This is a genomic window from Roseinatronobacter monicus (assembly GCF_006716865.1).
Classification (GTDB): Bacteria; Pseudomonadota; Alphaproteobacteria; order Rhodobacterales; family Rhodobacteraceae; genus Roseinatronobacter; species Roseinatronobacter monicus.
The window spans coordinates 896992-1352431 of the sequence record NZ_VFPT01000001.1 but is presented as its reverse complement, the minus strand read 5'-3'; the positions used below and the strand labels follow the sequence as shown (position 1 = coordinate 1352431).

The 455440-nt window shown below is 58.0% G+C and carries 443 protein-coding genes, 7 tRNA genes, 2 other RNA genes, 12 pseudogenes and 1 riboswitch (2 of these 465 running past the window's edge); of the genes and pseudogenes, 217 read left to right on the top strand and 247 right to left on the bottom strand.

What is annotated here, in order from left to right:
- On the bottom strand, nt 1-420 hold the 5' portion of the coding sequence (locus BD293_RS06330; RefSeq protein WP_142080353.1) for an ABC transporter ATP-binding protein. The gene continues 354 nt to the left of window position 1, outside the view; the window shows 420 of its 774 coding nt (coding positions 1-420); the start codon lies at nt 418-420; the stop codon falls past the left edge of the window.
- A gap of 176 nt (nt 421-596) precedes the next feature.
- Here BD293_RS06330 and ettA point away from each other — a divergent pair, with 176 nt between their 5' ends.
- The 7 genes and pseudogenes from ettA to BD293_RS06295 all read left to right on the top strand — a co-directional run.
- Nucleotides 597-2252 carry an energy-dependent translational throttle protein EttA gene (ettA, locus tag BD293_RS06325; RefSeq protein ID WP_142080352.1) on the top strand — a complete coding sequence of 552 codons (1656 nt, stop codon included), beginning with the start codon at nt 597-599 and terminating at the stop codon, nt 2250-2252.
- Between the two features lie 113 nt (nt 2253-2365).
- Complete coding sequence (locus BD293_RS06320; RefSeq protein WP_142080351.1) at nt 2366-2878, top strand: helix-turn-helix domain-containing protein; 513 nt, start codon at nt 2366-2368, stop codon at nt 2876-2878.
- Nucleotides 2879-3003: 125 nt separating this feature from the next.
- Complete coding sequence (gene tnpA, locus BD293_RS06315) at nt 3004-3381, top strand: IS66-like element accessory protein TnpA (RefSeq protein WP_142080137.1); 378 nt, start codon at nt 3004-3006, stop codon at nt 3379-3381.
- The gene (gene tnpB, locus BD293_RS06310; RefSeq protein WP_142080138.1) at nt 3378-3725 is read left to right on the top strand and encodes an IS66 family insertion sequence element accessory protein TnpB; all 348 of its coding nucleotides are present in this window, start codon (nt 3378-3380) and stop codon (nt 3723-3725) included. Before tnpA (BD293_RS06315) ends, tnpB (BD293_RS06310) begins: the two co-directional genes overlap by 4 nt.
- A 63-nt stretch (nt 3726-3788) precedes the next feature.
- Nucleotides 3789-5402, top strand: a complete 1614-nt coding sequence (gene tnpC, locus BD293_RS06305) for an IS66 family transposase (protein WP_142080153.1) — start codon at nt 3789-3791, stop codon at nt 5400-5402.
- A gap of 9 nt (nt 5403-5411) precedes the next feature.
- Nucleotides 5412-5708, top strand: coding sequence for a hypothetical protein (locus tag BD293_RS06300; RefSeq protein ID WP_142080139.1), 297 nt, complete (start codon nt 5412-5414; stop codon nt 5706-5708).
- Nucleotides 5709-5730: 22 nt separating this feature from the next.
- A pseudogene (locus tag BD293_RS06295) lies at nt 5731-6255 on the top strand (IS630 family transposase); the annotation flags it as partial.
- Here the strand turns inward: BD293_RS06295 and BD293_RS06290 are convergent.
- Nucleotides 6243-6869, bottom strand: a complete 627-nt coding sequence (locus BD293_RS06290) for a Swt1 family HEPN domain-containing protein (RefSeq protein WP_142080349.1) — start codon at nt 6867-6869, stop codon at nt 6243-6245. The pseudogene BD293_RS06295 and the gene BD293_RS06290 sit on opposite strands and share 13 nt — an antisense overlap.
- A gap of 233 nt (nt 6870-7102) precedes the next feature.
- Here BD293_RS06290 and BD293_RS06285 point away from each other — a divergent pair, with 233 nt between their 5' ends.
- From BD293_RS06285 to BD293_RS06275, 3 genes are all read left to right on the top strand, one after another.
- Complete coding sequence (locus BD293_RS06285) at nt 7103-7639, top strand: helix-turn-helix domain-containing protein (RefSeq protein ID WP_246086232.1); 537 nt, start codon at nt 7103-7105, stop codon at nt 7637-7639.
- A 79-nt stretch (nt 7640-7718) separates the two neighbouring features.
- Nucleotides 7719-8782, top strand: a protein-coding gene (locus BD293_RS06280) for an IS630 family transposase (protein ID WP_142079576.1) whose coding sequence is annotated in 2 segments (ribosomal slippage) — nt 7719-8204 and nt 8207-8782 — 1062 coding nt in all. Because the reading frame shifts where the segments join, the coding sequence is not laid out codon by codon here.
- Complete coding sequence (locus tag BD293_RS06275) at nt 8698-9543, top strand: ISL3 family transposase (protein WP_342781390.1); 846 nt, start codon at nt 8698-8700, stop codon at nt 9541-9543. The genes BD293_RS06280 and BD293_RS06275 overlap by 85 nt, the downstream gene beginning before the upstream one ends.
- On the opposite strand, the gene BD293_RS06270 is transcribed toward BD293_RS06275, so the two are convergent.
- The gene (locus tag BD293_RS06270) at nt 9505-9942 is read right to left on the bottom strand and encodes a DUF5343 domain-containing protein (protein WP_142080348.1); all 438 of its coding nucleotides are present in this window, start codon (nt 9940-9942) and stop codon (nt 9505-9507) included. The two genes, BD293_RS06275 and BD293_RS06270, sit on opposite strands and share 39 nt — an antisense overlap.
- A gap of 144 nt (nt 9943-10086) precedes the next feature.
- Here BD293_RS06270 and BD293_RS22655 point away from each other — a divergent pair, with 144 nt between their 5' ends.
- Nucleotides 10087-10251 (top strand): CopG family antitoxin, encoded by a 165-nt coding sequence (locus tag BD293_RS22655; RefSeq protein ID WP_170207077.1) that lies wholly within the window; start codon nt 10087-10089, stop codon nt 10249-10251.
- Nucleotides 10252-10363: 112 nt separating this feature from the next.
- Nucleotides 10364-10777, top strand: coding sequence for a BLUF domain-containing protein (locus tag BD293_RS06265; protein ID WP_142080347.1), 414 nt, complete (start codon nt 10364-10366; stop codon nt 10775-10777).
- A 249-nt stretch (nt 10778-11026) separates the two neighbouring features.
- Here BD293_RS06265 and BD293_RS06260 read toward each other — a convergent pair.
- Nucleotides 11027-11362, bottom strand: a pseudogene (locus BD293_RS06260) (IS1634 family transposase); the annotation flags it as partial.
- A gap of 69 nt (nt 11363-11431) precedes the next feature.
- On the opposite strand from BD293_RS06260, the gene BD293_RS23060 reads away from it, so the two are divergent.
- Together BD293_RS23060 and BD293_RS06255 are read left to right on the top strand one after the other, a co-directional pair.
- Nucleotides 11432-11680 (top strand): hypothetical protein, encoded by a 249-nt coding sequence (locus BD293_RS23060; RefSeq protein WP_170207012.1) that lies wholly within the window; start codon nt 11432-11434, stop codon nt 11678-11680.
- Nucleotides 11562-13715 carry a recombinase family protein gene (locus tag BD293_RS06255; protein WP_142084381.1) on the top strand — a complete coding sequence of 718 codons (2154 nt, stop codon included), beginning with the start codon at nt 11562-11564 and terminating at the stop codon, nt 13713-13715. The genes BD293_RS23060 and BD293_RS06255 overlap by 119 nt, the downstream gene beginning before the upstream one ends.
- Here the strand turns inward: BD293_RS06255 and BD293_RS06250 are convergent.
- Nucleotides 13674-15089, bottom strand: a pseudogene (locus tag BD293_RS06250) (IS1634 family transposase); the annotation flags it as partial. The gene BD293_RS06255 and the pseudogene BD293_RS06250 overlap by 42 nt on opposite strands.
- A gap of 201 nt (nt 15090-15290) precedes the next feature.
- Here BD293_RS06250 and BD293_RS06245 point away from each other — a divergent pair.
- Nucleotides 15291-16250, top strand: coding sequence for a hypothetical protein (locus BD293_RS06245; RefSeq protein WP_142080346.1), 960 nt, complete (start codon nt 15291-15293; stop codon nt 16248-16250).
- A 77-nt stretch (nt 16251-16327) separates the two neighbouring features.
- A complete protein-coding gene (locus tag BD293_RS06240) occupies nt 16328-17020 on the top strand; it encodes a DUF2259 domain-containing protein (protein WP_170207076.1) in 693 nt (230 codons plus the stop codon).
- 88 nt (nt 17021-17108) lie between these two features.
- Here the strand turns inward: BD293_RS06240 and BD293_RS06235 are convergent, their stop codons facing one another.
- A complete protein-coding gene (locus tag BD293_RS06235) occupies nt 17109-17627 on the bottom strand; it encodes a D-galactarate dehydratase (RefSeq protein WP_142080344.1) in 519 nt (172 codons plus the stop codon).
- 83 nt (nt 17628-17710) lie between these two features.
- Here BD293_RS06235 and moaA point away from each other — a divergent pair, with 83 nt between their 5' ends.
- Complete coding sequence (gene moaA, locus BD293_RS06230) at nt 17711-18715, top strand: GTP 3',8-cyclase MoaA (protein ID WP_142080343.1); 1005 nt, start codon at nt 17711-17713, stop codon at nt 18713-18715.
- A 21-nt stretch (nt 18716-18736) separates the two neighbouring features.
- Here moaA and BD293_RS06225 read toward each other — a convergent pair whose 3' ends face one another.
- From BD293_RS06225 to dapD, 6 genes are all read right to left on the bottom strand, one after another.
- On the bottom strand, nt 18737-19837 hold the full coding sequence (locus tag BD293_RS06225; protein WP_142080342.1) for a pyridoxal phosphate-dependent aminotransferase: 1101 nt from the start codon (nt 19835-19837) through the stop codon (nt 18737-18739).
- A gap of 45 nt (nt 19838-19882) precedes the next feature.
- Nucleotides 19883-21409: a cryptochrome/photolyase family protein gene (locus BD293_RS06220; RefSeq protein ID WP_142080341.1), complete on the bottom strand. Its 1527-nt coding sequence runs from the start codon at nt 21407-21409 to the stop codon at nt 19883-19885.
- Nucleotides 21403-22068 carry an SDR family oxidoreductase gene (locus BD293_RS06215; protein ID WP_142080340.1) on the bottom strand — a complete coding sequence of 222 codons (666 nt, stop codon included), beginning with the start codon at nt 22066-22068 and terminating at the stop codon, nt 21403-21405. The genes BD293_RS06220 and BD293_RS06215 overlap by 7 nt, the downstream gene beginning before the upstream one ends.
- 67 nt (nt 22069-22135) lie before the next feature.
- Complete coding sequence (locus tag BD293_RS06210; protein ID WP_142080339.1) at nt 22136-22351, bottom strand: DUF2798 domain-containing protein; 216 nt, start codon at nt 22349-22351, stop codon at nt 22136-22138.
- Between the two features lie 75 nt (nt 22352-22426).
- On the bottom strand, nt 22427-25354 hold the full coding sequence (gene ileS, locus BD293_RS06205) for an isoleucine--tRNA ligase (RefSeq protein WP_142080338.1): 2928 nt from the start codon (nt 25352-25354) through the stop codon (nt 22427-22429).
- Between the two features lie 196 nt (nt 25355-25550).
- On the bottom strand, nt 25551-26381 hold the full coding sequence (dapD, locus tag BD293_RS06200; RefSeq protein ID WP_142080337.1) for a 2,3,4,5-tetrahydropyridine-2,6-dicarboxylate N-succinyltransferase: 831 nt from the start codon (nt 26379-26381) through the stop codon (nt 25551-25553).
- A gap of 138 nt (nt 26382-26519) precedes the next feature.
- On the opposite strand from dapD, the gene BD293_RS06195 reads away from it, so the two are divergent.
- The 4 genes from BD293_RS06195 (at nt 26520) to BD293_RS06180 (ending at nt 28707) form a co-directional block, all read left to right on the top strand.
- Entirely contained in the window at nt 26520-27290 is a 771-nt protein-coding gene (locus tag BD293_RS06195; protein ID WP_246086351.1) for an LOG family protein, read from the top strand.
- A 124-nt stretch (nt 27291-27414) separates the two neighbouring features.
- Nucleotides 27415-27490, top strand: a tRNA-Thr gene (locus BD293_RS06190).
- A 200-nt stretch (nt 27491-27690) separates the two neighbouring features.
- The gene (locus tag BD293_RS06185) at nt 27691-28575 is read left to right on the top strand and encodes an MBL fold metallo-hydrolase (protein WP_142084376.1); all 885 of its coding nucleotides are present in this window, start codon (nt 27691-27693) and stop codon (nt 28573-28575) included.
- Between the two features lie 57 nt (nt 28576-28632).
- Nucleotides 28633-28707 (top strand) — tRNA-Asn (locus BD293_RS06180).
- Nucleotides 28708-29085: 378 nt separating this feature from the next.
- Here the strand turns inward: BD293_RS06180 and BD293_RS06175 are convergent.
- Nucleotides 29086-29865, bottom strand: a complete 780-nt coding sequence (locus BD293_RS06175) for a LytTR family DNA-binding domain-containing protein (protein ID WP_142080336.1) — start codon at nt 29863-29865, stop codon at nt 29086-29088.
- A 31-nt stretch (nt 29866-29896) separates the two neighbouring features.
- Nucleotides 29897-30960 (bottom strand): IS630 family transposase gene (locus BD293_RS06170; protein WP_142079576.1). Its coding sequence is split into 2 segments (ribosomal slippage): nt 29897-30472 and nt 30475-30960, totalling 1062 coding nucleotides; the frame shifts between segments, so codons are not numbered across the junction.
- A 213-nt stretch (nt 30961-31173) separates the two neighbouring features.
- On the opposite strand from BD293_RS06170, the gene BD293_RS06165 reads away from it, so the two are divergent.
- Both BD293_RS06165 and BD293_RS06160 read left to right on the top strand, forming a co-directional pair.
- The gene (locus BD293_RS06165) at nt 31174-31818 is read left to right on the top strand and encodes a DUF2306 domain-containing protein (RefSeq protein ID WP_142080335.1); all 645 of its coding nucleotides are present in this window, start codon (nt 31174-31176) and stop codon (nt 31816-31818) included.
- Nucleotides 31819-32013: 195 nt separating this feature from the next.
- Nucleotides 32014-32682 carry a gamma-glutamylcyclotransferase family protein gene (locus tag BD293_RS06160; protein WP_170207075.1) on the top strand — a complete coding sequence of 223 codons (669 nt, stop codon included), beginning with the start codon at nt 32014-32016 and terminating at the stop codon, nt 32680-32682.
- 48 nt (nt 32683-32730) lie between these two features.
- Here BD293_RS06160 and BD293_RS06155 read toward each other — a convergent pair whose 3' ends face one another.
- Entirely contained in the window at nt 32731-33636 is a 906-nt protein-coding gene (locus BD293_RS06155) for a LysR substrate-binding domain-containing protein (RefSeq protein WP_170207074.1), read from the bottom strand.
- Nucleotides 33637-33799: 163 nt separating this feature from the next.
- Here BD293_RS06155 and BD293_RS06150 point away from each other — a divergent pair, with 163 nt between their 5' ends.
- Both BD293_RS06150 and BD293_RS06145 read left to right on the top strand, forming a co-directional pair.
- On the top strand, nt 33800-35389 hold the full coding sequence (locus tag BD293_RS06150) for a GMC family oxidoreductase (protein WP_142080332.1): 1590 nt from the start codon (nt 33800-33802) through the stop codon (nt 35387-35389).
- Nucleotides 35386-36816: an aldehyde dehydrogenase family protein gene (locus tag BD293_RS06145; RefSeq protein WP_142080331.1), complete on the top strand. Its 1431-nt coding sequence runs from the start codon at nt 35386-35388 to the stop codon at nt 36814-36816. Before BD293_RS06150 ends, BD293_RS06145 begins: the two co-directional genes overlap by 4 nt.
- A gap of 43 nt (nt 36817-36859) precedes the next feature.
- On the opposite strand, the gene BD293_RS06140 is transcribed toward BD293_RS06145, so the two are convergent.
- Genes BD293_RS06140 through BD293_RS06130 form a run of 3 tightly spaced genes read right to left on the bottom strand, consistent with a single transcriptional unit; the run spans nt 36860 to nt 39735 of the window.
- Nucleotides 36860-38002 (bottom strand): TauD/TfdA family dioxygenase, encoded by a 1143-nt coding sequence (locus BD293_RS06140; protein ID WP_142080330.1) that lies wholly within the window; start codon nt 38000-38002, stop codon nt 36860-36862.
- Between the two features lie 12 nt (nt 38003-38014).
- On the bottom strand, nt 38015-38761 hold the full coding sequence (locus tag BD293_RS06135; protein ID WP_142080329.1) for a class II aldolase and adducin N-terminal domain-containing protein: 747 nt from the start codon (nt 38759-38761) through the stop codon (nt 38015-38017).
- A gap of 5 nt (nt 38762-38766) precedes the next feature.
- Nucleotides 38767-39735 carry an NAD(P)-dependent oxidoreductase gene (locus BD293_RS06130; RefSeq protein ID WP_142080328.1) on the bottom strand — a complete coding sequence of 323 codons (969 nt, stop codon included), beginning with the start codon at nt 39733-39735 and terminating at the stop codon, nt 38767-38769.
- 261 nt (nt 39736-39996) lie between these two features.
- Here BD293_RS06130 and BD293_RS06125 point away from each other — a divergent pair.
- From BD293_RS06125 to BD293_RS06115, 3 genes and pseudogenes are all read left to right on the top strand, one after another.
- A pseudogene (locus tag BD293_RS06125) lies at nt 39997-40452 on the top strand (VOC family protein); the annotation flags it as partial.
- Nucleotides 40453-40554: 102 nt separating this feature from the next.
- Nucleotides 40555-41618, top strand: a protein-coding gene (locus BD293_RS06120) for an IS630 family transposase (RefSeq protein ID WP_142079576.1) whose coding sequence is annotated in 2 segments (ribosomal slippage) — nt 40555-41040 and nt 41043-41618 — 1062 coding nt in all. Because the reading frame shifts where the segments join, the coding sequence is not laid out codon by codon here.
- 3 nt (nt 41619-41621) lie between these two features.
- On the top strand, nt 41622-42713 hold the full coding sequence (locus BD293_RS06115; protein WP_142080326.1) for a hypothetical protein: 1092 nt from the start codon (nt 41622-41624) through the stop codon (nt 42711-42713).
- 57 nt (nt 42714-42770) lie between these two features.
- Here the strand turns inward: BD293_RS06115 and BD293_RS06110 are convergent, their stop codons facing one another.
- The 3 genes from BD293_RS06110 to BD293_RS06100 form a co-directional block, all read right to left on the bottom strand.
- Entirely contained in the window at nt 42771-43313 is a 543-nt protein-coding gene (locus BD293_RS06110) for an NADPH-dependent FMN reductase (protein WP_142080325.1), read from the bottom strand.
- A gap of 306 nt (nt 43314-43619) precedes the next feature.
- Nucleotides 43620-44767, bottom strand: a protein-coding gene (locus BD293_RS06105; protein ID WP_142084373.1) for an IS630 family transposase whose coding sequence is annotated in 2 segments (ribosomal slippage) — nt 43620-44320 and nt 44320-44767 — 1149 coding nt in all. Because the reading frame shifts where the segments join, the coding sequence is not laid out codon by codon here.
- A 38-nt stretch (nt 44768-44805) separates the two neighbouring features.
- On the bottom strand, nt 44806-45741 hold the full coding sequence (locus tag BD293_RS06100) for a ring-cleaving dioxygenase (protein WP_142080324.1): 936 nt from the start codon (nt 45739-45741) through the stop codon (nt 44806-44808).
- 117 nt (nt 45742-45858) lie between these two features.
- Here BD293_RS06100 and BD293_RS06095 point away from each other — a divergent pair, with 117 nt between their 5' ends.
- The 5 genes from BD293_RS06095 (at nt 45859) to BD293_RS06075 (ending at nt 50427) form a co-directional block, all read left to right on the top strand.
- Nucleotides 45859-46782 carry a LysR family transcriptional regulator gene (locus BD293_RS06095; protein ID WP_142080323.1) on the top strand — a complete coding sequence of 308 codons (924 nt, stop codon included), beginning with the start codon at nt 45859-45861 and terminating at the stop codon, nt 46780-46782.
- A 223-nt stretch (nt 46783-47005) separates the two neighbouring features.
- Nucleotides 47006-48604, top strand: coding sequence for a flavin monoamine oxidase family protein (locus tag BD293_RS06090; RefSeq protein ID WP_170207073.1), 1599 nt, complete (start codon nt 47006-47008; stop codon nt 48602-48604).
- A gap of 9 nt (nt 48605-48613) precedes the next feature.
- Nucleotides 48614-49009 (top strand): c-type cytochrome, encoded by a 396-nt coding sequence (locus tag BD293_RS06085; protein ID WP_142080322.1) that lies wholly within the window; start codon nt 48614-48616, stop codon nt 49007-49009.
- Nucleotides 49010-49102: 93 nt separating this feature from the next.
- A complete protein-coding gene (locus BD293_RS06080) occupies nt 49103-49591 on the top strand; it encodes a RidA family protein (protein ID WP_142080321.1) in 489 nt (162 codons plus the stop codon).
- A 299-nt stretch (nt 49592-49890) separates the two neighbouring features.
- Nucleotides 49891-50427, top strand: coding sequence for a hypothetical protein (locus tag BD293_RS06075; RefSeq protein ID WP_142080320.1), 537 nt, complete (start codon nt 49891-49893; stop codon nt 50425-50427).
- 475 nt (nt 50428-50902) lie between these two features.
- Here BD293_RS06075 and BD293_RS06070 read toward each other — a convergent pair.
- Nucleotides 50903-50987, bottom strand: a tRNA-Leu gene (locus BD293_RS06070).
- Nucleotides 50988-51189: 202 nt separating this feature from the next.
- Here BD293_RS06070 and BD293_RS06065 point away from each other — a divergent pair.
- A complete protein-coding gene (locus tag BD293_RS06065) occupies nt 51190-51696 on the top strand; it encodes a Hint domain-containing protein (protein WP_170207072.1) in 507 nt (168 codons plus the stop codon).
- Here BD293_RS06065 and BD293_RS06060 read toward each other — a convergent pair.
- Entirely contained in the window at nt 51685-53187 is a 1503-nt protein-coding gene (locus BD293_RS06060) for an NAD(P)H-hydrate dehydratase (protein WP_142080318.1), read from the bottom strand. The genes BD293_RS06065 and BD293_RS06060 overlap by 12 nt on opposite strands.
- Before the next feature lie 185 nt (nt 53188-53372).
- On the opposite strand from BD293_RS06060, the gene BD293_RS06055 reads away from it, so the two are divergent.
- The 4 genes from BD293_RS06055 to BD293_RS22930 all read left to right on the top strand — a co-directional run bounded on the left by BD293_RS06055 (nt 53373) and on the right by BD293_RS22930 (nt 56665).
- On the top strand, nt 53373-53711 hold the full coding sequence (locus BD293_RS06055; RefSeq protein ID WP_142080317.1) for a P-II family nitrogen regulator: 339 nt from the start codon (nt 53373-53375) through the stop codon (nt 53709-53711).
- 66 nt (nt 53712-53777) lie between these two features.
- The gene (gene glnA / locus BD293_RS06050) at nt 53778-55184 is read left to right on the top strand and encodes a type I glutamate--ammonia ligase (RefSeq protein WP_142080316.1); all 1407 of its coding nucleotides are present in this window, start codon (nt 53778-53780) and stop codon (nt 55182-55184) included.
- A gap of 219 nt (nt 55185-55403) precedes the next feature.
- Complete coding sequence (locus BD293_RS23055; protein ID WP_246086230.1) at nt 55404-56126, top strand: hypothetical protein; 723 nt, start codon at nt 55404-55406, stop codon at nt 56124-56126.
- Nucleotides 56063-56665 carry a transposase gene (locus tag BD293_RS22930; RefSeq protein WP_246086350.1) on the top strand — a complete coding sequence of 201 codons (603 nt, stop codon included), beginning with the start codon at nt 56063-56065 and terminating at the stop codon, nt 56663-56665. The genes BD293_RS23055 and BD293_RS22930 overlap by 64 nt, the downstream gene beginning before the upstream one ends.
- 158 nt (nt 56666-56823) lie before the next feature.
- Here BD293_RS22930 and pheS read toward each other — a convergent pair whose 3' ends face one another.
- The 3 genes from pheS to BD293_RS06030 all read right to left on the bottom strand — a co-directional run bounded on the left by pheS (nt 56824) and on the right by BD293_RS06030 (nt 61179).
- Nucleotides 56824-57906, bottom strand: a complete 1083-nt coding sequence (gene pheS / locus BD293_RS06040; RefSeq protein ID WP_142080315.1) for a phenylalanine--tRNA ligase subunit alpha — start codon at nt 57904-57906, stop codon at nt 56824-56826.
- A 69-nt stretch (nt 57907-57975) separates the two neighbouring features.
- Nucleotides 57976-59379 (bottom strand): magnesium transporter, encoded by a 1404-nt coding sequence (gene mgtE, locus BD293_RS06035; protein WP_142080314.1) that lies wholly within the window; start codon nt 59377-59379, stop codon nt 57976-57978.
- A gap of 324 nt (nt 59380-59703) precedes the next feature.
- Nucleotides 59704-61179 carry a bifunctional diguanylate cyclase/phosphodiesterase gene (locus BD293_RS06030; RefSeq protein WP_142080313.1) on the bottom strand — a complete coding sequence of 492 codons (1476 nt, stop codon included), beginning with the start codon at nt 61177-61179 and terminating at the stop codon, nt 59704-59706.
- 222 nt (nt 61180-61401) lie between these two features.
- On the opposite strand from BD293_RS06030, the gene BD293_RS06025 reads away from it, so the two are divergent.
- Nucleotides 61402-62883: an NAD-dependent succinate-semialdehyde dehydrogenase gene (locus BD293_RS06025; RefSeq protein WP_142080312.1), complete on the top strand. Its 1482-nt coding sequence runs from the start codon at nt 61402-61404 to the stop codon at nt 62881-62883.
- 267 nt (nt 62884-63150) lie between these two features.
- On the opposite strand, the gene BD293_RS06020 is transcribed toward BD293_RS06025, so the two are convergent.
- Nucleotides 63151-63828, bottom strand: coding sequence for an SDR family oxidoreductase (locus tag BD293_RS06020; RefSeq protein WP_142080311.1), 678 nt, complete (start codon nt 63826-63828; stop codon nt 63151-63153).
- Between the two features lie 135 nt (nt 63829-63963).
- Here BD293_RS06020 and ybgC point away from each other — a divergent pair, with 135 nt between their 5' ends.
- The 9 genes from ybgC to ftsH all read left to right on the top strand — a co-directional run bounded on the left by ybgC (nt 63964) and on the right by ftsH (nt 72881).
- Nucleotides 63964-64380, top strand: a complete 417-nt coding sequence (gene ybgC / locus BD293_RS06015; protein WP_142080310.1) for a tol-pal system-associated acyl-CoA thioesterase — start codon at nt 63964-63966, stop codon at nt 64378-64380.
- An 87-nt stretch (nt 64381-64467) separates the two neighbouring features.
- On the top strand, nt 64468-65166 hold the full coding sequence (gene tolQ / locus BD293_RS06010; protein WP_142080309.1) for a protein TolQ: 699 nt from the start codon (nt 64468-64470) through the stop codon (nt 65164-65166).
- A 3-nt stretch (nt 65167-65169) separates the two neighbouring features.
- Nucleotides 65170-65640 (top strand): protein TolR, encoded by a 471-nt coding sequence (gene tolR / locus BD293_RS06005; protein WP_142080308.1) that lies wholly within the window; start codon nt 65170-65172, stop codon nt 65638-65640.
- Nucleotides 65641-65701: 61 nt separating this feature from the next.
- Nucleotides 65702-66922, top strand: a complete 1221-nt coding sequence (locus BD293_RS06000; RefSeq protein WP_142080307.1) for a hypothetical protein — start codon at nt 65702-65704, stop codon at nt 66920-66922.
- A complete protein-coding gene (gene tolB, locus BD293_RS05995) occupies nt 66919-68244 on the top strand; it encodes a Tol-Pal system beta propeller repeat protein TolB (RefSeq protein WP_142080306.1) in 1326 nt (441 codons plus the stop codon). The genes BD293_RS06000 and tolB overlap by 4 nt, the downstream gene beginning before the upstream one ends.
- A 40-nt stretch (nt 68245-68284) precedes the next feature.
- Nucleotides 68285-68830 carry a peptidoglycan-associated lipoprotein Pal gene (gene pal, locus BD293_RS05990; RefSeq protein ID WP_142080305.1) on the top strand — a complete coding sequence of 182 codons (546 nt, stop codon included), beginning with the start codon at nt 68285-68287 and terminating at the stop codon, nt 68828-68830.
- A gap of 4 nt (nt 68831-68834) precedes the next feature.
- A complete protein-coding gene (locus BD293_RS05985; protein ID WP_142080304.1) occupies nt 68835-69632 on the top strand; it encodes a tetratricopeptide repeat protein in 798 nt (265 codons plus the stop codon).
- The gene (tilS, locus tag BD293_RS05980; RefSeq protein WP_142080303.1) at nt 69629-70882 is read left to right on the top strand and encodes a tRNA lysidine(34) synthetase TilS; all 1254 of its coding nucleotides are present in this window, start codon (nt 69629-69631) and stop codon (nt 70880-70882) included. The genes BD293_RS05985 and tilS overlap by 4 nt, the downstream gene beginning before the upstream one ends.
- Nucleotides 70883-70961: 79 nt before the next feature.
- The gene (ftsH, locus tag BD293_RS05975) at nt 70962-72881 is read left to right on the top strand and encodes an ATP-dependent zinc metalloprotease FtsH (RefSeq protein ID WP_142080302.1); all 1920 of its coding nucleotides are present in this window, start codon (nt 70962-70964) and stop codon (nt 72879-72881) included.
- A gap of 153 nt (nt 72882-73034) precedes the next feature.
- Here ftsH and BD293_RS05970 read toward each other — a convergent pair whose 3' ends face one another.
- Nucleotides 73035-73457 carry a hypothetical protein gene (locus BD293_RS05970; RefSeq protein WP_142080301.1) on the bottom strand — a complete coding sequence of 141 codons (423 nt, stop codon included), beginning with the start codon at nt 73455-73457 and terminating at the stop codon, nt 73035-73037.
- Here BD293_RS05970 and BD293_RS05965 point away from each other — a divergent pair.
- Nucleotides 73449-74018, top strand: coding sequence for a hypothetical protein (locus BD293_RS05965; protein WP_142080300.1), 570 nt, complete (start codon nt 73449-73451; stop codon nt 74016-74018). The genes BD293_RS05970 and BD293_RS05965 overlap by 9 nt on opposite strands.
- Nucleotides 74019-74096: 78 nt before the next feature.
- On the opposite strand, the gene mfd is transcribed toward BD293_RS05965, so the two are convergent.
- Both mfd and BD293_RS05955 read right to left on the bottom strand, forming a co-directional pair.
- Nucleotides 74097-77537 (bottom strand): transcription-repair coupling factor, encoded by a 3441-nt coding sequence (gene mfd, locus BD293_RS05960; protein ID WP_142080299.1) that lies wholly within the window; start codon nt 77535-77537, stop codon nt 74097-74099.
- Between the two features lie 33 nt (nt 77538-77570).
- Nucleotides 77571-78098 (bottom strand): component of SufBCD complex, encoded by a 528-nt coding sequence (locus tag BD293_RS05955; RefSeq protein WP_246086229.1) that lies wholly within the window; start codon nt 78096-78098, stop codon nt 77571-77573.
- Nucleotides 78099-78318: 220 nt separating this feature from the next.
- Between BD293_RS05955 and gap (BD293_RS05950) the strand changes: the two genes are divergently transcribed.
- The 4 genes from gap (BD293_RS05950) to BD293_RS22645 all read left to right on the top strand — a co-directional run bounded on the left by gap (BD293_RS05950) (nt 78319) and on the right by BD293_RS22645 (nt 81342).
- Nucleotides 78319-79323, top strand: coding sequence for a type I glyceraldehyde-3-phosphate dehydrogenase (gene gap, locus BD293_RS05950; RefSeq protein ID WP_142080298.1), 1005 nt, complete (start codon nt 78319-78321; stop codon nt 79321-79323).
- Nucleotides 79324-79456: 133 nt separating this feature from the next.
- Nucleotides 79457-79870, top strand: a complete 414-nt coding sequence (locus tag BD293_RS05945; RefSeq protein WP_142080297.1) for a rhodanese-like domain-containing protein — start codon at nt 79457-79459, stop codon at nt 79868-79870.
- A gap of 86 nt (nt 79871-79956) precedes the next feature.
- Entirely contained in the window at nt 79957-80958 is a 1002-nt protein-coding gene (gap, locus tag BD293_RS05940; protein WP_142080296.1) for a type I glyceraldehyde-3-phosphate dehydrogenase, read from the top strand.
- 219 nt (nt 80959-81177) lie between these two features.
- A complete protein-coding gene (locus BD293_RS22645; RefSeq protein WP_170207071.1) occupies nt 81178-81342 on the top strand; it encodes a hypothetical protein in 165 nt (54 codons plus the stop codon).
- A 3-nt stretch (nt 81343-81345) separates the two neighbouring features.
- Here BD293_RS22645 and coaD read toward each other — a convergent pair whose 3' ends face one another.
- The 4 genes from coaD to BD293_RS05920 all read right to left on the bottom strand — a co-directional run bounded on the left by coaD (nt 81346) and on the right by BD293_RS05920 (nt 83833).
- On the bottom strand, nt 81346-81837 hold the full coding sequence (coaD, locus tag BD293_RS05935; RefSeq protein WP_142080295.1) for a pantetheine-phosphate adenylyltransferase: 492 nt from the start codon (nt 81835-81837) through the stop codon (nt 81346-81348).
- An 85-nt stretch (nt 81838-81922) separates the two neighbouring features.
- Nucleotides 81923-82357: a CBS domain-containing protein gene (locus BD293_RS05930; RefSeq protein WP_142080294.1), complete on the bottom strand. Its 435-nt coding sequence runs from the start codon at nt 82355-82357 to the stop codon at nt 81923-81925.
- An 84-nt stretch (nt 82358-82441) separates the two neighbouring features.
- Nucleotides 82442-82630, bottom strand: a complete 189-nt coding sequence (locus BD293_RS05925; protein WP_142080293.1) for a hypothetical protein — start codon at nt 82628-82630, stop codon at nt 82442-82444.
- A 9-nt stretch (nt 82631-82639) separates the two neighbouring features.
- A complete protein-coding gene (locus BD293_RS05920) occupies nt 82640-83833 on the bottom strand; it encodes a deoxyguanosinetriphosphate triphosphohydrolase (protein WP_142080292.1) in 1194 nt (397 codons plus the stop codon).
- Nucleotides 83834-83913: 80 nt separating this feature from the next.
- Here BD293_RS05920 and BD293_RS05915 point away from each other — a divergent pair, with 80 nt between their 5' ends.
- The 4 genes from BD293_RS05915 (at nt 83914) to BD293_RS05900 (ending at nt 88369) form a co-directional block, all read left to right on the top strand.
- Entirely contained in the window at nt 83914-84246 is a 333-nt protein-coding gene (locus BD293_RS05915) for a HesB/IscA family protein (protein ID WP_142080291.1), read from the top strand.
- A gap of 113 nt (nt 84247-84359) precedes the next feature.
- Nucleotides 84360-84977 (top strand): class I SAM-dependent methyltransferase, encoded by a 618-nt coding sequence (locus BD293_RS05910; RefSeq protein ID WP_142080290.1) that lies wholly within the window; start codon nt 84360-84362, stop codon nt 84975-84977.
- 284 nt (nt 84978-85261) lie between these two features.
- Nucleotides 85262-87049 carry an ABC transporter transmembrane domain-containing protein gene (locus BD293_RS05905; RefSeq protein WP_142080289.1) on the top strand — a complete coding sequence of 596 codons (1788 nt, stop codon included), beginning with the start codon at nt 85262-85264 and terminating at the stop codon, nt 87047-87049.
- A gap of 84 nt (nt 87050-87133) precedes the next feature.
- On the top strand, nt 87134-88369 hold the full coding sequence (locus BD293_RS05900; RefSeq protein WP_142080288.1) for an NAD(P)/FAD-dependent oxidoreductase: 1236 nt from the start codon (nt 87134-87136) through the stop codon (nt 88367-88369).
- Here the strand turns inward: BD293_RS05900 and BD293_RS05895 are convergent.
- Genes BD293_RS05895 through BD293_RS05885 form a run of 3 tightly spaced genes read right to left on the bottom strand, consistent with a single transcriptional unit; the run spans nt 88348 to nt 90396 of the window.
- Nucleotides 88348-89151: a metal ABC transporter permease gene (locus BD293_RS05895; protein ID WP_142084366.1), complete on the bottom strand. Its 804-nt coding sequence runs from the start codon at nt 89149-89151 to the stop codon at nt 88348-88350. The genes BD293_RS05900 and BD293_RS05895 overlap by 22 nt on opposite strands.
- Nucleotides 89141-89902 carry a metal ABC transporter ATP-binding protein gene (locus tag BD293_RS05890; protein WP_142080287.1) on the bottom strand — a complete coding sequence of 254 codons (762 nt, stop codon included), beginning with the start codon at nt 89900-89902 and terminating at the stop codon, nt 89141-89143. The genes BD293_RS05895 and BD293_RS05890 overlap by 11 nt, the downstream gene beginning before the upstream one ends.
- A complete protein-coding gene (locus BD293_RS05885) occupies nt 89899-90396 on the bottom strand; it encodes a transcriptional repressor (RefSeq protein WP_142080286.1) in 498 nt (165 codons plus the stop codon). The genes BD293_RS05890 and BD293_RS05885 overlap by 4 nt, the downstream gene beginning before the upstream one ends.
- Before the next feature lie 70 nt (nt 90397-90466).
- Here BD293_RS05885 and BD293_RS05880 point away from each other — a divergent pair, with 70 nt between their 5' ends.
- From BD293_RS05880 to BD293_RS05855, 6 genes are all read left to right on the top strand, one after another.
- The gene (locus tag BD293_RS05880) at nt 90467-91729 is read left to right on the top strand and encodes a zinc ABC transporter substrate-binding protein (RefSeq protein WP_142080285.1); all 1263 of its coding nucleotides are present in this window, start codon (nt 90467-90469) and stop codon (nt 91727-91729) included.
- A 70-nt stretch (nt 91730-91799) separates the two neighbouring features.
- A complete protein-coding gene (gene ispH, locus BD293_RS05875) occupies nt 91800-92753 on the top strand; it encodes a 4-hydroxy-3-methylbut-2-enyl diphosphate reductase (RefSeq protein ID WP_142080284.1) in 954 nt (317 codons plus the stop codon).
- Entirely contained in the window at nt 92750-93196 is a 447-nt protein-coding gene (locus BD293_RS05870; RefSeq protein WP_142080283.1) for a DUF3429 domain-containing protein, read from the top strand. The genes ispH and BD293_RS05870 overlap by 4 nt, the downstream gene beginning before the upstream one ends.
- Nucleotides 93197-93223: 27 nt before the next feature.
- Nucleotides 93224-93841, top strand: coding sequence for a glutathione S-transferase family protein (locus BD293_RS05865; RefSeq protein WP_246086228.1), 618 nt, complete (start codon nt 93224-93226; stop codon nt 93839-93841).
- A complete protein-coding gene (gene rnhA, locus BD293_RS05860) occupies nt 93841-94308 on the top strand; it encodes a ribonuclease HI (protein WP_142080282.1) in 468 nt (155 codons plus the stop codon). Before BD293_RS05865 ends, rnhA begins: the two co-directional genes overlap by 1 nt.
- On the top strand, nt 94305-94928 hold the full coding sequence (locus BD293_RS05855) for a trimeric intracellular cation channel family protein (RefSeq protein ID WP_142080281.1): 624 nt from the start codon (nt 94305-94307) through the stop codon (nt 94926-94928). The genes rnhA and BD293_RS05855 overlap by 4 nt, the downstream gene beginning before the upstream one ends.
- Nucleotides 94929-94936: 8 nt before the next feature.
- Here the strand turns inward: BD293_RS05855 and BD293_RS05850 are convergent, their stop codons facing one another.
- The 3 genes from BD293_RS05850 to BD293_RS05840 form a co-directional block, all read right to left on the bottom strand.
- Complete coding sequence (locus BD293_RS05850; RefSeq protein WP_142080280.1) at nt 94937-95176, bottom strand: GlsB/YeaQ/YmgE family stress response membrane protein; 240 nt, start codon at nt 95174-95176, stop codon at nt 94937-94939.
- Nucleotides 95177-95179: 3 nt separating this feature from the next.
- Nucleotides 95180-96358 (bottom strand): dual-specificity RNA methyltransferase RlmN, encoded by a 1179-nt coding sequence (gene rlmN / locus BD293_RS05845; protein ID WP_142080279.1) that lies wholly within the window; start codon nt 96356-96358, stop codon nt 95180-95182.
- Between the two features lie 94 nt (nt 96359-96452).
- Nucleotides 96453-96992: an invasion associated locus B family protein gene (locus BD293_RS05840; protein ID WP_142080278.1), complete on the bottom strand. Its 540-nt coding sequence runs from the start codon at nt 96990-96992 to the stop codon at nt 96453-96455.
- Nucleotides 96993-97167: 175 nt separating this feature from the next.
- Here BD293_RS05840 and BD293_RS05835 point away from each other — a divergent pair, with 175 nt between their 5' ends.
- Together BD293_RS05835 and BD293_RS05830 are read left to right on the top strand one after the other, a co-directional pair.
- Nucleotides 97168-98187, top strand: coding sequence for an asparaginase (locus BD293_RS05835; RefSeq protein WP_246086227.1), 1020 nt, complete (start codon nt 97168-97170; stop codon nt 98185-98187).
- A gap of 101 nt (nt 98188-98288) precedes the next feature.
- Complete coding sequence (locus BD293_RS05830) at nt 98289-98522, top strand: hypothetical protein (protein WP_142080277.1); 234 nt, start codon at nt 98289-98291, stop codon at nt 98520-98522.
- 97 nt (nt 98523-98619) lie between these two features.
- Here BD293_RS05830 and rpsI read toward each other — a convergent pair whose 3' ends face one another.
- The 3 genes from rpsI to BD293_RS05815 form a co-directional block, all read right to left on the bottom strand.
- Entirely contained in the window at nt 98620-99099 is a 480-nt protein-coding gene (gene rpsI, locus BD293_RS05825) for a 30S ribosomal protein S9 (RefSeq protein ID WP_142080276.1), read from the bottom strand.
- Complete coding sequence (gene rplM / locus BD293_RS05820; protein ID WP_142080275.1) at nt 99092-99562, bottom strand: 50S ribosomal protein L13; 471 nt, start codon at nt 99560-99562, stop codon at nt 99092-99094. Before rplM ends, rpsI begins: the two co-directional genes overlap by 8 nt.
- Before the next feature lie 177 nt (nt 99563-99739).
- Nucleotides 99740-100525 (bottom strand): SseB family protein, encoded by a 786-nt coding sequence (locus BD293_RS05815; RefSeq protein WP_142080274.1) that lies wholly within the window; start codon nt 100523-100525, stop codon nt 99740-99742.
- A 128-nt stretch (nt 100526-100653) separates the two neighbouring features.
- On the opposite strand from BD293_RS05815, the gene BD293_RS05810 reads away from it, so the two are divergent.
- From BD293_RS05810 to BD293_RS05795, 5 genes are all read left to right on the top strand, one after another.
- Nucleotides 100654-101580, top strand: a complete 927-nt coding sequence (locus BD293_RS05810) for a DMT family transporter (protein WP_142080273.1) — start codon at nt 100654-100656, stop codon at nt 101578-101580.
- Nucleotides 101581-101827: 247 nt separating this feature from the next.
- Complete coding sequence (locus BD293_RS05805) at nt 101828-102760, top strand: sulfurtransferase (RefSeq protein ID WP_170207070.1); 933 nt, start codon at nt 101828-101830, stop codon at nt 102758-102760.
- Between the two features lie 87 nt (nt 102761-102847).
- Complete coding sequence (locus BD293_RS05800; RefSeq protein WP_142080271.1) at nt 102848-103963, top strand: YeeE/YedE family protein; 1116 nt, start codon at nt 102848-102850, stop codon at nt 103961-103963.
- Nucleotides 103960-104133, top strand: a complete 174-nt coding sequence (locus BD293_RS22640; RefSeq protein ID WP_170207013.1) for a hypothetical protein — start codon at nt 103960-103962, stop codon at nt 104131-104133. The genes BD293_RS05800 and BD293_RS22640 overlap by 4 nt, the downstream gene beginning before the upstream one ends.
- A 79-nt stretch (nt 104134-104212) precedes the next feature.
- Nucleotides 104213-104791 (top strand): hypothetical protein, encoded by a 579-nt coding sequence (locus BD293_RS05795; RefSeq protein WP_142080270.1) that lies wholly within the window; start codon nt 104213-104215, stop codon nt 104789-104791.
- A 55-nt stretch (nt 104792-104846) separates the two neighbouring features.
- Here BD293_RS05795 and pgi read toward each other — a convergent pair whose 3' ends face one another.
- The 6 genes from pgi to BD293_RS05765 all read right to left on the bottom strand — a co-directional run bounded on the left by pgi (nt 104847) and on the right by BD293_RS05765 (nt 110880).
- Complete coding sequence (gene pgi, locus BD293_RS05790; RefSeq protein ID WP_142080269.1) at nt 104847-106457, bottom strand: glucose-6-phosphate isomerase; 1611 nt, start codon at nt 106455-106457, stop codon at nt 104847-104849.
- A 66-nt stretch (nt 106458-106523) separates the two neighbouring features.
- Entirely contained in the window at nt 106524-107195 is a 672-nt protein-coding gene (gene pgl, locus BD293_RS05785; protein WP_142080268.1) for a 6-phosphogluconolactonase, read from the bottom strand.
- On the bottom strand, nt 107195-108640 hold the full coding sequence (zwf, locus tag BD293_RS05780) for a glucose-6-phosphate dehydrogenase (RefSeq protein WP_142080267.1): 1446 nt from the start codon (nt 108638-108640) through the stop codon (nt 107195-107197). The genes pgl and zwf overlap by 1 nt, the downstream gene beginning before the upstream one ends.
- Nucleotides 108641-108745: 105 nt before the next feature.
- On the bottom strand, nt 108746-109330 hold the full coding sequence (locus tag BD293_RS05775) for an HNH endonuclease (protein ID WP_142080266.1): 585 nt from the start codon (nt 109328-109330) through the stop codon (nt 108746-108748).
- Nucleotides 109331-109537: 207 nt separating this feature from the next.
- Nucleotides 109538-110203 (bottom strand): alpha/beta hydrolase, encoded by a 666-nt coding sequence (locus BD293_RS05770; RefSeq protein WP_142080265.1) that lies wholly within the window; start codon nt 110201-110203, stop codon nt 109538-109540.
- Nucleotides 110200-110880 (bottom strand): DNA-3-methyladenine glycosylase family protein, encoded by a 681-nt coding sequence (locus BD293_RS05765; RefSeq protein ID WP_246086226.1) that lies wholly within the window; start codon nt 110878-110880, stop codon nt 110200-110202. The genes BD293_RS05770 and BD293_RS05765 overlap by 4 nt, the downstream gene beginning before the upstream one ends.
- Nucleotides 110881-110903: 23 nt before the next feature.
- Between BD293_RS05765 and BD293_RS05760 the strand changes: the two genes are divergently transcribed.
- Together BD293_RS05760 and BD293_RS05755 are read left to right on the top strand one after the other, a co-directional pair.
- The gene (locus BD293_RS05760; protein WP_142080264.1) at nt 110904-112121 is read left to right on the top strand and encodes an MFS transporter; all 1218 of its coding nucleotides are present in this window, start codon (nt 110904-110906) and stop codon (nt 112119-112121) included.
- A 117-nt stretch (nt 112122-112238) separates the two neighbouring features.
- Nucleotides 112239-114122, top strand: coding sequence for an acyl-CoA synthetase (locus tag BD293_RS05755; protein WP_142080263.1), 1884 nt, complete (start codon nt 112239-112241; stop codon nt 114120-114122).
- A gap of 29 nt (nt 114123-114151) precedes the next feature.
- On the opposite strand, the gene BD293_RS05750 is transcribed toward BD293_RS05755, so the two are convergent.
- The 4 genes from BD293_RS05750 to BD293_RS05735 all read right to left on the bottom strand — a co-directional run bounded on the left by BD293_RS05750 (nt 114152) and on the right by BD293_RS05735 (nt 119144).
- Entirely contained in the window at nt 114152-115408 is a 1257-nt protein-coding gene (locus BD293_RS05750) for a glutamate-5-semialdehyde dehydrogenase (protein WP_142080262.1), read from the bottom strand.
- On the bottom strand, nt 115405-116520 hold the full coding sequence (proB, locus tag BD293_RS05745; RefSeq protein WP_142080261.1) for a glutamate 5-kinase: 1116 nt from the start codon (nt 116518-116520) through the stop codon (nt 115405-115407). Before proB ends, BD293_RS05750 begins: the two co-directional genes overlap by 4 nt.
- The gene (gene obgE / locus BD293_RS05740) at nt 116508-117533 is read right to left on the bottom strand and encodes a GTPase ObgE (RefSeq protein WP_142080260.1); all 1026 of its coding nucleotides are present in this window, start codon (nt 117531-117533) and stop codon (nt 116508-116510) included. Before obgE ends, proB begins: the two co-directional genes overlap by 13 nt.
- Before the next feature lie 66 nt (nt 117534-117599).
- Nucleotides 117600-119144, bottom strand: a complete 1545-nt coding sequence (locus BD293_RS05735; RefSeq protein ID WP_142080259.1) for a helicase HerA-like domain-containing protein — start codon at nt 119142-119144, stop codon at nt 117600-117602.
- 570 nt (nt 119145-119714) lie between these two features.
- On the opposite strand from BD293_RS05735, the gene BD293_RS05730 reads away from it, so the two are divergent.
- On the top strand, nt 119715-120314 hold the full coding sequence (locus BD293_RS05730) for an invasion associated locus B family protein (RefSeq protein WP_142080258.1): 600 nt from the start codon (nt 119715-119717) through the stop codon (nt 120312-120314).
- An 86-nt stretch (nt 120315-120400) separates the two neighbouring features.
- On the opposite strand, the gene BD293_RS05725 is transcribed toward BD293_RS05730, so the two are convergent.
- The 6 genes from BD293_RS05725 to pdxH form a co-directional block, all read right to left on the bottom strand.
- Nucleotides 120401-120865 carry an MmcB family DNA repair protein gene (locus BD293_RS05725; RefSeq protein ID WP_211840997.1) on the bottom strand — a complete coding sequence of 155 codons (465 nt, stop codon included), beginning with the start codon at nt 120863-120865 and terminating at the stop codon, nt 120401-120403.
- 249 nt (nt 120866-121114) lie between these two features.
- Nucleotides 121115-121435 carry a hypothetical protein gene (locus BD293_RS05720; protein WP_142080257.1) on the bottom strand — a complete coding sequence of 107 codons (321 nt, stop codon included), beginning with the start codon at nt 121433-121435 and terminating at the stop codon, nt 121115-121117.
- A gap of 108 nt (nt 121436-121543) precedes the next feature.
- Nucleotides 121544-121620: transfer RNA gene (locus tag BD293_RS05715), tRNA-Pro, on the bottom strand.
- Between the two features lie 72 nt (nt 121621-121692).
- Nucleotides 121693-122169 (bottom strand): DUF192 domain-containing protein, encoded by a 477-nt coding sequence (locus BD293_RS05710; RefSeq protein WP_142080256.1) that lies wholly within the window; start codon nt 122167-122169, stop codon nt 121693-121695.
- On the bottom strand, nt 122166-122720 hold the full coding sequence (locus BD293_RS05705) for a cold-shock protein (RefSeq protein ID WP_142080255.1): 555 nt from the start codon (nt 122718-122720) through the stop codon (nt 122166-122168). The genes BD293_RS05710 and BD293_RS05705 overlap by 4 nt, the downstream gene beginning before the upstream one ends.
- A gap of 108 nt (nt 122721-122828) precedes the next feature.
- On the bottom strand, nt 122829-123434 hold the full coding sequence (pdxH, locus tag BD293_RS05700) for a pyridoxamine 5'-phosphate oxidase (protein ID WP_142080254.1): 606 nt from the start codon (nt 123432-123434) through the stop codon (nt 122829-122831).
- Nucleotides 123435-123693: 259 nt separating this feature from the next.
- Here pdxH and fabI point away from each other — a divergent pair, with 259 nt between their 5' ends.
- Nucleotides 123694-124515, top strand: coding sequence for an enoyl-ACP reductase FabI (fabI, locus tag BD293_RS05695; RefSeq protein ID WP_142080253.1), 822 nt, complete (start codon nt 123694-123696; stop codon nt 124513-124515).
- Between the two features lie 2 nt (nt 124516-124517).
- Entirely contained in the window at nt 124518-125021 is a 504-nt protein-coding gene (gene gpt, locus BD293_RS05690; RefSeq protein WP_142080252.1) for a xanthine phosphoribosyltransferase, read from the top strand.
- A 7-nt stretch (nt 125022-125028) separates the two neighbouring features.
- On the opposite strand, the gene BD293_RS05685 is transcribed toward gpt, so the two are convergent.
- Nucleotides 125029-125619, bottom strand: a complete 591-nt coding sequence (locus BD293_RS05685; protein ID WP_142084355.1) for a (d)CMP kinase — start codon at nt 125617-125619, stop codon at nt 125029-125031.
- A gap of 170 nt (nt 125620-125789) precedes the next feature.
- Between BD293_RS05685 and BD293_RS05680 the strand changes: the two genes are divergently transcribed.
- The 4 genes from BD293_RS05680 to BD293_RS05665 all read left to right on the top strand — a co-directional run bounded on the left by BD293_RS05680 (nt 125790) and on the right by BD293_RS05665 (nt 129120).
- Nucleotides 125790-126566, top strand: coding sequence for a MipA/OmpV family protein (locus BD293_RS05680; protein ID WP_142080251.1), 777 nt, complete (start codon nt 125790-125792; stop codon nt 126564-126566).
- 101 nt (nt 126567-126667) lie between these two features.
- Nucleotides 126668-128131: a leucyl aminopeptidase gene (locus tag BD293_RS05675; RefSeq protein ID WP_142080250.1), complete on the top strand. Its 1464-nt coding sequence runs from the start codon at nt 126668-126670 to the stop codon at nt 128129-128131.
- 7 nt (nt 128132-128138) lie between these two features.
- Nucleotides 128139-128609, top strand: coding sequence for a DNA polymerase III subunit chi (locus tag BD293_RS05670; RefSeq protein ID WP_142080249.1), 471 nt, complete (start codon nt 128139-128141; stop codon nt 128607-128609).
- Nucleotides 128610-128727: 118 nt separating this feature from the next.
- On the top strand, nt 128728-129120 hold the full coding sequence (locus tag BD293_RS05665) for a DoxX family protein (RefSeq protein ID WP_142080248.1): 393 nt from the start codon (nt 128728-128730) through the stop codon (nt 129118-129120).
- A gap of 61 nt (nt 129121-129181) precedes the next feature.
- Here BD293_RS05665 and scpA read toward each other — a convergent pair whose 3' ends face one another.
- A complete protein-coding gene (gene scpA / locus BD293_RS05660) occupies nt 129182-131314 on the bottom strand; it encodes a methylmalonyl-CoA mutase (RefSeq protein WP_142080247.1) in 2133 nt (710 codons plus the stop codon).
- Between the two features lie 96 nt (nt 131315-131410).
- Here scpA and BD293_RS05655 point away from each other — a divergent pair, with 96 nt between their 5' ends.
- The gene (locus BD293_RS05655; RefSeq protein ID WP_142080246.1) at nt 131411-131938 is read left to right on the top strand and encodes a DUF4174 domain-containing protein; all 528 of its coding nucleotides are present in this window, start codon (nt 131411-131413) and stop codon (nt 131936-131938) included.
- 82 nt (nt 131939-132020) lie between these two features.
- On the opposite strand, the gene BD293_RS05650 is transcribed toward BD293_RS05655, so the two are convergent.
- From BD293_RS05650 to BD293_RS05630, 7 genes are all read right to left on the bottom strand, one after another.
- Entirely contained in the window at nt 132021-132404 is a 384-nt protein-coding gene (locus BD293_RS05650; protein ID WP_142080245.1) for a hypothetical protein, read from the bottom strand.
- Nucleotides 132401-134398, bottom strand: coding sequence for an acetyl-CoA carboxylase biotin carboxylase subunit (locus BD293_RS05645; RefSeq protein ID WP_142080244.1), 1998 nt, complete (start codon nt 134396-134398; stop codon nt 132401-132403). The genes BD293_RS05650 and BD293_RS05645 overlap by 4 nt, the downstream gene beginning before the upstream one ends.
- A 49-nt stretch (nt 134399-134447) precedes the next feature.
- Nucleotides 134448-134828: a hypothetical protein gene (locus BD293_RS05640; protein WP_142080243.1), complete on the bottom strand. Its 381-nt coding sequence runs from the start codon at nt 134826-134828 to the stop codon at nt 134448-134450.
- 81 nt (nt 134829-134909) lie between these two features.
- Nucleotides 134910-135044: a hypothetical protein gene (locus tag BD293_RS23345; protein WP_281286622.1), complete on the bottom strand. Its 135-nt coding sequence runs from the start codon at nt 135042-135044 to the stop codon at nt 134910-134912.
- A gap of 240 nt (nt 135045-135284) precedes the next feature.
- Nucleotides 135285-135434 carry a hypothetical protein gene (locus tag BD293_RS22635; RefSeq protein ID WP_170207069.1) on the bottom strand — a complete coding sequence of 50 codons (150 nt, stop codon included), beginning with the start codon at nt 135432-135434 and terminating at the stop codon, nt 135285-135287.
- A gap of 189 nt (nt 135435-135623) precedes the next feature.
- Complete coding sequence (locus BD293_RS05635) at nt 135624-136055, bottom strand: DUF6497 family protein (protein WP_142080242.1); 432 nt, start codon at nt 136053-136055, stop codon at nt 135624-135626.
- A 42-nt stretch (nt 136056-136097) separates the two neighbouring features.
- Nucleotides 136098-137630: an acyl-CoA carboxylase subunit beta gene (locus BD293_RS05630; RefSeq protein WP_142080241.1), complete on the bottom strand. Its 1533-nt coding sequence runs from the start codon at nt 137628-137630 to the stop codon at nt 136098-136100.
- A gap of 195 nt (nt 137631-137825) precedes the next feature.
- Here BD293_RS05630 and BD293_RS05625 point away from each other — a divergent pair, with 195 nt between their 5' ends.
- Nucleotides 137826-139073 (top strand): multidrug effflux MFS transporter, encoded by a 1248-nt coding sequence (locus BD293_RS05625; RefSeq protein WP_246086225.1) that lies wholly within the window; start codon nt 137826-137828, stop codon nt 139071-139073.
- Between the two features lie 58 nt (nt 139074-139131).
- Nucleotides 139132-140523, top strand: a complete 1392-nt coding sequence (locus tag BD293_RS05620; RefSeq protein WP_142080240.1) for a helix-turn-helix domain-containing protein — start codon at nt 139132-139134, stop codon at nt 140521-140523.
- 27 nt (nt 140524-140550) lie between these two features.
- Here BD293_RS05620 and BD293_RS05615 read toward each other — a convergent pair whose 3' ends face one another.
- Nucleotides 140551-141054 carry an SH3 domain-containing protein gene (locus BD293_RS05615; RefSeq protein ID WP_142080239.1) on the bottom strand — a complete coding sequence of 168 codons (504 nt, stop codon included), beginning with the start codon at nt 141052-141054 and terminating at the stop codon, nt 140551-140553.
- 154 nt (nt 141055-141208) lie between these two features.
- Between BD293_RS05615 and BD293_RS05610 the strand changes: the two genes are divergently transcribed.
- The gene (locus BD293_RS05610) at nt 141209-142195 is read left to right on the top strand and encodes a 2-hydroxyacid dehydrogenase (RefSeq protein ID WP_142080238.1); all 987 of its coding nucleotides are present in this window, start codon (nt 141209-141211) and stop codon (nt 142193-142195) included.
- 6 nt (nt 142196-142201) lie between these two features.
- On the opposite strand, the gene BD293_RS05605 is transcribed toward BD293_RS05610, so the two are convergent.
- From BD293_RS05605 to BD293_RS05560, 10 genes are all read right to left on the bottom strand, one after another.
- Nucleotides 142202-142969: a creatininase family protein gene (locus BD293_RS05605; protein WP_142080237.1), complete on the bottom strand. Its 768-nt coding sequence runs from the start codon at nt 142967-142969 to the stop codon at nt 142202-142204.
- A gap of 10 nt (nt 142970-142979) precedes the next feature.
- Nucleotides 142980-143891 carry an isopenicillin N synthase family dioxygenase gene (locus tag BD293_RS05600; RefSeq protein WP_142080236.1) on the bottom strand — a complete coding sequence of 304 codons (912 nt, stop codon included), beginning with the start codon at nt 143889-143891 and terminating at the stop codon, nt 142980-142982.
- On the bottom strand, nt 143888-144514 hold the full coding sequence (locus tag BD293_RS05595; protein ID WP_142080235.1) for an NAD(P)H-dependent oxidoreductase: 627 nt from the start codon (nt 144512-144514) through the stop codon (nt 143888-143890). Before BD293_RS05595 ends, BD293_RS05600 begins: the two co-directional genes overlap by 4 nt.
- Nucleotides 144514-145095: an NAD(P)H-dependent oxidoreductase gene (locus BD293_RS05590; protein ID WP_142080234.1), complete on the bottom strand. Its 582-nt coding sequence runs from the start codon at nt 145093-145095 to the stop codon at nt 144514-144516. The genes BD293_RS05595 and BD293_RS05590 overlap by 1 nt, the downstream gene beginning before the upstream one ends.
- Nucleotides 145092-146492, bottom strand: a complete 1401-nt coding sequence (locus BD293_RS05585; RefSeq protein ID WP_142080233.1) for an FAD-binding oxidoreductase — start codon at nt 146490-146492, stop codon at nt 145092-145094. The genes BD293_RS05590 and BD293_RS05585 overlap by 4 nt, the downstream gene beginning before the upstream one ends.
- Nucleotides 146489-147763 (bottom strand): cytosine deaminase, encoded by a 1275-nt coding sequence (locus BD293_RS05580; RefSeq protein ID WP_142080232.1) that lies wholly within the window; start codon nt 147761-147763, stop codon nt 146489-146491. Before BD293_RS05580 ends, BD293_RS05585 begins: the two co-directional genes overlap by 4 nt.
- A complete protein-coding gene (locus tag BD293_RS05575) occupies nt 147760-148608 on the bottom strand; it encodes an ABC transporter permease (RefSeq protein ID WP_142080231.1) in 849 nt (282 codons plus the stop codon). Before BD293_RS05575 ends, BD293_RS05580 begins: the two co-directional genes overlap by 4 nt.
- A complete protein-coding gene (locus BD293_RS05570; RefSeq protein ID WP_246086224.1) occupies nt 148605-149384 on the bottom strand; it encodes an ABC transporter ATP-binding protein in 780 nt (259 codons plus the stop codon). Before BD293_RS05570 ends, BD293_RS05575 begins: the two co-directional genes overlap by 4 nt.
- A gap of 26 nt (nt 149385-149410) precedes the next feature.
- Complete coding sequence (locus BD293_RS05565) at nt 149411-150403, bottom strand: ABC transporter substrate-binding protein (RefSeq protein WP_142080230.1); 993 nt, start codon at nt 150401-150403, stop codon at nt 149411-149413.
- Between the two features lie 146 nt (nt 150404-150549).
- Nucleotides 150550-151613, bottom strand: a protein-coding gene (locus BD293_RS05560; protein WP_142079576.1) for an IS630 family transposase whose coding sequence is annotated in 2 segments (ribosomal slippage) — nt 150550-151125 and nt 151128-151613 — 1062 coding nt in all. Because the reading frame shifts where the segments join, the coding sequence is not laid out codon by codon here.
- Between the two features lie 206 nt (nt 151614-151819).
- On the opposite strand from BD293_RS05560, the gene BD293_RS05555 reads away from it, so the two are divergent.
- Nucleotides 151820-152215, top strand: a complete 396-nt coding sequence (locus tag BD293_RS05555; protein WP_342781389.1) for a RidA family protein — start codon at nt 151820-151822, stop codon at nt 152213-152215.
- Nucleotides 152216-152290: 75 nt separating this feature from the next.
- Here BD293_RS05555 and BD293_RS05550 read toward each other — a convergent pair whose 3' ends face one another.
- On the bottom strand, nt 152291-153070 hold the full coding sequence (locus tag BD293_RS05550) for an SDR family oxidoreductase (protein WP_142080229.1): 780 nt from the start codon (nt 153068-153070) through the stop codon (nt 152291-152293).
- A gap of 379 nt (nt 153071-153449) precedes the next feature.
- On the opposite strand from BD293_RS05550, the gene BD293_RS05545 reads away from it, so the two are divergent.
- The 7 genes from BD293_RS05545 to BD293_RS05515 all read left to right on the top strand — a co-directional run bounded on the left by BD293_RS05545 (nt 153450) and on the right by BD293_RS05515 (nt 161528).
- A complete protein-coding gene (locus BD293_RS05545; RefSeq protein WP_142080228.1) occupies nt 153450-155129 on the top strand; it encodes a BCCT family transporter in 1680 nt (559 codons plus the stop codon).
- A gap of 156 nt (nt 155130-155285) precedes the next feature.
- Entirely contained in the window at nt 155286-155678 is a 393-nt protein-coding gene (locus BD293_RS05540) for a DUF2147 domain-containing protein (protein ID WP_142080227.1), read from the top strand.
- Nucleotides 155679-155798: 120 nt separating this feature from the next.
- Entirely contained in the window at nt 155799-156782 is a 984-nt protein-coding gene (locus tag BD293_RS05535) for a Hint domain-containing protein (protein ID WP_142080226.1), read from the top strand.
- 62 nt (nt 156783-156844) lie between these two features.
- Nucleotides 156845-157684 carry a universal stress protein gene (locus tag BD293_RS05530; RefSeq protein ID WP_170207068.1) on the top strand — a complete coding sequence of 280 codons (840 nt, stop codon included), beginning with the start codon at nt 156845-156847 and terminating at the stop codon, nt 157682-157684.
- A 126-nt stretch (nt 157685-157810) separates the two neighbouring features.
- A complete protein-coding gene (gene pdhA / locus BD293_RS05525) occupies nt 157811-158800 on the top strand; it encodes a pyruvate dehydrogenase (acetyl-transferring) E1 component subunit alpha (RefSeq protein ID WP_142080224.1) in 990 nt (329 codons plus the stop codon).
- A gap of 22 nt (nt 158801-158822) precedes the next feature.
- Nucleotides 158823-160202, top strand: coding sequence for a pyruvate dehydrogenase complex E1 component subunit beta (locus tag BD293_RS05520; RefSeq protein WP_142080223.1), 1380 nt, complete (start codon nt 158823-158825; stop codon nt 160200-160202).
- Nucleotides 160203-160217: 15 nt separating this feature from the next.
- Nucleotides 160218-161528 (top strand): pyruvate dehydrogenase complex dihydrolipoamide acetyltransferase, encoded by a 1311-nt coding sequence (locus BD293_RS05515; protein ID WP_142080222.1) that lies wholly within the window; start codon nt 160218-160220, stop codon nt 161526-161528.
- A gap of 88 nt (nt 161529-161616) precedes the next feature.
- On the opposite strand, the gene cysE is transcribed toward BD293_RS05515, so the two are convergent.
- The 3 genes from cysE to BD293_RS05500 all read right to left on the bottom strand — a co-directional run bounded on the left by cysE (nt 161617) and on the right by BD293_RS05500 (nt 163861).
- Nucleotides 161617-162447 (bottom strand): serine O-acetyltransferase, encoded by an 831-nt coding sequence (gene cysE / locus BD293_RS05510; protein ID WP_170207067.1) that lies wholly within the window; start codon nt 162445-162447, stop codon nt 161617-161619.
- An 87-nt stretch (nt 162448-162534) separates the two neighbouring features.
- Nucleotides 162535-163332: a GNAT family N-acetyltransferase gene (locus BD293_RS05505; protein ID WP_142080221.1), complete on the bottom strand. Its 798-nt coding sequence runs from the start codon at nt 163330-163332 to the stop codon at nt 162535-162537.
- Between the two features lie 76 nt (nt 163333-163408).
- A complete protein-coding gene (locus BD293_RS05500) occupies nt 163409-163861 on the bottom strand; it encodes an outer membrane protein assembly factor BamE (protein WP_142080220.1) in 453 nt (150 codons plus the stop codon).
- Between the two features lie 174 nt (nt 163862-164035).
- On the opposite strand from BD293_RS05500, the gene BD293_RS05495 reads away from it, so the two are divergent.
- The 7 genes from BD293_RS05495 to BD293_RS05465 all read left to right on the top strand — a co-directional run bounded on the left by BD293_RS05495 (nt 164036) and on the right by BD293_RS05465 (nt 168505).
- Nucleotides 164036-164653 carry a YceD family protein gene (locus BD293_RS05495; RefSeq protein WP_246086223.1) on the top strand — a complete coding sequence of 206 codons (618 nt, stop codon included), beginning with the start codon at nt 164036-164038 and terminating at the stop codon, nt 164651-164653.
- Between the two features lie 167 nt (nt 164654-164820).
- Nucleotides 164821-165027: a 50S ribosomal protein L32 gene (gene rpmF / locus BD293_RS05490; protein ID WP_142080219.1), complete on the top strand. Its 207-nt coding sequence runs from the start codon at nt 164821-164823 to the stop codon at nt 165025-165027.
- A 29-nt stretch (nt 165028-165056) separates the two neighbouring features.
- Nucleotides 165057-166202, top strand: coding sequence for a phosphate acyltransferase PlsX (plsX, locus tag BD293_RS05485; RefSeq protein WP_142080218.1), 1146 nt, complete (start codon nt 165057-165059; stop codon nt 166200-166202).
- A 2-nt stretch (nt 166203-166204) separates the two neighbouring features.
- Nucleotides 166205-167176 carry a beta-ketoacyl-ACP synthase III gene (locus BD293_RS05480; RefSeq protein ID WP_211841061.1) on the top strand — a complete coding sequence of 324 codons (972 nt, stop codon included), beginning with the start codon at nt 166205-166207 and terminating at the stop codon, nt 167174-167176.
- 94 nt (nt 167177-167270) lie between these two features.
- Nucleotides 167271-167579: an integration host factor subunit alpha gene (gene ihfA, locus BD293_RS05475; protein WP_142080216.1), complete on the top strand. Its 309-nt coding sequence runs from the start codon at nt 167271-167273 to the stop codon at nt 167577-167579.
- A gap of 3 nt (nt 167580-167582) precedes the next feature.
- On the top strand, nt 167583-168344 hold the full coding sequence (locus tag BD293_RS05470; protein WP_142080215.1) for a MerR family transcriptional regulator: 762 nt from the start codon (nt 167583-167585) through the stop codon (nt 168342-168344).
- Nucleotides 168345-168428: 84 nt separating this feature from the next.
- Nucleotides 168429-168505, top strand: a tRNA-Pro gene (locus tag BD293_RS05465).
- 49 nt (nt 168506-168554) lie between these two features.
- Here the strand turns inward: BD293_RS05465 and BD293_RS05460 are convergent.
- Complete coding sequence (locus BD293_RS05460) at nt 168555-168833, bottom strand: sll1863 family stress response protein (RefSeq protein WP_142080214.1); 279 nt, start codon at nt 168831-168833, stop codon at nt 168555-168557.
- Nucleotides 168834-168989: 156 nt separating this feature from the next.
- On the opposite strand from BD293_RS05460, the gene BD293_RS05455 reads away from it, so the two are divergent.
- Together BD293_RS05455 and BD293_RS05450 are read left to right on the top strand one after the other, a co-directional pair.
- Nucleotides 168990-170072: a 2'-deoxycytidine 5'-triphosphate deaminase gene (locus BD293_RS05455; RefSeq protein ID WP_142080213.1), complete on the top strand. Its 1083-nt coding sequence runs from the start codon at nt 168990-168992 to the stop codon at nt 170070-170072.
- Nucleotides 170073-170106: 34 nt separating this feature from the next.
- On the top strand, nt 170107-170736 hold the full coding sequence (locus tag BD293_RS05450; RefSeq protein ID WP_142084341.1) for a MarC family protein: 630 nt from the start codon (nt 170107-170109) through the stop codon (nt 170734-170736).
- A gap of 34 nt (nt 170737-170770) precedes the next feature.
- On the opposite strand, the gene BD293_RS05445 is transcribed toward BD293_RS05450, so the two are convergent.
- The 3 genes from BD293_RS05445 to prfA all read right to left on the bottom strand — a co-directional run bounded on the left by BD293_RS05445 (nt 170771) and on the right by prfA (nt 173670).
- A complete protein-coding gene (locus BD293_RS05445) occupies nt 170771-171553 on the bottom strand; it encodes a DUF4167 domain-containing protein (RefSeq protein WP_142080212.1) in 783 nt (260 codons plus the stop codon).
- Between the two features lie 222 nt (nt 171554-171775).
- A complete protein-coding gene (gene prmC / locus BD293_RS05440) occupies nt 171776-172615 on the bottom strand; it encodes a peptide chain release factor N(5)-glutamine methyltransferase (RefSeq protein ID WP_425467944.1) in 840 nt (279 codons plus the stop codon).
- The gene (prfA, locus tag BD293_RS05435) at nt 172615-173670 is read right to left on the bottom strand and encodes a peptide chain release factor 1 (RefSeq protein ID WP_142080210.1); all 1056 of its coding nucleotides are present in this window, start codon (nt 173668-173670) and stop codon (nt 172615-172617) included. Before prfA ends, prmC begins: the two co-directional genes overlap by 1 nt.
- Before the next feature lie 127 nt (nt 173671-173797).
- Between prfA and BD293_RS05430 the strand changes: the two genes are divergently transcribed.
- Nucleotides 173798-175132 (top strand): HlyC/CorC family transporter, encoded by a 1335-nt coding sequence (locus BD293_RS05430; RefSeq protein ID WP_142080209.1) that lies wholly within the window; start codon nt 173798-173800, stop codon nt 175130-175132.
- Between the two features lie 23 nt (nt 175133-175155).
- Here the strand turns inward: BD293_RS05430 and BD293_RS05425 are convergent, their stop codons facing one another.
- A complete protein-coding gene (locus BD293_RS05425) occupies nt 175156-176091 on the bottom strand; it encodes an ABC transporter ATP-binding protein (RefSeq protein WP_142080208.1) in 936 nt (311 codons plus the stop codon).
- Nucleotides 176092-176194: 103 nt separating this feature from the next.
- Here BD293_RS05425 and BD293_RS05420 point away from each other — a divergent pair, with 103 nt between their 5' ends.
- Complete coding sequence (locus tag BD293_RS05420) at nt 176195-176392, top strand: zinc-finger domain-containing protein (RefSeq protein ID WP_142080207.1); 198 nt, start codon at nt 176195-176197, stop codon at nt 176390-176392.
- Between the two features lie 33 nt (nt 176393-176425).
- Entirely contained in the window at nt 176426-179251 is a 2826-nt protein-coding gene (gene polA / locus BD293_RS05415) for a DNA polymerase I (protein WP_142080206.1), read from the top strand.
- A 63-nt stretch (nt 179252-179314) separates the two neighbouring features.
- Here polA and ade read toward each other — a convergent pair whose 3' ends face one another.
- From ade to BD293_RS05395, 4 genes are all read right to left on the bottom strand, one after another.
- Entirely contained in the window at nt 179315-181003 is a 1689-nt protein-coding gene (gene ade, locus BD293_RS05410) for an adenine deaminase (RefSeq protein WP_142080205.1), read from the bottom strand.
- 63 nt (nt 181004-181066) lie between these two features.
- Nucleotides 181067-181675, bottom strand: coding sequence for a gamma-glutamyl kinase (locus tag BD293_RS05405; RefSeq protein WP_142080204.1), 609 nt, complete (start codon nt 181673-181675; stop codon nt 181067-181069).
- 71 nt (nt 181676-181746) lie between these two features.
- Complete coding sequence (locus BD293_RS05400) at nt 181747-183687, bottom strand: glycosyltransferase (RefSeq protein ID WP_170207066.1); 1941 nt, start codon at nt 183685-183687, stop codon at nt 181747-181749.
- Between the two features lie 119 nt (nt 183688-183806).
- Entirely contained in the window at nt 183807-184415 is a 609-nt protein-coding gene (locus tag BD293_RS05395) for a CDP-alcohol phosphatidyltransferase family protein (protein ID WP_142080202.1), read from the bottom strand.
- Between the two features lie 348 nt (nt 184416-184763).
- Here BD293_RS05395 and BD293_RS05390 point away from each other — a divergent pair, with 348 nt between their 5' ends.
- Nucleotides 184764-186575, top strand: coding sequence for an aminopeptidase P family protein (locus BD293_RS05390; protein WP_142080201.1), 1812 nt, complete (start codon nt 184764-184766; stop codon nt 186573-186575).
- A gap of 91 nt (nt 186576-186666) precedes the next feature.
- Nucleotides 186667-187005 carry a DUF427 domain-containing protein gene (locus BD293_RS05385; RefSeq protein WP_142080200.1) on the top strand — a complete coding sequence of 113 codons (339 nt, stop codon included), beginning with the start codon at nt 186667-186669 and terminating at the stop codon, nt 187003-187005.
- Between the two features lie 76 nt (nt 187006-187081).
- Here the strand turns inward: BD293_RS05385 and aroB are convergent, their stop codons facing one another.
- Entirely contained in the window at nt 187082-188203 is a 1122-nt protein-coding gene (aroB, locus tag BD293_RS05380; protein ID WP_142080199.1) for a 3-dehydroquinate synthase, read from the bottom strand.
- Complete coding sequence (locus BD293_RS05375) at nt 188200-188772, bottom strand: shikimate kinase (RefSeq protein WP_281286620.1); 573 nt, start codon at nt 188770-188772, stop codon at nt 188200-188202. Before BD293_RS05375 ends, aroB begins: the two co-directional genes overlap by 4 nt.
- A 119-nt stretch (nt 188773-188891) precedes the next feature.
- On the opposite strand from BD293_RS05375, the gene BD293_RS23340 reads away from it, so the two are divergent.
- The 3 genes from BD293_RS23340 to BD293_RS05365 are packed head-to-tail and all read left to right on the top strand — an operon-like array spanning nt 188892 to nt 191538.
- Nucleotides 188892-189026, top strand: a complete 135-nt coding sequence (locus BD293_RS23340) for a hypothetical protein (protein WP_281286619.1) — start codon at nt 188892-188894, stop codon at nt 189024-189026.
- Nucleotides 189027-189058: 32 nt separating this feature from the next.
- Nucleotides 189059-190597, top strand: coding sequence for a hypothetical protein (locus BD293_RS05370; RefSeq protein ID WP_142080197.1), 1539 nt, complete (start codon nt 189059-189061; stop codon nt 190595-190597).
- On the top strand, nt 190594-191538 hold the full coding sequence (locus BD293_RS05365; RefSeq protein WP_142080196.1) for a site-specific tyrosine recombinase XerD: 945 nt from the start codon (nt 190594-190596) through the stop codon (nt 191536-191538). Before BD293_RS05370 ends, BD293_RS05365 begins: the two co-directional genes overlap by 4 nt.
- Here the strand turns inward: BD293_RS05365 and lpxB are convergent.
- From lpxB to pyrH, 13 genes are all read right to left on the bottom strand, one after another.
- Nucleotides 191495-192655, bottom strand: a complete 1161-nt coding sequence (lpxB, locus tag BD293_RS05360; protein ID WP_142080195.1) for a lipid-A-disaccharide synthase — start codon at nt 192653-192655, stop codon at nt 191495-191497. The two genes, BD293_RS05365 and lpxB, sit on opposite strands and share 44 nt — an antisense overlap.
- Nucleotides 192652-193479, bottom strand: coding sequence for an LpxI family protein (locus BD293_RS05355; RefSeq protein WP_142080194.1), 828 nt, complete (start codon nt 193477-193479; stop codon nt 192652-192654). The genes lpxB and BD293_RS05355 overlap by 4 nt, the downstream gene beginning before the upstream one ends.
- A complete protein-coding gene (lpxA, locus tag BD293_RS05350; RefSeq protein WP_142080193.1) occupies nt 193476-194270 on the bottom strand; it encodes an acyl-ACP--UDP-N-acetylglucosamine O-acyltransferase in 795 nt (264 codons plus the stop codon). The genes BD293_RS05355 and lpxA overlap by 4 nt, the downstream gene beginning before the upstream one ends.
- Nucleotides 194271-194278: 8 nt before the next feature.
- Nucleotides 194279-194749, bottom strand: coding sequence for a 3-hydroxyacyl-ACP dehydratase FabZ (gene fabZ / locus BD293_RS05345; protein WP_142080192.1), 471 nt, complete (start codon nt 194747-194749; stop codon nt 194279-194281).
- 132 nt (nt 194750-194881) lie between these two features.
- Nucleotides 194882-195490 (bottom strand): OmpH/Skp family outer membrane protein, encoded by a 609-nt coding sequence (locus BD293_RS05340; RefSeq protein ID WP_142080191.1) that lies wholly within the window; start codon nt 195488-195490, stop codon nt 194882-194884.
- Nucleotides 195490-197766: an outer membrane protein assembly factor BamA gene (gene bamA, locus BD293_RS05335; RefSeq protein ID WP_246086222.1), complete on the bottom strand. Its 2277-nt coding sequence runs from the start codon at nt 197764-197766 to the stop codon at nt 195490-195492. Before bamA ends, BD293_RS05340 begins: the two co-directional genes overlap by 1 nt.
- Before the next feature lie 280 nt (nt 197767-198046).
- Nucleotides 198047-198211, bottom strand: coding sequence for a hypothetical protein (locus BD293_RS22630; RefSeq protein WP_170207065.1), 165 nt, complete (start codon nt 198209-198211; stop codon nt 198047-198049).
- Nucleotides 198212-198288: 77 nt separating this feature from the next.
- The gene (rseP, locus tag BD293_RS05330; RefSeq protein WP_142080190.1) at nt 198289-199623 is read right to left on the bottom strand and encodes an RIP metalloprotease RseP; all 1335 of its coding nucleotides are present in this window, start codon (nt 199621-199623) and stop codon (nt 198289-198291) included.
- Nucleotides 199624-199641: 18 nt separating this feature from the next.
- Complete coding sequence (gene dxr / locus BD293_RS05325) at nt 199642-200817, bottom strand: 1-deoxy-D-xylulose-5-phosphate reductoisomerase (RefSeq protein WP_142080189.1); 1176 nt, start codon at nt 200815-200817, stop codon at nt 199642-199644.
- Between the two features lie 10 nt (nt 200818-200827).
- Nucleotides 200828-201628 (bottom strand): phosphatidate cytidylyltransferase, encoded by an 801-nt coding sequence (locus BD293_RS05320; protein WP_142080188.1) that lies wholly within the window; start codon nt 201626-201628, stop codon nt 200828-200830.
- Entirely contained in the window at nt 201625-202368 is a 744-nt protein-coding gene (gene uppS / locus BD293_RS05315; protein ID WP_142080187.1) for a polyprenyl diphosphate synthase, read from the bottom strand. The genes BD293_RS05320 and uppS overlap by 4 nt, the downstream gene beginning before the upstream one ends.
- Before the next feature lie 24 nt (nt 202369-202392).
- Complete coding sequence (frr, locus tag BD293_RS05310; protein ID WP_142080186.1) at nt 202393-202956, bottom strand: ribosome recycling factor; 564 nt, start codon at nt 202954-202956, stop codon at nt 202393-202395.
- Nucleotides 202957-203051: 95 nt separating this feature from the next.
- Nucleotides 203052-203777: a UMP kinase gene (gene pyrH / locus BD293_RS05305; RefSeq protein WP_142080185.1), complete on the bottom strand. Its 726-nt coding sequence runs from the start codon at nt 203775-203777 to the stop codon at nt 203052-203054.
- Between the two features lie 112 nt (nt 203778-203889).
- Between pyrH and miaA the strand changes: the two genes are divergently transcribed.
- Complete coding sequence (gene miaA, locus BD293_RS05300; RefSeq protein ID WP_142080184.1) at nt 203890-204798, top strand: tRNA (adenosine(37)-N6)-dimethylallyltransferase MiaA; 909 nt, start codon at nt 203890-203892, stop codon at nt 204796-204798.
- A gap of 123 nt (nt 204799-204921) precedes the next feature.
- Nucleotides 204922-205758 carry a helix-turn-helix transcriptional regulator gene (locus BD293_RS05295; protein ID WP_142080183.1) on the top strand — a complete coding sequence of 279 codons (837 nt, stop codon included), beginning with the start codon at nt 204922-204924 and terminating at the stop codon, nt 205756-205758.
- 3 nt (nt 205759-205761) lie between these two features.
- Here the strand turns inward: BD293_RS05295 and BD293_RS05290 are convergent, their stop codons facing one another.
- Nucleotides 205762-205923: a DUF2256 domain-containing protein gene (locus tag BD293_RS05290; RefSeq protein ID WP_142080182.1), complete on the bottom strand. Its 162-nt coding sequence runs from the start codon at nt 205921-205923 to the stop codon at nt 205762-205764.
- A gap of 35 nt (nt 205924-205958) precedes the next feature.
- Nucleotides 205959-207371: an MORN repeat-containing protein gene (locus BD293_RS05285; protein ID WP_142080181.1), complete on the bottom strand. Its 1413-nt coding sequence runs from the start codon at nt 207369-207371 to the stop codon at nt 205959-205961.
- 220 nt (nt 207372-207591) lie between these two features.
- On the opposite strand from BD293_RS05285, the gene BD293_RS05280 reads away from it, so the two are divergent.
- The 10 genes from BD293_RS05280 (at nt 207592) to BD293_RS05235 (ending at nt 217714) form a co-directional block, all read left to right on the top strand.
- Nucleotides 207592-209250, top strand: a complete 1659-nt coding sequence (locus BD293_RS05280; protein WP_142080180.1) for an NAD+ synthase — start codon at nt 207592-207594, stop codon at nt 209248-209250.
- Between the two features lie 189 nt (nt 209251-209439).
- The gene (locus tag BD293_RS05275; protein WP_142080179.1) at nt 209440-210459 is read left to right on the top strand and encodes an SPOR domain-containing protein; all 1020 of its coding nucleotides are present in this window, start codon (nt 209440-209442) and stop codon (nt 210457-210459) included.
- A 28-nt stretch (nt 210460-210487) separates the two neighbouring features.
- Nucleotides 210488-211672, top strand: coding sequence for a D-alanyl-D-alanine carboxypeptidase family protein (locus BD293_RS05270; RefSeq protein ID WP_142080178.1), 1185 nt, complete (start codon nt 210488-210490; stop codon nt 211670-211672).
- Between the two features lie 2 nt (nt 211673-211674).
- On the top strand, nt 211675-212322 hold the full coding sequence (gene tmk / locus BD293_RS05265; protein ID WP_142080177.1) for a dTMP kinase: 648 nt from the start codon (nt 211675-211677) through the stop codon (nt 212320-212322).
- Nucleotides 212319-213428: a DNA polymerase III subunit delta' gene (locus BD293_RS05260; protein WP_142080176.1), complete on the top strand. Its 1110-nt coding sequence runs from the start codon at nt 212319-212321 to the stop codon at nt 213426-213428. Before tmk ends, BD293_RS05260 begins: the two co-directional genes overlap by 4 nt.
- 21 nt (nt 213429-213449) lie before the next feature.
- Entirely contained in the window at nt 213450-214235 is a 786-nt protein-coding gene (locus BD293_RS05255) for a TatD family hydrolase (protein ID WP_142080175.1), read from the top strand.
- Nucleotides 214235-215032 carry an MBL fold metallo-hydrolase gene (locus tag BD293_RS05250; protein ID WP_142080174.1) on the top strand — a complete coding sequence of 266 codons (798 nt, stop codon included), beginning with the start codon at nt 214235-214237 and terminating at the stop codon, nt 215030-215032. The genes BD293_RS05255 and BD293_RS05250 overlap by 1 nt, the downstream gene beginning before the upstream one ends.
- Nucleotide 215033: 1 nt before the next feature.
- Nucleotides 215034-215963, top strand: a complete 930-nt coding sequence (locus tag BD293_RS05245) for an AEC family transporter (protein WP_142080173.1) — start codon at nt 215034-215036, stop codon at nt 215961-215963.
- Nucleotides 215964-216036: 73 nt separating this feature from the next.
- Entirely contained in the window at nt 216037-217035 is a 999-nt protein-coding gene (gene hemB, locus BD293_RS05240) for a porphobilinogen synthase (protein WP_142080172.1), read from the top strand.
- A 118-nt stretch (nt 217036-217153) separates the two neighbouring features.
- The gene (locus BD293_RS05235; RefSeq protein WP_142080171.1) at nt 217154-217714 is read left to right on the top strand and encodes a lipid-binding SYLF domain-containing protein; all 561 of its coding nucleotides are present in this window, start codon (nt 217154-217156) and stop codon (nt 217712-217714) included.
- Between the two features lie 72 nt (nt 217715-217786).
- Here BD293_RS05235 and fabD read toward each other — a convergent pair whose 3' ends face one another.
- The 3 genes from fabD to BD293_RS05220 form a co-directional block, all read right to left on the bottom strand.
- The gene (gene fabD, locus BD293_RS05230; protein ID WP_142080170.1) at nt 217787-218716 is read right to left on the bottom strand and encodes an ACP S-malonyltransferase; all 930 of its coding nucleotides are present in this window, start codon (nt 218714-218716) and stop codon (nt 217787-217789) included.
- An 85-nt stretch (nt 218717-218801) separates the two neighbouring features.
- Entirely contained in the window at nt 218802-219620 is an 819-nt protein-coding gene (locus BD293_RS05225; protein ID WP_142080169.1) for a sulfite exporter TauE/SafE family protein, read from the bottom strand.
- Nucleotides 219617-220045 carry a SufE family protein gene (locus tag BD293_RS05220; protein WP_142084337.1) on the bottom strand — a complete coding sequence of 143 codons (429 nt, stop codon included), beginning with the start codon at nt 220043-220045 and terminating at the stop codon, nt 219617-219619. Before BD293_RS05220 ends, BD293_RS05225 begins: the two co-directional genes overlap by 4 nt.
- A 281-nt stretch (nt 220046-220326) precedes the next feature.
- On the opposite strand from BD293_RS05220, the gene BD293_RS05215 reads away from it, so the two are divergent.
- The gene (locus BD293_RS05215) at nt 220327-220794 is read left to right on the top strand and encodes a hypothetical protein (protein WP_142080168.1); all 468 of its coding nucleotides are present in this window, start codon (nt 220327-220329) and stop codon (nt 220792-220794) included.
- Between the two features lies 1 nt (nt 220795).
- Here the strand turns inward: BD293_RS05215 and BD293_RS05210 are convergent, their stop codons facing one another.
- On the bottom strand, nt 220796-221746 hold the full coding sequence (locus BD293_RS05210) for a Gfo/Idh/MocA family protein (RefSeq protein ID WP_246086221.1): 951 nt from the start codon (nt 221744-221746) through the stop codon (nt 220796-220798).
- Nucleotides 221747-221872: 126 nt separating this feature from the next.
- Here BD293_RS05210 and argS point away from each other — a divergent pair, with 126 nt between their 5' ends.
- The 5 genes from argS (at nt 221873) to BD293_RS05185 (ending at nt 227081) form a co-directional block, all read left to right on the top strand.
- The gene (gene argS, locus BD293_RS05205; RefSeq protein ID WP_142080166.1) at nt 221873-223618 is read left to right on the top strand and encodes an arginine--tRNA ligase; all 1746 of its coding nucleotides are present in this window, start codon (nt 221873-221875) and stop codon (nt 223616-223618) included.
- 177 nt (nt 223619-223795) lie between these two features.
- A complete protein-coding gene (locus BD293_RS05200; protein WP_142080165.1) occupies nt 223796-224977 on the top strand; it encodes an SPOR domain-containing protein in 1182 nt (393 codons plus the stop codon).
- Nucleotides 224974-225972, top strand: a complete 999-nt coding sequence (gene nagZ, locus BD293_RS05195) for a beta-N-acetylhexosaminidase (protein ID WP_142080164.1) — start codon at nt 224974-224976, stop codon at nt 225970-225972. The genes BD293_RS05200 and nagZ overlap by 4 nt, the downstream gene beginning before the upstream one ends.
- Before the next feature lie 43 nt (nt 225973-226015).
- Nucleotides 226016-226900: a LysR family transcriptional regulator gene (locus tag BD293_RS05190; protein WP_142080163.1), complete on the top strand. Its 885-nt coding sequence runs from the start codon at nt 226016-226018 to the stop codon at nt 226898-226900.
- A gap of 91 nt (nt 226901-226991) precedes the next feature.
- Nucleotides 226992-227081, top strand: a tRNA-Ser gene (locus BD293_RS05185).
- A gap of 121 nt (nt 227082-227202) precedes the next feature.
- Here the strand turns inward: BD293_RS05185 and BD293_RS05180 are convergent.
- Together BD293_RS05180 and hsdR (BD293_RS05175) are read right to left on the bottom strand one after the other, a co-directional pair.
- On the bottom strand, nt 227203-227658 hold the full coding sequence (locus BD293_RS05180; RefSeq protein WP_142080162.1) for a hypothetical protein: 456 nt from the start codon (nt 227656-227658) through the stop codon (nt 227203-227205).
- 53 nt (nt 227659-227711) lie between these two features.
- Nucleotides 227712-230027, bottom strand: coding sequence for an EcoAI/FtnUII family type I restriction enzme subunit R (gene hsdR, locus BD293_RS05175; protein ID WP_142080161.1), 2316 nt, complete (start codon nt 230025-230027; stop codon nt 227712-227714).
- 335 nt (nt 230028-230362) lie between these two features.
- Here hsdR (BD293_RS05175) and BD293_RS05170 point away from each other — a divergent pair, with 335 nt between their 5' ends.
- The gene (locus BD293_RS05170) at nt 230363-231457 is read left to right on the top strand and encodes an IS4 family transposase (RefSeq protein WP_170207064.1); all 1095 of its coding nucleotides are present in this window, start codon (nt 230363-230365) and stop codon (nt 231455-231457) included.
- Between the two features lie 325 nt (nt 231458-231782).
- Here BD293_RS05170 and BD293_RS05165 read toward each other — a convergent pair whose 3' ends face one another.
- The 3 genes from BD293_RS05165 to BD293_RS05155 form a co-directional block, all read right to left on the bottom strand.
- The gene (locus BD293_RS05165) at nt 231783-232985 is read right to left on the bottom strand and encodes a restriction endonuclease subunit S (protein ID WP_142080159.1); all 1203 of its coding nucleotides are present in this window, start codon (nt 232983-232985) and stop codon (nt 231783-231785) included.
- Nucleotides 232982-234430 (bottom strand): class I SAM-dependent DNA methyltransferase, encoded by a 1449-nt coding sequence (locus BD293_RS05160; RefSeq protein WP_142080158.1) that lies wholly within the window; start codon nt 234428-234430, stop codon nt 232982-232984. The genes BD293_RS05165 and BD293_RS05160 overlap by 4 nt, the downstream gene beginning before the upstream one ends.
- Before the next feature lie 105 nt (nt 234431-234535).
- On the bottom strand, nt 234536-235789 hold the full coding sequence (locus BD293_RS05155) for a trypsin-like peptidase domain-containing protein (RefSeq protein WP_142080157.1): 1254 nt from the start codon (nt 235787-235789) through the stop codon (nt 234536-234538).
- A gap of 361 nt (nt 235790-236150) precedes the next feature.
- Between BD293_RS05155 and BD293_RS05150 the strand changes: the two are divergent.
- A pseudogene (locus BD293_RS05150) lies at nt 236151-236411 on the top strand (transposase); the annotation flags it as partial.
- A gap of 94 nt (nt 236412-236505) precedes the next feature.
- Nucleotides 236506-237534 (top strand): IS110 family RNA-guided transposase, encoded by a 1029-nt coding sequence (locus BD293_RS05145; RefSeq protein WP_142080156.1) that lies wholly within the window; start codon nt 236506-236508, stop codon nt 237532-237534.
- A 344-nt stretch (nt 237535-237878) separates the two neighbouring features.
- Here the strand turns inward: BD293_RS05145 and BD293_RS05140 are convergent.
- From BD293_RS05140 to BD293_RS05130, 3 genes and pseudogenes are all read right to left on the bottom strand, one after another.
- Nucleotides 237879-239138: pseudogene (locus BD293_RS05140) on the bottom strand (IS1634 family transposase); the annotation flags it as partial.
- A 74-nt stretch (nt 239139-239212) separates the two neighbouring features.
- Complete coding sequence (locus tag BD293_RS05135) at nt 239213-240901, bottom strand: IS1634 family transposase (protein ID WP_142080154.1); 1689 nt, start codon at nt 240899-240901, stop codon at nt 239213-239215.
- A gap of 161 nt (nt 240902-241062) precedes the next feature.
- Nucleotides 241063-241494 (bottom strand): annotated as a pseudogene (locus BD293_RS05130) (IS1634 family transposase); the annotation flags it as partial.
- A gap of 252 nt (nt 241495-241746) precedes the next feature.
- Between BD293_RS05130 and tnpA (BD293_RS05125) the strand changes: the two are divergent.
- The 4 genes from tnpA (BD293_RS05125) (at nt 241747) to BD293_RS05110 (ending at nt 244451) form a co-directional block, all read left to right on the top strand.
- Nucleotides 241747-242124, top strand: coding sequence for an IS66-like element accessory protein TnpA (tnpA, locus tag BD293_RS05125; RefSeq protein WP_142080137.1), 378 nt, complete (start codon nt 241747-241749; stop codon nt 242122-242124).
- Nucleotides 242121-242468: an IS66 family insertion sequence element accessory protein TnpB gene (gene tnpB / locus BD293_RS05120; RefSeq protein WP_142080138.1), complete on the top strand. Its 348-nt coding sequence runs from the start codon at nt 242121-242123 to the stop codon at nt 242466-242468. The genes tnpA (BD293_RS05125) and tnpB (BD293_RS05120) overlap by 4 nt, the downstream gene beginning before the upstream one ends.
- Nucleotides 242469-242531: 63 nt before the next feature.
- Entirely contained in the window at nt 242532-244145 is a 1614-nt protein-coding gene (gene tnpC, locus BD293_RS05115; RefSeq protein ID WP_142080153.1) for an IS66 family transposase, read from the top strand.
- A gap of 9 nt (nt 244146-244154) precedes the next feature.
- A complete protein-coding gene (locus BD293_RS05110; protein ID WP_142080139.1) occupies nt 244155-244451 on the top strand; it encodes a hypothetical protein in 297 nt (98 codons plus the stop codon).
- Between the two features lie 157 nt (nt 244452-244608).
- Here BD293_RS05110 and BD293_RS05105 read toward each other — a convergent pair whose 3' ends face one another.
- The 8 genes from BD293_RS05105 to BD293_RS05070 form a co-directional block, all read right to left on the bottom strand.
- On the bottom strand, nt 244609-245409 hold the full coding sequence (locus BD293_RS05105) for a DUF3226 domain-containing protein (RefSeq protein WP_142080152.1): 801 nt from the start codon (nt 245407-245409) through the stop codon (nt 244609-244611).
- Between the two features lies 1 nt (nt 245410).
- Nucleotides 245411-246583 carry an AAA family ATPase gene (locus BD293_RS05100; protein WP_142080151.1) on the bottom strand — a complete coding sequence of 391 codons (1173 nt, stop codon included), beginning with the start codon at nt 246581-246583 and terminating at the stop codon, nt 245411-245413.
- A 366-nt stretch (nt 246584-246949) separates the two neighbouring features.
- Nucleotides 246950-247207, bottom strand: a complete 258-nt coding sequence (locus BD293_RS23540) for an HGGxSTG domain-containing protein (RefSeq protein ID WP_142084335.1) — start codon at nt 247205-247207, stop codon at nt 246950-246952.
- 253 nt (nt 247208-247460) lie between these two features.
- Nucleotides 247461-247727 (bottom strand): hypothetical protein, encoded by a 267-nt coding sequence (locus BD293_RS05090; RefSeq protein ID WP_142080150.1) that lies wholly within the window; start codon nt 247725-247727, stop codon nt 247461-247463.
- A gap of 54 nt (nt 247728-247781) precedes the next feature.
- Nucleotides 247782-249290, bottom strand: coding sequence for a DUF3631 domain-containing protein (locus BD293_RS05085; RefSeq protein ID WP_142080149.1), 1509 nt, complete (start codon nt 249288-249290; stop codon nt 247782-247784).
- Nucleotides 249283-249759: a hypothetical protein gene (locus tag BD293_RS05080; RefSeq protein ID WP_142080148.1), complete on the bottom strand. Its 477-nt coding sequence runs from the start codon at nt 249757-249759 to the stop codon at nt 249283-249285. Before BD293_RS05080 ends, BD293_RS05085 begins: the two co-directional genes overlap by 8 nt.
- Nucleotides 249760-249869: 110 nt before the next feature.
- On the bottom strand, nt 249870-250055 hold the full coding sequence (locus tag BD293_RS05075; protein WP_142080147.1) for a helix-turn-helix transcriptional regulator: 186 nt from the start codon (nt 250053-250055) through the stop codon (nt 249870-249872).
- A 195-nt stretch (nt 250056-250250) separates the two neighbouring features.
- Nucleotides 250251-250664: a hypothetical protein gene (locus BD293_RS05070; RefSeq protein WP_142080146.1), complete on the bottom strand. Its 414-nt coding sequence runs from the start codon at nt 250662-250664 to the stop codon at nt 250251-250253.
- Nucleotides 250665-250735: 71 nt separating this feature from the next.
- Between BD293_RS05070 and BD293_RS05065 the strand changes: the two genes are divergently transcribed.
- Entirely contained in the window at nt 250736-251800 is a 1065-nt protein-coding gene (locus BD293_RS05065) for an IS630 family transposase (RefSeq protein WP_142079384.1), read from the top strand.
- A 346-nt stretch (nt 251801-252146) separates the two neighbouring features.
- Here BD293_RS05065 and BD293_RS05060 read toward each other — a convergent pair whose 3' ends face one another.
- Nucleotides 252147-253436: a tyrosine-type recombinase/integrase gene (locus BD293_RS05060; protein WP_142080145.1), complete on the bottom strand. Its 1290-nt coding sequence runs from the start codon at nt 253434-253436 to the stop codon at nt 252147-252149.
- 334 nt (nt 253437-253770) lie between these two features.
- Here BD293_RS05060 and BD293_RS05055 point away from each other — a divergent pair, with 334 nt between their 5' ends.
- On the top strand, nt 253771-255039 hold the full coding sequence (locus BD293_RS05055; protein WP_142080144.1) for a DUF6538 domain-containing protein: 1269 nt from the start codon (nt 253771-253773) through the stop codon (nt 255037-255039).
- On the opposite strand, the gene BD293_RS05050 is transcribed toward BD293_RS05055, so the two are convergent.
- The 12 genes and pseudogenes from BD293_RS05050 to BD293_RS04990 form a co-directional block, all read right to left on the bottom strand.
- Nucleotides 255021-255251 carry a hypothetical protein gene (locus BD293_RS05050; RefSeq protein WP_142080143.1) on the bottom strand — a complete coding sequence of 77 codons (231 nt, stop codon included), beginning with the start codon at nt 255249-255251 and terminating at the stop codon, nt 255021-255023. The two genes, BD293_RS05055 and BD293_RS05050, sit on opposite strands and share 19 nt — an antisense overlap.
- Nucleotides 255252-255432: 181 nt before the next feature.
- A complete protein-coding gene (locus BD293_RS05045; RefSeq protein ID WP_142080142.1) occupies nt 255433-257097 on the bottom strand; it encodes a DUF927 domain-containing protein in 1665 nt (554 codons plus the stop codon).
- Between the two features lie 168 nt (nt 257098-257265).
- Nucleotides 257266-257769, bottom strand: a complete 504-nt coding sequence (locus BD293_RS05040; protein WP_142080141.1) for a hypothetical protein — start codon at nt 257767-257769, stop codon at nt 257266-257268.
- Nucleotides 257770-258248: 479 nt separating this feature from the next.
- A pseudogene (locus tag BD293_RS05035) lies at nt 258249-258419 on the bottom strand (IS5/IS1182 family transposase); the annotation flags it as partial.
- Between the two features lie 298 nt (nt 258420-258717).
- A complete protein-coding gene (locus BD293_RS05025) occupies nt 258718-259014 on the bottom strand; it encodes a hypothetical protein (protein WP_142080139.1) in 297 nt (98 codons plus the stop codon).
- Between the two features lie 9 nt (nt 259015-259023).
- A pseudogene (gene tnpC, locus BD293_RS05020) lies at nt 259024-259764 on the bottom strand (IS66 family transposase); the annotation flags it as partial.
- Nucleotides 259765-259860: 96 nt separating this feature from the next.
- Nucleotides 259861-260619, bottom strand: coding sequence for an IS21-like element helper ATPase IstB (gene istB / locus BD293_RS05015; RefSeq protein ID WP_142079313.1), 759 nt, complete (start codon nt 260617-260619; stop codon nt 259861-259863).
- 10 nt (nt 260620-260629) lie between these two features.
- Nucleotides 260630-262159 (bottom strand): IS21 family transposase, encoded by a 1530-nt coding sequence (istA, locus tag BD293_RS05010; RefSeq protein ID WP_142079314.1) that lies wholly within the window; start codon nt 262157-262159, stop codon nt 260630-260632.
- Nucleotides 262160-262325: 166 nt separating this feature from the next.
- Nucleotides 262326-263216 (bottom strand): annotated as a pseudogene (locus tag BD293_RS05005) (transposase); the annotation flags it as partial.
- Nucleotides 263217-263279: 63 nt separating this feature from the next.
- Nucleotides 263280-263627 (bottom strand): IS66 family insertion sequence element accessory protein TnpB, encoded by a 348-nt coding sequence (gene tnpB / locus BD293_RS05000; protein WP_142080138.1) that lies wholly within the window; start codon nt 263625-263627, stop codon nt 263280-263282.
- A complete protein-coding gene (gene tnpA, locus BD293_RS04995) occupies nt 263624-264001 on the bottom strand; it encodes an IS66-like element accessory protein TnpA (protein WP_142080137.1) in 378 nt (125 codons plus the stop codon). The genes tnpB (BD293_RS05000) and tnpA (BD293_RS04995) overlap by 4 nt, the downstream gene beginning before the upstream one ends.
- 259 nt (nt 264002-264260) lie before the next feature.
- Complete coding sequence (locus BD293_RS04990; protein WP_142080136.1) at nt 264261-265232, bottom strand: hypothetical protein; 972 nt, start codon at nt 265230-265232, stop codon at nt 264261-264263.
- Nucleotides 265233-266024: 792 nt separating this feature from the next.
- Between BD293_RS04990 and BD293_RS04985 the strand changes: the two genes are divergently transcribed.
- The 4 genes from BD293_RS04985 to BD293_RS04970 all read left to right on the top strand — a co-directional run bounded on the left by BD293_RS04985 (nt 266025) and on the right by BD293_RS04970 (nt 269089).
- Complete coding sequence (locus tag BD293_RS04985) at nt 266025-266606, top strand: tyrosine-type recombinase/integrase (RefSeq protein WP_142080135.1); 582 nt, start codon at nt 266025-266027, stop codon at nt 266604-266606.
- Between the two features lie 40 nt (nt 266607-266646).
- Nucleotides 266647-267030 carry a DUF3768 domain-containing protein gene (locus tag BD293_RS04980; protein WP_246086220.1) on the top strand — a complete coding sequence of 128 codons (384 nt, stop codon included), beginning with the start codon at nt 266647-266649 and terminating at the stop codon, nt 267028-267030.
- 1 nt (nt 267031) lies between these two features.
- Nucleotides 267032-267613 (top strand): hypothetical protein, encoded by a 582-nt coding sequence (locus BD293_RS04975; RefSeq protein ID WP_142080134.1) that lies wholly within the window; start codon nt 267032-267034, stop codon nt 267611-267613.
- A gap of 219 nt (nt 267614-267832) precedes the next feature.
- Nucleotides 267833-269089: an ISL3 family transposase gene (locus BD293_RS04970; RefSeq protein WP_142079999.1), complete on the top strand. Its 1257-nt coding sequence runs from the start codon at nt 267833-267835 to the stop codon at nt 269087-269089.
- 504 nt (nt 269090-269593) lie between these two features.
- Here the strand turns inward: BD293_RS04970 and BD293_RS04965 are convergent.
- Entirely contained in the window at nt 269594-270769 is a 1176-nt protein-coding gene (locus BD293_RS04965) for a hypothetical protein (RefSeq protein WP_142080133.1), read from the bottom strand.
- A 266-nt stretch (nt 270770-271035) separates the two neighbouring features.
- Nucleotides 271036-271575 (bottom strand): GIY-YIG nuclease family protein, encoded by a 540-nt coding sequence (locus tag BD293_RS04960; RefSeq protein WP_142080132.1) that lies wholly within the window; start codon nt 271573-271575, stop codon nt 271036-271038.
- Between the two features lie 169 nt (nt 271576-271744).
- Here BD293_RS04960 and BD293_RS04955 point away from each other — a divergent pair, with 169 nt between their 5' ends.
- Entirely contained in the window at nt 271745-271927 is a 183-nt protein-coding gene (locus BD293_RS04955; RefSeq protein WP_246086219.1) for a helix-turn-helix domain-containing protein, read from the top strand.
- Nucleotides 271928-271962: 35 nt separating this feature from the next.
- Here BD293_RS04955 and BD293_RS22625 read toward each other — a convergent pair whose 3' ends face one another.
- Complete coding sequence (locus BD293_RS22625; RefSeq protein ID WP_170207063.1) at nt 271963-272109, bottom strand: hypothetical protein; 147 nt, start codon at nt 272107-272109, stop codon at nt 271963-271965.
- A 75-nt stretch (nt 272110-272184) separates the two neighbouring features.
- The gene (locus BD293_RS04950) at nt 272185-272658 is read right to left on the bottom strand and encodes a glycine-rich domain-containing protein (RefSeq protein ID WP_142080130.1); all 474 of its coding nucleotides are present in this window, start codon (nt 272656-272658) and stop codon (nt 272185-272187) included.
- A 216-nt stretch (nt 272659-272874) separates the two neighbouring features.
- Between BD293_RS04950 and BD293_RS04945 the strand changes: the two genes are divergently transcribed.
- From BD293_RS04945 to BD293_RS04935, 3 genes are all read left to right on the top strand, one after another.
- Nucleotides 272875-273957, top strand: coding sequence for a hypothetical protein (locus BD293_RS04945; protein ID WP_142080129.1), 1083 nt, complete (start codon nt 272875-272877; stop codon nt 273955-273957).
- Complete coding sequence (locus BD293_RS04940) at nt 273932-276538, top strand: RelA/SpoT family protein (RefSeq protein ID WP_246086218.1); 2607 nt, start codon at nt 273932-273934, stop codon at nt 276536-276538. The genes BD293_RS04945 and BD293_RS04940 overlap by 26 nt, the downstream gene beginning before the upstream one ends.
- Nucleotides 276539-277103: 565 nt before the next feature.
- A complete protein-coding gene (locus tag BD293_RS04935; protein WP_142079999.1) occupies nt 277104-278360 on the top strand; it encodes an ISL3 family transposase in 1257 nt (418 codons plus the stop codon).
- Here BD293_RS04935 and BD293_RS04930 read toward each other — a convergent pair.
- The 3 genes from BD293_RS04930 to BD293_RS04920 form a co-directional block, all read right to left on the bottom strand.
- Complete coding sequence (locus BD293_RS04930; RefSeq protein ID WP_142080128.1) at nt 278327-279133, bottom strand: hypothetical protein; 807 nt, start codon at nt 279131-279133, stop codon at nt 278327-278329. The genes BD293_RS04935 and BD293_RS04930 overlap by 34 nt on opposite strands.
- 267 nt (nt 279134-279400) lie before the next feature.
- Complete coding sequence (locus tag BD293_RS04925; RefSeq protein ID WP_142080127.1) at nt 279401-279592, bottom strand: hypothetical protein; 192 nt, start codon at nt 279590-279592, stop codon at nt 279401-279403.
- Nucleotides 279593-279631: 39 nt separating this feature from the next.
- The gene (locus tag BD293_RS04920) at nt 279632-280168 is read right to left on the bottom strand and encodes a hypothetical protein (RefSeq protein ID WP_142080126.1); all 537 of its coding nucleotides are present in this window, start codon (nt 280166-280168) and stop codon (nt 279632-279634) included.
- 254 nt (nt 280169-280422) lie between these two features.
- Here BD293_RS04920 and BD293_RS04915 point away from each other — a divergent pair, with 254 nt between their 5' ends.
- The 4 genes from BD293_RS04915 (at nt 280423) to BD293_RS04900 (ending at nt 284460) form a co-directional block, all read left to right on the top strand.
- A complete protein-coding gene (locus BD293_RS04915) occupies nt 280423-281376 on the top strand; it encodes an anti-phage phospholipase (protein WP_170207062.1) in 954 nt (317 codons plus the stop codon).
- Nucleotides 281376-282266: an anti-phage nucleotidyltransferase gene (locus tag BD293_RS04910; RefSeq protein WP_211840995.1), complete on the top strand. Its 891-nt coding sequence runs from the start codon at nt 281376-281378 to the stop codon at nt 282264-282266. Before BD293_RS04915 ends, BD293_RS04910 begins: the two co-directional genes overlap by 1 nt.
- 653 nt (nt 282267-282919) lie before the next feature.
- Nucleotides 282920-283180, top strand: coding sequence for a hypothetical protein (locus BD293_RS04905; protein ID WP_142080125.1), 261 nt, complete (start codon nt 282920-282922; stop codon nt 283178-283180).
- Between the two features lie 23 nt (nt 283181-283203).
- Nucleotides 283204-284460, top strand: a complete 1257-nt coding sequence (locus BD293_RS04900; RefSeq protein ID WP_246086217.1) for a tyrosine-type recombinase/integrase — start codon at nt 283204-283206, stop codon at nt 284458-284460.
- 92 nt (nt 284461-284552) lie between these two features.
- Here BD293_RS04900 and BD293_RS04895 read toward each other — a convergent pair whose 3' ends face one another.
- Complete coding sequence (locus tag BD293_RS04895; protein WP_142080124.1) at nt 284553-286115, bottom strand: AAA family ATPase; 1563 nt, start codon at nt 286113-286115, stop codon at nt 284553-284555.
- 278 nt (nt 286116-286393) lie between these two features.
- Entirely contained in the window at nt 286394-286960 is a 567-nt protein-coding gene (locus BD293_RS04890) for a tyrosine-type recombinase/integrase (protein WP_142080123.1), read from the bottom strand.
- A gap of 251 nt (nt 286961-287211) precedes the next feature.
- Between BD293_RS04890 and BD293_RS04885 the strand changes: the two genes are divergently transcribed.
- Complete coding sequence (locus tag BD293_RS04885) at nt 287212-287526, top strand: H-NS histone family protein (RefSeq protein ID WP_246086216.1); 315 nt, start codon at nt 287212-287214, stop codon at nt 287524-287526.
- 115 nt (nt 287527-287641) lie between these two features.
- Here the strand turns inward: BD293_RS04885 and BD293_RS04880 are convergent, their stop codons facing one another.
- Nucleotides 287642-288373: a COG3904 family protein gene (locus BD293_RS04880; protein WP_170207061.1), complete on the bottom strand. Its 732-nt coding sequence runs from the start codon at nt 288371-288373 to the stop codon at nt 287642-287644.
- A gap of 234 nt (nt 288374-288607) precedes the next feature.
- On the opposite strand from BD293_RS04880, the gene BD293_RS04875 reads away from it, so the two are divergent.
- From BD293_RS04875 to BD293_RS04860, 4 genes are all read left to right on the top strand, one after another.
- Nucleotides 288608-289204 carry a helix-turn-helix domain-containing protein gene (locus BD293_RS04875; protein ID WP_246086215.1) on the top strand — a complete coding sequence of 199 codons (597 nt, stop codon included), beginning with the start codon at nt 288608-288610 and terminating at the stop codon, nt 289202-289204.
- A gap of 136 nt (nt 289205-289340) precedes the next feature.
- Nucleotides 289341-290870 (top strand): IS21 family transposase, encoded by a 1530-nt coding sequence (gene istA, locus BD293_RS04870; RefSeq protein WP_142079314.1) that lies wholly within the window; start codon nt 289341-289343, stop codon nt 290868-290870.
- 10 nt (nt 290871-290880) lie between these two features.
- Nucleotides 290881-291639 (top strand): IS21-like element helper ATPase IstB, encoded by a 759-nt coding sequence (gene istB, locus BD293_RS04865; protein ID WP_142079313.1) that lies wholly within the window; start codon nt 290881-290883, stop codon nt 291637-291639.
- 59 nt (nt 291640-291698) lie between these two features.
- Nucleotides 291699-292442 (top strand): ISL3 family transposase, encoded by a 744-nt coding sequence (locus BD293_RS04860; RefSeq protein ID WP_281286616.1) that lies wholly within the window; start codon nt 291699-291701, stop codon nt 292440-292442.
- Between the two features lie 326 nt (nt 292443-292768).
- On the opposite strand, the gene BD293_RS04855 is transcribed toward BD293_RS04860, so the two are convergent.
- The 3 genes from BD293_RS04855 to BD293_RS04845 all read right to left on the bottom strand — a co-directional run bounded on the left by BD293_RS04855 (nt 292769) and on the right by BD293_RS04845 (nt 294925).
- Nucleotides 292769-294025 carry an ISL3 family transposase gene (locus tag BD293_RS04855; protein ID WP_142079999.1) on the bottom strand — a complete coding sequence of 419 codons (1257 nt, stop codon included), beginning with the start codon at nt 294023-294025 and terminating at the stop codon, nt 292769-292771.
- 342 nt (nt 294026-294367) lie between these two features.
- A complete protein-coding gene (locus BD293_RS04850) occupies nt 294368-294607 on the bottom strand; it encodes a CDGSH iron-sulfur domain-containing protein (protein WP_142080120.1) in 240 nt (79 codons plus the stop codon).
- Between the two features lie 66 nt (nt 294608-294673).
- A complete protein-coding gene (locus BD293_RS04845; protein ID WP_142080119.1) occupies nt 294674-294925 on the bottom strand; it encodes a hypothetical protein in 252 nt (83 codons plus the stop codon).
- Nucleotides 294926-295054: 129 nt separating this feature from the next.
- Here BD293_RS04845 and BD293_RS04840 point away from each other — a divergent pair.
- The 10 genes and pseudogenes from BD293_RS04840 to BD293_RS04800 all read left to right on the top strand — a co-directional run.
- Nucleotides 295055-295471, top strand: a pseudogene (locus BD293_RS04840) (IS110 family transposase); the annotation flags it as partial.
- A 498-nt stretch (nt 295472-295969) separates the two neighbouring features.
- Nucleotides 295970-298486: an AAA family ATPase gene (locus BD293_RS04835; protein WP_142080118.1), complete on the top strand. Its 2517-nt coding sequence runs from the start codon at nt 295970-295972 to the stop codon at nt 298484-298486.
- 22 nt (nt 298487-298508) lie between these two features.
- The gene (locus tag BD293_RS04830; protein ID WP_142080117.1) at nt 298509-299858 is read left to right on the top strand and encodes an McrC family protein; all 1350 of its coding nucleotides are present in this window, start codon (nt 298509-298511) and stop codon (nt 299856-299858) included.
- Nucleotides 299859-299920: 62 nt separating this feature from the next.
- Nucleotides 299921-300415: pseudogene (locus BD293_RS23050) on the top strand (transposase); the annotation flags it as partial.
- A gap of 231 nt (nt 300416-300646) precedes the next feature.
- Nucleotides 300647-300814, top strand: coding sequence for a hypothetical protein (locus BD293_RS22620; RefSeq protein WP_170207060.1), 168 nt, complete (start codon nt 300647-300649; stop codon nt 300812-300814).
- Nucleotides 300815-300827: 13 nt separating this feature from the next.
- On the top strand, nt 300828-303263 hold the full coding sequence (hsdR, locus tag BD293_RS04820; protein WP_142084324.1) for an EcoAI/FtnUII family type I restriction enzme subunit R: 2436 nt from the start codon (nt 300828-300830) through the stop codon (nt 303261-303263).
- 35 nt (nt 303264-303298) lie between these two features.
- Complete coding sequence (locus tag BD293_RS04815) at nt 303299-305056, top strand: class I SAM-dependent DNA methyltransferase (RefSeq protein ID WP_246086212.1); 1758 nt, start codon at nt 303299-303301, stop codon at nt 305054-305056.
- Between the two features lie 119 nt (nt 305057-305175).
- The gene (locus BD293_RS04810; protein ID WP_142079999.1) at nt 305176-306432 is read left to right on the top strand and encodes an ISL3 family transposase; all 1257 of its coding nucleotides are present in this window, start codon (nt 305176-305178) and stop codon (nt 306430-306432) included.
- A 140-nt stretch (nt 306433-306572) separates the two neighbouring features.
- Complete coding sequence (locus BD293_RS04805) at nt 306573-308498, top strand: restriction endonuclease subunit S (RefSeq protein ID WP_142080116.1); 1926 nt, start codon at nt 306573-306575, stop codon at nt 308496-308498.
- A 1-nt stretch (nt 308499) separates the two neighbouring features.
- Nucleotides 308500-309741: an OLD family protein gene (locus BD293_RS04800; RefSeq protein ID WP_211840994.1), complete on the top strand. Its 1242-nt coding sequence runs from the start codon at nt 308500-308502 to the stop codon at nt 309739-309741.
- A 30-nt stretch (nt 309742-309771) separates the two neighbouring features.
- Here the strand turns inward: BD293_RS04800 and istB (BD293_RS04795) are convergent, their stop codons facing one another.
- Both istB (BD293_RS04795) and istA (BD293_RS04790) read right to left on the bottom strand, forming a co-directional pair.
- Nucleotides 309772-310554 (bottom strand): IS21-like element helper ATPase IstB, encoded by a 783-nt coding sequence (gene istB, locus BD293_RS04795; RefSeq protein ID WP_246086342.1) that lies wholly within the window; start codon nt 310552-310554, stop codon nt 309772-309774.
- 35 nt (nt 310555-310589) lie between these two features.
- Nucleotides 310590-312098, bottom strand: a complete 1509-nt coding sequence (gene istA, locus BD293_RS04790; protein ID WP_425467918.1) for an IS21 family transposase — start codon at nt 312096-312098, stop codon at nt 310590-310592.
- A gap of 207 nt (nt 312099-312305) precedes the next feature.
- Here istA (BD293_RS04790) and BD293_RS04785 point away from each other — a divergent pair, with 207 nt between their 5' ends.
- The 4 genes from BD293_RS04785 (at nt 312306) to BD293_RS04770 (ending at nt 315941) form a co-directional block, all read left to right on the top strand.
- Entirely contained in the window at nt 312306-312884 is a 579-nt protein-coding gene (locus tag BD293_RS04785; RefSeq protein ID WP_211840993.1) for a hypothetical protein, read from the top strand.
- Nucleotides 312881-313738: an HNH endonuclease family protein gene (locus BD293_RS04780; RefSeq protein ID WP_142080115.1), complete on the top strand. Its 858-nt coding sequence runs from the start codon at nt 312881-312883 to the stop codon at nt 313736-313738. The genes BD293_RS04785 and BD293_RS04780 overlap by 4 nt, the downstream gene beginning before the upstream one ends.
- Nucleotides 313739-314177: 439 nt before the next feature.
- Nucleotides 314178-314528, top strand: a complete 351-nt coding sequence (locus BD293_RS04775; protein WP_142080114.1) for a DUF2513 domain-containing protein — start codon at nt 314178-314180, stop codon at nt 314526-314528.
- 534 nt (nt 314529-315062) lie between these two features.
- Complete coding sequence (locus BD293_RS04770) at nt 315063-315941, top strand: RNA polymerase factor sigma-32 (protein WP_142080113.1); 879 nt, start codon at nt 315063-315065, stop codon at nt 315939-315941.
- 73 nt (nt 315942-316014) lie between these two features.
- On the opposite strand, the gene queF is transcribed toward BD293_RS04770, so the two are convergent.
- The 5 genes from queF to BD293_RS22615 form a co-directional block, all read right to left on the bottom strand.
- Nucleotides 316015-316479 carry a preQ(1) synthase gene (gene queF / locus BD293_RS04765; RefSeq protein WP_142080112.1) on the bottom strand — a complete coding sequence of 155 codons (465 nt, stop codon included), beginning with the start codon at nt 316477-316479 and terminating at the stop codon, nt 316015-316017.
- 24 nt (nt 316480-316503) lie between these two features.
- Nucleotides 316504-317211, bottom strand: coding sequence for a 7-carboxy-7-deazaguanine synthase QueE (gene queE, locus BD293_RS04760; RefSeq protein ID WP_142080111.1), 708 nt, complete (start codon nt 317209-317211; stop codon nt 316504-316506).
- A complete protein-coding gene (gene queD, locus BD293_RS04755) occupies nt 317208-317561 on the bottom strand; it encodes a 6-carboxytetrahydropterin synthase QueD (protein WP_142080110.1) in 354 nt (117 codons plus the stop codon). Before queD ends, queE begins: the two co-directional genes overlap by 4 nt.
- Nucleotides 317561-318262 carry a 7-cyano-7-deazaguanine synthase QueC gene (gene queC / locus BD293_RS04750; protein WP_142080109.1) on the bottom strand — a complete coding sequence of 234 codons (702 nt, stop codon included), beginning with the start codon at nt 318260-318262 and terminating at the stop codon, nt 317561-317563. The genes queD and queC overlap by 1 nt, the downstream gene beginning before the upstream one ends.
- 80 nt (nt 318263-318342) lie before the next feature.
- Nucleotides 318343-318900, bottom strand: coding sequence for a YcbK family protein (locus tag BD293_RS22615; RefSeq protein ID WP_170207059.1), 558 nt, complete (start codon nt 318898-318900; stop codon nt 318343-318345).
- A 316-nt stretch (nt 318901-319216) separates the two neighbouring features.
- Between BD293_RS22615 and BD293_RS04740 the strand changes: the two genes are divergently transcribed.
- The 7 genes from BD293_RS04740 to BD293_RS04710 all read left to right on the top strand — a co-directional run bounded on the left by BD293_RS04740 (nt 319217) and on the right by BD293_RS04710 (nt 327251).
- On the top strand, nt 319217-320428 hold the full coding sequence (locus BD293_RS04740; protein WP_142080107.1) for an ABC transporter substrate-binding protein: 1212 nt from the start codon (nt 319217-319219) through the stop codon (nt 320426-320428).
- Between the two features lies 1 nt (nt 320429).
- On the top strand, nt 320430-322100 hold the full coding sequence (locus BD293_RS04735; RefSeq protein WP_142080106.1) for an ABC transporter permease: 1671 nt from the start codon (nt 320430-320432) through the stop codon (nt 322098-322100).
- Nucleotides 322097-322735, top strand: coding sequence for an ATP-binding cassette domain-containing protein (locus tag BD293_RS04730; protein ID WP_142080105.1), 639 nt, complete (start codon nt 322097-322099; stop codon nt 322733-322735). Before BD293_RS04735 ends, BD293_RS04730 begins: the two co-directional genes overlap by 4 nt.
- Before the next feature lie 205 nt (nt 322736-322940).
- Nucleotides 322941-323924, top strand: a complete 984-nt coding sequence (locus BD293_RS04725; RefSeq protein WP_142080104.1) for a TAXI family TRAP transporter solute-binding subunit — start codon at nt 322941-322943, stop codon at nt 323922-323924.
- Complete coding sequence (locus BD293_RS04720) at nt 323921-324379, top strand: DUF1850 domain-containing protein (RefSeq protein ID WP_142080103.1); 459 nt, start codon at nt 323921-323923, stop codon at nt 324377-324379. Before BD293_RS04725 ends, BD293_RS04720 begins: the two co-directional genes overlap by 4 nt.
- Before the next feature lie 13 nt (nt 324380-324392).
- The gene (locus tag BD293_RS04715) at nt 324393-326423 is read left to right on the top strand and encodes a TRAP transporter permease (protein WP_142080102.1); all 2031 of its coding nucleotides are present in this window, start codon (nt 324393-324395) and stop codon (nt 326421-326423) included.
- Nucleotides 326424-326624: 201 nt separating this feature from the next.
- Nucleotides 326625-327251 carry a hypothetical protein gene (locus BD293_RS04710; protein ID WP_142080101.1) on the top strand — a complete coding sequence of 209 codons (627 nt, stop codon included), beginning with the start codon at nt 326625-326627 and terminating at the stop codon, nt 327249-327251.
- A 3-nt stretch (nt 327252-327254) separates the two neighbouring features.
- Here BD293_RS04710 and BD293_RS04705 read toward each other — a convergent pair whose 3' ends face one another.
- The 6 genes from BD293_RS04705 to BD293_RS04680 all read right to left on the bottom strand — a co-directional run bounded on the left by BD293_RS04705 (nt 327255) and on the right by BD293_RS04680 (nt 331466).
- Nucleotides 327255-327701: a YqaA family protein gene (locus BD293_RS04705; protein ID WP_142080100.1), complete on the bottom strand. Its 447-nt coding sequence runs from the start codon at nt 327699-327701 to the stop codon at nt 327255-327257.
- A 59-nt stretch (nt 327702-327760) separates the two neighbouring features.
- Entirely contained in the window at nt 327761-328633 is an 873-nt protein-coding gene (locus tag BD293_RS04700; protein ID WP_142080099.1) for an ATP-binding protein, read from the bottom strand.
- A complete protein-coding gene (gene tatC / locus BD293_RS04695) occupies nt 328630-329511 on the bottom strand; it encodes a twin-arginine translocase subunit TatC (protein ID WP_142080098.1) in 882 nt (293 codons plus the stop codon). The genes BD293_RS04700 and tatC overlap by 4 nt, the downstream gene beginning before the upstream one ends.
- The gene (tatB, locus tag BD293_RS04690; protein WP_142080097.1) at nt 329508-330182 is read right to left on the bottom strand and encodes a Sec-independent protein translocase protein TatB; all 675 of its coding nucleotides are present in this window, start codon (nt 330180-330182) and stop codon (nt 329508-329510) included. Before tatB ends, tatC begins: the two co-directional genes overlap by 4 nt.
- Before the next feature lie 91 nt (nt 330183-330273).
- A complete protein-coding gene (locus BD293_RS04685) occupies nt 330274-330501 on the bottom strand; it encodes a twin-arginine translocase TatA/TatE family subunit (RefSeq protein ID WP_142080096.1) in 228 nt (75 codons plus the stop codon).
- Between the two features lie 131 nt (nt 330502-330632).
- Entirely contained in the window at nt 330633-331466 is an 834-nt protein-coding gene (locus BD293_RS04680; protein WP_142080095.1) for a GGDEF domain-containing protein, read from the bottom strand.
- Nucleotides 331467-331695: 229 nt separating this feature from the next.
- Here BD293_RS04680 and BD293_RS04675 point away from each other — a divergent pair, with 229 nt between their 5' ends.
- Entirely contained in the window at nt 331696-332952 is a 1257-nt protein-coding gene (locus BD293_RS04675; protein ID WP_142079999.1) for an ISL3 family transposase, read from the top strand.
- Nucleotides 332953-333199: 247 nt separating this feature from the next.
- Here BD293_RS04675 and hflX read toward each other — a convergent pair whose 3' ends face one another.
- The 9 genes from hflX to dusB all read right to left on the bottom strand — a co-directional run bounded on the left by hflX (nt 333200) and on the right by dusB (nt 345227).
- The gene (gene hflX / locus BD293_RS04670; protein WP_142080094.1) at nt 333200-334510 is read right to left on the bottom strand and encodes a GTPase HflX; all 1311 of its coding nucleotides are present in this window, start codon (nt 334508-334510) and stop codon (nt 333200-333202) included.
- An 8-nt stretch (nt 334511-334518) separates the two neighbouring features.
- Nucleotides 334519-334752 carry an RNA chaperone Hfq gene (gene hfq / locus BD293_RS04665; RefSeq protein ID WP_142080093.1) on the bottom strand — a complete coding sequence of 78 codons (234 nt, stop codon included), beginning with the start codon at nt 334750-334752 and terminating at the stop codon, nt 334519-334521.
- Between the two features lie 158 nt (nt 334753-334910).
- Nucleotides 334911-336419, bottom strand: coding sequence for a TrkH family potassium uptake protein (locus BD293_RS04660; protein ID WP_142080092.1), 1509 nt, complete (start codon nt 336417-336419; stop codon nt 334911-334913).
- A 35-nt stretch (nt 336420-336454) separates the two neighbouring features.
- Complete coding sequence (trkA, locus tag BD293_RS04655; RefSeq protein ID WP_142080091.1) at nt 336455-337831, bottom strand: Trk system potassium transporter TrkA; 1377 nt, start codon at nt 337829-337831, stop codon at nt 336455-336457.
- A gap of 92 nt (nt 337832-337923) precedes the next feature.
- Nucleotides 337924-339309: a nitrogen assimilation response regulator NtrX gene (gene ntrX, locus BD293_RS04650; RefSeq protein WP_142080090.1), complete on the bottom strand. Its 1386-nt coding sequence runs from the start codon at nt 339307-339309 to the stop codon at nt 337924-337926.
- The gene (locus BD293_RS04645) at nt 339306-341546 is read right to left on the bottom strand and encodes a sensor histidine kinase NtrY-like (RefSeq protein WP_246086211.1); all 2241 of its coding nucleotides are present in this window, start codon (nt 341544-341546) and stop codon (nt 339306-339308) included. The genes ntrX and BD293_RS04645 overlap by 4 nt, the downstream gene beginning before the upstream one ends.
- A 170-nt stretch (nt 341547-341716) precedes the next feature.
- Nucleotides 341717-343108, bottom strand: a complete 1392-nt coding sequence (locus tag BD293_RS04640) for a response regulator (RefSeq protein WP_142080089.1) — start codon at nt 343106-343108, stop codon at nt 341717-341719.
- The gene (locus BD293_RS04635; protein WP_142080088.1) at nt 343108-344202 is read right to left on the bottom strand and encodes a two-component system sensor histidine kinase NtrB; all 1095 of its coding nucleotides are present in this window, start codon (nt 344200-344202) and stop codon (nt 343108-343110) included. The genes BD293_RS04640 and BD293_RS04635 overlap by 1 nt, the downstream gene beginning before the upstream one ends.
- A complete protein-coding gene (gene dusB, locus BD293_RS04630) occupies nt 344199-345227 on the bottom strand; it encodes a tRNA dihydrouridine synthase DusB (RefSeq protein WP_142080087.1) in 1029 nt (342 codons plus the stop codon). The genes BD293_RS04635 and dusB overlap by 4 nt, the downstream gene beginning before the upstream one ends.
- A gap of 191 nt (nt 345228-345418) precedes the next feature.
- Between dusB and BD293_RS04625 the strand changes: the two genes are divergently transcribed.
- Nucleotides 345419-346570, top strand: coding sequence for a bifunctional 2-C-methyl-D-erythritol 4-phosphate cytidylyltransferase/2-C-methyl-D-erythritol 2,4-cyclodiphosphate synthase (locus BD293_RS04625; RefSeq protein ID WP_142080086.1), 1152 nt, complete (start codon nt 345419-345421; stop codon nt 346568-346570).
- Nucleotides 346571-346666: 96 nt separating this feature from the next.
- Here the strand turns inward: BD293_RS04625 and BD293_RS04620 are convergent, their stop codons facing one another.
- The 15 genes from BD293_RS04620 to BD293_RS04550 all read right to left on the bottom strand — a co-directional run bounded on the left by BD293_RS04620 (nt 346667) and on the right by BD293_RS04550 (nt 362202).
- A complete protein-coding gene (locus BD293_RS04620; protein WP_142080085.1) occupies nt 346667-347176 on the bottom strand; it encodes a MarR family winged helix-turn-helix transcriptional regulator in 510 nt (169 codons plus the stop codon).
- A gap of 137 nt (nt 347177-347313) precedes the next feature.
- Complete coding sequence (locus BD293_RS04615) at nt 347314-347730, bottom strand: DUF934 domain-containing protein (protein WP_142080084.1); 417 nt, start codon at nt 347728-347730, stop codon at nt 347314-347316.
- Nucleotides 347727-348458 (bottom strand): phosphoadenylyl-sulfate reductase, encoded by a 732-nt coding sequence (locus BD293_RS04610; RefSeq protein ID WP_142080083.1) that lies wholly within the window; start codon nt 348456-348458, stop codon nt 347727-347729. The genes BD293_RS04615 and BD293_RS04610 overlap by 4 nt, the downstream gene beginning before the upstream one ends.
- Nucleotides 348448-350109 carry a nitrite/sulfite reductase gene (locus BD293_RS04605; RefSeq protein WP_142080082.1) on the bottom strand — a complete coding sequence of 554 codons (1662 nt, stop codon included), beginning with the start codon at nt 350107-350109 and terminating at the stop codon, nt 348448-348450. The genes BD293_RS04610 and BD293_RS04605 overlap by 11 nt, the downstream gene beginning before the upstream one ends.
- Nucleotides 350110-350158: 49 nt before the next feature.
- Entirely contained in the window at nt 350159-350464 is a 306-nt protein-coding gene (locus tag BD293_RS04600; protein WP_142080081.1) for a DUF2849 domain-containing protein, read from the bottom strand.
- The gene (cysG, locus tag BD293_RS04595) at nt 350461-351840 is read right to left on the bottom strand and encodes a siroheme synthase CysG (RefSeq protein ID WP_142080080.1); all 1380 of its coding nucleotides are present in this window, start codon (nt 351838-351840) and stop codon (nt 350461-350463) included. Before cysG ends, BD293_RS04600 begins: the two co-directional genes overlap by 4 nt.
- 278 nt (nt 351841-352118) lie before the next feature.
- Complete coding sequence (locus tag BD293_RS04590; RefSeq protein WP_142080079.1) at nt 352119-352892, bottom strand: ABC transporter permease; 774 nt, start codon at nt 352890-352892, stop codon at nt 352119-352121.
- A complete protein-coding gene (locus BD293_RS04585) occupies nt 352889-353686 on the bottom strand; it encodes an ABC transporter ATP-binding protein (protein ID WP_142080078.1) in 798 nt (265 codons plus the stop codon). The genes BD293_RS04590 and BD293_RS04585 overlap by 4 nt, the downstream gene beginning before the upstream one ends.
- A gap of 53 nt (nt 353687-353739) precedes the next feature.
- Complete coding sequence (locus BD293_RS04580) at nt 353740-354744, bottom strand: ABC transporter substrate-binding protein (protein ID WP_142080077.1); 1005 nt, start codon at nt 354742-354744, stop codon at nt 353740-353742.
- A gap of 167 nt (nt 354745-354911) precedes the next feature.
- Nucleotides 354912-355193 (bottom strand): hypothetical protein, encoded by a 282-nt coding sequence (locus BD293_RS04575; RefSeq protein ID WP_142080076.1) that lies wholly within the window; start codon nt 355191-355193, stop codon nt 354912-354914.
- Nucleotides 355193-356605 carry a UDP-N-acetylmuramate--L-alanine ligase gene (murC, locus tag BD293_RS04570; RefSeq protein WP_142080075.1) on the bottom strand — a complete coding sequence of 471 codons (1413 nt, stop codon included), beginning with the start codon at nt 356603-356605 and terminating at the stop codon, nt 355193-355195. The genes BD293_RS04575 and murC overlap by 1 nt, the downstream gene beginning before the upstream one ends.
- Entirely contained in the window at nt 356602-357702 is a 1101-nt protein-coding gene (locus tag BD293_RS04565) for a UDP-N-acetylglucosamine--N-acetylmuramyl-(pentapeptide) pyrophosphoryl-undecaprenol N-acetylglucosamine transferase (protein WP_142080074.1), read from the bottom strand. Before BD293_RS04565 ends, murC begins: the two co-directional genes overlap by 4 nt.
- A 10-nt stretch (nt 357703-357712) precedes the next feature.
- A complete protein-coding gene (locus tag BD293_RS04560; RefSeq protein WP_142080073.1) occupies nt 357713-358882 on the bottom strand; it encodes an FtsW/RodA/SpoVE family cell cycle protein in 1170 nt (389 codons plus the stop codon).
- Nucleotides 358883-359059: 177 nt separating this feature from the next.
- The gene (pdeM, locus tag BD293_RS04555) at nt 359060-359764 is read right to left on the bottom strand and encodes a ligase-associated DNA damage response endonuclease PdeM (RefSeq protein ID WP_142080072.1); all 705 of its coding nucleotides are present in this window, start codon (nt 359762-359764) and stop codon (nt 359060-359062) included.
- Nucleotides 359761-362202 (bottom strand): ligase-associated DNA damage response DEXH box helicase, encoded by a 2442-nt coding sequence (locus BD293_RS04550; protein WP_142080071.1) that lies wholly within the window; start codon nt 362200-362202, stop codon nt 359761-359763. Before BD293_RS04550 ends, pdeM begins: the two co-directional genes overlap by 4 nt.
- Before the next feature lie 230 nt (nt 362203-362432).
- Here BD293_RS04550 and BD293_RS04545 point away from each other — a divergent pair, with 230 nt between their 5' ends.
- Nucleotides 362433-363032 carry a methyltransferase gene (locus BD293_RS04545; RefSeq protein ID WP_142080070.1) on the top strand — a complete coding sequence of 200 codons (600 nt, stop codon included), beginning with the start codon at nt 362433-362435 and terminating at the stop codon, nt 363030-363032.
- Nucleotides 363033-363074: 42 nt separating this feature from the next.
- Nucleotides 363075-363518 (top strand): YcgN family cysteine cluster protein, encoded by a 444-nt coding sequence (locus tag BD293_RS04540; RefSeq protein WP_142080069.1) that lies wholly within the window; start codon nt 363075-363077, stop codon nt 363516-363518.
- A gap of 4 nt (nt 363519-363522) precedes the next feature.
- Here BD293_RS04540 and BD293_RS04535 read toward each other — a convergent pair whose 3' ends face one another.
- The 3 genes from BD293_RS04535 to BD293_RS04525 form a co-directional block, all read right to left on the bottom strand.
- Nucleotides 363523-364212, bottom strand: coding sequence for a hypothetical protein (locus BD293_RS04535; RefSeq protein WP_142080068.1), 690 nt, complete (start codon nt 364210-364212; stop codon nt 363523-363525).
- Between the two features lie 183 nt (nt 364213-364395).
- A complete protein-coding gene (locus tag BD293_RS04530; protein WP_211840992.1) occupies nt 364396-365763 on the bottom strand; it encodes a TolC family outer membrane protein in 1368 nt (455 codons plus the stop codon).
- Between the two features lie 58 nt (nt 365764-365821).
- Entirely contained in the window at nt 365822-366475 is a 654-nt protein-coding gene (locus tag BD293_RS04525) for a protein-L-isoaspartate O-methyltransferase family protein (RefSeq protein ID WP_142080067.1), read from the bottom strand.
- A 144-nt stretch (nt 366476-366619) separates the two neighbouring features.
- Here BD293_RS04525 and BD293_RS04520 point away from each other — a divergent pair, with 144 nt between their 5' ends.
- The gene (locus BD293_RS04520) at nt 366620-367078 is read left to right on the top strand and encodes a YtoQ family protein (protein WP_142080066.1); all 459 of its coding nucleotides are present in this window, start codon (nt 366620-366622) and stop codon (nt 367076-367078) included.
- A 94-nt stretch (nt 367079-367172) separates the two neighbouring features.
- Entirely contained in the window at nt 367173-367559 is a 387-nt protein-coding gene (gene mscL / locus BD293_RS04515) for a large conductance mechanosensitive channel protein MscL (RefSeq protein WP_142080065.1), read from the top strand.
- Nucleotides 367560-367605: 46 nt separating this feature from the next.
- Here mscL and BD293_RS04510 read toward each other — a convergent pair whose 3' ends face one another.
- Nucleotides 367606-368064, bottom strand: coding sequence for an Lrp/AsnC family transcriptional regulator (locus BD293_RS04510; RefSeq protein WP_142080064.1), 459 nt, complete (start codon nt 368062-368064; stop codon nt 367606-367608).
- A 136-nt stretch (nt 368065-368200) separates the two neighbouring features.
- Here BD293_RS04510 and ald point away from each other — a divergent pair, with 136 nt between their 5' ends.
- From ald to BD293_RS04485, 5 genes are all read left to right on the top strand, one after another.
- A complete protein-coding gene (gene ald, locus BD293_RS04505) occupies nt 368201-369319 on the top strand; it encodes an alanine dehydrogenase (protein ID WP_142080063.1) in 1119 nt (372 codons plus the stop codon).
- Between the two features lie 162 nt (nt 369320-369481).
- A complete protein-coding gene (locus tag BD293_RS04500) occupies nt 369482-370345 on the top strand; it encodes an MBL fold metallo-hydrolase (protein ID WP_142080062.1) in 864 nt (287 codons plus the stop codon).
- Between the two features lie 73 nt (nt 370346-370418).
- Nucleotides 370419-370847: a YeeE/YedE family protein gene (locus BD293_RS04495; protein ID WP_211841058.1), complete on the top strand. Its 429-nt coding sequence runs from the start codon at nt 370419-370421 to the stop codon at nt 370845-370847.
- Nucleotides 370847-371281, top strand: a complete 435-nt coding sequence (locus BD293_RS04490) for a DUF6691 family protein (RefSeq protein ID WP_142080060.1) — start codon at nt 370847-370849, stop codon at nt 371279-371281. The genes BD293_RS04495 and BD293_RS04490 overlap by 1 nt, the downstream gene beginning before the upstream one ends.
- Nucleotides 371282-371293: 12 nt before the next feature.
- Nucleotides 371294-371719 carry a protein tyrosine phosphatase family protein gene (locus BD293_RS04485; RefSeq protein ID WP_142080059.1) on the top strand — a complete coding sequence of 142 codons (426 nt, stop codon included), beginning with the start codon at nt 371294-371296 and terminating at the stop codon, nt 371717-371719.
- Nucleotides 371720-371776: 57 nt separating this feature from the next.
- Here BD293_RS04485 and BD293_RS04480 read toward each other — a convergent pair whose 3' ends face one another.
- Together BD293_RS04480 and BD293_RS04475 are read right to left on the bottom strand one after the other, a co-directional pair.
- Nucleotides 371777-372898, bottom strand: a complete 1122-nt coding sequence (locus BD293_RS04480; RefSeq protein ID WP_142080058.1) for a FliM/FliN family flagellar motor switch protein — start codon at nt 372896-372898, stop codon at nt 371777-371779.
- A gap of 93 nt (nt 372899-372991) precedes the next feature.
- Nucleotides 372992-373609: a lysozyme family protein gene (locus BD293_RS04475; RefSeq protein ID WP_142080057.1), complete on the bottom strand. Its 618-nt coding sequence runs from the start codon at nt 373607-373609 to the stop codon at nt 372992-372994.
- Between the two features lie 193 nt (nt 373610-373802).
- On the opposite strand from BD293_RS04475, the gene gatB reads away from it, so the two are divergent.
- Complete coding sequence (gene gatB / locus BD293_RS04470; RefSeq protein ID WP_142080056.1) at nt 373803-375317, top strand: Asp-tRNA(Asn)/Glu-tRNA(Gln) amidotransferase subunit GatB; 1515 nt, start codon at nt 373803-373805, stop codon at nt 375315-375317.
- Between the two features lie 206 nt (nt 375318-375523).
- Here gatB and rpmG read toward each other — a convergent pair whose 3' ends face one another.
- Both rpmG and rnpB read right to left on the bottom strand, forming a co-directional pair.
- Nucleotides 375524-375691: a 50S ribosomal protein L33 gene (gene rpmG, locus BD293_RS04465; protein WP_071470751.1), complete on the bottom strand. Its 168-nt coding sequence runs from the start codon at nt 375689-375691 to the stop codon at nt 375524-375526.
- 149 nt (nt 375692-375840) lie between these two features.
- Nucleotides 375841-376244: RNase P RNA component class A (gene rnpB / locus BD293_RS04460), an RNA gene on the bottom strand.
- A gap of 180 nt (nt 376245-376424) precedes the next feature.
- On the opposite strand from rnpB, the gene surE reads away from it, so the two are divergent.
- From surE to BD293_RS04435, 5 genes are all read left to right on the top strand, one after another.
- Nucleotides 376425-377210, top strand: coding sequence for a 5'/3'-nucleotidase SurE (gene surE, locus BD293_RS04455; RefSeq protein WP_142080055.1), 786 nt, complete (start codon nt 376425-376427; stop codon nt 377208-377210).
- Complete coding sequence (locus tag BD293_RS04450) at nt 377207-377866, top strand: protein-L-isoaspartate(D-aspartate) O-methyltransferase (RefSeq protein ID WP_142080054.1); 660 nt, start codon at nt 377207-377209, stop codon at nt 377864-377866. Before surE ends, BD293_RS04450 begins: the two co-directional genes overlap by 4 nt.
- 68 nt (nt 377867-377934) lie before the next feature.
- Nucleotides 377935-379122, top strand: a complete 1188-nt coding sequence (locus BD293_RS04445; RefSeq protein ID WP_142080053.1) for a peptidoglycan DD-metalloendopeptidase family protein — start codon at nt 377935-377937, stop codon at nt 379120-379122.
- A 99-nt stretch (nt 379123-379221) separates the two neighbouring features.
- Nucleotides 379222-379863, top strand: coding sequence for a bifunctional 4-hydroxy-2-oxoglutarate aldolase/2-dehydro-3-deoxy-phosphogluconate aldolase (gene eda, locus BD293_RS04440; protein ID WP_142080052.1), 642 nt, complete (start codon nt 379222-379224; stop codon nt 379861-379863).
- Nucleotides 379864-380034: 171 nt separating this feature from the next.
- Nucleotides 380035-380670, top strand: a complete 636-nt coding sequence (locus tag BD293_RS04435; protein WP_246086210.1) for a L,D-transpeptidase — start codon at nt 380035-380037, stop codon at nt 380668-380670.
- Nucleotides 380671-380679: 9 nt separating this feature from the next.
- Here BD293_RS04435 and BD293_RS04430 read toward each other — a convergent pair whose 3' ends face one another.
- From BD293_RS04430 to BD293_RS04405, 6 genes are all read right to left on the bottom strand, one after another.
- Nucleotides 380680-381063 (bottom strand): c-type cytochrome, encoded by a 384-nt coding sequence (locus BD293_RS04430; RefSeq protein WP_246086209.1) that lies wholly within the window; start codon nt 381061-381063, stop codon nt 380680-380682.
- An 11-nt stretch (nt 381064-381074) separates the two neighbouring features.
- Entirely contained in the window at nt 381075-381848 is a 774-nt protein-coding gene (locus BD293_RS04425) for a gamma-glutamyl-gamma-aminobutyrate hydrolase family protein (RefSeq protein ID WP_142080050.1), read from the bottom strand.
- Between the two features lie 93 nt (nt 381849-381941).
- Nucleotides 381942-382493: a GNAT family N-acetyltransferase gene (locus tag BD293_RS04420; RefSeq protein ID WP_170207058.1), complete on the bottom strand. Its 552-nt coding sequence runs from the start codon at nt 382491-382493 to the stop codon at nt 381942-381944.
- Between the two features lie 16 nt (nt 382494-382509).
- The gene (locus BD293_RS04415; RefSeq protein ID WP_142080048.1) at nt 382510-383058 is read right to left on the bottom strand and encodes a GNAT family N-acetyltransferase; all 549 of its coding nucleotides are present in this window, start codon (nt 383056-383058) and stop codon (nt 382510-382512) included.
- A 153-nt stretch (nt 383059-383211) separates the two neighbouring features.
- Entirely contained in the window at nt 383212-383481 is a 270-nt protein-coding gene (rpmA, locus tag BD293_RS04410) for a 50S ribosomal protein L27 (protein WP_142080047.1), read from the bottom strand.
- Between the two features lie 6 nt (nt 383482-383487).
- Entirely contained in the window at nt 383488-384204 is a 717-nt protein-coding gene (locus BD293_RS04405) for a 50S ribosomal protein L21 (RefSeq protein ID WP_142080046.1), read from the bottom strand.
- Nucleotides 384205-384506: 302 nt separating this feature from the next.
- Between BD293_RS04405 and ssrA the strand changes: the two genes are divergently transcribed.
- The 4 genes from ssrA to BD293_RS04385 all read left to right on the top strand — a co-directional run bounded on the left by ssrA (nt 384507) and on the right by BD293_RS04385 (nt 387586).
- Nucleotides 384507-384856: a transfer-messenger RNA gene (gene ssrA, locus BD293_RS04400) on the top strand.
- A gap of 117 nt (nt 384857-384973) precedes the next feature.
- Nucleotides 384974-385435, top strand: a complete 462-nt coding sequence (locus BD293_RS04395; protein ID WP_142080045.1) for an SspB family protein — start codon at nt 384974-384976, stop codon at nt 385433-385435.
- Between the two features lie 103 nt (nt 385436-385538).
- A complete protein-coding gene (gene fumC, locus BD293_RS04390; protein ID WP_142080044.1) occupies nt 385539-386933 on the top strand; it encodes a class II fumarate hydratase in 1395 nt (464 codons plus the stop codon).
- Nucleotides 386934-387289: 356 nt separating this feature from the next.
- A complete protein-coding gene (locus BD293_RS04385; RefSeq protein ID WP_142080043.1) occupies nt 387290-387586 on the top strand; it encodes a hypothetical protein in 297 nt (98 codons plus the stop codon).
- Between the two features lie 252 nt (nt 387587-387838).
- Here the strand turns inward: BD293_RS04385 and BD293_RS04380 are convergent, their stop codons facing one another.
- Entirely contained in the window at nt 387839-389512 is a 1674-nt protein-coding gene (locus BD293_RS04380; protein ID WP_142080042.1) for an ABC transporter permease, read from the bottom strand.
- A 72-nt stretch (nt 389513-389584) separates the two neighbouring features.
- Nucleotides 389585-390004: an extracellular solute-binding protein gene (locus BD293_RS04375; protein WP_281286614.1), complete on the bottom strand. Its 420-nt coding sequence runs from the start codon at nt 390002-390004 to the stop codon at nt 389585-389587.
- Between the two features lie 88 nt (nt 390005-390092).
- Between BD293_RS04375 and BD293_RS04370 the strand changes: the two genes are divergently transcribed.
- The 4 genes from BD293_RS04370 (at nt 390093) to BD293_RS04355 (ending at nt 395335) form a co-directional block, all read left to right on the top strand.
- Nucleotides 390093-391240 (top strand): IS630 family transposase gene (locus BD293_RS04370; protein WP_142084307.1). Its coding sequence is split into 2 segments (ribosomal slippage): nt 390093-390540 and nt 390540-391240, totalling 1149 coding nucleotides; the frame shifts between segments, so codons are not numbered across the junction.
- 15 nt (nt 391241-391255) lie between these two features.
- Nucleotides 391256-392611: an ATP-binding protein gene (locus BD293_RS04365; protein WP_142080040.1), complete on the top strand. Its 1356-nt coding sequence runs from the start codon at nt 391256-391258 to the stop codon at nt 392609-392611.
- Between the two features lie 211 nt (nt 392612-392822).
- The gene (pip, locus tag BD293_RS04360) at nt 392823-393770 is read left to right on the top strand and encodes a prolyl aminopeptidase (RefSeq protein ID WP_142080039.1); all 948 of its coding nucleotides are present in this window, start codon (nt 392823-392825) and stop codon (nt 393768-393770) included.
- Between the two features lie 743 nt (nt 393771-394513).
- Nucleotides 394514-395335 (top strand): lytic murein transglycosylase, encoded by an 822-nt coding sequence (locus tag BD293_RS04355; protein WP_142080038.1) that lies wholly within the window; start codon nt 394514-394516, stop codon nt 395333-395335.
- A 695-nt stretch (nt 395336-396030) separates the two neighbouring features.
- On the opposite strand, the gene BD293_RS04350 is transcribed toward BD293_RS04355, so the two are convergent.
- Nucleotides 396031-396106, bottom strand: a tRNA-Val gene (locus BD293_RS04350).
- A gap of 194 nt (nt 396107-396300) precedes the next feature.
- Between BD293_RS04350 and BD293_RS04345 the strand changes: the two genes are divergently transcribed.
- From BD293_RS04345 to BD293_RS04335, 3 genes are all read left to right on the top strand, one after another.
- Nucleotides 396301-396504 carry a hypothetical protein gene (locus BD293_RS04345; protein ID WP_142080037.1) on the top strand — a complete coding sequence of 68 codons (204 nt, stop codon included), beginning with the start codon at nt 396301-396303 and terminating at the stop codon, nt 396502-396504.
- A 19-nt stretch (nt 396505-396523) separates the two neighbouring features.
- Nucleotides 396524-397659 (top strand): IS3 family transposase gene (locus tag BD293_RS04340; protein WP_246086208.1). Its coding sequence is split into 2 segments (ribosomal slippage): nt 396524-396791 and nt 396791-397659, totalling 1137 coding nucleotides; the frame shifts between segments, so codons are not numbered across the junction.
- A 210-nt stretch (nt 397660-397869) separates the two neighbouring features.
- Entirely contained in the window at nt 397870-398052 is a 183-nt protein-coding gene (locus tag BD293_RS04335; RefSeq protein WP_142080035.1) for a CTP synthetase, read from the top strand.
- Between the two features lie 9 nt (nt 398053-398061).
- Here BD293_RS04335 and BD293_RS04330 read toward each other — a convergent pair whose 3' ends face one another.
- On the bottom strand, nt 398062-398823 hold the full coding sequence (locus BD293_RS04330; RefSeq protein ID WP_142084312.1) for an alpha/beta fold hydrolase: 762 nt from the start codon (nt 398821-398823) through the stop codon (nt 398062-398064).
- A gap of 171 nt (nt 398824-398994) precedes the next feature.
- A complete protein-coding gene (gene glyA / locus BD293_RS04325) occupies nt 398995-400290 on the bottom strand; it encodes a serine hydroxymethyltransferase (protein ID WP_142080034.1) in 1296 nt (431 codons plus the stop codon).
- 207 nt (nt 400291-400497) lie between these two features.
- Between glyA and BD293_RS04320 the strand changes: the two genes are divergently transcribed.
- On the top strand, nt 400498-401259 hold the full coding sequence (locus tag BD293_RS04320) for an NAD kinase (RefSeq protein ID WP_142080033.1): 762 nt from the start codon (nt 400498-400500) through the stop codon (nt 401257-401259).
- A 13-nt stretch (nt 401260-401272) separates the two neighbouring features.
- On the opposite strand, the gene BD293_RS04315 is transcribed toward BD293_RS04320, so the two are convergent.
- From BD293_RS04315 to BD293_RS04300, 4 genes are all read right to left on the bottom strand, one after another.
- Nucleotides 401273-401644 (bottom strand): thiol-disulfide oxidoreductase DCC family protein, encoded by a 372-nt coding sequence (locus BD293_RS04315; RefSeq protein WP_142080032.1) that lies wholly within the window; start codon nt 401642-401644, stop codon nt 401273-401275.
- A gap of 30 nt (nt 401645-401674) precedes the next feature.
- The gene (locus tag BD293_RS04310) at nt 401675-402790 is read right to left on the bottom strand and encodes an alkane 1-monooxygenase (protein ID WP_142084310.1); all 1116 of its coding nucleotides are present in this window, start codon (nt 402788-402790) and stop codon (nt 401675-401677) included.
- A 108-nt stretch (nt 402791-402898) separates the two neighbouring features.
- Nucleotides 402899-403399: a lactoylglutathione lyase gene (gloA, locus tag BD293_RS04305; protein WP_142080031.1), complete on the bottom strand. Its 501-nt coding sequence runs from the start codon at nt 403397-403399 to the stop codon at nt 402899-402901.
- Nucleotides 403396-404451, bottom strand: a complete 1056-nt coding sequence (locus BD293_RS04300; RefSeq protein ID WP_142080030.1) for an A/G-specific adenine glycosylase — start codon at nt 404449-404451, stop codon at nt 403396-403398. Before BD293_RS04300 ends, gloA begins: the two co-directional genes overlap by 4 nt.
- Nucleotides 404452-404552: 101 nt before the next feature.
- Here BD293_RS04300 and BD293_RS04295 point away from each other — a divergent pair, with 101 nt between their 5' ends.
- The 3 genes from BD293_RS04295 to BD293_RS04285 are packed head-to-tail and all read left to right on the top strand — an operon-like array spanning nt 404553 to nt 406869.
- Nucleotides 404553-405098: a DUF721 domain-containing protein gene (locus BD293_RS04295; protein ID WP_142080029.1), complete on the top strand. Its 546-nt coding sequence runs from the start codon at nt 404553-404555 to the stop codon at nt 405096-405098.
- Nucleotides 405095-405751: a DsbA family protein gene (locus BD293_RS04290; RefSeq protein WP_142080028.1), complete on the top strand. Its 657-nt coding sequence runs from the start codon at nt 405095-405097 to the stop codon at nt 405749-405751. Before BD293_RS04295 ends, BD293_RS04290 begins: the two co-directional genes overlap by 4 nt.
- A gap of 5 nt (nt 405752-405756) precedes the next feature.
- On the top strand, nt 405757-406869 hold the full coding sequence (locus BD293_RS04285) for a CaiB/BaiF CoA transferase family protein (RefSeq protein ID WP_142080027.1): 1113 nt from the start codon (nt 405757-405759) through the stop codon (nt 406867-406869).
- A 118-nt stretch (nt 406870-406987) separates the two neighbouring features.
- Here the strand turns inward: BD293_RS04285 and BD293_RS04280 are convergent, their stop codons facing one another.
- From BD293_RS04280 to BD293_RS04245, 8 genes are all read right to left on the bottom strand, one after another.
- Nucleotides 406988-407719 (bottom strand): outer membrane beta-barrel protein, encoded by a 732-nt coding sequence (locus BD293_RS04280; protein WP_142080026.1) that lies wholly within the window; start codon nt 407717-407719, stop codon nt 406988-406990.
- 13 nt (nt 407720-407732) lie between these two features.
- Nucleotides 407733-408880, bottom strand: a protein-coding gene (locus BD293_RS04275; protein ID WP_142084307.1) for an IS630 family transposase whose coding sequence is annotated in 2 segments (ribosomal slippage) — nt 407733-408433 and nt 408433-408880 — 1149 coding nt in all. Because the reading frame shifts where the segments join, the coding sequence is not laid out codon by codon here.
- 196 nt (nt 408881-409076) lie between these two features.
- A complete protein-coding gene (locus tag BD293_RS04270; protein WP_142080025.1) occupies nt 409077-409346 on the bottom strand; it encodes an HPr family phosphocarrier protein in 270 nt (89 codons plus the stop codon).
- A gap of 27 nt (nt 409347-409373) precedes the next feature.
- On the bottom strand, nt 409374-409763 hold the full coding sequence (locus tag BD293_RS04265) for a PTS sugar transporter subunit IIA (protein ID WP_142080024.1): 390 nt from the start codon (nt 409761-409763) through the stop codon (nt 409374-409376).
- Between the two features lie 9 nt (nt 409764-409772).
- Nucleotides 409773-410681 carry an RNase adapter RapZ gene (rapZ, locus tag BD293_RS04260; protein WP_142080023.1) on the bottom strand — a complete coding sequence of 303 codons (909 nt, stop codon included), beginning with the start codon at nt 410679-410681 and terminating at the stop codon, nt 409773-409775.
- Nucleotides 410681-411142, bottom strand: a complete 462-nt coding sequence (locus tag BD293_RS04255; RefSeq protein WP_246086207.1) for an HPr kinase/phosphorylase — start codon at nt 411140-411142, stop codon at nt 410681-410683. Before BD293_RS04255 ends, rapZ begins: the two co-directional genes overlap by 1 nt.
- Complete coding sequence (locus BD293_RS04250) at nt 411139-412764, bottom strand: sensor histidine kinase (RefSeq protein ID WP_425467943.1); 1626 nt, start codon at nt 412762-412764, stop codon at nt 411139-411141. The genes BD293_RS04255 and BD293_RS04250 overlap by 4 nt, the downstream gene beginning before the upstream one ends.
- A gap of 86 nt (nt 412765-412850) precedes the next feature.
- Nucleotides 412851-413549, bottom strand: coding sequence for a response regulator transcription factor (locus BD293_RS04245; protein ID WP_142080022.1), 699 nt, complete (start codon nt 413547-413549; stop codon nt 412851-412853).
- Nucleotides 413550-413896: 347 nt separating this feature from the next.
- Between BD293_RS04245 and BD293_RS04240 the strand changes: the two genes are divergently transcribed.
- Entirely contained in the window at nt 413897-415495 is a 1599-nt protein-coding gene (locus tag BD293_RS04240) for a phosphoenolpyruvate carboxykinase (RefSeq protein WP_142080021.1), read from the top strand.
- 127 nt (nt 415496-415622) lie between these two features.
- Here the strand turns inward: BD293_RS04240 and BD293_RS04235 are convergent, their stop codons facing one another.
- The gene (locus BD293_RS04235) at nt 415623-416852 is read right to left on the bottom strand and encodes a urate hydroxylase PuuD (protein WP_142080020.1); all 1230 of its coding nucleotides are present in this window, start codon (nt 416850-416852) and stop codon (nt 415623-415625) included.
- Between the two features lie 108 nt (nt 416853-416960).
- On the opposite strand from BD293_RS04235, the gene BD293_RS04230 reads away from it, so the two are divergent.
- A complete protein-coding gene (locus tag BD293_RS04230) occupies nt 416961-417896 on the top strand; it encodes a LysR family transcriptional regulator (protein ID WP_142084301.1) in 936 nt (311 codons plus the stop codon).
- On the opposite strand, the gene uraH is transcribed toward BD293_RS04230, so the two are convergent.
- Nucleotides 417881-418237 (bottom strand): hydroxyisourate hydrolase, encoded by a 357-nt coding sequence (uraH, locus tag BD293_RS04225; RefSeq protein WP_142080019.1) that lies wholly within the window; start codon nt 418235-418237, stop codon nt 417881-417883. The genes BD293_RS04230 and uraH overlap by 16 nt on opposite strands.
- A gap of 165 nt (nt 418238-418402) precedes the next feature.
- On the opposite strand from uraH, the gene puuE reads away from it, so the two are divergent.
- The 3 genes from puuE to BD293_RS04210 all read left to right on the top strand — a co-directional run bounded on the left by puuE (nt 418403) and on the right by BD293_RS04210 (nt 421878).
- Nucleotides 418403-419818 carry an allantoinase PuuE gene (puuE, locus tag BD293_RS04220; RefSeq protein ID WP_142080018.1) on the top strand — a complete coding sequence of 472 codons (1416 nt, stop codon included), beginning with the start codon at nt 418403-418405 and terminating at the stop codon, nt 419816-419818.
- A 61-nt stretch (nt 419819-419879) separates the two neighbouring features.
- Complete coding sequence (locus BD293_RS04215; protein ID WP_142080017.1) at nt 419880-420371, top strand: ureidoglycolate lyase; 492 nt, start codon at nt 419880-419882, stop codon at nt 420369-420371.
- Nucleotides 420372-420459: 88 nt separating this feature from the next.
- Nucleotides 420460-421878 carry a uracil-xanthine permease family protein gene (locus BD293_RS04210; RefSeq protein WP_142080016.1) on the top strand — a complete coding sequence of 473 codons (1419 nt, stop codon included), beginning with the start codon at nt 420460-420462 and terminating at the stop codon, nt 421876-421878.
- A 53-nt stretch (nt 421879-421931) separates the two neighbouring features.
- On the opposite strand, the gene glmM is transcribed toward BD293_RS04210, so the two are convergent.
- The 8 genes from glmM to BD293_RS04170 form a co-directional block, all read right to left on the bottom strand.
- A complete protein-coding gene (glmM, locus tag BD293_RS04205; protein WP_142080015.1) occupies nt 421932-423275 on the bottom strand; it encodes a phosphoglucosamine mutase in 1344 nt (447 codons plus the stop codon).
- Entirely contained in the window at nt 423272-424288 is a 1017-nt protein-coding gene (gene folP, locus BD293_RS04200) for a dihydropteroate synthase (RefSeq protein ID WP_142080014.1), read from the bottom strand. The genes glmM and folP overlap by 4 nt, the downstream gene beginning before the upstream one ends.
- A gap of 38 nt (nt 424289-424326) precedes the next feature.
- Nucleotides 424327-425247, bottom strand: coding sequence for a dihydroneopterin aldolase (locus BD293_RS04195; protein ID WP_142080013.1), 921 nt, complete (start codon nt 425245-425247; stop codon nt 424327-424329).
- 101 nt (nt 425248-425348) lie between these two features.
- Entirely contained in the window at nt 425349-426347 is a 999-nt protein-coding gene (locus BD293_RS23045; RefSeq protein WP_246086205.1) for a cell wall hydrolase, read from the bottom strand.
- A gap of 237 nt (nt 426348-426584) precedes the next feature.
- A complete protein-coding gene (locus BD293_RS04185; RefSeq protein ID WP_142080012.1) occupies nt 426585-429125 on the bottom strand; it encodes a putative PEP-binding protein in 2541 nt (846 codons plus the stop codon).
- An 81-nt stretch (nt 429126-429206) separates the two neighbouring features.
- Complete coding sequence (glyS, locus tag BD293_RS04180; protein ID WP_142080011.1) at nt 429207-431363, bottom strand: glycine--tRNA ligase subunit beta; 2157 nt, start codon at nt 431361-431363, stop codon at nt 429207-429209.
- 3 nt (nt 431364-431366) lie between these two features.
- Nucleotides 431367-431876 (bottom strand): DUF6446 family protein, encoded by a 510-nt coding sequence (locus BD293_RS04175; RefSeq protein ID WP_142080010.1) that lies wholly within the window; start codon nt 431874-431876, stop codon nt 431367-431369.
- A complete protein-coding gene (locus tag BD293_RS04170) occupies nt 431873-432814 on the bottom strand; it encodes a glycine--tRNA ligase subunit alpha (protein WP_142080009.1) in 942 nt (313 codons plus the stop codon). The genes BD293_RS04175 and BD293_RS04170 overlap by 4 nt, the downstream gene beginning before the upstream one ends.
- A gap of 138 nt (nt 432815-432952) precedes the next feature.
- Between BD293_RS04170 and BD293_RS04165 the strand changes: the two genes are divergently transcribed.
- Both BD293_RS04165 and BD293_RS04160 read left to right on the top strand, forming a co-directional pair.
- Nucleotides 432953-434761 carry a trypsin-like peptidase domain-containing protein gene (locus tag BD293_RS04165; RefSeq protein WP_170207057.1) on the top strand — a complete coding sequence of 603 codons (1809 nt, stop codon included), beginning with the start codon at nt 432953-432955 and terminating at the stop codon, nt 434759-434761.
- A gap of 271 nt (nt 434762-435032) precedes the next feature.
- Nucleotides 435033-435287, top strand: coding sequence for a hypothetical protein (locus BD293_RS04160; RefSeq protein WP_142080007.1), 255 nt, complete (start codon nt 435033-435035; stop codon nt 435285-435287).
- 111 nt (nt 435288-435398) lie between these two features.
- Here the strand turns inward: BD293_RS04160 and BD293_RS04155 are convergent, their stop codons facing one another.
- From BD293_RS04155 to metF, 6 genes are all read right to left on the bottom strand, one after another.
- Nucleotides 435399-436139: a glutamine amidotransferase gene (locus BD293_RS04155; RefSeq protein ID WP_142080006.1), complete on the bottom strand. Its 741-nt coding sequence runs from the start codon at nt 436137-436139 to the stop codon at nt 435399-435401.
- Nucleotides 436140-436204: 65 nt separating this feature from the next.
- On the bottom strand, nt 436205-437653 hold the full coding sequence (locus BD293_RS04150) for a TrkH family potassium uptake protein (RefSeq protein WP_142080005.1): 1449 nt from the start codon (nt 437651-437653) through the stop codon (nt 436205-436207).
- Between the two features lie 33 nt (nt 437654-437686).
- Nucleotides 437687-438643 carry a 1-phosphofructokinase family hexose kinase gene (locus tag BD293_RS04145; protein ID WP_142080004.1) on the bottom strand — a complete coding sequence of 319 codons (957 nt, stop codon included), beginning with the start codon at nt 438641-438643 and terminating at the stop codon, nt 437687-437689.
- 36 nt (nt 438644-438679) lie between these two features.
- On the bottom strand, nt 438680-439771 hold the full coding sequence (folE2, locus tag BD293_RS04140) for a GTP cyclohydrolase FolE2 (RefSeq protein WP_142080003.1): 1092 nt from the start codon (nt 439769-439771) through the stop codon (nt 438680-438682).
- Nucleotides 439772-439853: 82 nt separating this feature from the next.
- Complete coding sequence (gene metZ, locus BD293_RS04135) at nt 439854-441050, bottom strand: O-succinylhomoserine sulfhydrylase (protein WP_142080002.1); 1197 nt, start codon at nt 441048-441050, stop codon at nt 439854-439856.
- 59 nt (nt 441051-441109) lie between these two features.
- Nucleotides 441110-441187: riboswitch (SAM riboswitch) on the bottom strand.
- A 56-nt stretch (nt 441188-441243) separates the two neighbouring features.
- On the bottom strand, nt 441244-442110 hold the full coding sequence (gene metF, locus BD293_RS04130) for a methylenetetrahydrofolate reductase [NAD(P)H] (RefSeq protein ID WP_142080001.1): 867 nt from the start codon (nt 442108-442110) through the stop codon (nt 441244-441246).
- Nucleotides 442111-442197: 87 nt separating this feature from the next.
- Between metF and BD293_RS04125 the strand changes: the two genes are divergently transcribed.
- Entirely contained in the window at nt 442198-443103 is a 906-nt protein-coding gene (locus BD293_RS04125; protein ID WP_142080000.1) for a LysR family transcriptional regulator, read from the top strand.
- An 8-nt stretch (nt 443104-443111) separates the two neighbouring features.
- On the opposite strand, the gene BD293_RS23040 is transcribed toward BD293_RS04125, so the two are convergent.
- Complete coding sequence (locus BD293_RS23040; RefSeq protein ID WP_246086204.1) at nt 443112-443771, bottom strand: hypothetical protein; 660 nt, start codon at nt 443769-443771, stop codon at nt 443112-443114.
- Nucleotides 443772-444055: 284 nt separating this feature from the next.
- On the opposite strand from BD293_RS23040, the gene BD293_RS04115 reads away from it, so the two are divergent.
- Nucleotides 444056-445312 carry an ISL3 family transposase gene (locus BD293_RS04115; RefSeq protein WP_142079999.1) on the top strand — a complete coding sequence of 419 codons (1257 nt, stop codon included), beginning with the start codon at nt 444056-444058 and terminating at the stop codon, nt 445310-445312.
- Here the strand turns inward: BD293_RS04115 and BD293_RS04110 are convergent.
- A complete protein-coding gene (locus tag BD293_RS04110; protein WP_142079998.1) occupies nt 445257-445721 on the bottom strand; it encodes a hypothetical protein in 465 nt (154 codons plus the stop codon). The genes BD293_RS04115 and BD293_RS04110 overlap by 56 nt on opposite strands.
- 210 nt (nt 445722-445931) lie before the next feature.
- Between BD293_RS04110 and BD293_RS04105 the strand changes: the two genes are divergently transcribed.
- Nucleotides 445932-446726 carry an inositol monophosphatase family protein gene (locus BD293_RS04105; protein WP_142079997.1) on the top strand — a complete coding sequence of 265 codons (795 nt, stop codon included), beginning with the start codon at nt 445932-445934 and terminating at the stop codon, nt 446724-446726.
- Nucleotides 446727-446759: 33 nt separating this feature from the next.
- On the opposite strand, the gene BD293_RS22610 is transcribed toward BD293_RS04105, so the two are convergent.
- The 6 genes from BD293_RS22610 to BD293_RS04080 form a co-directional block, all read right to left on the bottom strand.
- Nucleotides 446760-447098 (bottom strand): SPOR domain-containing protein, encoded by a 339-nt coding sequence (locus BD293_RS22610; protein WP_170207056.1) that lies wholly within the window; start codon nt 447096-447098, stop codon nt 446760-446762.
- A gap of 31 nt (nt 447099-447129) precedes the next feature.
- Complete coding sequence (locus tag BD293_RS22605) at nt 447130-447627, bottom strand: hypothetical protein (protein WP_170207055.1); 498 nt, start codon at nt 447625-447627, stop codon at nt 447130-447132.
- 79 nt (nt 447628-447706) lie between these two features.
- Nucleotides 447707-448342 carry a uracil phosphoribosyltransferase gene (gene upp, locus BD293_RS04095; protein WP_142079995.1) on the bottom strand — a complete coding sequence of 212 codons (636 nt, stop codon included), beginning with the start codon at nt 448340-448342 and terminating at the stop codon, nt 447707-447709.
- Nucleotides 448339-449328, bottom strand: coding sequence for an adenosine deaminase (locus BD293_RS04090; protein ID WP_142079994.1), 990 nt, complete (start codon nt 449326-449328; stop codon nt 448339-448341). Before BD293_RS04090 ends, upp begins: the two co-directional genes overlap by 4 nt.
- Nucleotides 449325-450527, bottom strand: a complete 1203-nt coding sequence (locus tag BD293_RS04085; RefSeq protein ID WP_142079993.1) for a phosphopentomutase — start codon at nt 450525-450527, stop codon at nt 449325-449327. Before BD293_RS04085 ends, BD293_RS04090 begins: the two co-directional genes overlap by 4 nt.
- Complete coding sequence (locus BD293_RS04080; protein ID WP_170207054.1) at nt 450527-450919, bottom strand: cytidine deaminase; 393 nt, start codon at nt 450917-450919, stop codon at nt 450527-450529. The genes BD293_RS04085 and BD293_RS04080 overlap by 1 nt, the downstream gene beginning before the upstream one ends.
- 163 nt (nt 450920-451082) lie before the next feature.
- Between BD293_RS04080 and BD293_RS04075 the strand changes: the two genes are divergently transcribed.
- Together BD293_RS04075 and BD293_RS04070 are read left to right on the top strand one after the other, a co-directional pair.
- Nucleotides 451083-453362 carry an NADP-dependent malic enzyme gene (locus BD293_RS04075; protein ID WP_142079991.1) on the top strand — a complete coding sequence of 760 codons (2280 nt, stop codon included), beginning with the start codon at nt 451083-451085 and terminating at the stop codon, nt 453360-453362.
- 207 nt (nt 453363-453569) lie between these two features.
- On the top strand, nt 453570-455440 hold the 5' portion of the coding sequence (locus BD293_RS04070; RefSeq protein WP_142079990.1) for a propionyl-CoA synthetase. It continues 22 nt past the right edge of the window; only the first 1871 of its 1893 coding nucleotides appear in the window; the start codon lies at nt 453570-453572; the stop codon falls past the right edge of the window.

Here is a 455440-nt window from a genome sequence, read left to right as displayed (position 1 = left end):
ACCCACCTTGTCCAGCAGTGCACGTGCGCGCGCCTCGACCTCGGCGCGGTCTTGTTTCAGCACATGCACAGGCGCTTCCATGACATTTTGCAAAACACTCAGATGCGCCCAGAGGTTGAAGCTTTGGAACACCATCGACAGGTTGGTGCGAATGCGTGTGACTTGTGCGCGGTCAGCGGGCTGGCGGTTCAGGCCCTTGCCTTTCCAGTGCACCGGCTCGCCATTGAACAGGATCTCGCCTTGCTGGCTGTCTTCGAGCAAGTTGCAGCAGCGCAGCAGCGTCGATTTGCCCGACCCGGACGACCCGATCAACGAAATCACATCCCCCTTTTGCGCGTTGATGCTGACGCCTTTCAGCACTTCCAACGTGCCATAGGACTTGTGCAGATCCCGTATCTCGATGACTGGCAGCGCTGGCATGGCGATCCTTTTTGATCAAGTTGCAATCATTAGCACCGACTGAAACCCGTTTGACAAGCCTTGGCGTGTACAAAAGCGATATTTCCGTAAGGGAACCTGACAACTGCGCAAGCCTTGCGCGATACCGCTACCCCTTGTAGGGAACACAAAACCCAATTCGCAGCGGAGAAGCAACCATGGCGTCCTATCAATATGTCTACCACATGGATGGTGTGTCCAAGACCTATCCCGGCGGCAAGAAATGCTTTGAGAATATCCGCCTGAGCTTTCTGCCCGGTGTCAAAATCGGCGTGGTCGGCGTCAACGGTGCGGGCAAATCGACGCTTTTGCGCATCATGGCAGGCACGGACAAGGATTTCACCGGCGAGGCATGGGCCGCAAAGGGCGCGAAAGTGGGGTATCTGCCGCAAGAACCGCATCTTGACGAAACTCTTGATGTGCGCGGCAATGTCATGCTGGGCGTGGCCGAGAAGCAGGCCAAGCTGGACCGCTACAATGAACTGGCCATGAACTACTCGGACGAGACGGCCGATGAAATGTCCGCGCTACAAGACCAGATCGACGCAGAGAATCTGTGGGATCTGGACAGCCAGATTGATGTCGCTATGGAAGCGCTGCGCTGCCCACCGGATACCGCCTCGGTCGAAACCCTGTCGGGGGGCGAGAAACGCCGCGTGGCCCTGTGCAAGCTGCTGCTAGAAGCGCCCGACATGCTGCTGCTGGACGAACCGACCAACCATCTGGACGCCGAAACCATCGCTTGGCTGCAAAAGCACCTCATTGAGTATAAGGGCACGATCCTGATCGTCACCCATGACCGCTATTTCCTTGATGACATCACAAGCTGGATTCTGGAGTTGGACCGGGGCCGCGGCATCCCATACGAGGGCAACTATTCCGCATGGCTCGAACAAAAGGCCAAGCGTCTGGCCCAGGAATCGCGCGAAGACAAGGCCCGCCAGAAATCGCTGGAGCGTGAATTGGAATGGATCAGGGCCGGTGCGAAAGCGCGGCAGACCAAATCCAAGGCCCGCATTCAGGCTTATGAGGAGAAGGCCGGGCAATCCGAGCGGGAAAAGGTGGGCCGCGCCCAGATCATCATTCCCAACGGCCCGCGTCTGGGGGCCAAGGTGATCGAGGTCGAGAACCTGCGCAAAGGCTATGGCGACCAGTTGCTGATCGAAGACCTGAGCTTCGCCCTGCCCCCCGGCGGGATTGTCGGCGTGATCGGCCCCAATGGGGCAGGCAAATCGACCCTGTTTCGGATGCTGACAGGGCAGGAACAGCCCGATGCAGGCACGGTGGAATTTGGCGACACTGTGAAACTCTCTTACGTCGACCAGTCGCGCGATGCGCTGGATGCAAAGAAAACCGTGTGGGAAGAAATCTCGGACGGGCTGGATGTGATCGTGCTGGGCGATGCGGAAGTGAACAGCCGCGTCTATGTGGGCGCGTTCAACTTCAAGGGCGGCGACCAGCAAAAGAAAGTGGGCCTGCTGTCGGGGGGCGAACGCAACCGCGTGCATATGGCCAAACTGCTGCGCGCAGGCGGCAATGTGCTGCTGCTCGATGAACCGACCAACGATCTGGACGTGGAAACATTGCAGGCGCTGGAAGCGGCATTGGAAGATTTCGCAGGCTGCGCAGTGATCATCTCGCACGACCGCTTCTTCCTCGACCGGCTGTGCACGCATATTCTTGCCTTTGAAGGCGAGGCGCATGTAGAGTGGTTCGAGGGCAATTTTGCGGCCTATGAGGACGATAAGAAGCGGCGTTTGGGGCCGGATGCTTTGGAGCCGAAGCGGGTGAAGTATAAGAAATTTACGAGGTAGCATGTTAACTTATACCAAGTCTCGCGAAATCTGACTCTTCTGAGGGTTTTGGGATTCCCAAATCTATGAAGATCTGACTCAATGGCGTCAGATTTTCTGGGGAGGGCCTCTCTATGGGCGCAGCGCTCGCGTTACGGACAGACTACGACGGCATGAAGTTGAGAGAACTTGCGCGAAAGACAAAGGATGCCAACCAAGCCCGCAGGCTTTTGGCGCTGGCGGAGATCTATGATGGCGGTCGGCGCAGCGATGCTGCTCGGATTGGTGGTGTTGGCCTACAAATTGTCCGTGACTGGGTGGAGCGGTTTAATGCCCGCGGGCCTGACGGCTTGATCAACGGCAAAGCTCCTGGTCAGCAGTCTAAGCTTAACGATGAGCAGCGCAGGGCGCTTGCTGCAATTGTTGAGAGCGGTCCGACCTTATCGGTCCATGGGGTCGTCCGCTGGCGCCTGAGTGATCTGAGGAAATGGATTGCAGACACATTTGGGATTTCACTTCACGAGACGTCGATAAGCCGGGAACTCAGGGCGCTTGGTTATGTCAAACTCACAGCACGCCCGCGCCATCACGCGCAAGATACAGCCGCACTGGAGGACTTTAAAAAAAAGGGTTTGCAGCCGCAGTAGCAAAGCTCCGCGCACGGCTCCTGCAAGGTAACCACCCGATTTGAACCGCCTGCTTCTGGGCGCTTCGCGATGTTATGAGATGTCTTTAACGACGTCGTTAACGACGTCCCTTATTGGAGGCATTGATGCGCGGAGAAATACTTGGGGCTGAACGGCGGCGACGTTGGAGTGATGAGGAGAAGGTGGCAATCGTACGGTCAGTTGGAGTCGGTGGGGCGACAGTGACCCAGATTGCCCAGCGTCATGATGTGACGCGGCAGCAGATCTATAGCTGGCGATACGATCTGAAGAGGAAGGGCCTTTTGCCATACGACCCTGAAACGGTGTTTTTGCCGGTCGAGTTTTTGGAAATGGACCCTGAGGCATCGAGACCTTGTGCGGTTAGTGATGAGCAAGACGGGCGGGTTGAGGTTGTTCTGCGCAATGGCCGGAGTTTGCGCATTGATACAGATGTCGATGCGTCTGCCTTGACCCGGCTGATAAAGGCGGTGGAAGCGGCATGATTGGTCCGGGCACTGGGGTTAGGGTCTATCTGGCTTGCGGCTACACTGATATGCGTAAGGGGATTGCCGGCCTGTCGGCGATTGCACAGGATGTGCTACGCCAGCGCCCTGCGAGCGGCGCAGTCTTTGCATTCCGTGGGCGTCGGGGAGATAGGATAAAGCTGCTGTTTTGGGACGGACAGGGATTTTGTCTGTATTATAAAGTTCTCTCGAAGGGGCGTTTCCCATGGCCTTCGGCCTCTGACGGAAGCGCGCGTTTGACCTCTGCGCAGCTGGCCATGCTGTGGGAAGGAATGGAGTGGCGAAGGCCGGATTGGGGCGCGCCGCCAGCCCGTGTCGGATGATTTATCTTGCTGTAATTGCTTGTTTTTAGTGGATATAAGGCTTGGGATATGGTATAAATTTCCATGTCCCAAGCAGCGATTTCTCTCCCCAACGATCCGGCCGCTCTGAAGGTGATGATCACCTCTTTGCAGGCAGAGAACCAGAAAATCCTGGCCACCTTGCGCGCGCATGACTTGCTCGTTCAAGCCCTGCGCATCCGGATTGCCAAACTGAAGAAACAGAAGTTCGGTTCCAGCTCGGAAAAGATCGAGCGTGAGATCGAACAATTGGAACTCGCGCTGGAAGACCTGAATGTCGCTGTTGCCGAGGCACAAGACACGTCGCCAGATGAGAGTGAGGACGCTGACACGGACGCAGACGCGCGTAATACCACAGCAGATGCGCCAGAAAAGAAGCAACGCCGTCGTCCTAAAGTGTCGCCTGATACCCCCCGCGAACGCCGTGAGCTTGATCCTGGTGACACATGCCCCGACTGCGGTGGCAATCTGCGGGTGGTAGGTGAGGATGTCAGCGAGTTGCTTGATATGATCGCAGCGCAGATGAAAATCATCGAAATCGCGCGCATCAAGAAATCTTGCCGGTGCTGCGAGAAGATCGTTCAGCCACCCGCCCCCAGCAGACCAATCCCGCGCAGCATGGCGGGCCCAAACCTGTTGGCATTCATCCTGGTCTCGAAATACGATGATCAGCTGACTTTGTATCGCCTCAATGAAATCTTCGCCCGGATGGGAGCAGATATTTCCGATACAACGATGGCCGACTGGTGCGGCGGGGCAATGAAAGCACTGGCGCCACTGATCAAGATGATCGAGGACGCAATCATGGCCAGCGATCTGCTACATGCAGATGATACACCTATCCGGGTCCTTGATCGAAGTCGACGAGACAGAGGGCTTGGAAAAGGTGTGAAAAAAGGCCGCCTGTGGGCCTATGTTCGCGACCAGCGCCCTTGGGCGGGAGGAGCCCCGCCGGGGGCTGTCTACCAGTTCGCCCCTGACTGGAAAGAAGAGCATGTCCTGACCCACCTCGCCAAATCCAGCGGCATTTTGCAGGCCGATGGCTACAAAGGGTATACCAAGCTCTATGCTCCTGATCTCAACGGCAAGAGCCAGTTCCGAGAGGCTGCATGTTGGGCCCACCTGAGGCGCGACTTCCATGATGTTTGGATTGTGACGAAATCTGAAATCGCGCGCGAAGCGCTCGACCGGATCGGCGCGCTTTATGATATCGAGCGCCAGATCAACGGTCAGCCCGCAGACATACGCAAAGCAGTGCGCCAGGAAAAAACCAAACCCAAGGTCGAGGCCTTCCGGGTCTGGGCAGAGCAGCAATTAACACGCATCCCCGGCAAAAGCGATCTGGCCAAAGCGTTCCGGTATGGGCTGAGCCGCTGGAAGGCACTTACGCTGTTTCTCGATGACGGGCGCGTGGCCATCGATAACAATGCTGCTGAGCGGGCGCTCAGGCCGATCGGAGTCGGGAGACGGAACTGGTTATTCGCAGGCTCAGATGCTGGGGGCGAAACTCTTGCGCGTGCCATGACCATTATCGAGTCAGCAAAGATGAGCGGTCTTGATCCACAAGCCTATCTGGCAGATGTTCTGGATCGCATCCATGATCATATGAACCCCCGCCTTGGGGAACTGCTGCCCTGGAACTGGAAGCCAAAAACCTGAAGCCGCAGGATGACCACCGTGACTAATCTCTGCACCCTCGAATATGTCGCGGAAATGCTCGGCGAGGACCTCGAGATGTTGGAGGCTGTCATTTGGAATGATGACAACCTCAGTTATGGTGCGATCGTCAGCGTCCACACTGGAGCGGACGAATCCATCACGACCTTAACCGACGATGGTATCGAAGAGCTCAAAGACATGCTCAGCGATGCGCGCATATCACAGGATACATGGCATGCATTCCTCGAAGACTTCGTCGATGACCCCGAAATAATCGCACGCGTCAAGGATAAATGGCCGCGGTAGAAATCGGGCGGTTACCCTGCAAGGCACTGTGATCGAAGTCTGGTTCCAAGATGAAGCGCGTGTCGGCCAGAAAAACAAGATCACGCGCCGATGGGCGAAGCGCGGTACGCGACCTTCCGCCCCACATGATCAGCGCACGAGTTCAAGCTACATCTTTGGAGCGATTTGCCCAGCCCTCGGGAAAGCTGCAGGTCTTGTGCTGCCAGCGTGCAATACCGAAGCGATGGCCCTGCATCTTGCTGAAATCTCCCAAACTGTCGCACCCAAAGCACATGGGGCTGTGCTCGTGGATCAAGCCGCATGGCACATGACTGACAAGCTGGTCATTCCGGACAACATCACCATCATCCCGATCCCCGCAAAATGCCCAGAACTCAATCCAGTCGAAAACATCTGGCAATTCATGCGAGACAACTGGCTATCAAACCTCATCTTCGAAACCTATGAAGACATCGTAGATCATTGCTGCACGGCTTGGAACAAATTGGTCAGCATGCCCGACACAATCACCTCCATTGGAACCCGCGACTGGGCTCAAGAGTTCTGATCAATGCTGATTGGTATTAGTAATCGAAACCAATCTCGAACAGCTTGCTCAAGGCGACCTCGCTCGTCAGGGGCGAGCATACTGCAATGCGCGATTGGCCCACGAAGTAGATTGAGTTGATTCAACACCCGGCCTACCGCTGGCTTTGAGTCAAACACTGGCTCAAATAAATCAAAATTATCCGTTATCAGCTGTGATAATTGACCGAAGGTGGTGTAATCAAGTGGATCGTCTGATCTCGATGTGATGGCGGAGTCTCGTTCGCGAGTTCGATTTCTCTTTACTTCTTCCCGAATGCCAACCGCAACATTCGCGCGATCCCACCATGCTAAGCCATATATTGAAACAAAGGTATCCCTTATTAGACGTCTAATAGACATTTCAAGACAATAAAAAATTGCATTGAAGACTTCAATGTCTGTTGTCTCGGGCAGGTTGAGGTTAATTTTATATCCAATATTCAATTTAGATACTGAGTCGCCAATTCTATTTTTTATTTCCGGCAGTGGAGCGTTAGCAGTTTCTTCACTGTCTGTTCCATAATCGGCTCTAGTGTTTTTGATCAATCTAGTCTCATCAGCTTCGAAGTCTGCAAGCGAAAGCAGGTTTCGCATAGTATTAACTATAAGGGTGAGTGGACGAGCGTTTGAGGGTCCCTTCGCGATTTGTGTGGGTTGCTGGTGGGCGGCGGATTGAATCTTCTACCAGATATTGTGGTCACAACATAAGGCGCGTCTGTCGCGGAGACCTCAAATATCGCAGCGTCAGACGCGCCGAGCCTGTTGAGCTGCGGCAGTTTTTTTGGATAGGGTGAAGCTTCCTGAAACCAGCGGATGAGGAGGTATTCATGGGTCCCGAGACAAGTTTGTTCACGACAGCTCTTGGCCTGCAGGCTCCGTGGAGTGTCACGGACGTACGTTTTGACGCCAAACTCAAAGAGATCCACTTTGACGTCCGCTTCAAGGCGGGAAGTCGATTTGCTTGTCCCTCCTGTGGCGCGCCCGATCAGCCCGTCCATGACACGCGATCCAGGATCTGGGAACACCTGCGTTTTTTCGAGCACAAGGCTTTCATCCATGCCGATGTGCCACGTGTTGCTTGCAGCCAATGTAGCAAGACCGGACAGGTTCCGGTCCCCTGGGCGCGCAGTGGCAGCGGTTTCAGTCAGTTGTTTGAAGCCTTTGTGATTGCGCTGGTGCGACAGATGCCGGTGAAGGCTGTTGCTGATATGCTTGATGTTGGTGACGATCGCCTCTGGCGGGTTCTTGACCATTACGTGTCGTCAGCGCGAGATCGCGAAGACTTCAGCGCCGTGACCGCCCTTGGGATTGACGAGACAGCTGCGCGCCGCGGGCATAATTATACCAAGTCTCGCGAAATCTGACTCTTCTGAGGGTTTTGGGATTCCCAAATCTATGAAGATCTGACTCAATGGCGTCAGATTTTCTGGGGAGGGCCTCTCTATGGGCGCAGCGCTCGCGTTACGGACAGACTACGACGGCATGAAGTTGAGAGAACTTGCGCGAAAGACAAAGGATGCCAACCAAGCCCGCAGGCTTTTGGCGCTGGCGGAGATCTATGATGGCGGTCGGCGCAGCGATGCTGCTCGGATTGGTGGTGTTGGCCTACAAATTGTCCGTGACTGGGTGGAGCGGTTTAATGCCCGCGGGCCTGACGGCTTGATCAACGGCAAAGCTCCTGGTCAGCAGTCTAAGCTTAACGATGAGCAGCGCAGGGCGCTTGCTGCAATTGTTGAGAGCGGTCCGACCTTATCGGTCCATGGGGTCGTCCGCTGGCGCCTGAGTGATCTGAGGAAATGGATTGCAGACACATTTGGGATTTCACTTCACGAGACGTCGATAAGCCGGGAACTCAGGGCGCTTGGTTATGTCAAACTCACAGCACGCCCGCGCCATCACGCGCAAGATACAGCCGCACTGGAGGACTTTAAAAAAAAGGGTTTGCAGCCGCAGTAGCAAAGCTCCGCGCACGGCTCCTGCAAGGCACTGTGATCGAAGTCTGGTTCCAAGATGAAGCGCGTGTCGGCCAGAAAAACAAGATCACGCGCCGATGGGCGAAGCGCGGTACGCGACCTTCCGCCCCACATGATCAGCGCACGAGTTCAAGCTACATCTTTGGAGCGATTTGCCCAGCCCTCGGGAAAGCTGCAGGTCTTGTGCTGCCAGCGTGCAATACCGAAGCGATGGCCCTGCATCTTGCTGAAATCTCCCAAACTGTCGCACCCAAAGCACATGGGGCTGTGCTCGTGGATCAAGCCGCATGGCACATGACTGACAAGCTGGTCATTCCGGACAACATCACCATCATCCCGATCCCCGCAAAATGCCCAGAACTCAATCCAGTCGAAAACATCTGGCAATTCATGCGAGACAACTGGCTATCAAACCTCATCTTCGAAACCTATGAAGACATCGTAGATCATTGCTGCAAGGCTTGGAACAAATTGGTCAGCATGCCCGACACAATCACCTCCATTGGAACCCGCGACTGGGCTCAAGAGTTCTGATCAATGCTGATTGGTATTACATCACCCTATTTCACGACCTTCTGGCCGGCAGGCTTCTCTTTGCCTGTGAAGGACGTGATGCAAAGACTGTGGCGGCTTTCGGTGAAGATCTGCGCGCCCATGGCGGTGATCCCGATGCCATCTCCGCTGCCTGTATCGATATGAGTAGGGCCTACATTTCTGGCGTCGCAAAGCATCTGCCGAACGCGGATGTTACCTTCGACCCATTCCATGTCATCCAACTGGCCAATGTGGCGCTTGAAGAGGTTCGCCGCGCCGAAGTACGCAGCAGACCTGAGTTGAAACACAGCCGCTGGATGTGGCTCAAGGACAAGAAGAGATGGACGAAGCGGCAGATCACACAGCATCATGATCTATCTCGGATGCACCTGAAAACAGGACGCGCGTTTCGCTTGAAAGAGGCTTTGCGCGACATCTTTGCTGAAGCCGAGTCCAAGGCAGAGGCCGAAGAACGGCTTACCGCCTGGTTTCAATGGGCGCGCCGCAGCAGGCTGCCAGCATTCAAGAAACTCGCTCTGACACTCAAGGCGCACTGGGATGGTATACTTAACGGTTTTGACAGCGATCTGAGCAACGGCGCTGTCGAAGCCATCAACGGCCTCATTCAGGCCGCAAAGGCTCGGGCGCGCGGGTATCGCAAAACCCGCAACCTCATCAACATGTCATACCTCATCGCAGGCAATCTCACCCACTTACCAGCGTCACCCTACCGCACAACATCTTGTGCCACAGGCAAATGAACGGAAACCAAGCCACCCACACAAACCGCGAAATAGCCCGTTTGAGTCTAGGCCGGTGTGTCTAATAACGAGATCTTTAATTTCAGAATCATCGCAATCATGTAAGTATTCATTGTATTCATACAGAGGTCCGTACGCAACTCTGAAAGCCTGTGCAGCCGCCCAACCTCCTTTGTCACTGGTCCGATAAGCTCTATAAAGTTCAGTGGGGGTGCCATCGGATTCGGCAAAACCAATTCTTTTGAGAAAGCTGGTTATCTGATCTCCAGAACTACCAGTAATACCAAGTTTAGTTTTAACGAAATCCTGTGAGACGCGCGGTGGTGTTGCTACAACTTTAATTTTAGACAATGCTTTAGAGACGTTTCCAGGGGATGCTAAATAGGGAACTTTGCTCATCGAATCGCCTTTTTTACGAGTTTTCGTGTTATGCCGCACCATATTTGGTAAGTTGCGCTAGTCTACACTTCTAGGTTTTTGTTCAAGACGACAGGCTCTGATACTTTGTGCACAAGGTCAACTTAAACATTGAAAGAGCAGATCATGTCAAACCCTTCCCAGACTTCCGTCCCCGTTTTCACCACTGACAAGGACGCCGAAGACTTCCTCGATCAAGACCTCTCCACGCTCGATGTCTCTCAATTCAAGCCGACGCGCTTTGAAGAGCAGCCGAAACCTGCCCAGCCAATCAAACGCACGCGGCGCTGAACAAACAGCCGAAAACACGCGCCCCCCACCCCTCGCACAAACCCCACATTTCTCCGTGCATCCTTTCCCCATTTGCCGCAAGATGCCCCAAACCGAAGGGAGCATTGCCGCCATGTCACTTTACCGCATCATCTATTCCTCGCGCCCGTTTGGCTATGACAGCAGCATGCTCAATGGCATCCTCATGCAAGCGCGCCGCGCCAATGCGCGCGATGACATCACCGGCGCGCTGATCTGCCGCGAAGATGTGTTTTTGCAACTGCTCGAAGGCCCCGAAGACAAGGTCAAACAGACAGTCGAGCGGATCAAGCGCGATGACCGCCATATCGAGGTGCGGATGCATGTCGAGAAAGAGGTGCCAGAGCGCATGTTCGGCGAATGGGCCATGCTCCATGACCCCGCTGTGTCGTGGATCTGGACGCAGGCGGAAATTGACGATGACGCGGTCGAGCGCGCGCCTGCAGCCGAAGTGGAAGGGTTTTTCATCCGTCTGCGCGATCAGGCCGACGCGCCCGATGCTGTCTGAGGCGTAACATCCGCGCCTTTCCCTGATTTATCACTGAATCCGCCCCTCCCCCCTGTTCAGAGGGGGCGCGCGCGGCGCTGTGCATCTAGGTTGGCCCAAACCTCAGGCTCTACGCTGGCCCCTTGGATGCGTTCGCGCAAATGCGCCCATATGGCCGCCAAGCCTGTTTTCCCAAGTTCATCAGCAAAATCGATAAGTGTTTGATTTCATTTAGGCCGAATGGCCAAAAATGTTACAACAAGGGCGCTGTCAGGTGGGTTTTGGCAGGTTGAGTGTTTCGAAGAGGTCCAGTTGCTCCGGTGTGGTGTTGCTTATTCCGTGGAAGCTGCGGTTTCCGGCGTATGCCGTATGTTTCTGAATGCGCGACAGGATGTCGAGGGCGAGCTGAGGACTTGCGTGATGGCCTTTGGCCTTCAGGCGCATGCGCATGACTCGGTGCAGGGTGAGGGCCAGAAAGCAGATCAGCGCATGGGCGCGGATACGGTCTGGCAGCCGGTGGTGAACCGGCGCAATCTCGATGTCGGATTTCAACACGCGAAAGCCACGCTCGATATACCATAGAGCCTGCCTCTTATAACTTGACAGAGCATGATGATCCCCCCAGAATCGGATTTGAAGCGCTTCGCGCGCTCGCACGCTGGATGGGATCACGCGATGAGCGAAGTACCGTCAGTTCCAGAATTTCAGATGCTGCCGTTGGATCGACGGCAGGAGGCCATCGCACTGTTGGGGCGGATGGCGCTGCGCCAGATCCGCAGCGCGATCGAGACCAAGGAGAGCGATGATGACGTCAGAATCGATCATGGTCCCGCGCGCCCAGAGTTTACCCGAGAAAGTCTGCGGACAGCATCGCGATCGCCAAGCGATCGTTTATATTCGCCAATCAACGCTGCAGCAGGTTGAGCGCAATCAGGAATCGACACGGCTGCAATACGCTCTGGTTGACCGGGCTTTCGCACTTGGCTGGCCGCGGGAAGCGATCGTCGTGGTCGACGATGATCTGGGACGCTCGGGCGCCTCGATCGAGGGACGGCTTGGCTTTCAGCGGCTGGTAGCAGAAGTCGGACTGGGTCGTGTCGGATTGGTCCTTGGGGTCGAGATGTCACGGCTTGCGCGCTCGTGCCGGGACTGGCACCAGTTGTTGGAGATTTGCTCCCTATTCGATACATTGATTGCGGATGCCGATGGCGTTTACGACCCATCGAATTTCAACGATAGGCTCCTGTTAGGCTTAAAGGGGACAATGAGCGAGGCCGAACTGCATATTATCAAGGCAAGAATGCTGGAGGGGCGACGTGCGAAGGCCCGGCGCGGCGAACTCGCAAAGAGTTTGCCAGCGGGTTATGTAGCGCGCCCGTCGGGGGAGGTCATCTTCGAACCTGATGAACAGGCCCAGGGCGTCATCCGTCTTATCTTTGATTTGTTTGAGCGGCTGCGGTCGGTTGGAGGTGTGCTGCGGTATCTGAACGAGCACAATATACAGATGCCGATACGCAGGAAAGATGGCCCGACCAAGGGTGATCTTGAGTGGCGCCGCCCAAGCCGAGCCACGCTGCATAACCTGTTCAACAATCCTATTTATGCCGGTGTGTATGCCTGGGGTGCGCGGCCCGTCGACAGGCGGCGCCAGAAGCCGGGGCGTCCTGGAACCGGGCGCTGCGTGAAGGCGCCGGACAATGTCGAGGTGTTTCTGCCAGACCGGTTGCCGGCCTATATCAGCTTGGAGCAATTCGAGAGCATCCAAGCGCAGATTAGGGCCAACCTGCCGAGCGCGCAGGGGCCGGTCCGGGCTGGAAGCGCTTTGCTATCGGGCATGGTGATTTGTGGCGCGTGCGGCTTGAGGATGCAGCCAACCTATAACAACAATGGTCAAGTCGCGCGCTACATCTGCAATGGCATGCACATGGCCTACGCAGAACCAATCTGTCAGTCGCTTAAAGCGGCCCCGGTTGATGAGGCTGTGTCGCGCGCTATCCTGCGATCGCTGGAACCAGCCGCGCTCGAGATCAGTCTTGCGGTCGCCAGCGACCTTGAAGCGGAACGCAAATCTCTCGATCGTCAATGGCAGCAGCGTCTTGAGCGCGCCCAATTCGAGGTTGATCGCGCCCGGCGGAGTTATGCCAGCGTCGAGCCAGAGAACCGACTGGTTGCGCGTAGTCTCGAGAAGAGTTGGGAAGAGGCGCTGGCGAGCCAAGCGCGCCTCATGGTTGATTATGACCGCTTCCAGCGCGAACGTCTGCAAGCACCGAGCCGCACTGAACTGGAGGCGATCCGTACCCTTACCCAAGATCTCCCCGCGCTTTGGCAGGCGGCAACAACCACACAAAGAGAACGACAGGAAATTGTACGGCTGCTGCTCGAAAGGGTTATCATCAAGATGGTTGATGACACCGAGCATGTGGAGGTCACGTGTCATTGGCATGGCGGCAATCAAACGATGCACAAGGTGATCCGTCCTGTCGCGCGGATCACCGCGCTCAGCAGCTATCCGGCACTGATTGCGCGCATGAAGGAACTCTACGAAGCTGGCCACAGTAGCCGCTGCATTGCCAATATTCTCAACGAAGAAGGCTTTGTCCCCCCCAAGCGTCGTAACACCTATACCCCCGAAATGGTCCGCCACCGCCTGGTTGCGGCGGGCATCGCCAAACCACAGCGCAAAAAACCCAGCGCCTCAGCGATGATTGTGCGCGAACCCGACGAGTGGACAATCCGAGAATTAGCCGAAGCCATCGGCATGCCTCAAGCGACCCTGTATTATTGGGTCGCCAACGGCCGCCTAAGCAGCCGCCTGGTTAAACATGACCGCAAACCGGTGAAGCTGGTGACTGCTGACGCGACAATGATCGAGGATCTTAAAGCGATCCGCGCGAGCCCGCCCCACCTGAGGCGCCTGCCGCCCCGGCAAAGCGCAGAACAACTTAAACTTATCACTTGAGAGTCGAAATGTCTGGTCGATATCGATGTCGGCCAATGCCTTATAGCGCGCGACGGCGTCAGCCGGTGTGATCTCGGGGACATTGGTCAGCAGGACGAGCTTGCCATCAAACAGGGCCGCTCGGGCGATGGCGTCTTCATCGACTTCCCAACTGAACCGGTCTGCCGTCAGATCCGCCTTGATGAAGCGCGTCAGTTCCGCGTCTGAAATGGCGCGGACAAACCGGCTATAGGCCCCCCGATCTGAGGCGCGACGGCCTTTCTCGCTTTTTCCTTCGTCCTGGAGATCAAGCTTTGCGACCATGGCATTGCCCATGGCATCGAGCTCATCAATTCTTGCACGGCGCGCCGCACCCTGTTCCTTTGCGCGCCCGGAATCATGCGCCACAATCAGGCGGTGCCCTTCAAAGCTGGCCTCGCGCAACCCGTCACCGTCGCTGAAGTCGAAATTCTGGAAGGTTTCCAGCAGGTCGCTGTAGCGACGCGCAGGCACGGCCAGAATGAACTCCAGCTTGCGTCCGTCCTGATCGGCCATCTCGGTCAGATGATGGATGTTATCGAGGCTCAGCAGGCCGCGATCTGCGACAAGGATGATGCGCAGGATGGGGAAGCGCTGCATTACTTTCGAGAGCATGCCCTGAAGGGTCTTGGTCTCGGACACATTTCCTGGATGCACCGTGTGCATGAGGGGCAGGCCATCGGCGGTCTGCACCACGCCCAACACGAACTGGCGCGCGATGCCGCCTGTTTCCTTGTTCATGCCAAAGGCGCGAACATCATCTTCCAGCCGGGCCTCGCCATGAATCCGCACGGTCGTCAGGTCGTAGAAGACCATTGTGAGATCGTGATCCACGAGTGGCCTGATCTGGCGGGCCAAAGCCTCCTCGACACCCTCAGCGTTGTCCATCAACGCGTCCATGGCGCGAAGCAAATGCTGATGGGTAACGGTCTCGGGCATGGCGGGCATGGCAACAGTTTCCAACCAACGCAGGCAGCCCAGCTTGCTTGTGGCATCGCACAGCCTGTTGAACACCATGGCTCGAACAAGCGCTTCCGCATCAATGCTGCGCTTGCCGGAACGCAGCGCCCGGTTGAGGGCCCGGTCGAACCCAAGGTCTTTCCACAACTCATGCAGGGCAAAGACCGTGCCATAGGTGCGGGCGGGATCGTGTGTAATCTCGTGCGCTGTGTTCTCAAGGCGCCCAACGGCTCTGTTCAACCCATTGATCAGGGGATCAAGCTTATCCGGCGACAGCCTGTCCAGCCGGCCGAGGTTGGCGACCACCTTGATCCTGACCTTTCCTTCCGCGTCGCGATGCCCCTCCACCAGCTGGAGATAGCTTCGACCGCCTGATTTTGAGATGCGCGTATACATTGGACTAACGTTAAGTCCGAATACGTCAAACATGCAAGCCAATTATCAATGAAACGTGTTACAACAAGGCTTTGCCAAAGCAGGAGCCTTTGGGACGGTAACTCATTGAAAAATATAGCATTGGAAAACCGTAGCTAGAGAATTTACCCAATTTGCTGTCGAACTTCGGTGTTTTGAGCGAGCACTCAGAAAGGACAGACTATGTGGGACTTTTCATTTCGGCGCGCGATTGGTTTGATGATGCAAACCCTGCCCTTCGTGTTGCTGCGCATGGCGGTCTATTTCGGCGCAGCGCTGGCCTATGTGTTGGTGACAGGCACAGGCGCGGGGATCGGCTGGGGCATCGGCGCGATGGGGGATGACGGGTTTCGGGCATCAGCCACGTTCTTTGGCGGGCTGACCGGGTTCGGGATTGTCCTGATCGTCATGTACTGGCTGCGTGAATACATCCTTTATATGGTCAAGGCGGGCCATATTGCAGTGATGGTCGAGTTGATCGACAACCGCCCCATGCCGCAGGGCCGCAGCCAGATTGGCCATGCACAGGCCATGGTGCGCGAGCGCTTTGGCGAGGCCAGTGTGCTGTTCGTGATTGACCAGTTGATCAAGGGGGTCTTGCGCGCGATCACCGGCCTGATCCGCGGGGTGTTCACCTTGCTGCCCATCCCCGGTGTGCGCCAGCTTATCACCATTCTGCGCGCCTTTTTGCGCGTGGCGGTGGGCTTCATCGACGAAGTAATCCTTGCTTACGGCATGCGCACGCGTTCGACCGACCCTTACGCCTCGGCGCGTGCGGCACTGGTGCTTTATGCGCAGAACTACAAGCCCATGCTGAAGAATGCAGCATGGATCACGCTGTTTGTGTATGGGCTGATGGCGGTGCTGTTTTTCGTCATGCTGGCCCCCGCTGCGCTGATCAGCAATCTGTATCCCGGTGGCATGTCGGCGATGGGCGTGGTGATTGCCTTTATCCTTGCATGGTCCGTCAAGCAGGCGGTGCTGGAGCCGCTGGCGGTGGCCTGTCTGCTTCAGGCCTATTTCCGCACGATTGAGGGGCAGGTTCCAAACCCTGAATGGGATGCGAAACTGGATGGAATGTCGGGCAAGTTCCAGAAACTGAAGTCCCGCATTGGCCCCGAGAGCCGCGCGGTGGCGGAATGATCCGGCACCTGCTTGCGGGTTTGTGCTGCCTGCTGGCCTCGGCGGTCGGGGCGACACAATAGACCCATGACCGTATCTTGGGCTTTTCCGAGGATGGGCGTTACTTCGCCTTCAAGACTTACGGGCTTCAGCGCGGCTCTGGCCTGCCATATGTCAATGTCTACGTCGTCGATCTGGTGCGCGATGCATGGGTCGAGGGCACGCCCATCCGCGCCCGCCTTGGGGAAGCGGCAATGGCCGAAGTCGAAGCGGCCCCTTTCGCAGCGCTTGAGGACAAACGCGCAGAGGCGATGCAAGCCGCCGCCCCGATCTTGCACGAGTTGCGCATCCGCCGCCCCGCAACAGTGCTTTTTGCGGCAGGCATCGGGCAAGCGCATCTGGACCGCGATGTGACAGAGATTGTCATTCCAAACCCTGATGACCCGACACGCGACCCTTGGGGGCAAATGACACTTGCACTGACCAGCATATCGCGCCCCAGTACATTGGAATATTGCGACGATCCGCGCGGTTTTCGACTGGAACAGCTTTCAGCAGATGCCGCACCATTGGTGCTGCATGAAGACCAGCGCGTTCCGGCCTCGCGGGGATGCGCGCAGGCGTACCGTCTGGATGCTGTGGTTGCCGCCGGGTATCCGAGCACCGAGACACCGCTTGTTGCCCTGATTTCAGTCTGGCAACAGGGGTTTGAGGGGCTTGCGCGCGATGTGATTGCGCTGCCGGTGCCAGTTGCCCAATCCCATTTCGTGCGCCCGATGGCAGCGCCCTAATGGTCGGAGCAGGACATGGGCTGCTTGACGTAGTGGGGCAAGGTTTCGGAGTTTTTGGACCACGCGGATCGGGGTGCGAAGTGGCGCCTTATTCAGCGTAGACCCGCAGCCGCACCAGTTGCGTCAAGGACAAGCCAAGGCTGTTGAACGCTGACAGTGACAATTGGCTGCCAGATCCCGGCTCTGCCCCCGATGGGCGCAATTCAACGCCAAGCGATGCGCCGCCATCTTTCACTTCCACACGTCCACGCCTCTCGGTTGTGACAAGGCCAGTCTTCAACCATAGCCCGGACTGCGTGGGGCTGCCCAATGCCGCGAGGGTTTCGCCCAAAAGCTGCGCGCTTGCCCCGGATGGGGCAAGCGCAGCGGCGCGTTCTTCTGCGCTGGTCTGATCCAGCGATTCAGGGCGCAGCCCAGTTTGCCCAAGGCTGCCCACCAGTGTTTCGCTGGGCCGCGTTTCTGGCCGGGCTGTTTCGCTGTCAGGTGCTTGCACCGCAACATCACCCGTATCTGGCTGTGCGCCGCGCCCGAAACCGGGCAATTGCTGACACGCGGCCAGCAACGGTAGCGCGAAGATAATGGCAAGAACAGGTGATCTATGTGTCATGCGCTGAACATAATGCGAAAGGACACGCACAGCAATGCTCTTGCCCCTTGCCGTGCGCACTTGTGATAGCTAGTTTCCTAAATATGAATGCACCCCTTATAGACCCGTTTGCCCGCCCGATTTCATACCTGCGCGTCTCTGTGACGGACCGCTGCGATTTTCGCTGCGTCTATTGCATGGCCGAGAACATGACCTTTCTGCCAAAGAAAGAACTTCTGACGCTGGAGGAGTTGGACCGCATCAGCACCACCTTCATCCGGATGGGTGTTGAAAAGCTGCGCATAACGGGGGGAGAGCCGTTGGTGCGCAAGGGGATCATGACCTATTTTCAGGCCATGGCCCGACATCTGGACTCAGGCGCCCTGAAGGAGTTGACCCTGACCACCAATGGCAGCCAGCTGCGCCGCTTCGCGCGCGATCTGGCGGATTGCGGGGTGCGTCGGGTCAACATTTCGCTTGATACGCTGGACGACAAGAAATTCGCTGACATCACCCGCTGGGGCAGACTGGCGCAGGTGCTGGACGGCATTGATGCCGCACAGGAAGCGGGCTTGCGCGTCAAGATAAATGCTGTGGCCCTAAAGGGTTTTAACGAGGAAGAGTTGTTCACGCTTCAGACATGGTGCGCCGAGCGTGGCATGGACCTGACCTTTATCGAAGTTATGCCAATGGGCGATCTGGGCAACGAAGACCGGCTGGACCAGTATTGGTCGCTCAAAGACCTGCGCGCAACGCTGGCCGAGCAATTCAGCCTGACCGATCTGACCGAGCGCTCGGGTGGACCTGCGCGCTATGTCCGGCTGGAAGAAACGGGCCAGAAAATCGGTTTCATCACACCCATGACCCATAATTTCTGCGAAAGCTGCAACCGCGTGCGCCTGACCTGCACGGGCGAGTTGTATATGTGTCTGGGGCAGGAAGATATGGCCGACCTGCGCGCGCCCTTGCGCGCAGCGCCCGATGATACCGTGCTCGAAGCGGCCATTCGCAGCGCCATCCTGCGCAAACCCAAGGGCCATGATTTCGACTATTCGCGCCAAAAGGTCGATGGGCAAGTATCGCGCCACATGAGCCACACTGGCGGCTAGGCCGCTTAGTCTTGCGCGCGATCAGATATTGCGCAGCGCCTGCGGCAAGGTTTCGGCAAAGACAGCCAGTTCAGCGGGCGGCCCGGCAGAAACACGGATGCAGCGGTCATGTGGTGCGACAAAAGGCATTCGCACAAACACATCGCGTGACATAAGTTCCTTCACCAGCTTGCGGGCATAATCGCCATCATGGCCACAATCCATCGTCACGAAATTCGTGGCAGATGGCAAGGCGTGCAGACCGTTATTGGCGGCAATCTCGCTCAGCCCATGACGCGCGGCGGCAAGCTCAGTTTGCACCTTTGCAAGCCACGCCTGATCGTGCAGCGCCGCCAGCGCGCCCGCTTGCGCCACGCGCCCCACGCCAAAATGATTGCGGATACGGTCAAACATGGCAATCAACGGGGCCGCACCGATTGCATAGCCGATTCGCAATCCGGCCAGTCCATACAGCTTGGAGAAGGTGCGCAGGCGGATCACGCGGGTATCTTGCGGGTCAAGTGGCGGGGCTGTGCCATCGGGGGCGGCGTCGATATACGCCTCGTCCAGCGCCAGCAACGTGCCTTCGGGCACCGCATCAATCATGCGCTGGACAATCCGCGCGCTGTGCCAACTGCCCATCGGATTGTCGGGGTTGCAGAAATACAAAAGCTTGGCCCCAACCTGTTCAGCGCGCACCAGCAGCGCTGCCGGGTCTTCGTGGTCGTCGCGGTAGGGCACCTTGTGCAGCGCACCCCCAAATCCCGCAACATGGTAATTGAACGTCGGATAGGCCCCGTCCGATGTAACCACAGCGTCGCCGGGTGCCACCAGCAGACGGACCAGATTGCCCAGAATGCCGTCGATCCCCTCGCCCACCAGAATATTCTCTGGCGCGATCTGGTGATGCTCGGCCAACGCCATGCGCAGATCAAAGCACTCACTGTCGCCATACATCCATGCCTGCGGCGCGGCGGCCTGCATGGCGGCAATCGCTTGGGGTGACGGGCCAAAGCCGCTTTCATTCGCCCCCAGCCGCGCCCGAAATGCGCGGCCCGAGGCACGCATATGCGCTTCTGGCCCCACAAACGGGACCGTTGCAGGCAGATTTTCGACCAATTCTGTAAAGCGTGCGTTACTCATGACCCTAGGGATAGGCGAGAGGCAAAGCCGGGGCAAGCCAGAGTTTCACACAAGCGTACCCTTGCTCATCCGGTCAAGAAACGCATCCGCATCGGCCAGCACTGTCTTGCGGCGCCCCTCGTCCATCCGGTCAAAGGTGCGGTACATTTGCGCCATACGCGGGTTGCCTTCAAAGCGGTCGCGGTGCCGGATCAGGAAATGCCAATAGAGCAGATTAAACGGGCACGCACTCTCGCCCGTCTTGTCCTTGACCTTGTAATGGCAAGATTTGCAGTAATCCGACATACGGTCGATATAGGCGCCCGAACTGACATAGGGTTTGGACCCCACAACGCCCCCATCGGCAAATTGCGACATGCCCACGACATTCGGAGCCTCGACCCATTCATAGGCATCAGCATAGACGGCCAGATACCATTCATGCACCTGCGCGGGGTTGACCCCCGCCAGCAGCGCAAAATTGCCCGTGACCATCAGCCGTTGAATATGGTGGGCGTAGGCCAGATCCCGTGTCTGACCAACAGCTTGCGAGATGCAGTTCATGCGTGTCTCGGCCCCCCAATAGAAGGCGGGCAGTTTTCGCTGGTGGTTCAGCGCATTGCGGCGCGGATAATCCGGCCCTTCCAGAAAATACACACCCCGCACAAATTCCCGCCAGCCGATGATCTGGCGAATGAACCCCTCGACCGAGTTCAGGGGCGCTTGCCCGTCCAGATACGCTTGCTCAACCCGCTTGCACACCTCCAGCGGCGTCAGCAACCCTGCATTCAGATAGAGGCCAATCACCGCGTGATACAGATACGGGTCACCCTCGACCATGGCATCCTGATAGGTGCCAAAATCGGGCAGAGATTGCGTGACGAAATGTTCCAGCGCATCCAGGGCCCCTGCCCTGTCAGTCTGAAACTGGAATGGGTGCAGTGTACCGAAATTGTCAGGAAATCGTGCCGCGACCAGCTCAAGCACCTCTGCCAGAATCGGGTCCACCTCAATCTTGGGCGGGCCTGCGCGAAACATATCGGGTTTGGCGGGCTTGCGGTTGTCGTGGTCAAAATTCCACTTGCCGCCAGCGGGTTTGTCCCCGTCCATCAGCAGGCCCGTTTTGCGGCGCATATCGCGGTAGAAATACTCCATCCGCAGCGCCTTGCGCCCCTCGGCCCAATCTTCAAATTCCTTATGGGTCGCCAGAAAGCGGTCATCTGGCAGCAGCGTCATGGTCAGCGGAACGTCCTGCAAAGCATGGATCAGGCGCCACTCTCCCGGCTCTGTCGCCAGAACAGATCGCGCGCCGCAATCTTGCGCGCGGCGCAGCAATTCCGCCGGGATGGAGCCTGCATTCTCAGGGTCATCCAGTTTGGTATAGGCAACCTGCCAGCCCTCTGCGCGCAGATGGGCGGCAAATTTGCGCATTGCGGCGAACAGAAAGGCAATCTTCTTGGGATGGTGCGGCACATACTCCGCCTCGGCCGCGACCTCTGCCATGACCACGACATCGGTGTGCTTATCAGCCTGTTGCAGCGCCGAAAGGCTGTCGGTCAACTGGTCGCCCAGCACAAGAACCAGCCTCACCACGCCACTTCCTTTCCTGCCCAATCAAAGAACTGTCCGGACTCCTCTGGCCCCAAGCGGTCAATCACCTGCAACAGGTTGGCCGCTGCTTCTGGTGCGGGGACTGCGGGGTGGCGGCCAAGGTATTTCTCGGTAAAGGACGTGGCAACAGTGCCGGGGTGCAGCGCCACGCAGACCGCTTGCTTGTGGCTGCGCCCCAATTCTATCGCGGCACCCCGGATGATCTGGTTCAGTGCGGCCTTGGCGGCGCGGTAGCTGTGCCAGCCCCCTGCCCGATTATCCCCGATGGAGCCGACCCGCGCAGATAGGGCGGCCATCACGCAAGGTGCATCGCGCGGCAGCAATGCTGCCGCATGTTTCATCACCAGCGCCGGACCAATAGTGTTAAGCGCAAATTGCAGCGCCATGCCTTCACCAGTCAGGTGTTTTAATGCCTTCTCAGGCGCATACCCGGCGATCTCCAGCGCACCTGTGGCGATGATGATGCGCTGGAATGGCCCGTTTAGTCCGCCCAAATGATGTACGATTGAAGCTTCATCCGTCACATCCAGCCCATGCGTGCTGCGTGACAGCCCTGTAACCTGCCAGCCTTGCGCTGTCAGTTCGCTGCATAACGCGCTGCCAATTCCGCCCGATGCACCAATGATCAAAGCCTGTTTCATGCCGCCTCCTTGTTGACGCACAAGCTAGGGGGCGCGCGTGGCCTGTCCAGTGGCGTCAGGGGCCAAGTTACTTGGCGGCGCTCAGCGCCTCGGCCCAGCGGCGCGCGATCGGCGACAAGATAACGGCCATGGGCACCGCAATGCACCATGCGACAAACCACGCTTGCACCCAGCGCAACGGGAATCCTGCATCCATGCCAGTATTGATAAAGGTGATAATGCCAGAGATCACAACCGACATCATTGTGCCCATCAACAGCCCTGTAAGTATGCGCAATTTCATTTTGTGCCTTTCATTTGCCCACAACACAATCATAGTCATGAATGTGTTGTGGGCAAGGAAATTGGCCTGTGCGATTTAGCCCAAGGCGCTGTTACATCTTGCACAGGTGCCGGGGTGGCTATGGGTGCCGACATCGGGACTGATCTTCCAGCAGCGTTGGCATTTCTGGCCCTCGGCACGTTCAAAGATTACGCCGATGCCCTGCACTTCGGGCAAGCGGAATGCCTCTGCCGGGATCGGGTCTGCGGTCAACGAGATGTCAGAGGTGATGCAGATATCCGCGAAATCCAGCGATTTCAGCGCCGCCATGACCTGCTCATCACGCACATGCACCACAGGTGCTGCCTCGAGTGAGGCACCGATCACCTTGTCACGGCGCTGGATTTCCAGTGCGGCGGTCACCACACGGCGCGCCTGACGCACCCCGGCCCATTTCTGCGCCAACGGCATGTTCAGCCAATCGGCGGGCGTGTCGGGGAAATCCTGCAAATGCACAGAAGCATCCTCGCAAGGAAAGCGCGACAGCCAGACATCTTCCATCGTGAACACCAGAATCGGCGCAAGCCATGTTGTCAGACGGTGGAACAGAGTATCCAGCACAGTCCGTGCGGCACGGCGGCGCTGGCTGCCCTGCGCATCGCAATACAGCGCGTCCTTGCGGATGTCGAAATAGAAGGCCGACAGATCCGTCGTCGCAAAGGTAAACAGCTTCTGGAACACGCCCTGAAAATCATAGGCCGCATAGCCCTTGCGCACCTCGATATCCAGTTCCGCCAGACGGTGCAGAACCCATTGCTCCAGCTCTGGCATATCTGCGGGGTTCACGCGCTCGGCGTCGTTGAACCCGTCCAGATTGCCCAACAGGAAACGCAATGTGTTGCGCAGGCGGCGGTAACTATCGGCGACCCCTTTCAGGATTTCCTTACCAATGCGCAAGTCAGCCGTGTAGTCGCTTTGCGCAACCCACAGGCGCAGGATATCTGCGCCATATTCATCAATCACCGCTTGGGGGGCGATGGTGTTGCCAAGCGATTTGGACATCTTCATGCCCTTCTCGTCCAGCGTGAACCCATGCGTCAGCACCCCGTGATAGGGCGCGCGGCCCTTGGTGGCGCAGGCTTGCAGCATGGAGGAATGGAACCAGCCCCGGTGCTGGTCGGTCCCTTCCAGATACAGGTCCGCAATCCCGTCGGGCGCACCGTCGTCGCGGTCGCGCAAAACAAACGCGTGGGTTGAGCCGGAATCGAACCACACATCCAGCACGTCGAACACCTGGGTATAGGCGCCGGGGTCGTGCAAGCCGTCCAGCATGCGGTCTTTGAACCCGTCCGTATACCAGATATCCGCACCATGTTCTTCAAACGCGGCCTTGATGCGCGCATTCACCGCCGCATCACGCAGCAGGAAACCTTCGTCATCGGGTTTCGCGCCGGTTTTGACAAAACAGGTCAGCGGTACGCCCCACGCACGCTGGCGCGACAGCACCCAGTCAGGCCGCGCCTCAATCATGGAATACAGGCGGTTGCGCCCTGTCTGCGGTGTCCATTTCACAAGTTGGTCGATGGATTCCAGTGCGCGCGCACGGATCGTGTCGCCATGCGTGCCCATGCCATCCTCGAGCGGCTTGTCGATGGCCGCAAACCATTGCGCGGTGTTGCGATAGATCAGCGGCGCTTTGGACCGCCAGCTATGCGGATAGCTGTGGCGCAGCTTGCCCTTGGCAAACAGCGCGCCTGCATAGGCCAGTTGCTTGATGACAGCGACATTCGCGCCGCCTTCCTTGCCATCGGGCTTGACGATCACCTCGCCCCCAAACAGCGGCAGATCAGCGCGGTAGCTGCCATCTTCCAGCACGTTATAGGTCATGGGCAGGCCATGTCTCAACCCGATCTGATAGTCGTCATCGCCGTGGCTTGGGGCCGTATGCACGAACCCTGTGCCCGCCTCATCGGTCACATGATCGCCGGGCAGCATGGGGACATCGAAATCCCATTCGCCAGTCGCGCCCTGGACGCTGCGGAAGGGGTGGGCAAGGGTCAGTGCGGCCAGTTCCTCGGCGCTGACGGTGCGCAGGCGGGTGGCGTTCACCTTGGCAGCCGACAACGCGCTTTCGGCCAATGCATCGGCAAGAATGACCTGTGCGCCAAGGTCTTCTTTCGCGCCGTCCAGAAGTTCGGACACTTCATATAGGCCATACTCGATATCAGGGCCGAAACACACCGCGCGGTTTTGCGGGATGGTCCAAGGCGTCGTTGTCCAAATTACAACCGACACACCCATTTTCTTGCCAGAAATACTCAAATCCGACGCTTGCGGACCATAATCAGCGACGGGAAATTTCACCCAGATCGTATGCGAGGTGTGCTCGTGATACTCCACCTCTGCCTCGGCCAGCGCGGTTTTTTCCACCGGCGACCACATCACGGGCTTGGACCCCTGATAGAGCGAACCGTTCATCAGCAGCTTCATGAACTCATCCGCGATCACGGCCTCGGCGTGGTAGTCCATCGTCAGGTAGGGGTCATCCCATTTGCCAGTGATACCAAGGCGTTTGAATTCCTCGCGCTGGATGTCGATCCAGCCTTCCGCGAAGCGGCGGCATTCCTGACGGAAATCGACGATGCCAACCTTGTCCTTATCCAGCCCTGCCGCGCGGTACTGCTCTTCGATCTTCCATTCAATCGGCAGGCCGTGGCAATCCCAGCCCGGCACATAGCGCGCGTCACGCCCCAGCATTTGCTGCGAGCGCGTAATAAAATCCTTCAGCACCTTGTTGAGCGCGTGGCCGATATGCAGATGGCCATTCGCGTAAGGGGGGCCATCATGCAGGATGAAAGGTTTGCGCCCCTCGGCGCTGGCGCGCAACCGGTCATATACGCCCAGCCGTTCCCAGCGCGCCAGCCATTCAGGCTCTCGTGCAGGCAGGCCAGCGCGCATCGGAAACTCGGTCTGCGGCAGGGTCAGCGTGTCTTTATAATCGGGATAGTCGGTGGTGTCAGTCATGGTCGGATACCTTGCGAATTAGGAAAAACATGCAAGCGCCAAAGGGAACCCGGCACTCTGGGCGCGTCAGAGTGCCGGGAGCCTAATTCGCTGAATGATCCGTATTCCGAACATGGGGTGCGTTATAGGAGGCAAGTTGCAAAGGGTCCAGAGGGCGCGCGCTTGCGCGGGCATTACGCACGCCCCGCATGGCCATTCAGTCGCGCAACAACTCGTTAATGCCGGTTTTCGAGCGGGTCTGTGCATCCACCCGTTTGACGATCACCGCGCAATACAGATGAATGCCTTTCTTTGACGGCATGGAGCCTGCAACCACCACCGAATAGGGCGGCACCTCGCCAAAAGTCACAGCGCCGGTTTCGCGGTCCACAATTTTGGTTGATTTGCCGATAAAGACACCCATCCCAAGCACCGAACCTTCGCGGATAATGCAGCCCTCAACCACTTCCGAGCGCGCGCCGATAAAGCAATTATCCTCAATAATTGTGGGCCCTGCCTGCATCGGTTCCAGCACGCCGCCAATGCCGACACCGCCCGACAGATGCACATTCTTGCCGATCTGCGCGCAAGACCCGACTGTGGCCCATGTATCCACCATCGTGCCGCTGCCGACATGCGCACCAAGGTTCACAAAGGACGGCATCAGCACCACACCGGGCGCGATATAGGCAGATTTGCGCACCACCGCGTTGGGCACAGCGCGAAACCCTGCGGCTTTCCACTGTGCGGCGTCCCAGCCCTTGAACTTGCTGTCAACTTTGTCCCACCAGCCGCCGCCCTGTGGGCCGCCCGACTGTGGTTCCATATCCTTGATGCGAAAACCCAGCAACACAGCCTTCTTGGCCCATTGATTGACATGCCAGTCGCCCGACTCGCTGCGTTCAGCCACGCGCAATGCGCCCGAATCCAATGCCTCCAGCGTGGCCTCGATGGCGTCGCGTGTGGCGCCTGTTGTCGCTGGAGTGATCGCATCGCGCTTCTCCCATGCGGCCTCGATTGCGGTTTCCAGCGCAGCGTTATCTGTCATAGCAAGCTCCATGGGTCTGGTCATCTGTTGGGCTTCGCTATAGCGTCGCACGGATCAAACCGCAATTGGCCCACGCGACCGGAGGCTTATTTGACCGACCAGACCAAGAAGCGCCCCTTTCCCGATGCAAGCGAAGACATCCGCTACTGGGACGAGGCCCCTGACACAGCGCAAACGCGCCATCCTGCCTACAAGCTGGCCTTCGCCGACAGCGATTTCATGCTGCGCGACGAATTGCGCCCCGTCCGGCTGCAACTGGAGCTGCTCAAGCCGGAACTTCTGATGAATGAACGCGGCATTCAATCCACGATCGTCATGTTCGGCGGCGCGCGCATTCCCAGACCAGAACATGCCGAGGGCGCAAAGACCAAGACCCTGTCCGAGCTGTCACGCTTCTATGATGTGGCGCGTGAATTTGCGCGCCTGATGACGTTGCGCTCGGTACAAAGCTACGGGCGCGAGGATGTCATTGTGACAGGTGGCGGCCCGGGTGTGATGGAAGCGGGGAACCGTGGTGCGAAAGATGCAGGGGGCGTCTCGATCGGTCTGAATATCGTGTTGCCGCACGAGCAGGCCCCAAATACCTATGTCACCCCTGAACTCTGCTTCAACTTCCATTACTTCGCCATCCGCAAGATGCATTTCCTGATGCGCGCGAAGGCGATAACTGTATTCCCCGGCGGATTTGGAACTCTGGATGAGATGTTCGAGACCCTGACCCTGATCCAGACCGAGCGTATGCACAAAATGCCCTTCATCCTGTTCGGACGCGAATTCTGGACCCGAATCATCAATTGGGACGCGTTGGCAGAGGCTGGGACAATTGCGCGCGAAGATCTGGACCTGTTCCATTTCGCGGAAACGGCCGAAGAAGCCATCGCAATCATTGATGGGTTCAACGCCGCGTAGCCACCCCTGCCTTTCACTTATGGGACGCAGGAGGCGCGATTGGAAAAATGTCGATTCCAACACACATAAATCGAGATTTTGACCTTTACTCAGGCCAAATTTCCCCCTAAACGCTGCGTCCAAGGCCCCTATAGCTCAGCTGGTAGAGCAACTGATTTGTAATCAGTAGGTCCGCGGTTCGAGTCCGTGTGGGGGCACCATACTCTAAGTAGCTTTCGCCAAATCAGCGCTGCTGACAGAATGTACTTTGACGTGTTGCGATGCAAAAACACTTCACTACCTTTGGCGATACACCATCCATACCAAGGTGCAGGATGCCCGCGTCCCTGCGGCAAGCTGATTGCCTGACAGGTGAATTTGCGCCATCCTTCGATCACCCTGCAAATGGTCCCTTGCCTTGATGCACTGTCTTGAGCCTGAACTGCATGTGCTGCGTGCGCCCAACCCCTCGCCCATGACGGGCGATGGCACCAATACCTATATCGTTGGAAGAAATGATCTGTGCATCATAGACCCCGGTCCCGATGATGAAGCACATTGTGCAACATTGCTGCACCTCCTGCGTCAAGGCCGTCGATTGCGCAAAATTCTTGTCACGCATTCACATCTCGATCATTCCCCGCTGGCGCGCAAGCTTGCCGATCATACAGGGGCAGAGGTTCTTGCTTTTGGTGATAGCCTCGCGGGGCGCTCCGCGCATATGAATGCGCTTGCGCAGACAGGGGATGCGGGTGGTGGTGAAGGCGTTGATGTTGCGTTCCGTCCGGATCAAACGCTGCGGGATGGCGATACAATTCAGATCGAAGGCGATATGATCCGCGCGATCTGGACACCGGGCCATTTCGGGAATCACTTGTGTTTTGAATGGCGCGGGGCCGTGTTTAGCGGAGATCATGTGATGGGCTGGTCGAGCACATTTGTATCGCCGCCCGATGGCGATATCGGGGCCTATATGCGCTCTCTCGACCGATTGACGAAGGAATCGCCCCGGCGCCTCTATCCGGGCCATGGCGCACCGGTTGATGCCCCGCTCCAACGGATTGCCGAATTGCGCGCACATCGCCTCGCCCGCGAAGAGGCTATCCTTGCGCGGCTTGCACATGGTGCACGCACACTCCCACAGCTTGTCGCCGAGATTTACACCGACACGCCAACTGCGCTTCACCCCGCTGCCGGGAGGAATGTCTTTGCGCATTTGATAAACCTGCACGAACGCGGACAGGTAAAATGCCATCCCACCCTTGCGCCAGAGGCGATTTTCGCACGAGTTGAAAGAGAATGCTAAATTGACAAGGAATCGCTCTGGACGCGCCAAAGAACACTTGTTATAGCGCTCACGTGGTCCGGCGTAGCTCAGCGGTAGAGCAGTTGACTGTTAATCAATTGGTCGTAGGTTCGATCCCTACCGCCGGAGCCAAAATCCTGTAAGCTACTGAAAACACGTCCAAAGTTATAAGTTGCTTCGGATGTGTCAATTCAAACTGTACCGCTATGGCGGTGTTTTCTCGTACAGTATTCCAAGATGGGACGCGCAGTCAGGTTCTGGCTGGGTCTGGTCGCATCGGGAACACGCGCGCCATGTCGCTAATCTCCCTGCCTTCGTCCTTGTAGTTACAAAGCACGGCTGCACGGCGAGACGGCGAAGGAACCTGAGCACGCAGAATTAAGCCGGTTTGACCTTACTTCACCTCTCGATTGAGGAAGAAAACCCCGAACGCGTCGCCGCACACCGACCACATAGCAAGCACAGAATCGGACCTGACATCAGCACCTGCCATGTGCTGATACTGTGCGCCTAAAGCCAGCCCGCCTGTTTCAGATCTGGCCGGAAGGACCGTCCCACAGGAACAGACCGCCCGTCGATAAGCCGCAGAAAATGGCGTTGGCCATTGCGCGCAGAAGCCTCGACAGCGTCTTCGGCAACCCACCAAGAGCGGTGGACCCGGCGGCCGATCCCGCCCAGTTCGCGCGCTGCGTCCTCCATGCGGCACAGGATCACCTCGGTTCCGCCGGTTGTGTGAACGGCAAGATAATGATCCTGCATCTCAAGGCACAGCAACCGTCCCTTGAGTGGGCCGGGCAGTCGGGCAAGAAACAGAGCAAGGCCAGTCACATCTGCACGCTCTGGGGTTGTGGGGGTGCCTCCTTTGGCTACTGACGGCGCCTTGGTCGCGGCGTCACGCATGTCAACCCAAGCGTAAACCGGCAATGAAATCGCTGCGAGCAGGACGAGAACCTGCCAATAGAGGGTCAGCACAGATTGGGGCCAGCCAATTCCCGACAGCCCGTTCGCCAGCACCACGACCCCGGTGGCCGGGACCGAGACGACCAGCGCCCCCAGTATCGGCACGGTAAACCGCGGCGCAGGCAGGCGGTCGCTTGCCAACGCCTCGACACGACGAATGCCTGCATCGGCCAGCACCCAGTTGAATGAGACAACCGTCAGCCAATACCCCAGCCGGGGCAAGAGCGTCAGCAGATCATAGGTGCCGAACGGACCAATCAGCCCCAGCACGCCCCCGACCCCCATCGGCGCGACAAGGCGCGGGGCGACATTCCTGATCCATTCACGCATCGTGAACACATCTCATACCAATCAGCATTGATCAGAACTCTTGAGCCCAGTCGCGGGTTCCAATGGAGGTGATTGTGTCGGGCATGCTGACCAATTTGTTCCAAGCCTTGCAGCAATGATCTACGATGTCTTCATAGGTTTCGAAGATGAGGTTTGATAGCCAGTTGTCTCGCATGAATTGCCAGATGTTTTCGACTGGATTGAGTTCTGGGCATTTTGCGGGGATCGGGATGATGGTGATGTTGTCCGGAATGACCAGCTTGTCAGTCATGTGCCATGCGGCTTGATCCACGAGCACAGCCCCATGTGCTTTGGGTGCGACAGTTTGGGAGATTTCAGCAAGATGCAGGGCCATCGCTTCGGTATTGCACGCTGGCAGCACAAGACCTGCAGCTTTCCCGAGGGCTGGGCAAATCGCTCCAAAGATGTAGCTTGAACTCGTGCGCTGATCATGTGGGGCGGAAGGTCGCGTACCGCGCTTCGCCCATCGGCGCGTGATCTTGTTTTTCTGGCCGACACGCGCTTCATCTTGGAACCAGACTTCGATCACAGTGCCTTGCAGGAGCCGTGCGCGGAGCTTTGCTACTGCGGCTGCAAACCCTTTTTTTTAAAGTCCTCCAGTGCGGCTGTATCTTGCGCGTGATGGCGCGGGCGTGCTGTGAGTTTGACATAACCAAGCGCCCTGAGTTCCCGGCTTATCGACGTCTCGTGAAGTGAAATCCCAAATGTGTCTGCAATCCATTTCCTCAGATCACTCAGGCGCCAGCGGACGACCCCATGGACCGATAAGGTCGGACCGCTCTCAACAATTGCAGCAAGCGCCCTGCGCTGCTCATCGTTAAGCTTAGACTGCTGACCAGGAGCTTTGCCGTTGATCAAGCCGTCAGGCCCGCGGGCATTAAACCGCTCCACCCAGTCACGGACAATTTGTAGGCCAACACCACCAATCCGAGCAGCATCGCTGCGCCGACCGCCATCATAGATCTCCGCCAGCGCCAAAAGCCTGCGGGCTTGGTTGGCATCCTTTGTCTTTCGCGCAAGTTCTCTCAACTTCATGCCGTCGTAGTCTGTCCGTAACGCGAGCGCTGCGCCCATAGAGAGGCCCTCCCCAGAAAATCTGACGCCATTGAGTCAGATCTTCATAGATTTGGGAATCCCAAAACCCTCAGAAGAGTCAGATTTCGCGAGACTTGGTATTATGATGTCGTTCGCGTATTTTCTCAACCGTTTCCGTAGCTTCTCTGGCCAACTTGCAGCGCCCCAGATTAACGCTTTGTCAAGACACCACATCAGACGGGAGTTTTCGACATGACCACCGCCATTTTGATCGTGCACATCCTCGCGGGCGCGCTCGCCTTGGGAATGGCCGGAACCGCCATAGGGACGACCAAAGGCGAGATCTGGCATCGCCGTGCGGGCAATACCTATGTGCTCTCGATGCTGGTGGTCACCCTGACCACATTCGCGCTGGTGGCGATCCGGCCCAACCTGTTCTTGTTGGTGATCGGCATCTTCAGCTTTTATCTGGTGTTCACGGGCTGGCGGGCTGCCCTTCTGCGCGATGGCTGTCCCCGCTGGCCGGACCATTTGGGCGGGTTGGCGATGGCTGTGACAGGGCTGCTCATGATGGGGCTTGGTCTGCGCGGGCTCGCAGGCGGCGGTGGCGCGCAGCCGGTCATCCTGCTGGTCTTTGGCTCTATCGGGTTGACCATGGCCCTGTCGGACTGGCGTGACAGGCGTGACTGGCGCGCCGGGCCGGTTGCGGGCAAGGCACGGGTCGCACGGCACCTGACGCGGATGCTGGCCGGAACCATTGCCACGATCACCGCCGCGGTTGTTGTCAATTTCACCTTCCTGCCCGCGCTCGTCACTTGGCTGGGTCCGACGGCGCTGATAACGCCGCTTATCTTCTGGTGGAGTGCCCGTATCATGCGCGGCAGCGTGTCGGTATGATTTCCAAAATTGATGTCGAAGAGATGTGACGCTGTTCGCCCAGCCTGTTACCCCTTTCCACAACGGTGTCACCCCCGTCCATTCTGCTTTGCCGGTCAAGCTGTTTGCATCCCGCAATCCGTCCTTTATCGGGACCCAGCAATGTACGCCATCCGAATGTCCTGCCCTGAAGTCGGTGATGGCCTGCAATCCGCTATGCCCAGAATCTGGCGGCACGCTCACGACCTCGAAGTTCAATATCTAAATCATTCTGATTGGTCGTTTTCAGATTTTGCATTATGCGCACGCTCGTGGCTTCAACACCTATGGAGAACGCACCTGATGACGTTTCATTATTTTGCATATGGCTCGAATATGCTGCCTGCGCGGTTTATCAACCGGTGCCGCTCGGCCAAACTGATTGGGACCGGAATTGCGCGTGACTTTCGTCTTGATTTTACCAAGCAGAGCAAAGACGGATCGGGCAAAGCAGCGCTGCGCGCCGCGCCGGGTGCGCATGTTCCGGGCGTTATCTTCGAAGTTGACCTTGCAGAGCGCTCAACCTTGGACCAGCACGAGGGCTTCGGCTATCGCCGCGAGGACGCCTTTGTGGTCGAAGACAGTGTTCCCGGCAGCACTCGCATGACGAATACCTATCTGGCGACGCTGTCTGACCCGCAGGTCAAACCGTTCGATTGGTACCTTGCGACGGTCATTGCTGGAGCGATGTTTCATAAAATGGACGACGCACATGTTGCCGCGCTCAGGGGCATCGCCTTCATTGAAGATACTGACAAGGAGCGGAAAACGCGCGCTGCCGCAATTGCCGCAATGCACGCGCATGGTATAGACGACTATCGCACATTGCTTGAGTGGCCAAGGTAACTATGGCGCAGGCGCGACCTTACGCCCGCTGACGAAGGACGAAGTGCGTCAGGCACCGTCTTGCCCGCGACCTGCTAGGTCGCCGCCCACCAACCAGTCCCGAAACTCTGCCACCTCGGAGCGGTTGAGCGCGTCGCTGTCGATAATCATGAAATAGGCTTCGCGGATTGGCAGCCGAAACGAGAAGGGGCTGACCAACAGACCCTTATCCAGATAGGGCGTGGCAAAACTTTCGTGTATGATACCTGCACATCCGCCGCCCAAAAGCATCTGCAACGCCATAAGCGAGGAATCTGCTTTCGCGCTATGTTGTGCCTGCCCAAGCCCGAGTTGGTAATGTGACGAAAGCCTTTGCCATTCGACCTCTGACCCCATCACCAAAACGAGGCGATCGGCTGCCATAGACGCAATATCCGGGGGGTCGCCAAACCCTGCCGCGTGGTCGCGGGTGCAGATAACCATGCCGGTTTCATGTGACAATTGCCACATATGCGGCTCTGTCCAGTTGCCGGTGCCATAGCGAATGTCGATATCGATGCGCCTGTCGTCCAGCCGGTCGGACCAGACTGCGGTGGTCATATGCAGCTCCACATCCGGGTGCAGCGCAGAAAAATTCGAGATTTGCGGTGCCAGCACCAGCGCCCCATAGGTGACAGAGGTTCGGATATGCAGATGCCGCTTTCTGCGTCGTGCGAACAGGCCAGAGGTCGCATCCTGCATTTCGCTAAAGGCTTTGCGGATGGGCAATGCATAAGCCTGCCCCATATCTGTTAACGCAACACCATGTGGCAGCCGCGTGAACAGATTGACACCAAGGTGTTGTTCCAAAAGGCGGATATGTTGACTCACAGCAGCCGGTGTCAGGTTCAGATCTTCCGCCGCGGCCGAAAAGCTGCTGTGCCGGGCGGCAGCTTCAAATGCACGCAGCCAGGTGACATGGGGCAATCTTGACATAGGCGTCGCTCCTGTAAGGCTGACGCAGTATGTACCGCAAACTGATATCATGAAAATGGTGCCTTTGGGTGTGCGCTTGAAAATTTAGCGCCCCTGAGCCGGAAGAGCCGTTGTTTGCAGCGCAAACATGCGCGGGCCAGACATACCCGAAACCCTATAGGGGATGCCGGTGACGGAATATGACTACATCATTGTTGGGGCCGGGGCGGCGGGCTGTGTTCTTGCAGATCGGTTGAGCGCGGACACGCGCACGCGCGTTCTTGTCCTAGAGGCGGGCGGGTCAGACAAGCGTTTCTGGGTCAAGGTGCCGTTGGGCTATGCTTTCGCCCATACTGATCCGCGAATATCGGTTCAATGCGCGACACAGAGTGACGCGGGGTTGGCGGGCCGGCGCAATTCATGGCCACGCGGTCGGGTCGTGGGGGGGTGCAGTTCCATCAACGCGATGGCCTATATGCGTGGCCTTCCTGTCGATTTTGACGATTGGGCAAACTCGGGCGCACATGGGTGGGGCTGGCAAACAGTTCGCGCCACGTATGACAGCCTAGAAGCGGCAGGCGACGCGCCCGCAGCCGGTCCTGTCCGGGTCAGTGACCTGTCACGACATATGCACCCATTTTCCAAGACCTTTCTGGACGCCGCAGCCGAGATCGGATGGCCCCTGCTCGACGATCTGAATGTGGGGGCTGAAGGGCTTGGCCGCTATCGCAGCACCGTGTGGAAGGGGCGGCGCTGGTCGGCAGCAGATGCGTTTCTGCGCCCCGCTTTGAAACGCGGTGGTGTGCGGCTTGAAATGCACGCAAAAGTGCAGCGGATCGAGATAGAGGGGGGTGCAGCGCAAAGCGTCCTCTATCGCCAGCATGGCGCGATCCGCAAGGCAACGGCACGCCGCGAAATCATCATCTCTGCCGGTGCGGTGCATTCGCCGCAAATCCTTCAGTTGTCCGGCATCGGTCCGGGGGCTTTGCTCCAATCACAAGGGCTTGCCGTCCACAACGCGTTGGCAGAGGTTGGACGCGGTCTGCAAGACCATCTTGCCGTCACCTACAGCTTCGCGGCCCACACCAAAACGCTCAACGCCACTCTTGGCACGCCGCAGGGGCGGATTCTCAGTGGGTTGCGCTATCTTGCGACGCGCGGTGGCCCACTTTCGGTGCCGGTCAATCAAGTGGGCGGGTATGTTGCCTCGGGCCGCGGGGTTGCGCCGGATACACAGATCTACTGTAATCCGATGGTTCATTCCTATGGCGCAAGCGGGCCGAAGGTAACGCGTGCGTCTGGCTATATCTTGTCGGCACAACCCTGTCGCCCCACCAGCCGCGGCGAAATTCGCATCACATCACCCTCGCCGGACGATCAACCGGGGATCTGGCCCAACTCGTTGGCTACCCAAGATGACTGTGAAAGCGCCATTCGTGCGGGGCGGCTGCTTCAACGCCTCGCTCAAAGTGAAACCTTGTCACGGGCAAGGCGCGCGGCCATCGGCCCCGACCTGCTGGCGCTTGATGACGACGCGCTGCTTGATGACTTTCGCGCGCGCGCCTCGACCGTGTTCCACCCAAGTTGCACGTGCCGCATGGGGGATGACCCCGCGCGTTCCGTTCTGGATGCACGGTTGCGGGTGCATGGCACGGGTCGTTTGCGCGTGGTTGACGCATCGGCCTTTCCCAACATCACCTCGGGCAATACAAATGCCCCAACCATGATGCTGGCCGCCCGCGCGGCCGCGCTGATCCTGGAGGATAACCGATGACCGACATCAATCGCTTCTATATCAACGGGGCATGGGTCGCACCGCAAGGCACGCAAACCATGCCGATCCTCAACCCGGCGACAAACCGCCAGATCGGGATGCTGATGCTAGGGGATGCGGCAGATGTGGACCGCGCCGTTGCCGCCGCAAAAGCTGCGTTCGAGAGTTGGGGGTTCACACCAAAGGCCGAACGCCGCGCATTTCTGGCGCGCCTGCTGGCAATCAGCGAGGCGCGCGAGGAAGAGATGGCGCAGGCGATCACCGCCGAGATGGGCGCGCCCATCACGCTTTCGCGCGAACAGCAGGCCGCCTCTGGCACCGGACATCTGCGCGCCTTTCTGGATGCGTTCGATGCGATGGACGAAGAAGAAACCCTGCCTAATGGCGACATTATATCGTACGAGCCGATTGGTGTTTGCGGATTGATCACCCCTTGGAACTGGCCGATCAACCAGATCGCCCTCAAGGTTATTCCGGCACTTGCCACCGGCAATACCTGCGTATTGAAACCATCCGAACACACACCTCTTTCGGCGCGGCTTTATGCAGAGATGATCCATGAAGCGGGGTTCCCCAAGGGCGTCTTCAACCTTGTGTTCGGGGATGGCCCGACTGTTGGATCAGCGCTGTCGAAACACCCTGATGTGGCGATGATGTCTTTCACCGGCTCCACCCGTGCTGGTATCTCTGTTACCAGAAATGCCGCCGAAAGCATCAAGCGCGTGGCGCTGGAACTGGGGGGCAAATCGCCCAACATCATCTTTGCGGATGCCGACCTCGAAGCGCGCGTGCCCGAAGGTGTGTTCGAGTGTTTCTCGAACACCGGCCAGTCCTGCAATGCACCCACACGGATGCTGGTAGAGCGCAGCGTGTATGACCGCGCCGTGACCTTGGCGGCACAAGCAGCACGTTCGCAGGCGGTGGGCGATCCGCTGAAGGAGGGCGACCATATCGGCCCGCTTTTCGACCAGATTCAATATGACCGCGTGCAGGCCATGATCCAAAAGGGGCTTGATGAGGGCGCGCGGCTGGTTGTCGGCGGTACAGGCAAGCCTGATGGGTTCGAGACAGGCTGGTATGTCAAACCCACCCTGTTTGCCGATGTGACCAACGACATGGACATTGCCCAGCAGGAAATCTTTGGCCCCGTCTTGGTGATGATCCCTTTTGATAGCGAAGACGACGCGATAGCAATCGCCAATGACACGCCCTTCGGGCTGGATGCCTATGTCTCGACCGCAGATGAGGCCCGCGCGTTGCGCGTGGTGCGGCGCCTGCGCGCGGGGGGCATTCATATCAACGGGCGGGCGACAGACTACGGATCGCCCTTTGGCGGGTTCAAGCAATCCGGCAATGGCCGCGAAGGTGGCGCACACGGGTTGACTGAGTTTTACGAGGTGAAGGTCCGCCCGCCCTTTCAGGCGTGATCCGAAAACAGCAAGGGCCGGACCGCGAAGTCCGGCCCCATATTCAGGCGGTTTCACGCGCTGGTAGGGCCATGCCGTCAAACCCTTGCTTTGCCAACACGCGATACGTGCTGCGCAGCGCGCCACGGTCACAATAGCACCCGCGCAGATGCCGCTTGCCACTGTCGGCCACATATCCTTCGCGCCCATGCACGATGCGGTGGTTGTCGAACACGACACAATTGCCTGCTTGCGAGCGGAATCGCACAAGAAAGCGGTCCTCCTGCATCAAGCGTATGAATTTGATGAATGCCGGGTAGTAGTCGTCCAGCATGTCCTGTGGCAGATCCAGCGTGTCTTGCAAGTGTTGAGAAATCGTCACCCCGGTCACATTGCCCTGCTGGTCTGTCTCGATCACCCGTTGATGGGCGCGGTAATCGAGCGTGTCATGCCGATAGAAAAAGGGGATGTCATATGTGGCCAGAAGCCGGAACGCCTCCGGGTCTTGCGCGCGCAAAGCTTCCGCCACGGCGGCACCATCCAGAAACAGCGACATGCCGCCTTCGACAGTGTTCTCAAGACAATGCAGAAATTGCAGACCCGGCGCTGCCTCTTCTCCGGGAAGGTCGGTGTGCATTTCTAGCGGTCCGGCAGTGAAGGCAAGATTGGTCGGTGCAATCTCGACACGCACCTCGAAGAAATACCCTTCGGCAGACGGGGTGATGCTGCCCAAGCTTTCGACCAGCGCGGTCAGGCTTTCCTTGCCCGGCTCCATCCCCGTGACAACAGCGATGCCATCCTCGATCAGCGCCCGACAGAAACGCGCGCGCCCGTCATCGCTGTCGAGTACGGCAGATTGCGGGATGCGGGCGATGCGCGACTCAAAGTCGCACAGCCACAGATTGCGCGGCAAATCGGCAGGGTCATGTGGCCGTCCCTGCTTGGCCATATCGTGCAGCAGTGCCATCGGGACACAAGAGATCACCGCCTCCTCCGCCCAAGAGATGCGCAAGCCGCCATCTTCAATCCATGCGGCTGTGGCCCGTGGCGGGTTTGCCAGCGCCGAACTGTCGAAAATACGCTCGCGGGTTTGCGGATCAATGCAACTGATGCAAGCATCGCGCAGCCAGTAATAGTTGAAATACTGCGACACAGCCCCGACTTCTAGCGTCAGGCCGCGTTCAGAAAGTGAGATGGAATCGGTCATGGCGCGCCTTTCTCAATTGGCGTAATCGGGGTCTTCGCGGTCAAGGATGCGGCGGATCTGGGTCAGATGTGCCTGCGCCTGACCGGGGTAGTCTTCAAGCTCGCGCGCGGTCTTTTCCGCAATCTCATCAGACAGCAGGCGCAAGGGTTGGCCGGTCTGTAGCGCGCGGATGTAAGTCTCGGCGGCGCGCTCGAAATAATAGAGGCGGTTGAATGTGTCAGCCACATTGCTCCCGATCACCAACACGCCGTGATTGCCCATGATCATCACCTTTATGGCCGGATCAGAAAGCAGTGCCGCACAGCGCAATCCTTCTTCCTCAAAGGCCAAACCGCCAAACTGGTCGTCAATCACGTAGCGGTTGAAGAATGTGGCCGTGTTCTGGTCGATAGGTGGCAAACGGCTGTCTGCGAGCGAGGCCAGAACTGTGCAAAAGATCGAATGTGTGTGCATGACGCAGCGCGCATGCGGGCACGCCCGATGAACCGCGCCGTGCAGCCCCCATGCCGTGGGGTCCGGCGCGTCTGGCTGGTCCAGTGTTGCAGGGTCATTCGCATCAATCACCAAAAGATCAGAGGCGCGGATCAGGCTGAAATGTACCTGATTGGGGTTCATCAGAAAGCGCGTTCCATCCGCGTTCACAGACAGGCTGAAATGGTTGGCGACGGCCTCATGCATCCCCAGCCGCGCGGCCCAGCGGAACGCCGCCGCAAGGTCGCAGCGTTCCTCCCAATGATCCAAATTCGGACGCATGTTCATGCCACCTACTCCGCCGCAAGCGCGGTGGCGCGACCTGTTGGCACGACCTCATACCCCTGCTCTTCGGGTTCTTCATCGGTCAACTGCGCTGGAAAGCCCGGCGCAAGAATGCTTAGACCCGTGGCCTGCTCAAGGCGTTTGATGATGTTGGGCGACAATTCTCGCGGGCCGAATTTGGCAATCGCATCGTCGAAAATCGACACCATCAAGCGGCTGATTTCCAGCGGCACGCCCGCATCCTCGGCGATTTGCTGGAACAGGCCAATATCCTTTTTCACCAGATCCATCGTAAAGGAAATGTCACGCGACCCGTTCAGGATGACCTGACTTTCGGTTTCATGCACAAAGGATGTCCCAGAGGAGATTTTGATCGCCTCATAGGTGGTATTCATGTCCATGCCAGCGGCTTTCATTGTCACAAGCGCTTCGCTGATGCTCAGCAGGTTCGCCGTGGCAAGGTAATTGGTCATCACCTTCAACACAGATGCCGTGCCAATTTCACCTGTGTGCAAAACGCGGCGGCCCAATGTCGTCAGCAAGGGCAGAACGCGCTCGAAACTTGCCCGGTCACAGCCCGCGAAGATCGAGATATTGCCCGTGTCGGCCCTGTGACACCCGCCCGAGACCGGGCATTCCACCACTGAACCGCCTGCTGCCTGCACCTTTTGCGCCAGTGTTTTCATGACGCGCACATCGGTGGTGGACATCTCCATCCACGTCTTGCCACTCCTCACCTCGGGCAGCATTTCCGCTACCGTGGCGCGACAGACTTCTGGGGATGGCAGACAGGTGATCACAACATCATTGTCACGCATAAGGGCAGCCGCGTCGTGTGCGCGCCGAGCGCCCAATGCGACAAATTCTTCCACCTTCAGCGCATCGAGGTCAAAAACCGTCAGTTCATGGGCATTGCGCAGCAAACTTCCTGCCAATTTGGACCCAACATTCCCCAACCCGACAAAGCCTACATTCATGTCCCATCCCTTTCACATCTTTGTTGAAAGGGTGCAAAACCTTGGGCCAAAAGTGAAACGACCTATCATGCGGCACAGGGGTCGTTTTTGTAGCAGCACGCCGCATATACAGCCTCAGGTGGCATGTCTGTCGGTGGGTGGGTCCTTTGTTCGCCTGCGCCGAACACGGCATTCGCCCGCCCATTGGTCGCCAGCTGTGTCAGAATCCATATATAGGGCCGAACCAACGGCGCGGTTGCGCCCCAGCACGGAGGATTTCCCATGCCATCCGGACTTCATCACCTGACCGCCATCACAACGCGGGTGCAGGCAAATGTGGATTTCTATGCAGGTTTTCTGGGCTTGCGGCTGATCAAACAGACCGCCGGGTTTGCCGATGGCGCGCAGTTGCATCTGTTTTATGGCGACGCGGCAGGCAGCCCCGGAAGCCTGATCAGCTTCCTTGTGTGGGAAGGGGGCGCGCGCGGACGTGCCGGGCATGGTCAGGTATTTGAAATCGCCCTTGCCGTGCCGCCCGCAAGCATTGGCGACTGGCTGGCCCGTGCCCTGCAAGCCCAGATCCCGGTTGAAGGGCCTATGCGTGAATTTGGCGAACCGGTCCTTCGGCTGCGTGACCCTGACGGGATTATTGTCAAGCTGGTGGGGGTCGATCTGCCTGCTGCGGCCCCCCTGCCCGACCCCATTGCGCCAACGCGTCTGCGTGCCGTCACCCTGCTAATACCAAGTCTCGCGAAATCTGACTCTTCTGAGGGTTTTGGGATTCCCAAATCTATGAAGATCTGACTCAATGGCGTCAGATTTTCTGGGGAGGGCCTCTCTATGGGCGCAGCGCTCGCGTTACGGACAGACTACGACGGCATGAAGTTGAGAGAACTTGCGCGAAAGACAAAGGATGCCAACCAAGCCCGCAGGCTTTTGGCGCTGGCGGAGATCTATGATGGCGGTCGGCGCAGCGATGCTGCTCGGATTGGTGGTGTTGGCCTACAAATTGTCCGTGACTGGGTGGAGCGGTTTAATGCCCGCGGGCCTGACGGCTTGATCAACGGCAAAGCTCCTGGTCAGCAGTCTAAGCTTAACGATGAGCAGCGCAGGGCGCTTGCTGCAATTGTTGAGAGCGGTCCGACCTTATCGGTCCATGGGGTCGTCCGCTGGCGCCTGAGTGATCTGAGGAAATGGATTGCAGACACATTTGGGATTTCACTTCACGAGACGTCGATAAGCCGGGAACTCAGGGCGCTTGGTTATGTCAAACTCACAGCACGCCCGCGCCATCACGCGCAAGATACAGCCGCACTGGAGGACTTTAAAAAAAAGGGTTTGCAGCCGCAGTAGCAAAGCTCCGCGCACGGCTCCTGCAAGGCACTGTGATCGAAGTCTGGTTCCAAGATGAAGCGCGTGTCGGCCAGAAAAACAAGATCACGCGCCGATGGGCGAAGCGCGGTACGCGACCTTCCGCCCCACATGATCAGCGCACGAGTTCAAGCTACATCTTTGGAGCGATTTGCCCAGCCCTCGGGAAAGCTGCAGGTCTTGTGCTGCCAGCGTGCAATACCGAAGCGATGGCCCTGCATCTTGCTGAAATCTCCCAAACTGTCGCACCCAAAGCACATGGGGCTGTGCTCGTGGATCAAGCCGCATGGCACATGACTGACAAGCTGGTCATTCCGGACAACATCACCATCATCCCGATCCCCGCAAAATGCCCAGAACTCAATCCAGTCGAAAACATCTGGCAATTCATGCGAGACAACTGGCTATCAAACCTCATCTTCGAAACCTATGAAGACATCGTAGATCATTGCTGCAAGGCTTGGAACAAATTGGTCAGCATGCCCGACACAATCACCTCCATTGGAACCCGCGACTGGGCTCAAGAGTTCTGATCAATGCTGATTGGTATAAGTGACAAGCCAACGGCCAGCGCCGAGTTCCTTGCGCGCTTTGGTTACAGCAAAGGCCCGGCAGAGGGCACAGTGCAGCGCTTGGTGTCACAGAGTGATGTGATTGATCTGCGCGACGGCAGCGGGTTTGTGCCTGCGATCCCCGGCACCGGGATGATTGACCATGTTGCTTTCCGTGCCACTGACGCAAACGCCGTGCGCGCCATGCGGCGCGACCTTGGCACCGCTCAGGGCCTGACCGAGGTGCATGACCGGCGCTATTTCCTGTCGCTGTATGTCCGCGACCCCGCGGGGCATTTGATTGAACATGCAACCGATGGTCCGGGCTTTGCTGTGGATGAGCCGCCAGAGGCCCTTGGCCAAACTCTGTTTATCCCCCCACATGAGGCCGAGCGCGCGCAAGACCTGCGCGTGATGCTGCCACAATTCGCCCTCCCGGGCGAGGAAAGGATACCTATGCGCGATCTACCCTTTATCCACCGCTTTCACACACCGGATGACCCTGATGGATCAGTCATCGTGCTGCTGCATGGCACCGGCGGGAATGAGGCTGATCTCATGCCGCTTGCCCATCGCATCGCACCAAACGCCACGCTGCTGGGCGTGCGCGGGCGATCGAATGAGGAAGGTATAAACCGCTGGTTCCGCCGCTATGATGCTGTGAGCTATGATCAGGCCGACATCCGGTCAGAGGCAGAGGCGTTCAAGGGCTTCATGGACGGTGCGATCCAAAGCTACGGGCTGGATGCGGCGCGCATCAGCTATCTGGGCTATTCCAATGGGGCGAATATTCTGGGGGCCGTTATGCTGCTGCATCCGGGTCTGGTGCAGCGCGCGATCCTGTTGCGCGGCATCAACGTGCTGGAAGATGCACCAACGCCCGATCTGACCGGGACAGATGTGCTGCTGCTTTCAGGCACGCAGGACCCCTTCGCCCGCTTGGCCCCTGCGCTTGAAGCGGCTTTGCGCGGCTCCGGTGCCACGCTTGATGCGCGCACCCTGCCCGCAGGCCATGACCTAAGCGCCACGGATCTGGACGCGGCCAAAGCATGGCTGGACCAGCACGAAGCCAGTTAAAGCGCACAGTGAAACGGCCCCCGCCCAACAATCCGGGCGGGGGTCATCCAATTCCCGTCAGATGACTTTCGCAAATCCGTCCATGAAAGCCGCCAGCCGCTCGCGGCTGTCGGTATCGGTCAGATTTCCATCCTCATCGAACAAGTCACCCGCCCGCGACACCATCAACCGCCCCTCTGCCCAGAAGTCGGCCTTGAGCGTGCGCAGCACAGGCAGCCAGTGATTCTGCGCCATGATCGTGCCAAACCCGCCGGGCGATGCGCCGATCAGCGCAACCGGCTTGCCGGCCCACATTTGCAATCCCGGCCCGCGCGACATCCAGTCGATGACATTTTTGAACACACCGGGAATGCCGTTATTGTACTCCGGCGTCACCAACAGCACCCCGTCTGCGGCCTGTAATTGGGCTTGCAGCACCTCGACAGCAGGTGGCAAGCCAGAGGCTTTTTCCAGATCACCATTATAAAGCGGCACCTCGTGGATCGCGCCGATCTCGAGTTTCACACCATCGGGCACCACTTCGGCTGCGGCACGCAGCAAGCCTGCGTTGAACGATGCGCGGCGCAAACTGCCGCTAAGACCAAGAATCGTTTTTGTCATCTCAAGTTTCCTTTCGATAAGCGTGTGCCAAAGGTGGGCATCCTGCCTTGCCTCGACAGGATATCACCCTTCACCTGTTCGGTCAGGCGCGGCACCAAGGTAAGCATTGCGTCCCGTATTGAGAACCGCCACCGAGCAAACAACTTGCCCCTTGGCAACCGAAACGCCCATGCGCAGCACGCGCCCTTCGTTTCTCAAGCGGCGATACCAGCCGCCGGGACATCCCGGCGGCTGGTGATGGGTCTCTCATTCCAGCGGCTTTAATCCCGCCTCGATTGCCGCGCGGCGCGGCTCTAGTCCTGCGATTCACTCGATTTGCGGATAAAGCCGGATAAGCTTTGTGCGCGCGTCTTGAGTTGTGAACTGCCAGTTGGTTTTGGCGCGTTGGGAGTTGCGATTTGTTGTCCATGCATCGACTTCGGCCTTCAGCATAGTTTTGTCCGGGATGCGCCGGGCCAGACATTGGCGAGCGAGGACGCTGAGTTCACATTCAGCGATGTTGAGCCAAGACCCATGTTTTGGCGTGTAGTGCCATTCGAACCGTTGTGCGATGCGGCGCGCTTGGGCAGGCGGGAAAGCCTCGTACAGCGATGCAGGGTTGTGGGTGTTCAGATTATCCTGCACGAGATCGATCTTTTCGGCATAGGGAAAGTGGAGATCAGCCAGATCGCGCAGGATATGGGCATAATCGATGGCAGTGCGTCGATCGCGTATCTCGACGTGGCGCCAGCCCTCCAGAGGAGCGAATAACATGAACAGGCTGGCGACACCTGCGCGTTCATATTCGTAGTCATGGCGCGCCTCGCGCCCTGGCTGCATGGGAATGGGTGTGCGGGTCTCACGGGTCAATTGTTTGCTGGTCTCGTCCAGACAAACCAGCGGACGGTTTTGATCGTGTGGACGGGTGTAGACGTCCAGCACATTCTCCATGGCCGCCACGAAACCAGCGTTGGCTTTGGGTGGGATTACCCAGTACCGGTTCCGGTGCGGTTTGAGCGCGTTTTTTTAAGCGTGCGTTGGATTGTGGTATCACTGGCCTGCTCAACAATGCCCAGTTCGACAACCCGCTTTTCCAACAACCTGAGTGTCCAGTGCGTATATTCTTCGGGTGGTTCGGAACAGGCAAGCGCGATCAGCTTGGCCTCGGCTTGCCCATCGAAGATCCGAGGTTGTGAAAGCGACGCTGGAACTTTGCGCGCTAAAGTCGCCTCAAGCCCTTCCTCCACAAGTTGGCGCCGGGTGCGGAAAACAGTCGAGAGACTGGTCTCTAATGCCTCGGCAATGCGCGCATCTTCCCATCCCGGGCCATCAGAGGACACATCCGCCTTCAGCAAAATCCGCGCCTTCAGCAGTCTGTAGGCGGCTTGCCGACCCGTTCTGATCATCCCTTCAAGGTGTTCACGCTCCTCTGTCGTCAGTCGAACTACATACTTCGGCTTGCACCCTCTTGTCATCATCTCACCCCCAGAAAGCTGCTACGCTCCACAGAGATTCAGAAAAAATCAAAGCTGTCAAATACCCCGAAGCGAGGCACTAGGAACGGGGGCAGTGACAGCGCCTCGCCCATCGTCTCGAATGGCTCGTCCACTGCGAATCCCGGCCCGTCGGTGGCCAGCTCGAACAGGTTGCCACCCGGTTCACGGAAGTACAGGCTGCGGAAATAGTAGCGCTCCACCTCGCCCGAACTGGGCATACGCTGGGCGTTCAGCCGCGCGGCCCAGTCGCTGAGTGCCGCCTTGTCGGGAACACGAAATGCGACATGATGCACCGCGCCCGCACCTTGTTGCGCCACGGGCAGGCCCGGTTGCACGATCACATGCACCTCCGCCGCAGGCCCGCCCGCGCCCATCTCGAACACATGAACATGGCCGATCCCATCCGGGCTGACATAATCGCGCACAGCGCGCATGTTCATCAGGCGGGTGAGCACGACCTCGGTCGGGACCAGTTGCGGCACGGAAATGGTGATTGGCCCCAAACCGCGGATCTGATGTTCGGGCGGCACAGGGCTGCGCTCCCACGGATGTGCCGCGCCGGGTGCGTCTGCCGTCAGGCGGAAGCGCTGGCCTTCAGGGTCTTCGAAATCAAGCGTGGCGCGGGTATCGAGCTGCGTAATCTCGCCAGTGTTCAACCCGGCATCGCGCAAGCGGTCTGCCCAGTAGTCTAGGCTGTCCTCAGCGACACGCAGCCCGGTGCGGGTGATCGCATGCGTGCCGCGCCGCTCGCGCCCGACAGGCCAGTCAAAGAAGGTCAGATCGGTGCCGGGACTGCCCGCACCATCGGCAAAGAACAGATGATAAGCGGATGTGTCGTCTTGATTGACGGTTTTCTTGACGCGTCGCAGCCCGAGGGTTTCCGTGTAGAAACGATTGTTACCGGGCGCGTCGGCGGTGATCGCCGTCAGGTGATGAATGCCAGTCAGGTCCATGAGGGGCCTCCTTTCCTTATCCTCTATATGGCAGGTGGCAGGCGATTTTGCAGTACTCCATGAACCAACCCGGTGTTCGTGATTGCCGAACAACGAGGGGCGGTTTATCACTGTGAGATGCGCTACACATTGGATGAAATCGAGACCTTCCTGACAGTGATGGAACTTGGCACCGTCACCGCCGCAGCGGCGCATCTGAACCTGTCGAAATCTGTTGTCAGCAAGCGCATCTCCGATCTGGAACGCGCACTTCAGACGGCCTTATTCCTGCGCAATGCAGGACGCGTCACCCCGACCGAGGCAGCCTTGCGGCTGGCCGAACAATTGCGCCCTGCCCTGAGCGCCCTGACGGCAGCGACCGAAAGCGCATCTTGGGGCATGGATGGGGCCGCGCCCTTGCGCGGTCGGCTGTCCATCACCGCGCCCATGAGTTTCGGCACATTGTTTCTCAGCCCGATCCTTGCACGGTTTGCGCGCGCACACCCCGCGCTGGAGTTGCGGATCGACTATGACGACCGTGCCCGCGATCTGATCCGCGACGGGTTTGATCTGGCCGTTCGGATTGGCGACGCCCGCGACAGCGCTTTGATCAGCCGCACGCTATGTACTGACCGGATGATCGCCTGCGGCAGCCCTGACTATCTGGCGCGCCACGGTCACCCCAAGACGCCCGCCGATCTGGCGGGGCATCAGGTGCTCAGCTACAGCCACTTGCCTGACGGGCAGATGTGGCAGTTCGAAGTGGACGGGAAGCTTGTGGCCGCACCCGTTCGCAGTTGCCTGACCCTGAACAACGGCGAGGCGATGCGCGATTTTGCACTGGCAGGACTGGGGCTGGCGATGTTGCCGGGCTTCATTGTTGCAAACCCAATCTCGGCAGGCAGGCTGCACCCTGTGCTGCAAGGTCACCCGTCCCGAAAAATGCCGGTGCTTGCATTATGGCCCCCGATTTCGCCCATGCCCGGCAAACTGCGCGCCCTTGTCGATCATCTGGCGCATGAACTGGCGGGCGGGCGCCCTTGGGCGGAACCGCCGAGTTGATTTTTGCGCAATTCTTTTGGCCCCAAGGGTCATAGGCGCTGCGATCCTGGCAGATCATTGTCTGTCACAGACGGGATGATACAGACACAACCGCATCGTTGACGCCAAACACAACAGTCGAAATTTTCAACCTTTGCGCGAATTTCGCTCGTTGACGGGGTTGACAAGATGTCGCACCAAGCCGAAAATCATTTCACAAGTGTAAGAATAAAGGGAGGCCATTTTGGCTGAAGAATCAAACACAACGACATCGCGGCGCGAGTTTTTGACGATGGTAGGTGCCGCTGGTGGCGCGGCAGCAATGTATCAGGCGATGGGTATGATGGGTGTGGCGCATGCATCAACTTATGACGGCCCCATTCAACTAGAGCGTGCGCCCGAGGGCACGAAGGTTCTTGTGTTGGGGGCGGGTATCGCCGGCATGATCGCCGCGATGGAGCTGCGCGATGCGGGTTATGAGATTGAGGTGCTTGAGTTCCGCGATGTCGCGGGCGGGCGCTGCTGGACGATGCGCGCGGGCGACACCTATGAAGAATTGGGTGGCTTCACCCAGACTGTGGATTTCGCCGAAGGTAACTACTTTAACCCCGGTCCATGGCGTGTGCCCTACAACCATTACGGCATTCTGGACTATTGCCGCAGGCTGGGGGTCGAACTGGAACCGCTGATCCAGATCAACAACCATGCCTATGTACATTCGGTCGACGCATTTGACGGAAAGCCCGTGCGCTACCGCGAGATCAACTCCGATTTCCGCGGCCATATTTCCGACCTGCTGTCCAAGGTCACCGATCAAGGTGCGCTGGACGAGATGCTGACTGAGGAAGACAAGGAAAACCTGTTGGCAGGTCTGCGCACCTTTGGCGCGCTGAACGACGACAACGACTATGTATCCGGCAATGCCGCCAGTTCGCGCCGTGGGTATGAGCGTCCGCCCGGTGGGGGTGTCGATGGCGCACCGATCGCCAATGAAATTCTGGACCTGTCCACCTTGCTCGATTCCGGCCTATGGTCGCGCCTTGCCACCAGCGAAGCGTTGAACGGCTCCATGCCCATCTTCCAGCCCAAGGGCGGGATGGACATGATTGCACGCGCGATGGCCGACAATCTTGGCGATCTGGTCAAATATCGCAAACGCGTAACCCAAATCCGTCAGGATGAGGACGGCGTCAGTGTCACCTATGAGGATCTGGAGAACGATGGCGCGGAAGCGACGACCAGCGCGGATTATTGCGTCTGCACGATCCCCTTCTCGATCCTCAGCCAGATTGACCATGATTTTTCCGGCCCGCTGACGAATGTCATCCAGACGATGCACTATGCAGCGTCGATCAAGGTCGGGCTGGAATTCAACCGCCGCTTCTGGGAAGAAGACGAGCATATCTACGGTGGGACCACTTACACCGACCTGCCCATCTCGCAAATCTCGTATCCGTCGAATGACTATCTGTCGGACAAACCGGGCGTTGTTCTGGGGGCATATTCTTGGGGGGCGCTGGCGTATCAGTATTCCTCGATCGAGCCTGAAGACCGCGTGCGCCGCACGGTTGAATGGGGCAGCCAGATTCACCCGCAAATGCCTGACGAGTTCAAGGCAGGGGTTTCTGTGGCATGGCACCGTGTGCCGTGGACGTTGGGCTGCTATGGCATCTGGCAGGACAAAGAGGCGCAGTATGAGGATGCCGTGGCGATGGACCGGCGCATTGTCTGCGCCGGCGAGCATCTGTCCTATCTTCCTGCATGGATGGAAGGGGCGGTTCTGTCGTCGCTGGACGCCATCCGCCGCCTGAATGAAACCGCAATCACCGCAGCAGGAGAGTAACCGATGCGCATGCACCAACTATTCACCCCCGCCCTGTTCGCAGCAAGCATCGTAGCGGCCCCCGCCCTCGCGGACGACTCTGCCGCGTGGTTCGAAAGCCGCAGTGTGCTGACACAGGAAACCGGCGAAGGCATCTACAACGCAGTTTGCGCAAGTTGCCACATGCCCGATGGCCAAGGGGCAACCGGCGCGGCCAGCTATCCCGCACTGGCAGACAACCCGACGCTGGAATTTCCGGAATATGCGGTCATGCTGACCCTGCACGGTCAGGCGGCAATGCCACCCTTGGGCGGCATCCTGAATGACGAGCAGGTTGCAGAAGTGGTGAACTATATCCGGACGCATCTCGGAAACGACTATCCTGATGACCCTGCAACCGCCGACATGGTTTCTCAGACGCGCTGACACACCGCTATTCTTGCGGCCACACTCCCCTCTGGCGGTCAGTCCTATCCCGTTGGCCGCCGAGGGGCTTCTTTTACCATAAAGGACCTACAAATGATAAGCAGAACGCTCCTCTCAGCTTTGGCTGCTACTATTGTTCTGGGCAATGCTGCGCAGGCTGAAGTCCTGCGCCACGCCATCCCCGGCTCTGACTTCCCGATCTCGCGCGCGGTCGAAATTCCGGCCGATGCAACGCTGGTCTATCTCAGCGGTGTGGTTCCCGGTGTCACGAACACAGATGCCGAACCCAACACCGCAGAGGCGTTTGGCGATACCGAAGCCCAGACCATTTCTGTTCTAGAGCGGATCTCCGACACATTGACCGATCTTGATCTGTCGATGTCAGACGTCGTGAAGATGCAAGTCTATCTGGTGGCCGACGAGAGTGGCCAGATGGATTTTGGCGGCTTCATGAGCGGATATGTCCAGTATTTCGGAACCGAAGAGCAGCCGGAACTGCCGACGCGTTCTGTGTTCGAAGTTGCCGGATTGGCGAACCCAAACTGGCTGGTTGAGATCGAGGTCGTTGCCGTCCGTCCGTGAATAAACTGGCTCATTCCGTTTGTCCAAAAGACACAGGCGGGATGAGCCGCGCTTATCGTCTCGGCGCTCTCGCGTCTTCAAGACCGCACAGGCAAAATCTGCTTTCGCGTAAGATATAGTGCATCACAGACCCCAAGGGCGCTTGTCGAATTACCCGCATAGTCACTTGGCCCGGGCGGCGGGCCCTTTTAGCAAGTTTCCGCCGACGTTTAGGGTCGCCGGGAAACTCTGTCAGCATTGCCGCGTTTCGTTCGTGATGGGGTGGCGAAACCCCTGAAACTAGAGAAGGAGAGCCGCAAATGACAACCTTGTCCAAATTCATGGCAACAACCGCAATCTGCACTTTCATCGCGGGCACAGCCGCTGCGCAGGGCTTGGGCGCCGAGGTAGGCGCGGATGTTGGCGTGTCGGCTGACACGAGCACATCCGCTGCGCCAGAAGCCTCAACCGGGCTGGATATTGAGTCCAGCACCAGTGCAAATGTGGGCGCTGAAGCAGATGTCGGAACACCTGATACCCCGACAATGACAGCTACGGTCGACTCTGGCACAGCCGCAGCAATCAATGCAGTCACAGAAGCGATGGCGAGTGGCCAAGCAGCAGCGGTGCTGAGTGCCGATGGCCAAATCCTAGGTCAGGCAGAGACCGCGAGCCAGGACGCGCGTGGCGCGGCAGAGTTGTCGATCAACCTTGATCCAGCCCTCGAAACCACCGCAGATCGTGTCACCTACAGCGGCACAGCGGATGTCGACGCCGAGGGCCGTGTCATCCTACCGTTGGCTCAGGCCGATTTCATCGCCCGCATCATGGCGCAATCCGACGGTTCAGCCGGGTAACATACCGGCATTTCCCAAATGGCCCGGAGCTACGCGCTCCGGGCCATCACAACGGAGCCCCCCATCGGCCTTAAGAATATCCATTATTGCATTGATTTTATTACATTCCTGCACAGACCCATTTACTCCTTTGAGGCTTTCAGCTTATCCGCAGACACGTCGCATCTCAAGGCACGGCCAAGATCAGGAAATATCAGCCTGGAAGGCCTGCCACCCAAACAAAGATTGACCTACAGGGAACCGGACGACGGCAGCCTGCCCGATGCGCGGCACAAGGCTAAACCTCAATTGGACAGTCAACTAGGTTTGAACGCGTTAGAGCTGCGCCATTGCTTCGCAAAGATCAATATCTTGGCCCCGATATGCTTATCGGCACACAGGAACGAACCCGAAACGATTCGTGAAAATACGAAGCTTTACCCAAGCGGAGCGTCGACAACAAAAACCCCTAGAATAAAATCTATTGTTTTCAATATGGTGCGGGTGGAGGGACTTGAACCCCCACGCCTTGCGGCGCCAGAACCTAAATCTGGTGCGTCTGCCAATTTCGCCACACCCGCATCTGAGCGCTGACTAGCAAATGCTGTACCCGGATGCGAGCGGAAAAACGCGGTGGGCGTGTCGATTTATACGCACATTTCTGCCCTGATTTCACCAAATTTGCCCAGCATTATCCAGAATAAGGAAACAGTAAAGAAATTCACGCGTATTTACCTTGTCGTTACATTTCTGCGGCAAGGTATGTTCAAGGAGATTCGAGCCATGTTTGCAGACAGTATTTCACTTGCCCCGCCCCTGAAAAAACAGCCCAAGGTCCAGCGCGACCTAACAGGTGCGGGGGTGCAAGGCTTTGCTGGCGGCACCATCGTGCGCACGATTATCGGCCTGCGCCCTGTTGAACGGCTGATGGCGGGGGATTTGCTGCTGGATACGCGCAACCGCATGGTGGAATTGCGCAGCATACGGACACATCACGCCACAGCCAACGAGGTTATACGCGTCGAACCCTCTGCCTTTGGGCTGGGGCTTGCGCCGGGCCGGATGGACCGCGCGCTGGTGGTCGGCGCTGGCCAAAGGCTGGGTGTCTGTGACTGGCGCACGGAAATTCTATTCTCGGCACCGGCGCTCAGCCCTGCATCGCGGCTGGTTGATGGCGTCAATCTGCACAATGCAGACACCCCTGCCACTCTGTATGAGTTGGGTTTTGAGCATGACACCATCATTACCGCAGATGGCATGACGACACTTATCAGCGGCTCACGCGCCTAGCCGCCTCAGCACGTCGGGCACAATGTCGGGCAGATCATCTGCCACAAGACCTGGCCCAAACAGGCAAGCCGCCTCGGCATGAAGCCAAGTGCCGATAGACGCGGCCTCACTCGGGGGGATGCCGCGCGCCAGCAAGCCTGTGATCAGACCTGCCAACACATCGCCAGCGCCAGCAGTCGCCAGCCACGGGACTGCACGTTCGCGCAGGGCTGCATGAATCTTGGGAAACCCATCAGGGCGCGCAATCACTGTGTCCGCCCCCTTTAACAGCACAACACCGCCAATGTCTTCTGCCGCGCGCAGGGTTGCATCAAGCTTTGAGAGTGACGTATGGCCAAGTTCGGGCCACAGGCGGGCAAATTCGCCTGCATGAGGGGTCAGCACGCACGCCTCATGGACCAAGGCCCGCAAGCCGCGATCTTGTGCGATCAATGTCAATGCGTCGGCATCCAGCACGATGGGCCGCTTGCTGTGCAAGGCCGCAGCAACAAGGGCACTCTCGCGCGCGCCAAGGCCCAAACCCGGCCCGATGCACAGCGCAGTGACCCGCGGGTCATCCAACGCACGCACCAACGCCCCGGCATCCGCAACGCGGCGCAGCATAACCGCGTCCAGCCGCGCAGCATTCTCGATCAATGCGGCGGGCGGGCAGCACAGGGTCACCAGCCCTGCCCCGATGCGCAACGCCGCGCGCGCGGCCAACCGTGCGCCCCCCCCGCGCCCGACACCCCCAGACAGCACGAGTGCATGACCGTAATCGAACTTGTGCCCGGACTGCTTGGCCAATTGCGCGACAGGTGGCCGCGCAACAGCATGGGCGACATGTGCGCCAGAGGGGCCGCGACACAAGTCGCCCAGCGGCTCCTCCAACCCGATATCCACAATACGCAAGGCGCCTGTCATCGCCCCGCCCGGCAACAGCACATGGCCAAGTTTCGCGGCCTGAAATGTAATCGTCAGATCAGCGCCGCGCGACAGATACCCCCCCTCGGACCGGATCTGTCCGGTATCAGCACATATTCCTGACAAGATATCTATGGCGACAATCGGTGCTTTGGCCTGCTGCGCAAACTCAAGCGCCTTCCAGAACTGTGCGCCGACAGGGCGCGTCAGGCCAGTACCAAATAACGCATCAACCACAAGACTGCCTGACAGGCAGGCTGGGTCAAGCTCTGCCTCGGTGCGCCCAAGGGCTGCCCAACGCTGTGCATTGGCGACGGCATCTGGCGTTGTCGGCGCAATCGGGGCCCAAAGCCTGACCTTCCAGCCCAACTCTGTAAGCATCCGTGCAACGACATAGCCATCACCACCGTTATTGCCCGGTCCGCACAAAATGACAGCACGCAAGGGCGAATCCGGCCAATGCGCGCGCAGGGAATCGACCACGCCCCGCCCTGCGCGCTCCATCAATTCCAGTCCCGACACGGCCCCCGACTCGATCTGCGCCGCTTCAATGGCGCGCATTTGTGCAGATGACAGGATTTCAGTCATTTCAGATTACTCGCAGTTTTCTTTTCGCTTATTTTTTATACTTTTTGCACCTTTTTTATGCTATTTGACGTTTTACCCGGCGCAGGGCCACTGACAGACACCCTATCAGATTGTGGCCCCAAGCTGAAAATGATCTGAACGCTTCAGACCGGCGACGCAGTCGGCAGTAATGCAGGAGCGAGGGCATGAAGAAGATCGAGGCCATCATCAAGCCTTTCAAGCTGGATGAGGTAAAAGAGGCGCTGCAAGATATTGGCGTTCAGGGATTGTCTGTCATCGAAGTCAAGGGCTTTGGTCGGCAGAAGGGTCACACTGAATTGTATCGCGGCGCTGAATATGTTGTCGATTTCTTGCCCAAGGTGAAGGTCGAAGTCGTGTTGCCTGATGAACAGGTTGACGACGCCATCGAAGCCATCGTTGCTGCTGCGCGCACTGACAAGATTGGCGATGGCAAGATCTTTGTCTCGACCGTAGAGCAAGCCATCCGTATTCGCACAGGCGAAAGCGGCGACGACGCTCTGTAATCATCGAAAATTCCAGGGCGACACCTGCCCTGAAAGCACTGTTTCAAAACCAAAAGGGAAAAGGACATGAGTTCAGCTGACGTTCTCAAGCTAATGACAGACGAAGATGTCGCCTATCTGGACATCCGTTTTGTCGATCCACGTGGCCGTATGCTGCATGTGACGATCATCAATGATCTGGTCGATGAGGATTTTCTTGAAGAAGGCTTTATGTTTGACGGCTCTTCCGTTCCGGGTTGGAAAGGGATTGAAGCATCTGATATGAAACTGGTTTTCGATCTGGACTCGGTCTATATTGACCCGTTCTACGCAGAGAAAACGCTTGCCATTCACGCCTCGATTGTCGAGCCAGACACGAATGAGCCATACGAGCGCGACCCGCGCGGCACGGCAGAGAAAGCCGAAGCTTATCTGAAATCGACCGGGATCGGCGATGTGTCCTATTTCGGGCCAGAAGCTGAATTCTTTGTCTTTGACAGCGTTAAATTCAGCGACAAGATCAACAAAGTCAGCTTCGAGGTTGATGCCGAAGAAGCCGCTTGGAACACTGATACCGATTACGACACGGGCAACACGGGCCACCGCCCTGGTGTCAAGGGTCACTACTTCGCCATGAACCCGATTGACGCCAATCAGGACATGCGCTCGGAAATGTTGTCGACCATGAAAGACATGGGCATGAAAGTGGACAAGCACCATACTGAGGTGGCGTCCGCGCAGCATGAACTTGGCCTGATCTTCAGCTCGCTGACCAAGCAGGCAGACGAGATCATGAAATACAAATATGTCATCCGCAACGTTGCAGACGCATATGGCAAGACCGCAACCTTCATGCCCAAACCTGTCAAGGGTGACAACGGCACCGGCATGCATGTCAACATGTCGATCTGGAAAGATGGCAAGCCACTGTTTGCAGGCGATAAATATGCCGATCTGAGCCAGGAAGCGCTGTGGTTCATCGGCGGCATTCTGAAGCACGCAAAGACGCTGAATGCCTTTACCAACCCGTCGACTAACAGCTACAAGCGCCTGATCCCCGGCTTTGAAGCACCGGTGCTGCGCGCCTATTCGGCCCGCAACCGTTCTGGCTGCATTCGCATCCCTTGGACAGAAAGCCCCAAGGCCAAGCGCGTCGAGGCCCGTTTCCCTGACCCCGCAGCCAACCCTTATCTGGCGTTCTCGGCACTGCTGATGGCAGGCCTTGACGGGATCAAGAACAAGATCGACCCCGGCCCCGCTTCGGACAAGGATCTGTATGATCTGCCACCCGAAGAGTTGGAAGGCATCCCCACTGTCTGCGCAAGCCTGCGTGAAGCGCTGGACTCTCTGGCCGCAGATCACGACTTCTTGCTGGCTGGCGACGTGTTCACCAAAGACCAGATCATGGCCTATATCGATCTGAAATGGGAAGAAGTTTATGCCTATGAGCATACACCGCACCCTGTGGAATACGCGATGTATTACAGCTGCTAAGCGCGAACCCTTATGATAAAAAAAGCCCCCATTTTTGCTAAGGGATGCACACATCTTTGGCTGTGCGCTCCGGTTTTCGGCACTTGACCGTTTTTGTTGCGCATGATTCGATCGCTCTACCTAAAGTGGGAGGGCGTCTGTGGTGACTTCGGAAGGCTGGAGGCTGGGTGATTTCGGAGACGAACGCCTGGCAAAAAGGGGGGTCTGCTGCTCGCAGCAATGGTGGCGCGCACGAGCACCTGTCTTCGGCGTCTGGCGGGTGGCCGCCGCAGTGGGATTGTCGGATTTTCGCGCTTTCTGGCCAATCCGCGCGTGACGGCTGAGGCGGTGATTGAAGGCTGGGGAGCGGAGCTTTCGCAAGCCTGCGCGGGGCGGCATATTCTTGCGATTCAGGACAGCAGCGACTTCAATTTCTCGACAACCAAAGAGCGCAGTCGCGGACTGGGTGCAATCGGCAAGGGGTCTGGGCGCGGTGTTTTGCTCCACGCGATGCTGGGTGTGGATGCCGAGACGGGTGGCATTCTGGGTTTGGCCGCGGGCCGGATATGGACACGCGATGGCCGCGTAAGTGTTCCCCACCGGGCCCGCCCCCTGTCCGAGAAGGAATCGCATCGGTGGCTGAGCACGGCAGAGGCTGCCAAGACAGTTCTGGCCCAGGCGCATATGGTGACTGAAATCGGCGATCGCGAGAGCGATATCTATGAGAAATGGGCACGATTGCCGGAGCCGGGCTTTCACATCCTGACCCGTGCCATGACGGATCGCTCAATCCTGGAAGGTGGCGGCAAGCTGTCCTCTGCCCCGCTGAAATTGGCAGGTACGGCACAAGTGGCGATGCGCGCACCGCCAGACTTGAGGCCCGATTTGGCCCCGTTACGATCAAGCGTCCTGCCAATCTGGCCAGACAGCCGGGGCTGGCCGAGACGGTGGAGGTCAGCCTGATCGAAGTCAGCGAGGTGAATGCGCCACCGGGCGCCGAGCCCATCTCATGGCGGCTTTTGACCACTCACAAGGTCGAGGATGCGGACATGGCCTGGCGCGCGGTAAGCTGGTACCGGCAACGCTGGCATATCGAACAATTCTTCCGCACCCTGAAGCAACAGGGGTTGCAACTGGAGGACAGCCAACTGGAAAATGCCGAGCGGTTGATCAAGCTGACCGCGATTGCCGCCCGCGCGGCCTGCACCATCATGCAACTCGTTCAGGCGCGCGATGGCAAGTCCGGGCAAGACGCCAAAATCGCCTTCTCATCCTCCGAAATCCAGACCCTTCATGCTCTCCTGCCCGAACTCGAAGGCAAGACCGCGCTCCAGAAAAACCCTCACCCGCCGGAAACACTTGCCTGGGCCGCGTGGATCATCGCCAAGCTCGGCGGATGGGACGGCTACCCAAAATCCAAACCGCCAGGTCCAATTACATTCCGACATGGCCTACAATACTTCAAATCCGTCTCACACGGATGGAAACTCAGAAATGTGTGAATCGCCTAGCCCATTTTTGGGGGCTTTTTTCATATCTGGAGACAGCGGCAGTTGACCAGACTTGAAGGGCTGCCGCCCTCCAAACCACCTGCTTCAAGGGGGGCACGCCCCCCTTGAAAATCCCCGTGAGTATTTTTAGCAAGAAAATGACGGCTGGATCAGCGGCTGAGGCCCGCAGCAAGGGCCGGTTGATCAAGTGCCGCAAAGCCATAATGGCGCAGCCAGCGCAGGTCGGATTCGAAAAAGGCGCGCAAATCGGGAATGCCGTATTTCAGCATTGCGATCCGGTCGATGCCCATGCCAAAGGCAAAGCCCTGCCATTTGTCAGGATCGATGCCACCGGCTTGCAGCACCTTTGGATGCACCATGCCCGAGCCCAAGATTTCAAGCCAGTCCTTGCCTTCGCCAATCTTCAACTGCCCCCCCTCCCATGAACAGCGGATATCCACCTCGGCGGAGGGTTCGGTGAAGGGGAAATGAGACGCGCGGAAGCGCAACTCGACCTCATCCACCTCGAAAAAGGCGCGGCAGAATTCTTCCAGTGTCCATTTGAGCTGCGCCATCGAAATGTCGCGGTCAATCGCCAGCCCTTCGACCTGATGGAACATGGGTGTATGGGTCTGGTCCATGTCCATGCGGTAAACACGGCCCGGTGCGATGACACGGATCGGAGCGCCCTGGTTTTGCATGGCGCGGATCTGCACCGGGCTGGTATGGGTGCGCAGCACATGGGGAGGGCGGTTGTCACCGGCGCTGCGGTGCATGAAGAACGTATCATGTTCCTGCCGCGCGGGGTGTTCGGGTGCGATGTTCAGCGCGTCGAAATTATACCAGTCGGATTCGATTTGCGGGCCTTCGGCGACAGCGAACCCCATATCGGCAAAGATTGCCGTCAGTTCATCCATCACCTGACTGATCGGATGGATCGTGCCCGCAGCGCGCGGGCGGCCCGGCAGCGTGACGTCCAGCCATTCTGCCTGAAGTCGCGCATCGAGCACGGCATCTTCCAGCCCTGCCCGGCGGGCCTTGAGGGCCGCATCAATTTCGGCTTTCACGCCGTTCAGGGCGGGGCCGACGCGTTGGCGCTGCTCGGCATCCATCTGGCCAAGCTCGCGCATTTTCAGGCTTATCTCGCCCTTCTTGCCCAATGCGGCCAGACGGACAGATTCCAGTGCCTCGATATCTGCGACACTGGCAATCTGGTCCAGAAACTTGCCGCGCAGTTCCGCGATATCATCCATGCCGTGCCTCTTGTGCCGCCTGCGAGTGAGGGCCTCAGTTAGCCAATCCCTCATGGGAATGCAAGCCGATCAGAGTTCCAGCAACCGCGCCGCGATGGTGAAATAAATGAGTACCCCCAGCACATCGGCAATCGATGTCACCAAAGGCCCCGAAGCGGCAGCTGGGTCACGGTTGATCTTGGCAAAGATGAAAGGCAGGCACATGCCAATCAACGCCCCCATCAGCACGATTGTGACCATTGCCAGGGCAACGACCAGCGCAATCTCCGGGCCACCCCGCCAGACCCCGATCATCGACACCGCCAAGGCCATTGTCAGGCCCAGTGCAAGTGCGATGACCACCTCGCGTGTTAGCAAGCGCCCGAAATCGGCAGGCCGCACATCGCCTGTTGCAAGGGCGCGGACCATCAATGTAGCCGATTGCGTGCCCGCATTGCCGCCCGAGGCGATCAACAGCGGCAGGAAGAACAGAAGCGACAGATGCGCGGCAATTGTATCTTCGAAATAGGCGATACCCGCCCCAGAAAAGATATTGCCAAATACCAGAAGCACGAGCCAGAAAATGCGCGCGCGGTACAGCAGCGCAATCGAGGCATCGGCCACGGACATTTCCAGCGGCTGCACGATCGAGCTTTTGTAGAAATCCTCTGTCACCTCTTCTTCGGTGACATCCATCGCGTCATCAGCCGTAACGATCCCGACAAGGCGGTCATTATTGTCCAACACCGGCAAGGCGAGCAAGTCATAGCGGGCCACAAGGCGCGCGGCTTCTTCTTGTTCATCATCCGCGCGCACCCAGACGGGTTCGGTATCCATAATCTCTCCGACGCGTTGACGGGGTCGCGCGGTCAACAAATCGCGCAGGCTGATAACACCAATCAGGGCGCGGGATTCATTCACGATGTATGAATCGTAAATCGTCTCAGCCTCGATCGCTTGCGCGCGCAACGCCTCGATCGCCTGACTGGTGGTCATGTCAGGGTTCAGCACTGCATAATCGGAGGTCATGACAGACCCCACAGTCCATTCTTCATAGGCGGCAAGGCGGCGGAGATCCTCGCGCTCGGCCTTGGACAAGGCGGGCAGGATTGCCTCCTGCGCTTCTTCATCCAGTTGTTTGAACAGATCGGCGCGTTCGTCATGGCTCATGGCGGTCATGAGCGCCACCAGTTCACGGCGCGGGATGCGCGTTGCCAGATCCACCTGCGCGCGCGGGCGCAGATAGCCCAGCATTTCGGCCTGATCATGCAAAGGCAAAAGCCGCAGCACGCCCAGATCATCACCGTCATCCAATTCGTCAATCAGGGCGGCAACATCGGCAAGTTCCTGACTTTCCAGAAACTCGCGAATCGCGCCTTCTTGCCCTTCATGCAACAGGCGCGCGACTTCGACTGCGATGAATCCGGCATCAATGCCACCGGCGTCAAATTCGGGGTCGAAGCGAATATCACTGAGCGTTGTCTGTTTAGTCATGGCCAACCCCTAATGCCTTGGCACGAGGGGCACACCTGTCGAGGCTATCCTCGACCAGCGGCTCGCGCCTCGCGCTGCTTTTGTCTTGTCTTATGTGTCAAACGCTGCGGGAGCGCCCAACTGGAACCGCCGTCCATTTTTGTGCCGTTTCGTTGCGTCGACCAACCTTGCCGACAAGGCTGCTGATAGGAGCAATTGAAAACGAAGTCAATTTATAGCGGGTGGTGCTGCGAGGGATAGGTCAGTTCAAAACCGCACCTCATAGGGCGGATGCCTGTTCCTTGTGCGTGTCCCGAAACGCAGCGTTGGTTGCGCGCCACGCGGTCAGCTGGCTCCGATGGTCACTTCCGGAGATAAGCGTTCTATAACGCGGTTGCGGCCTTCGGCCTTGGCACGGTAGAGGGCAAGATCGGCGGCCTTCATGATGTCTTCCAGCGCGGTTCCGTCACGCCCAAGCACGCCCAAACCTGCCGACACGGTAATGGCGGGAAGTGGTTGGCCCGATACAGTCAATGCAATCTTGGATATTGCGACGCGCACGCGTTCGGCCTGTTCGTATGCGGCCCCTTCATCATGATCGACGCAAAGCAGGATAAATTCTTCCCCGCCCAGCCTGCATGGGGCAACATTGTCACCCGCATCACGGGTCAGGACATGCCCCACCTCTTTCAGGACCATATCGCCGGTTTCATGGCCGAACCTGTCATTGAATTGCTTAAAGTGATCGACATCGACCGAGATCAGGGCAAGATCGCGCGCATCACGTTGGGCCATGGTCAATTCGCGCAATGCATGCTCCATGAACCACCGGCGGTTCCAAAGCCCGGTCAGCGGGTCGCGGACTGATTTGTCATGCAATTCCTGACGCAAACGGACATTGGCCACGGCAAGGCTGATCTGCTCGGCACAGATCAAGGAGATGTCCCAGCGGTTGCGCAACACCTCGTTGCGCATATGGCGCATAAGCCCCCCCTCCTCAAACCCGTCGAAGACAATATGCATCAGGCCGATCGTCTCGCCATGCGCGACAACCGGCAGGCAGAAATAAGGCATACCGGGCTTGTCGACATGATCGCACACAAACTCGATAGGTTTCAGCCCGTAAGCATATGCGCGGCCACGCCGCAGCGCCCAACAGTCATCCGGCAGGATATGCGTGGCAAAGGCAGGCAGCGTGCCCCAAGAGATCGCCAGTTCCAGAACCGTGCGAGGGGCATCGTAAATGTATAATGCACCATCTGCCTCGGGGATGAGGGTGTGCATCGCGCGTTTTATCACCATCAGCAATTCATCAAAGGATTTCGAGGAATACAGCCACTCGCTGGTCAGCGCCAATAACTGCCGCTCGGATTGGCGCAACGCCTCGGCATGGCGCATCTCTTCGTTCTGATCCTCAAGCATCTTGCGTTCGGTAATGTCGCGCATGGTCGAGATGAAATGCGTGTGCCGCCCTGTTGCGTCATAGACTGGGGTCACTTTCAAATCGACCCAGAAGGCGGCACCGCTTTTGGTGTAGTTTAGAATATCGACACGGATTTCATGGCGTTGTCGGCACGCGACGTCTATCTGGGCACCGGTTTCGGCGTCCGTATCACGGCCTTGCAGCACAGTGCCCGGATCGCGCCCTGTTATATCGTCGATTGCATAGCCAGTTTGCGACGTGAAAGCAGGATTAACCCAAAGCGCCTTGCGCTGCGGGTCCGAAATTATGACCGCATCAGAGGAATGGTGCATCACCAGATCAGCGTAGAACCGCTGTGTGTCAGAAGCAGTGTCTGCACCCACGTCATCGGCAGGCATATCGCGCCCTTTCACCTGTCATGTCATTGGATTGCAGATTGGCAGCAAGAAGTTAAGATCTGCTTGAAGGGTGCACCGGATATCCGCCCTCGTGACATGCCCTGCAAAAACCGGTACGCAGGGGTAGAAGAATTGGCGCGTGATGCACATGTCTTCCTCATGCCCCAACACATGGCTCTGTGCACCACACCGCGCAGACACTGAAACAACCAAGGAGCACCTATGCTTGACCACCAATCAACGGACCTGAAATCGCTTTTGTCGGACCCCACTTTGCTGGAAATGCGCGCCTTTGTGGGCGGTGAGTGGGTCAATGCCGATGACGGCGCAACATTCGAGGTACGCAACCCTGCGCGCGGCGATTTGATCGCGCAAGTGGCGGATCTGGGCCGGGCCGAGACTGCGCGGGCCATTGATGCTGCGGAGAATGCGCGCCACGCATGGGCTGCGCGCACAGGCAAGGAACGCGCAAACATCCTGCGCAAGTGGTTTGATCTGATGATGGCAAATCAAGAGGATCTGGCCCTGATCCTGACCGCCGAGATGGGCAAACCACTGGCAGAAGCGCGCGGCGAGATTGCCTATGGCGCCAGCTTCGTCGAGTGGTTCGCCGAAGAAGCCAAGCGCGTATATGGTGAAACCATCCCCGGTCACCAACCTGACAAGCGTATCACTGTGATCCGCCAGCCCATCGGGGTTGCGGCCTCGATCACGCCGTGGAACTTTCCCAATGCAATGATCGCGCGCAAAGTGGCCCCGGCGCTGGCTGTCGGCTGCGGTTTTGTCGCGCGCCCTGCCGCCGAGACGCCGCTCTCTGCGCTGGCCATGGCTGTTTTGGCCGAACGCGCAGGCGTGCCCAAGGGCGTGCTGTCGGTCATCCCGTCAAGCCGCGCGTCAGATATCGGCAAAGAGTTCTGCGAAAACCCGATCGTGCGCAAACTGACATTTACAGGCAGCACAGAAGTGGGCCGCATCCTGCTGCGCCAATCGGCAGATCAGGTGATGAAATGCTCGATGGAGTTGGGCGGCAACGCGCCGTTCATTGTCTTTGACGACGCGGATCTGGACGCAGCCGTACAAGGTACGCTGATGTCGAAATATCGCAATAACGGCCAGACCTGCGTATGTGCCAACCGCATTTATGTGCAGGCAGGCGTATATGACGCCTTTGCCGAGAAACTGAAAACTGCGGTCGAGAAATTGCGCGTCGGTGATGGCCTGAGCGATGACAGCGAACTTGGCCCCTTGATCAACGAAGAGGCGGTGACCAAGGTCGAAGACCATATCAGCGACATCGTCGCCCATGGCGGCAAAGTGCTGACCGGTGGGCGCAGACATGGCAATGGCGGCACATTTTTCGAGCCGACAATTGTAACGGGCGTCACCCAGAAAATGAAAGTGGCGCAGGAAGAAACCTTCGGCCCGCTTGCGCCGCTGTTCAAATTCGACACGGAAGAACAGGTCATTGGCTACGCCAATGATACGATCTTTGGACTGGCGGCCTATTTCTATGCCCGCGACATTGGCCGCATCACCCGCGTGCAAGAAGCGCTGGAATACGGCATTGTCGGCGTCAACACAGGCATCATCTCGACCGAGGTGGCGCCCTTTGGTGGCGTCAAGCAATCGGGTTTAGGGCGCGAAGGGTCCAGTCACGGGACCGATGATTACCTTGAGATGAAGTATATCTGCCTGAGCGTCTGAAGCTCATGCTATCGCAGGGGCGTGCGCGCCCCTGCACCTTTCCAGTGGTCCGCTTCTGGCTTTCAGCGGCATGATGGGCTTGGCGGACCGGCCCAACAGATGCCGGGACTGAACAAATAAGCAAAGGCCGATTAATGGTTAAGCTATTGCAACACCCTAGCAATGACGAAACCACAATTCTGAGCCGGCCACGTCGCTGCATCCATGACCGGCTCAGACCCCGTTGCAGTTTACTTTGGTGTCGCTGAAAGACCCAATTTACCTCACCTAGCCCATCGGCATGACCACGATCTCGGGGATTGCGGCGCGCGGGGGCTGCGACAACGCGAAGACCACAGCGTTCGCTATGTCTTCTGCTTGCAATTTCTCGGGCTTCGGCTCTGAGAAAAAGGGCGTGTCGACCATGCCCGGCGCGATCAGGGTGCAGCGCCCGCCCCATTCGCGCATTTCCTGCGCCATATTGCCTGCATAGCCATGCACAAACCATTTCGTCGCGCCATAGATCGACCCCGCGATATGCACCTTGCCCGCGACCGATCCTGTCAAAACAAGCTGACCCTTCGTCTTGCGCAATTCGGGCAAGGCGGCGCGCGTCGTGTAGAGCAGTGCCATGATGTTCAGATCAATCATCCGCCGCCACTCTTCCGGGTCGCCCGCTTCAGTGCCCGGTGTCTCGACGCCCATGCCAGCATTGGCAAAGGCCGCATCAAGCCCGCCATAATGTGCTGCAACACGCGCAATCGCATCTTCCTGCGCTACAAGGTCCGTGGCGTCGCCCGCCACAGCCAGACTGGCTGACCCAAGCTCTTGCACAAGCTGGTCCAGCTTGTCGGCACTGCGCGCCATCAGCCCCACATTCCAGCCTGCGGCGACCGCCGCGCGCGCGGTGGCCTCCCCGATCCCGCTGGATGCGCCTGTGATAAAGAGTGTCTTTCTTTCGGCCATTTCGGACCTCCTGTTACAAACCTGTTGGGTCAGCAGGTAAGTTGTAACCGGGATGGAACAAGCCAGCGCCCCCCGATAGATTGCACCTACACGACAGCCAATCTACATATTGGCCCCCAGCACGAAGGCCGCATCATGACCCATTCCCACCCGATCCGCGTCTATTACGAGGACACAGACCTTGCAGGGATCGTCTATTATGCCAACTACCTGAAATTCATCGAACGCGGGCGCAGCGAGTGGGTGCGCAGCCTTGGTCTGGATCAGGCCGCGATGAAGGCGCAAGGCGCAGGTGTCTTTGCTGTGCGCCGTGTGGTGGCAGATTATCTTGCCCCTGCCCATTTCGATGATCTGCTGGATATTACGACCGCATATATGCGCCATTCCGGTGCGCGACTGGTGTTGCGTCAAAGCGTCTTGCGCGGGGACAAAATGTTGTTTCTGGCCGAGGTCACACTGGTCTGTCTGGGCGATACAGGCCGCCCTCAGCCCCTGCCCGACGCTTTGATCGAAAAAATCGGCGAAAACACTCCTCATAAACCCAAAGTATAACGCGCTTGTGTTGGTGTTGCGCTTGTCTTGTTGTATGGTCTGCGTCAAAGCCGCCCTAAGAGCGGCACATCTAACGCGAGCAGATTCATGGACCAGACCACCCTGACAGCGGCGCAGGAGATTGATTTCTCACTGCTGGCTCTTTTTGCGCGAGCAACCATCACAGTGCAATTGGTGATGATCAGCCTGATCATTGCTTCTTTCTGGTCTTGGGCCATCATCATCCAGAAGCACATTCTCTACCGGCGCGCGCGCAATGAGGCTGAAGATTTTGATGCGGCTTTCTGGTCGGGAGAGCCGCTGGATGAGCTGTATGACCAGATCGGGCCTGCGCCTGCGACGTCCCCTCAACGGGTCTTCGCGGCGGGCATGACCGAATGGCGGCGCTCGCACCGCGCTGATGGGCGGCTGATACCCGGTGCAGTGGCACGGATCGACCGTTCGATGGATGTGGCCATCACCAAAGAGACGCGGTTGCTGACAGGGGGGCTGACCTTTCTGGCGTCGGTCGGGTCTGCTTCGCCCTTTGTCGGGCTTTTTGGTACGGTCTGGGGGATCAAGCACGCATTTGAAGAAATTGCGCTGGCGCAATCCACCAATCTGGCCGTTGTTGCCCCCGGCATTGCCGAGGCGCTTCTGGCGACAGGGCTTGGCCTGCTGGCAGCCATTCCCGCCACTATCTTCTATAACAAGCTGACCGATGACAGCGATGCGATCATCTCGGGCTATGAGGGCTTCGCGGATGAGTTCAACACGATCCTGTCGCGCCAGTTGGATGCGGCCTGACCCATGGGTGCTCAATTTGCCAAAAAGGGCGGAGGGACGGGTCGGCGCAGGCGGCGCGGCGGGGCTGCGCGCATGTCCGAGATCAACGTTACGCCCTTTGTCGATGTGATGCTGGTGCTTCTGATCATCTTCATGGTGGCAGCGCCCATGCTGACTGTGGGCGTGCCGGTGGAATTGCCGCGCACCTCAGCAGGCGCATTGCCTGCCGAACAGGAAGAGCCCCTTTCGATTACCCTGACCGCAGATGGAACAGTACTGATCATGTCTACCGAGATTGACCCGAGTGATCTTATTCCACAGCTTCGCGCGGTGGCCGCCGAGCGGCGCGACAACAAGGTTTTCCTGCGTGCCGACGGAACAATTCCGTATGAGCGCGTTGTGCAGGTGATGGGAGCGCTGAATTCGGGTGGCTTCAACAATATCGGTCTGGTGACCGAGCAAGGCGGCCCGCGCTTCGACGGCGCGGGCAACTGAGTGCATCTGGTGTAAAGGCCAGCAGTAGCAAATGGCAGGCGCAAGAGACATATGGAATAGCATGGACACGGGGCAGAAAGTCTCGGGTGTTGCGCATATTGGTCTGATTGTCTGGGTGATGGTCTTCGACATCTTTCAGGCGCCTGACAGCAGTGCGGCGGTCCCTGCAACGGATGTCTCGCTGATTTCGAGCGAAGATTTCGCGGCACTCAGCGGGCCGCGCCCCGAGGCGGCACCGGCCCCCCAGCCTGCACCGGAACCCGAACCAGAGCCGGAGCCTTCTGCCCCGCAAGCACCCGCCCCCGAACCTGAACCCGAACCCGAAATCCGCGCGCCGGACCCTGTTGCGCCAGAGCCACCCCAACCCGTTGAGGAGCCTGCGCCACAGCCCGCACCAGAGCCGGAGCCAGAGCCAGAACCCTCTGCGCCCTCGACCGGGGTAATCTTCTCGCCGCAGCCTGCGCCGGGAGTCAGCCAGCGCCCGCGCCCCCGTCCTGTCGACCGTGTGGCCCCGACCCCGAGCGATGCCCCCCCCGAGGGCGCGCAGTCTGATATTGCCGCCCAACCTGCCGCGCAACCCGATGCAGAGGCCGACACCCCGGAGCCAGAGCAGGAACAGGCCGAGACTGCACCGCCAGAGGCAACGACCGAAATCGTGACCGAGGCGACCGAAACCGAAGACGGCACCACGGAACGCGCTGCGATGGCACCCACCATCAGCTCGCGCCCGCGTATGCGGCCAGATCGCCCCACTCCGCCCCCCGCCACAGAGGCGCCAACGCAAACGACCGAAGCCCCCACCCCGCCACAACCCACTCCAACACCCACACCGACACCGGAGCCAACTCCAGAACCGACCCCAGAGCCGGAACCGCAGGCGGCCCCGTCAGATGCCATCGCCGAAGCGCTTGCTGCGGCCATGGCCGATCAGCAGACCCAGACATCTGCGCCAGCCAGCGGCGGGCTGAGTTCATCCGAAGCCGATGGCTTGCGTCTTGCCATTCAGCAATGCTGGAATATCGGCGTTCTCTCGACCGACGCGCAGCAAGTCACAGTGACGGTCGGCTTCTCGATGACGCCATCTGCGCGGCATGAACAAGGCTCTATCAGGATCGTCTCTGCCTCTGGTGGGACCGAGACTGCGATACAACAGGCATTTGACGCCGCGCGCCGTGCGATTATACGCTGCGAAGGTGATGGCTATGGACTACCTGCTGACAAATACGACGCTTGGCGCGATATAGAAATCACGTTCAACCCCGAAGGGATGAGGCTCAGATGACCCGGCTTTTCCATTTCCTGCCCGCACTTGTTCTGGTTTGGCTGGCGGCTTTTGTCGCTGCCCTGCCTGCACAGGCACAGCCATTGCGTTTGCAGATCACCGAAGGCGTGATCGAGCCGATGCCCTTTGCGATGCCCGCTTTCGTGCCAGAGAACAGCGCTGGCAGCCAGTATTCCGAATCTCTGGCGCGCGTTGTCTCGGCCAACCTTACGAATACGGGGCTGTTTCGGGAAATTCCGCGCTCGGCCCATCTTGGGCGCATTTCCAGCTTTGATGCCAGTGTCAACTACTCGGACTGGCGCGCGATCAATACGCAGGCGCTGATTACCGGCGCTGTGTCCGTGTCGGGCAACCGCATGAACGTAAAGTTCCGCCTGTTCGATGTGCTGTCAGGCCAGCAAATCGGTGAAGGTCTGCAATTTGGCGGCAGCACTGAGAACTGGCGGCGCATGGCGCATAAAGTCTCGGATGCCGTGTATAGCCGGATCACTGGTGAAAGCGGGTATTTTGACAGCCGCGTGGTGTTTATCTCGGAATCCGGCTCTCGCGGGAACCGCACCAAGCGGCTGGCGATCATGGATCAGGATGGCGAGAATATGCAATACCTGACAGATGGTCGCGCCTTGGTGCTTGGGCCGCGCATGTCGGCAACCGGCGAGCAGATCATCTACACAACATACGAGACGGGAACCCCGCGCATCGCGCTGATGAACACCCAAACAGGGCAGCGTCAGCTTGTCGGGGATATTCCCGGCGCGATGACCTTTTCGCCGCGCTTTTCACCTGACGGGCGCTCACTGGTGTTTTCGGCGGCACGGGGCGGCAATACGGACCTTTACCGGTTGGAAATCGGGTCTGGTCAAATCCAACAGCTCACCTCGTCGCCCTCGATTGCGACAGCCCCCAGCTTTTCGCCCGATGGACGGCAGATCACATTTGAATCCGACCGCTCCGGCACCAGCCAGATTTATGTGATGCCCGCCAATGGTGGCGAAGCGCGGCGCATCAGCTTCGGTCAGGGCCGCTATTCCACCCCTGTCTGGTCGCCACGCGGCGATATGATCGCCTTTACCAAGTCAAATGCGGGGCGTTTTCACATCGGGGTCATGCGCACAAATGGTAGCGAAGAACGCCTGCTCACGGCCTCGTTTCTTGACGAAGGCCCGACATGGTCACCAAATGGCCGCGTGGTGAAATTCACGCGAGAGGCGCAAGGCGGGGACCCGGCACTGTTCTCGGTCGATATTTCGGGGCGCAACCTGCGCCGCGTTCCAACACCAGGGCCTGCATCTGACCCGGCCTGGGGCCCCCTTCTACCGTGACTTCAACAAACAAACACAAACCTTCTGAGGGATCAAATTCATGACTTTGACGTCAAAAATACTCCTCGTACTCGCAACGCTTGCGCTTGCGGCCTGTAACAACCCGCGCGGCGGCGGCACATTCGGTGGCGGTGGCGCTGATGGCTTTGGCGGAAACGGCGGCGGCTTCAATGATGGCGGCATTCAGACCGGCAATCTGGGCGATCCGAATGACCCCAACTCCATCGCGCATTTCCAGCAGCGCATCGGTGACCGCGTGTTCTTTACAGTGGACAGCTCCAGCCTGAATGAGGAGGCACGCTCGACCCTTAACGGGCAGGCGCGCTGGCTGACATCGAACCCACAATATACAATCGTGATCGAAGGCCATGCCGATGAGCGTGGCACGCGCGAATATAACGTCGCCTTGGGCGAACGTCGCGCCAATGCCGTGATGCAGTATCTGGTCAGCCAAGGTATCAGCGCAAACCGTCTGCGGACTGTCAGCTACGGCAAGGAACGCCCGGTCGAAGCTTGTGCCGCACAGCGCTGCTGGGATGTGAACCGCCGCTCCGTGACGGCAGTGTCCGGCGCACGGACAAGCTAAGCCCATGCGCCTGATCCGCACCATTGCATTTGCAATACTTGTGTCGGGGCCAGCACTGGCCCCGGCGCAAGCCGAAACCGTGGCTGATTTGCGCGCGGAGTTGACTGCGCTGAGCAGTGTGGTCGCGGATCTGGCGCGCGAGTTGTCCTCTGGGTCAGCAGCAGAGCAACCCGGTTTCGACGGCGCATTGATCGACCGGGTCGAGCGCATCCGCGAGGAACTTGCGCGCTTGACCGGCCGCACCGAAGAGTTGGAGTTCCGCATCCGGCGCACAATCGACGAGGCCTCTAACCGACTGGGTGATCTTGAATTTCGCATGACCGAGCTGGAAGGTGGCGACACCACAGAACTGGCAACCCCGCGCCCGCTTGATCGCGGCGAAACCACCGCCGTTGGCGACAGCGACGCGCCAGAGCTTGCCGCAAGCGAGCGGACAGCCTTCGACTCCGCCCGCGATTTGGCCGAGAGTGGCGACTATGATGCCGCAGCAGAGGCTTTGCAGCAGTTTCTTGAATTCTATCCCGGCAGCCCGCTAGGTGCGGACGCCAGCATGTTGTTGGGCGACATGCACCGCGCGCGCGGGTCCGAACCTGACGCGGCACGGGCCTATCTCAATCTCTATCTGGCGGATTCCGACGGGGCCGATGCGCCGCGTGCCCTGCTTGCCTTGGGCGAAAGCCTTGGCCGGTTGGAGCAACGCGAGGAAGCCTGCGTCATGTTTGATGAATTGCTTGACCGCTTCGCATCAAGCCCACAAGCGACCGAGGCCAGCGACGCACGCGCGCGGCTGGAGTGTCCTTGATCGCGGGTAACAGCGATTTGACGGCGCGCTTCGCGCAGGCCATGGGCCACTTGGCACCCGAGCGGCCCACTAGGCTGGGGATTGCGGTATCGGGGGGCGGCGATTCAATGGCGCTGATGCATCTGGCGCATCAGTGGTGCGGGGCTGAATTGCATGTTGCGACAGTCAATCACGGCCTGCGCCCGGAAGCGGGCGATGAGGCACAGTTTGTTGCCCAAGCTGCACAGGCTTTGGGGCTAAAGCATACAACGCTGCATTGGCAGGGCTGGGACAGACGCGGTAATTTGCAAGATGCCGCGCGCAACGCCCGACGCCACTTGCTGACAGATTGGGCGCAGGGCGAGGGGCTTCAGGGCGTGCTTCTGGGCCATACGCAAGACGATCAGGCCGAAACCTTTCTGATGCGTCTGGCGCGCGGGTCAGGGGTGGATGGGCTGGCGGCGATGGCCCCGGCACAAATGGCCGATGGCCTGCACTGGCTACGTCCGTTACTCGACTTCACACGCAGAGAGTTGCGCGACTGGCTGCGCGCAAGTCAGATCGCATGGGTCGATGATCCAAGCAATGATGACACAGGTTTCGACCGGATCAAGGCGCGCCAAGCCCTCGACACACTGGCGTCAATGGGTCTGACCCGCGCACGCCTGTCGGAGACCGCCGCGCGCATGGCCGATGCGCGCACAGTGCTGGACGCGGCGGCGGCAAATGCCGCGCATGACATCTGCCGCTTCGAGCATGGCGATTTCGTGTTTGACACAGCCCGCCTGGACGCCCTGCCCCAAGACACGCGGTATCGGCTGCTCGCGCGCGCTGTGTGCGAAATCTCGTCCAACGCCTATCGCCCGCGTCTGTCTGCCCTGCGCAAGGCGATGACCTGCGCCTCTGCCACGGTGCACGGATGCCTGATCACACGTGGCGCGCGCGACCTGCGGATCACCCGCGAAGCAAACGCTGTGCGCGACCTGCGCGCGCCGCTGGGCGAATGGTGGGATAGGCGATGGCAAGTGCTGCGGCCAGACGACCAGCACACGGCACCGCATCTGAGCATCGGCCCATTGGGCGAGGCCGGATTGCAGCATTGCAATGATCGCACGGGCTGGCGTTTGCCGCGCGCCTCGCTTGTGGCCAGTCCGGCGGTATGGGATGGCACGCGGCTGATTGCCGCGCCATTGGCAGGATTTGCGCCCGAATGGCGCATTTGCGTACGAGAACCGCGTGAGTCTTTGCCCAGCGGGCGGTATTCGCATTGATCGCGCGGCTATAATTGCTATGTATAAACGGAAGCTATGGTGCACCCGCGCCAGGCACAGATGACAAGAGGAGACGCCCGTGGGTAACGCACGGAATTTTGCTTTCTGGATCGTGCTGTTTCTGCTGATGATCATGCTCTTCAACATGTTCAGCACAGGGCAGAACTCATCCGCGGCACGAAGTGTCAATTATTCTGAATTCATTGACCGCGTTGACGCCAGTGAAGTCAGCCGCGTCACCATTGACGGTGAACGCATCGTCTTTGTTGGCAGTGATGGGCAACAGTATTCGACAGTTCGCCCCGATGATACAGGCCTGACACAGCGCTTGCTGGATGCCGGTATCCCTGTTGAGGCACGCCCGCAGCAGCAATCGGGCTTCTTGTCCACGCTGATGCTGTGGTTGCCATTCCTGTTGCTTATCGGCGTGTGGATTTATTTCATGAACCGTATGCAAGGTGGCGGCAAAGGCGGCGCAATGGGGTTTGGCAAATCCAAAGCCAAACTGCTGACCGAGAAAAGTGGTCGCGTCACCTTTGACGATGTCGCTGGCATTGACGAGGCCAAGGACGAGTTGGAAGAGATCGTAGAATTTCTGCGCAACCCGCAGAAATTCTCGCGCCTCGGCGGCAAGATCCCGAAAGGGGCGCTTCTGGTCGGCCCTCCGGGTACGGGTAAAACGCTTCTTGCACGCGCCATTGCAGGTGAGGCAGGCGTGCCCTTCTTCACCATCTCTGGCTCTGACTTTGTCGAGATGTTCGTGGGTGTCGGTGCAAGCCGCGTGCGCGACATGTTCGAGCAGGCCAAGAAGAATGCACCCTGTATCGTTTTCATCGACGAGATTGACGCAGTCGGTCGCTCACGTGGCGTCGGCTACGGTGGCGGCAATGACGAACGTGAGCAGACATTGAACCAGCTTCTGGTTGAAATGGACGGGTTCGAGGCCAATGAGGGCATTATCATCGTCGCGGCCACCAACCGCCCCGATGTGCTTGACCCTGCCCTGCTGCGCCCCGGTCGTTTCGACCGTCAGGTTCAGGTTCCCAATCCCGACATCAAAGGGCGCGAGCGTATTCTGGGCGTGCATGCGCGCAAAGTGCCGCTTGGCCCGAATGTCGACCTGCGCATCATCGCGCGCGGGACACCCGGGTTCTCTGGTGCCGATCTGGCCAACCTCGTCAATGAGGCAGCGCTTATGGCGGCGCGGTCCAACCGACGTTTTGTAGTGATGGATGATTTCGAGAGCGCCAAAGACAAAGTCATGATGGGCGCAGAACGCCGCTCGATGGTGATGTCTGAGGATGAGAAGAAACTGACCGCTTATCACGAAGCGGGTCACGCAGTGGTCGGGCTGCATGTTCCCGAACATGACCCCATCCACAAGGCAACCATCATCCCGCGCGGGCGGGCTTTGGGGCTGGTTTTGTCCCTGCCGGAACGCGACCAGTTGTCTGTCAGCTATCGCAAATACAAATCCAAGATCGCCATGGCGATGGGCGGACGCGTGGCCGAGCAACTGGTGTTTGGCGAAGATGCTGTCACTTCGGGGGCCGCAAGCGACATTCAGCAGGTCACCAAGATTGCGCGCGCGATGGTCACGCAGTTCGGCTTTGACGAAGAGTTGGGGTATGTAGACTACGCCAATGAACAGCAAAGTTACTTGGGCAACTATGGCGGTGGGTCAAACCATTCCGGCATCACTCAGAAAATGATCGATGACAAAGTGCGTCAACTGGTCAATGAGGGATATGAAACCGCCAAAAAAATTCTGACCGAGCACCGGGATGAGTTGGAGAACCTGGCGAAGGGTTTGCTGGAATACGAAACACTGACCGGCCCGGAAATCGCCCGTGTGATGCGCGGTGAGGCACTGGATCGTGGCGATGATGATGAAGATACGCCAACCAGTGGCCCCCCTTCTGTCGCCGCCGTGCCAAAAACACGCGGGCGCAAGCGCGGGGATGAAGATGGCGGGCTAGAGCCAGAGCCAAGTGCCTGATCCGACAGTGATCTGAAGTAGAGAAAAGCCCCGGTTTTCACCGGGGCTTTTTGTTATCGAACTTCCTGAGGGCCTTTGGATTCCTGCGTTTCGCATGAACGATCGTGCATTCGCCGTGGATCACGTCGGACCCATATCTACGCACAGGGCATCCTAACCCCATGATTTAACCGTTTTTCGAAACCGATTGTTTCGCAGTTTCCTGCCATTCTCTAGCTTGTTGACTCTCGAAACCGTGATAATGCGGCATTGTATTGTTAATTTTGCGGAGATTTTACGATGTCCTTTTTTAAGAAGCTGGCAGCGACGAAGCTGAACAAGGCGGTAGAGCTCTAGAAAGACCTTGCAGAGAAAGCTCTGGCAAAGAAGCACGTTCTTGTTGAGAAGAAGGTCGCCAAGAAATACGACATTCTGGAAAAGAAAGCCGAGAAACTCTGCGCGAAATTTGAGAAGAAAGTTGCCAAATATGAAGATAAGGCAGACTCGATCCGGGACAAATATCAGCACAAGGCAGATGCGATCCGGGACAAGTATCAGGCCAAGGCTGACAAGCTCGAAGAGCGCGGCTTGAGCCATCTTGCTTCCAAGGTTGAGCGGACAGGCGAACTCAAGGCCGCAAAGATTGAGAAAATCGGCGAAAAGAAAGCATTCAAACTCGAATGCAAGGCCGATAAGTATCAGTCAAAACTCGACAAGTTGTATGACAAGATTTGCAAATGCACTCTTAAGGACGACGATATTGTCGACGATGACTGCGACGACGATGACGACGACGAAGACACCACAACATTGCTGGAATTTCATGTCGTCTGCGAAGAAGCCGACGTTGACCTGTCCATCACAATTGAAGCCCCAGAAGGTTTCGACCCAAACAATCCCGATTTCGATGACGTCTTTGACGAAGTTATGGCCGAACTCAAGGAGCTTGAAGAGGAGCTCCCAGAGTTGGGTTTGATTGACCCGATCGGCTCTATCACCAAGGTTGTCATCACCAAGCCTGAGGATGATGACTTCGAAGAGATTGTGATCGACTTTCCCTTCGCGGATGATGAGACGATTGCCAATCTGTGCTGCTGTCTGTTGTCAGATGACGCGCCCTGCGTTGACGACGACGAAGATGACGTTGTCACCCCCTGATCGCACACAATTTGCGCATCAGTGCGCGATATTTGAAAGTCAGAATAGCACCCGGCCTAGCGCCGGGTGCTTTCCAATTCAGAGTGCAGCCTGCACTGCCAGATCGCGCGCAATGGCAAAGGCACCGCGCACACGGTCTTTCTCGGTTGCCCAATCGCGGCGCACCACGATCTTGTTGTCACGTATCTTCGCCAGCCCGTTTTGGTCCTGTACAAAGACCACCAGCCCGGCGGGGTTGGCAAATTTATCATTGTGGAACTGGATCGTGACACCCTTCGGCCCGGCATCAAACTTGGCAATACCTGCCCGCTTGCATTCCGCCTTGATCCGCATGACCGCCAGAAGCGTGTTCACCTCGCGCGGCAGTTTTCCAAAGCGGTCAATCAATTCTGCCGCAAACCCTTCCAGATCGACCTTGGTTGTCAGCCCCGACAGACGACGGTAAAGGCCAAGGCGCACATCAAGATCAGGCACATAGGCTTCGGGGATCAGCACAGGCACACCCAGATTGATGGTGGGCGCCCATTGCCCGTCAAGATCAGTGACATCCGCGATCTCGCCGGAGCGAATCTTGGCAATCGTCTCTTCCAGCATCTGCTGGTACAACTCATAGCCCACTTCTTTGATATGGCCGGATTGTTCTTCGCCCAAGATATTGCCAGCACCGCGCAGGTCCATATCATGGCTGGCAAGGTTGAACCCCGCCCCCAAACTGTCGAGCGAGGCCAGCAATTTCAGGCGCTTTTGCGCTTGCGGGGTCAGCGGCGCCCGGGGTTTTGTCGTCAGAAAGCAATAAGCGCGCGTTTTGGCACGGCCCACACGACCCCGGATTTGATAGAGTTGCGACAGCCCGAACATGTCGGCGCGGTGCACGATCATCGTATTGGCGCGCGGAATATCAAGGCCGGATTCGACAATCGACGTGGCCAGCAACACATCATATTTGCCGTCGTAAAAGGCGTTCATGCGCGTATCCAACTCGCCCGCGGGCATCTGCCCATTGGCGATGACATAGCTCAGCTCTGGCAGATGGGTGCGCAGAAACTCTTCAATCTCTGACAAGTCGGAGATGCGCGGCACCACAAAGAACGACTGCCCGCCACGGTAATGCTCGCGCAGCAACCCTTCGCGTAAGGTGAGCGTATCAAACTCGCTGACATAAGTGCGGATCGCCAACCGGTCCACGGGCGGGGTTTGGATGATCGACAGATCACGCACACCCGTCAGCGACAGTTGCAAAGTGCGCGGGATGGGTGTGGCGGTCAAGGTAAGCACATGAATGTCGCTGCGCAACTCTTTCAGCCGCTCCTTATGGCCGACCCCAAAATGCTGTTCCTCGTCAATCACCAGCAGCCCCAGATTGGCAAATTTTACACCTTTTGCCAGCAAGGCATGGGTGCCAATACAAATATCGACAGCACCCTTGGCCAAGCCCTCGCGCGTCGTGCTGGCATCTTTGGCGCTGACAAAGCGCGACAAAGGCCGCACATTGATCGGAAACCCCCGGAAGCGGTCGGCGAACGTCTTGTAGTGCTGGCGTGCCAACAATGTGGTGGGGGCAATCACGGCGACTTGTACCCCTGACATGGCCGCGATAAAGGCCGCGCGCATCGCCACCTCGGTCTTGCCAAAGCCGACATCGCCCACCACCAGCCGGTCCATTGGGCGACCAGAGTCGAAATCATCCAGCACATCCTCAATGGCGCGCAACTGGTCTTCGGTTTCGGCGTAGGGGAAGCGGGCCAGAAATTCCTCCCACATGCCATCGGGGGCAGTGAAATGGGGCGCTTTGCGCAACTGGCGCTCGGCGGCAATGCGGATCAGCTTGTCGGCAATCTCGCGGATGCGTTGCTTCAGCTTTGCCTTTTTGGCCTGCCACGCGCCCCCGCCCAAGCGGTCCAGCAAGCCTTCCTCATGGCCATAGCGCGACAGCAGCTCGATATTCTCGACCGGCAGAAACAACCTGTCGCCGCCCGCATATTCGAGCGCGATGCACTCATGCGGCGCGCCCATCGCGGTGATCGTCTCCAGCCCCTTGTAGCGCCCGACACCATGATCGACATGCACAATCAGATCACCGGGCGAAAGGGTCTGCGCCTCGGTCAGGAAGTTTTCGGCCCGCTTGCGCCGTTTGGTGCGGCTGACCAACCGGTCGCCCAACACATCCTGTTCCGAAATAACCGTCAGGCCCGGCGCTTCAAAACCAGCATCCAGCGGCCAGATCGCAAGGTACAGCGCGCCCTGCCCGTCTTTCATGTCGCGCGCCGATCCGATCATCTGCGCGCCACTGGCCCCATGATCTTCCAGCAGGCCCGACAGCCGGTCGCGCGCGCCCTCGGAATGGCTGGCGATCACCACCTGCGACAGTTTGCGCCGCGCGGCCAGATGGGTGGCCAAGGCGTCAAACACATTCTCTCCGGCCAGCCGTTCGGGGGCGAAACTGCGCCCCGCGCGCCCGCCTGCATCCAGCACACCCGGCCCCGGCGCTGTCTTCATCGGGTTCAACTGCATCACGCGCCGGCCCGCAAGTGCGCCTTGCCAGCCAGTGTCATCCAGATACAGCAACCCCGGTGGACAAGGTTTATAGACTGTGTCCAGCCGCCCCTTAGCGCTCATCGCCTCGCGCCGCGCATCATACTGATCGGCAATCCCTTCCCACCGCGACGCGCGCGCCGCTTCCAACTGGTCATCGAGCATCACGGCCGCACCGGGCAGATAGTCAAAGATCGTCTCCATCCGGTCATGGAAGAAGGGCAGCCAATGCTCCATGCCCTGATGCTTGCGCCCTGCGCTGACCGCTTCATAGAGCGGGTCATCACTTCCGGCGGTGCCAAATTCGATCCGGTAATTCTGCCGAAACCGCGTGATCGCAGCTTCGTCCAGAATAATCTCAGAGACAGGTGCAAACTCGACCACTTGCAGCTTTTCAAGGCTGCGCTGGGTAGCGGGATCAAACCGGCGCGCGCCGTCCAGCACATCGCCGAACAGGTCCAGCCGCACAGGCCCGCTTTCGCCCGGTGGATAGATGTCGAAAATACCACCCCGAATGGCAAAATCACCCGGTTCAGTAACCGTAGGCGATTGCGAAAAGCCCATGCGCACCAGCCAGTTGCGCAGTGCCGCTTCATCAATACGCCGCCCCACCTCGGCGCGAAAGGACGCACGCGCAACAACGTCGCGCGCAGGTACGCGTTGTTGTGCCGCCGAGAGGGTGGTCAGCAAGATGAATGGACCCGGCACCCCCTGCGCCAGTGCCGCCAGCGTCGCCATCCGGTTTGACGCAATCTCCGGGTTGGGCGAGACACGGTCATACGCCAGACAATCCCACGCAGGAAAACGCAGCACGCTGGTATTCGGCGCGCAGAATGCCAAGGCTTGTGCCATTGCCTCGGCGCGTTTGTCATCACGCGCGACATGGATCACGCTGCTGGATGCCCGCTCAAGCTCGCGCGCAAGCAGTTGCGCGTCATAGCCTTCGGGCGCGCCACCCAGAATGACCGTCTCAGTCGCCACTGTCATGATGATGAAGTCCTTTTTCCGCAGATGCCGCGCTTACATACTCAACGCAGAGCGCGACAGCACATGCAGCATGCCCCAGACCGCTGTGGCAAAAATAGTAACAACCCCAAGGCACTGCACCCAGAAGCGATGCCGCAGCAGCGCGCGACATAATTGCAAACCCTGCATCGACTCGCGCTCAATCCGAAAGGACAGACGCAATTCCAGCAACCGCACCAAGGTCAGCGGGAAGATCAGCAGAAACACGGCCTGTGCAAATTCCAAGCGGTACGCAAAGGCCAGCATCAGCACCAATGTCAGAACCGCCGCCGCAAAGCCAACAATCCAATGCCCTGCCCGCCGCATCAGGGACAATTTGCGCCGGACATGTATTTCGACAAGCGTTTGCAGATCTTCCATATTCTGCAACCCGTCGCGCCGTGCACGTGTGATCAGATCAAAAGACGCGCCCAGCACAAACTGGCTGGCGGCTGACCAAAACAGCGCCACAACTATCCAGAACCAGACCGACGAGAAGGATCGCATGTCGATCAGGCTGAATATGTTTTCCAGAAAAGCCACTATGCCTGCGCTCCGCTGCTGTCTGCCCCGCCCCTACATGCAACGCAGCGCGCAGTAGCGCAAGTCGACAAAACCCGAAGACGGGGCCAAACCAGTCACAAACGGTGGCGCTATCATCCGAAGATTGCGCTAACGACATTATTCGTGTCGGCTTTCGCCCTTTTTTCGACGCCTTGTGCTGGCTATACCCGACGCAACGGCACAGCGCGGAGTTACAGTCATGACCATCACCATTGGGATCAACGGGTTCGGACGCATCGGACGGTGCACCTTGGCCCATATCGCCGAGAGTGCACGCAACGATGTCGAGGTTGTGAGGATCAACGCCACTGGCCCGATTGAGACAAATGCCCATCTGTTGAAATACGACTCGGTGCATGGGCGGTTTCCCGGCACCATTCGTGTTGACGGCGACACGCTTGATCTGGGCCGTGGGCCGATCAAGGTCATGTCGACCTATGAGCCGGAAGACCTGGACTGGGATGGCATAGACGTCGTTCTGGAATGCACCGGCAAGTTTAATGAACGCGACAAGGCGGCGGTTCATCTGACACGCGGGGCTAGCCGCGTGCTGGTATCGGCACCCGCAAAGAACGCAGATGCCACGATTGTTTACGGCGTGAACCATCGTTTACTGCGGCCAGAGCATCTGGTTGTTTCAAACGGCTCTTGCACGACAAACTGTCTGGCCCCGCTGGCCAAGGTTCTGAACGATGCCATCGGCATTGAATCGGGCATCATGACGACAGTTCACAGCTATACCGGCGACCAACCGACGTTGGATCGCCGCCACAAGGATCTTTACCGTGCCCGCGCCGCCGCGATGGCGATGATCCCCACCTCGACCGGGGCAGCAAAAGCGCTTGGCGAGGTTCTGCCAGAATTGGCAGGCAAGCTGGATGGAACAGCCCTGCGGGTGCCAACCCCCAATGTCAGCGCCGTAGATCTGACCTTTCAGGCAGGCCGCGATGTGACAGTGGCCGATGTCAACGAGATCGTGCGCGAGGCAGCCGCCGGGGCGATGGGGGCCGTTCTGTCCTATGACCCGGAGCCGAAAGTCTCGATTGATTTTAATCACACACCCTATTCTTCGATTTTCGCACCGGACCAGACCAAGGTTGTCGGGCGTCGCATGGTGCGGGTACTGGCATGGTATGACAACGAATGGGGGTTTTCGTGCCGCATGGCCGATGTGGCCGCTGCGATGGGCCGCCTGATCCACTGACCCTGCCCCACAGATTTGCGCAGAATGAAAAGACCCGTCAGCCCGCTGGCGGGTCTTCTCATTGTGATGTTTTGTCACCTTTTGCGTGCACGAGAAGCACGTTACACATTCATTAAATCAAAGAGGTCTATTCATGAAACGTATTGCCCTGTCTCTGCTTGCCGCTTTTATGTTTATCGCACCCGCGACAGCACAACAGGTCTATACGGCAGAGCCTTCGGCACAACAGCTGGAGGAGGTTCCGGTCTTGCTGGTTGATATTCGCCAGCCACAGGAATGGGTTGAAACCGGTGTCTTGCCAAATGCGCTTTTGCTGACATTCAATGATCCGGCAAGCTTCATGAAAGCGCTGCAACCGCATCTGCAACCGGGACAACCGGTTGCTCTTATCTGCCGCACGGGCAATCGGACAGCGCGCGCGGCGCGCCTGATCGCCCCGGAACTGGACGTTCCGGTGATCGACGTGGCGGGCGGTATTTTCCGGCTCATGGCGGCAGGCTATCAGCCCCATACCCCAAATCGCGCCCAAGGCTGCACAATCTGCTGAACTTAAACTGCGCTGGTGCGCATCGCACTTGAAATCACTCGCCACATTGTGTTAGCGCAAACACATATTTTCGTGAGGAGAAACCAATGACCACACGTCTTGCAATCAACGGGTTTGGCCGGATCGGGCGGCTTGTGCTCCGCGCGCTGGTAGAACAACAGCGCGATGATCTGGAGATCGTTGCCATCAACGACCTCGGCCCGGTCGAGAGCAATGCGCATCTGCTGCGTTTTGACTCGGTCCATGGCAGGTTTCCGACTGAGGTGACAGTGGATGGCGACACGATTAATGTCGGGCGCGGTCCCATCAAGGTAACCTCCGCCCGCGACCCTGCCGAACTGCCTTGGGACGATATCGACATCGTGTTGGAATGCACCGGCATTTTCACCGATGCCGACAAAGCCAAGCTGCATCTGGGACGCGCCGGCAAGGTACTGGTCTCGGCCCCTTCCAAGGGCGCGGACAAGACCATCGTATACGGCGTGAACCACGACAGTCTGACGGCGGATGACAGGATCGTATCGAACGGGTCATGCACAACCAACTGTCTGGCCCCGGTGGTGAAAGTCCTGAATGACGCCGTCGGTATTTCGCGCGGATTCATGACGACCATTCACAGCTATACCGGTGATCAACCCACGCTGGATACGATGCACAAGGACATGTACCGCGCCCGCGCCGCAGCCATGAGCCTGATCCCCACCAGCACCGGTGCCGCCAAGGCTGTGGGGTTGGTATTGCCAGAACTGGCGGGAAAACTGGACGGTGTCGCCATCCGCGTGCCGACCCCCAATGTCTCGGTCGTGGACCTGACATTCGAGGCCGCGCGCGATGTCACTGCCGACGAGATCAACACAGCCATGATCGCTGCGGCCGCGTCAGGCCCCCTGAAAGGGGTTCTGGGCGTGACCGACCAGCCCAATGTGTCGATGGATTTCAACCATGACCCGCGCTCGTCGATCTTCCATCTGGACCAAACCAAGGTGCTGGAGGGGCGCATGGTGCGCATTCTGTCATGGTATGATAATGAATGGGGCTTTTCCAACCGGATGCTGGATACGGCAGCCGCGATGGCGCAGGCGAAGTAAGAACAAACGCCTATGCTTTCAGAAAGCCGCACCTGCTGGTGCGGCTTTTTCATTTCTGTGCGGCACGGTGCTAATCCGTCTTCGCACGCGCGGGGCGTAGCAATTGTTACCGCTCACACTTGCATTCAGTGCAACGCGGCCCTGCAACTCTGGCGGTTGTGCTGCGCTGCAGCATAGCACATCTTCGCAGGGACACACAGCCCCCGAAAGGAGCCGACTATGACCTCGCTTCTGACCAAAGTGCAAAATCGCCTTAAGAAGCGCGCCGCCTATGCGCGCACCAAGGCAAAGTTGCAAGCCATGCCGCTGGCAGTGGCCATCGATCTTGACATCTACCAGCCTGACGCGGCCAAAATTGCCGCAGAGGCCGTTTACGGCACCTGACCCTTAGCCGTATTTGGCAAGCAGCGCCTCGCGGATCGGGGGCGAGACGAATTTCGACACGTCCCCGCCCAGCCGCGCGATTTCCTTGACCAGTTTCGAGGCAATCGCCTGATGCCGCGCTTCGGCCATCAGGAACACTGTCTCGATACTGTCATCCATGGCGAGGTTCATCCCCACCATCTGAAATTCATATTCAAAATCCGTCACCGCGCGCAGCCCCCGAATGATGATCGACGCGCCCACATCGCGCGCGCAATCAATCAACAGATTCTCGAATGGATGGGCCACAATATCGACGCCCGTGCGTTCGCGCAGGTCCGTCACCTCGGCCTCGATCATCGCCACCCGCTCTTCCAGCGTGAACAGCGGGCCCTTGTCACGGTTGATCGCAACGCCGATCACCAGCCTGTCCACAAGCTGCGCCGCGCGCGTGATGATATCGCGATGCCCCAGTGTCAGCGGGTCGAAAGTCCCCGGATAAAGTCCGATGCGCATCGGCGTCCCCCTCATGTCTGCCCTCTGGGGGAACGCAACAATATTGCGCAGGGATATGCAAGCCTTCGGCTGTAAAAAGCGGCGCTCAATAGCCCATGATCATGCCGGTCAGCGCGTCTTTTTCCAGTTGCAGCTCTGACATCTTCGCCGCCACCACATCCCCGATCGAGACAAGCGCGATCATCTTCTCCCCCTCCATCACGGGCAAGTGGCGAAAGCGTTTCTGTGTCATTGTCTGCAAAACCAGATCGGTGCTGTCTTCGGGGCTACAGCCAAAAACGCTGCGCGTCATCACATCGTCGACCTTGTCGGACAGGCATTCCGCGCCACGTTTGCCTAACTCGCGTACGATGTCACGTTCGGACAATATGCCAGCGACCTTTTCGCCATCCTGTGACACCACAACGGCACCGATTCGCTTTTGCGACAGCAACTTGGCGGCGTCGCCCAATGAGGAACCAGGGCTGACCGTTATTACGCCCTGTTGCGGTTTGTTACGAATAATCTGACTGACAAGCATGAAACCCACCTCCCGTTATTTTGGTGGCACAGACAAGACGGGCTGCACCAGCCCGTCCAAGGTCCGCCAGTCATGGCCTTTGTGTCAAGTGGAATAAAGGCGTATCACGTCGGATCTGCGGTTTGGCGCGCGGCAATGGCGGCCTCGAACCCCGATCACAGCAGCCAGATACCGTCGCCACCGACCGAGACCCGGCAGAGCTTTTTCCGAGATACCCAATGCGGCGGCGCGCATGGCAAAGTCACCCAGCATTACATCTGAACGCCCCGCCATGACGCCCCCTTACAGGTAACGGGCGCCCACGGGCTTCTCGCCACGGATCAGACGTGCATGTTCCTGAATCGCAAACCGGTCGGTCATGCCAGAGACATAATCTGCGACAATCCGCGCCAATTCGGTTTGCCCATATGCTGCATCCATATCGCGCCGCCATTCGGCGGGCAGCAACTCGGGGCGGCCCATGAACAACGGGAACAACTCGCGCACCATCGTTGTGACCTGCGCGCGCATCTCGACCACAGACGGGGCGCGGTACATGCGGTTGAACAGGAACTGACGGATCACCTTCAATTCCCGGAACAGACGGTCTGAAAACCGGATGATGGTCAGGTTCAGATCGCGCACATCTTGTGCATGGCTCAGGTTTGCGGGGCCAAGCCGTGTCTCGGCCACAAGCAACACATCCTCGACCATAACCCCGAACACACGGCGCAGCGCCTCATGCCTGCGCCGCATCACATCAAGTCCGGGATAGAGCCTGTCCACTTCGGCAAAGGCCGGGCCGGTGATCGGCAATTCCATCAGATCAGCTTCGGTGAACAGGCCAGAGCGCAGCCCATCATGCAGATCGTGGTGATTATAGGCAATGTCATCGGCAATCGCGGCAACCTGCGCTTCTGCGCTGGCATAGCCATGCAACTCCAGATCAAAGGCTGCGTTACATTCGACCAGCGCATAGGGCAGCACATCGCCTTTCAGGGGCGTGCCATCTGCCCGCGCAACGGGTCCGTTATGCTTTGCGATGCCTTCCAGCGTTTCCCATGTCAGGTTCAGCCCGTCGAAATCGGCATAATGGCATTCCAGCAGGGTGACGATCCGCAACGCCTGCGCGTTATGGTCGAACCCGCCATAAGGGGCCATCAGATCACACAGCGCATCTTCACCGGTATGGCCAAAGGGCGGATGGCCCAGATCATGTGCCAGCGCAATCGCCTCGGCCAGATCGGTGTTCAACCCCAATGCCCCTGCCAACGTCCGCGCCACCTGCGCCACCTCGATTGAATGGGTCAGCCGCGTGCGGTAGTAATCGCCCTCATGCTCGATAAACACCTGCGTCTTGTGCTTGAGCCGCCGAAAGGCGCTGGAGTGGATAATGCGGTCGCGGTCACGCTGAAATGGCGAGCGAAAGGTGCTCATCGCTTCCGTGTGCAGCCGCCCGCGCGAATCTTCGGGCCGCGTTGCGTAGGGTTTGAGCATTTCCTCTCCAGCCATCTTGCCGAACACTGTCGGCTTGCTTATATCAGAGCAAAGTAATCGGAAATAGACACTGGAACCGCATGTCCCTAACTCTGCCCCCTCGCGTAAGCGACCGCGCCTTTGCTCGCCTTGCTGAAATCGCTGAAGATACCGGCGAGGTCAAGGCCTTGCGCGTGGCCGTTGATGGTGGCGGATGCTCTGGCTTTCAATACGACATCCGGTTTGACGAACCGACAGCCGATGACCTTGTGCTTGAGAAGAATGGCCAGAAGGTATTGATTGACCCTGTCTCTCTGCCCTTTCTTGAAAACGCTGTGGTTGATTTCACCGAAGAACTGATCGGCTCGCGCTTTGTCATCGACAATCCGAACGCATCGTCAAGTTGCGGCTGCGGCATCAGCTTTTCGATGTAGGTGCCTGTAAAACGCACATAACGGAAAGTTTGCCCCGATCCGCTCAGCCAACAGGTTGACCCTAAGGCGGGACTAGCCCACATCTGGCAGCAGCCGGTAAGGGAGGGCTGAACTTGAAACCAGAAGCTATCACGTCAAGCTATCGCCGCTGGGCACCGATTTACGATCTAACCTTTGGCCGCATCACCAACACAGGCCGCCGCCATGCTACGCAGGTCGCCAACACCATTGGGGGCCGCGTATTGGAAGTGGGCGTTGGCACTGGTCTGGCGCTACCCTATTACAACGCCTCGCTCGACGTGACCGGAATTGATTTTTCAGAAGATATGCTGACCCGCGCCCGCACCAAGGTCAGCGAAGAGAAGCTGGACCATGTGCGCGATCTGCGGCAGATGGACGCGCGCAATCTGGATTTCCCTGATGCAAGTTTCGACACGGTCGTGGCCATGCATCTGATCTCGGTTGTGCCAGACCCCGAACAGGTCATGGCCGAAATGGCACGTGTGTGCAAACCCGGCGGGCAAATCCTGCTGGTCAACCATTTCGCCCGCGAAGAAGGCTGGCTGGCGTGGCTAGAGCGCAAATTTGCGCCCTTCGCCGACTGGATGGGCTGGCATTCAAACTTCCCCAAAGACCGGGTGTTGGGCGTGCATGACCTGCAACTTGTGGAAGATACACCGCTGACAAGTCTGGGTGTTTTCACCTTTTTGCGGATGGAGAAAGCGGCCTGAGTGCTGTCATTTGAGACGGGTCGCGCCCACACCGCGCGCGGCCCTTCATGCGCCTTGCCGTCGATCAGATAGGCGCAGAACGCCACGCGGGTCTGTTGGTCAGCAGACTTTAGGATTTGGCCCTGCCACACACGGCACAGGTCGCTTCATGCGACACCATGTCAGGTTTTGCACCACCATAACGATTACGGCCCCCTGATTGCGCCCATGCATGCCCAAGCTGGGGGTTGCCCCCTTGCGCTGGCTGACCTAAACCGTATCGAACTTAGCAAGAGCAAGGGCGCATGACAGACACTGACGCAGCGCAACAAGACCGCGCGAAATCCAGAAATATGGGCGCGCTGCGGGGGTTATGGCCGTTCATTCGCCCCTATACCGGGTTGCTGGCAATCGCGATCCTTGCCCTTGTGGCGACCGCAGCCATCACGCTTGCGCTGCCCTTGGCCGTTCGCCGTGTTGTTGACGGGTTTGAAGCCCGCGAAATGGCGCTGCTGAACCAGTATTTTGCTGGCGCATTCGCATTGGCGGGTCTGTTGGCACTGGGCACAGGGCTGCGCTATTATTTCGTCACGCGTCTTGGTGAGCGGATCGTGGCTGATATTCGCAAAGCACTTTTCGCGCGTGTCATCGACCGCAGCCCTGCATTTTATGAACGCATCATGACCGGCGAGGTGCTGTCGCGCCTGACGACCGATACCACGCTTATTCAGTCGGTCATCGGCTCGTCTGTTTCTATCGCGTTGCGCAATGCGCTGATGTTGATGGGCGGGTTGATCCTGCTGGGGCTGACTTCGGCCAAGCTGATGGGCTTTGTGTTGCTCATGGTGCCGGTCATCATCGTGCCGATTGTGGTCATGGGGCGCAAGCTGCGCAAACTCTCGCGCGAGAATCAGGACTGGATCGCGGCCAGTTCCGGCAATGCCTCGGAAGCGTTGAGTGCTGTTCAGACCGTGCAGGCCAACACGCATGAGGCCGCATCCCGCGCGGCCTTTGACCGTGTAACCGAAACCAGTTTCGATGTGGCACGGCGGCGAATCTTCACCCGCGCGCTGCTGACTGTAATTGTCATTTCACTGGTATTCACTGGCATTCTGGGCACGCTTTGGGTCGGCGCGCGCGATGTGGCGGCGGGCGTCATGTCACCGGGCGAATTGGCGCAATTCGTCATCTATGCGGTCATCGTCGCGGGGTCGGTCGGGGCGTTGTCTGAGATCTGGTCAGAGCTGCAACGTGCCGCGGGCGCGACTGAACGGTTGATCGAGTTGCTGTCTGCCGAAGACGCCGTGCAAGACCCTGCCTCCCCAATGCCCCTGCCCAAGCCCACACGCGGCGCGGTGCAATTTGACGCGGTCAGCTTTCAATACCCCACCCGCCCCGGCCAGCAAGCGCTGGAGAATGTCAGCCTGACGGTTTCACCGGGCGAGACTGTGGCTCTTGTAGGCCCCTCTGGCGCGGGCAAGACGACCATCCTGCAATTGCTGATGCGCTATTATGATCCGAAATCCGGTCATATCCGCATTGATGGCATGGATCTGCGCGATATGGAGCGCAGCGATTTCCGGCGCGCGATTGCCTTGGTGCCGCAAGACCCGGTAATCTTTGCCACCTCGGCTATGGATAACATCCGGTTTGGTCGCCCCGGCGCGTCTGACAGCGAAGTGTTGGCCGCGGCACGCGCTGCACATGCCGATACGTTCCTCGACCGTCTGCCCGATGGGTATAACACCGAGCTGGGCGAGCGCGGCGTCATGCTGTCGGGCGGACAAAAACAGCGCGTGGCCATCGCACGCGCCATCCTGCGCGATGCGCCGATCCTGCTTCTGGACGAAGCAACCAGCGCATTGGACGCCGAATCCGAAGCCGCCGTGCAGCGCGCGGTCGACCATTTGTCCAAGGGCCGTACGACCATTGCAATCGCGCACCGTCTGGCGACCGTCAAACAGGCAGATCGCATCGTGGTGTTTGATGAGGGGCGCATTGTTGCCACGGGCACGCATGAAGAACTGGTGGCACAGGGCGGGCTGTATGCAAGGCTCGCACGCTTGCAATTCACCGCCGAACGCGCGGCCTGATCGTACGATCAATTGCCGCGCTTGCCGCTTGCACATGCGGGACTTTTGCAGGACACCTGCGACAGATCATCTGAAAGGCCGCGCATGGCACAGCAGACGGAAATCGCAGTTATCGGCGGCGGCGTTGTCGGCCTGTCCTGCGCGTTGCGCTTGGCCGAGCAGGGCCATGAGGTCACGCTGATTGCGCCCAAGGATGACGAGAGCGGTGCCTCCTACGGCAATGCAGGTGTTATTGCCGATTACGCTGTTATGCCCGTCGGCACGCCCGATGTGCTGCGCAACCTGCCCTCACTTCTGTTCAACCGCGACAGCCCGCTGGCCATTCGCCCTGCCGCCGCACTCAGCCTTGCGCCGTGGCTTGCGCGTTTCGCGCGCGAATGTCTGCCCCGGCGCGCCGAGGCCAATGCCCGCGCGATTGCCGCCCTTCTGGCCCCCAGTGCGCCCGCGTGGCGCAGCCTGGCAGCGCAGATCGGGGGCACGGCATGGCTTAAACCTCTCGGTTCGCTGTATCTGTTTGAAACCGAAGCAGAGCGCCGCGCCGCCGATTTCAGCACCTATCGCGCGCATGGCGTCGAAGTAGAGCAGATCAGCCGCGACGAGTTGGGCCAGTTGCAGCCGGGACTGCCTGCCGATGTGGGTGCAGGTGCTGCGTTCTTTCCGCGCACGGTCACATTGGATGACCCCGCCGCCATGCTGCGCGCCTTGCACGCTAGCGTTGATGCGGCAGGTGTGCACCGGATCGAGGGGCAAGTCAAAGCTCTGACGCGCGAAGGGGGGCGTGTGCATCTGAGCGGGGACAGGCTGACCCTGACCGCACGCAAGGTGGTTCTCGCTGCCGGCGCGTGGTCTAAACCCCTAGCGGCGATGGCCGGCGACCGCGTGCTGTTGGACACAGAACGCGGGTATCATCTGGAATATGACTGTGCGACACCGCGCCTGATCCGCCAGATGACGCCAGTGTCGCGGGGTTTCTATTTCTCTCCAATGGCGGGGCGGCTGCGTGTGGCTGGCACGGTCGAGTTGGGGGGGCTGAAAGCGCCCCCTTCGCCGCATCGCTGGGCAGTTATGGAACGCGGCGCGCGCGCAATTCTGCCCGATCTGCCCGAACCTGACCGCCGCTGGATGGGCTTTCGCCCGTCCTTGCCGGATTCGCGCCCTGTGATCGGCCCCTCTCGCGCGGGGGCGGATGTGATCCATGCCTATGGACATGGGCATTTGGGCCTGACCCTTGCCCCCATTACAGCCCAGATCGTCGCAGATTTGGTCGCTGGACGCACGCCAGAGTTGGATATTGCGCCCTACCGCCCCAACCGTTTCTGAAGCACCGACCCTGCAATCGTTGTCACCAGAAAGATCATGGCCGCGAAAACCACGATCGAGGGGCCAGAGGGCGTGTCATGCGTCAGGGACAGTTGCAGCCCCCCCCAGACCGACACGCCGCCAATCACAACCGCCCCTAACGCCATGCTTTCCGGCGAGCGAGCGAAATTGCGCGCCGCCGCCGCCGGAATAATCAGCAAGGCCGCGATCAGAAGCGCGCCCACGATTTTCAGCGCCACCGCCACCACGATGGCCAGTGCAATCGTCAGAACTAAGCGCTCATGTCCCGGATTGATCCCCGACGCATGGGCCAGATCCTCATTCAATGTCGCTGTCAGAAGGGCTGCCCACCGCCACAGGATCAACCCCAATACCAGCAGCGACCCCGTCGCAATCACCGCAAGGTCAAACCGCGACACCGCCAGAATATCGCCAAACAGATAGGCCGACAGATCAACCCGCACCGCAGGCAGAAACGACACCGCAACCAGACCAAAGGCCAGCGCCGAATGCGCAAGCACACCCAGCGTTGTATCCATTGCCCAGCCGCGCCCCGCCAGCACGGAAACGATCATCGCCATGACCAATGCCACCACCATGGTGCCAATGAAAATGCTGATCTGAAACCCCAGCGCCAGCGCGACGCCCAGAATCGCGGCATGGGCTGTTGCATCGCCAAAGTAGGCCATGCGCCGCCAGACCACAAAGCACCCCAACGGCCCTGTCGCCAGCGCCACAGCCAGCCCTGCAAGCGTTGCGCGCAGCATAAAATCATCCAGCATGATGGGCGTGATCCTTTTCTTCATGGGTGTGGTCATGGTCGTGATCATGCTCGTGGTCGTGGCTGTGCTGATACAGCGCCAGCGCCCCGCCCGTGCCCAAACCAAACAACGCGCGGTATTCCGGGGCCGCGCGCACCACATGCGGCGCGCCTTCGCAACAGACATGCCCGTTGATACAAACCACCCGATCCGAGGCCGCCATCACCACATGCAGATCATGACTGACCGACAGCACAGCGCAGCCAATTTCGCGGCGGACTTCTTCGATCAGACGGTAAAAGCTGGCAACGCCGGGTTGGTCCAGCCCGGCTGTCGGCTCATCCAGCATCAGAATATCGGGTTTGACCAGCAGGGCACGGGCCAGCAGCACCCGCTGGAACTGCCCGCCCGACAATGTCGCCATATTCTGGGCAGCCACATCGGGCACACCTACACGGTCGAGCACCTGTGCAATCTCGGACGCACTACGCCGCTTTGGCAGCGACAGAAAACGTGAAACCGGCAAGGGCAGACCTGGGTCGATATGCAACCGCTGCGGCACGTAGCCGACGCTGACACCCTTGGCGCGCGTGATCCGCCCGCTCGACGGGGGCACGACCCCCAGAAGTGCGCGCAAAAATGTGGTCTTGCCTGACCCGTTCGGCCCGACAATGGTAACAATCTCGCCTCGCTCCATCTGGAAGTCGATGTCAAATAACACCTTGCGCCCGCCATAATGGACGCCCAGACCTGCCGCTGTAATCAGACTCACGCGTGCGCCCCCTGACAGGCGCGACACAACCCGACCGCTTCAATCGTGGCGCGATCAAGCGCAAAGCCTGCGGCATCCGCCGCAGCACTCAACGCGGCATTGACCCCGCCAGCCTGCGCCTCGGTCACGCTGTCACAGGCAGAACAAATCAAAAAGGCCGCGCGATGGTCTTCGCTGGGATGCGCGCAGGCGGTAAAGGCGTTCAGCCGCCTGATTCGATGCGCCATGCCATTCTCGACCAGAAAGTTAAGCGCGCGGTAGGCAACCGGGGGCTGGGTGCCGAACCCTTCGGCAGCAAGCTGTTCCAGCACGTCATACGCCCCCAAAGCACCATGCGCCTGAAGCAGGATTTCCAGTGTCCGCCGTCGCACAGGTGTCAGACGAACCTTGCGGTCCTTTGCGCGGGCTTCGGCCAGATCAAGAATCGCCTGTGCATTCGCTGTGCCACTATGGCTGGCACAGCAAAATCCACCCTGCCCCGCATGCTCTGTCATTATTGCCGCCTTGACTGTTATGATATAACGTTAGATAGGTCGTGAAACTTTATAACACAAGGAGGATAGGATGCGCTACTCACTCGCGCTTGCTTGCGCCATGATGGCCACACCAATCGCCGCTCAGGATGTAAAGGTCGTAACAGATTTCTCGGTCACCCACTCGCTTGTGTCGATGGTGATGGGCGATGTTGGTCAGGCCGACCTGCTGCTGGACCGCGGCGGCGACCCCCATTCATTCCAGCTTCGCCCGTCTCAGGCGCGCGCACTTTCCGAAGCTGATCTGATTTTCTGGATCGGCGAAGAGCTGACCCCCTGGATGGCCCGCGCCTTGTCCGGGATCGAGGCGCAGGGCGAAGTTGTGACCCTTATCAACGCCGAAGGTCTGCACCTGCAAGATTTCGCGCATGGTCATGATCACGGCCATGGGCATGACGATCACGGTCATAGCCATGACGAGGGCCACGGCCACGACGATCACGGCCACAGCCATGACGAAGGCCATGGACACAACGACCACGGCCACAGCCATGACGAAGGCCACGGGCACGACGATCACGGCCACGGACATGACGAAGGCCACGGGCACGACGATCACGGCCACAGCCATGACGAGGGCCATGGGCACGACGATCACGGCCACAGCCATGACGAGGGCCATGGGCACGACGATCACGGCCACAGCCATGAAGACGAGGGCCACGGGCACGACGATCACGGCCACAGCCATGACGAGGGCCATGGGCACGACGATCACGGCCACAGCCATGATGACGAAGGCCACGGGCACGACGATCACGGCCACAGCCATGATGGCATTGACCCACATGCTTGGATGAACACCGGCAATGTCGAAATCTGGCTTGATCTGATCGCAGAAGAGCTGGCCGAGCATGACCCGGACAATGCCGAAACATACCGTGCCAATGCCGAAGCCGCACGCGCCGAGATTGCTGATCTGGCGACCGAGATATCGGCAATTCTGGAACCGGCAACCGCAGCGCCGCTGGTCATGTTCCACGACGCTTACGGCTATATGGTGGACCAGTTCGGGATCAATGTGGCAGGCACTATCGCTCTTGGCGATGCCGCAACTCCGGGCGCACAGCGCCTGAGCGAATTGCGCGCTGATCTACAGGCCGATGGCGCTGTCTGCATCTTTCCAGAGGTCAACCACAGCTCGCGTTATATCGATGTTGTGGTTGAGGGGACCGGCGTGCGCGTTGGTGCAGAACTGGACCCGGAAGGCGTGATGCTGGAACCCGGTGCGGACCTTTATCCGACATTGATGCGCAACATGGCGCAGGCGATTGCGGATTGCGTCGCAGGATAAACGGCGCAAAATACTGGACGTAACAGCCCGCAAGGGTTAGGTCTGGCCCAGAGAGATCAAGGGCCAGACCATGACAGACCTTCCCCCCCTTACACTTTATCTTGCCGCCCCGCGCGGGTTTTGCGCGGGCGTGGACCGGGCCATCAAGATCGTCGAGATGGCACTGGAGAAATGGGGCGCGCCAGTCTATGTCCGCCACGAGATTGTCCATAACAAGTATGTGGTCGACGGGCTGCGCGCCAAAGGGGCGGTATTTGTCGAGGAACTGGACGACTGCCCGCTGGACCGTCCGGTGATCTTTTCTGCCCATGGCGTGCCGAAATCCGTGCCCGAAGCCGCACAGGCTCGACAGATGCTCTATGTTGACGCCACCTGCCCACTGGTCAGCAAAGTGCATATCGAGGCAGAGCGCCACCATGCCAACGGATTGCAGATGGTGATGATCGGGCATGACGGCCACCCCGAAACCATTGGCACCATGGGACAACTGCCCAAGGGCGAGGTGCTGCTGGTCGAGACGCCTGAAGATGTGGCAGCGCTGGATGTGCGCGACCCCGCGAAGTTGGCCTTCATCACGCAGACCACCCTTTCAGTGGATGACACCGCAGGGATTGTCGCGGCATTGAAAGCCCGCTTTCCGGCGATCGTCGGCCCGCATAAAGAAGATATCTGCTACGCCACCACCAACCGCCAGGAGTCGGTCAAGGCAATTGCTCCCAAGATCGACGCGCTGCTGGTGATCGGTGCGCCCAATTCCTCGAACTCGCAACGTCTGGTCGAAGTGGGGCGCGCCAAGGGCTGCGCCTATGCGCAACTTGTGCAGCGCGCCACTGAAATCGACTGGCGTGCGCTGTCGGGGATTGGCTCGGTCGGTATAACTGCGGGCGCGTCCGCGCCGGAAGAACTGGTGAATGAAGTGATCGACGCCTTTCGCGCGCGCTACGCGGTCACGGTCGAACTAGTCGAGACGGCGAAAGAGCGCGTTGAATTCAAGGTGCCGCGCGTGTTGCGCGAAACCGCATGATCCCACGTCCAGCGCTGATTCTCGGTCTGTCGGGTCTGTTGCCCTTTCTTTGGGGCGTGGCCACATTGCTGTCGCCCGCACTGGCGCAACTGACGCTGGATGTGATCGGCCCGCGCTTTACCGGCCCCTTCGTGATGATCGCCTATGGCGTGGTGATCCTGTGCTTCATGTCGGGCGTCTTGTGGGGCTTTGCCGCGCGCGGGGCCGAGGCAGCATGGACCGGCTACGCCTTGTCGGTCGGGCCAGCACTTTGGGCGTTCTTTTTCGTGGGCGGCGGGCCGGTACAAGCGCTGACAGCATTGATCACGGGCTTTGTCTTGCTTCTGGTGATTGATCTGCAATTCAGCCGCTGGGGCCTGACCCCGCGCTGGTGGATGCAGTTGCGCCTGATTCTGACAGTGCCGGTCGTGCTGTGTCTGGCGGCGGGTCTTTGGCTGGGGTAAAGCTGTCCGAAAGATGCCAGTCCAGCGATGAAAGACCAGACCATGAAGCTTTATTCCATGCCCTCCTCTGGCAACAGCTACAAGGTGCGGCTGCTATTGGCCCTGCTGGGGCGGGACGAGGTGCCGTGCAGTGATGTCGAATATGGCTCTGCCACGTTGGAGCAGGCCCATGCGCACAAGCGCCTGCCCTTTGGCAAGGCCCCTGTGCTGCAACTGGACGATGGCACGCTCTTGCCCGAATCCAATGCCATTCTGACCTATCTGGGTCACGGCACCCGATTCGTGCCGACCGACCCGGTCACGCAAGCGCAGATGCTGGCATGGATGTTCTGGGAACAGAACCAGCATGAGGGCGTGATTGCTGTGCGCGCGGCACTGCGCAGCTACGCCCACCGCCGCGCAGATGCAACGCCAGAGCGGTTGGCGGACCTGCTGACACGCGGCAATGCCTTGTTGCAGACCATGGACGATCATCTTGCCACGCGCGACTGGCTGGTGGGCGCGGATGTCAGCCTCGCGGATCTGTGCCTTTATGCTTATACGCATACGGCAGACACGCGCGGTGGCTATGATCTGGCCCCCTTTCCCGCAGTTCTACGCTGGCTGGAGCGCATCCGCGCCTTGCCCGGCTATGTGGGGCTGTGATGCCTGATCTTGTCGCCTATACAGATGGGGCCTGTTCCGGCAATCCCGGCCCCGGTGGCTGGGGTGTCCTGATGCGCGCCACGCGGGATGGTGAACTTGTCAAGGAACGCGAATTGTCCGGCGGCGAGGCCGAGACGACCAATAACCGCATGGAACTGATGGCCGCAATCCGCGTGCTGGAAGTGCTGGAGCGGCCAAGCAAGATTACCATTGTCACCGACAGCGCCTATGTGAAAAACGGTGTCACAAGCTGGATTCATGGCTGGAAGCGCAATGGCTGGCGCACATCCAACAAAAAGCCGGTGAAGAATGTCGAACTCTGGCAGCGGCTGGATGAGGCACAGGCCCGCCACACGGTGATCTGGGAATGGGTCAAGGGCCACGCAGGCCACCCTGAAAACGAGCGCGCAGATGAATTGGCACGCGCAGGTATGGCGCCATTCAAACCCACCAAGAGCACATCATGAGTCTACTGCAAGGGCTTGATTATGCAGCCGTATTCATATTCGGCCTGACGGGCGCATTGGCGGCCAGTCGCGCGCAGTTGGATATTGTGGGCTTTGTCTTTCTGGCTTGTCTGACGGCCGTGGGCGGGGGCACATTGCGCGATGTCATCCTGAACCGAGAGGCGGTGTTCTGGGTCGCTGACCCCGGTATGATCCTGTCGGCCTGTGTTGCGGCCATTCTGGTGTTCTTCACCGCACATTTTCTGGAATCGCGCCTGCGCACACTCGAATGGCTGGATGCTTTGGCGTTGGGGGTTGCGGTGCCTGCGGGCGTGGGTGTGGCCCTTGGCATGGGGCAGGATTGGCCGATCGTGCTTATCATGGGCGTTGCGACCGGCACCTTTGGCGGGCTGATGCGCGACGTTGTGTGTAACGAGGTGCCGCTGATCCTGAAAAAGGGCGAGCTATACGCCACCGCCGCTTTCGCGGGTGCGCTGGCCGCTGTCATCACGACATTCGTGACCGACTCTGCCTTACTGACACTTCTTACCTGCGGCGTGACAACCTTTGCCCTGCGCGCCGGATCGTTGCTGTTTGGCTGGTGCCTGCCTGTTTACAAAAGCCGCCCCCCGCGCGCGTGACCACAGCTTTAGCGCCGTCCCTGATACTGCTTCCACAGCCATAGCAGTAGCAGTGACCCCAGTAGCGCCAGAACAAACGCGCCGACCCAGCTTGCAGAGGTCATCAGAAACCGAAAGCCCATACCGCCTGTCACGGCGCCCAGCACCCCGATAATCATCGCGGTCGGCAGATCGGTTTGCATACGCATCAACCGCGTCGCCAGAACACCGGCCAACGCCCCGACGACAATCAAAAGGACAACGGGCACGTATCAGCCCTCGGCTTCGGCAGCGATTTCAGCGCGCGAGCGCCGACCGCGCTCTGTCGCCGATTTCAACTGCCCGCAAGCCGCCATGATATCTTCGCCACGCGGGGTGCGGATGGGGCTGGCATAGCCCGCCTTGTGAACAATATCGGAAAACGCCTCGATCCTTGCCCAATCCGAGCGCTGATACGGGGCACCGGGCCATTCATTGAACGGGATCAGGTTGATCTTGGCCGGAATGCCCGCGATCAGCTTGACCAGACGGCGCGCATCCGCGTCGCTGTCATTCACATCTTTCAGCATCACATATTCAAACGTGATCCGCTCGGAATTCGACAGGCGGGGATACTCACGAAGAACGTCCAGCAACGCCTTGATATTCCACCGTTTGTTGATCGGGACCAGCTTGTCGCGCACATCATCCGTTGTCGCATGGAAGCTGATCGCCAACAGGCAACCGATTTCGCTGGCAGTGCGCGCGATTTCCGGCACGACCCCAGATGTTGACAGGGTGATCCGGCGGCGCGAAATCGACAGCCCTTCGCCATCCATCACCACTTTCATCGCGTCGCGCACGTTGTCAAAATTGTACAGCGGCTCGCCCATGCCCATCAGCACCACATTGCTGACAAGGCGCGTCTCATCCCTAGGGGCACCAGGCACCGGCCATTCGCCCAGATCGTCGCGTGCGACCAACACTTGCCCCACAATCTCGGCAGCAGTCAGATTGCGCACCAGTTTCTGGGTGCCGGTATGGCAAAAGGAACAGGTCAAGGTGCAGCCAACTTGACTGGAAACACAAAGGGTTCCACGGCTTTCTTCAGGTATGTAAACCGCCTCGACCTCGTGCCCGCCTGCAATGCGCAGCAAGTATTTCCGCGTGCCATCCTCGGACACCTGACGGGTCACGATTTCAGGGCGCGCAATCTCGAACTGCTCGGCCAATTGGGCGCGATAGGCTTTCGCAAGGTTGGTCATCACCTCGAAATCCTGAGCGCCCCAATGGTATATCCATTGCCAGATCTGGCCCACGCGCATGTTCGCTTGCTTCTCTGGCGTGCCAATGGACACCAAGGCGTCGGCCATTTGCGCGCGTGTCAGGCCCACAAGATTGCGCTTGCCGCCTGCGTCCGGTTTGCGCGGAAGGGTCAGCACGTCTTGTGTGATCGGAGCATCTACGCGCATTCTGGCCTCATTTCGATAAACTTAACTATGCATATAGCAAAGCCGCCCAGGGTTTACAGCCCGGGCGGCGCGAATTTTTCTGTGGCACCGCGGATCAGTCAGCGCATTGGCGCGCCGCTTCTTGCGATGCAGCCGTAAACCCGAACAGCGAGAATGTATCGCTTGTATTGGTTCCACGAGCCGAGCGCGCGGTCAGAACAGCGTCAGCGCCTGCGCGCATGGCTGCAAAAATACGCTGGTCATCTTCTGGCGATCCAGCCCAAGCCCATTGCCCATCGACAAAAAGCTGGAACTCGTTGGACCCGATCGTCAGACCAACGGTCGAATCGCCCGCAAAAGGATAGCCGCCTGTGAACGAAATCTCAGGCGCTTCGCGTCCGGGGCGGTAAGTTGCGAACAGAAGAATATCGCCCCGCCGCACCTGTACGGGCTGGCCGTCGCGTGTATTGACTGTTTCGCGGGGTGCAGAGACTGTCCAGCATTCTTTCGGGCTCTCCTCGACGAAGACGCTCCAATCTGTCTCAGCCGCGACGCGGTTACTGGATTCCTGTGCCTGCGCGCCAGTGGCGACGCCTGCCCCATAGACGCCTGCGACAAGCGCCAGGATCGATCCGAATTGCCTCAGTGACACCATCTGCTGTCATGCCTCCAATTGACCCGGCCCCGGTTTTGCGCCACGCATGCCGTCGACATGTCCGCAGCGTGTGGGCCTTCTACATCGTGTCTTATCGTCAAGACAGCGAAAATTCAAAGCCCTCTTGGCAAGAAATCGCGCAGGCGTGAGCGCTTGTGCAGCAGGAGTGAACGAAATGAGCAACAAAATGCCGAACATCCCCTCGCTCGATCTTGGATCAGTCCCTTTGATCGAGCTTTGGCGCGGGGATATTCTGGAAAGCCTGCATCGTGGCCATGCTGTCGTCGCACGCGACTCAGGCGAGATTGTCGAGAGTTGGGGCAACGCCGATGCGGTGATCTATCCGCGGTCAAGCTGCAAGATGGTGCAGGCCTTACCTTTGCTAGAGACAGGCGCAGGGCGCGATCTGCGCCCCGAGCAACTGGCGCTGGCCTGCGCCTCGCATCAGGGGGCACATAGCCACGTCACACGCGTCGCAAGCTGGTTGAACGATATGGGCCTAAGCGAAAGCGACCTGCGCTGCGGCTGTCAGGACCCTCAAGATATTGCCGAGCGCGACCACCTGATCAAAACCGGCGGCACACCGTGTCAGTTGCACAATAACTGCTCTGGCAAACATGCGGGCTTTCTGATGCTGAACCGGCACCTGAAGGGCGAGGCAGAGTACACCCTGCCCGATCATCCTGTTCAAACGACGATTCTCAACACCTTTGAAGAAGTTACGGGTACATCTTCACCCGGATACGGCATTGACGGCTGTTCTGCCCCGAATTTTGCAACCAAGCTGTCTGCCTTGGCCTATGCCATGGCACAATTCGCAAGCGCCACAGACAGTGGCAGCAGTCGGTCGCGCGCAATGTTTGCCCTGCGAGAGGCCATGATACAGCACCCGGACCTTGTGGCAGGCGAAACGCGCGCCTGCACCGACCTGATGCGCGCAATGGGGGGACGCGCGGCCATAAAGACAGGTGCAGAGGCGGTCTTTGTTGCGATCCTGCCCGAACAGCGCCTTGGCATAGCCTTGAAGATTATCGATGGTGGTGTCCGTGCCGCCGAAGCCGCGATCACGGCACTGTTGATCCGGCATGGAGCGCTGGACGCAGATCATCCGGTCGTACAGCGTTTTCTGGGCCCCCTCACCAGCCGGCGCGGGCTACATGCAGGCCATACCTGCACCGCACCCGGATTCGCTTGACACGCTTTTGATGGCGAAAATGCGCTGCAACGCAGCAAGCTGGCTTTTACAACCTCAACCCATGGTGTAACCATAATGGTTTTACACAGGGGACTGCCGACATGTTCAAATTCTTGTTTGGGAACAAAGCCAACGCACCGGAAATCAAACGGGAAACCCAACGCGAGACGGTTGAACGTGCGCAAAAGGAATTGAACGAAATTCTGGTCACGCTTGCCCCAAAAGCGCGCATTACCATCTACCCCGACGAAGGTACGCTGACCATAGATTTGCCAGAGCAGATGCCCGATGAAGCAAAGGCCCTGCCTGCGCCCGAAAACAAAACCGACGGCTGATCCAATCCGTTCCCAGATTTGGCGGATATGCCACAGACCAAACGCAAAACGCCCGCAACAAAGTGCTGCGGGCGTTTTGTAAGTCTGTTGTGCGAAATTAACGCTTGGAGAACTGGAAGCTACGACGTGCTTTCGCCTTGCCGTATTTCTTACGCTCTACCACGCGGCTGTCGCGTGTCAGGAAGCCTGCTGCCTTCAGCGATCCGCGCAATGCGGGATCAAACAACTGCAACGCTTTCGAGATGCCGTGCTTTACTGCACCTGCCTGCCCCGACAAACCACCGCCTTTGACCGTTGCCTGCACGTCGAACTGGTCAACAACGCCTGCAATCTGGAAAGGCTGACGCAGGATCATCTGCAACACCGGACGGGCGAAATATGTGCCCATTTCCTTGCCGTTGACAGTGACCTTGCCAGAACCGGGCTTGATCCAGACGCGGGCAACCGCGTCCTTACGCTTGCCGGTCGCATAGGCACGGCCAAGATCGTCGCGCACAGGCTCGCGCGCAGGCGCTTCTTCTTCAACCGGCGTAACTGCTGATTTCAGATCGTCGAGGGTTTTGAGATCTTCAGCCATGATCTGCACTCCGCGTGTTTTTCTTGTTCATCGCGCGCACATCCAGCACGTCGGGCTGCTGGGCCTCATGCGGATGCTCGGTTCCGGCATAGACGCGCAGATGCGTCATCTGCTGGCGCGTCAGCGGGCCACCTGGCAGCATGCGCTTGACCGCTTGCATGACGACACGCTCGGGAAAGCGGCCTTCCAGAATCTGGCCGGTTGTGCGGGATTTGATCCCACCGGGATACCCCGTGTGCCAGTAGTTGGGCTTGTCGCGCTTTTTGCCTGTCAACTGTACCTTATCGGCGTTGATGACGATGACATTGTCACCCATATCCATATGAGGCGTGAAGGTGGCTTTGTGCTTGCCGCGCAGGCGCATGGCGATGATCGAGGCGAGACGGCCCAAAACGATGCCTTCAGCATCGATAATGATCCATTTCTTCTCGATCTCTCCGGCTTTGAGAGAGTAGGTTTTCATAACGAGACCCTTGAGAATGGGAAAAAGAACCGCATAAGCAATTCATGCGGGATGCGCGCTTTCTATAGGATTGGACGGCCAGGTCAAGCCCATGATGATCTATTTATTCGTTACAAATCATACACTTATAAATTAGGTATTATATTACCCCACCAATCGACAGCAATATTCAGCGTGTCAGCGCAAGCGTGGGGGGCGGTCGGGGTCCATACCCGGCGCGCTGGGGGTGGATGGCGCAACGGCAGGTTGAGGCAGATCAAAGCGCAGGCCCACCCGCGCGCAATCAGCCGCGCGCGCATCATCGGATGACAGAAAGGTCACATCCAACATGCCCGCTTCGACCCCAGAGAAGCTTAGTGCCCCCTGCACCGCGCGCGCCAGCGTGGCTTCGGCCCCTTCGGCCACATCAATAATGGCAAGCATATGCCCGCGCGTGCCATTCTCGTATTCAGCGCCAGCCAGATAGGCCATGCGCGCCAGCCCTTCCATCCGCGCAAGGCGCTGGTCCAGCGCCAGCAACAGTTTCTCGGGCAGACCTTTGGGCGGGTGCAACGCAGTAACCCGCGACTGCAATTCCTCCGGGCGCTCCGCCATCATCTGCGCCAGCCAGTCGATAATCTCTGGCGGCAGCAATCTGGATGACGGTGCCACCCCAAAATTCAGCCCCAGCCCAATGCTTTGCGTTGTCAGCATATCAACCAGCACACGGCCCGGCACTGCTGCATAAGGAGCAGGCAAGCCAGTAAATTCGGTCAGGCGGGCCTCTGTGTCAAAGGCCAGCACGATTGGCCCGTCTTCCAGATCAAACACCTTCGGGTCAATCTTGTCGCCCTCGGCTTCGCGCTCCAGCAACAGGAATATCTCAGCCTCGACCAGTCGGGCGTAATACTGCAAGCGCAGCGCGCCATCGTCGGGCGCGGATTCTGCCTCGGACCACGCAAGATCAAGCAGGGTTTCGGTCATCTTTGGCCCTTTCGATTGCTGCATGTGAGCTAAAGCGCCCAAAGCGCGTTGGCAAGGCCGCATGGCGCGTTGACTTGTATCTGGCGGCGCGATTACATATTACACATGTGAACAATGCCGGAGTTTCCATGCTGTCGCGCAGCACGTCTGCCCAACCTCTTACGGGAATTGCCCTGAACCTGTGCGCGCTAATGGTGTTGGTCAGCATGGCCGGGGTGGTCAAGGCAGTCTCGGAACATGTGCCCACGGGCCAAGCGGTTTTCTCACGCGCTTTCTTTTCCTTGCCATTCATACTGGGCTGGATTGCCTTGCAAGGGCCGCTGATGGATGGGCTGCGCACAGAGCGGCCGCGCCTGCATCTGCTGCGCGGGATTGTCGGCTCGATCACGCTGGGGATGAATTTTCTGGCGCTCTCGCTGCTTCCCCTGCCCGAAGTCACCACCATCGGCTTTGCCGCCCCCGTTCTGACACTTGTCTTTGCGGCTGTGTTTCTGGGGGAGCGCGTGCGCCTGTTTCGCTGGACTGCCGTTGCACTGGGGCTGGCGGGGGTGATGATCGTGGTCTGGCCGCGCCTGTCCGTCAGTGGAGATGTCGATGAGTTGGCGCGGCTTGGGGCGCTGATGGCATTGGGGGCAGCCATATGTGCCGCACTGGTCAAGATCATCGTCCGGCGCATGGTCGCCACGGAAACCACACCGGCTATCGTATTCTGGTTTGCTGTCACGGCCAGCCTTTTGTCGCTTATGACCCTGCCCTTCGGCTGGGTCATCCCCTCTGGCAAGATCATGGCTTTGCTTGTTCTGACGGGGGCTTTGGGCGGGGTTGGGCAATTGATGATGACCGCGAGTTACCGCTTCGCTGATGCGTCGGCCTTGGCACCATTCTGGTATGCACAGTTGTTTTTCGCCAGTTTCATCGGCTATTTCTTTTTCGGCGAGGTTCCAACCGGCCCGATGATAGCAGGGGCGGTGCTGGTCATTGCGTCCGGGCTGCTGATCTTGTGGCGCGAATCGCAACTTGGCAAGGAAACACAAGAAAGGCTGCCCCTAAGCTGAAGGACAGTTTTTCGCAGCACGCAAAGACCACCAGCGCAATAAGGGCATAAATGCCCGCCACACGCGCCCGCACAGAATATTGTTCCACTTTCGACAGGTGCAGAACAAACCCTTCCCATATGCTGTTGCGAATAAAAACGCCTGTTGCAGCGCCGTTCTCGCGCTTGGCCCCGCCATGCTTGCCAGACCACATTGCGCTGCCTAAATGCCGTCCAACACCGGATTATGTCTCGCAAGGAGAGTTCCAATGCTGCGCACCACCGCTCTTAGCCTGTCTCTCATCGCTCTGCCCGCACTCGCATTTGCGACACCGCAAGGCTGGGGTCCATTGCTGGAGCCAGCAGAACTGGCCGCCATCATGGAAGCCGAAGACGATATTCGCATCATCCATGTATCGGGCGATTTCGCGGCGGGGCACATTCCCGGCGCTGCGCATTCACCCTACGCAAACTGGCGTGGCGGCCCCTCCAACCCCGGCGCATTGCTGCCAGAGCTTGAGTATGAGTTGGAAGCCGCACGCGTGGGCGTAGAGGCCGACATCCCCACTGTTATTGTTCATGCTGGCAGCGACCCTACTGATATGGGCACCGCCGCCCGTGTTTACTGGACGTTGAAGTCGTTGGGCGTGCAGGATCTGGCGCTGCTCAATGGCGGGTTTGCCGCATGGACCGGCGCAGATTTGCCGGTATCAACCACCCCGGTTGAAATAGCCGAGACGGACTTCATGGCCGAATGGTCGGATGAATGGTATATCTCAACCACCGAGGTCGCCGATCTGGTTGAAAGCGGCGAGGCGCGCCTGATGGACAGCCGCCCAAGCGGTTTCTTTGAAGGGATCGCATGGTCTATCGCACGGCCCGGCACAGTGCGCGGCGCAGAGAACCTTGAGTATGAAGATTTCTTCGAAGGCAACCGCATGGTCACACCAGAGCGCGCGCGCGAAGTTGCCGAAGCTCAGGGGCTGGTCGACTCGCCCATCACGGTTTCTTTCTGTAACACCGGCCATTGGGCGGCGCTCAACTGGTTCGCACTGAGTGAACTCGCCGGTGTAGAGAATACACGCCTTTATGCCGAAAGCATGGCCGAATACGCTATCCACGGCCACGAGCTGGACAATGAGCCGACGCGTATCGCGTATCTGTGGCGCTCGACCAAGCGCTGGGTCGAAGGCTTGTTCTGACCCGCGCTTTACGGCATCGTGTGAAATAACCAATTCCTTGACGCGCGCAGCAAGCGCGCGTCATCAGTTTTACGAAAGGCTCTCAGGATGTTCCTTCAGCGTGCGTCTGTGCTACTGATCGTGCTGGGCTTTGCCCTGTTTACATTCGTCATGGCCGGGCCGCGCGCAGGGCTGCTGGTGCTGGTGGGCCTTGGCTTCGGGCTGGTGCTGGAAGGGCTGCGCTTTGGCTTTGCCGGACCTTGGCGGATGATCGTGACCGACCGCGACGGGCGTGGCCTGCTTGCGCAACTGATCGCCATTGGGTTGGTGGCCGTGGTTGCCTTTCCCTTGCTTGCAGCAAATCCGGGCGAGTTGGTCGCCGCGCATGCGCCCGTCGGGATCGGAATGATCCTTGGCGCCTTTATCTTTGGCGCGGCCATGCAACTGGTCATGGGCTGCGGATCCGGCACGCTGGTCAATGCGGGCAGCGGAAATCTGGTCGGGCTGATCGCTTTGGCCGGATTTATCGGCGGCAGTTTTGCCGGAACCCTGCATCTTGGCTGGTGGACCAGCCTTGGAAGCCTGCCAGTGCTGTCCTTTCAGGGTATGTTTGGCGATATGGGCGGGCTTGGCCTGACATTGGCCGGCTTGGCGATTGTCGGGGCGGTCACGTTCCTGCGCAGTGCGCCCGGCAAACGTATGCCCCCGCGCCGCCTGTGGATCGCCGCAGCCCTGATCGCCGCTCTGTCGCTGGCCAATCTGGTCATCGCGGGCCAACCTTGGGGCATTGTCTATGGGCTTGGGCTTTGGGGGGCGAAAATCGCACAGGCAGGCGGGGCGGATCTGGCCACCACAGCCTTCTGGGCCGCCGAGGGCAACGCCGCACGGCTTTCTGCCTCGATCCTGACCGATGTCACCTCACTGACGAATATCGGGCTGTTGATCGGGGCATTCGCCGTAATGCGCTGGCGCGCAGCCCCCGGCGCACAGACACAATCGTTAACGCCCATCTCTTACGGGGCGGTTCTGGTGGCGGCACTGGTGCTGGGATATTCAGCGCGCATGGCCTTTGGCTGTAATGTGGGCGCATTCTTCAGCGGCATATCGACAGGGTCGCTGCATGGCTGGGTCTGGCTGGTTGCGGCATTCGCTGGCTCCATGCTTGGAATCCGGTTGCGTCCGGTTCTGTTGCGGCCACGTGTAACAGGGGGGGCATACGCATGACCGCGCGGATTTCACGCCCTATGACGGGGTTTCTGGCCTTGGCATTTGTGCTGGCAATTGTCGCACTTGATCTGGGTGCCACCGGCGCGCCAGACCTGTTCACGGCACCACCCGCGCTTGCCCTTGGATCTGGGGCCGCACCCGAAGGGGCACATTGCAGCGGCGGATAAGCCTGAATTCGGGCTGGTGTGCAGGGTGTTTTTCTGTTTTCCTGCCATCCATACACACCACCGATCAAGGAGATCCTTCATGCGTGGCCTTTTATTTGCACTTCCTGCGGCATTGGCGCTGGCAGCCTGCGTCGAAGTAGACATGACCGTCGAAGTTCTGGGCGAGGATGAGGCGCGCCTGACCGGCTTCATGCAGATGCAGCGCCAGATGTATGACATGTCGGGCGGCGATGACAGCTTCTGCGCCGAGGAAGATGGCGGAACGCTTGTGCTCAGCGATACCCATGCGCGGTGCGAATTTGACAAGACAGGCACCTTCGCCGAACTCATGCGCCCCGATGCGGCAGATGATGTCCCGACCGAGATCCAAGGCGAATTGACCTATCTCGACAGCAACCGCGTGCGCGCCCTGTTCCCCCTGTCGGCCATGAATGACGGAATGGACGAAATGATCGAAGACCCGCAAATGATGGCCATGATGCGCCAGATGTTTGACGGGATGTCGATCAGCTTCTCGGTTCAGGGACGCGAGATCGAAAGCACAACCGGGACGATCTCGGATGATGGCACGCGCGCGACAATACTGCTGGGCGTCGATGATCTGATCTCGGATGAGGGCGACCAGTTGGATGATTTCGAAACCATCGTCCGGTTCTGACCTCTGCGCGATACGCCAAAAGAAAAGCGCCGCGTCATGCGGCGCTTTTCATGTGTTACACCCCCTGATGCGCACGCACAAACGCCACCAGCGCTTGCGTTGACGGGTCTTTGGCAGAGGCATCTGCCCCCTCCAGCAGCGGCCCGATTGCAGTGGCCAGTTCCTTGCCCAGCTCAACCCCCCATTGATCAAAGGAATTAAGGCCAAGGATCACCCCTTCGACGAAGACCCGGTGCTCATAAAGCGCAATAATCTGGCCCAGAACAAAAGGCGTCAGTTGGGGGTAAATCAATGTGGTCGAGGGGCGGTTTCCGGGAAAGACGCGGTGGCGCGCCTGTCGGTCCAGATCGGACCCTGTCAGCCCCTTTTCGGCCATGATGGCGCGCGCTTGCTCGAAGCTGCGCCCGCGCAACAAGGCTTCGGATTGCGCAAGGCAATTTGCAGCCAACAACCGGTGCTGATGCGCAAGCTCCGGCTCATGTCCCTTTGCCGCCAACAGAAATTCGCACGGAACAATCCGCGTGCCTTGATGGATGAGTTGATAAAACGCGTGTTGCCCATTGGTGCCGGGCTCGCCCCAGACAATCGGGCCGGACTGACGGGCCAGATCGCGCCCTTCCATATCCACACGCTTGCCATTCGATTCCATTTCCAACTGCTGCAAATAGGCCGGAAGGCGCGCAAGCCGCTGGTCATAGGGCAAGACCGCGCGCGTGGCGTGGCCGCAGAGTTGGTTGTGCCAAATGCCCACCAGCGCCAGCAAGACCGGCATATTCTCGGCCAGTGGCGCGTTCTGAAAATGCGTGTCCATCGCGCGGCCGCCCGCCAGAAAAGCGTCGAAGCCCGCCGCACCGACCGCAATCATAATCCCCAGCCCGATCGGCCCCCAGACCGAATAGCGCCCGCCCACCCAATCCGCGAAGCCAAACACCCGCTCGGGCGCAATGCCAAACTCGGCGGTCTTGTCCAGCGCGGTGGAAACTGCGACGAATTGCGCCCCCGGATCGGTGACTTTGCTGGCCATCCAGTCGCGGGCCGTGCGCGCATTGGTCATTGTCTCGATAGTGGTAAAGGTCTTGGAGGCGACGATCACCAATGTCGTCTCGGGGTTCAGGCCCTTTAATGTATCGGCAATATGCGCCCCATCGACATTGCTGACATAATGCAGCCGGGGGCCGTCATGATAGGGGGCAAGTGCGAGCGTCGCCATAGCTGGCCCCAGATCAGAGCCGCCAATGCCGATATTGACCACATCCGTAATCGCGCCCCCCTGCCCCGGATACCGCCCCGCACGCACATCTTCGGCAAAAGCGTACGCACGCATACGCACCGCGCGCAGTTCGGGCATGACATCTTCGCCGTCAACGTCAATGACCGCGTCCTCGCCTGCGCGCTGTGCGATATGCAAGACAGCGCGCCCCTCGGTTTCGTTGATCTTCGCGCCCCCGAACATCGCCGCGCGCTTCTCGGCCAACCCTGCGTTTTCCGCCAGTTGCACCAGCAAGGCGCGGCCCTCGGCGTCAATGTTTGTCTTGGAATAATCCAGATGCATCTCGCCTGCCTGCACCGAAAATACTTGCGCACGGCCCGCCTCATCAAACAAGTCTTGCATATGCCGTGTCTCGGTCGCGCGTTGATGCCGCGCCAGATCATTCCAGATGCTCATGCTCTGCCCCTGTTACATTTTCTTGCTAAAAATACTCAATCTCAGGGGGCGCAAGCCCCCTGCCCCTTATTCCGCCCAATGTACCTGCGCCTGATCCAGCACACAGGCAATCGGCGCCTCTCGGGGGGAGAGTTTGGCCGCGCGCTCAATCGCCGCGCGCTTGGCGGCACCCGTGATCAGGACATGCACCCGCAGGGCCGCGCGCAACACAGGTGCGGTCAGGGTGATACGGGGCTCGCCTGCGGCCTTTGCGCGCATCGCCATCAGGGGGGGCGCGTCGGCAGCAAGGGCAGCTTCCAGGTTGTCCGCACCCGGAAAGAGCGAGGCCGTGTGCATGTCCTCGCCCATGCCCAACAGCAGCACCGAGATCGGCAGGTGCGGAACCAGCCCCTCGATCAACCCGTCCAAAGCCTCCTCTGGTGTGGGCGTGTCGGCACGCAGCGGGATCAGCTTTGCCGGCGCGGCCTTTGCGCGCAACAAGCGCTCGCGCAGCAGACGAGTGTTCGAGCGCGGATTGTCCTCGGCCACCCAACGCTCATCATTCAGGACAACGCAGACCTGCGACCAGTCCATATCAACCCCGCTGAGCGTGTCAAAGACCGGCCCCGGCGTTGTACCCCCCGGCACCGAAAGCGTGGCGCGGCCATTGGCGCGCAGGCTTTCGCCAAGTTCCGATGAAATCCGCTGCGCAAGGCGCAGCATCATCATCTCGCGGTCCGGGTATTCGTGAAACTCCATCACCTGATCTCCCGCCAGCGCCGTCCATCCTTGTGCATCAACATAAGCGCGCCTTCTGGCCCTGTCGATCCCGGCTCGTAGGGTTCCGGCTGATCTTCGCGCGCCTCCCACCCGTCGATCACAGGATCGACCCACGCCCAAGCGGCCTCGACCTCGTCACCGCGCATGAACAGGGTCTGGTTGCCGCGGATCACATCCATGATAAGCCGCTCATACGCGTCGGGAATGTCCAGATCATTGCCCAAAGCTTCGGCAAAGCTCATATCGAGGGCGACATCTTTCAACCGCATCCCCCCCGGTCCCGGCTCCTTGATCATGACCCGCAGATCCATGCCTTCATCAGGCTGAAGCCGGATCACAAGGACATTCTCGCGCCACTGGTTCGACTCGCCAAAGATGGAATGGGGCGGCTCTTTGAAGGTGACAGCGATTTCCGACACACGCGATTTCAACCGCTTGCCTGTGCGCAGGTAGAAGGGTGTGCCCTTCCAGCGCCAGTTCGAGATATGCAATTTCATCGCAATGAAACTCTCGGTCAGGCTGTCGGGATTGCCGCTCTCAACCAGATAATCCTCATCCCCGCGCCCGCGATATTGCCCGCGCACCAATTCGCCTGCTTTCAGCGGATCGAGGGCGCGAATGACCTTCAGCTTCTCGTCGCGCATCGCATCGGGTTCAAAGCAATGGGGCGGCTCCATGGCGATCAGGCACACAAGCTGCATCAGGTGATTTTGCACCATATCGCGCATTGCACCGGACGAGTCGTAATATTCACCGCGCCCATCCACCCCCACAGTCTCGGCGACTGTGATCTGGACATGGTCGACAAATTGCGAATTCCACAGTGGCTCGAACAGGATATTGGCAAAACGCACGGCCATCAGGTTCTGGACCGTTTCCTTGCCCAGATAGTGGTCGATCCGGTAAATCTGATCTTCGTGGAAATACTCTGCCAGCGCGGCATTCAGCGCGAGTGCGGTTTCCAGATTCTTGCCAAATGGCTTTTCCACCACGATGCGCGAATTACGATCCGCAATTCCGCGCTGGTGCAGCCGCTGCGCGATACCACCGAATAGCGCAGGCGCCACAGACAGATAAAACGCGCGCACGATATCCTTGCGCATCATACCGTGCAGGTGTTCCCAGCCACCATCACCTTTGGCATCAACCTTGACATAGTCGAGCATCTCCAGAAACGAGGCGATGGAGTCCTCGACAAGTTCTTTGCGAGCCAGAAATTCTTCCAGTGCGGCCCGGACCATGTCACGGAAATCTGCACGTGCCAAATCGCTCCGTGCCGCGCCAATGATTGCAGAGCCTTGCGGGATTTGCCCTTCTTTCCAGCGCCGATACAGGCCCGGCAATATCTTGCGGCGCGCCAGATCGCCCGTCGCGCCAAAGATGACAAGGTCAAATTGTTCAACTGGAATAACGCGTGCAACCATAATAACCTCTTGCCCGAAGGCGCTTGCTGCGCTCTCGTTAGCGCTATCATGGCACCATTTACAGTCTGACACCCCACCTGTCCAGTGGGCACGCGCGACATGGGGTCATGCATCCAGTTCAGTATCCCAATACAGGTAATCCAGCCAGCTGTCATGCAGATGGTTAGGTGGAAAACGCCGCCCCAGATTGCGCAACTGCTCGGATTCCGGTCGCATGGGCCGGGTGCGCAGCTTCATACCAGACTCTCGCAAGGTCTTGGACCCTTTGCGCAGATTGCAGGGCGCACAAGCGGCGACAACATTTTCCCAGCTGGTCACGCCGCCCAATTTACGCGGCAGCACATGGTCAAAGGTCAGATCGTTCTTGGCGCCACAATACTGGCAGGAAAACTCGTCCCGCAAAAACAGGTTAAACCGCGTGAAGGCCACGCGCTTGCGCGGTTTGACATACTCGCGCAGCACAACCACCGACGGGACACGGATTTCCATACGTTGGCTGCGCACCACATGTTCATATTCCGCCAGAATATCGACCCTGTCCAAAAACACCGCCTTGACGGCATCCTGCCACGGCCACAGCGACAGCGGGTAATAGGAGAGCGGCCTGTAATCGGCATTCAGCACCAGCGCAGGAAACTGACGCAGCGCCGCTGGATCGCGGACGAAGTCTGATCTGAAATCACCATCCACAGGTGCCACCTCCGATCTGGTGGCCCTTGGGGCGACATCTTGTGTGCGCCCCGCAGGGCCGAAAGCATGCTGCGCCACAGCATGCATGGCTTGCACTATATCTAGCGCGAAGCATCTGGCAAGTCATAAGATCGCACCAAATGTCGCAGCTCCAAACCTAGCTACGACATACGACAATTCGATGAAATTTAGCGCAACAACAGAATTTTACGCTGGAAACTTGTCGCGCAGGAACGACAGCGCGAGCGACAGCCCATCATGGGCAATTCCGTGCGCTGTCCCTTTCGAAATGTGGCTGTAAGTCTCGAACCCCGCCGCAACCAGCGCATCTGCCGCTTCGGACAGGCTGGCAAGGGGCACGACATCATCCTGATCGCCATGGATCAGCAGGATTGGCAGGGGTGACACGGTCTCTGCCTCCAGCCGCTCTGGCACCATCAACCGCCCCGAAAATCCGACCAGTCCAGCCAGCGGTGTAGCACGGCGCGGGGCGATATGCAGGCTCATCATCGTGCCTTGCGAAAAGCCCACCAGCGCCAGACGATCCGGGGTCAGCCCCTCATCCGCCAAAATCTTGTCCAGAAAAACATTCAGATCGACTGCGGAAGCTTCAAGCCCTGCAAGCGCTTGTTCTTCACTGGACCCATCCAGCCACGGAATTGGGAACCACTGATACCCAAAAGGATTGCCTGTGCATTTCTCGGGCGCGTTGGGTGAGAAGAATGCTGTGTCGGGCAGATGCGGGCCAAGCGGGTCAGCCAGCCCCAGCAAATCCGCGCCATCCGCGCCGTAGCCGTGCACGAATACCACAGCAGATTTCGCCTTGCCCCCGGAAACTGGCCCCCGGCGGTCAGAGTGCAGCGCGCGTGTCATGTGATTCCTTCCCTGTCGGTTTCAACACGGTAATAAGCCCACAATATGCCCGCCGCAACTGTGCGCCATGGCGACCATTGGGTCGCCATGCGGCGCAACGCGGCCTCGCGCGGGCGGTCGGGCAGATCGAACAGCCGCTTGGCGGACTCCTGCAACGCCAGATCGGCAGGCGCAAACACATCGGCGCGGCCAAGGCTGAACATGGCGTAAATCTCGGCAGTCCAGCGCCCAACGCCCGGCACTTCGGTCAGGATGCGGGTAATGTCTTCGTCCGGCAGGTCGCGCAATGCGTCAAAATCTATGCCCGCTGCGGCCAGAGCGCGCGCATAGCGCATTTTCTGCATCGAGAGGCCCGGCGCACGCAAACTTTCATCATCTGCGGCCAGCACAGCCTCGGGGGTGGTCAGCCCTGCCCCTTCCATCCGGCCCCAGATGGCGCGGGCGGCATGGGTGCTGACCTGCTGGCTGACAATCGCAGATAGCAGATGCGCAAACCCATCCGGCCTGCGCCGCAATGGCGGCGCGCCTGTCAGGCTAAGGGCATGGGCGAATCGCGGCTCTGCCTGCGCCAGCCATGCGGCCCCTTCGTCCATGCAATCCTCTGTTGTCAGAATACGCCCGACCATCAGGATTGCGCCGTTTTGCTGCACATGTAAAAGACCCCTTTCCCAAGTCATCCAATCCGTCTAATCCTGCGCGCATGAGTGATACAGTTGCAACCCCCGATAACACCCGCGCCAAGCGCAACGTGATGGTCCTTGTCGCGGCGCAGGCCGTGGTTGGGGCGCAGTTGCCGATCCTGTTCATTATTGGCGGGCTGGCGGGGCAGATGCTGGCCTCCAACCCTTGCTGGGCGACTTTGCCCATCTCGCTGATCGTGCTGGGGTCAATGGCGGCGGCCACGCCACTGTCCAGCTTCATGCAGGCTTACGGGCGGCGCGCGGGCTTCTGGGTGGCGTGCGGCGCGGGCGCTGTGGGCGCGGCCATTTCGGCCTATGCGCTGATGCTCAATTCGTTTCCGTTGTTCCTGCTTGGCTCTTTCATCACAGGCACTTACATGTCAGCGAACGGGTTTTACCGCTTTGCCGCCACCGACACTGCCACCCCCGAATTCCGCCCCAAGGCGATTTCCTATGTCATGGCAGGCGGGCTTTTGTCGGCGGTTTTCGGCCCGCAACTGGTGTCGCTGACAACCGATGCCATGCCCGTGCCATTTCTGGCAACCTATCTGACCGTGATCGTGCTGAATATCGCAGGCATGGCCCTGCTGAGTGCGCTGGACATTCCGACGCCCCCCAAACCCACCAGCACCAGCCTTGCGGGTCGCTCGCGCAGAGAGTTGCTGACCGTGCCTGTCATCGCCGTGGCCGTGATCTGCGGAACCGTCGCCTATGCGCTGATGAATTTGGTCATGACCTCGACCCCGCTGGCGGTGGTCGGCTGCGGATTTGCCACCTCTGACGCGGCCAATATCGTTTCGGCCCATGTTCTGGCGATGTATGCGCCATCCTTCTTCACCGGCCATCTGATTGCGCGGTTTGGGGCGCGTGCCATTGTCGGCACCGGGCTTGTTATCCTCGCGGCCTCGGGTGCGGTTGCAATGACCGGGGTGGAGCTGGAGCAATTCTATATCGCCCTGATCCTGCTGGGTGTGGGTTGGAATTTCGGCTTTATCGGGGCCACCACCATGCTGACAGCCTCTCATTCCCCCGAGGAACGCGGGCGGGTGCAGGGCATGAATGACATGATCGTCTTTGGCGGGGTATTCGTCGCCTCGCTCAGTTCGGGCACGTTGATGAACTGCTCTGGCGGCACAGCAGAGACGGGCTGGCAACTGGTCAACATGGCGATGCTGCCTTTCCTTGTTCTGGCAGGTTCTGCGCTGATCTGGCTGGCGATGCGCCCGCGCGAGGGCTAAGCCTTTGTGCGCGGGAACGCGCAGGGACACGCGCATCTGATCCATGCCGCCCCGCCTTTGACTTGCGCGTTTTGCAGAACAATGCTCTGCTAAGACGCAAGGCAAAGGAGGCACATCATGCAAGTATTCAAGACCAACGACGACCTGCGAAAGATCGAAGCGCAGAGCAGTTGGGACGCGCGTGATCTGCCAGTCTCTGTCTATCAGGCACTACAGCAGGCGGCGGCGCGGCATGGCACGCGCAACGCCATCAGCTTTCAGATGTTCGCCACCCCCGGCGCAAAAGCCCAGACGCTGACATGGGAGATGTTGCTGTCGCGTGTGACGCAGGCGGCCAATCTGTTCCACTCCCTCGGGATTGGCGAGGACGACAGCGTCGCCTATATCCTGCCCACACTCAATGAAACCGCGATCACGCTGCTGGGGGGCATGACCGCAGGGCGCGTATCCCCGATCAACCCGCTGCTGGAACCTGACAAGATTGCCGCGCTTTTGCGTGAAACGGGTGCGAAGGTCGTAGTCACATTGCGCCCCTTCCCGAAGACAGATGTGGCGCAGAAAGTGGCGCAGGCGGTGGCACAGGCCCCGGATGTACAGACAGTGCTGGAACTGGACATGCTGCCCCATCTCAGCCCGCCCAAAAGCTGGATTGTGCCCTTCATCCGGCCAAAAAGCCCGCATAACCACCATGCAACCGTGCTGGATTTCCACCGCGAACTGGACCTTCAACCAGCGGGCGCCCTGATTTTCGAGGCCCCGAAAACCGACCGGCTGGCCGCTTATTTCCACACAGGCGGCACCACCGGAATGCCCAAAATGGCCCAGCATCGCTATGCGGGGATGATCTATAACGGATGGTTGGGCGCAGAGCTGCTGTTCAACGAAAAAGATGTCCTACTCTGCCCGCTGCCACTTTTTCATGTGTTTGCCGCCTATCCGATCCTGATGTGCTGCATCATGTCAGGCGCGCATGTCGTCTTTCCCACACCGCAAGGCTATCGCGGGGACGGTGTATTCGACAATTTCTGGAAATTGATCGAGCGTTGGGGCGTCACGTTCATGATAACTGTGCCCACGGCCCTGTCGGCGTTGATGCAGCGCAAGGTTGATGCCGATATCAAGACCCTGCGCACCGGGATTTCCGGTTCTGCCGCGCTGCCGCGAGAGACGTATAAGCGCTTCGAACAGGCGACCGGGGTGCAAATCTCCGAAGGATACGGGCTGACCGAAGCGACCTGCCTTGTGTCCTGCAATCCTGTGGACGGCATGAAGAAAATAGGCTCTGTCGGTTTGCCCCTGCCCTATACCGAAGTGCGCATTTTGCGGGCCAGTAACGGCGACATGGTGGAATGTGCAACGAATGAGGTCGGTGAAATCTGCATCAGCAATCCCGGTGTCACCCCCCCAACCTATACTGACGACAGCAAGAACCATGATCTGTATGTGGACGGCCACTTTTTGCGCACCGGTGATCTGGGGCGCATGGATGAAGACGGCTATCTGTGGATCACTGGCAGACAAAAGGATCTGATCATTCGCGGGGGCCACAATATTGACCCCGCCGAGATCGAAGAAGCCTTGCTCAACCACCCCGAGGTCGGCTTTGCTGGGGCGATTGGCCAGCCGGACGCGCGCGCGGGCGAATTGCCCTGCGCCTATGTGGAACTCGTGTCGGGTGCCACCGCGACACCAGAGGCGCTGCTAGAGCATGTAACGCCCCTTTTGTCAGAGCGCGCCGCCATCCCGAAACATATCGAAATTCTGGATGAGTTGCCCAAAACCGCCGTTGGCAAAGTGTTCAAACCCGATCTGCGGCGTCTGGCAATCACCCGCGTGCTCGACGCCGCCTTCAAGGAACATGACCTTGACGCGCGCGTGGCCGAGGTGGTCGAGGACAAAACGCGCGGGCTTGTGGCGCGGATCGACGCACAAAGCACCGTCAGCGACGCAGACCTGAGCGCGGTGCTGGACAGCTTCACCGTGCCAACCGAACGGGTCTGACGTTGTGCGCGTCGGGGTTTAAGCTGACCTCAGGGGCGCACAGTCCCGTCGCCGGTCACAAGATATTTGAAGCTGGTCAGTTGCTCTGCCCCGACTGGCCCGCGCGCGTGCATCTTGCCTGTGGCAATGCCGATTTCCGCACCCAGCCCGAATTCACCCCCATCCGCAAACTGGGTCGAGGCATTGTGCAGCAAAATGGCTGAATCCAGCCCCGCAAAGAAGCGCGCGGCGATACCCGCATCCTCGGCAATGACCGCCTCTGTGTGCTGCGAGCCGTGGGTGCGGATATGCGCCATCGCGCCCTCCACATCTTCGACCACTGCCGCCGCCATAATCATGTCCAGATACTCGCGCCCGAAATCATCAGGGCTTGCGGGCACAGTGCCGGGCAAATGTTGTAAACCCTCGCCCACACGCATCTCGACACCCGCAGCCACCAGATCGGCAATGATCTGCGCGCCAAGCCGCTCGACCAGATCGCGGTGGATCAACAGGCATTCCGCAGCACCGCAAATCCCCGTGCGCCGCGTCTTGGCATTCACCACCACGCGGCGTGCCTTGTCTGCATCAGCACTGGCATCGATATAGATGTGACAAATCCCTTCCAGATGCGCGAAAACCGGCACGCGCGCTTCGCGTTGCACCAGCCCGACCAGCCCTTTGCCGCCACGTGGCACGATCACGTCGATAAATTCAACCATCCGCAGCATGTCACCAACCGCCGCGCGGTCCGTGGTCTGAACAAGTTGAATCGCATCTTCGGGCAAATCAGCCGCGCGCAACCCGGCAACCAGTGCGCCATGAATCGCACGGCTGGAATGAAACGATTCAGACCCACCGCGCAAAATCACGGCATTGCCCGCTTTCAGGCACAGCGCGCCGGCATCTGCTGTCACATTGGGGCGCGATTCATAAATCACGCCGATCACACCCAAAGGCGTGCGCACCCGCTGGATATGCAGCCCCGAAGGCCGGTCCCATTCAGTGATGGTCTGGCCGACGGGATCGACCTGTGCGGCCACATCGCGCAGCGCCTGACAAATGCCTTGCAAACGGGGTTCATCCAGCATCAGCCGGTCAACCATGGCGCCCGACAGACCCTTGGCGCGCGCCGCCGCCATGTCTTGCGCATTTGCGGCCAGAACATCCCTGCGCATGTCCCACAATGCGGTCGCTGCGTGTTCCAGAGCGCGGGTCTTGGAAGCCGACGGGCTGGTTGACAACACCTGTGCGGCGGCACGGGCGCGGCGGCCCATCTCAATCATCTCTTGGCTGATTTCTGTCATAGCGCCATCTCATCCCGGTGAATAAGGGCCACACGGCCCGGATAGTTCAGTATCTCTGCAATCTCGCGCGACTGGTGGCCCGCGATCAAAGCGGCCTCAAGGCTGTCATAGCCTGCAAGCCCCACGCCCAATGCCCCGTCCGGCCCCATGATAGCAACAGGATCACCGCGTTGGAACTGCCCTTCCACATGAGTAACCCCAGCGGGCAGCAAGGATTTCCCCTGCGCCAAGGCGCGCACAGCACCTGCATCGACATGCAGCACGCCTTTGGCCTTCATCGCCGCGATCCAGCGCTTGCGGGCCGAACGCGGGTCGCCTTGCGCCAGAAACAAGGTTGCGCGCGCGCCGTCTTTCAACTGCGCCAGCGGGTGCAGTGCAGCGCCTGCCGCAATGACCATGGCGCAACCTGCCCCGACCGCCGTCTTGGCGGCCAGAACCTTGGTTTTCATGCCCCCTTTGGACAGGCTGGAGGTCGGCGCACCGGCCATTGCTTCTATCTCGGGGGTGATATGGTCCACTTGCGTGAAATGGCGCGCCTCGGGGTCGGTCTGCGGGTTGCCGGTATAAAGCCCATCCACATCGGACAGAAGCACCAAAAGATCAGCGCCAATGGTCACGGCCACTTGCGCGGCCAGCCTGTCATTGTCGCCATATCGGATTTCATCTGTGGCGATTGTGTCGTTTTCGTTGACAATAGGCACAACACCAAGCCCCAGCAATGTGGCCAATGTCGCGCGGATATTCAGGTAGCGACGGCGGTCATGGGTGTCATCCAGTGTCAGCAGGATCTGGCCTGTGGAAATTTGATGCGGGGTCAGTGCTTCTTCATAGGCGCGTGCCAGACGGATTTGGCCAACCGAAGCTGCCGCCTGACTTTGCTCCAACGCCAATGGGCCGCTTGGCAACCGCAGCGCCCCCCGCCCCAGCGCGATGGACCCGGAGGACACGATCACCACATCCGCCCCGCCTGCGCGCAAACCGGCCACATCATCGGCCAGACTGCGCAACCAGTCAGCCCGCAACCTACCCTGTTCGACCAGCAGTGCCGAGCCGATCTTGATGACAACCCGGCGCGCCTGCGTCAGCGCGCTGGCAGCAGTCAGGGTTGCCATGGCCCGTCATCCTCGACAGTGGGTTTCGACTTGTCGATCCGCGCCAGAAGCGCGCGCAGCACGGTCTGCATCCCTTCGCCCGAAACCGCTGAAATCATATACACCGGTCGCCCGCTGATCTGTTCCAGCGCGGCCTTTTTCTCGGCGCGTTCTTCTTCATCCAGCGCATCAATTTTGTTCAGCGCAACGACGCGCGGCTTGATGGCCACGTCGTGCGAATAGGCGTCAAGTTCATGGTCAATAATACGCCAGTCCTCAGCCACATCTTCGGATGTGCCATCGACAAGCTGCAACAGCACCGCGCAGCGCTCTACATGGCCCAGAAACTGGTCGCCAAGGCCGCGCCCCTCGCTTGCGCCCTCTATCAGACCGGGAATATCGGCCATGACAAATTCACGCGCATCCACGCCCACAACCCCAAGATTGGGGTGCAGCGTGGTGAACGGGTAATCAGCAATCTTGGGCCGCGCATTCGATGTGGCCGCAAGAAAGGTGGATTTGCCTGCATTTGGCAAACCCGCAAGTCCGGCATCCGCGATCAGCTTCAAGCGCAGCCAGATGACACGCTCTACCCCCGGCTGGCCGGCATTGGCGCGGCGCGGGGCCTGATTGGTGGAGGATTTGAACTGGAGGTTGCCCCAGCCGCCATTGCCGCCCTTGGCCAGCAGCACGCGCTGGCCGACTTCGGTCAGATCTGCAATGACGGTTTCCTGATCCTCATCCAGAATCTCGGTCCCCACGGGGACACGCAATGTGACAGTGGACCCGTCCTTGCCTGTGCGGCCCTGCCCCATGCCGGGCTGGCCGGAATTGGCGAAGAAATGCTGCTGAAAGCGAAAGTCGATCAGCGTGTTCAGCCCATCGACCACTTCCGCCCAGACATCGCCCCCCCGGCCCCCGTCACCGCCATCAGGCCCACCATATTCGATGAATTTTTCGCGCCGGAACGACACGCAACCGGACCCACCCCCGCCAGAGCGGATTTGGACCTTGGCAAGATCTAGAAATTTCATGCGTGCGCACTCCGCCTTGTGTTCAGGCGCAAGCCTCTACAGGCAAATGCGTGCCGCCTCAAGCGCTCAGCGTCCCTTTAGAAGCCCCCCAAGCACGCCGCGCACAAGTGCCTGCCCTGTACGACTTCCCAATTGACGCGCCATTGATTTCGCAAAAGCATCAACTGGCGTATCCCCACGCCGCGCCGAGCTGCGGGTTGAGGCTGCGCGACTGCCTTTGCGGGCGGGCGGCTCATAGCGGCGTGCGGCCGTAAACTCGCGCTCTTTTTCTGCTGCGACCTGTTGCAAGGCAGCCTCTGCTTCTTTCGCAGCGGCCTCGGCCCGGCGCGCCAGCATTTCATGCGCACTGTCGCTGTCGATGATCTTTTCATATTTGCCCGCAACGGGTGAGCGCAGCATCAACATCTGGCGCGCGCCATCCTCGATCGGGCCCATCAATGACGCAGGTGGCCGGATCAGCGTGCGTTCGGCTATGCCGGGATTGCCCTTATCTTCCAGAAATGAGGTCACAGCCTCGCCCACGCCCACATCTCGGATTGCCTCACCTATATCGAAACGCGGGTTCGGGCGGTAGGTTTGCGCAGCACGGCGCAACGCCTGTTGATCGCGCGCAGTGAAGGCGCGCAACGCGTGCTGCACGCGATTGCCCAACTGGCCCAGCACTGTATCAGGCACATCGTCGGGGTTTTGCGTCACGAAATAGACCCCAACCCCCTTGGACCGGATCAGCCGTGCGACGCGCTCGACTTTCTCAACCAGCGCACGCGGGGCGTTGTTGAACAACAGATGCGCCTCGTCGAAAAAGAACACCAGCACAGGCTTGTCGGGGTTGCCAACCTCTGGCAATTCTTCGAACAGTTGCGACAACAGCCAAAGCAGGAATGTTGCGTATAGCTGCGGTGTGCGCATCAACCGCTCGGCATGCAATATGCTGACATAGCCGCGCCCATCGGGGGCAATGCGCATGAAATCAGCCAGTTGCAATGCCGGTTCCGAGAAGAAATGCGCAGCACCCTGATTTTCCAGCACCAACAGCTTGCGCTGGATAGCGCCGATGCTTTGCGTTGTGACATTGCCGTATTGAACCGAAATCTCGCGCTGGTTCTCGCCCAGGAAATTCAGGATCGCGCGCAGGTCTTTCAGATCAAGGATTGGCAATCCTTCATCATCTGAAATGCGAAAGGCCACATTAATCACACCTTCCTGCGCCTCGGTCAGGTCCAGCATACGTGACAGCAACAGCGGCCCCACTTCGGCAATCGTCGCGCGCACCGGGTGGCCGTGTTCGCCGAAGAAATCCCAGAAGATGACGGGACTCTCGGTATAGCCATACCCCGCCAGCCCGATGGTTTCCGCGCGCCGTTCCAAGCCGCCGCGCGGGGTGCCGGGCATGGCCATGCCGCCTACATCGCCCTTGATATCTGTCAAGAACACCGGAACACCGGCAGCCGAGAACTCTTCGGCCAGAATCTGCATGGTGATGGTCTTGCCGGTACCTGTTGCACCCGCGATCAACCCGTGCCGGTTGCCATACCCCAAACGCAAAAGCTGTGGCGTATTCTGTGCCTCGCCCCCGCCACCCACAAAGATTGCACCGTCCGAAATCGTCATACTGAAAAACCCTTTCACTTCAAAACACGCGGCATGGCCTGTGTGCCGCGCAAATCTAGAACATGGTCGCCCCGCTTGGAAAGCGAATCTTAACGATTACCCCCTAAAGTCGGATCGACGTAGGGGTCGCTATTGCGCCTGCTGCGTTTCCTCCCTGTCAGACTAGCTGCGCCTGCTGGCGCAGCGTTTTTTTGCGCACAAGCGTATATGGCGCGGTCTGTGTCAACTTGTGTAAACGCTGCCATGACATGTCGAAAATTCTAGATTAAATTCTTGTTGACGGGCGTGCAATTTAATCCTAACTTCCCCTCAATTCGTCGGCCGGTCCGACAGGGAGTTATAAAAAATTACGAAAATAGGGGCCTTAGGGCCCTTATTTTATGTGAGCACCGGCACGTCTGGCAAACTCCTGCCAAGACAGAAAAGAACCTTTGCCCCAGCGTACCGGCAATCTGAACGCAGCAAGCTCACGCATATTCAAATGTTTTGTCGCTCGGTTTTTCCCCCTGACTTTTGACAAGACACATGCTACCAAACCCGCAACTCTGACCAGGACCATAAGGAAGCAGAATGGCACAAAGGATTGTCGAGATCTTTAGAACAACCATGATCGCAACGGCCTTCTCTCTCGCGGCTGGAAGCCTGTACGCACAGGAAGCGACAGACTCGCCCATGGCAGGCTTGTCAACGGGCGAAGTCATCGGCCAAGACGCCGGTGATGAAAGCTATGTCGGCAACACCCACGACGACTGGGAACTGGTCTGCGTGCGCGTCGAGGACGAGCAAGATCCTTGTCAGATGTATCAGCTTCTGCGCGATGGCGAAGGGAATGCAACGGCTGAGATCACAGTCTTTCCACTGCCACCGGGGCAAGAAGCTGCGGCAGGTGCGACCATTCTCACCCCGCTTGATACCCTGCTGACAGCACAGCTTGTGATGCAGGTCGATGACGGGGATGCAAAGCGCTACCCGTTCACCTTCTGCACCGCAATCGGCTGCATCGCGCGTGTCGGCTTCACCGCTGAAGAAGTTGATGCGTTTCGCCGAGGCGCACGTGCAACATGGTCGCTAGTGCCAGTTGCAGCGCCCGATCAGGTGGTTGATCTGAACATGTCCCTCATTGGATTCACTGCCGCGTTCGCGGAACTGAACGAGCAGCTTGGCGAATAACGCACGCATGCACATAAGACGCAAAAGCCCGGCCAATGTGCCGGGCTTTTTCATGGGCACTGGCTGTTTGCCCAGACGACAAAACCCTAAAACTCCGCCAGATTGACATTCGGGTCATGAAGCCGCGCCAACCGCAGCGCGGCCTGCCGGGCGAATCCCTGAGTAACGGCTTTGCGCCGCGCAGCCGTTAGGGGCGCTGCCTCTGGCATCCGCAGGATTTCCGCGCCATACCCGTCGCCCAGCATCAGACCGGCATCACCCGGCAATATTTCGGTCGGAAAGCTGGGATCAACCGCCCAGAAGAACCTGTCGCACCAGTCAAGATAGCCCTGCCATTTCTGGTCGGATGTGAAGTCGCTGCGGCTTGATTTGCATTCGATCACCCAGATTTCACCCTTTGGGCCAAGAGCAATCACATCAACGCGCAGCCCGCGAGCAGGGACAAATTCGGTCAATGGTGCAAAGCCAAGCGAGCTGAGGCAGCGGCCTACGCCGCGCGCCAAAACCATGCCAGGTGCCAATGTTGTTTTATATGACAAAGTAGTCTGCATGCCTCATAGCATGAACGTACCGTGAACTTACGTCAAGCATCCGATTAATCTTGAATGCCTGCGCGCCGCATCCTATCTATCGAACAGGCAGGTGCTGCTCTTCACGTGTGTGGCCCTTTTCCAGTGGCCGATAAGCACATCCGAGGGAGCTGGCTCTGACAGGGTCCTGGCCTTGTTATCTGGCGCCCACCTGAATATTCAGGCTCTCGGGAAATTCACGCCACCACGGTTGCTGCGGGCCTGCCACCTTCACCGCGTACCAGACCGGTCACCGGTTGAGACGCGGATTGGTATCAATTCACCAGTCCGGATCGGCATACCACGGTCATCATCGTCATCATCATCGTCTTCATAGCCCATCCGCATAATGCGGATTGCGAACTGAACGCCCGCGAAAACTAGACCGTTGAAGAAGAAGATTAGGAACAGACCAAGCAACCCGTCGCTGGACCCCAGCAAAAGGCGCTGCAAATTGGCAACATCGAAATAAACCAAGATCGCTGTGAACGCTGCGGACAAGCCAAATCCGATAATGACTTGCTGGATGTAGAGCTTTATCAATTTTGGCATGTCATACTCCCCAACCATACAAAGCATAGATAGGCGCTGCTGGCAGGAATACAACCTGATATCAGCACCGCAGGCAGTATGTCGCACAGAGAGAAGCTGAGTGAAAAATGGTCGGGGCGATAGGATTCGAACCTACGACCTACGGTACCCAAAACCGTCGCGCTACCAAGCTGCGCCACGCCCCGACACAGCGCTTCTTTAGCGGGGATGTCGGACCGAGAAAAGAGCGAATTGACGTTTATGCAAAAGAATTATCATCATTCGCATGGCCAAAGCGCTGTGTCTTGATCGAGGCGCGGATGACGCATCTCGCTGCCTTCGGTCATTCCCAGCATTTGGGACAGCCCGCCATTGATTTCCAACACCATCAGCACGTTCGGACCACCCGGAATAGGGGTTGTGTCATGCGGAATTGCATCTGGATGGATGCGCGTCACCTGCCCTGTCGGGTCCACGAAAATCATGTCCAGTGGAATCAGCGTATTGCGCATCCAGAATGCGGGCTCTGTAGGGGCATCGTAGACGAACAGCATCCCGGCATTGCGCGGCAGATGCTCGCGGTGCATCAGTCCCTGTGCGCGGGTTTCTTCGGTATCCACGATTTCAACCGAGAAGCGCGCCTGCCCCCACGAGCCCCGCAGATCGACATGCCCTTCGGCACACGACGCATATGCAGCGCTTGTCGCAAAGGGCATCACCAATGCAGCAAGCAAAATGTGGAGTATGCGCATCATTCCTCGGCTACCCCAGAATCAGACCCTTCCGCAGCCATACCGGATTCCCACGGCTCTATCGACACAGCCATGCGTCCGCGCTCGCCCTCAACAGCGCGCAGCGCAATTGCCTCGCCGGGTTGCAGGTCCGCCATACCAGTCCGGCGCAGCGTCTCCATGTGAATAAACACGTCTTCAGGTTTGCCAAACACATTCGCAAAGCCAAACCCCTTGACCTTGTCAAACCATTTCACGCGGCCTGGCTCAATGGGGATCGATGTATCAATCACCGGGCCGGGTTGGTCCATCTCTTCTACCGAGGCAACTTCGTCCTCTGGCGGCAACACTTCCAGCACTTCGTGGGTCTGCAAGCCGCGCGCTGTGCTGTGCACAGTGACACGGATGCGTGCGCGGTCGCAGATGGAACTCAGGCCGAAATTTCGCAGCGCATTCGCATGCAGCAAAATGTCGGACTCTGCGTCATCTGATAAGATGAAGCCAAATCCTTTCGCCGGGTCAAACCATTTGACCACTCCCGCGAAGGTTTCAACGGGGCTTTCATCAGAGTCCATTATACCTGTCTCGCCTGTTCTGGGATGATCCGCCTGTCGCAGACCCCCGCTCTTTCAGTTTACACCATGAACACAGAAACCGGACGCATTTACTTCAAAAACATTGTATTAGGGCGACAACCTTGTCACATCCCAACTCGTAGCAGATGGCGCCTTACGCCAGCAATATCTGTCGTGCAATCGAAACGCACCATCTGCCCAAAACTCTATTTCCACCGGGGTAATCTTGTACCCACCCCAATGTGGGGGCCGCGCGGGGTTGGTGCCATGACGCGCGGTCTGGCGCGCCACCTCGGCCATCAACTCGGCACGCGATCCCAAGGGCCGCGACTGCCGCGAAGCCCAAGCCCCCAAGCGGCTTTTCAACGAGCGCGACGCGAAATAGGCATCCGCCTCCGCGTCCTCTACCTTGCTGACATGCCCGCGCACACGGACCTGACGACGCAAGGACTTCCAATGCAGCACGAAAGCGGCTTGGCTGTTATGTGCAAGCTCCTGAGCCTTTGCGCTTTCGAAATTGGTATAGAATGTAAACCCGTCAGGGGCGACATCCTTCAACAGCACCATGCGCACATTGGGCATGCCAGCGCTATCAACAGTTGATAGCGCGATCGCATTCGGGTCGTTTGGTTCTGACAACTCGGCCTCGCCAAGCCAGCGCCTTACGATCTCGAACGGGTCTTGCCCAACAAATATTCCATCGCGCTCGCTCAAATTTCCTCCAACTCATCTCGACACGGTCGACGGCCTTCAGACTGATCGCTAACACCCTGTCGCCGCACACCTATGCATACATAAGTCTGCGACACGTGTTAACAATTCTTTCGAACGACGCAACCCCGCTTTCGATGAACTGTAGCACGCAATCTTATAAAAGCGACATGCGCAGGGCAGTTGTTTCGCCCCAGACAATCTTGCGGTCATTCATGGCTTGGAATAGAACAAGTTAGTGGAATTTTGGGGTAGAATAACAATGAGCGGTTTGATGAACGGCAAGCGTGGTCTGATCATGGGCCTTGCGAATGACAAATCCATCGCATGGGGGATTGCCAAGGCGCTGGCCGTGCATGGCGCAGAACTGGCCTTCTCGTATCAGGGCGAGGCCTTGAAAAAACGCGTTCTGCCCCTGGCCGAGCGGCTGGGTCCACCGCAAATCTTTGAGTGTGATGTCAGCGACATGGCCTCGCTTGATCAGCTTTTCGCCGATCTGGAAGCGCTGTGGGGCAAGATTGATTTCGTTGTGCATGCCATCGGGTTTTCTGACAAGTCCGAATTGCGCGGCCGCTATGTCGATACAAGCCGCGACAATTTCAACATGACGATGGACATCTCGGTCTATTCCTTCACGGCCGTATGCCAGCGTGCTGCGCGGATCATGAACGAAGGCGGCAGCCTGCTGACCATGACCTATTACGGGGCCGAGCAGGTTATGCCGCATTACAACGTGATGGGTGTGGCCAAGGCAGCATTGGAAGCGTCGGTTAAATATATCGCCGAAGACTTGGGCAAAGATGGCATTCGCTGCAACGCGATCAGCGCGGGGCCGATTAAAACGCTTGCCGCCTCGGGCATTGGCGATTTCCGCTACATCATGAAATGGAACGAGTTGAACTCTCCCTTACGGCGCAATGTCACGCAGGAGGAAGTCGGCAAGGCAGCACTTTACCTGTTGTCAGACCTTGGGTCCGGCACAACCGGTGAAAATCTGCATGTGGACGCGGGCTATCATGTCGTCGGCATGAAGGCTGTGGATGCGCCCGATATTGATGTCGTCACCGGCAAAAAGGACGCCTGAGCATGACCGATCGCCTGCCACATGAAAAAGGGTTTCATATTAGCTGGGACCAGATTCACCGCGACAGCCGCGCCCTTGCCTGGAGGCTGGAGCAACAGGGTCCGGGCGGCGGGCAATGGCGGGCGGTCGTCGCCATCACGCGCGGCGGGCTTGCGCCTGCAATGATTATTGCGCGCGAGTTGGATATTCGCGTGGTCGATACGATCAGCGTGAAATCCTATGACAACCAGACCCGCGCCGAAGCGGTGGTCCTGAAAGCCCCGCAGGCCGAGATCATGGGCGACGATGGCGAGGGTATTCTGGTGATCGACGATTTGGTCGACACCGGCAAGACCTTGGAACTGGTACGCAAGCTGTTCCCAAAGGCCCATTTCGCTACGGTTTATGCCAAGCCCTTGGGGCGCGATATGGTCGACAGCTTCATCACCGAAGTCAGTCAGGACACGTGGATTTTCTTTCCATGGGACATGGCGCTGCAATATGTGGAACCGTATCGCGGAAAGTGATGTGCAGCTATCGTCCCAGCCGGGCCTGTATGACTGCGCGGGCCTGCGCCACAGCATCCTCAATGCTTAACTCGGTCGTATCAAGCACGACGGCATCATCGGCGGGGCGCAACGGGGCATCGGCGCGGCCCATGTCGCGCGCGTCGCGGATGCGGACTTGCTCCAGCACCGCATCATAGCTGCCTTCACCAGTTTCTTTCCAGCGGCGCATGGCGCGCGTCTCGGCGCTGGCAGTGACAAACAGCTTCACTTCGGCCTTGGGGCAAATCACGGTTCCAATATCGCGCCCGTCCAGCACAGCGCCCCCGGCACGACGGGCAAAGTCGCGCTGAAATTCAACCAGCGCAGCGCGCACTTCAGGGTTTACAGCAACACGGCTGGCGGCCTCTGCCGCTTGCAACCCGCGCAGATCTTCGCGCTCCAGATCCTGCGGCGCAAGATTGCGCGCAGCCGCAACCGGGTCGCCGCCTTTCATGCCGACGGCACGGTAGAGCAGGCCCGTATCCAGATGCGCCACGCCCAGATCCTGCGCCACTGCACGGCTGATGGTTCCCTTGCCCGCGGCTGCCGGGCCATCTATTGCGATTGTGAACTGCATCATGCCTTCCTGTTGCTGCGCTGCTGTGTTGCCCGTTCTGTCACAAAAAAACAAGGTTTCGCATGTAAATTTTGAATTCTGGTCATGACTGCTGCAAATTAACTGAAAACGCACTAACTGCACATCATGCCCGAGATGGGTGAGTCGTTTTTCAAGTATCGGGGGGCATCATGCGACCTTTATTCTCTGCCATTTCCACAGTCACCATCGCCGCGGCATTGCTGTCGCAACCCGCTTTTGCGCAGGACCGTGCACTGTCTTTCTCTGTCACAGGTGGCGCGGGTGTTTCGCCCAGCTATTTTGGCGCGGATGACCACAAGATCGGGCCGACAGGCAGCTTCGGCTTTACCGGCTTGCGGTTTGGCGCTGTGCAATTGGGCGATCCAGATGGACCCACGCAATTTGCGCCCGGCACAGGCTTGCGCGGCGCTTTTCGCTATATCGCCAAGCGTAAAGGCAAGGATGAACTTGCCGGGCTGGAGGATGTCAGCGCCGCAGTAGAGGTCGGCGTCGGGCTGCAACACACCGCTGACTGGTGGCAGGTATATGGCGATCTGCGCTATGGCGTGATCGGTCACAAGGCGCTTTCCGGCGAGTTGGGCATGAACCTGATCTATCGCGGTGAAAGCGGGTTGGTGCTGCATGCAGGCCCGCGCGCAGAGTTTGGGAATGCACGCTTTGCACGGACATATTTTGGCGTGACCGATGCGGAAGCGACAGAGGCGGCTTTTGCCGACGCAGCCTATCGCCCGTCATGCGGGTTCCATTCGGTCGGCTTGGAAGTCGGGGCCTATCAGCCGCTCAGTGCGGATTGGGGTGTGACGGGAACGCTGCGCTACGACCGCCTGCGCGGTGATGCAGCTGCCTCTCCCATCGTGCAACAAGGCCAACGCAACCAGATTTCTGCCCAAATTGGCCTGACACGGCATTTCAACCTGCGCTTCTGACGACATGATCCTGCCCAAGTTGCACATGTTGCGCAACTTGGGCATGGCCTTCACGCAGAACGCGCGCTACCTCTGGGTCAAACACATGACCCGGAGGCCACATGACCCGCAGCCTGCTGACCGAAGCACAGCCATTCTCGCTTGACGCAATCACCACACATGACGGGCGCGTCGTCGTCTTTGCCGATGCAGACAGCCCCCTGCCCCGCGCCACAAAACGTGTCGACAAACTGACGCGCGGCGCAGTCACCCGCGCACTTGAGAGCGCGGCATTCACCAAGCTTAAGCCCGGCGCGGGACTACAGCTTGGCTGGCCATCGGGCATGGCAGCAGAAGCGCTGCATATCATCCGCCTGCCGCGCAAGCCCGCTGCCGCTGATCTGCGCAAAGCGGGGTTGAGCATTGGCAAATCGCAGGGGCGCGCCGCGACCCTCATCTGCGCGGATACTCTGCCCGTAGGCGAAATGGTGCAAGCCGCCTTGCTGCGCGCCTATCAGTATGAGGCGCAGAAATCGGACCCGAAGCCGGATTATGGCCCGATTCACGTCATGGTCGCAGATAGTGACGCGGCAACCCGCGCACTCGATCTGGCAACCATCATGGCACGCGCCGTGCATCTGACCCGCGATCTGGTCAATGCCCCTGCGAATATCCTGACAACAACTAGCTTTGCCAAGCAGATCGAAGGAATGGCCGCACTGGGCCTGAAGATCGAGATTCTGGACGAAGACGCGCTCGAGCAACTCGGTATGCGCGCCATGCTGGCCGTCGGTTATGGGTCCGAATGCCCGACCAAGCTGGCTATTCTGCGTTGGGAAGGGGCCCAAGGCGCGCCAGTGGCTGTGGTTGGCAAGGGGGTCATGTTCGACACTGGGGGTGTCTCTCTCAAGCCCGCAGCGGGTATGGAAGACATGACAATGGATATGGGCGGCGCGGCGGTGACTGTCGGGCTGATGCAGGCGCTCGCCGAACGCAAGGCGGCTGCGCATGTTGTCGGGCTGGTCGGGCTGGTCGAGAATATGCCGGACGGGCGCGCACAGCGCCCCGGTGATGTCGTCCGTTCCATGAAGGGGGACATGATCGAGGTCATCAACACCGATGCCGAAGGCCGCCTCGTGCTGGCAGATGTGCTTTGGTATGCGCAGACGCGCTTTGCCCCTCGCGCAGTGATCGACCTTGCAACCCTGACAGGGGCGATCATTGTCGCACTTGGGCATGAAAAGGCCGGTGTGTTTTCCAATAATGACGAACTGGCCGATGGGGTGCTGAAAGCCGCCGCGCAGGTGGGCGAAGGGGCGTGGCGTATGCCGCTGGACCCGGCCTATGACACCCTCATCAAGTCGCGCATTGCCGATATCAAGAACACCGGCGGGCGCCCCGCTGGGTCGATCACGGCGGCGCAATTCCTGCAACATTTCATAAAACCGGAAACCCCGTGGGTGCATCTGGATATTGCCGGTGTTACCCTGACCAAAACCGACAGCGCCCATGCCCCGAAAGGTGCCTCTGGTTGGGGCGTGCTGGCGCTAGATGCCCTGATCCGGACACAATTCGAGAACAAGTAGCGTCCCAATGGGCAAAGCCATGTTCTATCACGTGACCCGCAACCCGCTGGAGGTGACAGTCGCCAACCTGCTGACCCGCGCGGTTGGTCAGGGTATGCGGGTTGCGGTGCGCGCCCGCGATCAGGCGCGGCTGGAATGGCTGGACGCGCATTTGTGGCTTGGGGACAAGGCAAGCTTTCTGCCGCACGGACTGGCGGGGGGTGCGCATGATGCAGATCAGCCGATCTTGCTGACCACGCAGACCACCAGCCCGAACAATGCGCAGATCGTCATGACGATTGACGCCGCCGAGGCGCATCCTGAAGAGGTTGAACATCTGGAGCGGTTGTGGATTCTGTTCGATGGCAATGACCCTGCCGCTGTCGCCCATGCGCGCGGACAATGGAAGGCGATAACCGCCGCTGGTGTCATCGCCGAATATTGGTCCGAAGACAGTGGCCGCTGGGAGAAGAAGGCACAATCGGGTGGCGAAGGCTAAGGCCGCGACGCGCGGTGCTTATCTTTTGCTGCACAGCTGCTGTGGTCTGATGCGGAATGGCGCGGCAGTGCCGCATTGCCCTATGTGTCGGCCCATCACCAGCAAAGGACGACACATCATGACCAATACTTCTTTCCTACTCATCGCACGCATTTTTCTGGGCCTGCTGTTTCTTGTGGCCGGGCTTGGCAAGCTTGGCGATGTCGCAGGCTTTGGCGGCTATATGGCAACGGGCGGCATTCCGGCAATTCTGGCATGGCCCGTTGTACTGTTTGAAATAATCGCGGGTCTGGCCCTGATTATTGGGGTTCAGACGCGTATCACGGCATTGGCGCTGGCGGCGTTCTGTGTGCTGTCGGGGCTGCTCTATCACTTCGATCCAGCCGACCAGATGCAGATGACACAGCTTCTAAAGAATCTGGGCCTTGCAGGCGGGTATATGGCGCTATGGGTCGCAGGTGCGGGCGCATGGTCGGTTGACGCGAAACTGGGCCGCACGGTCGCTGCTTAATCAGAAATTTCTGGCCGCGCGAGGGATACACCTTCGCGCGGCGCGTTCTTTGTGACGGGCTTCACAACCCGCGCGCAGAGCGCACAAGATCAAGGATCTTTTTCGCGGCATCGGGAATGTTCGTGCCCGGCCCAAAGATCGCCTTTACCCCCGCATCATAGAGGAACTTGTAATCCTGCTGCGGAATGACGCCCCCACAGATAACCAGAATATCGCCTGCCCCCGCCTTGTTCAGGGCTTTCACCAGTTGCGGTGCCAACGTCTTGTGACCCGCCGCCTGACTGGAAATGCCGATGATATGGACATCATTGTCGATGGCATCCTGCGCGGCCTCGTCCGGGGTCTGGAACAGCGGCCCGACATCGACATCAAATCCGATATCGGCAAAGGCGGTCGCAATAACTTTGGCCCCGCGATCATGCCCGTCCTGACCCATTTTCACGACCAGCATACGCGGACGCCGCCCTTCCACCTCGGCAAAGGCCTCGACATCGGCTTGGATCGCAGCAAAGCCAACATCACCCTCATAGGCGGCACCATAGACGCCTGCCAAGGTTTTGACCTCGGCGCGGTGGCGACCGAATACTTTTTCCATTGCCATGCTGATCTCTCCAACTGAGGCACGCGCGCGCGCGGCATCAACAGCAGCGTCTAAAAGATTGCCACCCTCAGTGGCGCGGCGCGTGACTTCTTCAAGGGCAGCATCACACGCGGCCTGATCGCGGGTTGCGCGAATACGCTCCAGCCGTGCGATCTGGCTGTCACGTACTTTGGCATTGTCGATATCGCGGAAATCAATGGGGTCTTCGGTTTCCTTGCGGTATTTATTGACCCCGACTATCACCTCTTCACCCCGGTCGATCATAGCTTGACGGCGCGCTGCGGTTTCTTCAATGCGCAGTTTCGGCATGCCGGACGCAACCGCCTTGGTCATGCCGCCCAATTCTTCAACCTCTTGCATCAGGGTCCATGCGGCCTCGGCCAGATCATGGGTCAGCTTTTCGATGTAGTAGCTGCCCGCCAATGGATCGACGACGCGTGTGACGCCGGTTTCTTCCTGCAAGACCAACTGCGTGTTGCGCGCGATGCGGGCGCTGAATTCGGTAGGCAGGGCAATCGCTTCGTCCAGCGCATTCGTGTGCAGCGACTGGGTGCCGCCCAAGACCGCCGACATGGCCTCATACGCGGTGCGGATCACGTTGTTATAGGGGTCTTGTTCCTGCAAACTGACGCCAGATGTCTGGCAATGGGTGCGCAACATGCTGGATTTCGGGTCTTTGGGGTCAAACTCTTCCATCACGCGCGACCACAGCAACCTTGCGGCGCGCAGCTTGGCGATTTCCATAAAGAAATTCATACCAATCGCAAAGAAGAACGAAAGCCGCCCAGCGAAATGGTCCACATCCATACCGCGATGGATCGCCGCACGCACATATTCGCGCCCGTCGGCCAATGTGAAGGCCAGCTCCTGCACCAGATTGGCGCCCGCTTCCTGCATATGATAGCCGGAAATCGAAATAGAGTTGAACTTCGGCATCTCGGCGCTGGTATACTCGATGATATCGGCAATGATGCGCATGCTGGGTTCGGGCGGATAGACATAGGTGTTGCGCACCATGAACTCTTTCAGAATATCGTTCTGAATGGTGCCGGAAAGCAATTTGCGGTCCACGCCCTGCTCTTCCCCCGTCACGATGAAATTCGCAAGGATCGGGATCACTGCGCCGTTCATCGTCATCGACACGCTGACCTTTTCCAGCGGTATGCCGTCGAAGAGGATTTTCATATCCTCGACCGAGTCAATCGCAACGCCAGCCTTGCCCACATCCCCCTCAACGCGCGGATGATCGCTGTCATAACCACGATGGGTGGCCAGATCGAAGGCGACAGAGACGCCCTGCTGACCTGCCGCCAAGGCCTTGCGGTAAAAGTTGTTCGATTCCTCGGCGGTGGAGAAGCCCGCATATTGCCGGATCGTCCAAGGACGGCCGGTATACATTGTCGCGCGCACGCCGCGTGTATAGGGCGCATCCCCCGGAATACTGTCCAGATGCGACAGCCCTTCGACATCAGCCTGCGTGTACAGTGGCTGAACCTTGATCCCTTCCAGCGTGTCCCAAGTCAGGCTTTCAAGCGGGCGGGATTTCAACTCTTTTGCCGCGATTTGCGACCAGCGAAGTTTCGGATCGCTCATGGCAAGTCCTTTCTGACGTCACGGGCTGGCAAAAATGCGTGCCCTCTGGTGTTTTCTGTCAATTTGCCCCTATATGCAGAACATGCAGGAGGCCTTATGAAACCGCTCTTTACGATTGTTTTCTCACTTCTTTTTCCAATCGCCCTTGGGGCGACGGAAGCCACGGATGATGTGACATCCACGCCGGGCACCGAGACGGCCGCCCAGGCTGAAACCGCAACCGACGCTGAAGAGGAGATTGCCAACCCTGACGAAACACTACTGTTTCTGGATGCACGGGAAATAGACGTGCGCGATTTCATCTGGGAACGGCGCATCATCGTCGTGATGGCCGAGACGCTGGACGATCCGCAATTCAACCGCCAGCTGGACGCCCTGCGCGACAGGGCCGATGAATTTTTCGCCCGCGATGCCGTGGTCATCTTCGACACCCATCCCGAAGATCGCAGCGCCTTGCGGCAGGTCTTGCGGCCACGCGCCTTTATGACTGCGATCATCGACAAAGACGGAGAGGTCAAGGCACGGCGACCAGCGGTCCGGTCCGGGCGTGAGTTGATGGCAGTGATCGACCGCTTTCCAACGCGCCGACAAGAAATGCTGGAACGTAGCCCGGCAGGTCGCTGAGATGCACCGGCAGAAACGCGGCTGACGCCAAGCGCTTTGCGTGGGGGGCTATTGCCCCCTACACTGGCACACGCAGGCGCGATCATTCGAAATACCCGATCTTCTCGGCCCATTGTGACATCAGCCACCAGCCCGGCCCGAAAACGCCAGCCAGCCAGAACATTAGCGCAGTGCCGGCATCCAGCCAGCCCAACCACACAGCGCCTGTCAACACGGTGCCCAAACCATAGACCAACGCACCCGCAACGGCGATGAACTCCAACCCCAGACGGATACGGCTGAGCAGTGGAAAAACACCGTGAAACACCGCCATGCCGCCAAGCGGGGGCAAGAGCATAAGCAGCCACTGCCCCTCGCGCAGCCCTTCGGAAACCCGTGACAAAATCAACCATGCCAGCGCAAGCCCAGCCACAAAGCTGATAAAATACATCACGAACAGGCGTGGAAGGCTGCGGGCCTGCATCATTCAAACTCCATGATCACTTCATCAACCGCGAGCGAGGCCCCCGCCGCCGCATTAATCTTGGCGACCTTGCCCTTGCGTTCAGCGCGCAAGATGTTTTCCATTTTCATCGCTTCGATTGTGGCCAGCGCCTGACCTTCATACACCTCGTCCCCTTCCTCGACCGAAATCGAGACGACCATACCCGGCATCGGGCAGAGCAGAAGTTTCGAGGTATCAGCAGGCACTTTTTCGGGCATCAGTTGTGCAAGCTCTGCCTGACGCGGTGAAAAGACATGAACCTTCAGGTCCGCGCCGCGCAGGCGCAGCCTGAAACCACCGGGCAATTTGCCGACCTTCATGACCAGCGGTGTGCCGTTGACCATCAGGCGTGCAAGCGGCTGGCCGGGCTTCCAGTCGGAGGTGATGCGGAACGATTGCCCCGCCAATGTCACGGTGGCCCCTTCGCGGTCTGCATCGATATTGGCCTGCAAGCTTTGGCCATCAATCGTGATCACCCAATCCGTACCAACGACCCGTTCATGGTTGTCCATACGCCCGGAAATGCGCGCGCGCCGGATTTCCGCCATACGGTTCATGGCGCAGGCCGCCGCGGCCACGCGGTGCAACAGATCATCGACCAGTTGCGCACCCTCGAACCCGTCGGGGTATTCTTCGGCGATAAAGGCGGTCGTGATCTCGCCCGAGGCAAAGCGGGGGTGATCCATGACCGCAGACAGGAAGGGCAGATTGTGACCGATCCCTTCCAACTCAAACTCATCCAGCGCCAGACGCATTTCCTCAATGGCCTTGGCGCGTGTGGGGGCCCATGTGCACAGCTTGGCGATCATCGGGTCGTAATACATCGATATCTCGCCCCCCTCATAGACGCCTGTGTCATTGCGCACAGCGCGGTCCGCTTCCACCACTTCCGCAGGCGGGCGATACCGCGTCAGACGCCCGATCGAGGGCAGAAAGTTGCGATACGGGTCTTCGGCATAGAGACGCGACTCCATAGCCCAGCCGTTAATCTTCAGATCCGATTGCGCAAAAGGCAGCTTTTCGCCCGCCGCAACCCGGATCATCTGTTCCACCAGATCAACCCCGGTAATCAACTCGGTCACTGGGTGTTCGACCTGAAGGCGGGTGTTCATTTCGAGAAAGTAGAAATTACGGTCACCATCGACGATAAATTCCACGGTGCCCGCAGAGGTGTAGCCGACAGCAGAGGCCAGCGCGCAAGCCTGCTCGCCCATCGCGCGGCGGGTTTCTTCGTCCAGAAACGGGGACGGTGCTTCTTCGATGACTTTCTGGTTGCGGCGCTGGATCGAACATTCACGCTCGTGCAGATAAACAGTGTTGCCGTGTTGGTCTGCGAGAACCTGTATCTCGATATGGCGCGGCTGGGTCACGAATTTTTCAATGAAAATGCGGTCATCGCCAAAGCTGCTGGCCGCTTCATTCTTGGAAGACTGAAACCCCTCGCGCGCCTCATCATCATTCCAAGCGATCCGCATACCCTTGCCACCGCCCCCGGCGCTGGCCTTGATCATGACCGGATAGCCAACCTCATTGCTGATCTTCACCGCGTCTTCGGCATCGGTGATCAGGCCCATATAGCCGGGCACCGTGCTGACATTCGCTTCGGCTGCCAATTTCTTGGAGGTGATCTTGTCGCCCATCGCCTCAATCGCGCTGGCAGGCGGGCCGATGAAGGCAACGCCCTCGGCGGCCAAAGCTTCGGCAAATTTCATGTTCTCGGACAAGAACCCATAGCCCGGATGAACGGCTTCGGCGCCGGTCTGGCGGATTGCGTCCATGATCTTGTCGATCACGATATAAGATTGGTTCGCAGGTGCCGGGCCAATATGCACGGCTTCATCAGCCATGCGGACATGCAGCGCGTTGCGGTCCGCGTCGGAATATACTGCGACTGTCGCAATACCCATCTTGCGGGCGGTCTTGATGACGCGGCAGGCAATTTCACCGCGATTTGCGATCAGTATCTTGCGGAACATGCGGACTCCTTTTCCGGAAACGGGCTGAGGGACAATGCGCGATCAGGCGTCATTCTTCCCATGTGTCAAAAGCAAATTCAGAAGATCCATCGAAAAGCTGCGGGAAATTCGCCTGTGCGACGCGCATGTCAACGCGCAGCAGAGCTTCATAGCTTTCAGGATCAAACGGCTCGGACGCGGGAACAACCTCGCGGCCCAAAAGCCATGACAGACGCCCGGCATCTAGATTGCCGCGCTCGAACGGGGTGTCGGAAAAATGCGCAATCAGAGCGCCAAGAAAGGCCTCATCCGCGCGCCGGTCTGAGGCGCGCCGGTCTGCAAATCGTTTACGCGGCACAAGCGGGGTCACACCCTTGGGGTTGCCGCGCCGAATGGTAAATTGGTAATCTGTGCTGGGCAGGCGCCCCGGAAAACCGCGATGCTTCAGCATGTCTGCCCCCTTTCAAATGACAGGGCAAACACGGGTGTGTCCGGGCCAAACGCGCCGGTTTGGCCCGAAAATGAACTGACCTCAGCCCTTGGTGCTCGTAGGCTCCATGATGACGGGTTCTGGCATTGGTGTGTGCTCTGGCTCAGGGGCCTGGCGTGCGCATGCTGCCAGCGCCAAAGTTGCACTGACGGCAACAACGATTGTGGTCTTTGACATTGAAAACTCCTGTTGTCAGATACGGCCGACAACGCGGTCAGTGTCCGCGAAGCCAACCTCGCTTCCGCACGTGCTTTTTCATGACGCGGTTTGAGGAAGGTAGCAGAAGCACCACTCATTGACCACAGGAAGCTTGATCGCGCAAAGCGGATCAGCAATAAATTGGGCGGCGTGTAAAAATACTGTTTATTTACAGAGGGTAGGGTTGAGGCAGAGCTGATGCCCTGCCCCAATTTCGACTTAGTTATATCTGCCCTTGGACGAGCTTGGCTCAACATAGATCGGGGCCGAAATCGGCTCGAAATGCTGAACAGGCTCGGGGGACTTTTTTGCACAGGTCGCTGGGATAAAGGACACCAGAAACGCTGCGGCCAAAGCGAGTTTCGCCATTCTATTCTCCTGCTCAAATTGCCTGAGCGCGATTTTTCTGATGCACGCGCTCGTTGGTTATTGTTCACGCGGGTCTGAATAGACACGCGCAAACGAATCATACCGCTTTTGCAGAATCCTGACCACGGAAATCTTTTGTGCCCAACGCTTTGTTGCAGTGTTGCATCATAAAGGCAGGCAATAGCGGGATTATTCATGGTATTCATCCAATTCAAGTTCGCATCCATCCATCGTCAACGTGAACCATTCAAACAGTTGGAGCGTGTCGGCATCTCGTGTGCCAAATTCGATTGGCCTGCTCATCAGCGAAATCACGACAACATTCCAGCCCTCTTCTTGCGCGTCGACCTCGTCAGGAAAGAGGGCAGGCACCTGCGTTTCACACAGCCACTGCATGTCTTCAAACACGCGCAGGGCATCGCCATGATACAGGGCGTCAGGCTCCAACAGTTGCGGGACGACATAGCGCAGACGTATCGCGGACAGGTCTTCGTCCCAGACAGTATCATGAAACTCTGCCTCGACCCCCGAGGGCAGAACCAGCGAAGCCCCTTGTGCAGACGCGATTGCGCTCCAGCACAACGCTGAAACCGATACCGCGACTGGCCCAAGCGCCCTCATGAAACGATCTGCTCCCATTTGCCTGCCCGATCCCCCCAATTGCTACAGGGGGATATTATCGTGCTTTTTCCATGGGTTTTCGAGCTTCTTGTTGCGCAGCGCCGCAAAGGCACGCGCGACACGCTTGCGGGTGGATTGCGGCATGATCACCTCGTCTATGAATCCCTTTTCGGCAGCCACAAACGGGTTGGCGAAACGCTCTTCATATTCGTTGATCCGGGCCGCAGTTTTTTCAGGGTCGCCCAGTTCCGAGCGATACAGGATTTCCACCGCCCCTTTTGAGCCCATCACCGCGATCTCGGCTGTGGGCCATGCATAGTTGAAATCCGCACCCATATGCTTGGACGCCATGACAACATAGGCACCGCCATAGGCTTTGCGGGTGATTACAGTCACTTTCGGAACGGTCGCCTCGCCATAGGCGTAAAGCAGTTTCGCGCCGTGCTTGATGACGCCCGCATATTCCTGCCCAGTGCCCGGCAGGAAACCCGGCACATCCACTAGGGTCAGGATCGGAATCTCAAAGGCATCGCAAAAGCGCACGAAGCGCGCGGCTTTGCGGCTGGAATCGATGTCCAGACACCCCGCCAGAACCATCGGCTGATTGGCGACCACGCCCACAGTCCGCCCTTCCAGACGAATGAAGCCAGTGATGATATTTTTTGCAAACTCTGCCTGAATCTCGAAAAAGTCACCCTCATCGGCGACTTTCTGGATCAGTTCCTTCATGTCATACGGGCTGTTGGGGTTGTCTGGGATCAGACTGTCAAGGCTTGACTCGACCCGTGCCGGGTCATCAAAGAAGGGCCGCACGGGCGGCTTTTCGCGGTTGTTCAACGGCAAGAAGTCGATCAGGCGGCGCACTTCGATCAGCGCCTCGACATCATTCTCGAACGCGGCATCCGCGACGGAGGATTTGCGTGTATGGGTGACGGCACCGCCCAATTCCTCGGCGGTGACAACTTCATTGGTGACGGTCTTGACCACATCAGGGCCGGTCACGAACATATAGCTTGAATCCTTCACCATGAAGATGAAGTCGGTCATTGCCGGGCTATAGACCGCGCCGCCTGCGCATGGGCCCATAATCACGCTGATCTGCGGCACCACGCCCGACGCCTTGATATTGCGATCAAACACATCGCCATAAGCCGCAAGACTGGCGACACCCTCTTGAATGCGCGCCCCGCCAGAGTCGTTCAGGCCAATCACGGGCGCACCATTCTGAATGGCCATATCCATGATCTTGCAGATTTTCTTGCCATGCGTCTCGGAGACAGAGCCGCCCATGACTGTGAAATCCTGCGCGAACACATAGACCTGCCGACCGTTGACAGTGCCCCAGCCAGTGACCACGCCGTCGCCTGCCGGCCGTTCCGCCTGCATTCCGAAATCGGTGCAGCGATGCGCTACGAACATGTCAAATTCTTCGAAGCTGCCCTCATCAAGCAACAGCTCGATACGCTCGCGCGCGGTCAACTTGCCCTTGGAATGCTGCGCGTCGATGCGGCGCTGCCCGCCCCCCAAACGCGCTGTCGCACGCTGACTTTCGAGTTGTTGCAAAATGTCCTTCATGGCTCCCCCTCGTCACACGAAATCTGGCTCGTGATGTGTACGTATGTGATACTACTTGTGCCAGCGGCAACAGGGAAGTGAAATTCAGGATATTTGCAAAGATGGGCGTGACTTATTACGCTAATTTGCAAACCCCAGAGGCGCTTGACTTTCGCTGCACTTGCGCTTCTGTTCACATGTGTAACATAAGCACATATGACAGATCGAAAGCCCCGCACCATGCTGCATGCTGCCCCTGCTGTTGACGTCAGGTTTCTGGATCGCCGGACACCGCCGCATGTGGCAACACTGGTGGCGCAAGCTTCGATTGCGGCGCTGGCGATGAATGTGTTTTTGCCATCGCTGCCATCCATGACCGAGTATTTCGGGACGGATTATGCCGTCATGCAGTTGTCGGTATCATTATACTTGCTGGTCAATGCAATCTTGCAGGTCTTTATCGGCGCAATATCCGACCGGTTCGGACGCAGACCTGTCATGCTGGCCGCATTGATTGGCTTTATTCTGGCAACAATCGGCACGTTATTTGCCACGACAGCCACTGTATTTTTAGTGTTTCGGATGATGCAGGCCGTCGTCGTGTCTGCGATTGTGCTGTCACGCGCATCAATCCGGGATGTCATGGATGAAGCGCAGGCCGCATCGCGCATCGGCTATGTCACGATGGGCATGGCGATTGTGCCCATGATCGCCCCGGCCATTGGCGGCGTGCTGGATGAAGTGTTCGGCTGGCGCGGCAGTTTCGGGCTGATGCTGCTGGCGGGGATCGGCGTGCTGTTCCTGACGTGGCGTGACATGGGCGAGACCAAGCAAAATCTGGGCGGGCCGATCAAGGGCCTGTTCGAGGGTGTGCCGGAACTGATGCGCGCACGCAGATTCTGGGGGTATTGCATCACGGCGACGCTCGCATCCGGGGCGTTCTTTGCCTATCTTGGGGGTGTGCCCTTTGTCGGCTCTCAAGTATTTGGTCTGTCACCGTCGCAACTTGGCCTGTATTTCGGCGCGCCCGCCTTGGGCTATGCCGCAGGAAACTTCCTTGCCGGGCGCTATGCCGCGCGGATCGGGATCAATCCGATGATCCTGATTGGCTGCGTGGTCGGGTTTGGCGGCATGGCCTTGTTGCTGGTGCTTTATCTTGCCGGTTTCCTGTCGGCCCCGGTCTTCTTTGGGTGCTTCATTTTCACCGGCCTTGGCAATGGGATGCTGCTGCCTTCGGCAACCTCAGGCATGATGTCGGTGCGCCCGCATCTTGCAGGCACAGCAAGCGGGATCGGGGGCGCAATCATGATTGGTGGCGGCGCAGGGCTATCTGCTTTGGCAGGCGCGATCCTGACAGTTGAAAGCGGTGCATCCCCCTTGATCTGGCTGATGGTCATAACCACAGCGCTGGCAATATTGCCGTTGTTCTATGTGCTGCACCGCGAAAACCAGATTTCAGCTTGACCGCACACATGCACTTTGCAAAGTCTGATACAGGGTTAGCAAAGTCAGTCGGGGTCATATGCCACCACAAAAACTGTATGCCGGAGCGAAACTGCGTGAAACGCGCAACCAGCTGGGGCTGACGCAAAAGGATTTCTCGGCAAAGCTGGGCGTGTCGCTGCCCTATCTGAACCAGATGGAGAATAACAATCGCCCGCTCTCGACTGCTGTGGTTCTGGCACTTGCGCGGGAATTCGGGATGGACGTCACCGAATTGTCGGCAGGCGACAGCGAGCGGCTTGTCTCGGACCTGCGCGAAGCTTTTGCCGATCCGATGTTTGGGGCAACGACCCCTGCCCTGCCCGACCTTCGGCTGGTTGGCGCGAATGCACCCGGATTTGCCCGCGCGTTTCTGGACCTGCACCGCGCCTATCGGCAAGCGCAGGAACAGCTTGCGTCGCTGGACGAGGCATTGGGCCGCGAAGACACCACCCTGCGCCTGTCCCCGTGGGAAGAGGTGCGCGATTTCTTTCACTATTGCGACAACTATATCGACCCGGTCGACCGCGCAGCCGAACATTTTGCGCAACACGGACGCGACGCCCTGTCGCTTGCGACCGAAGCGTTGGCCAAACGCAATATCATGCTGCGCTACAGCTCTGGTCGCACTTTGCGCCATCTGGATCACGACACCAAGACGTTAGAAATTTCGGCCAAGGCCACCCGCGCCACCCAAGCTTTTCAAATGCTGCATCAGGTGGCCTTGCTGACCCAGAATGACTTGCTCGAAGCGACACTGGATCTGGCGCGGTTTCAGTCAGACGAAGCCCGCTCAATCGCCAAGATCGGCCTTGCCAATTACTTCGCAGGCGCGGCCATGATGCCCTATCGCCGCTTCCAAGAGGCCGCGAGTGCAACCCGCCATGATCTGGAAGCGCTCGCCGATCAGTTCGGCGCCTCGATCGAGCAGGTGGCGCATCGGCTGTCAACCCTGCAACGCCCCGGCCTGAAGGGGGTGCCCTTCTTCTTTGTGCGCGTCGATCAGGCGGGCACCATCACCAAACGCCATTCCGCAACCCGCCTGCAATTCGCGCGTTTCGGCGGTGGCTGCCCCTTGTGGAATGTGCACCGCGCATTCGAGACACCGGGTCGCTTTTTGCGGCAACTGGCCGAAACGCCAGACGGAATGCGGTATTTCTGCCTTGCGCTGGCCGTGACGAAGGGGGGCGGTGCCTTTCATGCGCCTGTGCGGCGCTACGCCATTGGTCTTGGCTGCGAGATCGACCATGCGGGCGCGCTGGTCTATGCGGATGGTATGGATCTGGGACGCGAAGCCAGCTTTGACCCGATTGGCATATCCTGTCGCATCTGCGAGCGTGACACCTGCCATCAACGCTCGGTCCCGCCACTGGAGCGCCGTCTCAGGGTAGAGCCTGACCATCGCGGCTTGCTGCCCTACCGGATCGAGTGATGTCTGACTGACGCCGCCTTGCGGGCGTCAGTCGAACACATCCTCAGGCTCCACCCCCCAAAGATGGCGCTTCTCGCTCCAGCCGCGCGCACCGTCGATTTCCAGCCTGCACCAATCGGGCTGACATTCACGGATGCGCGCAATCACCCCACGTTCCAACAGGGCTGTAGGGGCGCTGTTTATATTGGGCTGCTGGTGAAGCTGCGCCATGTCGGTTTGCACAAGGGCAGTGCGCAAGCCTGAAAGCAGGGCGTAATGCATCCATCCGCCCATACCTTCGGAATCCTCGACCCGCCGCCAATGTTCGTATTCAGCGGTCACGCGCAGCGGAAGGTCGCGGCGCTGATAGACCCAGTCGATACGATGCGATTGATCCGGCCCGCGACGCGCATTGCCCTCAGAGGCCTTGAGCGAAACAAATCGCGGCATGGGCAGGTTCGTCACCGGCCCGCGTTCGCCAGCCTGCGACACGCTGGGGGCCAACGCAAGAAGTGTGGCAAGTGCCACGGTCCAGAAAGCCTGTAGTCTCATGTGCCTGCCTGCCCGGTTGGTCCGGGTCCTTGTCTGTTAAACTGCTCTTTATCGGTCTTGCGACCCGTTTGCGGCATTTGACCGCTTGTGGAACGGGCCGAGTGCTGGCAGTTTGCCAGAAACACCGTCAGATGCAAAGAGGTGAGACGCGCAAATGCCCAATCAACGCCTGAGTGTTGTCGTAACGCGACGCCTGCCCGAAGTCGTCGAGACACGACTGAAAGAACTCTTCGATGTAGAGCTGCGCGAGGATGACACCCCCATGCGCCGCGAAGAGATCGCAGAGGCGATGCGCCGCGCAGATGTGCTGGTGCCCACCATCACCGACGAGATTGACGCGACCTTGATGGCGCAAGCGGGCAACCGATTGAAACTGATTGCAAATTATGGTGCGGGCGTGGACCATATTGATGTGCATTCCGCCCGTCAGCGCGGCATTCTGGTGGCCAATACACCCGGTGTCGTGACCGATGACACGGCCGACATGACCCTGGCGCTGATGCTGGCTGTGACCCGACAGATCCCGCAAGGTCTGGCTAAGATGCAGGCCGATACATGGCGCGGTTGGTCCCCTATGGCGCATCTGGGCACGCGGATCGGTGGCAAACGTCTGGGGATTCTGGGCATGGGTCGCATCGGGCAAGCTGTGGCGCGCCGCGCGCGCGCCTTCGGAATGCAGGTGCATTACCACAACCGCCGCCGTCTGCGCCCCGAAGTCGAAGACGCGCTGGAAGCGACATGGTGGGAAAGTCTGGACCAGATGGTCGCGCGGATGGATGTGATATCGATCAACTGCCCGCACACCCCCTCGACCTTTCATCTGATGAATGCGCGGCGGTTGAAGCTGCTCAAGCCAAGTGCGGTCATCATCAACACCTCGCGCGGTGAAGTGATTGACGAAAACGCCCTGACACGCGGCTTGCGCGCGGGCGAGATAGCGGGCGCAGGGCTGGATGTGTTCGAGCGCGGCCATGACATCAATCCGCGCCTGCGCGAGTTGCCCAATGTGGTTTTGTTGCCGCACATGGGGTCAGCCACACAGGAAGGTCGCATCGAGATGGGCGAGAAGGTTATTCTGAACATCAAAACCTTTGCCGATGGCCACCGTCCACCCGATCAGGTGTTGCCGGGAATGCTGTAACGCGCGTCAGTCCGGCAGGTCATGCGCCGCGACCTTGCGCAGCAAATCAACGAAACCCGCAACATAATGGGCCGCCGTCTGGTGGCCCTTTTGCGCTTTTGCGATGGCGGCATTTCCCACAGTTCCAGCCGGGTTCAGATCACTTGATATCCAGCCATAGGATACCGGCCCGATGGGAGAGATTGTGGCCGCTTCGGCGGTTGAACGGAAATCTTGCGCGCAGGCCATATCCACCAGTTCAGGGCGAAAGGCCAGCATCAGCGATGTCTCGACATCGCCGCCATGAATGCCGAAAGCAAGTTCTTCGGGCGGGTACAGACCCGTGGGCTGGCCAAAGCTGCCCCATTGGCATTTCACCGCCAACATTCCCGCCTGCACCCGCAATTCGCGGCTGAGAATCGAGACAAGGTCCAGATTTCCGCCATGGCTGTTGACGATAACGATCTTTTTCACGCCCGCCCGCGCGACTGACAGGCCAATCTCGACCCAAGCACGCAAAGCAGTCTCGGCACTCAGTGTCAGGGTTCCGGGCGCATGCAGATGCTCGTTCGATTTGCCGACTGTTTGCACAGGCAGGATGCGGATATCCAATTCCTCAGGGCAGGACTGGCGCAAGACATCCAGCAAGCCTTCGGCAATCATGGTGTCAACACCGACGGGCAGATGCGGGCCATGCTGCTCAATCGCCGCTGTGGGCAGAATGGCGATGGTGCGCATCGGGTCGATGCTGCCATATTCGGTGGTGCGATACTCTGCCCAGTCAAGCCGCCTCATGTCCTGATCCTTATGTCTTGTAGGTCGCATCCAGCCGCGCGCGCAGATACGCCGCGCCTGTGACGGATGGATATTTGGGTGCCCCTGTCCCCGGCAAGGCCGCGATCAGCGCATCGGGGTTCGGGTCCAGAAAAAAGGCGACCGACTGGCGCGCCCGTGGTGGTGGCAACACCCGGTGCGGGGTTGAGACATAAATGTCATTGGTCCAGCGCATCAGGCAATCGCCAATATTGACGATGAACGCGTCCGGTACATGCGGCACATCCAACCAGTCGCCGCCGCGCGGGCGCACCTGCAACCCCGGCGCGCCATCGGTCATCAGCAATGTCAGCGCGCCGTAATCCGTATGCGCGCCCGCACCGATTTCATCGCCTGCACCGCTGGCAGCGGGGTAGGACAGCAGCCGCAGCGTGGCCATGGGGGCGTCGAATGACGACGCGAAATGATCGTCCGGCAGGCCGAGGTCACGCGCAACCGGCTTGAGCAGATCGACACCCAAGCCCCAGACCGCGCCAAAATATTCCAGCATAGTGGCGCGAAACTCCGGCAGATCGGGCCAGAGATTGACACCGCGAAACGGCTCGCCCGCCAGAACGCGCGGATCATCGGGGGCAAGGTCCAGCCCGATATTGAACGCCTCCTTGCGGTCGCGTTGCGCGCTTGTCTCATCCAGCGATTCAGACCCCATATAGGCCCAGCCGCGATTATGCGGATTTGTTGCGATGGACAGCGGGGTCTTGTCATCCTCACCCAATGCGAAAAACTGCGCGGCCTGTGCAAAGATTGCCGCGTTCAGATCAGGCGCGATGCCATGACCCTTCAGCAGAAAGAACCCCGTCTCGCGGCAGGTCCGGCCCAGCGCTTGCGCAAAGGCATCCGGGTCCGTGGCGTAGTCTGACCAATCGAGCAGCGGAAAGGTCATGCCTGCACCTGCGCGCGTTGGGGCACAGGCCCGATCAGCCGCGCCATCTTCCGCCCGACCCGCGCCAGATGCGCCTTGCGGCTGGCGGGGGTAGAGCTGTCCATCAGGTAATGCGCGGCAAAGGCCGTGCGGCAGCGTTTGGCACAAAGCAGCCGCACCCCGCGCAATAGCGTGCGCTTGCCCGGCGCACCCACGAAAAACGTCAGCCACCGGCTGGCCCCGCAGGTGGTGAACACCCCTAGCCGGGTGATCTGCGTCAACCCCGGCCTGATCGTCTTGTTCACACCATCCGGCATCAAAAAGGCCACGTCCGGCAGCATCACACGGTCAAGCCATCCCTTGAGCATCGCAGGCAGGCCGTACCACCATGTCGGATAGACGAAAATCAGCGTGTCGCACCATTGCAGATCATCCGCTGCCTCGGCCACTGGCGCGCGATTGGCGGGGCTCTCAAGATATCCCTGCCATTCGGATTGTGTCAGGCTGGGCGCAAAGTCCCCTGCATAGAGGTCGTGCACACGCACTGTGGCGCCCGCCTCTTGCAGGTGGTGAACGACAAGATCACGCACCGCCGCAGTAAAGCTGGCGGGATCGGGATGGCAATAGACCACAACTGCACGCATTAAAGTGCCTCCATTTCGCGCCCGACTCGGGACAGGAATGCCGCACGTTTTGCTGCATCTGCGCGGTTCATGTCATAGAGCGCAAGATAGCGCAGTTTGTCGGGGCGTGTCACATGCCAGACCGCGCGTTTCACCACATGGCGCGGCGGATCGCCTGCCATGATCGCGCGCAGACGGGTGCCGCCGTAGGTGGTGACCGCCGCCAGCTTGCGGATATGTGTCAGGTTGGGCACGACTTTGCCCCCTTCCAGCCGGAACGACACGCCAGGCAGAAATACGCGGTCGAAAAACCCTTTCAAGATGGCCGGATAGCCGAAGTTCCAGACCGGGAAGACCAGAACGAGGGCTTGGGCCGCGCGCAAGCGCTCCACATAAGATGCGACAGGCGCGATGTTGGGGCCGACATCGTGGTAGCCACGCCGCTCTCCTTCGGTCAAAACGGGTGAGAAACCTTCGGCGTTCAGGTCGCAATCATCCACATCCCACCCGCGCGCGGTCAGCCTGTCCACCACGACATCATGCAGCGCGGCGGAAAAGCTTTCGGCGCAAGGATGCGCGAACAGAACCAGCGCACGTGTCATTCAGCGGCTTTCATGCCGGGATAGGAATAGATGCGCTCAAAGCCCCAATTCGGGTCGTCCCAAGCAATCATCTTGCCGGGGTTCAGCAGACCCTTTGGATCAGCCTCTCGCTTGAAATTCAATTGGCGGTCATCGACCGTTTGGCGCCCCCCCTCCTCCAGCGTGAAGCGGTGGGGGTTAAAGATCATGCAGCCTGCCTCCTCGTGCAGGCGCACAATTTCGTCCAGACGTTCCTCAGTGGTGAATTTCACAAGGCTCAACCCCGCGAACATGACCTTGCCATTTTCGCGGATGACTTCCAGATGCTGCAACACTTCCGGTGAAAGCGCCTCGCGCATGGTGCGCACTTTCTCCGCATGGGTGGGGTAGCCATAGCGCACTTGCAGATAGGTGATGCTTGGGTCCACCTTTAGCGCGCGCAACGTGGTGTGGTTCCAGCCATATTCGAACACCGGGCCGGGATCGCGCGCCCAGTCGTTGGCCCCAGACTGGTAGATAACCTTGGCCGCAGGGCGGCGGGCGGTAAAGGTTTCAAACCCGTCCATCGACTGCGGCGCAACCATGATACCCACAAGATGGGTTTTCTCGGTCACATAGGGGGCGACGCGCTGGAAATAGCTGTGCGCACAGGGCGCTTCATAAAGGCTGGCGATCTTGATGAGGATGCCGTCCTGATTGGCGAGGTCTTCGGTATAACCCAGCGCTGCGTCGAAATCTTCAAACGCCACAAACAGGCCCACCCAATCATAGGCAGGGGCCAGCGGCATTTCCAATTCAGTGATAATGCCGTTGGTGCCGTATGCGTGGCTGACACGGGCCAATTCCTCGCCACGGAACTCCAGAATGCGCGGCTCCTCCTCCATCGTGACCACGCGCAGGCGGATGATATTGCCAAGGTCGCGCAAACTGCCCCAGGTGCAAGACCCGACACCGCCTGACCCGCCTGCGACAAACCCGCCAATCGTGGCCGTGGCCCAAGTGCTGGAGAACATGCGCAACTCCTGCCCCGAATCCGCCTTGCACGCGGCATCCACGTCTTTCAGCAGGCAGCCCGGTTCCACAATCACGCGGCCCGGAAACACCGACTTTACCGCCGCCATGTTCTTCATGTGCAGGATACAACCGCCCGCCATTGGCATGGCTTGCCCATAATTGCCTGTCCCTGCGCCGCGTGTGGTCACGGGCACATCATGGGCGTAGCAGACTTTCAGCACCTCGATGACTTCGGCCTCATTGCGGGGGGCCACCACGAAATCCCCCAGCAGGTGATCCATCCGGGGCTTGAGCACAGGCGAATACCAAAAGAAATCACGCGATTTCGCCCGGATCGAGACAGGATTGTCGTCAAGTTCCAGATGCGACAGGGCAGCTTTGGCGGCGGCAACATTGGGGGTCATGGCGTCCTCATGAGATGGTCAAGTTCGGCATAATCAGGCAGAGTGCGATCAATCGCCCGGCCCGCACGCAGCACGATCCGGTCAGATTGCGGGCGGGCGAACAATTCGGTCCAGTTACGCGCGCGGGTGATGACAAGATCCGCAGGCGCGCCGGGGGCAAGCGAGGGCGCATCAAACCCGCAGGCACGGGCGGGGTTGGCAAGGAACGCATTGATCCAGTCAGGGTCGGAATGGTCCAGATGGGCAATGCGCGTCGCTTCGCGCAGCACTTCCATCATGTCCAGATCACCATATGCATAGAACGGGTCGCGCGTGTTGTCGGATGCAAAACTGACATTGATCCCGCGCGCCTTCATCTCATGCACCAGCGTGATGCCCCGCCAGCGCGGGGTGCGCGCCGGTGTGCGGTCTTGCAGATACATGTTGCACATGGGAAGCGAGACGATGTTCAGCCCTGCCTTCGCCACCAGATCCAGCGTCTCAAACGCCTCTCCCTCGGGCTGGACTGCAAGCGAACAGCAATGGCCCACAGTGACAGGGCGTTCAAAACCCATTTCCAGCACGGTTTCGGCAATGGTGCGCAGGGTGCCGACGCTGGGATCACCGGTTTCATCGGCGTGAAAATCCAACTCCAGCCCGCGATCTATCGCCAGTCGGAACAAGCCGCGCAAACGGTCGCGCAACCCCTCGACAGGATATGTCACCAGCCCCAGAACCCCGCCATGTTCGGCGACGATATCGGCTGTGCGGGCATAGTCGCCCTGCATATCTGCCCGGTCAATCCCCGCCAGTGAAGAGGCTTGCAGATCAATGCGCCCCGCCCATTGCGCGCGCAATTCGGCAAAGACAGGCCATGAAATCGCGTCTTGCGGCGCGATGCTGTCAATATGGGTGCGGATGGCGCGGGTGCCGTGCGCATAGGCGCAGCGCAGCGCAAAATCCATGCGCGTGCGGACGTCATCTGCGCTCCAGTTCGCTTCGCGGTCCGCGCCCACAGTTTCCAGCGCGCCCATGAAACTGCCATCGGGGTTGGGGTTGCGCGGCCAGATATGGCCCTTGTCCAGATGCGTGTGCATGTCGATGAAACAAGGCAGCACCATTGCGCCGCCCATATCGATATGCGGCACATCCGTGCGGTCAGACAGGACAGCGCCGTCAACTGTTACGGCATATGGCGCCAGCCCGCCTTCCTGCCCCAGCAGGCAGGATGGCACGGTTGCATTCTCCAGCCGGAACGGGCCAGAGGTGGGAAGTTTCTTGAAATCGGTCATGTTTCTCGTTTCACGGCGCTTTCATGCCATTTGCGCAGCAGCATGTGGCTGAGGAAGGACAGGCCCGCGAAGATCACCACACCGGTCAGCGCAATCAGGATCAGGGCGGCGAACATACGCGGAATGTTCAGCCTGTATCCCGCCTCCAGTATGCGAAAGGCAAGCCCTGATCCGATTCCGCCAGTGCCCGCCACATACTCGGCCACAACCGCCCCGATCAACGCAAGCCCCCCCGCAATGCGTAAGCCCCCCAGAAAATAGGGCAGCGCAGATGGCAGGCGCAGGTAGCGCAAGGTCTGCCAGCGCGTCGCACCATAGATGCGAAACAGATCACGCAGATTATGGTCGGCAGAGTTCAGCCCCAATGTGGTATTGGCCAGCACCGGAAAGAACGCGACCAGCCACGCGCAGATCAGCAAGCCCGCCGTTCGGCTGTCGACATAGATGAAAATCAATGGCGCGATTGACACCACCGGGGTGACTTGCAGGATGACCGCATAGGGGTAGAAGGACATCTCGACCAGCCGGCTTTGGGTGAACAAAACCGCCAGCCCGACGCCCCCGATCACCGCCACGGCCAGCGCCATCAGGGTGATCTGCAACGTGACCAACAGCGCGTCAAACAGCATTGGCCAGTCTTTGATAAGGGTCTGCAATACCAAACCGGGGCGCGGCAGGATGAAATGCGGGATTTCATTCCACACCACCACCCTGTCCCAAACCCAGATCATGGCGATCAATACGGCCAAGGGCAGCAACCATCGGCCAAAGCGGTCAAACCTTTGAATACGTTGGCGGCGCAGGTCTTCTGCATCGAACAGGGGGGTGTTGTCGGCAATGCTCATACGTGCTCTCCCATCGCGTCATGCAGCGCCTCTGACGCTTGCCGACACAGTGCGGCATAATCGGCCGAGGTTCTGAACTCCTCATTGCGCGGATAGGGTGCATCGACCGTCACTTCGCGGATCACCCGCCCCGGTCGCGCGGCCATGACCACGATCCGGTCCGACAGGAACACGGATTCAAACACCGAATGCGTGACAAAAATTACAGTGCAGCCAATCTTTGCCTTGAGCTTGAGTAGATCATTGTTCAGCCGAAAGCGCGTGATTTCATCCAATGCCGCAAAGGGTTCGTCCATCAGGATCAGGCGCGGTTTGGTGACCATTGCGCGGGCAATAGACACGCGCATTTTCATGCCGCCCGACAATTCGCGCGGATAAGCGTCCAGAAACTTCTCAAGGCCGACCAGACGCAGCGCCTCCAACACCTCGTCCTTGACAGATGCATAGCTTTTGCCCTTCAGCCGGAAGGGCAGCCAGACATTCTGCGCCACAGTCGCCCAAGGCATCAGCGTCGCTTCCTGAAACACCACACCAAGGTCATTCTCGGACTGCCCGCCTGCCCAGACGATCCGGCCTGCACTTGTGCTGGACAAGCCCGCGATCAGGCGCAGGGCGGTGGATTTCCCACACCCAGACGGCCCCAGTAGCGAGATGAAGTCGCCTTCATTGACCGACAGGTTCATGTTGCGCAATGCCACCACATTGCCGTTGAAGGTCTTGGTGACATTGCTCATTTCCAGCACAGGTGGGCGCTGACCCAAAGGCGGGCTTTTCATAAAACCTCCGCTAAGTGGCTGCACCCTTATTCGGGGCGCAGCTCCATGCCCAGACCGTTGCCCACGAAGTCGAAACTGACCGATGATGTCCAGTCCAGACCGGCATCGACCACCCCTGCTTCAACCATTGAGGTGTAGAACCCCTCAACAGCCTCATGGGTCATGGCCCCGATCCCCAGTTCCAGCGTATCGCCGCTGTCAACGATGCCGTTGTCGATCATCATCTCGATGGCGAAGTCGATCTTGTCGCGGGTCATGTCGGGATTGGCTTCGAGGATCATGGCGATTGCGTCCTCGTTCTCGCCATAGAGGAAATTATACCACCCCAAGATCGAGCCATTGACGAAACATTCCACCACTTCGGGGCTGTTGTCGATTGTGGACTGCATCACCTCGACCGTGGTGGCATAGGTGGAATAGCCTGCATCCGCGATCAGGAAGACATTGGGCATGAAGCCCGCCTCGGACTGGATCGCATAGGGCTCGGATGACAGGAAACCCTGCATTCCGGTGCGCGTATTGGCAAGGAACGGTGCCGGATTGAATGTATAGGGCCTGCGCTGCTCGACCGTGAAGCCGTGGGCCGCAATCATCCACTGGTAATAAGAGGTGAAGCCATTGTCGCCAATCAGCAGGGTCAGGTCTTTCAACTCTTCCCAAGTATCCGCTTCGCCCGGATGCGAGATGATGACCTGCGGGTGTTTCTGGAATGTTGCCATCACCGCCACGACCGGAATATTTTCAGAGGCCGCATTGAACGCCTGCAACAGATCACCGCCCATGTGAAACTGGATACGGTCCGCCATCAGCAGCGCGCCGTTATTCACCTGCGGTCCACCTGAAACGATGGTGACATCCAACCCGCATTCAGCATAGGTGCCGTCGGCAACCGACTGATAGAACCCGCCATGTTCCGCTTGGGGCAGCCAGTTGGTGCCAAAGGTCACTTCGGTCAGGGCATGTACGGGCGCTGACATGGCCCCTATCGCGGTGCAGAAATATAGCGTCTTGCGTATCATCTTTCTGTCCTATGTCTAGAAACTCAGAAAATGATCCTGCCCATTACCACGCCATCTCCAATCATCAGACGAGGTCCGCCCCCAAAAGACCGAAACTGTGCTTAATTTGTGATCAGTTATGCAGACCTTATACCAATCAGCATTGATCAGAACTCTTGAGCCCAGTCGCGGGTTCCAATGGAGGTGATTGTGTCGGGCATGCTGACCAATTTGTTCCAAGCCTTGCAGCAATGATCTACGATGTCTTCATAGGTTTCGAAGATGAGGTTTGATAGCCAGTTGTCTCGCATGAATTGCCAGATGTTTTCGACTGGATTGAGTTCTGGGCATTTTGCGGGGATCGGGATGATGGTGATGTTGTCCGGAATGACCAGCTTGTCAGTCATGTGCCATGCGGCTTGATCCACGAGCACAGCCCCATGTGCTTTGGGTGCGACAGTTTGGGAGATTTCAGCAAGATGCAGGGCCATCGCTTCGGTATTGCACGCTGGCAGCACAAGACCTGCAGCTTTCCCGAGGGCTGGGCAAATCGCTCCAAAGATGTAGCTTGAACTCGTGCGCTGATCATGTGGGGCGGAAGGTCGCGTACCGCGCTTCGCCCATCGGCGCGTGATCTTGTTTTTCTGGCCGACACGCGCTTCATCTTGGAACCAGACTTCGATCACAGTGCCTTGCAGGAGCCGTGCGCGGAGCTTTGCTACTGCGGCTGCAAACCCTTTTTTTTAAAGTCCTCCAGTGCGGCTGTATCTTGCGCGTGATGGCGCGGGCGTGCTGTGAGTTTGACATAACCAAGCGCCCTGAGTTCCCGGCTTATCGACGTCTCGTGAAGTGAAATCCCAAATGTGTCTGCAATCCATTTCCTCAGATCACTCAGGCGCCAGCGGACGACCCCATGGACCGATAAGGTCGGACCGCTCTCAACAATTGCAGCAAGCGCCCTGCGCTGCTCATCGTTAAGCTTAGACTGCTGACCAGGAGCTTTGCCGTTGATCAAGCCGTCAGGCCCGCGGGCATTAAACCGCTCCACCCAGTCACGGACAATTTGTAGGCCAACACCACCAATCCGAGCAGCATCGCTGCGCCGACCGCCATCATAGATCTCCGCCAGCGCCAAAAGCCTGCGGGCTTGGTTGGCATCCTTTGTCTTTCGCGCAAGTTCTCTCAACTTCATGCCGTCGTAGTCTGTCCGTAACGCGAGCGCTGCGCCCATAGAGAGGCCCTCCCCAGAAAATCTGACGCCATTGAGTCAGATCTTCATAGATTTGGGAATCCCAAAACCCTCAGAAGAGTCAGATTTCGCGAGACTTGGTATTAGCCTATTTTATGGACTCTTGGTAGCCTGACCGGCAGACGCCACCTGATAGAATCAGGATGGTCGTGATTGTGTTGTCCCACAACAGACCCAGCACAACGGATATGACACAGATGCACAGCCTGAACCCAACCAGCCTGCCCCCCCCCTTCGCGCACTACGTGCATGGTCGGGTCGTTCCCGAAGGGACACGCCTGATCATGACATCGGGCCAGTTGCCTGTGCGCAAGGATGGCAGCACGCCCGACGGGGCCGAGGCACAGGCGACGCTGTGTTTTGAGAATATCGCGGCAATTCTGGCGCAAGCGCAGGCGGGGGCAGAGCATGTGATCCGCGTGAATGCATTTGTCACGGAACGGGCGCATATGGCGGGCTATATGGCTGCGCGCGACGCGTATTTTGCCGATTGCGCCACGCCACCAGCCTCGACACTGGTGATCGTCACAGGTTTCACACGGCCTGAATTTCTGGTCGAGGTTGAGGTGACCGCCGCAATCTGAAATCCGCGGCGGTACGCAGCCTTGGCCGCATCCCGCCTTATTGACCCTGTTTGAAGGGCATCGCGGACAGGCCGCTTACAAAGTCGCGTTCACGGCACCGCCATCGAGCAGCAAGTTCTGACCGACGATAAACCCAGCATGTTCCGAGCAAAGAAAGGCACAAGCTGCGCCAAATTCAGCCGCTGTGCCGTAGCGCCCCGCCGGAATGGTCGCCGCCCGCTTGGCGCGGGCTTCTTCCATTGTGATCCCTTCGGCCTTGGAAACACCACCATCCAGCGCTGTCGCGCGGTCCGTGTCATGGATGCCCGGCAACAGATTGTTAATCATAACACCCTTGCCAGCAACCTGCCGCGAGGTGCCCGCCACATAGCCCGTCAAACCGGCGCGGGCAGAATTTGACAAACCAAGCACGGCCAGCGGTGCCTTGACCGATTGCGAGGTGATGTTGACCACCCGGCCCCAACCGCGCGCCATCATGCCCGGCACAAGTGCCTTCATCAGCGCAATGGGCGTCAGCATATTGGCATCCAGCGCCTTGATGAAATCTTCGCGTTCCCAATCGGTCCACATGCCAGGTGGCGGGCCGCCTGCGTTGGTGACAAGAATATCGACATCGCCAGCCACATTCAGCACTTGCGCGCGCCCGTCTTCGGTCGTGATGTCTGCCGCGACAGTCGTAACCTCTACGCCGTACAGATCACGAATGGCCGCCGCCGCCTCTTCCAGCGCGTCACTGCCGCGGGCATTCATGACCAGATGTACACCTTCTGCCGCCAATGCCTCGGCGCAACCGCGCCCCAGACCCTTGGATGACGCACAGACAAGTGCGCGCTTTCCTGAGATTCCCATATCCATTCGCTATCCCTCCACATGCAGATTTAGCTTCATTTAGCATTCGCAGGCGCAAGCGACCAGCGACTTAAACCGACACTGCAATGTCGGTAATCGACTTTTGTCTACCACAGGGGGTGCCATTCCCTGATCAGACCATGCTACGGTCATGTGTTCATATCAAATTGCCCCCTGACAATCGAAGGAGGGACCATGTTTCGGAAAGTCATCCTTCCGGTCGATCAGACATATATCGACCATGCGATCCGCACCTTGCAGGGTGCATTTGATCAGACACTTCCGCGTGGGGAGTGGCGCTGCTCAGGCGGTGCACAATCCACCCTGACGCACGGGAACTGCCGCAAAAAATCAGCGGCACGTTAAAACAAAAACGGAGAGTATCATGGCGAACAATGACGATGACGCCAATCAGGAGCCAGCGGAAGAAGCGCTGCGCGAACCTGAAGGCGCGTCCGAACTCATCGACACCGAATACGAAGTCGGTCAAGACAATATCACACCAAAGATTGGCCCCTTAGGGCTGGACATTCACAACCCGGTTTTTGGCATTTCAGCCATTGTGGTGGTGGTGTTTGTTGTCATCACATTGCTCTTTCAGGATGCGATGGGGGCGGCGCTTGGCGCGACGCGCAACTACCTGACCTCGAGCTTTGACTGGTTCTTCCTGATGGCAGGCAATATCTTCGTGGTTGTCTGCCTGGGCATTCTGGTATCGCCACTTGGCAAAGTCCGGATCGGGGGCGTAGATGCGACGCCCGATTTTGGTTATCTGGGCTGGTTTGCCATGTTGTTCGCTGCGGGCATGGGCATTGGCCTGATGTTCTTTGGTGTGCTGGAGCCAGCGTATTATTTCGCCACACCTTGGGGTGATCAACCCCTCAGCCGCGAGCTTGGCATTGTGGACGGGGCCTTGATGGACCCGGCCGCTGTGGAGGCAGCGCGCCTGACCGCAATGGCGGGGACAATCTATCACTGGGGTCTGCACCCTTGGGCAATCTATGCCGTGGTGGCGCTGTCACTGGCGTTGTTTGCCTATAACAAGGGACTGCCGCTGACTGTGCGCTCTATCTTCTACCCAATTCTAGGCGAGCGCATCTGGGGCTGGCCGGGCCATGTCATCGATATTCTGGCCGTGTTCGCCACGCTGTTCGGGCTTGCCACCTCGCTTGGGTTTGGCGCGCAGCAGGCCTCCGCAGGGATTGGCTATGTCTTCGGTATTGAAGGCATCAATGATACAGTCACTTTCGCGGTCTTGCTGATTGCGGGTATCACCGGCCTTGCGCTGATTTCGGTCCTGCGCGGGCTGGAGGGGGGCGTCAAGCGACTGTCCGAACTGAACATGATTCTGGCCATCATCCTGTTGGTCTTCGTCATCCTCGTTGGGCCGACATTCCTTCTGGTATCGCAGTTCTTTGGCAATGTAGGCGCCTATTTCTCCGAGATCTTTGCGCTGTCAAATCCTGTCGGGCGCGATGATGACGGCTATCGTCAGGGATGGACGGCCTTTTACTGGGCATGGTGGATCAGCTGGTCACCTTTCGTAGGCATGTTTATCGCCCGCGTCAGTCGGGGGCGTACAGTGCGCGAGTTTCTGACCTGCGTGCTGTTGATCCCGACCTTTGTCTCGGCCATCTGGATGACCGCCTTTGGCGGCACCGCAATTGATCAGATGATCAATCATGTGACCGAAAGTGCAGTCTTTGGCTTCGTGATCGAGGCATATGTACCGGAACTGTCGTTGTTTGGCATGTTGTCCGAATTGCCGCTGGCGGCAATTACGTCAGTCATCGCAATTGTCCTGGTGATCGTGTTCTTTGTCACATCATCTGATTCCGGCTCGCTGGTCATCGACACGATCACGGCTGGCGGCAAGATCAATGCGCCTGTCAGCCAGCGCGTGTTCTGGGTGATCTTCGAAGGGCTTATCGCAGCGGCCTTGCTGCTGGGCGGTGGTCTGGTGGCGCTGCAAGCGGCCTCTGTCTCGACCGGGTTGCCGTTTGCGATCGTGCTTTTGTTTGCGTGTTATGCCCTGATCAAAGGGCTGATGAGCGAACCGCGATAAAGCCGCGAGAACTGAAAACTCCGAAGGGCGCCCCAGCATCGGGGCGCCCTTTTGCGTCGGGGCATGTTTCCATTATGCACAGTGCTTTACGCAAGGTCGTGCTTGTCAGCGACACAGGTTCTGAGGAAGCTGTCCTTCTCTGGGAGGAGTATTCACATGCGTACACTGACACTCACTGCTTTTTTGCTGTCCTCACTTGCCCTGCCTGCCCTTGCAGATCCGGCACATGGACTTTGGAAGACACAACCTGACGACAATGGAAATTTCGGGCATGTCCGTATTCAGACCTGCGCGAACGGCAAAATCTGTGGCGGCCTTGTGACCGCGTTCGATGGCGCGGGTCAGCAGATCGACTCCGCCAATATTGGCCGCGCAATCGTGTGGGACATGGAACCCGCAGGCAGTGGCCAATACAGCAATGGCAATGTCTATGCACCTGACCGCGACCGCACCTACAACGCCAAAATGGAGTTGCGCGGCCAGACGCTCGGGGTTTCTGGCTGCGTCGCGTTTGTATGCCGCGAGTCGCAATGGACACGCGTTCAGTAAGTCAGGCTGATCTGTAATAAGCGCCCTTTGCGGTCTGTACCGCAAAGGGCGTTTTGCGCTAGATGATATTACGGCTTTCGCGCTACTGTGCCCTTGGGACAAATTACAGGTTGCAGGGTCTTGGCGTATTTCTATGAATGTGAAGTCTTTGACGCGGAATCCTTGCGTGTCACATGGGGCATCAATGAAGGCGATTGTCTGGGTATGCCCGCCAATGCATGTCTGGGCGACATCTATATGTTGCCCGCTCAGGCCGCACCGCTGCATCTGCGCCTGAAGATTGACGAACAAATCACCGTAGCACCCAGCGAAGGTTCAATCGCAGCGGGGCTACAGCCCGAAAGCGACGTCACGACATGCGGTGAAATGCGGCTGATGTCCTCGGACGGAGAGCTTGTGACAGCGCTTGTTCTGGAATGCTGCAACACAATTCTGGTTTTGCCGCTCAACCCAATGCGCCCCAGCACCGGCTACGCCCTGATCGCGCTGGAAGAGACAGCATCGGCGTTGCGCATGTCCGAACTGGTGCAGGGCTGTTTCAGCACCGGGGCGCGCGTCACGATGGAGGATGGCAGCCTTTGCGCCGTCGAGGCGTTGCAAGCGGGCATGGAAATCCGCACCCGCGATCATGGTCCACAATCCTTGCGCTGGATCGGACAGGCGACCATGCGCGCGCATGGCCCCTTTGCCCCTGTGACATTTGCCCCCGGAACGCTGGGCAATCTTGGAGCACTGACGCTTGGCCCTTTGCAGCGGATATTTCTGTATAAGCGCGGCGAAGATCGCCTCGGCAGCCGCCCCGAAGTGCTGATACAGGCGCAATCCTTGGTCGATGGGCGCCGCGTTCTGCAACGCGAAGGCGGGTTTGTGACCTATTATCACCTCGCCTTTGACGACCATCAGATCATCTATGTCGAGGGGATTCCGGTCGAAAGTATGCTTGTCTCGCGGGCGACTGTCACCCGCCTGCCCGAAGCCTTGGCACTGGATCTTTCACAACGGTTTCCGCATCTGAACCAGCACGCGCATTTCGCACAAGACATGCCTTCGGGGCGCGTGACGCCAAACGTTCGTGACGCACTTTTGCGCCAGAAAGAAAAGTGACGCGGTCAAATCAATCTGCTATTGGTAGCGCTCTGTCCGGATATGTCTTGCATGGGTTGCCTGTGTTTCAACTGACAACACTTCTTGCTGCAACAGATTTTTCTCAACGCTCGGCGACGGCCGTAGCGCGCGCAGCCGAGTTGGCACGCGAGCACAAGGCGCGACTGGTTCTGGTGCATGCGATTGAAGCGCGCCCGCCCACGGTACAGCGATTGCGATTGCGCAAGCCGGTTGATCCGGTTGCGCGGATCGAGGCGCAGATGCAGAAGCTGCGCGAAACCTATCCCGATCTGGATGTGACCTGCCATATCGCCGCCGCCAAGCCGGGCGATCTGGTGCCGCAACTGGCCCGCGAACTTGGCGCTGATCTGATTGTGCTTGGCCTGCATATGGCGCGCCGCGTGTTGGAAACGGTGCGCCTGACCAATCTGGAACGGATCACCCAGAACGCCCCCTGCCCCATTCTGATTGCCCATGATCAGGCCTGTCGTCCCTATCGCACAGTGCTGGGCGCGATTACCTTCGCGCCTGCCTCTGCCAAGGCGCTACAGATCGCGGCCACCATCGCCCCCGAGGGTGAGTTTCACGCCATTCATGCGCTGCAACTGCCGCTCAGCGCCAAACTGCCGTCGACAGACATCATGAAAAGCGCCGAAATGACCGAGGCCGAATTGCTGCGCGAAACATTCATGACGTTCAAGGGCTTGCCGAAATCCCTTTCCTTACCGGAAATCGTGCCCGGTGGTGTTCATGAAGTGCTGCAATTCCGCATTCGTGAATTACAACCTGATCTGGTTGTGATCGGCAGCCATTCCGGGCGTGACCCCAACACTCTGGGAAATTACGCACGCGATCTGATGCGTGCGCCCCCCACAGACATGCTGGTTGCAAAGCCGGACTGACCGCCAAATCAGCGCGTTGCACCCCATGCATGTCGGGCATGTGCAAAAACTCTCGCAACCTTGCATTTTATGCGGTAAGAAATGGTTTAACATTGAACTATCGCTTCACGGGAGGAGGTGCCGCATATGGCCACACGAAAATCCACTGCCAAGTCTAACGTATCCGCCGAGGAACTTCAGGCGTATTACCGCGACATGTTGTTGATCCGCCGATTCGAGGAGAAGGCAGGCCAGCTTTATGGAATGGGCCTGATCGGGGGCTTTTGTCACCTTTACATCGGGCAGGAAGCCGTTGTCGTTGGTCTGGAAGCAGCCGCAAAAGAGGGCGACAAACGCATCACATCCTACCGCGACCACGGCCATATGCTGGCCTGCGGTATGGACCCAAAAGGCGTGATGGCCGAGTTGACCGGGCGCGAGGGCGGCTATTCGCGCGGCAAGGGCGGCTCCATGCACATGTTCTCGAAAGAAAAGCATTTTTATGGTGGTCATGGCATTGTTGGTGCGCAAGTGCCGCTTGGGGCCGGTCTGGCATTTTCGGACAAATACAAGGGCAATGACAATGTCACCTTCGCCTATTTTGGCGACGGCGCGGCCAATCAGGGGCAAGTCTACGAAACCTACAACATGGCCATGCTCTGGGATTTGCCAGTCATCTTCGTGATCGAGAACAATAAATACGCGATGGGCACATCAGTCCAGCGCGCAACAAAATCGCCATCCTTGTGGGAACGTGGTGCCGCCTATGGCATCAAGGGCGAAGAGGTGGACGGCATGGACGTGCTGGCCGTCAAGGCCGCTGGCGAAAAGGCCGTGGCGCATTGCCGCTCGGGCAAGGGCCCGTATATCCTTGAGGTGATGACCTACCGCTACCGCGGCCATTCGATGTCTGACCCCGCCAAATACCGGACCCGCGACGAAGTGCAGAAGATGCGCACGGAACGCGACGCAATCGAGCATGTGCGCGAATTGCTGCTGCAAGGCAAACATGCCACCGAGGACGACCTCAAGGCCATCGACAAAGAGATCAAGGCCATCGTCAACGAGGCGGCCGAGTTCTCGAAAGAGAGCCCTGAGCCTGCGCTCGATGAACTTTGGACAGATATCTACGCGTGAAGCGCTCGGGAGGATAAAAACTATGGCAACCGAAATACTTATGCCGGCACTCTCTCCCACGATGGAGGAAGGCACACTGGCCAAATGGCTTGTGAAAGAGGGCGATACAGTCAGTTCTGGCGACATTATCGCCGAGATCGAGACCGACAAGGCCACGATGGAATTTGAAGCCGTCGACGAAGGCGTGATGGGCAAAATCCTGATCGAAGCGGGCACCGAAGGCGTCAAGGTCAACACCCCCATCGCCATTCTGGTCGCTGAGGGCGAGGATGTCCCCGCCGAGGGCGCAAAGGCCGAAACTGCGCCCGCACCTGCGGCGCTGAATGGCGAGGAAGGCAAGACCGCCGCCCCCGCCAGCGCAGCCCCGGTCCCCGCCGCCCCGAAGGCCGACACATCGCCCGACTGGCCCGAAGGCACCAAGATGAAAACCCAGACCGTGCGCGAAGCCTTGCGCGACGCGATGGCCGAAGAAATGCGCAGCGCGGACGAAGTCTTCGTGATGGGCGAGGAAGTGGCCGAATATCAGGGCGCCTACAAAATCACCCAAGGGTTGCTGGATGAGTTCGGCCCACGCCGTGTGATCGACACCCCCATTACCGAGCACGGATTTGCGGGTATTGGTGTGGGTGCTGCCTTTGGCGGGCTGCGCCCGATTGTTGAATTCATGACCTTCAACTTCGCCATGCAGGCGATCGACCAGATCCTGAACTCTGCTGCCAAGACACTCTATATGTCTGGCGGGCAAATGGGCTGTCCTATCGTGTTCCGTGGCCCCAATGGTGCCGCTGCGCGCGTAGGCGCGCAGCACAGCCAGTGCTATGCGGCATGGTATGCCCAGATTCCGGGTCTGAAAGTTGTCATGCCCTATTCGGCAGCAGATGCAAAAGGCCTGTTGAAAACGGCCATCCGCGACCCGAACCCCGTGATCTTTTTAGAGAATGAAATCCTCTATGGTCGCAGCTTCGATGTGCCCGATCTGGAGGATTTCACTGTGCCCTTCGGCAAAGCAAAAATCTGGCGCGAAGGCACCGATGTAAGCATTGTCAGCTTCGGGATCGGCATGACCTATGCGCTGGAAGCGGCAGAGCGTCTGGCCAAGGACGGGATCAGCGCCGAGGTGATCGACCTGCGCACGATCCGGCCTATGGATACGGATGCAATTCTGGCCTCGGTCATGAAGACCAACCGTCTGGTGACGGTCGAAGAAGGCTATCCGCAAGGGTCTGTCGGCAATTACATCACCTCGGTCGTGATGGAGCGTGCGTTCGACTATCTGGACGCGCCGGTCATCAACTTGGCGGGCAAGGACGTGCCCATGCCCTATGCCGCCAATCTTGAAAAGCTTGCACTGGTGACGACCGATGAAGTGGTCGCAGCGGTGCATAAAGTCACGTATCGCTAAGAGGGAGGGACCAAGATGCCAACAGAGATCCTGATGCCTGCACTGTCCCCCACGATGGAAGAAGGGACGCTGGCAAAATGGCTTGTCAAGGAAGGCGACAGCGTCGCCTCTGGCGACATCATTGCCGAGATTGAGACTGACAAGGCCACGATGGAATTCGAGGCCGTGGATGAAGGGGTCATCGGCAAGATCCTGATCGAGGCGGGCACCGACGCGGTAAAGGTCAACACGCCGATTGCGGTTATGCTGGCCGAGGGTGAAAGCGCCAGCGACATCAAGACCGCCTCGGCCAAGAAGCCGGAGGCGGCGCCAGCCGCCGACGCGGGTGCGAAGGCGGCCCCCGAAGGGGGCTCCGACGCGCCCGCCCCCTCTGCACCACCTGCACCCAAGGCCGATGGCGAGCGCATCTTCGCCTCGCCACTGGCGCGGCGCATTGCGGCAGAGAAGGGCCTTGATCTGACGCAGATCAGCGGTTCTGGTCCGCATGGGCGTATCGTCAAGGCCGATGTGGCAGATGCCAAGCCAGCACAGGCGAGCGCGGCCAAAGCCGACACCGCACCAAAAGCCGCTCCTGCCGCTGCCGCAATGGCCACTGGGCCAACGGCCGAGCAGGTCGCCAAGATGTATGACGGACGCGCGTATGAGGAAGTCAAACTTGACGGTATGCGCAGAACTGTTGCCGCTCGCCTGACAGAGGCCAAACAGACGATCCCGCATTTCTATCTGCGCCGCGAAGTGCAGCTCGATGCGCTGATGAAATTCCGCGCCGATCTGAACAAACAGCTAGAGGCGCGTGGTGTAAAGCTGTCGGTCAATGACTTCATCATCAAGGCCTGCGCAATGGCCTTGCAGGCTGTTCCGGATTGCAACGCAGTCTGGGCCGGGGACCGCATGCTGCGCCTCAAGCCATCAGATGTGACCGTGGCCGTGGCGGTCGAGGGGGGGCTGTTCACGCCCGTCTTGAAAGACGCACATCTCAAATCCCTCTCTGCCCTGTCAGCCGAGATGAAAGACCTTGCTGGCCGCGCCCGGAACAAGAAACTGGCACCGCATGAATATATCGGCGGGGCAATGGCGGTTTCCAATCTGGGCATGTTCGGGATCGAGAATTTCGATGCCGTCATCAACCCGCCGCATGGATCAATCCTTGCCGTAGGTGCGGGTCTGAAAAAGCCTGTGGTCGGCAGTGATGGTGAATTGAAGGTCGCCACAGTGATGTCCATGACGCTTTCGGTCGATCACCGCGTGATTGATGGCGCGCTGGGGGCTGAATTCCTGAAAGAGGTTGTGGCCTGTCTGGAAAACCCGGTCACAATGTTGGCCTGACATTAAAAAAGGGGGCGTGCGCGCCCCCTTTTCAAATCACGAATACAGGATTTGCCGCGCAACATCGTGAATGCGCCGCGTGACCTGCTCAGATTTCGCCGTTGAACAACTGATCCATCGTCAGGGAGGGTTGCGCGCAACCTGCCTCGCCCACGATCCGCGCGGGGATGCCCGCAACGGTCTTGCGCGCAGGCACATCTTCCAGCACCACCGATCCTGCGGCCACACGGGCACAATCGCCCACATGGATATTGCCCAGCACCTTGGCGCCTGCCCCGATCAGCACACCATTGCCGATCTTGGGGTGACGGTCGCCATCGGATTTGCCGGTGCCGCCTAAAGTTACCGAATGCAGCATCGAGACATTGTCGCCAACCACGGCAGTTTCGCCAATCACGATGGAATGGGCGTGGTCGATCATGATGCCCTTGCCGATCTGTGCGCCGGGGTGAATATCGACGCCAAAGCATTCAGATGCACGCATCTGAAACAGGCTGGCGAAATCCGCACGGCCCTGCTGGCACAGCCAATGCGAGATACGATAGGCTTGCACCGCTTGAAACCCCTTGAAATACAACAGTGGCTTCATGAAGCGGTTGCAGGCAGGGTCACGCTCGAACGTGGCCACGATATCCGCGCGCGCCGCCTCGCCAAGAGAGGGGTCATCGGCATGCGCTTCGTCCATAATCTCGCGCAGGATTTGCTCCGACATTTCAGCCGAGGCCAGCTTCTGCGACAATCGAAAGGCCAGCGCCTGTTCCAGAGTGCGATGGTGCAGGATCGAGGAATGAAACATCCCGCCCAACAGCGGTTCGCGTTCCAGACCCTCTTGCGCTTCCTCACGGATGCGCGCCCAGACCGGGTCCAATCGGGAAATATTGGGCTTGCGCCGCGTTTCATGCTCGCTACGGGGTGACATCTTGCTTTTCCTGTCGTTGCTGCACTGCGACCGCGTGCCTGGTCGAAAGATATAAGTTTTTTGCGACGAAAAAACAACGCTGGCAGATCAAGATTCAGGTCTGGGTGCTGCGTCGTCATCTTGCGCGAGGGCTTGTAGCGTGCGCAGGCGGGCAGGTGGAATGGCTTTCACCTCGACTGCTGTAAACACATGCACAGTGTCCAACTCGTGATCGCACACAGCATGGTCTGAAACCCAGCCGCCCATGCCCAGATACAGACGCAACAGCGCTGGCACATGGCGCATATCCGCCTGATTGGCCTCTTGCCCGTCCGCTGACGTGATATGCCGCAGCCCCTTATGTTTGCTTGGCCGCAAAGTTGCCGGTCCCATATGCCTGCCAAACAGATAGCGCAAGGCATCCCCATGCGCTTGCGGGTCTGCCCCGGAAAAAGAAGCGCATCCAATCAGCATATCTGCCGCGCAATCCGAGGTGATCCGTGTCAGTGCCGCCAGCAGCGCGCGCGCAACATCGACATCTTGGGCGTGCTGTTCATCGATGCAGATCCGGCCAACCTCGACCAGCCGCTGCCCGCTGCGGGCTAGGGCTGTCAGATCATAAAACTGACCCGAGTAGCTGGAAGAAATCTCATCCTTCCCTGCCAGAATGCGAAAACGTGCAACGCATATGGGGTCACGCTCCGGCGGGGTGCAGATCATCAGGTGATGGCACAGCGGGTCAAACCGGTCCATGTCGCCCGCGGCACTCGCATTGCGAAAGCGCACGGATCGCAACTTGTGAACTGCCGCCATCTGGTCTGGGGTTTGTGCAAGGCTTGCGTGGAACACACCCAGCCGGAAGTGCAGGTCAAGCGGGTCGTGTATATGGCGCAGCTTGTCAGTCACACGTAGCGCCCTGATCTTGCCAAACGTCCGAATCGCTCAAGCAGCGCGCCCGACATCGGCGCGCCCTGTATCTATATCACCCGCCACCCAGCATTTGCGCTGGGTTGAACTGTCCGAAATTGCTCAGAAGCTGGCGCAGCAATGTCATGCCGGTCGGCCCCGTCGATGTGACGCGCCGCGACAGGGCAACCACTTCGCCCTGTTCCTGACCAAAGCGTTCCACGTTGGTCACGCGACCGCCATCATCAAAGGAGATGGCCACGACTTCGCGCCGCACTTCTGTCGGGGGGCGCAGGCCGCCATGCTCCCAATCGCTTTGCACATAATACCAAGCAGAGCCTTCCATCACACCCATCATGCCGGGCGTGCCGATTTTCTCGGCCACTGTCTCACGGGTGTCACGCGAGACTTCGATTTCTGCAAGCTGCGTATCATCGGGCGCATAGCCATGAAAACGCTGGATCGGGCTGCAACTGGCAAGAACCAGAATCAGCGCCGGAAGGACGAGCCGAATCGCAAGTGTTTTCATCTGACTATTGCTTCCTCAATCTACGCGCCCGCATTTGTATCATCGGAATATACGCCCGTTCTGCTGCCTGACAGCAAGTCCTGCGCACTTTCTTCCAAATCAGGGATACAGAAGGACGCCGCGCACTTCAAGAAAGGAACGAAACCACTTATATACTGTTGTCGATACGCCAGAATGAAAGATAGGCCCGAATTGTCCCAGACACCCCCACCGATAACATCCGTCTCTTTGATGACGCCTTTGCGGGTTGGTCAGATCGGCGGCCGCAAGCTGCAACAGATCGACCTGCAACCAGACGCCGCCCAACGCCAAGAGATTGCGCAGATGCTGGGGCTGGACGCGCTGCGCAAGTTCCGCTTCCATGGCGAATTGCGCCCGCTGGGCAAAAGTGACTGGGAACTTGTGGGCGTCATGGGCGCAACTGTCGTGCAGCCTTGCGCGATTACACTTGCCCCGGTGACCAGCCGAATCGACGAACGCGTGACGCGCCGTTTTCTGGCGGATCTGCCCGAACCCGACGCGCATGAGATCGAGATGCCCGAAGATGACAGCATTGAGGCCCTTGGTCAGGTGATTGACATAAGCGCCATCGCTCTCGAAGCGCTGACTTTGGCGCTGCCCGCTTTCCCAAGGGCAGAGAATGCAAACCTGTCCGAGCAGGGCCATCTGGAACAGACGCCACCAGGCGCAGCCCCCCTGCCCCAGCAAACGCACAAACCCTTTGCAGGTCTGGCTGACCTCAAGGCAAAACTGGAACGCGCCGAAGAAGATACCCCCAAATCGTTTGAATAGATCTTGCGGGGTCATAAAAAATCACTATTTTGCGCGGCTCGTGCATTGGGGGCTTGGAAGCATCGTCCAATCCGTGTATGCCGCGCCAAATCGCATCTTTCCGCTTTCGCGTCGGGACAGGCCCATACTGGGCAAGCAGTCCGGATGCCCTGACACAGAGGTCTGCCATGGCTGTTCAACAGAACCGCGTTACCCGTTCCCGCCGCAACCAGCGCCGTGCACATGATGCACTGGTCGCAGCCAATCCAAACGAGTGCTCGAATTGTGGCGAGCTGAAGCGCCCGCACCACGTGTGCCCATCTTGTGGTCACTATAATGACCGCGAAGTCGTGGCACAGGTTGGCGATGTCGATCTGGAAGATGACGCAGCATAAAGACTGCGTGTCCCGTTCCGGGGTGACACATGACAAGCGCGCCGCACGGCATGACGCAAACTGAAAACAACAAAGTCACGATTTCCGTGGATGCAATGGGGGGCGATCAAGGCCCCGCTGCTGTTGTCGAAGGTTGCGCCCTGTCTGCGGCCAAGAACCCCGAGATCGCGTTTATCCTGCATGGGGATGAAGCGACGTTGCGCGCGGCTGTCGCGCGCTTTCCGGTGCTTGCCGACATAACGCAAATTCACCACAGCCCCGATGTTGTCCAGATGGATGACAAACCCTCGCAGGTGATGCGCAGAGGGCGTGATACATCTATGTGGTCCGCCCTGACCGCGTTGCGCGACAATGACGCGCAAGCCGCTGTGTCCTGTGGCAATACCGGTGCATTGATGGCGGTGTCCATGTTGCGGCTGCGCAAGCTGCACGGGGTGCATCGCCCTGCAATCGCGTGCCTTTGGCCATCGCGCGGCAAAAGCGGGTTCAATACCATGCTGGACGTGGGCGCAGACGTGCGCGCCGACGAGGAATCGCTGCTGCAATATGCTTTGATGGGCTCTGCCTATTACCGCAACGCATTCGACACTGCGCGCCCGCGCGTCGGGCTGCTGAATGTCGGTACCGAAGAACACAAGGGCCGCGCCGAAATAAAAGAGGCCGCACGCCTGATTGCGGATGCAGCAGAAATTGGCCGCTATGAATTTGTGGGCTTTGTCGAAGGCAATGACCTGCCTTCGGATCATGTGGATGTCATTGTCACCGATGGCTTTACAGGCAATGTCGCCCTCAAAACAGCCGAGGGCACGGCCCGACTGATCAGCGACACATTGCGCGAGGAACTGACCGCCAACCTGCCGTCAAAACTCGCAGCGTTGCTTGCGACAGCACCCTTGGCGCGCTTGCGCAAACGCATGGACCCGCGTCGTATGAATGGCGGTGTGTTTCTGGGCCTGAACGGGACCGTCGTAAAATCGCATGGTTCCGCCGATGCGACAGGTGTGTCCGCCGCGATCAAGCTGGCCTTCACTTTGGCGCGTTCCGGCTTTCAGGACCGCATGGCAGAGCGACTGGCGACAGTTGCAGATGCACAACAAGAAAACCTACTTAGCAAGGAAGTCCCGTCATCCGACGATGGAGGGGCAGAGCAAGGCAAGCAGATGGGGCAATCATGACCATGATAAGACCTGTGATTCGGGGAACCGGCCATTATCTGCCCACACGTGTCGTCCCCAATACCGAGTTTTCAAAGACGCTCGATACCAGCCATGACTGGATCGTCTCCCGCTCTGGGATTGAGCGGCGACATTTCGCGGCAGAAGACGAGTTCACATCCGACCTTGCGATTCATGCCGCGCGCGCCGCGTTGGAAAATGCCGGCATGGACGCGACCGATCTGGACGCGATTATCGTCGCCACGTCGACACCAGATTTCACCTTTCCCGCTGTTGCCACGCAAGTGCAAGCGGCATTGGGCATGACCAAGGGCTTCGCCTTTGACATTCAGGCCGTCTGCGCGGGCTTCGTCTTTGCGCTGGCGAATGCCAGTGGACTGATTGCCGCCGGACAGGCGCAGCGCGTGCTGGTCATCGGGGCTGAAACCTTCTCGCGCATCATGGATTGGACAGATCGCGGCACATGCGTGCTGTTTGGCGATGGCGCGGGCGCTGTCGTTCTCGAAGGGCAGCCCGGAACGGGTGCAAACACCGATCGCGGGGTTCTGGCCTGTGATCTGAACTCTGACGGGCGCTACCGTGACCTGCTTTATGTCGATGGCGGCGTATCACGGACAGGCAATGCAGGCGTGCTGCGCATGCAGGGGCGCGAGGTGTTTCGCCACGCGGTCGAGAAACTGGCCGAGACGGCAACCTCTGCGCTGGACAAGGCCGGACTGAGTGCTGCGGATGTTGACTGGGTGGTGCCCCATCAGGCCAATCTGCGCATCATCAAAGGAACCGCTCAGAAACTGGGCGTTCCGATGGAGCGTGTCATCGTCACAGTGCAGGATCACGGCAATACCTCTGCCGCATCGATCCCGCTTGCGTTGTCGGTTGCCAATGCAGATGGGCGGTTCAAGCCCGGCGATCTGATCCTGACCGAAGCGATTGGCGGCGGGCTGAGTTGGGGCGCGGTGACGCTGCGCTGGTAACAGATCATTTGGCGGTTTAACGCCAAGCAGCAAGCCCCTGATATTGACTCGAAAAACACTTTCCCCCATGCTGCGAAAAACGCCGGGGGACGATATGTCAAACAAGACACTGACGCGTATGGATTTGACCGAAGCAGTTTTCCGAGAGGTTGGCCTGTCGCGCAATGACTCCTCGGCGCTTGTCGATGCCGTGCTTCAGCACGTGTCTGACGCCTTGGCCAACGGTGAGCAGGTCAAGATTTCGTCCTTTGGCACCTTCTCTGTGCGCGACAAGAACGCCCGCATCGGGCGCAACCCAAAGACCGGCGAGGAAGTTCCGATTTCACCGCGCCGCGTTCTGACCTTCCGGCCGTCACATCTGATGAAAGAGCGTGTGGCCGAAGGCAATAGAAGTCAGGATTGATCCATGCGGAAAGCACCGGACGCGTTTCGCACAATCAGCGAGGCGTCGGATGCATTGCAAACCCCAGCGCATGTGCTGCGGTTTTGGGAAAGCAAGTTTTCTCAGATAAAGCCTGTCAAACGCGCGGGCGGGCGCAGATATTATCGCCCCGCCGATATTGACCTGCTGTCAGGTATCAAGACCTTGCTGCACGATCAGGGCATGACGATTCGGGGCGTGCAAAAGCTTCTGGTTGAAAAAGGCGCGCGCCATGTCGCTCAGATGGCTGTCGTTGCGGACCTGAACGAAGACGCGGTCGACGCACATACCAATATTGTGGACTTGCATCCAACCGCCAAGCGGCCTGCACATGACGCCGACAAATCGCAGCAGATGGACACGCCACCATCACAGCCCGAAAGCCCTGCGCCAGACGCAACGGTGGGCACAGATGCCGAAGCTGCGCCGGATGACGCACCCGCCGCTGCCCCCCCCGAGCATGTCCCAGAGAGCGCCGCCCTCCCCTCTGACGAGGTGCCTGACAGCGCCGCGACCGCGCCCGTCCCGCCCCCGTCCGACGCAAGCCCCAAGTCTGACATTGACGACGCAGGGCCGCGAAATGCCTTTGCCAATCTCGACAGCCCGAAGCGGCGCGCACAGATCCGTCCGGCCGCTCTCGCCCATGCATTGCGCCAGAACGTGCCACAGCCTGAGCGCCTGAAACAGGCGGCCCCCTTGGTTGCAAGACTTGAAGCGCTGCTTGCCCGTATGCAGAAATCTGGCTGAATCGCGGCGCAGAATTTGTATATCTGCGCCGGAATTCACCCTTGCCCTCACGCGTGAATCGGGTAGATAGTCCGCACATAGTGTCGGGCTATGGCGCAGTCTGGTAGCGCGTCCGTCTGGGGGACGGAAGGTCGCAGGTTCAAGTCCTGCTAGCCCGACCACTTTTCAATATCGGAAACTATAGGGTGGTCCGGTTTTCCCGTGCCGGGATTACCGTTTCATCGCGCTGTCAAATGCCCGTGCCATGTCATGCCACGCCTTTTCAAAACCGTCGCGCATATCATCCCAGGCTTTTTCATTGCTTTCACGGGCTTCGCGCAATTTTGCCTCGAACGCGTCGCGCTGTGCCTTCATTTCAGTGACCTGATCCTCATATTTCAGCTTCATATCTGCCTGTGCCACACGGGCCTTGGCCTCCTGCTTTGAAATCTCGGCATTCCATTCATCAATCTTGGCCTTCATCTTCTCGACATAAGTATCACGATCCATGGTTGCGTCCCTTTTTTGCGGTCTGGTCGTGAAATGCTAAGGTATGTGCCGTAATCTTGCAACTTATGCCCGAGGGTGCAGTATGCGATGGGCTTCCCTGCCCCGCTCTGCTTCTGTAAGGACGACAGCAGCATCAATGTAGCAGGAACACACGTCATGTCAGATATCGGGGTTCTACCGGCACAGACCTTGCGCGCGATGGCGGCACAGGGTGTGATCCATGCAGACCCCGCCATAACAGAGGCACAGATTCAGCCCGCAAGCCTTGATCTGCGTCTGGGTACGCGGGCATGGCGGGTGCGAGCCTCGTTTCTGGCGGGCAAGGGGCGGCGCGTCGCGGACCGTTTGGCAGAGCTGGAAATGCACCAGATGGACCTTGGCGCAGGTGCTGTCCTTGAGAAGGGCTGCGTCTATGTCGTGCCCTTGATGGAGTCGTTGAACCTGCCCATGGGTATTCAGGCCGTGGCCAATGCCAAAAGCTCGACCGGGCGGCTGGACCTGCTGACACGCATCATCACCGATGAAGGGGTCGAGTTTGACCGCGTGGCCGAAGGCTATTGCGGACCACTCTATGCTGAAATCTGCCCGCGCTCGTTCTCGGTGCTGGTGCGGCCCGGAATGCGCCTGAACCAGATCCGCTTTCGCAAGGGCCATGCCGTTCTTAACGATGCGGAGTTGCTTGATCTGCACGCAGCGCAATCGCTTGTGCCCGGTGAACCGGTCATTTCCGAGGGGTTGGGCTTCTCGGTTGATCTGCGCCCGACATCAGGCACGCTGGTTGGCTACCGCGCCAAACCCCATACCGGCGTGATCGATATGGACAGAATCGGCGCTTATGATCCAGCCGAGTTCTGGGAAAAATTGCACAGCAAGGATGGGCAGATTATCCTCGACCCCGGCGCATTCTATATTCTTGTCAGCCGAGAGGCCGTGCATATTCCACCAGATTATGCCGCAGAAATGGCCCCCTATCTGGCGATGGTGGGCGAGTTTCGTGTGCATTACGCGGGCTTCTTCGACCCCGGCTTCGGACATGCCGCCGCTGGTGGCACAGGCGCGCGCGGCGTGCTGGAAGTGCGCTGCCACGAGGCCCCATTTGTTCTGGAGCATGGGCAGATTGTCGGTCGGCTGGTCTATGAACGAATGTCAGAGCGGCCAGAGCGTTTGTATGGCGCGGACCTTGCCTCGAATTATCAGGGGCAAGGGTTGAAGCTGGCCAAGCATTTCAAGGCGGTGTGAACACGTGTTGGACCTTGTTGATATTGCCTTTCTGATGACCGCCTTTGTCACCTTGTTTGTGGTGATCGACCCTATTGGCACAGCGCCGCTGTTTCTGGCGCTGACCCAAGGTATGGACACGGCCAAACGGCGTGCAATCGGCGTGCGGGCCTGCATCATCGCGGCCATCCTGTTGGCGCTGTTCGGGGTCGCGGGCGAGGACTTCTTGCGCTTTATCGGCATTTCCATGCCCGCGTTTCAGATCGCAGGCGGGATATTGCTGTTCCTGACCGCATTGGACATGCTGTTTGACCGCCGCACACAACGCCGCCGCGATCATGCCGATGAGGGCGATGGCGCACCTGCGGATGACCCTTCGGTGTTTCCGCTTGCGATGCCGCTGATCGCGGGACCGGGTGCTATGGCCTCTATGGTGCTGCTGATTGGTGACGCGGGGCGGACAGCCCAAGGCGTGGCCCTTGTGACCGCAGTAATGCTGGTCGTTATCTTGCTGGTATTTTTGGCTTTCCTGTCCGCCGGGCTGATCGAGCGGTTGCTACGGCGCACAGGAACAATGGTGGTCACACGGTTGTTCGGGCTGTTGCTGGCTGCGCTATCCGTTCAGTTCGTTCTGAACGGCGCAACGGCCATCGGCATATTGCCGCAAGTCACCGCCAACCTGTAGGCCCGCCCCCGGCTTTTGGCCGGGCGCGAGAATGTTATTCTGCCGCTGAGGATGTCTTGTCCGTGCCTTCGGCTTCCGTCTTGCGCGGTTTGCGTGGCGCACGACGGGGCTTTGGCTTTTCCTCGCCTTCAGTCGCTTGCGGCTGAGGGGCGTCGGGCGCTGTTTCCGCAGGCTTCTTGGCAACCCGTGGCTTGCGCCGGTTCGCAGGTTTAGCCTCGGGCGTCGGGGCAGGCTCGGATGCTGGCGCTGTGTGCGCAGCAGGCTCGTTGCGCAAAGACTTGCTCTCGGGTGTTTCTACCAGAGTTGCCTCATCCGCGTCCTGAGTGAAGTCCTGAACAGCAAAGGCATTTTGCGATTCGCGCTCATGCGCGCCACCGCCGGAATGGCCGTGGTTTTGCTGAGGGGATGCATCCTCATTCTGGCGCCGATTGTCATGACGACGCGCCGAATGCTGACCCCGGTCATCTTGCTGACCATTGCGATTGCGATCGTCTTGCTGACGGTTGCGGTCGTCCTGCTGGCGGTTGCGGTCATCCTGCTGTTGGCGACGCGCTTCCTGCTCGGCCATCATCTCGCGTTGGGCTTGCGCCAACATGCGGGTGTAATGCTCGGCGTGCTGCTGAAAATTTTCGGCGGCCACGCGGTCATTAGACACCTGCGCATCGCGCGCCAAGGCCTGATACTTTTCAATGATCTGTTGCGGCGTTCCGCGGACCTTGCCTTCTGGCCCGGAACTGTCGAACACACGGTTGACGATGTTTCCAAGCGATTTTGGGCGGTTCGGTTTCGAACGCGAGCGTTTGTTGGTAGATCTCATGCTTTAATATATCCTGCCTGTCATGGCATGAACGCAGTCTTGGCCTAAGCAAATCGTTTTCGAAATACCAAGACTGCTATAAGGGAATGTAAGGCGCGACGCGTCCCCACGTTCGCTGTTTACACGCGCATCTTGCACGGCTGGGGGGCTATGACAAGCCCCTGAGCCAGAAAATGTGGAAACTTGGCGACATCGTGCGGATTTGTCATAAAAACGCGCCTGTCACACAACCTGCGCGATCACCACACGCCCCCGACCGGTCATATCCGGGATGACGTTGCCGTTAACCAGCCCCGCCTGCGTGGCAAGCGCCAGAACATCAGCACCCTGCCCCAGACCGATCTCGACCATCAGCCAGCCCCCCCTGGTCAGATGCTCAGGGGCCTGTGCTATGATTGCGCGGTAGGCGGCAAGACCGCTGCCATCGCAATCTTCGGGAACGAGCGCCATCCGGGGTTCCCAGTCCCGCACCTCAGGCGCAAGCGCAGCATGGTCAGGCGCGGCGATATATGGCGGGTTCGAGACGAGCAGATCAAATTTTCCGCTCACCCCGTCGAACCAGTCTGACTGCACAAACTCTGCCCGCGCCGCCAGCCCCAACGCTTCGGCATTGCGCCGCGCGACGTCCAAAGCCTTGGGTGAGAGGTCCGCACCTACACCGACGGTATCCGTGCGCTCTGCCAGCAAGCTTAGCAGAATTGCCCCGCTGCCTGTGCCCAGATCCAGCACAGAACTGAAAGGTTTTTTCAAAGCGCAGTCAATCAGCGTTTCGGTTTCGGGGCGCGGGTCCAGTACGTCCGGGGTGACATGAAAGCTCTGCCCCCAGAACAGCCGCTTGCCAATGATCTGTGCCACTGGCTGGTGGCGCGCGCGCGCAGCAATCGCCTGCCGGAACTGGCTTTGCTGTGCCTGCGTCACCGGGTCCGCCAAGGCCAGCGCCAACCGGTCGCGCCCGATACCCAGCGCATGTGCCAAAAGCCAGCGAGCATCGCGCGCCGCGCCATCTATACCTGCCGCTTTCAATGTGCCTACCCCTTCGGCCAGCAACCCTTGCGCCAGCATCATGCCTCCATCTCAGCCAGACGCGCGGCCTGATCTGCGGCGGTCAGGGCATCAAACACCTCGTCCAGATCGCCTTGCATGACCGCATCCAGCTTGTAGAGCGTCAGGTTGATGCGGTGGTCCGTCAGGCGCCCTTGGGGGAAATTATACGTGCGGATGCGCTCCGAGCGGTCGCCAGAGCCGACCTGCGCCTTGCGCGTATCGGCGCGGTCGGTTGCGGCGCGCTGGCGCTCCATATCATACAGCTTGGCGCGCAGAACCTGCATCGCAATTGCCCGGTTCTGGTGCTGCGATTTCTCGGATGAGGTGACCACAACGCCGGTCGGGATATGCGTGATCCGGACAGCCGAATCGGTTGTGTTCACATGCTGCCCCCCTGCCCCAGAGGCGCGCATCGTGTCGATGCGGATATCTTGCGCAGGAATATCAATATCAACTTCCTCCGCTTCAGGCAGGACAGCGACGGTGGCGGCTGAGGTATGAATGCGTCCACCTGATTCCGTAACCGGCACGCGCTGAACGCGGTGCACACCTGATTCGAATTTCAACCGCGCGAACACACCTTCGCCCGCAATACGCATCACCGCCTCGCGCAACCCGCCCAGTTCGGTTTCGGACTGGCTGACCATCTGAACCTGCCAGCCACGGTTTTCGGCGTAACGCTGATACATGCGCAGCAAATCACCGGCAAAAAGGCTGGCTTCCTCGCCACCAGTGCCGGGGCGCAGCTCGATCAGTGCGGGGCGGGCATCGGCGGCATCTTTGGGCAACAGCGCCAGTCGCAGGTTCTGCGCCAGTCTGGGCAGTTCTTCTTCCAACTGCGCCAGTTCTTCCTCGGCCAATGCGCGCATTTCAGGGTCTGCGCGCATCACCTCTGCTTCGGCCAAAGCCTTGTTTGCCTGCTGATAGGCCGCGATCTGGGCGACCACGGGTTTCAATTCAGCGTATTCGCGTGTTAGCGCCGCAATCTCGGTGGGCGCGACCCCCTCCATCAGGCGGGCCTCGAGGAACTGGAACCTCCGGTTAATCTGATCTAAGGTTTCATCTGCGAACATAGGCGATCTAGTGACCAAACTCGCGCACAGGGTCAAGCCATGACGGGGTAATGCTGGACGCGCCCTTGCCAAAGAATTATGACCAATAAAAGCGCGTTCGCGTTTTGACATCGGGATTTGAAGACACATGGGCGATTTCGCCGCGTATCTTGATACTGCTTTCTGGACGAGTGTGGGCGCGATCCTGCTGCTTCTGGTGATCTCGGGGTTCTTCTCGGGGTCTGAAACAGCGCTGACAGCGTCCAGCCGTGGCAAGCTAAAGGCGCAGGCCGACAAGGGCGCGCTTGGCGCACAAAAGGCGTTGGCCTTGACCGAAGATAGCGAGCGGATGATCGGCGCCATCCTGCTTGGCAATAATATGGTTAACATTCTGGCCGCATCGCTGGCCACGGCGCTGTTCACACGCCTGTTCGGGGATAGCGGTGTGGCTATTGCAACGCTGGTCATGACCTTGCTGGTGCTGATATTCGCCGAAGTCCTGCCCAAGACCTATGCCATCTCCAACCCCGAATCGGCCGCGACGCGTGTGGCCCCTGCCCTGCGCTGGGTGGTGGCGGTTTTCTCGCCCATCGTTAGTGTTGTGCGCTTTATCGTGCGCCGGGTGCTGGCGGTGTTCGGCGTCAGTATCGACCCCGACAGGCAAATCATGTCCGTGCATGAGGAAATCGCGGGCACTTTGGCGCTGGGGCATTCATCGGGCTCGGTCGAGAAAGAACATCGTGACCGGTTGCTGGGCGCGCTTGACCTGTCTGAACGCACGGTTGAGGAGATCATGCGCCACCGCTCTCAGGTAGAAACGGTGAATGTCGACGACCCGATTGAAGAGATTATCGCGCAATGTATCAATTCACCGCACTCGCGCCTGCCGATGTACCGCGAAGACCCAGAGAATATTATCGGCATTCTCTACGTCCGCGATCTGGTGCGCGAAATGCATGGGCTGGTGACAGAGGCCGGGGGGGCCTATTCCGCTGTGGCCAAGCTTGATCTGAGTGCCTTGGCCCGCCCGCCCTATTTTGTGCCGGAAACCACGCCGCTGGACGAACAGATGCAGGAATTCCTGCGCCTGCGCCGCCATTTTGCGTTGGTGGTCGATGAATACGGCGCGCTGCACGGTTTGATCACGCTTGAGGATATTCTTGAAGAAATCGTGGGCGAGATTGAAGATGAATATGACACCACCCACGCCCCCGAGGTGGAACGCGGCGAGGCGGGCGAAGTGCTGGTTGACGGGGCAATGACCATTCGTGACCTCAACCGGACCCTCGACTGGTCGCTGCCCGATGAAGAGGCTGTGACCGTTGCAGGGCTGGTGATCCATGAAGCACAATCCATCCCCGATGAGGGGCAGGTGTTTTCCTTTCACGGCTTCCGCTTCAAGGTGCTGACACGCGATGGCAACCGCATTACCCGCATCAGCTTAAGGCGCTCTGAAAGCAGCGACATTCAGAACGACGCTTAACTGCTATCACACCCGCCAAGCGCTCAGGCATGCGTGCCCGCTGTCAGGGACAGGAACACATCTTCCAGATCAGGGTCTTCGCTTGTCACATCCAGAACGATCCCACCCGCAGCCGAGACTGCGCTCAGGATTTCCCCCGCTGTCGTAACGCTGCGCCGATAGGTCACCGACAACCGCCCGTCACTGCGTATTTCCTGGCGGACTTGCTCTGGCAGGGCCAGCTCTGGCAAGGGCGTCTCAAGCCGGAACAGCAGGGTTTTCGCATCCAGCCTGCCCAACAATGCCGAGGTCTTGTCGCGGATAATCACGCGGCCATGATCGATGATGGCGATTTCGTCGCACATCTGTTCGGCTTCTTCCAGGTAATGCGTGGTCAGAATGATTGTCATACCCTGTTCATTTAGCTTGCGCACATTCGACCACAACATCTGGCGCAACTCGATATCCACACCGGCGGTCGGCTCGTCCAGCACCAGCACATGCGGGGCATGCACCAGCGCCTTGCCCAGCAGCAACCGGCGGCGCATCCCGCCCGACAACGTGCGGGCATAAGCGTCGGCCTTGTCTGACAGGCCGATCATCTCAAGGATCTGATCGGTGCGGCGCTGGGATTTTGGCACACCATACAGACCTGCCTGCACCTCCAACGCACCGCGCGGGGTGAAAAACGGGTCCATGTTCAACTCTTGCGGCATCACACCAATGGCCGCACGCGACTGGCGGGGGTTGATGTCCTGATCGAACCCCCAAATCCCCACATGGCCACCTGTTTTCGTCACCAGCCCTGCAAGAATATTGATCAGCGTTGATTTGCCTGCACCATTGGGGCCGAGCAATCCGAAAATGCTGCCTGCGGGAATAGACAGGTCAATGCCCTTCAGCGCCTCTTTCGGACCTGCGCCTTTTTGTCCTGCGTAGGTCTTGCGCAGGCCGGTGATTTCAATGGCCTGTTGGGTCATGTTTGCCTCGTCTTTCCTCGCCCCGCTCTTGTCGCGGCTTGCGTTTTCAGTATGATGCAGCATCTAAGGCACCAGGCGCTCAGCGACAAGGATAAGACAGATCATGACATCGCCGTTTTCCCATGACGCACCGGAAACCGAAATCGTCACCGCAATGCGCGTGTGCTGCGATGGGGGAGAGGGTGCACTGGGGCATCCGCGCGTCTGGCTGTCGCTCAGCCATGAAACAGGCGCGGTCGAATGCCCCTATTGCGACAAGCGCTTCATTCACCGCGACTTCGCGGATGATGCCGCCGCTTAAACGCCAAAATAACACCGGCGAGAGGAACCAGCCATGAGCGATAGCGAAACGGGCTTTGGAAAAGGCTGCCATCTGCATCTGATCGACGGATCGGCTTATATCTTCCGTGCCTATCACGCGCTGCCGCCGCTCGCGCGCAAATCTGACGGGCTGCCTGTAGGGGCCGTGGCGGGGTTTTGCAACATGCTGTGGCGCTACTTGGGCGAGAATGGCGCAAGTGCCGACGCGCCCACCCATGCCGCCGTGATCTTTGACTATTCCTCCAAGACATTCCGCAACGAGATTTACGACCTCTATAAGGCCAACCGCCCAGAGCCGCCCGAAGACCTGCGCCCGCAATTCCCGCTGACCCGCGATGCCAGCCGCGCCTTCAATCTTGCGACCATAGAGATCGAGGATTTTGAAGCCGATGACATCATCGCCACTCTTGCGAGGCAGGCGCGCGAAGCAGGCGGGCGGGTCACCATCATCTCGTCCGACAAGGATCTGATGCAGCTTGTCGGTGGCGGCGTCGAGATGCTGGAGCCGATGAAAAACAAGCTGATCGGCGTCGAGGAAGTGCGCGAGAAATTCGGGGTCGGGCCTGAGCGCGTGGCCGATGTGCAAGCGCTTGCAGGCGATTCGGTCGATAACGTGCCCGGCGCGCCCGGCATCGGGATCAAGACCGCGGCGCTTTTGATAAATGAGTATGGCGATCTTGAAACCCTGCTGGCGCGGGCAGAAGAAATCAAGCAGCCCAAGCGCCGCGCCGCCTTGATCGACAATGCAGACCTGATCCGCATTTCCAAGCGGCTCGTGCTGCTGGATGACAAGACCCCGTTGGATTTCGCGCTGGACGATCTGGAAGTCCGCGCGCCGGATGCGCAGGCGCTGCTGGGCTTTCTCAATGACATGGAATTCCGCACTCTGACCCGGCGCGTGGCCGAGCATTTCGGAACCGAACCCCCTGCCCTGCCGCAATCGACTGCCACCGGCCAGACTGAGACGGCAGAGGCAAAGGCACCAGACCACCCGGATTTCGACAAGGCGGATTACATCTGCATCCGCGATCTGGGCACGTTGAAAACATGGATCAGCGAGATCGAAGAGATCGGCTATGTCGCGGTCGACACCGAGACGACCTCGCTGGATGAAATGCGCGCAGAACTGGTGGGCATATCGCTGTGCCTGACAGCGGGGCGCGCGGCCTATATTCCTTTGCAGCATCGCGCGGGGGGCGGTGATTTGTTCGGCAGCACAGAACTGGTTGCGGGGCAGCTTGCGCTAGACGACGTGCTGGCCCTGTTGAAGCCGGTTCTGGAAGATCAGGCCATCCTGAAAATCGGTCAGAATATGAAATATGATGCCAAGATATTTGCCAATCTTGGCATATCGGTGTCGCCCATAGATGATACGATGCTGATGTCCTATGCGCTGCATGGCGGCTTGCACGGGCATGGGATGGATGCGCTGTCAGACCGTTACCTCAACCACCAGCCCATCCCGATCAAGACATTGCTGGGAGGGGGCAAATCGGCCATCACCTTTGACCGCGTGGGCATTGACGATGCGACGCGCTATGCGGCCGAAGATGCCGATATCACCTTGCGGCTATGGGAATTGTTCAAGCCGCGCCTGCATGGCGCACAAGTGAGCCGCGTATACGAGACCCTGGAGCGGCCACTGGTGCCCGTTCTGGCGCAGATGGAACGCACAGGGATCAAGGTTGACCGCGATATCCTGTCGCGCATGTCCAATGCGTTCGCCCAGAAAATGGCGGGGCTGGAAGCCGAGATACACGAATTGGCGGGCGAGCGGTTCAATGTCGGCAGCCCCAAGCAACTGGGCGAGATCCTGTTTGACAAAATGTCGTTGCAGGGCGGCAAGAAGGGCAAGACCGGCGCATATGCCACCGGCGCCGATGTGCTGGAAGATCTGGCCGCCGAAGGCCATGATCTGCCTGCCCGCGTGCTGGACTGGCGGCAATTGTCAAAGCTGAAATCCACCTATACCGACGCATTGCAAGATCACATCCACCCCGAGACAGGCCGTGTGCATACGTCCTACGTGATTACGGGTGCTGTGACCGGGCGTCTGGCCTCGACCGATCCCAACCTGCAAAATATCCCCATCCGGTCAGAGGAAGGGCGGCGCATCCGCACGGCCTTTGTGGCCGAGAAAGGCCACAAGCTGGTGGCGCTGGATTACAGCCAGATCGAGCTGCGTATTCTGGCGCATATTGCCGATATCGACAGCCTGAAAGCCGCCTTCCGCGAGGGCCAGGATATTCACGCGATGACCGCGTCTGAAATGTTCGGTGTACCCTTGGCCGAGATGACGCCAGAGATTCGGCGTCAGGCCAAAGCGATCAATTTCGGCGTGATCTACGGGATTTCAGGCTTCGGGCTGGCGCGCAATCTGCGCATTCCGCGCTCGGACGCACAGGCCTTTATCGACACCTATTTCGAGCGGTTCCCCGGCATCCGCGCTTATATGGATGGAACGGTCGAATTCGCCAAACGCGAAGGCCGGGTCGAGACATTGTTCGGGCGGCGCGTTCATACGCCCGAAATCAACACCAAAGGGCCGGGCGCGGGTTTTGCCAAGCGCGCCGCGATCAATGCCCCGATACAGGGCACTGCCGCCGACATCATCCGCCGCGCCATGATCCGGTTGCCCGAGGTGATTGCTGATCTGCCCGCAAAGATGCTGTTGCAGGTGCATGACGAACTGGTTTTTGAAGTGGCCGAAGATGCGGTTGAGGAGGTGACCGAAAAGGTGCGCGCGGTGATGGAAGCCGCGTCAGAACCCGTGCTGCGCCTTGATGTCCCGCTGGTGGTGGACGCCGGTGTGGGCGACACATGGGCCGAGGCGCATTAGGGCCAGCCGCCGGGGCGCTGCCCCGGACCCCGGAGTATTTTGCGCAAGAAAATGGGGGAGGTGTCAGATCACCTCGAACCGGTCGACATCGACCATGCCGAAATCGGTGATTTTCAGATGCGGGATAACAGGCAGCGCGATGAAGGCGAGCTGCAAGAACGGCTCTTGCAAGGTGACACCCAGCGATTTGGCGCTGTTGCGCAGCACTACCAGCCCGGCATGAACGGATTCATACGGCTCCAGTGACATGAGGCCCGCGACGGGTAGCGCCAATTCGGCCAGAACCTGCCCAGAGGCCGCCACAACAAAGCCGCCTTCGATTTCCGACAAGCGGTTCACAGCCAGCGCCAGATCGTCATAATCGACGCCCACAGCGACGATATTGTGGTGGTCATGCGCCACAGTCGCTGCGATCGCGCCGCGCGTCATGCCAAAGCCGCGCACGAAGCCTGTGGCGATATTGCCATTTTTGCCATGCCGTTCCACCACGGCGACGCGTGCCAGATCGCGGGCGGGATCGGGGCGTTTGTCGCCCCCGTCTGGCGCGATTTCTTCGCGCAGATGCTCCGTGATGATCTGACCTTCGATGATGCCGATGACCGATGTCTTGGGGGTGTTGGCGGCATGGCGAAAATCGGTGGCCGTCACCTGCGGGGCGCGCACGGAATTGCGCGCGACCGGCGGGATGAGCGTGCGCGCGCCAAAGGCCGCGTCACTTACCACCTGCCCCGCACACAGGACCAGAGAGGCGCGACATTCCGCCAGATCGGGCAGCGCCACGATATCGGCGCGCTTGCCTGGCGCGATCTGGCCGCGATCTTTCAGACCGAACGCCTCGGCCGCGGACAGGCTGGCGGCGCGGTAGACGGCAAGCGTGTCGCAGCCCATGGCGATGAGGGAGCGGATCATATGGTCGAGATGACCATGCTCGGCAATGTCCAGCGGGTTGCGGTCATCTGTGCACAGGCACATATAAGGTGCAGTGATCGGTGTCAGCAACGGGGCGAGCGCGACCATATCCTTGCTGACAGAGCCTTCGCGGATCAGGCAGCGCAGGCCCTTTTGCAGCTTTTCGCGCGCCTCGGCGGCTGAGGTGGATTCGTGTTCGGTGCGGATGCCCGCGCTCACATAAGCGTTCAGATCGCGCCCCGAGAGCAGCGGCGCATGCCCGTCGATATGCCTCCCTGCAAAGGCACGAAGCTTTTCCATACAGCCCGGATCGCGGTGAATGACACCGGGGAAATTCATGAATTCGGCCAGACCGGTGATCTGGGGATGGTCGGCCAAAGCGATCAGCGCCTGCGCATCCAAGGCCGCGCCTGCTGTTTCCATATGGGTTGAGGGCACGCAGGAGGACAGGTTCACGCGAATATCCATGACCGTGCGGGTAGAGGCGTCAAGGAAGTAGCGGATGCCCGCAGCGCCCGCGACATTGGCGATTTCATGAGGGTCGCAAATCGCCGTGGTGACGCCGCGCGGGGCCACGCAGCGGTCAAATTCAAACGGCGTGACCAGCGAGGATTCGATATGCAGATGCGTGTCGATAAACCCCGGCACCAGCACCTGACCCGACAAATCGATACTCTCGCGGCCCTCATAGCTGGCGCCGATGCCGATGATGATGCCGTCAGAAATTGCGACATCGCCTGCGATCATTTCGCCTGTGACCGTGCACAGCACTTCGGCGCCGCGCAGCACAAGATCGGCGGGCCCCTCGCCGCGGGCTTGTGCGATGCGTGTCTCCAAGCTCATGTCATCCCCCGAAAGCTGTATCCTGAAGTATTGTGCCGCCAATACGACGGGGAAGGCAAGCCTTCAGCCCGACGCGCTGCCCCGCGCATTTTCATATAGGGCGTAATCTTCACTGTAGCGCTGCTGGAGCCGGTCCCGCGTGCCGGGTGACAAGCTGATCTGATGCGTGGGCGAGACATTGTGGCGTTCGAGCGTGATCGTGGTGCCAAGGCGGTCTTCCAGAAACGCGACAAAGGCAGGCATACAGTCATACCGATAGAGGTGATCGACTGTCTCACCTGTCTTGGGATGGGTCAGGAATTTCGCCTGCTGCCCGACGGCGGCAAACGCAGGTTGCGGGTCTGACAGATACCCTTCGACAAACTGCTCGAAACTCAGGCCCCGTGTGCTGCGCGCGGTGCCTTCCAGCCAACTGCCGTGGCGAAAGCGAAACCAGCTGCCAAGCCAGTCTTCGGGGTGGCGGATCAGAGCGGCGGTTTGTGGCGCGTCCTGCTCGAAAATCTGGATGAACTTCTCCATCCGCCACTTGTAGCGCTGAAATGTGCAATGTTTTATGCGCGGATCGCCTTGCAAGACCATATCGGCCAGCGGTGCCAAAGCCTGCTCCAATGACGTGCTGCCGGTCTTGGGGGTGGCCAGCAAGACCAGCTTGTGTTTGAGAAAATACAACATTTTGGACCGCAAAATTGAAATCAACTGCCGCCTTGGTAGCGCGTTGCTGCGCCAAGGTCCACATGCCAGCCTTAGTGCGTTGGGCCCGCGACGCGAAGATCGTCACATGCGGCGGCCTGATCGCTATGGGATGTCTTGTCCCAATAAAAGGGTGCCATGATCAATTCATACATCGCCTTATAGACGGCCAGCACGGCCAACGGAAAATAAGCATGCAATGTCGGCAGCCACAGCCGCAGATGGCGGTGAGAGCGGGCATTCAGGGCCAGAATGCCGACGCTGATGGTCACGGCCTCGGACAGCAGAAACACCGTGACAAACGCAATCATGACCCCGGTGCCAAACTGTGATTGCAGCGGATGGCCAAAGCCCAGCAGCATCAGCCAGAAACTCCACAGCAGGGGTGCCAGCATGAATTGCACCAATGTGCCCAGAAACAGCACCTGCACACCGAAAAAACGCCATGCGCCAAGTTGGTTCCAGCACTGCCGTGGCGCACGCATATGCACCAGCCAAGTCACGGCATACCCTTTGAGCCAGCGCGAGCGTTGCTTGATCCAAGGTATGGGTCGGCAATTTGCTTCTTCCAGAGTGACTGTATCGAGAAGCTGTGTGTAATAGCCGTGGCGCGCCAACCGGATGCCCAGATCAGCGTCTTCGGTCACGTTATAGGCGTCCCACCCGCCCAACGCTTCCAGAATATCACGGCGGAAAAACAGGGTTGTGCCGCCAAGGGGAACAGCAAGCCCGAGGCGTTGCATCCCCGGCAGAATGACCCGGAACCATGTCGCGTATTCTATCGCAAAGCACCGCGACAGCCAGTTTTTGCGCGCATTGTAGAAATCCAGCACCCCTTGCACGCAAGCAAGATTGGGCGGCCCATTCTGGAAACACTGCACGACATGGTGAATCTGCGCCGGGTCGGGCGCATCTTCCGCGTCATAGACCCCGATGATGGCACCGCGCGCGAACAGCATCGCATAATTTAGCGCGCGCGGTTTGGTTTTCAGCGGTGCGTCAGGCACAGGGATCACACGCATCCAGCGCGGCAGATTGCACGCAGCAAGCGCAGTGCGTGTGGCGTGATCATGCTCTTCCACCACCAGCAATATATCAAGCAGCTCGCGTGGCCATGTCAGGCGCGCAAGCCGGTTGATCAGACGCGGCACCACAAGCGGCTCATTGTGCAAGGGCACGAGAATGGACACCACTGGTTTGCGCAGGCGCACAAACTGCGCGCCCTGTGCTGGCGGCTCGGTCCGGTCCCTGCGAGAGCGGTACGCGGCAAATGCGGCTGCAATCTTGAGCAAGGAGTTGACCGTCAGACAAAACGTGGCGACAAGGGTCAGCGTCAACATTGTGGTCAGTGGCGCAAGTGCCGCGAGCGCCAGAATGGACAAAAACCCCAGACACAGGACATTGCCAAACCAACGCGTATGCATCTTGCGGCAACTCTCGCTTTCAGCGACGCAGGTTTCGGCCCAGAGTTTCAACCTGCTGCGGCGCGTTCTGAGCACAGTTGCATGCAGGTCATCTTCGCTGATGACCACCATTGCCAAATGACCAAACAACAATTCCAGTTCGGCCCTGTGGTGGACAAATTCAGCAGGCCGTGCACAGGCAATGACCGTCACGTCCCCCGCGCGATGCCACGGCAGACATTGCATCCGCAGGCAGCGTTGCAAGCCCAGACGGTCAATCAGGCTTGGGTCCGGCAGTGGCTGAGATTGTGTGAAAAAGCTGGTGTTATACTGCTGCGCAAGGGCTTCGGAAAGCTGCGCCTCGGTCAGAAGATTGCGTGCGATAAGGATGTCACCCAGAAATCCGGCCTGCCGCGACTGCGTTTCGAGCGCGCGCATCAGGTCTTCATCCGTGACCAGCCCCATTTCCAACAGGATTTGTCCAAGCTGCCGGCGGACCGGGTCTTGTTTGCGCTGGACCACCAGTTCCAACACTGGTTTGACCCGCGCGTGTGGTGTTCTTACCTGATCAAATGCCACAGTATGACCCATCGCCCAACCCTTGCAACGCGCACCACTACACCTGAGGATGGTAAAGAAAGGGTTAATGCGCGGGGGGGGCGAGTTGACAGCGCGGAGTGTGTCACGCGCAACGCAGATTGCAGAATGGGTCAGTCGCGAAACACTTTTGCCGCCAACGCGACACGCGCGACCGCTGTGATCAGGCATAACAACGCAAAGCCAAAGGCAAGCGGGACGAATGCCGTCGGAAACAGGCAAAGAAGCAAAAAGAATGCTATGGTTTCAGTGCCTTCCAGCAACCCGCCGGTGAAATACAAAGATTTGACACCCCGCGCATCGCTGCGCATTTTCTTCTTTTCGGCAAGCACCGCAAAGCCCAGAAATGACCCTGCATTGACATAGAAACTCAGCAGCAGGAATGCGCCCACAACGCCATGCGCCTGCGGGTCTAGACTGATAAAGGCCAGTGGAATGGTCGCATAAAACACGTAGTCACAGGTGATATCCAGATAGCCGCCGAAATCTGTCACGCCCCGCGCGCGCGCCACAGCGCCGTCCAGCCCATCCGCCAACCGCGACGCCAGTATAAGCAGGATCGCAACGAAAAACGCCTCAAAGACAATGGCAAGCCCTGCCGCCAGCCCCAGCGCCAGCCCCGCGAGCGTCACCATATTCGCACTCAGCCCCATCAATGCGACATGCTGCCCCAGCTTATTCAGCGGCGGGTCGATGAAGGGTCGGATATGACGGTCAAGCATCTGGGTTACACTTTTGCTGCTGGGGTCATGCGTGTGATACGCACCAAAGAGATCAAGGGTTTCAAATTTAATGGTCTTTCATGTCCATATTTTACGCACGCCGCCCCACACGTTATCCGCGCGCAGGGCAAAAGTTTAAGAAAGTGCCACCTGAAAACATCTATCTGCCTTGGGGAACGTCAAGCGGGTTTGCCCTCACATGTTCTTAGAATAGCTTACTGGCAGGGGCATTACCATCTGCACAGCGCCGCACACGACGATGGCTTGTATCGCGCCCCACGCCATTGACCAATGACTTGCCCCTGATTACCACTGACGACGCGTTGCCCTGATTGCCAAGGACACCCTATGTTCCAGACCTTTACTGCCTCTACCCGGCCACAAGACGGCCCGCCCCGTTTGGCTGCATTGCGCGCGCGCTTGCAGGCGGAAGGGGGCGATGGCTATCTTTTGCCCCGCGCCGATGCGCATCAGGGCGAATATGTCGCCGCCTGTGACGAGCGGTTGGCTTGGCTGACAGGCTTTACCGGGTCAGCGGGGTTCTGCATCGTGCTGCAAGATCGCGCCGGTCTGTTTGTGGATGGGCGCTACAGGGTGCAAGCGCGGCTCCAATGTGCGTCAGAGTTTACGCCCGTGAACTGGCCCGAGACTTTGCCCGCCAATTGGCTGCGCGACGCGTGCCCTGAGGGGGCGGAAATCGGCTTTGACCCGTGGCTGCACACCCCTAGCGAGATTGAAGCGCTGCAAGACGGGCTGAAAGGCAGCGGGATCACGCTGCGCCGCATGACCAATCAGATCGACCCGCTGTGGACGGATCGTCCGGCGGCACCCATGGCCCCTGCCCGGCGCTACCCGAATGCTCTGGCAGGCAACTCGTCGCAGGAAAAGCGCGCCAATTTGGCAAAGGCCTTGGCCAGCGACGGCCAGCGTGCGGCGGTTCTGACGCAGCCTGACAGCATTTGCTGGCTGCTCAACATCCGCGGGGCCGATCTGCCACGCCTGCCTGTCATGCAGGGCTTTGCGATTGTTCATGATGATGGCCGTGTCGATCTGTTCACCGCGCCCTCCAAATGTGAGGCGCTGGAATGGGACAGTGGTGTGCATATTCGCCCCGCCGAGGCATTCGCCCCCGCGCTGCGCACCCTATCCAGCCCGGTCCGGCTGGACAAGTCCACTGTGCCTGTGGCGATTGTTGATCTGTTGCGCGAATCCAGCATCGAGATTGCTTTCGCGCAAGACCCCTGCCTGATGCCCAAGGCCCGCAAGTCAGAGGCCGAGTTGGCAAGTGCGCGCGCAGCCCATCTGCGCGACGGGGCTGCGATGGCCGAGTTTCTGTGCTGGCTGGATGGGCAGGCCGCTGAAATGCTGGCGCAACCCGACCACGCGCTGACCGAAATCGACATCGCGCGCGCACTGGAACAATTCCGCGCCGACACCGGCGCGCTAGAGGATATAAGTTTCGATACCATCGCGGGCTCTGGCCCTAATGGTGCAATCGTGCATTACCGCGTGACCGAAGACACCAACCGCCGCTTGCTGCCCGGCGATCTGATGCTGGTTGATTCTGGCGGCCAGTATCTGGACGGGACCACCGACATCACGCGCACCATCGCCATAGGCCCAGTCGGCACGCGCGAGGTGGAGTGTTTTACCCGCGTGCTGCAAGGCATGATCGCCATATCGCGGGCGCGTTTTCCGCGCGGTGTGGCGGGCAGTCACTTGGATTCGCTGGCACGCTACCCCTTGTGGCTGGCAGGTCAAGATTACGACCATGGCACAGGGCACGGTGTCGGTGCCTTTCTGTCGGTTCATGAAGGGCCACAGCGCTTGTCACGCGCGGGCACAGTGCCCTTGAAGGAGGGGATGATTCTGTCCAATGAACCGGGCTATTACCGCGAAGGCGAGTTCGGCATACGGATCGAGAACTTGGTCGCCGTGCGCAAGGGTGCGGCACCCAAAGGGGGCGATGACCGTGACTGGCTGGAATTTGAAACCCTGACCCTTGCGCCCATTGACCGGCGGTTGGTTCAGGTTAGCATGCTGAGTGCAGATGAGCGTGCATGGCTTGACGCCTATCACAGCCGCGTGGCAACCTTGCTGCTGCCTTTGGTGTGTGCCACTACGTCCGTTTGGCTGCAAGAAGCATGTAAACCGATATAACCGCGAAGCTTGCGCTCTTTTGCCCGCTTTCCCTTTGGGTGCAAAGCCTGCAATGGTGCCGCGAACCGATAACCGAGAGGAATGAAGCGAGATGAGCAATGTCAGGATATATCCAGCCGTGGGCAAATGGGTTGTTCGCGCCAACGGGGCGGTTATTGGTGAAAGCACACAAGCGCTGGAGCTGTTGCAGCGCGACTACGCGTTCGTCATTTACTTTCCGCGCGAAGATATCGCAGCGGCGGTGCTCGACACCTCGGACCGGCCGTTCATCTGCGATGATCGCGGGACAGGGGTGCATTTCCATGTCTCAAGCCCGGAAGGTGTGATTCAGAATGCGGCCTATAGCCTGACCGCGCCCACCGACGAGGCGGCGCAAGTGCGAGATTATCTGGCTTTTGACGCAGGTAAGGTCACTGTCGAGCGCGTGTGACACGTCACACGAATGCGCAACACGCAAGAATATCGGTTAAAATGATAGCGAAAGGGGCCGTTTTGGCCCCTTTTTTTCAGTTTTCGCCGGCGAGTGCTTCGGTCAGCAGGTCGCGCAACAAATCCCCCGGTACATCATCACAGACAAACGCCTCGCCAATGCCGCGTGCCAATATGAACCGCAAACGCCCGTCCTGCACCTTCTTGTCCTGCGCCATCAGCGCAACCAGCGCCTCTGCCCCCGGCAGATCGCCGGGAATATCGGCCAGATCGGTCGCCATACCCATTGCGCGCAGATGCGCGCGCACGCGGCTGGGCGTTTCCTGTGCGCACAGCCCCATCCGGGCCGACACTTCATAGGCCAGCGCGCAGCCAATCGCCACACCCTCGCCATGCAACAGCCGGTCGGAATAGCCGGTCGCGGCCTCAAGCGCATGGCAAAACGTGTGTCCAAGGTTCAAGAGCGCGCGCTCGCCCTGTTCCGTTTCATCGCGCGCGACGATATCGGCCTTCATCTGGACAGAGCGGCGCACGGCATAGTGGCGCAAATCCTTGTCACCTTGCGCCAAGGCGGGGCCATTCACCTCGAGCCACTCGAAAAACGCTGCATCCCCCAACAGCCCGTATTTCACGACTTCGCCGTAGCCTGCCAGAAAATCCCGCTTCGGCAGGCTGTCGAGCAGATCAATATCGGCCAGCACCAGACTGGGTTGATGAAATGCGCCCACGAGGTTTTTGCCATGACGGGTGTTGATACCGGTCTTGCCGCCGACAGAGCTGTCCACTTGCGCCAGAAGCGATGTCGGCACCTGCACGAAGCGCACGCCCCGACGCAACACCGCCGCCGCGAACCCGCCCAGATCGCCGATTACACCGCCCCCCAAGGCCACCACAACATCGCGCCGCTCGACCTTTTCATCCAGCAACCATTCCACCGAATCGCGCAATCCGTCCCAACCCTTGGTTGCCTCGCCCGGTGCAAGGGCATGGGCCGCAGTGGTGATGTCCTGCGCCGCCAACCCCGCCTGCAACCCTGCCAGATGCAAGGCGGCAACGCGGCTTTCGGTCAGCACCGCCACGCGCGGGCGCGCCAGTAACGGTGCCATCAATGCACCCGATTGCGCCAGCAAACCTTGTCCGATCACCACATCATAGGCGCGCGCACCCAGCGCCACATGCACCCGGTCAATCTGCGTCATGTCGATACACCTTCTATAACATCCGCACGTGTGGCCAGCTTCATCAGCACCGCGCGCGCTGTGTCCGCAATCGCATAGGCGGGCAGCGTTTCAACCACCAGATCCGCCTTGGCATAAACAGGCTCTCGCTCGGCGAGCAGTCCGGCAAGGGTCGCGCGCGGGTCTGGTGTCATCAGCAAGGGGCGTGTCGTCTTCTGGCGCACCCGCGCCCAGAGCAGTTCAAGGTCTGCCTTCAGCCACACTGACACGCCCAGTTCCGAAATCAACTCGCGTGTCGTTGCGCGCAAAAACGCCCCGCCCCCCACAGACAGAATAGCAGGCCTGCCCCGCAACAGGCGCGCAATCACCTCGGCCTCGCGGGCGCGGAAAAACTCTTCTCCGTCGCGCTCGAATATCTCGGCGATGGGCATCGCGGCGGCGGCAACGATCGCTTCGTCCGAATCAAGGAACGGTGCCGACACCATACGCGCCAGTTCTTTGCCGACAGCCGTCTTGCCTGCCCCCATCATGCCGACAAGCACGACTGTCTTGTGCAGTTTCATGGCTGTTCCGCGCTCCCCGTCGTTCACGTTTTCAAGTTTTCGTGGCGTGTCTGTTTATTGTCGTGATATTGCGTCAATGTCGACCGGTAAACCCCCAGAGGCGCGTTGCTTCAAGAAGGGGTATGTATTCAGAAAGGCAGGCCCTAATGCGCTATATCTTCCGTTTCTTGCTCATGCTGGTTGTACTAGCCGCTGTTGCGGTTGTTGCTTATTCCTATGTGGGTGATCTTAGCCCACAGCGCTCGACCAGCGAGACGCCCGTAACGCTGGAAGTGAATTGACTCCGCACGCCTCCATATACGCGGCCTTTGGCTTGAGCGTCGCGCTATTTGGCGGCGGGGCGGCGCATGCGCAAGATAGCGGCGCGCCCCTAAGTGCGATTGACTGGCTTGAGCAGGCGATGACAGCCCCCCTGCCCCAACCGACGGCCCCACCGCAACCCGCAGAGCCAGACACCACCATCGCCGTCTTGCCCGATCCGCAATTCGAAGAAATATCCACTGTCCCGCTTGGCCGCACCGAGCAGGAAACGACAGGGTTGTTCACCGCCGAACGCATCGGCCTGCCGCGTGCCCTGTGGGGGCCGACCCCCCCGGCAGAGATTATCGCGGCGCTTGTCAGCTTGCCTGCCGACACGATGCCAGCTGCGGCGCGCCTGTCGCTGCGCCTGCTTATGGCCGAATTTGCCCCCCCGATGCAAAACATCCCAGAGACGCGAGGGGCCGTTTTGCTGGCGCGGGTCGACAAGCTGGTTGAACTTGGTGCGCTGCAACAGGCAGGCCAGTTGATTGCCGCAGCCCCTGAACAAAGCGCAGTGTTGAATGCGCGCGCCTTCGACATAGCACTGTTGCTGGGCGAAGAAGATAGCGCCTGCGCCTATATGAGCGGCCAGATCGCGGCCTCTCACAGCCATTCGCCGCAGATATTTTGCACAGCGCGGCGCGGCAATTGGCAAGCCGCCTTTGGCAGCCTTCAGGCAAGCCGCAGCCTTGGCCTGCTGGATGACGCCGAAGCGGCATTGCTGACCCGCTTTCTGGAGGAGGAAGAGCGCGAAGGTCAGGTCACACCGCCCCATCAGATCACGCCACTTGGCTGGCGCATCATGGAAGCGCTTGGTGATCCGGTCACAACCGCAAGCTTGCCTGTCGCCTACGCCCATGCCGATCTGCGCGGCACCGCTGGCTGGCGATCACAGCTTGACGCGGCTGAACGACTGACCCGCGCCGGTGTCTTGCAACCCAACCAACTGTTGGGCCTGTACACACAGCGCCGCGCGGCGGCATCTGGCGGGTTGTGGGAACGCGTGCGCGTTGTTCAAAGGCTGGATCGGGCCGTGCAACAAGGCGATGTCGCAGCAATTGGCAGCGCACTGACAGAGGCGTGGCCCCTCTTTGCAGCAGTGGAACTGGAAGCGGCCTTTGCACAAATGTATGCCGATGCGCTGGCCGACATCCCGGCGTCGGGATCTGCGGCAAATATCTTGTGGAAGATATTGCTGTTGTCGCAAGAGCGGCTGGATCGTGCAGCGGAACTTGCACCCGACACAGCGCAGGGCCGCTTCATCATGGCGCTGGCCGAAGGGGCACCCCTGCCGCAATTGTCCAACCCGTCGATGGCAGGTGCTGTTCACGCCGCATTCGAGGATGCCGCACTGCCCGCGCAGGTGCAGGAATTGCTGGACGATGGCGCTGTCGGTCTGGTGCTGTTGGGTGCGTTAGAACAAGTGGCAGATGGGGCGGCGGGCGACTTGCATGCCGCTACATTGGGCCTGCAACGCCTGAATGCACTTGGGCTGGACGCGGTTGCCCGCCAGATCGCTATAGAGTTACTGCTTTTGGACCGACGCGGATGACGCAGCTTGCGGGACAGGACAGCTTGCGCTGGATATCAACGTTTCTGGACGCCCATGCCGCCGAGCAAGGCTCTGCGCGCAACACACAACTGGCCTATGCCCGCGACCTGCGCGATTTCGGGGAATGGTGCAGCAGGCAAGCGCTCAGCTTCCCGCACATCACCCGCGCAGAGATCGAGCGCTACCTGATCCATTGTGACGCGCAAGGGCTGGCACAGGCCACCCGCGCGCGCCGCCTCGCATCTATCCGACAGTTGTTCCGCTTTGCCTATGCCGAAGGATGGCGCAGCGATGATCCGGCCAGCCGAATCGCCGGGCCGGGAAAGTCTAAAAAACTGCCTGTGACCCTCAGCACAGATGACGTGGGCGCGCTACTGCGCGCCGCACCCCAGACAGGGCGCAGTGCGCGTGACCGTCTGCGCAACACCTGCTTGCTGGAATTACTGTATGCGACGGGGCTGCGTGTTACCGAACTGGTCAGTTTGCCCGTAGTGGCCGTGCGGGGCGATCCGCGCATGATTCTGGTGCGCGGCAAGGGCGACAAGGAACGCATGGTGCCACTGTCAGACCCCGCGCGCGCAGCCCTGATCGCATGGTTGCGGGACTGGGATGCAAATGCCTCGGAATTGCGCGCAAAACGCCTGCCAGAGCCGCGCTATTTGTTCCCCTCAACCGGGCGCGAAGGACATCTGAGCCGCGTCGGATTTTATCTGATCCTGAAGGACATCGCACTGAATGCCGGGCTGGACCCAGCCCGCATCAGCCCGCATGTGCTGCGCCACGCCTTTGCAACGCATCTGCTGGCGGGTGGGGCAGATCTGCGCGCGATCCAGACGCTTTTGGGCCATGCCGATGTGTCGACCACCGAAATCTATACGCATGTTCTGGAAGAACGGCTCAGGTCGCTGGTGTTGGATTTTCACCCGCTCGCAAAGCCATGAACCCCAGTATTGAGCGCGCAGCACGCAGCCCCGGTGCCTCTCCCCCCAGGCCAAGCCGAAGCATCGTCTGCTGCATTGCCTGACGCTGCGCGGCACGCGCCTGTGCGCTGTCGATCAGGGTTTTCAGCGCAGCGCCGATCTTGTCGGGCACACAGTCGTGGCCAAGAAATTCGGGGATCGCGCGCGTCTCGGACACCAGATTGACCAATGTCACCGTATCCAGCCGGATAAGCCGCTGCGCCAGAAACCGCGTCAGCGGGTTCAGATCATAAGCGATGATCATGGGGGTGTCATTGGCGGCCAGTTCCAGCGAGACGGTGCCCGATGCCGCCAGTGCCACTTCCGCCGCAGCAAAGGCGGCGCGTTTCTGGGCGGGATCGGTCAGCACATGCGCCCGAACAGGCCAGCGCGCGACCTCGGCGCGCATCACCTCAGCCTGCGATGTGACAGACGGGACCAACACCTGCGCCCCTTCAGGCAAGGCTTGCGCAAGGGCCGCACCGAACCGGGGGCCGTGGCGCGCAATCTCGCCCCGCCGCGAGCCGGGCAAGGCAAGGACAATGCGGCCGTGGAAGCGGTCGCTCAGGGCCGCGACTTCACCCTCTGAGGCGCGCGCCTCGGCCACCACCGGATGGCCTACGAAATCGCAACTAATGCCAGCGGCCTGCATATAGGGCGGCTCGAACGGCAATAGCGCCAGCACATGATCGACCAATGGCGCCATACGCGCCGCCCGCCCCGGACGCCACGCCCAGACAGACGGGGCGACATAATGCACAACCGGCAGATCTGGCCGCACCTTGCGGGCCAGACGCAGCACGCGCAGGCAGAAGTCAGGGCTGTCGATGGTCAGGACCAGATCAGGCTTTTGCGCCGCAATGGCCGCTGCGGTCTGGGCGATTCGCTGGCGCAACAGGCGAATGCGCGGCAAAACTTCGGCCAAGCCCATCACCGACAGGTCTGCCATAGGAAAAAGCGATATCAGCCCTTCGGCCTGCATCGCCTCACCGCCGACACCGCTAAACTGAACACCGGGCGTAAGTTCCGTCAAACCCGCCACCACAGCCGCGCCAAGCTTGTCGCCCGACGGCTCGCCCGCGATGACAAAAACCTTCACGCGCCCTCCCGCGCCCAAAGGAACAGGCCAAGCGCATTGGCGCGTGCCACCATCTCGGCGCGGTCGATCAACAAAACGCCGCCCGCTTCAAAAGCAATCCCGCGCAGCCCGGCCCGGTGCACGGCCTCCAGCGTGTCCGGCCCAAGGGCGGGCAGATCAATGCGGCGGTCCTGTTCCGGCTTGGGTGCCTTGCAGAACACACCGCCCTGCGGCAATGCCGTCCCATCGGTGCGCAACGCCGCCAGATGCGCCAGCATCGCGTCCGTTCCCGGCAGCGCCTCAACCGCCAGACACTGACCCTGCGCAACCACACAGCCCTGTCCCAGATCAGCCGCGCCCATCAGGCGCAAAATCTCAAAACCCCGCGCGGCATCTTGCTTCTCCGCTGCTTTGGGCGGCACATCGCCAACGATCGCGGGGGCGGCGACCAGATCAGGGCAGATATCCTGCGCGCCCACCACCTCGACCCCCCATTCGCCCATAAGCGCAATCACCTCACGCAATGTGCCATCATCGCCGCTGGCCATAGCTTTCATGATGCGCGGCAAAAGCTGCATTGTTGCAGGGTCGATCAAGGCGGGGTCAAGGCGCGGTCGATGCACACCACCTGCGAAAACCGCCCGTGTCACACCAAGGTCTTGCAGCTTGTCCAGAAACGGCACCAGCCGCTCCAACCGAAAGCGCAGCACATCATCGCGCGCGGCGCTCAGGCTTTCAAACCCCTCCAACTCAGCCAAAACCAGCGCGCGCCCCTCAGCGTGCAGCCGGTCCGCCAGCAGATGTGGCAGCCGACCACGCCCTGAAATCAGCGCAATCGCACTCATGTCGGGCGCAGGAAGTTGCGCCCCGCCTCGCCGGTGAAAAAGCGGGCGACCTGCGCCACCACTTCGGAATCGGCATCGCGCTGCAAGGCTGCCGCCAGATCGCCAAGCGCACCCTCTTCGGTGGCAAGGCGCTTATAGGCGGCGCGCAATGCGGCGATATCGTCGCGCGACATGCCCCGCCGCTTCAGCCCGATCAGGTTCAGCCCGTGCAAAACGCCATCAGGACCAGACACCAGCCCAAAGGGCATGACGTCATGGGTCACCCGCGTCAGCGCCCCGATCATGGCCCCCTCGCCCACGCGAATATGCTGGTGAAGGCCCGCCGACGCGCCCACGATCACCCGATCTTCAATCTTCACATGGCCCGCGACACCGGCGTAATTGGCCAAGATCACACCATTGCCGACCTGCGCATCATGGCCCACATGCGCGCCCGCCATCACAAGGCAACCATCCCCCACACGCGTCACACCGCCGCCCGCAGCAGTTCCAAGATGCAAGGTTGCATTCTCGCGGATGCGGCAGTTCTTCCCCACAATCAGCCGTGTGCGCTCGCCCGCATATTTCAGATCTTGCGGAACTTCGCCCACCGAAGCGAAGGAAAACACCACTGTTCCCGCGCCAATCTCGGTCCAACCAGTGACAAGGGCATGAGGCTTGATCGTGACATTCTCGGCCAGCACCACATCCGCACCGACAATGGCAAAGGGTCCAATGGTGCACCCGGCACCGATTGTCGCGCCGGGTTCGACCACGGCCATCGGGTGGATTTCGGCGCTGGGGTCAATCATGATGGAACTCACCCGGCCGATTGCGCAGACGCGTCGATCATCGCCGCGAATTCCGCTTCGGCGGCAACCTGACCATCCACCTTGGCCACACCTTCAAATTTCCAGATCCGGGTCGAGCCGCGCTTGACGGTGACATGCAATTCCAGAACATCGCCCGGCACGACCTTGCGGCGGAACTTGGCCTTGTCGATGGACATGAAATACACCAGCGGCGCCTTATCCCCGAAACCGACCGACAACCCGACCAGAACCGCCGCTGTCTGCGCCATCGCCTCAACGATGGTCACACCCGGCATGATGGGGGCACCGGGAAAATGGCCCTGAAAATGCGGCTCGTTGAACGTGACATTCTTGATCCCGACAGCGGATTCGCGCGCCACGACGTCGCGCACCTTGTCCACCAGCAAGAACGGATAGCGGTGCGGGATAATTTTCATGATCGTGGCCAGATCGGCCTCGGTCGGGACAGGGTTGGTCATCGGGGTCCTTTCCATCGTCTGGCGTGTCTTTGCGCCATAAAGAGAAGCGGTGCGCGTTTGCGAAACTTATGCGCGGTGCCGCCGATGCTCTAGCAACTGGGGCAAAGGCTGGCAAGCGGTGGCAGTGCCCCCTCAGGGCAGAGTCAAAGGAAACGGCGCCGGACCGCCATCGCCAATAGCGTCATCCATCGCCGCAATCGCGTCATCCGTCATATCCATGCCCGGCAGCCCGATAATGACCGCGCGCGCGTCGATCAACACCTGACCACCGACATTTTCGAGAACATCTTGCAGGACTTGTGTCGTGCTTCCGAAAAACCGGCGCCGCTCGGACTCCTCGAACTGCACAAGGCGTTGGCGTTTCTCGGCCTGACTGCGGCGGACCTCTTCGGCCTGCACATCAAAGGCGTTGGCGGCGGCGCGAAACGCCTCGACCGTCATCTCGGCGCGCTGTTCCGTCAATTCGGCTTCGCGGGCGGTCAACTCTTCCAAAAGCTGGTCATTCTCTGCTTCCAATGCGCGCGAGGCCGTTTCGATTTCCTCGGCCACGCGCTGCCCGAATTGAGAGTCGCGAAACAGCCGCTCGTCATCAATGGTGCGCAAGGCCTGCCCTGATGCGGTCCGTGCATCGCCGACCGTTTCACCCAAGGAAAACCCGAGCGACTGTTGGGCATGAACAGGGGCGGCAGGCAGATATGCCGCCGCCCCCAAACATGCTGCACAGAGCGCAGCGCGGAACATCAGAATTGCGACACAATCGAGAAGTCGAAATTCTGCGCGCGGTCACGGTCCAGCTTGCGCACCGGACGCGAGAAATCGAAGCGCAGCGGGCCAAGAGGGCTGTCCCAGAACAGGGACACACCCAGCGCGGCACGGATGTTCATCTTGTTATAGTCCGTACCGTCATCGTCGCTCATGGTAATTCCGGTACGACCCACATTGTCCACACCCCAGACGGACCCGACGTCGGCAAACACGCCGCCACTCAGCCCATATTCTTCAGGTGTGCCCAGCGGAAACTGCGCTTCCAGTTGCACTGCGAAAAACCGGTTACCCCCAAGGACACTGTCATTCTCCGAAGCAAAATCCCGAGGGCCAGCATCGCCCGGCGCAAAACCACGCATGACATTTGCCAGTTGGAAGCGCTCGCGGTTGCGAGAGTTGCCGTCAATCATGTGCAACATGCCAACGCGTGCATCGCCGCGCAAAGTGACATCTTCGTTGAAGATCGCCATCTCATAGCCTGCGCGCCCTTCGGACTTCACAAACCGGCGGCTTTGGTTCCCGACGCCGAAGTCCTGGCTCATCGAGAAGATCCAACCGCGCGTCGGGTCAAGGCCAACACGGCGCGTGTCATAGGTATAGGTATATCCGAGCGAGCCAGTGACAGCAGTACCGCCCTCGTCATCACGCAGCCTCAGCGATCCGCCCGGCGGCAACCCTGTCAAACGGTCCGCGACCAACCCCTGCCGCAACTGAAGCCGACCGTATTCGCTGATCGGGAAGCCGATGGAGTTGTTCAGGAACGCTTCGCGCGTGTCGAAGTCAGAGAAGAAAGAGCTGGTTTCACGATAGCCGATTCCAAGCGAATAGCGCAGGTCGCGCCCGAACAGGGCCGGTTCCGCAAATTGCAGCGAAATGTCGCGTGACCCTTTGACCGTGTTAAAGCTGATCGACACCTGCTGACCGCGCCCAAGGAAGTTCTGCTCGGCAAAGGAAATGCCGAAACCGACTCCTTGTGCCCGACCATAGCTGACCGAGAACCCGAGCGAGCCCGTGGTGGTTTCTTCCAACTCCACATCGACAATCGCCTGATCTGGCCCACTGCCCTGACGGGTATCAACATCAACATCAGAGAAGTAACCCAAAGCGCGGATGCGTTCGGCTGCGGCGCGAATTTCGCGCGGGTTCAGCGGGTCGCCTTCGGCCGATGTGAACTGACGCCGCACCACGCGATCAAGGGTTGTGGTGTTGCCCTGAATATCAATGCGTTCCACGAACACACGGTCGCCCCGCACCAGCGCGAATTCCACATCAATGACCTGATTGCGGTTGTCGCGTGTAAAGCGCGGCTCTGCCCGGATGAAGCGCAGACCGCGCTGTTCGGCCAAGCGTTCCAGCCGTGCGATGTTCTGATCCAGCACTGTGGGGGAGAAGATTGTGCCGGGGCGCAAACGCAACTCGGCGGCATAATCGGTGGCATCAACCCCTTCGACTTCGCTGACGACCGAGGTATTGCCAAAACGATACTGCAACCCTTCGCGGATATTGAAGGTCAGGAAAAAGCCATCGCGCTCGCGCGCCATTTCGGATGTGACAGACAGAATCTCGAAATCGACATAGCCGCGCGACAGGTAGAAATCTGTCAGCAACTGGCGGTCAAGATTAATCCGCTCGGCGACAAACGTGTCACGTTGCACAAACCACCGCAAAAGCCCGGCCTGCTTGGTGTCCAGAACCTGCCGCAACCTGTAGCTGGAATAAGCGTTGTTGCCGACAAAAGACAGCCGCTCGATTTCAACCACATTGCCTTCGGCAATTTCAAACGCCAGATCGACGCGGTTGTTGCCGCGCGGAATGATGCGCGGTGTAATTTCGGCAGCACTGCGCCCGCGTTGCGCATAGAGTTCCGCAATCGCACGTGCATCCGCTTCAACCATTGAAGGGGACAACACGCGGCCAGACCGCGTCTGCACAAATTCGGTGATGACGTCATCATCAATACGGCGGTTGCCCTCGAAATTCACGATGCCAATAATCGGAAATTCGCTGACCCGGATCAGCAGCGTATTGCCCTGCGGCACGAACTCTACAGTCTCGAACAGGCCCGAGGCTGCGATATTTCCATAAGCAGCGTTCAACTGCCCCGCACTGACAGTCTCGCCACGCGCGAAACCGGCCAAGCCAAACAGCGTAGAATCATCCACGCGGATATTGCCTTCGATGGCGATGGTATTGAACCGATAGGTCTGCGCGTCAGCAGGTGCAACAAACGCTGCGTTAGCCAATGCAAACAAACAAAAAACCATCGCAGAGAAGACGTGCAGACGCCGTGCCGCACCCCTGTCGCGCGATGGCAGCATCTTGTGAATTCCGCGCATTTCTGTCCTCGTTTTACCGCTTTTTTATACTCCTTTGAGTATCGGCTAACCGGGACGTTGTCAAAGCAATCAAGCCATATTGTTGGCACCAGAAACAGCCTGTTGCATATTAAACCTCACACGCGTGATCCTGAGGCGGCAATTGGAAAAACGCGCGCGCATCCGGTTGGCACGCAACCGTTTGGCGCGCGTGCAATCAGAACACGCGGTTAAAGTCTGCGGGCGTATAGCCCAGCATCGTGGCAACGGCGCTGGCACATGCCAGCCCCAGAATGATTGACCCAACCACAAGGAACTTGCTTGCCACGGTCAGCCAGACAAGGCGGACATTCTGAATTTCGTCGCTGATATAAGCCATCATCCACTCCTTTTCGCCCGTTTCACCCAAAACTTTGGCAAAACTGGGGCACGACCAAGGCAATCGTCAGGATGATGGCATCAGCAGGTCAGATCATTGAACAAGGCGAATGCGAATAGCGTCAGCACCAGCGCAAGGCCGATTGTTATCAGGATTTGCATTGCCTTATCCCCGGCGGGGCGGCGCATAACCGCTTCATAGGCATGAAACACCAGATGCCCCCCATCAAGCGGCGGTATTGGAAACAGATTGAGCAACCCAATCGCCACCGACAAGACCGCGATAAACCAGACAAATTCGATCAACCCGTCATTCGCCATTGAAGCAGAGGCTTCGGCAATCCCGATCGGGCTGGACAGATTGCATGTGCTGATCTGGCCGACAATCATGTAATACAGCCCCTCAAGCGAGGTGCGGATAACACGCCAGATCTGAGCGGCGGCAATGCCAGATGCCTCGACCAAGCTGGGGGTACGCGTGCCATATTCAAACACCGCGCCCGAGGTCAGGCCGATCAGATAGCGCGTCTCAAACCCGCCACCGGCAAGGGGCAAATCGGTGCTGCGCGGGACCATGGTCAATTCCAGATCGCGCCCGTCGCGCCAGACACGCAGATCCAGCGGCGCACCACCAGAGGCGGCGACCATGTCGCGCAATTCGGCAAAGGTTGCGATGTCCGTGTCATTTATGGCGGTAATCACATCGCCGGGGCGCATTTGCGCTTCGCGCGCTGCCGATTTCATCGCCACATTGCCTGCCAAGGGTGGCTGCGGGTGCGGACCAGTCACATCAATCACCTGGCCATCCCGCTCGACTGTATAGTTCAAGACAGCTTGCGCGGGCATTTCGTCTGCGCTGCGCATGAAATCCGCGAGTGTTTCGGTTTCTGTGCCCTCAATCGCCAGAATACGGTCGCCTGCGGCCAATTCAAACGGCTGGGCGGGAAGCGATGTGATCTCTCCCACGACAGGTTCATCAATCGCCACGCCTTCATACATGATGAGGGCAGCGAATACGAAAAACGCAAAGATAAAGTTGAAAAACGGGCCAGCGGCGACTGTCGATGCCCGCGCCCAAAGCGGCGCGCCATGCATGGTGCGCCGGCGTTGCGCCGCGTCCATCTCGGACATGCCTTCGGCATCCTTGCCCGAGGTGGCGCCCGCATCGCCCGCGAATTTCACATACCCGCCCAAGGGCACCGCCGCGACCTGCCAGACAGTGCCGCGTTTATCGGTGCGCTTGACCAGCACAGGGCCAAACCCGATGGAAAACACATCCGCATGGATGCCAGACCACCGCCCAACGATGTAATGGCCGTATTCATGCACGGCCACGATAATCGACAACACAACAACAAAAGCGGCGATCGTAAAAAAGAAATTCCCGAAACTCGGCAGCAGCCCGATCAAGTCCAAACTCAGTCCCCTTTTGTGTTACGCGCCCGATGACGTCATGCGCGATGCAAGGCGGGTCGCGATGTCCCTTGCCATCTGGTTCATGGCCGCCACGGTTTCAAGCGATTCTACTGCATCAGTCAGGCCAGAATTGGACAAAAGGCTGTCAATTGTGCGCTCGACCAGAAGCGCCATGTCCTGAAACCCGATATGCCCCGCAATAAATTCATCCAGCGCCACTTCTTTTGCGGCATTGAACGCAGCCCCCGCATGGCCGCGCAGCTCCATAACTTCGCGCGCAAGGCGCAAGGCAGGAAAGCGGTCTGGGTCGGGCGCTTCAAAACTCAGTTGCGCCAGTTGCGCCAGATCCAGACGGGCGATTGGCAGGGCCGCGCGTTCGGGCCAGTTCAGCGCATATCCGATGGCGTGGCGCATATCCGGCGCACCAAGATGCGCCATAAGTGCCCCATCCCGAAACCCGACCAGCGCGTGAATGATAGATTGCGGATGCACAATCACTTCAATCTGCTCTGGTCGAAGATCGAAATACTCTCTCGTTTCAATAACCTCTAGCGCCTTGTTGAACAAGGTCGCGGAATCAATCGTGATGCGCTGGCCCATATCCCATGTAGGGTGCTTGGCGGCCTGCGCCAGACTGGCCCCGGCCAATTGCGCCTTGCTCCAAGTGCGAAATGGCCCGCCAGATGCGGTGATAATCACCCGCTCTACGGTTGTGATATCTTCCCCTGTCAGCGCCTGAAAGACGGCCGAATGCTCGCTATCCACCGGCAGGATACGCGCGTTGTGTCGTGCCGCTTCGCGCATCAGCAGCGGTCCTGCCGTCACCAGCGATTCCTTGTTTGCCAGCGCCAAGGTCGCACCCTGCGCCAAGGCGCGGAACCCCGGTGCCAGACCTGCGGCACCGACAATCGCGGACATAACCCAGTCGGTGGGGCGTTCCGCCGCAGCGATCAGCGCATCTGTGCCTGCCGCGACCTCGATCCCGCTGCCGGAAAGCGCCTGCTTCAACGCCAGATAGCAGTCATCATGCGCGGTCACTGCCAGTTGCGCAGACAGACTGCGCGCCTGCTGCGCAAGGCGCGTGACATTGCGCCCACCAGTCAGGGCAACCGTCTCGATATCGTCACGCCGCGACAGCAGATCGAATGTGCTTTCGCCAATAGAGCCGGTTGCACCAAAAACGGAAACTCGCATGCGCTGACCGTCAGATCAAAATCAGGGCAATCAGCCCTGTTTCGGTAAGCACCAGCATCATCAGGGCCGCAGCGATCATGGCATCAAACCGGTCCATGACACCGCCATGACCGGGGATCAGGTTCGAGCTGTCCTTGACGCCTGCGTAGCGCTTGATCGCACTTTCGGCAATGTCACCCGCCTGCCCTGCCATTGCAACCAAAACCGAGATCAGCACCAACCCGATCCCTGCGCCCAGAATTGACATAAAGACAAACCCGATCACCACCGCAAGCACCCAGCCCGCAACAGTGCCGGACCATGTCTTTTTCGGGCTGACGCGCGGCCACAGCTTGGGTCCACCTAGCAGGCGTCCGGCGAAATACCCCGCCACGTCAGAGCCGATGACCAGCAACACCAGCCATAAGACCCAGACCCACCCGAAACTGTCGCGCAGCGCGATCAGGCCAAGCCCTGCAAACAGGATCAGCGCCAAATAGGCGGCAGCAATGCCCCGATCCTTGGGGAAACGCCACGCAAACAGCAGCGCCGACAGGGCAAGAGCGCCCAGCAACAAGCCCCCTGACAGCTGCAACCAGAACACCAGCAGCGCCACCGCTGCCGTCCCCCCCGCACCCTCGGCCTTGCCAAAAGGTGCGGCGCTGTCCAGCATCTTGGTCAACTCCCACACCATCAGCCCACACAGCGCACAGACCAGCACCGTAAACCAAAGCCCACCGGCCCAGACGGCACCAATCCCCACCAGTGCCATAAGCGCACCCGAAACAGAGCGGTCGCGCAAATCCGTGAAACTGCCCGACTGGCCACTCACTTGAGCACCCCGCCAAAGCGGCGTTCACGGGTGCCAAATGCCTGAAGGATGGTATCCATCGTCTGAGGGGTGAAATCCGGCCACAAGACCGGCGTAAAGACATATTCCGAATAAGCGGCCTGCCACGGCAGGAAATTCGACACCCGCGTTTCGCCAGAGGTGCGCACCACAAGATCAGGGTCCGGCAGAAAATGCGTATCCAGATGCTTCGCAATCATCTCTTCATTCACATCTTCCGCACGCAGCTTGCCAGCGGCGACCTCGCGCGCGATGGCTGCCGTGGCGCGGCGTATTTCGTCACGCCCGCCATAATTGATCGCAACAGTCAGATGCACGCGGTCATTATCCGCAGTTGCGTGTTCGACCCAGTCAAACAACTCTCTGAGGTGGCGGTCGAGGCGGGTTCGGTCCCCGATGATGCGCATCCGCACGCCCGCGCGGTCCATGCGCCCCGCCTCGCGTTTGATATAGCGGGCGAACAAGGACATCAGCCCCATCACTTCTTCAGTGGTGCGCTTCCAGTTTTCTGTCGAGAACGCATAGAGCGTCAGATATTTGATACCTATTTCCGGGCAGGCATTGACCAGTTCGCGCACGCGTTCGGCGCCCTTGCGGTGCCCTACCAAACGCGGCCATCCGCGATTGGACGCCCAGCGGCCATTACCGTCCATGATCACTGCAACATGCAGATGATTAGAATGGGCCGGGTCTTCGCCGTTGCTGGGCTGATCGAATGTCATGGCAGTTCCTTTTAGCGGTCAGATTCAGACCTGCATGATCTCTTCCTGCTTGTGTTCCAGCGCCTTGTCGATCTTGCCGATATAGCTGTCAGTCAGTTCCTGTATCTCTTCAGACCACAGTTTCTGCTCGTCTTCGCTCATTCCAGCGGCCTTAGCTTTCTTGATCTGGTCCATACCGTCGCGGCGCAGGTTGCGTACGGCCACACGCGCATGCTCGGCATATTGTGCGGCCACCTTCGTCAACTCGCGGCGGCGCTCCTCGTTCAACTCGGGGATTGGCAACATGATGATAGTGCCGTTCAACTGCGGGTTAATCCCAAGGCCCGACTCGCGAATGGCTTTCTCGACCTTGCCGACCAGCGACTTGTCCCAGACATTCAGCGTGACCATGCGCGGCTCTGGCACGTTCACAGTGCCAACCTGATTGATATGCGTCATCTGCCCGTAAGCTTCGACCATGATCGGCTCTAGCATCGAAGCCGAGGCGCGGCCTGTGCGCAACGAGCCGAATTCGGTCTTGAGCGCGCTCATTGCCCCGTCCATCCGGCGTGTGAGGTCATCCAGATCAATCTCGATTTCATCTGACATGTGATAGTTTCCTCGTCTGGTGCGGCGTATTTGCTGGCCGTATCCGGCCTTTTAGCGCGATGCCACAGTTTTTGTAAGCCACTTGCGTGGCATGTTTACGCATGTACGCGGGTATATGTTCCCTCACCGCGCACGATCCCGCCGAAACCACCCGGTTCATCCAGCGAAAAAACGATCAGCGGCATCTTGTTGTCCCGACACAGCGCAATAGCAGAGGCGTCCATCACCTTGAGGTTTGCGCGCAACACGTCGTCATAGCTGATCTCGCCATAGCGCTTTGCATCAGGGTTGGTTTTGGGGTCGCTGTCATAAATGCCGTCAACCTGCTTGCCCATAAAGATCGCCTCACACGCCATCTCGGAGGCGCGCAATGCGGCGGCAGTATCGGTGGTGAAATACGGGTTTCCGGTTCCGGCGGCGAAAATGCAGACACGCTTCTTCTCCAGATGTCGCACAGCGCGGCGGCGGATGTAGGGCTCGCAGATCTGGTCCATGGGAATGGCGCTGACCACACGGGTAAAGACGCCCTCTTCTTCCAGTGCGGTTTGCATGGCCAGCGCGTTCATCACGGTTGCCAGCATACCCATATAATCGGCCTGTGTGCGCTCCATCCCCTGAGCAGAGCCTTGAAGCCCGCGGAAAATGTTGCCGCCGCCAATGACCATGCAGATTTCAACGCCCATGTCGTGGACCGATTTCACCTCTCGGGCGATACGCTGGACAGTGGGCGGATGCAGCCCGAACCCCTGATCCCCCATCAGCGCCTCACCCGAGATTTTCAGCATGACGCGTTTATAGGTGGTCTGAGGGGTGTCCGGCATTGTAGTTTCCTTTCCGCAAAGCGCGACAGCCATACAAGATGCGGCACACCGCTTTCAACTTTTGGCAAAATGTCGGAAAACGCAGGCAGGTTCAATCTGAAAGCAGGGCAGCATGGCCAAAATACCCGATCCGCTGGCACTGGCACTGGACAGGCTGCGCAAAAATCCGCCTGATCCGGCGCGCCCGGTGCTGCTGGCCGGCCCCACAGCCAGCGGAAAATCGGCGCTGGCGCTGCGTTTGGCCCAAAGCCAAGGGCGTGTGATCGTGAATGCCGATGCGTTGCAGGTCTATGACATGTGGCAGGTCTTGAGCGCGCGCCCCGATGCGGCTGATTGCGCGCTGGTGCCGCATTATCTGTATGGAACTGTGGCCCGCGATCAGGATTGGTCCGTGGGGCATTGGCTGCGCGATGTGTCGCGTTTGCTGGGCGCGCACCCCAACCCCATCATTGTCGGGGGCACTGGCCTGTATTTTCGCGCGCTGACCGAAGGCTTGGTCGAAATCCCCCCGACCCCGCCTGCGCTGCGCGAACAGGCCGATTTGCGCCTTGCATCCGAGGGGGCGGGCGCGCTGCTGGCAGAGCTTGACCCCCAAACACGCGCGCAGATCGACGCCGCCAACCCGGCACGCGTGCAGCGCGCATGGGAAGTGTTGCACGCAACAGGCACCGGTCTTGCTCAATGGCAAGCCCGGACGCCGCCGCCAGTGCTGCCCATCTCGCAGGCAACCGCATTCGTCATACACCCGCAAGTTGAATGGCTGAATGCGCGAATCGATTCGCGCTTTGCCGTGATGATGGCGCAGGGCGCGCTGGAAGAGGCGCGCGCGGCCCTGCCCCATTGGAACCCCGCCGCACCTTGGGCAAAAGCGATTGGCGCGCCCGAACTGATTGCCCATCTCAAAGGGCACATGTCGTTGCCAGAGGCCCAGCAGGCCGCAACACTTGCCACGCGGCAATATGCCAAGCGCCAGCGCACATGGTTTCGCAACCGGATGCGCGCGTGGATACCCCTTGTTTGACAGAGTCACCAATTTGCAACGCCACGGCCCTAACTGTGACAAAACTCACATGGCCGTGAACGAAACATCTTCCCCTATACGCATCATCCCGTAATCATTGGTGGATATAGGGGACGAAGCAAAATGAAGATCATACCCGAGCAACCAACGCGCCTGCGTCTGGTGCCGATCAGCAAGCTGGCCGCTGCACCCAAATGGCAGCTGGAAACAATGCGCGCATTACGCGAGCCGCTGTTTTTGTGGATTACCAACGGACAAGGGCGCATCACAATCGGTGCCAGAACACGCGGCTTTCATCCGCATAACGCAATCTTCATTCCGGCAGGAACATTGCACGGGATGCAGGCCCTGACCCGCGTGCAGGGAACCGCCATCTATTTTGGCGCGCGCCACGGGCTGGAGCTGCCTGAAACCGCGCTGCACCTGCGCCTGCGCGACGCATCCCAACATGCCGAAGTGTCACAACTCGTTGATTATGTTCAACGCGAAGTTGAAGGCCAGCGCCCAAAGGCCGATCAGGCCGCCTATCACCAGCTTGGCCTTTTGGCGATCTGGCTGGACCGGCACAATGCGGCGCATCAGGGCGAGAATGCGGCTGAGATGACGCAGCTCAACGCCAATGAACGCCTGACCGCACGGTACGCCGCATTGCTGGAGCGCGAATTCGGGTCATCTTTGAATGTGACCGATTATGCGACCGCGCTTGGCGTGACCCCCACGCATCTGACGCGCGCCTGTCGTGCAAGCTGCGGGCGCACGGCATTGGACATGATCCAGACCCGCCGCTTGTATGAAGCGCGCAAGCTGTTGATGGAAACAGATATTCCCGTTCAGGACATCGCGCGCAATCTGGGGTTCTCGACACCAAGCTACTTCTCGCGCGCCTTCTCGCTGCAGATTGGGCAACCGCCCTCCAGCTATCGCAAAGTGCATGAGGCGAAACCGCGCCTAACGCATTGAGGGCTAGTCCTTTGGGCGCGCTCGCCGCCCTTCAGTGCGGCACCTGTCAGAGCAATAACGCACCTCGTCCCAGACGTGCGCCCATTTCTTGCGCCACGTAAACGGGCGGCCACACGCGGCGCATACCTTTTCGGCAAGCTCGGATTTGCGGCGCATCTTGGGCATCAGATCACTTGTGCCCAAGTTGACAGCGGCGGCGCTCAGTCTCCATCGCGCACTGTCATTTGCCCGTCTTCCCAATCGCCGGACAACACCTCGCCAGTGGCGTAACGCAGCACGCCGCGGCCACTGCGCTGGCCATCCAGAAACTCGCCTTCATAGACATCGCCAGTCGCATAGGTGGCAATGCCTTCGCCGGTAATCTGACCGCCGGACCATTCGCCCTCATAGACAAACCCGTCTGCCAACTCGATCCGGCCCTGCCCTTGGCGCGCGCCTTCGGTAAACTGGCCCTGATAGACCGACCCGTCGGGGTAGGTCATTTCACCCTCACCGTGCAATTCACCCCCTGCGAAATCGCCAGTATAGACGCGCCCATCTGCAAAAGTCATGACGCCCTGCCCTTCGGACAGCCCTTGAACAAAGCCGCCCTCATAGACTGACCCGTCAGCAAAAACCGCGCGCCCTTCGCCGTGAAACTGGCCTTCGCGCCATTCGCCCTCATAGGTGGCGCCGTCGGCATAGGTGATCTCGCCGGTGCCATCTGGCAGGCCTGCCCGGAATTGCCCGACATAGACCGAACCGTCGGGCTGTTCCAAACGGCCCTCGCCCTCGATCTGACCGGCAACCCATGTGCCCTCATACAGATATCCGTCCGGCCCGCTCAGACGCCCTTCACCTTCGCGCATGTCACTGACAAATGTGCCCTCAAATACCAGACCATCAGCTTGCGTGACCTGACCGGCACCATCGCGCAGCCCAGCGCGGAACGTGCCGGTATAGACATCGCCATTGACCTGACGCAACTCGCCTTCACCGTGCAACTGCCCCTCGCGCCACTCACCTTCATAGCGCAAGCCGTCAGGGTTGGTCAGCACCCCCATGCCGTGGCGTTGGTCTGCAAGCATCTCGCCTTCATAGACGGTCTCATCAACATATGTGATGCGCCCGGTTCCTTCGCGCAGCCCCTCAACCCAGCCGCCCTCATAGCGGTAGCCGTCTGGTCGGGTCAGAACGCCCTCGCCATGGGGCTGGCCATCGACAAAGCTGCCAACAAAGACCGAGTCATTGGCAAAGCGCCGCTCGCCCTCGCCCTCGATGCGCCCTTCGATCCATGCCCCTTCATAGGTGGACCCATCCGCAAAGGTCATCTTTCCAGTGCCATGCGGCCTGCCTGCGGCAAACGTCCCCTCATAGATCGCGCCGGAGGGGTAGCGCGCAATGCCTGTGCCACTGATCTCGCCATCGACCCATTCGCCAGTGTATTCAAAGCCATTGGGCAAACGATATGTGCCCTCGCCATGCTGCAACCCGTCGCGGAATTCACCTTCATAGATGCCGCCATCCTCATACTGACGGGTCATAAGCCCGTCAGTTTGTGCAAAGGCAGGCAGCGCAAGGCCCAACCCCATCGCAAGAACAAGCGCACGTGTTACATCATTGCCTGAGGACATGACGCAGATCTCCCTGTATTTTGGCTATAAGCCTATTGCGAGGCGCGCGGGCTGGCAAGGGCTTTGGCCACCAAGACGTCTGCCCCGCACCGCGCGACGCGCGGACCCGCACTATGCCCGTCCTTGCGACACTGTTTCACCTGGCGCGGCACCGCCCCCTTTCCTTGGACGGTCAGCATGATATGTGGGGCAGAATGTTTGCCCGCGAAGGCCCGATTTCATGTCTGACCGCTTCCGACTGACCCTTGCACAACTTAACCCGACTTTGGGCGACATTCCCGGCAATGCCGCGAAAGCGCGTGATGCGTGGGATCAGGCAAAATCGGCTGGCGCGGATATGGTGGCGCTGCCGGAAATGTTCCTGTCTGGCTATCAGACACAGGATCTGGTCTGGCGGTCTGCCTTTCAGGCCGATCTGCGCGATGCGCTGGACACTCTGGCGCGCGATTGCGCCGAGGGGCCGATTATGGGCATTGGCGTGCCCTTGGTGCAAGATGGCGCGCTGTTCAACTGCTGGGCCATTCTGTCGGGTGGGAAAATATCCGCCGTAATCCGCAAGCATCATCTGCCCAATACTTCTGTGTTCGATGAAAAGCGGCTATTTTCATCGGGCGAGATTTCTGGCCCCTACCGTGCAGGCCCCATTCGCATCGGCTCGCCCATCTGCGAAGATGCGTGGCTGGAAGATGTGGCCGAAGCGCAGGCAGAATCGGGGGCGGAATTGCTGCTTGTGCCCAATGGGTCGCCCTATGCGCGCGCGCGCTATGATACCCGCATGACACATATGGTCGCGCGCGTGGTCGAGACGGGCCTGCCGCTGATCTATCTGAACCTTGTCGGCGGGCAGGACGATCAGGTTTTTGACGGTGCCAGCTTCGTGCTCAATCCCGGTGGACAGCTTGCCTTGCAACTGCCCGCCCATGAAGAAGCCCTCGCCACGGTGGATTTCATCAGGGGTTTGGACGGATGGCGCGCCGAACCCGGAGCCAGAGCGCATCTGCCCGACACTTGGGAACAGGATTACCGCGCAATGGTCGTGGGCCTTGGCGATTATTTGCGCAAATCGGGGTTCTCGAAGGTTGTGCTGGGGTTGTCAGGCGGTATTGATTCGGCACTGGTCGCCGTGATCGCGGCGGATGCCATCGGCGCGGAAAATGTGCATTGTTTGATGCTGCCTTCGGAATACACCTCACCGCACAGTCTGGAAGATGCCGCTGATCTGGCGCGGCGTCTGGGCTGCAAGCTGGATGAGATCAGCATAGAAGGGCCACGCGCTGCGGTCGAAGGGGCACTTGGCCCGCTTTTTGCCGGGTTGGCCCCCGATGTGACCGAAGAAAACATCCAGTCGCGCCTGCGCGGCACGCTGTTAATGGCTCTGTCCAACAAGACGGGTGCGCTGTTGCTGACGACTGGCAACAAATCCGAACTCGCTGTCGGCTATGCAACCATCTATGGCGACATGAATGGCGGCTATAACCCGATCAAGGATCTGTATAAAACCCGCGTGTTCGAGACATGCCGCTGGCGCAATGCCAATCACCGCGACTGGATGGCAGGCCCTGCGGGCGAGGTGATCCCGCCCCGTATCATCGACAAGCCCCCGTCTGCCGAATTGCGCGCCGATCAACGCGACGATGACAGCCTGCCCCCCTATCCCGAACTTGACGCCATTCTTGAGGCGCTGATGGAGCAGGACATGTCGGTCGGTGAACTGGTGGCACAGGGGTATGACCAAGCCACGGTGAAACGGGTCGAGCACCTGATCTATATCTCGGAATGGAAGCGTCATCAGGCAGCACCGGGGCCAAGACTGACCATGCGGGCCCTATGGCTGGACCGCCGCTATCCGCTGGTCAACCGGTGGCGCGATACGCGTTAATTTCTCGGGTCACGCAAACGTACGGTTTCGCATTGATCACACCCTCGCTACAATGTGCCATTGAAAGACAAGTTATTGCTTTATGGGCTGTCGAAAGCCGGTGATTGGTGTAGGATATTTCCACCGCAGGCAAGGGTCTGCGCAAACCTGACACCAGATCAGGACGTTTAGAATGCGGAGAGAGGCAGAATGCGCAGTGTCAGGTATCGGTTTCTGGGCCTCGGGCTCATTGTAAGTGTAAGTCTTGCGGCCTGTATGGATGGCAGCAACTCCTCTAGTTCTGGCGGGGGTGCTATCGCATCGCGCGGCGGACAAGTCGTCGAGCGCGACGTTGAGGATGCCAGCGTATTCTCGAAGCGAGAGCCAGCATTGTGGGATGGGCGGCCATCCCTTGGCGGCGCATGGGTTGCACACCCTGATGCGCAATCGCCCGAGCGTGTCATCATCCGCAACACCGCCAACGGACAGGAAACCATCGGCGCGCTGTTTCGGCGCGAGCGGATGAATCCCGGCCCCGCTTTTCAGGTATCCGCAGAAGCAGCCAACGCGATTGGCATACTGGCGGGCGCCCCGACCGAGATTGAAGTGGTTGCGCTGAGAAGCGAAGACATCGACACCGGCGGCCCCGCCAGTGCAGAACCGACATCCGATACCCCGTCTGCCCAAGGCAGCGCGCCCACCGAGATGGCGCAGACCAGCAGCCCGGATCAGGCAGAAGCATCAGAACAACCGATGGTCACAACGCAAGCCCAGCCGCAACAGGAGCAGCCGCGCGGTGGCTTTCTTGGACGGCTATTCGGGCGCAGTGCCCCTGCCGAGCCTGAGATTCAAGGCATAGAGACGCAGCCACTGGACGAACCAATTGCCCAAGCGGCAGCGCCAACACAGACACAAGCGCCGACCGCCGCTCAGGAACCCGCTGTCGCCGACGCGCCGCCTGCGGTACCGCAAGCGCAAGCTCAGGCCACCTCGACATTGGAGCGGCCTTTCATCCAGTTGGGTATCTTCAGCGTTGAAGCGAATGCGGGCAATGCCGAAACCATGGCGCGGAATGCAGGATTGACAGCGCGCGTGGTCGAAGGACGCACACAGGGCAACGCATTTTGGCGCGTCGTCATTGGTCCGGCCCAGACACAGGCCGAGCAAAGCCAGATGCTTGCACGCGTCAAGTCGCTGGGCTTTAATGACGCCTACACAGTGCGCAGATAAACACGACGTCAGCTTTTGGGGAAAAGAAATGCACAAGGGTCTTAGGCAGGCGATAGCCGTCAGCGCGGGTGCCATCGTTGCAGTATTTGGCCTGTCTGGTCAGGCTGCGGCGCAAACTGTTGGTGGTTTTGAAACCAACGCAACATCGGCCTATGTCCGCGACCTGCGGACAGGCACGGTTTTGCTGGACAAGGCCGCGGATGTGCCGCTGCCGCCTGCCTCTATGTCCAAGCTGATGACACTGCTGATGCTGTTCGAGGCCATCGAGGATGACCGCACAACGCTTGAAACAACCTTTACCGTGTCCGAACGCGCCTATCAGATGGGCGGCTCGCGCATGTTTCTGGAACCGACCGACCGGCCCACAGCCGAAGACCTGATCCGCGGAATTGCAGTGCTTTCGGGCAATGATGCAACCGTTGTTGTGGCCGAAGGGCTGGCTGGCACCGAGGAAGCATTCGCCCAACTGGCCACCCGGCGCGCGCGCGAATTGGGTATGCGCAACACAACGCTGGTCAATTCCTCTGGCTGGCCCCACCCGGATCATCTGATGTCCAAGCGCGATCTGGGCATATTGGCCGAACATATCATCACCAATTACCCGCAGTATTACTCCTATCTGTCAGAACCCGAATTCACATGGAGCGGGATCACCCAACCCAACCGCGTGCCTTTGTTGGGGGCAGGTGTCGGGCTGGACGGGCTGAAAACCGGCTTTACTTCGGCGGCGGGGTATTCGCTGACAGGCTCTGTGCAGCAAGGAGAGCGGCGCATCGTCTTTGCCTTTGGCGGCTTGGACAGTGAGCGCGCGCGTGTGCAGGAAGCCGAGGCGATCATCAACTGGGCCTTCCGGCAATTTGCCATGGTCAGCATCGGCGAAGCAGGCACGGTCATGGCCGAAGCCCCTGTCTGGCTGGGCGAGAACCAGTCTGTGCCCCTTGTGCTGTCCGAAAGCGCGGAGCTTCTGGTTCCGGCAATCGGTTCGCGCAATTTTGACGCGCGGGTGGTGTATGAAAGCCCCCTGCCCGCACCGATTGCAGCGGGCGATGAACTTGGCACGCTGATCATAGATATTCCAGAGATGGGCGAGACTCGGCTGCCATTGGTGGCAGGCGCCGATGTGGCCGAGGGTGGCTTTGCGGTGCGCGCGACCGCCTCTGCGCAGCGTCTGCTGGGCATGGTCATGGGCACGGCGCGCGAGGCGATGAACTAGGCATGACACAGGCAGCGCACGCAGGCGTCTTTGTCAGCTTTGAGGGGATTGACGGGTCTGGCAAATCGACGCAGGCGCGCGCCTTGGCTGACGGGTTGCAAAAGCAGGGACATGATATCGTTCTGACCCGTGAACCGGGGGGTGCGGCGGGTGCCGAAGAAATCCGCCGCCTTCTGGTCGAGGGCGCGCCAGAGCGGTGGTCAGCCGAAACCGAGATATTGCTGTTCAACGCCGCAAGGCGGGATCATCTGGAAAAAACTATCCGCCCTGCGCTGGCGGCCGGACGCATCGTCATCAGCGACAGGTTCGCCGATTCCACACGCGTCTATCAGGGTGCCGCCCGCGCCAGCTTGCGCCCGCTTGTGGACAAGCTGCATGATCTGGTCATCGGCATCGAGCCAGACCTGACATTCCTGATCGACATGGACCCGGATGCCGCATTGACACGCGGACTTGCGCGCCACTCGGGCGAGGACCGTTTTGAAGAACTGGGCGCAGGGTTTCAGACAGCTTTGCGCGCGGGGTTTCTGGATCTGGCCAAGGCACAGCCAGAGCGTATCTGCGTGATTGATGGTGCGCGCCCGCAGGATGTCGTCGCCGAGGATATCATGGCACATATGCGCGACTGGCTTGATGTGCGCGCCACATGAACGAGCGCGCCGATCTGCCCACCCCCGACCAGATCGAAGGGGCACCGCATCCGCGCGAAACCCCCGTGCTGTTTGGGCAGCACGAAGCTGAAGCCGCTTTTCTGCAAGCTTATAATTCCGGCAGACTGCATCATGGCTGGCTTTTATGTGGGCCGCGCGGGGTCGGCAAGGCCACGCTTGCGTGGCGGCTTGCGCGGTTCTTGCTGGCACAGCCTGCGCAGGATGGCGGCATGTTCGCCCCAGAGCCGCCCTTGACGCTGGATATTCCCGACGATCACGCCGTTGCGCGCCGCCTACATGCCGGTGCGGATGGCGGGCTGCTGGTCATCCGGCGCGGGCATGATGACAAGGGCAACCTCAAGCGCGACATCACAGTGGATGTCATGCGCAAACTGCAAGGTTTCTTCGGGCTGAGCGCGCCCGATGGCGGGCGGCGGGTGGTCATCATTGATGCCGCCGATGAAATGAACCCGAACGCGGCAAATGCCCTTCTGAAAGCGCTGGAAGAACCGCCTGCGCGCGCAACGCTTTTGCTGGTCGCACATCAACCCTCGCGCCTACTGCCCACCATCCGGTCGCGCTGCCGCGAATTGCGGCTGACACCTTTGGGCGCGGACGATATGGGGGCCGCATTGGCGCAAGCCGGGGTAGAGGCGGACAGTGCTGCGTTGTCGGAGCTGTCCAGCGGCTCTGTCGGGGCGGCGATCACGCTGGCCCAAGCGGGCGGAATTGAGATTTACGCCAGCCTTGTGGCCATTTTTCAAGGCTTGCCACAGGTTGACCGGCAAGCGGTGCTGAAGCTTGCCGAAAGTGCTGCGGGCAAGGCCAATGAGGCCCGCTTTTCCATGATCCTGACCCTGTTTGACCTGTTCATGGCACGGTTGGCGCGCGCGGGCATTACCGGCCCCGGCCCCGAGGCTGTTCCGGGCGAAGCGGCGCTCTTTTCCCGCCTTGCGCCCCATGCCGATGCCGCCCGCGCTTATGCAGGTTTAAGCCAAAGCCTCGGCGCACGAGCGCGACACGGGCGTGCGGTCAACCTTGACCCTGCCGCATTGGTGCTCGATATGGTGTTGCAGACCGAAGCAGAGGCGCGCAAATTCCTCTGACCCCCGACACCCGGAGAGTTCATGTCCCTGCCCCAGATCGTTGACAGCCACTGCCATCTCGATTTCCCGCAACTGGCAGACGAGATTGACAGTGTCATTGAGCGCGCGCGCGCCGCTGGCGTGACACGCATGGTCACGATCTGTACCAAGTTGCGCTCGTTGCCGCAGGTGCAAACCATCGCGGAATCCTATGAGGGCGTTTACTTCGCTGCGGGCACCCACCCGATGAGCGTGGTAAGCGAGCCTATGGTCACAGTCGAGCAATTGGTGGCGCTTGCCGCACATCCGAAAATGGTGGGCATCGGCGAATCGGGGCTGGATTATCATTACACCGCTGACAGCATGCAGGCACAGCAAGACAGCCTGCGCCGCCATATTGAGGCCGCGCGCCAGACCGGCTTGCCGCTGATCATTCATGCGCGCGACGCCGATGATGACATGGCGCGCATCCTGACGGAAGAATACCGCGCGGGCGTATATACCTGCGTGATGCATTGCTTCTCATCCAGTGCGGCGCTGGCACAAGCGGCGCTGGAGTTGGGCTTTTATTTGTCCATGTCCGGCATCGCGGCCTTTCCCAAAAGCGGTGCCTTGCGCGAGATTTTCGCCGCTGCGCCGCTGGACCGTATTCTTGTGGAAACCGACGCCCCCTATCTGGCCCCGCCCCCCTATCGCGGCAAGCGCAATGAGCCAGCCTATACCGTCCACACGGCCCAAATGGGCGCGGATCTGTTCGGCTTGGATCTGGCCACCTTTGCTGCCGCGACCTCGGCCAATTTTGACCGCCTGTTCTGGAAGGCTGCCTGATGGCCAAGTTACACGCAACAATTCTGGGCTGTGGGTCTTCAGGCGGGGTGCCGCGTCTGGGCGGGCATTGGGGCGCATGCGACCCCGATAATCCGCGCAACACCCGCCGCCGCTGCTCGCTACTGCTGGAGCGGGTGTCCGACACAGGGCGCACGCAAGTGCTGATCGACACCTCGCCTGATATGCGCGCGCAACTGCTGGATGCCGGTGTCGGGCGGCTGGATGCGGTGGTTTTTACCCATGCGCATGCCGATCATGTGCATGGCATCGACGATCTGCGCCAGATTGTGTTCAACACCCGCGAACGGCTGGCCGTCTGGGCAGATGGGGCCACGCAGGATGCGCTTTATTCACGCTTTGGATATGCGTTCACGCAGCCCGCAGGCTCGCCCTATCCGCCTATTCTGGATATGCACACGATTGACGGCGCGATCACGATTGAGGGTGCTGGTGGCCCACTTGTCCTGCACCCGATGCGCCTGAATCATGGCACGATCGACGCGCTGGGATTCCGCGTGGGAGGGCTGGCCTATACACCCGATGTGGTGACAATTTACCCGGAAAGCTGGCCCATGCTGGAGGGGCTTGATATCTGGATTGTGGATGCGCTGCGCCGCACGCCGCATCCGACCCATGCGCATCTGGATATGGCATTGGACTGGATCGCACAGGCCAAGCCCGCACAGGCCGTGCTGACAAACATGCATGTCGATCTGGATTATGCCACAGTTGCCGCTGAAACCCCGGCCCATGTCACGCCTGCCTTTGATGGCATGGTTCTGACACTGGATTTGTAACATGCAGGCGCTGGCAGATGTCATTTTGCCTGTGTTTCTTGTCATCGGCTTTGGCTATGTCGCGCGTTGGCGCAACCTGATCAATGACGCGCAAGTTGACGGTGTGGTCTGGTTTACCCAGACCTTTGCGATCCCCTGCCTGCTGTTTGTTGCCATTGCGCGGCTTGATCTGGGGCAAGAGTTCAACTGGCGGCTGTTGGTCAGCTTCTACACTGGCGCGATTGCTGGCTTCACCTTGGGGTTCTGGGGGGCACGCCTGATCTTCAAGCGCGACTGGGAAGATTGCGTGGCCATCGGCTTTATCGCGCTGTTCTCGAACTCGGTGCTGCTGGGCCTGCCGATCACGGAACGCGCATATGGGCCGGATTCACTGGCCCCGAACTATGCCATCATCGCGGTTCATTCGCCGATTTGTTATGCCATCGGGATCACGACGATGGAATTGATCCGCAACCGGGGCGGGCGGCTGCGCGACAGTGCCGCGCGGGTGTTCTCGGCCATGTTCCGCAATGCGCTGGTGATTGCCATTGGCCTTGGGTTCATCGTCAATCTGACAGGTCTGCCCATGCCGGGTGTCGTGGATCAGGCTTTGGATATGATGGTGCGCGCCGCCCTGCCCGCAGCCTTGTTCGGGCTTGGGGGGGTGCTGTATCTCTACCGTCCCGAAGGGGATCTGCGCACCATCGGCTTTGTTGTGGCGCTGTCGCTGGTTGTGCATCCGGTGATAACCTTCGGTCTGGCGCACGCCTTCGGACTTAGCACCGAGGCCATGCGTTCGGCTGTGGTGACAGCGGCGATGGCACCGGGGGTCAATGCTTATGTGTTTTCCAATCTTTACGGGCGTGCAAAGCGGGTTGCGGCCTCGGCAGTGCTGATTGGTACAGGTGGGGTGATGGTGACAGGCTGGGTGTGGCTGCAAATCCTGCCCTGATCTGAATTGCGGGGCTTTTCTTCAACGCCTGCGCATGGCACCAAGTGCAAAACCCCAAGAAAGGCCATGTCAGATGACCCCAGCCCCCTTCCCCGAAGCCCGCATGCGCCGTCTGCGCCGGACCAATGCCCTGCGCGAGATGGTACAGGAAAACGGGCTGAGCACGCGTGACCTGATCTGGCCCGTCTTCATCCGCGACGGCGAGGGGATGGAAGAGCCGATCACCTCGCTGCCCGGTGTCAACCGCCTGTCACTGGACAAGTTGCTGCCCGCCGCCGAGAAAGCGCATCGGTTGGGCATTCCCGCGATCTGTCTGTTTCCCTATACGGATCAGGCGCTTCGCACGGAAACTTGCGACGAAGCGTGGAACCCTGACAACCTGACCAACCGCGCCATTCGCGCGCTCAAGGCGGAATTCCCAGAGCTGATGGTCATGACCGACATCGCGTTAGACCCGTATAACGCCAACGGGCATGACGGGTTTGTGGTGGATGGCGAGATCGTTAATGATGAAACGGTTACAGCTTTAGTTAAGATGGGCCTTGCGCAGGCGCAGGCAGGGGCGGATATTCTTGGCCCGTCGGACATGATGGACGGGCGCATTGGCGCCCTGCGGCTGGCACTGGAATCAGAGGGCTACCGCGATGTAGCGATCCTGTCCTATGCCGCGAAATTCGCCAGTGCATTCTACGGCCCGTTCCGCGATGCCGTCGGCGCGTCGGGCCGCCTTGTGGGTGACAAGGCAACCTACCAGATCAACCCGGCCAATGCCGCCGAGGCGCTGGCTTGCGTTGCGCGCGATCTGTCCGAAGGGGCAGACATGGTCATGGTCAAGCCCGGCATGCCCTATCTGGACATCTGCCGCGCCGTGAAAGACCGCTTTGGACGCCCCACCTTCGCCTATCAGGTGTCGGGAGAGTATGCGATGCTGATGGCAGCGGCGCAGAATGGCTGGCTTGATGGTGACAAAGTGATGCTGGAAAGCTTGATGGCCTTCAAGCGCGCGGGCTGTGACGGGGTGCTGACCTATTTCGCGCCGCGAGTCGCAGAAGCGCTGCGCGGGCAAAGTTAAACAGGCAAAACGACGCCCAATTTTGCCTAGTTTCACCTGAGAAGGTGACACGAAGCAATTTACGCGGTAAAAGTAATAAAAAATGCGCGGAAAAGCGCCCAAAACAATGAGGCAGAGCATGACAATTCTTAACCGACGCGCCTTTACGCTGTCAGGTCTGGCAGGGGTCGCGACCTTGGCAGCCTGTGCAAACCCTATCGGCAGTCAAGGCGCAGCAGACCTTGACGCACGTGTTGATTCCGCACGCGATTACCTGCGCAACAATTTTCCCAATCTGGAAGACCTGTTTCAGAATGCACGCGGGATTCTGTATATCCCCGTCGTGACCGAAGCCGGGTTATTTGTGGGCGGGGCTTATGGGCGCGGTGCGCTGCGGATCAATGATGCAACTGTGGACTACTACTCGGCGACACGCGCCAGTTTCGGTTTGCAGGCCGGTGCGCAGCAATATGCACATGCGTTGTTTTTCATGACCGAGCAGGCCTTGTCAGATTTCCGCTACTCGCCCGGTTGGGCCGCAAGTGCCGACCTGCGCTATGCCACCCCGACGCAAGGCGGCTCGATGGGCAGCGAAACCACTACGCAATTTGCACCCGTCATCGCCGTGGTCTTCGGCCAGTCGGGTATACTTGCGGGCGCATCCCTTGCTGGCGTGAAATACACACGCATCATTCCCTGATTGATCCGCCCAAGGGCTTGGACACGGGCCAAGCCCTTGGGCGACCCTCAGGCGTGGTAATCAGCGGGGCGTTTATCCGTTCAGTGCGGCAACGTCTTCAGGGGTGCCGAAATTGCAGGTCTCGGACCCTTTGGCGCTGCGTTTGATCATGCCTGACAGGGCCTTGCCTGCCCCGATTTCCCAGAACTCGGTCACACCCTGTTCGGCCATCCAGATCACCGACTCGCGCCACCGCACAGAGCCTGTCACCTGTTCGACCAGAAGGGCGCGAATGGCCTCGGGGTCGCTGACAGCTTCGGCGCGCACATTGGCGACCAGCGGCACGCGCGGCGCGTTCAACGTCACCTCGGCCAGTGCTGCCGCCATACGATCTGCCGCAGGCTGCATCAGCGCGCAATGGAACGGAGCCGAGACAGGCAACAAAATTGCGCGTTTGGCACCGCGTACCTTGGCAATCTCGACCGCGCGTTCAACAGCAGCCTTGTCGCCCGACACAACAACCTGTGCGGGGTCATTGTCATTGGCTGCCTGACACACCCCGCCCTGCGCGGCTTCGGCAGCGACGTCGGATACAGCGTCAAAATCCAGCCCCAGAATTGCGGCCATCGCCCCCTTGCCCACAGGCACCGCCTCTTGCATGGCGCGCCCGCGAATGCGCAACAGGCGTGCCGCATCGGCAATGCCCAGTGATCCTGCCGCAGCCAATGCCGAATACTCGCCCAGCGAATGCCCCGCGACAAAGGCTGCATCTGTCAGCACCACGCCTTCTGCCTCTAGCGCGCGCATGGCAGCGAGTGACGTCGCCATCAATGCAGGCTGCGCATTCGCGGTCAGGGTCAGGTCACTGATCTCGCCGTTCCAGATCAGGTCTGACAGCTTTTCGCCAAGCGCGTCGTCAACTTCGTCAAACACAGCTTTCGCCGCCGGGTATGTCTGCGCAAGTGCGCGCCCCATCCCGATGGTCTGTGCCCCTTGTCCCGGAAAAACGAATGCGCGGCTCATCTTGCCCTCCAACCATGAAACTTTTGCCTGACATGCCGCAAAGCCCGCCAAGGCGCAAGTATCTCGCAACTCAGAAGGGCTTGCGCTACCAGCCCAACGCCTTGCGCAGCATGTTCAGGGCCATGATCGTGATGAACAGGGCGAAAAACCGCTTCAGCGGCTTGGGGTCGGTGGCATGGGCCAGCCTTGCGCCCAAGGGCGCGGTCAGCAAAGTCATTGCAATGACAATCCCAAAGCTTGGCAGATTAATGGCCCCGACCGTGTAGGGCGGCGCATGATCGACCGGAAGCAGCAGGAAGCCGAACACGGATGGAACCGCAATCAATATCCCGAACCCGGCAGCGGTCGCGACCGCGCGATGAATGGCAACACCGTAAAGCGACATTAACGGCACGGCAAAAGACCCGCCCCCGATGCCCATAAGCACCGACAGAAACCCGATGCCAGTGGATTGGACCGCACGCACAGGCCCTGTCGGCATGACAGACCCCAACCGCCATTCGGGCCGCCCGAAGGCCAGATACAGCCCGATGACAACGCCCAATATCCCGAAAATACCTTGCAGCACCACCGAGCGCAGCACCGAGGCCATAACCACACCAAGAATGGCCCCGACCCCGATCCCCAACGCCCAGCCGCGCAGAATTTGCCAATCTACCGCACCTTTGCGATGATGGCTTTGCACCGAGCGGGCCGAAGTGACCAGAATGGTCGCCAGCGACGTCGCAAGGCAAATCTGCATCAGTTGCGGCCCGGCATAGCCCAGTGCGGTAAAGGCATAGAAGAACGCAGGCACCAGAACAATGCCGCCCCCAACCCCCAAAAGACCTGCCAGAACCCCTGCAAAAGCGCCGATCAGTGCCAACAGACCGGCCATTTGCAGCAGCAAAACGGGATCACTCATCGGCTGGCTGCTTCGGAAGCGACAGCTTGAATCCGCATTATCATGGCGCGCAACCCGTTCGAGCGCTGGGATGAAAGATGCTCGTCCAGCCCCAGCCGCCCCAGTTCCGCCAACGCATCAACCTGTGTCACCTGTGCGACACTTAAGCCCGAATACAGCGCATGCAGCACCGCAATCAGACCGCGTACGATCATGGCGTCGCTGTCGCCCTTGAAATCAAATTCGGCGCTCGCGCCTTCGCCTTTCAGGACGGGCTGAATCCAGACCTGACTTGCGCATCCCTCTACCTTGGTGTGCGGCGTTTTCAGCGCCTCTTCCATAGGTGGCATCGCGCGGCCAAGTTCGATGACATGGCGGTAGCGATCTTCCCAGTCATCAAAAAAATCAAACGTCTCTGCGATGTCTTCAAAAGCTTCGGTGGCCATGATGAACGCCTCTCTGCTGTCGGGCGTAGAGCTAAGCCGCCTGCGCGCAAAGGTCCAGCCCATAGCGACACTTTCGTCCCCCCAAGCTCTGGCCCGCAATCTGGCCATTCCAACACCTATGCCTGACCACGAAGTCGCTGCATTGCGCTTGGCTTTGGCCGCGCGTGCGCCCTTATTTCTGATTGCGTGTGTACGGTTATGTCTCTGGGCACTTTTCAAAGCCGCCAGATTACGCTAACCCGAATACAGAATTCTGTTCAGACAACCCGAGAGGACCCAGAATGCACAAGCCCGTTCTTGCCGCCTTGGCCATGGTGCTCGCGATTGGGGCCTGTGGGACTGTGCGGGACTCTCGTTTGAACCCGATGAACTGGTTTGGCCGCGAGAGCACCGAAACCCTTGCCCCACGCGGCGGATGGGGGGGCGAGGCTGATCGCCGCGCATTGGTACCCGTTGTCACAGAGCTGGAAGTTATACAGACAACTGGCGGCGCGTTGGTGCGCGCAAGCGGCATCACACAGACACAGGGTTGGTGGGATGTAGAACTGCGCCCCACAAATAACGAGCGCCCCGTTGACGGCACATTAACCTATGAATTTGTGGTTGCAGCACCGCGCACGCAGACCGGCGTCTCGACCGATGCGTCGCGCACAGTGACAGCCGGGGTCAAAGTGACGAACGCCCGCCTCGCGGGTGTGCGCAACATCGTGGTGCGCGGGGCACAGAACCAACGCAGCGTCGCGCGCTGATTTAGCGCGCGCTCTCAAAGATGGCATCAATCATGGCCTGATTGCCCTGCGACATTTCCAGCGGGCAGGCAAAAGGCGTTCCATCGCGTGCGCTGTCGCCAAAGGCTTCGATCATCAGCGCGTATTGATTCACATTGTTGAACCGCTCGATGCTGGTCGCGCCGTCTGACCGCCACTCGACACTGGTGTCGCCATAAACCGGACCATTGAAGGGCGCGGACAAGTTGATCCAACCATCTTGTCCGTGAAACACCATTTCCTGACGGCGCGCCTGCATCATGCCGCAATAGAAAGACATGGTGAAATTGGGAAAATCAGCCCAGACGCGGGCGAAAATATCGACACCATTCTGCCAGCGAATATCGGCTTGCAGGCGTTCCGGCTCTGCCCCTGTGACCATACGGGCGATGATGCACGGATAGACACCCACATCGCGCAGCCCGCCCCCGCCCATCTCGGCGCTGTGGCGGATATTGCCAAGATCGCGGTTGGTATAGGTAAAGCAGCCCTCAATATGCTCCAGCTTGCCAATCGCGCCATCCGCCAGAAGGGTGCGTGCCAGCGCCCATTGCGGGTGGTGGGCCACCATAAAGGCCTCGGCGATCAGCTTGCCCGTCTTAGCGCGTGTTTCAATCAGCGCATCAATTTGCGCGGCCTGCAATGCGATGGGTTTCTCGCACAATACATGCTTGCCTGCTTGTGCGGCCTTGATCGACCATTCGACATGCAGATGGTTGGGCAGCGGAATGTAAACTGCATCCACCTGTGGATCGTCCAGCAAGCCCTGATAGCTGTCATGAACGCGCAGACCGGGCACAAGCGCCTGAAACGGGGCCGCGCGGGCCGCGTCGCGCGTGGCAATCGCCACCAGTTCCGCCCCACGTGCCAATTGTATTGCTGGCGCAAGTTCCGTCCTTGCGATTTTCGCAGCGCCTAAAATTCCCCACCGCATATTCTGGCCTCCCCTGTCCATGATAGCGATAACATACAGTGCATACCCTGCGCCGCAACCCCTGCGCCCCCATTGACGCGCAGGCAGACGCGGCGTAGGGCAAAGACAACAAAGAGGACGGACGCGATGAACCTGTTTTCCGATATTCGCACGCTTGTCATTACCTGCCTTGACGCAATGGTGAGCGATGAAGCACTGCCCGAAGGGCTTGATTTCGCCAATGTCGCGGTAGAGCCGCCGCGCGACGCTGCACATGGCGACATGGCGACAAATGCCGCGATGGTGCTGGCCAAACCCGCCGGGCTGAAACCGCGCGAGATTGCTGAAGCGCTTGCCGCCCGCCTGTTGGAAGACCCGCGCATTGCCGCCGCCGAAGTGGCTGGCCCCGGCTTTCTGAACCTGCGTCTGGCCCCGTCCGTCTGGCAGGGGATCATCGCCACTGCGCTGGCGCAGGGCACAGATTTCGGACGCTCGGATATGGGGCAGAACCTGCGGGTGAATGTCGAGTTTGTCTCGGCCAACCCGACGGGCCCCATGCATGTGGGCCACACACGCGGGGCCGTGGTGGGCGACGCGCTGTCAAACCTGTTTGCCTTTGCAGGGTATGACGTCACGCGCGAATATTACATCAATGACGGCGGTGCGCAGGTCGATGTTCTGGCGCGCTCGGCCTATGAGCGCTACCGCGAGGCGCATGGCCTGTCGCCCGAAATTGCCGAAGGTCTGTACCCCGGCGAATACCTGATCGAAGTCGGCGAAGCGCTGAAGGCAGAGTTTGGTACGCAGTTTCTGGACCAGCCAGAATCCGTCTGGCTGGAAACCGTGCGCAATTTCTCCACTGACCGCATGATGATCATGATCCGCGAGGATCTGGCCTCTCTCGGGGTGCGGATGGATGTCTATGCCTCTGAGAAAGCGCTGTATGGCACTGGCGAGATTGAAACCGCCATCAACCGGCTGGAGGCGCAAGGGCTGATCTATGAGGGCGTGCTAGAGCCCCCTAAAGGCAAGACCCCCGAAGATTGGGAACCGCGCGAGCAAACGCTGTTCCGCTCGACCGCGCATGGCGATGATGTGGACCGCCCGATCAAAAAGTCAGATGGGGCATGGACCTATTTCGCGCCCGATATTGCGTATCATTACAACAAGATATCGCGCGACTTTGACATACTGATCGACATTTTTGGTGCCGATCACGGCGGCTATGTCAAACGGATGAAGGCGGCCGTCTCGGCGTTGTCAAACGGGCGCGTGCCGTTGGATATCAAGCTGATCCAACTGGTGAAGCTGTATAAAAATGGCGAGCCGTTCAAAATGTCGAAACGCGCGGGCACCTTTGTGACGCTGCGCGATGTGGTTGAAATGGTGGGCGCGGATGTGACCCGCTTTGTCATGCTGACACGCAAGAATGATGCCACACTCGATTTCGACTTCGACAAGGTGCTGGAACAATCCAAGGATAATCCGGTGTTCTATGTCCAATATGCCCATGCGCGGGTGTGTTCCGTGCTGCGCAAAGCCGCAGAGGCAGGGGCGCAGACAACCGACGCGGCCCTTGCACAGGCTGACATAACGCGGCTTGACCATGACGCCGAGCTTGCAATGATGCGCAAACTGGCCGAATGGCCCCGCATTGTGGAACTGGCCGCCCGCACCCAAGAGCCACATCGCATCGCGGCCTATCTGTCTGAACTTGCAGCGGAATTCCACGGCTTGTGGAACAAGGGCAATGATGTGCCAAGCCTGCGTTTTGTGCAGGAGGACGATATGGCAACAACTTCTGCAAAACTTGCGCTTGCACGTGCCACAGGCGTTGCGATTTCTGCCGGTCTTGCTATCTTGGGTGTCACGCCGGTCGAGGAAATGCGCTAAAGACGCACCCTTTTGGTGACGATGTTTTACGGCTGCGCGCTGCGCGGCCTTATCTGAAGTTATAAGAAGCCGTGAAAACGCGGCACAAAAGATGGCAATGTCGAGCAGACAGCTTGCCAAGACGTCTAAAATCCGTGTCCGGGTGCCATATGGCGCCGGGGCGTGAGCGAGGTTGGCATGAAAGAGAGCAGGGAATTTTCAGCTTGGGGGGTGCGGGCACACCCACGTCAGACACCCCATGAAACAGGCGCACATGGGTTCGGCCCACCTGTCTATGGCGCATCTGCGCCGCAGCAGCACGGCTATGCAACCGCACCCTATGGTCAGGCCCCGCATTCCTCAGGGCCCTATTACGCGCCCCCTCCGGAATATGCGCCGCATTACGCCACCGACCCAAACCTGCGCGGTCCGGCGCAGCCGCAGTTTTATGGACAAAGCCCCCAATATGGCGGCCACGCAAAACATGCGCCCCGCCCCCGCAGCATCCAGACCCGATCCGCACTTCATGGCTTTGGCGCGGTCCTGTCGCTGGCGTTGATGATCGGGTCCGTGGCTTGGGTCTGGCAGTTGATGCAGCGCGATGTGGCCGGCGTGCCGGTTGTGCGCGCCCTTGATGGGCCGCTGCGCGTTGCACCCGACAACCCCGGCGGGCGGCAAACTGCGCATCAGGGTCTTTCCGTCAACGACCTGTCCGCCGCGCAGGATGCCACCCAAAGAAGTGAAATCCTGCTCGCCCCGCCCTCGTCCGACCTGTCACATGACGATGTCGTGCCTGCACAAGGCGCCCCCGACGCACCCAGCCTAAGCTTCGAGACTGACGAGACACAGCCCATCGCGGTGGCTTTGCAGCAAGCCTTGAATGAACCCGAAACAACTTCAGAGCCGCTTGGGTTCGTGTCGGAAACCCGTCGCGCGGTCGCAACCTCGCCGCGCCCGCCAAGTCGCAATGCGGATACAATCTCTGGTGCGCGGGCCACTGCAAGTTCGGCGCCTGCGGCCACGAACGCCAGCTATGGGTCAGATGATCTGGCCGCCTCGGTTGCGCAAACGGTTGCTGCGGGTATGGGCTCTGTGCGCGATATCGATGTGGACCCTTCCTCGCTTGGGCCGGGAACACGACTGGTGCAGCTTGGCGCCTATGATGACGCCGACAGTGCACGTGCTGCATGGGACCAGCTTGCGCGCCGGTTCTCGCCTTTGCTGGAAGAACGGGGCCGCGTGATCGAGGCGGCCCAAAGCGGTGGGTCGGTGTTCTACCGCCTGCGCGCCCATGGATTTAATGACGAACGCGATGCACGGCGTTTCTGCGCGGCGCTGGTCGATCAGCAGATCGACTGTATTCCGGTCCTCATTCGATGAGTCAGCCTCCGTCCCGCGCTGTCATTTTCGGCTGCGCGGGCCTGCGGCTGGACCGCGCCGAGCGCGCTTTTTTTGCGCAGGCGCAACCGTGGGGCGGCATTCTGTTTGCCCGCAACATCCAGACACCTGACCAACTGACAGCCCTGACCGCCGAGATACGCGACGCTGTGGGGCGTGACCTGCCCATTCTGATAGATCAGGAAGGCGGGCGCGTCCAACGTATGCGCCCGCCCCACTGGCGCGACTGGCCCCCCGCCCTGGAGCAATGCAGCACGGCTCGCGACCCTGTGCGCGCCATGTATCTGCGCGGCAGGCTAATCGCATCTGAACTGCGCGCCTGCGGGATAGATGTGAACTGCGCCCCTCTCGCCGATATCGCCACTGAGAACACGCACCCCATATTGCGCAACCGCTGCTACGGGACCGCGCTGGCCGAGGTTGTAGCCCATGCACGCGCCTTGGCGCAGGGTCTAATGGCGGGCGGGGTTTTGCCTGTGCTCAAGCATATTCCGGGCCATGGACGCGCGCAGGCTGACAGTCATCTGGACCTGCCGGTCATTTCCGAGGGGTACGCCGAACTGGCCCGCAGCGATTTTGCCGCCTTTCATGCGCTGGCCGATCTGCCCTTGGGGATGACAGCACATCTTCTGTTCTCTCAGATCGACCCCAACTCTCCGGCAACCTTGTCGCCCAAGATGATACGCCTGATCCGCGAGGATATCGGATTTCAGGGATTGCTGATGACTGATGACATTTCGATGCACGCCCTTGACGGAACGATTGCGCAGCGCGCCCAGCGGGCACTTGCGGCAGGCTGTGATCTTGTGCTGCATTGCAACGGTAATATGCGCGAGATGGCCGAACTGGCAGAGGTATGCCCCCTGCTGGAAGGCCCTGCCCTTGCACGCGCGCAATCGGCATTGCAGGCGCGCCAGCCCCCTGCCCCCTGCGACATCGCCACATTGGATGCAGAATATACAAAGCTGACGGCATGAGGCAATCTGGGCCTTGCCCGTCGAGCAACAGAAAGGAAATGTCATGGGGCTAGAGCCTTGGGACGAGTTGCGCACGGCTTTGCATGTGGCACGCGCCGGAACTGTCAGCGGTGCCGCAGCCAGTCTGCGCGTCCATCATGCTACAGTGATCCGCCATATTGATGCGCTGGAAGATCGCGTCAGCGTCAAATTGTTCCAGCGCCACGCCAAAGGCTATACCCCGACCGAAGCCGGACATGCGCTGTTCGAAACCGCCGCCGAAACCGAAAAGCAATTCGAACAACTGGCTGCGCGGCTGCAAGACATGCAAGAAGGCATATCCGGCCAAATGATCGTCACCACGATCCCGGAGATGAGCACTCTATTGTTGCCAGCAATCGCCGAAATGATGCGCCAGTATCCGACACTCAAACCCTGCCTGCGAACGGAAGCGCGCGTTCTGCGCCTTGAGTATGGAGAGGCGCATGTCGCCATTCGCGCCGGGGGCAAACCGCAAGAGCCAGACAATGTCGTGCAATCACTGGGGGAGCTGTCCGTGGCACTGTATGCCAGCGCAGAGTATGTTGAGCGCAAAGGCGTTGCGGCCACCGATGATGCGCTCATAAGCCATGATTTCATTGCCTCCAGCGACAAGGACAGCCGTGCCCCGTATGATCATTGGCTGACCAAGCATGGTGGGAATGTGGTGCTGAACAGCAATGATCATGCCACCCGCCTTGCAGCGATCAAGGCAGGCCTTGGCATGGGGTTTCTGGCCGTGGTTCAGGGGCAGGCAGAGGGGTTGCAACAGGTGATGCCTGCACGTGCAGATTGGGGCACGACATTGTGGCTTGTGACCCATGTTGATCTGCACCGCAGCCCAAAGGTACAAGCATGCGCAAGACTTTTGCGCGAATATGCCGCGACACTCACAGAGACGCAAACCTGACAGCCCGCGCTCCTGCGCGGCGGCAAACCGATCTGGTCACAGCCCAATTTTCCGCTTGCGGGGCAGAGATGACATCTTTAAACGGGGCGACGGAGATGTGGCCGAGTGGTCGAAGGCGCTCCCCTGCTAAGGGAGTAGGCCCGAAAGGGTCTCGTGGGTTCGAATCCCATCGTCTCCGCCACCCGCCATTGATTTCATTATAAAAAATCTGCCTCCAGGCATCATGCCCCACATAAGGCCCCACATCAAAAAAACGCTTGGGCGAAAGCACTTATGGCAAAGCCTGATGGCATCCAAAGCGTTCAGCGTTCTTCTGAAAGTCGAGTTTCGATCAAGGACCAGTTGTCGCGGAATTTATCCAATTGGGCGAAAGAAACAGCCGTATGAGTCGACTGTGGGTTTTTGGGGCGAATCCCGCCATGCTTGGCCAGCCATGCTGCATGATTTGCACAAACGATGCCTTGCAATGTGCCTTGATCAAGGATGAAAAAGCCGTCTTCACCACTGCGCTGTCCAATGCTGACAAACACGAAAATCAATGAAGCATCTAGCCCGGGTGCAGTCTCCGTAATTATCTGTCTATCGCCCTCGAACTCTATTGTCATAAAGCGCTTGGCGTCAAAGCTGACCGAACCCGTGCGCACAGATTTCACCTGCAACGCGATTGTGCGCCCATTGCGATAGGCTAAAAGGTCAATATCGGGCACATTGCCCGCAAATGCAGTTGCCACAAGGCCCCGTCGCCCAAGCTCGGCCACGACAAGGCTCTCGCCGATCTGCCCTGCAAGCTGGTTATTGAAGCTGCGTGGCGTCATGATGAATACAACTGCGCCTGCATCTTGTGAAACGCAGCCTTGATCTGAGGTAAGTCTCCCAACCGCGCCTTGGCCTCGCCAACGCTTCCAAACCTTGCAGTCAAGAATTGGCCTAGCTTGTCAGTCGCCAGCTCTTTCTCCCCGTGTGCTTCATATGCGTTGAGGATCGTGATCAGCAGCGCCTTTAGGTCTTCCTGAGCATCCGACTGTTTGCCTTGCCGGACTGCATCAGCACGGTCATGGCGGGTTTTGGGTTCTAAGGTAAAAAGCACATATGCAAGAACATCGAACAGATCGCTGTCGACGGCATCAACAAGGCCCCTGATATCTTCAAGGCGATCATCATCATAGCCGCGGTCTGCGAGTTGTTGCAGGAACTTTGCGCGACTATCAGGGTCACTCCAGACCTGACGCAACTGATCCTCATCGGCAATGAGCCCCGAAAGATCACCAAACAGCCTTTCCATAAACTCTTTTGCTGAAATCGGCTTGCCTTCCGGGCTCCAGTAGGTCGTGGTCGCGAGGTAGCGGATGGACCTGATCTTGCCATCGTCTAGCTTGATGCGGATCTTCTGCTTCGGCTCATCATCCTCGCCGCCACTGTCAGTATCATCATCAGGTGGTTCAGGCTTATCTGGCGGCTCACCCGGCCCTGTACGTGGCGGAACAGGATCAATCGGTTCGCCATCCCATTCGGGGTCGTTAAAGTTTTCATGCGCTTTCACGAAATCCCAGATCGTGAAGAAATCCTTCCCCTCGTATACCCGCGTGCCGCGTCCGATGATCTGCTTGAACTCGATCATTGAGCGGATCGGGCGCATCAACACAATGTTGCGCACGTTGAGGGCATCGACGCCGGTGGAAAGCTTTTGTGATGTGGTCAGGATCGTCGGGATGGTTTTTTCGTTATCCTGAAAGTCACGCAGATGCTGATCGCCAATGGAACCGTCATCTGCCGTCACACGCACGCAGTAGGCCGGATGCGTGCTGTCCTTCACCTGATTGATCAGATCACGCACCAGGGCGGCATGATCCTGTGTGGCGCAGAACACCAGTGTCTTGTGCCTCTGGTCAATCTGGCCCATGAACTCGCGGACGCGGCTCAATTCACGTTCATCAATGATGATGCGGGTGTTGAAATCAGATTCGGTGAAGCTCTCACCCTCTTCCACCTCACCCTCAATAAGCTTGTCAGTTCCATCAAAGACGTATTCATCAATCGTGCTGGCCATCTGGCGTACCTTGAACGGGGTCAGGAATCCATCTTCGATCCCGTCGCGCAGGGCATAGGTATAGACCGGCTCGCCGAAATAGGCGTAGGTGTCGGCGTTGTGCTTGCGCCTTGGCGTGGCGGTCAGGCCAAGCTGATAGGCGGGTTCGAAATACTCCAGCAGCCTGCGCCATTCGCTTTCATCCTTGGCCCCGCCGCGATGGCACTCATCGATGATGATGAAATCGAAGAAATCAGAAGGGTATTGCCGAAAGATTGGTTCACCTTCGCCGGTCATAAACGTCTGGAATATCGTGAAGAACAAGCTGGCATTCTTGGGCACCTTGCCGCCATTCTTGCGTATCGTGGCCGGATCAATGCGGGTAATAGCATCAGACGGAAAAGCACTGAACGAATTATAGGCCTGATCGGCCAGAATGTTGCGGTCTGCCAGAAACAGGATGCGCGGACGGCGCACAGGCTCGCCCGTCAGGTTCCACTTGGCCTGAAACAGCTTCCACGCGGTCTGAAACGCGATCGAGGTCTTGCCGGTGCCGGTGGCCAGTGTCAGAAGGATACGACGGTTGCCCTTGGCCACAGCTTCAAGCGCTGCGGTGATGGCGTTGTGCTGGTAATAGCGTGGCTCCCATTTGCCGCTATCAATCTCGAAGGGAACAGCGCCAAACCGTTCTCGCCATGCGTTCTGTTCGACAAAGCTCGCGTTCCACAGTGCCTCTGGTGTAGGGAAAGGCAGGGTCATCACGCCCTCGTTCCCTGTTACCATGTCGATCTGATACCAAGCCAGACCGTTCGTTGCATAGGCAAAGCGGGTGCCAAGGCGTTGGGCGTAGTCCTTAGCTTGCGCCACTCCTTCACGGTGTGACAGACCCGCGCGCTTGGCCTCGATCACGCCCAGCTTCTGGCCCTTGTGGATCAGCACATAATCAGCTGTCAGCCCCTTGCCCCGCGTGCCACCGGACTGGATACGACCGGGGCAGATTACCTCTCGCCGGACAGTCCCTGCGCCCCAGCCTGCCTGCGCCAGCGCGGGGTCGATGCGGTCTGCGCGGGTATCGGCTTCGGTTTCATTGGCAAGGGTCATATCATGGGCTTTCAATGGCTTTTTCAAATCGCGCAACGGTATTTATGCCATGGCGCATCAATGTCGCAAAATCATCAGGCGGGATGGGACGATCCTTGCGGTGGTCTGAAGTCAAGGTAATGAAATTGCATTGCCATATCAAGCAAAGCGCGTGCATCAAGCTGCCAGCATAAACTATCGCCAGACCTTGATAGTGCTCCCCAAGCCGTAGGCCCCGACACCGCTCTGTCGGTATTCATGCTACACGACACTGCGTGATGGTTTGACTTTTTATGCTGGCATCGACCGGCGAGATCGATTCTGAACGGGGACTCTTCCCTCGCAAGGAGTTGTCCATGACCAGCCTCTCTCTCGCCGATCTCTCGAAGCTTTTATCGCCCCATCTGCCGTTGGGCAAGTCGCGGCTGGACACCTTGTGTCTCGTCGTTCTGGGTATGATCAGTGCGCGCACGGTCAATCTGACACTGATCGCGACAGAATGGCCTGGTCGCGCCAAAGTTGCATCGACGTATCGACGCCTGCAGCGTTTTTTCCAAAAAGTATCACTGCCCAATGACTGGGCGGCAGGGATTGTCATTGCCCTGATTGGCAAGCCGCCATCCTGGTATCTTTGCCTTGATCGCACGAACTGGAAATTGGGGAAAACCGACATCAACGTTCTGGTCCTGGCTGTGGTGACTGCCAGATACCGGGTGCCGTTGATGTGGACGGTTCTTGACCATGCTGGCAACAGCAACACGGCTCAGCGGATCGCCTTGGTGAAGCGATACCTGAAGCAGTTCGACGTCTCTTGCGTCCGCATGCTTTTGGCTGATCGGGAGTTCATTGGCCAGGAATGGTTGGTATTTCTGGCGGATGCGAAGGTTCCTTTTGCCATCCGGCTCAAGGAAGATCAGATCGTGCGCACGCAGGATGGTCGTCTGCTTGCTCTCAAATGGCTTTTGCGCAGATGCAAAGGCGTGCGCGGCTTTACCGCAACGCTTCCCGGACGCGATGGCCACCGAGATCTGGAACTGCATTTTGGCGCGCGTCGGATCAAAGGGGGCCAGGAATTGCTCATCGTTGCTTCAGCGACGAAAGCAAGCGGGTCCCACATTCTGCGAAAATACAAAAAGCGGTGGAGCATAGAATGCTTGTTTGCGGATTGCAAAACGCGCGGCCTCAACCTGGAAGACACGCACCTGAGGTGCCCGAATAGGTTGCATCTCCTCTTCGGGATACTGGCTGTCTCGGTCGCATTGATCAACCGCGCCGCTGCTCAACTGCTTGGATTGAAACACCCCGCGCGCAAAAAGCATGGGCACTATGCCAAATCCTGGTTTCGCACCGGCTTCGACGTATTCCGAAAGGCGTTGGCATGCGGCAATCTGGCGGGCATCATCCCGACCCGAATACCGAAATTACGGCTCCAACGGCAGGGAGTCGTGTAGCATGGTCGGTATTTACCGCCATTGGACTTAGTCCTGTTTTCCAAACTTTTCATGGCAATACCGACAGCAATATCTGGGTCTTTTCCCATATCTGTCAGTTTCGTCTTTAACGCCAATATTTCCTTGCGAAGATTCGCTGCGGACTTCTTTTCAGTGTCCGACAGTGTTTTGCCCATTGCAGCCTTATCGAGTAAATTTCGCAGCTTTTTCCGAGCTTGAAGGATGTTTTGTGCAATCTTCATCCAAAGCGGCGTTGAAAACTCATCTTGCTGCGCCCTGCGCCGCGCTTTACTTCGCCCTTTCTTTTGGCTCTTGCGCGGCATGATCAGGTCAATTTCCCCGCAAAGGCTTTCTGCAAGAGTGATTGGCGCAGGTCGTCGAGGTCTTGGAGTTTTGCTTGGTAGCTGACCGCCAAACGGCGAGCCTCAGAATGGATGCCTCTAAAACGATTGGCTATTGCGCTTTGAAGTTCAGGAGGAACATCTGGAACAAGCATTGTCCTAAGTAGCTTCAGCGAAACTGTTCTTTGCGCTGTCCCTGTAGCGCCCGCATCGGCCTGTTCAAAAACGAATGGCGATGCCAACACAAAGTACAACCATTCTGGTGACACATCTCGCTTAGGACGTATCAAGCCTATGTGGCGCTGGAAACAAAAGCGCTGATCGGGCTGAACCATCACTGGTATTCCGAAAGAACCCGTCACTGTATAGAGCACATCACCTACCTTAGGTTTTCGCTTATCCTTAAGCTCCTGATAGTAACTTTCCGGGACCTTGAATGTGTCGGAGAAGTCTATGGCATGCGTTTCCTTGTTGATATTCTTTATTGTGACGAAGGGCACGCCCTCTTGGGCTTTCGGCGGGGGCATATGATCGCCGTCTGTTATTTCTTCTGAAAGTCCTGCAAGTGGAATAGTACCATATTGCTCTGCATGTGTCTTGCAAACGCTCACAAGTTCAGAACCAAACAATTCCCGCGCATTTTGAAGGTTGGCTTCAGTGTGGGCGCGGGCGCGGCCCAGACCTTCGAACGCCTCGTCCAGAACCGCAACAATCCGCCGCTGTTCTTCGAGGGGTGGGAGGGGGATTTCGACCCCCTTAACTAAGCCAATGTTCAAGTTTCGAACTGTCGACCCAGCAGCAAGGCTATCGAACTGATCAAATACTGTGCGCGACCCAAGCACATGATAGAGGAAATCCTGATCCACTCTATTGTAATCGGGTTCCAACACAAGCCAGCCATCGTGAATGCAACCGCTTGCCCTAAGGATATAGGGCCGCCCGAAACTCATGGAATTGGACAAGAGGAATGAACCAGAATCGACAAACCGCGACCTCGAAACTCCTGCCGGAGTAATCTTCTCGGCAGTGCTGTCGATGTATCTACCGCCTTTCTGGGTATCACCAATCTTGATCCAGTTAATTCCGTCTGGATCGTTGGTGATGAAGTTTTTGATAGGTCGAGGCGAACCACCTCGCGCAATTGAGCAAAGATCACGAAGCGCGACTGTCGGCCAATCCCTGCTCACAGCATCCTCCGAATATTCTCCAGAACGCTTGCCGTCTCCGCATCCCGCGCCAGCATGTCGTCGATGATCGCCTCGGGGCTGCGCAGGGCCTCGGCCTCGGGCGCATTGGGGTTCTTCACCGACAGATCGCAGGTCGCATCGTCCAGATCGGCGCGGTTGACGATCCAGCTTTTCAGTCCTTGCGCCCGGCTGCGCTGCAGGTCCACAAACTCCGCAAGATCATCATCATTGAGCGGATTGGTCTTGCCCATGCTACGCCCTGGATCAAGCTGGTAATACCAGATGTCCCGCGTCGCCGTCCCCTTGGTGAAGAACAGCACTACGGTTTTCACCCCCGCGCCCTGAAACGTGCCTTGCGGGCAATCAAGGATCGTGTGCAATTCCGCCGCCTCCATCAATTCGCGGCGCAGGGCCACGCTGGCATTGTCGGTGTTGCTGAGAAACGTGTTCTTGATCACCACAGCCGCACGCCCGCCCGCGCGCAACTTGCGAATGAAATGTTGCAGGAACAGGTAAGCCGTCTCGCCGGTGCGGATGGGGAAGTTCTGCTGCACCTCGCGCCGCTCGCCTCCGCCGAAGGGGGGATTGGCAAGAATGATGTCGTGACGGTCTTTTTCCTGAATATCCATCACGTTTTCATTGAGCGTGTTGGAATGGATCAGGTTCGGCGTCTCGATCCCGTGCAGGATCATGTTCATGATGCCGATGATATAGGCCAGCCCCTTCTTCTCCTGCCCGAAGAAGGTTCGTGTCTGCAGGGTCTGCCAATCGGTTGCGCTGCTGGCGCGCGGGCGCATGTAGTCATAAGCCTCGCACAGGAAGCCCGCAGACCCCACGGCGCCGTCATAGATGCTCTCGCCGATCTGCGGGTCGATAACCTTGATCATTGCACGGATCAACGGGCGAGGCGTGTAGTATTCGCCCCCGTTGCGGCCCGCATTGCCCATGCGCCGGATGCGGGACTCATAAAGCTGGGACAGTTCATGGCGCTGGTCTTGGGTGTTGAAGGCCAGTTCATCAATGGTTTCCAGCACATCGCGCAGGATATAGCCCGAGCGGAATTTGTTGCGCAGTTCGTTGAAGACCTCGCCAATCTTGTATTCGATCGTGCGCGGGCTGGTCGCGGTTTCGCGGAAGCTGGCAAGATAGGGAAAAAGGTTGTCATTGACGAAGCGGATCAGGTCATCACCGATCAGCGCGCGATTATGATCAAACTTACCATCGGTCTTGGGCGCGGCCCATTGATCCCATGTGTAGCGGCCCGTGATGATGGGGGTGTAGTCCTTGCCATCAAGTTCAGCGCGGTCGCGGCGCTCGGATTCCAGATCATGCAGGTACTTGAGGAACAAGACCCATGATGTTTGCTCAACATAGTCCAGCTCATTTGCCACGCCCTCTTCGTTGCGAAGCTCTCGCTCGATCTTATTGAATGCGCCGTCATACATGCTGATGTCCCGGAAATTTGCTTTTCTTGCAATTGATCAGCTTGAGGTACGCGGCGCAAGCTGGAATGGGCAACAGCACAGAAGGGAAAGCCTTTTGGCTTGCGATCACTTCAGACCAAACTCGACCCCCGGCATGCGCTCGACGCGGCCCACTCGATCTTTCAACCAGCAATCCTTTGTGTCGCGCACATAGGCAAAGGCTTTGCACTGCCAATCCAGTGCACAGTCTGCGATGCAGCCGATGAAATTGCTTTGCCGGATGCGCTTGTAGTCTCCGCCAGGCGAATCCATGTCTGCAGAAATGATGAATCCCGTGTCGGTCATGCCCACCGCGAGAACGCGGTCATAGCCGCTGATCGCATCAGCATTCGTCACGAGTATGGCGCCATCCTCCTTAAGAAAACATGCATTGTGGCGGGTGTTAAATGTGAAGGCGCGGCCCCGGCGGTCATTTTCACAGACCCCACGGCAGGCCGACAAGGTGATATCGCGCAAGAATCGGTAATCAAAGCCGATTACGTCCCGCCCCCTCGAGATAACGAGATCACCAGCCCCTTGCGCTGCGCTCCCAGGAGCAGGCGGTCGCTCAGATCCGAAGCACTTGATCTGGACAGTCGCAGTTGCCGCACGCTCAATAACGTCTGGGAGACTATCTTGATCGGAAATCTGATTTGTGACTTCATAGCCTATCGCGCGGCGGTCTAGGAAGTCTTGCGCAATAGCTCCTGAAATCGCGAAATTCACGTTCTGAGCACTGCGATTCAAGATGCCAACAGCAACACCGGCAACGTGGCCGCTATCATCAATGACTGGCCCACCAGAGTTGCCGGGTTGGATTGGTACTGAAATCTGGATCAGCCCATCATCGAGTTCAAAAGCGTTCAAGGCACTCACAGAGCCACTGGTGACGCGCACTGAGGCAGACAGAACATCAGACAATGGATAGCCTAGCGCATGGAGATTTTCCGCTAGACGCGGCGCTCTGGCACGAAATGGCAGCACTTGCCCACGAAATGGCTGCTCCAGCCTGACGACAGCGAGGTCACTGTCAGGATCGCGCAGCACATCTTGCGCCTTGCCGAACCCCACAACCTCAATCCGTGTGCAATCTTCGACAACGTGGTCGTTGGTCATCACCCAGAAGCTGTTGATGAAGAAGCCCGAACCAGAACTGTCGGCGAACACCGCACTAACTTGGAACATGGACGCGATGGCTGCGCAGAAAGCTAGCTTCAGGCCGAAAAACCTTGTGGCCATGGGGTCCCCGTTTGAAAATATGAATACAGGGTATCGGCAATTTCGCTTGGGCGTCAATGCAGAGTGAAGAGTCCGCCGATAAATGATCCCGCGCGATGCCATTTTTCTTTGGAAACACTGGTGACCAAGAGAAGAGCTATGTTCTGCGTCGGGTTCTGAGCGTTTTGAATTCTTGATTGTTTTTCAAAAGGCAGTCTCGGTTGCTTCGGGCGTTGCCACTCATCATCCTGCTGTTAAGGATTCAGATACAACATTTCTTTACATGCAGCCACATCAGCGAAGCGAACAAGATTTGCAAATGCGGGAAGGGCGGGCTCTTCGGGCCCGTCTGCTGTAATCAGCCTGATGTTCCCTGCAAATGCTAAGAAATGTTAAGGTCTGAGAGCTCATAGAGGCGTTCAAAAGGTATTATATGATATGCCTTGCGGCGCTGAAGCACGCTACTTGACGTCAAACAATCCGCCCCTCACTGGCCGTGGTGGATCGTGGCTATCGCAGCCATGGTGTGACGCGAACCCGCGTATTGATCAGTGGCATGCGCAAAGGCATCACGCCCATGCTGGCAAAACTGTTGCGAAGGCGCAGCGCCATCGAAGCCGAGATCGGGCACATGAAAACTGACGGCCGACTGACGCGATGCCCCCTCAAGGGCACGGCAGGCGATGCGATCTTTGCCCTCCTATGCGCCTGCGGCCACAACATCCGCAAGATACTGGCCCATCTCACCCAAGATGGTATGGTTGCCGCCCTTCCCCGAGAGGCATCAAAGTGCCAACATGAGTGGTGTATAGGCCACAGAAATAGAGAAGGACGGCGAGATGTACGATACAATGATCGGGGTAGATTTGGCAAAGCGAGTTTTTCATCTGCACGTCGCGTCGATGACAGGGCATGTGAGAGATCGCAAGAAGCTGACGCCATTGCAGTTTCGGCGCTACATGACGGACGCGCCGAATTGCGTTGTGGTCTTTGAAGCCTGTGGGAGCGCGCATTACTGGGCGCGGCAAATGATGGAGCTGGGTCACGAGGCGCGGATCATCCCGGCGCAGTACGTAAAGCCGTTTGTAAAACGCCATAAAAATGACCGGAATGACGCAGAGGCGATCGTGGTGGCGGCGCAGCGTCCCGAGATGCACTTCACGACGGTGAAGAGTGAACAGCAGCAGGCACGCGCGGTCGTATTTCGGGCGCGCGAACGACTTGTAAATCAGCGCACTGAGCTGGTGAACGCTTTGCGCTCAACGCTCTATGAATACGGGCACACATTCCCTGTGGGATTTGGCCATGTGAAACGGATCGCCGAACTGTTGGAGGCGCCTGAGTGCGACCTTCCTGCTCTTGTCGTAACGGAGTGCCAGGACCTGCTGGCGCAAATTGCTGAGAAAACAGACCGTATCACAGCGAAGGACAAGCTGATCAAGCAACTCGCAAAAGAAAGCGCTGTGGCGCGGCGCCTGCAAACGATGCCGGGTGTGGGGCCGATGACTGCATTGGCGGTTGAGGCTTTCGCACCGGATATGGAGCAATTCTCCTGCGGACGGGATTTCGCGGCCTGGCTGGGGTTGGTGCCGTTGCAAAAATCGACCGGTGGCAAGAGCCGTTTGGGTAAGCTGTCCAAGATGGGCCAGGTCGATATCCGACGTTTGCTGATCATCGGGGCGATGTCGCGGATCATCGGGCGGGCGCGTCATACGATTCCAGATGACAGCTGGCTTGGCAGGAAAGTGGCCATGAAGCCGAAGATGCTGGTTGGCATTTCGCTGGCGAACAAGATGGCGCGCCAGATCTGGGCGATGCTGACGAAGAATGAGGATTACAGAGATCCGGCGCTGGTGGGCGCGGCATGACAGCCATGTCGTAACCTGCAAGCGTCGGTGCCAAGGGGAGTGTGAGAGTGCTATGACCTGAATGGGCGCAACGATCGAATAGATCTGGATTGGGAAAACCATAGTTGAACTTTGCGCCAAAAGCGCTTCCCCAAGATTTGGACCCTATCCGCTGATCACCATACCGGCCGCGGCTTCCGGAAACGCCGCTCAGAACAGGCCTGAAAGAAGCACGCAATCGATCACACGCACTGAAACGGTCAAAAGACTCTTGCATCACGGGCGGCAACCAAAGAAGTTTAACACTTAGATAGGTTAAGCTATTGATTTCCTTGAAGTGGGCCTTCAAGAAATGACACAACAAGTCAGGCGGGCTGTTTTGGCAGCTCTATTTTCAGGGCCTTGAACAAATCGAGTTGTTCCGGGTCCGGGCGGGTTATTCCATGATAGGCATTGGCGCCGACATGAACGGTGTGTTTCTGGATCCTGCTGAGAGACTTCAGCAGCTTTGACGGGGATGCCGGGCTTTCAGCCGCCTTCAGGCGCATCCGCAGGATGCGGTAGAGAACAAGGGCCAGAAAGCAGATGAGTGCATGTGCGCGGATGCGATCTGGCAAGCGATGATAGACTGGCGCGATCTCGATTTCAGATTTCAGTATCCTGAACCCGCGTTCAATATCAGCGAGTGAACGATAGCGTTGCACCACCTCTTCCGGGGTCATTTCCGACAAGCTGGTGACCAACGAAAGCTTGCCGTCCAGCCGCGCAGCCTGTGCGATGGCCCCGTCGTCAATGGCATAAGTAAAGCTGTCGCTGCCCAGATCAGGTTTGATGAACCGTGTCATCTGCTTTTCCAGCAAGGCCTTGTGGAACCGCTGATAAGCCCCTCGGTCGGAGCTGCGCCGTCCGCGGCTGCTCTCCCCAGCATCTTGCGCGTCCAGCTTCTTTGCCAAAGCTTCCCCCAAAGCGTCCAGCTCTGAGATAATGTCCTGCCGCGTGGCGGACTGCTCGGCAGCGCGCGCCGGATTATGCGCGATCACAAGGCGACGCCCCTCCCATAGGGTCTCGGTGATGACATCCTGATCTGCCGGCGCGCCAGTGCCCTCCAACGCGGGCTGTATGTCTCGAATAATATCTGTGAAGGCTGCATATCTGCGCGCAGGAACTGCCAGGATATAATCGACCTCCACACCTTGCGCGCGGCCCAAGTCTTCGAGTGTCGAAATATTGTCCAAACTCAGAAGCCCGCGATCTGCCACCACGACAATGCGTTTGAAGGTAAAGCGTTTTTGCAGGCGCTGCAGGATGGGAGCCAACGTCTTGGTTTCCGCCACGTTGCCCTCAAAAACCTCATGTGCGATGGGCAGCCCTTCTGCCGTCTGGATCACACCCAAGGCGAACTGGCGGCCTATACCTTTGATGTCCTTGCTTTGCCCATAGGCCCGCAAGTCGTTATCAACCTGTGCAGTCCCATGGATCTGAACCGAGGTGACGTCATAAAATACAACGCTCAGATCCTGATCCAGCAATGGTCGCAGCTGATTGGCGACCGCCTGCTCAACGGCATCCTTATTTTCTTCCAGTGCATCCATGACCCGCATCAGCTGCATGTGATGCACAGTATCACCCAACTTTAACACTTCAGGGTGTTAAGTGATTGATTTTCTTGAAACGGGGTCTCAAGAAATGACACAACAGATCAGGCTGGCTGCTTTGGCAGCTCTATGTTCAGCGTCCGGAACAGGTCCAACTGTTCAGGCTCAGGGCGGGTTATTCCGTGATATGCATTCGCACCCACATGGACAGTATGCTTCTGAATCCTGCCCAGTGATTTCAGCAGCCGTGATGGCGACACAGGGCTTTGCGCGGCCCTCAGGCGCATTCGGAGAATGCGGTAGAGAACAAGGGCGAGGAAGCATACAAGGGCGTGGGCGCGGATGCGATCAGGTAGGCGGTGATAGACCGGTGCGATCTCGATTTCGGATTTAAGCACACGAAACCCCCGCTCAATATCAGCGAGTGAACGATAGCGATGGACGACCTCTTCGGGTGTCATATCCGACAGGCTGGTGACCAGAAGGAGCTTTCCATCCAACCGTTCCGCCTGTTCAAGAGCCTCTTCGTCCACGGAATAGGTGAAACTGGGGCTGCCAAGATCGGTCTTGATGAACCGGGTCATCTGTTTTTCCAGCAACGCCTTGTGGAAGCGCTGATAGGCGCCGCGGTCGGAACTGCGACGCCCCCGGCCATTCTCACCCGCGTCTTGCGCGTCAAGCTTCCTGGCCAGGCCTTCACCAAGAGCATCAAGCTCAGCGATGATGCTCTGCCGCGCTGCTGTCTGTTCTGCTGCGCGGGCGGCATTATGCGCGATCACCAGGCGACGCTCTTCCCAGAGGGTTTCGGTGATGACATCCTGATCAACCGGGCCATCAGCGCTGTCCAATGCAGGCTGCACCTCGCGCAGGATTTCTGCAAAGGCCGAATATCTGCGGGCTGGGACCGCCAGAATGTAATCCACGCACACGCCTTGTGCGCGGCCCAGTTCTTCCAGGGCGGCAACATTGTCGAGGCTCAGCAGCCCCCGATCTGCCACGATAACAATCCGCCTCAACGCAAAGCGCTTTTGCAGCCGTTGCAGGATCGGGACCAGCGTTCTGGTCTCGGCCACATTGCCCTCGAAGACCTCATGCGCAATCGGCAGGCCTTCGGCAGTCTGGATAACGCCCAAGGCAAACTGACGGCCGATCCCATGGATATCCTTGCTTTGCCCATAGGCGCGCAGGTCATCCTCCAGCTGCGCAGTCCCATGGATGCGAACAGAAGTCACATCATAGAAGACGACGCTCAGGTCCTTATCCAGCAAGGGATGCAGCTGGTTCGCGACCGCCTGCTCCACCGCGTCCTTGTTCTCTTCGAGCGCATCCATGGCGCGCATCAGCTGCATGTGATGAACAGCTTCAGGATCAATGCCGGGCATGCTTGTCTCTGCGCGGAGCCATTCGACAACGCCGATCTTGCTGGTGGGGTCGATCAACCGGTTGAAAACCATCGCCCGCACCAGAGCTTCTGCATCGAACTGACGGCGGGAGGATCGCAGGGCGCGGCGCAATGCATCCGACAACCCCAGCTCATGCCAGAGCTGATGGAGCACCCAGACATCCCCAAATGCCTTGGAGCTGTCGAATTTCGGGGGCTCGGGCAGCATTTCTGGTCGGCCTGCCGCGCGCTGAAGGCCATGGATCAGAGCTGACAGGTCTTTCTCACCCATCTTGTCCAGCCGGCCCAGATTGGCGATGACCTTTTGCTTCACACGCCCCGCATCGTCGCGGTAGCCCTCGACGATTTGCAGGTAGCTGCGGTTGCCTGACTTTGAGACACGCACGTACATGACACGACGATAGCGCGTTTATGATCATAAATCAATAATCTAACTCATGACAGCGTGACACAACAAGGTTTCGCCGAAATTCGGCCGCTAATCCACGGAATTTCAATGCCTTAGCCCTCAAAATCGGCCAGAATCCGGGCCCAAAGTGTTAAAGTTGGGGTATCAGGATCAATTCCGGGCATGCTGGTCTCGTGGCGCAGCCATTCGACAACACCAAGCTTGCTGGTAGGTTCAGTCAGCCGGTTAAACACCATTGCCCGCACCAGCGCCTCTGCATCAAACTGGCGGCGCGATGATCGTAGCGCCCGCCGTACAGCATCTGCCAATCCCAGCTCATGCCAGAGTTGGTGCAGTAACCACACATCCCCAAAAGCTTTTGCAGCATCGAATTTTGGAGCCTGTGGCAATGCCTCGGGCAAACCAACAGCCCGCTGTAGGCCATGGATCAAGGCTGAAACATCCTTCTCGCCCAACTGATCCAGCCTGCCCAGATTGGCGACCACGCGTTGTTTCACGCGTCCAGAGTCGTCACGATAGCCTTCGACTATCTGGAGGTAGCTCCGATTCCCTGATTTTGAGACACGCAGATACATGTGACGACGATATCAACGCTACATTATACTTTCAAATAGTAAATTATAAAGGCGTGACACAACAGCCTTGGAGGTCATTTCGGCCTGTCATGCCAATCTTTTCAATGCGTTATACCCAATATTAGCCACCAAATTCACCGGGAAGTGTTAAACTGTAACCACCCGATTTGAACCGCCTGCTTCTGGGCGCTTCGCGATGTTATGAGATGTCTTTAACGACGTCGTTAACGACGTCCCTTATTGGAGGCATTGATGCGCGGAGAAATACTTGGGGCTGAACGGCGGCGACGTTGGAGTGATGAGGAGAAGGTGGCAATCGTACGGTCAGTTGGAGTCGGTGGGGCGACAGTGACCCAGATTGCCCAGCGTCATGATGTGACGCGGCAGCAGATCTATAGCTGGCGATACGATCTGAAGAGGAAGGGCCTTTTGCCATACGACCCTGAAACGGTGTTTTTGCCGGTCGAGTTTTTGGAAATGGACCCTGAGGCATCGAGACCTTGTGCGGTTAGTGATGAGCAAGACGGGCGGGTTGAGGTTGTTCTGCGCAATGGCCGGAGTTTGCGCATTGATACAGATGTCGATGCGTCTGCCTTGACCCGGCTGATAAAGGCGGTGGAAGCGGCATGATTGGTCCGGGCACTGGGGTTAGGGTCTATCTGGCTTGCGGCTACACTGATATGCGTAAGGGGATTGCCGGCCTGTCGGCGATTGCACAGGATGTGCTACGCCAGCGCCCTGCGAGCGGCGCAGTCTTTGCATTCCGTGGGCGTCGGGGAGATAGGATAAAGCTGCTGTTTTGGGACGGACAGGGATTTTGTCTGTATTATAAAGTTCTCTCGAAGGGGCGTTTCCCATGGCCTTCGGCCTCTGACGGAAGCGCGCGTTTGACCTCTGCGCAGCTGGCCATGCTGTGGGAAGGAATGGAGTGGCGAAGGCCGGATTGGGGCGCGCCGCCAGCCCGTGTCGGATGATTTATCTTGCTGTAATTGCTTGTTTTTAGTGGATATAAGGCTTGGGATATGGTATAAATTTCCATGTCCCAAGCAGCGATTTCTCTCCCCAACGATCCGGCCGCTCTGAAGGTGATGATCACCTCTTTGCAGGCAGAGAACCAGAAAATCCTGGCCACCTTGCGCGCGCATGACTTGCTCGTTCAAGCCCTGCGCATCCGGATTGCCAAACTGAAGAAACAGAAGTTCGGTTCCAGCTCGGAAAAGATCGAGCGTGAGATCGAACAATTGGAACTCGCGCTGGAAGACCTGAATGTCGCTGTTGCCGAGGCACAAGACACGTCGCCAGATGAGAGTGAGGACGCTGACACGGACGCAGACGCGCGTAATACCACAGCAGATGCGCCAGAAAAGAAGCAACGCCGTCGTCCTAAAGTGTCGCCTGATACCCCCCGCGAACGCCGTGAGCTTGATCCTGGTGACACATGCCCCGACTGCGGTGGCAATCTGCGGGTGGTAGGTGAGGATGTCAGCGAGTTGCTTGATATGATCGCAGCGCAGATGAAAATCATCGAAATCGCGCGCATCAAGAAATCTTGCCGGTGCTGCGAGAAGATCGTTCAGCCACCCGCCCCCAGCAGACCAATCCCGCGCAGCATGGCGGGCCCAAACCTGTTGGCATTCATCCTGGTCTCGAAATACGATGATCAGCTGACTTTGTATCGCCTCAATGAAATCTTCGCCCGGATGGGAGCAGATATTTCCGATACAACGATGGCCGACTGGTGCGGCGGGGCAATGAAAGCACTGGCGCCACTGATCAAGATGATCGAGGACGCAATCATGGCCAGCGATCTGCTACATGCAGATGATACACCTATCCGGGTCCTTGATCGAAGTCGACGAGACAGAGGGCTTGGAAAAGGTGTGAAAAAAGGCCGCCTGTGGGCCTATGTTCGCGACCAGCGCCCTTGGGCGGGAGGAGCCCCGCCGGGGGCTGTCTACCAGTTCGCCCCTGACTGGAAAGAAGAGCATGTCCTGACCCACCTCGCCAAATCCAGCGGCATTTTGCAGGCCGATGGCTACAAAGGGTATACCAAGCTCTATGCTCCTGATCTCAACGGCAAGAGCCAGTTCCGAGAGGCTGCATGTTGGGCCCACCTGAGGCGCGACTTCCATGATGTTTGGATTGTGACGAAATCTGAAATCGCGCGCGAAGCGCTCGACCGGATCGGCGCGCTTTATGATATCGAGCGCCAGATCAACGGTCAGCCCGCAGACATACGCAAAGCAGTGCGCCAGGAAAAAACCAAACCCAAGGTCGAGGCCTTCCGGGTCTGGGCAGAGCAGCAATTAACACGCATCCCCGGCAAAAGCGATCTGGCCAAAGCGTTCCGGTATGGGCTGAGCCGCTGGAAGGCACTTACGCTGTTTCTCGATGACGGGCGCGTGGCCATCGATAACAATGCTGCTGAGCGGGCGCTCAGGCCGATCGGAGTCGGGAGACGGAACTGGTTATTCGCAGGCTCAGATGCTGGGGGCGAAACTCTTGCGCGTGCCATGACCATTATCGAGTCAGCAAAGATGAGCGGTCTTGATCCACAAGCCTATCTGGCAGATGTTCTGGATCGCATCCATGATCATATGAACCCCCGCCTTGGGGAACTGCTGCCCTGGAACTGGAAGCCAAAAACCTGAAGCCGCAGGATGACCACCGTGACTAATCTCTGCACCCTCGAATATGTCGCGGAAATGCTCGGCGAGGACCTCGAGATGTTGGAGGCTGTCATTTGGAATGATGACAACCTCAGTTATGGTGCGATCGTCAGCGTCCACACTGGAGCGGACGAATCCATCACGACCTTAACCGACGATGGTATCGAAGAGCTCAAAGACATGCTCAGCGATGCGCGCATATCACAGGATACATGGCATGCATTCCTCGAAGACTTCGTCGATGACCCCGAAATAATCGCACGCGTCAAGGATAAATGGCCGCGGTAGAAATCGGGCGGTTACGTTAAACTCGGGATCTCAGGGCTATTATTGCGCTCATCATAGCCGCGCTCTTGGCCGCTATATGGCACCGTCCGGCCAATCAGATCGTGTCACAAGCAGCTTGAGCAGACAAAAATATGATGTTCAGGATGAACGAATTAATTCACAGCAAACATTTTTTTACAAAGTTATCGACATCCATCACGATCTGTGGCGATTCTTTGATCTCCGGGATTAATTTCTGTTGCTCAACTGCAACTGCTAAGCTTGAGCCTGGTTTCAGCACGTTCGCTATCGAGCCCATAATACATTTCTTGTTATTTGATCCTTGCCTCATTTTAATAAGAGATTTGTGCCCACCCGCAAGCTCACTATCCAAACTCGCAACAAAATCAGACGTCATTTTCGATAGATCTGGGTGAGAAATAGAAGAGCATTCAAACAGAATATCCTCTAAGGTTCCTGAGTTAAAATTGTCAGGAAAAACGAATATTGCAACTTCTGGATTGCCGCATTCCAAAATTCCAATTTTCGAGGGCACAGGTATAGGGTAGCCCGGCGCTTTCTCAACAGCAGCAAGATCATTTATATTCTTTAGCGCCGCAGTCAGGTTATCGAAGCGCTTGGAAGCAGGTTCGCAGTCAGCATCAGAGAATATCACCACCCGCTCAACGTTTCCTGGAATCAATATATCCAGTGTATTCCTTACAACGCTTATCAATCGGCTGTCGCCGCCGGAATTGAGAAGGCCAACTACTAGATCATCTTTTTGAAATACTTCTGGAAATCTAGCAACCCTCTCAATGCTGTTGCCATTCCAAGGAAATTTTTTAGGAAAAAGAGGTTTCCACTCTGCAGGCAACTTGTCAAAAATTGTCGTTTTCTCAAAGCCACGTCGCACCAAGAGCTTACCAAGAAAACTCACATCGTGAGCACCTTCAGTGGCAAAAATAAAGTTTCTCATCTTAGAATCTTATATCCATACCAGAATCAACAACCAACCGCTGAAGCATTCCAGCTGTGAAGCGTTTTACAACTTGGCCTTGTCCACCTCCAAGCAGGTAAGCGCTAAGCCCATGTGCATCTTTATTAGACCGAGAAATCTCCTCTATTGCCTCTAGACTGTGTGACGTCGCAAAAACCTGAACATTATATCGCTTTGTGGCCCGCATGAGCCAGTCAAATACCTTTGAGAATGCACGCACATGAAACCCGGCTTCCATCTCATCTATCAAGACAACGCCATTCTTCGCTGCTAAAATGGAAAGTGCGATAGATAGGCCGCGTCGTACGCCATCCCCCATGACTGAAGCCGGAACTAGACTTCTGTCTTTTAAACGAATTGCAATAACTGGTCTATGCCTGTTCTCACTCGGGACAAGTTCCACGCCCGCTATTCTTGCATCAAGCTCGGACATCAGTTCGTTTAAATCATCAATGCTATCACTTCTTTGGGCTTTCGAAAGAGATGATAGGTTGTGACTTGAACTGCGGTGCCCATATGGAGGAACGTACTCTACTGGGATGCCTATTTTTCGCTTGCCGGCTAGAGTCCGCATGCCGAGTTTTGACCAAATTTTGAAATCCTCTGATTCTTTGTTCTGAAGGCTTCGCTCATTAGGGCTCTTGTAATCGATCGAGACCTCAATGCCAGTATCTGGAACCGGCTCACCTGCTTCATCCTGATCTTCGACAAAGTAGCTGCGTCCCATACGGCGCAATTCCTCGTCGGTGTGATATCCAGCAATGGGTTCGAGGGTGGCGAAAAGGCTACAGGCCCCCGAATCCATATCTGCGTGCAGTTCGATTGGCCCAGCATTCGTGTGATCCCACAGGTCACTATCATTCGATGGGAACATCCAGCTAATTATATCGAGTACCGGCAAGCCATGTGGTGAAGGCATAAAAGTCCGAACTTCTCGAGCATAGGCGACATTTAGCCAACTCCTCAGGTCAATCCCCGCGTGCAGAACTGCAATCGCTTCCAGCACCGATGTTTTCCCCGAGTTGTTGCCCCCAACAAGCAGGTTGACCTGCCCAAGCTCTTCTAGAGTAACATCCTTGAGGCCGCGAAAAGAGACGATTTTGATCTCTTTTGCTGAACTTGTGGGTAAATCTTGGGTAGGGAGATCGGGCATAATGAACCTGCGTAAGCGGCATACGATGATATTACCACTTGTCTATGCGAAAAGGCTCACAGCCACAACTGTCGCAGCGTCGCGAAGCTTGGCCCTCTGCATGCAACGGCCATCGCTATCGTAGCCATCCAGCGTAAGCTCATCAAAATGGCAAACGCGCTGGTCAAAGCGAGATAGAATTGGGTGAAAAAAACCGCTTGCGAAAGACGGATACTCGAGTGGCTTGCGGCGCCCGACACCGCTGGCAGCTTGGGCTGAACTGTTCCATTTCTACGGCACGTCAAATGCCGCCTCTTCGGCAGGAGTGTGGCACATCTAATTGTTCGCTTTTCCGTCCGGCTAACCGCTGGGGTGGAAGATGCAAGCCTAAATTTCCCGACGGGCAAGAGCTGTTTTCCTTTCCCCTCTCCACTTTTTCCAGCGCAGTATCTGCGCGGCTGCAATCTTGGCCTTTCCGGCATCTGTCTTTGGCCCTGTTGATCGGCCACCGTGATATTTGCAGCGGCGCTTACCGGGGATGACCTTATGCTTGCAGGGTGCGCCTGACCTTGCGCGTGCACCACACTGGGGGCGGTTCTTGGGTAGCAAAGGCAGACCATCGTCATCCAGTCCTTTTTCCCGCATAAGGGCGCAGACAGCACCGGTGCACTCATCACACACCTTTCTGAAGTCGGGGTGGCGCATAGCGGTGGCTGGGCAAGCCCTCCAGCGCGAACGCATTGCTTTGATTTCTTCGATTTCTAAGCGGCGCAGCTCCAATAGCATGGCGCTTAGCGCGGCTTGCTCTCTCGTCGGTCTACCCATCGGAAAAGTCAACTTTTGTCAACAGGTTTGTAATAGCCCAAGAGAGCATTGCCTGAAAGTCGCTGTCATCCACCTACAGGCCGGATTCAACGACACGGTCATGTACGATACAACCCCAGTCAAATGCGGCATTTTCGGCGGCAATAATTGCTTCCTGATAGCTTGCACCAGTCCAGATAACTAATTCGCCTTCGTCTTCGTAGACGGTCACCCAGAATACCGGCTCGCAAATTTCGGAGAAAACAATCACGCTGCCGTAAGTGCGTTCGGAGGTGACCCAAGTTGGTTTTAAATGCGTGATTTCTATTCTTGGGTTTGTGCAGTGTTCGAAGTTTGGCACGTTTTTTATCCTCTTAGAGAGTTCAGATAAGGTGAGGAGCAGCTGGAGAACCAATCACCTCCATGCATCTGGGTTGTGTTGGTCATCCCGCGCAGAAATATAGTCGCTCTCTGGCGCTCTAGGTGTAACCGCGTAACCTTCGTTATTATTCAATGGGTTATCAATCGTATTAGATGTAACCTTTGGCGCAGGGTTACATTTTGAAACCAGGTTAACCTGTTGATTTTGTTTATAGGTTACGGGGCTACGCGTGGAAGGCACATAACGCGCGGCGGCGGACTCGACTTCACTGCGCAGATATACGCGGGCCGCGGCCCCTCCGAGCTTCTTAACTGTGACTTTGATGCCAAAAGGCTTCATCAGCTTTGCCACCGACCCTGCGGAAATGGGCTTTCCATTCCGCCATTCCATCCATGGCCTGTCTTCAAGCATCATAAGTTCAGAGACGATTTCAGTGTTTGCGATACGGTCAACATGGCGTGCGGCGAATAATTCAGCAATATCGCGTAACATCATCACACCAGCCGGTTCGGCATCATCATCATCGACTGCTACCTTAGTCGCATAGGCGGCAGCCACTCTTTCAGGCCATGGCCTACCAAGGGCAGCTGCGATACGGGTCAGCGGTGTGAAATTGTCTTGTAGCCGGTCATTGCCACAAGCTGGTGGTTCGATTTCCATCGCGCCTATACGAAGTGCATTGTCATCAGCCCATCGCGCGGCCTGCCTGCGGATGCGGTGAAGCTGGCGGTGCAGGTCAAAGGGCAATCGCTCGACCGTCTCATCTGGCAGTTTGCGGCGCAGCCCGATGATGATTGACCGGCTCATCAATGTGTCGCGTTGCGTGCCGATACCTGCAATGACCATCGGGCACCATGTCGAGAATTTGGCAGGCACCAGTTCGCCCTTGACCTCTACAGTGCGCAGCACATTAGCTGTGCGGTGGGTGTGACCACTGTTTAGGATGCCTGCCAATTCTTCATTGGCCTTCATCCATGTGTCGGCTTCGTCCAGCAGCAGGGTTGGTTGCCATGCCTCGATTGCGCGAAAGATGACTGCTGGCGATGCATTGGATGCAATGATACCACGATGCGCCATCGCTTCCAGCACTTCCAGCAGCGTTGACTTGCCGCAAGCCCTGGTCGGGCTGGTGATAAGCAGGCGCGGCCAAAGCCGCCATGTGTCCATCAGGTAGCTACCCAACAGCCAAATCGCGGCGCAGTCTGCATCTGCGGGCGATGCGAAGACGACATGCGCATGCAGGCGGTCGCGGATTTCCTCGGCTAGTGAAGCGCCCTCGACCGGATCGGGCCATACCTTGATTGTTTCGATAGCTTCTGGCGTGTCGTCATCCTCGCCAGCATTGGCCTTGCGCGGTCTGGCGTTAGTCACTTCGGCGTCAAGGAAAGATGCGCGCCACCCAAGCCGGGCGGCGGCGTCCTTGCGTGCTGTCTCATATGCAGCCGGGTCCAGCGCGGCCAGCCTTTTGACTTCTGCCTGCGCCTCTGGCGCGGCGGCATCCTCGCTCTGGTGGATCTTCGCCGGTTTATCTAGATTATCCATGTGCCCGCCCTTTGGTTACGGTCTGGATGAACGCGGCTTGCTCTTCATCATTAAGACTACGCCACAGCGCCATAAGAACCTTTTTCAGGGTGAGCTTTGTCAGGTGATTGGAAGGAAAGCGTTTCAACGCGGCCAGGCCATAGGCGACAAGCTCATGCAGCGGCGCAGCTGCAGCCCAAAGACTAGCATCGCTTATTACCCAGCCGAAAAAATTACCAAGCGTCGGCCCGCGTGTCTCGACTGACTCTAGGAAGGCGACACAGAGCGGGACTGCCTCATCTGGATGGCACTCTCCCAAGGCATACGCGGCTGAATTTGCCCATTCCATGCGCAGCCGAAGTGTCGGATCGCTGATCTTGCTAGTATGTATCATCAGCATACCCCCCGGGTCAGGGCGGCGGGCGCTTTGGCTTGTGCCTCGGCCACATGAGACCGACGCATCAGGCAGAATATTTAGCTTTTCTTCCATTCCATTTACCTCTGGGTTTGCCCCAGCGGCGCAAGCGTGGTATTCAGTTAATCAAGCTGGCAAGCTTTGATACATAAAACCCTCGCCCGGCGCTGCCGGTGCGGGGTTTTTTATTTGGCTATCTGGCGGGACTTCTCCCAAGCCTCGATTTCGGACAATTTCCAGCGCGTGCAGCCGGGGCTGAGCTTCACAGGTTTTGGGAAGGTCGGATCCTCATTCAACCAACGGCGGGGGGTCAGATGGTGGACGCTATAGCGCGCGCCGAGCTGGCGGTCAGACAGGTATGTTTCAGGCATTCTCTACTCCATCGTTTTCGCGATGAGAACAGCAATGATGGTGGTGATCATTGCATTCCCATCTGATCGGGATGAAGTCACTCTACTTTTCAGATTGTCGCTTAAGCAATTGTTATTATTAGTATAAAATCATTTTCATTTTGACCGATTTTTGACCGATTTTTGACCTTTTTCTGGACTGTTTTGACCCCGATCCTAGCGGAGATTATTCAAAACGCGCTGTAGCGTCTTAGCTGAGCAGTTCTGTCCAGTCTCGCGAATCATGTGCAAGACTTCCTTCTGCTTCAGTGGCGCGTGCCCATCTGGAAACAGTTCAATGTAGACTTGGCGGACTGGTTCTTGGGTGCTTGGGCGCCCCTTTCCGTTTTTCTTTTCAGCTTCATATTCCAGCCTCCACAATTCGATCGCTTCTTTCACTGAAAACTCCGCTGCAGTTTTGTCAAAACAAACAGTCCATCCATCAATCTCACCAAATTCTTTAAAAATTCTTGCTTGGAGTTTCAAATTGCGCGCACGGAAATCAGCTACAGGCTCATCTTTAATGGACCATCCTTCCCATGAGCCCGTGCGCTCCGCCAAGTTTGAAATTGCAATCTTCCCGGTGCGCACGTCTATACTCCGAGTCCTGTGGAACCCGAGTTTTGCTTGACGGTTCGGTTTGATTGGATTCTGATGGGTTCATGCGTATTGAGCCGAAATTCCTGACATCTTCAGAACGTGCTGAGCTGATGTCCTGTGTGCGACGCCATCGCGAGGATCACGGTGTTGCGCGTCGCGCCAATGCGATTTTGCTGCTGGATGAGGGCAAATCCTGCCAACTGATCGCCGAATTTCTTTACCTTGACGATGATACGGTTCGTCTTTGGTACAAGGCTTACCGCGAAGGGGGCTGGGACCTCCTATCCACTGATGGATGGAAGGGCGGTCAATCCCGGATGACCTCGGCTCAGGAGGCCGAACTCAGCGCGTGGCTGGAGGATCGTTTTTGTCGTTCGACGACCGAGGTCCGGGCCCATATCTCCGCGACGTATGGCTTGGAGTATTCCCATTCTGGCTGCATCAAGCTTCTGACGCGTCTGGGGTTTGAGTATCGCAAGCCGAAGGGACTTCCGCGCGTTGCGCCTGCCGCAGCACAAGCCGCCTTCATCGAGATGTATCAGCGCTTGCTGAACGAGTTGGGGGCTGATGAAGCTGTCTATTTCGCAGATGCCGTGCATCCGGAGTATCAGACGAAACCGGCTTATGGTTGGGTGAAGGCCGGGACAAATCCTGCCGTGCAGACCACAGCAGGGCGTGGGCGTGTGAACATCCATGGTGCACTGAACTTGGAAACATTCGATTTGTCGTTTGTCGAGCCGATTACGGTAGACGGGATCAGCGCTGTCCAGCTCTTGGCCAAAATCGAGGCATCCAACCCTTACAAGCGCCTCATCCACGTGATCTGGGACAACGCGGCGTATCATAAAGGGCAAGAGGTGCGAGACTTCCTTGCAAGGCCGGACTGCCGCATCCACTTGATCCCATTGCCGCCATATTGCCCACATCTCAACCCGATTGAACGATTGTGGGCCGTCATGCACCGCTGTGTCACACACAATCAGTATTATCCCACGCAAAAGCAATTTGCCGATGCGATACTCGCATTTTTTCGAAAAACCCTCCCCAACGAATGGCGGAGCTTCCGCGACACCATCTCCGACAACTTCCGTGTCATCTCACACGACAATTTTCGGGTTTTCGCGTAAGGCGGGTATATGTAGAATAGTTCCACGCGGACATGCGGATCTGAAGATCTCGAAATACACCACACAGGTTTTGTCAGGGAGACAATCTTATGCGATAGTCGCACAGGCTGTTGTCTTGGCGAAAGCGCAAATGCGTTGTCACTATACCTCGAGAGCGCGAGCTTGACCATTTGTTGTTCGATGACTTTACGTTCAATGACCTTTGATTTCACCGGATCAAGTGTTGTTTTGTCGTCTGTGTTATAGACATGTTCGCTTGCTTCATCGATAGGTAAGTGAACGCGCGCAGCACGCTTACACACTTCAAGGACCTTATGAATATGTACATACTCCGGCGGGCAGAACATTATCCAATCCTCACCACGTTATCACCCTTGTTGTTGCCGACCATGAAATCCGCCCAGTCCGCCATCATGCGCCGCCGCTTCTCAATCATGTCGCCCCGTCTGTAGCTGGCTTCGACTGAGCTGCTGATCTTGTGAGCCAAAGCCACTTCGGCCATATCACCGGGATAAGTCGTCATTTCCGCCACCCAGTCCCTGAATGTGCTGCGCAGGCCATGTGGCACAGCAGGTCGTTTTGACACTCGGTCGAGGTAGCCTGCGCCGCCGTTGGCCACATCTGCCTTGTGCATCCGCTTCATCGCGGCTGACAAAGTTGCATCTGACAATTCACCACCCCGTGCGGCTGGAAAGACAAGCGAGTTGCCCTTGAGCCGCGGCAGCGCCTTCAGCAGTTCCACCGCGCGGGCAGATAGGGGAACACGATGTTCCTTGTCCATCTTCATACGCGCTGCGGGGATTATCCAAAGTTCCTTTTCTAGATCGACCTCCTCCCACAGCGCGCCCCTTATTTCTTTCGAGCGGGTAGCGGTAAGCGCGGCAAATTCCAGCGCCCGCGCGCCAAACCCGTCGCGCGCCTGCAAGTCAGCAAACCAGCGCGGCGCATCATCCAGTGTCAACGCTGGATGATTTTCCTCTTTCGCGACCTTTGATGGCGCCGGTAATAGCTCTTTCAGATTGCCAGCCCACCGTGCTGGATTATCGCCTGTCCTATGCCCAGCAACCGTGGCCCAACTCAGAACCGCCTCAATCCGACCTCTAACCCTGCTGGCGGTTTCGGTCTTCTCCATCCAAAGTGGCTGCAAAACACGCAATACATCCTGCGTTGTGATATCCTGAACCAACATCTTACCGAGATCGGGCGTTGCATAGGTGGCAAGGGTGTTTTCCCACTGCTGGCGGTGCTTGGCGTTCCTGAAGCCATCGAGCTTGTTGGCAAGACACCTATCCACTGCATCAGCAAAGGTCAGGCCACGGCGCTGCGCGGCCACCAGGGCGGCCTTGGTCGCCTTGCGTTCCTCAACAGGGTCGATGCCATGTTCTATCTTGTCACGCACCTCTCGCGCTTTGTCGCGCGCCTGTGATAGCGTGACAGTCGGGAAGCCTCCCAAGCCAATATCACGGCGCAATGCCCCCACCTTGATGCGCAAGACCCAAGAGCGCCCGTTCTTCGGTGTGACTTGTAGGTAAAGCCCTGTCACACCACCAACAGAAAATAGCACATTCCGCTTGCCGCCGGGATGGACCAGTCGCTTCACATCAAGCGCAGTCAGTTCTTCAGCAACCTTAGGCATAAATTCTATCCCACATCGCGCCCCACATCTTAAATGTAACTGGATGCATAGGATTGCGCAAGATCACTTATTTAAGATACTGTCTTCTTCGTCTTAATCAAACCACTACAATGCCTTGTGCATTTAGATGCATTTGATCGCAAAGGAACAGTGGCGGGCATCGTCTCCGCCACCTACCCTCACATAGAACTTACTTAACCCAATTATATAATTACGTATTTTATAGATATAGGCTAGCCGCGCATGCGGAAACATTAAATATGCTGCACATTTTGCTGCACAAACTGCTGCACATGCGCTTGCGCGCGTAACGCCTCGTCGATAGTATCGAAACATGAAATTGATCCAACGCGGCACTACTTATTACATTCGAAAGCGCGTGCCTCAGCGGTTCGCTGCGGTTGAATCGCGCCAAACGGTATGGATCAGCTTGCATACTGACTCACTAACTCTTGCTCAAACCAAAGCGCCAGCGGCTTGGGCTGAGATGAATGAGGCTTGGGAAGCACGATTGGCGGGCGACACTGATGACGCGGAGAAACGGTTTGAGGCAGCGCGAGAATTGGCTCAAGCCCGTGGTTTTCGTTACCTGCCAGCAAATAGAGTGGCAGCACTACCAACGCGCGTTATTTTGGATCGCGTAGAAGCCGTTGGCACGGCTGCAGGCGAGCCCGACAAGTTGGACGCTGCTGCAATACTCGGAGGTGCACAGGAGCCACCGGTCACCGTGCAGGGTGCGCTTAATCTGTATTGGGCGCTGACGAAAGACAAAACCTTCGGCAAATCAGAGGATCAGCTGCGACGATGGAGGAACCCTCGGCTGAAGGCTGTGCGCAACTTCATTGGTGTAGTCGGTGAAAAGGCTGTCAAGGACATCACTGGTGATGATATGCTGGATTTCCGGCAATGGTGGGTTGAACGCATTGAAAACGAGGGGCTGACCGCCAACTCGGCCAACAAAGACTTGGTGCATCTGTCGGACGTGCTACGCACCGTGAACAAGATGAAGCGCCTCGGCTTGGTTTTGCCTCTCAGCGACCTGGCACTTAAAGAAGGCGAACAACGCCAACGCCCGCCCTTCTCGAACGGCTGGATCAAAGACAAGCTGTTGAGACCCGGTGCTCTGGATGGGTTGAATAAAGAAGCACGCTGCATTCTACTCGGAATGGTCAATACGGGCTACCGCCCCAGCGAAGGTGCTGGGCTTGGACCTACCCAGATTCGGCTCGATACATCCATCCCGCACATTTCGATCGAGCCCAACGGGAGGCAATTGAAAAGTGAATATGCAAGGCGCATCATTCCACTTGTAGGGATAAGCTTGGCGGCGTTTCAAGAATGCCCCAATGGCTTTCCACGCTACGCTGACAAGGCCACGCTTTCGGCGACGATCAACAAATTCCTGCGGGCCAACAACTTGTTAGAAACGCCTGCACACAGTATGTACAGCCTACGCCATGCTTTTGAGGATCGCATGCTGGCGGTTGGTGTCGATGACCGCATCCGGCGAGACCTGTTCGGCCATAGGCTGGATCGTGAACGCTATGGGCGTGGCGCCACCCTTGAGCACCTCCATCAGATCATTCAAAGTTTGGCATTCTGAGCAGCGATAGCGGCACGGGCATAGGCAATTGGATCGCCTTTCTCTTTCGCTTCAGCCGCCACGAGTTCAGCCTCAAGTCTTTCGAAAATGGGCAGGTAGACGAGATCGTCCACCACAAGCTTTGCAACTGTGGCGTGGGCACTGCGCAATCTTTGCAATTCGCTCTTGGCCACATCATTCACTTCGGTTGAGGTTATTGGGACAGAGTTCACGCAATCTTCCTCGGTCCGGCAGGACATGAGGTGGATTGAGCGTCACTCACTTGCAAATTGAGAGCCAAAGGTGGGTGCGCGTCACGAGCTAACTTGATTGAAGTGAAAGCTATCCAATTAAAGCTGCCGTAGTGACCGAAGAAACGATCCCCATAACTGTCGTCGTGAGGATCGTTTGGCATTAATTTGGCAGTTCGAACTTCAAAAGCTTTCTGGTGAAGCACATGTAGCTTTGGCGGCGCGCCCCTTTGATCGGCGTCACTTGGGCGGAGGTCGGACGCGCAGTGGTATGTTTTTTGAGAACAACCCCAGCTAAGTCGAGCTTCCCAATCAGGTTATCTCGGACGGCCGTGTCCCCGATAGTGTTGAACGCTGCGACATTCACCAAGATGCGAACAGTTTTGCCATTTTGCCTCATGCGAAGCGCGGGGGCAGCATTTACGATCGAAACTTCAGGAACTGGAGGTTCGGTGAGATCAACAATAGGAGCCGCTTTCGCAGTCGCTTGCAGCTTCTCAAGTGCATCGTTCAGCCTATCGGCTTCGGTGAACAAATGCGATCTGGCCAAGCCGTATGCCGTCACCGCACTGTCTTTGACCAGCACCTTCGACCACGGTAGAATACCGGCATCGATCGCCAGCACACCTACAGCATACGCTAGGCCAAACTTGTTGCTAATGCGCCGCTCCCAACCCGTGCTAGGCACATTAAGTTTCTTGTTGAATAGGGCCACGCGTTCTTTGACCAGTAGCTCAACTTTGTCAAAATTGTCGACAACGTAGCGGATGAAGGCAGGAGCTGCAGTTCCGAAATACTGCGTGGTGGTCACGTTCAGGTTGTCTGCCAGTTGTGCAGCTTGTTTTTGGGTACTTCTGTGTTCTGTCTCCGCCAACAGATCAAAGATGCCAGTCGGCGAATCTTCAATCGGCAGATCGAGAAACCGCGCCTCTTCGCCCAACATACGCTCCTCGCCTGCAAGAGCCGCGATAGAAGCTGCTGTTGACTCACCAGTACTAAGGGCAAGAAAGCGATACTTTTGTACATCTGCGCCCCCCGAATAATGCTTCGAGCGACGGCGTGTCGATCCGGTAGCGAGCATATACGTGACTTCACGCAGAAATTTGCGCTGCGCCCGATTATCTGAGGCGCTGGCACTGAACTCGTCTAGCGACGCAAACCCATCATTGCTGGAAGCCATGAGATCCTGCAGACCAGACGGCGTCGAATCCCAGTTAGCAAGTGATGCATGTCCACCAGGCCAGACGCTGGCAGCGACACGTGCGAGGGTTGTTTTGCCGACACCAGATTTTCCAGAAATATGGAAGATTGCATTTTCACAATTTGTCATGTGTGCAATGATCGGCATCAAAGCGGCGACGACTGTGAAGACGCCGATGCTCGATGCTGCCAAGGGTTTGGCAACTTCGTCTTTCCAGTTATCCAGTGAACCAGCTTCGGCGTTCGGAGCTAGCGCGCCAAAGTATCTGATATCATCGCTTTGATCCCGACTGATGGACTTATGGGGTAACACGTAAGTGCGCCCATGCCAGCCAGTCATGATCGTCAAACTGCACCTGTCAGCCGGTTCAGCTAGCCCAATCGCCTCGAGCAGTTTAGCGCGTTCTTTCTTGTCTGCCGGTTGAGTCATGCCGTTACGTGACAAATAGTTTAGAAGCTTGCGCGTGTCGTGAACGACTTCATTTGGAATGAAATGTTCACTGCTTTCGCCGTCAGGTGTTGGAAAAATAACACCTTTGTAGTACGATCCATCTTGCATGTGACGCGCCATGCGGGTGACCTTGACGCTGTATGCTTCAAGTATTGAAGCGTTGTTTTGATTTACCATTAGGATAGCCTTCCTGATTGAAGAAAGCAGCACGCACGCTAATGCGCACAGCAAACAAACAGTGTTGTGTTGAATTGGGGTTCAAAAAAATACATATGCAGTTCGAAGCCAGAACTTCATTAACGCATTGTATTTATTGAGTATTTATCAATTTTATGTATCATCACATCATTCGCACTCCCCTATAGTGAAAAAGCGCGCATGGGCTCGGTGCTGTGATAGCCAGCGGGCCAACTCAAGTTCCTGCAGTACATTTATGGCTTCTTGGCGCGTGTCTGCATGGCCTTGGCGATCAATAAAATCGACCCGCCGAAAGAAGTTTGGTTTCGACATGTAAGCAAGCTGCCCAATTGGGTTTACCGCTTCTGTCACGAAGAGCCCTCTTCCGACGATGGTTGCCTTCGGATCTTTGCGCATGGCTTCCCACTCACGCGGTCTGACATTCCGAATGATGCCATGGACGTGCGCTTGCCAGTGATTTTTTCCGCCAGAAATAGATTTCACATTATAGCTGACATCGACACACATCAGTCCAACTGCAGCAGGCGCATGTTTTCTGAACTGATTTCTGCAACACTTTTTGAGCGCTAGCAGGTCAACTTCATGGAGTTTGCCGATCAACGCGTCGCCTCCAGGTGGGATAATCGCTATGGCTTCCCAATAACTTCTCATTTTACCGCCCTCCGTTGCTTAGAGGGGCGGACAAAATCAGACCATTTCGTCATAAAGGCTAGTTGAGCACGCAGACGGCAGACTGGGCATGCGAGGTTACCGCAGCGGTGGTGTTTGGAGCAGCGCTTTCCATTCCCCCAGGTGACGCCATGTGCCTTTGCGGCACGTTGCAAGTTCTTAGTTCGTGTCTCGCACTCCTTGAAACTTTTGATGCGGAATGCGCTGCAAAGAGCAGCTTCTACAAGCTGTGCGTCCGAAGCTCCCTTCAGCAACTCAGCGATTCTTGGTTCTTGTTTACGACTCATTTTCATCCCTTTTCTGACTGGAATGAGCTGAAGGTATCAAAGCAAATGATGTGGCGAATGGGGGGAATTCCACCCCCATTGCCACCCACAATGGGCGTTGTGCGCAACTCGCGTCTGAAGCGAGATTACCCCTTTCCCCTGTATCTTCTGGACAGGCGATCGATCTCTGGGGCGCCCAAGTGCATTGAAGCGGTTCATGAGGGCGATGCGGATGTGGATTTCGATGGCTTGGCGATAAGAGTCCCTCGCCACGATGCGTTCGCCGAAGACTTTGAGACGGCGCATCCTCGCCTCTATCCGACTTCGAGCGTGGTATCCGGTCCAGCGCTTCCAGAATGCCCTGCCTAGGGCCGTATGGCTCGGACAGCCCCAGCAGAACGCCTATTTCGAGCGCTACAACCGCACGATCGGCAAAGCGCGAATAATTCAGCACAACCAAATTAAACTCTGTCAATTACAATTGTATCGCCACCATTCTGGCCGTCTGCCTCAAGGGAAGCTTGAAAGGAAGCTTGACCGTCAGACAGCACTGGATCGGTGCATCGGGGAACAGCCCGTGACCGCAAGGCCTCGCCGTCATGCGACGCAAGCCAAGTTAATATCGTTATCCGAGCAGATCAGTAGATCCGTAACCGCCCGATTTCTACCGCGGCCATTTATCCTTGACGCGTGCGATTATTTCGGGGTCATCGACGAAGTCTTCGAGGAATGCATGCCATGTATCCTGTGATATGCGCGCATCGCTGAGCATGTCTTTGAGCTCTTCGATACCATCGTCGGTTAAGGTCGTGATGGATTCGTCCGCTCCAGTGTGGACGCTGACGATCGCACCATAACTGAGGTTGTCATCATTCCAAATGACAGCCTCCAACATCTCGAGGTCCTCGCCGAGCATTTCCGCGACATATTCGAGGGTGCAGAGATTAGTCACGGTGGTCATCCTGCGGCTTCAGGTTTTTGGCTTCCAGTTCCAGGGCAGCAGTTCCCCAAGGCGGGGGTTCATATGATCATGGATGCGATCCAGAACATCTGCCAGATAGGCTTGTGGATCAAGACCGCTCATCTTTGCTGACTCGATAATGGTCATGGCACGCGCAAGAGTTTCGCCCCCAGCATCTGAGCCTGCGAATAACCAGTTCCGTCTCCCGACTCCGATCGGCCTGAGCGCCCGCTCAGCAGCATTGTTATCGATGGCCACGCGCCCGTCATCGAGAAACAGCGTAAGTGCCTTCCAGCGGCTCAGCCCATACCGGAACGCTTTGGCCAGATCGCTTTTGCCGGGGATGCGTGTTAATTGCTGCTCTGCCCAGACCCGGAAGGCCTCGACCTTGGGTTTGGTTTTTTCCTGGCGCACTGCTTTGCGTATGTCTGCGGGCTGACCGTTGATCTGGCGCTCGATATCATAAAGCGCGCCGATCCGGTCGAGCGCTTCGCGCGCGATTTCAGATTTCGTCACAATCCAAACATCATGGAAGTCGCGCCTCAGGTGGGCCCAACATGCAGCCTCTCGGAACTGGCTCTTGCCGTTGAGATCAGGAGCATAGAGCTTGGTATACCCTTTGTAGCCATCGGCCTGCAAAATGCCGCTGGATTTGGCGAGGTGGGTCAGGACATGCTCTTCTTTCCAGTCAGGGGCGAACTGGTAGACAGCCCCCGGCGGGGCTCCTCCCGCCCAAGGGGGCGTATTCCGGCGGATCCGGCCACCCATTCCGACAACATCCGGCCACCTGTTCCGGGGTATCCGGCCACCTGTGACGCGTTGCCGTGAGGCAGCGTGTTTTGGTTATCAGTCCTGAGGGGTTTCGTCACCCATTTTGGTGATGGTCTTGCGCATGGATTGGCCCTCGAGTTCGAGACGGTAGGCGTTGTGAACGATGCGATCGAGGATGGCATCGGCGAATGTGGGTTCGCCGATGACGTCATGCCAGGCTTTGATGGGTAATTGGCTTGTGATCATCGTTGAGCCGCGCCCGTAACGCTCTTCGACGATCTCCATGAGATCGCGGCGTTGCGGTGATGTCAGCCTGTCCGGTCCCCAGTCGTCCAAGATCAGCAATTGCGCCTTCGTGATGCTGCGGAACAAGCGGGGGAAGCGTCCGTCACCATGGGACAGCTCCAATTCCTCGAAGAGGCGCGGCATCCGTTTGTAGACCACAGTCACGCCGTCACGACAGGCTGCCTGGGCCAGTGCGCAGCCAAGCCAGGTCTTGCCGACGCCACAGGGGCCCGTGATGATCAGATTACGCTTGTCGGTGATCCATCTGCCTGTGAGCAGGCTTTGGAACAGCGCTTTGTCGAGGCCACGGCGTGCGCGGTAATCAACATCTTCTGGGCTGGCGCCAACATGGCGCAGCCTGGCAGTCCGCATGCGAGCCTCAAACCTCTTTGTTTCTCGGCTTGCGACCTCACGGTCAACGAGCAAGCCAAGCCATTCAGCATGGCCGAGATCGGCAGTTGCATCTTGCATCTGCAGTTCGGCAAAGGCTTCGGCCATGCCGTCCAGCCTGAGGGCTTTAAGGTGATGAAGGGTTGGATGGTCGAGCATTGTGTTCCTTTCAATGGAAGTAATCGGCGCCACGGATATTGGGGTGGGTGATGGCAGGCTCGTCCGTGGCGCGGGTGCGGGGCCTGCTCTCAAGCCCATTCTTGAGAATGGACAGGAGTGACGAATAGGATCTGGCGTTGATTTCGAGCGCACGGCGACAGGCCGCATCAAGTCGGTCGCGGCCAAACTTGTCGGCCAGCCGGATCACCCCAAGGCAGGTGCGATAGCCCTGTTCCGGGTGCTTGCGCTCGCGCATCACGACCTCAACGAAGATGGCCACGTTTGGCCCAACGCGAGCCGCACGTGCTTTGATACGCTCTGGCGTCCAGTCATCGCGGAATTGGTGGTGCGCTGGCATGTGATCGCGCAGCGTAGAGTGCTTCCCGTTGCTGGACGTCCTGACATGAGAGGCGACACGCTGCCCGAGATGGAAGACTTCGATGGTGCGGCCTGTGATCCGCGCCCACAGCTCTTTCTTCAGCAGCTGATAGGGCACGGAGTAATAATGCTTGTCGATCGCGACGTGGTAATCGAACCCGGCGCGGCACTTCTTCCATTCAGCATAAACATACGATGCTACCGGCAGCGACTTCAGGGCGGGTTTGTCCAGCTGTTCAAAAAGCTGTCTGCGGCTGGCACCCAGATGGCGAGAGACCTTGTCGTTGAGCCTGTCAAGCAACGGCTTGATGGCCGCGTTCAACTCAGCAAGGCTGAAGAACTGGCGGTTGCGCAGCCGTGCCAGTATCCAGCGTTCAGCCAGCAATACCCCACCCTCTGCCTTCGCCTTATCTTTGGGCTTATATGGCCTCGCCGGGACAACGGCCGTGTCGTAATGCGCGGCCATATCTGCGTAAGTCCGGTTGATTACGGGGTCGTAAAAGCACGCCTTGGTGACCCCTGCCTTCAAATTGTCCGAGACGATCTGGGCGGTCACACCACCGAAGAAATCCAAAGCGCGGACATGGCTTGCGATCCAATCCGGTAGGGATTGCGTCCAGGTCGCCTCGACAAATGTATAGTTCGATGCCCCCAGAACAGCGACAAACACCTGTGCCGTGCGCACCTCCCCGGTCTCGGGGTCAATCACATCGATCGTATGGCCGGCATAATCGACGAACAGGCGCTCACCTGCAGGATGGCGCTGTCGCATCACCGGCGACAGCTTGCCTTCCCAGCGTGTGTAAAGTTCGCAAAACCGGGAGTATCCATACCCATCAGGATGATCAGCGCGATATTCTTCCCACAACAGCATCAACGTCACGCCCTTGCGGCGCAACTCGCGGTGAATGCAGGGCCAGTTAGGCTCGGTCGCGCGGTTCGCAATATCACGCGCCGTGCGTGGGTAAATCAGGCGCTCAAGGTCGGTGTCAGACATCTCTGGTGGTAGCGGCCAGCTCAGATCAACCTCGGCAGCGCGATCCAGATAGGCCTTAACCGTTGTCCGCCCAATCGTCAGGCTGACACCAATTTTACGGGTCGAAAGACCCTCGGCTGATAGCCGCAAAACATCTCGTATCTTCCGCATTGGCAATCTCTTCATCGGGCTTCCTTCCAGACTAAAAAGCCAGACGGTAGCCAGTTACAGATTGCCTCGCAGCATCACATCACAGGGTGGCCGGATGCTCCGGAATCAGTGGCCGGATAAAATCGGAATGGGTGGCCGGATACTTTCGGAATCACTGGCCGGATGACCCCGGAATACGCACCCAAGGGCGCTGGTCGCGAACATAGGCCCACAGGCGGCCTTTTTTCACACCTTTTCCAAGCCCTCTGTCTCGTCGACTTCGATCAAGGACCCGGATAGGTGTATCATCTGCATGTAGCAGATCGCTGGCCATGATTGCGTCCTCGATCATCTTGATCAGTGGCGCCAGTGCTTTCATTGCCCCGCCGCACCAGTCGGCCATCGTTGTATCGGAAATATCTGCTCCCATCCGGGCGAAGATTTCATTGAGGCGATACAAAGTCAGCTGATCATCGTATTTCGAGACCAGGATGAATGCCAACAGGTTTGGGCCCGCCATGCTGCGCGGGATTGGTCTGCTGGGGGCGGGTGGCTGAACGATCTTCTCGCAGCACCGGCAAGATTTCTTGATGCGCGCGATTTCGATGATTTTCATCTGCGCTGCGATCATATCAAGCAACTCGCTGACATCCTCACCTACCACCCGCAGATTGCCACCGCAGTCGGGGCATGTGTCACCAGGATCAAGCTCACGGCGTTCGCGGGGGGTATCAGGCGACACTTTAGGACGACGGCGTTGCTTCTTTTCTGGCGCATCTGCTGTGGTATTACGCGCGTCTGCGTCCGTGTCAGCGTCCTCACTCTCATCTGGCGACGTGTCTTGTGCCTCGGCAACAGCGACATTCAGGTCTTCCAGCGCGAGTTCCAATTGTTCGATCTCACGCTCGATCTTTTCCGAGCTGGAACCGAACTTCTGTTTCTTCAGTTTGGCAATCCGGATGCGCAGGGCTTGAACGAGCAAGTCATGCGCGCGCAAGGTGGCCAGGATTTTCTGGTTCTCTGCCTGCAAAGAGGTGATCATCACCTTCAGAGCGGCCGGATCGTTGGGGAGAGAAATCGCTGCTTGGGACATGGAAATTTATACCATATCCCAAGCCTTATATCCACTAAAAACAAGCAATTACAGCAAGATAAATCATCCGACACGGGCTGGCGGCGCGCCCCAATCCGGCCTTCGCCACTCCATTCCTTCCCACAGCATGGCCAGCTGCGCAGAGGTCAAACGCGCGCTTCCGTCAGAGGCCGAAGGCCATGGGAAACGCCCCTTCGAGAGAACTTTATAATACAGACAAAATCCCTGTCCGTCCCAAAACAGCAGCTTTATCCTATCTCCCCGACGCCCACGGAATGCAAAGACTGCGCCGCTCGCAGGGCGCTGGCGTAGCACATCCTGTGCAATCGCCGACAGGCCGGCAATCCCCTTACGCATATCAGTGTAGCCGCAAGCCAGATAGACCCTAACCCCAGTGCCCGGACCAATCATGCCGCTTCCACCGCCTTTATCAGCCGGGTCAAGGCAGACGCATCGACATCTGTATCAATGCGCAAACTCCGGCCATTGCGCAGAACAACCTCAACCCGCCCGTCTTGCTCATCACTAACCGCACAAGGTCTCGATGCCTCAGGGTCCATTTCCAAAAACTCGACCGGCAAAAACACCGTTTCAGGGTCGTATGGCAAAAGGCCCTTCCTCTTCAGATCGTATCGCCAGCTATAGATCTGCTGCCGCGTCACATCATGACGCTGGGCAATCTGGGTCACTGTCGCCCCACCGACTCCAACTGACCGTACGATTGCCACCTTCTCCTCATCACTCCAACGTCGCCGCCGTTCAGCCCCAAGTATTTCTCCGCGCATCAATGCCTCCAATAAGGGACGTCGTTAACGACGTCGTTAAAGACATCTCATAACATCGCGAAGCGCCCAGAAGCAGGCGGTTCAAATCGGGTGGTTACGTAGATCCACGATTGCGCAGCGTAGCGTTGTGATCGGACCAGTTCGCTGTGTGATACCGGGCGGGTGCTGACTTGCCCATGCACCCCGTCTGAGTGCGCGGATTGCGAATGTGAATCGTTTGCGGCCAGAATTGTGCAGCAAAGCCCGCTCGATGCAAAAGTCACCGCCGCCTGAGTCGAGTTCGAGTTACGGCCTTCATTATTTCCAGATCCAAGTTCTTCCCTACGGAAGGTCTTGGCAAGGGCCGCATGTCTGGTGGCAGAGGTAAATCTAACAATAAAACCTTATCTGCATTGAAGTACTGTTCGTTTCCATTGTTCAACATTTCTTTGACTACTATTTCATACATTTCGTTATGCCGAGCTACAATAACTGGAAAGCTCTCAATAAAGTTATCCCTCATATGATGGCTAAATTCAACACAACTCGACATCGCATAAATAAGTGGAACTATAGCAGAGTACCAATTTACAATATCATTTACATCAATTTCTTTAACTTCATTTTCAAAACAATGACTGCAAACAATAGATGAAACTTTGTACTTTGGAAATTTCTGTAAAGCTGATTTCTGCTCTGACGTTAGTAAAGCATCGCTTCTCTTCTTACTAATAGCTTTTAAAACAACACAGAATTTAGCCACTATTTCTCGCTGACTTATTGCTTCCTCATTTGAACAATCTTCGAAGAGTGGAATGTCCGGTAATTCTTCAGCGCCCGCTGCGCCTCTGAGCTTTCTTTTCTGATCTTTTATGTATGATTTTGAAACGCGGCAAACAAAATTTGGCCTATTGGGTGTTCCGCCTTGCTTCGATAACTTCTTGTAAGCCAAACTGGAACTTTCGCTAACTTCTTCCAGACTTCTTACAAAATTCGCCACCAAATTTCCATTTAAACTTAAATACTCCTGCCAAATCTCATAGCTACCTAGTTCGACCAATTTGCTTTGGTTGAGTCCTAAAAAATAGTTATGCGCCTCATATGCTGCATAGGCAGACGCATTTCTAAAGAACTCTTCATCATGAAAGCCAAATATATATGGGTACAATATATAGTACGCATTTACCCTAGTAAGTAAACCAGAAATAGAATTTTCCCAAATCCTATCTTTATGGGGAAAGGTTAACTTCATTGACATTCGCCTCAATATTCTTCAGAATATGAAATGATCCATAGCATTTTTCTTTCAGATAGCCAAGAATAATTTTTAGGTGTATGCTCATTGGTGCTTGATTATACACATAGTTAATCGAATCTGGCTTCGCATCTTTGCAGTCCCAACGCGGCTCAAAGCACACCGCTACACTACAACCGCAGTCATCCGATCGAAAACTTACTACTGCCAGTTAGTTCGGAGTTTGATCTGAGTCCTGAAATTACTGTTTCTACGAAGATAGCTTAAGTAGCGGTGATTACGTAGAGGCCAAATATCATTTTTACGCGTTGGTGCGGCATAGCATCGTAGAAAGTGGACTGGCCAACATCAATACAAGGACCATCCGATGGCCCTCCCCGAAAGAAACCTTGGGGAGCTAAAAGTGGACGGCACGATCCTTCTCATCGGCCTTTCTGTTTATCAAAAGCAACTAATTTAATTTCTAGGCGTCTGATAAATTTGCGACCCGCCTTTCTAAAATATCGAAAATTTTTAATTCAGTTATTTGATCTCGACTTGAGACTCATATGGTCGGGATTGGATACATGTAAGTTTAAATTTAGAGCATTAAAACTCACATAACTTTTATGGCCTTTCAGTCGGTGATTTTTATGACACAACACCCGATTAATGTAACGAAATTGCTGCAATTTTTGGCAGCTCTTCACATTTTTATATTTTTGTGTTATAATTGATGTAGCGCATATTTTTACTAAAATATTTGCCAAAATGCGCTAAATGTTATTCCCATGAAAAAATAGGTGACGAATGAGCAAGCAGCCTGCAAAGGTGCTTGAGCCGGTCGAGTTACGCCGCGTGCTTAAGCATGTCCATCAGACAAGGTACCCCATCAGAAACCGCGCCATGGTGCTTTTGAGCTTCAAGGCGGGTCTGAGAGCCTGCGAAATCGCCGGGCTGAGCTGGCCGATGGTTCTGACGAGCGCTGGCAAGCTTGGGCCAACAGTGAACGTGTCGCGCCACATTGCCAAGCAGGGGCGCGCACGGCGGATTCCGATGCACGCAGAGCTGATTACAGCACTTTACAGGCTGCATGTCGAAGCAGGGCGCCCAAGAGCAGGGCCAGTCATATGTTCTGAGCGGCAACGTCACATGACAGCGCGCAGTGTGGTTAATTGGTTTCGGGATACTTATGCGCAGATCGGGCTGGACGGCTGTTCATCGCATTCCGGACGCCGCACGTTTATCACCAGATCAGCGCGCATGCTGGCGAGGACCGGCGGTTCACTGCGCGACATACAAGAACTTGCCGGTCACCAGGCCCTAACCACAACTGAACGCTACATCGCGGGCAATCGTGACGCGCAGCGCAAACTCATTGCGCTGATCTAAGCCTTCCCCACCCATCACAATCAACAAAGGAACTCGCACAGTGCACAGCAGCGACACAAACGGTCTTGGCCATGATGGAGAACAAAAGATGAACTTTCGGAAGCGAACGCAGCGCATCCGTGAGTTGAATGACAAATTCCGCCGCACAGGTTTTGGTGGGCGGCAAATGATCACAGCTGGCATTCAGGAGATGGGCTTGCCCGCTATATTGACGATCCGCCAGCTTGTCGCCAAAGACGATGCCTTTTGCGAAGACAACGATCCATACGGCGAACACGACTTTGGCGATCTGACATACCGCAATGAAAAGGTGTTCTGGAAGATCGACTACTACGACGCCACGCTTACAGTTGGCTCGCCAGATCCTGCCGATCCTGACGTAACGACCCGCGTGCTGACCATCATGTTAGCAAGTGAATACTAAAATGGCGGCAAGACGAAATCCTGATCGCTTCGGGCTGTCCCCAGCCTATAAGCAGGGTGGGCTGGACGGACTGTGCGGGCTCTATGCGGCCATTAACGCAATTCATCTGCTCACCGCACCCGTCAGGCCGCTCAGTGCGGCTTGCACAGCGGCCCTGTTCGAATGCGGCGCGGCATGGCTGAACGAGCGAGGCCTGCTGCTCGCGGCTGTTACGGATGGGGTGGACGAAGATGCACAATACGCCATGACGCGGCTGCTTGCAGAAGAAACCGAGCAGATGATCAGCGCGTCGCTTTCGATCACACGCCCCGTCGAACCCGATGAAAGCTTTCAACGTCGAAAGCTGTTAAGTGTAATTGATGCTGGCTTGGCCCAGAGGGCCGTACTGATCGTAAGCTTGGGGGGCACGTATAGCCATTACACGGTGTTGTCCGGTCGCTCGGAAACACGCTACTATGCCTACGACAGCGACGGTATTAAGTGGATCAATCGGCAGAATCTGGGAGTGCTTGCAGCCAGATCTCGAAAGCGTCATCAGATCGGGAAATCGGGCCTAGTCCGTATGTCCTTAACCGAAAGCTGAAAAAGCCGCGCAGGCAGAAAAAAGGTCCCTTCGCGATTTGTGTGGGTTGCTGGTGGGCGGCGGATTGAATCTTCTACCAGATATTGTGGTCACAACATAAGGCGCGTCTGTCGCGGAGACCTCAAATATCGCAGCGTCAGACGCGCCGAGCCTGTTGAGCTGCGGCAGTTTTTTTGGATAGGGTGAAGCTTCCTGAAACCAGCGGATGAGGAGGTATTCATGGGTCCCGAGACAAGTTTGTTCACGACAGCTCTTGGCCTGCAGGCTCCGTGGAGTGTCACGGACGTACGTTTTGACGCCAAACTCAAAGAGATCCACTTTGACGTCCGCTTCAAGGCGGGAAGTCGATTTGCTTGTCCCTCCTGTGGCGCGCCCGATCAGCCCGTCCATGACACGCGATCCAGGATCTGGGAACACCTGCGTTTTTTCGAGCACAAGGCTTTCATCCATGCCGATGTGCCACGTGTTGCTTGCAGCCAATGTAGCAAGACCGGACAGGTTCCGGTCCCCTGGGCGCGCAGTGGCAGCGGTTTCAGTCAGTTGTTTGAAGCCTTTGTGATTGCGCTGGTGCGACAGATGCCGGTGAAGGCTGTTGCTGATATGCTTGATGTTGGTGACGATCGCCTCTGGCGGGTTCTTGACCATTACGTGTCGTCAGCGCGAGATCGCGAAGACTTCAGCGCCGTGACCGCCCTTGGGATTGACGAGACAGCTGCGCGCCGCGGGCATAATTACATCACCCTATTTCACGACCTTCTGGCCGGCAGGCTTCTCTTTGCCTGTGAAGGACGTGATGCAAAGACTGTGGCGGCTTTCGGTGAAGATCTGCGCGCCCATGGCGGTGATCCCGATGCCATCTCCGCTGCCTGTATCGATATGAGTAGGGCCTACATTTCTGGCGTCGCAAAGCATCTGCCGAACGCGGATGTTACCTTCGACCCATTCCATGTCATCCAACTGGCCAATGTGGCGCTTGAAGAGGTTCGCCGCGCCGAAGTACGCAGCAGACCTGAGTTGAAACACAGCCGCTGGATGTGGCTCAAGGACAAGAAGAGATGGACGAAGCGGCAGATCACACAGCATCATGATCTATCTCGGATGCACCTGAAAACAGGACGCGCGTTTCGCTTGAAAGAGGCTTTGCGCGACATCTTTGCTGAAGCCGAGTCCAAGGCAGAGGCCGAAGAACGGCTTACCGCCTGGTTTCAATGGGCGCGCCGCAGCAGGCTGCCAGCATTCAAGAAACTCGCTCTGACACTCAAGGCGCACTGGGATGGTATACTTAACGGTTTTGACAGCGATCTGAGCAACGGCGCTGTCGAAGCCATCAACGGCCTCATTCAGGCCGCAAAGGCTCGGGCGCGCGGGTATCGCAAAACCCGCAACCTCATCAACATGTCATACCTCATCGCAGGCAATCTCACCCACTTACCAGCGTCACCCTACCGCACAACATCTTGTGCCACAGGCAAATGAACGGAAACCAAGCCACCCACACAAACCGCGAAATAGCCAGAAAAAATGCTCGATTTGATAGATCTGGTGGTTCGCCAACGAGCTGCGTTAAGCACACGAACATAATGAACCGCCTAAATTTCTGGTCGGCTTTATCTATCAAATTGGCAAGTCAGATGGCTTACGGGAGCGCCTTATGAATGATGACATGGAGGAATGGCACAATGAAAATTCGAAGAAGGCCAAGTAAAATTAGCGCAATCAAAAAATCAAACCGCGAAATAACACGAGGGAAAAAGAAGAAGAATCTCTACCGGGAAATGACAAATCGTGACTTTCAAGAAATCTTGAGCATTGACGCTTCAAAGAAATTAAAGCCGCTGACAAAACCCATGCTTCGCAACATCCTCCGAAAGAACGAAAGCAAAACACGGAGGCCGTAAAATAATACAGACACCAGCGCGAACAGCAGCAAGGTTGCAATGGCACTATCAGAGATCGATAGAACGATATGTTTACGTCCAACTATGTCCCTGCGAGAGCACGCGAAATACTCAAGAAATCATCGATCAATTCCGCCTCATCCAGCGGGATAAGCTCGTTGCTCTCAATGTTAATCAGTGCCTGAAATTCACTCTGATTCCAAGAAAACTGTTCGAATATAATGAGTGCTTGGTTCAGGGTCCTAAGCGTATTTATCGCCACCTCCGCATCTGCAATAGAAGCGACAAGACGCTCAGCCACAAAATTTTCTCGCGATCTTAGAAGCGCACGGTATTCATTCGCAACCTCAGAAACTCTCAATTGAATATTCAGATTCGCTTGCAGGAGCTCCAGCGGTCCAGCAAACCGAGTTTGACTAATTAGCGAGCGTGTCTCATTTATGAGTGCATCATTTTCTGATTCAAAGCTGTTAAGCGCAGGAATCCAGACATCTTGATAATCATTCAAGTGGCGCTCATGCAACCTTACAGTAATTAAGCGCATAATAGCCGCGACACCATAATACCTTCTCAATGAATCTTGATTAGAGACAGTCGCGCGGATTTCTCCCAGTCTATTCTCGATATGCTGTAAGACAGATAAGGCTACAGCAGCCTCCACGATTGAGCTACCATTAATCTGATACAAAACTGATTTCACTTGATCATCGGTTAATATAATTCCATAGTTAGATATAAGAAGCTCCTGAAACTCACGTTCCAGATCAGCACGAGCCACTCGCAGTAACTCCATTTCTTCGAGCAAGCGCGAAATTTCCAAGTCAATAGCCTCTCGGCTACCTCTCGCAAACTCTCGCCTCAACACGTCATCAACGCGTGTTTTAGATTCCTCTGAAGAAGGTGCTGTCAATCTTTGGACACGAAGATTATCTATCCTTTGCTCAATTTCGGATATTTTTCCATCACTTTGCAATAAATTTTTGCGCGCTTTCGCATATGATTCTCCAACAATCAGATTGATTAAACTATCGAGCTTATCATTCAAATCGTTCTGGGCATCGTCGCTCGACCTTCGAAATCTCCCAGGATTATCATCAAGCGTTTGAACCTCCTCAAGTAGCTTTCGAATGCTTTCTAAATTCTTAATTGTTTCATCTATAACTGGAGACGAATCAAAACTAGAATTATTATCCTGAGCGTTTGCTACTGATGAAAAAACAAAACTGATAACAAATATAGTAATTGAAATAAATCTCATTCCGATACCTTTTATGTTCGCGAATTTTCAACCGACATTCCCCAAAATACTCACCTTCCGGCTCAAGATCGCCTGACGAGGTCAGCAGATCAAGCTTTATTTTCCCGTGCGGCGTCTGCGATCGCGGAAACACTCCCGAATCGAGCATATCACTTGTCCAAGCTGACGGCTTTGAGCAATTGGGCTCGACGGACTTTAACAATGGGTTGCCTGCTGCGTTTTCAACATACGCAACTTCATTCGCCCTCGATGGTGCATCATTTCACTCACTGTTGGCGATTGCCAACGAGCTCCTTCAGCTCTTGAAGTTCGTGCCAAATGTGTTCGAGCGTTGTGGCCTCTTCCTCGACGAACTGAAAATACTCAGTCGTGCCGTTCCAACGTGGTCCTTGCTTCGTCAGTCGCGGCTCTACAACCTGTAGTAAAATCGATTCGAATTGGTCCAGTGCATCAGTATGAGCGTGAGCGGGGATAGCGCCTTTTTTGCGCTCGACCAGATACCCGTCAAGGCCAACGTCGAGGAAACCGAACCAACTAAAGGCTGTCCACCGATCCCGCATAGGGCCGCGCGAATGTTGCCGCAGACGCTCGAAGAGGCGGCTATTGCCGCGCCCGGCCTGACCAACGTAAACAACCTCTCGATTCTCGTCATAGAGCACGTAGATGCCTATTTGATTTCGGAAGTCGGCGTCCGATTCCTCAGCATTCGCTCTCAGCGCTCCTAGCAGAGATCCAGCGCTCCCCTGCCACCCCCAATCGATCAGCTCACGTGACCAGTAGTGGCCGAAGTTCAGAATGGTCGTCATCGCTTGCGCCTCCATCATGACTTCCGCCCAAATATACTGAAATGGGATAATCCTACAACAGGATTACGAACCGCGCTGCACAAGGAGATGCAGCCCGGTGAAAACGTTACGATCCCCGCAACATTCCATGCTCAATTCAGAATTGAAGCGTGTGCGCCAAGAGGCAGGAATGACGCAGACGGCGCTGGCGGACAAGCTGGGCGTTGCGCAATCATATGTGGCAAAGGTGGAGAATGCTGAGCGGCGGCTGGACGTGATCGAGTTCATTTATTGGCTCGAAGCTGCCGGTGCCTTTGAGGATGGGCAGGATATCTTGTCGCGCGTGCGCTCCGCGACAGAACTCAACTCATGACATTATTACAGTTTTGTCATGAGTGCTCCCCTAACCTATCCGGCAGCATCCTCGGCAAGCACAGCGTTCATCGTAGCAGCATCGGGGAAGAGGTACTCGCGCAGCATATAGGCATCCAGCATGCCGTCGCGTGCGATCCACCCTCTCAGGGTTTCCGCTTTCTTGTCAATCAAAGTCGCCATTTGCAGTCCGACATAAAGCGAACCGTCCCGTCTTTGCCGACGGGACGGTCCCAGCGCAGTGCTGTGGACTGACAATCAGTTCCGCTCGACACCGTCAATTCCGGTGCGGACATCAGGGTCGGGATCGCTTGGTGAATCATAATCCGGAATACATTCGTCGCACGCAGACATTACGGCGTTGAGCATCCGCGTTCCGAAGACCGCTTTATAGCGATCTTTGGTTGTCGAGAAGCGATCTAAGAGGTCGATTCGTGTCAAACCCTCCACGCGCTCCATTGCGTTGGGGACATGGTGCAGAAAGAACCCGAATGTCCTCATGCAATCTTGCGCGTACTTCCGTGTGTCCTGGATGTGCATTTCCCAGTAATCGTCGAGCTCAGCTGACGGCACTGTCTGCGTCGGATCATCCGCGCAAAGGAACAAAAAGCGCCGGTACTGACTTTCGACTCGTTCCGCTTTAGCTTTGGACCAATTGAGCTTGGTCTGCATGTTGCGAGTGATAATCTCAAGATCGAGATTGTTGATCGCTGTGAACAGATCATTCTGCATTTTACTTCTCCGTCGGCATCCCCGGCCACTTTCATGTGGTGCGTTCGTCCGATGAAACCTAGGTACATGAATAATCAAAATACTGAAAATTCAATAATTTACGTAAAATATCGCAAATGACACAGGCTTGCAGTAATTTACGTAAATTATCGCAAATGACACAGGCTTGCAGTATCATAAAAGAATCTACGGAATGTTTCAGCGATCGGAGGCTACATGACGAACCGTGTTTATCCAATACATGGCGCTATCGTCGCACAGATGAAAAAACTGACGAATGAAGGCTACCATTACACAACGAAAGAAAGTATCGCGTATGCAATATTACAGCGATGGCATGCCGAGCATCATGATGCAGGTTCCGGTTGGACCCATGGTATCGGTAAAAAGGCAGGCCCTCCGCCAGATCCGAGTAGGGAAAACAGACATGCTGCATGGGCACGTTATTACGCGGACAACGGTTCCACACCACAGAACATCGGTGGTTGGAGGATGGCAGCAGAAGTGCTTGGCATCGAGGTTGAGAAAATCGTCACTTTTTCCGACAGCTCACCCAGTAAACCCGATGACTTTCCGACAGTTTACCCTCGCATGCCAGGCGAGACGCCACTCTTCGAACTTGCAAATCTCGATGTCGCAGAACCTTATCCGATCAAAGGGGCTAACGTGGTATTTGCAGAGGATGACCGCAGGCAAGACATCGGCTTGTCCGCCCGTCCAACCTTTGGAACCCTACGCGATGAAGAGCTATCTGATCCAGATGGTAATTTGTTAGCGGTGGCTGACTTGGAAGTTACTTATGCTAATCTGATAGTCCATACAGCTGACGAACACATGTCTCTCTTGGGTGGAATAGGCATTGATGGAGAAGAGGAACGTGCTGGCCTGATCTGTAGATATAATGGACCGGGCCAAGATGACAAAAAAATTCACTTCGAGGTGCGGCTTGCTGAAAGCAAGGATGAAAGTCAGCCAACGCGCCTTCGACGGGACACATTGGCTGGTATGTCCGTTGAACTATCGAACATCGTGGAGCTGAGAGGGAAGTTTACACAAGATGACTGGATCGGAATAGGAATTAAGACTGGAGCGATTCAGATTGTCTCCTTTGAATTTTTGGCGCCATCAGAAGAAAACACGCAGAACGTGTATTCCTTTAAGAGTCAGGTCAAGCGGCAAGTTCTGAAACGAGGACTTGAACTTGACGAAAACGATGGATCACATCGTCGGATACGCTTGGCATCGCAAAAGTACTTCATGAAAAGGATCTTCGATGAGGGTGAGCCATCGAGCGAGTAAAGCCTTTTTAGCTGTCGATTCCTGCGAATCAAACGATCTGTTCGAACTGATTGCAGCGGCGGATGAAGACCCGGTGACCTTCTTCGATGGAGGGCTATGGGAGAAATTGGACTTTTCATCTTTTGACATGAGCCAAGTGTCTTTTAAAGATGCTTTCGTAATTAAATGTCGTTTTAGAAAAGGTGACCTTTCAGAAGAAACTATCAAGAATGCGGCCTCTTTCGTGGGCAATAAGTTTGTGGATCCACGAACTATGGTATTTGATGATGACATAATAGAATATTCGGCAGACGAAAGGCTGTCTGCACTCGATAAGTACCCGGATGGCGGACCTAAGGATATCGACGTCAAACTTCCGTTGGAAGATGCGTCGGATGGCCCGGCAGCGTTAGACCATCCCGACCCGGCTTCATTTGAATCGACCAAAGGCGCGCCCGTTGCCTATTATGTTGATAGCGAATTAGACTCTCCGTCGGGAACGATCACGGCCAAAGAGCTCGTTGACATTGTCAGCGGATACAACCCAAACACTAACGCTGATTTGATACTATCAGCCTTTGAATATGGTCGCGATTTACATGAGGGCCAGGTCAGAGCTTCAGGCGTAACATATTATAGCCATCCTGTTGCGGTCGCTTTGATCCTGGCCGAGCAGAAGCTCGATGATGCTATGATCATCACTGCCTTGCTGCACGATACAATCGAAGATACGAAGTCCACTTATTCCGAGATAGAGAAGCGCTTCGGTCCTGAATTGGCCGATTTGGTTGATGGCGTTACCAAGCTGACCAACATACAACTCTCTAACGAGAAAAGCACGCAGTCGGAAAATTTGCGCACGCTGGGAATGGTGATGGCCAAGGACGTGCGAGTGATTCTCGTCAAGCTTGCTGATCGGCTGCACAACATGCGCACCATGAAGGCGATGCGCCCGGACAAGCAGGCGCAGAAGGCGCGTGAGACGATGGAAATCTACGCGCCGCTCGCCGGGCGCATGGGGATGCAGTGGATGCGAGAAGAGCTCGAAGACCTGTCTTTCCGTGTTCTTAACCCCCAAGGTCGCGCCAGCATCATCCACCGATTCACCGCCATGCAGCGCGAAACCGGTGATTTGATTCAACGTATGGCAGCTAACATGCAGGTAGAGCTAGAAAAAGCGGGGATCGAGGCAGAAGTCTATGGTCGTACCAGGAAACCCTTTTCGATTTGGCGCAAGATGCAGGAAGGGGAACTCAGTTTTTTGCGGCTGAGCGACGTTCACCTGTTCCAGATCACAACGCGAACTGAGAAGGACTGCTATGCAGCACTCAGCGTTGTTCACAGTCGCTGGATAGCGGTGCCGGGGAGGTTCAAAGATTACATCAGCACGCCGAAGTCAACCGGCTACCGATCAATGCATACCACCGTTTCGGACCGCGACGGCATGCGATTGGATGTGCAAATTAGCACCCGCCAGATGCAAGAGGTTGCTGAAGTCGGAGTCGCCGCGCATTGGTCCTACCGCGATGGATTACGATTGCAGAACCCGTTCATGGTTGATCTGGAGAAATGGTACGCTTTGTTGAGCGAACGTTTCGGTGCTGAGGAAGGTCACACTGAATTCCGCGAGTCAGCCAGCTTAGAGATGCATGGCGACAAGGTGTATTGCTATACTCCTAAGGGCGATGTGGTCGAGCTGCCGCGGGAAGCGACGCCCCTTGATTTCGCCTACGCGATCCACACGCAGATCGGCGATAGCTGCGTGTCGGCCAAGGTTGACGGGCTGCGCGTGCCGCTCTGGACCCGGCTGCAAAACGGCCAGAGTGTCGAGATAATCACCGCGTTGGGCCGTAGGCCGCAATCGAGCTTGATCGACATTGTGGTGACGAGCCGCGCAAAAGCCGCGATCCGGCGGTCTTTGCGGCACAAAGATCGAGAGCGCTATATATCTCTGGGCAACAAATTACTGTGCGCGGCCTTCGAAGCCGCCGGGCGCGAAATCAGCGGCAAAGCGCTGAACACGGCCGCGGGTATGCTTTCAATCCCTAATGCAGAGGAATTGCGCGCGCGTGTCGGAGCGGCAGAGATCAGCGCGCGCCGCGTGGTCACCGCCCTCTACCCAAAGACTGGCTCGAAGAAGCGGGAGGTCGATGCCGCACGGCCGATCATCGGGCTTTCAGCCGACCAATCGTTTCGCCGCGCCCCGTGCTGCACGCCGCTGCCCGGAGACCGGATCATCGGCATCGCATATCGCGGCAAGGATGTCGTGGTACATACCATTGATTGCCGCAAGTTGGAGGAGTTTGAAGACCAGCCAGATCGCTGGCTTGACCTTCGCTGGGTTGCTGGAAGACATGCATCAGTTTTTCCGGTCACATTGTCGCTCGTTCTTTCGCGGGATGGCGCAGCGTTCGGCCGAATTAGTTCGGCGATTGAGAATTTGGGGGCCAATATTAGTGACGTAGTTTTTCTTGATCAAAAAGAAGACTATCGACGCGTTTCGTTCGAAGTAAAGGTGAGCGATAGAGATCACCTCAAAATTATCATGGATGCCGTTGAGTTGGACGCTGGAGTTTACGAGGCTCAAAAGACGGCCGAATGAACTTATTCTGCGTTTTGGCGGGTATTTCGGCTAAGACCCAGAAATATCTTCGTCCACCTTTCATCTCGCTCCCATGTTGCGTCCAGTATAGCGGAACGTCAAAGAAAAGGTTGTCTGGGGTGCTACGGGTAGTAACTCATCGATGCCATCGGGGAAATCTGTGATCTCTTCTCACCCGACGAATGTTGGAATTACTTCAAGGCCGCAGGATGCACCTCAAGAATGGAAACGCTGTAATCAAGATCATTTATGGGCCTTCAACGTTTGGTGCTTTATCCGAGATGCTCTTTATGATCTCGAAAGGGTAAAATACATATTCTCTTTCAGTATAGCGCCAATTTGCATCGCCTGAGTGTTTTACTAAAAAAAGGTCCCTTCGCGATTTGTGTGGGTTGCTGGTGGGCGGCGGATTGAATCTTCTACCAGATATTGTGGTCACAACATAAGGCGCGTCTGTCGCGGAGACCTCAAATATCGCAGCGTCAGACGCGCCGAGCCTGTTGAGCTGCGGCAGTTTTTTTGGATAGGGTGAAGCTTCCTGAAACCAGCGGATGAGGAGGTATTCATGGGTCCCGAGACAAGTTTGTTCACGACAGCTCTTGGCCTGCAGGCTCCGTGGAGTGTCACGGACGTACGTTTTGACGCCAAACTCAAAGAGATCCACTTTGACGTCCGCTTCAAGGCGGGAAGTCGATTTGCTTGTCCCTCCTGTGGCGCGCCCGATCAGCCCGTCCATGACACGCGATCCAGGATCTGGGAACACCTGCGTTTTTTCGAGCACAAGGCTTTCATCCATGCCGATGTGCCACGTGTTGCTTGCAGCCAATGTAGCAAGACCGGACAGGTTCCGGTCCCCTGGGCGCGCAGTGGCAGCGGTTTCAGTCAGTTGTTTGAAGCCTTTGTGATTGCGCTGGTGCGACAGATGCCGGTGAAGGCTGTTGCTGATATGCTTGATGTTGGTGACGATCGCCTCTGGCGGGTTCTTGACCATTACGTGTCGTCAGCGCGAGATCGCGAAGACTTCAGCGCCGTGACCGCCCTTGGGATTGACGAGACAGCTGCGCGCCGCGGGCATAATTACATCACCCTATTTCACGACCTTCTGGCCGGCAGGCTTCTCTTTGCCTGTGAAGGACGTGATGCAAAGACTGTGGCGGCTTTCGGTGAAGATCTGCGCGCCCATGGCGGTGATCCCGATGCCATCTCCGCTGCCTGTATCGATATGAGTAGGGCCTACATTTCTGGCGTCGCAAAGCATCTGCCGAACGCGGATGTTACCTTCGACCCATTCCATGTCATCCAACTGGCCAATGTGGCGCTTGAAGAGGTTCGCCGCGCCGAAGTACGCAGCAGACCTGAGTTGAAACACAGCCGCTGGATGTGGCTCAAGGACAAGAAGAGATGGACGAAGCGGCAGATCACACAGCATCATGATCTATCTCGGATGCACCTGAAAACAGGACGCGCGTTTCGCTTGAAAGAGGCTTTGCGCGACATCTTTGCTGAAGCCGAGTCCAAGGCAGAGGCCGAAGAACGGCTTACCGCCTGGTTTCAATGGGCGCGCCGCAGCAGGCTGCCAGCATTCAAGAAACTCGCTCTGACACTCAAGGCGCACTGGGATGGTATACTTAACGGTTTTGACAGCGATCTGAGCAACGGCGCTGTCGAAGCCATCAACGGCCTCATTCAGGCCGCAAAGGCTCGGGCGCGCGGGTATCGCAAAACCCGCAACCTCATCAACATGTCATACCTCATCGCAGGCAATCTCACCCACTTACCAGCGTCACCCTACCGCACAACATCTTGTGCCACAGGCAAATGAACGGAAACCAAGCCACCCACACAAACCGCGAAATAGCCTAAAAAAAGAACTCCACTCACGTTGGCTGCTATAATACTACCCACAACTGAGACGTGTTCAGTATTTACGGTTTGAAACTTGGAAGCTCTTGCGTGGAATATTGATTGACCAGCAAAGTAAAAGAAAGACGATGCGATGATAGAAGAGCAAGTTATTGCGTAAACAACCCAACGGTCTTCAGATACTCCCGATGGCTTTTGGGGAAGGAATATAAAGGGTGGTGGGAATAATAGGTGTTTTGGACGGAAGAATAGGGGGTACAAGAGAGCCGGTGTAAACATCAATGCGATCAATGTTTTAACAATAAAATAGACTCCATGAAGATTTTCAATTGCAAATATTGCAAAAAATAATAGGCCAATAATAAGGCTAAAGGCATGCGTTTTCTTGCGCAAGAGCCTTGTGATGTATATTTGTGAGATTCGTGATTTTTTAAAATCTCTGTAAATCATGTTTATTAAGTAAGGGACTAAATTCGTGCTTCTGATTATTCCATAAATTAGATAAAATACAATCCTTCCAGATAATATGGACAATGCCAATTTAGTGGTTACCTCAAGTAAAACAACGCTTGTGCTCCAAGCGCCCATAATGATGATATGAGAAAATGGAGTACGAGAAAAAAAGCCGATAAAGAAAAGAGAGTATGCTGCCAAAATTGAGGTTATACCCACAAGAATTTGAACTGACCTTGGGTATCTTTCTAATACGCACACAAGCCTTGCGATATTCATATTCAGCTCACTCCATTCCCGAAATCTCGAGCGCTGATCAAGTCAGTCTGGTGCGTTATCATCAGCTTTCTTGCCAGACTGTTTTAATATAACGATGTGCGTTACGTTCTCCCAGAATGCATTTAGCCACGAGATAAATTCTAGACGAAACGCAGCGGGAGACAAATTCGCGCCGGGTCACTTATGATAACTGTGCCGACCTCACTCGACAACCCCGCCATACTTTACACGCGCTTGCGCCAGCCTTTCCCGTGCGTGTTCTGGCTTCTACTGCCAAGCGCGCATGATCTGATCGGCGCAGCCCATGGCATAAGCGCCAAGACGTTCTTGCGACACACCATTGAGGCCCGCGCGCGAAATCAAACAACCCGCGATCTGCTTCATGAGCATTTCATCGCGTTGCGCGCGCACCATTTCAGCAATGACTGCCCGGTCAGCCGCGCGCGGAGCGTCACTCATGACAAAAGTGGGAAAATGTCATGAGTGCCCTCCCCTGCCCTATCCAGCAGCGTCCTCAGCAAGCACAGCGTTCATGGTTGCAACGTCGGGGAACAAGTACTCGCGCAGCTTATAGGCATCCAAGAAACCGTCGCGGGCGATCCAGCCTTCCAGCGTTTCCGCTTCTTCTACAATCAACGCTGCCAGCACATCGTATTGTGCTTTTCCAAGTGGGCGCGGTGACAGCGCGTGCAGCAGGGGTTTCAGCGCCCTGCCCTTCTCAGTTCCAAACCTAGCGGCTAACAATGTGTCGTCGGCAAGCAGCAGCAAGTTATGGCGCAGCATTTCAGCATCTGTGACGTCCGCCGGTTCCAGCGCAGACAGCACTCCCCACCACACCTGCCTGCGTGCCAAACTCGATTTCAAAAGATGTATTCCGGCCTCCTCTGGGAAAACCAACTCGGCAAGCGTGCGCAGTTCACCTGCAGCCATATATGACGCTTCCACCCCCCTACGCCAATCTGGTGCCGCCCGACATATCTGATCCATGCTCTTCGCAGTGTTAGAAATTCGCGTTACAATCTGTTCAATGTTCACCAAGCGCCCTCATTCTCTCGCCACCTATCTGAAAAACATGCTACGCTGAGCGCGCCAACCCGTGACTTGGCTAGTCGTGACAGCATTCAAAATTGGTGTTGTTACCATACACCGAAATACTATCACACTATTCTTGTAACGAACTGCGGCCTTCCACGGCAATATGGCGAAAACGCCACGTCCAGGTGGGTCTACATCTTGCACTCGGCGGCTTTTTGCCTACATTGGGTTGTATCCAAAGAGGTGAGGGTCAGGTGCCAGAGGCAAATATCGAGCAGTTCTTTCGACCTGATCAGTGTCGAATCCTCAGCTTGGACGGGGGTGGAGCTAAAGGGTTCTATACCCTCGGAGTGCTACGGGAGGTCGAAGGGCTTGTCGGCAAGCCACTCTGTGAAGTCTTCGACTTGATATTCGGCACGAGCACCGGGTCGATAATCGCTGCGCTCCTTGCGCAAGGGAAGACTGTCGAAGAAATCCACACGCTGTACTGTGAGCACGTCCCTCCTATCATGCAGGCTAAGCGACCGCACGAGAAGTCCAAAGCGCTTGCTGCAACCGGCAAGGCGGTGTTCGGTGACGCTCGTTTCGACGGCTTGAAGACCGGTGTCGGGCTTGTGGCTACGAAGTGGCAACTAGAAACGCCAATGATCTTCAAGAACAGTGTCGGCCAAGCGCATGGAAGGGTTGGGACGTTCACGCCAGGGTTTGGCTGCACCATTGCTGACGCTGTACAGGCGTCCTGCTCTGCATACCCGTTCTTTGACCGGAAGGTGGTCAAAACAGCAAACGGAGACAGTATCGAGCTCATCGACGGTGGGTACTGCGCAAACAACCCCACACTCTACGCCATCGCTGATGCCATTGGCCCGATGGAGTACGCTCCCACGGACCTCAGAGTGCTAAGCGTCGGTGTTGGAAACTATCCATCGCCTGCACCCGGTCTTAAGATGTGGTTCGCCAAGAAGTACCTAGTCAGCGTCCAACTGCTCCAGAAGACACTTGAGATTAACACTACCTCTATGGATGTGCTGCGGCGGATAATGTTCAAGCAAGTGCCTACTGTTCGGGTAAATGAGACTTTTGAGAAGCCTGAAATGGCAACCGACATGTTTGAGCACAACATGGACAAATTGAATTTGCTGCGGCAGCGGGGTTCGGAGTCCTATGCAAAACTTGAAGCAGATATAAAAAAGCTGATGGGGGCTTAATGGCTATTTCTGAAGCGCAACTTGAAACGTGGTCACACCCTGGAGCGCAAGAGCAATCTAAGAACACATATGCGACAATTAAAGCAGTACTAGAAGACGCCAATTCACCATATAGAGCTCAGAAATTCGACTCTTTTCTTCAAGGCTCATATGGAAATAGCACGAATATCCGAGTGGATAGTGACGTTGATATTGCGTTGAGGCTTTCCTCAATCAATTACTATGACCTTTCAAGCCTCGACGACGCTGAAAAGGCTCGGTTTCATCAAAACCTAACCCCCGGTAGCTATAGCCACAAAAAATTCAAGGAAGAAGTGCTCGAATGGCTCACTACGAAGTTTGGAAATGGGGTGAAGCCGGGCAAGAAAGCTATCTTCATTCCCGGTAACGGGTCACGTCGCGACGCTGATGTTTTGGTGTGCACCCGGCATCTACGGTATACTTCGTACTCTGCTGAAACTGGCCCTGCTTACAGGGACGGGATTTGCTTTTGGACCTATGATGGCGACAAAATCGTTAACTATCCAAAGCAGCATTTAGCAAATTGCACATCTAAGAACCAAGCTACATCCACGCGCTTCAAGTCCAATGTCAGGGTCTTCAAAAACTGGCGCAATCGAATGATTGAGGCAGGCTATCTTGAGGATGGTGTCGCACCTTCCTACTTCATTGAAGGTATGTTGTGGAACGTCCCAAATCAGAATTTTGTCTCGTCTTACCAGCAAACCTACCTCAATTGTCACGCTTGGCTTAAGGCTTGTGATATCTCGAAACTTTTTTGCGCAAATGGATACCACTTCTTGCTGCGCGATGGGACAAAAGTCTGCTGGAACGAAAAGGACTTCAACAAGTTTCGGGCAGCGATGGTCAAGTACTGGAACGATAGCTAAGCCGCGCTTCTGACACACCATTGAGGCCAGCGCGCGAAATCAGGCACCCTGCGATCTGTTTCATAAGCATTTCGTCACGTTGCACGTGTACCATTTCAACGATGAGCGATTGGTCAACCATGCTGCTGAGATCGTCCATATCACCGGCTGTTCCACGCAAATACATTTCTTTTCGAGTTTACAATTGCGCGGTAACCTATTGAGAAAGCGGGGTCTTTTGGGAGCGATATTTGAATATTTATTGTTTAGAATCAATTAGATGGGGCGGATTGCAAATCCGTGTACATGAGTTCGATTCTCATACTCGCCTCCAATAAAATCAAACACTTAAAAGATTTTTAGACCCCAAAATCTCCCTACACACTTGATACACACTCTGCACACTGTGCGCGGACATTTTGATGCGCGAATCGCTGTGTTGAACACTGTGTTGGCAACAGTGTGTTTGGACCAGTGTGTTTGGGATACCGTGGGGACATTGTGTTTGAAGACACTGTGGAAACACTGTCGCTGGCGTTTTCTCGCAAGACACGCGTCCCAAAGACAACAACAAGCGCAGCCTAAACAAAAGCTTGATCCAAAAACGTAGTCGCGGCAGCATAAAGCACGGCATACCACGCCAGCTGAACCATAAGGTTTGCGGAGGTGAACAGATGCGTCGCAAAACAGCAATCACGAACCCAAAAGAAGCGCATGGGTCACTGTCTTTAAAAGAAGCGCGAATGTTGGAGCCGCACATCGACAAACTCCAAAAACTGGCAGATGGGCAATGGCACAGGTTCTCCACCGAAACCGAAGACCCTGACAAAGCCACTGAAATGGCCATGAAGTCCTTCTATTCGTCAGAAGATCGGCTCAAGAACAAGCTACCCCAAAGCACAAAGACTAAATCACAGTCATTAAGCGCTATCTGATCCCGTTCTTTGGCAAATACGATGTGGCCAATATCGACACAAAGGCGCTGATTGAGTTCGGCAAATGGCGCACAGAACAGCTTGGGCGCAAGGCTCATCACAGCACCATAAACACGCATAACACAGCGCTGAACCGTGTGCTGGACGAGGCTGAGCAGCGCGGCTGGATCACCCATGCTATTCGGCCCAAGCCTATCAACGACGGCCTCAAAACAGAAAGTCGTGGCAGCTTCACGCTGGAAGAGTATGAGGTGATCTACAAGGGGCTGCGCAAATGGCCCGCAGCCACTGATCACAGCAAGACAGCGGCCACACGCGAAGTTCTGCGCGACTATGTGCTGATCTTGGCAAATACAGGCATACGGCATGGCACAGAAGCTGAGAACCTGCGCTGGAAGCACATACATCTGTTCGAGGAAGGTGGGCTGACCTTTTTGGAGATGTCCGTGTCGGGTAAAACTGGGCAGCGTGACCTGATCTGTCGTGCCAGCACCATCAACTATCTCAAGCGCATCCAGAGCCGTTGTCCCGACATTGCTGACATGACCTTTGAAGACTTGATTCGTGCACAGCTGGACCTGCCTGTGTTTCGATTGCCGGATGGCACTGTCAGCAAAAATCTGCGTCAGACCTTCAAGTTTCTGATGAAACACACAGAGTTGCTGAAATGCCCGCGCACTGGGCAGGACCGCACCCTGTATAGCTTGCGCCACACTTATGCGACTTTTGCTTTGTTGAATGACGGGCTGGATATTCACACGCTGGCCGTTCAGATGGGCACTTCAATTGGCATGATTGAACGCCACTACAGCCATTTGACGCCACGGCTGCGCAAGGAAGTGCTGACAGGCAAGCGATATGAGCTGTCGCCGGAAGAGTATCGGCGCTCGCAAGGCATCAAGGGCATGGCGCTGGCAGCGTCTGAAGTGAACACAGCAGTGAGAGCAGATGACGAGATTGACGAACAGTTGCCCAACGAACCAGAAGCTGACGCCGAAAGCATTGAGACTGATGCGGGCGATGGTGGGGCCGAGGCAGATGTGATTGACCCGGCTTCGCACATTTCAAAAACGAAGGTAGTTATGCCTCCAAAAACCGCAGCTGAGCGCGCATTTGATCTATTTGACGCAGGCAAGATCACAGAAACTGCACTGTTGGCTGCATTGGGCGTAGGGCGTGAGGGCTATGCACCAAGCGAAGCGCTGGCTCACCGCGCGTTAGATGGTGTTGAGCAGGGTCGGCTAAGCGAAACTGCACTGACGCGGGTGTTAGGGACATAATGAACATAAGGACTTCTCGCATGTTCCAAGCTGCATACCCACATCACCTGAAAGCGGCCTATCCAGAAAAGAAAACTTCACGTTAAATTAGTCTATCCTTTAGCTTCGCTGAAATGTGTTGCAGTATTCATTAGGAACTCTTTCAGAGAGTCAAAGTGGAGTGCAAATTCAGCCGATGCCTTAAACGCCGAGTAGCAGTTATTCCTCGCGTCCGCTTTGTCTACGGCAAGATCCATATCCACCATTTTCTGAAAGAAAGCGTGGTGGTTGTCAGCACCAAGAAACGCCTGAAGCTCGGCATTGGGGTACGAAGCGAGGTAAGCCTGTGCCAGCGCGACCTCAGGAGCAGTGTATGGCTTCAAGAAGTGTACGAACTTGTCTGCGTCCCCCAATTCTTTAAAGCCAGGTTTATTGTGATGATCTCCATCAAACACCGCACAGTACCCAATCTTGTTTCTAAGCTGGTTGAAAAAAAACTTATGACGCTCGTAATCTGTTTTAACCATGTTGGCTGGCCCAGATCGAATTACCTCGAACAGCCGTCTAAAGTTTTTATGTTCTTTTGAGATCTCTGTTGCAACCATTGTGATCAAATATTCGGCGAGGTCATCCTCGCAGAAAAGCCGTACCAACGGATGACCAATAGAATCCATCTTGGAAAGTGCAGCTTGCGGAGCTATACCTGAAATTGTGCGATAAAGACCATTGTGGTGCTCAATAAACTTCCGTGATTTTGCTGGGGTTGCATCAATGATAGTGGATGAGTGACTGGTCATAATGAATTGCTTTTTCTGCTCCCATGCGATTTGGCATATTACCTTTACAAGTTTTCGCTGCACAGCTGGGTGGAAACCTGCCTCAATTTCATCGATAAGAATCAAGCTTCCATCAGGGGCATCCAAAATATCACGCAGCAAGTTAATCAGTGCCTCCTCCCCAGACGCAGCTCCATAGCTTGAGTAGCTGTGCGCAGAAGATTTGATAAGATAGCAGCGCTTGTTTACGTGGCCGCCAACCTCCGAGATTTCAAAATTATTATTATATGGCAGGTCAAGGACGTAGCAAAACGACTTGACCAGATCGTCACTCATTTTCGTGAGAGGAGCGCTCCCAGATTTTCGTAAAAGCGAAGCGGAGAAACTTCTAGCCGGCAGAAGCCTATCCAGATCAATCAGCCTTACTTCTCGGTCATTAATTTTAGCGTTTCGGCGAGCTTCTTTAGATTTCTTCCCAAGGCCGCTCCATGACTTGCTGCTAGCTAGCCTCTTCCCTTCTCCATTAAGCGATTTGTTCGCAATGCGCCATTTCATGCTGTATGTGTAGTCGTTCTTCTCGGTTTCGTGCTTTGTAAAGGTTAGCACGTCTTTCCATGCGTGTTCTCGCCAAGTAGGTTCGGGCTTGCTTGCATCTAAGCGCATGAACTTTTCGTGACTGCAAGCAAGCAAGAGGAGTATACTGGTTTTACCGATTTTGTTCGTGCCAGCGAGTACAGTCACTGGATGATCGAATGCAAGGATTATGTCGGTTAAATGCCGGAATCGGTGAACCTTCAACTCAAGAGCAAAATGCTTAAAGCTATTGCTCATGTTGTCGAATGTGGCGACGTCATAAGCGGCAAGCTTCGCAATTTTTTTGTCGATATTGGTGAAGTCCACAGATTCTCCGCATTTAGCTCCGAGTGCTGGCCGATGCACACTATGTTGATACGTGGATTGCGTCAACGTGCAGTTGAGGGTTGTCTGAAAATCTAGAAGTGTGCCCAGCTTTCAAACAAGACCGAGTAATCTGCGCCATCGCCGTTGGCTGATTATCAGGTTTTCTCATGTCTTTGTCTTCGGGAAAAGCTGAGCTGTAACTCACGCGAATGAGGGCGATTGACCCTTGTAGTCTAGGTTGGCGTACCTTCAACGAATGACTCGTACCGCCCCTTGCCTCACAGCAACTCGACTGCTGACGCCAGCTGCTCTGCGTTCACATCGATGTATCGCTGGGTGGTCGAGATGTGAGAATGCCCTGCGAGAGCTGCCAGCAAACGCACGCCAACCCCCTTGTTGGCTAAGCGCGTGATGTATGTTCTGCGCCCAGAGTGGCTTGACGCGTCTTTCAGCCCAACTGCTTTGTAGATGTCGAGGAACAACTGGCACATAGTGTTGGCTGAGAACGCTCCGCCCTTTTGGCTGACAAACAGTGGACGCTGCGGATCGCTAAGCTTGATGGTGTCCCCATATTCGCCCAACGACTTTCGCAAGCGCTGGCTCACATACACCGTCCTGCGCTGCCCACCCTTGCTCTGTGCTGCTGACAAGATGAACTGCTCGCGCACAGCGCCTGCGTCATCAAACACATCGCCCACGGTAAGCGCGGCAATTTCCTTGGCGCGCAGTCCAGCATAGAAGCTGACCATGACGATTGTTTGATCACGGGTTGGATGACGACGACTGCGGCAGTAGTGTATAACACGACGCAGCTGAGCTTCGTTCAATGTCTGTGCTTGGCGCATGGTTTATCCCCTAAAAACATAATCATTTGCTTTATTTGAGTATAAAGTCTGAGGTTTTGGTTGGTCGACCGAAATCATATCCTACCCAATCATTATAATTTTCAATGACTTAGGCGAAAATCTCATAGAATGTATGTTGTATGAGGTTTTGCGCTGTGCTGTTCAGCTTGTGCTTGAGCCCAGCTAAACTGCCCGCTTGCCAATACGCTGCGCTAATGGTTTATGTGCGCGGATCAAAAAAGGACAGCACAATGGACTTAAATAGCCTCAGCCTCGATGAACTTAAGAAACTGCAGAAAGATGTGGATCGTGCCATCAAAAGCTTTGAAGCACGACAGCTGGCAGCGGCACGAGCTAAATTAGAAGCGCATGCCAAAGAATTGGGTGTGACGCTGAAGCAGGTGATGGATGATACTGGTGCGAAAAAAGTTCGAGCGCCAGTGCCAGTGAAATACCGCAACCCAAATAATCCCGAAGAGACTTGGTCAGGTCGCGGTCGCAAGCCACGTTGGCTCACAGTTGCGATGACCAGCGTGGGCGCAAAAATGGAAGACTTTGCTGTGTGACCTGCTATCGAAGGAGGCTGCTGGGTGTGCTATGCGGGACGAAGTGAACTTTCGTCCCGCAGGCCCATAAGACTGCTTTGAAGAGGTCTGCCTGCTGAAGCACCCAGTCAAAGACTTACCAACCGCAGATCCTCTGAACAAAAGTAGACACACCAGGTGAGCAAAGTTCCCGAACATCAGGTTTGAACATATCACTTGGTCCAGCAGAAAGCATCCAAGGTATAACAACCTGCGGATCTACGCCCATCTCCACCATATATTTAGAGGTAAGATCGTAAATCGGATCATCGGCCGAAAGTGGGATTCCGTCACCAGCGTAAATTTGATGGAAACCAAGTCGATGAGGGGAAGCCCAAAGGATCCGCTCTTTCCCTCCCATGAAAACCAATGGGCAAGCAGAAAAACAATTCCCGTGGAGCGTCGTAGTTAAGCCCCGGCGCCTAATTTCATATCCCGCCAAGAGTGCGTCACGAACGCTTCCACCAGCGCTTCCCAAGCCTATTTCTTCAATTGTGGGTGCAGCATCTAGTCGGCTTTTAAATTTCTCGAAAAAGCCCGCATCTATGTCACCATAAACGACAAGAGTTCGACCCTTGATTTCAAACGTGGCATTCGATTGAGAGCTCTCCAAAAACAAATTTACCGAAATCCCCTGCTCCCCAACACATTCGAGATTCCATACGTTTACACGTTCATTTGAGTTCATCTCGACAGAAGCACGAGCAGCCGCGACCCAGTTGTCAAGCGTCAGAGAAAAGACCAGTAGATCAAACGCGTCAATGGAGCTGTCAAGTGGAGGATATTCAAAGGTTTCGATGTGCTGAATTTCCTCAGCAAGCCCCAACATGCGTCCCAATATGGCACATCTATGCGTAGCAAACTTTAGGTCCCTTCGCGATTTGTGTGGGTTGCTGGTGGGCGGCGGATTGAATCTTCTACCAGATATTGTGGTCACAACATAAGGCGCGTCTGTCGCGGAGACCTCAAATATCGCAGCGTCAGACGCGCCGAGCCTGTTGAGCTGCGGCAGTTTTTTTGGATAGGGTGAAGCTTCCTGAAACCAGCGGATGAGGAGGTATTCATGGGTCCCGAGACAAGTTTGTTCACGACAGCTCTTGGCCTGCAGGCTCCGTGGAGTGTCACGGACGTACGTTTTGACGCCAAACTCAAAGAGATCCACTTTGACGTCCGCTTCAAGGCGGGAAGTCGATTTGCTTGTCCCTCCTGTGGCGCGCCCGATCAGCCCGTCCATGACACGCGATCCAGGATCTGGGAACACCTGCGTTTTTTCGAGCACAAGGCTTTCATCCATGCCGATGTGCCACGTGTTGCTTGCAGCCAATGTAGCAAGACCGGACAGGTTCCGGTCCCCTGGGCGCGCAGTGGCAGCGGTTTCAGTCAGTTGTTTGAAGCCTTTGTGATTGCGCTGGTGCGACAGATGCCGGTGAAGGCTGTTGCTGATATGCTTGATGTTGGTGACGATCGCCTCTGGCGGGTTCTTGACCATTACGTGTCGTCAGCGCGAGATCGCGAAGACTTCAGCGCCGTGACCGCCCTTGGGATTGACGAGACAGCTGCGCGCCGCGGGCATAATTACATCACCCTATTTCACGACCTTCTGGCCGGCAGGCTTCTCTTTGCCTGTGAAGTGCGTATTCCGGGGTCATCCGGCCAGTGATTCCGAAAGTATCCGGCCACCCATTCCGATTTTATCCGGCCACTGATTCCGGAGCATCCGGCCACCCTGTGATGTGATGCTGCGAGGCAATCTGTAACTGGCTACCGTCTGGCTTTTTAGTCTGGAAGGAAGCCCGATGAAGAGATTGCCAATGCGGAAGATACGAGATGTTTTGCGGCTATCAGCCGAGGGTCTTTCGACCCGTAAAATTGGTGTCAGCCTGACGATTGGGCGGACAACGGTTAAGGCCTATCTGGATCGCGCTGCCGAGGTTGATCTGAGCTGGCCGCTACCACCAGAGATGTCTGACACCGACCTTGAGCGCCTGATTTACCCACGCACGGCGCGTGATATTGCGAACCGCGCGACCGAGCCTAACTGGCCCTGCATTCACCGCGAGTTGCGCCGCAAGGGCGTGACGTTGATGCTGTTGTGGGAAGAATATCGCGCTGATCATCCTGATGGGTATGGATACTCCCGGTTTTGCGAACTTTACACACGCTGGGAAGGCAAGCTGTCGCCGGTGATGCGACAGCGCCATCCTGCAGGTGAGCGCCTGTTCGTCGATTATGCCGGCCATACGATCGATGTGATTGACCCCGAGACCGGGGAGGTGCGCACGGCACAGGTGTTTGTCGCTGTTCTGGGGGCATCGAACTATACATTTGTCGAGGCGACCTGGACGCAATCCCTACCGGATTGGATCGCAAGCCATGTCCGCGCTTTGGATTTCTTCGGTGGTGTGACCGCCCAGATCGTCTCGGACAATTTGAAGGCAGGGGTCACCAAGGCGTGCTTTTACGACCCCGTAATCAACCGGACTTACGCAGATATGGCCGCGCATTACGACACGGCCGTTGTCCCGGCGAGGCCATATAAGCCCAAAGATAAGGCGAAGGCAGAGGGTGGGGTATTGCTGGCTGAACGCTGGATACTGGCACGGCTGCGCAACCGCCAGTTCTTCAGCCTTGCTGAGTTGAACGCGGCCATCAAGCCGTTGCTTGACAGGCTCAACGACAAGGTCTCTCGCCATCTGGGTGCCAGCCGCAGACAGCTTTTTGAACAGCTGGACAAACCCGCCCTGAAGTCGCTGCCGGTAGCATCGTATGTTTATGCTGAATGGAAGAAGTGCCGCGCCGGGTTCGATTACCACGTCGCGATCGACAAGCATTATTACTCCGTGCCCTATCAGCTGCTGAAGAAAGAGCTGTGGGCGCGGATCACAGGCCGCACCATCGAAGTCTTCCATCTCGGGCAGCGTGTCGCCTCTCATGTCAGGACGTCCAGCAACGGGAAGCACTCTACGCTGCGCGATCACATGCCAGCGCACCACCAATTCCGCGATGACTGGACGCCAGAGCGTATCAAAGCACGTGCGGCTCGCGTTGGGCCAAACGTGGCCATCTTCGTTGAGGTCGTGATGCGCGAGCGCAAGCACCCGGAACAGGGCTATCGCACCTGCCTTGGGGTGATCCGGCTGGCCGACAAGTTTGGCCGCGACCGACTTGATGCGGCCTGTCGCCGTGCGCTCGAAATCAACGCCAGATCCTATTCGTCACTCCTGTCCATTCTCAAGAATGGGCTTGAGAGCAGGCCCCGCACCCGCGCCACGGACGAGCCTGCCATCACCCACCCCAATATCCGTGGCGCCGATTACTTCCATTGAAAGGAACACAATGCTCGACCATCCAACCCTTCATCACCTTAAAGCCCTCAGGCTGGACGGCATGGCCGAAGCCTTTGCCGAACTGCAGATGCAAGATGCAACTGCCGATCTCGGCCATGCTGAATGGCTTGGCTTGCTCGTTGACCGTGAGGTCGCAAGCCGAGAAACAAAGAGGTTTGAGGCTCGCATGCGGACTGCCAGGCTGCGCCATGTTGGCGCCAGCCCAGAAGATGTTGATTACCGCGCACGCCGTGGCCTCGACAAAGCGCTGTTCCAAAGCCTGCTCACAGGCAGATGGATCACCGACAAGCGTAATCTGATCATCACGGGCCCCTGTGGCGTCGGCAAGACCTGGCTTGGCTGCGCACTGGCCCAGGCAGCCTGTCGTGACGGCGTGACTGTGGTCTACAAACGGATGCCGCGCCTCTTCGAGGAATTGGAGCTGTCCCATGGTGACGGACGCTTCCCCCGCTTGTTCCGCAGCATCACGAAGGCGCAATTGCTGATCTTGGACGACTGGGGACCGGACAGGCTGACATCACCGCAACGCCGCGATCTCATGGAGATCGTCGAAGAGCGTTACGGGCGCGGCTCAACGATGATCACAAGCCAATTACCCATCAAAGCCTGGCATGACGTCATCGGCGAACCCACATTCGCCGATGCCATCCTCGATCGCATCGTTCACAACGCCTACCGTCTCGAACTCGAGGGCCAATCCATGCGCAAGACCATCACCAAAATGGGTGACGAAACCCCTCAGGACTGATAACCAAAACACGCTGCCTCACGGCAACGCGTCACAGGTGGCCGGATACCCCGGAACAGGTGGCCGGATGTTGTCGGAATGGGTGGCCGGATCCGCCGGAATACGCCTGTGAAGGACGTGATGCAAAGACTGTGGCGGCTTTCGGTGAAGATCTGCGCGCCCATGGCGGTGATCCCGATGCCATCTCCGCTGCCTGTATCGATATGAGTAGGGCCTACATTTCTGGCGTCGCAAAGCATCTGCCGAACGCGGATGTTACCTTCGACCCATTCCATGTCATCCAACTGGCCAATGTGGCGCTTGAAGAGGTTCGCCGCGCCGAAGTACGCAGCAGACCTGAGTTGAAACACAGCCGCTGGATGTGGCTCAAGGACAAGAAGAGATGGACGAAGCGGCAGATCACACAGCATCATGATCTATCTCGGATGCACCTGAAAACAGGACGCGCGTTTCGCTTGAAAGAGGCTTTGCGCGACATCTTTGCTGAAGCCGAGTCCAAGGCAGAGGCCGAAGAACGGCTTACCGCCTGGTTTCAATGGGCGCGCCGCAGCAGGCTGCCAGCATTCAAGAAACTCGCTCTGACACTCAAGGCGCACTGGGATGGTATACTTAACGGTTTTGACAGCGATCTGAGCAACGGCGCTGTCGAAGCCATCAACGGCCTCATTCAGGCCGCAAAGGCTCGGGCGCGCGGGTATCGCAAAACCCGCAACCTCATCAACATGTCATACCTCATCGCAGGCAATCTCACCCACTTACCAGCGTCACCCTACCGCACAACATCTTGTGCCACAGGCAAATGAACGGAAACCAAGCCACCCACACAAACCGCGAAATAGCCAAACTTTATGCTATCATTGGCAGGGCCAACCCATGTGGATCCTAGTATTTGAAATGCATGATCGGAGTATTTCCGCGCCGATTCCTCGACAAGAACAATCGCATCCTCCCAGTTAACTTCTTGCGCCCGAGCACCATTTGAGAATAAGGGTGCTAGAAAAATTACTATTGAAAGGGCTATGTAGTTTTGCATGTGCTTTCCTTTACTCGACAACCATTGAAATGATGTGGCGACAAATGCAATCATTTGAGGCTATTTCGCGGTTTGTGTGGGTGGCTTGGTTTCCGTTCATTTGCCTGTGGCACAAGATGTTGTGCGGTAGGGTGACGCTGGTAAGTGGGTGAGATTGCCTGCGATGAGGTATGACATGTTGATGAGGTTGCGGGTTTTGCGATACCCGCGCGCCCGAGCCTTTGCGGCCTGAATGAGGCCGTTGATGGCTTCGACAGCGCCGTTGCTCAGATCGCTGTCAAAACCGTTAAGTATACCATCCCAGTGCGCCTTGAGTGTCAGAGCGAGTTTCTTGAATGCTGGCAGCCTGCTGCGGCGCGCCCATTGAAACCAGGCGGTAAGCCGTTCTTCGGCCTCTGCCTTGGACTCGGCTTCAGCAAAGATGTCGCGCAAAGCCTCTTTCAAGCGAAACGCGCGTCCTGTTTTCAGGTGCATCCGAGATAGATCATGATGCTGTGTGATCTGCCGCTTCGTCCATCTCTTCTTGTCCTTGAGCCACATCCAGCGGCTGTGTTTCAACTCAGGTCTGCTGCGTACTTCGGCGCGGCGAACCTCTTCAAGCGCCACATTGGCCAGTTGGATGACATGGAATGGGTCGAAGGTAACATCCGCGTTCGGCAGATGCTTTGCGACGCCAGAAATGTAGGCCCTACTCATATCGATACAGGCAGCGGAGATGGCATCGGGATCACCGCCATGGGCGCGCAGATCTTCACCGAAAGCCGCCACAGTCTTTGCATCACGTCCTTCACAGGCAAAGAGAAGCCTGCCGGCCAGAAGGTCGTGAAATAGGGTGATGTAATTATGCCCGCGGCGCGCAGCTGTCTCGTCAATCCCAAGGGCGGTCACGGCGCTGAAGTCTTCGCGATCTCGCGCTGACGACACGTAATGGTCAAGAACCCGCCAGAGGCGATCGTCACCAACATCAAGCATATCAGCAACAGCCTTCACCGGCATCTGTCGCACCAGCGCAATCACAAAGGCTTCAAACAACTGACTGAAACCGCTGCCACTGCGCGCCCAGGGGACCGGAACCTGTCCGGTCTTGCTACATTGGCTGCAAGCAACACGTGGCACATCGGCATGGATGAAAGCCTTGTGCTCGAAAAAACGCAGGTGTTCCCAGATCCTGGATCGCGTGTCATGGACGGGCTGATCGGGCGCGCCACAGGAGGGACAAGCAAATCGACTTCCCGCCTTGAAGCGGACGTCAAAGTGGATCTCTTTGAGTTTGGCGTCAAAACGTACGTCCGTGACACTCCACGGAGCCTGCAGGCCAAGAGCTGTCGTGAACAAACTTGTCTCGGGACCCATGAATACCTCCTCATCCGCTGGTTTCAGGAAGCTTCACCCTATCCAAAAAAACTGCCGCAGCTCAACAGGCTCGGCGCGTCTGACGCTGCGATATTTGAGGTCTCCGCGACAGACGCGCCTTATGTTGTGACCACAATATCTGGTAGAAGATTCAATCCGCCGCCCACCAGCAACCCACACAAATCGCGAAGGGACCTCATTTGAGGCGCTTTAGTTCTTTGCTTGTGCAAGGTTCGTGACGAAAGCAAGGACATACGTTCATCGACAGCGCAGCATCCTGCGCTTTGGGCACGAATCGTCGGCGCGGGCAGCGGGGAAACTATCGACCAAGCTTGCAGGTGCTCACAGCTTGTTATGCGCACCATCACATAGCGGCGCTTTGCTGCTGTGCTTACAGCCACAGAAGAATACCCTCTTGCTGGCATCTGCCGTGTACTTCACCGGCGCAATGCTTGTGTCTTTGTGACTGCCATCGCAGAACGGTTGCTTGCTGCTTTTGCCACACGCGCACCAGAAGTAAGATTTGCCCTCTTCTACTTCCACGGGATAGGGCGACTTCTGGGCGATGATAGGTGCGGTCATGAGCTTGTAATCCTTAGTTGTTTCCTAGCTCGATATAACCCGAACCGCTGCAGAGTGAAGGTCGAGCTACTGTATCTGGATGGGTGTCAGCTGATTGTCCATGTCCAACTTGAGTGCGCTGCGCCAGAGTGGCGTTTTAAAGATGTGGTGCACATGCTTGCCATCAGCAGTTTCTTCGCGTTGCTGTATAAAAAGCCCTGCCCATTCCAGCGGCTTGAGCACATAGGCTGAGAACGCCGCCATTTCGCGCCAGCCTGCGTTGTCCCAATCGGCATCATCGCCATAGAACACTTCATACAGGCGGCGGTCGGATCGCAATAAGCTAGGTCGATAGGGACCGTCTTTGAGTTTGGTCGACCGCCGTCTTCACCAAGGGCCTGAACGGATACGCGTGTTTGCGGCACGCATGACAAGCATAGGACACGGCGAAGATGACTGAATATACCAATGAAGGATAGCATGTTTATTGGACTGGATGTCCACAAAGCGACAATTTCCGCAGCTGTTGCCAATGGCGAGCGCGGAGGAGAAGTGCGAGACTGGGGCAAGCTGCCCAATCGACCGGATCGTGTCCGCAAGCTTGCGGAGCAACTGGCGGCCAAAGGGCAGCAACTGTATTTCTGCTACGAGGCCGGCCCCTGTGGCTATGGCCTTTACCGTCAACTTGTCGATCTTGGGCACGACTGTATAGTTGTCGCGCCGTCGCTCATTCCGGTGAAATCGGGCGACCGTGTGAAGACAGATCGACGTGATGCACGCATGCTTGCCAAATTGCATCGTGCCAGCGAATTGACAGCGGTCTGGGTTCCGGACGTCGAACATGAAGCGATGCGTGACCTGATCCGCGCACGCGCCACGGCGGTTCGTATCGGCATTCGGGATAATGAAGCGAACATCGCACAGCGCATAATGCAGGATTTCGGGCAAGCTGTCGCGCAGATGGCCCCAGGTCGAGACGCCCCATTTGTCCTTGAGATGCGCCTTTCCTGCCCGAACTTCTACCCGCCAGACGGCACTCTGCGCACGGTGCTTCATGTCCAGCGGTGGCAAACTCTGCGCGGCCAAAGCGTCATTCCAGCTAGGCACCCAATACTCTTTTCGTTTTTTGAGGCCAGGTATCTTGTCGCGGCTACGCTTAGCGACAGACCTCGACTCATGACAAAAATGGCAAAATGTCATGAGTGGCCAGTGCTTGCCATACTACCATTCGAAGCGGCGGTCCTAGAACGATGTGCGTCCACTTCCGTGCTGCGCGAAGCTTATGTGAGGATCGTCAAAGGTTGAATCGGCTGTCACTTCAACTGGAAACCTGTCAAATCAAAACGAGCCAAGCCTTCCACTCAAAAGCGAGTCAATTTCCAAATGCCCGAATTCCAGCAACAGTACACCCTCTGGGATGAATTCTTGACTGTATGGCCAGCCTCGCGCTTAGCCTCGATGACAATCGACGAATATACTCAAGCTGGTTCGCAAGACAGCTTCACCTATTGGATCGAGTCGCGCTTAGACAAGATGGGCAGTATTTGGGGCGGGTCGGCGTTCAAGTTTGGGGTCTTTTCTCGCAAAAGCACTGAAAGCAAGCAGTCCGATGCCAAACTTAGCTATTCTGACGATTACGGCTGGTATTCAACCCTTGGCGACACAGCCGATGAAGCTTTCGAGAAGGTGCGCGGACATGTTGTGCAAGTCGCGCAGCTGGCATCAGCGGGCGACCTCGACGCTATTGAGGCATTCGAACATCTAGGTGAGGCCTTCAAGTGGAAGATCGCCTTTCACTATCAAAACCGGCAGTCGCCGGTACTGGTGCATATTTTCAAACGCAATTGGCTTGCCACCTTCTTAGGCGACACCGCGAAATCCAATATGGCCGCTTTGCAGAACTCGGTTATTGCTAAACGCCCTTCCGATCTTGGTATTCTGGAGTTTTCGCAAGAAGTTTGGGAAGCGGTAAGCAAAAAACTCATCAAGGTATGGAAGCTTTCGCATGGCGTAGGAGACTTTGCACAAAGCGAGTGGGAGAGTTTCCTCGAAAAAAATCTTGGTGTAATGCACGGCGAAACGAGGAAAGGTCAGGGAAGAGATTTTCAGAAGGCTGAGGTAGGCTCCTTGTTCTATCTGTGCCACGGCAATGAAGAAGTCGTTCTAGTTGGCCAATTTACGTCCGAAGCCGAAGCGTGTGAAAAAGGCGATGGCTGGCTTCAGCGTCACTATCGCGTACTCAAAAAGGCAATCAAGGATGGTAAGTATGAAGGTAGTCAAAAAGGCTGGACGCCAAACTATCGCTCCACTTTCAAACTTGTAGGCATACATGATCTGCCAGAGTTTGAGGCAACCTTGCTTCAACCGTTTTTCGATATGGATTTGGCGGAGTTGGCGGCTCTGTCAGGGGTGCCCATAGTGCCAAACAACTTGGGAAACGATCAAGAACCATCATTTGCGGCCGTTCCGGCAAAAGTTCTGGCCAGCGCACCTGTCGCAGCCTGCATTAATCGCATCTATTACGGACCGCCAGGCACTGGTAAAACCCACACGCTGACACAATTACTAAAGAGCTATTATGAACAAGAAGTTGAGTCGATCTCTGCCGAGGAGTGGCGAAATCAAGTTATCGCCGAAAAAATTGGGGCACTTACTTGGTGGGAAGGTTTGGCAGCCGCGTTGTACGACTTAGGCGGCAAGGCTAAAGTACCAGAGTTGGCCAAGCATCGGTTCATCCAGGCTATCGCGGATGCCAAAAGCCGCGTAAGCGGCATCAACCAGACCCTTTGGGGCACACTTCAAGACCATACAGTACTTGGGTCGACCACGGTCAACGTGAAACAACGGCTCGGCTCTGCTATCTTCGACAAATCAGCAGATTCTATTTGGCGGTTTGCTGGTAATTGGGACGAAATCGGTGCTGAGCTACGTGACCTGGTAGATGAGCTGAAAGCAGGACCAAAAGACGATGCTACTGTTCAGCGCTACAGCTTCGTCACCTTCCACCAATCCTATGGATACGAGGAATTCGTCGAAGGTCTTCGGCCAGTTCTGGCAGGCGACGCCGAAGAAGGCGAAGTAGCCTATGAGATCCGTCCGGGGGCATTCAAGGAACTGTGCCGCAAAGCTCGACAGGCGCCGGATCAACGTTGGGCAATGGTCATTGATGAAATTAACCGAGGTAATATTAGCAAGATATTCGGCGAGATGATCACTTTGATCGAAGGAGACAAGAGGGACCGCCTCGATGGTACCCCCCCGTCGGTCGAAGTTACCTTGGCCTATTCCGGCGAGAAGTTTTCTGTACCCGCCAACGTGGATATCATTGGCACGATGAATACGGCGGATCGATCGCTGGCCCTTCTTGATACGGCTTTGCGCCGTCGCTTCGATTTCGTTCCGCTGATGCCAGACACTCGTGCAGAGAAAGTTCCGGCCGAGCTAGACAGCGCACCCCTCGCAGGGCTGGTAGTCAAGACCGAGGCTGGCGTGATCGACGTGCGCCTGATGCTCGAGCGTATCAACGATCGTATTGAGGCTTTGTACGATCGTGATCATTGCATTGGTCACGCCTATTTTACCGGGCTTGCGAAGGTGCAAAACGAAGCGGATCGCTTCGGGGTGCTGGCAGCGATATTTCGTAATCGCATTTTGCCACTTATGGAGGAGTATTTTTTCGAGGACTGGCGTAAAATTCGACTTGTGTTGGCCGACAATCAGAAAGCCAACGCTGCGGATCAATTCATCCGCGAAACTGCCGACCACGATCAGGATTTGTCTGAGCTGTTCGGCAACGATCATGGCCTTGACAGCTACGCGACACGGCAGCGCTACAGCCTGCAAGAGTCGGCTTTCACACAGCCGATGGCGTATATCGGCATCTACCAACGGAATTCCTGATGGTTCGGATCAGGGTGCACAAATGGCTGGTATAACAATCTATGAGTTCTGTGCCCTGGTGTCTCAAGACAGTGGCGCTACGGAATCAGAAGAGTTACGTGAAATTCCTCCCAGCGTATTTGATTGGCTTGAAGTGCAGGCATTGGCCGCTAGCGACAAAGGAACTCACGCTTGGTTGCGGCTAACGCAAAAGCGCGGTCAACGCGCTATCCAGGTTGCCAGCTTTGTTGGGGTCATTCGAGCGCCAAACGGCTATCAGATCGAGGTCTTGCCAAAAGTTGGCAAGTTCACTGAAGGTGGGGATGTTCAGGCTAGGCAGTTGTTGATTGAGATGCTGCGTTGCCTTGGTGTCTTCCGGCACATTCAAACCGACAGCGCTAAGCTAGCTGCCACGCGAATGCCCTTACTTGAGGTTTTTATCGAAGCGTTCCTTGTCTGCGTTGAGCAAATCGTCAAACGCGGCTTGCGCAGTGACTATAGTGCCCTGCAAGATAATATGTCTGCACTACGTGGCAAACTGCAGATGGCAGCACACTTGCGGCATAACCTTTGCCGACGAGATCGCTTCTTTGCCGAGTTCGACGATTTCTCTCCGGATCGTGCGGAAAACCGACTTCTGCATGCTGCCTTACGTCAAGTTCTCTCATGGACTGGATCACAGACGAACCAGCGGCTCGCACGAGAGTTATGCTTTGTGTTCGCGGATGTGCCAATCTCTGAACTGCCGTCGGTCGATTTGCTTCGGGTCCGCCTTGATCGCGGCATGGCTCACTATTCGGACGCCTTAGCCTGGGCAAGGTTGATCCTGCAACACGAGTCGCCTTTGACCGGAACCGGCAGGAACCGATCGCCATCATTGCTATTTCCAATGGAGGCAGTTTTTGAGGCCTTTGTCGCCAAGCATTTAGAACGGCAGCTCTCTCCCCCTTTCCGTCTGAAACAACATGTAAAAACCTTTTCGCTGGTAAGACATCTTGAACAGAACTGGTTCCGTCTGAAGCCAGATTTCCTGGTGAAGGCTTCGGGCTCAAACTGTCTTGTCCTTGATGCGAAATGGAAGCTGCTGGACATCAAGAAGAAGAGCACTGGAACGGGCAAGTATGGGTTGAGCCAGGCAGATTTCTACCAGCTTTATGCTTATGGACAGAGTTATTTGGATGGCCACGGCGACATCGTTCTGGTCTATCCCAAAACAGAAACGTTTCGCCGTGCGCTACCTGTTTTCGAGTTTCCTAAGTCCAATGGGCTATACCTTTGGGTGCTGCCTTTCTGCTTGCATGAGCGAGTGCTAATGCTTCCCCCATCTGGAACTTGCGAGAGGCTAGACAACCTATTTCGCTGTGACGTTTCCCCGAGCTTTGATCCAACGTAGGCGAGCTGATGAAGCTGATGCCGGGACTGAAACACCTAGCAGATGGCCTGTGCGAGCAGGAGCGTAACTATGCTGTCGATGCGCTCGCCGATCCGGATGGCGTCCTTGTGATTGATGAGACAGGGTTTTTGAAGAAGGGCACCCATTCGGTGGGTGTGGCGCGCCAATATTCCGGCACAGCCGGGCGGATCGAGAAATGCCAGATCGGTGTCTTTGCTGCTTATGCCAGCCGCTGGGGCCACGCCCTGGTTGGCATCGCCACATCAGCCTTGTCATGGCAGCAGCGGCATTCCTGGCAAAGCTCGCGGCAGATCAGAGAAAAACGGTTCTTCAAAAACAGAACGAAACGAGTCCACGAATGCCGCCGGTCTTGCGCGACAAGCTCCTCGATGACCGCCCTACAGGGCGCAAGCTTTCCACGCCCAGTGGCTCGTCCCTGTTTCAAGGCCGTGGCCCCGCCGCGCTGCCGGATCGCGCGCGCCCACCGAGACCCAGTTGCCGCTGAAACCTTCAGCCGCGCCTCCGTGGCACGGCCACTCAATCCCTCGTCAATGTAGCGCTGAAAGCGCTCGCGCAGTGCGTTCGGTAAAGGTGCTGACATGTTCCATCCTTCAATACAGGATGAATCACATGTCCACAGACTTGGGAACCCCACGATTCAAGGTTTTACATACACGCTTTAATCACCAAAAAAATCACGACAGTCTTGGAGGTCAACGTCATTTCGCGTCTAGCCAATGAGAGTAAAACGCATTACATTTGCCGTACAATCAGCTTAGGATGATGCTATGAAGCGCTTGAAGGACCAAACCCTCTCAATTCGTACATCAGCAGACATAAAGCGACTATTGCGGTTGGCAGCTGAAAAAGAGCATCGTTCGATTGCATCAATGATGGAACTTTTGATCCTTAATTATGCTGAAGAATGTGAACTAAAAGCTGATACTCCAGAATAACAGGGGAAGAGTGATAAATAAATTAAACTTTTCCGAGCGAGATATATGCACAAAGTATATTATCCCAGCTATTCAACTAGCTGGCTGGCAATTGCACCAATTTCGTGAAGAAGTGGGCCTTACCGATGGCCGCGTTTTGGTGCGCGGTACGCTAGCAGCACGCATACGGAACCCAGAAGTGAAAGGTGGACCTAAACGCGCAGACTTTGTTCTTTACGGTAGACCAAATATTCCGATCGCGGTTATAGAAGCAAAGCAAGCAAAGTTTTTTATAGGCCATGGAATTCAGCAGGCTCTTGCTTATGCAGAGATGATTGATGCGCCTTTCGCCATAAGTAGCAATGGTGATGGATTCTTGTTGCATGATCGGACAGGCATCACACAGCCCATTGAACGTGAGCTTTCGCTGAATGGATTCCCCTCGCTAGACGAACTATGGCCGGTCTACCGACAATGGAAGGGGCTTTCTGAGCCAAACGCCACCAAACTAGTTGAGCAGCCGTTCTATTCTGATGGTAGCGGTAAAGCCCCGCGATATTACCAGCGCGTTGCAATCAACCGGACTATCGAGGCAGTCGCAAAAGGCCAATCACGAGTTCTGCTTGTGATGGCTACAGGCACAGGAAAGACCTATACAGCTTTCCAGATTATTTGGCGTCTTTGGAAGGCTAAAGCAAAGAAGCGGATACTGTTCCTGGCGGATCGAAACATTCTAGTAGATCAGACTATGCAGCAGGACTTCGCACCGTTTGGCGAAGTCATGCACAAGGTCACCAATCGTGAAGTCAAGAAAAACTATGAAATTTATCTGGCGCTTTATCAAGCAGTGACCGGCCGCGAGCAATGGAAGCAAATCTATCGACAGTTCCCGTCAGATTTTTTCGATCTTGTCGTTGTCGACGAATGCCATCGGGGCAGCGCAGCGGACGACTCTGCCTGGCGGGAGGTTCTCGATTACTTCGGCAACGCAACGCACCTAGGCCTAACCGCGACACCGAGAGAAACAAAAGAAATAAGCAATTTCAATTATTTTGGCGAACCAGTTTACACTTACTCTTTAAAGCAAGGGATCGAGGACGGCTTCCTGGCACCTTACAAGGTCATTCGCATTGCCACCGATGTCGATGCGTTGGGTTACACGCCTGAAACAGGAAAACTGGACAAACTGGGGCAGCCGGTGGAGCAGCGACAGTACAATTCGAAAGACTTCGACCGAGGCCTTGTTCTAGAAAAGCGCACTCGATTAGTTGCCATGAAGGCTTGGGAGTACTTGAAAGCCACCGACCCAATGGCGAAGACCATTATCTTCTGCGACGACCAAGACCATGCTGAACGAATGCGGCAAGAACTGGTAAAAATCATACCCGCTGCTGCGAGAAATCGTCGGTATGTGATGCGCATCACAGGAGATGATACCGAGGGCAAGGCCCAGCTATCCTACTTCATCGATAACGACGAACCTTATCCAGTTATTGCAACTACTTCTAAACTTCTGACAACAGGGGTAGACGCGAAGACCTGTAAATTAATCGTGCTCGATCAAACAATCAATTCGATGTCCGAGTTCAAGCAGATAATCGGTCGGGGCACCCGTTTGCGTGAGGACTATCAGAAGCTCTACTTCACCATTATGGATTTCAAAGGGGCAACGCGTCTGTTCGCAGATCCGGAGTTCGATGGCGATCCTGTTGTTATTTACGAGCCGAAACCCGGTGAATCTGTCGTTCCCCCGGACGACCAAAATCCACAAGTTGGCGGTGAACAAGATCTGCCAGCATCTCAGATCAAGACAACAGATGGCGACGGCCGACCGGCCGGTGTTGAAATCGGTGGTGGAACTGGGCCAGGACGCGTAAAATATTTCATCGACGATGTAGAGGTCCGCGTTGCAGTTGAACGTTCTCAATATCTTGATGCTAACGGAAAACTGATCACCGAGGACTACCGTGTTTTACTTAAGGACAGCATCAAAAAGTCGCTTCAAGACGAATTTGGTAGCCTGACCGAATTCCTGCGGCGCTGGAATAGTGCAGATCGAAAGCAAGCGGTCCTCGAATTGTTGACGAGTCAGGGTGTGCCGCTGGAGATCCTCCAACAGGCTGTGCCCAATGGGGTGAAACTTGACGCGTTTGATCTCGTTGCTCACGTCGCCTTCGATCAGAAGCCGTTGACGCGCCGCGAGCGGGCCGAAAACGTCCGGAAACGAGATGTGTTTGGAAAGTACGGAGAACAAGCCCGCGCTGTGCTGGAAGCTTTGCTCGACAAATTTGCCGACCATGGTGTCCAGGATATCGAAGACGCGAAGGTGCTTGAACTCCCACCGTTCGACCAATTCGGAAGTAAGACCCAAATCCGGCGCGGGATTTTCGGCAGCGTCGAGGATTACGCTGAGGCGGTAAGGTCGCTTGAGAAGGCACTTTACGAGAACGATGAACAAAGACAGGCCTGAACCGCTTTGCGGGCCAATAGGAATAAGAAGAGCACATGAACCTCAGCAACTCCATCAAATCCATTCAGGACATTATGCGCAAGGACGACGGCGTCGACGGCGACGCCCAACGCCTTGGTCAGCTTACGTGGATGCTCTTCCTAAAGGTCTTCGACCAGCGGGAAGAGGAGTGGGAAGACGACAACAATACGTACAAGTCTCCATTGCCAGAGCCTATGCGGTGGCGAAATTGGGCCGCCTATTTGCCCGGGGATGACGGGAAGAGAAAACCTCAGATCGCACCAAGCGATATTGTAGGGTTCGTGAACAACGAGCTTTTTGCTTCGTTGAAAGAACTCGATGCAAACGCCAGCCCACAGCATATGGTGATCCGCAGCGTTTTCGAAGATGCCAACAACTACATGAAATCCGGCACGCAATTGCTTGCTGTTATCGAAAAGCTGGAAGAGGCGATAGACTTCCATGACTTCAAGACCCGGGCAAACTTGGGCGACGTCTACGAACAGCTTCTGAACGACCTGCGCGGTGCCGGGAATGCGGGGGAATTCTACACCCCGCGCGCCCTCACTCAATTCATGGCTGATCGCCTCAACCCTAGCCTTGCCAAACGCGAAACCGTGCTAGACCCTGCTTGCGGGACTGGCGGCTTCCTGACTGCTGCGATCGATCATTTCCGCAACCAGCTTTCCGCCAAGTCCAGTGCGGAAGACCAGCGCGCCATCGAAACCCTGATCCGTGGCATTGAGAAGAAGCAGCTGCCTCACCTGCTGTGCACAACCAACATGCTGTTGCATGGCATTGATGTACCTAGCCAGATCGAACACCGCAACACCTTGGGAAAAGGCTGGAACGATTGGAGCGCCCACGACAAAGTGGATTGCGTGATCACCAATCCGCCCTTTGGTGGGTATGAAGATGACGGCGTGGGCAGCGATTATCCAGCGGATCTTCGCACGCGCGAGACGGCCGATATGTTCATGGCTCTTATCATCAAGAAACTGTTGAAGGAAAACGGGCGCGCCGCGGTCGTGCTGCCTGATGGTTTTCTGTTTGGCGATGGCCTCAAGGGCACTCTAAAGCAGCTGTTGCTCCGTGACTGCAACCTGCACACAATTGTGCGCCTGCCAAAAGGCGTGTTCGCACCCTACACAACCATCAAGACGAACCTTTTGTTTTTCACCAAAGGTGAAGTCAATGATGATGGTACCGAACACTTCCATACCGACACCATCTGGTTCTACGAGCACCCATACCCGCCTGGCTACAAGAGCTACAGCAAGACCAAACCGATCCGGTTTGAAGAGTTCAAACCCCTACAGGACTGGTGGGGCAAGGAGTCGAATGATTTCGCTGACCGAGAGCCAAACGAATTCGCTTGGAAGGTCGACTTCAAGACTAAGCGTGAGCAAGCAGAAGCTGGTGCAAGACCACACTGGGATCGCGCCGACACACTGAACAATGACGCCAAGGCGCTAGAAAACCGAGTGCGTGACCTGCGTGAGTCGATCAAAGGGGTAAGCGGTGATCTGCAGCGAAAGCCGGTTGAGGATCAGATGGACATTCTGCGCGCCCAAGCAGAGGAATTGCGCCTGCAGTCAAGTGATGCTCAAGCTGCGGGCGACCGAATTTACTGGCCTATCTTCAACCTTGATGAGACCCACCCCAACGGTCCGGAGGAAGAAATTCATGATCCAGACCTACTACTAGTTAAATATAGGTCCCTTCGCGATTTGTGTGGGTTGCTGGTGGGCGGCGGATTGAATCTTCTACCAGATATTGTGGTCACAACATAAGGCGCGTCTGTCGCGGAGACCTCAAATATCGCAGCGTCAGACGCGCCGAGCCTGTTGAGCTGCGGCAGTTTTTTTGGATAGGGTGAAGCTTCCTGAAACCAGCGGATGAGGAGGTATTCATGGGTCCCGAGACAAGTTTGTTCACGACAGCTCTTGGCCTGCAGGCTCCGTGGAGTGTCACGGACGTACGTTTTGACGCCAAACTCAAAGAGATCCACTTTGACGTCCGCTTCAAGGCGGGAAGTCGATTTGCTTGTCCCTCCTGTGGCGCGCCCGATCAGCCCGTCCATGACACGCGATCCAGGATCTGGGAACACCTGCGTTTTTTCGAGCACAAGGCTTTCATCCATGCCGATGTGCCACGTGTTGCTTGCAGCCAATGTAGCAAGACCGGACAGGTTCCGGTCCCCTGGGCGCGCAGTGGCAGCGGTTTCAGTCAGTTGTTTGAAGCCTTTGTGATTGCGCTGGTGCGACAGATGCCGGTGAAGGCTGTTGCTGATATGCTTGATGTTGGTGACGATCGCCTCTGGCGGGTTCTTGACCATTACGTGTCGTCAGCGCGAGATCGCGAAGACTTCAGCGCCGTGACCGCCCTTGGGATTGACGAGACAGCTGCGCGCCGCGGGCATAATTACATCACCCTATTTCACGACCTTCTGGCCGGCAGGCTTCTCTTTGCCTGTGAAGGACGTGATGCAAAGACTGTGGCGGCTTTCGGTGAAGATCTGCGCGCCCATGGCGGTGATCCCGATGCCATCTCCGCTGCCTGTATCGATATGAGTAGGGCCTACATTTCTGGCGTCGCAAAGCATCTGCCGAACGCGGATGTTACCTTCGACCCATTCCATGTCATCCAACTGGCCAATGTGGCGCTTGAAGAGGTTCGCCGCGCCGAAGTACGCAGCAGACCTGAGTTGAAACACAGCCGCTGGATGTGGCTCAAGGACAAGAAGAGATGGACGAAGCGGCAGATCACACAGCATCATGATCTATCTCGGATGCACCTGAAAACAGGACGCGCGTTTCGCTTGAAAGAGGCTTTGCGCGACATCTTTGCTGAAGCCGAGTCCAAGGCAGAGGCCGAAGAACGGCTTACCGCCTGGTTTCAATGGGCGCGCCGCAGCAGGCTGCCAGCATTCAAGAAACTCGCTCTGACACTCAAGGCGCACTGGGATGGTATACTTAACGGTTTTGACAGCGATCTGAGCAACGGCGCTGTCGAAGCCATCAACGGCCTCATTCAGGCCGCAAAGGCTCGGGCGCGCGGGTATCGCAAAACCCGCAACCTCATCAACATGTCATACCTCATCGCAGGCAATCTCACCCACTTACCAGCGTCACCCTACCGCACAACATCTTGTGCCACAGGCAAATGAACGGAAACCAAGCCACCCACACAAACCGCGAAATAGCCTAAATATAAGACCCTGCTTGGCCAGATCGAAGAAACCGAAAATCGCTTAAAGAGCGAACTAGCGGCAGCATTGGCGCACCACTTTGCCAGCGAGGACGCCTGATGGAAGCGTCTCAGTTTCTTGCGGAATTTGGGCACATTGCGAATGCCCCCGGGGGAGTTGAAAAATTACGCAATTTGGTGCTTCAACTTGCGATCTCTGGCCGGTTAGTAACTCTGGAAAATTCCGATTCTTCTATACCTGAGTCACTAGAATCTGCGGCTGATCAGTGCCGACATTACGCGGCAGAATTGAAACTTCGAGCGACGCGACCACACTCCCCATTGACGGCTGCGCCATATACGGTTCCGGACCATTGGAAATGGGTGCGTCTGGAAGGTATTTCACTATACATTCAAAGGGGAAAAGGTCCGAGATATGCCGACCATGGTTCCGTACAAGTAATTTCACAAAAATGCGTTCAGTGGTCGGGATTTGATCATAGTCTCAGTCGCTATGTGGCCGACGAATCGATTTCCGATTATGGAGAGGAACGGTTCCTAAAAGGTGGTGACCTTCTTTGGAACTCTACCGGTACCGGCACCGCCGGGCGAGTGGCAATATATCCAGATAGGCCTGATTATAAGGCGGTCGCGGACTCTCACGTGTCAGTGATACGTTTGACGTCGATAGCAAATCCACGTTATGTTTGGTGTGTGATCGCATCACCTTGGGTTCAGGCAAGAATTCAACCATCGCACCAAGATTCCCTGGTATCTGGAACAACTCAACAGGTTGAATTGAATACTAGCACCGTTCGAGAGCTTGCGATTCCGTACCCTCCTGTCGAAGAGCAAAATCGGATCGTCGAAAAAGTCGATGAACTGATGAATTTATGCAGTCAGCTAGAACGACAACAGCAAACACGCCGCAGGCTACAAAACGCTTTGCGTCATTCCACACTTCAAGCCGTAGCCGACGCCCATGATCCATATGGGCTCAAAGAGAGTTGGGAAAGACTAGAAACCAACTTTGACAGCCTTTTCAGCGAAAAGCAGGACGTTCGTAAACTTCGCGATGTTATGTGTGATCTCGTGTTGCGAGGAGTTACGACCCCAAAGTCACGAATGAGGCAATCAGAAATCTTTGCCGATGCTGAACTACGCCCACTTTCGCACGGATGGGAGTGGAAACCGCTTTCCAAGCTAACCGAGTACATCACCAGCGGTTCGAGAGGTTGGAAAAAGTACATAGCAAACGAAGGCGACTCCTTTATACGCTCTCAGGATATTAAGCATGATGAGCTCATTTTCGAGAAACCAGCGTTCGTACGATTGCCTGAAAAGGCAGAAGGAATGCGTACATTGGTCCAGCCATCGGACCTTTTGATCACGATTACTGGCGGAAATGTGGGTAGGTGCGCGGTCGTTCCCGATCTTCCGCAATATGCCTATGTTAGTCAGCATGTCGCCCTAATTCGCTTACTGGACCCCAGACTATCTGAGTTCATTCATTTTTGGATGGTAAACGCTTTCGGCGGTCAGGCATTCTTGGCGCGTTACATTTATGGAGACAAGCCAGGCCTTAATCTCAAACAAGTTGGTAGCGTGCTGATTCCAGTCCCGCCAATAGAAATGCTGCCTGAAATTCTACCCAGTTTGCGTTCATACCATCAAATGTGCGAACGGCTCTCAGATCAGTTGGAAGAGAAACTAGACGTCTCCAAAAAATTTGTAATAGCTGCCGTCAATTCAATAACCGGCATATCACTTGTAGAAGAAGGACCTGCGGCTGTGAAAGTCCCACAAACAGAATTGATTGCTCCGCTTCGATTGGGCACCACTCCCGATGTCACTGCACAGGCACCACTGACAACAATCCTTGCCCGCCACAATGGCGAACTACCTGCCAGAGATCTTTGGCAGCGCTTTGGCGGTGAAATTGATGCCTTCTATGCGCAACTCAAAACTGAGGTAGCGCACGGTTGGATTGCTGAACCGACAGTGGCTGAAATGTTGGAAAAACCCGCTGAGGCGGCGGGGGCCTAGTATGCAGCTTATCCATTTGGCGATCCCAAATTTTCGAAACCTGCAAGATTTGGTCATCGACTTCAAAACGCACGTTTCTGCGATGCCCGGCGCATCCACGGAGATTGATCCCAAGCGCATTCGCAGTCACGCTTTGATCGGTCAAAACGGGACCGGCAAGTCGAACCTTATCGAGGCGCTGATCACCATCTTCCGTGACATCGACCTCAATCGCGACGCGTCTCTTGACTACACCCTAGAATATGAAATCCGCGGTCACACGGTGCGTATTCAAGCTGACACTGCCAAGCAGAAACGCCCATTTGTCTGGGTGGATGACGACAAGGTCAGCCAAGATTACCTCCTCACGAATGATCGTGCCGACAAGTCGCCGCGCGATGAACGTCGCGGCCCACGTCTGCTACCCTCGCATGTTTTTGCATATTACTCTGGCCGGAATGAGCGGATCGAGTCGCTTTTCCAAGAACACCAGCGCCGTTTCAATCAGCGCCAAGAAATCACAGCCGACGAGGTGCTTTCTGAAAGGCTTCTTGAGAATTTCACGGGCACAGATGCTGATATTCGTGCCGTTGCGGAAGCCAGGCGCCAGAACGAGGCGCGGCTAAAACATACGGGCGACGACCGACTGCGACGTTTGTTCTACTGTCGCGGAGGTCACAGCCAGCTCGTGCTGCTGGCATGCCTGCTGTCAGACGACGCAGTTTTCGAGAAGGTCCTAAAGAACCTTCACATCGATTCGCTAGAGTCGGCGCTCTTTGTTTTAAAAGAACCGCACCGCCTGCGCGAAAAACGCCGAGCTGGTAGGTTTGATGAGAACGAATTGAATGAGGGCGATCCAAGATTTTGGTACGCCCGCGGCAATGTCGTAAGCGAATTCCTCGACAAGCTATGGCAAGTGTCCTGGGCCCCTATAGAGCAAGAAGCTACAAAGCAGATTGATTTTCGTGGCCGAACGGAAAAGCAGCGGCAACTCTATCTATTTGTCCCCAGTCAAAAAAACCTCAAACAGCTCGGCGAGCTAGTAGGAGGTACTGACAGTTTCTTTCGCTACGCTGAGGGCGCGTATATCGGAGATCTGATCGACGAGGTGCGTATCACCGTCAGAAAGCGTGACGAACACGGCGGCAAGGTCGGTTTCACGCAGCTGTCCGAAGGTGAGTTACAGATTCTTACGGTGCTTGGACTAATGTGTAGCGCGTCAACCACCTTGTCCGGTGCCGACAACCACCTTGGCCGGTTATAGCGGCCGCCGGGGTTGTGTTTTTTACTGTCTTTAGGTCAGGTTTTTTCCTTCTTCTTGGTTGTCGTTTTTGGTTGTCGCTGAGGCTTCGTTTTGCATTTTCATGTTGGCCGCAGCGCTTCTTTGGCGAAAGCTTTGCGCATTCATCTCAAGAATGCTGGCATGGTGGACAAGTCGGTCGATGGCCGCGACGGTCATGGCTTTGTCGGGAAAGATTTGATCCCATCCACTGAACGGCTGATTGGCCGCGATGGCGATGCTGCGATATTCGTATCGCCGGGCAATCAGTTCGAAGAGCACCCCGGTTTCGGCCTGATCCTTGTGGGCATAGGTAATGTCATCAAGGATGATCAGGTCAAATTTGTCGAGCTTGGCCAAAGCTGCTTCGAGCACCAGATCCCGACGTGCGGCTTGCAGTCTTTGGACAAGATCGCTGGTCCGGGTATAGAAGACCCTATGGCCTGCTTCGATCAGGGCATGGCCAATGGCACAGAGAATGTGGGTCTTGCCCGTGCCGGAGTTGCCAATGGCGATCAGGTTTGCGCCGCCGTCCAACCAATCTCCCGCAGCCAGAGCTTCGACCCGGGCGCGTGGTAAGGTAGGCAGAGCTTTGAAATCGAAGGTTGCCAAAGTCTTTCCAGCTGGGAGCTGGGATTCATTCAGATGACGGCGCATGCGGCGCATGTCCCGCTCGGCGAGTTCGTATTCGGCCAGCACGGCCAGGAAGCGCGCAGCCGGCCAGCCTTCGGTATCGGCTCGTGTGGCGATTTCCTGCCATAGCTTGTGGAAGCTGGGTAAGCGCAGGGCGCTCAGCATGCTGGGCAGCGTGTGGATGTCGATCTCCCGGGAGGTCATGCGCGTACCTCCAGCAGCGCATCGAAGCTGTCCAGCGACGGATGAGAAACCACAACATCCTTTGGCAGCACCGCGTGTTTAGGGGTGAGCTGTGTCGCGAGCGTCTTTGGGTCCGGTATCAAACCAGAGCCGAGATCGTCAGCAAGAAGACGTGCCAATTCCGCTTCGCAGGCTTGATCGTGGGCAATAAAGAGCAGAGCGACCATGCGGCGGCAGGCGTCGCGTCGCGGCAGGCTGTGCTGTAGCACTTCCCAGGCCTGCGCGTATTCGGTGCGGGGGAAGAGGCTATCGCGGTAGATCGAGCTCCAAAGAGCCTGTGGTTTGCGCTTCAAGGCATGGATAACGTGGTGGTAATTGATGACATGGACACGATGGCCATCGTTACGGCCTCGGCCACGGGGATGCGTTGCGACAAGGGTGCTGCCCAAGAATGCGTCGAGGCGGTCATCATATAGATGGATGCGCAAACGCTGCCCGATGAGCTGTGACGGCGCGCTGTAAAAGATGCTTTTGACCCTGAAGCCGCCCATTCTTGTGACCGGCACGATAACTTCCGTATAGTCTGTGGTGCGCCGCGGCGGCAAAGGTTTAAGATGCAGCTGTTCTACCTCAACCGCTTCCATACGCTGTCGATTGCGCCGCGCCACCAGCATATCAATGAAACGACGATACTCGGCCACAGATGCAAAATCACGGCTGCCGCGCAGGATCAGTGCCTGTGCGATGGCCTTCTTCAAGTGACGGTTCTGCGATTCCACGGCGCCATTCTCATGGGCTTCACCACGGTTGTTGCGACTGGCATCCATACCATAATGACCGACGAACGCTTCATAGCGCTTGGTAATATCCTCACACTCGTCACGCGTCAGATTTCGAAATGCGGCTGAAAGACTATCCGTACGATGGTTTTGTGGAACACCCCCCAAGGCCCACAACGCCTGCTGGAGGTTCTCGGCCAAGGCCGTAAAACTCTCCCCGCCCAAGACAACACCAACATGTTCCCAGCGGCTATAGACCATTGCGAAATGATAAAGCAGGTGCGGGAATGGTGCGCCTGCAATGGTCACTTCCAGCTCGGCTGCATGGGTGAAGTCGGACTGTGCCATATAGCCTGGCTCTGGTGTCTGGCGAAAAATGATGTCGCGCTCCGGGCCTTTAAGCGCGCGCCACTGCCGGACCCTTCGCTCCAGGGTTCGGCGGATGCGATCATCTGGAAAAGCCAAAGGATGTAGACCCTGGAGGTGACGCAACAACGTCACGGCCTGCAGGGCATTGTCGTTCTCCAGAACAGGAAGGATGTCATTCTCCCAATACCCTTCAAGAGGATCGGATACTGTACGCCCGTGAACAATCTTGCGCTGTGAAGGGGGCGTTGGATCTGCATCAAATCGCCGAGCGGTTCTTTCGCTGAACCCGGCACGGGCGGCTGATGTGCATTGGCTGTGATTTTTGAGGTCGGTCATGTATAATCTCAATTGCTGGTCGGTGATGGATTGATAGGCCAACCGGGGTCCTCCGTTGGAACGTAGAGGCTTCCGGCTTATCAACCCGCAGCGACCAGCACCTAACCCAAAATCATCTTGGCCGGTGGCGCTGACCTCCAGGCGGGCAAGCCCGCCCTCCGATCAGCGCCACCGGCCAAGATGGTTGTCGCTACCGGCCAAGGTGGTTGTCGCTCAACACTAATGCGCATTACTCGCGAAGATCACTGCTTGTTCTTGCTTGACGAGCCAGACACACACATCAATCCAATCTGGAAGCTGCGCTACTTCGACGACATTGAAGGGGTTCTTGGAGCAGAACAGGACAAGCTAACCTCCGGCGGTTCCCAGATTCTGATCACCACCCATGATCCGATGATGGTTGGGAGCCTTAAAAGGGAGCAAGTACACATCCTCCGGCGCATAGGAAATCGGTCCGTAGTCGAAGTACCCGACGAACACCCCCAGGGGATGGGAGTAACTGGACTGCTAAAGAGCGAGCTTTTTGGTCTGTCATCCACATTGGATATAGAAACCGAGCGGCGCCTTTTCAGAAGAAATGAGTTATTTGTGAAATCTCCCCGCAGTGTTGATGAGGATGCTGAACTCTCTCGGCTTTCCGCGGAGCTCGCTGATCTCGGCTTTTCGACATCTGACTTCCGTGATCCCGATTATGCGCTTTTTGTTCGCAAGATGGCGCAGCACCAGAAGTTCCGAAAACCGACATTGACACCCGAGGAGCAAGCCGAGCAAAATCGGATCGCCGACGATATAATTAATGAGATCCTACGCGATGAGGCAAATGAGTGATCTGGATTGACCTTGAACATAAATTGCCAACCGACACGGATATTCCGGGGTGGGAGCCTTGGACACAAGTTCAGTGGGATGATTGGCTCGCAAGGTCAGCGCAGCTTCTCAACGATATGGCGGCGTTTGAGACTGCTGGCGATCGGGAAGCACGTAACGCATTGATCGACGCCAATCGCAAGCACTGGGGGGATCTAAAACCTTGGATGCTGGCTCTTTCTGGTGGTAAATGCTGGTTCTCTGAGACCCGTGATCTTTATTCACATTACGATGTCGAGCACTTTCGTCCGAAGAAGGAAGCACGGGATCTCGATGGTACGGTTCGCGATGGATATTGGTGGCTTGCCTTCAACTTTATGAATTTTCGGGTTTGTGGTACCGTTGGCAATCGTAAGAAGGGAGGTTGGTTTCCGCTGCAGGCAGGTTCTTTGTGCTCAAGTTTTGTTGCTCCAAAGGAAGAATCAGAGTCTCGTTATCTTTTGGATCCGATCGATGATGATGACGTGGCGTTGATAGCCTTTGATGAAGAAGGTAAGGCGATTCCAACGCCTGGATCATCAGCTTGGGAGCAGGAACGAGTCTACATCACTATAGACCGACTTAAGTTGAACGAACACGGACCTTTGGCAGAGGCGCGACGCAAAGTTTGGCAAAAAGTAGACCTCCTGATCGGTGACTTCGTTGAGGCAAGAGGCCGATGTAGTCAGGGCAACAACCCCGCCGCCAAAATGAAGATTACCTCAGTACGTTCACGCATTCGCGAACTAACCAATCCATCCGCAGATCTCTCTGCCGTTGCGAAGTGGTGTGTCGTCGTGCGCAATGATCCACAGCTTTCGCGGTTAGTTACCTGACTAGATTGCAAGACGTTGAAACTGCGCAGGGCGCTATTATTTCGAACGATGGCTCACGATAACCCAAAGATACCATCTTCATGGCTACCGCCGTACAAGCACTAGTCACAAATCGCCTAGAAGTCTATTAGCCCACCATGATCTGCCGACGTGTACGGCCATCGACCTACTCCCACTTTTCTTGCTGCACATTTTGCTGCACAAACTCAAATCAATACAATCTCAAGCATCTGATTTTTATTGATTAAACTTGTTAACGGACTTGACCTGGCGGACATCGTCTCCGCCATATCTCCCAGCAAGTCATTGTTTTCATTAGATAATCCGAAAAACCGGCAACAATCTGCCCCACATTATATTTGGAGCGCACTGGTTTTCACTGGGTTGAATGAGATGTATGTTCATGTTATGTTCAATCTGTTTATTGAAAGGTGAACCAATGACGCGAGACGATGACTTCATTCGAGAAATGCTTTTTGAAGCAGAACAATTACAAGAGCCTTACCTTGTGATGCCGATTTGCCTCAGCCCAAGTGAAGAAGAGTTGAAGCGCTACATGCACGGAAAATGGCTCTCGGATGCTGGGCTGTTTTTAGAGGTAAATGACGGGGTTTTCAGGATCACCAATCAAGGTCATGACTACCTCGCGGCCATCCGCAGTGATACCGTTTGGGACAAAACAAAAGATTCGGCCCAGAAGGCAGGGGGTGTGACACTCGGCTTGATGAAAGAGATTGCAGTCGGTTATGCTCGGCAGGAACTCACAAAGCTGGGCATCCCTCTGGGCTGAACCGAGAATTAAAAGTCCCAAGAGATTAACTTCCCGTGATTCTTGACCAAACTTTACCTATCGAAAACTTAGTATTTGGGCACGAATATGGCGGACTAAACTGTAAAGATCGAGCGTGATGACGTTGCTAATGTAGCTTATATGATGGCTGAAAGGCTTTGGACCGGAGAGTATCGAGAGCCTCCGAAGGCTACAGACATGAAGTTCATTCAGCTTGTGAACCTTTGTGCGCTTTCTCTGAAAAGTGGGAACTATTCTGGGGTAATTGCAGAAATGCACAAGTCAATCGGGCTTTAACCCCCAAACCGTGAGTCAAAGATCGCAGGCGTCATAGCACTCTTTGCCTTGGCGCCGCTTCTGTTCTGGGCCTGTTGCCGCTTCACCTCTGCCGCGAAGCGCCCGTTCGCAATATAGGGCGCGTTTGCGACAGGTGGTCGGAATTTACCTTGTGCCGCGCCAAAACGGCACACCCGCATCTTATTCTGAACTGACCAAGCGTCCACTGCGTAAACACCTCAAAACAGGAGTAAGCGCATGCAACTTGATATCCAAGACGACCGCCGCACCGCCCGCCTCGCTATGAAAGCCGAGATGCTGGATGCAGAAACTGAGTGGGCGCTTGCCCGCGCTTGGCGCGATCATGGGGATGAGCAGGCGTTGCACCGTCTGATTAACGCTTACATGCGTCTTGCTGTCTCAATCGCCTCAAAATTCCGCCGCTACGGAATGCCCATGAATGACCTTATTCAAGAGGCAGGAATGGGTCTGATGAAAGCGGCAAACAAGTTTGATCCCGACCGCGAGTTGCGCTTCTCGACCTATGCGACATGGTGGATACGCGCCAGCATTCAGGACTACCTGATGCGCAACTGGTCGATGGTGCGGGTCGGATCGACCTCGAACCAGAAGTCGCTGTTTTTCAACTATAAGCGCGTGAAAGCAAAGTTCGAGCGCGAAGCATTGGCGCGCGGCGAAGAGATCAACAGCGCCGAAATCCGCAAATCGGTGGCCGGCGAACTGAAAATACCACTCCATGATGTCGAGTTCATGGATGGTCGGCTCGCGGGCGGGGATTTCTCGCTGAATGCACTGCAATCGCAGGATGAAGACGGGCGGGAATGGATCGACTCCCTCGAAGATGACGCGGAGCAGGCCGAGGCCAAGATCGAACAGTCACACGACAGGGCGCAACTGCGTGAATGGCTGCTTCATGCGATGGCAAGCCTGTCAGAACGCGAGCGGCTTATCATACGCAAGCGCATGTTGCTGGAACAGCCCAGCACATTGGAATCGCTTGGCGAAGAGTTGAACCTATCCAAAGAGCGCGTCCGTCAGATACAAGTCGTCGCGTTTCAGAAAATGCGAGCCAGCCTTGAGGGAAGTTCCAGCGAAGTGTTGAGCCTGCTGTCGTGAACCCAACAAAACATCGCGCGGCAAGGGTGTAATTCAGCACACTTGCCCGCGGTGTTGTGCGGGCGCGGTTGCCCTAGCCGCGCCCACGATACGGGGCAACACCTTGATCTGGTATCCAAACACCTTCGGGCAATGGCCCGGTTTGCCAGAATACGTCGATTGGAATGCCGCCGCGTGGATACCAATAGCCGCCAATCCGCAGCCATTGCGGGTCAAGAAACGCGAACAGCCGCCGCGCGATCGAGATGGTGCAATCCTCATGAAACGCGCCGTGATTGCGGAATGATCCTAGGTACAGCTTCAAGGATTTGCTCTCGACCAGCCAATCCCCCGGCACATAGTCGATGACCAGATGCGCGAAATCTGGCTGGCCCGTCATAGGACAAAGCGAGGTAAATTCAGGCGCCACAAACCGCACGCAATAGGCGATATCGGCCTGCGGGTTCTGAACACGCTCCAACTCCGCAGTTTCCGGGCTGTCGGGCAGGTCTGTTGCCTCGCCCAGTTGCTTCAGCCCGCTATAGATCGTTTCCGTCATCAGCGTTTCCTTTTTGCACATTCGTCAGACACCGCGCTTGTTGCCCCATATCAGCACATGAAGCTGCGGCAGCACGCGCGCGGTGAACCATCTGTCTTGCGTTACCTTGTCGACCAGCCATAACAACCGATCCGTGCACGCAGCCAGATCGACCGCATGATCTGGGTCCACATCGGGATTGCCCGGTTGCAGATAGAGCGGAAGATCGGGGTATCTGCTGGCGGCATCCTTGGCCCAGGCATAATCCACCTCGTCAAAGATCACGATTTTCAGGACGGTTTTGGGGCGCGCCCCTGCCGCAGCCACGCATAGCTCAAACGCCGCCCAATCCATCACCTCGCCGCCCGATGGCGGCTTTGGGCTGAGGACCAGCGTGTCGAGATCGGCAAACCATGGCCGCGCAATCGACCCTTGGGTTTCACAGGCAAACCGGTAACCTTTGGCCTTGCCAAGCGCGATAAGCGGCGCGAAGTCCTGAATGGCGGGGTTGCCGCCGGACAGCGAGACTGTGAGCGGCTGCCCACCTGACAGCGCGCGCACGTCGTCCCACACCGCTTGCGCACTCATCTTCTGCCACTGGTGACGAAATGCCGTATCCACAGCATGCAGCGAGTCGCACCACACACAGCGGTAATCGCACCCGCCAGCACGAACAAACACTGTCGGCTCTCCGATCAATGCGCCCTCACCCTGAATGGTGGGGCCGAAAATTTCAGCGATGCGCAGGCTCATGGCCGGTATTCGGCCCATGTCTTGGGCGTTTCCGACACTTTCACTGCCGCCGTCTCGGACCAGCGCGCCTTGCACCAGTCGTAGAAATGGCGCGCAAGGTTCTCGGCTGTTGAGGGAACCTCCAGAACATCATCAAGGTGGTGGTGATCAAAAGTGTCGTCGATATAGGCCTTGAGCGGCTTGAGTTCATGGTAGTCACGCACGAACCCGTCTGCATTCAGGTCCGGGGCGGCAAGCTCGACCACGACGATGTAGTTATGCCCATGTAGCCTTGCACATTGATGATCCGCTGGCAGATGTGACAGTTGATGCGAGGCCGAGAAATGGAACTCCTTGGTGATACGAAACATCAGACCGCCTCCCTGCGGCCTATGGCCTGCCGCCAGAATTCCGGGTCTTCATAGGCTGTGAGATCGGGAATGCCCGCCAGATGAAAGGCCTCGCGCCGCTCGACACAGGTGCCGCAGCGCCCGCAATGCTGCGCGCCACCCTTGTAGCATGACCATGTCTGCGCAAAAGGCGTGTCAACGCGCGCGCCCTCGCGCACGATATCGGCCTTGGAGCGGTTCACGAACGGGGTGTGCAAGGCAATATCCGCGTAACCATCCAGTGCCGCGCGCTGCATCGCATCGAATGCCTGCGTGAATAAGGGGCGGCAATCGGGATAGATGAAATGATCGCCGCCATGCACGGCGGTGGCGACAGTGTCGTCATCCTGTGCCGCAGAAATTCCATACGCGATGCTTAGCATAATCGCGTTGCGATTAGGCACCACAGTGACCTTCATGGTGTCTTCGGCATAGTGGCCGTCGGGCACCGCGATATCATCTGTCAGCGCAGACCCCGTCAGCGCCGCCCCGATAGAGCGCATGTCGATGACATGATGCGCAACGCCCAGCCGTTCGGCACAGGCCTGCGCGTAGTCCAGTTCCTTGCGGTGACGTTGGCCGTAATCGAAAGAGGTCAGGCGCTTCAATACCCCTTGGTCGGCCAGAATATGGGCAAGCGAAACAGAGTCCAGCCCGCCAGAGCAGATAAGATTCGTCCTCATGTGTCAGTCCTTGTTTTGTTAACCGGGTAGGCTGCGACCGGTGACTGGCGATTTAGTGCCCGTTCAGGCGAAAGACAACCCTACCATTGGCGGGTCGGGCCGGTATCGATATGAATAAAAGTCGCGTATCGCCCAAGCCCCCCGCGACCGAGCGCTGCGGCGTGTTGGTGCAATTCGCGCGGACGCAATCTTGGATGCGCAATATCCAGCGCTTGGCCATGCAGATGGCGCGAATTGGCCGCACCACCGCGCACATTTCTGGAGGAAGACCGAAAACCATGCGTCAGGATCAGGGGTTCCTCAACGCTGATCAGCTTTTGCACGTCGGATGCCAGATCAAGCAGATGCGGGTCCATCTCGCCGACCTCGCCATTGCGCAGGTCGCGCGAAAACAGCGAGAAGCGGTCAAGCGCTTCCTGCAAGTACGCCTCACCATTAAAGTACACCTCGTGGAACACCTCTTCTGTCCGCTGGTTCACCATGAAAAGGCTGCGTGTCTCAGCCGGTTCTGGCGCTTCGTTTCTGCGAAAAAACGGCAACGCGAAACTTGGACTGGCCGTCAAACCTGTCAGAGCGGCTGAGGCACCAAACAGGAACGCACGCCTGTTGTACGCAGATTGCTGAGCATCGAATGGCATAAGTCTCTCCGGGATCGTTAGTGTTGTCGGCGCCTTATCCAAGCCGCGCCGGACATCCCAGTAGGCCAAGCCTTCACAACCCTGTGTCGGCGGATTCGCACCAACCCCCACGTGCGGCCTGTCATGCCCCGCCAAGTCCCCATTCCTTTGAACACTTTGCGGGTTTTCCAAAGCTTGACACGCACTAACCTGATGCAGGTAAATGATTTTTCTGCCAGCACTAAAACCTTGCAATCCGGCGTGCGCTTTGTTCGAAACAAAATCGCATCTCGCTGCGTATACTTCTGGCAACGATCCATCACAGGAAAGACACCTCATGCTGAAATACCTCACGACTGCGGCACTTGCGCTGCTTGCCTTTTCGCCCTTGTCCGCAGACACGCCAGACCCCACAGACTGGGACAGCGTGCTAGAGGCGGCGCGCGGCCAGACTGTCTATTGGCACGCATGGGGGGGTGATCCGCGCATCAATGCGTTCATCGCCTCGGTCGGGACGGACATGCAAGAACGCCACGGTGTCACGCTGGAACATGTCCGGCTGGCCGATACAGCAGATGCCGTCACCCGCGTCATCTCCGAACGGCAGGCGGGGCGCGATACCGGGGGCGCGGTCGATGTCATCTGGATCAATGGCGCAAATTTCGCGTCGATGAAGGAACAGGGGCTTTTGTTCGGCCCCTTTGCCGAAAGCCTGCCAAATTGGCCCTTGGTCGATACCGAAGCAAACCCCGCCGTATTGATCGACTTCACCTTGCCGGTCGAAGGCTATGGCAGCCCTTGGGCCATGTTCCAGATGGTGTTTGAATATGACAGCGCCACCCTGCCAGAGCCGCCGCGCACGCTTGATGCGCTGCGGGCGTGGATCGCGGAGAATCCGGGACGCTTTACCTATCCGCAGCCGCCCGATTTTCTGGGCACCAGCTTTCTCAAACAAGCGCTATACGGCGTGCTGGATGATCCTTCCGTGCTGATGGGATCAACCGACAACGTAGATTATGACACGGTGACAGCCCCGCTTTGGGCATTTCTGGATGAGATCACGCCAAACCTGTGGCGGCAGGGGCGCGCCTATCCGGCCAATGAACCCGCGCTGGGTCAGTTGCTGGCGGATGGCGAGATCGACATCGCTTTTGCCTTCAATCCGGGGCGCGCATCTGCCGCGATTGCGGATGGCGAATTGCAGGACACTGTACGCACCTTCGTCTTTGAAGAAGGCACGTTGGCCAATTCCTCATACCTGTCGATCCCCTATAACGCCGCCAATTCCGAAGGCGCGCTGGTGCTTGCAAATCTGATCCTTGACCCCGAAATTCAGGCCCGCGCGCAAGACCCTGCAATCCTTGGCTTTCAGACAGTTCTGGGCCTGCATCTGCTGGAAGACGCGGACCGTGCACAGTTTGAGGCGTTGGAGCTGGGCATTGCCACGCTCGCACCGGACCAGATGGGCAAAGGACTGAAAGAACCCCATCCAAGCTGGATGACCCGCATCGCCGAAGACTGGACCGCGCGCTACGGCACAGGCCAGTAACTTGGCCCGTTTCGGGCTATGGGCGGCACTTTTGCTGTTGGCTCTGCCGGTTCTGGCAGGGCTGGCAGGGGTGATCGGCCCCGCCTTTGGCTACTTGCCCGCGCTAGGCGGGGACGGGCTGAGCTTGGCACCTTGGCGCGCATTGCTCGCGTGGCCGGGACTGTCCGGCGCGGTAAAATTGTCGCTGGTGACAGGCATTCTGGCGACAGGGCTGTCACTTGCGCTGACATTGCTGATCGTGGCGGCATGGCAGGGCACGCGGTCATTCACATGGATCACCCGCGCGCTGGCACCGCTCTTGTCGCTGCCACATGCAGCCGCAGCCTTTGGGCTGGCATTTCTGATTGCGCCCTCTGGCTGGATCGCGCGCGGGCTGTCGCCTTGGGCAACCGGATGGGAGCGCCCGCCAGACCTGTTGATCGTCAATGACCCGCTTGGCCTTGCTTTGGTTGCTGGGCTGATCGTCAAGGAAGTGCCGTTTCTACTGCTGATGACGCTGGCCGCCCTGCCCCAGACCGACAGCCTGCGCGCGCAGATGGTTGCACGCAGCCTTGGCTATGGCCGTGTCACCGGCTGGATGAAGGCTGTGGCCCCGCGCGTCTATGCCCAAATCCGCCTGCCCGTCTATGCAGTGCTGGCCTATTCCATGTCCGTGGTCGATGTGGCGCTGATCCTCGGACCGACCCGCCCACCGACATTGGCCGTGCAAATTCTGGACTGGATGACACACCCCGACCTTGCCTTGCGCTTTCAGGCCGCGGCGGGCGCGGTGTTGCAACTGGCATTGGTGATCGGCGCATTGGCATTGTGGCGGCTGGCCGAGGGGCTGATTGCGCGCAGGGGTGCCGTTTGGGCGGCAGCAGGCGGGCGCGGCGTGGCCGTTGATCTGGCGTTGCGCCCGCTGGGGGCTGCGGGGGCGCTTGCCATCGGGCTGGCGGTGGGCCTCGGGCTGGCGGGGCTGCTGGTGTGGTCTTTCGCCGGGCTGTGGCGCTTCCCTGCCCTGCTGCCCGACGTCTGGAGCTTGCGCAACTGGACAGGACAATCCGACAATCTGCGCCGCATTGGTTTCGAGACCGGTGTGATCGCGCTGGGCGCAACTTTAGTCGCGCTATGCCTGAGCATCGCGGCGCTACAAGCGCAAAACACCACCCGCACGCCCCTGATCGGGCTGATCTATCTGCCCCTGATCGTGCCGCAGATTGCCTTTCTTCCGGGACTGGCAACATTTGCGCTGGTGCTGGGAATGGATGGCACACGCATGTCGGTGATGGCGATGCATCTGGTCTTCGTGCTGCCCTATGTCTACCTATCGCTGGCCGATCCGTGGCGGGCATGGGACGCACGCGCTGGCATGGCCGCATCAGCGCTTGGCGCGCGCCCGGCCCGCGTGCTTTGGGCGGTGCGCCTGCCCATGCTGGCACGTGCCTTGCTAATTGCAGCGGCGGTGGGCTTTGCCACATCGGTCGCGCAATATCTGCCGACCCTTCTGATCGGCGCAGGCCGCGTCAGCACTGTGACGACCGAAGCGGTGGCGCTGGCCTCATCCGGCAACAGGCGGTTGATCGGCGTTTGGGCCGTGGTGCAGATGGCATTGCCAATGGGGGTGTTCGCGCTTTGCCTTGCCGTGCCCGCCTTGCTTTTCCGCAATCGCCGGGGCATGCAGATCGCATGAGCCTGCGCCTTGAAAATCTGGAAATCACGCATCAGGGCGCGGTCATGGTCGCCCTCTCGGTCGAAGTTGCGGCAGGCGCGGTGCTGACCATTATGGGCCCGTCTGGCTGCGGCAAATCCACCGCCCTTGCTGCCCTGATCGGGGCCTTGCCGCCCGCGTTTCAGGCCAGCGGGCGGATCTATCTGGAAGGGCGCGAGATCACCCATCTGCCCACACACGCGCGCAAGCTTGGAATTTTGTTTCAGGATGACATCCTGTTCCCGCATCTGTCCGTTGCGGGCAATCTGGGCTTTGGCCTGCCAAAATCCGCACCTGACCGCGACGCCGCCATAGCACAAGCGCTGGTCGAGGCAGGACTGGCCGGAATGGGGCAGCGCGATCCCGCCACATTGTCGGGTGGGCAGCGCGCCCGCGTGGCCCTGATGCGCACGCTGCTATCTGCGCCGCGCGCCTTGCTGCTGGATGAACCATTCTCCAAACTCGACAGGGATCTGCGCGTTCAGATGCGCGAATTTGTGTTTCAAGCGGCACGCGCGCGGGGCTTGCCTGTCATCCTTGTGACACATGACCACGAGGATGCGCGCGCCGCGGGGGGCCCTGTGCTGGGTGTCACAGGCGCGCCGCTTACGCTGTGACGCAGTAAAGCCTGCATAATTTGCACACACGCTGTTTTTTGGACCAGATCAGTGTCAATATTTTTACAGAAATCCACCCAAGCAACGAAAGATGCACGATTCTGCACGAAAACTGTTTTAATGGGGGAAAAACTCGGGCTATCATCACCCGTCCCGAGAGGAGAAACGGGGCACTTCGAGTGCTTGCTCGACAATGGAGGATAGAATGAACAACTGTTTTGTAAACGGGCTGCGCGCACTTGCGGTCCCGGCTGCGGCCCTTGCTTTCGGTATGGGGAATGCGGCTCAGGCGCAGGAATTGTCAATCGCAACGGGCGGGACAGGCGGCGTCTACTTCCCCTATGGCGGGGGCTTGGCCGAAGTGATCAACAATCATGTCGAAGGCGCTACAGCCAGCGTCGAGGTAACCGGCGCGTCGGTCGAAAACGTCGCGCTGATCTCGCGGTTTGATTCGGATATGGCCCTTGCATTGGCCGACACCGTCTATCAGGCGTTCCACGGTGAAGGGGCGTTTGAGGGGCGGCAGATTGATGAGTTGCGCGCGCTGGCGTCCATCTACCCGAATGCGGTGCAAATCGTCACACTGGCCGATAGCGGCATTTCCAGCATCGAGGATCTGCGCGGCCAGCGCGTCTCGGTCGGGGCACCGGGGTCTGGCACAGAAGTCAGCGCACAAACACTGCTTGAGGCGAATGGCATCACCTATGATGATTTCGAGCCGCAGCGCCTGAACTTCAATGAAACCGCCGATGCACTGCGCGATGGTGACATCGCAGCCGGGTTCTGGAGTGTGGGTCCGCCCACCAGCTCGATCATGAATCTGGCAACCACACGCTCGATCAGTCTGATTGCACTGAGCACCGAAGAAATTGCCGCCGCAATCGAGGCAGAGCCGACATTCGCGCCCTATTCTTTGCGCGAGGGTCTGTATGATGGCATGGCCGAGCCGGTTTTGACCATCTCGACGCCGAATGTGCTGATCGTTCATGCCGATATGGACGAGGAGATGGCCTATAACATCACCAAAGCCATGTACGAGAATGTGCAGGAACTGATCGACATCCATCCGGCAGCCAATGATACGACTGTCGAGTTCAGCGTCGATTCAACGCCCATCCCCTTCCACCCCGGCGCGTTGCGCTATCTGGAGGAAGTGGGCGCGACCGCACAAGATCATCAGCGTCCGTGACGGGATTAATTACAGGGCGGCTGGTTTTGGCCGCCCTGTTTCTGTCTGCGCCCGCATCTGCTGATCCGGTGTTTCAAGCCCATAGCGCTGATGGCGGGGTGGTTGCGTCCTTGCCCATGCCACAGGGTCAGGAAATCTGCCTGCATTGGGCGCATTCGGTGACAGGCGGAAAGGTGGCAGATTGCTTCCAGAACCGCGACGATCACCTGACGCTGACGCGCAGCTATCTGCATGATTTTGCCGCAGGCTTGGGCGAGGTTGAAGGGCGCGGCACGTTGACACCCGCGCAGCAGGGCGGCTACTGGATCGGTGATATTGATGAAGCCCTGCCCGGCAACCGCCTGAAGCTGCGCACCGGTTCCAGTGCCGTCGGACACAGGCTGGTCGCAGGCGATCACACGGTCCCCCTGCCCCTGCAATCGGCGCTTACACTTATACTGACACACCCCAACTGACAGGCTGGTTCCGATGACGTCAAATGTCGATCCGACAAACCTCTCTGTGCCCGATCAGGTCGAAGGCGGCACCATTCCTGAAAACCTGCGCTCTGCGGACAGGTTCCAGCCAAAGCCAGTGCTGTGGTTGATTACAGCGGTCGCAATCTCGCTGTCACTGTTCCAACTCTATACTGCCGGGATACAGCCGCTGGGGTTGTTCTACCAGCGCACCGCGCATCTGGGTTTTGTGCTGTTTCTGGCATTTCTGATCTTTCCGGTTTTCGGTCAGACCCGCAAACGTGGCGTTCTGGGCTGGATTATTGACGCAGGCTTTCTGACTGCCGCATTCCTGAGCGGATTTTACATCATCTGGTATCTTGATGACATCATTGCCCGCGCAGGCTGGTGGACCTCCACCGATATTATGGTGGGCATCATCTGTATCATCGCCGTGCTAGAGGCGAGCCGCCGTGCCGTGGGCTTGGGCCTGACAATCATCGGCGCTATCGCAATCCTTTATGCGCTTGCGGGGCCACGCGGTGCGCTGCCGGGCCTTGGCGAATGGATGCCGGGCGTGCTGTCGCACAGAGGGGCGAGTGTGGACCGGCTGGTGGGGCAGCTTTACCTGGGGCAAGAGGGCATATTCGGCCTGCCGCTGGGTGTGGCGGCAACCTTCGTGTTCATGTTCGTGCTGTTCGGCGCATTTCTGGAGAAAACCGGCGCGGGCAAGTTTTTCATTGATCTGGCTTTTGCCGCCACGGGCCGCAAACCCGGCGGGCCTGCAAAAGCCGCCGTCATCGCCTCGGCGGGGATGGGATCAATCTCTGGCTCGGCGATTGCCAATGTGGTCACGACCGGCGCATTCACAATCCCGCTGATGAAGCGGCTGGGCTACAAGCCCAAGCAGGCCGGCGGGATCGAGGCCGCAGCCTCGACCGGTGGGCAGATCACGCCGCCCCTGATGGGCGCAGGCGCATTCCTCATCTCGGAATACACGCGTGTGCCCTATATCGAAATTGTCATGGTCTCGATCTTTCCGGCGATCCTGTATCTGGGCACGGTCTATTTGTTTGTGCATCTCGTGGCGATGAAACAAGGCATGAAAGGCATGTCAGCGTCTGAATTGCCAGTTGTGCGGCAAGTGCTGGCGGCGGGTTGGCAGTTCATCGTGCCGCTGGTGCTGCTGGTCTGGCTGTTGGTCAACAATATCTCGCCCATGCGGGTCGGGTTCTGGGCAATCCTGACAGTGATCGGCGTGGCAGGGTTGCGCGGCCTTTGGTCGGTGTTCGCCGATGGGCCTGTGACCACGGCGCGGGTTCAGGCGTCGGTCATGCGCGGACTGCGGATGATTTTTGAATCGCTGGAGCTGGGCGCGCGCAACGCGGTCGCCGTCTCGATTGCCTGTGCGGTTGCGGGCATTATCGTGGGTGTTGTGGGCCTGACCGGGTTGGGGTTGAAGTTCAGCTCGATGATGATCTCGCTTTCGGGCGGCAATATCGTGATCGCGCTGGGGCTGGTGCTGCTGGCCTCGCTCATCCTTGGGCTGGGGCTGCCGGTCACGGCCAGCTATATCGTGCTGATCGTGCTGGTGGGACCGGCGCTGCATAATGAATTTGGCATTCCGCTGCTGATCGCGCATCTGGTGGTGTTCTGGTATTCGCAAGACAGCAATGTGACGCCGCCTGTGGCCCTTGCAGGGTTTGCAGGCGCGGCTGTGGCGGGCGCGAAACCTATGGAAACCAGTATGCAGGCGTGGAAATTCGCCAAGGGTCTGTATCTGATCCCTGCGTTTATGGTGTTCAATCCGGTCATCATTATGGGCGGAGAGCTGTGGCATGTGCTGCTGACAGGCACGATCATCATCATTGCGCTTGTCGCCTTTGCCGCCGCGATAGAAGGGTATCTTTTCACATGGATCGACCCGGTGTCGCGGGTGGCAATGATCCCTGCTGTTATCGCGGTGTTCCATCCGTCGCTGGCAATTGAACTGGCAGGCGCGGCGGCACTTCTGGCACTGCTGGGCTGGAACTGGTTGCTGGCGCGCCGATTGTCCCCTGCCTGAAGCATCTGCGGCGGCCCCTTGGCTGGTGCCGCCGCATTGAATGCCGAAGATATGATTTCCGCCACACTTGACACATGCCCCTATCCTCGCTGATCTCAGCGGTAGGGTTCGGTCACCAATTACGCCGACTCAGCCCCTTGCAGGACAAGACAAACAAGACCGGGCCTAAACCCGATCACCCTATATTGAGGCCAGAAAATAATGTGGACAAAAACCCTTATTGGCGCGGCGCTTCTTGCGGTCTTGGGCACTGGCCCGTTGCACGCGGCCCCGACCCAATGCGACACCAAGATCGACGGCGAGCCCGTCACGATTTTCTACGATACCGCAGACCCGACCTTTTCCTCTTTTCGAGAGCGCTTCTTGCGTCGGGGCCACCAATGTCCGGGCGCAGTTGTCATCACCTATCTGATGCCCGATCTGTCAGCAGCAGAGCGAGAGGTCTTTTGCGCCAATTACGACCCCTTGACACAAAGCCACTCGATGCCCGCACAGGGGCGGCGTGACAATTTCGGCCGCTGCGTCGAGCCGTCGAAAACCTGCAAACTGGTGAACACCACCAAACAAGAAGCCATGACCTTGATGGGCGTGGGCCGACAAGCCGAAGACGGGATGCGCCCAAGCCTGTTCTCCTCGACCGTCTCGGCGGTCACACACAGTTCCGGGGCCATGATCCTGTCGGGCAATGCAGGTGCGCTAACGGGAATACTGTCATCCGTGGGCACAAGTGTGGGGGCCGCAGTCAGCGCACCTGCAGTGCTGGTGGGGGCAGCTGCAAGTGTGGTTGTGATCGGTGGTGCGGTCTATCTGTGCAGTGACGAGGATTAAACCTTATCCTGCCAGCGCCATCGCATGAGAGGTTACCCAAGCCAAGACCGCATAGCGCCCGGTCTTGGCAATGCTTACCAGCAGCGCGAATTGCCACAACGGCGTGCGCATGATGCCTGCAACCAGCGTGAACCAGCCCAGCACAGGTGCCCAGCTTAACAGCAGCGACCATACCCCATAGCGGCGAAACCAGCCTTGGGTGCGTTCAAGCTGGTCTGGTCGCATCGGGAACCAGCGCTTGTCACGATAAGTCTCGACCCGCATCCCGATCGCATAATTCACAAATGCGCCCAGCGTGTTGCCCAGACTGGCAATTGCAACCAGAAGCACCAAACCGCTGACATTGCCAAGTTGCAGCGCCACAAACACCGCCTCGGATTGAAATGGAATGATTGTGGCCGCCAAAAAGGCAGCAGCAAACAGGGTGACAAGCGCTGTCAGGGTAATCATGGCCAGCCCTCAGTCGGAAATGGAAAGGTCATCGAAATAACGCGGCACGAAGCCCAAGCCTATAGCCGCACACCTTCGCGCCCGGCAAGGTCAGTAAAGAATTGCCACGCAACCCGCCCCGAACGGCTGCCCCGTGTCGCCTGCCATTCAATCGCCTCGGCGCGCAGGCGATCCGGGGCAATGTGCAAGCCATAAGCCGCGCAATAGCCTTCGATCATCGCCAGATACTCGTCCTGATCGCAGGGGTGAAAGCCCAGCCACAAGCCAAACCTGTCCGAAAGCGAGACCTTCTCTTCCACGGCTTCAGACGGTGAAATCGCGGAAGACCGCTCATTCTCGATCATGTCACGCGGCATAAGGTGCCGACGGTTCGAGGTTGCGTAAAGAACGACATTATCTGGTCGCCCCTCAACCCCGCCATCCAGAACAGCCTTGAGCGATTTGTAATGCTGGTCATCATGACTGAAGGACAGATCATCGCAAAACAGAATGAACCGCGCAGGCGATGCGCGCATGTGCGCCATCAGCCGTCCGATTGAGGGCAAATCCTCGCGCTGAATTTCCACCAGCTTCAGGGCAGAGGCAGGTTCCAGTTCCAGCGCGCGCGCATGAACTGCCTTGACCAGCGACGATTTCCCCATCCCCCGCGCGCCCCATAGAAGGGCGTTATTCGCAGGCAGACCTTTTGCAAATTGCAACGTGTTGGTCAAAAGCGTATCGCGCGACCGGCCAATCCCAACAAGCAGATCCAGCGACACCCGATTGACCTGCGCTACAGGTTGCAGATGGTCTGGTGCAACATGCCAGACAAAGGCCTCTGCTGCCGTCAAATCTGGCGCGGGGGTTGCAGCGGGTGACAGCCGCTCCAGCGCCTCGGCGATCCGGCGCAAACTGTCATCCGCTGCAAAACCCGTGTCAGAGCCAGAGGTCATTTCTCGTCTTCCAGCTCGTCCTCGAAAATCTCGTCATCCTCGTCATCCAGCAGCCCTTCGCGGCGCAGCTCTTCGTTGCGCTTGCGTTCGACATAGCCGACCAGCCGGATCGAGATTTCATAGAGCCCGTAAACCACCACAAACAGGATCACCTGCGTAATCACATCCGGCGGGGTCACCAATGCGGCCAGCGTCAGAATACCCACAATCGCCCATTTCCGCCCGGCCCGCAGACCCGCTTCGGAAACAAGCCCGGCCTTGCCCATCAGCGTCAGCAACACCGGCAACTGGAAACACAGGCCGAAAGCCACGATGAATTTTATGGTCAGGTTCAGATATTCCTGCGCAGAGCCTTGAAAAACCACCGACAAGGGTGCCGCGCCGGTAACGCCCTCAACAACCTCGCCCCCTGTGCCGAACTGTTGAAAGCCAAGGAAGAAGTTGTAGGCCAGTGGTGTGACCACATAGAACGCAAACGACGCACCCAGAAAGAACATGAAAGGCGAGGCCACAAGGAAAGGCAGAAAGGCATGCTTCTCGGACCGGTACAGACCAGGGGCCACAAAGCGCCACATCTGACTTGCGATTACCGGGAAAGACAGCATGAAGCCGCCCAGCAGCGACACCTTGATCGCCACGAAGAAACCCTCTTGCGGGCTGATGAAGATCAGGTCGCAATCCTGCCCGCGCGAGGCCAGCGCATCACACAAAGGGGCCGTCAGAAAGTTGAAAATCGGCGTGGCAACCGTGAAACACAGCACCATCCCCACAACGAAAGCGAAAACAGACTTGATCAGCCGGTTGCGCAGTTCCGCCAGATGCTCGATAAGCGGCGCGCCCTTGTCGTCGATATCGTCACGCGAATTGGATGTGCTCATGCTTTGCTCTTATCCGTCGCATCACCTTTGGGCGCGTTTGACGGCGCGGGCGATGTCGCAGTCTGATTGGCCTTGGCCGCAGCTTTAGGCTTGCTCGCCGATTTAGGTTTTGCGGCGGCTTTGGGCTTGGCAGGTGTTTTGGGCGGGGCCTTCGTTTCGGCTTTGGCCTTGGTTGCGGGTGTTGGCTTGCCTTCGGGTTTGGGCTGCGCTTTGGTCTGTGGCTTGGCCTGCGCTTCGGGTTTAGCCGCAGCTTTGGGGGTCACAGGTTTTGGCGCACGCTCTTTGCGCAGAGTGTCCATTTCGGCAGAGATGCGGTCCATGGCCTCTTCGTCATCCTCGGCGCTTTCCGGGTCAGCTTCGACAGCGGCAGGTTTTGCGCCCTTCCCCTTTTTGCCCGGATCTTTCAACGGGTCCCAGTTGCGCATCTTGTTGACTTCATCCAGCCCCATGCTTTGCGGGTCTGTCGCGCGGCGCAGATCGCGCGCCACATCTTTGACGCCCGTCGAATCCGCAGCGTCATCCATTGCGCGCTGAAACTCGCGCGCCATAGATCTTGCCTTGGCCGTGAACTGACCAAGCGATCGAAACATTTTGGGCAGGTCTTTTGGACCCACCACGATCAAAGCCACGATGCCGATCACCATCAGCTCTGTCCAGCCGAGATCAAACATCACATCCCCTTTGCACCTGAACACTCAGGTTTACGACAGTCCAATCCTGCACCACACACAGCGCCCTGATCCGAATCAGGGACCGCGTGGGTCAGACCTTGTCCTTGTCGTTTTCAGGGGTGATGTCGCGCGCGTTCGTCACGCCATCTTCATCCGAGGTCTTCTCGATCTCTTCAGAGCCGTCTTTCAGGCCCTTCTTGAACGAGGTGATCCCTTTGCCCACTTCGCCCATCAGCGCACTTACCTTGCCGCGTCCGAAAAGCACAAGCACGACAACCGCAATGATGATGAAGCCAGCAGGCCCAATATTGTTCAGCATGAGTGTCTCCCTCTGCCGCGTCAGCCAGATAGACTACGCGATCATACGCATTCCATTTATGGATTATCGACGCCAGTTCAAAGCCCCAAATTCAAGATCGGGACAATTTCCTGTATACGCGATGCGCAAACTTAATCAAACAGCTCAAACTCGGGAATGCTGACTGCACCCAACACGCGGTTGCGCCCGGCTTCTTTGGCTTGATACAGGTACTCATCGGCTGTCGACATCAAGGTTTCACGGGTGTCTGTCAGCGCAGTGCAGGTTGCAACGCCCAGACTGGCCGTAAATTCAATCACGGGATAATCGCGTACAATTGTTCCCTCAATGACAGCGCGCAGGCGTTCTGCTATTTCCATCGCAGATTCTGCATCGGCCAATAAAATAACGCCGAACTCCTCGCCGCCCAACCGGCCAAGCCGGTCACAGGGGCGCAATTCCGACTGAACGACATGCGCCACTGCACGCAGAACCGCGTCGCCTGCTGCATGGCCATAGGTGTCGTTTATCTTTTTGAAGTGGTCGAGATCGAACACCACCAACGAACACGGAACCCCGCCACGCTGCCATGTCGCCACGGCGCGGCCCAGATCGGCCATAAAGGCGCGGCGTGTCATGGCCCGTGTCAGCATGTCGCAATGCGCAACCGACCAAAGCGCGTGATGTTCGGCGGCAAGCACGGCAAAACCGGCCAGCATATGTGCCGCACCTGATTCAAATTCTTTCGCATAGGCCCGCAAAACCCCGATCCGACGCCCCTGATGCACAAGGGGCGCCTGAATGCAGGCAAGATCGACCGGCACGGCCTGCATCGGCGCGCCGTCGAATTGAATGGCCACATGACTTGCACCCGTGGTCTGGCGAATGAGGTAGAAGATTGTGTCATACTGCTCGTTCATAGGATCGGGAGCAGCGAAAGACGCTTCAGTGACGGACAAAGCTTGAGAAGATAAATCATTGGCCATAGGGGTGCATCCCGTTCACTTCGAAAATTTTAAGGTCCCTTCGCGATTTGTGTGGGTTGCTGGTGGGCGGCGGATTGAATCTTCTACCAGATATTGTGGTCACAACATAAGGCGCGTCTGTCGCGGAGACCTCAAATATCGCAGCGTCAGACGCGCCGAGCCTGTTGAGCTGCGGCAGTTTTTTTGGATAGGGTGAAGCTTCCTGAAACCAGCGGATGAGGAGGCATTCATGGGTCCCGAGACAAGTTTGTTCACGACAGCTCTTGGCCTGCAGGCTCCGTGGAGTGTCACGGACGTACGTTTTGACGCCAAACTCAAAGAGATCCACTTTGACGTCCGCTTCAAGGCGGGAAGTCGATTTGCTTGTCCCTCCTGTGGCGCGCCCGATCAGCCCGTCCATGACACGCGATCCAGGATCTGGGAACACCTGCGTTTTTTCGAGCACAAGGCTTTCATCCATGCCGATGTGCCACGTGTTGCTTGCAGCCAATGTAGCAAGACCGGACAGGTTCCGGTCCCCTGGGCGCGCAGTGGCAGCGGTTTCAGTCAGTTGTTTGAAGCCTTTGTGATTGCGCTGGTGCGACAGATGCCGGTGAAGGCTGTTGCTGATATGCTTGATGTTGGTGACGATCGCCTCTGGCGGGTTCTTGACCATTACGTGTCGTCAGCGCGAGATCGCGAAGACTTCAGCGCCGTGACCGCCCTTGGGATTGACGAGACAGCTGCGCGCCGCGGGCATAATTACATCACCCTATTTCACGACCTTCTGGCCGGCAGGCTTCTCTTTGCCTGTGAAGGACGTGATGCAAAGACTGTGGCGGCTTTCGGTGAAGATCTGCGCGCCCATGGCGGTGATCCCGATGCCATCTCCGCTGCCTGTATCGATATGAGTAGGGCCTACATTTCTGGCGTCGCAAAGCATCTGCCGAACGCGGATGTTACCTTCGACCCATTCCATGTCATCCAACTGGCCAATGTGGCGCTTGAAGAGGTTCGCCGCGCCGAAGTACGCAGCAGACCTGAGTTGAAACACAGCCGCTGGATGTGGCTCAAGGACAAGAAGAGATGGACGAAGCGGCAGATCACACAGCATCATGATCTATCTCGGATGCACCTGAAAACAGGACGCGCGTTTCGCTTGAAAGAGGCTTTGCGCGACATCTTTGCTGAAGCCGAGTCCAAGGCAGAGGCCGAAGAACGGCTTACCGCCTGGTTTCAATGGGCGCGCCGCAGCAGGCTGCCAGCATTCAAGAAACTCGCTCTGACACTCAAGGCGCACTGGGATGGTATACTTAACGGTTTTGACAGCGATCTGAGCAACGGCGCTGTCGAAGCCATCAACGGCCTCATTCAGGCCGCAAAGGCTCGGGCGCGCGGGTATCGCAAAACCCGCAACCTCATCAACATGTCATACCTCATCGCAGGCAATCTCACCCACTTACCAGCGTCACCCTACCGCACAACATCTTGTGCCACAGGCAAATGAACGGAAACCAAGCCACCCACACAAACCGCGAAATAGCCAATTTTAAACATTTATGCGCCAAAATCTGCTTCGGTCTGGCTGGTTCTTAATTAGATTTTAATTATGGCGTTTTATAGGCCTTACCCATATTTTACTGAATGAAAGGTTAACACAAACCAGCCCTTCGCGCCAAGGCTGGTGTATCGGGCCGTGCTATTCAAAGCACAGTCACGCCGCAACCTATGGGACGTTGCCGCCCAAACCGCCCCTATTCGCCTTGCAGCATGGACCTGAACTGGCGTTTTTGCTTGTCGGTCCAATTGACCTGAAGCGCGTATCCTTGCTGATCCTGCTGCTCTTGCTCGACCACGCCTTGCTCGAACAGCCAAGCACGCACGCGCCCTTGTGCAAAGGTCAGATGAATCTCGGCGGTATGGCGGGTATCGTCCAGTTGCTCGGTCAATGTGGTGAAGAACGCCTCCAACCCCTGCCCTGTAACTGAAGAACCAAGATAGACATCTTTCTCCGTCTGCGCGCGCTCGGCCAAGGCCGCGTGCTGCTCTGGTGGCAAAAGGTCTGCCTTGTTCCAAAGCGCGATCTGGCGCGTATGCACACCAACCCCCAGATCCGCCAGAATATCGCGGACATTGCGCGCCTGTTCTTCTGTCTCGGGGTGCGCGATGTCGCGGACATGCACAATCAGATCCGCCTCCAGCACCTCTTCCAGAGTGGCGCGAAACGCCGCGATCAGTTGCGTCGGCAGGTCCGAGATGAAGCCCACCGTATCGGACAGGATAATGTCCTTGCCTGTGGGCAGGCGCACTGCGCGCATCGTCGGATCAAGGGTTGCAAACAACATATCCTTGGCCAGCACTTCGGCACCGGTCAGGCGGTTGAACAAGGTCGATTTGCCCGCATTTGTATAGCCGACCAGCGCCACCACCGGAAACGGCACCTTGCGCCGTGCGGCGCGGTGCAATTCGCGGGTGCGTGTGACCTTGCTGAGTTGCCTGCGCAGGCGCACCATTTGCAGGTCAATGGCGCGGCGGTCTGCCTCGATCTGTGTCTCGCCCGGACCACCAACGAAGCCCAGACCGCCGCGCTGGCGCTCCAGGTGGGTCCAAGCCCGCACAAGCCGCGTGCGCTGATAGCTGAGTGCCGCCAACTCGACCTGCAACACGCCTTCGCGCGTGCGCGCCCGATCTGCAAAGATTTCCAGAATCAGGCCCGTGCGGTCCAGCAGCTTGACCTTCCACGCGCGTTCCAGATTGCGCTGTTGCACAGGCGTCACCGGTCCGTCGATCAGAACAAGCTCGACTTCAGCCTCGGCGATAATCTGCGCCAGTTCTTCTACCTTGCCGGACCCGAACAACATGCCGGGATGCGCTTTTGGCAAGCGCACAACCCGTTCATCCGCCACATCAAGTCCCGGAAGGGCATGCGCCAGTGCCACCGCCTCGTCAAGTGCCAGTTCCGGTTCTCGTATGCGCACATGCGCCTTGATCTCTGGATGCAGAACCATAGCGCGGGTGCGTTCCGCGCCCACGTCACTCCCGGTATCCGACGGTTCATCTGACATATTGGCGATCAGCCTTCGCCCTCATATAGCGAAATCGGCTGTCCCGGCATTATGGTCGAAATGGCGTGCTTGTAGACAAGCTGACTTTGTCCATCCCGACGCAAAAGGACACAGAAATTGTCAAACCAGGTGATTACACCTTGCAGTTTGACACCGTTAATCAGGAATACAGTTACTGGAACCTTGTTCTTGCGGACATGGTTCAGAAATGCATCTTGCAGGTTTTGTTTATCATTGGCCATGCGCTTGCCTTTTTGTCAGGGCGTGTTTGCTTTACGCAGAGAGCCTCATCTCCCTCTGGGTTGAGTATGAAGCGCGATTCGGAAAACTTCCAGCCCTGAAACCGGATAAATTGCGGTACAAACGAAATTATATTTCCCGCAAGCAGATATAAGCAAACTCAGCGGCGCCAGAAAACCGACAACAAGAGCAGCAATTCCAGCCGCCCCAGCAGCATGCCAAAGGCCATGACCATCTTGCCAAAATCCCCCAAGCCCGCCCAAAGCAGCGGCTCTTGGCCTGCGATCTGGGCAAGCGGGCCAGTCGTTGTCAGGGCTGCCGCCGCGAAAATCGTGGCATCTTCCAGACTTACCCCGGTCAGCGTCAACAAGGCCGTCAGCGCGGTCAGCGAAAAAATGAACACCATCAGGAACAGCCAGGCCGAAAACGCCCCCTCACGCCGCAGGCTGCGCAGCCGCGCACCATCTCCGCCGACGCTGTCGGGATAGACAAGTTTCGCCACTTCGCGCCGCGCCTGCCAGCCCAAGGCAAAGACGCGCATCAGCTTCAGCCCGCCTGCGGTTGTCGCAACCCCGCCCCCAAAAATGACAAGGCCCAGCAGTACTATCCCCGCCGCGCCCGGAAACACGGCTGAAACCCCGCCGCCCACTTCGCTGATAAACCCAGTGGTGCTGAGAAAAGACAGGCTGGTGAAAAGATGGCCCCAGATCATCGACACATGCCCCCCTATCCCAGAGGGATGCGGCACAAACGCCGCACGCAGGACCAGTGCGGCAAATATCACCAGCAAGATACCACCTGCCAGCAGCAGTTCAGGGTCACGCCAAGGTGCGCCCTGCCCTTGCTGCATCCCGCGTGCACCGGGCCACAGCCTGCGGCTGAGCGCGAGAATCAGAATTGCGGCAATCAGCATCTCGGTGGCAAGCCCGCTCAACGCGCCATCTGGCGCAATCCCGGACGTAGAGAGGGTCGACATGGCAAGCATAAGCGCCACCAGCGGCGGGTTGCCAGCAATCGACAGCGCCACCCATAACATCAGCGTCAACCCGACATAGACCGGTGCTACCACCCCAACCTGATCGGCCATGCGCGACAGGGTCTTGTCGTCAAAGCTTTCATCAATCCGTGTGGGTTGGTGCACCTCGCCCCAGCCAGATGCAGCCCCAACGGCACCAGAACGGTTGCGAAACAATTCGAACCCGCCCAAATTCAGCGGTGCAAGCAGCGCAATCGCAACCACCATCAGGAACAGCCCGCCCCCCCACGCGACAGTCGCGCGCCACAAATGCAGACTGCGCGTCACCTCGCCTTCCAGCACGCTGGCCCCTGTGGTGGTAAAGGCCGACAGCATTTCAAACCACGCATCCAGAAAGCGGATGCCCGGCACTGCCTCGGTCAGGGGGACCGCCATCAGGACCGGCAGGAACAGATAGGCGAAGGTCAGGTAATAGAACGGATGCGCCCCACCTGCGACCACCGCCGCGCCAGAGCGGCTGGCCAGATAAACCAACCCCGTCAGACTGCCCAGCAGCCCCGCAGAATACAGAAACGCGCGCGCAAGTTCATGTTCGCGCAGCGTAAAGCCAACGGCAGCAGGCAGCAGCATCGCCAGTGCCGTGATGCCCATCAGGGCAACAATAATCACGATCCCATGCGATCTGCGCTGCATTGGCGCCTCTCTCTCTCGCTGTTGCGCGCGACGGCTCAGAAGAATTCGACCGCAACTTGCAGCAATTCATCGACCTTCGGCACATCGCCGGTCAGTGAGAAAATCACCACCAGATCGCCTTCGCGCAACACCATGTCACCTGTGGGGCGCAAAAACTCACCCTTGCGCGACACGCCGATCAGCAATGCGCCTTCGGGAAAGGCTATGTCGCGCACGCGGGCATTCGACAGTTGCGACGTGCCCAGAACTTGTGCCTCGATCACCTCGGCCTCTCGGTCGCCCAGCAGATAGACCGAGCGCACCCGCCCATGCCGCACATGCCGCAGGATCGACGACACTGTCAGCGCGCGCGGGTTGATATGTGCGTCAATTCCCATTGCGCCCGCCAGCGACACCATGCCGGGGTCATTGATCAACGAGATGGCCTGAGTGGCCCCCAGCGATTTCGCGCGCACCGCCGCCAGCAGATTGGTGCGGTCGTCATCTGTCAGCAGCAACACCGAGTCGATCTTGCCGATGCCCGCCTCGTCCAGCAGGTTGGCATCCATGCCATCACCATGCAGCACAATCGAGCGCTCCAGTCCGTCAGCCGCCGCCTCGGCGCGGGCGCGGTCACGCTCGATCACCTTGACCCGGACGCGCACCGGCTGGTTTTCCAGCGCGCGGGCCACAGACAGCCCGACATTCCCCCCACCGATGACCAGCACACGTTCCTGACGGGCCGGTGACTTGCCGAACACTTCAAAGGCGCGGGCAACATCGCGCGCGTCGACCAGCACATAGATCTGGTCGCCTGCATATAACTGGTCTTCGGGTTCGGGCGCGAACAACCGCTTGCCGCGCCGTACACCCGCCACCATGATCCGCAAGGTTGGAAACAGGTCTGACAACTGGCGCAAGGAGGTGTTGAGAACAGAGCAATCGGTATCCAGCGCCAGACCGATCAGCAGCGCTTTGCCCTGAAAATATTCCTGCACATCGAAGGCTTCAGGATAGGCCACCCGCTTGAGGGCGGCTTGCGAGACTTCGCGCTCGGGGCTGATGATGACGTCAATCGGCATATGCTCGCGGCGGAACAGGTCGGAATAGCGCGGGTCCAGATAAGATTGTTCGCGCAGCCGCGCGATCTTGCGGGTGACGCCAAAAACCGAATGTGCAACCTGACAGGTGACCATATTCACTTCGTCCGAATATGTGGCGGCGATCACCATGTCGGCGTCGCGCGCGCCTGCCTGTTCCAGAATACCGGGGTGGCTGGCAAAGCCGACGATGCCCTGCACATCCAGCGCATCGGTCGCGCGGCGCACAAGTTCGGGTTTGCTGTCCACAAGCGTGACGTCATTGCGTTCACTCGACAGATGGCGCGCGATCTGCCAGCCGACCTGCCCCGCACCGCAAACAATGACCTTCATGGCGCATTCGCTCCTTCAAATGGCGACGCATCTGGCGTGTCATGTGTCAGCATGGCGGCGCATGTTCAAGCCCATGATGCGCAGCCACGCTGTCAGCCCTTCATCTCGGACAATTTCGCAGTATTCACCCCAAGGGATTTCAGTTTGCGGTGCAAGGCCGAGCGCTCCATGCCCACAAATGACGCAGTCCGGCTGATATTGCCCCCGAACCGCTTGATCTGCGACAACAAGTATTCGCGCTCGAACAACTCGCGCGCTTCGCGCAGGGGCAAGGTCGTCAGACTGCCCGACAGCACCAGTTTGGGCTCATTCTCATCGCCCTCGCCCGGCACCTCTGATTGCAGGTCACGAATGTCGATGGCGCGTCCAGCGTCGCCCAGAATCATCGCCCGCTCGATCACATTGCGCAGCTGGCGAATGTTTCCGGGCCAGCGCATGGCTTGCAGATGCGCGCGTGCGGCGTCGGACAAGCTGCGCTTTGCAAGGCCCTGCGTGCGGTGCAACTCGTCAAGGAAATGCTCGGCCAGCAAGGGGATGTCCTCACGACGGTCTTCCAGACCGGGCACGGGGATCGGCACTACGCTGAGGCGGTCAAACAATTCCTGCCGGAACAGACCATCGCGCACGCGCTGGGACAAATCCTGACTGGTCGCACTCATGACGCGCAGATCAACGCGCACCTTATCCGCGCCACCCACGCGGGTGAATTGCTGCTCGACCAAGACCCGCAGGATCTTGGATTGCGTGCCCATCGGCATGTCGGCCACTTCGTCAAGATAGACCACACCGCCATGCGCCTGCTCCAGAAGGCCCGGCTCGACCCCGCGCTCGGGGCTTTCGCGGCCAAACAGCACTTCTTCCATACGCTCCGGCTCGATCGTGGCGGCAGATACGCAGACAAAGGGGCATGAGGCGCGGTCGGAATGTTCATGCACGAAGCGCGCAGCCGCTTCCTTGCCACTGCCCGCAGGGCCGGTCAGCATGATCCTTGCGTTCGAGCTGGTCACTTTTTCAAGCTGCGCATACATGGCGCGGTAAGCGTGGCTTTCCCCCAGCATCTGGGCGCTGTTGGTATCACGCCGCCGCAAGACCAAGTTCTCGCGCCGCAGGCGCGACGCTTCCATTGCGCGGCTGATGACCACCATCAGCTTGTCAATGTTGAAGGGTTTTTCAATGAAATCATAGGCCCCCTGCTTGATCGCAGCGACCGCAATTTCGACATTGCCGTGGCCCGAAATGATGACGATGGGAATATCGGGATTAGAGCGTTTGACCGTCATCAGAATGTCGATACCGTCCATCTTGCTGTCTTTCAGCCAGATATCGAGCACCATCAGCGCGGGCGGGTTGGCGTTGACCTCGGCCATGGCGTCATCCGAATTGGCGGCACGCCGGGTGGTGAACCCCTCATCCTCCAGAATATCAGAGATCAACTCGCGGATATCGCGCTCATCATCAACAATCAGAATGTCACTCATGCGTCACTACTCGCTAATTTGCTCATGTCTTCCTCGGTCATCTGTTGGGGTGTCAGGCGTGGCAGACGAATAACTGCCATCGCACCGGCATGGGTGTCGCCGTCAAACATTTCCGCATCTTCCAGCCGCAACGTGCCGCCATGTTCCTCGATAATCTTGCGCACAATAGACAGGCCCAGTCCGGTGCCCGCCGCGCGCGTCGTCACATAAGGTTCAAACAGTCGCGAGCGATCCTCGGGCAGCCCGACCCCGTTTTCGGATATGGTGATCCGCAATTCGCTCTCGAACGCCTCGAAACTCAATCGTATCTCTGGAACGAACTTTCCCGCACCCTCATTTTCCATACGCGTTTCAATAGCTTCACCTGCATTCTTAATCAAGTTTGTGAAGGCTTGGGCCATCATCGTGTCGTCCACTTCAACGATGACAGCTTCGGCGGGCAAGTCGGTCTGAAAACGCACATCGGGCTGGCCGCTTTCTTGCAGCAGCGCACAATCGCGCAGAATGGCGGCCAGATCATGCGGGCGCCGGTCAGGTTCGGGCATACGGGCAAACCGTGAAAATTCATCAACAATGCGGCGCAAGTCATTGGTTTGGCGCACAATTACAGATGTAAGTTGCGACAGGCTATCGGCATCGGCCCCTTCCAGCTTGCGCGAAAACTTCCGCTCGATCCGTTCGGCGGAAAGCTGGATGGGCGTCAGCGGGTTCTTAATTTCATGTGCGATCCGCCGCGCCACATCGCCCCATGCGGCCATGCGCTGCGCCGAGACCAGCTCGCTCACATCATCGAACGCCACCACATAGCCTTCCAACTGGCCATCGCTGCGCCGCCGCTCGGCCATGCGCACCAGCAATGTCTCCAGCCGCCCCGACCTTGAAATCCTGAGTTCTTCCTGAACGCGGCCCAGATTGGCCGGGGTGGTGCGCAAACGCTCCAGAAGCGGGGCAAACTCTGGCACGACCTGATCCAAGGGCACGGTCGGGCTGGTCATTGCCTCCAACTCCAGCATCGTGACTGCGGCACGGTTGATAAATTCGACATGCCCTTCTGCGTCCAGCCCGACGACCCCTGCCGTCACCGACCCCAGAACGGAATCGAACAACCGCCTGCGCGCCTCGATCTGGCGGTTGTTTTCCAGCAAGGTTTCGCGCTGCCCCTTTAACTGATGCGTCATCTGGTTAAAGACGCGGCCCAGCAAGGCTATTTCGTCATCATCGCGCGCCACCTCAACCTGAACATCCAGATCACCACTGCCCACCTGCTCGGCCGCCTGCGCCAACCGGCCCACAGGGCGGGACAGCCGTTCTGCAAAATTCAGGCCCAACCAGATGGACCCAAGAATCAGGATCAAGGCAAAGCCCAGATAAAGCGCGCCGAATTGAAACAACAAGCGCCCCCGTTCGCGTTCAAGCTGTTGATAGAATGCGACAGTTTCTCGGGTTTCATCCAGCAGGCTGAGAATGGCACCATCCACCTCTCGGGCGACATAAAGATACCGGTCGAAATGGTTGTCCAACGCCACAATGGCGCGAAACTCATTGTTGGGCCAGTCGCGGATCACGACAATCCCATCCTGCGCCTGCGCGATATCTTCTGGCGAAAGGGGGGTGAAATTGAACCTGAAGGAACGCTCTCCACGGGCACGTATCTCCCCCTCGCCATCGACGATAAAGGCCACGCGCAGCCCGCGCTGGATTTGCGCCTGTGCTTCGGACAACAGGCTGCGCAACTCGCCATCCTCGATCAGGGGGAACACACGGCGCACAGTTTCCAGATAGGCGGCCAATTCGCGCGTATCGGTGCGCAGATCGCGCTCCTGCTCGAACTGATAGGCTTCGGCTGCGGCCATAGAGTTCCCGACCACGCGCTGCACCCTGTCCGAAAACCACCCTTCCAGCCCCACATTCAATGTCAGAACGGCAAAGACGGCCACAGTGACCGTTGGCACCAAGGCGATGGTGGCAAACAAGGTCGACAAGCGAAAATGCAGCCGCGACCCTGCCGAGTCAGAACGCCGCGCAGACACCAGCCGCGCCACACGAATGGCGACCAAAGCGGCAATAATCAGAACATAAACAAGGTCTGCCAGCAGCACCAGCAACAGGCTGCGCGAATCAAACACCTGCCCCATCGGACCCAGCGCCATGAGTGTCAGAAACACCAACAGCGGCCCCAGCAGCACCAGCACCAACGCCAGTCTGTTGGACAAGCGCCCATCACCTGATCTTATCATCGCCGCCTTCAGCATCGGCGAACTGGTCCCATTAACACGCGCCACCCCCTCGACCAGCATCTCGTAACTTCAAGGGACGTGCCCCGCTGCCCGTGATACAATGAGGCGAGCTTGCCACATGACCTGTGGTAATTCTACATCAAATCACACATTCTTGCTTTGGGCGTCTGTCAGGTCAGCTTGCGCCGACGCGAGACGGGAATATCCAACTCTGTGATCTTCTTGCGCAAGGTGTTGCGGTTGATGCCCAGCAGGTCGGCACATCGCGCCTGATTGCCCCCGGTTGCATCGAGCGCAAGTTCGATCAGCGGGGTTTCCATTTCACGCAAGATTCGCCCATACAATCCGGGTGGTGGCAAATCCTGTCCATGCAGGTCGAAATATCTGCGCAGGTGGCGTGCCACCGACTCGGACAATGTCTCATCGGTGAACCGCTCGCCCACGGACACAGCACTTGGCTGGCTGTGCAGCGCGCCCTCAATCTCGGTGCGCGCGATGATCGGGTCGGCGCTGGTCAATCCAAGGCGGCGCAAGGTGTTTTGTAATTGCCGCACATTGCCGGGCCACGAATACAGCCGCACAACTTCCATCGCCTCGGGGGACAGGGTGCGCAGGGTCGCACCTTCGTCCGCTGCCTGTGACAGGAAATGGCGCGACAACGGCTCCAGATCGTCGATGCGTTCGCGCAGTGTCGGCACATTCAGCACAACCCCGCCAAGGCGGTAATACAGGTCTTCGCGCAATCCCCCTTCGGCAAGCGCGCGCGTCAGGTTGCCCTGTGCAGTTGCCATGACGCGCGGCCCGTCTTCGGGCAAAGCATCCAGCAGGCGCGCGGCGCGCAGTTGCGCATCGGTGTCATAAGACAGGATTTCATCAAACAGCAACGTGCCGCCGCGCACCCGCGACAACAGAACCTGCGCCCCGTCAAAGGTGTTCAGATCCTCACCAGTAGCGGCCACAAAGGGCTGGTTGCGCCGGTCAGACAGGTCATGCAGCGTGCACGCAATCAGCGATTTGCCGGTGCCCGATTCCCCAAGGATCAGCACAGGCATGGCGGAATTGATGACCCGCGCGATCAGCCGATACAATTCCTGCATGACCGGCGTGCGCCCGACGAGCGGCATACTGTCCATACTCAGCATGTCGCCGCGCGGTGCCGGACTTGGCCGCGTCGGCACCTCTGTGGACGCGACGCGGCGGCGGTTTTTCATCGCCGCCCCTGCCCGCTTCAGCAGATCAGGCAGATCAAAAGGCTTGGGCAAGTAGTCATGCGCTTCGACCTCATTGGCCTGAATGGCGGTCATGATCGTGTTTTGCGCCGAGATCACGATGACAGGCAAATCCGGGCGTTCCTGACTGATTTTCGGGATCATCTCGATCCCGTTGCCATCCGGCATCATGACATCTGTGATGACCAGATCACCACGCCCTTCTTCCACCCAGCGCATCAGCGTGGTCAGGCTGGAGGTGGCATGCACCTTGCAGCCCGCACGCGTCAGCGCCTGTGTCAACACGGTTCGAATCGTGCGATCGTCATCTGCCACCAGAACTGTGCCGTCCATCAGCGACTCTCCTTGTTGTCAGTCATCTTGGGCGCTCGGGGTAGTGAAATTCTGAACACGGTACGGCCGGGTTTGCTGTCGACAGACACCCAGCCATCATGAGCCGCGATGATTTTTGACACCAGCGCCAGCCCCAAACCGGTGCCGTTTTCACGGCCCGAGACGAAGGGATCAAAAACTTCATCCACGATATCGGCAGGCAGGCCGGGGCCATCGTCGATGATCTCGACATGGATCGGCAAGGCGACATCCTGCCCACCGGCCCCGCGTAACCGCAGGGATTGCTCGAAAAACGTCTTGATGCGAATGCGCCCGCCCATCAGCTGCGCTTGTGCCGCATTTTTCAACAGGTTCAAAAACACCTGCAATAACTGATCAGCATCGGCCCAGACCGACGGCAATGACGGATCATAGGCATCGCGGATTTGCATATGCGCGGCAAAGCCCACTTCGGCGGACCGGCGCGCGCGTTCCAGCACATCATGAATATTGACCGCGCGACATTCGGGCGGGCGCTGGTTGCCGAATTGCTCGACCTGATCCAGCAGTTTGACGACGCGCTGCGACTCCGCCACGATAAGGTCGGTAAGCGCGCGATCCTCGCCGCTCAGGCCCATGGACAAAAGCTGTGCGGCCCCCGTAATGCCCGCAAGCGGGTTCTTGATCTCATGCGCCAGCATCTGCGACATGCCAATGGCCGAGCGCGCGGCATGGCGAATGCCATCTGCCTTGCCCAGCTTGCCCGCAATCTCGCGCGGGGTCATCAGCATCAGCACAAGATCGCCCTGATCCCCCAGTAGTGCGAGTTGGATCGCGCAATGCACACTCGGACGCTCACCTTGGGTGACCGGGGCGTCATTGATGAAAACTGGCGCGCGGTTCTCGCGGCAGCGTTGCAGGGCTGTCTCGATGGGTGCGTCAATCTGAACGATTCGCGCCAAAGGACAATCCAGAACCGAGCGGCGCGACAGGCTGAGGAATTGCTCTGCTGCGGGGTTGCAATCGGCGATGCATTCCACCCCGTTTTTTTGTCCAATCATCAATGCAGGTACGGGCAAGGCCGACCAGATCGTTCCAGTGGCGGGCGGCGTCATGCGGCGCGCTCCACATCTGGCAGCGGGGACAAGGCATCGGGCAGCAGGCGCAGCACCTCTGCCGGGTCCGTCGCAGTCTGAAGTTTCTGACGCAGCGCCACAGCCCCCCCCGCCGCATCAATATACCAGCCAAGATGCTTGCGTGCGGTTTTGACGCCAAGATCACGGCCATAGAATGACAAGATCGCCTCGTAATGGGCACTGACCAAGGCCACCAGATCCGCGCCAACCGGCACCTTGGGCGCGGGCGTGCCAAACAACTCAGCCGCGACCTGCGCCAGCAACCAAGGCCGCCCCTGCGCGCCACGTCCGATCATGACACCGGCAGCGCCGGATTGGGCCAGTGCCATACGCGCCGCTGCAACCGAAGTGATATCGCCATTGGCAATGACCGGAACCGGGCAGGCCCGCACCACATCTGCGATCGCCGCCCAGTCCGCCTGCCCCTTGTAGAACTGACAGCGCGTGCGGCCATGAATCGTGACCATCCGCACCCCTGCCCCGGCTGCGCGCTGCGCCAAGGCAGCCGCGTTCAGGCAATCGTCATCCCAGCCCAGTCGCGTCTTGAGTGTGACCGGCACCGCCACTGCACGTACCACAGCCTCGATCAGGCGCAGGGCATGATCGGGTTCACGCATCAACGCAGAGCCAGACATGCCGCCCACGACCTTCTTGGCCGGACAGCCCATGTTGATGTCAATGATTTCGGCACCGCTTCCCACGGCCATGCGCGCGGCTTCGGCCATCCAATATGCGTCGCGCCCGGCGAGTTGCACTGCGGTGCGCACCTCGCCCAGACCCAATTCGGCCCGTGCCTTTGCGCGCATGGAGGGTTTGGCCTGCACCATCTCTTGACTGGCAACCATTTCCGACACCACCAGCCCCGCCCCGAAACTGGCCACCACGCGGCGAAACGGCAGATCCGTGATGCCCGCGAGCGGCGCCAACAGCACAGCCGGATCAATTGCCAGTTCGGCCAATGGCCTGCTGGTCTGTGCCTGATGGGTCTTGAGGTCGTCGTGCATTGCGCTGCCCTGCATCCTTGTGTGATTTGTCCTAGCCCCGCCGTGCAGCAGAAGCAAACCCGATCACCAGACAATTGGCGAGAATTTCATCAAACGATTAAATATTGTGCATATTCTTGAGGCAATCGCGCGGATTGTCAGCACGGCCTGCTTTGGCCTATAGCAAGGGCTTGATCAAGGAAGGGCTTTGGATGCGCCAGCATATTGCAGCAATCATTGTCGCGGCAGGACGCGGGACGCGCGCAGGCACAGGCGTGCCAAAACAATGGCGCATGCTGGCAGGACGCATCGTTCTGGCCCACACGCTGGACGCGTTCAGGCAGGCCGGGGTCACGCGGCTTGTGGTCGTGGTGCATCCCGATGATCTGGACAAGGCCGACACCTTGCGCGCGCCCGATGTTGCGATTGTCCTCGGCGGGGACACGCGGACGGCTTCGGTGCGTGCAGCGCTGGAAGCGTTGGAGGGTGACGCGCCGCGGCATGTGCTTATTCATGACGGCGCGCGCCCGCTTCTCAGCCCCACCGTTATCGGCGACGTGTGCGCAGCACTCGATCACGCTGTTGCAGCCGCGCCTGCGCTGCCGGTCGTGGACGCATTGTGGCGGGGGGAAAACGGGCAGGTTGCTGCTGCGGTTTCGCGCGCCGATCTGTTCCGCGCGCAGACACCGCAGGGTTTTGAATTCAGGGCAATTCTGGCGGCGCACCGCGCCCATCTGGGCGACGCCGCGGATGATGTCGAGATTGCCCGCGCCGCCGGAATTGAAACGCGCATCACACAAGGCGCAGACGATAATCTGAAGCTGACCTATCAAACGGATTTCGACCGCGCAGAGCGTCTGATCGCGGCAAGACGGAGAGATGACATGGATATTCGGCTGGGCAATGGCTTTGATGTGCACCGCTTTGGGCCGGGCAAAGGGTGCTGGCTGTGCGGTGTTCTTGTGCCGCACGAGCGCGCCTTGCAGGGGCATTCCGATGCCGATGTGGGCATGCATGCGCTGAGTGATGCCATTTACGGCGCATTGGCCGAGGGCGATATCGGACGGCATTTCCCCCCCAGTGACCCGCAGTGGAAAGGCGCGGAAAGCCATATCTTCCTGCGCCATGCAGTCGGCCTGATGCACGCGCGCGGGTATCGGCTGAACAATTGCGATGTAACCTTGATCTGCGAGCGCCCCAAGATCGGGCCGCATGCCGCAGCAATGCAGGCGGCCCTCGCTGCGATCATGGGCTGCGATATGGGCCAGATCAGCGTCAAGGCCACAACGTCTGAACGTCTGGGCTTCACCGGACGCGAGGAAGGGATTGCGGCCATCGCCACGGCCTGCCTCAGCCGCGGCTGACATTGGCCAATTCTGAAAAACGATTTCACAATGTCGCCCGGTGCCGCGATGTTCGCCAAGATACCGGTCAACCGCCCAGCTTGGGGCCAGATGCGATCAGTAAATATATCTGATCTGGTCGCCCCAATACCGCTCCATGCGTTTAAGGGTGCGCGCAACCGTATCAAGCGCGCCGAAATCAACGATCTTGTCTTGTTGCATGGTCTGCGCATGGCGGGCGAACATATCCGACAGCTTGCTGCGGATCGCCTGCCCTTTCGGGGTCAGCCGCACGCGGACCGAGCGCTTGTCCACCGCAGAGCGTTGGTGGTGCATATAGCCCATTTCCACAAGTTTCTTGAGGTTATAGGACACGTTCGAGCCCTGATAATACCCGCGCGATTTCAGTTCACCTGCTGTGACTTCATTGTCGCCGATATTGAACAGCAACAGCGCCTGCACCGGATTGATCGTCACAACACCAAGGCGCTCGAACTCGTCCTTGATGACATCGAGCATCAGGCGATGAAGGCGTTCCAGCATCGCAAGATTATCGACATAGCGTGACAAAAACTCCTTTCGAAGCGATGGCCCGAACTCTTGCTGAATACTCACAAACAACTCCATCCTTGTGCAGTGACACCGTAAACTGTCAGCAAAAGGCAAAAACTAAGTTAAGAAATCGGCGTTATTTGTGATTATTCCGCATATCCAGACAGGGTCACGCGCAACTGGTGCGCGTGATCTTAGCAACTACAACTCTCTCACATCAACCGCTGCTGATAATGCGGCGCGGCCCAATCGCTGCGAGATTGCCATTCAGACTGCGGCTGACGCTGCGCCAGCGCGTTGGGGATTTCCACCTCGTCAAAGCCGGAGCGCCGCGCCATTGCGTATTGGTCAGAAATCACATGCCCCCGCGCGCGCAACCGGCCCGTGAACCCCATGCGCCGCAACTGGCGCGCGAGTGTAAAGCCGCGCCCATCCGAGAATGATGGAAAATCGACCCGGATAAAGGAAATACCGTCCAGTCGCCCCTCCAGCGATTCGGGCGCAACATCGGAGGGCAGGTCCAGCGCCTGCGGCGGTGCATCGGGGTCTGCATCAAATTCCTCCAGCGGGGTAAACCCTGCCGTCCAGTCATCAGGCGCGAAACCTGTATCCGTGACGATTGTGGTCATGCTGCGTCCTCTCGTCTGAGTGGCTGCGCCATCCCCCCGGTGAAGTGGATGCCGCATTCGGTTTTCTCGGAGCCGCGCCAGCGCCCCGCACGCGGGTCTTCGCCAGTGTTCACGCGCGAGGTGCAGGGCGCGCAGCCAATGGATGGATAGCCCTGCGCCACAAGCGGGTGGCGGGGCAGATCATGCGCATCCAGATAGGCGGCAATCGCAGGCGCATCCCAATCGGCCAACGGGTTCAGGCGGATGCGCCCTGTTGCAGGTTCGACTTCGGCGCGCTGTAGCGAGGCGCGCGTATCGGCCTGATGGCGCTTGCGTCCGGTGATCCAGCCGTCATAGCCCGCCAGCGCACGGGTCAGCGGCTCGGATTTGCGCAACTGGCAGCAGGATTCCGTATCGCTGCGGTGCAACAGACCATCAGGGTCGCGCACGAACAACGCCTCTCGATCGGGGGTAAGGGTCTGGACATTGCGCAGCCCCAGATGCGTGGCAAGGTCGCGCTGATAGGCGACAGTTTCGGGAAACAGCGCCAGCGTGTCGATAAACAGCACCGGCAAGGCGCGGTCAATCTGCGCGATCATGTGCAATAGCACAGCCGAATCTGCCCCGAAGGATGACACCATCGCCACACGGTCAAGCTGCGCAATTCCAGCCTTCAGAAACTCTTGTGCCGGGGTCGCGCGCTGCCGCGCGATAAGTCCGGCTACAATGGCTTGCGGATCAGGCTGCATCTGCCCGCCCTCCTGTCTGATAAAGCGCGTCCTTGAACGGCTTTGGCCCAAGACGCCGGAACGCCGCGATAAAGCTTTCCTGTGCATCAACACGCAGGTCCAGATAGGCGCAGATCAGCCGGTCTATGGCCGGGACAATCTGGTCATAGGCAAAGCCCGGCCCCGCCCGCTCTCCCAGAGCGGCGGTTTCAGTCCCATCACCGCCGAGCGTGATCTGATAGTTTTCAACCCCAGCCCGGTCCAGACCAAGAATGCCGATATGCCCGACATGATGATGCCCGCAGGCATTGATGCAGCCTGAAATCTTTATCTTCATCGCACCGATATCCAACTCGCGCGCGCGGAACGCTTGCGCGATTTCCTGCGCCACCGGAATCGACCGCGCAGTTGCCAGCGCGCAATAATCCATGCCGGGGCACGCGATGATGTCCGAGATCAGGCCGATATTGGCCGTGGCCAGCCCCGCCGATTGCAACGCGGCATGAATATGGGGCAGATCAGATTTGTGCACATGCGGCAGAATGACATTCTGCTCGTGGCTGATGCGCAATTCATCATGGCCGTATTGCGCCGCCAGATCGGCCATCAGGCGCATCTGCTCGGCGGTCGCATCACCGGGTGTTGCGCCATGGGCCTTGAGGCTGATCGTGACGATGGCGTAATCGGGGTGGCGATGCGCTGCAAGATTGGTGTCCGCGAAAGACCGGAACACCGGATCGTGCCGATAGGCGACGTCATACCCTTCTGTCGGCGCAGTGCGAAAGGCGGGCGGGGCAAAGCTTTCGCGCAGATCGCGCAGGATTGCTCGATCCGCCCCCGACCACTCGGCGCGCAAGGTCGCAAAACGGCGGTCAACACGGGCGCGAACTTCGTCCAGCCCCAGTTCATTCACCATGATCTTGATGCGCGCCTTGTACTTGTTATCGCGCCGCCCAAAGCTGTTATAGGTGCTCAGGATCGCTTCGATATAGGGCAACAGATCTTGTTCTGGCACAAAGTCAGAAATCACCTTGCCAATAACCGGCGTGCGCCCCAACCCGCCGCCGACAATGACTTCAAACCCTTGCGCATCGCCCTGACGGACCATGCGCAGACCAATATCATGCGCGCGCGTCACCGCGCGGTCATTGGGGCTGCCAGTGATGGCAATCTTGAACTTGCGCGGCAGGAACTGGAATTCGGGGTGATCGGTGGACCATTGGCGCAGCAACTCGGCCACAGGGCGCGGGTCGGCAATCTCATCCGCGCTCGCCCCGGCGAAATGGTCTGCGGTCACGTTACGCACGCAATTCCCTGATGTCTGGATAGCGTGCATGCCCACCTCTGCCAGTGCATCCAGCATATCGGGCACATCGCGCAGGCGCGGCCAATTGAACTGGATATTCTGGCGCGTGGTGAAATGGCCGTAACCTTTGTCCCAACGCTCGGAAATATCCGCAAGCTGGCGCATCTGGGCAGAGTTCAGCGTGCCGTAAGGGATAGCCACGCGCAGCATATAGGCGTGCAGTTGCAGATAGAGACCGTTCATCAAGCGCAAAGGCTTGAATTCATCTTCGGTCAGCGCACCGGATATGCGCCGCTCGACCTGCGCGCGAAATTGGGCGTTGCGGGTTTTCAGAAAGTCGTGGTCGAATTCGGAATAGGTATACATGGCAAGCGATCCTTGGGGCTGTGTGGCAGTTGGCGGTGTGTGAACAAGGTCAACACATGCCCATCGGCTGTTTGCCATGTCGGTAATTGGACGGACCGCGCGCGCGAAACGCCTCGCGGAAATGGGCGGGTTCCGGGCCATTGAGGCCAGAATGCGCAAGTGCCAGATAAGGGCCGACAAAGCGTTCTGGCTGTGCCTGCGCGGCGGCAAGCGCCTCTGCGGCTTCTTGCTGGTCGGTGAAAAGCAGCGCGTCGGTATGCTGGCGCGACCAATCGCCGGTTGCTGTAAAATACACTACATCCCCCTCAAACAGGTCATTGGCAGTCAATACCGAGGGAGCGAAATCGCGGCTCATTGGGCAACCTCCTGCAAGCTGAGGGTCTGGTGTGCCTGCCTTGGCGCAAGGCCCAGCAAGATGACGGCAGGGCCTTCGAGCTGCGCGGCCATTTGCGGCAAGCTCGCCAGTGTTGCAGACACAATTTGCTGGTCAGGACGCGACGCATTCTCGACCAGCGCGACGGGGGTATCGGGTGCGGCACCATGCATCAAAAGCCGCCCCTGCACGAACCGCGCCGCGCGCTTGCCCATATAGATGGCAGTTACGGCACCGGGTGCGGCAAGGCCGGCCCAATCCTGATCTGCGTAGCCCTTCATGTCATGGGCAGTGACCAGCCGCAGGGACCGGTTGCGCCCGCGCGATGTCAGGCTTTGACCAATGCTGGCCGCAGCACTGGACGCAGAGGTCACGCCCGGCACGACCTGCCACGGAATGCCCGCACCATCCAACGCTTCGGTTTCTTCATCCAGACGACCAAAGACCGACGCATCGCCGCCCTTCAGGCGCACAACATGCGCGCCCTGCCCTGCATGCTCAATCATCAGGTCATGAATATCTGGCTGGGGTGTCGACGGACCAAACCCTTGCTTGCCAACCGAGATGATCAGCGCTTCGCGGCGCGCGAGTTCCAGAATTTCAGGTGTGACCAGCCGGTCATGAATCACCACATCCGCGCGGTCCAGAAGTTTGCGCGCTTTCAGCGTCATCAATTCAGGATCGCCCGGACCAGCGCTGACGAAATCGACATGGCCTTTCGGGGCGGACTGGACAAGATGCTGCGCCAAGAGCTTATCGAGCGCTTGCGAAACGCTATGTGCGCCCCCTTGGGCATATGCGCGCGGGCCTGCCTCGTTATAATAGGCTGCCCAGAATGCACGACGGCGCGCCCCCTGAGGCAAGGCATCGGCCATTTTGCGAAACGCCTTGCCAATCCGCGCCAGCGACCCAAGGCTTGCGGGTAGCGTGTCTTCGAGCTGCGCCTTGATCTTGCGGGCAAGCACGGGGGCAGCCCCTTCGGTGCCGATGGCAACGACAACCGGGTCACGGTCCACAATCGCAGGGGTGATGAAATCGCTCGCGTCCAGATTATCGACGACATTGACCAGCGCGCCCGCATCATGGCCCAGCCGCGCGATACGCGCATCTTCGCCCGCGTCGCCAGTTGCCGCATAAACCAGACGCGCGCCGCCCAAGTCGCAGGCCAGCACAGGGCGGTTCACAAGCGTGACACGCGGCGCAAGCGCCTTGATCTCTGGCTCGATGTGAGCGGCGCAAACGGTTATAGTGGCTTGGGTCTTGAGCAGCAGGCGCAGCTTGGCCAGCGCGATTTCACCACCGCCACCGATGACGACATGCGCGCGCGCAAGGTCAAGGAAAATTGGAAAATGCTGCATGGAGCGACTCCTTACACTCTTGCATCATTATAGAATAATATCCCGCTTAATTGCCATAACGCGCACCATATAAGAAATTTGGACTATTCCTGCACCCTATATCGGAAATAAATCACCCTTCACGCAGATAATGAAAACATCTGCGCCTACAATCCAGCACAGGCAGGAGTTCTGTTTTGCCAACCCCACACCCGCAAACGCCAATTGCCCCGCAGGCAAACCAAAAGACCCCGGAAAACTTCCGGGGCCTTTTGGCAGAGTATCATATAAGGGTCGCGTCAGCCCGGCGCGCGCTCGGCCCAGCCTGCAAAGATTTTCTCCAGTGCCACGACGATGTAATACAGAACGATCCCAAGGAACGCCAAGGCGATCAAGACTGCGAACATCAGCGGGAAATCGGAATTGGTGCGCCCGCTGTCAAACAATGCGCCCAAGCCCCGCCCATGCGGGCTGACAATCTCCATCAGGTTGGTGCCGATAAAGGCCAGTGTCACCGCCACTTTCAACGCACCAAAAAATTCCGGCAACGTCTTTGGCAGCGCGATCTTCCAGAAAATCGTCGCCTGAGACGCCCCGAGCGAGCGCAGAATATCACGATACTCTGGCTCCAGAGTGGACAGCCCGATCGAGACGGACACCGCAATGGGGAAGAACGAGATCATGAAGGCCAGCAGCACCGTGTTGAAATCATGCTGCCCTACGAACATCAGCGCCACGATGGGCACGACGGTTGCCTTGGGAATGGCGTTGAACCCCACCAGCAGCGGATAAAGCGCATCGCGCATCAGCCGCGAAAAGCCCATGATCATGCCCAGAAGTGTGCCGAACAAAACGGCCAGAAACAGCCCCAGCACAGTGCGCCACAAAGTCTGCCAGCCCATCGTCAGGAACAAATCCCAGTGCCGCTCATAGGCAGGGGGCAGATCAGACGGGGCCGCCATCTTGAATTTGGGCCAGCCATTCACCCAGACCAGCCATTCCCAGAACAACAGAAACACGACGACCGCGATCAGGGGCACGCCAATACCACGCACTGTTTTCCAAACGGTCATGCGCGCGCTTCCTCTGCCGGGGCGCGCCCTTGCGCGATTTGAATCTGGTGGCGCAAGATATTCAACTGCTCTGCCGCTTCGGGCGTATAGAGATCGTCCAGCGTGCGCGGGCCATTCGACGGGATATCCAGCACATATTGCGTGCGCGCCGGACGCCCCGACAGCACCACGACCTGATCGGCCAGAAAGATCGACTCGCGCAGATCATGCGTGATCAGCACGGCGGTAAACGGTTCACGTTCCTTGACGCGGTGCATGGTCTGCCACAAATCCTCGCGGGTGAAGGCATCAAGCGCGCCGAACGGCTCGTCAAGGATCAGAACATCGGGTTGGTGGATCAGCGCGCGGCACAGCGAGGCACGCTGACGCATACCGCCCGACAATTCCGAGGGGCGCTTGTCTTCAAACCCTTCAAGCCCCACCAAGGACAACAAGAAGCGCGCACGCTCCTCTGCCTGTTTTTTCGACAATTTGGTAGGCACGATTTCCAGCGGCAGCAGCACGTTTTTCAATATCGTGCGCCATTCCAGCAAAACCGGATTCTGGAACGCCATGCCCACAGTCGCGCGTGGCCCCTTAACACGTTCGCCATGCAGCCAGACTTCGCCCTCGTCAGGCTTCATCAGCCCGGCGATCAGGCGTGTCAGTGTGGACTTGCCACACCCGGAGGGGCCGACCACAGCGACAAAGCCACCTTCAGGCACCGACACATCCAATCCGTCAAGCACAGGCAGCGGCCCGGCATCGGTGCGATAAGCGTGCCGCACACCCTTTATTTCAATAAGATTTTGCATTCTGTCCCCGCGCAAAAAAACCAGCGCCACAAGGGCGCTGGTTCGTATCAGCCTTAGTCCAGCTTGAAGCCACCCTCTGGCAGGAAGGCATCTGTAAAATACAGGCTTGCGTCAGGTTCTGTCTGATACTCGTAAGTCAGCTTGATCTGCTCGATTGAGTTGGCGAAACGGTCATTGTCGATAATGCCCATCCCGTTTTCCATGACCCAGTCTGTCACGACCGAATCTTCTAGCGCCAGTTCAAGGCGGCGCAACTCCAACTCACCATCCATCGCAGGGTTGCGGCTGACAAGGCTTTCAATCGCTGTGGCAGGATCGGCGATTGTGTCGACCCATCCTTTTGCAACGGCTTCCAGAAATGCCGAGACTGCATCAGGGTTTTCTTCTGCAAAATCAGTGTTTACGATGACGACATTGCCATAAAGATCAACGCCGTGATCTGCCATCAGGATAACAGTCAGGTCATCCTCTGGCACGCCAAGACGCGCGGTGCTGAGGAACGACGTGAAGCTGAACCCCGTTACAGCATCGACGGTGCCTTCGGCCAGCGACGGCTCTCGTGTGGGGAAGCCGACGGGTTCGATTGTGACAAGACTTGCATCAATGCCGGTTTCCGCCACAAAGATCGGCCATTGTGCGAACGCCCCATCGGGGGGCGGCGCGCCCAGAATACGGCCTTCCAGATCAGAGGGTGCCTCGATCCCAAGCGATTTACGACCAACAATCGCAAATGGCGGCTTGTCATAGACCATCATCGCGCCGATTACGGGCGCGTCAGGGTTCTGGTCAAGGAACTTGATCAGGCTGTTAATATCCGCGAAACCAACTGGAAACGCCCCGGTTGCTACTTTTGGGATTGCATCAAGGCTGCCTTGTCCGGCGGTCACTTCGACCTCCAGCCCGGCATCTGCGAAATAGCCCTTGTCGATGGCGACAAAATAGGGCGCGGACGGCCCTTCAAAGCGCCAGTCCAATGCGAATGGCATTGAGGTCTGGGCATGGGCAGACACTGCAAGGGCACTCAGGCCGATTGCAGCAAGCATTGGACGATAAAGCATTAAGATCCCTCCTGTTGGACTTACACATTACGGCGTAAGCTTTCGCTGGCACGAAGTCATCGCAGAGCAGCATTGCGGCCAGACTGCGCAGCAGCTTTGCCACATTCTTGGGCATCGAAGGGAAAGATGCAAGAATTATGATCAGTCAAAGCGTCCGTGTCGTGATGCTATCCGGCCCGGCGGCGCAACCACCATCCGACTCCGCCACCCATTGCCAAACCAAGGGTTGCAGGCAGCACAAAAACCGACAGCAGAATCGCATACATCACCCCGTCCGCCTGCGACCTGCCCTGCAAGGCAAGCATCAGGCCGATGGCGGCGAATAAATGCGCCGCTGCGAATGCGCCAAAGGCCCGCTTCCAGCCGTTTCGGATCAGAAGCACGCCCAGCAATGCGCCCGCCAAGACGGATGCGAACATAATCAGATAGACGCGTTGTTCCGGCCCCATTACGCAGCCTTTGCCTGCAACCGCGGCAACAGCCCATGCGCCCAGCCAGAGATGGTGCCAGCCCCAAGGCACACCACCATGTCACCGGGTGCAGCGTGTTCGCGCACCAGCGCTTCAAGTTCATCCTCGGTGCTGACAGCATGGACCGAGCGGTGGCCATGCGCCGCAAGCCCTGCCAGCAGATCATCGCGGCTGGCCCCCGGTATCGGGTCTTCTCCGGCCCCATATACGGGCGCGATTCCAACGATATCGGCCTCGTTAAAGCAGGTACAAAACTCCTCGAACAGGCTCGACAGGCGGGTGAAGCGGTGCGGTTGGTGCACGGCAATGACGCGCCCCTGCCCGCCAAGGGCCTGTCGCGCGGCCTTAAGCACGGCTGCAATCTCGACGGGGTGATGACCGTAATCATCAATAATAGTCACACCGCCCACTTCGCCCACACGGGTAAAGCGCCGGTTAACGCCGCCGAATTTGGCAAGGGCGCTGCGGATTTCGGCGCCATTCATGCCCAGATGCCGTGCGACCGCGACGGCCGCCAAAGCGTTTGAGACATTGTGATCGCCCGGCATGGGCAGCGCGCAGCCTTTGATAAGGCGGCGCTCATCCTGAAGGGCGATGTCGAACAGGGCAACGCCCTTTTCATAACGCAGATTAATCGCGCGAATATCAGCCTGCGCGTTAAAGCCAAAGGTCACGACGCGCCGGTCGGTCAGCTTGGCCACAAGCGCCTGAACTTCGGGATGATCGGTGCAGCAGATCGCCAGCCCGTAGAATGGAATGCCCGAGACGAAATCGTAAAATCCTTTGCGCAAGGCGTCAAAATCGCCCCAATGTTCCATATGCTCGGGGTCGATATTGGTCACAATCGCCATCGTAGCGGGCAGACGGTTGAACGAGCCGTCGCTTTCATCCGCCTCGACCACCATCCACTCGCCCGCGCCCGCCCGTGCATTGGACCCGTAAGCATGGATCACGCCGCCATTTATGACAGTCGGGTCCAGCCCGCCTTCGTCCAGCAATGCGGCCACCATCGTGGTGGTTGTTGTTTTGCCATGTGTACCAGCCACAGCGATATTCGAGCGCAGGCGCATCAGTTCGGCCAGCATCTCGGCGCGGCGCACCACTGGCAAGCCAAGGCGGCGCGCCTCCAGAAATTCGGGATTGTCGGGTCTGATCGCAGTGGACACGACGACCACTGCGGCAGGGCCGATATTGTCGGAATGCTGGCCAATGAACACCTCTGCCCCAAGGCTTTCCAGCCTTTCGGTGATCTGGCTGGCCTTTAAGTCAGAGCCTTGGACATGGTAGCCATGTGTCATCAACACCTCGGCAATGCCCGACATACCAATTCCACCAATGCCTATGAAATGTATTGGTCCTATGTCGGTTGGCAGCTTCGTGGCCGGGCTCATGGTGTGTCCTTTCTGGCAAGGGCTTCGACCATCTCGGCCAGCCGCTCGGTTGCATCGGCGCGGCCCGCAGACAGGGCCGACTGCGCCATCGCCTGCGCGGCCCGTGGATTGGTCAGGATGGATTCCAGACTGTCGGCAAGTGCTGGCGCAGTGAAATGCGCTTCGGGAAATACGACTGCGGCATCCACCGATGACAGCATCTTGGCGTTCGCCGCCTGATGATTGGCCGCAGCCGCCGCATAGGGCACCAGCACAGACGGGCGCCCGATTACCGAAATATCAGCCACGGATGAGGCCCCCGCCCGGCTGATAACCAACTGGCATTCGGACAGGCGGCGGGGAATATCGTTGAAGAACGGCGCGATTTCGGCAGCGACGCCACCTGCTTCATAAACGGCCACGACACGCGCGATATCTTCTTCGCGCGCCTGATGCGACACATTGAGGTTGCGCCTGATCTCTTCTGGCAGGGCTGCGATGGCTTCGGGCACCACATCTGACAGGATGCGCGCGCCCTGCGAGCCACCAATCACCAGCAGGTCCATCGGATAATCGCCGGGCGGAATATATCCCGCGCCCGCGCGCTCCAGCACCGCGCCGCGCACGGGGTTGCCGGTGAACTCTGCCTCGATGCCGTCGGGCATTTGCGTGGGCCATGTGCCACAGGCCAGCCGGTTGACCCTGCGCGCAAAAATCTGGTTCACCCGCCCCAGCACACCGTTTTGTTCGTGGATCATGCGCGGCACACGCAAGGCCCATGCCGCCGACAGGGCCGGAATGGTCGGGTAGCCGCCAAAGCCGATCACGGCGCGCGGGCGGTCGATCAGCATTGAGGCACTTGCCGCAAGCACACCAGCCACCAGTCGCAACGGCACCATCACCTTGTCTGCCAGCCCGCCGCGCGCGAATGTTGCGGCCTTGACCTGCTCAACCTTCACCGCCTCAGGAAAGCCGCCCGCATAGCGTGCACCGCGTGTATCGGTCGACAGCTTCACCCGCCACCCCCGCGCCAGCATCGCCTCGGCCAAGGCCTGGGCGGGGAACATATGCCCCCCGGTCCCTCCGGCTGCGATAAGTAGAAGTGGCGGTTTGGCCATTGTTTGCCCCTTAGGAATGCACACGCCGCGACAACATGTCGCCAATTTCGCCTTGCGGCCTTACCCGTGTGAATGCCAGAAGCATACCAATTGCCATGCCGGTCGCAAGCAATGATGACCCCCCATAGGACACGAACGGCAAAGTCATGCCTTTCGACGGCAACAACCGGACCGCAACACCCATGTTAATCATCGCCTGAATCGAGAAGACAACCACGATCCCGGTGCCCGCCAGACGGATAAATGTATCGCGTTCGCGCATCAGCCGAAACAGCGAACGTATCAGGATTGTGGCATATAGCCCGATGATGAACAGCACGAGGATCAGACCGTATTCTTCGGCCGCCACTGCAATGATGAAATCGGTATGCGCATCAGGCAGGTTCCATTTCACGCGCCCCTCGCCCACACCTGTGCCAAAGAAACCCCCTTCGGAGATTGCGTTCTGAGCATAGCCCATCTGGGTGCGCGGATCGACCTCGGCCGTCAGAAAGCCATCGATACGGCGGGCAAAATGCTCGGAATTGTGATAGGCGGTATAGCCCCCTGCCAGCACCACACCTGCAAAGCCCAGCAACAAAAAGATCGGTGCACCGGCGATGAAATACATCACCATCCAGCCAGCCGCGACCAGCGCGGCCTGCCCGAAATCCGGTTGAATAACCAGCAGCGCCAGAACCAGCATCGTAAAGCCCAAGGACAACGCCTGCCCCGGTGGGCCGTTGGGTTCTCGGCCCGCAGCGAACAGCCAAGCGGCAAAAACCGCAAGCATGGGTTTCAGGAATTCGGATGGCTGGAATGACCCAAAGCCAAGGCTGAACCACCGCACGGCACCCTTGCCGAAATCCGTGCCGAAAAACGGCAACAGCATCAGGGCCAGCAATGAAACGAAAAAGCCTAGCACCGCGAAGCGGCGGATACGTTCGGGCGCGCACATTGACAAAAGGATCATCGCCAGCACGCCAAGGATGCCGAAAAATACCTGCCTTTGAACATAGAAAAACGGCGGCAACCCGTTGCGCGTGGCCAGTGGCGGCGAGGCGGCAAGCCCCAGCAACAGCCCGACGGCCATAAGCAGCAGCACTGATGTCAATGTCACCTTGTCTATGGTCCGCCACCACCGCGGGATGACCGGTTCCACCACGCGCGCGGGCGCGGTGCCATATACCATTTCCGTCATGTTACTGCCTCGATCGCACTGCCGGGAATTATTATTATGCCTGTCATTGCCCGTTTTCCGGGTCTGTAAGCGCCAGCCTAACCTGAAACGCCCGTTGATTCCAGCATAATAACGCGCTTGGGCGGCGTGCGGGCCTGTTCAGGATGGCTTGGGCAGAACGGCGCCGACGCCCCTGCTTTAATTCGATACAGGTGGCCCCGCGCGACGGCGCGCCCACTGCGCCCTGCCCCCCTTGGGCGCGGCAAGCAAGGGCAAGGGCACCATGCGGGCCGCGCGGCCCGTCACGATTGCCCGCCCCACGGGCACAAGGCCGACAAGCGCGGGCGCGTCATGATCCAAGCCACCAGTATAGGCCCCGAATGCAGGCAGGATCAAATGATCCGCCCCGATCAGGAATGCAGGCAATCGCTGGCCTGCGATCCGCAATTTCGGATGGTAATGCCCTGAAATATCAGGGCCAAGCGCTGCGATATGGCGCAGGGTCAGTCCGGCGATCTGCGCTTCAGGCACAATGCGGCCCGGCAGATCACCCGGCGCAGGGTCATGGTTGCCTGTGATCCACAGCGCTTCATGCCGGCGGCACATATCTTCAATCAGGGTGCGCGCGTCCCCCAGTTCCGCGATTGCCATATCATCGTCAAAACTGTCGCCCAGACAGATCAGCCGCGCAGCACCACTGGCTGTCAGCTCAGCGTTCAATCGCTCCAACGTGGCGCGGGTTTCAAAGGGCGGCAGCAACGCACCCCCACGCCGCGCCATGCGGGCCGATTTGCCCAAATGCAGGTCCGCAACGATCAACGCGTCCTGAGACGGCCAGAATAGCGCGCCGGAGGGGCGCGCGATAAAGTCCTGCGCTTGGTAGCGAAAGGCACAAATGGTCATGCCAGTGTTTTTCCGTCAACGCCGTCCAGCGTCAAGCCCGCTTCTGCCATCATGCGCGCGGCCTCGTCTTCCAGCAGGCGCGCACTGCCAGCCCCTTTGATGGGAATGCGCCCCGCTTCCAGCATCAGGGGGGCTGCGAAGGGCGTGACATGGGGGGCGATCGAGTGCACAATTTGCGCGCGGGTGCGCAGCATTTCCTCGATCCGCCCGAAATCCGCCAGCCCGCGCATCGCGCTGGCCTGCGTGATCTTTAAGAGCACATGATCGGGGTCATATTTGCGCAAGGTGTCATAAAGGATATCGCTGGAAAATGTCGCCTGCTTGCCGGATTTGCGCGCGCCGGGCAGGTTGCGCTGGATCAGCCCCGCCACTGTGGCGACCGAGCGGAAGCTGCGCTTCATCATGGCATTTTCCGCCAGCCAGTCGTGCAAGCCCGCGCGCAGGCCTTCGGGGTCCAGCAGGGGCGCGGGATCGCGCACCGGCTCCAACCCCCAGATCAGGGTCGCATAATCCGTGGCAACAAAGCCCAATGGGGCCAGCGCATCACGCTCCATCCTATGGGTCAGCAACAGGCCAAGGGTCTGATTGGCGTTGCGCCCCGCAAAGGAATAGAGCGCGAAATACCACCGCCCACCGCGCTGAAAACTCTCGCAGGTCATAGTGCCGGGGTGCGGCAGGCGTGCAACCCTCGCCTGAAGCGCCAGCCAGTCGCGGATATGTGCGGGCAGCGCCCCCCATGCCGCACGGTCCCCGATCAAGGTCAGAACGCGTGCCGACAATTCGGTCGAGGTCGCCATTTTCAAGCCATTGAACACGGCGATCTTGGGTTCTCGCGTGGGTTGGGGTGTCACTTCGACAATCATGTCGCGCAAACGATCATAGCGCACCGTCTGCCCGCCGATCAGGAAGGTGTCGCCGGGGCTGAGCGAGGCGGCAAAACTCTCCTCGATCTGGCCCAAGGGCGCACCACCACGCGGCCCGCGCCGCACGCTCAGCAACTCTGGCGCAACAATGGTGCCGATATTCATACGGATTGCCTTAGCTGCGCGCGGGTCGCGCAGATGCCACAGGCCACCCCGCAAGACCAACCGTTGCCACCGGTCATAGGCGCGCAGCGCATAGCCCCCCGTGGCCGCGAAATCGAGGCAGGCGTCGAAATCCGCGCGCGTCAGGTCCGCATAGGGACCAGCGCTTGTGACCTCGGCAAACAGCGCATCCGCGTCAAGCGGTGCGCCGCAGGCCAGCAGCAGGATATGCTGACACAGCACATCCAGTCCGCCGATAGGTGCGCGCCCGTCGCCATCCAACTCGCCCGCCTCAACCGCTTGCAGCGCGGCGAGACATTCCAGCACCTCAAAGCGGTTGGCCGGTACGATCCGCGCGCGCGAGGGTGTGTCGAAGCGGTGGTTCGCCCGCCCGATACGCTGCACCAGCCGCTTGATGTTCTTGGGCGCGCCAACCTGAATGACCAGATCCACATCGCCCCAATCCAGCCCCAGATCCAGACTGCCCGTCGCCACCACAGCGCGCAACGCGCCATCCGCCATCGCGCCCTCAACGCGCAAACGCGCCTCTTTCGACAGGCTGCCATGATGCAGCCCTATGGCAAGGTTGTCGTCATTCACAGCCCAGAGCGCCTGAAAGAACAGTTCTGCCTGCGCGCGGGTATTGATGAACACCAGCGTCAGGCGCGCGTCTGCAATCGCGCGCAGCACATCGCGCGCGGCATAGGCCCCGCCTGCCCCGGACCACGGCGGCGCAGCCGTGGTGGGCAGCATCGCAATATCGGGCTTGGGGCCGGGGTCCGCCGCGATGAGGTCAGCGCCGCCCATGAATTGCGCCAATGCGGCAGGGTTCTCAACTGTGGCCGACAGCCCTGCCACCTGAATCCGCGGCGCAAGGCTGCGCAACCGTGACAGGCACAGCATTAACTGATCCCCACGCGGCGACTCTGCCAGTGCATGAATTTCGTCGATCACCACCCGCGCCAGCGATCCAAAGATTTTCGGCGCTTCGGGATAGGACAGCATCAGCGCAAGGCTTTCCGGTGTCGTCAGCAGAACCTGCGGCGGGTCCACACGCTGGCGCGCGCGCTGTGTGGCGGATGTATCGCCAGTGCGGTCCTCAACGCGCAAGGACAGCCCCAGATCAGCCACAGGGCGCGCCAGATTGCGGCCAATGTCATGGGTCAGCGCCTTGAGGGGCGAGACATAGAGCGTGTGCAGGCCTGCCCCCATATCGCCCGTGCACGCAGCCGAAAGGGTTGCCAGAAACCCCGCCAGCGTTTTGCCCCCGCCCGTGGGTGCAATCAGCAGGGCATTTCCTGTGGCATGCAGCATCTGCAACTGGTGGGGATGCGGTGCCCAATTCTGCGCCGCGAACCAGCGCGCGAGCGGCGCTGGCAGTTCACTTGTGCAAGTCTGGTCTAAGCCGGGCATTGGTTTTACGTCCCTTATGACAGCCCTTAGGGTAAAGCGGATTGGTGCAATGACAACCAGTTGGGCTTTGGCATCCTGCGCGCGAAATGATAAACAGCACCGCAACGTACCAACCCCAAGTCGGAAACCGCCCTCATGCGCCCATCTGCCCCGTCTGGTCTGCCTTGGAGCGCCTGTGCTCAGTGGCCCTGCTGCGGCGAGACGTTGTGTATCACACTGCGTGTTTCTGCGTGACCACGTGGCTGCATCTAGAGCGGATGGCGGCGGTCGATGCCGCGCTGCGGGCCTGCAACCCCACATCTGTGCTCGACCTCGGCTGTGGCGATGGGGATTTCTTCTTGCGACTGGCCGCGCTGCCGGAAATCACCCGATTGGTGGGCATCGAGATTGACGCAGAGGCCGTTGCCCAGCTGGAAGCACGCCTGCACGCGCAAGACAGCGCCGCGCGCGCCGATGTCAGGCTTGGGTCGTTGCTGTCACCAGACCCGTCATTGACCGGGTTTGATTGTGCCGTGATGATCGAGGTGATCGAGCATCTGGACCCTGCGCATCTGTCCCAGTTGGAGCGGGCGCTGTTTTTGGTGCTGCGTCCGCGCCACATTATCCTGACAACACCAAATGCCGAATTTAACCCGCTGCTGGGCGTGCCCGCGCACCGCTTCCGCCACCCCGGCCACCGCTTTGAATGGACACGCGCACGGTTCCGCGACTGGGGGCGGCGTGTGGCGCGACAAGGCAAGGCGCATGTCGCATTTCACGATATTGGTGGCGCGCATCCTGACTTGGGCGGGGCAAGCCAGATGGCGGTATTTCACATGGACGAATGCTGATTGGCCCTTTCCTTGTAAGAGAGGGCAGATTATCTGCACCGCATGACAGTCAGAGACAGATTTTGGGAAGATATCCCCCTGCGCCAGATGACCAATGAAGAATGGGAAGCGCTGTGCGATGGCTGCGGGCGATGCTGCCTGAACAAACTGGAAGATATCGACACGGACGAGTTGATCTTTACCCGTGTCGCCTGCCGCTTGTTCGATGATACAACCTGCCGCTGCGCCAATTACGCAGAGCGCAAGCGCATCGTGCCGGAATGTGTGGTGCTGACCCCTGACACGTTGAAGGACATCGCCTATTGGATGCCAGAAACCTGCGCCTACCGCCTGTTGCATGACGGCCAGCGCCTGCCCGACTGGCACCCGCTGGTCACGGGCGATCCTGCCTCAACGCTGGCATCGGGCATTTCCATGCTGGGCCGTACTGTGCCCGAACATGCGATTCCGGTTGAGGATTGGGAAGATTACCCGCTGGACGACTGAGGTTTCAGAACTTGCGCAATTGCAATTCGCGCGCGACTTCGGACCGGACCAGCTTGCGGATATTGCGGGTGATCTTCTCGCCCAATTCGCCCTGCAATTCCTGCCGTACGATATGGGCAACAATCTGATACAAGACGCCCTCGTCAATAAGCTCGCCATCTGACGGGTCTGCACGCGCGTCGGGTGTGCGCGATGCACTTGGCTGCACCGAGTTGGCCAAAACCGACTCGAGCCGCGCAAGCGTTGCTTCCAAGGCGCTGTCTTCAAGGCTGCTTTGCAACTCTGCGTCTGATTGCAAGTCTTCAGCTTCAACGGCCTGTACTTCCTCAAAAGGTGCCGCGCTCAGATCAACAGATGGCTCGATATCGGCAGTCGGGGCTTGCGCGGGCGTCGGAAATGGCACCGCGTCGGGAGCTTCTTGCGTGACTTCGGAAATTTGCGAGACAACCGGTCCCGTATCCGTATCGGCAAGCGGGGCTGGGGTGGTCGCAAAACCCTGGTCCTCGCTGGCCGATTGCGCGTCGTCCAAGGCGGGCGCAGCATCATCGACCCGCAGTTCTGATGTCAGAAGCAGTTTGTCATGCGCGGGGCCTTGTTGTTCTTGCGACGCATTGGGGTGAACATCATGCGACACGATCCTGCGGATAGAAGATAAAACATCCTCGATTTCGCGTCGGGACATCGCTTCGGTCATACTGTCTGCCCTTTTGCCACGTGCCTGTCCTAAGTGCCGGTGGCGCGAAATATGCGCCAAGCCGGTCATTAGCAGTGTTGTTTTCGGAAAGTGTAGCGCGGTCTTGACCTTCGCACAATCGTGAACTCATGCGACCGGCGACATCGACCCGATTCCCCCAGCTTGCGCACCCACTCCCGCCCGTCAGTCCCGACCGATCGAGCGCAAGACGCGGTCCAGTGCGTCGCCTTGTGGTGACGACAAGGGCGCGTTGCGCACAGCGTTGAAATACGCCTCAGCGTCATAGGTCGGGATGCCAAGGCCCAGATGCTCGACAGTTAACAGCCCCATCGCGGCCAGAAGGTTATATGTCGCGATTTGCTGAGACGCCTGCGCCTGCAACAGGGTTGTGCGCGCATCCAGCAGGTCAGTTTCGGCATTCAGCACATCCAAAGTGGTGCGTGCACCAAGCCGGGCTTCTTCCCGAGTGCCCTCAAAGGCACTTTCGGACGCGCGCACCTGCTGCTGGCTGGCAGAAATTCGCGCTGTCGCCACATCGACATTCGCCCAAGCCACCGCGACGTTCTGCAAAACCTGCCCGACTGTCTGGTGCAGACCAGAGCGTGCGGCGTCGCGTTGCGCTGTCGCACGGCGGTGCTGCGCATTCAACTGGCCGCCCTGATAAATGGGGCGGGCATAACGCACACCGGCACTTGCTGATGTCATATCGCCTGCCTGACCACCAAATTCCCGTCCAACCGACGCCGTACCGGTCACTGACCCGCTGCGCTCTGCAAGCACGCTTTCGGCACTCAGCTCCGCAGCTGTCACTTCATGCTGGCGCTGCGAAATCAGCGGGTGCGTACGCCGCGCAATGTCTTGTGCAGTTTGCAAGTTGCTCGCCGTACCCGGCAAGGCGGGGGGCGGGCGCAACTGTCCCGGATAATCGCCTGTTACCAGCTTGTAGGATTCGCGCGCAGCCGCAAGATCGCCTTCGGCTGCCGCAAGCTCAGAGCGCGCGGCCGCAAGGCGCGCTTCGGCCAGCGAGACGTCGGTGCGGGTGATCTCACCCAGTTCAAACCGCTCGCGCGCAGCATTCAGTTCTTGGGTAATCACGCGCTGGGTTGCCTGCCGCAACGCGACTGCTTCACTAGAACTGCGCACATCCATATAGGCGGAAACGGCATCCAGCAAAACGTTCTGCTCGATATTGATCAGGGCCTGTCTGGTGGCAAGAACCTGTGCTTTTGCACCCTCTCGAGCAAGCCTTCCTCGGCCAAAATCAATCAACATCAATTCGGCATTCAACCCGAAGCTGAGGGTTGTCAACTGATCGGCGCCCGAGCGCACACTTGTCTGCGCAGTGGTCACGAAATTTACAACGGGCCTAAGCCGTGCAACAGCAATCGCAACATCCTCGTCTGCCACCCGCAGCAATGCGCGGTTCTGCTCCAGCAGGTCCGAACTGCGATAAGCCGCGGCGAAAGTGTCAGCAAGCGATTGCGCCGAGGCGGGCATTGAGAGCAGGCATAAAGCCACCGCAAGTGCCGATAGTTTTCTGATCCGTCTCATTCTTCCTGCCTCTCGAAGCTGATGCTGCCTTGTGGCCGTTTCTTGTTATAATAGCATCTTAAAAGGTAAATTCATGATCCTTGGAAAAACCGGGCAGAACTGGTGCTGCGGCGTTGAAAATATCACGCCAGACGATATGGTCCCCCTTGCGCAGGCCCAAACGGACAACGCCCAGCGCGCCATCCATGAACACAGCCGCGACACGGCCTGCATCTGATAACTGACCAACCAGCGCTTGTGGAAAACTCTCAATGCCCCCTTGCAGGAGTATAACGTCATAAGGCGCGTGTTCCGTCGCGCCTTCGGTCAGTTTTCCTTTGTGCAGCACCACAGTCTCGGACCCGGTCTGCGCAAAGGCCGCTTCTGCCGCACGTGCCAGCGCTTCGTCCTGCTCAACAGCGACGACGGCCTGCGCCATGCGCAAGATCACTGCGGACGAGTAGCCAGTGCCGCACCCGATATCGAGCACAAGATCGTCCGAGGTGATATCCAATGCGTCAATCATCTTGGCCAGCGTGCGTGGATCGAGCAGCACGCGCCCGTCATCAAGGCTGAGGTTCTCGCCGATATACGCCGCCTCGGCCTTGGTGTCGGGCACGAATTTCTCGCGCGGGACATGCAGCATTGAATCAATGATGGGGAATTTCGTGACATCAGACGGGCGCACTTGCGTGTCCACCATGGTCCTGCGGCGAGCGGCGAAATCGGTCATAAACTGAACTCTTCGGTTTAGATGGTCATGCTATAGTCATTGCCACAGAACGGCGCGCCCCGCAACAAGTGAGCGCGCACCGCGCTTTGGTGTGACATCCGACTGTGCTAGGTCTTGCACAATATCATAACGCGAGAGGTGAAAATGAAACTGAATGTCTATCTAGCAGGCGAAATTCATACAGATTGGCGCGACCAGATCATCGCGGGCGCGCAGGGTCTGGCGGTAACGTTTTCTGGCCCCGTTACGGATCATGCGGCATCGGATGATTGCGGTGTGGCGATCTTGGGCAGGGAAGAGCAAAAATTCTGGCATGACCACAAGGGCGCAAAGCTGAATGCCATGCGAACGCGCAAAGCCCTGACTGATGCCGATATCGTTGTTGTTCGATTTGGCGAGCAATACCGCCAGTGGAATGCCGCGTTTGACGCAGGCTTTGCCGCAGCGCTAGGGAAATCCTTGATCGTGCTGCACGGGGCCGACCACCAGCACGCCCTGAAAGAGATTGATGCCGCAGCCCTTGCCGTGGCCGAGACACCCGCACAAGTGGTGCAGATTTTGCGCTATACCCTTGAAGGGGAATTGCCCCAAGGCTCAGCCTGATCTTGTCGCGCAGACCGCATCAAAATTCGGGTTTCACATTCTATTTTCCCGGCTATAGGTAATCACATTTATGTAACCGGGAGAGGATTACCCCATGCTTCAAGAGTTCAAGGCGTTTATTGCCCGTGGCAACGCGATGGATATGGCGGTCGGCATTATCATTGGCGCGGCATTCACCGCGATTGTCACATCGCTGGTGGACGATCTGGTCAACCCGCTGATCGGCATCTTCGTTGGCGGGCTGGATTTCAGCGCGATCAGCTTCGGGCTGGGCGAGGCCCAGTTCATGATCGGAAACTTCATCAATGCCGTGATCAAATTTCTGATCATCGCGTTTGTCGTGTTCTTGATGGTGCGTACCCTCAACAAACTGTCCAAGCTGAACCAGAAAAAAGAAGAGGCCGCAGCCGTCGAAGAAACTGCCGGCCCAACGACCGAGCAGTTGCTGATCGAGATCCGCGACGCGTTGCAAAACCGCTGACGTCAACAAGGGGCGGCCACGGCGGCCCCTTGTTCCTTGCCGACCTTCAGATGTCGATGGCGGTTGTCTTGACGACAGTTCGCAACGCAAATGACGACTGCATCTGCGTCACACTCGGCAACCGGCTAAGATACCGGCGGTGAATGCGTGCAAAATCTTCGGTATCGGCGGCGATGATCTTTAACAGGTAATCCGCAGTACCCGCCATCAGGTGACATTCCAGAATATCGGGGACTCGGGCCACTTCGCGCTCGAACGCGTCCAGTATTTCATCGCTCTGGCCAGAGAGCGTGATCTCGACATAGACTGTTGTCGGGCGACCGATGCGCTTGAGGTCCAGCAGCGCGACATATCCGGCGATCACCCCTTCCCCCTCCAGCCGTTGCACGCGGCGGTGACAGGCCGAGGGCGAGAGGTTGACCAGTTCGGCCAGCTCTGCATTCGTGACCCGGCCCTGCTTTTGCAGAACCCGTAATATCCGGCGGTCTGTCGCGTCTAGCTGCATTGCAGCGCAACCTTTTGCTATAAATGCGTGCATTCTTGCACGTTTCTGCGCCAGAACATGGCCATACAGCGCCAAGTGTCAAGAAATTCCGCCTTGATTTCAGATATTCTACCAATAATGCAATAAGGAGATTCACATGCTGATTGGATGCCCGAGAGAAATCAAACCACAAGAATTTCGCGTGGGCCTGACGCCGAACGCCGCGCAAGAGGCTTGCGCGCATGGCCATCAGGTCATTGTCGAGACGGGCGCAGGCTACGGCTCTGGCTTCACGGATGATGATTATACGGCCGCCGGTGCGCAGATCGTGGACACCGCGACCGAAGTGTTTGACCGCGCCGAGATGATCGTCAAGGTCAAGGAACCGCAAGCCGCAGAGCGCAAGCAATTGCGCGAAGGACAAGTTCTGTTCACCTATCTGCATCTGGCCCCCGACCCTGCCCAGACCCGCGACCTGCTGGATTCCGGCGTGACAGCGATTGCCTATGAAACCGTGACTGACCGCAATGGCGGCCTGCCGCTGCTGGCCCCCATGTCCGAAGTGGCGGGGCGACTGGCGCCGCAAATGGGGGCATGGGCCTTGCAAAAGGCGAATGGCGGGCGCGGTGTGCTGATGGGCGGCGTGCCCGGAGTGCGCCCGGCAAATGTGGTCATCATCGGTGGCGGCGTTGTCGGCACGGCTTCTGCACGGGTGGCCGTGGGTATGGGGGCAAATGTCACCATTCTGGACCGCTCGATCCAGCGCATGTCGTATCTGGACGACATTTTCCATGGTCGCCTGACCACGCAATTCTCGGATTCGGCAGCGATTGCAGAACTGATCCAGCGCGCGGATATGGTGATTGGTGCAGTGCTTATTCCGGGTGCCGCCGCCCCCAAGCTGATAACGCGCGACCAGCTTGCAACCATGCAACCCGGAGCGGTGCTGGTCGATGTTGCCATTGATCAGGGCGGATGTTTCGAGACATCGCACGCAACCACACATCAGGACCCGATCTATGACGTAGATGGAATCCTGCATTATTGCGTCGCCAATATGCCCGGCGCTGTTGCGCGCAGTGCGACCATTGCTTTGGGCAATGCCACCATGCCCTTTATGCTGGCACTGGCGGACAAGGGCTGGCGCAAAGCCTGCGAAGATGACCCGCATCTGCTGGAAGGGTTGAACACACATGCCGGGCATCTGACCTATTATGCTGTCGGCAAGGCACTGGAAATTGATGTGCTGGCCCCGGTCATGGCGCTCAAGCTCTGATCTGTTCCCAATCGCGGCCCTATCGCCCGTCCCTGCAACATGGGGCGGGCGTTTGCATTTGCCGGATTTATCGCGCGTCAGTCAAACTTTATTACATTCAAATCTTGCAATATGTTTTGTGTGGTATATATTCCATTCAGACACAGAAAATGGAGACGCCCCATGCAACCAGAGATTACAGCCTTTTTTGATGAAGCCACCTTCACTGTCACATATGTGGTGCGCGACCCGGAAAGCCAAAAATGCGCAATCGTCGATTCGGTCCTCGATTTCGACTATGCGTCAGGTCACACTGACACACGCTCCGCCGATGCCGTGATCGCTTTTGTGAAAGACAAGGGCTATGAAGTGCAGTGGTTGCTGGAAACCCATGTCCATGCAGACCACCTGTCAGCCGCCCCCTATATCCAACGCGAACTGGGCGGCCAAATCGCGATTGGCGAGAATATCCGTATCGTGCAGGACACCTTTGGCAAGGTCTTTAACGAGGGTACCGAATTTCAGCGCGATGGCAGCCAGTTTGACGCGCTATTTAAGGAAGGCGACAGCTTCCATATCGGCCAGTTGCGCGGCGATGTAATGCACACGCCCGGCCACACGCCCGCCTGTCTGACTTATGTCATTGGCGATGCGGCCTTTGTTGGTGACACGCTGTTCATGCCCGATTTCGGGACTGCACGCTGCGACTTCCCCGGCGGTTCGGCTGATACAATGTGGGATTCGGTGCAGAAAATCCTGTCCCTGCCAGATGAAACACGCATTTTCGTCGGCCATGACTACAAGGCCGAAGGGCGCGACACGTATGCATGGGAAACCACAGTGGGCGACCAGAAGCGTTTGAACAAACATGTCGGCGCTGGCAAATCGAAGGATGATTTCGTTCGTGCCCGCAACGAGCGTGACGCCCAACTGGGTATGCCGCGCCTGATCGTGCCATCGCTACAGGTGAATATGCGCGCAGGCCAGATGCCCCCTGCCGAAGAAAACGGCACAGTCTATCTGAAAGTGCCGGTCAACACGCTCTGATCCCGGTCACAGCACTCAACACGGGCGCGGCAGTCAAGTGCCGCGCCATTTTGCGAACAGGAACACAACAATGATTCAGACGGATTGGATTTGGGGCCTTGTCGGTGGCCTCATGATCGGGACTGCGGCGGCAATTTTTCTGCTGGGCAATGGCCGCATCATGGGGGCAAGCGGCATTATTGGCGGCCTTGTCGATCGCACGGGCCTGAGCACATGGGCCGAGCGCGCAACTTTTCTTGCCGCACTTGTGATTGTGCCCGCGCTGATGCTGCCACTGTATCGTGTCGAGGTATCGACCAACATCACCTCGAATCTCGCGGTGGTCATCGCGGGCGGGCTGCTGGTGGGCCTTGGGACACGGCTGGCAAATGGCTGCACATCCGGGCACGGGGTTTGCGGTATTTCGCGCTTCTCGCTTCGCGGCATTGTAGCGACCGTCTTCTACCTGCTGGCAGGCGGTATCACGATGGTGCTGTTTCGTCATCTTCTGGGGGTAATCTGATGCAGCGTATAGTAATTTCGGCCATCTCGGGCGGGCTGTTCGGGGCGGGGTTGCTGGTGTCGGGCATGACCGACACCAACAAGGTACAAGGCTGGCTGGATGTGTTCGGGGCATGGGACCCTACCTTGGCCTTCGTTCTGGGCGGGGCCATCCTGCCGATGCTGGTGGCATGGCACCTGACGACCAAGCGCGCCGTCTCGCTGGTGGGCAATCCCTTCCCATCCAAGCCCGACCCGCGACTGGGCCATAACCTGATTATCGGCTCGGTGTTGTTCGGCGCGGGGTGGGGGCTTGCCGGGTTATGCCCTGGTCCGGCCATTGCGTCGCTCAGTTGGGGGGGAACTGGCGGGATCGCCTTTATCCTTGCCATGATCGCAGGTATGATGGCGGCACCTGCCCTTCGCCTGCGCATCGATAGAATCGCAGCCATCTGACCGGAGTTTTTCATGGATATCCGCCCTTTGAGCGATGATTACGCCGTCTCACCGCAAATCGCCCCCACAGATGTGGCCGCGATTGCCGAGGCTGGTTACACCACAGTGGTCTGCAACCGCCCCGACGGCGAAATACCGACCGAGTTGCACGCCAACGCCATCCGCGCCGCAGCCGAGGCGGCGGGCCTGAAATTCGTGCTAAATCCGGTCGTGGGCGGGGCAATATCCATCGATAACGTCACCGTACAAGCCGATGCTATGATGAACAGCACTGGGCCCGTGCTGGCCTATTGCGCTTCCGGCAACCGGTCTTCCATCGTCTGGGCGCTTGCACTTGCAGGCAAGCGCCCAACAGATGACCTGATCGCCATTCCCGCCCGCCACGGCTATGGGCTGGAGCCGTTCCGCGCAACGATCAACCAGCTGGCCCAAGCCTGACAACCACAGCTTCAAGACATGGAGGCAAGGGCGCATTGCATTCTTGCCGCTACATGATCAAGGCGCGGTATCGCCCGTATCCTGCGCCTGCTGAGTATCTGTACTGCTGAGCGGCTGTTGCGTATCTTGCGCGCCCCCGTCCATTTCCACGCCATCCGCGGCTGTTGGGGGGGTAAAGGGCGGCTGTGGCGGTTGCACCCACAAGATCGAGGCAGGCAGTGCGAACGACGGCGCAACTGCCCCTGTCGCATCACTCAGATGGCCGGGGTCAGCCGTAAGGCGCACGGCACGCTGCCCGCGCGCCTGCCCCAACCGCCCAATCGCAAGCGCCGACTGGTCGATGCTCTCCAATGTCAGCATTTCAAGCGCCGTGTCTGGCAGACGCAGAATGTCACCAGAGCGCAGGCGCAGCGCTTCGGTCAATGTCAGTTGCACCCGGCACAAGACCGAATTCAGCACCACACCACTGTCGCCAATCACAATCTGCAACCGGTCTTGCCAGTCCTTGTCAGAATCGGTGTCGGTCCCCCCACTTTGGTCCGAAGCGTTTTGCTGCGCTTGGGCAGGGTCCGGCAGAATGACAAACCAGTCCCCCTCCTTCGCGCCAAAGCCCAAGGAAACGCGCAGATGCAGAATGTTGAACTGCCCTTCATCCAGCATCAGCCCCAAGGGGCGCGGATTATCAAGGAATGTGCCGTATCCATAGCCCGATACCATAGGTGCCTGAGGGAGATCCGCACATCGTATCTGTGCAAGCCGCAAAAAGGCGTCCACCATCGGGGCCAGCAACGCCGCATCAGTGCGCGTTGGCTGGCGCTGTGCGACATCGCTTTTGTCGACGCGCCCCGTCGCCTGCGCCTCGACCATTCCGGCCAGCACGACAGGACAGGCCATCAACAGCCCCATCCGCTCGCCCTGCCCTTCCAGCAATGCCAGAAACATACCCGGCTCGGCCAAATCCAACACCTCGGCCAAGGCGCCTTGTCGGATCGTCACGTCCTGAACAACACCGTCAAGCCCCGGACACTCTGCCGACATGCGCCCGAATGCAACGCGCAGTGCGGCAACAAACGCCGCGCGCTCCTGCGCTTGGGCGACGCGGTGCCGTGTTGCCATCTTGGTCAACGCAGTGTCATGCGCCGACTTGTCCATATGCCTTGCGTCTGTCTGGTCTGTCATCGCTCATGCCACCCGTCTTACCTCTACCCTGCCGCAAAAGGGTTAGTAAAAGCTGAACAAGATCAGGTTATGGCACAGGCGGGGGCGCGTGTATCAGATCTGACACGCAGGCAAGGAACGGGTAAACCCTGCAATATCAGTGCGTTTGCGGGCATCGCGCATAGGGGGCCAGTCCTTGGCCACACCGCCCCAATTCCCCGCACTGCCAACGACGACCTTGTCGCGCGCCACAGCTTGCGCGGCGATACGCGCGGCACAACGCAGATTCGTCGGGCCGTCATACAACCCGTTGGGGTGCGACAGATCGCACCCATAATAGCGCGCAGATGTTGGCCATATCTGCAACAAGCCACGATAGCGCCCGCCTGCGCCGGCAGCGTCCGGCCGCCATGTGCTTTCATATCCTGCCAAGCCTGAGAACAGCGCCGTCCAGAACGCCTTGCGCCCCTCGACATCAGCAGTCTCGTATCCGGGGCAGAAGGTATCAATATCCTGCGGAACAGTTGACACCAGCGCGCGCCCGTCTGTTTCCAATGCTGCAAATTTCGCCGCAGTCCAACGCTCTGCCTCTGGGCGGTGATCCCAGCGTGTGGCGACATGCGCCGCGCGCGTCGCCTCGACAGAGGTTTCAGGCGTCGCCAGAGTGCATCCGGCAGTAAAAGCAGCGGCACCGAGGGCAGCCAGCAGCGAAAGCGGCAGGAAACGAGCCATGAGTTTTCCATAGGTAACGCAGCCCCTAACTCGTGCTGCAGCGCGGCGTATGGTTCCGAATCAGGGCGAATGGCAAACCACGCGCACGCGAATGCCCCATCTTCGGCGGGGTTTTGCCGACCCGCCCCCTTGCTGCGCCGTGCTGGCACCGCTAAAACGCCCTGAACACCCCCCGAGAGGATACGCACACACCATGCTGGATTTGAGTTTCGAGCCGCCCAAACCCAAAGTCATCTCTGGCGCGACCGGCGCGTGGGAACTGGTCATCGGGATGGAGATTCACGCGCAGGTGGCCAGCCGGGCCAAGCTGTTTTCAGGCGCATCAACCCGCTTTGGCGTAGAACCCAACGCCAATGTGGCCTTCGTCGATGCGGCCATGCCGGGTATGCTGCCTGTGGTCAATGAATTCTGCATTGAACAGGCCGTGCGCACCGGGCTGGGCCTGAAGGCGCAGATAAATCTGCGCTCTGCCTTTGACCGCAAGAATTACTTTTATCCGGATTTGCCACAGGGCTATCAGATCAGCCAGTTGTATCACCCGCTGGTGGGCGAAGGCGAAGTGCTGGTCGAAATGGGTGCAGGCATTGCGCGAGTGGTGCGGATTGAGCGTATTCATGTCGAACAGGATGCAGGCAAATCGATCCATGACATGGACCCGAACATGTCCTTTGTGGACCTGAACCGCACAGGGGTCGCGCTGATGGAAATCGTCTCGCGCCCCGATATTCGCGGGCCAGAGGAAGCGGCGGCCTTTGTCACCAAGCTGCGCCAGATCCTGCGCTATCTTGGCACCTGCGATGGCAATATGCAAAACGGCAATCTGCGCGCGGATGTGAATGTTTCGGTCTGTCGTCCGGGTCAGTATGAGAAGTACCAAGAGACGCAGGATTTCAGCCACTTGGGCACGCGCTGCGAAATCAAGAACATGAACTCGATGCGCTTCATTCAGGCCGCAATCGAGTATGAGGCCCGCCGCCAGATCGCACTTCTGGAAGACGGCGGCAGTGTGGTGCAGGAAACGCGGCTTTATGACCCTGACAAGGGCGAGACGCGCTCGATGCGGTCCAAGGAAGAGGCGCATGATTACCGCTACTTCCCCTGCCCCGACCTGCTGCCGCTGGAGATTGAACAGGAATGGGTCGATGATATCGAAGCCAGCCTGCCGGAATTGCCCGACGCCAAGAAGGCGCGCTTCATGGGCGATTTCGGGCTGACGGATTACGATGCCTCGGTGCTGACAGCAGATGTCGCCAATGCCGCCTATTTCGAGGCTGTGGCGGCAGAGGCAGGCGATGGCAAGCTGGCCGCCAACTGGGTGATCAATGAATTGTTCGGGCGGCTGAAGAAAGAAGGGCATGACATCAGTGAAAGCCCGGTTTCAAGCGCGCAACTGGCCGGGATCATTGCGCTGATCAAGGCGGGGGATATTTCTGGCAAGATCGCCAAAGACCTGTTCGAGATTGTCTATACCGAAGGCGGTGATCCCGCAGCGATTGTCGAGGAGCGCGGGCTGAAACAGGTCACGGATACAGGGGCGATCGAGACGGCTGTCGACGAAATCATTGCCGCCAACCCCGCACAAGTGGAGAAGGCCAAACAGAACCCCAAACTTGCAGGTTGGTTCGTGGGTCAGGTGATGAAGGCCACAGGCGGCAAGGCAAACCCCGCAGCGGTCAACCAGATCGTGAGTGCGAAGCTGGGACTGTAGCGCCAGGCCTCTGGTCGCGGGAAACTTTGGCCAGAGGCAGGATTTTGAGTATTTTCAGCAAGAAAATGAGCAAACCTGCGGCAGGGTGTCGGGGGACGCCGCGCCAATTGCTGCGCGCAAAGGGGGCGTTTGCCCTTAGCCTGTCTGGGAATAACAAAAAACCGCGCACGGAGGCACGGTTTTCAGATCGAGCAATTGGGGCAAGATTACTTGATCTTGCCTTCTTTATATTCGACATGCTTGCGCACAACGGGGTCGAATTTGCGCATCGACATTTTTTCCGTCATGGTGCGGGCGTTTTTCTTGGTAACATAGAAATGCCCGGTTCCGGCTGTGGAATTCAGTCGGATCTTGATGGTGGTTGGCTTCGCCATGATGTCATCTCCTGAGCCGGGAGGCGCGTATTTGTCGTGCAACCCGTGAAATCTGAGCCTGCCTTCTACCTGTCTGTCGCACAGTGTCAACCGCAATATCTGTGGTTTCTTGGTGCAGAGTGTCGATTTAAGGCGCGTCGGGCTGTATCTTGTGCGGATGGTCTGTAAGCCGGGTTCTGTCCCGAGGGCGTGCCCCCTTGGATGACCATTCATCTAGCCCTGCCCTTGCAGACAGGGTCTTGCTGCCAACCCGGATCTCAGGCTGAGGCGGCCCTGCGGTGATATCCGGTTGCCCGGATCATGCCCGCGTGAGATCCCTATTCGGCATTGCTCCGGGTGGGGCTTGCCGTGCCGGTCCGGTTGCCCGTCCCGCGGTGGGCTTTTACCCCACCGTTTCACCCTTACCCAGGCAAGCCTGGGCGGTTTGTTTTCTGTGGCGCTTTCCCTTGGGTTTCCCCAGCCGGGCGTTACCCGGCACCCTTGCCTCATGGAGCCCGGACTTTCCTCGGATGCAGACCGCAAAGCCTGCACACGCGGTCATCCAACCATCCGCACGCGCGCTACATAGGCGCGGATCGCGCCGGGTGCAAGCAGGGTGATGGCCCGGCCACCATATGCGGGGGTGGTCCTGCCATCGGCCAATTTGCCAACACGGCCCTCTAACCGCCGCGATGCCCTTGCCCGCAAAGGGGTGACACACTAAGCAAGAGCAGAGCAATGAAAGGAAAACAGCATGCGCATTCTGGTAACAAATGATGACGGGATCAACGCACCCGGACTTGCTGTTATGGAAGAAATCGCGCGCGCTGTTGCCGGACCAGAAGGCGAGGTCTGGGTGGTGGCGCCCGCATTCGAGCAATCAGGCGTCGCGCATTGCATCAGCTACACGCACCCGACCATGATCGCCAAACTGGGCCCGCGCCGCTATGCAGCCGAAGGCTCGCCTGCCGATTGTGTTCTGGCGGGCTTGTATGATGTGTTGCAGGGTGCACGGCCCGATCTGGTGCTGTCCGGTGTAAACCGGGGCAACAATTCCGCGGAAAACGCGCTCTATTCCGGCACAGTGGGCGGGGCGATGGAAGCGGCCCTGCAAGGGCTGCCCGCGATTGCGCTGTCGCAGTATATGGGGCCATTGTCGGAAGACCTGCCTTCGATTTTTGATGCGGCCATCGGGCATGGGCAAGCACTGGTTGAAAAGCTGTTGAAGGATGCGATCTGGGATCAGGGCGACTACCGGTTGTTCTATAACGTGAACTTCCCCCCTGTAGGGCGGGACGCGGTGCAGGGTCTGAAGGTCGCGCCACAAGGCTACCGCAAGGATACGTTTTTCGGGGTCGAGCCGCATATCTCGCCCTCGGGGCGCAAGTTCCTTTGGATCACCGGTGGTCCGCAGCACTTGCCGACTGCGCCGGGCACGGATGCCGCTGTCAATCTGGACGGCTATATTTCGGTCACACCCATGCGCGCAGACCTGACGGCACATGATGCCATGGATGATGTGCGAAAGGCGCTGGAATGAGCACATCAGACGATGACCCACAAAACCTGACCGAGGCGCGGATGCGCTTTATCTACACGCTGCGCTCGCGTGGGGTTACAGATACGCGTGTTTTATCCGCGATGGAGCGGATTGACCGGCGCGATTTCGTGACCGGCATCTTCTCGGACCGCGCCTATGAGGACATGCCTTTGCCGATTGCCTGCGGGCAGACGATCAGCCAGCCATCTGTCGTGGCCCTGATGACCGAAGCGTTGCAGGTCGGATCACGCGACAAGGTGCTGGAAGTGGGGACCGGGTCAGGTTATCAGGCCGCAATCCTGAGCCAGCTTGCCCGCCGGGTCTACACAGTCGAGCGGCACCGCCCGCTGGCGCGCGAAGCGCAAAAGCTTTTTGACCACCTGGGCCTGACGAATATCACCTGTATGATCTCGGATGGCAGCTATGGCCTGCCAGATCTGACCCCGTTTGATCGCATTATCGTGACCGCCGCAGCAGAAGACCCGCCGGGCCCCCTCTTGGCGCAACTGCGCGTTGGGGGTATCATGGTGGTGCCGGTGGGTCAGTCTGACACGGTCCAGACCCTGATCCGTGTTGTCCGGACCGAAACTGGGTATGAGTATGAAGAATTGCGCGCTGTGCGATTTGTTCCATTGGTCGAAGGGCTGGGCCACTAGGCCGGACAATCGTATCGTGACACGGGTTCTGTAGATGAACCCGCGCGCCAATGAAGAAGGCAGAGCAGATGCTGAACCACCGTCGGATACTTTTGCTGTGTAGTGCAGCAACACTCGCTTTGGGCGCTTGCGGGGATTTTGACCTCGATATGCGCAATTCCGGCAACGGATTCTCGACCGCAGAGGCAGCGCGTCAGGCAACTGCGTCGCGCCCGCGCCCCGATGATCGCGGCATCATCAGCTACCCGGATTATCAGGTCGCCGTGGCGCGCGCTGGTGACACTGTGGCGAGCGTTGCACAACGTATCGGCATGAGCGAAAGCGAGCTTGCCCGTTTTAACGCCCTGACACCTGAAACCAGCCTGCGCGCGGGCGAAGTTGTGGCCCTGCCGCGCAATCTTGATGCGCAGGATACAGGCGGCCAAAGCCGTTCGGGCGAAATAGAGATATCCTCGCTTGCTGACAGCGCGATTTCGCGCGCCGAAGGGACCACGCCAACGCGCACGCCATCAGCCGCGACCCAACCCGCCGATCAACAACCGCTCCAACACCGTGTTCAGCGCGGGGAAACCGCATTCCAGATTGCGCGCCTGTATAATGTAGCACCGCGCGCGCTGGCCGACTGGAACGGACTGGACCCGGAAATGCGCGTGCGCGAGGGGCAAGTGCTGCTGATCCCTGTGGCCGATCAACCCGCGCCGGAACGGCGCTCTGAACCTCAGGCGGCCGCGCAGCCCTCTGAAGATGTGGCCGCGCCGGGAACAGGCAGTGCAACACCGCTGCCGCCAAGTGCCTCTGCGCCCCTGCCTGAACCTGCGCCCCCTGCAAGAGAGGCAGAAGAGGCCGCCGAAGAAGCGCGCCCCCCCTCGCCCGCCATGGAACAGGAACGCACTGAATCAGCAGCGACCCGATTTGTCATGCCGGTCGAAGGGCGCATCATTCGCGCCTATTCACCCAGCCGCAACGAGCATGGGATCGGCATTGCTGCCAGTTCCGGGACCGCGGTACGCGCCGCTGCCGCCGGTCGTGTGGCCGCAATCACCGAAGACACCAACAAGGTGCCGGTCGTAGTGATCCAGCATGAAAACGGGCTTTTGTCCGTCTATGCACAGCTTGAGAACCTGACAGTTTCGCGCGGGGCGTCGGTCACGCAAGGGCAGACAATCGGGCGCGTGCGCGCGGGTGATCCCAGCTTCTTGCATTTTGAGATTCGGGACGGCCTCAACAGTGTCGATCCGATGCGCCACCTGCAATAACTTCTCGCGCTTTTGAGTGAAGCCGAGTTTGGGACTTGTCAGCATACCCTTGCTGTCGTTATGACGCCGTTAGCGCTAACCCAGATCGGAGATGCTATCATGACCCCAGCCGAGCAAAGCCAAACCGCCCTCGCCATGTGCCAGATGGCCCCCGTTATTCCGGTTCTGGTCATTGACGATCTGGCCCATGCGGTACCGCTGGCACAAGCGCTGGTGGCAGGGGGATTGCCCGTGTTGGAAGTCACGCTGCGCACAGATTGCGCGTTGGAGGCAATCACCGCGATGGCGCAGGTCGAGGGCGCAGTGGTGGGCGCGGGCACCGTGCTGACCCCTGACCAGATGGCAGAGGCACGCACAGCAGGTGCACGCTTTGCTGTCGCCCCCGGCGCAACGCCAGCATTGATTGATGCGGCGCGCCTGAACAAAATGCCGCTTTTGCCCGGTGCGCAGACCTGCTCGGAAGTGATGACACTGCTCGAACTGGGCTATACCGTGCAGAAATTCTTTCCGGCAGAGGCAATTGGCGGGGCCGCCGCGTTGAAGTCGATTGCAGGGCCATTGCCACAGGTTACGTTTTGCCCGACGGGTGGTATCAGTGCCGCGCGCGCGTCCGACTATCTGGCCTTGGCCAATGTCGCTTGTGTCGGGGGCAGTTGGGTCGCCCCGAAAGACGCGATGAACGCGGGCGCATGGGACACCATCACAAAGCTTGCGGCGGATGCGGCACGCCTGCCCCGCTAATCTTTGGCAAGCGGCACGGGGCAACGAAAGAAAGCTGCAACATAGCGCAACAATTCGCTTTCTGTGAACAGATTTACCGATACACTGGTGGGTAACAGAGGCGTGACGTTTGCGCGCTGCGACTCGGCACGTTTGTGTTAAGATGTAATTTGTAAGCCGGATAATATGCCAATGACCAGAATTACGCGCCGAAACCTACTGATCGCATCAGGCAGTACACTGGCCTTGTCGGCCTGTATGCCTGCTTTGGTGTCAGAGCCGCCCCCCGAACTGGACCCGATCGACTATTCAACGCGGCGGGACGGCGCGCATCGTCTGCGCGCTGTCGATATCGACGCAATACCCGAATTCCTGCACCGCCAGATTGTCCCCTTCTCAACCGAGGAGGAGGCGGGCACCATCGTGATCGAAAACCAGAACCGGCTGCTATATCTGGTGCTCGAAAATGGCTATGCACTTCGCTACGGGCTATCGGTCGGGCGCGAAGGATTTGATTGGACAGGCGAGTCAACGGTGTATCGCAAAGCGCATTGGCCGACTTGGACACCGCCACCGGAAATGATCAAGCGCGAACCGCATCTGGAACGTTGGAAAGACGGGCAACCCGGCGGGCCGGACAACCCGCTTGGCGCACGCGCATTGTATCTGATGACGGACGGGCGCGATCAGGGCTACCGGATTCACGGAACACCGGAATGGCGCTCTATCGGGCGCTTCGCGTCTTCGGGGTGTTTTCGGATGCTGCAACAGGATGTGATTGATCTGTATGACCGTGTGCCAGTTGGCACGCGCGTCGTGGTTGTCTGACCCTGCGGTTCAGTCAATGCCATTCGCGCGCTGCAACGCCCGGATATATGCGATGATCTGCGTGATTTCAGGCTCGGTCACATGGGATTGGCGCGGCATATCGCCGTAATCCCAGTGATGCGCGCGCACCCCCAATTGGACAGCCGCATAAAATGCACCATCCGGGTGGTGTGACGGCTCGTAAATCACATGCACCAGCGGCGGCCCCACCCCGTCGCGCCCCGCGCCATTCTCGCCGTGACAACTGGCGCAATTTTGCGCATACAGGACCGCCCCTTGCTGTTCACTCTTGGTCAGGGGCGGAATGTCCAGCTCGACCAACGCAGATTGCCCGCCACCCCCCGACAGGAAATAGCTGCCTATCACACCGGCCCCCACGACGAGCAGGATCAAAACACGCGCCTTCAAGCGCTCAGCGCCCAAGGCTGACGCCCACCGGCCCAAGCGCGCACTGCATCGCCAAAAGCCTCGAATAGCGGGCGCGATACCGGATCTTGCCCGGCTTGCCATTCAGGATGCCACTGCACCGACAAGGTAAAGCCCGCCGCATCCGCGACATAAAGCGCCTCTGGCGTGCCATCGGGGGCATGACCATCAATGACAATCCTTTGGCCCGGTGTCTTTATGCCCTGCCCGTGCAAGGTGTTGGTCATCACCTCGCGCGCGCCCATCAGCTTGTGGAAAACCCCGTCATCGTTGAACCGGACCTTGTGGCGAAGGGCAAATTTCTCCTCCAACGTGCCATCGGGGGGCATACGATGATTCTGGCGTCCGGGCAGATCGCGTATTTCCGGGTGCAACGTGCCGCCCATAGCGACATTCACTTCCTGAAAGCCACGGCAAACGCCGAAAAACGGCTGCCCACTGGCCACACAAGCCCGCACAAGCGGCAACGCAACTGCATCGCGCGCACGGTCAAAGGCCCCATGGGCCGGGGTTTCTGTTTCGCCATATTCTTCGGGATGCACATTCGGACGCCCGCCGGTCAGCAGAAAACCGTCACACACCTCCAGCAGCTCGGCCACCGACACAAGGCGCGGATCAGACGGCACCAGCAACGGCATGCACCCCGACACCTCTGCAATCGCCTCGGAGTTCATGGTGCCGCCTGCATGGGCGGGGTATTGATCGTTGATCAGATAGGAGTTGCCGATAATCCCGACGACTGGCCTGCGCATTTCATCACCCTGCCCGCTTTCGTGGCCAATGTAGCAAAACCACACCAAAGGTCGAGAGGGCACACAGCCCAAGACCAAGAAACGCCAAAGAATTCATCGTTGAGCTGCATGCCACACGGCGCGTGGCAGATCAAAGACATGCAGGCATTCAGGTTCTGCGCGCTGTGCAGAGCATGTGCCCACATAGCTGCCGGTTTCGCCAAACCCCAAGCGCCGCAACAAGGCCATCGAGGCGGGGTTGTCGTGATACACTTCGGCGCGCAGACTTTCAGGTGCAAAATGGCTGAAAATCAATTCAATGAACCCTGCAAGACAGGCCCGCATAATGCCCTGACCCTGATGTGCAGGGTCAAGGAAATAAGCAATTTCATCCGTTTTGCCCTGCACATAGCCCACTGTTCCGATTAACTCGCCATTGCCCGCGTCAATCGCCAACCGAAAAGGCGGCACGTCGCGTGGCGCGGTCTTTGCAATCAGCGCCTGTGCCTGCTCAAGTGTCCAGTCCGCAGGGAAGGCCAGCAGCATCCGCCCGACCTCTGGCCGGGTGACGATGGCACGAAAAGCGCCTGCATCTGATAGCCGCAAGCGGCGCAGATGCAGGTCTGGCAAGGTGGCATGGCGTATGGACAAGGGCAGCGGCAACATGGTCCCCCGCTTTCGGTCAGGCAGACATCCGGCGAATATAGGTCCATGTTGGAACCGTGGTGCGGCGCGCGACCGAATAAGCTTCGGCGTCGCCCAGATAGTCAAAGCCTGCATTCGTCAGCACATGTGCAGATGCGGGATTGTCTTGAAACACCTCGGCAAACAATGTGCGCGCCTTATGGGGGTTTGTGTCGATAACGCAGCGCACCGCTTCTGACGCGAAGCCAGCGTTCCAGAACGCAGGTGCAACCCAAAAGCCGATCTGGCTTTGCTGACGGTCCAGCGGTTTAAGCGACAGCAGGCCTAGAACCGAAGAGGCATCGGCCATCGAGCCGTCAAGAACCCAGACATCCTCTTCGCGTTCGGGGGCGGTGACACGCGCGATAAACTGCTCGGTCGCGCCGGGCGGCAAAGGATGCGGGATGGAACGTGTACCTTCGGCCACACGTATGTCCCCTGTATATAAGGCCAGCAGACCGGCATCGGACGGCTGCAACGGGCGCAGCACCATCCGCGGCGAGGTCAGAATGGGCTGATCGGCCTTGATGTTGTTGTCTAAGTTCATGGTCGCTCCTCCGATAGGGTCAAAAACCCTTGGTCGTAACAAATACTGTGGCCATCTGTTCCCGCCTCCCCCTGACGCGAATGGATCACCATAACGCAACAGGGCCGGCGCGGACGCCGACCCTGTCTTACACACGAAATGTAAAAGTTCGGCTTATTCCGCTGCTGTCTCCATCGGCATGACGGAAACAAAGCTGCGCCCTTTAAGGCCCTTGGTAAATACCACATGCCCGTCATTCAGAGCGAACAGCGTATGGTCACGCCCCATACCCACACCGGCACCTGGCCAATGCTTTGTCCCGCGCTGACGCACGATGATATTGCCCGCTGTAGCGGCCTGACCGCCATAAAGCTTCACGCCAAGGCGACGACCAGCTGAGTCGCGACCGTTGCGCGAGGAACCGCCTGCTTTTTTATGTGCCATGAGGGGTTACTCCTTCTCAGATACGAATTGTTTGGCTTGATCGATCCAGCCATCACGCTCGATCCGGCCCTTGAATGACAGTTGATCATCCATATAAGCAATCTCTGCGCTATTCCAAGCGGCAATCTGGTCAAAATGGTACACACCATTCTGATTCAGCAGGCCTTCCAGCTTGGGACCAACGCCGGAAATCTTTTTCAGATCATCCGCCTGACCGTCGCGGGCTTCGGTCAGCAGGTTGGCTGGCTTGGTCGCGTCGACTGCGGGGGCCTCTGCTTCGGGCTTGGCTGCTTTCGCAGGCTTGGCAGCCTTGGCTGGCTTCGCCGCTTTCGCAGGTGCTGCTGCTTCGATTGCGAAACCAGATACCGACCCGGTGCCGATGGCAGCCATGACGCCCGACGCATCTGCGCCCGAGGCCAGAATGTCCGTTACGCGCACGAGTGTCAGCTTCTGGCGGTGGCCTTTGGTGCGCTGCGAGCTGTGCTTGCGGCGACGCTTGACGTAGTGAATGACTTTGTCAGCTTTGATCTGGTCAATAACTTCCGCCTGTACGGCAGCGCCATCAACGGTTGGCGCGCCAATAACAGGCGCATCACCGCCCAGCATCAGAATTTCGTTAAACTGGACTTTTTCACCAGCTTGTGCGGCAATACGCTCTACGCGCAGCACATCACCGGATTGTACCCGGTATTGCTTACCACCAGTCTTGAGGACCGCAAACATCGGCCTGTTCCTTCTTTGATTTCCGCGCTCTGTGGCCCCTGCATCTGGTGCAGGCGTTGAACTGCCTCGAACGGCGTGCCCGCATTTGCGGACAATAGCTATACGCCGCGCGGGCCGGATGCCCGAACGGAAGCCGCCGTATGGGGGATGCCGGGCGCGAAGTCAAGCGGCTGGGCTGCTAATTGCTTGCAAAAAACCCGAACCGTTTGCCGGTCGTTCTTGCACGTTTTGCGGCCCGGATGCCCCTTTGCCCATAGTCACAGCCATACAGTGTCGATGTACGCGCCACCACACGCAAGCGCCCCCTTGCATCCGCCCACATCACCCCCTACATCTGAACTGTCTCGCAAGGGACTATGGACATAAACGCGCTCGTAATACGCGGATCGGACCCGGGGGCGGTACCCGGCGGCTCCACCAAACATCCTTCATTTGGGGACAATGGGGCCGAAACAGGATCGACGAACGTCTAAAGGGGTTAGCTTTGTCCCGGTGAGCCACCACCGTTATCGGTGCAAAACGTACAGTTGCAAATGACAACCGTGCTCCGGTAGCAGTTGCTGCGTAAGCAGTAACCAAACCGAAACTTAAGCCCTTGCGCTTAGCCGCGTAAGGCGGGGTTCGCAGGCACCTGGCAACAGAAGCCTGCACTTTCATCACCTTTGTAAACTCTGGGTCGCATGGGGCAGAAATTTGCCGCCAGCCGTTGCGACAGGGCTTTTCATCGTCCGCGAAACGCCTATGCTATGGCTGAAGGAAGAGAGGGCGCATGACACGCGGAATAGATTATGGCAACCTGATGCATGACGCCATGCGGGGACTTATCCGCAAGGTCATGGATGGGGTTGCGCGCGACGGCCTGCCGGGCGAGCATCATTTCTTCATCACCATCGACACGGCCCATCCCGACATGCAGATGGCGGATTGGCTGCGCGCACGCTACCCTGAAGAGATTACGCTGGTCGTGCAGCATTGGTTCGACAACCTTGTGGTTGAGGATGACGGCTTTGCGATCACGCTGAATTTCGGCAATTCGCCCGAACCGCTCTATGTGCCGTTCGATGCGATCTCGACCTTTGTCGATCCGTCAGTGGAATTCGGGTTAAGATTCGAATTACATCAGGACGATCTGGAAGACGAGGATGACGACGAAGAGGCACCCATGATCGAAGATGCCGCCCCGCAAGAAAAGACCGGGGAAGTGGTCAGCCTTGACAGGTTTCGCAAATAAGCGATCCGCTCCCGCAACCAGTATGCAATCGCATACTAATTGATTTCCTGTTTTTCACGGGCTAAAGACAGCATCGGATAGATGCCGCCAAGGAGCCCAGCGCATGACCGCGACCCGCACCGAGACTGACAGTTTTGGCCCTCTCGAAGTCCCTGCCGAAAAATATTGGGGCGCGCAGACACAGCGCTCTATCGTGAATTTCCCCATCGGATGGGAACGCCAGCCCGTGCCTATCATCCGCGCACTTGGCGCGGTCAAATGGGCCTGTGCGCTGGTCAACCACGAACAGGGCACACTCGATGCCCGCCTGACAGGTGCGGTTACGCAGGCGGCGCAAGAGGTGTTTGACGGCAAGTTTGACGATAACTTTCCGCTGGTCGTCTGGCAGACAGGCTCTGGCACGCAATCAAACATGAACGCGAATGAGGTGATCTCGAACCGCGCGATCGAGATTCTGGGCGGAACAATGGGCTCGAAAGATCCCGTTCACCCGAACGATCATTGCAATATGGGCCAGTCGTCAAACGACACATTCCCGACCGCGATGCATGTCGCAATCGGAATGCTGGCGCGCGATGTCCTTTTGCCGGGGCTGGAAAAGCTGCACGCAGCCCTTGCGGCCAAATCCGAAGAATTCAAAGATATCATCAAGATCGGGCGCACACATACCCAAGACGCCACGCCCCTGACATTGGGACAGGAATTTGGCGGATATGCGCATCAGGTCAAAATGGGGATCGCGCGCGTGAACATGTGCCTGCCCCATATCTACGAGTTGGCACAGGGCGGCACGGCTGTCGGCACAGGGTTGAACACCCGCAAGGGCTGGGATGTGAAGGTTGCGACACATATCGCCGAAATAACCGCCCTGCCCTTCGTCACAGCACCCAACAAATTCGAAGCGCTGGCCGCACATGACGCGATGGTCATGTTTTCGGGTGCCCTGAAAACGGTTGCCTCTTCGCTGTTCAAGATCGCCAATGACATGCGGCTACTGGGGTCCGGCCCCCGCTCGGGTCTGGGTGAATTGATCCTGCCCGAAAATGAACCGGGCTCGTCGATCATGCCGGGCAAAGTGAACCCCACACAGGCCGAGGCACTGACCATGGTCTGCGCGCATGTCATGGGCAATGATGCCGCTGTCGGATTTGCAGGCTCTCAGGGCCATTTCGAGTTGAACGTCTACAACCCGATGATGAGCTATAACGTCCTGCAAAGCATGCAGCTTCTGGGTGATGCAGCCTCCTCGTTCACTGACAATATGGTCGTGGGCACGAAGGCCAATGTCGACCGGATCGACAAGCTGATGAAAGAATCACTGATGCTGGTAACAGCATTGGCCCCGACAATTGGGTACGACAATGCAACCATTGTCGCAAAAACTGCCCATAAAAACGGCACCACCTTAAAAGAGGAAGCCATTCGCCTTGGCTTCGTCGACGCCGAAACCTTTGATCGGGTGGTGCGACCAGAGGACATGATCGGGCCAAAAGACTGAAGTGCAAGACACTGAAACGCGCCCCCAGCGGGCGCGTTTTTTCTCACTTTGCCGTGAAGTTACATGAGCTATTGGCGTTACTGCACAGCTTGCGCGTCGATATGTACTGCCTGCACGCTTGTGATTTTACCCTGAAAGCATAGAAAACCTATCGGTTGCGTACCGACGAATGTGGCGCGGTCAGTGCGCCGCATGAAGTAGAGCGTTGAAATTTCACATCTTGACGCGCATCAAGGAAAGAATTTCTCTCAACCTATTCTTAAACTGATCCTGCTACTATTTTGATTTATGTCTGTATGTGAGAAAGGTCAGTGTAAATGGTAAAGTCGCTATTTTGGGTCCACCCGGAACGCTTGATGGGTTTGATAGCGCTCAGGCTTGCGGTGCTTGTCGTTGTCGGAATGACTGTTTTTGGTTGGGGCGCGCGCGCGCAGGCGCAAACCCTTGAGGTCATCACCAATAACGGCTCCAACTCTGTCAGTATGACAATGAAAGACCTCGAAGAACTGCCATTGACAGAATTCACAACCTCCACTGTCTGGACCGAAGGGGTCGACCGCTACACAGGTGTTTTGCTGCGCGATCTGCTCAACCATCTTGGTATCGACATCTCTGCAAATTCCGGGGCGGTCACATTTGATGCTATAGATTGATATTTCGCATCCATCAGTTTTCCGACCATCCGCAGCGCAGAACCATTATTGGCATTTCATCGTAATAACCGCCCCATGTCGATCAGGTCGCAAGGGCCGTTCTGGTTGATCTTTAACTATGACGCCGATGCCAGATTTCGCACCGAAACACTGTATGCATTAAGCGTGTGGCAGATCGAACGCTTGACTGTGGAATGATCCAGATGGCGCGCGCGGCCCAACTAAATTGAGCAGGCGAAGGCCCGCGCCTGCTTATCCAGAAAACGCGCTGCTTCCCTGCCGTGCCAACCACAGGTTGACCACCAACAGAATGCCGGAGGTGACGGTTATCGCAATCATGCTCATGGCCATACCGGTCTGAACTGAACCTTGCTCGAATTGCGAGAAAACAAAGGTTCCTACCGTGCGCAAGCCCGCAGGTGCCAGCATGATCGAGGCGACCAACTCGCGTGACGCAATGGCGAAAACCAGCATCATCGCAGCGATCAGTGACGGGGCCATCAGCGGCAGGGTGATATGGCGCAGTGCGCGCATCTGGCTGGCACCGGCAACCCGCGCGGCATCGTCCAGCGACCCCGAAATCTGGCGCAGCCGCGCCACCGCATAGCGGATCGGATAAGGCAGAAGAATGCCGATATAGGCGATCAGCAAAATGCCCGCCGTCCCATAAAGCGTGACCGGCAGAAAAGGCGAGTTCCAAGCCAGAATGATCCCCACAGCCAACACAATAGCCGGAATAGCATTGGGCAGAACCGACAACCCGTCCATAACGGCCCTGCCCCGCCCCGTCCCGCAGACCACAATATATGCCACCAGCCCCCCAATCGCAGCAGTGACAAAGGCTGTCACTACTGCAAGCCAACCGCTTGCAATCAATGCCTGCGCAGCACGACTGCCTGATCGAAGCAGGGGCGCATAATGGCGTGTATCAAGGTTGGACCAGTTCAACCCCCCGGAAATAGTGCCCATAAAGGACGTCACCGCAATCGCGGCCAGCGGGATCACAACACCAATCAGCGCCACCAGCGCAAACAATCCCAGCACCGGCCAGCGCCAAGGCCCCAGACCCGCCTTGTCCAGATCGGTGGGCTTGCCGGTCTGGCTGATATAGGACCGCCGCGTTGCGATCCAGTTCTGCAAACTGAACGCCGCCAGCACCATCGCCATCAGCATAACCGAGCCAAGGGCCGCGCCCGACATGTCGATGGGCCAGTCCGACAAGCGCGTGTAAATGCCCGTGACCAGCACCTCGAACCCGGTGCGTGCGGCAAGTGCGGCAGGAGTGCCAAACTCCTCGATCGACATGGCGAAGACGATCAACAAACTTGCTGCAATGGCCGGAATAGACAGGGGCAGCGTGATCAGAAAGAACGCTTGCCAAGGGCGCGCGCCATGCACACGGGCCGCAGATGCGAAGCGCCCGCCCACCATTTCCAGCGCACGGCTGACGGCGAAATAGACCAGCGGAAACAAGTTCAGCGTCATCACAAAGGCCACCCCTGCAAAGCTGAACAGAAAGCCGCCCAGATCGAAGCCCACCAACTGGAACAGATAGCCGCGCGGTTGCAGCGTCATCATCCACGCGATGGCGGCGATAAAGGGCGGGATCAGGAACGGGATCAGGAACACCACATCCCAGATGCGCGCGCCGGGGATATGGAACAGCCCGCGCAAGACCCCGATAGGCAGGCCGAATATCAGGCAGCCCAGCATGACCGAGAACGCCAGCATCAACGTGTTGCGCGCCTGCAAGAGCAGACGGTCATTCTCGGTCAGAATTGCCAATTCGGAGAATGCGCCTTCAAACGACCCGCGTGCGAAATCAGGAAACACAGCTTGCAGCAGGATGAACAGAATGGGCACCCCCACAAGGACCAGAAGCGCGACAGCAGCCAGCGTGGTCAGAACAGATTGCGCGCGCAACATCGGGGACAGCCTTTCATGCACATACGCATGGCCCCGAAACCTGTCGGGGCCATGCGCAGGGGTCTGGTCGGATCAGCGATTGATCACAGTCTCGTTGAAGCGCGCGACAATCTCGTCGCGGCGGGCGGATACAGCATCAGCGTCCACATCAATGACCGTCAGGTCATTGATCCCCGGACGCAAACCCTCGACATCCGTGCGCGCGGGCATCAGATAGGTTTCGGACACAAGCTCCTGCCCGGCATCCGACAGCACGAAATCGAAAAATGCTTTTGCGGCGTCGGGGTTCTGGGTTGATTGCAGAATCATCATCGGGCGCGGCGCAATGACGGTGCCACTGGCGGGTGTGATCACCTCGATTGTCTCGCCCGATGCGGCTTGCCCGTAGCTGATATAGTCCACCGCGCCAAAGACAACGGCCTTGGCCCCTTGAAGCACCGGGTTCAGCGCTGCGGCATTGGGACCGGGCACGATCATGTCGTTAGCAGCCAATGCGGCTAGTGCCTCGCTTCGGGGTATTTGACAGCTTTGATTTTTTCTGAATCTCTGTGGAGCGTAGCAGCTTTCTGGGGGTGAGATGATGACAAGAGGGTGCAAGCCGAAGTATGTAGTTCGACTGACGACAGAGGAGCGTGAACACCTTGAAGGGATGATCAGAACGGGTCGGCAAGCCGCCTACAGACTGCTGAAGGCGCGGATTTTGCTGAAGGCGGATGTGTCCTCTGATGGCCCGGGATGGGAAGATGCGCGCATTGCCGAGGCATTAGAGACCAGTCTCTCGACTGTTTTCCGCACCCGGCGCCAACTTGTGGAGGAAGGGCTTGAGGCGACTTTAGCGCGCAAAGTTCCAGCGTCGCTTTCACAACCTCGGATCTTCGATGGGCAAGCCGAGGCCAAGCTGATCGCGCTTGCCTGTTCCGAACCACCCGAAGGATATACGCACTGGACACTCAGGTTGTTGGAAAAGCGGGTTGTCGAACTGGGCATTGTTGAGCAGGCCAGTGATACCACAATCCAACGCACGCTTAAAAAAACGCGCTCAAACCGCACCGGAACCGGTACTGGGTAATCCCACCCAAAGCCAACGCTGGTTTCGTGGCGGCCATGGAGAATGTGCTGGACGTCTACACCCGTCCACACGATCAAAACCGTCCGCTGGTTTGTCTGGACGAGACCAGCAAACAATTGACCCGTGAGACCCGCACACCCATTCCCATGCAGCCAGGGCGCGAGGCGCGCCATGACTACGAATATGAACGCGCAGGTGTCGCCAGCCTGTTCATGTTATTCGCTCCTCTGGAGGGCTGGCGCCACGTCGAGATACGCGATCGACGCACTGCCATCGATTATGCCCATATCCTGCGCGATCTGGCTGATCTCCACTTTCCCTATGCCGAAAAGATCGATCTCGTGCAGGATAATCTGAACACCCACAACCCTGCATCGCTGTACGAGGCTTTCCCGCCTGCCCAAGCGCGCCGCATCGCACAACGGTTCGAATGGCACTACACGCCAAAACATGGGTCTTGGCTCAACATCGCTGAATGTGAACTCAGCGTCCTCGCTCGCCAATGTCTGGCCCGGCGCATCCCGGACAAAACTATGCTGAAGGCCGAAGTCGATGCATGGACAACAAATCGCAACTCCCAACGCGCCAAAACCAACTGGCAGTTCACAACTCAAGACGCGCGCACAAAGCTTATCCGGCTTTATCCGCAAATCGAGTGAATCGCAGGACTAGAGGTGTATGCAGACCGGCCAGAAACACTTCAAAGCGCAGATTGGGACGATCTGAAGCGCCGCATGGCGCGGCACGAAGCGTTTACGGGTTTCGTCTATCGCGTCGTGACAGATGCAGGTCGTGAACTGTGGTTTCAGATATCTGGAACACCGAACTTCGACGCATATGGCAGGTTTGCCGGGTATCGCGGCGCAGGAATGGACGTCACAGAGATGCAAGGCGCGCGCAAGCAAGCCGAAGAAGCCAGTCGCGCGAAGACCACATTTCTTGCAAATATGAGTCACGAGATCCGCACACCGCTGAACGGCGTCCTGGGCATGGCAGAGACTCTGCGCGAGGTGTTGCCAGAGCCCGCACACCAGCAAATGGCCGAGATGATTCTTAGCAGTGGCGAAGGCTTGTTGAAGGTGCTGAACGATATTCTCGACATCTCGAAGATCGAATCCGGGAAGATGCTTCTCGATGATGTGGGCTTTGACCCCGCAAAAGTGGTTGCAGAGACTGCGGCGCTGCACCAATCCTGCTGCCTTGAAAAAAGGCTACGGTTAAACGTCAACACGCCGTCCAAACCCAAATTGCGGCGGCGGGGCGATCCACATCGGCTTGGGCAGATCATTCACAATCTTCTGAGCAATGCGATCAAGTTCACGGATGAGGGCGAAATAACCATCAAACTATGCAACTTGAATGACGCCGCGATCCAGATCGAAGTGCGCGACACTGGTATTGGGATGACCGAAGAACAGCTTGATCGTATCTTTGAAGATTTCTCACAGGCTGACGGATCAATCACCCGCAGGTTCGGGGGCACCGGTTTGGGTATGTCAATTGTACAACGCTTGGTGTCGTTGATGAACGGCAAGATCAAGGTGACTTCCGAATTAGGCAAAGGAACCACGGTGCAGGTATCGCTCCCGCTGCTGATATCAGAGGAAGCACCTCTAGCCGAGATACAGGCACATGTTGATCTGACAGGGCTTCGGTTGCTGATTGCAGATGACATGCGCACCAACCAAATCGTCGCGCAAGCGATGCTGCGCGACAGCGGCGCTACCGTCACTCTGGCTGACAATGGCGCGCAGGCGGTTGATGCGTGGATCGCGGATCAGTTTGATGTTGTGCTGCTGGACATATCGATGCCTGTGCTGGACGGGCCTTCGGCACTTGCACAGATGATCCGGCGTGCGAAGGAACGTGACATGCCGCCACCACGCGCGCTGGCATTCACGGCGAATGTTATGACTCACCAGATCGCTGAATACCACGCAGCGGGGTTTCTGGGACACATTTCAAAGCCCCTGCGCAAGGCTGATCTATTGGCGCAGGTTGCTATTGTTGCAGGGCGGACTGGCACTTGATTGGCCAAGTCACGACGCGTTGTGTTTACCGCGCAAGCAATCGGAACTCCGAGCGGACACCGTCACCAAGCGCCAAGCGAGCCGCTACCTTTTGGTCGCTGGTGTCTGAGTTGCGCTGGCGGAAAGCAACTAGACAGCCCTGAGCCTGAAGCTTCCCTTGCCTTTTGTATCGCAGCATTGTCAGCTGAAATCCAACAGGCGGATGGATACCATGGACGCATTGCGAGAATTTTACCCCGAAAGTGAGCCGTATGAGACCGGGTTTCTGAACGCCGGTGACGGACATCAGATTTACTTTGAGCGTGTGGGCACGCCCGGTGCGCGGCCTGCGGTGTTTCTCCATGGCGGGCCCGGTGGTGGGATCAATCCGGATTGTCGGCGTTTCTTCGACCCCAAGCGCTACGATCTGCTTTTGTTTGACCAACGCGGCTGCGGCAGATCCACGCCCCATGCGTCGTTGGAGGCCAACACCACCTGGCATCTGGTGGCCGATATCGAACGGCTGCGCGCGTTGACCGGATACGACAAGTGGGTGGTCTTTGGCGGGTCTTGGGGGTCGGCACTGGCGCTCGCCTATGCACAAACCCATCCGCAGCGGGTTAGCGCTTTGATCCTGCGCGGGGTTTATACTGTGACCCGTGCTGAAATTGACTGGTATTACAGCTTCGGCGTATCGCAAATGTTCCCCGATGCATGGGAGCGCTTCGTCGCGCCAATCCCCGAGGGTGAGCGCGGCGACCTGATCGCCGCATTCCGTAAGCGGCTGACGTCGCAGGACGAGGTGGAGCGGCTTGAAGCCGCCCGCGCCTGGGCCATCTGGGAGGGCGAAACGATTACCCTTCTGCCGCGCCCCGAAATCGAGGAGAAATTCGGCGCCCCCCGTTTCGCGCTAGCTTTCGCGCGACTGGAAAACCACTATTTCCTGCATGATTGCTGGTTGCAGCCTGGGCAGCTGTTGCGCGATGCACATAAATTGCATGGGATTCCCGGAGAAATCATCCACGGTCGCTACGACATGCCATGCCCGCTCCGCACCGCATGGGACCTGCACAAGAGCTGGCCCGGTTCCCAACTGAACATCGTGGAAGGAGCGGGTCACGCGGCAACAGAGCCACTGATCCGCGACCGTTTGATCCGCGCGACAGATCGCTTTGCGTAGCAGGCTAGGCTACGGTATCTCACACCAGCGACATCGTTCCTCAAAAATAAAAAGCAATTGCGATTAACCCGCGTCCAGAATCTTGTAGCGCTGCAATCTGAAGTATGAGCGCTTCACGGCCAAGGAGTCGCCCGAAGCGCAACACGGGTCACAAAGTGGCCTTCTACTCTTTGGGCTGGGTGTGTGTAAAATCTAGACAGGCCACCTCTGGGTAGTAAGCGTGCATGCATGTTGCCACAGTCGCTACCGCCGTTCGCCCCGCTGTAGCTTGTATCCCACTTGAGAAGCTTCAAACCCGATGCTTTCATAGAACCTATGCGCATCCGGTCGCACCTTGTCGGTCGTCAGTTGAACTAACCCGCAGTTTTCGCCCACTTTTGCTTTGGCGTTGACACCTCAACAAAACTGTCTGACCGAGTAAAGAGCGCCGGAAGCGGTCGTGCCGCAACATTACTATTCTGCGAAGTGATGACTTCCATGAAGCTGTCGTCCTTAAATCAAGCGGACAGCGGCATCACAGATACGCTTATGTTAGTGCTCACCGCCTGACATAAGTTCCCCAACGCTGGCATCATGTGCCATATTCTTTGAATGAAACGCATTAACATCTGTCCTTTCCTTAGCCCCGCAGCACCACTGCGCAGGCTCTGTTCACGGAACGATGTCATGCCCATGCGCGTTCCTACCGTGTTAGACTTCGCGCGATTCCACGACAGTCATCCAGTTGCCCTCGGAGATATCTCATGCACTCACGTCTGACCCGCGCCTTCCGCAGCGCCATAGTAACCTGCCTCTTGCTCGGCGCACCCGTAGGGACCATAGCCGCCACCTGCGGCAATGACGCCTCCGGCTTTGAGCGCTGGAAGCAGGAATTCGCAGCGCAAGCAGCCAGAGCAGGTGTCGGTCAAGCAGGGCTGCAAGCTCTGGCCAATACGACCTACGCCACGCGCACGATCTCGGCAGACCGCAACCAGCGCTCCTTTCGCTATTCGCTCGAAGAGTTCATGCGAGTTCGCGGTGCCGATACGATTGTGCGGCAAGGCCGTCAGCGGATCGCGGCGAACCCTGAATTTTACGCCTCGCTAGAGCGCACCTACGGCGTGCCCGCTGCGGTGCTCGTCGCCATCCACGGAATGGAAACCGGTTTCGGCAATTTCATGGGCGATGCAAATGTCGTCTCGGCCATTGCAACGCTGGCCTATGATTGCCGCCGCTCCGACTTTTTCTACGAACATGCTTTGGCAGCACTCATCCTCGTGGATCGCGGCGCAATCAGCCCTGCTGCAATCGGCGCGATGCATGGCGAACTCGGCCATACGCAATTCTTGCCGGCCAACGTCCTGCGCTACGGCGTGGATGGCAATGGCGACGGGCGCGTCGATCTGAACAATCTTACTGATGCCATGGCCTCGACCGCGAATTTCCTGCGCCAGAAAGGCTGGCAGCCGGGCCAAGGCTATCAGGAAGGGCAGCCCAACTTTGCAGCAATCCAAGCCTGGAATGCCGCGACAGTCTATCAGCGCGCCATTGCGATCATGGCGAGCCGGATCGAAGGCGCGTCGTAACAGCGGAATTGACATGGAAATGGCCAGAGCGGCAGTGTTTTGACAGGCCGTGAATACTAAGTGGGAAACCCTGGGTTGAGGCTCGTTTTCGGCCGCGTTTTTCATGTATCGCAGCTCTTCTCTGGCGGCTTCGTCAAAGTGATCGCCTTAAACGCAAGAGCCACTGCACGCACCCCGCGATATGTATTTCGAGCAACCACCTTTAGAAAAGGTCATTTTTCGAAGGACTAATGCAACGCTTGTCAACCGACCGGTCGCGGCTTTGGTTGCCAGATGTATAGGCTCTCTCCGATCAGTCGGCTGTTCTCGAAATGCTGTTCTGGAAAGTCACATGGCCAGCTTCGTGGCATTCCGAATATCACCTCCACTACGCAAGTCGCCCTGCATGGTGATGCGGTATGTTTTCTGATGTCATTCCTGTTGGTCACTTCCCCAAAATAGCCCGAAATGAACCGCGTGTTTTTGCGCGCGATGTGCGAGCCAAGATTGTCGGACGCAACGCGCAGCTCTGACTTTCCAACGATCGCACGAATGTCGGCGGGAACAACAAGGCGCGCATAGAATCGGCCTTTGAGATTAGATAAGTGAAGAGTTCTTCCAGCCGTGATTTACCCATTTTGCAACCGCGCTTTGCAACACAGACACGCACTAAACCCTTTCTTTGAAAGGGTTTTTTAAACTTCGATGGCTTGAAATGGTGGGTGATGAGAGACTCGAACTCCCGACATCTTCGGTGTAAACGAAGCGCTCTACCAACTGAGCTAATCACCCGCCGTGCTGCGTTCTAACCAGTTTCAGAATCCAGTTCAATACAAGATCGCCCTGTCCTGCACTAAAGCGAAATTAACTGAAATTTAAGCGTCAGCAGCCATGCTGCGAGCATGCGCTTGCTATCATCTCTCGCCCTCTGTGTGCTCTTTGGGTGCGATTCGCCCACGCCCGGTTTGAACCGGGGCGAGCAGTTCATGACCCAGATTGACGGCACCCGGTTCACTGTTTGGAAACATCAAGACAAGGTCGAGGTTATTCGCCACGGCTTCGCACGGCGCGCCGACCAGTCGAGATTGAAAGGGATGATGGCTCAGGCCGCAGAAACGGCAACCGGTTGCGCCCTTCACCCCAGAGGTGGTCGCGGAAATTCGGACCAGTTGCTAAGCTCTGGCAACTGAAGAAGGACGAACAATCGATATGGCGAAACAGAAGCGTTACACGGCAGAATTCAAGGCGAAGGTTGCCTTGGAAGCGATCCGTGAAGAGTTGACGACGGCAGAGCTGTCGAAGAAATATGAAGTACATCCGACGATGATCAACGGCTGGAAACGCACGGCAATTGCCAAGATGGCGCAGTCGTTTGACGCCAAGCCGGTTGGTGAACCAGTGATTTCCGGCAAGGATGTAGAGAAGCTGCACGCCAAGATTGGCCAATTGGTAGTGGAACGGGATTTTTTGGCGGATGCCTCCAGGCTCATTCTCGGGACTGGAGGCAAAAAGCCGTGAAGAAAGATCATCCCAAACTGAGTGTCCGGCGGCAATGCACACTGCTGTCGCTCGCCCGATCGACGCTGTACTATCAGCCCTGCGGTGAAAGCGCGGAAAACCTGAAATTCATGAAGATCATCGACGAGCAATTCCTGAAAACGCCATGGTACGGCTCGCGGCAGATGGCGCGTCATATGCAAAGAGAGGGTCACAAATGCGGCCGCCATCGCGCAAGACGGCTGATGCGGCTCATGCGTTTGGTGCCGATCTATCAGGAACCCAAGACCAGTAAGAAAAACCCCGAACACAAGGTTTATCCATATCTTCTAAAAGATCTGCCCATCACGCGTCCCAACCAGGTGTGGTGTACGGACATTACCTATATCCGCATGCAGCGCGGGTTTTTGTATCTGGTCGCCATCATGGACTGGCACAGCCGCAAGGTGCTGAGCTGGCGGCTGTCCAATACTATGGATGCCGGGTTCTGCGTCGAGGCCTTGAAGGAGGCACTGGCCACCTATGGCCCGCCCGAAATTTTCAATTCGGACCAGGGCAGCCAGTTCACCAGCACCGATTTCACCGACGTTTTGAAAGACGCAAAGGTGAAGATTTCGATGGATGGGCGCGGCCGCTGGATCGACAACCGCATGATCGAACGACTGTGGCGGTCCTTGAAATACGAATGCGTCTTCTTGAACACCTTCGAAACTGGCCGGGAGGCGCGCCAGGGGATCGGCACCTGGATCGCTTATTACAATGAAGAACGCCCGCATTCATCCCACGGCCTGATGACCCCGGACGAAGTTTATGATAATCGCAAACCAAACATGAAACTTGCCGCGTGATAGGAAACCCATGCCAGAGCGCTGCGCGGCATAAAACTGGTCGAAAAACCAGGACCACCTCTCCCCCACAGCATTGAGGGCGACTCAGGGGTTCTTCGCGCCCGCCTTGCATGTGACTGAAAGCCGCAGCCAGGCCCCGGTTTGCGCTAGATCAAGGAAGATTGTCCAAACAGATGGTTGAACGTCAGTAATCTTGTCTTGGAGGACGATATGACCCGACTTTTCCTGCTAATTTTTTCCATTACCGGCGTAACCTGTGCTGGTATCGGCGTCGTCATTGCGCTGACAATCGGTCAGGATACCCTACAGCCCATCCTTATTTGGGCGGCATCCGGGTGTCTTGTCGGCATCGCAGCAAGCTGGGTAATCGCGCGCAAGCTGATTGATGCGTGATAGGTGCCACTAATCAAACCACATGCGCGCTGTCGCCTCAAACGGGCGCGGCGCTTCGGCGTGCAACCAATGCCCCGCGTCGGGCAGTTTTGCGAATTTCGCGTTCGGAAACAGTGCCTTGATAATAGGCCGATGTTCCGGCTGCACATAGTCCGAGGCAGCGCCGCTCAGAAACAGCGCAGGCCCGTGATACTGCCCTGACACGTCAGGCCAGCCCGTGATACGATCCATCTCGCGCTCCAACACGTCGAGATTAAGCCGCCAGCGCACCGGGTCTGCGCGCAAATCAAGCGATTGCAATAGAAACGCGCGCACCGATGCTTCTGCGACATCCTGCGCCAGCGCCGCGTCGGCTTGCGCGCGGGTGCTGATCTGCGACAGGGGCAGCTTGCGCATCGCGTCAATCAAATGCGTCTGGCTATGCGCATAGGCGACCGGCGCAATATCGGCCACCAGCAGCCGGTTCACCAATTCCGGCTGTTGCAGGGCCAACATCATTGCAGCCTTGCCCCCCATGGAATGGCCCAATACATCCAACCGCCCGCCTTCGGCCCGCACCAGTTCGGCCAGATCTGCTGCCAGATCCTCATAACCATGCGCCTCGGCCCATGGGCTTTCGCCATGGTTGCGCATATCGACGCTCACCACCTCGCGGCTGTCAGACAGACGCTTCGCAATCGCGCCCCAATTGCGCGCCGATCCAAACAGACCATGCACAATCAGCAATGCTGGCAGATCAGAAGGGGTGCCATGGCGCAATATATTCAACATCATCCCGCCCTTGGCGACACTCGTCCAATCTATGTCGCCGATCCAATTTCATTTTCTTGCGTCAAATACTCTCGGGGGGTGAAAGCAGCCCCTCTTGGGGATGCTGAGGGGGGCAGACAGCCCCCCTTTTCGACCCGTGCTCCACAGACAGACGCCTAACGAGGCGCGCTATCAGAGTTCAGAGTAAATAGGAAAGCGGGCGCAAAGTTCCGCAACTTCGGCTTTCACACGTGCTTCAACCTCGGCATTGCCGTCTTCGCCATGCGTGGCCAACCCGTCAACCACCGCAACGATCCAGTCTGCGATCTGGCGGAACTCGGCTTCGCCGAAGCCGCGGGTCGTGCCTGCGGGCGTGCCCAGCCGAATGCCGCTGGTCACCATCGGGCTTTCGGTGTCAAACGGAATGCCGTTCTTGTTACAGGTGATATGCGCGCGGCCCAGTGCCTTCTCGGTCGCATTGCCCTTCACACCCTTTGGACGCAGATCGACCAACAACAAATGCGTATCTGTTCCGCCTGTCACGGTGGCCAATCCGCCCTTTTCCAACTGATCTGCCAAGGCCTTTGCATTGACGATGACCTGCTTCTGGTAGTCGCGGAAACCGGGTGCCAGCGCTTCGCCAAAGGCCACGGCCTTGGCCGCGATCACATGCATCAAGGGACCGCCCTGAATGCCGGGAAAGATGGCAGAGTTGAATTTCTTGGCCAAGGCTTCGTCATCGGTCAGGATCATGCCGCCGCGCGGGCCGCGCAATGTCTTATGCGTGGTGGTTGTCGCCACATGTGCATGCGGGAAGGGCGACGGGTACAGCCCCGCGGCAACCAGCCCCGCGAAATGCGCCATATCGACCAGCAGATAGGCCCCGACGGAGTCGGCGATTTCGCGCATGCGCTTGAAATCTATGATCCGTGGAATGGCAGAGCCGCCTGCAATCAGCATCTTTGGCTGATGCTCTTTTGCCAGTTCGGCGATTTGGTCATAATCCACTTCCAGATCATCGCGGCGCACACCGTATTGAACGGCGTTGAACCATTTGCCCGACTGGTTGGGCTTGGCCCCGTGGGTCAGGTGTCCGCCTGCATCCAAGGACATGCCCAGAATCGTGTCGCCGGGTTTCAAAAGTGCTGTGAACACGCCCTGATTGGCCTGTGACCCTGAGTTGGGCTGCACATTGGCAAAGCTGCATTTAAACAGCTCGCAGGCCCGGCTGATCGCGAGTGTTTCGGCCACATCGACATATTGGCAACCGCCATAATATCGCCGCCCCGGATAGCCTTCGGCGTATTTGTTTGTCAGGATCGAGCCTTGCGCCTCCATCACCGCCTTGGAGACGATATTCTCCGAGGCGATCAACTCGATCTCGTCGCGCTGGCGACCAAGCTCCGCGCGCATTGCAGCAAAAAGTTCTGGGTCTCGGCTTTCGACTGTTTCAGTGAAAAAACCAGTGTCTCGTGTGATCTGATCCATGCGCGGCCTCCGGGTCCTGGATGATGACTTAAGGGTCAATTAGCGCATCTGAACCGTGGCGCAAAGGCTTGTTTGCGTCATTCTGCTGTGTCAGGCCGACCGCATATGCAGTTTCGTTCCCGATCCGCACCAGATGCAGCGCATCGGAACGCGCTTGCCAAGCAGGGGGATGCGGGCGAGAAAGGGCACACCAATGCAGGAGTCCCCATGCCGCCCAAGCTTGCTTTCATGGCCAGTGCAGCACCTGACGCGCAAGAAGCGTTGGCAGCGCTGACATGGCGCCACAAGTCGGTCCCTGCGGAAGAGGCAGAGGTCATCATTGCACTTGGTGGCGACGGCTTCATGCTCCAGACGCTTCATGCCACCCAGCATCTGGACACGCCGGTCTATGGCATGAATCGCGGGACCGTTGGTTTTTTGATGAATACCTATCAGGTCGAGGGGGTGCTGGACCGGCTGGATCAAGCCGAAATGGCGGTGCTTAACCCGTTGCGCATGCAGGCCACGCGTAGTGATGGATCAGTATACGAGGCATTGGCGATCAACGAAGTCTCGTTGTTGCGGCAAGGCGCACAGGCGGCGAAATTGCGCATTATCGTTGATGGCAAGCAACGGCTGGACGAGTTGGTATGCGATGGTGCGATGCTCAGCACGCCTGCGGGATCGACCGCGTATAACTATTCCGCGCACGGCCCGATTCTGCCCATCGGCTCTGATGTTCTGGCGCTGACGCCGGTTGCGGCGTTTCGCCCCAGACGCTGGCGCGGGGCCTTGTTGCCGAAATCCTCGCATGTCCGATTTGAGGTGCTTGATCCAGAGCGCCGCCCCGTTATGGCCGATGCAGATAGCAGATCGGTGCGCAATGTCGTGCGCGTGGATGTGTCATCTGCGCGCGATATTGCGCATAAACTTCTATTCGACCCCGGTCATGGGCTGGAAGAGCGCCTGATACGCGAGCAATTCGTCTGAGCGGCGCAGACGCTTACGCGGCCTTGCGCGCTTCGCGGCGTCGGTGCAGCCAGTATAGCAACGGGGCCGCCACATAGTTGTAACCAAAATCTGCGATCTGGTGCAGCCCCGGCACGGACAACACCCGCGCCACCCAGCGCATGCGCGGCAACTCAGCCCACAGAATAAGAAAAGCCGGAAAGCCGGAAATGATCTGGCCCTCTTTGCGCGCGTGAAAGCGCCGCGTTGCCTGCTCTGCGCTCAGACCCCACTCCGACAATCTTGCGTCATGCAGATCAACAAAAGCCACTGGCGCATCCACGCGCTCGGCCTGTTTGCGATATTGCGCGATTTCCGCCGAGCAGATGGGGCAGCGGCCATTATAGAGAATTTCTATCTGTTCCATGCCCCAGAGATAGCGCCCCTGCCCGCATCCTCAAGACGCCCCTTTGGGCAAGGGGGTTTGGTGCAGGGTATAATCGGTCCAATCCTCAATATCGGGGTAAAATTGCCGCCGCCACTCGCGCACTTTGGGGTTCATGTAACGCCGGAACAGCGGCGGAAACATCGCCAGTGTGGTCAGCGCCGGATAGCCAAAAGGCAGTTGCGGGGCCGCGTGTTCATCATAGGTCTGCAACAGGGGAAAGCGGCGCTCAGGCTTGAAATGGTGGTCTGAATGGCGCGGTAGATTGATCATCAGCCAGTTTGACGCGGTATGCGATGCGTTCCAGCTATGATGCGGGCGCACTGGTTCATATTTGCCATCGCCAAGATGCCGCCGCGTCAACCCGTAATGCTCGATGTAATTGGTCAGCTCCAGATGCCAGAAGGCAACAAAAGCCTGCCAGACGAACAGCACCAGCCCCCAGCCCCCGCCAATCGCAAGGGCCAGCGCCAACATGCCCAGTTGCAGCACGCCGTAGCGCCAGAACGGGTTGCTGCGATGCCACCACGGCAAGCCCTTGCGCGCAAGCATGGCCGCCTCGGCGCGAAAGGCAGAAGGGGGACAATCGCGCAAGACACGGCCAAAATAGGCAATGAACCCCTCATTGTAGCGGGCCGTTACCGGGTCGCGCGGGGTGCCGACATAGCGGTGATGCACCTGCATATGTTCCGAGCGGAAGTGACTATACAGCACACTTGCCAGAAGCAGATCTGCCAACCACCGTTCATGCTGCGTTTTCTGGTGCATCAGTTCATGCGCGTAGACAATGCCGATAACCCCTGACATGACGCCCACGCCAAACATGATGCCCAAATCTTCCCACCAGTTGAGTTGCGCTTGTGTTGTCAGCCACCAGATGACCGCGAAAATGGTCAGCGTCTGAATCGGGAACCAGATCAGCGTGATCAGGCGATACCAGAACAGGTCTTTCAGCGGGGTTTCCGTGTCAGGGTTGTCCGTGTTCAGCCCCGTGATGAAATCGATCAGCGTAAAGGCCCACCACCCGTAAGCCACGGGCAGCATGAACCACCAGCCCCCCCATAGCGCTGCGACCAAAATCAGCGGCACAAACCCCAGCGACACCCAAAAGGGCAAGGCAGAAGCCATTTTGCGAAATTGCTCTGGTGTCACGGCGCGCCACTCCAATGATTTTTATTATGCGCCGAACTATACCCTGAATTCGCGCATATAACAGCCAGTCACCCTGCGACAGAATCACACTTTATTGCCCGCCAGCACCCCGTCCATCAACGAGGGTTGTACCACTTCGAGCCAATAACCGTCAGGGTCCAGAATGAACGCAATCTCTTTCATCCCACCCTCTCCCAGCCGTTTCTGAAACTGCACGCCCATTGTATCAAACCGCGCGCAGGCGGCCTGAATGTCGGGCACGGCAATGCAGATATGCCCGAACCCTTTGGGTGCGGAATTGCCCGAATGCATCTCGGTGTCATCCGCCTCGGTGCCCCAGTTATGGGTCAGTTCCAGCAGGCCCATCCGGCTGAAGGTATGATCCAGCGACCCGTCTGCACTGTCCGAGTGGCCGCGCGGTTGCAGGAAATACAGCGAGAAGCGCGCCTCTTCAAAATCCAGTTGCGTGACCAGCCGGAAGCCCAGCACCTGCTGATAAAATTCCAATGACCGCACGGGGTCTTTGATGCGCAGCATCGTATGGGTCAGGACGAAACCGTCTGTCGCATTCAGATCATCGCTCATGATACCTCCGATATGTTGAAATGAGCAGCCCCCAGCGCATACGCCTTGCGCATGACTGTGGGCAAGGCGGCAGGGTCAAACGCATCCGCCGGAACAAACATGCCCTGCGCCGATATGGGAAGATGGGCAACCTGCACGCTCAGGCGCAAGTGAAAATGGGTGAATGTGTGGCGCACCTCGCCCGGCAGGGCGCGCCATTCCGCGCCAAGGGGCGGCACATCTTCGGGGGGCAGTGTGGTCCAATCGCTGCCGGGCCAGCCCAGCATTCCGCCCAGCAGCCCATGCGGGGGGCGGCGTTCCATCAGCCACGCCCCATCTGCCCGCCGCCCAAGATAGGCGATGCCCAGCCGCACCGGCTTTGCGGGTTTGCGGGTCTTGCGCGGCAGGCTTGGCGCAGTTCCGGCACGGCGCGCGGCGCAATCCGCCATCACCGGGCAGATACCGCAAGCCGGGTTGCGCGGCGTGCAGATCGTGGCCCCCAAATCCATTACGGCCTGCGCATGATCGCCCGGTCTGTGCTGCGGCGTCAGTCGCGCGGCATAGGCGGTCAGGATCGGCTTTGCCTGTGGCAAAGGCGTGTGTTCATCAAACAGCCGCGCCATCACACGCTCAACGTTGCCGTCCAGCACGGTTTCCGGCTGCTCAAAAGCAATCGCTGCAATCGCCGCCGAGGTGTAAGGGCCAATCCCCGGCAAACTCTGCAAATCTGTGCGCGTGCGGGGAAAGCCGCCCATTTCCGCAACCGCGCGCGCGCATTTCAACAAGTTGCGCGCGCGGGCGTAGTAGCCCAGCCCGGCCCATTCGGCCATAACATCCTCATCGTGCGCCGCTGCCAATGCCTGAACAGTTGGCCAACGCGTGGTGAAACGTTGAAAATACGCCTGCACGGCGGCAACTGTCGTTTGCTGCAACATCACCTCGGCCAGCCAGATGCGGTACGGATCAGGTGCCTGCGTGCTGCCGGGCGGCACACGCCACGGCAGCGTGCGGGCATGGCGGTCATACCATTGCATCAGTTTGACAGAGATCAGAGTGTCGCCCGCGTCACGCATGTGTTATGCCCTGCTGTGGTGAAATCTGCGCCACCCTACTGGAATTGCCTGCCACAAAGGGTAAACTAAGGGACAACCACTGCAAGGGTCGGCTTGACGATATGGCAAAGAAATCTGCCCCCTACACGCCGCCTTCGCGCCGCGCGCGCGGATTCGAGACAGCATCAAAACTGATGGGTGGTCAAATCCGCAAAGCAGGCGAAGCGCGCGGGTTTGCGGTGTCGCGGGTGCTGACACATTGGGCCGAAATTGCAGGCGAAGATATTGCCGCCATGTGCCGCCCCATCAAAATCAGCTATGGCAAGGGGGGCTTGGGGGCCAATCTGACCCTTCTGACCACCGGCGCGGCAGGGCCGATGCTGCAAATGCAACTGCCTGCCCTGCGCGAAAAAGTGAACGCCTGCTATGGCTATAATGCGATTGCACGCATTACATTGACTCAAACCGCGCCAATGGGGTTTGCCGAAGGGCAAGCGGAATTCACGCCTGCCAAGGCGGCAGCCAAACCAGCCATTGCACCTGAAATCCAGCAAGACGCCGCCGCAACTGCGGCTGGCGTTCACGATGACAGCTTACGCACAGCCCTTGAACGACTGGCATGCAATGTCTTAACCAAGGCTAAGAACACAAAAGGGAAATACTCATGAACAAGACACTTCTGCCCGCGCTTGCCGTTGTGGCTGCCATTGGGGCCGGGGGTTGGTGGTATAGCACGCAATCCAACACAGCAACCAGCCCCATCGCGGCAAGTGCAGTCATGGAAGAGCATCAGATTCACGAACTTGACATGCCGTTGGGCAATCAGGAAGGCTCGGTGGTGATGGTGGAATATTCGTCCCTGACATGCCCGCATTGCGCCACCTTCAATCAAGGGCCGTTCCAACAGATCAAGGAAAACTTCATCGACACGGGCGAGATTCTGTATCTCAAGCGCGAAGTGTATTTTGACCGCTATGGCCTATGGGCCGCAATGGTTGCGCGCTGCGGCGGCGAGGCCCGCTATCACGGCATGCTGGATCTGATTTACGAGAACCAAAGCACATGGGCCGCATCCAATGACCCAATGCAGGTTGCCAACAACCTGCGCCGTCTTGGCCGTCAGGCTGGCATGGATGATGACCAGTTGAACGCCTGCCTTGAAGATGCCGACAAAGCGCTGGAACTGACCGAGTTCTATCAGGCCAATGCAGAAACTTACGGCATTCGTTCGACCCCAAGCTTCATCATCAATGGTGAAGCCTATAGCAACATGTCCTATTCCGAGTTCGAGAGTATTTTGAACGACAAGCTGGGAAACTAAGGCACATGTCAGGGCCGCTGGCGGGCATTCGCGTCATCGAGCTTGCGCGCATTCTGGCTGGCCCTTGGGCCGGTCAGACGCTCGCAGACCTTGGGGCTGAGGTAATCAAGGTTGAAGCGCCCGAGGGCGATGACACCCGCCGTTGGGGCCCCCCCTTCATTGACCGCGGTGACACGCAAGAGGCGGCGTATTTTCACGCCACCAATCGCGGCAAGGCGTCGGTCACCGCTGATTTCCGCACGCCAGAGGGCCAGCAGAAGACCCGCGAGCTTGTGGCCGGGGCAGATGTGCTGATCGAGAATTTCAAGGTCGGCGGGCTGGCAAAATACGGCCTTGATTACGCCAGCCTGTCGGCGCTGAATCCGGGGTTGATCTATTGCTCGATCACCGGCTTTGGCCAGACCGGACCATACGCGCACCGCGCCGGCTATGACTATATCATTCAAGGCATGTCTGGCCTGATGTCGGTCACCGGACCCGCCGAAGGGATGCCGCATAAGGTGGGCGTTGCGGTCACCGACATCATCACCGGAATTTATGCCAGCACGGCAATTCTGGCGGCCCTGCACGAGCGCACGCGCACAGGGCTGGGCCAGCATATTGATCTAGCGCTGATGGACAGTGCAGTTGCGATTATGGCCAATCAGGCTATGAACTATCTGGCCACGGGCACAGCCCCGACGCGGCTGGGTAATTTTCACCCCAATCTGGCACCCTATCAGGTCGTGCCCTGTTGCGATGGACATATCATCATCGCCACAGGCAATGACGCGCAATATCAGCGCCTGTGCAACCTGCTGGGGCTGGAGGCGCTGGCAGAACACCCTGACTACCAGAACAACGCCAAGCGGGTCAGCCGTGGGACTGAATTGTCTGATCTGATTTGCGAGAAAACCCAGAACTGGGCGAAAGACGCGCTGCTGACAGCCTGTGAATCACAAGGCGTGCCTGCTGGCCCGATAAATGACATGGCCGAGGTATTTGCGGACCCGCAGGTGATTGCACGTGGGCTGGAACTGGACATGCAGGGCATGAAAGGCGTGCGCTCGCCATTCAACTTTTCTGCACATCCGGACCTGCAACACAGTCCTGCGCCAAAACTTGGCGCGGATGACTGACGCAGAACCGGCGACACCAGACCGGTGAGGAAATGCAAACGGCCCCGGTAATTTCCGAGGCCGTTTATCAATACTAGCCTATCAGCATATCGCGGTTTTGATTACCGCGAAAACTGCCTTAGAATTTGAAGCCAAGGCCAACGCCAGCGCCCAGTGTCCGGGTGTTAATATCGTCTTGGCCAACATTGTTGATGACCGTGTAGTTTACCGAACCACGAACCATGATCGAGTCCGTAAGCATGTGGTCGATACCGATCGCACCGGTGCCACCAAACGAATTCTCGGACCCTGCGCTCCCGCTTGAGCGCAGCATCGACGGGCCAACACCGGCATAAGCCAATGTGCGCGCGTCAGCAGAGATGGGCACGCCTGCTGTAAACAGCAACGAACCGCCAGCCTTGATTTCATCTCCATTGGCACCTGGCAATGTCAGGGTGCCAAATGTTGCTGGTGCAAGCAGTGCTTCGCCGCCCAGAACAAAATTGCCCATATCCTGACGGTAGCCAGCAAACAGGCCACCTGCCGCGTTGCTTCTGTCATCGAAGCCGTCGCTGAACGACATATTGCCATAGCCCAATGCTGCACCGGCATAGCCACCAGTCCAGTTAAAGCGCGCAGGCGCAGGAGGGGCTGCAGGAGTCGAGACTACTGGCTCTTGCATGCCGGGGCCTGATTTCGAAAAATCGCCCGCCATCGCGCCTGTTGTCATAAGACCTGCCAAGGCAGCACTCGCAAACATCGGATACATTCTCATTCTACCGTTCCTTTTTTTCAGAGAGCACATTCGCAGACTTGCTACAAGCCGCGCATGGATATGCACTGACTTGCCACTCATCACTCTGCCACTCAACTAGTCCTGCGATTCACTCGATTTGCGGATAAAGCCGGATAAGCTTTGTGCGCGCGTCTTGAGTTGTGAACTGCCAGTTGGTTTTGGCGCGTTGGGAGTTGCGATTTGTTGTCCATGCATCGACTTCGGCCTTCAGCATAGTTTTGTCCGGGATGCGCCGGGCCAGACATTGGCGAGCGAGGACGCTGAGTTCACATTCAGCGATGTTGAGCCAAGACCCATGTTTTGGCGTGTAGTGCCATTCGAACCGTTGTGCGATGCGGCGCGCTTGGGCAGGCGGGAAAGCCTCGTACAGCGATGCAGGGTTGTGGGTGTTCAGATTATCCTGCACGAGATCGATCTTTTCGGCATAGGGAAAGTGGAGATCAGCCAGATCGCGCAGGATATGGGCATAATCGATGGCAGTGCGTCGATCGCGTATCTCGACGTGGCGCCAGCCCTCCAGAGGAGCGAATAACATGAACAGGCTGGCGACACCTGCGCGTTCATATTCGTAGTCATGGCGCGCCTCGCGCCCTGGCTGCATGGGAATGGGTGTGCGGGTCTCACGGGTCAATTGTTTGCTGGTCTCGTCCAGACAAACCAGCGGACGGTTTTGATCGTGTGGACGGGTGTAGACGTCCAGCACATTCTCCATGGCCGCCACGAAACCAGCGTTGGCTTTGGGTGGGATTACCCAGTACCGGTTCCGGTGCGGTTTGAGCGCGTTTTTTTAAGCGTGCGTTGGATTGTGGTATCACTGGCCTGCTCAACAATGCCCAGTTCGACAACCCGCTTTTCCAACAACCTGAGTGTCCAGTGCGTATATCCTTCGGGTGGTTCGGAACAGGCAAGCGCGATCAGCTTGGCCTCGGCTTGCCCATCGAAGATCCGAGGTTGTGAAAGCGACGCTGGAACTTTGCGCGCTAAAGTCGCCTCAAGCCCTTCCTCCACAAGTTGGCGCCGGGTGCGGAAAACAGTCGAGAGACTGGTCTCTAATGCCTCGGCAATGCGCGCATCTTCCCATCCCGGGCCATCAGAGGACACATCCGCCTTCAGCAAAATCCGCGCCTTCAGCAGTCTGTAGGCGGCTTGCCGACCCGTTCTGATCATCCCTTCAAGGTGTTCACGCTCCTCTGTCGTCAGTCGAACTACATACTTCGGCTTGCACCCTCTTGTCATCATCTCACCCCCAGAAAGCTGCTACGCTCCACAGAGATTCAGAAAAAATCAAAGCTGTCAAATACCCCGAAGCGAGGCACTAGCATGATAAAGGAAGGTTCCACCCGATTACACGATAAACTCTGATTTCAGGCTGCCTTGACGGATATGTGATAAATCATACACAGGTTATGGCGAAAATGTGTGCAACCTACGGCTACATACCCTCGCCGAAGCGGTCCGACACCAGCTTTCGCAGGGCTGTTGCAAGCGCTTCAGCGTCGTCACCCGACACTTTGACTCGAATAGATGTCCCCCGAGATGCCGCCAGCATCAGCAGTCCCATGATGGAATCGCCCGGAACGCTCATCCCGTCCTTCATGACTTCGGCAGTTGCGCTATGCGCTTCAACCACCTCGACGAATTTTGCCGATGCCCGTGCGTGCAGACCTTTTTCATTAATGATCTCAAGATCGAATTCTGTCATTAGTTGTGTGAACCCTGTTCTCGCAGCTTAACGCCCGATCTCTATTGAATTGATGTATTTGCGCCCTGCTTCCAGTGCCGCAGAGGTCGCCGCCTGTAGTTCCAAACCGCGCGACTTTGCCAGCTTGATCAACATCGGAAGATTCGCACCGTAAATTATGCGCCGGTCATGACCTGCGCATGCTGGCAATGACAGGTTTGAGGGGGACCCACCAAACATATCCGTCACCACAACAACACCGGCCCCTTTATCGACAGCGTTTGCGGCGGCAGCAATCTCTGCCTTTTTGGCAGTACGGTCGTGATCATACTCAATGGAAATAGCTGCAATACCGGCTTGTTTGCCGATCACATGCTCAATAGCCGCGAGATACTCTCGCGCAAGTCCCCCATGGGCTACGATCACGATTCCGATCACGAACAAACCTTATTCGTTTCCTGTGATCGCGGTTTGCGCCGCGATACGTTCCAGTTCCCTGTGTCGTTTAGACACCTGCCACTCCGTCTGCGCAAGCGTATTTGCCAGTTTTTCGGCAGTTGCAACCGATCTGTGTTGCCCACCGGTGCAACCGAACCCGATTGTCAGCTGTGTTTTCCGCTCTTGCGCGTATTCCGGAAGCAAGCTTTCAACCAGATCGTGAACGCGCCAGAAGAACTTATCAAACCGAATATCCGAAGCAACAAACGCGGCAACCTCTGGGTCGCGCCCATCCAATGCCCGCAATCTCTGCTCCCAGTGCGGGTTGCTGAGAAACCGGCAGTCAAAGACCAGATCAACACCTGCCGGAATACCACGCTTATACGAGAACGACTCGATCTGCACGCGCATTGACTGGCCGGGCGTATCCCCAAACAGCATGTGCAACCGTGCGCGCAGATCATGGGGGGTCAGGGTTTCAGTCTCGATCAGGACATCTGCGCGCAAACGCACGGGGCCAAGCAGACGCGCTTCCAACGCCACCCCGTCGCGCACAGTGCCATCAGGGCTAAGAGGGTGACGCCTGCGCGTCTCGGAAAAGCGCCGGATCAAGGCGGCCATAGGACAATCCAGAAACACCAGATCAAACCTGAACTGCGAGGCTGTCCTCAGATCCGCAACAAGCGCCAGCAACGCATTGACCGAGAAATCCCGATTGCGCGAATCCAGCACCAATGCCAAAGGCCGTTCCAACGGTGCGGCCACTAGCGGACGCACAAGCGAAATTGGCATATTGTCTATCGCCTCGAACCCGACATCCTCCAGCGCTTTCAGGGCTGTGCTGCGCCCTGCCCCGGATGGACCGGTCAGCAGCACTAGCCGCGCGGCGCTTGTGGTTTGTCCGGGCTCCTGTATCATTACGGTGTGTCCTGCCAACGCTCTCGTGTTCGAGACGTCACATATTGCTTCAAACCCGCTGGGAAAGCCCTGCTCGCGCAGTTGCGAAGACACGGCATCGCAACGCCAAGGACATCTGCAACACCGCGCTCCGGCAGGCGCTTGGTTTCCATCTGATCGAGGTCCACCACCGCGACCAAAGGCGCCTCTGCCACTGTCTCGGCGCGCAAAATTCCCAGACCACGCATTTCGATCAGGCCGCGAATAGCCTGCGGCGCGCGGCAGAGAACCTCTGTACCTGCGCGGCGCAAGTGAGTCTGGTCATCGGAGACCAGCACCGCGCCAATAGCCATCAACTCAAGCGCCAGTTCAGACTTTCCTGCGCCCGACTTTCCAAGAATAAGCAGCGCTTGATATTTGCCACAGTCTTCGAATGCTACGGCAGAGCCATGAACCCGATCTGCCGCAATCACCAGACTCACAACGGCAAACCGACCACGAACCGCGCACCAAGCGACGCGCTATTATCAGGAGCGTCACTTGCGCGAATATTCTCAGCCCAAATAACACCTTGATGCGCTTCAATGATTTGCTTGGATATTGCCGGCCCAAGGCCAGAATGATTGCCAAATTGCTGCGGCGGTCGTTCCGAGTAAAAGCGCTGGAATACCTTTTTCAAGGCATTCTCTGGAATCCCCGGCCCTGTATCCTCGACCACGATCAGCACCCGGTCATGGCGCTGGCGCGCCCAGACCCGCACCGCATCGCCATCGCTGCAAAACGAAATCGCATTGGTGATAAGATTGACAATTACCTGCGCCAACCGCCCTTCAAGCCCTGTGACCAGAACGGGATTATCGGGAAGAATTTTAATGAACTCGACGCCTTTTTCACGCGCTTCATGTGACAAGTGCTCGCACAGATTGTTGAGCAGGTTCACCAGATCAAATTCTTCCTGTTCTTCCTTTACAAGCTCGGAATCCAGACGCGATGAATTGGAGGTATCCGACACCAACCGGTCAAGCCTGCGCACATCGTGTTCAATGACATCCAGCAACCGAATGATCTGATCTTCGCGTTTTGCCATGCGCAAACTGCCCACCGCCGAGCGCAACGACGCAAGCGGATTCTTGATCTCATGCGAGACGTCAGCCGCAAATCTCTCATTCGCCTCGACCCGGTCATACAGGGCGTTGACGATGCCGCGCATGGCCCGCGAAAGATCGCCAATTTCATCCGGTCGCCCTGACAGGTCGGGAATGCGGACACGTCCGCCGGGCGAATTTTTGCGCGCATCACGACGCTTGCCCAGTTCCGCCGCCATTGCCAGATCGGCAAGCGGGTTTGCGATGGTCGACGCAAGCACAAGGCTCAGCCCTACGGATACAACGACGGCAATCAGGAAGAATTGCAAAAGTTGCTCGCGCTCGATGCGCATCATGCGCGCGATATCATCGGAGTTGCGCCGCAAGAATACCGCCCCGAGGATTTCATTATTCTGAATAACCGCTGCACTGGCTGCAATCCACATACCGTCGGACGTGTCACGATAGGTGTAGCTTGCCCGCTCGCCTGCCTGATTGCGCTCGAACATTGTTGGGGCAATCTGGACGAATGCTTCTTCGGCGGGGATTTCGGTCTGGGTGCGTGTCAGAAATGACATTCCCGACCAGATCGCCCCAAGAAGGTCGCTTATCGGGGTGGCGCGTTCGGAAAACCGTTGCGTGTCGGTTCTCTCGGTCCCGCCCATACGCCCCAAGACCTGACCGTCGGCATTCACAAACATCAACTCGAAGCGTTCATCGAAGGACAGTCGGGCGGCAAGGATATCGCGCGCAGCATCAAGATCACCGCTGATCGAGACGATATCCGCAACCATTTGCACGGTATTGCCCATCATCTGGGCTTGCTGATCCAAAAGGGAATGCCGGAACGGGTTAGTGAACATGATCCCAAGGATCAAGACAACCAGTGCCACAAGGTTGAACATGGCAATCTTGCGCGCGAGCGGCGAGCCGGAGATGCTAAGGAAACCGCGGCGCGCACGCGACGCACGCACTTCGGTTTCGACCGCATCCCCCGGTCCGACCCAATCATCGCCAATAACGATGTCAGCTCTCGCTGTCGTGGCCTCCGTCTGCACCTGCTCACCCGCTCGCTTTTTATGGGGTTATGTCGCCCGATCTTTTGTCAGGCTTCGTTATATTTGTAACCAATACCGTAAAGTGTCTCTATCGACGAAAATTCAGGGTCGGCGTTGCGCATTTTCTTGCGCAGGCGCTTGATATGGCTGTCGATTGTGCGGTCATCGACATAAACCTGATCCTCATACGCCACATCCATCAATTGATCGCGCGATTTCACAACGCCCGGACGTTGCGCAAGGGCTTGCAGCAACAGAAATTCTGTCACTGTCAGCGTCACATCTTCGCCCTTCCATTTAACCTGATGGCGCAGCGGGTCCATTTCCAGCTGGCCGCGGACCATGACCTTGGCCTCTTCCGACGCGTCAGGGCCAGCTTCATTGGCTTGTTTGCGCCGCAAAAGCGCGCGGATGCGTTCCACCAGCAAGCGCTGAGAGAAGGGCTTTGTGACATAGTCATCCGCGCCCATGCGAAGCCCCAGAACTTCGTCAATCTCGTCATCTTTGGATGTCAGAAAGATGATTGGCATCTGCGACTTCTGACGTAGCCGTTGCAAAAGCTCCATCCCGTCCATGCGCGGCATTTTCATGTCCAGCACAGCCATGTCAGGCATTTTACGGCTGAACGCGTCAAACGCGGCTTGCCCGTCATTATACGTTTCCACCTCAAACCCCTCAGCTTCGAGGCAGATCGAAACAGATGTCAAAATGTTACGGTCATCATCAACTAAAGCTATTTTAGACATTTAACTGTCCTTTTTTACTGCTCACCTCGGCATATGCGCCACAATTTTGCCTTACAGTCCAGCAAACCCCCAAAAAAAGCAACTGAAATCAACGCAAAGCACGAGACGTGCCCCATGATTCGTCGTTTGCAATGCGAAATAGCAACACTCAGCATGCCAGAAATTTATGAATGTTGCGCTAACGGAAGCTTGATTGCGCTAACTGCGCCGAACGAGCCTATGCTTTGCCGCAATCGTGGTGTTATAGGCAAGGCGTGGGGACTTTGTCTTCTGCACTACGCCCTTTCTTGTCGTCCGCCCGCAACCCGGTTCGAACCATGGATCATGCGCCATATGGAGCAGTGAAAATGACTACACCCAGAGTCAACCCAAACAAACGCTTGGAACATCAAGGAATTACCGGCACCGCGCAGGTACATTATAACCTGCTGGAGCCTGCCTTGATCGAGGCGGCCCTCAAGCGCGACGAAGGGCGGCTGGGCTTGGGCGGTGCATTTCTGGCCTCGACCGGCGTGCATACGGGCCGCTCGCCAAAAGACAAATTCGTCGTACGTACCTCAGATGTCGAAGATAAAATCTGGTGGGAAAACAACGCCCCCATGTCGCCGGAAGCCTTTGACAGGCTGCATGCAGACATGCTGGAGCATGTGAAAGGGCAAGAGCTTTTTGTCCAAGACCTGTATGGCGGCGCGGACCCGGCCCACAGGCTGGATGTGCGCGTTGTCACGGAACTGGCATGGCATGGGCTGTTCATCCGCCATTTGCTGCGCCGTCCGGCAGCCGAAGAACTGCCGACATTCGATCCGGAATTCACCATCATCAACTGCCCCAGCTTCAAGGCTGATCCGGCACGCCACGGCTGCCGTTCAGAAACCGTGATCGCGCTGAACCTGTCGCGCAAGCTGATCCTGATTGCCAACACGGCCTATGCGGGCGAAAACAAGAAATCTGTCTTCACTTTGCTGAATTATCTGCTGCCAGAAAAAGGCATCATGCCGATGCATTGCTCGGCCAATCACGGGTTGAACGACATTGACGATGCGGCTGTGTTCTTTGGCCTGTCAGGCACAGGGAAAACAACCCTTTCGGCAGATCCGACGCGCGTTCTGATCGGCGATGACGAACATGGCTGGTCCGACACCGGCATTTTCAATTTCGAGGGTGGGTGCTACGCCAAGACCATCAATCTGGACGCAGAGGCAGAGCCGGAGATTTTTGCCACAACCAGCCGTTTCGGCAGCGTCGTCGAGAATATGGTTTATGACCCCGACACGCTGGAGCTGGATTTCACCGATGACAGCCTGACGGCGAATACACGGGTCGCCTACCCGTTGGAGGCCATCTCGAATGCCTCGCCCACCTCACTTGGGGGTGTGCCCCAGAATATCATCATGCTGACCTGCGATGCGTTTGGTGTTTTGCCCCCGATCGCACGTCTGACCCCTGCGCAGGCGATGTATCACTTCCTGTCCGGCTTCACCTCGAAAGTGGCGGGCACCGAACAGGGGGTTACGGAACCACAGCCGACATTCTCGACCTGCTTTGGCGCCCCCTTCATGCCACGCCGTCCCGAAGTCTATGGCAAGCTGTTGCAAAACAAGATTGCCCAATTCGGCGCGGATTGCTGGTTGGTCAACACCGGCTGGACGGGCGGCGCCTATGGCACCGGCTCGCGTATGCCGATCAAGGCGACGCGCGCGCTGCTGAGTGCCGCATTGGACGGGTCATTGTCAGGGGTAGAGTTCCGCCGCGATCGGAATTTCGGCTTTGATGTGCCCGTCTCGGTGCCCGGTGTGGCAGATGTTCTTCTGGACCCGCGCCGCACATGGGAAGATACGGATGCCTATGACCGGCAGGCGGCCAAGCTGATTGCCATGTTCGCCGAGAATTTCGCGCAATATGTGCCCTTCATCGATGACGAAGTGAAACAAGCCGCAATCGGCTGAGACCCGCTTGATCTGAATGCGAAAGCCCCGCCCAAGAGGGCGGGGCTTTCAAGATTTTACGTGCTAGGGGGCTTCGCCCCCGTTCCGCTACGCGGACCTCCCCCAGAGTATTTTTCGCAAGAAAATGTCACGAGCCGGTCACACGACGATACCAGTCTGCGATTTCATCTCTGGCCTGTGCATCCATCAGAACCGTGTCGCCCGGAGGCATGGCATGGCTGATGCCCGATTGCAGATAGATCGTCTGGGCGGCACGTGCGACCTGTGCTTCAGTTTCCAACTTGATGCCTTTGGGGGCCCAATGCAGCCCCGGCCAGACCGGATCATCTGCATGGCACATCGAGCAATGGCCCACGACGGTCCAATAGACATCTTCGAATTGTGCGTCTTGCGTGAAGCGCGCAACCGAGGGCGGCAGGCTGGCAAGATCTTCGTCCTCGCGGGCTGCCTGTCCAACGCTTGAGAGCAGGATAATCGCGACAAACAATGCGGTTGTCGCCCCCCATGTCCACCATTTATAGCCGCCCCCCATATGCATCGTGTTGAAGAAATGCCGGATCGTGACCCCCATCAGGAACACCAGACCGGCAATCAACCAGTTATATTCTGATGCAAACGCCAGCGGGTAATGGTTGGACAGCATCAGAAAGATCACCGGCAGGGTCAGGTAGTTGTTATGGGTGGACCGCTGCTTGGCGATCTTCCCGTATTTTGCATCCGGAGTGCGGCCCGCGCGCAAATCTGCCACGACGATTTTCTGGTTCGGAATGATGATCATGAACACATTGGCCGACATGATCGTGGCGGTGAAAGCGCCCAGATGCAGCAGGGCTGCGCGCCCTGTAAACACCTGCGTATAGCCCCAAGACATGATTACCAGCAGCACAAACAAGAGCATCATCAGGCGGGTATTGTCTTCGCCAAAGCGGGATTTGCACAGGCGATCATAGATAACCCAACCCAGCGCAAGGGACGCGATGGAAATCGTGATGGCCTGCCACACGGCAAGGTCCATCGTTTCCGCGTCAATCAGATAAAACTCTGCGCCGACATAATAGACCAGCGCTAACAGGGCAAAACCCGACAACCATGTCACATAACTTTGCCATTTGTGCCAGATCAGATGCTCTGGCAAGCGGTCAGGCGCGACCAGATATTTCTGGATATGGTAGAAGCCGCCGCCATGGACCTGCCATTCCTCCCCATATGCGCCTTTGGGCAAGTCCGGCGATTTGCGCAGTCCCAGATCAAGCGCAATGAAGTAAAAGCTGGACCCGATCCAGGCGATCGCTGTCACCACATGCAGCCAGCGTATGGCGAATTCCGCCCATGCCCCCCAGACAGCCAGTTCCAGCATTTTGTTCACCCTTTCCATCTCGCGTGTTGGGTCACCCTATACCGGCGCGCCACTTTCTGTTAATCCATGAAAACACCCAGCACTTTCAATTTCATCCTGAAAATCATCATGGCCTATCTCAGCAATGTCAGAATGTTCGTGCGTGTCTATGAATTGGGCAGCATGTCGGCGGCTGCACGCGATCAGCGCACCTCTCCTGCGGTGGCCTCGGCGCGGATGGCCGAGTTGGAGAAGCATCTGGGCGTGCGCTTGTTCAACCGCACCACACGTTCGCTCAAGCCGACCTCGAACGGGCAGTTATTCTATGAGGGCGCGCTAAAGATCCTCGAAGCCGTATCCGAGGCGGAAGCGGCGCTGACCCACGCCACAGCGCAGCCACGTGGCGTGCTGTTTGTGGCGGCACCCCTTGGCATTGGGCGACGGCTGATTGCCCCGCATGTTCCCATTTTCAAGGATGAAAACCCCGAGATTGAGTTGCGCCTGCGCCTGTCGGATCGCAGCATTGATGTGACCGCAGAGGGGCTGGATGTCGCTTTTCACCTTGGACCACTGGAAGATTCCGCGCTCAAGATGCGGGTCATTGCAGAATGCCCGCGTATCCTATGTGCCGCTCCTGCCTATATTGCGCGGCGCGGCATGCCCGAGGACGGCGCGGCCCTTGTGCGCGAGCGCCACGATTGCCTGAACCTGCGCTTTCCTGGCGCGCGTGAATTTCAGTGGCGCTTGCAGACAGCAGACGGTCCGCAGCGGTTCAAGATTACCGGACCCTTTGAATCGGATGATGGGGATGTGCTGACAAGCTGGGCGCTGGCGGGGCGCGGGATCATTCTGAAACCGGTTTTCGAGGTGGTGGAACATTTGCTCAGCGGCGCGCTTGTTCCAGTTGCCACAGCAAGCCCGCCGTTGCCGGTCACACTGGCCTCGCTCACCCCGCACAGGCGGTTGCGCGACCCGAAGGTCACGATTTTCACCGATTTCATTGCCCTGCGCATCAAAACTGCCTTGTCGGAGGCAGAGGCGCGCTGCGCTCAGCTGCCGCGATAGGTTGAAAAGCTGAAAGGTGACAGCAAAAGGGGCACATGGTAGTGGCTGTCTGGGTCGCTGATGCCGAAGCGGATCGGGATTTCGTCCAGAAACAGTGGGTCCGCCCCTGCCTGCCCTGTCGCGCACAGGTATTCCCCAGCAGCAAACAGCAACTCATACTGCCCTGTCGAGAATGCGCCTTGCGGCAGTATCGGGCTGTCGGTACGTCCATCGGCATTGGTGATATGTTGTGCCAGTTCCACACGCGCATCCCCGTCCAACCGAAACAAAGTTATCGTCATGCCCGCCGCTGGCAGGCCGCGCGCTGTGTCCAGAACATGAGTGGTCAGAAATCCGGCCATGGTGATCCCTTTCAAGATGCAATCTGCCTGATCTTGCAGCGCAATGCGCTGACATACCAGCCCCTTGCATCTGCCCACGCCTTGAGGTCTTTCAAAAATTGACAGAAAGCGGAAATGATTATTCTGCTTTATCACATAATCAACCTGAAGATCCGGAGGCCCCTTGTGCAACGCTACCCCCGCAACCTGACTGGCCATGGCGCAACACCGCCCGATGCCCAATGGCCCAATGGCGCGAAACTCGCCATCTCGCTGGTGCTGAATTATGAAGAGGGGGGCGAGAACTGCCTGCTGCATGGTGATGCGGCCTCCGAGGGGTTCCTGTCTGACATTCCGGGCGCCGCACCCTGGCCCGGACAGCGCCACTGGAACATGGAATCGATCTATGACTACGGGGCGCGGGCGGGGTTCTGGCGGCTGCACCGGCTGTTCACTGCGCGCAAACTTCCGGTTACGATCTACGGCGTCGCCTCAGCGCTGGCCCGTAACCCCGAACAGGTCGCTGCGATGAAAGCGGCCGAGTGGGAAATCGCCAGCCACGGCCTGAAATGGGTCGAGCACCGCGACATGCCCGAAGAGGAAGAGCGCGCCGCCATCGCAGAAGCAATCCGCCTGCACACAGAGGTTGTGGGTACCCCCCCGCTCGGCTGGTATACGGGGCGCGCGTCAATTAACACCGTCCGGTTGGCGGCAGAGACGGGACAATTTGACTGGATTTCAGACACATATGACGATGACCTGCCGCATTGGATGGAGTTTGGCCCGCGTGACCAGATGATCCTGCCCTACACGCTGGAAGCCAATGACATGCGCTTCGCCACCTCCCCCGGATGGGTGACGGGTGCAGATTTTGAAAGCTATCTCAAGGATGCGTTCGATGTGCTCTATGCCGAAGGCGAGGCGGGCGCGCCCAAGATGTTGTCCATCGGGCTGCATTGCCGTCTGATCGGGCGTCCGGGCAAGATCGCGGGGCTGATGCGCTTTCTCGATCATGCGCTGGCGCATGAAGGCGTCTGGTTCGCGCGCCGGATCGACATCGCGCAGCACTGGGCCAAGACCCATCCTCACCAGCGCCGCACCCGCCCCAGCCAGATGGACAAACCTGATTTCATCGCGCGTTTCGGTGGCATCTATGAGCATTCCGCATGGGTCGCCGAACGCGCCTATGATCTTGAGCTTGGGCCCGCACATGACAGTGCCATTGGGCTTGCCAATGCGATGGCGCGTGCGTTCCGTTCGGCACCACGCGATGCACGCATGGCCGTCTTGCGCGCCCACCCCGATCTGGCCGGAAAACTGGCCGCCGCGAAACGCCTGACCGCCGAATCAACGCAGGAACAAGCCAGCGCAGGGCTGGACGCGCTCACTGATGACGAACGCATCCACTTCCAAAACCTGAACACCGCCTATGTCGACAAGCACGGCTTTCCCTTCATCATCGCCGTGCGCGACAACACCAAGGCCACCATCCTCAGCGCTTTTGAGACCCGCCTTGCCAATGACACAGAAACCGAATTCGCCAAGGCCTGCCGACAAGTCGAACGCATTGCCGAATTGCGACTGAAGGAAATCCTGCCCTGATCGCATTTTCTTGCTGAAAATACTCAATTCCACGCCGCCACAAGTATCGGAGCCAGACGTGATGCAAACCCTGACCGCCAGCCCCCTGACCGCAGACGCGTTCGCGCCTTTTGGCGATGTGCTGGAAGTTGCGGGTACCCCCGACAAGCTGATCAATCAGGGGCTTTGCGGGCGGTTTCATGACCGCGCGTGCTTGGATTTCGGACCTGATGGCCGCGCGGGCATCTCGATCTTTGACGCGCAGCCCCGCACCCTGCCCTACCTGCTGGAGATGGTCGAGCGTCACCCCGAAGGCTCGCAAGCTTTCATCCCGATGCATGACCAGCCTTTTCTGGTGATCGTTGCCGAAGATTTGGGCAATCGCCCGGGCACCCCCCTTGCCTTCATCACAAATGGTGCGCAGGCGCTGAATTTTCATCGCAATATTTGGCATGGGGTTTTGACCCCGCTTGCCAGCCCCGGCCGGTTCGCTGTGATCGACCGGATCGGGGACACGCCGAACCTTCAGGAATACTGGTTCGATACTCCATGGAACGTGCACGGGCCGCGCTGAGGAGGAGGGCGGCCCTTGCAGGACACACAGCCGAAAAGCACGCCCTCGGGTGACTATTTTCTGCTGTCTATTTTAGAGGACTGACAAAATGGCAGATTCCACATTGGGCACGCCCGCGCAACTGCGTGACCCGAATTATACACCCCCCCTTTACAAGGCTATTCCGCTGGGCGTGCAGCATGTTCTGGCGATGTTCGTCTCGAACGTGACGCCCGCCATCATTGTGGCAGGGGCGGCGGGTTTTGGCTTCGGCTCTGGCTCGCCCGATTTTCCGAACCTGATCTACATGCTGCAAATGTCGATGTTCTTTGCAGGGGTCGCCACGCTGTTGCAGACGATCACTTTCGGGCCTGTTGGCGCAGGCCTGCCCATCGTGCAAGGCACATCCTTTGCCTTCATCCCCATCATGATCCCGCTTGTCGCAGGCAAGGGGGTGGACGCGATGGCCGCTGTCATGGGCGGCATTCTGATCGGCGGGCTGTTTCACGCCGCCCTTGGCACGGTCATCGGGCGTATCCGCTTTGCACTGCCGCCGCTGGTGACCGGGCTGGTGGTCACGATGATCGGCCTCGCGCTGGTGCGGGTGGGCGTGCAATATGCGGCAGGCGGCGTCCCGGCGATGGGCACGGATCAATTCGGTAATCTGCAAAGCTGGTCGGTCGCGCTGGTGGTGATTTTTGTCACGCTGGGGCTGAAATTCTTTGCCCGCGGGATGCTGTCTGTTTCGGCAGTGCTATTGGGGCTGGCGGCGGGCTATGCTGTGGCCTTTACCCTTGGGATGGTCAGCTTTGACGCCATAGGCACAGCAGCCCCCTTTGCGTTGCCAAACCCGCTGCATTTCGGGCTGGAATTCACTGCTGCTGCGATCATCGGGTTTTGCGCAATGGCTTTTGTCTCGGCGGTTGAAACCGTGGGCGATGTCTCGGGCATTACCAAGGGTGGTGCCGGGCGCGAAGCAACCGAGCGTGAGATCGAAGGCGCGACCTACGCAGACGGGATCGGCACAGCCGTATCCGGCCTGTTCGGCGCGCTGCCCAATACCAGCTTCAGCCAGAATGTCGGGCTGATCGCCATGACAGGCGTCATGAGCCGCCATGTCGTGACCATCGGTGCCATCTTTTTGATCTTTGCGGGCCTGTTCCCCAAAGTGGGCGCGGTCATTTCCACCATCCCGATTGAGGTGTTGGGCGGTGGTGTGATCGTGATGTTCGGCATGGTCGTTGCGGCGGGCATATCGATGCTCTCCGATGTGCTATGGAACCGGCGTAACATGGTGATCTTTGCGATAGCCCTGTCGCTGGGGCTGGGCCTGCAACTGGAACCCACGGCCTTGCAGCATTTGTCAGACACACCGCGTGTGCTGCTGACTTCGGGCATCCTGCCAGCGGCGGCAATCGCAATCGTGCTGAACCTGATCCTGCCCCGCGATCTGGTGGGCGAAGCATCCGAAAAAGCAGCAAATGGCGTGGACCGTGATGTGCCAAACACCGACACATCCAAGCCCTGAGACTTGAGACTTGAGAGCGTGCGGGACAGGGGACAGCCCTGTCCCGCACAGGCTTAGGCCACGGATTCCATTTCAGCGATAATGCTGTTGACCACATCAGACAGCAGGCTTTCATCATCGCATTCCGCCATGACGCGCACCAACGGCTCTGTGCCGGATTTGCGGATCAGCAACCGCCCACGCCCATTCAGGCGCAGCTTGCCATCTTCAATCGCCGCCTGCACTTCGGCCTTGGACAGCAAATCCACACCCGGTGCATAGCGCAGGTTCTTTAACATTTGCGGCACAGGCTCGAAACTGTGGGACAACATGGATGCAGGCTTGTCTGTTTCGACCATTGCCGACAAAAACTGCAACGCCGCGATCATGCCATCGCCTGTGGTGGCGTAATCGGTCATCACGATATGGCCAGACTCTTCCCCCCCAAGGTTCCAGCCACCCTGACGCATACGCTCGACCACATGACGGTCGCCGACCGAGGTGCGCTCCATCCGCAACCCGTGCCCGTGCAAGAAGTTCTCCAGCCCCAGATTGGACATGACTGTGGCCACCAGAACGCCCTCATGCAAGCGGTCTGCCTCGGCCCAACGGCGTGCGAAAAGGGCCATAATCTGGTCACCATCGGCGATCTGGCCGCGTTCATCAATCAAGATCAGGCGGTCCGCATCCCCGTCCAGGGTGATGCCCAGATCCGCTCCCGTCTCCAGCACTTTGGCGGCACAGGTGCGCGGATAGGTCGAGCCGCATTCAAGGTTGATATTCAGGCCATTCGGGCTGGTGCCAATCGGGATGACATCTGCGCCCAACTCCCACAGCAGTTGCGGGGCCACGCGGTGGGCGGCACCATTGGCGCAATCGAGCACAATACGCAGCCCGTTGAGCTGCGTGCCGCGCGTCAGTGTGGTCTTGGCATATTCGACATAGCGCCCGCCTGCATCGTCAATGCGTTTTGCGCGGCCAATATTGGCGGGCTGGGCGGGTGTAATCTCGCCTTCGGTGATTTTCTCAATGGCTTCCTCGTCGGCATCTGACAGTTTGAACCCGTCGGGGCCAAAGAACTTGATGCCATTATCCTGATGCGCATTATGGCTGGCCGAAATCATGATCCCCAGATCGGCCCGCATCGAGCGGGTCAGATAGCCAACCGCAGGCGTAGGCACAGGCCCCAGCAGCAACACATTCATACCGGTCGAGGTCAGGCCCGCTGTCAGTGCCGTCTCGATCATATAGCCCGACAGTCGGGTATCCTTGCCAATCACGACCCGATGCCCGTTCGAGCCGTCGCGCCGGAAATGGCGGCCCGCAGCGGCCCCAAGTTTCAGCGCCATCTCGGCGGTCATCGGATAGCTGTTTGCTGTCCCGCGGACGCCGTCCGTGCCGAAAAGCTTGCGTGTCATACCTGTACCTCAATCAATGAACCATGAAGCGCTTGCCAAACAGCAAGCGCCTGTCGTGTCTGTGCTACATCATGGACTCGCAGGATCTGTGCCCCCTGTCCCGCCCCAAACAGCGCAACCGCAACCGATCCCGCCATCCGTTCTGATGCCTGCTCAACACCGCTGAGCGTGCCAATAAACCGCTTGCGCGATGCCCCAAGGAGAATAGCACACCCTGTCTGGTGCAGCAGTACCAATGATTGCAGCAATGCGAGATTATGCTCAAGCGTCTTGCCAAACCCGATACCGGGGTCAACGATCAGCTTCGAGCGGGCAATCCCGGCAGCCTCGGCACGTGCGATAGACTGTTGCAGCCAATCATGAACATCCAGCGCTACGTCGTTGTATTGCGGGGCTTTTTGCATGGTCTGGGGGGTGCCCTGCGCGTGCATCAGGCACAAGGGCACACCCGCCTCGGCCACCACGCGGCCCATATCACGGTCCCATGTCAGAGCTGAAACATCATTCACAAGATCCGCACCTGCCTCCAACGCGGCCTCCGCCACGCGCGCTTTGCGGGTATCAATCGAAATGGGCACGCGCAGGCCATCTGCACGCAACGCCCGGATCAAAGGGGCCGTGCGTGCGATTTCATCGTCAATCGGCACCTCTTGCGCGCCGGGACGGGTGGATTCACCGCCGATATCAAGAATATCGGCCCCATCATCCACGATCTGCCGGGCCTGCGCACACGCGCTCTCAAAGTCCTGAAAGCGGCCCCCGTCAGAAAAGCTGTCAGGCGTGACATTCAGGATGCCCATGATCTTCGGTCGTTCCAAGCGCAGCCCGCAAAGCGCGGGCAAGCGCGCAACCAGACTGGCGTCGCAACTGGCATCATAGGCACGCTCGACCCGCCCGCCGTCGCGCGTGATCTCGCAGATTGCGGCAATGCGCACGGCCTGTTGTCCGCGCAAAGCGGGCATATCAGGCGATGCAAAGGCGGTGGGGCGTACTATCGGCAATCGGTATATCATGCGTGTTCTTTGCCCAAAGCGGGCCCCAGACACAAGCCTCAGCGCGGCAAATATGCCTGCGGCACATGACTGCCGGGTGGCGCAGTATACCCCTCGGGCATCAGCAATTGCGCAGCGGCAACATGCTCGGCCAACCACAGCGCCAGTGCCAGACCATCATGCGCCGCGCCAACAGGGCTGTCGGTTGAATCCAGCACCAGCTTGGACGGGGCCCAGACAATCATCTGCCCTTGCTTCATGGCCCAATCAATCTCTGTCCGGCTGGACACCACAACGCACCGATGATCCAGCGCCGCCAGTCGCCATGCGTTCTGCTCGATTGCCAGCAGATTGATGCGGCGCTGCACCGCCTGATGGCCCGTCACCGGAACCGACTGCGGCGGCACTCCCACACAGATGATGACCGGCATGCCGCGCGACAGCAGCGCATCAAGCGCGGTACCCAGATCGGGCGCATCAATCGTGGCATTGTCCAGATATACGACCAACGGGTGTACGGCCGTTTCTTCGCCCATAGGGTCCAATGCGCGTAAGGGCTGGGCGGCGCGGTTGCGCACAATCTCCACCCCAAGCGCGCCGGGGCCGCGATCCAGCTTTTCGACCCGCACGAAGGCACGCATGGCCTGCGGCTCAAGCAACACACGCTCGGCAATACGTTCAGCCAGTGTTTCCAGCAGGTTGAGGCGCTCGGCGGCAAGTTCGGCGGCGATAGCTTCAGTGATGCGGTCATAGGACAGAATGCGATCGACATCATCCTCGACCGGTGCCGGGTGGGGCCGCAGTTCCACCACGACATTGAAGCGCACGCGCTGGGTTTGGCCGCGTTCGGCCTGAAACGCACCGATTTCAACGGAAACAACATGATCGCGCACCGAAATACGATCACGCGGGTCAGCCGACGCTGACGCTTCTGCGCGCGCTTCGGGATGGGCAAAGGCCAGACGAATATCAGAGATCATGCAGTGTCTTTCCGCGCTTTTGCCCCTTTTAACGCGTGGGCAGCGCAAGACAACGCGCAATCACGCCATTGCAGCAGCGAGATACGACATACGGAACACGCTTAGCCGCGATAAAACAGATGCGCGCCGATATGCGTTGTTTGGGTGAAACGATTGGCCCAAGGCGGATTTACGGCGGTGGTGTGGAAATACAACGCACCTTGTGTCAGGCCGCGATGGCCCCCATCAACCATAACCTGCGCGATCCGGTTGGCGCGCGATGCGGCGTGGCGGTTGGGCATCGCCTCAGAATTACCATCACAGGCAAAGCTGAACTGACACCCGCCAAGCCGCCCTGACCGGACACCTTGATAGACAACACCGCAAACCGAGTTCGGAAATTGAGGCGAATCAACCCTGTTCAGGATGACCTCGGTCACGGCAAACTGACCGCGCAAACTCTCGCCGCGCGCCTCGTGATAGATAGCCTTTGCAAGGCAGGCTTTCTCATCACTCTGAGGGCGCAACTCCAGACTGCGCAACCATCTGTCATTATACTGGACCACACGGCGCTCGACCGAGGCGGGGCGCAGCATGGGCCGCGCCGAAGAGAGCGGCGCCAACGCCCGATCAAGACGCAGGGGTGCGACGCCAGCCCCCTGAGTGGAAATCCGAACATCGAGTTTCGCAAGCACAGAGATGGCCGCTTTTTCGCGCGCGAGCGGGCGCGGCGAATTTTGCACAGTGACCTGTGGGCCGACCAAGGCAAAAAACGCGCCGACATCCTGCCCGTTTGCTACGGGTTGCTTCAGGTTCTCTGGTCTGGGGATCGGAGCAACCCGCACCGAGGCTGCGCGCGCTGCATTCGGGTTCAACAGGACTTGCGCGATATTTGGCATACGCTGCGCGGGCACTTCGGTCATAACTGCGTTGCGGGTAACGGGGTTTGAATGCTGAACCGACGCCATCACCAGTTTCGAGCGCATATCCTCATTCAAAGTCGCGTCATTTACCCGAGAACCGACGCTGAGCGGGGCAACCAAGGCCCCCATGATGCACAGCGAGAACAAGGTCAGGCGCGTATGCGATTTTCGTTCCGGCGAAGCCAGAGGTACCGCCACATCGCGCGCATTCCCATCGTCGCACTGCCCCTGCGGACGCGTTTGATTTGGTTCAAAATCAGTCATACAAATATAGCGCAACAAGCAATTTTGCGCCTGCCCTCATCAGTCGGATTCACATTTACACGAGCAGCCTTACCTGAAAATCGTTAAAAGATCCATAATTGCCCACGAATGCACCCGGCTGGATGGGCCAATTCTCGCCGATACCCTTAGAAAAGCGCGTAGTTTCAGGGGTCAGCCCAATTCCTCGATGACCAGTTGTGCCGCTGCCAATCGCGCGACCGGCACCCGGAAGGGCGAGCAGGACACATAATCAAACCCAAGTTCTCGACAAAACCGAATCGATTCGGGGTTGCCGCCATGCTCGCCACAGATCGACAAGGTCAGGTCATCACGGGCTTTGCGGCCACGCGCAGCGCCCAGTTGCAGCAACTCGCCCACACCATCCAGATCAAGCGTGTGAAAAGGGTCTTCGGGAAAGACACCTTGCTGCACATAGTCCGACATAAACCGCCCCGCATCATCGCGCGACAGGCCATAGGTCATCTGCGTCAGATCGTTCGTGCCAAAGGACAGGAAAGAGGCATGCAACGCAATGTCCCCTGCCCGCAACGCCGCGCGCGGGGTCTCGACCATCACGCCAACCCGATACTCGAAATCCACCCCCATGCGCGACCGCACTGTCGCGGCAATCGCGTCAATGCGCGACTTGACCAACTCCACCTCGCGCATGGCAGATACCAGCGGGATCATGATTTCGGGCGCAACCGGTGTCCCCCGGTGCGAAACCTCGACAGTTGCCTCGAAAATCGCACGGACCTGCATCTCGTAGATTTCGGGAATTGTTACCCCCAACCGCACACCGCGCATGCCCAGCATCGGGTTGAACTCAGACAAAGCCTCGGCGCGGCGGACAATCTCGGACAAGGGTTTGTCCAGCGCATCGGCCAGAAATCGCAGCCCATCTTTTGAATGCGGCAAAAACTCGTGCAAGGGCGGGTCAAACAGCCGGATGCAGACAGGCTCGCCCTGCATGATCTCGAACAGGTCAATGAAGTCCGCGCGTTGCATGGGCAAAAGCCGCTCCAGCGAGTCCCTGCGATCCTCAGACGTGTCCGCAAAGATCATCTCGCGCATCAATGTCAGGCGGTCATCCTCGAAAAACATATGCTCGGTGCGGCACAGCCCGATGCCCTGCGCCTTGAACCCGCGCGCGATGCGCGCATCCGCGGGCGTGTCGGCATTGGCGCGAATACCGATGTCACAGCGCGCATCTGCCCAGTCCAGAAGCGTGGTGAACCGGTCATCCAGCGCGGGTTCCAGCAAGGGCACCTCGCCAATCAGGACCATGCCATTGGTGCCGTCCACTGTCAGCATGTCGCCTTCGGACAGGATATTGTCACCCGCGCGGACGGTCTTGCGCCGCTCGTCAATCTGCATACCCGATGCGCCCACGACACAAGGCACCCCCAGACCGCGCCCGATGACAGCCGCGTGGCTGGTCATGCCGCCGCGTTCGGTCAGCACGGCCTGCGCGGAATGCATCCCGCGAATATCCTCTGGCGTGGTTTCGCGGCGCACCAAAATACACGGCTCGTCACGCGCGGCGCAAGCCTGCGCGGCGGTCGAGGAAAACACAACGCGCCCAATCGCGGCACCGGGGCTGGCGGCAATGCCGCGTACAAACACTGTGGTGCGCGCGCGTGCATCCACCTGACGGTGCAACAGATCACTCAGCGCCTTGGGCTGAATGCGCATCAGCGCCTCATCGCGCTCGATCACGCCATCATTCGCCAGATCCACCGCAACCCGAACAGAGGCACGCGACGAGCGTTGCACATTCACCGCGTCCAGCACCCACAGCTTGCCATCTTCAAGCGTAAACTCGATCTCCATTTCTTCGCGCAAGCGGCTGCGGGCATGTGCGCCGTGCCGCAACAATTCTGCAAATGCTTCGGGGCAGCGTTCTTCCAGCGACGGGCCGCGCTTGTCGCGGGTCAGATACAGGACATCTGCGCCATTCTTCATGGCATCCTGACCATGCACGCCGCGCGATTTGAACCGCCCCGTGACTTGCGGCATGCCCGTCTCGGCATCAATAAACCGGATCAGCCCTGCCCCGCTTTCGCCGGACCCGATGCCGCCTGCCATCGCCTGCACCACCAGCCCAAGGCCCGCATCCACTGGCGCACCCTTGGCCTGCCGCAGCAATCGGGCCGATGTCCCTTCCCACGCCCGCGCCATCGAGCGCAGCACATCCGCCAATTGCTGTGCCGGCGATTGCGGGAAAGGTTCTTCCACCTCGGATTCGTAATCGCGCAAGGCCGCCTGTAGCGCAGGCAAGCAAGGCTCTGTCGCATCGAACATGTCGGGGTCCAGATGGGCGACATGGGCCGCATAGGATTGCACGAAGCGCAGATACAACTCGGTTGCCACCGGCTCGCCATAGATGGCGGCGATTTCGGCGTGTTTCTCGTCATTCATGCCGATATTCAGAATCGCGGCAGGCCCGCCCCATTGCGGATGCTCGGCACTTGGGCGCACTGACAAAAGCTGACCTTTGGGGAAATGCCCCAGCAGATGACGCAAGTTCATCTGCGCACCGGTGGCGATTTCGCGCACCACGCCAAAGGATAGCGCAATCGTCTGCGGCACAGGCATATCCAGCCGCACAAGGCGTTGCAGGCATTTCGACCGCCAGCCATGGGTCTGGCGCTTGATGGGCGCAGAACCGGTGATCTGGGCGTAATCGGTCAGGGTCAGGTATTTGGGCATTTACGTCACCTTATGGCTGCGGCGCAGCATAGGGATATGCGCCCCGGACTCAAGGATTTGTTAACGCCCGAACTGGGGGTGCTATCCCTCGACCCGCGTCAGATCGGCCACTTGCAGACAGGTCGCACGGATGCGGTGCAGCAGGTTCAGCCGGTTGCGGCGGATGATCTGACTGTCGGTATTGATTTGTACAGCCTCGAAGAACGCATCAATCGGCGCGCGCAGGGACGCCATGGCCGACATGGCGGCGGCGAAATCCTCGGCCTGTAGTGCGGGCGTGATCGCAGCCTCGGCCAGATCGAGCGCTTTGAACAGCGCGCGCTCCGCGTTTGTTTCGGCCAGTTTCGGGTCAGGACCAAACGAGTATTCGACCCCGTCCTTCGCTTCTTCCTTCGTTAGAATGTTGTTGGCACGCTTGAACCCTTGCAGCAGGTTTTCACCATCGCTGGTTCTCAGGAAGGCGCTGAGGGCTTCGGCGCGTTTGACCAGCAGGGTCAGATCATCATTGCCCGGCATGGCAAGGCAGGCGTCGATGACATCATGGCGGATTCCCTGCTCGCGCAGATGGACCTTGAGGCGTTCGTGGAAGAAGGCAAGGAGGTTTGTTGAAAGAGTATCTGACCCGTCGGTGATGAAGCCAGCTTTCCCTTGATCTATCAGAAAATGCTCCACTGATTCATGCAAATCGAGAAGGTTTATTCGGTAAATGTTGTTACCAAAGCCAAAACCTATCGCGTTACAAAGCGGCATTCGCAAACCATTCCCCAACACCAACCGAATAACCCCCAACGCGGCGCGGCGCAGCGCGTAGGGGTCTTTCGACCCCGTGGGCTTCTCATCAATCGCCCAGAACCCTGTCAGCGTGTCGATCTTGTCGGCCAAAGCCACGGCCACAGAAACCGGTGAGGACGGCACGGAATCCGATGGCCCAAGCGGCTGGTAATGTTCCACACAGACGCGCGCCACGTCTTCGGGCAGGCCCGCCTCCCGCGCATAATAGCTTCCCATCAAGCCCTGCAATTCGGGGAACTCGCCGACCATCTCAGACCGCAGGTCCGATTTCGCCACGCGAGCGGCCAAAGCTGCCTGTTCCGCATCGGCCCCCACCAGCGGCGCGATTTCGCGCGCGAGAGCTGCGATCCGTGCGACGCGGTCGGCTTGCGAGCCAAGCTTGTTGTGGAAGGTCACATCCGCCAGCCCTGCCCCCATACCTTCAAGCCCCACATCAGCAATGGTGCGCAAGTCATTGTCCCAAAAGAACTTCGCATCTGACAACCGTGCGGCCAGAACCTTTTGATTGCCCGCCAGAATGGTCGCGCCGCCGTCAACCGTTTCGCGGTTGGCCACGGTCACAAACCCCACAACCTGCCCAGATTTCGGGTCGCGCAGAGAAAAGAATTTCTGGTGTTCTTTCATTGAGGTTTGCAGCACTTCGGGCGGAAGGCCCAGAAATTGCTCCTCAATCCGGCCCAGCAGCACCACGGGCCATTCAACAAGCCCCGCAACTTCGGCCAGCAGGCCGCGATCCTCGACCAGTTCCAGCCCGGATGCAAAGGCCATCTGGCTGGCCTCGTTCCAGATATGATCCGCGCGCTCGGTCGGGTCCAGAATGACCTTGGCGCGCTTCAACTTCGCCGCGTAGTCATCTAAATTTGTGACAGAAAATGCGTCTGGCGCCATGAAACGGTGTCCGCGTGTCGTGTCGCCCGCGGTGATCCCGTCCAAGGTCAGCGGCACCACTTCGGCCCCGTCCTCGCGGCTCAGGATGCACAGGATCGAATGCAAGGGCCGCACCCAACGCAAAGACCCGTTCCCCCAGCGCATGGATTTGGGCCAAGGGAAATTGCGGATCGTCTGTTCCAGAACCTCGGCCACGATGGCGGGGGCGGCGCGCCCTTCGGTCACAACGCGCGCGACATAAACCTGCCCCTTCTTGTCGTCGCGGATTTCCAGATCATCCATGCTCAGGCCCGTCGAGCGCAAGAACCCCTCAACCGCCTTGTCCGGCGCGCCGACTTTCGGCCCGCGCCGTTCTTCGCGCGTGGTGGGCGAATGCTCGGACAGCCCTTGCACCGCCAGCGCAAGGCGGCGCGGCGTGGCAAAGGCCTGTGCATGGGCATAGGTCAGGCCCGCCTCGACCAGACCGTCGGTCACCAGCCGCTTGAGCGCGTCAGATGCACCCAGCTGCATGCGCGCGGGGATTTCTTCGGAAAACAGCTCGATCAGTAGGTCAGCCATGGGTCAATCTCTGCGTTCAGGGGGCGGCGGGCAGCCTTGGGGGACAGGGTCGCCATCGAAATGGGCCTCGCCGCAGGGGTTGATCTGTTGCCACGCATAGCCGCGCCCGTCCATCAGGACGACAACGCGGTCAATGCCATAGCTGATATTCCCCTCGGCCATGAAGGCCTGCGCGCGGTTGTCACGCAAGGCCACGGTCAACGCGCCCGCGTCGAAACAGTCGAACCAGTTTGGCGCATTGAGGGGGGTAGCACCCGTGTAAGGGACCAGCACCTCCGCCGCGACGTCTATGTCGAAACAGGCACGGTAGCGGATGGGCGAGCTGTCAGAGTCGATGCCTTGGAAGTTGCGTACAGCAAAGTCCTGCAGCGCATCTTCGCCCGCAGCAGTCAGGCGCACAGTGTCTTGCGCTGGCAACTCATCATAGAAGCCATACACCTGAAAATAATACGTGCCCACGCCCGCAAGCACGGTCGCCAGCAGCAAAAAGCTGACCAGAATGCGCCCCGTCACGCCGCTACCCCGCCCGCATCGGTCTGCACAAAGTCATCGGCGCAGAGCTTGGCAAGTGTGCGCACGCGTCCGATATAGGCCTGACGCTCGGTCACAGAGATCACACCGCGCGCATCCAGCAGGTTGAACAGATGGCTGGCCTTGATGCATTGGTCATAGGCGGGATGCACCATGATGATGCGTTTACCGGTTGCGGGGTCTTCGGGCGCAGCGTCCAGCAAGTGGCGGCACTCTGCCTCTGCATCCTCAAAATGGCGCAACAGCGTCTCGGTTGTGGCGGCGTGGAAATTGTGGCGCGAATATTCCTGTTCGGTCTGGCGGAAGATGTCACCATAACTTAGCGGGATCAGCGCATCCGGCGCGTTGAAGGGCATGTCCATCACATGATCGACGCCCAGCACATACATCGCCAATCGCTCCAGCCCATAGGTCAACTCGCCCGAAACGGGATGACAATCATGCCCGCCAACCTGTTGAAAATAGGTGAATTGCGACACTTCCATCCCGTCACACCAGACTTCCCAGCCCAAGCCCCAAGCGCCCAGCGTCGGGCTTTCCCAGTCATCCTCGACAAAGCGGATGTCATGCAGGCTGTCATCAATGCCAATGGCGCGCAGGCTGCCCAGATACAAGTCCTGCAAATCGGGCGGCGAGGGTTTGATGATGACCTGATACTGGTAATAGTGTTGCAGACGGTTTGGGTTCTCGCCATAGCGCCCATCGGTGGGTCGGCGCGAGGGCTGCACATAGGCCGCCGCCCACGCCTTCGTGCCCAACGCGCGCAGCGTTGTGGCGGGGTGAAACGTGCCTGCGCCCACCTCCATGTCATAGGGTTGAAGGATGGCGCAGCCCTTCGTGGCCCAGTAATTTTGCAGCCGCAGGATGATTTCCTGAAAGCACTGTGGCTTTTGTGATGTGGAATCAGACCCCTGATGCATGGCCGCCTCTTGTTTTGTGCGCAGTTTTTCTTAAAGCTGCGCCTCAATAGGCAAGCTGCCGCGCAGGGTCAACGGACAAACCCGTTCGTCGTCCGTGACATGAAAGCGAACAAGATGATTTTGAAAGGACGACAGCGAATGGTTTTTCAGACGGGCCGCATGGCATTCCGGGCAGCAAGCCTAACGGTGATCGCGTTGGTTATCGGCAACACCGCGGTCGCACAGGAACAGCGTTGGGTCCAGATTGAGGCGCAGCGCGAGCTTGAAGATGCGCTGGCGCGTGCGCAGCAAATCGAGGATCAGTTGGGCAATGTCAGTGGGTTCCGCCTGCCAAGCAACTGGTATGCGATCAGCGTCGGCCCGTTCGAGAGTGAGACAGATGCCTTTAATGTCCGCAGGCAATTGCGCGCAGAGCGGGCTATTCCCGCAGATGCGTTCGTCAGCACTGGCTCTGATTATCTGGAACAGATTTTCCCGACGGACGGCACCCCTGCATCCCCTGCCCTGTCCGCTCAAGACGAATTGCCGCAGCCAGAGCCGGAACAAGAACTCGCAGTTATCGAGCCGGAGCCGGAGCCGGAGCCAGAGCCAGTGCCCGAACCGGAGCCGGAACCAGAGCCGGAAGAAACGCTGCGCGAGGCGCAGGCCTCGGAGCGGTCGCTTGACCGCGACACACGCGCCGAGATTCAGACCGCCCTGCAATGGTTCGGGTTTTACAATCTTGGCATTGATGCTGCTTTTGGCCCCGGCACGCGCCGCGCCATGAGCGCGTGGCAAGAAGATCGCGGCCTTGAGGCGACTGGTGTGCTGACAACCCGGCAGCGCAATGACTTGCTGGACGGCTACCAAAGCGAGTTGGCCTCGCTTGGTATGGACACCTGGCGCGACGAGGAGGCCGGCATCAGCATTGATCTGCCCCTTACCATGATTGAGTTCGACCGCCACGAAACCCCTTTTGCGCATTTCTCCGAACGCAATGACAGCGGCGTGCGTGCCTTGCTCATCAGTCAGGAAGGGACACAATCCACACTATTTGGCCTGTATGAAATCATGCAAACGCTGGAAATCGTACCTTTGGAAGGGACGCGCGAGCGGCAGCAGAATTCCTTTGTGCTGACAGGTCAGAATGACGAACTGCGCTCGCATACAATCGCGCAGTTCCGCAATGGCGAGATCAAGGGCTTTACATTGATCTGGACGCCCGAGAATGACGATCAGATGGAACGCGTCTTGCCCATGATGGAAGCAAGCTTTGAAACCTTCAGCGGCAGCTTGCCGGCAAGTGCCGGTCAACCCAGCACAGTGCAGCGCACCGCACTTTTGGCGGGTCTGTCCGTGCGGCGGCCGGAATTTTCACGGTCGGGCTTTTATGTCGATGCAACCGGCACGGTTCTGACCAGTTCAGACGCGGTGGCCAATTGCGGCCGTATCACCATTGACGAGGCCTATAATGCCCGCGTGATCGCGCGCGACGAGGAACTGGGGATTGCCGTACTGCAACCCGAAACACCGCTTGTGCCGATGGCATTTGCACAGTTCCAGAACACTGAGGCCACCCTTGGCGGAGAGGTCACGATTGCGGGCTTTTCCTTTGAGGATGTGATGACACGGCCAGTGCTGACATTTGGCCGCGTAGAGGCCATGCAAGGCCTGAACGGAGAACCCGCGACCCTGCGTCTGAGCGCAGATATCCGGCAGGGTGATCTGGGCGGGCCGGTCTTTGGAACGAGTGGGGCAGTCATTGGCATGTTGCTTGGCCAACCTCAGGACGATGGCCGCCAGTTGCCCGCAGATGTGAATTTCGCGGTCAATTCTTCCGCCATTCAGGAATTTCTGCGCAACAGCGACATCTCAAGCGGAACATTGCGCGATGACGTTGTCGTTGCGCCTGAAATGCTGACACGCAAGGCGGGTGATCTTACGGTTCTGGTATCGTGCTGGAACTGACGCGCGCATGCTGACGTGCAAGCGGTGCCGGTGCACACCCGGCACCTGCAAGATGTAAGTGTTCATCATCTGACAGTCGCGGCGGCAAGGCGCTTCGGTCCTTGCTGCGCGCTGGCGCTGTAAGCTGCGATGCTTGGCGGCACCCAAGTCAGCCCGTGCCCTTGACTTCGTCGCCGGATCGGGATGAGGTCTGCTCGCTCAGAGGTTGTTGCCGCAAGCTTCTCACCACTTTCGCGGCGCATCCACGCGTGTTCAAGACGGAGGATTTCACATGCGCGACTTTTTCATTTTATGGCTGGAACGGATCATCAATGTCATTGTGATCCTTGGCGGGCTTGGTGTGCTTATTGGCGGACTGGTCACAATGTTCACAGTCGAGGGCGGCTTGCTGGCTGGTTTGGGGATCTGGTTTGGCGGAGCGCTCTACCTGATGCTGATGGGTGGATTTATCTATTTGGGGCTGGGTATCTACGGCAACACCCGACGCACAGCCGAGGCGATTGAAAAGCTTGCCAGCCAAAGCTGACAGCGCCCGCTACAGCCCCTCACCCCACCCATAAGGGACTGGCTTGCCAACGCTGCGCGGCGCTTGTGGCAAGACTTGCGGCGCAGGGACGGCTATGTCAGGTGCAGCGCTCTAGGCGCTGGCGAAATGCCGCGTGAAATTGGCCAGAATACGGCCCGAGATTTCGGTTTGCACATCTGCGCATCGCTCTGTCAGGGCATCTGCCTCGTCCGGGTGGAAATACCCCTTGTCCCGGTAGACCCGAATGCGCAGCGCGAAGCTGGTGCCATCTGCTTCGGGGTGGAATTGCGTCGCATAGACGCGCGCGCCGTAGCGCAACATCTGGATGGGGCAGCGCGCCCCTTCCAGCAAATGCGTGGCCCCATCCGGCAGCGCATCCAGCGCCTCCTTGTGGCCCACCAGCGCGGTGAACCTGTCGGGCACCCCGTCCAGAAGCGGGTCACCTGCACTTTCCGGGCGGCGATGGCAGCTGATCGGCCCGATCGCCTCGCCGTGATAGGTTTTCGAGACGGGCGCATCGAGATGACGCCCCAGTATCCCGATCCCGTAGCAACACCCCAGAAACGGCACATCCTGCGCAATGATACGTGGCATCAGCCCAAGTATCTGCGCCTCGATCCTTGCTTCGGTCGGGTCTTTTGCGTCCACCGGATCGCTGACACAGCCCGGCCCACCGCCGACGATCACGCCAGACAGGGCCGACAGATCAAGCTCTGAAGGCAGATCCACCTGATCCAGTCGCATACGCTGCACATTGTGCAGGTCCAACTGCGCACGCCGCAGGATCGCGTCAAATTCCTCATCCGCCGCCTCTGTCTCGGGGCGCAGTTGCAATACAAGAAAAGGCTTCATCGCGGCATATCTCATGTGATCTGCGCCAACAGTTACGCGGCACATAGGGGCGGTGCAAGCGCGCGCTATCCGCGCCAGAAACGTGGCAGCAACAGCACCAGAACCGCCAGCACTTCCAGCCGCCCCAGATACATGCCGCCAATCATCAGCCATTTGGCCGAGGTCGGAAAGTTATCGACCGCCCCTGTCTCGCCAACTTCCAGCCCGAAAACGGGGCCGACATTGCAGATTGACGTCCATGCGGCGGTGATCGCAGTGCGCAATTCCAGCCCTGTCAACGACAGCGCCACCGCGAGAAAGACAAAGCTGGCGACAAAGACAGTGAACATTACGATTACCGATGAAATCACATCCGGTTGCAGGCGCTTGCCGCCAAGGCGCAGCGCCACCACTTCATTGGGCCTGCGCAAACGCTGCATCTGCGCGCGGATCGCTTCGAACAATACAAGATAGCGGAATATCTTGAGCGCGCAGCCAGTAGAGGCCGTGCAGGCCCCGATAAACCCCACGAGAATGACCACCAGCACAGGGAAATCCCCCCAACCAGCCACATCTTCGCTGCTATAGCCCGTACCAGTAAACAGCGTCACAACATTGAACAACGTGCCGCGCAGAACATCCATAAACCCTGCATCGCTGGTCATCAGGCGATACACGATAACTGCGCCGACCGCGTAGGAAATCCAACGCAGAAAGGCGCGGACCTGCACATCCTTCCACACTGCCGACCATGACCCGCCCAATAGCTGAATGAAGCGGATGAAGGGCAGGCCCGCCAGCACCATGAACAGCACCGAGACATATTCCAGTGCCCCGGTGAAACGTGTGAATGAGGCGTCGCTTGTCGAGAAGCCACCTGTCGCAATGGTCGTCATTGCATGATTGATCGCGTCAAAACCAGTCATGCCAAAGGCCATGTAGCCCGCAGTCGCAGCAAGCGTCAGGCCGAAATAGACCTGCAACAAGCCTGCTGAAATATCATAGACACGCGGCAGCACCTTGCCCATTGTGTCAAAGGCTTCGGCCTGAAAATGCTGCATCCCGCCCACGCGCAGCACAGGCAGAAACACAAGTGCCACAATGACAATACCCAATCCCCCCAGCCATTGCAGCATGGAGCGCCAGATCAAAACACCCGGCGGCATGTCCTGTAGCCCGACAAACACCGTGGTGCCCGTGGTCGTCATGCCTGACATCGCCTCGAAATAGGCATGTGTCAGATCAGCTTGTGGTGCGCCCAAGGCAAAAGGGATCGCCCCCAAGGCAGGCAGCACCGCCCAGACACTGGCGGTCAGCAAAAACGATTGCCGCCGCCCCAGCCCCGCATCAAGCCCGTTGCGTGTGGTCAACGCGGCCAGACCGCCAATGACACATACGATAAAACTCGCCCGCGCAAAGGCGTGCCAGTTGTCATTGCCCGCCTGCCAGTCCACCGCAGCAGGAATCAGCATCAAGACCCCGAAAACGAGGCCCAGCAAACCGATCAGATGAACGATAGGACGAATATCTAGCATGGCGCGCAGCCTTCGCGCGTGACTTGACGGCTGTCAAGCGCCCATAGAATGCAGAGTGCATTCCCTTGTCAGCCGCGTGACATCTTGCGCGCGGCAAAGCTGCGTTCCGGGCGTCATGACGGCGGCGGCAGCGGCGGCGGTTCCAAGGCGCAGCGCCTCGGCGGGGCTGGTCCCGCGCGCCAGCGCGAGGGTGAACGCACCGGTAAAACTGTCGCCTGCACCCACTTTGCTGCGCACGGAAACGCCGGGCGGGCGGCAGTGGAAATCGCCCCCGGCCCCCACCAAAACAGACCCGTCCGCCCCGCGCGCAACGCACACATGCTCTGCCACGCCCCGCGCGCACAACGCCTTGGCGAACGCATGTGTATCCGCGACGCTGGCAAGCGACTGCCCGGCCAAGGCTTCTGCCTCGGCCTGATCCAGCCGAATAACAAGCGGGCGCGCACGGTCTAAGGGATGGTCGATCAACTGCCCCAACGCCGGACCAGATGTGTCAATGATTACGCGCCCCGTTCCCAAATCCTTCACCAGATCCTGCGTAAACTCGGCGCTCAGCGCCGGTGGCTGGCTGCCGGACAGCACCACCAGACCCTTGGCATGCGCCACAATGTCGATGCGCGCCTGAGCGGCCATTGCATCGGTCCAGCCCTCGCCCGGCAATTGCAGGCGGAATTGCCGATCCTCGTCATCGGTAATGGCCCAGCTTTGGCGCGTGTCGCCCGTCACATCAAAGACATGCGTTGCAACGCCTTGTTCGTGCAGCAATGCAAGATGTCTTGCACCGCTCGCCCCCCCCAAGGCCACCCAAGCCAAGGCGCTGCCCGAAAGCGCGTGAATGGCCCGCGCCACGTTCACCCCGCCCCCGCCCGGCTCCCAGACAGGAGCGGACAGCCGCAACTTGGGGCCTGCCTGCATGGCAGACACCCGCGCGGAAAGGTCCAGCGCGGGGTTAAGGGTAACTGTCAGGATAGGCTGTTGCTCAGAAACCATGAACCGAGCCTAGCAAGGCGCCCGCCAGATGCAAGATCAGCCGACGTGAAACAACGTGCTGAACAGGCGCGGGTCGAGTGACGCCGCCTCAAAACTTGGGCCGCGCGTCAGAACGCTGACCGCGTCATGGCTGTGCAGGCTTTCTTGATGGCTGGCAACGACACGGAAATCACCGATCCGCTCATCTGCATCAAGCTGCTCGCAAAAACTGCGCGCGGCATCTTCTACGAAAATCGGATTGGCTGCGTTCAGTTCCGCAAAAGCCTGCTCATCCTCGCGCTTGACCATGACCTGCGTTTCGGTCGGAACCGCGTTGCGACACAGCTCTACCAGATCTTCGAACCACAAGGTGCGGCCCGACAACACCTCAACCGAGACACGCGCGACCGAGCGCTGCGAATGGGGCGTTGCCAATTGGCCGCGTGTTGCACGGGCGTGTTCGCTCAGTTCCAGCGAACACGGGCAGGTTGAAGAATAGACGTAGTCCAGATGCATGAACACCTGCCGCGACCCACCCAGATCGACAAGTTCCAGCGCGATGTCATAATACTGATAGCCCGACAGGCCAGAGCGCAAGCTTTCCACCTTCATCGGAAAGGAGAAGCGCATCATGATCCGCGCGTCAAAGCTGTCCAGATCGCTTTTGTAATCGTCCAGTGCAGCACAGATGACATCGGTGCTGAAAGTACGTTCCGCATGCGCATAAAAGCTGCGCATGATGCGGGACATGTTGATGCCCTTTTTCTCGGCCTCCAGACTGACAGTGCCTGTGACCGAGGTTTCCAGCGTCAGATCGCCATTGTCGCGCGTGTGGTAGCCGATTGGCAGGCGGAAATTGGAAATGCCCACATGTTGAATTGCCGCCTTCGCGCCCACAATCAGACTGGCAGGGCCGTTCTGCAAATCTGGCAAACCTTCCTTATATACGCTGTCCACGGAGAATTCTGCGGGGTAATCGCGGTTCAAGACAGGATAGCCCGCAGCGGGCAACAGGCTGGTCACAGCGGCTTCCAGCGCGCCGCGCTCTGCCTCGGGGGCTTCGTCGGTGAAACGACGCAGCACATCAAGCGCGGCCTCTGCCTCTTCCCGGCTTGGTGTTTCCTCAAGGCTGGGGACATGCAAGTTCATTGTGGGATTTCCTTCCTGTCTGCCCGGTGAAATATAGGCAGCGGTGTTTGCTTTTCCACTTTTATACGCCGGTTGCGTATATTCAGATCATATCAAGTGCCGCGCGAATGTCAGCAATCAAATCCGCCACATCTTCCAGCCCGACCGACACCCGGATCAGACCCGGTGTAATGCCCAGCAGCACCTTCTGATCCTCTGGCAAACGCTGGTGGGTGGTGGTCGCAGGATGCGTCACAATCGTGCGCGCATCCCCCAGATTGTTCGAGATAATGGCAACCTGCAACGCGTTCAAAAAGCGAAAGGCCGCTTCCTTGCCCGCTTTGATATCCAGTGCCAGAACTGTGCCAAATCCGTCCATCTGGCTGGATGCGACGCTATGCTGCGGATGGCTGGCAAGACCCGGATAGATCACGCGCTTAAGGCGCGGGTCGCCGTCGAAAGCCTGTGCAATGGCCAAGGCTGTGGCCGCTTGCGCGCGCACGCGCAAATCCAGTGTCGTCATGCCATTCAGCATGATCCACGCATTGAAGGGCGAAAGCGCACCGCCTGTATGCTTCATGTAGGGCTCGACCGTGCCGCGGATAAACTCGCGCGTGCCACAAATGACACCCCCCAGCGCACGCCCCTGCCCGTCTATATGTTTGGTCGCGGAGTAGATCACCACATCCGCGCCCAGCTCAACGGCACGGCTGAACACTGGCGTTGCAAAAACATTGTCGACCACAACATGCGCGCCCACATCATGTGCCAGGTGCGCAACTGAGCGCAGGTCGATCACTTCAAGCGTGGGGTTTGAAACGGTCTCCAGAAAAACGACTTTTGTCGTGGGCCGGATCGCCTTGCGCCACTGCTGAATATCCAGACCATCGACAAAGCTCACCTCGACCCCGTAACGGGTCAGCACCTCTTCGAGGATATACAGGCACGATCCGAACAGCGCGCGCGACGACACGACATGATCGCCCGCGCGCAACATGGCTGTCAGCGCGCCCGAAACCGCCGCCATGCCCGAGGCCGCGGCAAAAGCATCTTCCGTCCCCTCCAGCGCGGCGATCCGGTCCTCGAACACCGCAACTGTTGGGTTGCCATAGCGCGCATAGATGAATTCATCGGCTTCCGATTTCAAAAACCGCGCCTCGGCGGCCTCTGCATCGGGGTAAACGAACCCTTGCGTCAGATAAATCGCCTCGGCCACTTCGCCATATTGGCTGCGCCGCGCACCATGATGCACCATTTGGGTGCGTTTGCCCCAACTCTTCGAAGTTTCGCCCTGCGTCATCTCTGCCCTGCCCCGGCCCGTTGGGCCAAAAGAAAACCCCCGGACCTATGAAAGAGGCCGGGGGTTGCGCCCTGACCTCTTTAGCGGTGTCTTTAACGTGGCCCGCAATCCGGTAACAAAGCGCCACGGGTCATTACTGACCAATGGGAATTGCGCTAAGGCTTTTTCACCCGCTGGTCAATGGCCGCAATGCTCATGCGACCTTCTCCAACGAGACGTGTGGCTGCACGCCCAAGGCGTGACAGACATCGCGCGTCAGGTGCGGGCGGTTGAGGGTGTAGAAATGCAAATCCTCGACCCCTTCGCGCACCAGTTTGTCACACAACTCTGTGCACAGCGCCGTTGCCAGCAATTCCTCGCGCCCGTCGCGGGTGGCTTTCTCAAACGCGTCATCCAGCCATGCGGGCACAGTCGTTCCTGCGGCCAGCGCGAATTTGCGAATGCCGGACCAGTTTTCAATCGGGATGATGCCGGGAATGATCCGCCCCGTGATCCCTTCGCGCGCGCAGGTGTCGCGGAAGCGCAAAAACGTGTCCGCCTCGAAGAAAAACTGCGTGATCGCACTATCCGCGCCCGCTGCGAATTTCCGCTTCAGCCAGCGCACATCGGCCAATTCATCCGCTGCCTCGGGGTGGGGTTCGGGATAGGCACCGACCCGCAGGTTGAAATTGCCCGTCTCGGCCAGCGCCTCGATCAACTCGACCGAATGGGCAAAACCGTCGGGATTGGGCGTGAACCGCCCCTGCCCCTTTGGCGGATCGCCCCGCAGTGCCACGATTTCCGTCACGCCGGCCTTGGTATAGCTGTCGGCAATGGCCAATGTCTCGGCGCGGGTGGCGTCCACACAGGTCAGATGTGCGGCCACGTTCAACCCGAATTGCGCGCCGATAGTCGTGACCGCCTCATGCGTCAGTTGCCGCGTGGTGCCGCCTGCCCCGTATGTGACCGACACGAAAGACGGCGAGAGCGGCGCCAACATGCGCACCGTGTCCCACAGCCGAAAGCTGGCATCCAGCGTTTTGGGCGGGAAGAATTCAAAAGAGACACGTGGCGCGGACATTTGGGCACTCCATTCTTGTTGCTCTCTTGTGCCACGTCTGGATATGTGAAACCAATTCATTATCTTCAACACCATTATGAGTGCGACATGCATATAGAGTTCCGCCACCTGCGCACGATCAAGGCCATCCACGAAGCGGGCGGCCTTGCCCGCGCGGCTGATCTGCTGAACATGACGCAGTCCGCGCTGTCGCATCAGGTCAAGGGGATCGAGGAACAGGCGGGGGTCGAGCTATTCGCCCGCCGCTCCAAGCCGCTGAAACTCTCTGCCGCGGGCCTCAAGATGCTGCGCGCCGCCGAAGATATCCTGCCGCGCGTGGCCGCGTTGGAGGAGGAGTTCAGCGGGCTGGTCAAGGGCAGTTCGGGCCGCTTGCACATCGCCATCGAATGCCACGCCTGTTTCGACTGGCTGTTTCCGGTGCTGGAGCAGTTTCGCAAGGCCTGGCCCGATGTCGATGTCGATATCCGCCCCGGTCTGGCCTTTGACGCCCTGCCCGCCCTGCGCCGCGAGGAGGTGGACCTTGTCATCTCCTCTGACCCCGAAAATCTGGACGGCGTCAGTTTTTTGCCGCTGTTTGATTACGAGCCGGTCTTTGTCGCCGCCGCCACCAGCCCCTTGGCGCAAAAATCCTATATCGAGGCGGAGGATTTCCGCGACCAGACCCTGATCACCTATCCGGTCGAGCGCACGCGGCTGGATGTGTTCACCCAACTGCTGACCCCCGCCAAGGTCGAACCCCGCGCGATCCGGCAGGTGGAACTGACCGCCGTGATCCTGCTGCTAGTCGCCTCGGGGCGCGGGGTGGCGGTGCTGCCCGACTGGGTGCTGCGCGATGTGCGCTACCATTCCGACTATGTGACCAAACCCCTGACCGAAAAGGGGCTGACCCGGCGGCTCTATGCCGCCGTGCGGGACGAGGATTCGTCCAAGCCGTTTATGGCGCATGTGTTAAGGCTGGCGCGGACAGAGCCGGTGAAGTTGCAGCGGGGGTGAGACGAAGTTCAGCGCATCCTAAATCTAGTTCTGAGCCCAAGTCCAAGAAAGAATAACAACGGTAACGACAAAATACTTTGAATACTAGAAATCAGCTTCTTAACAAGATGAAGGTTTTCGAAGAAATCTAAACCCAGATACGCTCGACCAAATCCAAAAAATGGGAACACATTGTTAAAGCTAAGCGCCAGAGCAAGAATGAATGAGCTCTCTGTTCGTTCAACGAAGAAACCGCCCCAAAAGAACATGAGACCGGCCAAGAACAGGACGAGAAGGCCTGCAATTGGGCGAAATATTGAATATCCGAAATTGGAAAATAAACCGTAGAAAAGATATGGGAATCTATCAAAATTGCCGCCAATCTGAGATGCAAGCTTCATCTCCCTTCGAAAGAAGAAATGAGCATCATCGATGAATCCTTGACGCTCAACAATGCTTCTCAAGACTGAGCAAGTCTCGCGCGATTCAGCTAAGCGCCCTGAAATTTTCTTTGGCCACAATCCGTCCTCGGCCGAAAATATCGATCTCTCATGAAGTAATGAGCCTCTAAAGCTCGGATAAACGTCATTGAACCTTGCCGACCTGAAATTTGCAGGTAACTCGAAATTAGCGTCGGTGAATTCGGGCATTCTCGAATGTGGCCCCCCCGAAAAAACTGCTTCAATCATCGTCAGTCTTCCATGGAAGCGAGCTTGCCAAAAAGATACGCTCTCATCGAACCTTGTTCTAACAAATCCCGCATCACCGTGTATTTTCGGTCCCTTCGCGATTTGTGTGGGTTGCTGGTGGGCGGCGGATTGAATCTTCTACCAGATATTGTGGTCACAACATAAGGCGCGTCTGTCGCGGAGACCTCAAATATCGCAGCGTCAGACGCGCCGAGCCTGTTGAGCTGCGGCAGTTTTTTTGGATAGGGTGAAGCTTCCTGAAACCAGCGGATGAGGAGGTATTCATGGGTCCCGAGACAAGTTTGTTCACGACAGCTCTTGGCCTGCAGGCTCCGTGGAGTGTCACGGACGTACGTTTTGACGCCAAACTCAAAGAGATCCACTTTGACGTCCGCTTCAAGGCGGGAAGTCGATTTGCTTGTCCCTCCTGTGGCGCGCCCGATCAGCCCGTCCATGACACGCGATCCAGGATCTGGGAACACCTGCGTTTTTTCGAGCACAAGGCTTTCATCCATGCCGATGTGCCACGTGTTGCTTGCAGCCAATGTAGCAAGACCGGACAGGTTCCGGTCCCCTGGGCGCGCAGTGGCAGCGGTTTCAGTCAGTTGTTTGAAGCCTTTGTGATTGCGCTGGTGCGACAGATGCCGGTGAAGGCTGTTGCTGATATGCTTGATGTTGGTGACGATCGCCTCTGGCGGGTTCTTGACCATTACGTGTCGTCAGCGCGAGATCGCGAAGACTTCAGCGCCGTGACCGCCCTTGGGATTGACGAGACAGCTGCGCGCCGCGGGCATAATTACATCACCCTATTTCACGACCTTCTGGCCGGCAGGCTTCTCTTTGCCTGTGAAGGACGTGATGCAAAGACTGTGGCGGCTTTCGGTGAAGATCTGCGCGCCCATGGCGGTGATCCCGATGCCATCTCCGCTGCCTGTATCGATATGAGTAGGGCCTACATTTCTGGCGTCGCAAAGCATCTGCCGAACGCGGATGTTACCTTCGACCCATTCCATGTCATCCAACTGGCCAATGTGGCGCTTGAAGAGGTTCGCCGCGCCGAAGTACGCAGCAGACCTGAGTTGAAACACAGCCGCTGGATGTGGCTCAAGGACAAGAAGAGATGGACGAAGCGGCAGATCACACAGCATCATGATCTATCTCGGATGCACCTGAAAACAGGACGCGCGTTTCGCTTGAAAGAGGCTTTGCGCGACATCTTTGCTGAAGCCGAGTCCAAGGCAGAGGCCGAAGAACGGCTTACCGCCTGGTTTCAATGGGCGCGCCGCAGCAGGCTGCCAGCATTCAAGAAACTCGCTCTGACACTCAAGGCGCACTGGGATGGTATACTTAACGGTTTTGACAGCGATCTGAGCAACGGCGCTGTCGAAGCCATCAACGGCCTCATTCAGGCCGCAAAGGCTCGGGCGCGCGGGTATCGCAAAACCCGCAACCTCATCAACATGTCATACCTCATCGCAGGCAATCTCACCCACTTACCAGCGTCACCCTACCGCACAACATCTTGTGCCACAGGCAAATGAACGGAAACCAAGCCACCCACACAAACCGCGAAATAGCCACTTTACTTTCAAATGTTAGCTTGGAAAAATCAATTAACCTCTCTGGGCTAGGTACGGATAATTTTTTAAAATCCTGTGACTTATTCGAATCAAAGTATGCTAAATCGTTTAGCCTCAACTCACCCAAACGTTCATGGAACCTAAACTCGTACTGGCTCCAGTCGTCAACTCCACCCTTGAATGCTCCAAACTTCTGAACTAAATCTTCTTTCTCGGAGTCATTGAGTAAATGCAACGCCCATGCATTCCAAGCTTTTCTATTATTTTCATGTAGCTCTTCATCAACTTCAACGTTCTTCTGCTCACCGAAGAGCGTTGCAAGTACATACCAAGGATTCGCGGAAGCATTTAGGTATTCATTCGACGCCAAAATCGCTAACCCTCCAAGTGCTGCACAATCAATCTACTTAGGTGCGAACCATGTTCTACATCTGTCTCGGGGTGAAGATAAAACGTATTCTGCTTAGTTATAACTACGGTAGCGTACCCCTCCTACCCCACCCGCGCAAGCGCGGTAGGGCTTCACATCCCCCCCATCCCGGCGTATAGCGCCCTCTGACCCAGATTAGGAGCCGTTCGGATGCAAGGCAGTGCTAACCTCAACCTGATGATCAAGGCCGCCCGCAAGGCAGGCCGCGCTCTGGTCAAGGACTTCCGCGAGGTCGAGAACTTGCAGGTCTCCAGCAAGGCCGCAGGCGATTTCGTCAGCCGCGCCGACATCACCGCCGAAAAGATCATCCGCGAAGACCTGATGGAAGCGCGCCCCAATTACGGCTGGCTGGCCGAAGAATCAGAGCCCGTCGCAGGCACAGACCCCACCCGCCGCTGGATCGTCGACCCGCTGGATGGCACCACCAATTTCCTGCACGGCCTGCCGCATTGGGCAGTGTCCATCGCGCTGGAATTCAAGGGCGAGATCATCTCGGCTGTGGTGTTCGACCCGGCGAAGGACGAGCTTTATGTCGCCGAAAAGGGTGTCGGCTGTTTCATGAATGACAAGCGCCTGCGCGTGTCGAACCGGAACACGATGATTGAGTGCATCTTTGCGACCGGCGTGCCCTTTGCCTCCAAGAAAACGCTGCCCGCCACGCTGCATGATCTGGCGCAACTGATGCCCGCCTGTGCCGGTGTGCGGCGCTGGGGGGCGGCGTCGCTCGATCTGGCCTATGTCGCGGCGGGCCGGTATGACGGGTTTTGGGAGCGCGAATTGCAACCGTGGGACATTGCCGCCGGACTGCTTCTGGTGCGCGAGGCGGGCGGCTTTACCGCCCCGATCCGCGAGGGTGAAAGCATCCTAGATCGCGGCGAAGTGATTGCCGCGAATACCGAGATTTTCCCTAGCTTCGCCAAACTGATCCGCAAACGTCCGGACTAAACGCCCCGCAACGGGGCACCCTGCCCCACGGCCTTAGCGGCGGATAAACGCGTCCGAGAACCCCATGCCGCGCACGGAGCCGAGCGCAGAATGCGCCTCGGACGCCGTGCCGAACGGCCCCAGCGTCACCACATCATAGCCGCGTGCCCTGTGAACCTGCGCAGGCAGGCCAGCATTCTGCAATCTGGCCCGCAGCCGGTTGGCATTCGCGGGCACGTTGAAGCTGCCCACCTGAACCCGGTTGCCAGAGCTGTGCGCCGGGGCGACCTGTCCGCGCTGCTGCTGACCACCATCCGGCAAGGCGATGGGTGCATGCGGGTCATAGGACGGGCCATTATGGATCGGGTCGAGAAACAGCGCCGGGCTGGTCACGCAGCGCACCAGCGGGCGGCCCAACGTGGTATCAACCAGCTGCCCGAACGGCGCGCTGGCCGGACAGGACGGGTGACGCCCTGACGCATCGGCGCGCGGCAAAGCAGGTCTGCGCTGCGTGCGCGCCGGGGTCTGGCGCACAGGCGCTGCGGCCCTTGGTTGCGGCACGGGTACAGGGGCCGTGCGGGTCTCGATGCGCGGGGCTTCGACCACAGGATCCTGGGGGGGGGGGCGTGTCAGCGACGGGCGCCTCTGCGACCGGGGCCTCCTCCTCTGTGACCATGTCGGCAATCGCATCCGCACTGGGTGTGCCGTTGCAGACCGGCTGGCGATCCGGCCCGTAGCGCGGAACCCACGTCACTTCGCCCCCAAAGGTCGAGCGCAGGAACACGCAGCCCCGGCTGTCAACATATTCACGGCCCTCAAATCCGGCAGGTGGCAGCTCTGCCGGGTCCAGCCCGTTTGTCTGTGCATGGCCCATCGATGCGACAGCCGCAGCGACACCCAATGCAATCCAAAAACTTTTCATCAAATAACCCCCATCGCAACGCGACAAGGATGCACCCGGACCCGTGGTAAAGTAAAGGCTAATCGCAGATCAGACCACTCTATACTGTGCCAAATATACGATCACCCGCATCCCCTAGCCCCGGAACGATATATCCCTTCTCATTCAGGTGCGAATCGACCGAAGCGGTGACAATGCGCACATCGGGATGTTCGCGCGCCATGCAGGCCACGCCTTCGGGGGCCGCAAGCAGGCAGATCAGGCAAATATCCGTGGCACCTGCGTCTTTCAGCAGGGCAACCGCTGCTGCAGAGGAATTGCCGGTCGCCAGCATCGGGTCGACCGCGATGACCAACCGCCCCGACAGATCGGGTGGCAGTTTGCAGTAGTATTGCACTGGGCGCAGGGTTTCTTCATCGCGGTACAGGCCCACAAACCCCACCTTGGCGGTCGGGATCACATCGAGCACACCATCCAGCAGCCCATTGCCTGCCCGCAGGATCGACACCACAACCGGATCGGCCCCCGCCAGCATCGGCGCGTCCATCTCGGTCAGGGGCGTGGTGATGGTCTGGGTCTTCAACGCAAGGTCGCGCGCCGCCTCATAGGTCAACAACAGGCTGATCTCACGCAGCAGGCGGCGAAAATCCGGTCCGGGCGTGCGCGCGTCGCGCATGAGTGATAGTTTGTGCTGCACAAGCGGGTGGTCAACAAGGGTCAGCTTCGGATGGGTCATGTGGCCTCCAGTTTCTTGGCTAGGGCGGCGCGGGTCTGTGCGTCACAGAAGGCCGCAGTCAAGGCAGTTTGGTTGACTTGCGCGAAATCCTCGGCTTGCCACTCGAATGCGTCAGCAAGTGCCTGATATTCGCGGTGCATATCAGTGTGAAAGAACGGCGGATCATCGGTGGACACGGTCACGCGCACCCCTGCGCGGCGCAGCCTGTCAATCGGGTGTGCCTTGGTGTCGGGGTAGATGCCCAGCGCGATGTTAGAGCCGGGACAGATTTCCAGAACGGTGCCATGCTCGGCCAGATACGCGACCAGCGCGCGGTCTTCAATCGCGCGCACCCCATGCCCGATGCGCGTGACATGCAAATGCTCCAGCGCCGCGCGCACCGACTCTGGCCCGCCCCATTCACCGGCATGGGCCGTCAGGCCAAGCCCGGCTTCGCGCGCGGCGTCGAATGCATACGCAAAGTCGCTTGGGTGAAACTGCGCCTCATCCCCGGCAATCCCGAAGCCGGTGATAAACCCGCCAGCTGTTTCCTGCGCACACCGCGCGATCTGGCGGGCCTGTTCTGGCCCGAAATGACGAATGCAGGTGACGCAACCACGCAGGGTGATGCCCATTTGCGCCTCTGCTGTGGCGGCTGCCACCTCGATCGCGGCCAGATAATCACGCCATGCAATCAGATCACCCCCACCACAAAAATCAGGCGAGACAAAGGCTTCGGAATAGATGATGCCGCTTTGCGCCGATTGCTCCAACACCGCAAGCGTCAGATCGTGAAAGTCCTGCGGGCTGGTCAGCACCGTGCAGGCCGCCTCATAGACGCGCAGAAAATCGGGAAAGTCGCGGTAGGCATAATTGCCATCCTCATCAAATATCGCTGACAAATCGACCCTCTTGCGTGCAGCAAGGTTGCGAATAAACGCAGGCGGCGCCGCCCCTTCAAGATGCAGGTGCAATTCCAGCTTGGGCAAGCCGCGCAGATCCGTCATGGCAAAAAACTCCGTCCGGGGCCTTGGGCAGGAACGCCCAGATGCGCGGCGATGCTTGCGGCAACATCTGCAAAAGCGCAATGCCCAATCTCGCCCTCTCCCGTGCCCGCCACCAGAACCGGCACCCGTTCGCGGGTGTGGTCCGTGCCGGGGGCCGTGGGGTCATTGCCGTGATCGGCAGTGAAGACCACCATGTCCCCCGGTTGCAGCCGCGCCAGCGCCTGCCCCGCAACTGTATCAAACTGCTCTAGCGCGCGGGCATAGCCTGCCACGTCGCGGGGATGTCCATACAGGCTGTCAAATTCGACGAAGTTGCAAAACGTCAGGGAATCGGGCGGTGCCGTATCAATCAGCCGGAGAAGATGCGCGTAAAGCTCCATGTCATCCTTGCCCTTATGCACCTCGTCTATGCCTTGCCCCGAAAAGATGTCCCCGACTTTGCCCACAGCCAGCACGCGCCCGCCAGCGGCCTGCACCCAATCGCACAGGGTCGGTGCAGGGGGCGCTATGGCAAAATCGCGCCTGTTTCCCGTGCGCGCAAAACCTTGCTGCGCATCGCCCGAAAATGGCCGCGCAATCACGCGGCCCACGCGCATATCATGCAGAATGGGTGCCAGTTCGGCGCACAGGTCATATAACCGTTGTAACCCGAAGGCCTGTTCATGCGCCGCGATCTGAAACACACTATCGGCCGAGGTGTAGCAGATCGGCCAACCACTGCGCAGATGCTCTGGCCCCAGATTCTGAACAATCGGTATGCCCGCCGCGTGGCAATTCCCTAGAATGCCTTGCGTCCCGGCCAAGGCGCAAACCTGTTCAACCAACGCATCCGGGAATGCAGGTGTGGTCTTGGGGAAATAGGTCCACTCCCACGGGACAGGCACACCCGCCAGTTCCAAATGGCCCGAAGGTGTATCCTTGCCGCGCGACACTTCTGTCGCCGCCCCCCACCGCCCCGATGGCACGGCCTGCAACCCCGGTGTCTGCGCCCCCGAGGCAAGCCGGATCGCAGCCCCAAGGCCCAGCCCATCCAGAACCGGCAGCGCAAGCGGCCCGCTGCGTCCGACTTCCGCCTGCCCCGCAGCGCAGGCTTGCGCGATATGGGCCAGCGTATTGGCACCTGTATCGCCAAAATCCGCCGCATCCGGCGCGCCGCCACAGCCGACGGAATCCAGCACAATCAGAAATGCACGCGCCATCAGGTCCGGTCCATATGACCGATGCCAAAGGCCCCCGGCAGCAACTCGGCCACGGTCACAGTATGACGCGCGCCAGACAGGGACATCATTGTCACGAGCACATCAAGCCCTGCGAATTCGGCAATCTTTTGGCGGCAACCGCCGCAAGGCGGCACCGGGCTTGGACTGTCGGCCACGACCACTATTTCGGCAATCTGCGTCTCGCCCGCGGCAACCATCGCGGCGATGGCACCTGCTTCCGCGCATGTCCCTTCGGGATAGGCCACATTCTCGACATTGCAGCCCACGAACACGGCCCCTGATCCAGACCGCAGCGCAGCCCCCACTTTGAAATGCGAATAGGGCACATAAGCGTTTTCGCGCACCTTGCATGCGGCATCATAGAGCGTCATTCTTGCCTCCAGCGATTTTGCCGATTTTGCGCCGCGCGCCCCCGCTTTGCAAGCCAAAGGCAGCGTACCGTCGAAAAGGAATGCACAGCCTTTGGGAAAACCGGGGCTTGTCGTCAGAAAATAATTGTTTAATGCTAAACCATCGCTGCGGGAGGGAGAAAACATGCCTGACAATCCATCCGATGATGCCCGTCATCCGGCACTTTTGTATCACGAATTTCCCCGCCCCGGTAAGCTGGAGGTGCGCCCGACCAAGCCCTTGGCGAATGGCTATGACCTGTCACGCGCCTATTCACCCGGCGTGGCCGAAGCCTGTATGGAGATCAAGGCGAACCCCGAAAACGCAGCGCGCTACACCATACGCGGCAATCTGGTGGCGGTTGTCACCAATGGCACGGCAGTGCTGGGTCTGGGCAATATCGGGCCGCTGGCTTCCAAGCCGGTGATGGAAGGCAAGGCGGTTCTGTTCAAGAAATTCGCTAATATCGACTGCTTCGATATCGAGCTGGACGAATCCGACCCCGAGAAACTGGCCGAGATTGTCTGCGCGATGGAACCCACGTTCGGCGCAATAAATCTGGAAGACATCAAGGCCCCTGATTGCTTCATCGTCGAGAAAATTTGCCGCGAGCGGATGGGCATTCCGGTGTTCCATGACGACCAGCACGGCACCGCGATCGTGGTCGGTGCAGCGGCCACCAACGCGCTGCGCGTGGTGGGCAAACGCTTTGAGGACATCAAAATTGTAAGCACCGGCGGTGGCGCTGCCGGGATCGCCTGCCTGAACATGCTGGTGAAACTGGGCGTAAAACGCGAAAATATCTGGCTGTGCGACATTCATGGCCTTGTCCATGAGGGGCGCGAGCTGGATATGAACCCGCAAAAGGCGGCCTTCGCGCAAGCCACGGACAAACGCAGCCTGAGCGAAGTGATAGAGGGCGCTGATTTGTTTCTGGGCCTGTCCGGCCCCGGCGTTCTGACCCCCGAACATGTCCAGAAAATGAGTGCGCGCCCAATCATCTTTGCGCTTGCAAACCCGACACCAGAAATCCTGCCTGAAGCCGTCCGCAAGGTTGCCCCTGACGCGATCATGGCCACAGGCCGGTCTGATTTTCCCAATCAGGTTAATAATGTTCTGTGCTTTCCGTTCATTTTCCGGGGCGCGCTGGATGTCGGCGCAACCGAGATCAATGACGCCATGCAGATTGGGTGTGTGGAAGGGATCGCGGCACTGGCCCGCGCGACGACCAGCGCCGAAGCTGCAGCGGCCTATAAGGGCGAACAACTCAGCTTCGGGCCGGAATATCTGATCCCCAAACCTTTCGATCCGCGCCTAATGGGGGTCGTGGCAACCGCTGTGGCCAAGGCGGCCATGGAATCGGGTGTTGCCAAGCGCCCTGTGGCGGATCTGGTGGCCTATAAGGCCGGGCTGGATGCCTCGGTCTTCCGCTCTGCCATGATCATGCGCCCTGTGTTCGAAACCGCACGCCAGACCGAGCGCCGGATCGTGTTCGCCGAGGGCGAGGATGAACGCGTCTTGCGCGCCGCATCCGCCATGCTGGAAGAAACCGTCGAAGTGCCAATCCTGATTGGCCGCCCCGAGGTGATCGAGATGCGGCTGGAACGCGCGGGCCTGTCCATCAAGCCGGGCCGCGATTTCGAACTGGTCAACCCGCAAGACGACCCGCGCTACCGTGACTACTGGCAAAGCTACCACGCCCTGATGGAACGACGCGGCGTGACCCCGGACCTTGCCCGCGCGATTTTGCGCACCAATACCACCGCCATTGGTGCGATCATGGTGCATAGGGGCGATGCCGACAGCCTGATCTGTGGCACATTCGGGCAATTCTTGTGGCACCTGAATTACGTCAGCCAAATCTTGGGCAATGCCGAGCGTCATCCGGTCGGGGCCTTGTCGCTGATGATCCAGCAAGAAGGCAACCTGTTCATCGCCGACACACAAGTCCATCCAAACCCAACGCCAGAACAGATTGCGGAAACCGCCATCGGGGCGGCGCGCCATGTGGGCCGGTTCGGGCTGGCGCCCAAGATTGCGCTATGCTCGCACAGTCAGTTTGGCAATCTCGACACACCGTCCGGGCGCAACATGCGTGCCGCACTGGAGTTGCTCGATGCGCAAGGTGTCGATTTCGACTATGAAGGCGAGATGCATGTCGATGCCGCCCTCGACCCCGAATTGCGTGCACGCCTGATGCCGAATGCCCGCTTTGCAGAGCCGGCGAATGTCTTGATTTTCGCCAATACCGATGCGGCCAGCGGGGTGCGCAATATCCTGAAGGCGCGCGGCGGCGCACTAGAGGTGGGCCCGATCCTGATGGGCATGGCCAACACAGCGCATATCGTCACCCCCTCGATCACCGCGCGGGGCCTGCTGAACATGTCCGCTCTGGCCGGGACACCTGTTGCGCAATATGGGTAGGGTTTTCCAAAGGCAGATTTGCAAACTTTTCCCGACAGCCGTGTAACCCGCCCTGATTACGCTCGGTTTGCAAAATTTTGCAGTGACTCCACGTATGTTTTGCAAAGTAATTGAAGATTACGCCTCGTGTTGCCGGTAACAGCCATTGCAGCAGCGCGCGTCTGTCGTCTATTGCTTTGCATAGCTTAAATCTTGGGAGGGACACGCATGCGCTACGCTACGCTTCACCAGAAATCGATCACCGACCCAAACGGGTTCTGGATGGAACAAGCGCAAGCGATTGACTGGGTCAAGCCCCCATCAAAAGCGCTCTTTGACGACAATGCCCCCTCGTATGAATGGTACAGCGACGGGCTTGTGAACACGTGCTGGAACGCCTTGGACCGCCATGTCGAAGGCGGGCGCGCGGATCAGGTTGCGGTCATCCATGACAGTCCTGTGAAAAATTCCATCACGCATCTGACCTACCGCGAAATGCGCGATCAAGTGGCCAAGCTGGCGGGCGCGTTGGCGGCGAAAGGCGTGGTCAAGGGCGACCGCGTCATCATCTATATGCCGATGGTGCCAGAGGCGTTGATGGCGATGCTGGCCTGCGCGCGACTGGGGGCCATCCACTCGGTGGTTTTTGGCGGGTTCGCGGCGCATGAACTGGCTGTGCGCATCAATGACGCCAAGCCAAAATGTATGATCGCGGGTTCTTGCGGGATCGAGCCGGGACGCGTGGTGGCCTATAAGCCCCTGCTGGACGGCGCGATTTCCGAGGCGACGCACAAGCCCGACTTCTGCGTCATCTTGCAGCGTGACGCGCATCAGGCCGACCTGATCGAAGGGCGCGACCACGACTGGGCCGAATTCGTCAAGGACGCCGCACCTGCCGATTGCGTGCCGGTAGAAGGCAACCATCCCGCCTATGTTCTGTATACATCTGGCACCACAGGCCAACCCAAGGGCGTGATCCGCGCAACCGGCGGGCATTTGGTGGCGCTGAACTGGTCGATGAAGAACATCTACAATGTCGATGCGGGCGAGGTGTTCTGGGCCGCATCAGACGTGGGCTGGGTCGTGGGGCACAGCTATATCTGTTATGCGCCGCTGATCGCAGGCAACACCACAATCGTGTTTGAGGGCAAGCCCGTCGGCACCCCCGATGCAGGCACGTTCTGGCGCGTCATCTCCGAGCATAAAGTGAAAAGCTTTTTCACCGCGCCCACAGCCTTTCGCGCCGTCAAACGCGAAGACCCCAAGGGCAGCTTTGTTGGCAAATATGACCTGTCTTGCCTGAAGACCGTCTATCTGGCAGGCGAGCGCGCAGACCCGGACACAATCATCTGGGCGCAAGACCAGTTGAAAGTGCCGGTGATCGACCATTGGTGGCAGACAGAAACCGGCTGGGCGATTGCAGCCAATCCCGTCGGGTATGAGGCGCTGCCGGTCAAAATCGGCTCGCCCGCTGTCGCCATGCCCGGTTATGACCTGAAAGTACTGGATGAGGGCGGCCATCCGGTTAGCGCCGGCACACTGGGGGCAATTGCCATCAAGCTGCCCCTGCCCCCCGGCACCCTGCCAACATTGTGGAACGCAGCAGAGCGTTTTCGCAAAAGCTATCTTGATCAATTTCCCGGATATTACGCCACGGGTGACGCGGGCTACATGGATGAGGACGGCTATATCTACATCATGGCGCGCACGGATGACGTGATCAATGTCGCCGGCCACCGTTTGTCGACAGGGGCCATGGAAGAGGTGCTTGCCAATCACCCCGATGTTGCAGAATGCGCCGTCATTGGTGTGTCGGACGAGTTGAAAGGCCAGTTGCCGCTGGGCTTTTTGTGCCTGAACTCAGGCACAGAGCGCCCGAATTCCGAGATTGTCGCCGAATGCGTCCGGCTGGTGCGCGACCAGATCGGGCCGGTTGCGGCGTTCAAGCTGGCGGTCGTGGTGGACCGTCTGCCCAAGACCCGCTCGGGCAAGATCCTGCGTGCAACGATGGTGAGCATTGCTGATGGCAAGCCATTCAAGATGCCCGCAACAATCGACGATCCGGCGATTCTGGAAGAAATCAAGATGTCATTGCAAGA

Excerpts from the sequence above, each read along its gene's own strand:
- rpmF (WP_142080219.1), top strand. The coding sequence starts at position 164,821 with ATGGCTGTTCAACAGAACCGCGTTACCCGTTCCCGCCGCAACCAGCGC.
- glyA (WP_142080034.1), bottom strand. The coding sequence starts at position 400,290 with ATGGATCAGATCACACGAGACACTGGTTTTTTCACTGAAACAGTCGAA.
- BD293_RS05155 (WP_142080157.1), bottom strand. The coding sequence starts at position 235,789 with ATGGCATCGCGCGGGATCATTTATCGGCGGACTCTTCACTCTGCATTG.
- BD293_RS05805 (WP_170207070.1), top strand. The coding sequence starts at position 101,828 with ATGCTGCGCACCACCGCTCTTAGCCTGTCTCTCATCGCTCTGCCCGCA.
- BD293_RS04660 (WP_142080092.1), bottom strand. The coding sequence starts at position 336,419 with ATGCAGCGCAGATCGCATGGGATCGTGATTATTGTTGCCCTGATGGGC.
- BD293_RS04235 (WP_142080020.1), bottom strand. The coding sequence starts at position 416,852 with ATGCTGGAACTGGCTGTCTGGGGGGCATGGGCGGAATTCGCCATACGC.
- BD293_RS05105 (WP_142080152.1), bottom strand. The coding sequence starts at position 245,409 with ATGAGAAACTTTATTTTTGCCACTGAAGGTGCTCACGATGTGAGTTTT.
- BD293_RS04215 (WP_142080017.1), top strand. The coding sequence starts at position 419,880 with ATGCAAACCCTGACCGCCAGCCCCCTGACCGCAGACGCGTTCGCGCCT.
- BD293_RS05570 (WP_246086224.1), bottom strand. The coding sequence starts at position 149,384 with ATGAAAAGCCCGCCTTTGGGTCAGCGCCCACCTGTGCTGGAAATGAGC.
- BD293_RS05655 (WP_142080246.1), top strand. The coding sequence starts at position 131,411 with ATGAAACCGCTCTTTACGATTGTTTTCTCACTTCTTTTTCCAATCGCC.
- BD293_RS22615 (WP_170207059.1), bottom strand. The coding sequence starts at position 318,900 with ATGCCATTCGATGCTCAGCAATCTGCGTACAACAGGCGTGCGTTCCTG.
- BD293_RS05645 (WP_142080244.1), bottom strand. The coding sequence starts at position 134,398 with ATGTTCCGCAAGATACTGATCGCAAATCGCGGTGAAATTGCCTGCCGC.
- eda (WP_142080052.1), top strand. The coding sequence starts at position 379,222 with ATGACCCCAGCCGAGCAAAGCCAAACCGCCCTCGCCATGTGCCAGATG.
- BD293_RS05725 (WP_211840997.1), bottom strand. The coding sequence starts at position 120,865 with ATGCAGACTACTTTGTCATATAAAACAACATTGGCACCTGGCATGGTT.
- gloA (WP_142080031.1), bottom strand. The coding sequence starts at position 403,399 with ATGAGCGATGATCTGAATGCGACAGACGGTTTCGTCCTGACCCATACG.
- BD293_RS05565 (WP_142080230.1), bottom strand. The coding sequence starts at position 150,403 with ATGATACGCAAGACGCTATATTTCTGCACCGCGATAGGGGCCATGTCA.
- BD293_RS22640 (WP_170207013.1), top strand. The coding sequence starts at position 103,960 with ATGACCGCGCGGATTTCACGCCCTATGACGGGGTTTCTGGCCTTGGCA.
- BD293_RS05640 (WP_142080243.1), bottom strand. The coding sequence starts at position 134,828 with ATGCTGAAGCATCGCGGTTTTCCGGGGCGCCTGCCCAGCACAGATTAC.
- rnhA (WP_142080282.1), top strand. The coding sequence starts at position 93,841 with ATGCCTGATCTTGTCGCCTATACAGATGGGGCCTGTTCCGGCAATCCC.
- BD293_RS05025 (WP_142080139.1), bottom strand. The coding sequence starts at position 259,014 with ATGACCACCGTGACTAATCTCTGCACCCTCGAATATGTCGCGGAAATG.
- BD293_RS06255 (WP_142084381.1), top strand. The coding sequence starts at position 11,562 with ATGACGTCAGAATCGATCATGGTCCCGCGCGCCCAGAGTTTACCCGAG.
- BD293_RS06060 (WP_142080318.1), bottom strand. The coding sequence starts at position 53,187 with ATGACTGAAATCCTGTCATCTGCACAAATGCGCGCCATTGAAGCGGCG.
- BD293_RS05520 (WP_142080223.1), top strand. The coding sequence starts at position 158,823 with ATGGCAACCGAAATACTTATGCCGGCACTCTCTCCCACGATGGAGGAA.
- BD293_RS05750 (WP_142080262.1), bottom strand. The coding sequence starts at position 115,408 with ATGACAGAAATCAGCCAAGAGATGATTGAGATGGGCCGCCGCGCCCGT.
- fabZ (WP_142080192.1), bottom strand. The coding sequence starts at position 194,749 with ATGACCAACCCTGTCCCGACCGAGGCCGATCTGGCCACGATCATGAAA.
- BD293_RS05135 (WP_142080154.1), bottom strand. The coding sequence starts at position 240,901 with ATGTACGTGCGTGTCTCAAAGTCAGGCAACCGCAGCTACCTGCAAATC.
- BD293_RS05615 (WP_142080239.1), bottom strand. The coding sequence starts at position 141,054 with ATGAGACTACAGGCTTTCTGGACCGTGGCACTTGCCACACTTCTTGCG.
- proB (WP_142080261.1), bottom strand. The coding sequence starts at position 116,520 with ATGGCAACCCTGACTGCTGCCAGCGCGCTGACGCAGGCGCGCCGGGTT.
- BD293_RS04500 (WP_142080062.1), top strand. The coding sequence starts at position 369,482 with ATGCAACCAGAGATTACAGCCTTTTTTGATGAAGCCACCTTCACTGTC.
- queC (WP_142080109.1), bottom strand. The coding sequence starts at position 318,262 with ATGAGGACGAATCTTATCTGCTCTGGCGGGCTGGACTCTGTTTCGCTT.
- BD293_RS06115 (WP_142080326.1), top strand. The coding sequence starts at position 41,622 with ATGCTGATTGGTATAAGTGACAAGCCAACGGCCAGCGCCGAGTTCCTT.
- BD293_RS05215 (WP_142080168.1), top strand. The coding sequence starts at position 220,327 with ATGCACAAGCCCGTTCTTGCCGCCTTGGCCATGGTGCTCGCGATTGGG.
- hsdR (WP_142080161.1), bottom strand. The coding sequence starts at position 230,027 with ATGACCCTTGCCAATGAAACCGAAGCCGATACCCGCGCAGACCGCATC.
- BD293_RS06165 (WP_142080335.1), top strand. The coding sequence starts at position 31,174 with ATGACCACCGCCATTTTGATCGTGCACATCCTCGCGGGCGCGCTCGCC.
- BD293_RS04770 (WP_142080113.1), top strand. The coding sequence starts at position 315,063 with ATGCAACTTGATATCCAAGACGACCGCCGCACCGCCCGCCTCGCTATG.
- gpt (WP_142080252.1), top strand. The coding sequence starts at position 124,518 with ATGACCGATCGCCTGCCACATGAAAAAGGGTTTCATATTAGCTGGGAC.
- BD293_RS04875 (WP_246086215.1), top strand. The coding sequence starts at position 288,608 with ATGGGTCCCGAGACAAGTTTGTTCACGACAGCTCTTGGCCTGCAGGCT.
- BD293_RS04420 (WP_170207058.1), bottom strand. The coding sequence starts at position 382,493 with ATGTTGCCGCTGCCCTTGTCCATACGCCATGCCACCTTGCCAGACCTG.
- BD293_RS05800 (WP_142080271.1), top strand. The coding sequence starts at position 102,848 with ATGTTCCTTCAGCGTGCGTCTGTGCTACTGATCGTGCTGGGCTTTGCC.
- prmC (WP_425467944.1), bottom strand. The coding sequence starts at position 172,615 with ATGCTGGCGCAAGGGTTGCTGGCCGAAGGGGTAGGCACATTGAAAGCG.
- BD293_RS06055 (WP_142080317.1), top strand. The coding sequence starts at position 53,373 with ATGAAGAAGATCGAGGCCATCATCAAGCCTTTCAAGCTGGATGAGGTA.
- BD293_RS04700 (WP_142080099.1), bottom strand. The coding sequence starts at position 328,633 with ATGACCTCTGGCTCTGACACGGGTTTTGCAGCGGATGACAGTTTGCGC.
- BD293_RS04885 (WP_246086216.1), top strand. The coding sequence starts at position 287,212 with ATGGACTTAAATAGCCTCAGCCTCGATGAACTTAAGAAACTGCAGAAA.
- queE (WP_142080111.1), bottom strand. The coding sequence starts at position 317,211 with ATGAGCCTGCGCATCGCTGAAATTTTCGGCCCCACCATTCAGGGTGAG.
- rlmN (WP_142080279.1), bottom strand. The coding sequence starts at position 96,358 with ATGCGCGTAGATGCTCCGATCACACAAGACGTGCTGACCCTTCCGCGC.
- moaA (WP_142080343.1), top strand. The coding sequence starts at position 17,711 with ATGAATGCACCCCTTATAGACCCGTTTGCCCGCCCGATTTCATACCTG.
- BD293_RS04815 (WP_246086212.1), top strand. The coding sequence starts at position 303,299 with ATGAACCTCAGCAACTCCATCAAATCCATTCAGGACATTATGCGCAAG.
- mscL (WP_142080065.1), top strand. The coding sequence starts at position 367,173 with ATGCTTCAAGAGTTCAAGGCGTTTATTGCCCGTGGCAACGCGATGGAT.
- BD293_RS04685 (WP_142080096.1), bottom strand. The coding sequence starts at position 330,501 with ATGCTGAACAATATTGGGCCTGCTGGCTTCATCATCATTGCGGTTGTC.
- BD293_RS04740 (WP_142080107.1), top strand. The coding sequence starts at position 319,217 with ATGCTGAAATACCTCACGACTGCGGCACTTGCGCTGCTTGCCTTTTCG.
- fabD (WP_142080170.1), bottom strand. The coding sequence starts at position 218,716 with ATGAGCCGCGCATTCGTTTTTCCGGGACAAGGGGCACAGACCATCGGG.
- BD293_RS04080 (WP_170207054.1), bottom strand. The coding sequence starts at position 450,919 with ATGACGCTCTATGATGCCGCATGCAAGGTGCGCGAAAACGCTTATGTG.
- BD293_RS04075 (WP_142079991.1), top strand. The coding sequence starts at position 451,083 with ATGCCTGACAATCCATCCGATGATGCCCGTCATCCGGCACTTTTGTAT.
- BD293_RS04960 (WP_142080132.1), bottom strand. The coding sequence starts at position 271,575 with ATGACGACCATTCTGAACTTCGGCCACTACTGGTCACGTGAGCTGATC.
- BD293_RS04230 (WP_142084301.1), top strand. The coding sequence starts at position 416,961 with ATGGCCTATCTCAGCAATGTCAGAATGTTCGTGCGTGTCTATGAATTG.
- BD293_RS05685 (WP_142084355.1), bottom strand. The coding sequence starts at position 125,619 with ATGCAGTTCACAATCGCAATAGATGGCCCGGCAGCCGCGGGCAAGGGA.
- ihfA (WP_142080216.1), top strand. The coding sequence starts at position 167,271 with ATGTCAAACAAGACACTGACGCGTATGGATTTGACCGAAGCAGTTTTC.
- BD293_RS05190 (WP_142080163.1), top strand. The coding sequence starts at position 226,016 with ATGGGGCTAGAGCCTTGGGACGAGTTGCGCACGGCTTTGCATGTGGCA.
- BD293_RS06265 (WP_142080347.1), top strand. The coding sequence starts at position 10,364 with ATGTCACTTTACCGCATCATCTATTCCTCGCGCCCGTTTGGCTATGAC.
- BD293_RS06085 (WP_142080322.1), top strand. The coding sequence starts at position 48,614 with ATGCACCAACTATTCACCCCCGCCCTGTTCGCAGCAAGCATCGTAGCG.
- BD293_RS04330 (WP_142084312.1), bottom strand. The coding sequence starts at position 398,823 with ATGTTGAATATATTGCGCCATGGCACCCCTTCTGATCTGCCAGCATTG.
- BD293_RS22625 (WP_170207063.1), bottom strand. The coding sequence starts at position 272,109 with ATGGCGACTTTGATTGACAAGAAAGCGGAAACCCTGAGAGGGTGGATC.
- BD293_RS05210 (WP_246086221.1), bottom strand. The coding sequence starts at position 221,746 with ATGCGGTGGGGAATTTTAGGCGCTGCGAAAATCGCAAGGACGGAACTT.
- BD293_RS04285 (WP_142080027.1), top strand. The coding sequence starts at position 405,757 with ATGTCAGGGCCGCTGGCGGGCATTCGCGTCATCGAGCTTGCGCGCATT.
- BD293_RS04485 (WP_142080059.1), top strand. The coding sequence starts at position 371,294 with ATGGATATCCGCCCTTTGAGCGATGATTACGCCGTCTCACCGCAAATC.
- mgtE (WP_142080314.1), bottom strand. The coding sequence starts at position 59,379 with ATGACTAAACAGACAACGCTCAGTGATATTCGCTTCGACCCCGAATTT.
- mfd (WP_142080299.1), bottom strand. The coding sequence starts at position 77,537 with ATGACAGTGGCGACTGAGACGGTCATTCTGGGTGGCGCGCCCGAAGGC.
- rpmG (WP_071470751.1), bottom strand. The coding sequence starts at position 375,691 with ATGGCGAAGCCAACCACCATCAAGATCCGACTGAATTCCACAGCCGGA.
- coaD (WP_142080295.1), bottom strand. The coding sequence starts at position 81,837 with ATGCGCATCGGACTTTATCCGGGGACTTTCGACCCGCTGACACTGGGG.
- ald (WP_142080063.1), top strand. The coding sequence starts at position 368,201 with ATGCTGATTGGATGCCCGAGAGAAATCAAACCACAAGAATTTCGCGTG.
- BD293_RS04210 (WP_142080016.1), top strand. The coding sequence starts at position 420,460 with ATGGCAGATTCCACATTGGGCACGCCCGCGCAACTGCGTGACCCGAAT.
- pal (WP_142080305.1), top strand. The coding sequence starts at position 68,285 with ATGACTTTGACGTCAAAAATACTCCTCGTACTCGCAACGCTTGCGCTT.
- BD293_RS05555 (WP_342781389.1), top strand. The coding sequence starts at position 151,820 with ATGACACAGATGCACAGCCTGAACCCAACCAGCCTGCCCCCCCCCTTC.
- hfq (WP_142080093.1), bottom strand. The coding sequence starts at position 334,752 with ATGGCCAATGATAAACAAAACCTGCAAGATGCATTTCTGAACCATGTC.
- BD293_RS05680 (WP_142080251.1), top strand. The coding sequence starts at position 125,790 with ATGCGACCTTTATTCTCTGCCATTTCCACAGTCACCATCGCCGCGGCA.
- BD293_RS05110 (WP_142080139.1), top strand. The coding sequence starts at position 244,155 with ATGACCACCGTGACTAATCTCTGCACCCTCGAATATGTCGCGGAAATG.
- BD293_RS22655 (WP_170207077.1), top strand. The coding sequence starts at position 10,087 with ATGTCAAACCCTTCCCAGACTTCCGTCCCCGTTTTCACCACTGACAAG.
- BD293_RS04855 (WP_142079999.1), bottom strand. The coding sequence starts at position 294,025 with ATGGGTCCCGAGACAAGTTTGTTCACGACAGCTCTTGGCCTGCAGGCT.
- gap (WP_142080296.1), top strand. The coding sequence starts at position 79,957 with ATGACCACACGTCTTGCAATCAACGGGTTTGGCCGGATCGGGCGGCTT.
- BD293_RS05760 (WP_142080264.1), top strand. The coding sequence starts at position 110,904 with ATGAGTGATACAGTTGCAACCCCCGATAACACCCGCGCCAAGCGCAAC.
- BD293_RS04445 (WP_142080053.1), top strand. The coding sequence starts at position 377,935 with ATGCTGAACCACCGTCGGATACTTTTGCTGTGTAGTGCAGCAACACTC.
- tnpC (WP_142080153.1), top strand. The coding sequence starts at position 242,532 with ATGTCCCAAGCAGCGATTTCTCTCCCCAACGATCCGGCCGCTCTGAAG.
- BD293_RS05795 (WP_142080270.1), top strand. The coding sequence starts at position 104,213 with ATGCGTGGCCTTTTATTTGCACTTCCTGCGGCATTGGCGCTGGCAGCC.
- BD293_RS06065 (WP_170207072.1), top strand. The coding sequence starts at position 51,190 with ATGTTTGCAGACAGTATTTCACTTGCCCCGCCCCTGAAAAAACAGCCC.
- ispH (WP_142080284.1), top strand. The coding sequence starts at position 91,800 with ATGACAGACCTTCCCCCCCTTACACTTTATCTTGCCGCCCCGCGCGGG.
- uppS (WP_142080187.1), bottom strand. The coding sequence starts at position 202,368 with ATGACATTCGATCAGCCCAGCAACGGCGAAGACCCGGCCCATTCTAAT.
- BD293_RS05045 (WP_142080142.1), bottom strand. The coding sequence starts at position 257,097 with ATGGTAAATCAAAACAACGCTTCAATACTTGAAGCATACAGCGTCAAG.
- BD293_RS04315 (WP_142080032.1), bottom strand. The coding sequence starts at position 401,644 with ATGGAACAGATAGAAATTCTCTATAATGGCCGCTGCCCCATCTGCTCG.
- tnpA (WP_142080137.1), top strand. The coding sequence starts at position 241,747 with ATGCGCGGAGAAATACTTGGGGCTGAACGGCGGCGACGTTGGAGTGAT.
- BD293_RS06155 (WP_170207074.1), bottom strand. The coding sequence starts at position 33,636 with ATGTCAAGATTGCCCCATGTCACCTGGCTGCGTGCATTTGAAGCTGCC.
- BD293_RS22630 (WP_170207065.1), bottom strand. The coding sequence starts at position 198,211 with ATGATGGCTTATATCAGCGACGAAATTCAGAATGTCCGCCTTGTCTGG.
- BD293_RS06150 (WP_142080332.1), top strand. The coding sequence starts at position 33,800 with ATGCCGGTGACGGAATATGACTACATCATTGTTGGGGCCGGGGCGGCG.
- BD293_RS06225 (WP_142080342.1), bottom strand. The coding sequence starts at position 19,837 with ATGAGTAACGCACGCTTTACAGAATTGGTCGAAAATCTGCCTGCAACG.
- BD293_RS04950 (WP_142080130.1), bottom strand. The coding sequence starts at position 272,658 with ATGCAGAATGATCTGTTCACAGCGATCAACAATCTCGATCTTGAGATT.
- BD293_RS06285 (WP_246086232.1), top strand. The coding sequence starts at position 7,103 with ATGGGTCCCGAGACAAGTTTGTTCACGACAGCTCTTGGCCTGCAGGCT.
- BD293_RS05720 (WP_142080257.1), bottom strand. The coding sequence starts at position 121,435 with ATGCCAAAATTGATAAAGCTCTACATCCAGCAAGTCATTATCGGATTT.
- BD293_RS05870 (WP_142080283.1), top strand. The coding sequence starts at position 92,750 with ATGATCCCACGTCCAGCGCTGATTCTCGGTCTGTCGGGTCTGTTGCCC.
- BD293_RS05985 (WP_142080304.1), top strand. The coding sequence starts at position 68,835 with ATGCGCCTGATCCGCACCATTGCATTTGCAATACTTGTGTCGGGGCCA.
- BD293_RS06300 (WP_142080139.1), top strand. The coding sequence starts at position 5,412 with ATGACCACCGTGACTAATCTCTGCACCCTCGAATATGTCGCGGAAATG.
- BD293_RS22645 (WP_170207071.1), top strand. The coding sequence starts at position 81,178 with ATGACCTCGCTTCTGACCAAAGTGCAAAATCGCCTTAAGAAGCGCGCC.
- rapZ (WP_142080023.1), bottom strand. The coding sequence starts at position 410,681 with ATGATACAGGAGCCCGGACAAACCACAAGCGCCGCGCGGCTAGTGCTG.
- BD293_RS05430 (WP_142080209.1), top strand. The coding sequence starts at position 173,798 with ATGGGCGATTTCGCCGCGTATCTTGATACTGCTTTCTGGACGAGTGTG.
- surE (WP_142080055.1), top strand. The coding sequence starts at position 376,425 with ATGCGCATTCTGGTAACAAATGATGACGGGATCAACGCACCCGGACTT.
- BD293_RS04645 (WP_246086211.1), bottom strand. The coding sequence starts at position 341,546 with ATGATAAGATCAGGTGATGGGCGCTTGTCCAACAGACTGGCGTTGGTG.
- BD293_RS04730 (WP_142080105.1), top strand. The coding sequence starts at position 322,097 with ATGAGCCTGCGCCTTGAAAATCTGGAAATCACGCATCAGGGCGCGGTC.
- BD293_RS05730 (WP_142080258.1), top strand. The coding sequence starts at position 119,715 with ATGGCACAAAGGATTGTCGAGATCTTTAGAACAACCATGATCGCAACG.
- BD293_RS05905 (WP_142080289.1), top strand. The coding sequence starts at position 85,262 with ATGACAGACACTGACGCAGCGCAACAAGACCGCGCGAAATCCAGAAAT.
- BD293_RS23345 (WP_281286622.1), bottom strand. The coding sequence starts at position 135,044 with ATGTCAAAGACCACAATCGTTGTTGCCGTCAGTGCAACTTTGGCGCTG.
- BD293_RS05635 (WP_142080242.1), bottom strand. The coding sequence starts at position 136,055 with ATGAGGGCGCTTGGGCCAGTCGCGGTATCGGTTTCAGCGTTGTGCTGG.
- BD293_RS05930 (WP_142080294.1), bottom strand. The coding sequence starts at position 82,357 with ATGCTTGTCAGTCAGATTATTCGTAACAAACCGCAACAGGGCGTAATA.
- BD293_RS05425 (WP_142080208.1), bottom strand. The coding sequence starts at position 176,091 with ATGACCCAACAGGCCATTGAAATCACCGGCCTGCGCAAGACCTACGCA.
- BD293_RS06160 (WP_170207075.1), top strand. The coding sequence starts at position 32,014 with ATGCCCAGAATCTGGCGGCACGCTCACGACCTCGAAGTTCAATATCTA.
- BD293_RS05275 (WP_142080179.1), top strand. The coding sequence starts at position 209,440 with ATGCGCAGTGTCAGGTATCGGTTTCTGGGCCTCGGGCTCATTGTAAGT.
- BD293_RS04560 (WP_142080073.1), bottom strand. The coding sequence starts at position 358,882 with ATGACGGAAATGGTATATGGCACCGCGCCCGCGCGCGTGGTGGAACCG.
- lpxA (WP_142080193.1), bottom strand. The coding sequence starts at position 194,270 with ATGATTGACCCCAGCGCCGAAATCCACCCGATGGCCGTGGTCGAACCC.
- BD293_RS04965 (WP_142080133.1), bottom strand. The coding sequence starts at position 270,769 with ATGAGATTTATTTCAATTACTATATTTGTTATCAGTTTTGTTTTTTCA.
- BD293_RS04610 (WP_142080083.1), bottom strand. The coding sequence starts at position 348,458 with ATGCAGCCTGATCCGCAAGCCATTGTAGCCGGACTTATCGCGCGGCAG.
- BD293_RS23040 (WP_246086204.1), bottom strand. The coding sequence starts at position 443,771 with ATGATTGAAGCAGTTTTTTCGGGGGGGCCACATTCGAGAATGCCCGAA.
- BD293_RS04615 (WP_142080084.1), bottom strand. The coding sequence starts at position 347,730 with ATGACCACAATCGTCACGGATACAGGTTTCGCGCCTGATGACTGGACG.
- pgl (WP_142080268.1), bottom strand. The coding sequence starts at position 107,195 with ATGGAGTTTCACGAATACCCGGACCGCGAGATGATGATGCTGCGCCTT.
- BD293_RS05880 (WP_142080285.1), top strand. The coding sequence starts at position 90,467 with ATGCGCTACTCACTCGCGCTTGCTTGCGCCATGATGGCCACACCAATC.
- BD293_RS05395 (WP_142080202.1), bottom strand. The coding sequence starts at position 184,415 with ATGCTTGACCGTCATATCCGACCCTTCATCGACCCGCCGCTGAATAAG.
- murC (WP_142080075.1), bottom strand. The coding sequence starts at position 356,605 with ATGAGCCCGGCCACGAAGCTGCCAACCGACATAGGACCAATACATTTC.
- BD293_RS06000 (WP_142080307.1), top strand. The coding sequence starts at position 65,702 with ATGGACACGGGGCAGAAAGTCTCGGGTGTTGCGCATATTGGTCTGATT.
- BD293_RS06080 (WP_142080321.1), top strand. The coding sequence starts at position 49,103 with ATGATAAGCAGAACGCTCCTCTCAGCTTTGGCTGCTACTATTGTTCTG.
- BD293_RS06145 (WP_142080331.1), top strand. The coding sequence starts at position 35,386 with ATGACCGACATCAATCGCTTCTATATCAACGGGGCATGGGTCGCACCG.
- BD293_RS06210 (WP_142080339.1), bottom strand. The coding sequence starts at position 22,351 with ATGAAATTGCGCATACTTACAGGGCTGTTGATGGGCACAATGATGTCG.
- BD293_RS05670 (WP_142080249.1), top strand. The coding sequence starts at position 128,139 with ATGGGCAAAGCCATGTTCTATCACGTGACCCGCAACCCGCTGGAGGTG.
- glmM (WP_142080015.1), bottom strand. The coding sequence starts at position 423,275 with ATGACACGCAAGCTTTTCGGCACGGACGGCGTCCGCGGGACAGCAAAC.
- BD293_RS05450 (WP_142084341.1), top strand. The coding sequence starts at position 170,107 with ATGACCGCCTTTGTCACCTTGTTTGTGGTGATCGACCCTATTGGCACA.
- BD293_RS05755 (WP_142080263.1), top strand. The coding sequence starts at position 112,239 with ATGCAAGTATTCAAGACCAACGACGACCTGCGAAAGATCGAAGCGCAG.
- BD293_RS04385 (WP_142080043.1), top strand. The coding sequence starts at position 387,290 with ATGGGTTTGATAGCGCTCAGGCTTGCGGTGCTTGTCGTTGTCGGAATG.
- BD293_RS05625 (WP_246086225.1), top strand. The coding sequence starts at position 137,826 with ATGACAGATCGAAAGCCCCGCACCATGCTGCATGCTGCCCCTGCTGTT.
- istA (WP_142079314.1), bottom strand. The coding sequence starts at position 262,159 with ATGAAGAGATTGCCAATGCGGAAGATACGAGATGTTTTGCGGCTATCA.
- BD293_RS05170 (WP_170207064.1), top strand. The coding sequence starts at position 230,363 with ATGACCAGCCTCTCTCTCGCCGATCTCTCGAAGCTTTTATCGCCCCAT.
- BD293_RS04425 (WP_142080050.1), bottom strand. The coding sequence starts at position 381,848 with ATGCGCAGGCCAGTCGTCGGGATTATCGGCAACTCCTATCTGATCAAC.
- BD293_RS04620 (WP_142080085.1), bottom strand. The coding sequence starts at position 347,176 with ATGGAGTTGTTTGTGAGTATTCAGCAAGAGTTCGGGCCATCGCTTCGA.
- dusB (WP_142080087.1), bottom strand. The coding sequence starts at position 345,227 with ATGCACGACGACCTCAAGACCCATCAGGCACAGACCAGCAGGCCATTG.
- BD293_RS05945 (WP_142080297.1), top strand. The coding sequence starts at position 79,457 with ATGAAACGTATTGCCCTGTCTCTGCTTGCCGCTTTTATGTTTATCGCA.
- BD293_RS06100 (WP_142080324.1), bottom strand. The coding sequence starts at position 45,741 with ATGGACCTGACTGGCATTCATCACCTGACGGCGATCACCGCCGACGCG.
- uraH (WP_142080019.1), bottom strand. The coding sequence starts at position 418,237 with ATGGCCGGATTTCTGACCACTCATGTTCTGGACACAGCGCGCGGCCTG.
- BD293_RS05390 (WP_142080201.1), top strand. The coding sequence starts at position 184,764 with ATGTTCCAGACCTTTACTGCCTCTACCCGGCCACAAGACGGCCCGCCC.
- BD293_RS05705 (WP_142080255.1), bottom strand. The coding sequence starts at position 122,720 with ATGGACTCTGATGAAAGCCCCGTTGAAACCTTCGCGGGAGTGGTCAAA.
- BD293_RS04290 (WP_142080028.1), top strand. The coding sequence starts at position 405,095 with ATGAACAAGACACTTCTGCCCGCGCTTGCCGTTGTGGCTGCCATTGGG.
- BD293_RS04585 (WP_142080078.1), bottom strand. The coding sequence starts at position 353,686 with ATGCAAAATCTTATTGAAATAAAGGGTGTGCGGCACGCTTATCGCACC.
- miaA (WP_142080184.1), top strand. The coding sequence starts at position 203,890 with ATGGCCAAAATACCCGATCCGCTGGCACTGGCACTGGACAGGCTGCGC.
- BD293_RS05595 (WP_142080235.1), bottom strand. The coding sequence starts at position 144,514 with ATGCGTGCAGTTGTGGTCTATTGCCATCCCGATCCCGCCAGCTTTACT.
- aroB (WP_142080199.1), bottom strand. The coding sequence starts at position 188,203 with ATGACGCAGATTGACCGGGTGCATGTGGCGCTGGGTGCGCGCGCCTAT.
- BD293_RS04600 (WP_142080081.1), bottom strand. The coding sequence starts at position 350,464 with ATGAGCCGCGATTTCGCTCCCTCGGTATTGACTGCCAATGACCTGTTT.
- BD293_RS05925 (WP_142080293.1), bottom strand. The coding sequence starts at position 82,630 with ATGGCGGGGCGTTCAGATGTAATGCTGGGTGACTTTGCCATGCGCGCC.
- BD293_RS04805 (WP_142080116.1), top strand. The coding sequence starts at position 306,573 with ATGGAAGCGTCTCAGTTTCTTGCGGAATTTGGGCACATTGCGAATGCC.
- BD293_RS04295 (WP_142080029.1), top strand. The coding sequence starts at position 404,553 with ATGGCAAAGAAATCTGCCCCCTACACGCCGCCTTCGCGCCGCGCGCGC.
- BD293_RS05605 (WP_142080237.1), bottom strand. The coding sequence starts at position 142,969 with ATGAGGCGGCTTGACTGGGCAGAGTATCGCACCACCGAATATGGCAGC.
- BD293_RS04580 (WP_142080077.1), bottom strand. The coding sequence starts at position 354,744 with ATGCTTTATCGTCCAATGCTTGCTGCAATCGGCCTGAGTGCCCTTGCA.
- BD293_RS04405 (WP_142080046.1), bottom strand. The coding sequence starts at position 384,204 with ATGTTTGCGGTCCTCAAGACTGGTGGTAAGCAATACCGGGTACAATCC.
- BD293_RS05830 (WP_142080277.1), top strand. The coding sequence starts at position 98,289 with ATGTTCAAATTCTTGTTTGGGAACAAAGCCAACGCACCGGAAATCAAA.
- BD293_RS04935 (WP_142079999.1), top strand. The coding sequence starts at position 277,104 with ATGGGTCCCGAGACAAGTTTGTTCACGACAGCTCTTGGCCTGCAGGCT.
- istB (WP_142079313.1), top strand. The coding sequence starts at position 290,881 with ATGCTCGACCATCCAACCCTTCATCACCTTAAAGCCCTCAGGCTGGAC.
- BD293_RS05545 (WP_142080228.1), top strand. The coding sequence starts at position 153,450 with ATGGCGAACAATGACGATGACGCCAATCAGGAGCCAGCGGAAGAAGCG.
- BD293_RS05260 (WP_142080176.1), top strand. The coding sequence starts at position 212,319 with ATGAACGAGCGCGCCGATCTGCCCACCCCCGACCAGATCGAAGGGGCA.
- BD293_RS04240 (WP_142080021.1), top strand. The coding sequence starts at position 413,897 with ATGACTACACCCAGAGTCAACCCAAACAAACGCTTGGAACATCAAGGA.
- BD293_RS05255 (WP_142080175.1), top strand. The coding sequence starts at position 213,450 with ATGTCCCTGCCCCAGATCGTTGACAGCCACTGCCATCTCGATTTCCCG.
- BD293_RS04490 (WP_142080060.1), top strand. The coding sequence starts at position 370,847 with ATGCAGCGTATAGTAATTTCGGCCATCTCGGGCGGGCTGTTCGGGGCG.
- pyrH (WP_142080185.1), bottom strand. The coding sequence starts at position 203,777 with ATGCCGGACACCCCTCAGACCACCTATAAACGCGTCATGCTGAAAATC.
- tnpA (WP_142080137.1), top strand. The coding sequence starts at position 3,004 with ATGCGCGGAGAAATACTTGGGGCTGAACGGCGGCGACGTTGGAGTGAT.
- tatC (WP_142080098.1), bottom strand. The coding sequence starts at position 329,511 with ATGAGCACATCCAATTCGCGTGACGATATCGACGACAAGGGCGCGCCG.
- BD293_RS06025 (WP_142080312.1), top strand. The coding sequence starts at position 61,402 with ATGCTTGACCACCAATCAACGGACCTGAAATCGCTTTTGTCGGACCCC.
- BD293_RS04165 (WP_170207057.1), top strand. The coding sequence starts at position 432,953 with ATGGTTTTTCAGACGGGCCGCATGGCATTCCGGGCAGCAAGCCTAACG.
- BD293_RS04335 (WP_142080035.1), top strand. The coding sequence starts at position 397,870 with ATGACCCGACTTTTCCTGCTAATTTTTTCCATTACCGGCGTAACCTGT.
- BD293_RS05160 (WP_142080158.1), bottom strand. The coding sequence starts at position 234,430 with ATGTATGACGGCGCATTCAATAAGATCGAGCGAGAGCTTCGCAACGAA.
- metF (WP_142080001.1), bottom strand. The coding sequence starts at position 442,110 with ATGTCCGCGCCACGTGTCTCTTTTGAATTCTTCCCGCCCAAAACGCTG.
- BD293_RS04940 (WP_246086218.1), top strand. The coding sequence starts at position 273,932 with ATGAGGGTGAGCCATCGAGCGAGTAAAGCCTTTTTAGCTGTCGATTCC.
- BD293_RS23055 (WP_246086230.1), top strand. The coding sequence starts at position 55,404 with ATGGTGGCGCGCACGAGCACCTGTCTTCGGCGTCTGGCGGGTGGCCGC.
- BD293_RS23540 (WP_142084335.1), bottom strand. The coding sequence starts at position 247,207 with ATGCGGGAAAAAGGACTGGATGACGATGGTCTGCCTTTGCTACCCAAG.
- BD293_RS05145 (WP_142080156.1), top strand. The coding sequence starts at position 236,506 with ATGTACGATACAATGATCGGGGTAGATTTGGCAAAGCGAGTTTTTCAT.
- BD293_RS05855 (WP_142080281.1), top strand. The coding sequence starts at position 94,305 with ATGAGTCTACTGCAAGGGCTTGATTATGCAGCCGTATTCATATTCGGC.
- BD293_RS05650 (WP_142080245.1), bottom strand. The coding sequence starts at position 132,404 with ATGATGCAGGCCCGCAGCCTTCCACGCCTGTTCGTGATGTATTTTATC.
- BD293_RS04115 (WP_142079999.1), top strand. The coding sequence starts at position 444,056 with ATGGGTCCCGAGACAAGTTTGTTCACGACAGCTCTTGGCCTGCAGGCT.
- ybgC (WP_142080310.1), top strand. The coding sequence starts at position 63,964 with ATGACCCATTCCCACCCGATCCGCGTCTATTACGAGGACACAGACCTT.
- BD293_RS05915 (WP_142080291.1), top strand. The coding sequence starts at position 83,914 with ATGTCCCTAACTCTGCCCCCTCGCGTAAGCGACCGCGCCTTTGCTCGC.
- BD293_RS05620 (WP_142080240.1), top strand. The coding sequence starts at position 139,132 with ATGCCACCACAAAAACTGTATGCCGGAGCGAAACTGCGTGAAACGCGC.
- BD293_RS04680 (WP_142080095.1), bottom strand. The coding sequence starts at position 331,466 with ATGGCCAATGATTTATCTTCTCAAGCTTTGTCCGTCACTGAAGCGTCT.
- BD293_RS06075 (WP_142080320.1), top strand. The coding sequence starts at position 49,891 with ATGACAACCTTGTCCAAATTCATGGCAACAACCGCAATCTGCACTTTC.
- tnpC (WP_142080153.1), top strand. The coding sequence starts at position 3,789 with ATGTCCCAAGCAGCGATTTCTCTCCCCAACGATCCGGCCGCTCTGAAG.
- BD293_RS06110 (WP_142080325.1), bottom strand. The coding sequence starts at position 43,313 with ATGACAAAAACGATTCTTGGTCTTAGCGGCAGTTTGCGCCGCGCATCG.
- BD293_RS04985 (WP_142080135.1), top strand. The coding sequence starts at position 266,025 with ATGAGCAAGCAGCCTGCAAAGGTGCTTGAGCCGGTCGAGTTACGCCGC.
- BD293_RS04155 (WP_142080006.1), bottom strand. The coding sequence starts at position 436,139 with ATGAAGCCTTTTCTTGTATTGCAACTGCGCCCCGAGACAGAGGCGGCG.
- BD293_RS04550 (WP_142080071.1), bottom strand. The coding sequence starts at position 362,202 with ATGCCCGGCTTAGACCAGACTTGCACAAGTGAACTGCCAGCGCCGCTC.
- ntrX (WP_142080090.1), bottom strand. The coding sequence starts at position 339,309 with ATGAGTGACATTCTGATTGTTGATGATGAGCGCGATATCCGCGAGTTG.
- gap (WP_142080298.1), top strand. The coding sequence starts at position 78,319 with ATGACCATCACCATTGGGATCAACGGGTTCGGACGCATCGGACGGTGC.
- BD293_RS06235 (WP_142080344.1), bottom strand. The coding sequence starts at position 17,627 with ATGACACATAGATCACCTGTTCTTGCCATTATCTTCGCGCTACCGTTG.
- trkA (WP_142080091.1), bottom strand. The coding sequence starts at position 337,831 with ATGAAGGTCATTGTTTGCGGTGCGGGGCAGGTCGGCTGGCAGATCGCG.
- BD293_RS23060 (WP_170207012.1), top strand. The coding sequence starts at position 11,432 with ATGAGCGAAGTACCGTCAGTTCCAGAATTTCAGATGCTGCCGTTGGAT.
- BD293_RS05040 (WP_142080141.1), bottom strand. The coding sequence starts at position 257,769 with ATGAGAAGTTATTGGGAAGCCATAGCGATTATCCCACCTGGAGGCGAC.
- BD293_RS04925 (WP_142080127.1), bottom strand. The coding sequence starts at position 279,592 with ATGAGTGACGCTCCGCGCGCGGCTGACCGGGCAGTCATTGCTGAAATG.
- BD293_RS05295 (WP_142080183.1), top strand. The coding sequence starts at position 204,922 with ATGAAGATCATACCCGAGCAACCAACGCGCCTGCGTCTGGTGCCGATC.
- istB (WP_142079313.1), bottom strand. The coding sequence starts at position 260,619 with ATGCTCGACCATCCAACCCTTCATCACCTTAAAGCCCTCAGGCTGGAC.
- ettA (WP_142080352.1), top strand. The coding sequence starts at position 597 with ATGGCGTCCTATCAATATGTCTACCACATGGATGGTGTGTCCAAGACC.
- BD293_RS05355 (WP_142080194.1), bottom strand. The coding sequence starts at position 193,479 with ATGAGTGCGATTGCGCTGATTTCAGGGCGTGGTCGGCTGCCACATCTG.
- BD293_RS05540 (WP_142080227.1), top strand. The coding sequence starts at position 155,286 with ATGCGTACACTGACACTCACTGCTTTTTTGCTGTCCTCACTTGCCCTG.
- BD293_RS06215 (WP_142080340.1), bottom strand. The coding sequence starts at position 22,068 with ATGAAACAGGCTTTGATCATTGGTGCATCGGGCGGAATTGGCAGCGCG.
- tnpB (WP_142080138.1), top strand. The coding sequence starts at position 242,121 with ATGATTGGTCCGGGCACTGGGGTTAGGGTCTATCTGGCTTGCGGCTAC.
- BD293_RS04150 (WP_142080005.1), bottom strand. The coding sequence starts at position 437,653 with ATGCTAGATATTCGTCCTATCGTTCATCTGATCGGTTTGCTGGGCCTC.
- obgE (WP_142080260.1), bottom strand. The coding sequence starts at position 117,533 with ATGAAATTTCTAGATCTTGCCAAGGTCCAAATCCGCTCTGGCGGGGGT.
- BD293_RS04835 (WP_142080118.1), top strand. The coding sequence starts at position 295,970 with ATGCCCGAATTCCAGCAACAGTACACCCTCTGGGATGAATTCTTGACT.
- BD293_RS05245 (WP_142080173.1), top strand. The coding sequence starts at position 215,034 with ATGCAGGCGCTGGCAGATGTCATTTTGCCTGTGTTTCTTGTCATCGGC.
- BD293_RS04125 (WP_142080000.1), top strand. The coding sequence starts at position 442,198 with ATGCATATAGAGTTCCGCCACCTGCGCACGATCAAGGCCATCCACGAA.
- BD293_RS05495 (WP_246086223.1), top strand. The coding sequence starts at position 164,036 with ATGAAAGATAGGCCCGAATTGTCCCAGACACCCCCACCGATAACATCC.
- BD293_RS06030 (WP_142080313.1), bottom strand. The coding sequence starts at position 61,179 with ATGCCTGCCGATGACGTGGGTGCAGACACTGCTTCTGACACACAGCGG.
- BD293_RS05220 (WP_142084337.1), bottom strand. The coding sequence starts at position 220,045 with ATGGCCACCGAAGCTTTTGAAGACATCGCAGAGACGTTTGATTTTTTT.
- prfA (WP_142080210.1), bottom strand. The coding sequence starts at position 173,670 with ATGTTCGCAGATGAAACCTTAGATCAGATTAACCGGAGGTTCCAGTTC.
- BD293_RS05865 (WP_246086228.1), top strand. The coding sequence starts at position 93,224 with ATGAAAGACCAGACCATGAAGCTTTATTCCATGCCCTCCTCTGGCAAC.
- BD293_RS04355 (WP_142080038.1), top strand. The coding sequence starts at position 394,514 with ATGCACTCACGTCTGACCCGCGCCTTCCGCAGCGCCATAGTAACCTGC.
- BD293_RS05235 (WP_142080171.1), top strand. The coding sequence starts at position 217,154 with ATGACAATTCTTAACCGACGCGCCTTTACGCTGTCAGGTCTGGCAGGG.
- tatB (WP_142080097.1), bottom strand. The coding sequence starts at position 330,182 with ATGTTTGATCTCGGCTGGACAGAGCTGATGGTGATCGGCATCGTGGCT.
- rplM (WP_142080275.1), bottom strand. The coding sequence starts at position 99,562 with ATGAAAACCTACTCTCTCAAAGCCGGAGAGATCGAGAAGAAATGGATC.
- BD293_RS04575 (WP_142080076.1), bottom strand. The coding sequence starts at position 355,193 with ATGGGGCCGGAACAACGCGTCTATCTGATTATGTTCGCATCCGTCTTG.
- BD293_RS05710 (WP_142080256.1), bottom strand. The coding sequence starts at position 122,169 with ATGATGCGCATACTCCACATTTTGCTTGCTGCATTGGTGATGCCCTTT.
- BD293_RS05630 (WP_142080241.1), bottom strand. The coding sequence starts at position 137,630 with ATGAAGGACATTTTGCAACAACTCGAAAGTCAGCGTGCGACAGCGCGT.
- BD293_RS05550 (WP_142080229.1), bottom strand. The coding sequence starts at position 153,070 with ATGGATATGGGAATCTCAGGAAAGCGCGCACTTGTCTGTGCGTCATCC.
- BD293_RS05675 (WP_142080250.1), top strand. The coding sequence starts at position 126,668 with ATGACCCGCAGCCTGCTGACCGAAGCACAGCCATTCTCGCTTGACGCA.
- BD293_RS05340 (WP_142080191.1), bottom strand. The coding sequence starts at position 195,490 with ATGTTCCGCGCTGCGCTCTGTGCAGCATGTTTGGGGGCGGCGGCATAT.
- BD293_RS05055 (WP_142080144.1), top strand. The coding sequence starts at position 253,771 with ATGAAATTGATCCAACGCGGCACTACTTATTACATTCGAAAGCGCGTG.
- pip (WP_142080039.1), top strand. The coding sequence starts at position 392,823 with ATGGACGCATTGCGAGAATTTTACCCCGAAAGTGAGCCGTATGAGACC.
- BD293_RS05065 (WP_142079384.1), top strand. The coding sequence starts at position 250,736 with ATGCGTATTGAGCCGAAATTCCTGACATCTTCAGAACGTGCTGAGCTG.
- tnpB (WP_142080138.1), bottom strand. The coding sequence starts at position 263,627 with ATGATTGGTCCGGGCACTGGGGTTAGGGTCTATCTGGCTTGCGGCTAC.
- pgi (WP_142080269.1), bottom strand. The coding sequence starts at position 106,457 with ATGAGCATCTGGAATGATCTGGCGCGGCATCAACGCGCGACCGAGACA.
- tnpB (WP_142080138.1), top strand. The coding sequence starts at position 3,378 with ATGATTGGTCCGGGCACTGGGGTTAGGGTCTATCTGGCTTGCGGCTAC.
- gatB (WP_142080056.1), top strand. The coding sequence starts at position 373,803 with ATGCTGGATTTGAGTTTCGAGCCGCCCAAACCCAAAGTCATCTCTGGC.
- BD293_RS04565 (WP_142080074.1), bottom strand. The coding sequence starts at position 357,702 with ATGGCCAAACCGCCACTTCTACTTATCGCAGCCGGAGGGACCGGGGGG.
- BD293_RS06175 (WP_142080336.1), bottom strand. The coding sequence starts at position 29,865 with ATGCGTGAATGGATCAGGAATGTCGCCCCGCGCCTTGTCGCGCCGATG.
- BD293_RS06095 (WP_142080323.1), top strand. The coding sequence starts at position 45,859 with ATGCGCTACACATTGGATGAAATCGAGACCTTCCTGACAGTGATGGAA.
- pdhA (WP_142080224.1), top strand. The coding sequence starts at position 157,811 with ATGGCCACACGAAAATCCACTGCCAAGTCTAACGTATCCGCCGAGGAA.
- upp (WP_142079995.1), bottom strand. The coding sequence starts at position 448,342 with ATGACCCATCCGAAGCTGACCCTTGTTGACCACCCGCTTGTGCAGCAC.
- BD293_RS04800 (WP_211840994.1), top strand. The coding sequence starts at position 308,500 with ATGCAGCTTATCCATTTGGCGATCCCAAATTTTCGAAACCTGCAAGAT.
- BD293_RS04635 (WP_142080088.1), bottom strand. The coding sequence starts at position 344,202 with ATGACGCCGCCCGCCACTGGAACGATCTGGTCGGCCTTGCCCGTACCT.
- nagZ (WP_142080164.1), top strand. The coding sequence starts at position 224,974 with ATGAGTCAGCCTCCGTCCCGCGCTGTCATTTTCGGCTGCGCGGGCCTG.
- metZ (WP_142080002.1), bottom strand. The coding sequence starts at position 441,050 with ATGACGCAGGGCGAAACTTCGAAGAGTTGGGGCAAACGCACCCAAATG.
- queF (WP_142080112.1), bottom strand. The coding sequence starts at position 316,479 with ATGACGGAAACGATCTATAGCGGGCTGAAGCAACTGGGCGAGGCAACA.
- BD293_RS04170 (WP_142080009.1), bottom strand. The coding sequence starts at position 432,814 with ATGCATCAGGGGTCTGATTCCACATCACAAAAGCCACAGTGCTTTCAG.
- BD293_RS04880 (WP_170207061.1), bottom strand. The coding sequence starts at position 288,373 with ATGTTGGGGCTTGCTGAGGAAATTCAGCACATCGAAACCTTTGAATAT.
- BD293_RS05270 (WP_142080178.1), top strand. The coding sequence starts at position 210,488 with ATGCACAAGGGTCTTAGGCAGGCGATAGCCGTCAGCGCGGGTGCCATC.
- BD293_RS22635 (WP_170207069.1), bottom strand. The coding sequence starts at position 135,434 with ATGGCGAAACTCGCTTTGGCCGCAGCGTTTCTGGTGTCCTTTATCCCA.
- cysE (WP_170207067.1), bottom strand. The coding sequence starts at position 162,447 with ATGTCACCCCGTAGCGAGCATGAAACGCGGCGCAAGCCCAATATTTCC.
- BD293_RS05445 (WP_142080212.1), bottom strand. The coding sequence starts at position 171,553 with ATGAGATCTACCAACAAACGCTCGCGTTCGAAACCGAACCGCCCAAAA.
- pheS (WP_142080315.1), bottom strand. The coding sequence starts at position 57,906 with ATGGATGATATCGCGGAACTGCGCGGCAAGTTTCTGGACCAGATTGCC.
- BD293_RS05460 (WP_142080214.1), bottom strand. The coding sequence starts at position 168,833 with ATGGATCGTGATACTTATGTCGAGAAGATGAAGGCCAAGATTGATGAA.
- BD293_RS04535 (WP_142080068.1), bottom strand. The coding sequence starts at position 364,212 with ATGACCGAAGCGATGTCCCGACGCGAAATCGAGGATGTTTTATCTTCT.
- tnpA (WP_142080137.1), bottom strand. The coding sequence starts at position 264,001 with ATGCGCGGAGAAATACTTGGGGCTGAACGGCGGCGACGTTGGAGTGAT.
- BD293_RS04520 (WP_142080066.1), top strand. The coding sequence starts at position 366,620 with ATGAAACTGAATGTCTATCTAGCAGGCGAAATTCATACAGATTGGCGC.
- cysG (WP_142080080.1), bottom strand. The coding sequence starts at position 351,840 with ATGCAGCATTTTCCAATTTTCCTTGACCTTGCGCGCGCGCATGTCGTC.
- BD293_RS04525 (WP_142080067.1), bottom strand. The coding sequence starts at position 366,475 with ATGACCGATTTCGCCGCTCGCCGCAGGACCATGGTGGACACGCAAGTG.
- dapD (WP_142080337.1), bottom strand. The coding sequence starts at position 26,381 with ATGACAGATAACGCTGCGCTGGAAACCGCAATCGAGGCCGCATGGGAG.
- BD293_RS05290 (WP_142080182.1), bottom strand. The coding sequence starts at position 205,923 with ATGCCCAAGATGCGCCGCAAATCCGAGCTTGCCGAAAAGGTATGCGCC.
- BD293_RS04105 (WP_142079997.1), top strand. The coding sequence starts at position 445,932 with ATGCAAGGCAGTGCTAACCTCAACCTGATGATCAAGGCCGCCCGCAAG.
- BD293_RS05895 (WP_142084366.1), bottom strand. The coding sequence starts at position 89,151 with ATGCTGGATGATTTTATGCTGCGCGCAACGCTTGCAGGGCTGGCTGTG.
- BD293_RS04970 (WP_142079999.1), top strand. The coding sequence starts at position 267,833 with ATGGGTCCCGAGACAAGTTTGTTCACGACAGCTCTTGGCCTGCAGGCT.
- BD293_RS04640 (WP_142080089.1), bottom strand. The coding sequence starts at position 343,108 with ATGGACGGCACAGTTCTGGTGGCAGATGACGATCGCACGATTCGAACC.
- BD293_RS04955 (WP_246086219.1), top strand. The coding sequence starts at position 271,745 with ATGACGCAGACGGCGCTGGCGGACAAGCTGGGCGTTGCGCAATCATAT.
- folE2 (WP_142080003.1), bottom strand. The coding sequence starts at position 439,771 with ATGAACTTGCATGTCCCCAGCCTTGAGGAAACACCAAGCCGGGAAGAG.
- BD293_RS06185 (WP_142084376.1), top strand. The coding sequence starts at position 27,691 with ATGCACTGTCTTGAGCCTGAACTGCATGTGCTGCGTGCGCCCAACCCC.
- frr (WP_142080186.1), bottom strand. The coding sequence starts at position 202,956 with ATGTCAGATGAAATCGAGATTGATCTGGATGACCTCACACGCCGGATG.
- BD293_RS04710 (WP_142080101.1), top strand. The coding sequence starts at position 326,625 with ATGTGGACAAAAACCCTTATTGGCGCGGCGCTTCTTGCGGTCTTGGGC.
- BD293_RS04450 (WP_142080054.1), top strand. The coding sequence starts at position 377,207 with ATGAGCACATCAGACGATGACCCACAAAACCTGACCGAGGCGCGGATG.
- BD293_RS22620 (WP_170207060.1), top strand. The coding sequence starts at position 300,647 with ATGAAGCGCTTGAAGGACCAAACCCTCTCAATTCGTACATCAGCAGAC.
- BD293_RS04345 (WP_142080037.1), top strand. The coding sequence starts at position 396,301 with ATGACCCAGATTGACGGCACCCGGTTCACTGTTTGGAAACATCAAGAC.
- BD293_RS05815 (WP_142080274.1), bottom strand. The coding sequence starts at position 100,525 with ATGACCGAAACCCTGCTTGATCTTGCGTGGTCCGAGGCAGAATCCGCG.
- BD293_RS04435 (WP_246086210.1), top strand. The coding sequence starts at position 380,035 with ATGACCAGAATTACGCGCCGAAACCTACTGATCGCATCAGGCAGTACA.
- BD293_RS04975 (WP_142080134.1), top strand. The coding sequence starts at position 267,032 with ATGGCGGCAAGACGAAATCCTGATCGCTTCGGGCTGTCCCCAGCCTAT.
- scpA (WP_142080247.1), bottom strand. The coding sequence starts at position 131,314 with ATGAGCGATCCGAAACTTCGCTGGTCGCAAATCGCGGCAAAAGAGTTG.
- BD293_RS05500 (WP_142080220.1), bottom strand. The coding sequence starts at position 163,861 with ATGAAAACACTTGCGATTCGGCTCGTCCTTCCGGCGCTGATTCTGGTT.
- BD293_RS05665 (WP_142080248.1), top strand. The coding sequence starts at position 128,728 with ATGACCAATACTTCTTTCCTACTCATCGCACGCATTTTTCTGGGCCTG.
- BD293_RS04195 (WP_142080013.1), bottom strand. The coding sequence starts at position 425,247 with ATGATCTCTGATATTCGTCTGGCCTTTGCCCATCCCGAAGCGCGCGCA.
- BD293_RS04415 (WP_142080048.1), bottom strand. The coding sequence starts at position 383,058 with ATGAACTTAGACAACAACATCAAGGCCGATCAGCCCATTCTGACCTCG.
- BD293_RS04810 (WP_142079999.1), top strand. The coding sequence starts at position 305,176 with ATGGGTCCCGAGACAAGTTTGTTCACGACAGCTCTTGGCCTGCAGGCT.
- BD293_RS05835 (WP_246086227.1), top strand. The coding sequence starts at position 97,168 with ATGAGCAACAAAATGCCGAACATCCCCTCGCTCGATCTTGGATCAGTC.
- BD293_RS04830 (WP_142080117.1), top strand. The coding sequence starts at position 298,509 with ATGGCTGGTATAACAATCTATGAGTTCTGTGCCCTGGTGTCTCAAGAC.
- tolB (WP_142080306.1), top strand. The coding sequence starts at position 66,919 with ATGACCCGGCTTTTCCATTTCCTGCCCGCACTTGTTCTGGTTTGGCTG.
- BD293_RS04320 (WP_142080033.1), top strand. The coding sequence starts at position 400,498 with ATGCCGCCCAAGCTTGCTTTCATGGCCAGTGCAGCACCTGACGCGCAA.
- BD293_RS04775 (WP_142080114.1), top strand. The coding sequence starts at position 314,178 with ATGACGCGAGACGATGACTTCATTCGAGAAATGCTTTTTGAAGCAGAA.
- tolQ (WP_142080309.1), top strand. The coding sequence starts at position 64,468 with ATGGACCAGACCACCCTGACAGCGGCGCAGGAGATTGATTTCTCACTG.
- BD293_RS04145 (WP_142080004.1), bottom strand. The coding sequence starts at position 438,643 with ATGGTTTCTGAGCAACAGCCTATCCTGACAGTTACCCTTAACCCCGCG.
- BD293_RS04905 (WP_142080125.1), top strand. The coding sequence starts at position 282,920 with ATGCGTCGCAAAACAGCAATCACGAACCCAAAAGAAGCGCATGGGTCA.
- BD293_RS05515 (WP_142080222.1), top strand. The coding sequence starts at position 160,218 with ATGCCAACAGAGATCCTGATGCCTGCACTGTCCCCCACGATGGAAGAA.
- tmk (WP_142080177.1), top strand. The coding sequence starts at position 211,675 with ATGACACAGGCAGCGCACGCAGGCGTCTTTGTCAGCTTTGAGGGGATT.
- BD293_RS05420 (WP_142080207.1), top strand. The coding sequence starts at position 176,195 with ATGACATCGCCGTTTTCCCATGACGCACCGGAAACCGAAATCGTCACC.
- BD293_RS05200 (WP_142080165.1), top strand. The coding sequence starts at position 223,796 with ATGAAAGAGAGCAGGGAATTTTCAGCTTGGGGGGTGCGGGCACACCCA.
- BD293_RS05480 (WP_211841061.1), top strand. The coding sequence starts at position 166,205 with ATGATAAGACCTGTGATTCGGGGAACCGGCCATTATCTGCCCACACGT.
- BD293_RS05590 (WP_142080234.1), bottom strand. The coding sequence starts at position 145,095 with ATGACACGTGCGCTGGTTCTGTTCGCGCATCCTTGCGCCGAAAGCTTT.
- BD293_RS05100 (WP_142080151.1), bottom strand. The coding sequence starts at position 246,583 with ATGCCCGATCTCCCTACCCAAGATTTACCCACAAGTTCAGCAAAAGAG.
- BD293_RS04715 (WP_142080102.1), top strand. The coding sequence starts at position 324,393 with ATGACGTCAAATGTCGATCCGACAAACCTCTCTGTGCCCGATCAGGTC.
- BD293_RS06290 (WP_142080349.1), bottom strand. The coding sequence starts at position 6,869 with ATGCGAAACCTGCTTTCGCTTGCAGACTTCGAAGCTGATGAGACTAGA.
- rpmA (WP_142080047.1), bottom strand. The coding sequence starts at position 383,481 with ATGGCACATAAAAAAGCAGGCGGTTCCTCGCGCAACGGTCGCGACTCA.
- istB (WP_246086342.1), bottom strand. The coding sequence starts at position 310,554 with ATGCTGAGCGCCCTGCGCTTACCCAGCTTCCACAAGCTATGGCAGGAA.
- BD293_RS04160 (WP_142080007.1), top strand. The coding sequence starts at position 435,033 with ATGCGCGACTTTTTCATTTTATGGCTGGAACGGATCATCAATGTCATT.
- BD293_RS05400 (WP_170207066.1), bottom strand. The coding sequence starts at position 183,687 with ATGGGTCATACTGTGGCATTTGATCAGGTAAGAACACCACACGCGCGG.
- BD293_RS05365 (WP_142080196.1), top strand. The coding sequence starts at position 190,594 with ATGACGCAGCTTGCGGGACAGGACAGCTTGCGCTGGATATCAACGTTT.
- BD293_RS05470 (WP_142080215.1), top strand. The coding sequence starts at position 167,583 with ATGCGGAAAGCACCGGACGCGTTTCGCACAATCAGCGAGGCGTCGGAT.
- BD293_RS04910 (WP_211840995.1), top strand. The coding sequence starts at position 281,376 with ATGGCTATTTCTGAAGCGCAACTTGAAACGTGGTCACACCCTGGAGCG.
- BD293_RS05455 (WP_142080213.1), top strand. The coding sequence starts at position 168,990 with ATGTCAGATATCGGGGTTCTACCGGCACAGACCTTGCGCGCGATGGCG.
- BD293_RS06270 (WP_142080348.1), bottom strand. The coding sequence starts at position 9,942 with ATGAGCAAAGTTCCCTATTTAGCATCCCCTGGAAACGTCTCTAAAGCA.
- BD293_RS04705 (WP_142080100.1), bottom strand. The coding sequence starts at position 327,701 with ATGATTACCCTGACAGCGCTTGTCACCCTGTTTGCTGCTGCCTTTTTG.
- BD293_RS04085 (WP_142079993.1), bottom strand. The coding sequence starts at position 450,527 with ATGGCGCGTGCATTTCTGATTGTGCTGGATTCCGTCGGCTGTGGCGGC.
- fabI (WP_142080253.1), top strand. The coding sequence starts at position 123,694 with ATGAGCGGTTTGATGAACGGCAAGCGTGGTCTGATCATGGGCCTTGCG.
- BD293_RS04245 (WP_142080022.1), bottom strand. The coding sequence starts at position 413,549 with ATGTCTAAAATAGCTTTAGTTGATGATGACCGTAACATTTTGACATCT.
- BD293_RS05900 (WP_142080288.1), top strand. The coding sequence starts at position 87,134 with ATGGCACAGCAGACGGAAATCGCAGTTATCGGCGGCGGCGTTGTCGGC.
- BD293_RS05920 (WP_142080292.1), bottom strand. The coding sequence starts at position 83,833 with ATGCTCAAACCCTACGCAACGCGGCCCGAAGATTCGCGCGGGCGGCTG.
- tolR (WP_142080308.1), top strand. The coding sequence starts at position 65,170 with ATGGGTGCTCAATTTGCCAAAAAGGGCGGAGGGACGGGTCGGCGCAGG.
- ileS (WP_142080338.1), bottom strand. The coding sequence starts at position 25,354 with ATGACTGACACCACCGACTATCCCGATTATAAAGACACGCTGACCCTG.
- BD293_RS05575 (WP_142080231.1), bottom strand. The coding sequence starts at position 148,608 with ATGAGCATTGCCGACAACACCCCCCTGTTCGATGCAGAAGACCTGCGC.
- BD293_RS04850 (WP_142080120.1), bottom strand. The coding sequence starts at position 294,607 with ATGACCGCACCTATCATCGCCCAGAAGTCGCCCTATCCCGTGGAAGTA.
- BD293_RS05385 (WP_142080200.1), top strand. The coding sequence starts at position 186,667 with ATGAGCAATGTCAGGATATATCCAGCCGTGGGCAAATGGGTTGTTCGC.
- BD293_RS04540 (WP_142080069.1), top strand. The coding sequence starts at position 363,075 with ATGACAGTCAGAGACAGATTTTGGGAAGATATCCCCCTGCGCCAGATG.
- fumC (WP_142080044.1), top strand. The coding sequence starts at position 385,539 with ATGACCGCGACCCGCACCGAGACTGACAGTTTTGGCCCTCTCGAAGTC.
- glyS (WP_142080011.1), bottom strand. The coding sequence starts at position 431,363 with ATGGCTGACCTACTGATCGAGCTGTTTTCCGAAGAAATCCCCGCGCGC.
- BD293_RS04675 (WP_142079999.1), top strand. The coding sequence starts at position 331,696 with ATGGGTCCCGAGACAAGTTTGTTCACGACAGCTCTTGGCCTGCAGGCT.
- BD293_RS05085 (WP_142080149.1), bottom strand. The coding sequence starts at position 249,290 with ATGGATAATCTAGATAAACCGGCGAAGATCCACCAGAGCGAGGATGCC.
- glnA (WP_142080316.1), top strand. The coding sequence starts at position 53,778 with ATGAGTTCAGCTGACGTTCTCAAGCTAATGACAGACGAAGATGTCGCC.
- polA (WP_142080206.1), top strand. The coding sequence starts at position 176,426 with ATGAGCGATAGCGAAACGGGCTTTGGAAAAGGCTGCCATCTGCATCTG.
- BD293_RS04530 (WP_211840992.1), bottom strand. The coding sequence starts at position 365,763 with ATGAGACGGATCAGAAAACTATCGGCACTTGCGGTGGCTTTATGCCTG.
- BD293_RS05250 (WP_142080174.1), top strand. The coding sequence starts at position 214,235 with ATGGCCAAGTTACACGCAACAATTCTGGGCTGTGGGTCTTCAGGCGGG.
- BD293_RS05060 (WP_142080145.1), bottom strand. The coding sequence starts at position 253,436 with ATGCCTAAGGTTGCTGAAGAACTGACTGCGCTTGATGTGAAGCGACTG.
- BD293_RS04310 (WP_142084310.1), bottom strand. The coding sequence starts at position 402,790 with ATGGCTTCTGCCTTGCCCTTTTGGGTGTCGCTGGGGTTTGTGCCGCTG.
- BD293_RS05840 (WP_142080278.1), bottom strand. The coding sequence starts at position 96,992 with ATGGTGTCACTGAGGCAATTCGGATCGATCCTGGCGCTTGTCGCAGGC.
- BD293_RS04725 (WP_142080104.1), top strand. The coding sequence starts at position 322,941 with ATGAACAACTGTTTTGTAAACGGGCTGCGCGCACTTGCGGTCCCGGCT.
- dxr (WP_142080189.1), bottom strand. The coding sequence starts at position 200,817 with ATGCGAGTTTCCGTTTTTGGTGCAACCGGCTCTATTGGCGAAAGCACA.
- BD293_RS05600 (WP_142080236.1), bottom strand. The coding sequence starts at position 143,891 with ATGACCTTTCCGCTGCTCGATTGGTCAGACTACGCCACGGACCCGGAT.
- BD293_RS04090 (WP_142079994.1), bottom strand. The coding sequence starts at position 449,328 with ATGACGGATCTGCGCGGCTTGCCCAAGCTGGAATTGCACCTGCATCTT.
- BD293_RS04270 (WP_142080025.1), bottom strand. The coding sequence starts at position 409,346 with ATGACAGAATTCGATCTTGAGATCATTAATGAAAAAGGTCTGCACGCA.
- BD293_RS04480 (WP_142080058.1), bottom strand. The coding sequence starts at position 372,898 with ATGACAGACCAGACAGACGCAAGGCATATGGACAAGTCGGCGCATGAC.
- BD293_RS05735 (WP_142080259.1), bottom strand. The coding sequence starts at position 119,144 with ATGACGATTTCGGACGGTGCAATCTTTGTGGGTGGCGGGGGCGAGGCA.
- BD293_RS05285 (WP_142080181.1), bottom strand. The coding sequence starts at position 207,371 with ATGTCCTCAGGCAATGATGTAACACGTGCGCTTGTTCTTGCGATGGGG.
- BD293_RS04930 (WP_142080128.1), bottom strand. The coding sequence starts at position 279,133 with ATGAATATCGCAAGGCTTGTGTGCGTATTAGAAAGATACCCAAGGTCA.
- BD293_RS04625 (WP_142080086.1), top strand. The coding sequence starts at position 345,419 with ATGCGCCAGCATATTGCAGCAATCATTGTCGCGGCAGGACGCGGGACG.
- BD293_RS05580 (WP_142080232.1), bottom strand. The coding sequence starts at position 147,763 with ATGACCGATTTCAAGAAACTTCCCACCTCTGGCCCGTTCCGGCTGGAG.
- BD293_RS04945 (WP_142080129.1), top strand. The coding sequence starts at position 272,875 with ATGACGAACCGTGTTTATCCAATACATGGCGCTATCGTCGCACAGATG.
- BD293_RS04300 (WP_142080030.1), bottom strand. The coding sequence starts at position 404,451 with ATGCGTGACGCGGGCGACACTCTGATCTCTGTCAAACTGATGCAATGG.
- BD293_RS05610 (WP_142080238.1), top strand. The coding sequence starts at position 141,209 with ATGCCCAATCAACGCCTGAGTGTTGTCGTAACGCGACGCCTGCCCGAA.
- BD293_RS04890 (WP_142080123.1), bottom strand. The coding sequence starts at position 286,960 with ATGCGCCAAGCACAGACATTGAACGAAGCTCAGCTGCGTCGTGTTATA.
- hemB (WP_142080172.1), top strand. The coding sequence starts at position 216,037 with ATGACCCCAGCCCCCTTCCCCGAAGCCCGCATGCGCCGTCTGCGCCGG.
- BD293_RS04510 (WP_142080064.1), bottom strand. The coding sequence starts at position 368,064 with ATGCAGCTAGACGCGACAGACCGCCGGATATTACGGGTTCTGCAAAAG.
- BD293_RS04475 (WP_142080057.1), bottom strand. The coding sequence starts at position 373,609 with ATGGCTCGTTTCCTGCCGCTTTCGCTGCTGGCTGCCCTCGGTGCCGCT.
- BD293_RS06245 (WP_142080346.1), top strand. The coding sequence starts at position 15,291 with ATGTGGGACTTTTCATTTCGGCGCGCGATTGGTTTGATGATGCAAACC.
- BD293_RS04395 (WP_142080045.1), top strand. The coding sequence starts at position 384,974 with ATGACACGCGGAATAGATTATGGCAACCTGATGCATGACGCCATGCGG.
- BD293_RS06020 (WP_142080311.1), bottom strand. The coding sequence starts at position 63,828 with ATGGCCGAAAGAAAGACACTCTTTATCACAGGCGCATCCAGCGGGATC.
- zwf (WP_142080267.1), bottom strand. The coding sequence starts at position 108,640 with ATGGTTGCACGCGTTATTCCAGTTGAACAATTTGACCTTGTCATCTTT.
- BD293_RS05405 (WP_142080204.1), bottom strand. The coding sequence starts at position 181,675 with ATGTTGTATTTTCTCAAACACAAGCTGGTCTTGCTGGCCACCCCCAAG.
- BD293_RS05765 (WP_246086226.1), bottom strand. The coding sequence starts at position 110,880 with ATGACTTGGGAAAGGGGTCTTTTACATGTGCAGCAAAACGGCGCAATC.
- BD293_RS04590 (WP_142080079.1), bottom strand. The coding sequence starts at position 352,892 with ATGACCGTTTGGAAAACAGTGCGTGGTATTGGCGTGCCCCTGATCGCG.
- BD293_RS23340 (WP_281286619.1), top strand. The coding sequence starts at position 188,892 with ATGCGCTATATCTTCCGTTTCTTGCTCATGCTGGTTGTACTAGCCGCT.
- queD (WP_142080110.1), bottom strand. The coding sequence starts at position 317,561 with ATGTTTCGTATCACCAAGGAGTTCCATTTCTCGGCCTCGCATCAACTG.
- argS (WP_142080166.1), top strand. The coding sequence starts at position 221,873 with ATGAACCTGTTTTCCGATATTCGCACGCTTGTCATTACCTGCCTTGAC.
- BD293_RS04380 (WP_142080042.1), bottom strand. The coding sequence starts at position 389,512 with ATGTTGCGCGCGCAATCTGTTCTGACCACGCTGGCTGCTGTCGCGCTT.
- BD293_RS04185 (WP_142080012.1), bottom strand. The coding sequence starts at position 429,125 with ATGCCCAAATACCTGACCCTGACCGATTACGCCCAGATCACCGGTTCT.
- BD293_RS04990 (WP_142080136.1), bottom strand. The coding sequence starts at position 265,232 with ATGAAGTTAACCTTTCCCCATAAAGATAGGATTTGGGAAAATTCTATT.
- BD293_RS05225 (WP_142080169.1), bottom strand. The coding sequence starts at position 219,620 with ATGAGTGATCCCGTTTTGCTGCTGCAAATGGCCGGTCTGTTGGCACTG.
- BD293_RS06140 (WP_142080330.1), bottom strand. The coding sequence starts at position 38,002 with ATGACCGATTCCATCTCACTTTCTGAACGCGGCCTGACGCTAGAAGTC.
- plsX (WP_142080218.1), top strand. The coding sequence starts at position 165,057 with ATGACAAGCGCGCCGCACGGCATGACGCAAACTGAAAACAACAAAGTC.
- BD293_RS05585 (WP_142080233.1), bottom strand. The coding sequence starts at position 146,492 with ATGACCCCCAATGTTGCCGCCGCCAAAGCTGCCCTGTCGCATCTGGAA.
- BD293_RS06135 (WP_142080329.1), bottom strand. The coding sequence starts at position 38,761 with ATGAACATGCGTCCGAATTTGGATCATTGGGAGGAACGCTGCGACCTT.
- hflX (WP_142080094.1), bottom strand. The coding sequence starts at position 334,510 with ATGTCAGATGAACCGTCGGATACCGGGAGTGACGTGGGCGCGGAACGC.
- BD293_RS05970 (WP_142080301.1), bottom strand. The coding sequence starts at position 73,457 with ATGGCTCAAGCCGCGCTCTTCGAGCTTGTCAGCCTTGGCCTGATACTT.
- BD293_RS05280 (WP_142080180.1), top strand. The coding sequence starts at position 207,592 with ATGTCTGACCGCTTCCGACTGACCCTTGCACAACTTAACCCGACTTTG.
- pdeM (WP_142080072.1), bottom strand. The coding sequence starts at position 359,764 with ATGACCATTTGTGCCTTTCGCTACCAAGCGCAGGACTTTATCGCGCGC.
- BD293_RS06130 (WP_142080328.1), bottom strand. The coding sequence starts at position 39,735 with ATGAATGTAGGCTTTGTCGGGTTGGGGAATGTTGGGTCCAAATTGGCA.
- BD293_RS05885 (WP_142080286.1), bottom strand. The coding sequence starts at position 90,396 with ATGACAGAGCATGCGGGGCAGGGTGGATTTTGCTGTGCCAGCCATAGT.
- BD293_RS22605 (WP_170207055.1), bottom strand. The coding sequence starts at position 447,627 with ATGAAAAGTTTTTGGATTGCATTGGGTGTCGCTGCGGCTGTCGCATCG.
- BD293_RS05080 (WP_142080148.1), bottom strand. The coding sequence starts at position 249,759 with ATGGAAGAAAAGCTAAATATTCTGCCTGATGCGTCGGTCTCATGTGGC.
- BD293_RS05810 (WP_142080273.1), top strand. The coding sequence starts at position 100,654 with ATGCTGTCGCGCAGCACGTCTGCCCAACCTCTTACGGGAATTGCCCTG.
- BD293_RS05075 (WP_142080147.1), bottom strand. The coding sequence starts at position 250,055 with ATGCCTGAAACATACCTGTCTGACCGCCAGCTCGGCGCGCGCTATAGC.
- BD293_RS04605 (WP_142080082.1), bottom strand. The coding sequence starts at position 350,109 with ATGTATACCTATTCCGAATTCGACCACGACTTTCTGAAAACCCGCAAC.
- istA (WP_142079314.1), top strand. The coding sequence starts at position 289,341 with ATGAAGAGATTGCCAATGCGGAAGATACGAGATGTTTTGCGGCTATCA.
- BD293_RS05770 (WP_142080265.1), bottom strand. The coding sequence starts at position 110,203 with ATGACACGCGCGCTGCACTCTGACCGCCGGGGGCCAGTTTCCGGGGGC.
- folP (WP_142080014.1), bottom strand. The coding sequence starts at position 424,288 with ATGATATACCGATTGCCGATAGTACGCCCCACCGCCTTTGCATCGCCT.
- BD293_RS06320 (WP_142080351.1), top strand. The coding sequence starts at position 2,366 with ATGGGCGCAGCGCTCGCGTTACGGACAGACTACGACGGCATGAAGTTG.
- rpsI (WP_142080276.1), bottom strand. The coding sequence starts at position 99,099 with ATGGCTGAAGATCTCAAAACCCTCGACGATCTGAAATCAGCAGTTACG.
- ade (WP_142080205.1), bottom strand. The coding sequence starts at position 181,003 with ATGAGCTTGGAGACACGCATCGCACAAGCCCGCGGCGAGGGGCCCGCC.